The sequence below is a fragment of the Silvimonas iriomotensis genome, assembly GCF_014645535.1.
GTDB classification, from domain to species: domain Bacteria; phylum Pseudomonadota; class Gammaproteobacteria; order Burkholderiales; family Chitinibacteraceae; genus Silvimonas; species Silvimonas iriomotensis.
The window spans coordinates 1-461,373 of the sequence record NZ_BMLX01000002.1 but is presented as its reverse complement, the minus strand read 5'-3'; the positions used below and the strand labels follow the sequence as shown (position 1 = coordinate 461,373).

Genomic DNA, 461,373 nt, shown 5'->3' with positions numbered 1-461,373 from the left:
ATCTTGCTGGTGTCGCTCACGCTGACCTTCCTGGTGGTGTGTGCCTCGCTGTTGCCGTTCTCCATTTACAGCGTGGGCGCGGCCGGGGCGGGCTCGCCGGTCAGTATTACTGTGCTGATTGCGCTGCTGGTGTGTCTGATCCCGACCACCATTGGCGGTCTGTTGTCGGCCATTGGCGTGGCGGGTATGAGCCGCATGATGCAGGCCAACGTCATTGCGACCTCCGGCCGTGCCGTCGAAGCCGCGGGCGACGTGGACGTATTGTTGCTGGATAAAACCGGCACGATCACGCTGGGCAACCGTCAGGCCGCTGCGTTTATCCCCGCGCCGGGCGTGAGCGAGCAAGACCTGGCCGACGTGGCGCAACTGGCGTCGCTGGCCGACGAAACGCCGGAAGGTCGTTCTATCGTCGTGCTGGCCAAAGAACGTTTCAATCTGCGTGGCCGGGAGCTGCAAGACGCGCTGTTCATCCCGTTCACCGCGCAGACGCGCATGTCGGGCGTGGATCTGGGTGTGCAGACCGCGCTCAAGCCGCAAGCTGGCGATGTCGTGGTCGCCAGCCCGGCTGCACGGCAAATCCGCAAGGGTTCGGCCGATGCCATCCGCAAGTATATGCAGCAGATCGGCGGGGATTTTCCCAAAGCCGTGGGCGAGGCGGTGGACGACGTCGCCCGCCGTGGCGCCACGCCGCTGGTGGTGGCTGATGGCAAAAAAGTGCTGGGCGTGGTTGAACTCAAGGACATCGTCAAAGGTGGCATCAAGGAGCGCTTTGCCGAGCTGCGCCAGATGGGCATCAAGACGGTGATGATCACCGGCGATAACCGCCTGACCGCCGCCGCGATTGCCGCTGAGGCCGGCGTCGATGACTTTCTGGCAGAGGCCAGACCGGAAGACAAACTGGCGCTGATCCGCGAGCACCAGGCCGCCGGCCGCCTTGTGGCCATGACCGGCGACGGCACCAACGACGCCCCGGCACTGGCGCAGGCCGATGTGGCCGTGGCGATGAACTCCGGCACGCAAGCCGCCAAAGAGGCCGGCAACATGGTCGATCTGGATAGCAACCCGACCAAGCTGATCGAGATTGTCGAGATCGGCAAACAGATGCTGATGACGCGCGGTTCGCTGACGACGTTCAGCGTGGCCAACGATGTGGCCAAGTATTTCGCCATCATCCCGGCCGCGTTTGCCGTGACTTATCCGCAACTGAAGGCGCTGGACGTCATGCATCTGAACAGCCCGGCCTCCGCGATCATGTCGGCAGTGATTTTCAACGCGCTGATCATTGTCGCGCTGATCCCGCTGGCGCTTAAAGGCGTGAAATACCGCGCGCTGGGTGCGGGCCCGCTGCTGCGCCGCAATCTGCTGGTGTACGGCCTGGGCGGCATTCTGGTGCCCTTTGCCGGGATCAAGCTGATCGACATGCTGCTGGGCGCTGCAGGCTGGGTTTAACCCTGAGCCGTTCACAACACTCTGCCGGCTTCATTTAACGAGCCTCACCAGCACCATCGCACCGGGATTTGTGAACGGTGCTTGCAGAAAAAATCATTCACGGCCAGCGGCCCGCGCTGCTGGCCGGCAAGGAGAAAACATCATGAGCACGACCCATCATCCCGGCCTGATCCGGCCCGCGTTATCACTGTTTGTTTTGCTGACCATCGTGACCGGCCTGGCTTATCCGCTGGCTGTCACCGGCATTGGCAAAGCGCTGTTCCCGCGGCAGGCCGCAGGTAGTCTGATCGAGAAAGACGGTCAACCGGTGGCCTCCAGCCTGATCGGCCAGAGCTTCAGCGGCCCGACCTATTTCTGGAGCCGGCCGTCTGCCACCGGCCCGCAACCGGACAACGGCCTGGCATCGGGTGGCAGCAATCTGGGCCCAACCAACCCGGCGCTGAAAGACGCAGTAAAAGGGCGGATTGACCTGATCCGCTCCGCCCAGCCGGACCAGACCGGCCCGGTGCCGGCCGATCTGGTGACCACGTCGGCCAGCGGGCTGGACCCGCATATCTCGCCGGCAGCGGCGGCTTACCAGGTTCACCGCGTGGCCAAAGCGCGGGGCTTGAGCGATGAGCAAGTGCGCTTGCTGGTGGCGGCCAATACCGAGGGGCCGCAGTGGGGGCTGTTCGGGGAGGCGGTGGTGAATGTGGTGCGGTTGAATCTGGCGCTGGATGGGGCGGGGAGGGGGTTGGGGTTGGGGTTGGGGTTGGGGTTGGGGTTGGGGTTGGGGTTGGGGTTGGGGTGATTTTGGGTTTGCGGGGCTGCCACTGACTCGTCATTCCTGCGCAGGCAGGAATCCAGTCTGGTGCCTGGATGGCTCGCTGTTGTGGCCAGAGTCTTTGAGTAGGGTGGATTCGGAGCGGGAGCGACAATCCACCATTGCGGTGTGAGTGTTAGCGCCTGACGGCGCGGGTGTTTTGGGTGTCGGGGGTTGCCCGACGGCAAGGCACTTTCTTTTGGGTCGCCAAAAGAAAGTGCCCAAAGAAAAGGCGACCCCTGCGACAGCGCTCGCTGCGCGAGTTCCCTGTGCTTCTCGCAAGGCGCGGCTGGCTCGCTTGTTCGGCCTGCGGCCTACCGCTTCGCCTTGATCGCCGCGCCTTGCTGCGATGCTCGGCGCAGTCAAAGGGGGGGCAACGTCAAAGGCAACAGCAACTGCAACCCCGAAAAGCAACGGCAACGGCACTGGTACTGGCAACGGCCGGTTCCGGTCGCGCGACCATACCCAGTTCAACCCGCACCTCACCGATTCGTCATTCCGGTGAAGGCCGGAATCCAGTGGCGATGCATGCACGCTACTCAGGGTGAATCCGGCGCGCTGCGACAATCCACCCTGCGGCATAGATTCAAATACGGCTTTCAGCGCTCAGACAGTAAACAAAAGCACGCAATCGTTCCCATGCTTCACCGGATGACATCTCCAGGCGCTACCATACTCTCATGACCGATCCATCCCGCCCCGATCCAGACCAGTTGCTGGCCGAACTGAAGGCCGATGAAGCCGATGCCCATCGTGGCCGGCTGAAGATTTTTTTTGGCGCCAATGCCGGTGTCGGCAAAACGTGGGCGATGCTGGCGCAGGCGCATGCCCGCCAGCGGGAAGGCGTAGAGGTGCTGGTCGGGCTGGTAGAAACGCATCAGCGTGAAGAAACAGCCGCCATGCTCAGCGGCCTGACGGTGTTGCCGCGCAGGGACATTGATTACCGCGACAAACAACTCACCGAGTTCGATCTGGATGGCGCGCTGGCGCGCAAGCCGCAGCTGATCCTGGTGGATGAACTGGCGCACAGCAACGTGGCCGGCAGCCGCCACCCCAAGCGCTGGCAGGATATTGAAGAACTGCTGGCGGCGGGGATTGATGTCTACACCACGGTCAATGTGCAGCATCTGGAAAGCCTGAATGATGTGGTGGGCGGGATCACCGGCGTGCGCGTGCGCGAGACGGTGCCTGACCGGGTGTTTGATGCGGCCGATGACATCACGCTGGTTGATTTGCCGCCGGACGAACTGCTCAAGCGCCTGCAGGAAGGCAAGGTCTACTTGCCGGGAAATATCGCCCGCGCCAAAGAGTCCTTTTTCCGCAAGGGTAACCTGATTGCGCTGCGTGAATTGGCCATGCGGCGTGCGGCAGAACGTGTTGATGCTGAACTGCGGCGCGATCAGCCGGCTCGCAGCAAACCAGGTGAAACGCTGCTGGCAGCGATCGCCCCGGGCCCGGCGGGGGAGACGCTGGTGCGGCATACGGCGCGGCTGGCAGGGCGGCTCAAGGTGGACTGGCGCGCGGTGACGGTGGAAACCCCGGCGTTGTTGCGCAGCCGGAATCGGCTGGCCAGCGCCCGGCGCAATCTGGAGCTGGCCGAAAGCCTGGGCGCGCGCACGGCCTTGTTGCCTGGCCCGCATGTGGCGCAGACGCTGGCTGATTATGCGGCGGATCACGATCTGGGTACGGTCATCATCGGCAAGCCGCCGCGCCGCTTCAATCTGATTGAAAGCCAGGCGGCCAGACTGGCCCGGCTGGCACCCAACCTGACTGTGCAGATTGTCGGCGTCTCGGCCGCCCCGGCCGAGCGGCTGGACCCGTGGAGCATCATCGGCCAGCGCTGGCAAGGCGCGGCGTGGGCGCTGATTGGCTGCGGCATCACCACCATTCTGGCAGCGCGGCTGACGCAGATTTTCGACCTGGCCAACGTCATCATGCTGTACCTGTTGTCGGTGCTGCTGGTGTCGGTGCGCTTTGGCCGGGTGGCGGGGGCGTTGTCGTCCTTGCTGTCGGTGGCGGCGTTCGACTTCTTTTTTGTGCCGCCGCGCATGTCGTTTACGGTGGCCGATACGCAGTATCTGCTCACCTTCGGCATCATGCTCACGGTGGCGCTGACGCTCAGCCAGCTCTCGGCCCGGCTGCGCTTCCAGGCGCAGATTGCATCAAGGCGAGAGCGGCGCACGGCGGCCTTGTATGAGTTGTCTGAAGCGCTCTCTGGCGCGTTGATGAAAGAACAGGTGGTCGAGATCGCGCTGGCGCACCTGGCGCCGCGGTTCAAGACCGACATCGGGCTGGCGCTGCCTGATCTGGATGAACACCTGCATCAGGAAGGCGGCATGGCGCTGGATCTGGCCGTGGCCGACTGGGTGTACCGTCATGGCGAAGAAGCCGGGCAGGGCACGGGCACGCTGGCGGCGGCCAAGGCGTTTTACCTGCCACTGACCGCGCCCATGCGTGTGCGCGGTGTGCTGGCGCTGACGCCCAAGGGCGACTGGCTGGCAGACCGCGAAGAAAAGCGCTTCTTGCAAACCTGCGCCGCGCAGATCGGCCTGGCGCTGGAACGCGTGCACTTTGTCGAAGTGGCCCAGAACGCGCTGGTGTCCATGGAAGGCGAGCGCCTGCGCAACCACTTGCTGTCTGCGATCTCGCACGATTTGCGCACACCGATAACCGTACTGCTGGGGCTGGCCAGTACCTTGTCTGAAAGCCCTTACGCCGCACCGCCCGCGCGGGAGATCGCCCATCAACTGGTCGGTGAAATCCGCCGCATGAATGATCTGGTCAACAACCTGCTGGACATGGCACGCCTGCAAGCGGGCGAGGTGCATTTGCGGCGCGACTGGCAAGCGGTGGAAGAAGTCGTCGGCAGCGCCTTGCGCGCGCTGGAATTGCGGCTGACGCGGCATCCGGTGGCGCTGGATATCCCGATCGACCTGCCGCTGGTGGAGTTTGACGCGGTGTTGATGGAGCGCGTGCTGGTCAACCTGATCGACAACGCCATCAAATACACGCCCGCCGGTACGCCGGTGACCATTGCTGCCCGCGCCCTGCCGCAGTCGTTGCAGATCAGCGTGGCGGATACCGGCCCGGGCATCCCCAAGGGCCAGGAAGAAACCATTTTCAACAAGTTCACGCGTGGCCAGAATGAATCGGCTACCACGGGCGTGGGCTTGGGGCTGGCCTTGTGCCGGGCCATCGTCGCCGCGCATGGTGGTACGATCAGCGCCGGCAATAGCCCGCAAGGGGGCGCGCTGTTCACTGTCAGCCTGCCGCGCAAGGCGCCGCCTGCCATGCCTGATCCGGAACACCCTGAACTGTTTTCATCGCCAGACGCACCATGAACGCCCAGAAACCTGTCCTTGTCATCATTGAAGATGAACCGCAAATTGCCCGCTTTGTGGCCATGACCGCAGAAAGCGCCGGCATGCAGACCTGGCACGCCACCACGGCTCGCCAGGGTCTGGTTGAAGCGGGCACGCGCCAGCCTGATTTGCTGATCCTGGACCTGGGCCTGCCTGATGGCGACGGGCTGGACCTGATCCGCGAAATCCGCGCATTCAGCGAAGTGCCGATTCTGGTGCTGTCTGCCCGCAGTCAGGAAACCGACAAAGTGGCCGCGCTGGATGCCGGCGCGGATGATTATCTGACCAAGCCGTTTGGCGTGAATGAGTTGCTGGCGCGCCTGCGCGTGCTGCTGCGCCGCCATGCCAAAGACACGCCGGGTGAAGGCCAGGTGACGCTGGGGGACGTAGAGATTGATCTGGTCGCCCGCACGGTGAACAAAGCTGGCGCCGCTGTGCATCTGACGCCGATCGAATACCGCCTGCTGGCAACGATGATCCGCCATGCGGGCAAGGTGATTACCCATCGGCAGCTATTGCTGGAGGTGTGGGGGCCGGCGTATGTGGAGCACAGTCATTACCTGCGGATTTATATGGGGCATTTGCGGCAGAAGCTGGAGGATGAGCCGGCGCAGCCGAGGCATTTGCTGACGGAATCGGGGGTGGGGTATCGGTTGTTGTTGCAGAACGGGTGAGGGCTGTTTTATTGGCGGAGTAGGGTGGATTCGGAGCGTAGCGACAATCCACCTGTGGCTGATTGCAAAACCTTTAACCGCTGTTGGCGCCTTGCGGCGCGGGTGTTTTGATACCGGCGGTGGCCGGAGCACGTTACTTTTCTTTGCTTCGCCAAAGAAAAGTAACCAAAAGAAAGGCGACCCCGGCGACTGCGCCCTTCGGGTTCCCTGTGCTTCTCGCGAAGTCCGGCTGGCTACGGGAACTCGCTTCGCTCAAACACCCCTCCGCCGAAACCCCGGACTTCGCTGCGATGCTCGGCGCAGTCAAGGGGGCTCAACGTCAAAGGCAACAGCAACCGCAACCGCAACCGCAACCTTTGGAATCCACTGCACCCGTAATTCCCAGCTTCGCAACCATTCGTTTTCACGAACGATCGGTTCGCCCAACCACTTCGTCATTCCCGACCTGGGCGGTTCCCTTGGCGGGAATCCAGCAAAGACGGTGATGCAGCGGGGTAGCCGCGCCCGTGCGCTGTTCCTGGCCGGATTTGCAGAGCCCTAAGCCGTTAAGCACCCACACGCCCGCCAATCACGCCAGCACCAGATTCACGCCAGCCGCCTTGAGCCCGGCCAGTGCAGCGCCGTCGGCTTCCCGGTTCACAATCACCCCGGCCACGTCCCGCACTTTGGCAATCACGTAGGCGGATGCGGCGTTGAGTTTTTCTTCCGACGCCAGCACAAAGGTTTCTGCTGCGCGCGCCATGAGTGCGCGTTTGACGTAGGTCTCTTCCAGATCGCCTGTGGATAACCCGGCTTCGGCATGTACGCCGGTGACGCCCATGAAGAAGATGTCCGCCCGGATGCGGGCCATGGCTTCAATGGCAGAGGCGCCGACGTTCACGACTGAATGCTTGAACAGGCGCCCGCCGATCATGACCACTTCAATGCCGGCATGGTGAACCAGTTCCACAGCCACGCTGGGGCTATGGGTAACGATGGTGGCTTGCAGGCCGGGTGGCAGGCTGCGGGCGATCTGCACGGCGGTGGTGCCGCCATCCAGCAGCACAATCTGGCCGGGCTCGATCATATGTGCGGCCATCTGGGCGATGGCGGCCTTGCCGGTGGTGGCGACGTTCTGGCGCTGGGTGAAGTCGCCAATGGCGGCAGAGGCGGGCAGGGCGCCGCCGTGGACGCGTTGCAGTTTGCCTTCGGCGGCCAGTTCACGCAGGTCGCGGCGGATGGTGTCTTCAGACAAACCCAGTTCCTGGCTGACCATCTTGGCCTGAATCTGGCCGTGACGTTGCAGTATGTCCAACAGATATTGTTTGCGCTGGCTGGTCAGCATGGCTGTTCTCTCAAATCCCGTTTGCACGAAATTTCTTGTTATTTCACGAAATTGCATGATAGCGTGAAAAAGGATTCAAGCAAACCCTGGAGAGCAAAATGGGCAGTACGGCAGATCGGGTACGGATTGTGGATGTGAAGGTGTTGTCGGATGACTGGTACGTGCTCAAAAAGACCACGTTCGACTTTCAGCGCGCCAATGGCGAGTGGCAGCGGCAAAGCCGGGAAACGTATGACCGCGGCAACGGCGCGACCATCTTGCTGTACAACCTGGCGCAACGCACGGTGGTGCTGATCCGCCAGTTCCGCCTGCCCACGTTTGTAAACGGGTATCACGGCATGTTGATCGAGAGCGCGGCGGGCTTGCTGGATAAAGCCTCGCCTGAAGCGCGTATTCGCGAAGAAGTGGCAGAAGAAACCGGCTACCGCGTGCATGAGGTCAAAAAGGTGTTCGAGGCCTTCATGAGCCCGGGTTCGGTGACCGAGAAACTCTACTTTTTTGTGGCGCAGTACGATGACAGCAACCGCATTGCCGACGGTGGCGGGGTGGCTGAAGAGGGCGAGGATATCGAGGTGCTGGAGCTGCCGTTTGAACGCGCCATGCGCATGATCCAGACCGGCGAGATCGTCGATGGCAAGACCATCATGCTGTTGCAGTACGCGGCGCTCAATCTGTTTCACAATGCGCTGTGAGTACCAAAACAAAACGCCCGCAAGCTGCGGGCGTTTTTTGCAATGGACCGCTGCTTACTTCAGCGCGGCCAGTGCGGCGTCGTAATCGGGCTCATTGGCGATTTCCGGCACGAGTTCGGTGTGCAGCACCTTGTCGTTGGCGTCGAGCACCACCACGGCACGGGCAGCCACGCCAACCAGCGGGCCACCGGCGATTTCCACGCCGTAATCGTTCAGGAACTGACGGCCACGCATCAGCGAGAGGGTCTGCACGTTGTTCAGGCCTTCTGCGCCGCAGAAACGGCTTTGGGCAAACGGCAGGTCAGCAGAGATGCACAGCACCACGGTGTTATCGAGCTTGCTGGCCTGCTCGTTGAACTTGCGCACGCTGGTGGCGCAGGTCGGGGTGTCGATGCTCGGGAAAATATTCAGCACTTTGTTCTTGCCGGCAAAGGCAGAGAGCGATACGTCGGCCAGATCTTTACCAACAAGGGTAAACGGCTTGGCCTGGCTGCCAACGGCGGGCAGAGCGCCATTGACCGGAACCGGATTGCCGCCGAGGGTCACTTGGGACATGAAAATCTCCAGGGAACATGCAGTGGGGGAGACCCGGCCGGGGAAACCGGCCGGGGGCACTTCTTTGTAGATGAAGCTGGTGTTTTTTTTGTAGATGCCCTGCTGCAATGTGCAAGCGGACAGCTCAGCAAATGAGGTTAACAGGCGGGCATTTCAAGGGCATGGCAGCGCCCGCCACTGGTCAGGGGTAGAACCAGTACAGCGAATAACCGCTGGCGCCCAGACCGTGCGCGTCCAGTTGCAGGAACACATGCAGCTCGTCATTTACCGCCAGACTGGTGCGTTTTTTCTCGTTGGCGACCAGATAATCACGCGCAGAGAACACCTTTTTGGCCACGACCTCTTCTTGCGCGTTGGTCAGCGTCAGCTCCAGCGACGGCAGTGCCTGATCATACGGCGCCAGATTACGCAGCGAGGCCGAGAGCTGGATCAGTTCCGGGTGGTCCGGCACAAAAATCAGTTCTGAATAATCCGAACGCAACAACCCTGCATTGCGCGGCAGCGGCAAATCACAACCCGCCACCTGGCACAACGAGGTCAGCGGTGGGCGCAGCCACGGGAAATTCACGGCCAGCTCGTTGCGATAGCGGATGCCCGTCTGCAACAGCAAGGCGATCAGCAGCAGCAAGGCCAGCGGAATGGCGGCGAGGTGCCACTTTGATTTTTCCGGCGGCAGGGCCAGCAAGGCTTCGTCTTCCGCCGTGCGGATGGGGCGATAGCCTTCGCGTTCCTGATCTTCGGCCGACCAGGTTTGCAGCGGTACGGTGAACACCGGTTCTTCGTCTTCTGGCGCGACCAGCGGCTCGGTCCGGGCCACGGGCAGGGGCGCTGCGGCCGGCGGCTCGGCCGGGGTCAGCGCTGCCGGTGCCGGGGCGGGTTCTGGCGCGGCGACATAATCATCGTAATCACGCGCTTCGGCTTCTGCCGCGACGGCGGCAATGGCCTGGACGTAATCGTTCTGCAGCCATTCATGCATGGTTTCTGCAGGGGCAGGCGCCGGTGCGGGCTCTGGCGCAGGCAGAAACGGCGCCGACACCACGGCTGGCGCAGGTTCAGGCACGGGCTCTACAAAGGCCGGCGCGGGTGGCGGCGCTGGCTCGGGTTCCACAACCACCGGGGCAAGTACGGCAGGCGCCGGCTGGGGCACCGGGGCAAAGCTGGGGGCTGGCTCGGGCTCGGGCGCAGGCACGGCCACCGGGGCGGGAATGGGGGCAGGGCGCGGGGTTTCTACGGGCGCCGGGGCCTCAACTGGTGTCGGCGCCGCAACGGGCGCGGGGGCCTGTGCCAGCACTGGCGCAGGAGCCGCTTGCGGTGCGGGCTGGCTGACTGGCGCGCTGGCCTGTGGCGCGGGCACCGGTTGTGCAACCGGGCTGGCGGTTGCGGTTTCTGGCGCGGGCGTATCGGGTACCCGCTGCTCCAGGCTGTCACGCGCATTGAAGATAAATGCACATTTGCCGCAACGCACTTTGCCGCCGTGGGCAGCCAGTTGCGGTTCGGTCACCTTGAAGGCGGTGCGACAGTTGGGGCAGCGCGTGATATAGCTCATGGCCGCGATTCTAGCTGGTAACGTCAGACTGGTCACGACGCCGGGCAAAGGTTGTCACGCCCGATACGCAGCAAGACGTTGCAACCCGCAGAATATGCGATGATCGTGGGCCTTGATCCTGTATCCGGATACCCATCCTCATGACGCCTTCGGCCAGCCCGGTGACTCACGCCCGCGTTCTTGGGCTTGCCATTCCCATCACCCTGGCCAACCTCACCCAGCCCTTGCTGGCCGCGGTCGATACCGCCATGGCCGGGCACATGACCGATCCCTCGGCCATTGGTGGCGTGGCACTGGGTGGCGTGTTTTTCAGTTTCATTTTCTGGGGTTTCGGTTTTCTGCGTATGGGCACCACCGGGCTGGTCGCCCAGGCCTGGGGCGCGGGTGATTACACCGGCCTGCGCGACAACTTGTGGCGTGCGTTGTTGCTGGCGTTTGCGATTGGCGCGGCTGTACTGCTGCTGCAAAGCCCGCTGATTGCCGTCACCATCCAGTTACTGGGCGGCACGGCGGCGGTGCAGTCTGATGCCATGACTTATGCGCATGCCCGCATCTGGTCTGCGCCCCTGGTGCTGGCCAATTTTGTGGTGCTGGGTTATCTGCTGGGCGTGCAGCGGGTGCGGCAAGCGCTGGTGCTGCAACTGTGGGTTAACCTGGTTAACGTGATCGCCGTGTTTTTGTTCGTGCGGCATTGGCAGTGGGGGATTGCCGGCATCGGTTACGCCACGGCTTGCGCCGATCTGGCCGGGTTTGGCGCTGGCCTCATGGCGATCCGGCGCTTGTTGCCACGCGGCTTGCCGCCAGTGCGGCGGGCCGATTTGCTGCAGGCAGAACCGCTCAAGCGGCTGGCGCTGATCAATCGGGATATCTTCTTGCGCACCTTGTTGTTGCTGGGCAGTTTTGGCTGGTTTGCCCACGCGGGCGCACATCAGGGTGATGTCATTCTGGCGGCCAACGCGCTGTTGATGAATTTCCAGACCTTTATGGCCTATGGGCTGGATGGTCTGGCCCATGCCATTGAAGCCCTGACCGGCGAGGCCATCGGCGCCCGGCAGCGTGAACGGCTGGTCCACGCTATTCGTATCAGTGCGTTATGGTCTGGCTTGCTGGCGCTGGCGTTTACCGTGGTCTACGCCGTGGCGGGCAACCCGATCGTGGCCCTGCTGACCAACCAGGTGGCGATTCAGGAGGCCGCCGCGCGCTTCTTGCCCTGGGCGGTGCTGATGCCGGTGGTGTCGGTATGGGGGTTCTTGATGGATGGGGTCTACATCGGGGCCACCCGCACGCGTGACCTGATGCTGTGCATGCTGCTGTGTGCCGCGTGTTTCCTGGTGCTTGCGCTTGGTTTGCAGCGCATCTGGGGCAATCATGGCCTGTGGCTGGCCATGACCTTGTTCATGGCCTTGCGCGGGGCGACGCTGGCCTGGCGGTTGCCGCTGGTGCTGCGCAGCGTGCACACGCAGCCCGCGGTGTAATGCGGGTGAGGAACCGGGCTGCACACAGCCGCAAAGCCATCACATTGAGCATCATGCTGCCAATCTGACGCGGCGGCTGGACCGTCGGGAAGATGTCCCTGAACCGGGCCACGCAAATCGCTATAATCAATATATAAAATGTATGTTAAGGAGGCGCCATGCGCCTGAACGTCTTTACCGATTACTGTTTACGCACGCTCTTGTACCTGGGCGTGAATAACGACGGGCTTGCGACCCGCAGCGATATCGCCACGGCCTACGGTATTTCTGATAATCACCTGATGAAGGTGGTGAACTGGCTGGCGCGGCAAGGGTATATCGAGACCGTGCGCGGCAAAGGGGGCGGGATGCGGCTGGGACGCCCGGCGGACCGGATCAATATCGGTGAGCTGGTTCGTGCCAGCGAATCCGACAGCCCGCTGGTCGAGTGTTTTGACCCGGCGCATTCAGACTGCCGCATTACCCGCGTTTGCCAGCTCAAGTTTGTGCTGGCTGAAGCGCTGGAAGCGCTCTACGGCGTGCTGGATCGCTATACCCTGGCGCACCTGCTGACTGATCCGCAACCGCTGGCGAGCCTGCTGCATGTGGTGCCGGCCCATGTGCCGCTGGCGCAACGGGCGCCATCCTGAGCGCCGTTTTCCCGGCAACAAAAAAGGCGATCCGATGATCGCCTTTTTTTCTGGTAGCCAGATTGCGGACTCAATCGGCTTTGCGGGTGCCAGACAGGCAAACCCAGCCGTCTTCCACGCTGGCAGGCAGGAAATTGAACCACACGCCGTAGATGGCGAAGATCTCTTCGGCCTGCTCCTGCAAAATGCCGGAAAGGGCGATATGACCACCAGCCCGGACACGGCCAGCCAGCAGTGGCGCCAGCGTTTTGAGCGGGTTGGTCAGGATGTTGGCCACCACGACATCGTACTGGCGCTGCGGGGCGGCATCGGGCAGGAAGAACTCGATCTGCACGTTGTTCTGCTCCGCGTTCTGGCGCGAGGCCACCATGGCTTGCGCGTCGATATCCACGCCATGCGTTTCACCCGAGCCCAGTTTCTGGGCGGCAATGGCCAGAATACCGGAGCCGCAACCGTAATCGAGCACGGTTTCGCCTTGCTGGATATTGTTGTCCAGCCAGCGCAGGCACAAACGGGTAGTGGGGTGACTGCCGGTGCCAAAAGCCAGGCCCGGGTCCAGCACGATATTGATAGCGCGCGGATCAGGCGACTCATGCCAGGTGGGGGTAATCCACAGACGGTCTGAAATGTGGATCGGATCAAACTGGGACTGCGTCAGACGCACCCAGTCTTGTTCTTCCACAATCTGCACGACATAGAGCGGGTTGGGAATGCCGACCGCATTGGCGGCAGCGGCCACCAGGAACTCCGGCGCGGCGCCGTCTTCCAGCAGGGCAACGACAATGCTCTTTTCCCACAGTTGTTCAAGCGGCTCGCCCGGTTCGCCAAAAATGGGTTTTTCTTCAGCGGTGCCAGCGGTTGCGTCCTCGATCGATACTGAGAGCGCACCGAGATCGAACAGGGCGTCAGACAACGCCTCGGCATGCCGGGAATCGGTTTCGATACGAAGTTCTTGCCAGGACATGATGCTGCCTTAGGACCAAATGACCATTTTCTCACCGCAGCACGCTGATCCGCAACGCTATTTCAGCTTTTCCTTGTTGAGTGTGGCATCCGGTAAAACAAAAAACGGAGCCGAAGCTCCGTTTTTCTTGTGCATCAAGCCATCCATCAGCCGACCTGGTTTTCCAGCAAGGCACGGATTTCCGGCATCTTGTGTTCCAGGTAGTGAATGCTGGTGCCGCCCTTGGCAAAGTTGGCATCAACCAGCAGCTGCTGATGCAGCGGGATGTTGGTGTTGATGCCTTGTACCACCATTTCCGACAGCGCAATGCGCATGCGGGCCATGGCCTGCTCACGCGTATCGCCATAGGTGATGATCTTGCCGATCATCGAGTCATAGTTGGGCGGTACAAAGTAGCCCTGGTACACGTGCGAATCCACGCGCACACCCGGGCCGCCCGGCGTGTGCCAGGTGGTGATCCGGCCGGGGCTCGGCACAAACTTCAGCGGATCTTCCGCATTGATACGGCACTCAATGGCATGGCCTTTGAGCTTGATATCTTTTTGCGTGTAGTTGAGCTTGAGGCCGGCAGCAACACGGATCTGCTCCTGCACGATGTCCACGCCGGTAATCATTTCGGTCACCGGGTGCTCCACCTGCACGCGCGTGTTCATTTCAATGAAATAGAACTCGCCGTTTTCAAACAGGAACTCGAACGTACCTGCGCCACGGTAGCCGATCTTGCGGCAGGCATCGGCACATGCTTCGCCGATCTTCTTGCGCTGGGCTTCGGTAATACCGGGTGCCGGTGCTTCTTCGATCACTTTCTGGTGGCGGCGCTGCATGGAGCAATCGCGCTCGCCCAGATAAATGGCGTTGCCGTGAGTATCGGCCAGAATCTGGATTTCCACGTGACGCGGGTTTTCCAGAAACTTTTCCATGTACACGGTCGGGTTGCCGAAGGCTGCGGCTGCTTCCGACTTGGTCATTTCGACCGAGCGCAAGAGTTCGTTTTCTTCATGCACCACGCGCATGCCGCGACCACCGCCGCCGCCAGCGGCCTTGATGATCACCGGATAGCCGATCTTGCGGGCAATCTTCAACACTTCGGTGTTGTCATCCGGCAGGGCGCCGTCAGAACCCGGTACGCACGGTACCTTGGCGGCCTTCATGGCGTTCTTGGCAGACACCTTGTCACCCATCATGCGGATGGATTCAGGCTTGGGGCCAATGAACACAAAGCCGGACTCTTCCACGCGCTGGGCAAAGTCGGCGTTTTCAGACAAAAAGCCATAACCCGGGTGGATGGCTTGCGCTTCGGTCACTTCAGCGGCCGCAATCAGCGAAGGCACGTTGAGGTAACTGAGGGCAGACGGGTTCGGGCCGATACATACCGACTCATCGGCCAGCTTTACGTATTTGGCTTCGCGGTCGATCTCGGAATGGACGACCACGGTTTTGATGCCCATCTCGCGGCAGGCGCGCAGAATACGCAGCGCAATTTCGCCGCGATTGGCGATCAGAATCTTGTCAAACATGGCTCAACTCCGTGAGAAGTGAGAGATTTTGCCCGCAAACCGGCACAGGGCCAGGTCAGCGAGCGCACACCTCACAGAATTATCCGATGATGAACAGCGGTTCGCCGAACTCAACCGGCTGACCGTTTTCAACCAGCACAGCCTTCACGGTGCCGCTGACTTCAGCTTCGATTTCGTTCAGAAGCTTCATGGCTTCGATAATGCACAGCGTGTCGCCAGCATTGACTTGCTGACCCACTTCAATAAAGTTCTTGGCGCCCGGGCTCGGAGCGCGGTAGAACGTGCCGACCATCGGGGATTTGACCGGAGTGCCTTCCTGTACGGCGGCAGCCGGGGCGGCTTCGCCAGCGGCAGCAACCGGGGCAGCCACGGCGCCAGCTGCAGGCAACTGGATTTGCGGCGCTTGTGCCAGGTATGTCGGCGCAACGTTCTGGTTGACGCGGGTGATGCGAACTTTTTCTTCGCCCTCGGTCACTTCAAGTTCGGCAATGCCGGATTCCTCGACGAGATCGATCAGCTTTTTGAGTTTGCGCAAGTCCATTGATGGCAACCCTTTTTGAAATTAAGTGGTGTCTGGAACGAAGGCGTCGTGCTACGACGTCTTGACGGTATGGGAGAGCGCGAACGACAGGGCGTATTCATAACCCCTGGCGCCGAGCCCGCAGATCACGCCAACGGCGAGATCGGAAAAGTACGAGTGATGACGAAACGATTCACGGGCGTGAACGTTGGACAGATGCACTTCCACAAACGGCTTTTTGACGCCGGAAAGGGCGTCACGCAGCGCTACGCTGGTATGCGTGAACGCGGCGGGGTTGATGACGATGAAGTCGGTGCCGTCGTCCAGCGTGGCGTGAATGCGTTCGATCAACTCGAACTCTCGATTGGACTGGAATGTCTCGACCGTGGCACCGGCGAGGGTGCCTTGTTCAACCAAACGCGCATTGATGGCGGCCAGTGTATCGGCGCCATAATGTTGCGGTTCGCGCACCCCGAGCAGATTGAGGTTGGGACCGTGCAGAACCAGAATTTTTCGGCCTTGCGTCATGGTCGCCCCGGATCGAGTGTTCCCTGTCATCGGCGGGAGTTTGCCGAGCTACATGGGTGTTGTCTAGTAAATTCGACGAAATTCGCTGCATTTTTGCGGTAAAACAGTCGTTTGAAAGAGCGTTTCACTGAAGCACGGCGCGGCTTGCACGGGGTTGATGCTGATATAATCCCGTAACTTTATTACAGCGATGAATGAGCGTTTTTCATGCAGTTATCTGATTTTGACTATGTATTGCCCGAGCATCTGATCGCGCAATTCCCGCCGGAAACACGCGGCGGCAGCCGTTTGCTGCATGTGAATGGCGCCACACTGGAAGATTGCACGTTCGCCGAACTTGGCCGTTTTTTGCGGGCAGGCGACGTTCTGGTGTTCAACGACACCAAAGTGATCAAGGCGCGCATCTATGGCCAGAAGGACAGTGGTGGCCAGATCGAGGCATTGATCGAGCGGGTGCTTGATGATCATCGCGCGCTCGCGCACGTACGTTCTTCCAAGTCGCCCAAGCCCGGGACAAAGCTGATTTTCAACGGCGGCTGGGTGGCGCGCATGGTGGAACGCCAGGGCGATCTGTTTTTGCTGGAGTTCGAAGCAGATATGCCGGTGCTGCAGATTCTGGATGCCGCCGGGCAGTTGCCGCTGCCGCCGTATATCACCCACGTGCCCGATGACGAAGACGCCAAGCGTTATCAGACCGTGTACGCGCGTGACCCCGGCGCCGTGGCCGCCCCCACGGCCGGCCTGCATTTTACCGATGACATCCTGGCGCAATTGCGCGAAGCCGGCGTGCAAACGGCGTTTCTCACGCTGCATGTCGGGGCCGGCACGTTCCAGCCGGTGCGGGTTGATAACATTGCCGATCACAAAATGCACTTTGAGCGCTATGTGATTTCCAGCGAAACCGTGGCGCAACTGACCGCGGCCAAAGCGGCGGGTGGCCGCATCATTGCAGTGGGCACGACCTCGCTGCGCGCGCTGGAAGCCGCGAGCCAGAACGGCTTTCTGGCCCAGCCGCAGGGCGATACCGACATTTTCATCACGCCGGGCTATGAGTTCAAAGTGGTTGATCGCCTGGTGACCAACTTCCATTTGCCCAAGTCCACGCTGTTGATGCTGGTATCCGCTTTTGCCGGTTACGACGTGATGAAGAATGCATACCGGCATGCCGTTGAGCAAGAATACCGCTTCTTCAGCTACGGCGACGCCATGCTGCTGGAGAAGCAAACCCTGTAGAATCACGGGTTTTGGCTATGCCAGACGTGAGCGTGAATCACCGTTTGTCTGGCGTATCCCCTTGTTCAACCCATCCGCGCCGGACTGTTTTCCGGTTGCGAGAGGTATCTAATAATATGTCGACTCAAAATCCGGCCGTGGCGAACGGTCTGCAATTCGAACTTAAAACCACCAGCGGTGGTGCCCGCCGCGGTCAGGTCACCCTGAATCATGGCGTGGTGCAAACGCCGGTGTTCATGCCTGTCGGTACGTACGGCACCGTCAAGGCGATGACCCCGCGTGACCTGAATGAAATCTCGGCCCAGATCATTCTGGGCAACACTTTCCACCTGTGGCTGCGCCCGGGCCTGGAAGTTGTCAGCGAGTTTGGCGGCCTGCATCAGTTCATGGGCTGGGACAAACCCATCCTGACCGATTCCGGCGGTTTTCAGGTGTTCAGCCTGGGTGATCTGCGGAAAATCACGGAAGAGGGCGTCAAGTTCCAGAGCCCGGTCAATGGCGACAAGTTGTTTCTGACGCCGGAAGAATCCATGCGTATCCAGCGCGTGCTCAACTCTGACGTTGTCATGATTTTTGACGAGTGCACGCCGTACCCGGCCGATCACAAGCAAGCGGCGGACTCCATGCGCTTGTCGGCGCGCTGGGCCAGACGCTCACGCAACGAATTTGACCGCCTGGAAAACCCCAATGCGCTGTTTGGCATTGTGCAGGGTGGCATGCATGAAGACCTGCGCATGGAATCATTGGGCGTGCTCAACGACATCGGCTTTCATGGCATGGCCATCGGTGGCCTGTCGGTAGGCGAGCCGCGCGAAGAGTTCTATCGCGTGCTGGCCTTTACCGCGCCGCACCTGCCGGAAAACAAACCGCGTTACCTGATGGGCGTGGGTACGCCGGAAGATCTGGTTTACGGCGTCTCGCAAGGCATCGACATGTTCGATTGCGTGATGCCGACCCGTAATGCGCGTAACGGCATGTTGTTTACGCGCTACGGTGACATCAAGATCAAGAATGCCAAACATCGCCAGGACAAGCGTCCTCTGGATGAAACCTGCGACTGCTACACTTGCCGCAATTTCAGCCGGGCGTATCTGCATCATTTGTTCCGCTCTGGCGAGATTCTGGCCGCGCAACTCAATACCATCCACAACTTGCGCTATTACCAGATCCTGATGGCCGACATGCGTGCGGCGATCGAGGCGGACCGCTTCCCGGCTTTTGTGGCGCAATTTCACGCTGAACGCGCGCGCGGAACCGACTGAACGCAGTCTTGTCCGAAGTCGCTGCCGGATACAATCAATCCGGCAGCATTCCCGCCCCGGCGGCCCGTTGTGGATTTCATCAAACGCGCGGGCTAAAATGGGCGGCTTTATCACGTTTAACACTAAAACGGAAAATCAACCGTCATGCTGCAACTGATTCCTTCTGCTTATGCCGCCGATGCTGGCGCCGCCGCAGCGAGCCCGGCCGCCGGCCTGCTCCAATTTGCGCCGATGGTCGTTATCTTTGTGCTGTTCTATTTCCTGCTGATCCGTCCGCAGCAAAAGCGCGCCAAGGAACAGCAAGCCATGCTGCAAGCCGTCACCAAGGGTGACGAGATCGTGACGACCGGCGGTATGCTGGGCCGTGTCACCAAGACCACCGACAACTACCTGACCATTGAAGTGGCCGACGGTGTTGAAGTGCAAATCCAGCGTTCTGCCGTAGCGCAGCGCCTGGAAAAAGGCACCATCAAAAACAACAAGTAAAACGTAACCCGAGAAGCGGCAGCACACTGGCTGCCGCTTGTCATTACCGGCTCTGAACATGAACCGTTATCCGTTGTGGAAGTACCTGCTGATCATCGTCACCGTTGTCGTGGCGGTGCTTTACACCTTGCCTAACCTGTTTGGTGAAAACCCGGCTGTGCAGATTTCCAGCGCCCGCGCTACCGTGAAGGTAGATGCCGCCCTGCAAGATCGAGTAGTCGATATCGCCACCAAGGCCGGGTTTGCGCCGGACGCCGTGCTGACTGATGAAAACTCGGTCAAGCTGCGCTTCAAGGACACCGACACCCAGCTCAAGGTCAAGGATGCGATTCAGGCCGCACTGGGCGATGACTACTCCGTTGCTCTGAATCTGGTCCCGCAGACCCCGGCCTGGCTGGTGCGTCTGGGTGGCAAGCCGATGGCGCTGGGTCTGGATTTGCGCGGTGGTGTGCACTTCTTGCTGGAAGTGGACATGGATGCTGCGGTCTCCAAGTCGCTCGACAAGACCGCTGGCGAAGTACGCCGCCAGTTGCGCGACAAGTCGATCCGCTACGGCAAGATTGATCGCCAGCGTGACAGCGTGGTGGTGCAACTGCGTGATGCGCAAACGGTGGATGACGCCGCCAACGCGCTGCGCAAGGGCTTCCCCAACCTGGCTGTAACGCCAACCAAAGACGCCAACAATTACAGCGTGGCGCTGACCTTTACCCCGGCCTCGCTGGCGCAGCTCAAGTCTGACGCCGTCAAGCAGAACGTCACCACGCTGCATAACCGCGTGAACGAACTGGGCGTGGCCGAGCCCGTGATCCAGCAACAAGGCGAAGGCCGCATTGTGGTGGAACTGCCGGGTGTGCAGGATACCGCCAAGGCCAAGGATATTCTGGGCCGTACCGCGACCCTGGAAGTGCGCCTTGTGGATGACGACCAGTCGCACCTGCAGGCCGCGCTGGGCGGCAATGTGCCGGATGACACCGTGCTGATGAGCGACCGTGGCCGCAATGGCCAGTCCGCGCCCATCCTGGTGCGCAAAGAGGTCGAGCTGACTGGCGACAACATCAACGACGCCCAACCGGCGTTTGACGAGCAAGGGCAACCGGCAGTATCGATCACGCTGGATTCCTCCGGCGCGAGCATCTTCCGCCAGTTGACCCATGACAACGTCAACAAGCGCATGGCCATGATCCTGGTAGAGAAGGGCAAGGGCGAAGTCGTGACCGCGCCGGTGATCCGTTCCGAGATCGGTGGTGGCCGCGTGCAGATTTCCGGTGCCATGACGCAAGAACAGGCCCGTGACACCGCGCTGCTGCTGCGCGCCGGTTCGCTGGCTGCACCGATGAACATCGTGGAAGAACGTACCGTCGGCCCGAGCCTGGGTAAGGAAAACATCCAGCGTGGTTTTGAATCGACCATGTATGGTTTCCTCGCCATCGCCGTGTTCATGATGATCTACTACCGCGTGTTCGGCGTGTCCTCGGCCATTGCCCTGATCGCCAACCTTATGTTCCTGCTGGCACTGTTGTCCATGCTGGGTGTCACGCTGACGCTGCCGGGTATCGCCGCGATTGCACTGACGCTGGGTATGGCCATTGACTCCAACGTGCTGATCAACGAGCGTGTGCGTGAAGAGCTGCGCAACGGCATGAGCCCGCACATGTCCATCCAGAATGGCTACGCCCACGCGTTTGCCACGATTCTGGATTCCAACGTGACCACGCTGATTGCCGGTCTGGCCCTGCTGATCTTTGGTTCGGGCGCCGTGCGCGGCTTTGCCTGGGTGCACTGCATCGGCATCGTGACCTCCATGTACAGTGCCGTGTTTGTTTCGCGCGGCCTGATCAACCTGATCTACGGCTATCGTCGCCGCTTGTCTTCGCTGGCTGTGTAAGGGCGAAGGAGTTTAAAAAATGATTGAATTTTTTCATGTAAAGCGCGACATCCCGTTCATGAGCTACGGGAAGATCACCACCGCGATTTCGCTGGTGACCTTTCTGCTGGCCGTGTTCTTCCTGGTTCACAAAGGCCTGAATCTGGGTGTGGAGTTCACCGGCGGTACTGTGGTGGAACTGCAATACAGCCAGTCGGTTGACCTGAACCAGGTGCGTACCAAGGTAGATGCGCTCAAGTATGGTGACGCCCAGGTGCAGGCGCTGGGTACCACGCGTGACGTCATGGTGCGTCTGCCCAATATCAAGGGCAAAACCTCGGCGCAGCTCTCCAACGACGTACTGGACACGCTCAAGCTGGATCGCCCGGACGTGCAGATCCGCAAGGTCGAGTTCATTGGCCCGTCGGTGGGCGATGAACTGGTGTCGCACGGTCTGACCGCCATTACCCTGGTGTGTCTGGGCATCATCGCGTATCTGTCCATCCGCTTTGAATGGCGCTTCGCGATCTCGGCCATCATCGCGAACATGCACGACGTGATCATCATTCTGGGCTTCTTCGCGTTCTTCCAGTGGGAGTTCACGCTGACCGTGCTGGCCGCCGTGCTGGCGGTGCTGGGTTACTCGGTCAACGAATCCGTGGTGGTGTTTGACCGGATTCGCGAAAACTTCCGCAAGCCCAACATGCGTGGCCGCGATGTGCCGCAGATCATCGACAACGCCATTACCGCCACCATGAGCCGGACCATCATCACCCACGGTTCGACCGAAGTGATGGTGCTGTCCATGCTGATCTTCGGCGGCCCGGCACTGCATGGTTTTGCCACTGCGCTGACCATCGGCATTTTGTTCGGTATCTATTCTTCCGTGCTGGTGGCCTCGCCGCTGCTGCTGATGTTTGGCGTCACGCGTGAGAACATGATCAAGCCGGTGAAGGTCAAGCAAGAAGCGGTGGTCTAAGTATTCATAAAGGTTTTACCGGTACGATTCATGCTTGTGCCGGTATGCCGCCTTATCACAATGCCGGCGTGCTGCGCCGGCATTGTCATTTTTTATCGCAAAATTATTGAACAACTCCCGGGTTATTCCGTACCATCCGTGCGGATAGGCCGCGTCCCACAAACCAGACAAGGGTTCCTTGCCTCATGGACTTCAATCCGATCCAGATTTTCCTGCACCTGGATGTGTATCTGCAGCAACTGGCGCAAAGCTATGGCACTGGCATTTATGCCTTGCTGTTCGCTGTCATATTTTGCGAAACCGGCCTTGTCGCCTTTCCGTTCCTGCCGGGTGATTCGCTGCTGTTTGTGGGCGGCACCGTAGCGGCGCTGGGCAATATGGACCCCTACGTGCTGGCGCTGACGCTGATGGCCGCTGCCATCCTGGGCGACAGCACCAACTATCTGATCGGCCGTACGGTCGGGGAGAAGTTGTTCAACAATCCGGATTCAAAAATCTTCCGGCGTGACTACCTCTTGCGTACCCATGCGTTTTACGATCGGCATGGCGGCAAAACCGTGACGCTGGCCCGCTTTGTCCCGATCGTTCGCACCTTTGCGCCGTTTGTAGCCGGTGTGGGCAAAATGCCCTACCTGCGCTTCCTGGCGTTCAGCGTCGCGGGTACGCTGGTCTGGGTGGGCGGTCTGGTGGCGTTGGGCTACTTTTTTGGCAATATCCCGTTTATCAAGAAAAACCTGTCTGTCATGGTCATCGGCATCGTGTTCCTCTCCGTTGCCCCGGTCATGATCAGCGCATTGAAGGCGAGACTGAGCAAGGCATGAGCGAAGCGTTTTACACGGACAAGGCAGCGGTACGGGCTGCGTTTGACAAGGCAGCCAGCACCTACGACGCGGCAGCGGTTTTGCAGCGCGAGGTGGTGCAACGCATGGCAGAACGGCTGGATTTCATCCGCATAAAGCCCGAGCGGGTGCTCGATGCCGGCAGCGGCACCGGTTTTGCCTGTCCGGTATTGCGCAAGCGTTACCCGGAAAGCCGGCTGATTGAACTGGACCTGGCACCCTCCATGTTGCGGGTTGCACGGGATGGCCGCACGGGCGGGATTCGCGCCTTGCTGGACCGGCGCAAGCCGGTGCAAGTGTGCGGCGATCTGGAAGCCTTGCCGCTGGCCAGCAATTCGGTCGATCTGATCTGGTCCAGCCTGGCCTTGCAGTGGTGTAACGAGCCGGATACCGCTTTTGCCGAGATGCTGCGTGTGCTCAAGCCCGGCGGCTTGCTGATGTTTGCCACGCTGGGCCCCGACACGCTGCGGGAGTTGCGGACCGCCTTCGCGGGCATTGATGGTCATACCCACGTCAACCAGTTCATCGACATGCACGATCTGGGCGATGCGCTGGTCAACAGCGGTTTTGCCACGCCGGTCATGGATATGGAGCACATCACCTTGACCTATCCGGAACTGAAACCCATTCTGGCTGATCTCAAGGCCATTGGCGCGCAAAATGCCACCCGTGGCCGGCGCGACGGCATGATGGGCAAATCGGCCTGGCAGCGCGTGACTGCGGCATATGAGGCCTTTCGCCGTGACGGCGAATTGCCGGCGACCTACGAGGTGGTCTACGGCCATGCCTGGAAGCCGGATACGGCACCAGCCAGAAAGCTGGCCGATGGCAGCCAGGTGATCGAATTCCGCCCGCGGGTGCGCTGATGCAGGGAACAGGTTTTTTTGTGACTGGCACGGATACCGAAGTCGGTAAAACCGTCGCCACGTGCCAGTTGCTGCGTGCGTTTGCGGCACGCGGGCTGGCCAGCGTCGGTATGAAGCCGGTCGCGTCAGGTTGTGAATTGAAAACCGGTGCGGATGGCCAGCAATATGTATGGAATGCTGACGTGGCAGGGCATGCTGAAGCCTCGTCGCTGAAGGCTGATCCGCAACTGGTAAACCCATACCGCTTCATGCCACCGATCGCGCCGCATCTGGCTGCGCGCGAGGTCGGCGTAGAGGTCTCGCTGGCGCTGCTGGAAGCGCGTTGCCGGCAATTGCAGCAACAGGCAGATGTCGTGCTGGTGGAAGGCGCGGGCGGTTGGTTTGCCCCGCTGAACGACGAGGCCTTTATGGCTGATCTGGCTGCTACGCTGGGCTTTCCGGTCATTCTGGTGGTGGGGATGCGCCTTGGCTGCATCAACCATGCCCTGCTGACAGCACAGGCAATCCGGGCCCGCGGCCTGGTGCTGGCCGGCTGGGTGGCCAACCGGGTTGACCCGGCCATGGCGCGCTATGAAGAGAACCTGGCGACGCTGCAAAACACCCTTGCTGCCCCCTTGATCGGGCAGATCGCGCATCACCCTCAAGCAGAAAAAGGCAGCTTGCCAGCCGAAGCTGTTGCTTTTCTAGTCTGAATACTTGTGTCAGGGTTGCGGCTGGCGCACACTGGCGAACGAAACTGACCGGACCGATCCATGAACCTGTTTGTGAAAGGGCTGCAACGTTGGCTGTGCCTGGTTTTGCTGGCCGTGCTGTGCGCTGGATGTTCTAAAGTGGCATTTGAAGGCACCGATATAACGGGGGCCAACTTTGGCGGCGATTTCACGCTGGTCGATCACCATGGCAAGGCGCGACGCCTGGCAGACTTCCAGGGCAAGGTCGTGGCGTTGTTCTTTGGCTACACACATTGTCCGGATGTTTGCCCTTTGACCATGGCAGAATACGCAGCTGTCATGAAAAATCTGGGTAACAAGGCGGCAGACGTCCAGGTTCTGTTTGTTTCGCTTGATCCAGAGCGCGACACGCCGGATTTGCTGGCACAATACGTGCCCGCGTTTAACCCGACATTTATTGGCCTGACGGGGACGTCGCAGCAGGTGGCTGCGGTGGCCAGTCAGTACAAAGTGATTTACCAGAAGCAGGGCGCGGGAGCCAACTACACGCTGGACCATAGCGCGGGCAGCTTTCTGCTGGATAAAAAAGGGCGCCTGCGGGTGCTGGAAAATTATGGTGCATCGCCAGCTGTGCTGACGAAAGACATCACTACCCTGATTGAGGAATAAGCTTGCATGAGCGAGCCTGAGAACCACCAGGAACGGCAGACGCCCATCGCAGATGGCGAAGACGTCTCTCCGTTTCTGTTGAGTAACCCGCTGGAAATTGGCGCTGTCATGCGCCAGTTGGTGCAGCGCGGTGACTTTGTGACCGTGTACTTTTCGCACGGCCAGAAACTGATGTTGTCCCGTATTCTTTCGGTGGATGTGCCCAAGCGCGAAATCGTGCTGGATGTCGGTGGCCATGAGCCGACCAATGAAGCGCTGGCTGCATCTGACCGTAATATCGTCGTGGCGCTGCCTGATGGCGTGAAAATCCAGTTTGTGATCGGCCGCCCCAAGCTGATCAAGTACGAAGGCTCGCCGGCCTTTGCCGTGCCGTTCCCGCAAGATTTGATCAAACTGCAGCGCCGCGAGTTCTTCCGCATCGAAACGCCGCTGGTACGCCCCTGGTTGTGCAACACCGTGCTGGCTGATCGCCAGCGCGCCATGCTGGAAATCCATGATATTTCGCTGGGTGGTGTGGGCCTGTGGGCCACGCCGCCGCAGGCTGCGCAATTGCAGGCGGGCGAACAACTGGCCAAGGCCGAACTGGAGCTGGGTCAGTGGGGGGCCATGCCGGTCGCGCTGGAAGTACGCTCGCGTCGTGTCATGACCAACCGCACCGGGCAGGAAGTCCACCACATTGGTTGCCGCTTTCTGAACCTGAACCGTCAGGCCGAAGCCACGCTGCAAAAGCTGCTGGCGCAGCTGGAACGCGAACGCAAGGCGCTGGTTGGCCGTTAAGCCTGGCCGCGCCCCAATAAAAAAGCCCCGTTGCCGGGGCTTTTTTATTGGCTGGATACCCAGTCCGGCGTGATGGCTAGATTGCCAGAACCACGCGGCCGAGCAGTTCACCGGCCAGCATCTTGTCGAAGATGGCGTTGATGTCGTCCAGCTTTGCCTTGCTGTAATGCACCTTGATCTTGCCATCGGCCGCAAATTGCAGCGCTTCCCGCAAGTCTTCACGGGTGCCGACAATGGACCCGCGCACGGTAATGCGCTTGAGGACCACGTCAAAGATCGGTGTTTCAAAGGTGCCAGGTGGCAAACCCACCAGAGAGATGGTGCCGCCACGGCGCAAGAGATCAATCCCTTGCTTGAACGCCGCAGGCGAAACCGCCGTCACCAGCGCGCCATGCACGCCGCCGGTATCTTTCTGCACTTTGGCGACCATGTCCTTGTCGGCGTAGTCATAAGCCAGATCGGCGCCCAGTTCTTTGGCCAGCGCCAGTTTTTCAGCGCCATGGTCAATGGCCACTACCTTGTAGCCCATGGCTTTGGCGTATTGCACTGCCACGTGGCCCAGACCGCCAATGCCGGAGATCGCCACCCAGTCGCCCGGTTTGGCGTCGGTTTCTTTCAGGCCCTTGTAGGTGGTGACGCCCGCGCACAGGATCGGCGCGACGTCGTACGGGTCCAGCCCTTCGGGGATTTCAGCCACATAATCGGCCGGCGCCAGCATGTATTCGGCAAAGCCGCCGTTGACCGAGTAACCCGTGTTGGTCTGTGTCTCGCACAGGGTTTCCCAACCGGTGACGCAATAGCTGCAGCAGCCGCATGCTTCATGCAGCCACGGCGAACCGACAATATCGCCTTTCTTGATACGGGTGACGCCCGGGCCGACCTCGACCACCTCGCCCACGCCTTCATGACCGGGGATAAATGGCGGAGTGGGTTTGACTGGCCAGTCGCCATGGGCGGCATGCAAGTCGGTATGGCAAACCCCGCAGGCGATCACACGGATCAAGACCTGGCCGGGGCCGGGGGAGGGGATTTCTACCTGGGTAATCTGGAGTGGTTTCTGGAATTCACGAACCACTGCTGCACGTGCGGACACAGACATTTGTGACTCCTTGCCTGGATGTTGGAAGGAACATGGCTGGCGCCGGTTGGGCGCTGGCTGTATGTGAGCAGGTTAAGGCGCGCTTCGAGAGGTTTCGTTGACCTGAAGCAATTTTTTCCAGGTTGCTTGGGGGTTTCGTAAATATGAATCAAAAAAGAGAAGCAAAAAAACTGGCCGTAGTTGGCCAGCGCAGACGCACCCGCAGTTCTTGCTTGAGACGTTCATTACGCAAGCGCCGGGATTCGTCCAGATAAGACAATATCGCCGGAGAAAGTTGCACCTGCGCCTGTTCACGCGTGATGCGGGCGGGGCGGGGCAGTTTGCTGGCGTCTGCGACTTCATCAAACCAGTCACCCATGCGTGAGGGGGCGTCATCCACCACGTTGTAAGTCCGTAGCGGCCGGCCCCGGAACAACGCCAGGCAGATGGCGTGAGCCAGGTCATCAGCGTGGATATGGTTGGACCAGCTGTCTTCTTCAGGCCGGATGACCGGGTCGCCGCGTTCGATGCGGGCGGTGGGCAGACGGCCCGCCGCATAAATGCCCGGGGCGCGCAAAATGGCCAGGGGCCGGCCAGTGTGGCATGCCCAGGCGCGCAGTTGCAGCTCTGCATCGGCACGGCGGCGCGCGCGGGCGCTATCCGGGTGTGCGCCACTGGATTCATCCAGCCAGCGCCCGTCCGCATTGCCGTACACGCCCGTGGTGCTGATATAGACGGCGGGGCGGGATGGCTGTGCTAAAATCGCTGACTTGCCCTGTCGCGGCACGTTTTTTTGCAATGCACTCAGCAACTTGCGCGTGCGCAGATCGGTCTCACCCTGGGTAGACGGCGGCACGCTGTGAATGAGCGCTGCCTGTAACCCCGAGAGGCGCGAAAGCGTTGCGGGGTGATCAAGGTCTGCCATGATCGGCACGGCGCCCATGGCGCGCAATCGGGCCGCTTGATCGGCCCGGCGACAGAGCACGTAGACCCTGAAACGTTGTAACAACCATGGCAAGGCGCGGGAAACCACATCACCGCAGCCCGCGATCAGCAGCCGTGGTTTGGCGCGCATGCGCGAACGAGTCTTGTTAACTGGCAACACTTGATTGATCTGGAATGATTTGACGATGTCCAAGCAACTTACCATCCTGCCCTCTGGCCAGCAAATTGCCCTGCAAGAAGGGCAAACCATCCTGGATGCCGCCATTGGTGCGGGCTTTAGCATGCCGTACGGCTGCAAGAATGGCGCCTGCGGTGCGTGCAAGGGTCAGGTGGTGCAAGGGCAGGTTGAATACCCGGATGGTTATGCCGAATCTGCGCTGACGCATATGGAGCGTGAGCGTGGCCTGGCGCTGTATTGCTGCGCGGTGCCAACGGGCGATATCACGGTTGAATGCCGTGAGGTTTCTGCCACCAAGGATATCCAGATCAAGACGCTGCCGTGCCGTGTGCAGAAGATCGAGAAAGTCTCGCACGATGTGGCGGTGCTCTCGTTCAAGTTGCCGACGACGGAGCGCCTGCAGTTCCTGGCCGGCCAGTATATTGATCTGCATACCAACGGCGGCAAAAAGCGCAGTTTCTCGATTGCCAACGCGCCGCACGATGACGAATACCTGCAATTGCATATTCGCTGCATGCCCGGTGGCGAGTTCGCCAGCTATGTCTGGAACGAAATGAAAGAGCGCGAAATCATGCGCTTTACCGGCCCGCTGGGCTCGTTCTTTCTGCGTGAAGACAGCGAAAAGCCGATCATTTTCGTTGCTACCGGCACCGGTTTTGCCCCGATCAAGGGCATTCTGGAGCACGCCTTCAACAAGGGGATTGATCGCCAGATGATTCTGTACTGGGGCGCGCGCAGCCAGCGTGACCTGTATATGCCGGAACTGCCGCAGCAGTGGGCCAAGGATCACCCTAACTTCAAGTACATTCCGGTGCTCTCTGAACCGGCGCCGGAAGACAACTGGACTGGCCGGACCGGTTTTGTGCATGAATCGGTGCTGGAGGACTTTGGCAGCATGGCCAGCTGGCAGGTGTACGCGTGTGGCGCACCGGTGATGGTTGAGGCAGCCTACAAGAACTTTGTGGCGCGCGGCCTGCCGGAAGACGAGTTTTTCTCTGACGCGTTCTTCAGTTCCAAAGACACGTCCAAACCGGCGGCCTGAGCAAGCGGCTGCTTGCGGGTTTGATTCAAAAAGCCACCCTTTGCGGTGGCTTTTTTGTTGGGCGCGCCGGCTGAAACGTGCCCGAAAAAAAGCCCCGCAAAGACGCAGGGCTGAAGGGCAAGTTTGCCTTGAGACGAAAGAGCGGTGATCAGCCGGGCAAGGTGGCGGGGTCGACCGCCTGGCCTGCATCTGCCCAGCGGCGCAGCCCGAGTACCTTTTCGCCCAGCGCGGTCAGATCCGCGCGCGGATAGCGGGTTTGTTCCCAGTTGCGCGGATCGCCCGGGAAAGCGTAGCCACGGGCCGGCTCGCGGCGATACCAGCTGCCAACGCGCCAGTCACGCAGTTCTGCATTGGCCTCGTCGGCCGGCGTGAACGAGATGTACTGCGCCAGCCGCACCTTGTTGGTCGAGGTGTTCGGGCGGATGCCATGGGCCAGCAAGCTGTTGAAGATCAGCAGATCGCCCGCCTGCATGGGGATGAACTGCACCGGCCATGGTACGTCGGCCAGATCGGGCTGCCACGGGTTGCGGTCTGCCGGCGCGGTTTTGCGCCATTCGGCGAAATGCTCAAATAATTCTGGAATGCACTGAAAGCCGCCGCCTTCCGGGGTGGTGTCAGACAGCGCCAGGACGCCCTGCACGTTCACCGGGAGCGGGTCCAGCGTGGTGTCGGCATCCCAGTGGATAAAGCCGCCAAACTTGCGCGTGCCCTGATTGGGCGGGTTCAGGTTGGCGCGATCAATCGTTACCCACAGGTCTTCCCGGTCCCAGATATCAACAAACGCATCGTAGATGCGCTGGTTCTGGCGGTTATCCCACATGGTCTGGTTCTGATAGGCCTCGACCATGCCAGAGCCGTTCAGTTCTTTCATTTCATGATCACGCAACTGCGGTTTGGTCCAGTTGGCCGGGTCTTGCGGCGTCAGTTCCTGGAACTCCCACAAGAAGTCGGTCGTGCGCTGGACGGCCTCGGGCGACACCGCATTCTTGACGATGACATAACCATAACGTTGCCAGTGGGCAAAGTCGGCTTCGGACAACACGCGCAGCGGCAGTGCTTTTTTCAGGTCACGCAGTTGCACTTGATCAAGGTAGGCAACCGAGGGGTTGCCGGGGCGGTTGTCGCCGTATTGGTAGCGCTCGTTCATGTTGGTCTCCGGGGTGGATGCGCAGATTCTGCGCTGCCATCTGGCGACCGTTTATGCTTGATGCAGCTCAAATTGATACTATTGTGACGTTTGATTGTGCATTGCGGGTGAGTTGTGAAACCTCAGCGTGAACATGTGACCGTCCCGGACGGTGCCTCCTGGGCTTTGCTCTGGCGGGAGCTACCCAATCTGCCGTTTGAATGGCATTACCACCCCGAGTTTGAATTGACGCTGACCGTCAATGCGGCGGGGCAGCGCTATATTGGCGATCATCTGGGCGATTTTGCCGATGGCGATCTGGTGCTGGTGGGCCCCAACCTGCCGCATACCTGGTCGGCCCAGTGCGCGCTGGATGAAAGCCGGCCGGTGCTGGCCGTCGTGGTGTGGTTCAGCCGGGATTGGGTAGATCGTCTGGTGGCCGGCCTGCCGGAGCTGGCGCCGATACGCAGACTGGCCGATCAAGCCGGCCGGGCACTGCAGTTTTCCGCCGCCGTCACGGCGCGCGTGCGGCCGCGGCTGATGCAAATGGACGCACTGGATGCCGCCCGCCGCTTGCCGTTATTGCTGGATATCCTGCTGGAACTGGCGCGTGATGTCGGGGCGCAGCCCTTGTCTGCCGCCGCGGCCACGCTGGACTCGCAAGCAAGCCGGGATCGTCTGGGCAAAGTGCTGGATCTGATGCATCAGCGTTTTGCCGAGCCCTTGACGGTAGAGGAACTGGCCGCGCGCGTGGCGCTTTCCGTTGGCGCGTTTCACCGTTTTTTCAAGCGGCACACCGGCAAGACGGTGACGGCCTATCTGACGCAGTTAAGAGTAGGGCACGCCTGCCAGCTCTTGATCCAGAGTGACAAGCCGATCGGGATGGTGGCGGAGGCTGCGGGGTATCGTAATCTGGCGCACTTTAACCGGCAGTTTCTGGCAGCCAAAGGCGTGACGCCACGGTTGTTTCGCCAGCAATATCGCGCGCCTTGATGATGGCGTGACTGGTTTGCGGGCACGAAAAAGCCGGACCCGAAGGTCCGGCTTTTTAACACTCGGCCAGAGAGAGGCTGGCCAGACTGTTGCCTGGGTTGATTAGAACCAGGTCTTCAGGCCAGTCATCACGCGGTAGCTGTTTTCACCAGCAGCGGCAGTGGTGTCGTTACCGTAGTACATCACGTCGTCAGCAGCGCTGTACGAAGCGTTGTCGCCGTTCTTCACGTAACGGGCGTCAACGTAGGCCAGGCTGTGCTTGGACAGGCTGTAGTTGTAACGAGCGTCAACAGCTTGAGCGCCGCTGTCATTCTGGCTGGCACCGTTCAGCTTGGCGTCACGCAGGTTGATGTAGCTCAGATACACGCCGTGCTTGCCTTGCTCGTAGGAGCCTTGGGCGATCCACATGTCTTGCTTGACGTCGTCACCAGCGTTGCTGGCTTCAGCGCGCTTGAAGCCGCCCTTCAGGCCAAAGCCGTTGTCGAACTTGTAGTTCGCGCCGGCGTACCAGTTCTTGCTGTCGATGCCATCGGCAAATACCGGCTGGCCAGACACGTCTTCGCTGGTCACGTTGTTACGATGCTGGTAGGTACCATCGATACCCAGACCTTGCCACTTGTAGTTGGCGGTCAGGTCGTAGCCCTTGCTGCCCTGGCGGCTTTGGTCTTCCAGGAAGTAAGCAGCGGAAGCGTTGAAGCCGTACAGGCTCGGCATGTCATAGCGCAGAACGTTTTTGGCGTAGTTGCTTTGAGCAAAGCCGTAGTCGCGGGCAAACCATTCGGCACCGGTGTCACCGTACAGGCGGTCCAGCGCGTCGTAGGTCGGGCTCAGCATGTTACCGGCACGGAAAGTACCGTAGTCACCAGTCAGACCGATGTAGGCTTGACGGTTACCCCAGTTGGCAGTGCCGCCTTGAGTGCGGTTGCCCGGCTGGTTCTGGATTTCTTGTTCAACACGCCAGATCACCTTGCCGCCGGCATCAAGCTTGTCGCTGCCGGACACGCCGATGATGGCGTCGTAGGAAACACCGCCGGACTTGGTATTGCCGGCCTTCATGTAATCAACACCACCCGTGATGCTACCGTCGATGGTCACATCAGCCATGGCGGCACCGGTACCCAGTGCCAGAGCAACTGCCAGCGTTGCATATTTGATTTTCATTTGTATTCTCCTTTGTCTGAATCCACGTCTTGTTTGGCTTGACGGCAATGCCGCAAACTTGGATTGCAGTTTAAGGATCGGGCTTTTCCTACGCCCGTAACTATTTCCAACGGCATAATGTGAATTTTTACGGAATTTTTTTGATCAAAGTGGCTACATATGCGCGTGCTATATTGACCTGGCGCATATACGCATAACGGGATTTCCGCATGGTCCGACGTGTCGTGTTCAACCAGAAAGGCGGCGTGGGCAAGTCGACCATCACCGTCAATCTCGCCGCCGCCGCCGCCCTGGCGGGCCGCTCGGTCCTGGTGGTGGATCTGGATCACCAGGGCAATGCCAGCCGCTATTTGCTGGGTGAAGCCGCCGGCCAGAGTTCACCGACACTGACCCAGTTCTTTGAGCAGACGCTCAATTTCAGTCTTTATTCCAATACCATTGAAGACTTCGTCCACCCCACGCAGTGCCCGGGGCTCTCTGTTTTACCGGCGGGCACCGGGCTGGCTGAACAACAGGCCAAGCTGGAATCGCGCTACAAGATCTTTAAATTGCGCGAATCCTTGCAAGAACTGGGCGCGCGCTTTGATGAAATCTGGCTGGATACCCCGCCAGCGCTCAATTTCTTTACGCTTTCTGCGCTGATTGCGGCAGATCGCTGCCTGATCCCGTTTGATTGCGACGCGTTTTCCCGCGATGCACTGGTCGGTTTGCTTGATCGCGTAGCGGAAATCCGCGCCGATCATAATCCGGCGCTCAAGGTGGAAGGGATTGTGGTGAACCAGTTCCAGCCCCGCGCCACCTTGCCCGCGCGCATGGTGGAAGAACTCAAAGCCCGCGGACTGCCGGTGCTGGAGCCCTTCCTGAACAGTTCCGTGAAGGTGCGCGAATCGCACGAGCGGGCCATGCCGCTGGTGCAAATGGAACCACGCCACAAACTCTCACAGGCATTTAGCAGCCTGTATCAATCACTGGCAAAATGACTCTTTTAGGCGCAACCTGGCCGGCGTGCCAGGGGAAAACACACTCATGAGTGCAGGTATTCTGGATAAAAAGCCGCGTTTGCTGATCGTGGACGACGAGCCGTTCAACCTGGAAATTCTCAGCGAGCATTTGCAGGACGCCGATTACGACGTCGTCACCGCCGATGACGGCGAAGCAGCGTGGGACTTGTTGTCGCGTGACCGGGCGTTTGACGCCATCTTGCTGGACCGCATGATGCCGCGCATGGACGGCATGGCCCTGCTGGCGCGCCTGAAACAGCAGCCGGAACTGATGCAGGTGCCGGTGATCATGCAGACTGCCGTCGGCGCGGCAGAAAACGTGCGCGAAGGCCTGACTGCAGGCGCTTATTACTATCTGATCAAGCCATTCCAGCGCGACATGCTGCTGGCCATTGTCAGTGCGGCAGTCGAGTTCTACCGCGAGAAACGCCAGCTGGAACAACAGCTGGTGGCTCAGGCCGGCAATTATGGTCAGCTGGTCAGCGCGGAGTTCGAGTTCAGTTCGCTGGAAGAAGCCCGCCAGCTCACGCTGGTGTTGTCACACGCGTGCCCGGAGCCGCAACGCGTGGCGCTGGGGTTGTCTGAACTGCTGGTCAACGCCGTCGAGCACGGCAATCTGGGCATCCGCTACGGCGAAAAAACCCGTTTGCTGCAACTGGGGCGCTGGCAGGATGAGGTGGAAGCACGCCTGGCCAACCCGGAGTACGCCAAACGCCGGGTGCGCGTGGCCTTCAGCCGCAGCAAAGAGACCATCACCATTGTCATTACCGATGAAGGCAACGGTTTTGACTGGCGTCCTTTCCTGGAATTCTCGCCCGAGCGGGCGTTTGATCCGCACGGCCGCGGTATTTCCATGGCGCGCATGTTGTCGTTCGATCAGATCGAATATCAGGGCACCGGTAATACCGTGATGGCGCAGGTACGGCTGCCGCCGGGTTAATCCAGAATTTCTACCGGCATGCCGGTTTCAATCTGGCCGGCATTGCGCGCCAGTACGTTCTGGCCGAACTCGGCACCTTCCGGCCCTTTGCGGCGTTTGGCGATGGTGCGCAGCGGTTCCTGGTCGTCTGATTTTTGCGCCGTGTGTGGATCAACCGTGGTGAACACACAGCGGCCACACGGTTTGTCGATCTGGAACACCACATTGCCGATGCGAATGGTCTTCCAGCCATCTTCTGCAAACGCCTCTGCGCCAGAGACCACCAGGTTGGGCCGAAAGCGCGCCATGTCCATGTCACGCCCCACCCATTCATTCAGTTGCAGGCGCGAGGATTCGCCAATCAGCAGCAGCGGGTAGCCGTCGGCAAAAGACAGCGGGATGTCCGGATGCTGTCTTACCCGGCGCTGCGGGTCGCCCGTGTACAGCAAACGCGCCTTGCGGCCCAGGTAGTCGCTGATCCAGGCATCCGCTTCATGCGCGCCGGTCCAGGCGCCAAACTGGTCTTTCCAGACATGGGCATCACAAGCGGCGCTGAACTGGCTGCGCTCAATACTGAGCATGGGCATGCCCGGCGCAGACAGTGTGAGGCTGTGCGCATCGACGTCAGTCTCGATCTTGACCATCTCCGGGTAGTCGCGCCCGGTGATCATCACGCCTTCATCAGAGGTGACCATCCATGCGCGGTCGTCCGGCAGGCCCAGCGGCGTGACTTCGCTCTGGCTCATGGCCAGGCCTTTGACGGACTTGACGGGGTAACGGTAGATCGCACTCAGCACTGGCATGGCAGTCTCGCAAAAGCGGTAATGGAAGGCGTGAAGTGCCAGCTTATCATCACTCTGCATACCAGTAATGCCGGTGTTGTTCGCGCCAGCGGCGGACTGAGAGCTGTGTGCCATCCGTGGTCAGGGTGATGGCGCCGTCACGATCAGTCCGCAAGTCCTGGGCGCCCACGGCGGCATAGCGGGCGACGATCTCCGGGCGCGGGTGACGAAAGCGGTTCAGATAACCGGCAGAGAACACCACCCAGTCTGGCTGCGTGTTTTCAACAAAGGCGGCCGATGATGACGTCAGGCTGCCATGATGCCCCGCGATCACCACATCAAAATGCCCCAGCCAGTTTCGCCCGAGCATGTCGTACTCTTGCGCGGTGCCGACATCGGCCGGGATCAGCAGGCGCTGGTGAGCGGTTTCGATCTCCAGCACGCAGCCCTGGGCATTTTCATCGGGCATGACGGCATCGGGCAGCGGCCACAGCAAGGTGAAGCTCACGCCATCCCAATCCCAGCTCTGGCCGGCCTCACAGGCTTCATCATGGCTGGCCAGACCCCACGCCGGGTGATCTGGCGGCAGCCGGGCCAGCAGATGGTTGACCGGGAGTGCACGCAACAACGCCTCGGCGCTGCCGGAATGATCGTTGTCCTTGTGAGAGACGACCAGCGTATCCAGCCGCTGCACTTGCCGGCTACGCAATACCGGCAGGATGGCGCGGTCAGCCTGGCCTGGCTTGCCGGTATCAAACAGCAGATTGTGGTGGCGGGTTTGCACCAGCACCGACAAGCCCTGGTCCACGTCGATGATGGTGGCGGCGAACTCGCCTGGTGCGATGGCAGGCGCCGGTACGATAAAGAGCGGCGCGGCCATCATCAGCCCCAGCCATCGCCCCGGCAACCCGCGCGGCAACATGAACAGCCACACACCCGCCAGTGCCGGAACGAGTGCCCAGGCGGGCGGCGGGGCGAAGTCCGGAGAAGGTGCATACCGGAGCAGCAAGGCCAGAAACCAGTGGGTTGCCGCAAACAGGCGCTCGGCCCCTTGCCAGAGCCAGCCAGTCGGATCGGCAATGCCGGCCAGAGTGAGTGGCGTGACCAGCATGCCGATCACCGGAATGGCAACGGCATTGGCCAGTGGCGAAACCAGCGGCAAGCGCCCGAACACCACCAGCAAAACCGGCAACGTACCCAGCGTGACCGCCAGTTGGGTACGCACCCAGCCGGTTACACCTTGCGCCGGCCCAACGCGGTTGGCGCCCAGCCACAGCAAGGCGCCTACCGCCAGAAAAGACAGCCAGAAGCCGGCGGCCGTCACCGCGAACGGGTCAGCGATGACCACCGCCAGCAAGGCCAGCATCCAGATCACGCTTTTGCTCATGGGCCGCGCCCACAGCAGGCAAACAACGCCGGTCGCCAGCATCAACACCGCCCGCTGGGCAGGAATCCCCAGCCCGGCCAGCAAGGTATACAGCAGCGCTGCCGCCAGCCCGGACCACAACTGCAGCCGGCGCACATTGCAATGACCCAGCAAGCGCGGCAGCCGCCGGCCGATGATGCCGGTCAGCCAGCCCGTCAGCGCCGCGATCATCGATACATGCAGGCCCGAGATCACGGTCAGATGCGTTGTGCCGGTCCGGGCGAAGTCTTGCCACTGCTCCCGCCCGATACCGCTGCGATCCCCCGTGGCAATGGCCGCGATGACGCCTGTCCAGGGCGCGTCACCCAGCGTGCGCGTAATGCGCTGGACCACGGCCTCCCGCAGGCGGTCAATGCTGGCTTGCCAGGCAAACCCGGGCAGGGCTTGCCCGTTTTTGACCTGGCCGGTTGCGCCAATGCCTTGTTGCAACATCCAGCCCTCGAAATCGAACCCGCCCGGGTTCTGCTGGCCGTGTACGCGCCGGGGCTGCAGGGTGAATTGCCAGCGGGTGCCGGCCGACAGCGCCGGGTGTTCGCCCCACCAGGAGAGCGACAGCCGGCCGGGCAGCGTGGCGTTCTGGCTTAGCACACGGGTGGGCACAAACACAAAACGCACGCCGAATTCACTTGTCTGCGGCAGGCCACGGACATAGCCCTCTGCCACGACCCGGGTTTGTTCCAGCGCAGGATCAAGCCGGTCTGCCATGCGCCAGTGCGCGCGCAGGCTGGCCCAGCCAAAGCCGGTGATCAGCATCACGACAATGATCGCCAGTTGCCGGCGGCGGCCGTGGCAACGCCCTGCCACAAAGCAGCCCAGCAGCAGCAAGGGCAGTGGCGCATAAACGGCGGGCAGCGCCGGTTGCAATTGCAGCAGGCAAACGCCCGCGACAAAGGCCGCCATGGCGCCCAGGTAGGGGATCAGCATGGCGCCACCCTGACAGGCCGGCCTGCTGCTGGCGATGGTGTCCGCAAACTTGCTTGTGCTGCATCAAGCGCGGGTCAGGATGTATTCCTGGTATCCCGGTGTATCGGGGCATCTGCTACACTCGGCCCCATGAAATTTCATGATGCAGATGTCCTGATCGTTGGCGGTGGCCTGGTGGGTTGTGCCCTGGCTTGCGCGCTCAAGGACACGCCCTTGCAGGTCACCCTGGTTGATAGCCATCCCCCCGCCCAAAGCTGGGATGCCGCGACCTGGGATAGCCGTATCTACGCCATCAGCCCGGCCAGCCGGCGTTTTCTGACGCAGATTGGCGCGTGGCAGCGCATGGATGCCAGCCGCTTGCAATCAGTGGGGCAGATGCGCATTGCCGGGGATGATGGTCGCGCAGAACTGGCTTTTACCGCCGTCGAAGCCGGTTCGGACGAACTGGCGCGGATTGTGGAATCCCGTGAATTGCAGCGTGCCCTGTGGCAAGCGGCGGCAGATTCGGCCAATGTCACGCTGGTGGCACCGGCGCAGCCATCTGCTTTGCATGATGAGGCGGACGGCGGCAAGTTGCTGGCGCTGGCACACGGGCCGCGTCTGTCGGCACGGCTGGTGGTGGGCGCCGATGGCGTGCAATCGTGGGTGCGTACGCAAGCCGGTATCGAAGAAAAAACCACCCCGTATCACCAGTGGGGCGTAGTGGCCAATTTCGAATGCGAGAAACCGCATCTGGCCACCGCCAGCCAGTGGTTCTTTGAAGACGGCGTGCTGGCGTTTTTGCCACTGGCCGGACAGCGGATGTCCATGGTCTGGTCATGCGGCGAGCTGCGCAAGAACGCGCTGCTCGGGCTTTCTGCCGAGGCGCTGTGCCAGGAAGTGGCCCGCGCCGGACAGCACCGGCTGGGCGAACTCAAGATCATTTCGCCGGCGGCGGCTTTTCCACTGCGGCTGATGCAGGTGGCCGATCTGGTCAAACCGGGCCTGGCGCTGATTGGCGATGCCGCTCATGCGGTGCATCCGCTCGCCGGGCAGGGCGTGAACCTGGGATTTGGCGATGCCATGGAACTGGCGCGTATTCTGGTGGCCGAACCGGCAAGCCGTTGTGGTGATTACCTGGTGCTGCGCCGATATGAACGGGCCCGGCGCGAAAATGTGTTGCTGATGCAGGGCGTCACGCACGGCCTGCAAAAGCTTTTCAACAACGCCAATCCGGTGCTGCGCGTGCTGCGTAATACCGGGCTTGGACTGACTGACCAATGGGCATGGCTGAAGCATAAGCTGATCCAGCATGCCATGAACGCTTAAAGGTAAAGCATGAAGTTACCCCGTATCGTCCGTATGCTGGCTATCAGCGGCCTGTTGACGCTGGTGGCATGCAGCGCGGAAGCCGAAACCCCCAATGCCAAACAGTTGCACGACAAGCTGCAGCAACTGTTGCCCGGTCGTGAAATTACCAGCGTGACGCCTTCGCCCATGAAAGGCGTGTACGAGGTGGTCGTCGGCGGTCACCAGATTCTGTATACCGATGCCAAGGGCGATTATGTCCTGCTGGGCGAAATGATCGACATGAAAAACAAGGTCAGCCTGACGCAGGCGCGCGCGGCAGAACTGTCGCGCACTGACTTTGCCAAGCTGCCGTTTGATCAGTCGTTCAAGGAAGTGCGTGGCGACGGTAGCCGCAAGCTGGCCGTGTTCTCTGATCCGGATTGTCCGTTCTGCAAACGCCTGGAAAGCGAAAGCCTGGCCGGCGTGACCAACGTGACCATTTACACCTTCCTGTTCCCGCTCAATATCCACCAGGATGCAGAGCGCAAGTCCAGACTGCTGTGGTGCGCCACAGACCGCGACGCAGCCTGGCGTGACTGGATGGATCACGGCAAGCTGCCGGACAACAAGGGCGATTGCGATAACCCGATCGAGCGTAACCTGGCGCTGGGCGAAAAGCTGGGCATTACCGGCACGCCGGCGCTGGTGTTTGCCAACGGCCGCATCGTCTCTGGCGCCATCCCGAAAGAACAACTGGAACCGTTGCTGGCCAAGGGTGGCCCGGATCAATCCATGCAGTAAGTGGCGGGTTTCACGCACAAAAAAAGCAGCCGGAAGGCTGCTTTTTTTGTGGGACATCCGGCTGGATGATTTATTTGGTGCTGGCCGGCGCCGCATCGTAAATCGGCGCCAGGGTGTAGCCGGCTTTCTTGAGCAGGGCCACCAGACCTTGCGGGCCTGGCAGGTGCATGGCGCCGACGGCGATAAAGGCGTTGCCCTTGGCCAGCGGCGCTTGCAGGCGTTCGGCAAAACGGACATTGCGATCTGTCAGCAGATCCTTGCGTGCCCAGGTGCGGAACCAGGCCTGGTCGGCGCTGGACATGTTCGGATCATCTTGCGATGACACATCCATGATGCGGGTCAGATCGCGCGCGACGTAGGCATCAATGATCTGACGCGTCTGCATGGCGTATTCGTCCGGGTGATCCAGCATGCTGTAGAGCATGGCGCGCTGTTTGTCTTCGGGCATGTTCTGGAACAGCGACAACTGCTCCTGAATGGTTTCAAGCCCGTTGTAGTTCTTGCCGCCTTCCACCGACATCTTGGCCAGCAGCAAATCCAGCGGCAACTGGCCGGGCTGCTTTTTGGGTTCCATCATCAGCATGGCTGCCGCCCAGATATACAAACGGCGGGTGGCCACTTCCGGGTATTCGCGGGCGTTCAGTTCCGGTAGCAGTTTCTGGTAATGCGCGTCGTCGATATGGGCCGACAACAGATCACCTTCCGGCCGCAGCACGGCGCGGGCCATATCCATCATCATGTTCAGATCGATGCGGATTTCGGTGTAAACCTGATCGGACGAATCAAACGCCTTTTGCACCGGGGCAGACAGCGTGGTCACGCGCGGGTCTGCCACGTGCGCGGTGCCAAACAGCCAGGATGATGGCGCACCAGGTTTGTCGATGCGCCAGAAAATGGCGTGCGGGAACGTCTGGGCTTTATCGGATGCGGCTTGCGCCACTTGGGGCAAAAAGGCAGCCAGAGTCAGCGCCGCGGCGACAAGCCGCAGGCAAAGGCGGGCGAGCATGGTGGTTTCCTCTTCCTCGGAACGGGACTAACTGGTTCTAATTGATGTTTTGCGGACCGGCTTTATGGTGCCGGTTTATCCGTGAGGGCCCAGTATAACGAAAGTCCCCACGCTGCTGGCAGGGTGGGGATGGCTGGAGCCAGCTTGCGGGCATATTTGCAACCGCAAGCCGGTGTCAGTGTTGCTTGCCCCCGGCCGCAATGCGATCCATCACCGCAAACAGCACGCCAGAGATCACAAAGGTCACGTGAATGGCAACCAGCCAGCCCAGCTTCTGGCTATCCATCGAATCGATGTTCACAAAGGCTTTCAAGAGGTCGATGGCAGAGATGGCGACGATGGAGCCAATCAACTTCAGTTTCAGATCGGCGTAGCTGACCTTGCCCATCCAGTAGGGTTTGTCTTCCGAGTCATGCGCCACTTCCATCCGTGAGATAAAGTTCTCGTAGCCGCTGAACATGACAATCAGCAAGAGGTTGGCAACAAGGGTGACATCAACCATCGACAAAATGCCGATGATCACGTTGCCATCGCCCGTCAGCAGCGTCTGGCCCAGCGCCCACAACTCCTTGAGCATCTTGATGAACAAGGCGAACAGGCCAGCAACCAGGGCCAGATAGAATGGCGCCAGCAGCCAGCGGCTGTAAAAAATGGTTTTCTCCAGTGCGGTTTCAAGTCGCGAATGCATCGTTGACCTTTTATGATGTAAATCAGGACGGGTATTCATGCCCGGCACATGCAGACCGGCAAAACTGCCGCCAGTTCCCCAAAAAAGTTGCGTAAGGCAAACAATGAGTTCCCGCCGTCATCTGGAAATCCTGCATTCCCCGCCGACCACGCCGCAGGCAGGCATGCCGCCGCTGGTTTTTGTACATGGGGCCTATGTGGGCGCCTGGTGCTGGCAAGATCATTTCCTGCCCTGGTTTTCTGATCTGGGCTATGACTGTTACGCCCTGAGTCTGTCTGGCCACGCTGGCAGTGGCGGGCGCGAGAAACTCGATCACTTTGGCCTTGGCGAGTTTTTGTCTGATATTGCCCGCGTCGCCGCGCCTTTGCGCCAGCCGCCGGTGATCATCGGCCACTCGCTGGGCGGCTATCTGGCCCAGCGCTACGCCCGCAAGCATGAGGTCGCCGGGCTGGCGCTGCTGGGCAGTGTTGCGCCCTGGGGCCTGATGAATTCGCTGGGACACATGATGGTGTCCTCGCCGCATTTGTTGCTGGGGCTGAACCAGTTCCAGTGGCATACCGGCGCCATGGATATCGATCTGGGCGTGCTCAAGCAGTTGCTGTTCTCGCACGAGACCCCACGCGTGGGCCTGACTGCCTTTGCGGCGCGCGTGCAGCCAGAATCCGCCCTGGCGCTGGCTGAACTGATGATGCCGCAGCCGTGGCTTTCCTGGGGAATGCCGGATGTGCCGGTGCTGGTCATCGGGGCAGGGGAGGATCGCATCATTCCGGCAGGGGATGTCCGCGCCACCGCACGCGCCTGGGGTGTCGAGCCAGAGTTTCTGCCCGGCCTTGGTCACGCCATGATGTGCGATACCTTGTGGGAACACGTGGCACTGCGGCTGCACGCCTGGCTGCGCCAGCAATACGGCGCGCGCAGCTAACGGTTGCAACCAGGGTGGATCGTACCCATCTTCTGCTGGATCAGGGGTGGCCTGCAGCCAGCCCGACCCACCGGAGAGCACCATGACCGACAAGGTAGTCAAAACAGATGCGCAATGGCGTGAGCAGCTGAGCCCAGAACAATATCGCGTTACCCGCCAGGCCGGGACCGAGCGCCCGTTCAGTGGCGAACTCTATTACCGCAATGAAGACGGCGATTATCACTGTGTATGTTGTGATGCCGTGCTGTTTCACTCCGGCACCAAGTTTGATGCGCATTGCGGCTGGCCCAGCTTCTGGGAAGAAGCCGTTCCCGGCGCGATCAGGCGGATCGAGGATTACTCTCACGGCATGACCCGCACCGAGGTGCGCTGCGCCCGCTGCGATGCCCATCTGGGCCATGTGTTCCCGGATGGCCCGGAACCCACGGGCGAACGTTATTGCATCAATTCGGTATCCATGACCTTCAAGCCGGAAAGCTGATGGCTGGCACGTGTGTCCGATCTGAAAACCGGCGGTATCCCCGCCGGTTTTTTCGTTTGCACCAGGTGGATGGCCGGTTGATGTCTGCGGCATAAATCCCGCAAGTGGCATGCGGGCATTGTCCTGGGCGCGCTTTTACGGTATCAATCTTTCCGACGTGGTATTTGCGGCGGTGCCAGGCCTTCTTGCCTTCAGCAAAGGCCGCGTTCGCAACCGCACATGATCGAAACAAAACCAATCAGATCGATATTGATATTCAGGAGTGTCCCAGATGGAACGGGTAAACGGTAAACGCCTTGTGGCGTCGGTGGTGGCGCTGGCCGCCGTATTTGCGCTGGCCGCATGCGGCAAAAGCAGTGAAGGCCCCAAAGTGGCGCTGGATGACAAAGACCTCATCAACACGCTGAACAACTTTATCCAGGCCGATCAGCAAAACTGCGTGTCCATGCCGATTGCCTTCAATACGCCCGTTGCCAAGGACTACGCCAAACTCACCGATCCCAATGGCGCCCAACTGGCTGCCCTTGTCAAAGTGGGCCTGATTGCCGAAAGCGCGGCCGATGGCGGCCAGGTGCAATTTACCGCCACCGACAAGGGCAAGGACGCCTACGACGGCAATACGCCGCCGGGATTCTGCAGCGGCACGCCGGAAGTGGACAAGGTGGTCAGCAATACGGTTGAAGAAACCGCAGACAACTACAGCCGCGACAAGGTGGTGTTTACCACCAAGCTCGATGGCGTGGCCGACTGGGCCAAGGATGACGCCATCCGCCAGCAATATCCCAAGTTTGCAACGCTGCTGGATAACCAGGGCAAAGAACAGCATTCGCTGGAAATCGAGAGCCGTGGCCAGGGCTGGCGCGTGCTGGAACCCAGCCCGGTTGCCAACTGATTCGTTCATTCATTCAGTCAGGCACCGGAAAACAAAAAACCCGTCAGCAGACGGGTTTTTTGTTTTTGGCGGACAGCGGTCAGTGATTACAGACCCAGTTCTTCCACCCACAACAGCGACTGGCCATGTGCGCGGTTGAGCATGTCCGGTGTCAGTTGCAACTGGTCGCACAGACGCGGCACTTCCGACATGTCCGGGTCTTCGCAGGCTTCGGCCAGTTCCAGGAACGGGCCATAGATGCCGGAGCGCTCGGTCAGGGCATCGGCAATGCTTTCCGGCAGGATCAGCGTTTCGAGCACGCGGTCCATCGGCATGTCCAGCAGCACATCAAGCAAAGAGAAAATGCCGACGATAAACAGATTGTCGCGATCCTGGCCATCCAGCAAATGGCTGCCCAGCAATTCTACCAGGCGGCCGCGGGTGACGGCGGTCTTGAGCAGGGCAGGCGGCGAGCCGGCCTCGGTGCTGGCAGTGACCAGCAACAGTGTCAGCCAGCGATAGAGCTTCTGGTAACCCAGAATGGTCACGGCGTGGCGGAACGACTGGATTTCACACGACAGGCCAAAACCCACGCTGTTGATATAGCGCAGCAGCTTGAACGAGAGGGCGACATCACGCTTGAGGGCGTTTTCAATGTCGCGGATCTCTGCGTTGTTGCGCAGCATGTTCAGCAGGTTAAGGATGTTGGCGTAATTCGGGTTGATGACCTTGGCCGACAGCGTTTCCGGATGGGCAAAGTAATAGCCCTGGAACGCATCAAAACCAATGTCCATACACTTGCGGAACTCTTCCTTGGTCTCGACCTTCTCGGCAATCTGCAGCACCGGATACTTGCGCAGTGCCTTGGAGATTTCCGGCAGGCGTTCCATGCCCAGGGCCTGAACGTCCAGCTTGATGTAATTGGCAAACTCAAGGAACGGCGCGGTTTGCGGCGAGAGTTCGAAGTCATCGAGCGCAATGCCGAAACCCTGGCTGCGCAATTCTTTCACGCGGGCCAGCAGTTCGGGCGTAGCCGTGGTGGTCTCCAGCACTTCCAGCACCACGCGTTGGGGCTGCAGCAGTTCCAGGAAGTTGCTTTCCAGCATGGATTCAGCGACGTTGATAAACGCCAGCTTGCTACCGACCAGCCAGTCGGTGCCCATGTTGGAAATGGTGTTGACCAGCACATTGGTGCCCGCTTGCATGTCGCTGGAGAACTCGGCCGTGAGCGCTTCCTTGTTCAACCGGAACAGCAGTTCGTAACCGATGATCTGCTGCTGTCGGTTCAGGATAGGTTGGCGGCCGATAAAGGCGTGATCTTGCGTCATTTCATGTTCTCTAGGGCTGCATACAGGCGCAGCGAATTATATCAGTAAAGTCTGATTTAGCCGTGGTTTGGTCCAGCGCCCGACAAGCTGCGCATATTAGCGCGCCAACGGCGATTACGCAGCCAGTTGTTCGGTGAAATGCGCGCTTCTGACTGCCGCGTTGTCCGACGAGGTCGAATGCAGCAGGTCTTCCATGTCCAGCACCAGCACGACAGAGCCATCACCTGACAAGGTAGCACCTGCCACGCCGTGTGGGTGGATATTCTGCAGTGGTTTGATGACCACGTCATCACGACCGACAAAGCTGTCTACGGCGAGAATGAACGAATGCTCGGCCGACGTCATCAGGACGCCGAACGACGGTACCTCCGTTTCTGCCCAGCCAAGCAGGCGCGCCAGCGACTTGACCGGCAGGATTTCGTCGCGCACCACAATGGTGGCGCGGCCGGACACTTCCTGAACCTGATCGGCGCGGATCGGGATGATCTCGCGCACCATGGCCAGCGGCACGGCAAACGGCTGGTCACAGACGCGGACCACCAGCACCGGCAGAATGGCCAGCGTCAGCGGCAGGGTAATGGTAAAGCGCGAACCTTCACCGACCACCGACTGGATATCAATGCGGCCGTTGAGTTTCTGGATATTGGTCTTGACCACATCCATGCCTACGCCGCGGCCAGAGATGCTGGAAATCTGGTCCTTGGTGGAGAAACCCGGCATGAAAATCAGTTGCAGACACTGCTTGTCGTCGAGACTGTTGGCGGTTTCGACGTCGATCAAGCCTTTTTCCAGTGCCTTCTTGCGGATCACGTCCGGGCGCATGCCACGGCCGTCATCGGTAATTTCGATCTGGATATGATCGCCCACCTGTACGGCAGACAATTCCACCGTCGCTTGCGGCGACTTGCCGGCGGCCACGCGTTCGGCCACGGTTTCGACACCGTGATCCACTGCATTTCGCACCAGGTGGACCAGCGGGTCGTTCAGGTCTTCCAGCATGGTCTTGTCGAGCTCGGTTTCCTCGCCGGTCAGCACCAGGTCGACATCCTTGCCCAGCTGGCGGGCCAGATCGCGGGCCAGACGCGGGTACTTCTGGAACAGACGGCCAATCGGCTGCATACGGGTCTTCATCACCGCGTTCTGCAGATCGCCCACCAGCAGATCAAGCTGGCTGATGGCCTCGTCCAGCGCCTTGAGCGTGGCGTTGTCCATCTTGCCGGCCATGATGTCGGTACGCAGCGTGGTCAGACGGTTCTTGGTCAGACCGATTTCGCCGGACAGGTTCAGCACCTGATCCAGCCGCACGGTATCGATACGGATGGTGGTTTCCTGGGTCACCGGCGCAACAGCGGCCTGCTGCACCGGGGCTTTGGCGGCCGGTGCATTGCTGCGGACCGGGGCGGCCTGAACTGCGGGGAGATCTTCAATCACGACTTCTTGCTGCGGAACGTAAGTGCCTTCAGCCGCGGCAGCCGGCGCCGGTGCGGCGTCGGTGCCCAGCAGGGCGTTGTAAAGGGCATCCCAATGCGGCTCGCCATTGGCGGCCGCCGGGGTGATATTCGATGAAACCGGGGCGGGTGCGGCAGCAGGTGCCGGGGCTGCAACGGCAGGGGCGGCGTGTGCATGTGCATGCGCGTGGCTGGGCAGCTCACCCTGCAGCACCGCATCCAGTTCGGCCAGCAGGCCGGCGTGGGCCGGCAGCGGCATGCGGCCTTGCTGCATGACCACGAACATGTCCTGCACCGTGGCGGTGGCAGAAAGGATGACATCCATGAGCTCCGGCTTCATGGTCATCTCGCCGTTGCGCAGTTTGTCGAACAGGTTTTCCGTGCGGTGGCACAGGCTCACCATGGCTTCGACATTCAGAAAGCCCGCACCACCCTTGATCGTGTGAAAGCCGCGGAAGATGTCGTTCAGCAGATGCTTGTCATCGGGCCGCTTTTCCAGCTCGACCAGCTTGCTGTCCACATCAGACAACAGCTCGGTGGATTCGGTGAGGAAATCCTGCAACAGATCGTCCATACCCGAGAATTCGCTCATTTCGGCCCCATTTTCTTTCAAGTCAAAAACACACATCCCGCGCGGAACACACGCCATGTGCGGCGTTCCATTGTCACCTTAGCCTGTAATCGGCTTCGGGTCAGGCGGGTCTTGCCTGTACTGCCTGTCATTGCAAGATGACTGGCGCATGCGGCCGCCAGTCATCGTCTTGCCAGATCAGAAACCCAGGCTTTCCAGCAGGTCGTCGACCTGTGCCTGATCGGTCACCACGTCGGTGCGGCCGTCGCTGTTGATCACTGGACCTGCCAGCAGGCCTTCGTCGCGCGGTGCCTGCGGCGAGAACGTCACCAGGAATTCCAGCAGCTGGCTTTCCATTTCCTTGACCATGCCCAGCACTTTCTTGATGACCTGGCCGGTCAGATCCTGGAAGTCCTGCGCCATCATGATTTCCAGCATCTGGCTGCTGATCTTTTCAGAATTGCCGGTGGTCTGCTCCAGGTGGGCGCGGGTGGCGTACACCAGTTGCTTGAATTCTTCGACCGTCAGTTCATGCGCAAACAGCTGGTTCCAGCGGTTGGACAACTGCCGTGCCGTGCCGGAGATCTCGTCCTGCAGCGGTTTGGCGTCGTCCAGCGCGTTGAGCGTGCGCTCAGCCGCCTGTTCGGTCATGGTCGCGATATACGACAACCGGTCACGTGCATCCGGAATCTGGTGCGCTGCTTTTTCCAGCGACTTGTCCAGGCCCAGCTCACGCAAGGTGTCATGCAGATGGCGCGTCAACTGGCCAATCTGCGTGAACATGGTGCGCGCGGGTTCTGCCATATCGACCGCAGCCGGAGTGTGGCTTTCCGCAGCGGTGGCCACGGCAGCAACGGGCTGGGCGGCCGGGCTGGCTTCTTCGGCCGCACGGTTGGCGCTGACAATGCTGTCGAACAGCGCTTCCAGATCTGGCGAGTCTGAACTATTGAGGGCTTGATCGCTCACAGCGAGCCTCCTTTCTTCCGGCTGCAGGGCCGGTTATCAGTTGTGATCGGGTGTCAGTTAGGCATGGTGGCGAAAATCTTCTTGAGCTTTTCGTCCAGCGTGGCTGCGGTAAAAGGTTTGACGATATAGCCCGATGCCCCTGCAGAGGCCGCGGCAATAATGTTTTCCTTCTTGGCCTCGGCCGTCACCATCAAGACCGGCAAATGTTTCAGTTGGGCATTTGCGCGAACGTTTTGCAGCAGCTCCAGACCGGTCATGTTGGGCATGTTCCAGTCAGTCACGACAAAGTCGTAAGTCGAGTTCTGCAATTTGTGCAAGGCGATTTGCCCATCCTCTGCTTCTTCCACGTTGGAAAAGCCGAGCTCCTTGAGCAGATTGCGCACGATCCGGCGCATCGTGGAGAAATCATCCACGACCAGAAAGCGCATATTGTTATCCGGCATACAGTTCACTCCGTCGGGGCGCATTTGGACAGCGCCAATCCAGTTGTACAAAACAGAACCTGGGTCAGGACAGCTTTACAGGCCAGGCAAAATCAAGGGTTTCAAACACTGACAAGGCAGGCGAGCGCACTCAACCTGCCCAGTCTTTTATCCGGTGCTTGTCATGCGTTTCATGACCGTCGGGCCGGTCTTAGCCGCGATCGGTAATGTACGGCATGACGGTATCGGCCAGCACCACCGGGTCAAACTTGGCCACATAGGCATCCACCCCCACACTCGCGCCCATGGCCCGGTTGGCGTGCGATGACAGCGACGAGTGCATGACCACCGGAATGCCCTCAAAGCGGCGATCCGACTTGATATGGCGGGTCAGCACGTAGCCATCCATTTCCGGCATTTCGGCATCCACCAGGATCAGCTTGAGTTTGGTGCTCAGCGGCTCGTTGTCATGGGTGGCACGCTGCGCCAGGTTCTGCAGCTTGTCCCACGCTTCCTTGCCGTTGTTGGCCTGATGGTACTTGATGCCCAGCTTGTCGAGCACGCCGACGATTTCCTTGCGTGCCACCATCGAGTCATCGGCAAAGAAGGTGTAGGCATCCGGGCTGACGGTGGTGGAGGGCAGGTCCGGAATATCCGGCTCGCCCAGCACGCCCGAGAGAATCTGTTCCACGTCCAGGATCGAGACGAGCTTGCCGTCCGGCAATTCGGTCAGCGCCGTAATCAGCGCCTGGCTGCCCGAGAGCATGGATTCGGGCGCGCGCACCTTGTCCCAGTCCACGCGGATGATGCGGTCTACTTCATGCACCAGAAACGCCTGCGTGTGCTTGGAGAACTCGGTCACGATCATGGTCGAGTTCTTGATCTCCAGCTTGGGCTGCGTGCCGGACATGAATTGCGACAGCGAAATCACCGGAATGATGTTGCCGCGCAACGAAATCACGCCCTCGACCCCTGCCGGCATGTTTGGCGTGCGGGTGATCTTGGGGGTTTGCGAGACTTCACGCACCTTGAAAACGTTGATGCCGAAGATTTCCCGCGTTCCCAGAGAGAACAGCAGGATTTCCATCTTGTTGGAGCCCGCCAGGCGTGTACGGGCGTCAATGTTGTCCAGCAGATTGGCCTGCGCTTCGATAATGTTCACTGTGTTGTACCTCTGCCGGTTGTTCAGGCCGTTTGTGCTTCAAGCAGATAATTGGCGATTGCCTGCGACAGCTTGTGCGGTTCGAACTTGGACACATAACCATCTACCCCGACCGACTGGCCGAGTTTCTGGTTGGAAGTGCCAGACAACGACGAGTGCATCAAAACGGGAATACCGGCAAAACGAACATCTGTTTTCACCATGCGGGTGAGCATGTAACCGTCCATCTCCGGCATTTCCACGTCGGTGAGGATCAGTTGCACGAAATCGCGCACCGGTCGGCCCTGAATTTCCGCCGAACGGGCAAGGCGCTGCAAATCGTCCCAGGCACGGCGGCCATTCACCGCACTCTGGTGTTTCAGGCCCATGGCATCCAGTGTCAGCTCAATCTGACGGCGGGCCACGGCTGAGTCATCTGCATAAAACACGCGCTTCTCGGCAAACTTGGTGTCGCGAATCACGGTTTCAGAATCAATGGTGAGGTCGGTCTGCAGTGCTTCAGCCAGCACTTTTTCCACATCCAGCATCATCACCAGCTTGCCGCTATCCAGTTCGGTCACGGCCGTCACCAGACCGCTCATCTGATGGCTCAGCATATCGGGCGGCACGCGCATGGACGTCCAGTCGAGGCGCAAAATGGTGTCGACCGCCTCAACCAGGAAACCCTGGGTATGACCGTTGTATTCCGATACGATCATGATTTCCGGGCGGTTGGCGGTGACAATGCCCGCGTACTTGGCCAGATCAATGACCGGCACCAGCACACCACGCAGGCTGACCATGCCTTCGACATTGGCCGGCGTTTCCGGCGCGTGGGTGATTTCCGGTGTGCGCATGACCTCGCGCACCTTGAACACGTTGATACCAAAGTGTTCGCGGCGGCCAGAGCGTTGGTCCTCACCGAGGGTAAACAGCAGAATTTCCAGCTTGTTCGTCCCGGCCAGCTTGGTGCGCGCGTCGATATTCTTGAATAAGTCAGACACAGTGGACTCCAGGATAAAGCATAAATTCTGCCATTATTTGTAAGTAAATCCAAAGGCTTCAGAAAGCCTTCGCAGATTGCTATCGATAAAGGGAAGTGTAGCGCTTCCCCCTTATCGGTAAAGCACTAAAAATCTTTAGTTGCGTATTTGCATTACTAAAGTAGCGCATGCTTATGACATTTATAATAGAAACGCCAGCATTCAACAAGGAGTGGCAGCAATGCCGGATGAAAGTGCCAGCATGAATCCACGTGAGCTGGAGGAGGCTTTTTCTCTTTTTACTGCAGCGTCAAGACAATTGACCGACGCTTATGCCGATTTGCAACAACAGGTTGAGTTTCTTACAACGCAACTTGAAATTGCCAACGGGAATCTGCGCCGCGAGCTGGAAGAAAAAGCTGCGCTGTCCCGTCGACTTGCTCACTTGCTGGCCAGATTACCCGCAGGCGTCATCGAACTTGATGCCAACGGAATGGTGGCTGCGCTTAATCCGGCCGCGTCCCAATTATTGGCGCCATTGGCCGTGGGCGATAGCTGGTTAAAGTTTCAGGGTACCCAGCTGCAACTGGCGCCCATGACCGATATCTGGGTTTACCCGCGCCCGCAGGGTGCGTTGAGACTCAGCATAGTCGAAAGCGACATGCCTGAAGAATCAACCCGCATCTTGCTGGTGCATGACCTGACAGAAAGCTGGGAAATGGAGCAATCGCTCATGCAGCACAAGCGTCTGGCCTCCATGGGCGAGATGGCGGCGGGGTTGGCGCACCAATTGCGCACACCGCTGGCGACGGCGCTGTTGTATGCCGGTCATCTGTCCCGGCCGGAACTGGCCGACACCGATCGCATCAAATTCAGTGAAAAAACCACGGCGCGTTTGCGCCACCTGGAAACCCTGATCCAGAACATGTTGCGTTTTGTACGCGGGCAGGACATGTCGCTGGACGCCGTTGATCTGGTGGGCACTGCGCAAGAGGCCGCCCAGACCTTGCAGCCTCAGCTAGAAATGCGGGGGCTCAGGCTTTCGCTAATGCTGCCTGATGATGAAATCCTCATTCTGGCCAATCGCAAGGAATTACTTGGCGTGATCCTCAATCTTCTGGACAATGCGATGCTCGCGTCAGAAGACAATGCAGAAGTCGGATTGACGCTTGAACTTGCGGGAGGCACCGCCATTTTAAGAGTGGTGGATCAAGGGTGCGGTATGGCGCCCCAGGTTCAGGCCCGCCTGTTCGAGCCGTTTTTCACTACCCGCAAGGAAGGCACGGGGCTTGGCCTTGCCATTGTGCGTAATCTCATCAATTACTGGCACGGTGAAATCGAAGTGCAATCCGCGACAGGTCAGGGCAGTGTATTTACGATCCGGTTGCCAGCTTGTCGCGACGCAACTAATGTTCAGGTACGATAATTGACATGAGCACTTCATTGTTGCTGACAATTATTGTACGTGTTGGCTGTTAAGTTACTTGCAAAAGGTTGAATATCCCATGACGCCCACTGTTCAGATCGAAGGGGATGCAGGTCGTGTCATTCTCTCGGGACAGTTTGATTTCAGTGCCCATCGCGAATTCCGCCAGGTTTGCGAATCATTGATTGCCAATCCGGAAATCAAGGAAGTGCTGGTTGATTTCCAGAATGTCAATTATCTGGATAGCTCTGCGCTGGGCATGTTGTTGCTGTTGAAAGAAAAAATCGGCGCAGCCAGCAAAAGCATGGCGCTCGTCAACTGTCGCGACACGGTCAAGCAAGTGCTTGAGATTGCGTGTTTCGGCAAAATCTTCACCATCCGGTAAACCGGCGGTCCATGTGGCATGAAAATCCTCGTTGTCGATGACACCGAGGCAGTCCTCCTTCTGATTTCCCGCTTTATAGAGGCGTTGGGTCACAGCGTGATTCAGGCGCGTGACGGGAGTGAGGCTGTCGAAAAATGGCGCCAGTATCAACCTGATCTGGTGCTGATGGACATGATGATGCCCGTCATGTCCGGCCCTGAAGCCGCGGTTGCGATCAAGGAAGAAGCCGGCCAGTCCTGGGTGCCCATCGTGTTTGTGACCGGTGTGGGCGAGGAAAACCGGCTGGCTGACGCGATCGAGCGCGGCGCTGATGATTACATCAGCAAACCGGTTAATTTCCGCGTGCTGGAAGCCAAGCTCAAGGCGTTCAACCGCACGCTGGAACTCAATCGCAAGGTGCGCGAGCAATCTGCCCGCCTTGCCAGTTATTACGACGCCGCCGAAGAAGAAAAGCGCGTCGTGCGGCATTTGATGGACCAGATGGTCAATGCCGAACGCCTGAATGACCCCTTGCTGGATTACTGGCTGTCGCCGGCCGAGTCGCTTTCCGGCGACTTGATTGCCGCTGCGCGCACGCCCGGCCAGGTGCTGTATGTGCTGCTGGCTGACGGCATTGGCCACGGTCTGACTGCTGCGCTGAATGTGTTGCCGCTGACGCAACCTTTTTACAGCATGGCCGAGAAAGGCTATTCGCTGTCCGACATCCTTGTTGAAATGAACAACAAGGTGCGTCAGGTGCTGCCCGTGGGGCGGTTTGTGGCGACCGTGCTGATTGCCATCGACGAAACCACCCGTTGTATCGAAGTCTGGAACGGCGGCATGCCGACCGTGCACATGCTCGACAGCAAGGGCGCGGTGGTTCATCAGTTCAGATCATCCAACCTGCCGCTGGGCATTGTGCCGACGCAGGATATGGAAACCATCACCGCCCGCTATTATTACAGCGAGCCGGGCACCGTGCTGGCCTGTTCGGACGGGCTGACTGAAGCCCGCGCGCCGGATGGCGAACCCTTCAGCGAGGCGCGCTTGCTGCAACTGGTGCGCCAGCAACCGGAAGAAGTGCGCTTGTCGGCCTTGCAGGGCACGCTGGCCGATCATCTGGCCGGCCATCCGCATCATGACGATATCTCGCTGGTGATGATGCGTTTCGGGCAGTACATGCACGGCGAACGGCCGCTGACTGCCCAGCAAAGCGCCGAGGCGATGTCGACCGTGGCGCTGGTGGGCTCCGGCCAGAGCATGTGGCATTACAGCCTGACGCTGGGCGCCGAAGAACTCCAGTACATCAACACCGTGCCGTTCATGATGTCGTTCGTGAACGAGATCAAGGTCCTCAAGCCGTATCAGTCCGAAGTATTCCTGATTCTCAGCGAGCTTTTTGTCAACGCGCTGGATCATGGTCTGCTGAATATGGATTCCAGCCTCAAGCAAGGCGAGCAGGGCATGGATCGGTATCTGCTGGTGCGCGGTCAGCGCCTGGCTGCGCTCACACAAGGTCAGATCGAGATCGACCTGAACGGTTTGCGCATCAACGGGCGTGACGTGCTGCGCATCCGCATCAAGGATACGGGTCCGGGCTTTGAATGGCCGCGCTTCAACCTGCCCGAAGACGACCCGGCGCGCCTGCATGGACGCGGGTTGCTGCTGGTGCGTTCGATGTGTGCGTCAATCCAGTTTCCCGGTAGCGGCAATGAAGTGGTCGTGCACTACTTGCCGGGCCCGGCGCGGGTCTGAGGCCTGGCTCGTCAGGGCTGACAGTGCGCGGCGCGCTGGCTGCACCATAATGGAAATGATATAAAGCGACCCTCGGTCCGGATGCTCTCGTCCCGCCACCCCGCAGGAGTATGTCCATGCCGCGGCCAGAACACGGCGAAAAACCGGCCATGCTGAATGTCCCCAGTTACAGCGCCGACGTGGTGTTGCCACGCAAGGTACGCCCGCCGGTGACCTCGGCCCGCGTCATTGTGGTCGGCGCGTCCACGGGCGGCACGGAAGCGCTCAAGGTCTTGCTGGAGCCCTTGCCGCCGGATACGCCGCCCATCCTGATCACCCAGCACATGCCAGAGAGCTTTACCCAGTCATTTGCCCAGCGGCTGGATTCCATCTGTCGCATTCGTGTCAAACAGGCGGAAGATGGTGAGCGTTTGCAAACCGGCTGCGCTTATATTGCGCCAGGACACTCGCATTTATTGCTGGCCAGCAATGGCCCGGCCTGGGCGTGTGCCTTGTCGCAGGCGCAACCCGTCAACCGCCATCGTCCCTCGGTCGATGTCCTGTTCCGTTCGGCTGCCAACCTGGGCGGCGCCAACGTGGTTGGCGTCATCCTGACCGGCATGGGGCGCGACGGGGCGGCCGGCATGCTGGAAATGCGGGAAGCCGGTGCGCAGACACTGGCGCAGGACGAAGCCAGTTGCGTCGTGTTTGGCATGCCCAAAGAGGCGATCGCGGCTGGGGGCGTCCAGGAAGTGTTGCCGCTCAAAGAAATGGCATCGCGCATGCTGCAACTGGCCCGCATGCCCGTGCGCGGTTAGTGGCGAGTTCAACAACGGAAGAACAATGGCATTACCGGTTTTGATCGTCGAAGACGACGACGCCTTGCGTGAAGCACTGGTTGATACCCTGACCCTGGGCGGCCACGACGTGGTCGAAGCGTCAGACGGGCAGGCTGCGCTCAAGTTGCTGGAACATCAACGCGTCGGCCTGGTGTTGTCTGACGTGCAGATGCGCCCCATGGACGGCGAAACCCTGCTGGCCGAGGTCAAACGGCGCTATCCGTGGGTGCCGGTGATCCTGATGACGGCCTACGGCGTGGTCGAAAAAGCCGTCGCCGCCCTGCATGCCGGTGCGGCGCATTACCTGCCCAAACCCTTTGAACCCGATGCCTTGCTGCAGGAAGTTGCCCGTTACCTGTTGCCTGACGGCAGCGAGGAACACGTCATCGCTGAAGATCCGGCCATGCGTTCTTTGCTGGATGTGGCGCGCCGCGTGGCGCAGTCCGATGCTTCGGTGCTGATCACCGGCGAGTCCGGTACCGGCAAGGAAGTGCTGGCAAGGTTCATTCACCGCAACAGCCCGCGCGCTGACAAACCCTTTGTGGCGATCAACTGTGCGGCGATTCCCGAGCAATTGCTCGAATCCACGCTGTTCGGCCATGAGCGTGGCGCATTTACCGGCGCGGCGGTGCAGCACATCGGCAAGTTTGAACAAGCTGACGGCGGCACGCTGCTGCTGGATGAAATCACCGAAATGCCGCTTTCCCTGCAAGCCAAGCTGTTGCGCGTGCTGCAAGAGCGGGAGGTCGAGCGGGTCGGGGGCACAAAGCCGCTCAAGGTCGATTTGCGCGTTCTGGCAACGTCCAACCGCGATTTGCCCATTGCCGTGGCCAACGGCCATTTCCGCGAAGATTTGTATTACCGGCTTAATGTGTTCCCGCTGGCTTTGCCCGCGCTGCGCGAACGGCCTGATGACGTGGTGCCGCTGGCGCGGGCCATGCTGGCCCGCCACGCCGCCCGCATGAATCGCCGGGCGCCAGCGCTGACACCAGAAGCCATCCACCAGTTGGCCAGCCACGGCTGGGAAGGCAACATCCGCGAACTGGATAACGTCGTGCAGCGCGCGCTGATCCTGGCGCCTGGCGACGTGATCGAAGCCGCGCATCTGTATTTGCCGCAGCGCCCTGGCGCGCCGGCCCATACCCCGGCGCCCGTGGCGGCATCGTCTGCGTCGGCCGCACCGGTGGCAACGCCACCGACGGACCTCAAGGCGCTGGAAAAACAACACATTCTGGATGCGCTGCGCGCCAGTGGCGGCGTGCGCAAACTGGCGGCCGAACGGCTGGGAATGAGCGAGCGCACCTTGCGCTACAAGCTGCAGCAGTATCGTGAAGAGGATGGCGGGCTGGACGCGCAGGTCTGATCACCGGACAGCCGGGCTTGCCGCGCTGTTGCAGATATGTTGTCGCGTGGCTTTATGCAGGAATAGCTTGCTCGCCAGGCGGTCGGACCCCTACAATTCGGTGATACTGCGTCTTTTTATGTCTTATCCATTTTCAACGGCGGAAAACGGACCAACCAGGCCATGAGCGTTCAAGGCATCGATCAACTGCTGGGCGAACTGAAAGCCATGTCTGCGCAAGCGGCAGGCCAGACGGCTGCGCCCGCTGCCAGCGATACGGGCGCCGCAAACTTTGCGGACATGCTCAAGTCGTCGATCGACCAGGTTGCGCAGGTGCAAAACAGCGCAGACGCCCAGCAAACGGCTTTTCAATCCGGAGACCCGAACACTGACCTGCAAGATGTGATGGTATCGCTGCAAAAGGCGAGCCTCTCTTTCCAGACCATGGTGCAGGTGCGCAACAAACTGGTTAGCGCGTACCAGGAAATCATGAACCTCCAGGTCTGATGATCTGGCGGTATAACCGGGCACTCACAAGTTTGTTATGGCGGAAGCGGACGTAGCAGTTGAGGGCGGGCGTGCACAGGGTAGTGCCCTGGAGTCAGCCCGTCAGCGCTTTCTGGATCTTCCCAGTTCCCGTAAAGCCCTGTTCATGGTGGGGCTGGCGGCGCTCATTGCCGTCCTGATCGGCGTGGCGCTGTGGAGCCGCGAACCCGATTATCGCATTCTCTATACCAATATCCCTGACAAAGACGGCGGCGAAATCCTGCAGTCTTTGCAACAGCTGAATATTCCCTACAAAACCGACCAGGGTGGCACCATTTCCGTGCCGGCCAACCGCGTCTATGACGTGCGTTTGCAACTGGCTGCACGCGGCTTGCCCAAAGCGGGCGATGTCGGTTTCGAACTAATGGACAACCAGAAGTTCGGTGTCTCGCAATTTACCGAGCAGGTGAACTACCAGCGTGCGGTGGAAGGCGAACTGGCCCGCTCGATCGAGACCATCCAGACCGTCGAGAAAGCCCGCGTTCATCTGGCCATGCCGCGCCAGACCGTGTTCCTGCGTGATCAGCAAAAACCTACCGCATCCGTCATTCTGACCATGCATCCGGGCCGCGCGCTCGATCCGGGCCAGGTGGCGGGCATTGTGCATCTGGTGTCGTCCAGCGTGCCGGAGCTGACCGTCAACAACGTCAGCGTGGTGGATCAGGACGGCAACTTGCTGTCCAACAACAACTCGGCCAACCACGCCAATCTGGATGCGCGCCAGCTGGTGTACGTGCAGCAGATTGAAAAGAGTTACGTTGATCGCATTCAGGCCATTCTTGAGCCGCTGGTAGGCAAAGAGAACGTGCACGCCGAAGTGGCGGCGACGGTCGACTTTGCTGAAACCGAACAGACCTCTGAGGTCTACAAGCCCAATACCGCATCGGATACCGCCTCGATCCGCAGCCAGCAAACCATGAGCCAGGATGGCAAGGATGGTGGCGCGGGCGCAGCCGGCGTGCCGGGCGCGTTGTCCAACCAGCCGCCCGGCGCGGCAGCCGCACCGATCACCGTGACCAGCGCATCGGGTGCCGCCGCCGCTTCCCCGGCCGGCAGTACCAATTCGCGCCGCGAATCCACCACCAATTACGAAGTCGACAAAACGGTGCAGCACGTCAAGCAGCCGGTGGGCATCGTCAAGCGGGTGTCGGCGGCGGTGGTCATCAACTACAAGCCCTCGCGGGATAAAGACGGCAAGCTGACCTGGACGCCGTATTCGCCGCAGGAAATGACGCAGATCAACAACCTGGTGCAAGAGTCCATTGGCTACAGCAAGGACCGGGGGGATTCGATCAATGTCGTGAATGCCACGTTTGCCGGCGCGCCGGTGCCGGAAGCCGAACAGACCCTGCAAGACCAGGCCATGTCGTTCATCAAGGCCAACCTTGCCAACCTGATCAAGCTGGCGCTGATTGCCCTGGTGGTGCTGTATCTGCTGCTGTTTGTGGTGCGCCCGCTCATGCGCGATCTGTCGAAATCGCGCGAAGAACCCAAAACGGTGGAAATCGATTTTGGCGATGGCGTGACCCTGACCGACGAAGAAGCGGCCGCCCGCGAAGACGAAGAGCAAGAGGCTGCCGCCAAAATTGCTGCCCAGGCCGATCTGTTGGGTCAGGCGCGCGAACTGGCCAAGAACGATCCGCGGATGGTGGCAACCATCCTGCGCGAATGGATGTCGAACGAAGACGAACCGGTGGGCAACCCCAACAAAGTGGGTTAAAGCTTTTCAGTGATTCAAGGCCCGGGTTGTCCGGGCCTGATCCGTTTTACCGCTTGCCGCCGCACAGCGCGCCGGCAACGCTATTTCCTGGAGTACGGTTATGGCCGCCACATTGAACGAAGAAGGCGTACGCAAAGCCGCCATCTTGTTGATGACACTGGGCGAAGAAGCCGCAGTGGAAGTGTTTCGCTACCTTGGCCCCAAGGAAGTGCAAAAACTGGGCTTCACCATGGCGGCCATGGACAACGTCAAGCGCGAAGAAGTCGATGGCGTGCTGGGCGACTTCATGAATTCCACGCAGAACCGCGCCAACCTGGGTGCGGCGGACGAATACATCCGTTCGGTGCTGACCAAGGCGCTGGGTTCGGACAAAGCCGCCAACCTGCTCGACCGCATCTTGCAGGGCAACGACAACAACGGGATCGAGTCGCTCAAGTGGATGGATTCCGCTGCGGTGGCCGAACTGATCAAGAACGAACACCCGCAGATCATTGCCACCATTCTGGTTCATCTTGAACCGGATCAGGCCTCTGAAGTGCTGGCCAATTTTGTCGAACGCAACCGCAACGACGTGCTGTTGCGGATCGCCACGCTGGAAGGCGTGCAGCCGGCGGCACTGAAAGAACTGAATGACGTGCTGACCCAGTTGCTGTCGGGCTCTGACAAGCTCAAGAAGAGCGCCATGGGCGGCGTGCAGATGGCGGCCGATATCCTCAACTTCATGGGCGGTGTGGTCGAGGCCTCGGCCATTGCCAGCGTGCGCGAATACGATCCGGAACTGGCGCAGCGCATCCAGGACAAGATGTTCACCTTCGACAACGTGCTTGATATCGACGATCGCGGTATCCAGTTGTTGCTGCGTGAAATCCAGTCTGACTCGCTGGTCATTGCGCTCAAGGGCACCACGCCGCAACTGCGTGACAAGATCTTCAAGAACATGTCGCAACGTGCAGCAGAAATGCTGCGTGACGATCTGGAAGCCAAAGGCCCGGTCAAGCTCTCGGAAGTGGAATCCGAGCAAAAGGAAATCCTCAAGATCGTGCGCCGCCTCGCCGACGAAGGCCAGATTGTGCTTTCCGGCAAGGGCGAAGAAGGTCTGGTCGAATGATGGCGTGGTGCTGAGTCATGGCTAATCCACCGCGTCGCGTCATTCCGCGCGAAGAACTCACCGCGTGGGAGCGCTGGGAACTCGGCACGATTGACGACCCCACGCCGCCGCGCATCCGCCCGGTGCCACAACCGGTGCCGGCGCCTGTGCCGGCGTCAGAAGCCGCGCCCGCGCCGCAGGCTGCGCCAGAGGCCGATAGCGCCCCGGCGATGGCCGATCAACCGGTATTGCCGCGTGTACCGCTGCCGACCGCAGAAGAACTGGAAGCCATTCACCAGCAAGCGCATCAAGAGGGCTTTGATGCGGGGCAGACGGAAGGGCTGGCGGCCGGCCGCGCGCAGGCCGAAGACGAAATCAACCGGCTCAAGGTCTTGCTCGACCAGTTGGCAAATTACTCGGAACGGGCGCAGGCCGAACTGGCGGAATCCGTACTGGATCTGGCGCTGGTGGTAGGGCGTGAACTGGCACGCGTCGAGATCGCCGCAGACCGCAACCGTGTGCTGCCGGTCATCCGTGAACTGATTGATTCCATGCCTGTGGTGCGGGCGCCGGCGCGCATTATTGCGCACCCGGATGACGTGGATGCGCTCGAATCCTTGCTGGGCGTGGAGTTGCCGCGTGATGTCTGGCGCATTGTGGTCGACCCCAATCAGGAACCGGGCGGCGCCAGGGTGGAGACACCCACGCTGCGTGCGGATTTGTCGCTGACTTCGCGCTGGGCCACGCAGCTGAAAGTACTGCAACGCGCCAATCGCGCGGATCTGGTCTGGAATGCCGAAGTGCCGCTGGCGCCAGAACCCGCTGCGCCCGCGCCGGCACCTGCGCCAGCCGCAGCGGCAGAGCCGGCACAGCGTCCCATCGTGCCACCCGATATGGAAAAGGTCTCGCTGGACCTGGATGAGCCGGCTGATGACGACGAACCTGTTTGACGCCACCCGGCTGTATCTGGATGAGTGCGCTCACGCCAGCAAGCGCATCCGCCCATGGCTGCCGCGCGGCAAGCTGGTGCGCGTGTCCGGCCTTGTGCTGGAAGCCACCGGCCTGCGCCTGCCGATTGGCGCTTCTTGTGAGGTGATGACGCCCGGCAATATGTCGGTCGAAGCCGTGGTGGTCGGTTTTCAGGATGAAAAACTCTTTCTGATGCCGATCTCCGAAATCTATGGCGTTGAACCCGGCGCCGAAGTGGTGCCGCACGAAGATGTCGCCGCCTGGGTTCCGGAATACGGCAAGCCGCGTCCGCCGCAACGGCGCGTGGAAGATCATGGCCGTCAGGTGCCTGTGGGCTGGGGCATGCTCGGCCGCGTGGTCGATGCGCTGGGCCGGCCGCTGGATGGCAAAGGACGGCTGGACAGCGATGACTGGATGCCGCTGTTCTCCCGCCCGTTCAACCCGATGTATCGCCAGCCGGTGCGCGACGTGATGGATGTCGGCGTGCGTGCCATCAACGCCTTGCTGACAGTGGGGCGCGGCCAGCGGCTGGGGCTGTTTGCCGGCTCCGGTGTCGGCAAATCGGTGCTGCTGGGCATGATGGCGCGCTACACCACGGCCGATGTAGTGGTGGTGGGGCTGATCGGTGAGCGTGGCCGCGAGGTCAAAGACTTTATCGAGAACATTCTGGGCGAATCCGGCCTGCAGCGCTCTGTTGTGGTGGCGGCCCCGGCCGATACTTCGCCGCTGTTGCGCTTGTACGGCGCGGCCTATGCCACCAGCATTGCGGAGTACTTTCGCAATGAAGGCAAGAATGTACTTTTGATCATGGATTCGCTCACCCGTTACGCCATGGCACAACGCGAGATTGCCTTGGCAGTGGGCGAACCACCTGCTACCAAGGGATATCCGGCGTCGGTCTTTGCGCGTTTGCCCCAACTGGTTGAGCGCGCCGGGAACGGCAAAGAGGGCGGGGGCTCCATCACGGCGTTCTACACCGTGTTGTCGGAAGGTGATGACCAGCAAGACCCGATTGCGGATAACGCGCGGGCCATTCTCGATGGTCACTTTGTCCTGTCACGTAATCTGGCCGAATCCGGCCATTATCCGGCCATCGATATCGAAGCATCGATCAGCCGGGTGATGCACGACATCATCTCGCAGCAGGAATTTGACCTGGTACGCCGCTTCAAGCATTTGTGGTCGCGTTACCAGCGCAGCCGTGACTTGCTCAGTGTGGGTGCTTATGTGGCGGGCAGTGATCCAACCCTGGATGACGCCATCCGCCGCTTCCCCTCCTTTGAGCGGTTCTTGCAGCAGGCGATTGAAGAACGGGAAAGCTACGCAGGCGCGCGCACCAGACTGGCGGAACTCTTCGGGGTGGCCCCGCCACAATAAGCATTGCGCCTTGCCGTTATTGCAGGGTGACGCCTCTACAGATCACAGGGTTTACACGTGGCACAGTTTCGTTTTGCCTTTTTGTTGACGCTTAGCCGTGAACAACGTGAGGAAGCGGCCAGGCTCATGCAAAGTGCCGCGGCCAGAACAGAAACGGCGCGGCAAAAACTGATCCAGGTTGAGGACTACCGCTCGGAATACCGCGCGCGGTTGACGCAGTCCGGCCAGGGCGGCATGACCGTAACCCAATGGCGCGATTTCCAGCTGTTCCTGGGGCGGCTGGATGAAGCCGCCGCCCAGCAGATGGCCGAGGTCGAACGCCTGCAGCGCGAGTACGACAAACTCAAGGGCGCCTGGCAGGAGTGCGAGAAAAAGGTCAAAGCCTTTGAAACACTGGAAACCCGTCACAACCAGAACGAGATCAAACGTGAAGCCAGGCAAGAACAAAAGCTGGTGGATGAATTCAACATGCGCCCGCGCAGTGATCGCGCCATGTAGATGCCCGGCGCCACCTGACCACCATGCTTGATGCTGCCATTGCCACCCGCCTGATCGAACTCGAAACCGCCCTGCATCAGCCTGCGACGCGGCAAGACGCCGCGCAGGTGAGCGCGCTGCTGGCCGATGACTTTTGCGAGATCGGCTACAGCGGCCGCCTGTATGACCGGGCCATCGTGCTGGCCGCGCTGGCTGCAGAACCCGCTGCGCCGGCAACCAGTGTTTATGCCGATCAGTTTGTGCTCACGCTGCTGGCGCCCGGCCTTGTGCTACTGACCTACCGTTCTGCCACGCTGGAAAGCGACGGCGCCCTGATCCGCCACGCACTGCGTAGTTCGGTATGGCGTCAGCGCGCGGCACACTGGCAGATGGTCTTTCATCAGGGCACGCCCACCGCGCCATTTCAGGCTGATCTTCCGGCTGGCTGACGGCCCACTTTCCGGCATCAACAAGGCTTGGGCCTGGTTGTGATTTCGGGGCGACACCTGTCAATGCCCGCTGGCTTGCCCCTTCCCGGCGCTGCTACAGTGAACACAAAACAATGACGCGAATCGGGTAACAGACCCGCAACGCGGCAAATTCCACGGGTAGCAGGGCGCGCGCATGATCCGCAAAATCAGTATCGATCAACTTACCACCGGGATGTACATTCACGACCTGAATCTGGCGTGGTTTGATCATCCGTTCGTTCGCAACCAGTTCATGCTCGAAACGCTGGACGATCTGGCGCAGATTCGCGCAACCGGTCTCAAAGAGTTGTATATCGACGCCGCCCGCGGCTGCGATGTGACCGAAGCGCCGACGCTGGAAGAAGTGCAGGCCACCACCGAAGCGACCTTGCTCGAAGCGCTGTCCAGACAGGTCAAGCCGGAAATCGAACTGCGTCCGGCCTCGCTGCGCGATGAGGCCGTGCGCGCGGCCAGCATTCACAAGCAAGCCGACAAGGCCGTGCGCAAGGTGATGCAGGACGTGCGCCTGGGCCGCATGGTCGAGATTGCCGAGGTGGAAGACGTGGTGGATGCCATTGCCGGCACCATCGAGCGCAATGCCAGCGCCATGCTGGGTATTTTGTGCATCAAGAACAAGAACGAATACACCTTCCTGCATTCAGTGGCCGTCGGCACCTTGATGATTGCCTTTGCCAAAAGCCTGGGGATGGATGCCGACACCGTGCGCAGCGCCGGCGTAGCGGGTTTGCTGCACGACACCGGCAAAATGTGCGTGCCCGATGACATCCTGAACAAACCCGGGCGCTTGAGCGAAGAAGAATTCAATGTCATGAAAAGCCACCCGCTGGAAGGCTGGGAGGTGCTGCGGCAACTGGATGGCATTGATCCGGTCGCGCTTGAGGTGACCCTGCATCATCACGAACGGCTGGACGGCACCGGTTACCCGCACAAGCTCAAGGGCGATGAGATCGGCCAGATTACGCGCATGGCGTCGATCGTGGATGTCTACGACGCCATTACCTCTGACCGGGTTTATCACAAGGGGCTGCCCGCAGCGCAAGTGCTGCGCAAACTGTGGGAATGGAGCCCGAATCATTTTGACCCGCAACTGGTGCAGCACTTTATCCGCACGGTGGGGATTTACCCGGTGGGTTCACTGCTGCGGCTGCATTCCGGACGGCTGGCCATTGTGGTGGAAGCCAATGCTGCGGCGCCGTTGCTGCCGCGCTTGAAGGCGGTGTTTTCATTGCGTACCAACAGCTATATCCAGCCGGTCGACATCGACATGGCATGGGAAGCGCAGCGCGGTGGCGATCGGGTAGTGGGGGTGGAATCGCCAGAGCAATACCGGATTGATATCGGCCGGTTCTTGCTTGCACGCTAGTGCATAAATTGCAGTTGCTGCCAGAATTGACCAGCATGCTGCGATGCGTCATACCGTATTTTCAGTGACTTGTGCAAACCAGTGTGAAAGGAAACCGACACTGGCTCGACCTTGTAAGCAAAAATTGTAAGCCTGGCTTATGATCAAGGCATAGGTAATCGGAAAAGGGAGAGCCGGCATGTTGCGAAGTGTTCGGGGCAAGATTCTGGTGTGCTATCTGGTGGCCGCCAGTCTGGTAGCCGCAGCGGCATTTATCGGGATTGCCGGCATGCAATCGAGCGTGCGTCGTTATGAAAACGACGTGAAACAGTTGCAGGACGCCCAGGTTCAGGTGTTGTCCATGCAAGTGACGTTCAAGATTCAGGTGCAAGAGTGGAAAGACACGCTCTTGCGCGGCGCCAAGCCGGAAAAACTGGATCAATACTGGAACGCCTTCCTCAAAGATGAAGCCGCCGTGCAGCAAACGGCCGATCATCTGCAACAGATTCTGCCACCCGGCGCCAGCGCGGATCTGGTCCGCCAGTTCCGTGATGCGCACCAGAAACTGGGCGAGGGCTACCGCAAGGGGCTGGAGGCATTCAAGGCAGCTGGCTTTCAGTCAGCCGCCGGTGATGCCGCTGTCGCCGGGATCGACCGCGAACCGACCCGCATGCTGACTGATGCGGTCGCCCGCATCAGTGATGACTCCACCGCCATTGAAGCGCAAGCGCACAGCATGGCCGAGCGCCAGTTCACCTTGAGCATGGTGGGCATGGTGATTGCCATTGTGGCGGGTTTGTCCGGCTTTTACTGGCTGGCCACCCGCACCGTGACCGGCCCGCTGGCTGAGGTGGCGGACAAGGTGCAGATCATTACCCGCGACAACGACTTTACCTCCCGCGTGAAAGTGAAATCCGAAGACGAGATCGGGGTGCTGGGTACGGCGCTGAACTCGTGTCTGGATCACGTGCAAAAAGCCCTGGTGCGCATGAATACGGTGTCCAACGAGTTGTCCGCCAGCGCCACGGCATTGAACGGGGCGTCGCAGCAACTGGCCAACAGCACTGAACTGCAGAACCAGAACACCGGCAGTATTGCCGCGGCGGTCGAGCAGATTGCCGTGAGCCTGGCGCACACGTCTACCGAAGCGCAGGAAGCGCACGGTCTGTCCAAAGACGCCGGCGACAAGAGCGGGCAGAGTGCCGAGGAATTCCAGCGCACAGAAACCAGCATTACCTCGATTGCTGGGCTGATTGAAGAAGCCGCGCGGGATGTAGACCTGCTGGGTAAGGCATCCAGCGAAATCTCCGGCGTGCTGGATGTGATCAAGGGTCTGGCATCGCAAACCAACCTGCTGGCGCTCAACGCTGCCATTGAGGCTGCCCGGGCCGGCGAGCAAGGCCGGGGCTTTGCGGTGGTGGCCGACGAGGTACGCAAACTGGCGGAACATACCTCCAACTCGACCAACCAGATCCAGACGACAATCGCCGACATTCAGCACAGTGTGGGCCGTGTGGTGACGCAGATGGAAGTGGTGGTGGGGCGCGTGGACGAGTGCCGCAGCCAGGCCGCCAATGCCGCCAGCGTGGTCCAGCAACTGCGTGAGGCCAGCAGCCGGATTGAAGCGGCCATGGGTGAAGTGGCGCTGGCCGTGCGCGAGCAAAGCATTGCCAACGAATCCATCTCGCAAAATGTCGAGCATCTGGCGCAAAGCAGCGAACACAACGGGGCTGCCACCCGGACCGCCGCCGACCAGGCGACCGCCGTCAACGGTCTGGCCGGGCAACTGCGCGAAATCGTGGCGGAATTCCGGATCTAGCCCGGCATCTGGCCTGGCCCGCGCGGTGCATACCGCGTTGCCATGAAACAAAAACCGGCCTGCGATAGCGGCCGGTTTTTGTTTTAGTGACCCACCCCACTAGATCAGTTGTGATCAGCGGCAGGCCGCATATCAACCGTATAGATACCCGGCGTGGCCGACAAACCGGCTTTGACCTGGGCGGTGATCTCGTCGCCCAGCGCTTCGTCTTCACCCGCTTCCAGCGCATCCAGCGCGCGGGTCACGATCACCTCTGCCGAGGTCTTGGGCGCATCAATACCTTGTGTCAGATCGGTATCCACATAACCCATATGCAGGCCGACCACTTGCGTGCCCTGGGCGCGCAGGGCATGTCGCAGGCCGTTGGTGAGGCTCCACGCGGCAGACTTGCTGGCGCTGTAGCCGCCCATCATGGGCGAGCTGATCCACGACACCACCGACAGGACATTCAGGATGGCGCCGCCGCCATGGTGCGCCAGGGTGCCGGCAAAAGCGCGTGCCAGGCGCAGCGGCCCGAAGTAGTTGGTTTCCATCTGCGCGCGGGCAGATTCCATGGCGTTGTCATCCAGAAAACCGTTCATTTGCGCAATGCCGGCGTTGTTGATCAGCACCGTCACGTCTTTGAGTTCTGCTGCCAGCGCGGCGACGTCGCTATCGCTGGTGACGTCCAGCTTGACCGGGATGACGCCTTCCAGCGTGATGCTGGCAGGGTCGCGTGCGGCGGCATACACCTTGCGTGCGCCACGGGCCAGCGCTGCCTTGGCAAAAGCCAGACCGATGCCCCGGTTGGCGCCCGTCACCAGTACCACTGCGTTTTCGAGTTTCATGATGTTGCTCCTGTGCGTTGTGATGTCCAAAATATGATGTTCATCATATTTTGGAGTAAAACAAAACCGGCAAAGCCGGGGTAAACCAAAGAACAAGCCAGCCTCAGTGCGTGGGCGTCGAGGCAGGCGAAGAGATTGCGTTGGCTACATCCGCGTCATCGTACTGGGCCCGCAATGTGGCGCGGGCACTGGCCAGTATGGCCTTGCCGGCCTCGTTATCACCCAGGGTGCGCGCCAGTTGCAACGTGCCCACCAGAGTACCGGCCAGCACGGCGGCCTGGCTGGCGCGGTCTTGCGGCAAGACCTTGCCGACGCCGCCAATCAAGGCCTGCACCCGCTCGCGTGCTGCGTCACGCACGATGTCGGACTGGCGCGGCATTTCCGAACCCAGTGCAGCCACCGGACAGCCGCACTCGGTATCGGCCAGATGCTGGTCAGACAGATACGACTCAATCAGCGCGGCCAGCGGGCTCAGACCTTGCTGGCGGCCTTGTTCCAGTCCGGCGCTGATATTGGCAATGCTTTGCCGGGATGCCGCTTGCGTGGCTTCGACCAGCAGGGCATCGCGCGAAGGAAAGTGGGCATAAAAGCCGCCATGGGTCAGGCCGGCTTCTTTCATGATGTCGGCCACGCCCACGCCGTTGTAACCGGCGCGGCGAATGGCGCGTGCGGCGACATCGACAATGCGCTGATGGCTTTGCTGCTTGCGGCCGGGTTTGGGTTCCATGGTGGTGCTGCCATGCGATATATGATGATCATCATATTTATGCAAACGGGCTGGCGCTGTCAATCTGGCAAATGATGAACGGCAGCGATAAAACAAAACGGCCACGCATAAAGCGTGGCCGTTGCTGGTGCGAACTGGCGGCTTAGTACAGCGGCGTACCGGCCTTGTACGCGGCCTGGAAGGCTTGCCAGTCCAGGTTGACCTGATCGGCATAGCTGAATGCAAAGGTAGAGATTTCGCTTTGCAGACCGCTCTGGCTGGTCACGGCGTTCAGGATTTCCGTCTCGATCTGGTACGGCACCACGGTGGCGTCGTAATCCTGATCGGCCAATGCATGGGCAGAAGCCAGCGCCTGGCCGACATAGGTCATGGCGGTGTTGAATTTGCTGCTGCTGGAGAGATCGGTGTAATCGAAGTCTTCGGCAAACGGGGACTTCTCATGCACATAGAACGGGATGCCGTTGATGGTGGTGTAACCCACCAGCACGTCGGCGTTCAGCACCAGTGCCTTGGCCGAGCGGGCCACGCGATTACCTTCGTTGTTGGCGTAGTCGCCAGTGCCCATCTGGGCCGGGTCTGCAATCGAGACATCGCTCGGGGCTTCTTGCTTGAGCTCCAGGATCACGTCGTCAGAAGTCGACGTGGAGGCCCCTTCGATCAGCACGTAGTAGCGATAACGGCCCAGGCTGCCGGTGCCCGAACCCAGCTTCTGGCGGATGTCTTTCACCGTGTAAAAGCTGGCGGCGTATTGCTTGGACGAAGAAATGGTCTGCACATAGCTGGCCACCGCTGCGGTGATGGCCGAGTAGGTGCTGGAATTCACCGCAACCAGTTGCGAGGTGGTCTGGAAGGTGCGCTTGCTGCCGCTGGTGCTGGTGTATTTGGACAACAGATCAGAGCGCTTGTCGCCGGCCGAATCAGAGATCACATCCTTGATCACGCTGCTGGTATTGCTGGTGGTCAGCTGGAAGCTCTTCTCGGTTGTCGTGCCGTTGAACTTGCCCAATTGGGCCAGATAGGCGCTGACAAAGGTGTTGATCCCGGTGGTGATGTCCTTGTCGGCGATGCCGTTTTCACGGCCGGCCAGCACCATGCTCACCGCCGCGCGGCGCAGGTCCCACACGTATTGGCCCAGGTAGCCCTGGTCGTAATCGTTCACACCGAACACGGCCTTGTTGCTGCTGTCTTGCCACGCGCCAAAGTTGGCGATGTGCGCATCACCGCACAACCAGGTATACGCCGTCGAGGCGCTGGTATAGGCCGAGGCAGGCAGGGTGGTCATGTCGTGATAGAAAATGTCTGCCGTGCCGCGGTAGAAATAGAACGCGCTGCTGTTCATGGTCGACATCTTGGTCGCCAGATCAGTGCTGTCGGTCGCGGCATACGGGTGGTTGTAGTTATAGACATCGTTCACCACCCAACTGGCGCGGGAGGTGGCGGCGAAGGTGGAGGCGCAAGCAAGGGACAGCAACAGCGCAAGACAAGACAAGCGTTTTGACATCGGAGTGCTCCAGGTAAATGCACCTCTGACGGGTGCGAATGGCGGCGTATTACGCCGTGCCTGGATGACATGCCGAAGACATCTAGCAGGTTGTATCCTTTTACATACAAATATTGCCGAAGCAAGCAAGCGCAATGGCCGCTGTCGGGTCATCAACAGGACGACCATTCGTCTCCTTTTTACTGAAATGGTGCGTCAGCATTTTGTATGCAAGCACGCCAGAACAGCCGGAGGATTGCGGCCCGTGCAAGAAAAAACGCGGCATCCGGCCTGGCCACGCGCGACAAGCCCCGTAAGCAGAAGCGGGTTATCGGTTGCATGCTGACATTGCTCAAGACCAATCTGACGATCGGTGACTGGCGTCTTGAGTAAAACGGCAGATAATAACGCCATGTCAGTTGCATAGCGGCTGGCGCACGTGTATCTGGAGTGATCATGAACGTGGGTTTGAACAGTCCTGTAGCTTCACCGCTGGCTTCGTCGTCGCTGCAACGCGCGCCGCAGGCCAACGACAACCAGACACTGGGACGCACGCAAGACAACAACACGCACGACGAAGTGCGTGCTGCGAGTGCGCCTGGCCCGGCACCCGCAACACCGGTGAACAACGGTGTGAGCACTGCCAATGGCAGCACCACCGTCAACACCACGCATTCGGTCAACCAGACCAACCAGAATGCCGCCACCAACGCCGCGCACCAGGCCGCCCAGGCACAAGCCAGCGCCGCTGCAGCGGCCGCGGCACAGAACAACCCCACCTATAACACGCTGGGTCAGCGCGTGGGTGGCACGGTGAACACTACCGCCTGACCACAGACCGCTATTCAGACAAAAACCCGCCGCTGGCGGGTTTTTTGTTGGGCATTGTTTGGCGTTAACAATGCTTGTGGCATGCTCCGCGCACGGTAGTGCAAAACAACAAAGCCAATCCGGAGGATGACATGAAACCGTTTCGCCGCAGTCTGTTACTGAGCACGCTGGCCTGTCTGGCATTTACCCTGGCCCACGCCGACCCCAAACCCGTCAACGTGACCTGTGCCACCACCAGGGGAGATCTGGATATCACCGTGCAACCCGCCTGGTCGCCCCTGGGCGCGGCGCGGTTTTTGCAGATGGTGGATGACGGCTTTTTTGCCGACGTGCCGCTGTTCCGTTGCGTGAACAACTTTATCTGCCAGTTCGGCGCCATGCCGCCGCACGCCAATGCCAAAACCTACGGCACCATTGCCGACGACCCCAGGCAGCCTGCGCTGCGGCCATTCAAGCGCGGTTATCTGAGTTTTGCCGGGGCAGGGGCCAATACCCGCGCCACGCAGATGTTCCTCACACTGGGCGACAACATCGGCGGCCTGGGCGAACAACCGTGGGAAACCCCGTTTGCCCAGGTCACGCCCGCCAGCATCCAGGCAACGATGGCGCATCTGAATACCGGATACGGCGACATGCCGCCGTGGGGCAAGGGGCCTGATCCGCAGAAGATTGCAGCGGCCGATGGCGCGGCTTACCTCAAGCAGAATTTCCCGCAGCTCGATTACATCAAGAGCTGCAAGCGGCGTTGATGCGTCTTTTCAGTTGTGCCCCGGCTGCCATTGCGCATAGGCCGGGATAGGCGTGTCATACGCCAGCCACGGTACGGCGTGGCTGGCCCAGATGACGTACTCCGGTGCCTGGTGCGGGTCTTCGTCCAGCGTGGCGACACGCAGGATGAGGGCATCGCGCCCGTCACGCTGCGCAATCAGGTGCGTGCCGCAGCGGGCGCAAAAATAGCGCCGCTTGCCCGGGGATGATTCATACGCGGTTAGTTGATCCTCACCCTTGATCCAGCGAAAGTGCGCGTGCTTGACCATGGCCGCCGTGTTGAACGCCGCCGCGTGGGCTTTGCGGCAGGTATCGCAGGCGCAGTGTTCGATGGGGGAGTCGAGCTGGCTGATCTCGTATTCAATGGCCTGGCAAAGACAGGAACCGCGCATACAGTTGCTCCGGATGGGGGAGCTTGCAGTCTAATGCTGGTCCGTGCGGTTGTCGGGGCCCGAGGCCTCGCCCGGCGCCTTGCTCACCACGCGGTTGCGGCCATTGCGTTTGGCTTCGTATAGCGCGTCGTCGGCGCGGCGGATGAACTGGGCGATCTGTTCATCGCTGCCCATGACGGTGACGCCAAAGCTGGCGGTGATGCGCATGCCGGCCGGCCAGATGACTTCCGTCAGCGACTGGCGCATGCGCTCGGCGCGGCTGGTGGCGGTCTCCAGGGTGGCGTTGGGGAAGAACAGCACCAGTTCTTCGCCGCCCCAGCGGACCAGGTAATCCCCGGTGCGGATCTGCGTGCCCAGCAATTGCGCAAACTGCTTGAGCACCATGTCGCCCACCTCGTGCCCGTGGGTGTCGTTCACTGCCTTGAAGTGGTCGATATCGACAAACACCATGGCCAGCGGTTTGCCGGTATGGCGGGCTTGTTCAGACGCGCGCAGCAATTCTTCCAGCACGCCGGCGCGGTTGCGGATGCCGGTCAGCGGGTCGCGCTGGGCCTGTTCCGAGATCTGGATTTTTTCCAGGTGCAAGGTATCGGCCAGGTCGCGCAGCGAGCGCTCGCGTTCGCGGCTTTCCGCCAGGCTGCGGTGCAGGCGCGTCTGGTCCTGGATCAGCGCGCTGGCCGACAGGATGATCCAGCACAGCACCAGCAAGGTGGCCAGTTTTTCCCGGCTGATCCATTTGCCGTGAAAGGCGATGTAATCCACGCTGACGCGGTGCAGGCCGGGTTCTTTGAAGCCGGCAGTGGTCACGCTGATCATGGGGACGTTGTGCAGGTCTACCGCACTTTGTTGCAGCGGAATATGGTGTTCGTCCAGCCACCATTCGGCCACGCTGAACAGGTCAAACGGGATCGAGATCACCTCGCCACCGGCCTTGGGCGTAAAGCTGACAAGGTTGTTTTTCCAGGTTTCCGGGGTGTCGGTCTTGCTGTACTGCGGGTTGAAATTGCGCACCAGAAAGCGCACCTGGCGGCGGCCCGGGCCCTGGTAGTCCAGTTTGATATCCACCCGGTCGTACTCGGCCAGATCAATGCCTTCCGGGGCTTTGGCCAGTTGCACATCCAGCTCGCAATACGGCCACTCGTACCGCGTGGTCAGCGTGCAATCCATGCGCATGCGGTGGTCTTGTGCCTGATAACTTGCCTGGGAGTAACCCGCCGGGTCTTTCTGGCCATCACCATCGCTGATCACGCTGACGGGGTAGCCACTGCGCGCATCAATATAAAGTACCCGATCCATGCCCCAATGCTGCCAGGCCAGCAGCAGTACAGAGAGCAGCAACAGCAACAGCATGGCAAGGCGATGAAAACCCGTCAGCGGCATGGTTATCCTTCCTCCCCCTCTGTGATCAGGCGTGCGCTGGTGCGCCGTCCGGATCATTTGTGCTTGTAAGCTCACTCTCGATCATTTGCACATCACCTGGCAAGTGCGGGAAGAGGGAAGGTGCCCGGGGCGCGACAAGGGCATGAAAAAAGCGTGCCATGAAGGCACGCTTTTGACCGGGCCACGGCAGAGCCGTTTAGCCGCGCTTGGGAATGGACAAACCGCGCGTCACGGCCGGGCGCTCCACAAAGGCTTTGAGCACGCGTTTGACGTTGGCAAAGTCGTTGATACCTACCAGATCACCGGCCTCATAGAAGTTGAGCAGGTTGTTCACCCACGGCCAGGTGGCGATGTCAGCGATGGTGTAATCCTCGCCCATGATCCAGTCGCGGCCGGCCAGGTGTTGATCCAGCACGCTCAGCAAACGGCGAGACTCGGCCACGTAACGATCACGCGGGCGCTTGTCTTCAAATTCTTTGCCGGCAAATTTATGGAAGAACCCCACCTGGCCAAACATCGGGCCGATGCCGCCCATCTGGAACATGACCCACTGAATGGTCTGATAGCGGGCGGCCGGGTCTGCAGGCAGCAATTTGCCGGTTTTTTCTGCCAGATAAATCAGGATGGCGCCCGATTCAAACAGTGGCAGCGGCTTGTCGCCAGGGCCGTGCGGGTCAAGGATGGCCGGAATCTTGTTGTTGGGGTTGAGCGACAGAAACTCTGGCGACATCTGGTCATTGGTGTCAAAGCGCACCAGATGCGGCTCGTAAGCCAGGCCGGTTTCTTCCAGCATTATCGATATCTTCACGCCGTTGGGCGTAGGCAGCGAATACAGCTGCAGCACGTCCGGGTTTTGCGCGGGCCATTTCTGGTTGATCGGGAATGCAGACAGATCGGTCATGGTGATTTCCTGGCAGGTATCTAGGGGTGGCGACAGCAGTGTGCAAATGGCATGTCCTGGCTAGATGGGCGCGGCTTGTCGCATTACAACCACCCAGGGCGGGATTGCATATGCTTGCCTTGGCAGATATTTCAGACTTTGCCCAATCCGGTTTGGATGGCGCCGCTGTTGTTGCCCTGCACAAACAGGGTGATGAACATGGCTGCTGTTTGTCAGGAATCTCAATGATTTCACTACATTTTTTCCCTAATCGTCATCAAACTGTCAGTACATTCACGATTATTAAATGCTAATATTTTGCCGAAATCAGCATTTCTCACGTTTTGATTACGTTATCAGCAGTAAATCTACCCGGTTCCCGGTTTGATATTGCCGGCACTGGCCGTTGTCCCGTTAGCGGTTTGACTTCTGGTTTTCCCTGATTAATCAAAGTAATAAAGGCAATCCTGGCGCAAGCGTGCCCTTATCGGCGCGCGCTGCGTCATGGAAAAGGCATGCTGGATGAACTTCCTGGTCGAAGACGCCACCCGATTTACAGTGAGCTTTCCATTAAGTCAGCAAAGTATCCTGTTCTGGATCTTTGCCAGCTTCGTGGTGCATATCTGTCAGCGTCTGGTTGAGCAGGCAGGCACCGTGATTGATTTACCCAGCCGGCGCTTGAGTGTCTCGCAATCGGCCATGTGTATTGGTTGCCTTGTGTGGGCGCTGGATGTGGTGGGCTTTTTCATGTACCCGGGCCTGGCGCATGAAGGGCTGCAACTCACTCCGGCACTGGGGGCCTTGCTGATCACGACCGCCAGCGCCCGCCTGACCGTGCCACATCTGAGCCGCGCCAGCGATGCGCGCAAAGTCACCGTGGCCGGGCTGGGGCTGGCCATTGGCATGGTGAGCGCGCATGTGACGCTGGTGGCCGACTACGTGCACGGCCAGATCCGCGTGAACCCGCTGGCGGTGGCAACGTCGATTGGACTGGCGGTGAGCATTGCCGTCGCCATTGCCCTGCGCCACCGGCTGGCGCGCCTGCGGGCGGTGCGGGCCGAGTTCCGGTCGCTGACCTGGCAAGAGGCCACCCTGGCCGGCGCCGCTATCGTGCCCTTGCACTGGTGCCTGATCAATATCTTTCCCATCCAGCCCAGGCAGGGTCATCAGAACACCGAGAGCGTCACTTTGCTGATCACGCTGCTGGTGTTTGGTCTGGCGGTGGGCATTGATCAGTTGCAGAACCTGCGGCATGAGCAATCACGCCGGTTCTTGCTGAATCGCGCGCTGGCGCTGGTGCGCTCGTCGCCGCGGCGGGTGGGGACAGCCCAGGATATCCAGCTCTCGCTGATTGCCGATCGCCTGCCGGAGTTGATCTCGCCAGAGCATTTGCAGATGTATTTCCAGCCCATTGTGGCGGCGGATGGCAATGTGCGGCAGCAAGAAGCGTTGTTGCGCATTGCCGATCCGGTGATGGGTTCGATCAGCCCGGAGCCGTTTTTCCTGGCGGCAGAACTGCAGGGCAAGACCGCAGAACTGGACCGCATGATTTTGCAGATCGTGATCGGTCATATGCAGAAATGGCAACTGCAAGGGTGTGCCATGACCGTGGCGGTGAATATCGCGCCGGTCACGCTGGTGGCAGAGGGTTTTGCCGACTGGCTGGAAGCCACGCTGCGCCGGCATGCGCTGTCGCCGCATTATCTGAAACTGGAAATGACCGAGCACGCCATCATTGCCTCGGGCGAGGCCATGGTCGAGGCGATGACCGCGCTGCGCAACCGCGGTCTTGGCGTGATCATGGATGACTTTGGCGCCGGGTATTCATCGCTGGGCGTACTGGCGGCGCTGCCGATTGAAGGCATCAAGTGTGATCGTCTGTTTGTGCGTGACCTGCAGCATGATCCGCGCCGGCAGGCCATGCTGCGCCATATTGTGGCGCTGGCGCGTGAACTGGGCTTGTCAGTGACTGCAGAGGGCGTGGAAAGCGCCGAGGAACTGACCGCGGTGGCCGATGCCGGCATCCGCAGTTTTCAGGGTTATCTGTTTGCGGCGGCTTTGCCCTCGGCCGAGATCATCCACTGGCACCGGCTTAGCCAGGGCGTGGCGCCGTTTGGTCTGGTGCGCAACGGCAAGATCAGCCCGGCCTGATCAAAAAAAAGCCCGCACAAGGCGGGCTGGAAGGAGCGACCGGCACTGCCATGCCGGTGTCGATGAACACGCACGGGCCGGCATTGCACCGGCCCGCCTTTACATCAACGCATCAGGGGTACGAGGGCAGGGTGGAGATTTGCGACGCCGTATTGGCCGTCGCCCCGGTGTTGTTGATCACGTGGGTGATGGTGCCCACTCCACCCAGCGACACCGTGGTCAGGTCATGGAACTTCACGCCAGCGGCTTGTGGTGCCTCAAAACCGTTGTTCAGCACGATGGCGTTGTTGGTGTTGAAGAAGCAGTACACCCCGACACCCCATGCCTCATGCGACGTGACATTGCTGGACACCTTGTACGAGGCATAGCCGTTCTCGCCGTTGTACATCCAGTCAGATTGCTGGGCGACGTCATACGGCGCTTCGCTCTGATAGAAGTACACGCGACCACCGTTGCCGTTCCACAGCGTCTGGAACTGCTCGTAGTGCTCGACAGCAAGGCCATACACCGTGGCATTGGCGCCATTGACCACCAGCCCGTTGGTGGCCGGGTTCACCGTCCAGCCCACGCCGGTGCCATGGTCGGCACGCCAGAGCCAGAAGTTGTCACCGATCACGTCATTGCTGTTGATCACCAGCGTCTGCGTGGCCGAGGCCGCCTGCACGCCGCCGATCCGGAAGTACAGATCATGCAACGAGACCGGGTTGGCCGCGTGGCTGACGCCGGTGACACTGGCGCCAATCTTCAGCAAGGCAGGCGAGGTCTGTGCGCCGGCATCAAACAGCAAGCCTGCGACTTCTACGCCATCGACATCGGCCACATCCATGATGTCCTGACCGGAATCGGCCTCCAGCGTGGCAATACCCAGACCCAGAATGATGGTGTTCGGGTTGTTGACGCGCAGGGTGTCGTGCAGGTGATAGACGCCCGGGGTGAACAGGATGTGTTTGCCCGCCGCCAGCGCCGCGTTGATGGTTTGCGCGGTGTCGACGTTTTCCTTGGCCACATAGAACTGGCTGAGCGAGATGGACTTGCCGGCCGGCGTCTTGTTGTACCAGGTTGTGCCCTGCGTGTTGCTGGAGAGCGCCGGTACAAACACGCTGTAGTTGCCGCTGTTGTCGATCTGCAGGAACGGCTTTTCACGCACCACCGGGGTCTGCGGTACCACCGTGTACGGCGGGCTGGGCCACGATGCGGCAGGCGCATTCACGTCGCCCACGAACACCATGTTCCACACACCACCCACCCAGCTACCCCATTGGGTGTTACGGCTGATCCACTGCTGTTGCGAGCCCGAGCTGATCTGGCCATCAATGACGGTATCAGAGATAAACCCGCCGCTGCTCCAGCCGCAATACGGTGAGCACAGCGTCACGCCGCCCTTGATATGCATGCGGCGCCACGGTGCCGCTTGCGACACGGCCCAGCGATCAGTCCCGCTGACCGGCGTTACCGCCAGGTTGGCGGCAGCACGCCAGAAGTTCTGCGTGGCATTGCCATCGGCCAGCCAGTCGGCCTCGACGTGGACATCCTGCAGGTTGGTGTTATCCGGCGATGCGCCCAGACCCAGCACCTCGGTATAGAAACCGACGTTCACGCTGACCGCGTAGTTACCCGGCTTGAACAGGAAGGCATAACGCTGCGTGCCAAACTGGTTGGTCACCTGGTTATTGAATACGGTATCAACCTGGCTCTGGATGCTTGATGCCGACATGGACGGATCGAAGATCAGCACGTTCGGGCCAAAATCAACCGGGCCGCTGGGTGTTGGCGCCGGCGTCGGGGTGGGCGCAGGCGTTGGCGCGGGTGTCGGAGCCGGCGTGGGTGCAGGCGTTGGCGCGGGTGTCGGAGCCGGCGTGGGTGCAGGCGTTGGCGCTGGCGTTGGCGCAGGTGTCGGTGCCGGGGTCGGCGCGGGCGTCGGTGTTGGCGTGGCCCCGGCGTAAGTCAGCGCCTGCTGCGGGGTATCGGTGGCCGAACCATTGGCCTGGCCGATGGTGAACGAGTACTTGATCACCGCGCCATTGGCCAGACCGGTCAGCTGGTAGGTGTTATTGGTGCCGCTATTGGTCATGCGCACATTGAGCTGACCACCACCGTTGACGGTGTAGTGAATGTCAGCCCACGTGCCGCCATTGGCATAGAACGCAACCACGCCACCGGACAACTGGGTGGCGCCGTAACTGGCCGCCGGGGTGGGCGCAGGCGTCGGTGTCGGTGCCGGGGTTGGTGCTGGCGTGGGTGCCGGGGTCGGGGCGGGCGTTGGCGTCGGTGTGACTGCGCCGCTGTAGGTGAACTGTGCCCACGCCGTGTCCTGCGCCGAACCATCGGCCTGGCCCACCGTGAACGAATAGGTCACCACTGCGCCTGCCGGAATCCCGGTCACGGTGTAGGTGTTGTTGGTGCCGCTATTGGTCATGCGCACGTTAAGCTGACCACCGCCAGCCACGGTGTAGTGGATGTCTGCCCACGTGCCCCCATTGGCGTAGAACTGCACGGAGCCACCGCTTTGTTGCGTGTAGCCCGTGCTGATGGTCGCCGCCTGAACCACGGGCGCAACCGCCATGGCGCCGCTGACAAGCAGCGGGCCTGGTGCCATGGTTAATGTCGCCAGCGCGAGCGCGATAATGCGTTTTTTGCTGGTCCCTTGCTGCCAGTTGCTTTGCATTTATTGTCTCCTCCATCGAAACGACGGCTTGAAATCCATTTCATACTGTTGGCAGCCTTGGGCGGATTCAAGTAAATGCTTTACCCTACATGTCTTGCTGGTTACGGCTTTCTGACTAGTAAATACGCCATCCAAACCGGATTTGGTCGCGGATTTTGTGACACGTGTACAGCCGATGAACGTAGCAACCTGGTGCATTACTGGCGGTCAGATGCACGCAAATGGCGCGCCTTAACCGGTAATCGGCATGTTGCGCTGCGGCAATAAAGGTAGACGGAAAAAGTGTTCGGCCGGCCGGTGTGACTTGTAAGTGTTTGAACCAGAAAGCCTTGCAGAATAAGCCATTGCTGCAGATTGCTGGCGGCAGGCAGGCGCGGTCTGCTTCAGCAGACGCAACGATCAGACGGGGCGGATTTGAAAACGGTTTCAGCTACAGCGCGGCAGAATGCGCCAGTTTCATGCACGGATAAGCGGTCGCCGCCCGCAAAGTGTGCTTTCTTCTGGCTTTCAGTAGTGGGTGCGTGCAGGGCAGGGGTAAACCGCGTTGCCTGGGGTGCAGGCAACGCGGTGCAGGGAATCAGGCCTGGCTGGCCACTTCCGGTGCGGCGGGCGCGGCCAGCGGGCTGACCGGCTGGATATGGCAGCGACGACGGCCATTCAGCAGCTTGTCGAACAAGCTCAGATAAGCGCGACCCATGGTGTCAAGCCTATGGTGCTGTTCGTAATAGTCCGCAGCGCGCGCCACCATGCCTGCGGCCCAGTGCGGTTTATCCAGCAACACGCTGATATTGTGGGCCAGTGCGGCGGCATCGCCGGGCGGGCTGGTCAGGCCGCGTTCATCGGCCAGCAATTCCTTAAGGCCACCGGCACTGGTCGAGGCGACGGGGACACGGGCGCTGAAGGCATCCAGCACGCTGCTACCCAGACCCTCTTCGCGTGAACTCATGACAAACACGTCAAAGAGGCCGAACAGGGCTTCAACCTGTTGCTGATAACCCGCAAACACAAAGTGATCCTGCAACTGCAATGCGGCCACGCGGGCGCGGACTTCGGCATCGAGTTTGCCGGTGCCAAAGTGGACGAACACAAAGTCATCGCGCTGTTTTTTCAGGGCGGCAATGGCATCGACCAGCATCAGCGGATCTTTGTCTGCCGCCAGTGCCGAGGTGGTCGCAACCACTTTGCGCCCGGCCAGCCCCAGGCCAGCAGCCAGAGCGGCCATGCGCGCGGCATCGGTCACCACGGGTAGAGTGGCATCGGCAATGACCGGCACGTGCCCGACACCGACGGCTTTCACGCTGTTGGCGCAGGCGTCGCTGATGGCGACGACCAGATCGGTATGGCGATACTTGAAGCGGGTCAGGGCGCCCTTGAGGCGAAAGGCCACGCGGCGCGAGTAGATCACCGGCGCGCCGTGCAACCAGCGGGTCAGCACGGCCCAGGTCAGCATATGGCCGGTCTGCACGTGCAGCACGTCATACTGGCGACCCTGCCGGATCAAAAACGCCAGCACGCCGCCGGCACCCTTGCATTCATGCACCACAAAGCCGGCTTCACGCGCGCGGCGGCCCATATCGCTGCCCGCGCGGGACAGCAAATGCACGGTATGGCCCTCTTCCCTGAATTGCAGCATGGTCAGGAACGTTTGCCGTTCACCGCCACGCCAGCCATTTTCAAAGTTCAGTTGCAGAATATTCACGATTTCACCTCGTTTCGTCCCAACTGCGCCAGCTTGGCGTAGCGACAGAAATTGCCCATGCCGGCGGTGATCGCCAGCAAGAATCCCTCTCTCCCGTCCAGAAAACCGCGCTGGAAGGTGTAATGCCGGAAAAACGTCCAGAAGCCGCGCAAACAGGCGCCCGCCAGCGTGCTGCGCTTGCCGGCGGCAAACTTGGCCTGGGCGGCATCGGTGGAATAGCGGTTGATCTTTGCCAGCACGCTTTCCAGATCCGGGTAGCTGTAATGCAAAAGGTGGTGCCGCAGACGGCTGGTGCTGCCCTGGGCAATCAGGCGTTCATGCACGGCGGCGTCGGTAAAGCGCGCGCTGCCGCGGCGGAACAGACGCAGCACCGGGTCTGGCCACCAGCCGCTGTGGCGGATAAACCGCCCGCAGAAACTGGACAGCCGCGGCATCTCGTAGGCGTCGTGCTGCGGCTGGCTGATGGTCATCAGGATTTCTTCCCGCAACCCCTCCGGCACGCGCTCGTCCGCATCAATCGAGAACACCCAGTCGCCCTGGGCCAGATCCAGCGCCCGGTTTTTCTGCGGCCCAAAGCCTGGCCAGTCGGTTTCCAGCACCCTGGCGCCCATGTCCCGGGCCAGTGCCACGGTGCCATCGGAGCTGCCCGAATCGACCACGATGATTTCATCGGCAAAGGCAACAGAGGCCAGACAATCGCGCAGATTGGCGATCTCGTTATGGGTAATCAGGATGACGGAAAGACGCATAAAACCAACTAAAGCCGTAAGCAGAAAATAGAAAACCAGTTACAAATGAAAGCAAAAACTAGGGCATGTCCTAACGTGGCGGGAAGATAGACTTTGTTTCTTAAGGGATGCTGAAGAAAATGCGGGGTGTTTGATTTAGGCAAATTTGTGCCAAAAAATACCGGTTTATTAGATATTTCTTACAACCGGTCAGCCGGGTAAAAGGGACGCGCGTTATAGTGCGCGCTCACTTCGATGCAGGACTTGCCATGCTCCGCTTTCCCCGCTCTCTGGGCGGCCGTCTGATGACGTATTGCCTGATCAGCCTGGTGCTGATCACGACCATCGTGCTGGGGGGCGGTTACGCCATGGCGCGCCAGCGCAGTGAGCGCTGGTTTGATCACCGCCTGAAAGAAAGTACGCAGTTGTTGCTGGCGTTCGAGCTGGATAAAGCCAGCCCCAACCACGTGGGCCCGCACGCGGCCAGCCTGCCGATCGGCCCGTTTGCGGTGCAGATTTTCGGGCCGGACGGCACCTTGCTGTTTGCCTCGATGAACGCGCCGGACTGGCCTTTTTCGCGCCAGCCGGGCTATTCCAATCAGGAGATCGGGGATAAAACCTGGCGCGCCTATACGCAGTGGGATAACGACGGCGATTTTCAGGTCCGGGTGATGGAAGACTACGCGGACCACGACCAGTTTTTGCATCTGCTGGCCCGGCGGCAGCTGGTCACGCTGCTGCTGGTGTTGCCAATTGTGGCAGCCGCGCTGTTTTACAGCGTGCGGCGCGGCTTGCTGCCGCTGCACGAGCTCTCGCAACAGCTGGATGATTTTGACCCCAACCAGCCCCGGCACTTTGAAACAGAAGCGCTGGTTGAAGAACTGCAAAAGCCCGCCATTGCGCTCAATGCCTTGCTCGACCGGGTTGATGCCATGCTGGAGCGGGAGCGGCGCTTCACCTCTGACGCCGCGCATGAACTGCGCACCCCCTTTGCCGCGCTGCTGGTGCAGGCCGAAGTGGCCCGGACCACGCGTGACGATGCCCGGCGCGAACACGCCTTGCTGGCGGTGGAAGAGGCCGCCCGCCGTGGTGGGCATCTGGTGGAACAATTGCTGGCACTGGCCCGGCTGGATCGGGCCGAACGTTTGCCACGGGAAATCTTTGATCTGGCCAGCCTGAGCCAGAATACGCTGGCAGAACTGGCCGGCCGCGCCGCCGACAAAGACCAGCAACTGAGTTTCAACGCACCCGATCGCCTGCTGTTCATTGGTCACGCCGTGGCGGTATCCACGGCTTTGCGCAATCTGGTCGAAAACGCCATTCGCTATACGCCCCGCGGCGCGCAAATCACCGTGACGCTGCAAAGCAGCGCGCAAGGCGTGGAACTGGTGGTGCAGGATAACGGCCCGGGTATTGAACCGGCGCTGCGTGAGCGGGTGCTGGACCGCTTTTACCGGCCGCCAGGCGCAGCAGAAGACGGTTGCGGGCTGGGGCTGTCTTTGGTGGCGCAGGCCGTGACGCTGCATGGCGGCAGCCTGGTGCTGGAAGACGCGCCACAACACGGCCTGCAAGTGCGGGTCAACCTGCCGCACGGCGCACTGCCCGTGGCAGTCTGAGGCGGCGATGGATCAGCCGGGTACGTTGGCCTGGCGCCAGGCTTGCGGTGTCATGCCAAAGTGCTGGCGAAACGTGCGGGTGAAATAACTGGCCGTGGCAAAACCGCAAGCCCAGGCGATTTCCTTGCCCGCCAGCGCCGGGTCTTGCAGCAAATGGCTGGCCCGTTCCATACGCAAACGGTTGATAAAACCCGCCAGATGCTCCCCGGTACTTTGCCGGAACAGGTGCGAGAGGTAATCGGCCGTGCAGCCGGCTTCGGCCGCCAGCGCCTGCACACTCAGGGCCTGATCGCCCAGCTGGTTCTGGATCAACACCCGTGCATGCGCCACCAGCGGTGGCTCGGCGCGGTTGCTGGTTTCTTCGGCGTCGTCCAGCGCCTGCAATACACCCAGCGTGGCCGCAGCCAGCAGTGATCTGGCCTGGGTGCGGCCCAGCTCCGCCCAGGGCGCCGACGTGCTGCGGCCCAGCCGGGCGGCATCCGCCATCCAGCCGTGAATACGCGGTGCAAGCGCATGATTGCGCGCTTCCAGATGTTCTATGCCCGGTTTGCCGGGCGCGACTTCCTGTGCCAGATGACACGTCAGCGCGTGACCTTCGGCATAGATCACGACATTGCAAAACGGCGCGCCATCCGCTGGCGCGACGTGCTCGGCATGCAACTGGCGTGGTGGCATCAACAGCAATTCACCGGCGTTAACCGTCAATGCGCCGTCCACAAACCGGAATGTGGTCGTGCCGCTGACTTGCAAGAAGAGCTCTGGCGCCAGATGAAAATGGCCATCTCCCCGCGCCAGCAAATCCGCGTTTTCCGGCGGCAACAACACCGGCTGGCCGCCACTGGCCAGACGCTGGCCAAACGCCAGCAGTTGCTCCCGCATGATCCGGCCCTGGCCGGGCGAACTGGTCCGCACGCTTTTGAGCGGGCTGGCGGCTTTGGCCAGCTTGAGTCGGCTATCCGGGTTTTTTGACATTCTTTGCAGTTTTGTCGCACTGATTCAGATTGAGACGCGTGACCGGGCAGGGCTAATCTTGCTGCACTTGTTATCGATGACTGCATGCCATAGCCCGCAATATGTGCGCTTGCAGCATGATTTCTTGCCCGAGCGGTTTACCGGTTGATCCGGTTTTTATCACGGAGTCTTATTGTGTCCAAATCCCGTATTTCTGTCATTGTCTGGAACGAGTTTCAGCATGAGCGGCAGAACCCGGCGGTGGCGGCTATCTATCCGGATGGTCTGCACGCCACCATTGCCGCCGCCCTGAAGGATGTGCCCGCCCTGAGCCAGGGCGCCGTGCCGCTGGAAGTCAGCACCGCCACGCTGGATCAGCCGGAACACGGCCTGACCGAGGCACGCCTGGCGGGCTGTGATGTGCTGGTCTGGTGGGGCCACAAGGCGCATGCCAATGTCAGTGACGAGATCGTGGCGCGCGTGCAGCAACGCGTGCTGGAAGGGATGGGCCTGATCGTGCTGCATTCGGGGCATTTTTCCAAAATCTTCCGCCGCCTGATGGGAACAAATTGTTCGCTGAAATGGCGCGAAGCTGACGAGAAAGAACGCCTCTGGGTGGTCGAACCCTCGCACCCCATTGCCGCTGGCCTGGGCCAGTATTTTGAGCTGCCGTATGAAGAAATGTACGGTGAGCGCTTTGATATTCCGCAACCGGATGAACTTGTGTTCCTGTCCTGGTTTGAAGGCGGTGAAGTCTTCCGCTCTGGCTGTTGCTGGCAGCGGGGGCACGGGCGCGTGTTCTATTTCCGCCCGGGGCATGAGGCTTACCCGACCTATTACGACCGCAACGTACAGCAAGTGCTGGCCAACGCCGTGCAGTGGGCTGCGCCACGGGTGAACATCGTGGATGTCTGCCCGGAGTCACCCGCGCTGGAGCCCATTGCCAGTAAGAATGTGACCTTCTCGAAAGTAGGCATTGTGCAAGGCAAAGGGGATATCTGATGCACTCCACATCAACGCAACGACTGCGCATCGGCGTTGTCGGGCTCGGGATCGGGCGCAAGCATATCGAAGGCTGGCAGATGCACCCGCAAGCGGATGTCGTTGCCATTGCCGACCCGGATACCAGCCGCCTGGCGCAGGTCGGTGACGAGTTTGCCGTACCCGGCCGCTACGACAGCCTTGAGGCCATGCTGGCTGCCGGACAACTGGACGTGGTCAGCATCTGCACGCCCAACAAGTACCACAAGTCACTCACGCTGGCCGCGCTGGCCGCCGGCTGCCATGTGTTGTGCGAAAAGCCCATGGCCATGAACGCCGCGGAAGGGCGCGAGATGCTGGCGGCGGCCCAACGCGCCGGCAAGCGCTTGATGATCAATTTCTCTTACCGCTTCAGCGCCCAATCCCGCGCGCTCAAGGCTCAGGTGGATGCCGGCGTGTTTGGCGACTTTTACAATGGCCGCACAGTCTGGCACCGCCGCCGTGGCATGCCCGGCTTCGGTGGCTGGTTTGGCACCAAAGCCTTGTCTGGCGGCGGCCCGCTGATTGATCTGGGTGTGCACCGGCTTGATCTGGCGCTGTGGTTGATGGGCTACCCCAAGCCGGCGTGGGTGCTGGGCAATACCTACAACCCGATCGCGGGCGAACTGGCGCGGCAGTCCGGCAAAACGTTTGATGTGGAAGACCTGGCCAGCGCGTTTATCCGGTTCGAGAACGGTGCGACGCTGTCGCTGGAAGCGTCCTGGGCGGCCAATATCAAAGAAGCTGACCTGATGGAAACCCGCCTGCTGGGTACCAAAGCCGGTTTGCTGCAGCACAATCTGGATGAAGGCTATACGTTTGATGCGCATATTTTCACCGAGCAGCATGGCTCGGCGCTGGATATTCATGTGCATCCGTCTGCGGGTGAGGGCTTGCCGGCCATGTATGAAATGGCGGCGGCCATTCTGGCAGACCAGCCGCATCCGGCGCCGGGGGAGGAGGGGTTGATTGTGATGGAGATTCTGGATGCGGTGTATGAGAGTGCCCGGATGGGCGGGCCGGTGAGGGTTGGTGGGTAAATTGGTTTTTTGGGGGCGGGTGGAGGGGCGGGGTGGCTGGTGGTAGGCCAGCAGCTTCGTCATTCCTGCGGAGGCAGGAATCCAGCTGAGTGGGGTGGATTTGGAGCGGTAGTGACAATCCACTATTGCGGTGTGGGTGTTAGCGCCTGACGGCGCGGTGGTTTGGATGTCGGGGGTTGCCCGACAGCAAGTGCCTTTCTTTTGGGTCGCCAAAAGAAAGGCACCAAAGAAAAGGCGACCCCTGCGACGGCGCTCGCTACGCGAGTTCCCTGTGCTTCTCGCAAGGCGCGGCTGGCTACGGGAACTCGCTTCGCTCAGACACCCCTCCGCCGAAACCCCGCGCCTTGCTGCGATGCTCGGCGCAGTCAAGGGGAGGGCAAGTCAAAAGCAACGGCAACCCCAACCCCGGAAATCAACGGCAACGGCAACGGCAACAGCAACGGCACTGCCACCGCCAATTCACCTCACACCTCTTGACTCGTCATTCCGGCCTTGAGCCGGAATCTAGCTGCAATTTGCGCAAGAACGCCACGCAGTTAAATCAAAAAAACTGATCAATCAATCAAATTTATATATTTGAAGTGATCAAAAATCGGGATGACACTGGGACCATCAATCGCAACCCAGGAGTCGGTACCATGAGCAAGTCATTCACGGTTCACACCGAAGGCGCAGATATTGCGTGTGATGTAGAAGGGCAAGGCCCGTTGTTGTTGCTGGTGGTGGGCGGCAATGGCGACAGCGGCCGTTTTGCCCGTCTTTCTGCGCAACTGGCAGACCGTTATACGGTGGTGCGCTACGATCGCCGGGCCAATTTTCGCAGTACCGGTGACGTGCACGCAGAGCTGAACATGGCGCAGCAAGGTCGTGACGGCGCGGCGGTGATAGCTGCCATGCAAGGCGGGCCGGCTTATGTATTTGGTAACAGCGCAGGGGCGAATATTGCGTTGCAGATTGCCCAGGATCACCCGCAATGGGTGCGCGGGCTGGTGGATCATGAACCGCCAATCACCGATATCCTGAAAGATGGCCCGCAATGGCGGCAGTTTTTTGATCAGGTCAGTCACACCTTCGAGACCGAGGGTGGAGCGGCGGCCATGAAGCTTTTTGCCTCTTCATTTGTCGGATTGGGCGATGGCGCAGCGGCGCCGGCGGATCAGGATGGCAATTTCTATCGTTTCCTGAAGTATGAGTTCAACGTGATCAACCATTTCGTGCCGGATGTGGCGGCGTTGCGCCAGGTTCCCATGGTCACGGCCGTTGGCCGGGCCAGCGGGAATGCGTTTTACGCGCAAACCGCGCATGAACTGGCGCGCCAGGTGCCGTGCCCGTGTGTAGAGATGGTGGGGCACCATATGGGGTACGCCGTTGATGCGGCGACGTTTGCCGATGAACTGCATCAGATTCTTTGTGCCTTGCCCGCCCGCCTGGCTTGAATAAAGGGCTGATGGCATAAAAAAACGCGCTCACCTCCCGGTCAGCGCGTTTTGTTTTGCGACTACCCAAAGGGCGTCATCAGATCTGGGAATTGGTCGTGGCGTTGAACTGCACGCCCAGGCTGGTTTCCAGGTTCTTGATGGCGTCTTCCAGCACGGCAAAGATCGTGGCCCGGTCAGTTGTGTTAGACAGGTCCAGCGTGCTGCTGGCCACCACGCTGTGCTGCTGCAGCGCGGTGGTATACGCCGCCTGAATCGATGCCGCCGGGATAAACGCGCCCTGACCGCTGCTGTTTACATAAGACAGCGTCGTGAACACGTTGCTGAACACGGTGCCCAGTGTGGTCATGTTGAACGCCACGTGGTTCTGCGGTGTGGTCAGTGCTGTGGCGCTGGTGGTGGGGATCGGGCGATCGTAGAACTGGTTCAGGTAATAACGTACCTGATACGGATATTGCTGGTACGTATCCGTCTTGCCCCAGACGCTGCTCCAGTCGTTCACCGTGGCTACGGTGGCTGCGGTGGCCGTGGCGCCCAGCTGGCTGTAGCTGGACATCAGCGTGCCGTAGTAGCCCTGGTTGTAGGCCACGTTCAAGAGGACGTCGAAGAAGTTGTTCGGCAGGCTCTTGAAGTTCACCAGGGTGTTGTCGAACGCCGGTTGCCACGGCGTGGTCCAGCCGCCGGTGCCTTTGCCGATCTCGACCAGCGCCACCATGTCGTTGTAATGGAAGTACGCGGTCAGCATCGGGCCGTAGTACTTGTTGTTGAACGAGGGCGGGGTGGCTTTGGTGTACTGCGTCGGGGCGTCGGCCAGGGTGTAGCCGATGTTCTTTTGCAGCGCGATGAAGTTGATCAGCGAGTGGCCGGCCGGCGTGTAGCTGCCAGAGACCATATCGGCGGCGTAGTTGTTGATCTGGTACGGGCCGCCCTGGCCTGCGCCCATCACGGCTTGCTGGTCAGACGACGGGTCAATCAGCGTGCTGCTGGCCTGGTAGACCTGGGTTTCCAGGTTTTCCTGCAGCAACTGGCCCAGCACGGAACCGTACAGATAGTCTTTTTCAAACTGCAGGCCCGGGTAGTACTGCTGCACCAGGTGGCCGTACATCACGCCGGCGATCATGTTGGACATGATCAGGTCGGTGTAGTTATCGCCATCCAGCGTCAGGCTGTCTTGCGCCGTGCCCGCGCCCAGCAGCAAGTGGAAGTTGATCTTGCCAGTGGTGGTGACGGCGCCAGACGGTGTGGGTGCAGGCGTCGGTGTCGGTGTCGGGGTGGGCGTTGGCACCGGCGTGGGCGTGGGCGTCGGGACGGGTGTGGGGGTCGGTGTTGGCACCGGCGTCGGGGTAGGCGTCGGCGTGGTGCTGCCGCAGTTGCTGACCACCGTCCACGGCTGGCCGCTGCCGTCGCCGCCATTGTTGGTGCTCGGGTTCACGCCTTGCGTCCACCAGTTGGCTTTGTAGTTCACGCCATTGACGCTGACGGTCGCGCCAGCGCTATAGGCGGTGCTGGCATTCCAGGCGGCAGCACAACCGGACGGCGTCGGTGCCGGCGTTGGTGCGGGCGTGGGTGCTGGTGTCGGGGCTGGGGTCGGCACAGGCGTCGGTGCCGGGGTGGCGACAGGGGTCGGCGTGGGTGCGGGCGTGGGGGCCGGTGTCGGTGTCGGCGTGGTGCTTACCGCGCCCAGGTCTTTCCACAGGCTGGGGGTGGCGGCGGGGTTCCAGTTGGCGCCGACGTAATCGGTCTGCGTCACCAGCGCCTGGTAATCATGGCCGTTGTAATAAACGATGGTGCCGGCGGTATAGGTGCTGCCATCAACCCAGGTCGGGACATCGGCATGGGCAAGCTGGCTGGCCAGCAAAACGGGGAGTGTCGCGCCAAACGTCAGGGCGCACAGGCGCGTCAAACGGCGCAATTGCGGTTTGTTCATCGGTTCCATTCCTCTTTGGTGTTGCTGTAGGTTTTGTATGACCTTGCATGGGCAAGGCTGGCGTCAGTTTATCCGCTGGTTTTGCGCTTGCAGCCCTGACGGGGATGAGCGGAAGGGTCGATCTGCCGGGTGGTGCGGGCAACGGCGGCGTATTGGCGGACGAGTTGATTTAAAAACCGCAGTCAGGCGGTGGTTGGTGATTAATCGTCAACAATGTTATGCCTTGAGCATGGTTTTTCCGCGCGGGCGGTTTGCGCACACTGCGGCATGTTCCATTTGCCGGAGTAACACCATGCCGATTGCCTTGCTGGCGCTGACCATCAGCGCGTTTGCCATCGGGACCACCGAGTTCGTGATCGTGGGCCTGATTCCTGATATTGCCGCCAACCTGGGCGTGTCTTTACCTTCTGCCGGGCTGCTGGTCAGCCTGTACGCGCTGGGCGTGGCGGTGGGCGCGCCGGTGCTGACTGCGCTTACCGGCAAGTTGCCACGCAAAACGCTGCTGGTGGCGTTGATGGTGCTGTTCACTCTGGGCAATCTGCTGGCCTGGCACGCGCCGGGGTATACCTCGCTGATCGTGGCGCGGGTGCTCACCGGCATGACGCACGGGGTGTTTTTCTCGATTGGCTCGACCATTGCCACCAGCCTGGTCCCGCGTGAAAAAGCGGCCAGCGCCATTGCCATCATGTTTACCGGGCTGACGGTAGCGCTGGTCACGGGCGTGCCGCTGGGGACGTTTATCGGGCAGCACTTTGGCTGGCGCGAGACCTTCCTGGTGGTGTCCGCGCTGGGTGCGCTGGCGGTGGCGGGCAGCCTTGCGTTTGTGCCGGCCAGCATTGCCCGCAACGCGCCGGTATCGCTGATCAGACAGCTTGATGTGCTGCGCCAGCCGCGGCTCTTGCTGGTGTATGCCATTACTGCGCTGGGCTACGGCGGCTCGTTTATTGCCTTTACCTTTCTGGCCCCCATGCTGCGCGATGTCACGGGTTTGGGCCCCAATGCCGTCAGCCTGGTGCTGCTGGCCTACGGTGTTTCGGTGGCGGTGGGCAATATCTGGGGTGGCAAGCTGGCAGACCGGCTGGGGCCGGTGGGCGCGCTCAAACGCATCTTCATGCTGCTGGCGCTGGTGTTGCTGGTGTTGACCTTCACCGCGCCGCACCCGGTTTTGCTGGTCGCCACCGTGCTGGTCTGGGGTGCGGTCGCTTTTGGCAACGTCGCCGGATTGCAGGTGTATGTGGTGCAGCAGGCGGAACACTTTGTACCAGGCGCAGTGGATGTCGCCTCGGGCCTGAATATCGCCGCTTTCAATGTCGGGATTGCCTTCGGGGCGTGGGCGGGCGGTCTGGTCGTGGCGCATTTTGGCCTGATGCACACGCCGTGGATTGGCGCCTTGCTGGCGCTGGGGGCACTGGGGCTGACGGTGTGGTCTGGCCGGCTGGATGACGCCAACCCGATTCCGGTTTCTGCCCGGCCGGTGGTTGTGGGCGGCCACTGATTTTCACCGTCGCCTGGTCTATCCCCAATCTGCGTATTGGGGATTTTTCATCTGTACTGAATAATGCGGTGTATTCGCAGCGTATTTTCAAGGCAGAGAGGAAAACGTGGATCGGCTCAACGACATGCGCTTGTTTCTGGATGCAGCCAGCCTGGGCAGTTTTTCCGCCGCAGGGCGCAAGCATGGTTTATCTCCCGCGGCGTCCAGTGCCTGCATCCAGCGGCTGGAAGCCACGCTCAAAATCCGCCTGTTCGAGCGCACCACGCGCCAGTTACGACTGACCGATGAAGGCCAGATCTACCGCGCCTACAGCCAGCAAGTGCTGGACTTGCTGATCGAGGCAGAGCACGCCTTGCAGGCTGGCCGTACAGAAGTGCAGGGCGTGGTGCGTATCTCCGCCCCGTCAGACCTGGGGCGCAATGTGCTGCTGCAGGCGCTGGATGAGTTCTCTGCGCAGTATCCGGAAGTGCGCTTTGTGCTGTCGCTGACCGACTCCACGGCGAACCTGGTGGGTGACGATATTGATCTGGCGGTGCGTTATGGCCAGCCGGCCGACAGCAGCATGGTGGCGCGCCAGTTATTGCCCAGTCAGCGCGTGGTGTGCGCCTCGCCCGAGCGGGTGGCGCAGACCGGTGCGCCGCACACGCCGGCTGATCTGCAGCACTTGCCGGCGCTGGTGCTGGTGACCGGATCGGGGCCGATGAACGAGTGGCGCTACCGGGAAAACGGCCAGAGCGCCAGTGTGCGGGTCGAGGGCGTGCGCCACAGCAATGATGGCGAGGTGATCCGCAAATGGGCACTGCAAGGCTATGGCTATGCCTGGAAATCCCGCCCGGATATCACGGCCGATCTGGCGGCTGGCCGTCTTGTGACGGTGCTGGACAACTACTTTACCGACAGCGCGCCGCTGAACCTCTTGTATCACGCCAACCGTTTGCAACCGCTGCGGCTTAAATTGCTGATCGAGTTTTTGATGAGCCACTTTGCCGGGCAGGCGGTTTAACCCGCCCGGTCTGTGGCCTCAAGCGTGGGCGGGGTAGTCGGTATAACCCTCGTGATTGCCGCCAAACAAGGATGCGCCATCCGGTTGCGCCAGCGGCAGATCACGCGCCAGTCGCTGCGGCAGGTCCGGGTTGGCCACAAACGGGCGGCCAAATGCCACCAGATCGGCCAGGCCGGATGCCAGAATCGCCTCGGCGCGGGCTTTGTCGTAACCGCCAGCCACAATGATCTTGCCGTGAAAGACGCGGCGCAGTTCATGGCGGAAATCGTCCGGAATACTCGGGGCATCGTCCCAGTCGGCTTCAGACAGATGGATATACGCCAGGCCCAGCGGATCCAATTTTTCGGCCGCATGCAAAATGGTCGGGACGATATCCGGGTCGGCCATGTCCTTGAAGGTGATGTACGGGGCGAGGCGTACGCCCACCTTGTCGGCACCCACTTCTTCGGCCAGCGCGGTCATCAGTTCCACCAGAAAACGGGTGCGGTTATCGCGTGAGCCGCCGTACTGGTCGGTGCGCTGGTTGGATACGCCGCGCAAGAACTGGTCCACCAGATAACCATTGCCGCCGTGCACCTCAACACCATCAAACCCGGCGGCGATGGCATTGGCCGCCCCTTTGCGGAAGTCCGCAATGATGGCGGTGATCTCCGCCGCCGTCAGTGCGCGCGGGGTGGGGCAATCCACCATGCGGCCCACGCCGTCTTCACCGACGATCCACACCTGCGTCTCCTTGGGCTGGATGGCCGACGGCGCCACTGGCGGCTGGCCATGATGGAACACGGAATGCGATACGCGGCCCACGTGCCAGAGCTGCAAAAACACCTTGCCGCCGACGGCATGGATGCGATCGGTCACGGCGCGCCAGCCGGCAACCTGGTCTGCGCTGAAAATGCCGGGGGTAAATGAATAGCCTTTACCTTGCGGCGAGATCTGTGTGGCCTCGGTCACGATCAGGCCGGCGCTGGCGCGCTGGGCGTAATACTCGGCCATCAAATCGTTGGGGATATCGCCGGGCTGCGTGGTGCGGGCGCGGGTCATGGGGGCCATGACAACGCGGTTGCGCAAAGCAGTGGTGCCTAATTGCAGCGGATCGAACAGGGTAGTCCGGGTCATGATGTGTTCCTTTGATCTTGGATCAGTGTGTTCAGGGGGAACCGGCCGGCGTGGTCAACGGGGCTTCCAGCTCCAGCACCACACCACCGGGTAATTCAACAAAAATCTGCGCTGCGGGTTTGTCCGGGTGGCGCCCCGCTTGCCAGCGGTAACCACTGGCGCGCACTCGCTCGATCACGGCGTCCGCCGCTTCATCGGTCCGGAAAGCCAGATGGGCAAAACTCACCTGCGGTATCGCGCCGGGGCGGCCCAGCAGGTGCACCACGGCCTGATCGCCCTGATACAGCCAGGTGCCATCAAAGCCGAAGTCCGGCCGGTAACCGGGCTGCCAGCCCAGCACGTCGCCAAAAAAACGGGCGACCTGCGCCTGGCCACTGGTGTTCAGGCTGAGGTGATCAAAAGTCCAGGCCATGACGTGCTCCTCAGGAGGGGTTTACGGTTTGACGATGCCCATTTGCTGCAGCAAGGTCAGGTTGTCTTCCAGGTGCCAGTTCTCGACGATGCGGCCATCGGCCACGCGGTAAAGATCAAAAGCCTGGAAGTCGATGGGCTGGCCGCTGCCCTGCACGTTGCCAAAGTGGCCGGTGAAATGGCCCTTGAAATGCAGGTGAACCGACACCCGATCCTGGCTGACGACAACGTCATCCATTTCGGCGGTCAGATCCGGCACGGCGGCGCGAAAACCTGCAGAGGCCTGGCGCGGGCCTTGCGGGCCCTGAACGCGGCCGGCGGGCAAGGTGCGGTCGATGAAATCAGCAGAGAGCGCCGCGTCGGCGTAACGGGTGTCGCCGGTATTCCAGAACGCGGCATAGCGGCGGGCGGCCAGGATCACGCTGGCGCTGGCATTGGCGCTGGCATTGGCGTCGGTAACGGCAAGGTGATGTGGTTGCGGCAGAACGTCCGTGTCGGCCAGAACCGGCAGGCTGAGGGTGGTTGCCAGCAGGGCAGAGGCCAGGAACAGGGTGGGCAAGCGCATGATGATCTCCAGAAAATGCAGTGCTGTTTTGATGACTGCATTCTGGAGTGGCTTGCCCGGCCTGATAATTGGCCTGATTCAGGAATGATCTTCTTGTCTGGTTTGAAAATGCCTGGATCAATGCGCCGGTTTGATGAACTTGAGCGTCATCCGGTCAGATTCGCCAATCGCCGCATAGCGCGCCCGGTCCTGATCGCCGCCCTGGTAAGACGGCGGCAGCGACCACACGCCGTTCGGGTAATCCTTGGTGTCTTTGGGATTGGCGTTGATGTCCGAGCGGGCCGCCAGTTTGAAACCGGCATCCTGCGCCAGCTTGATCACGGTGTCTTCGGTGACATAACCGGTATCGATCATCTGCTGCAAAGAGGTGCCCGGCGCGGCGCGGTGCTCTTCCACGCCCAGCACGCCACCCGGTTTGAGGGCTTTGTAAAACGCCGTAAACGCGGCCGGGGCGGTGCCATCCTTGAGCCAGTTGTGCACGTTGCGGAACGTCAGCACCACATCGGCGCCGCCGGCGGGCCTGATATCCACGCGCTGCGGCGGTTCAAAGGTCAGCACCGCTGCGTGGTTGTACAGGTCCGGTTGATGGCTGAGTGTGTTCTCGAACCCGGCCACTTCCTCGGCGCGTTCCTGATCAATGTCCGGCGCCACCTGGGCGGCGTAATAGCGGCCATGACCGTTCAGGTACGGCGCCAGGATTTCGGTATACCAGCCGCCGCCTGGCCAGATTTCCACCACAGTCTGATCAGGGCGCAAGCCGAAAAACGTCAGCGTCTGTACCGGGTGGCGATAGACATCGCGCTTGACGCGCGCCGGTGTGCGCTGCGGCCCGGCGGCGGCCTGATCCAGCGTGAGCGTGGTCCCGGCCTGGGTCAGCAAGGGCAGGGTGACAGTCAGCGCGATGCAGGTGCGCGCCAGCAAAGAGGTCAAGGTCATGGAGTAACTCCGGCAGGATACAAACACGGTATAACGCATGATCCATGCCAGCGCCTGGCGGGCGCTGATTGCCGGTGACTGCGGCCAGGGTGTGCCAAAAGCGCCAGTGTCGCCCACCGGTTGCTGCAAATGCCGCACCAAGCGGGATTTCTGGATAATCAGATTGCAGCGGCCTGCTTTCTGATACACGATGCCCGTCTGACAGCGCAGGCAAGGGGAGGCAACACAGGGGCCCGCGTTGTCTGGTCAGTTAAAACAACAAGGAACCAGGTTTCATGGCGGACACCACATCGCAGGTCAAGCACCGCGTGCGCGAGGCCGTATCGCAGCATGCCAACAAGGTGGAAGACGTTCTGCAAGACACCACCGATATCCTCAAAAGTCACGGTGAACTCAAGCCGGGCGACGGGATGATCGTTTCCATCATTGCTTTCACGCTGGGTTTTCTGAGTCTGCTGGGCGTGCTGGCGTTTCATTTTCCGCAATACCTCACCACGCCGGAATTGCGGCATCAGTATTCAGTCGATCTGCTGCGTCACGTGCTGTTTGGCGCGCTGTTGCTGGCGGGCGCGTTCTCGATCTGTAACGCCTTGCTGCAGCGCCAGCGCAGCCTGAACGTGGTGACCGTGATCATGGTCTTGCTGGCCGTGGCCGGCGGGGGGTCCCGCGTGCCGGTGGGCAACTTTCCGGATCACACGCCGTATCTGGGGCTGGACTGGTTCATCCTGGATCTGCTGGGGTCGACCACGGTGTTCCTGCTGCTGGAAAAACTCTTCCCGCTGTATCGCAAACAAGCGGTATTCCGGCCTGAATGGCAGACTGATCTGGCGCATTTCGGCTTTAACCATTTACTGGTCGGGCTGGCGCTGGTAGTGGTCAACTTCCTGATCCACCACGTCTTTGGCTGGCTGGTTCATGCCGATTTCCAGTTGTGGGTGGCCAGTATTTCTTTTGTGCCGCAGCTTTTGCTGTGCGTGCTGGTGGCCGACCTGATGGAATACGCCGCCCACCGCGCCTATCACGAGGTGCCGTTCCTGTGGCGGTTCCACGCCGTGCACCACAGCGTCAAATCCATGGACTGGCTGGCCGGATCACGCCAGCACATCCTGGAGCTGATCGCGACCCGGGTGATGGTGCTGGGGCCATTGTTCGTGCTGGGGTTTGATCAGCAGGTGGTCAACACCTACATCATCATTGTCGGGTTTCAGGCGGTGTTCAATCACGCCAACGTGCACCTGCCCTGGGGTCCGCTGCGCTATATCTTTGTGACGCCGGATTTCCACCATTGGCATCATTCGTCTGAAGACGAGGCGATTGATCGCAATTACGCCGCGCACTTTGCTTTCATCGATCACCTGTTTGGCACCGCGGTCAAATCGACCCGGGCCTTCCCGCACAAATACCGTGTCGTGGGCGATTACGTGCCGGATGGCTTTGCGCGGCAGCAGGCGTTCCCGTTCCGCCGCCAGCAAGGCTGAACCCGGTTCAGCCTGGTGCGAGAAAAGCCAGCCTGACCCGGCTGGCTTTTTTACTGTTTGATCACTGTTTGATCGCGGCGCGGGCCGTTTGCGCGGTGTTGCCGGCTTAACGCTCGCCGTGCGGTGTGTAGATGAACTTGTCCAGATCAAACCCCTGGCGGCGGGCAATCTGCAGCGCCGTATCAACGTCGGTCTGCGCCAGCGTCGGGCTGCGCGACAACAGCCACAGATACTTGTTGTTGGGCGATCCCACCAGCGCCCAGTGGTAATCGCTCGCCAGGCCTATCACCCAGTAATCGCCACTGAAGGGCCAGAAAAACTGCACCTTGAGCCGTGCATTGCCGCTGTTGGGGAGGACCGTGGCCGTGCCGCGGGCGATATCAAGCTGGCGGTCTTCATGGCGGCAGCTATTGAGCACGGCAATGCTGCCGTCGGCGTTTTTGCTGTACTGCGCCGTGGTGTCAGACACGCACAGCCGCTGAAAGAACATGGGCAAGTGGCCGATCTCGTACCAGGTGCCCAGGTAACGGTCCACCTCCAGCGTGGGCACGCTTTGTACGGGGTCGGCCATGGCGCGGGGCAGGGCGGCCAGCAAGCACAGCCAGAATGCGCGGCGAAGGTGGCGAAAGTGTGTCATGCGGTGTCCCGGAGTCAGCAGCAGCCGGATGAGTGTCCCATGCCGTGCCGCTCAAAGCGCGTGGCGCGGACTGAAACGCGTGTCAGAAAACGCTGACGCCACGCACGGTGGTGATGGCTGGCCCGCAGCGGCGGCGTTCCCTTTCACTGTGAACCAGACCATAACCAGAATCACCCTTAATTTGCTAAGTCGGCCCGGTTCTGGCCTCTGCCACGTGGGGGAGGGCCAGCTCATCCGGCTTTGCGCGGGTAAATGGCTGATCTGCCGGGCAAAGGCGGGCGTGCGGCGCAAAAAAGCGGGTAATGCGGGGACAAACAGACTCAAAACAGTCATGGGCTGACAAACGGCCCCCATCTGTTACAATCGCCGCCCAGGCCGCATTCCACCTTGAATGCGGCTTGTTTTTGCCTGTTGTCGCCCGCGTTTTTGTAAGACTTCTCCCGCAGCAAAGCGGCCGTTTGTATCCGACTAACGGAACGGGCGTACATATAACCCATTTTGAATATAAGAGCGCTATGATATGGCGCATCATGTCTGATCCGGCTTTGTGGTAGTGCGCAGTTTTGCCGGCCGGCACAGGCAGATATCGCAGTCGTCAACGCACGGTTTTGCATGCTTCCTTTACGTAAAGGTTTTGAATAAAAAGGGGAAATAGATGGGTTTTGCCGCAACACTGGACAAGAGCCTCAGTATCGCCAAGCCGGAATTCAACCGTTGGTTGATTCCGCCGGCCGCACTGGCAGTTCACTTGTCGATCGGTCAGGCGTATGCCTTTTCGGTGTTCAATGCACCGTTGAGCAAGGCTTACGGCTGGAGCATTCCTTCGCTGGGCTGGATTTTCTCTCTGGCTATCGTCTTTCTGGGTCTGTCTGCCGCATTTGGCGGCAAGTGGCTTGAGCGTGTTGGCCCGCGTGCCACCATGTTTGCCTCGGCGCTGTGCTTTGGTGGCGGCTTCCTGGTGTCGGCTTTGGGCATCTATCTGCAGCAGTTGTGGATGCTGTATCTGGGCTACGGCGTGATCGGTGGTATCGGTCTGGGCCTGGGTTATGTTTCCCCGGTTTCCACGCTGATCAAGTGGTTCCCGGATCGTCGCGGCATGGCAACGGGTCTGGCCATTATGGGTTTTGGTGGCGGCGCCATGATCGGTGCACCGCTGGCCGTGAACCTGATGGACAAGTTCAAGACCGCAACGACCCCTGGCATTGCCGAAACCTTCGTCGTGATGGGTTTGATCTACACGCTGTCGATGCTGATCGGCGCGTTCACCGTGCGTCTGCCGGCACCGGACTGGAAGCCGGAAGGTTTTGTTGAAAAACAAGACCCGAAAAAGCTGGCCAGCCACGTGTATGTGGATGCCGACACTGCCCTGAAAACCCCGCAATTCTGGCTGATGTGGGCCGTGCTGTGCCTGAACGTGACGGCCGGTATCGGTGTGCTGGGCCAGGCTTCGCTGATGATCCAGGAAGTATTCAAGGGTTCGGTCAGCGCGGCTGCGGCAGCGGGCTTTGTGGGTTTGTTGTCCATTTTCAACATGGGCGGCCGCTTCTTCTGGTCCAGCGTGTCTGACGCCATCGGCCGCAAGACCACCTACCTGGTGTTCCTGTTGCTGGGCGCTGTGCTGTACGCACTGGTCCCGACTGTGGGCGCCAGCAGCGTCGTGCTGTTCGTAGCCCTGTATGCCGTGATTCTGTCGATGTACGGCGGCGGCTTTGCCACCATCCCGGCTTATCTGTCTGACAAGTTCGGCACACGTTACGTGGGCGCCATCCATGGCCGTTTGCTGACCGCATGGTCCGCCGCCGGCGTGCTCGGCCCAGTGATCGTGAACTACATGCGTGACCATCAGATCAAGGATCTGGGTGTACCGGCTGCACAAGCCTACAACACCACCATGTACATGCTGGCTGGTTTGCTGGTGATCGGTTTCGTCTGCAACGCGCTCATCAAGAACGTGGACGAAAAATTCATTTCGCGTGAGGACTAAGACATGACCAAAATCAAAGGCATGGTGCTGTGGGCTTATGTGCTGATTCCGCTGGCCTGGGGTGTTATCCAGACCGTGAAGAAGACGGCTGCCCTGTTCAGTTAAGAGAATACCCACGGTTTCTTTTGCATAAAAGCGCCCCAGCAGTGTTATTGCAATGGGGCGCTTTTTCGTTTGTCCGAAATAGCTTTTCGGTCCAAGCGATGTAGTTCATGCAACAAGATATCACTCTATTTCATTTAATCTTATTGGGAGCCTTGGTTATGAAGGGAGTCTTTGCTAGCCTCTAGCAGTGCCCGCCATTGGGTTTCCCGCCGATCCCAACTGTAAAACATATCCGCATAATCTTTCTGAAGAGCCAGCCGCTGCTGGGTTGCGGGCGTATGCCATGACAATATAGTCATGCTGAGAGCGTGGTAGAAAATTTCGGCGTGAATATCATGGTCCTGGTGATATTGATACATGTTGGTCCAGTTTGCCGCTGTTTCATACAGCGCCCCCAAATTCGGATGCACGCAAGCCATCCCTGCGCTCATTGCCTCCATCAATACAAGGCACGATGTTTCTTCCCAAATTGATGGATAGGCAAGAATGTGGCATTCCTTCAGTTTTTTTCGCAATACCTCATTTTCCACCGAGCCGTGAAGATGGATGCGGGGATGTTCCTTCGCGGCATTGAAGAGATCTTCAAATTCCTTGTCCCGCTCCGGAGTACCGTAAATATGGAAACTGGAGAAAACATCGAGTTCTATCGTAGAGAATTGCTCTGCTAGTCGTTTAAACACTGGAATGAGAATTTTTAGTCCACGATGTGGTGTAGACCAATACGCTAGACGAAGACCTCCTTTGGGCTTCTCATGTCGGTCAATGGGAATAATCGCGTTGAGCAAGACCATGCATCGGCTATGAGGGATCCCGAATTTCTTCTGAAAACCGTGCATTTGATGATGGCTAACAAAGACCAGTTTTTTATATTTTTTCCACCCCCCATTTTTAAGCGGGTCCGTTGCTGTATCGGTGGGTAAGTCATGAGCCCAATAAATACAAATCTTGTCTTTGGGTGGGTTGTCGGGTGGGCGAGAGGGAATGATCTGAAATTTTTGCAGTAGTTCCAATGGCATTCGATGGAAAAGTTCGTTGTATAAAAGTTCCGTTCCTCCCCATGCGTTTCTTGCTCGGTCAGGGATGACTACCAAGGATTGTTTCTCTTGGCTTAGTGCATGCATAAAGGGCACCATTGTCTGACGATCTTAGTATTCACCGTTGCACTCCTCGCAATGGGCCCAAACTATCCTGGGCCCATTGCTTTTTATATGAACTTTTCCTGAAGAGGAAAAATTAAATGTCATGCAATGAATTTGGTTTTATGATATTTACTCCATAATTAGCAATATAGGGGCGAGAAATGATCCCGCGGATGAACTTGGCATGTCCGGCATGGGATTAGGAGTGCCGTAGTATTTTTGAACCATTTGAATATCTGTTTTGCTTAAAATCCCGTCATTCATCCACGCTCCCTGACTGCGTGAACAGTAGTTCATGACCGAATCGATATCCCAAGCACCAACGATTGTGTCGCCACCGAAGTCATCTTTCTCCGCGCTACAATATATTTCGTTTGTGTCTGGCCGATTCTGCTCATGGGAAAACCCAAGAACATGGCCAAACTCATGTACGGTCTCTGTAAAAATACATTTCTCCAGTTGTTGTTGATTTCCTTTACACCGACTGGCCTGGAAGTTATTGAAAGTAAAATTCAGTGTTACTCTTGTTTTGGTCGCGTTTGCTATGACATCTTCAACTGCGACACGGACCAGTTGTGCTGCGGATCCTGAGTTCGCATTACATTGACCCCAGCCTGTGAATCGGACTAATGAAGCTGTTTCCCAGGTGTCTTTAACCGCCTTTTGTGCTATGGCACGATTTCCTGCCATTTTGCTAAATGCATCTGCGGTCATGTCCCAACAGACCGATATTTCCTTGTTTGGCCATATGGCTGCTGTTTTCACAAAACCCTGGAGTGGGGTACGACTCGCCGCGCTATTCTTCGATCCTGCGTCATCAGAATTGTTTGTGTCATCGCTCCCCGTTTGAGAATGTGGGGCGGTGGGAGAGGTCGATTTGTTTTCCTCACTATCGTCCCCACCGCAGCCGCTTAGAATAAGGGTAATGAATAAAAAGAATGGAAATAAAGCACGATGGTGCCTACCATTTTTTTCATTTGAATAATTCCTTATTCCATGATGATTTGTTCAACATCTTCGCTGTGACTGCGTTTTTTGCAATAGTCATACCCCAGAATTGCGACAGTGCGACCGGAATCTTTTGCTGCCACCAAGAGTGCAATTTGTTGCTTTCCTATTGTGGAGTTTTCATCTGGTATTGCGTAGGTTCGCTTTTCTTTTGCGCAATCTGGTCTGCTGTATACGGTTTCATTTGGATAAAGAGAAAACCAAACAAGTCCATTTCCAGCGGCACTGACTTTGACGGACTCCAGTTGTCCCCTTGCTGACCCCGCAATTGCGTTTCCGGATAAGGACGTAACCAGGATGCTTGCAAATACGGAGGTAATGATTTTGATTTTCATGATTTGTTCCTTCGGCCTTTGTTGTTGAATTTCAATTTATTTTATATGCGTGAATTAATTATTTTTGTATAAGAATTTCCTTAAATATTTCTTGCAAAAATGTTTGCTTAAATGTAATCAAGTTTGGTTTTTAAAAATGAATAGTGTTTTTGCTTCTTTGTTTGGTGAGGTTTTTTCCTCGTATTGGTCTGGATTTCCGATGGATATACAGATTTTTGAATGCTTTGATTCGTTGATCTACGACAAACGTCTATTGAAAATAAATGACGAGAACGGTATGTTGTGACAAGTGGTTTATCCGAGGTGTACTGAGCATGAGCAAGCAGGCGATCAAGTTCTATAACCGTCCGGCCGGGGGCTGGGGCGCACTCAAGAGCGTGTTGCACGCCATTCATGAACAAGGCGTTGTGGTGCGCGGGATCAGCACGCTGCTCAAATCCAACCAGCCCGATGGCTTTGATTGCCCGGGTTGCGCCTGGCCAGACAAGAACCATCATTCCACCTTCGAATTTTGCGAGAACGGCGCCAAGGCGGTGGCTGCAGAAGCCACTGAGCGCCGTATTGACCGCGCCTTTTTTGAACAGCATACGGTGCGCGAACTGAATGCGCAGGACGACTACTGGCTGGAAGCGCAGGGCCGTCTGACTGAGCCCATGCGTTATGACGCCACGCGGGATCGCTACGTGCCGGTGTCTTGGGATGACGCGTTTGCATTGACCGCAAAGCACCTGAATGAGCTGACCAGCCCGCATGAGGCTTTGTTCTATACATCTGGCCGCACCTCTAACGAAGCCGCTTTCCTGTATCAGTTGTTTATCCGTGAGTTCGGTACCAACAACCTGCCCGATTGCTCCAACATGTGCCACGAGCCCTCTGGCACCGCCATGAAAGAGCAGGTGGGCATTGGCAAGGGCACCGTCACGCTGGAAGACTTCGACCACGCTGAAGCCATCTTCATCTTTGGCCAGAACCCCGGCACCAACCACCCGCGCATGCTGGGAACGCTGCGTGAAGCGGCCAAACGCGGTTGCCGCATTGTGGTGTTCAACCCGCTGCGTGAGCGGGGTCTGGAGCGCTTTGCCGATCCGCAAAGCCCGCTGGACATGCTCTCGGGTGACGGCACCAAAATTGCGTCGAGCTATTACCAGGTGCGCATTGGCGGCGATATGGCCGTCGCCATCGGCATTGCCAAGGCCGTGGTGGAAGCCGGCGTGATCGATGCCGATTTCATCCACGAGCACACCAGCGGCTTTGAAGATTTCCTGGCCATGCTGGACGCACAGATGTGGGAACACATTGAAGAACAGTCCGGCCTGTCTGAAGCGCAGATGCGCGACATTGCGGATATGTACATGGCCAGCAATGCCACCATTTGCACGTGGGGCATGGGCATCACCCAGCACAAGCATTCGGTGGCGACCATCCAGGCCATCATCAATCTGTTGCTGCTCAAGGGCAATATCGGCAAGCCGGGCGCGGGCGCGTGTCCGGTGCGCGGGCACTCCAATGTGCAGGGCGACCGCACCATGGGCATTTATGAAAAGCCCTCGGTCGAGTTCCTGAACAAACTGGGCAAGGCATTTGATTTTGAACCGCCGCGCGAACACGGCCACGATGTGGTCGGCGGCATTGAGGCCATGCTCAAGGGCGAGGCCAAAGTGTTTATCGGCATGGGCGGCAATTTTGCCTCGGCCACGCCGGATTCTGATCGCACCCGCGCGGGCCTGCGCCAGTGTGACCTCACCGTGCATGTCACCACCAAGCTCAACCGCTCGCACCTGGAACATGGCAAAGACGCGCTGATCATGCCGTGTCTCGGCCGTACCGAGGTTGACCTGCAGGCGGCCGGCGCGCAAGGCGTGACGGTGGAAGACTCCATGAGCATGGTGCATATCTCGGCCGGCATGAACGCACCGGCCTCGGAACACCTGTTATCAGAGCCAGCAATTGTGGCGCGCATGGCCGCGGCCACGCTGAAAAACAGCAAGACGCCATGGCTGTGGCTGATTGAAGATTACGACCGCATCCGCGACAAGATCGGTGAGGTGATTGATGGCTTTGCCGACTTCAATCACCGCGTGCACGTGCCGGGCGGTTTTTATCTGGGTAACTCCGCGCGGGACCGCAAATGGGTGACCGCCACCGGTAAGGCGCTGTTTGTGCCCAACCCGGTGCCGGGCGATATGCCGATCACCGAACTGCGCCGCAAGCACACGGAAAAACAGATTTTCAATCTGATGACCGTGCGCAGCCACGACCAGTACAACACCACCATCTACGGCCTGGATGACCGTTATCGCGGGGTGTTCGGGCAGCGGCGCGTGTGTTTCATCAACAAGCACGATCTGGAAAAACTGGGCTTCACCGCAGGCCAGTGGGTAGACATGACGTCGGTCTGGCACGATGGCGAGCGCGTTGCGCTGCGCTTCAAGCTGGTCGAATACGATATCCCGCCCGGTTGCCTTGCCAGCTATTACCCGGAAACCAATAACCTGGTGCCGCTGGACAGCATGGCCGACCGTGCCCGCACACCGGCGTCCAAGTCGGTGCCGGTGGTGCTGAGTCTTTCCAGCGACCAGCAAGCGGCGGCCTGAGCGGCCGGATTCATCCATCATGGAAGAAACGCTGATTGCCATCATGGCCTTGCTGGCCGGGCAGGATGGACTGTCTGATCACCAAGTCGGCAAAAAGCTGGGGCTGGGCATGAGTCAACTGAACCGCGCGCTGACCGTACTGACCGCGCCCGCGCTGGCGAACGGCCAGGCGCTGGTGCGTACGCAGCAAGACGGCAAACGCCGCACGCTGTGGCTGACCGAGGCGGGGAGGGCGCTGTGTCCGTGAACGAGGTCACTGGCCTGGTAGATTTGCCCCTGCCGGCGGTGTCGGCGCGGGTTCAGGCGCTGCGTATTGATCGCGGCCAGAGCGAATCGCGCCCGGAAACGCTGGCCGAAGAAACGCCGGTGGCGCTGGTGTTCAACGGGATATCTCACGCCGTGATGATGGCCAGCCCGCTGGATCTGGAAGACTTCGCGCTGGGCTTTGCGCTGACGGAGGGCATTATCGCCAGACCAGGCGAATTGCTGGATCTGGAAGTCGTGCCGCTGCCCACGGGTGTGCAGGTCGAAATGCGTATTCCGGAGCAGCGTTTTGCTGCGCTCAAGGAACAGCGCCGTAATCTGACTGGCCGCACCGGCTGCGGCTTGTGCGGACAGGATTCGCTGCAGCACGTCATCCGGCCGCTGGCCGCCGTACACACCGGCACCAGCGTGGCTGTGGCCGACATCCTCAGCGCCATGGATCAACTGGGCGCCTTGCAACCGCTTAACCTGGCCACCGGCGCTGCCCATGCCGCCGGCTGGTGGCACGACGGCCGCATAACCGTGCGTGAAGATATCGGCCGCCATAACGCCCTGGACAAACTGATTGGCGCCATTGCACGGCAACCAGTGCGTGATGGCGTGCTGGTGATCAGTTCCCGGGCTTCGTACGAGATGGTGCACAAGGCGGCTGCCGCCGGCTTTGCGGTGCTGGCGGCCATTTCTGCGCCGACCGCACTGGCGGTGCGGCTGGCTGAAGAAACCGGGGTGACGCTGGCTGGTTTTGTGCGGGGCGAGCGCCTGACGGTATACAGCCACGCCGACCGTATCCTGCGTTAGCGATCAACAGGAGCGCTGATGACCGTCCGCATTGTCCGGCTGGGTTCTGCAAGGCAGCAAGACGAAGGCCTGCGCATTGGCACGGTGCGGCGGCCACCGCGCGGCGTACCCAAAACCGAGTTCGCCAGCCGCGACTTCTACGACGTCTGGTATCCGCAACTGTCGCCCGTGCCCGAGCTGGTCCAGGCGGCGCAAACCGCCCAGGCCGCGCACGATCAGCGGGCCTGGGATACCTTCGTCAAACAGTTCCGCAAACAAATGGCAGAGCCTGATGCCAGCCGCACGCTTGATCTGCTGGCCGCGCTCTCGCATCAAAGCAATTTTTCCATCGGCTGCTATTGCGAAGACGAAGCACACTGCCACCGCAGCGTATTGCGCGCCTTGCTGACTGAACGCGGTGCCGACGTGCGCTAATGCGCGCTGCCGGCCAGCGCCTCATCACGCAGGGCATGTTGCAAGCTCAGCATCTGATCGCCCAGGGTGTTCAGATCAAGCGTGCCCAGTGCCCGGATCAGCGGGAACAGGCGCTCTTCTTCTTCGGCAAAGTGCATGGCCACATATTCCGACAGCACCTTGAAGCGCGCCTCGTACAACGGGTGATCCGTCGGCGTGACTTCCAGCTGCGCCATCAGCGTATTGCAGGTGGCGTGTTCCACTGCAGCTTCATCAATCAGATGCCCTTGCCGGTGCAACGCTGTCCGCGCCGCGGGATAGAACAATTGTTCCTCGACATGTGAATGCCAGGCCAGCAAGCGGCAGGTCTGGCGCACCAGATGCGCCTTCTGCCTGGCCGACAGCGTATATTTGCGCCGCTCGTATTCGGCAAACAATTGCAGGATCGTGGCGTGTTCCGCCCGCAACAAAAACGTGGCGCGGTCGTGGGTCAGCGCGGCACCGCTGGTAAACGCAGAAACCACGGGCATTCTGGCCCGGTGGTTCGGCGTGATGGAAGAAACAGACATGGCAAGCTCCCGACGCGATGGCGGATGTCCAGATCGATACTAGTCGGGCGCTGCGGCGGGGTGTGTCGGTGGCTGGCGCATTCGGGTGCAAGTGATTGCGACCGCAGTCCTACAGCGGGGCGGATCGCGCAGGACTGGAAGATGGCGGCTGATTCATCCTGGCCGTAATGTCGCCCTGGTCTGATGGCTTGGCGCCGGCCAATAAAAAACCGCCTGAAGCGGCGGTTTTTTATTGGCAAACCCGGCAGCTTAGCTGTGAATGCGCCCGTCGTGATCCACCACCGTGAGGTCAACATAGGTCGAACCATTGTGGTTGGTCGGGGAGAACTTCACGCGATAGCCGCCCATGTCGTAGTCGCCCAGGCTTTCCAGCGCGCTGACCAGTTTTTCACGGGTCAGGTTCTTGCCGGCGCGCTTGAGGCCTTCCACCAGCACGCGGGCGCCGATGTAGCCTTCCAGGCTCGGGTAGTCCACATCGGTCACGCCGGCGGCAGACAGGGCCTTGACGTACTCGATGGTCACCGGGCGGGTGGGGTTGTACGGGGTGGGCATCACTTGAGAAACGATCACGCCAGAGCCGTCGTTCTTCAGTTCATGCACCAGCGCTTCGGTACCCACAAAAGACACGTTGTAGAACGGGCCAATATAGTTGCGGGCGCGGGCGGCGGTGATGAAAGCCGCGCTGGATTTATACGCGGTAACCATGAACACGGCGTTGGCCGGGCTCTTCACCACCAGTTCGTCCACGGCCTTGGCGACTTCCACGCTGTTACGCTGCACGGTGGCGGTGGCCTGGATCTTGATACCGTATTTGAGCGAGGCTTCCTGCATGGCCTTCAGGCCGGCCTGACCGTAGGCATCGTTCTGGTAGAAGATGTTGATGGTCGACATGCCCATCTTCTTCATGGCTTCGGCAATTTCCGCCGCTTCATCGCGATAACCGGCGCGCACGTTGAAGATGTTCTTGTTCAGCGGGTTGCGCAGGCTGTCAGCACCGGTAAACGGCGCAATGAACGGCACGCTGTTCTGGTTGATCAGCGGCAGCGAGGCGTTGGAGGTCGGGGTGCCCACATAGCCGAACAGCGCAAACACTTGCTGTTCCTTGATGAGCTTTTGCGTGTTGGCAGCGGCGCGATCCGGCTCATAGCCGTCATCAAGCGCCACCAGTTTGATCTTGCGGCCGTTCACGCCGCCGTGCGCGTTCACGTAGTCAAAATACGCCTTGGCGCCACGGTTCACGCCCTTGCCCAGTTCGGCAGCAGGGCCGGAGAGGGCAGCAGACTGGCCCAGCAGAATTTCGTTATCGGTTACACCTGGTTCGGCGGCAAACGCCGACAGGGAAATCAGGGCCAGCAGACCCAACCACAGCGCCTTCATATTTATTTATCCTTGGATGCTTTGATTCGACGGCCCGCGATGGACAGCAGACCGTTGTGCGGCTTACACCCGTGTCGAACCGACGCCCCTCGGTCGGCAACGTTACCGGGCAAACTATTATATCGGCATAAGCGGTCAGGCGTGGCGCCGCAACCCGGACGGCGGGAAAGTCGCGACGGTCGTCAGCTTACACCTGTGGGGTTCACGCCACGGTCTGGCCAGCACACAAGAAAATGCCGCCTCACAGTGGAGGCGGCATCGGTTCACAGCGCTGTATCTGATTGTGTTTGCAATGACAGATCAGAAAGCAACGTAGCCTGGCGTACTACCGCTGTTAAAGCCGACGTACACGCTGCGGCCATAGTTGAACGGGAAGCCCAGATCAATCGTCGAGAACGAGTTGGGACCGCCGACGTTGTTGTAGGCCACATTGCCGTTGTTGAACAGGCTGGTTGCGTTGGCAATGCTCAGCGTCACCGTGGTCGAAGGGGACTTGCCCGAGGTATAAGCCGCGATCGCCACCGTTGTGCTCAATGTGGTGCTTGGGCAGAAGAAGTCCTGGCCGGGGCTGGATGAGCAAGCGGACGCCACGGATGAGGGCAGGAAGTAAATGTTCGACCCGGTATCAAAGAAACCCCCGCTGGTGGCACTGCTGGCGCTGCTGCCCAGGCCCATATACAGCACGCCTGCGTAGTTGGTGGTGTACTGCGTGACCCCGCTCAAGGCATTGTTGCTTTGCGTGCCAATGCCGAACACCAGCGACCCGGTGGCCGAGGCGGCGCCACTGCTGCCGATGGCGGGCATCACAATCATCACGCCGTTGTTGTCAGTGGCAAACAGCGTGGCTGGATTCATGACCTGGCTGGCCAGCGGCATGGTCGTGGCCAGGCAGTTCGACGCCGTCGAGCAGCCGTAATAGAAGGCCGCATTGGCGGTGGTGTCGCATGCGCCAAGGGTGTCGCAGTCATGCACAATGTTCGACAACCCGATCACCCCGTTGGCGCCAAAGTTCGCCACCGTGCTTTCGTTGGAGCCGCCATTGCTGCAACCGGTGGGCACGGTGCTGAAGTTGCTGTCACCAATGACCTGCAACGACACCGCGCTGGCGGTTTCGCTGCCGACGGTGATGTCGGCCTTGGCAACCGAACCCCAGATAAAGCCATCCGCAAACTTGTAGCACTCTGCCATCGGCACATTAGGCACCGAGACGGTAGAAGGCGTGTTCTGTGTGGGCAGCGCCAGACCATTCAGTGCGCTGGCCATGATGCGCAAACCGGTCGAACCGGTATCGACCAGGACGTGGTCCACGGTGGTGCAACTGCTAGTGCCAGGCACGCACACGGTGACAGACACGTAGGGAATATTGAGCGCGCCCGTGACGCCGCTCGGGCCGCTGTCGACCGTGATACTGGCCACGTTATTGCCGGTGATCGGTGTCGACGTAGGGGTCGGGGTTGCTGTGGGGTTGATCAGCGAAGAGCCATCCGCCGCGCCGTTACAGCCAATCAACAGCAAGTAAAGGCTGCCCAGACAAGCCAGCAAGAAGTACCGCATTGTGTGCTCCTGAATTCGTCAGAATCGTCAGAATGTGTGCCGGTGTCAGGCCGGGTTACTGGATATCGTCGGTGCTGACGCCTGCGGGCAGCATGGCCGGCACCCAGGCGCGGCCGTGATATGCCAGCGGTTTGCCGCCAGACTGCACCACAAGATCACTCGTATTGACGAGGTTGGCACTATGGCCGGCGTGGCGCACGGTGGCGTTCTCTGAGACTTGCGTGAAATACGTGCCCAGCAGCGTGCGCAGGTCAGGCATTTGCGGGCCGGTCCAGCTCACTGCAAAGACTTTGCCATCGGTGCCCACGTATTCGGTGATGGTGGTGCCAAGGCTGGTCTGCAATGTGTTCACGGTAAAGGCGGCGTTGCTGCTCTGGCTTGCGCCGGCCGCTTTGGCCGACGCCTTGAGCGCCGTTTGCGCTGCGGTGGTGGTGGCCGGTGCGCCGCCGAGCACGGCATGGGCAAAGCAGGGGACGGCCATTAACAAAACGCCTGCGCGCTTGATGAAACCGGTTCTGGTGATCATGAAATCCTCGATGCAAATCGCTAAACGGTCAGGGGTTTTTAACGTGATCGTGAGGCGGCAGAGCCATCTCTTTCAATTATCAGCCGCTTTGCCGACTATGCCAGCTTAAATAACAAGTCAGTTGGCAGATTTGTATCCCGCCAGTCTCGTCGTTGTAACGCAACATAGCCTGGCACCGTTGATCGGCTTGGGCCGTTGCCGTCGTTGTCAGGCGACGAACGCAAAAAAACGGCGGCAATACAGGCAAAACGCCATCCTGACGCCTGCGTTGACCGCGCGGGGAGTGGCTGCGGCCTGAATGGTATCGATTGCAAGCCGGGCGGCGCACCGTCTGGCGCTTGTCCGTACTTGATTCATGCAAATGTCCTGATTAGTTTGTGTAGCGCGGTACCACAAAAAGGGCTCACCGGTCAGCCGTGTCAGAGCTTACAACGCAGGGGCGTTTGCATAGGCCGGTCAGCAATGATGGCAAATGCCTGGGGGGTATTTCAAATGACCAGATTGCAGCAACCAGTGAACACGTCAGATGCCGGCGGGCAACCGCTGGACACCGTGGAGGCGGCACTTGATTTTGTCTATGAGCAGTTTGAAACACACCACGCGCAAATACGCGAAGTCTGGGCAGATACGTATAACGCGTTAGCCCAGGCGTGCGATTCTGGCGATGACGACCAGATCGAAGCCGCGCGGCACAAACTGCTTGATGCCATTCACCTCACGCACATGGGGTCGGCATAAGCCATCTGCCACAGTCTGATTCGCGCTTTTCTCGTTGTCTTGTTTTCGGGGGAAGACCCGGCGGCCTGCAGCAGGTAAATACCTGCTGGATGGCCGCCGTTTTATTTTATATCCTCGGTCGATGACGACTGAATCCCCTCTCACTCCTCCTGTCGGCCCGCGCATCTGGGTGGATGCCGACGCATGTCCCCGGCCGGTCAAGGAAATGCTGTTTCGCGCGGCGGACCGCGCGCGCATTCAGGTGACCCTTGTCGCCAACCAGCTGTTGCACGTGCCGCCTTCGCCCTGGATCAGCGCCTTGCAGGTGGCGGCGGGCTTTGATGTTGCCGATAACGAAATCGCAGCACGCGCGCAACAGGGCGACCTCATCATTACGGCGGATATCCCGCTGGCCTCGGCCGTGATCGCCAAAGGTGCCGATGTGATCGACCCGCGCGGCGAGAACCTGACCGGGGCCAATATTGCAGAGCGGTTATCCATGCGCGATTTCATGCAGGGCCTGCGCGATGCCGGCGTGCAGACAGGCGGCCCGGCCGGTTTGTCTGATGCCGACAAAAAGGCCTTCGGCCGGGCGCTGGATACCTGGCTGGCAAAAAAACGCCGCACCACGGGCTTGTAAACCGACCGGTCGGCCCAATGTGTGCGCCAGATTGTTTCAACCCCTCATCATCAGGTAATGGAGTACAAGATGACCTCTCGCTGGATCGATATCAAAAGCTCGACAGGTGAAACATACGGCGGCTATCTCTCGCTGCCGCCAACCGGCAAAGGCCCGGGGCTGGTGCTGATCCAGGAAATCTGGGGTGTAAACGACCATATCCGCAAAGTGGCAGACCAGTACGCTGCCGACGGTTTTGTGGTGCTGGCACCGGACGTTTTCTGGCGTCAGACCCCGCGCGTTGATCTGAACTATGACGAAGCCGGCACCAAGCAGGCGTACGCGCTGATGCAAGGGCTGGATCAACCGGCCGCGGTGAAAGACCTGGTCGGCGCGGTCAGCACACTCAAGGCCCAGCCGGAAGTCACCGGCAAGATCGCTACCGTGGGTTATTGCATGGGCGGTCGCCTGTCGTTCCTGACTGCAGCCCACAGCGCCGATGTCGCCGCTGGCGTGTGCTACTACCCGGGTGCCATCAACACCGTCATGGGCGATGCCGCACAACTGAAAGCCCCGGTGCAGTTCCACTTTGGTGGTCTGGATACCCATATCGGCAAGGATGTGCGCCAGTCGGTGATCGACACCCTGGGCGATCGCGAAGATACCGAGATCTATATCTACGACAACGCGGACCACGGCTTCAATTGCTGGGGCCGCCCGATGTACCACCAGAATGCCGCCATGCTGGCCCACGGCCGCGTGCTGGAATTCCTGGCCGAACATCTGGCCTGATCCCGCTGCCGGCATGCTGCCGTTGGTGCAGATGCAAAAACGCCACCCGCCCAAGGCCGGTGGCGTTTTTTTATGCGCGGATCAATCTGATCAAGCCAGCGGCTGGCCGCTGGCGGCATCAAGCAACAGCGTGTTGGCGTCGCGCAACAACAGCCAGCGGCCATCGGGCTGGCGCTGGTACAGGGTCAGTGTGTCGCCCTGCCGGGTGACAGGCCGGGCCATGTGCGCGCTGTGTACGGTGACTTGCAAGTGGCTGCGGGCCCAGGCCAGATCAGCCAGGATCACCACTTCGGCAATTTGCTGCACGCTTTCAATGCGAACGCCAGCTGATCTGGGCGGCAACAGCGCGGCAAAAGCCGCCTTGCCCATGATCGGGGGCTGGCCGGGCGTGATGAAAACGGCGTCGTCGGTCATCAGGGCCAGCACAGCGTCATAGTCGCCCGCGGCGGTGGCTTGTTGCCAGTGTGAACACAGGGCGCGGATTGCGGACTCGTCAGACTGCGTCATGAGAAAGCTCCGATTTACAGATTGCGGGCGGGCCGGCACGTGCGTCAGGCGCGCGCAAAGTGCCAGAGTAGTGTACCTTTCTACATCCGCAATCGACACCCTGACCCACAACGGGAGCCGGCCCGCATCAAGAGCACCGGCACCGCGCCCTGACACAGCGAGGACCAATTGAGATCACAGCGGCGGCTGATCTGGCTTGCACTGATACTGTCTGTCCTGTTGCATCTGGCAACGCTGTTGATCCCGTTCAATTTTTCGGGCGGCGGCGCCACTTTCCTTGCCAGCGTCATGCCGCTGCGGGTCGAGCTGCAACCGCCGCTGCCGCCGGTTGAAGTCACGCCACCACCGCAGGACGTTCCCGTTACCGCGCAGGGTGAGATCACCCCGGAAAACTCGGATATGCAAGCGGTGATTGCCGTGCCGGTGCCGGAAGAACAGCCGGCCACGGTGGCGCCCTCTGCTGCCCATAGCGGGCGGCATCGGGCGCGGCACGCCAAAGCATCGGCCGTGACCCCGGCCTCTGCCCCGGCTGCCGATATCACGCCGACCCCGCAGCCTGCGCTGACGCCGACCCCCGAGCCCGTAGCGACGCCAACCCCGACACCAGTGGCCACACCCACGCCGACGCCAACGCCGGTACCGACGCCTGTGGCCACGCCAACGCCTACGCCGGTTGCGACCCCGACGCCAACCCCGGTGCCGACGGCTACACCGACGCCGCACCCGACGCCCGCGCCGACCGCCACACCGACGCCGACCCCCAGCGCGACGCCGGTGCCCACGCCCGTGGTGACCGCCACCCCGGTGCCCACCGCCGTGCCGACGCCCGTTGCAACACCGGTACCCACTGCGGTTCCGACTGCACGCCCGACACCGGTTGCCACGCCAGTACCGACGCCGCTGCCCACGGTGGTGCCGACGGCCGCGCCGACGCGGGCGCCAGTGGTGGTCCCGACGATCACGCCAGTGCCGTCCAGTGTGCCGGTGCTGAACATGCCGGTCACGCCGGTCCCTGCGGCAGGTTTGCCAGGGCCGCAAAGTGGCAAGAGTGCACTGCCGGCACAGAACCCGGGGCCGGGCAATGGCGGCGGCAAGAGCGCGACCGGCACGGGCAGCAAGAGCAGCACCGGTACTGGCAACGGCAGCGGCACGCAGCCGGTCAAGCCGCTGAATCTGAACCTGAATCTGAACGGGCCGTCGATCAACATGCCGTTGATCCGGCCGCAGAACAACGGGGGCAAGAATGCGCCGGAAGAAGGGTATATCCGCGCTCAGCGTGATCCGGTAACCCGGGCGATCTACAACTTCTGGGAGGCCTCGCAGGTTAAACAGAAGATCGAGCGCTACGGCAAGATGAGCTTCCCGACCAACAGCCACGGCGACCCCATGTACGGGCGCGTACGCTTGCGGCTGCTGATCAATGGCCGGGATGGCTCACTGGCAGAGAGCGAGGTCATCAGTCCGTCGGGTAACCCGGAGTTTGACGACGCGGTGTTGTTGCTGGTGCGCCGCGCGGCACCGTTTGGGCCGGCCAGCAAGGATATCTGGGATGAAAACGGCCAGATCCTGTTGCTGATGTGGGCCAGCTTCCAGAAAGACCAGACCGTCTGGAGCCGTTGATACGCGGTGCCAGGCCGGACACAGGCTAAAAGAAAACCCCTGGTCTGTCGGCGTGCCGGCGGGCTGTTGCGTTACAGGTCATGGTCGGGTGCCCGCTGTTGCGGGCACCGGCTACATGCACGATACATAAACTGTTTGATTGTCGTCGCGCCTCAGGGTAAAACTGTGCGGCCCGCCAGTTGGCACACCGGATGTGCAACGCGGGCCAGTGCCGGTTCCCCGTGATTGGGCGGGGATTAACTTTTTGTTCAAGTTGAAGATTCTTGTCAGTCAAGTACCTCTCATATAAAGACGGCATTCTGACCATCAACCTCGATGTGCTGGCGTTGGCCTTCCTGCTGGCCATCTTGCTGCACGTGGCGGTGTTGTTCATCCCGCAAACGCCACCCAAAAAGGATAATGGCGCCCCCGCCAGGCAAGAAGCGCCATTCCAGATGCAGCTGTTGCCCAAATCCCGGCCGGCACAGCAGGCAGAACTGGCGCCGAAGCAACCACCTGTCATGACCCGGACCGTACCGGCCCAGGAAAAGCCGGATTACGCCGCGCCGCCGCCCAAGCCACGCCATAAAGAGGCGCCCAAAGTAGCCTCTGCGCCAGCGCCCAAGCCCGCGCCAGACCAGACCCCGCCGCGTGAAATTGCCATGGGCGGGCTGGATGACGCCTTGAACCGGCGCGCGCCGCAGCCTCAGTCCAGACCCGGGCAGTTGTTGCATCACCTGTCTGACTTGCCGCCGCAATCGCAGAACCGTGACGATGCCGCGCCAGAGCCTGATTCCCAGATCGCCGCGACGACAGATCCGGTCAAACGCTTCCAGTACGGCTGGTGGTTTGATGCGATCAAGCGCAAGGTTGAGCGGGTGGGGCAGATGAATTTCCCGCACGACGAACACGACAACCCGATGTTTGGCCGCGTGCATTTCCGTGGCACCCTGAGTGCGGACGGCAAGACCTTTGATATCAAGGTGCTGGATGTCGATGGCCCGGCCGCGCTTGGGCCCAAGTGCAAGCTGATCCTGGAGCGCTCTGTGCCACTGCCGGCGCCGCCCAAAGATTTGCTCGACAAGAACCAGCAGTACGTGTTCGTGGGCGATTACTACTTTGTGAACAGCTCGGAGATGACCCGCTACAACTGGTAAGCGGGGTTTGATCCAGCCAATAAAAAACCCGGCTTTGGCCGGGTTTTTTATTGGTGCTGATGCGGGCCTAGCGGCGGTCGCGATCAATGGCCAGACCGCCAAACGACTGGCGTACCGGCATGATTTCAATCGTGTTGATATTGACGCGATCCGGACGCGAAGCAATCCAGTAAATGGCATCGGCAATGTCTTGCGGGGTCAGCGGCTCGGTGCCGTTGTAGACGGTGGCGGCGCGCTCGTCATCGCCATGGAAACGCACGTTGGAGAACGTGGTGCCACCGACCATGCCCGGTTCAACATCCGTCACCCGCACGCGCGTGCCCAGCAGGTCGGCGCGCAGGTTCAGCGAGAACTGGCGCACAAACGCCTTGGTCGCGCCGTAGACATTGCCGCCCGGATACGGCCAGCGGCCGGCAACCGAACCCAGGTTGAGAATCGCGCCGCGGTTGCGTGCCACCATGCCGGGCAGCACGGCACGCGTGACATACAGCAGACCCTTGATATTGGTGTCGACCATGCGTTCCCAGTCGTCCAGTTCGGCGCGCTGGGCTGGCTCCAGCCCCAGTGCCAGACCGGCGTTGTTCACCAGCACGTCGATCTCGGCAAAGTCTTGCGGCAGGCGCGAGAGCGCGGCAATCACGCCCTCGTTATCGGTCACGTCCAGGGTGAGCGGGTGAACCTTGCCCGGATAGGCGCTGGCCAGGGCAGCAAGCGCGTCAGTGCTGCGGGCGGCAGCAATCACTTTGTGGCCTTCATCCAGAAAGCGGCGGGCCGTGGCCTCACCAATCCCGATGCTGGCGCCGGTCACCAGTACGATCATTGTTTTTCTCCTGCATTGAACAGATTCAGACTCATGCCGTGATCTTGCCGCAGCGCAGCAGCCATGGCTAGCGCAGTGTCATGGCGGATTGGGCGGAACAGTCGCCCCACGGCGTTCAGTGGCACTGCGCCTTGTCTGATTCAAACTGATGAAATTGCGCGACGCAGTCTGCGGGTTCGATCTGAACCGTCACGTGGCCCACGTTGAATTCGCTGGCCAGCCGTTGCTGGATGCTGGCGACAATCAGCGCCTGATCGGCGCCAGGCTCGGCCACCGCGTGCAAGGTCACCATCAGTTGCTCGGCCGTCATGGCCCAGGCGTGGATATGGTGGATATCGGTCACGCCGGTAATGTGCTGTTCCAGGTCGGACTTGATATCGTCCAGTTTCAGGTTGGGCGGCGTGCCTTCCAGCAAGATATGCGTGGTGGCTTTGACAATCTGCCAGGCGCTTTTCAGGATCAGGAAGGCGACCAGCACCGACAGCAGCGGGTCGATCGGCGTCCAGCCGGTAAAGCGAATCACCAGCGCCGCAACAATCGCCGCCACCGACCCCAGGATATCGCCCAGCACATGCAGCCAGGCACTGCGCATGTTCAGGTTTTCCTGGTTGCCGCCATTGAGCACGTAGAACGCCGCAATATTGGCCGCCAGCCCGATCACCGCCACCCACAGCATGGCGCCAGAGAGGATCGGCACCGGTTTGGCAAAGCGCACGATCGCTTCAAACAAGATCCAGGCGGCCACCAGAAACAACGCGCAGCCGTTGACAAAGGCCGCCAGGATTTCCAGCCGTTTATAGCCAAAAGTCAGCCGGGCATTGGCCGGGCGCTTGCCGTAATACAAGGCCAGCCAGGAAAAACCCAGCGCAGCGGCATCGGACACCATGTGCCCGGCGTCGGCCAGCAGGGCCAGCGAGCCCGACCAGATCCCGCCGGCCACTTCTACCAGCATGAAGGCAAAGATGATGACGAAGGCCGCGGCAATGCGGCGCTGGTCAGTCACGCCATGCGCGTGGCCAAAAGTATGGTCGTGATCATGATGGTGGCCGTGGCCGTGATCATGCGCGTGATCGTGCGCAGCCTCATGGCTGGCGTGAGCGTGGCCGTGGTCATGTCCGCAGGCAGCGTCGTGCTGGTGCGGGGCAGGGGTGTTGGCCGGGCGGTAGGGTGATGTCATCAGTCAGTCTCAAAGATAGCGGACGATCTGCTTGAACTCGTCCAGCGCCTCACGCTGGCCCGCTTCGCCGGCGGCATCTACCGCGTGCTCAAGACAGTGGTCGATATGGTCTTGCACCAGTTGTCGCTTGGCGCTGGCAATGGCCTTTTCGACCGCCTGCAGTTGCTGGGCGATATCAAGGCAGGTGCGGCCTTCTTCCAGCATGCGCATGATGGTTTTCAGGTGGCCTTCGGCGCGGCGCAAGCGGTTGATGATTTCCGGGTGTTCTGTGTGTTCCATGTACGCATGGTATCCCCCCTGGGGGGATGTGACAACCACAAGTTCCCCAAAAAATACCAAATGGATATTGCATTGATGAGGGTCAGGTTTTACAATTTTCAGTAATTCATGAAAATTCAGAAAAGAACAAAATTGCTGAAGATCAGATAATTTCAGCAAAACAGACATTGATCGGGTGAGCCATGTCGCTATCATCCGGCCCCGAATCCACTGGTAGACCAAAAAAAATGCAACTCACAGAATTGACCGAACGCTTTGTCCTGCATTTCGGCGAGATGGGTAGCCGCTGGGGCGTGAACCGCACCGTCGGCCAGATCTACGCCGTGCTGTTTATTTCAGAGCGCCCGCTTAATGCCGACGAGATCGGCGAAACCCTGGGTTTTTCCCGTTCCAATGTCAGCATGGGCCTCAAGGAGTTGCAGTCCTGGCGACTGTGCCGCATGAGCCATCTGCCAGGCGATCGGCGCGAATACTTTGAGGCGCCCAAAGACGTGTGGGAGATCTTTCGCACGCTGGCCGAAGAAAAAAAGAAACGCGAAATCGACCCCACGCTATCCATGCTGCGCGACGCCATGCTGGCCACGCCGACCAGCGAAGACGAGCGCTACGCCCAGCAGCGCATGCAGGAAATGCATGAGCTGATTGATCTGGCCACAGGCTGGTTTGACGAGATCCACCGGTTGTCCCCGCAAACGCTGGAAAACCTGATGCGGCTGGGCTCCAAAGTGCAAAAGGTGCTGGGTCTGGCCGACCGCCTGCGCGGTGATCGCACAGAGAGCTGACCGGTACGTACGCAAAGTGGCCGTTGGTGCCACAAATCCCCGATTGCCTGACTAGACTGACAAGTACCGCGGTAGCCCTCAACGCTACCCGCTTTGGAGCGGCAGTATGCAGTTGCCATCGTTTGACCGGCGCCTGGCGCTGGAAATCACCAGTGTACTGATCGTCAAGTGCACGCTGCTTTGGCTGGCCTGGTTTGCGTGGTTCTCGCACCCCGCCGCCAAAGACATGAATATGCCCCCGCAACTGGTGCGGCAACAAATCCTGGGCGCTCCTGCGTCCGGCCCCGCTTTGCGTACCCCCGGAGAAACTTCCAGATGATATTTGCCGAAGATGTCGTGGCACTATCGCGGCTGCAGTTTGGCGCAACCGCCTTGTTCCACTTTTTGTTTGTGCCGCTCACCCTGGGTCTGAGCTGGATTCTGGTGATTTGCGAGTCCATGTATGTGATGACCGGACAAGAGGTCTACAAAGACATGACCCGTTTCTGGGGCAAGCTCTTTGGCATCAACTTTGCCATGGGCGTGACCACCGGGATCACCATGGAGTTCCAGTTTGGCACCAACTGGGCGTATTACTCGCACTACGTGGGCGATATCTTCGGTGTGCCGCTGGCCATTGAAGGGCTGATGGCGTTCTTCCTGGAATCCACCTTTGTCGGCTTGTTCTTCTTTGGCTGGGATCGCCTTTCCCGCGTGCAGCATCTGGGGGTGACTTTCCTGGTGGCGCTGGGCTCCAACCTCTCGGCCTTGTGGATTCTTATTGCCAACGGCTGGATGCAGAACCCGGTTGGCGCAGAGTTCAACTATGAAACCATGCGCATGGAGCTGACCAGCATTGCCGACGTGTTCTTCAACCCGGTGGCGCAGGTCAAGTTCGTGCACACGGTGGCGGCCGGTTATGTGGCGGCGTCCATGTTTGTGCTAGGCGTGTCGTCCTGGTATCTGTTGAAAGCGCGCGATACCGGCTTTGCCATCCGCTCCTTTGCCGTTGCTGCCGGTTTTGGTCTGGCTTCGGTGCTGTCGGTCATCATTCTGGGCGATGAGTCCGGCTATACCTCTGGTGAAGTGCAGAAGGTGAAGCTGGCGGCCATTGAGGCTGAATGGGAAACCATGCCCGCGCCGGCCACGTTTACCGCCATCGGGATTCCCAACCAGAAAGAAGAACGCACCGATTACGCCGTCCGCATTCCCTATGTGCTGGGTTTGATTGCCACCCGTTCGGTCGATAAACAAGTCACCGGCATCAAGGATCTGAAGGTCGAGTACGAAGGCCGTATCCGCAGTGGCATGGTGGCGTACGACGCCTTGCAAAAACTGCTGGCGGGCGACAAGAGCGACCCCGTTAAACAGCAGTTTGAAGCGCACAAGCACGACCTCGGATTTGGCCTGTTGCTGAAGAAGTACACCGACAAGGTGACGGATGCCACGCCAGAGCAGATCAAGCTGGCGGCCAACGACACCATTCCGCAAGTGCTGCCGCTGTTCTTCTCGTTCCGCATCATGGTGGGGCTGGGCTTTCTGTTCCTGTTTATCTTTGCGGCATCGTTCTATTTCCTGGCCAGACGCAATCTGGCGCCCCAGCGCTGGCTGCTCAAGCTGATCGTGTTTTCCATTCCGCTGCCCTGGGTGGCGATTGAACTGGGCTGGTTTGTTGCGGAATACGGCCGCCAGCCGTGGACGATTTCCGGCGTGCTGCCCACCATGCTGTCTGCCTCTGCCCTTGAACCGGGCCAGTTGCACTTCAGTCTGCTGGGGCTGCTGGGTATCTACAGTTCGCTCTTCGTGATCGAGATGTATCTCATGCTCAAGTACATCAAGCTGGGCCCGTCGTCGCTGCATACCGGCCAGTACCACCATGAAAAAACGCTGAAGCAAGGGGAGCAGCATGCTTGATTACGAAACACTCAAACTGATCTGGTGGGGGCTGGTCGGCGTACTGATCATCGGCTTTGCCCTGACCGGTGGCTGGGATCTGGGCGCGGCCATCTTGTTGCCGTTCATTGGCAAGACTGACGACGAGCGTCGCGTGGTGATCAACACCGTGGGCGCCACCTGGGAAGGCAACCAGACCTGGCTGATCACTGCCGGCGGCGCCTTGTTTGCGGCCTGGCCGCTGGTGTACGCCGCGGCGTTCTCCGTACTGTATGTCGCGCTGATCCTCACGCTGTTTGCCCTGTTTTTGCGGCCGGTGGGGTTTGATTACCGCAGCAAGCTGCCCAACCCGAAATGGCGTAACAGCTGGGACTGGGGTTTGTTCATTGGCGGTCTGGTGCCGTCGCTGATTTTTGGTGTGGCCTTTGGCAACTTCTTTGTCGGCGTGGATTACCGTTTTGATGAAACCCTGCGCGTGACCTATGGCAATGCCAGCTTTTTCAGCCTGTTGAACCCGTTTGCGCTGTTCTGCGGCCTGGTGTCTGTCGCCATGCTGATCATGCATGGTGGCGGCTGGGTTTTCCTGAAAACCGAAGGCATCGTCCGCGCCCGGGCACGGCGGGCCGTGCAACTGGCCGGTCTGGTGACCGCCGTGCTGTTCACCCTGGGCGGGTTCTGGGTGGCGCAGCGCAACGGGTTGCACCTTACCCAGATGGGTTCGCCCAACGACATCCTGCGTCCGCTGGATAAAACCGTGGAATGGGTCGCCGGGGGCTGGCTGGCCAATTACGGCAAGTACCCGCAAACCTGGATTCTGCCGGCCCTGGGGACGGGCGGCGCGCTGCTGGCGCTGCTGGCCGTCAGCGCCAACCGCGCCTGGCTGACCTTGCTGGGCAGCTCGCTCAGCCTGATCGGCATTATCCTCACCGCCGGCTGGTCGCTGTTTCCGTTTGTGCTGCCGTCCTCGCTGGATGCGCGTTCCAGTCTGACGCTGTGGGATGCGGTATCCAGCCATAAAACCCTGGGGATCATGCTGGGCGTGGTGATCGTGTTTGTGCCCCTGATCGGGATCTACACCACCTGGGTCTACCGCGTCTTGCGCGGCCCGGTGACGGTAGAGCGCATCAAGACAGAAACCCATAGCTACTGAGACACCGCGTAAAGGAGCAAGCAAGATGTGGTACTTCACCTGGATTCTGGGCCTGGGCTTTGCGCTGGCTGCCGGCATCATCAATGTCATGTGGCTGGAAAGCCATCACGCTTTCGGCCATCACAAGGACGAAAAAACCCAGGAGCGGTTTGAGCATTACCGCAAAAAGCGCCGCAAGGCCTGACCGGAAAACCGGTGGTGCCGTTGAACAACGGGCCACCGGTTTTTTACTGGTGCGGCCAGAAAAAGAGCCTGCCGCAATTTCGATCAAACAGCCCCTGTTTAAACCCTTTAGATTGGGCCCATGCACATGAGAGAAACCAGTAACCCCGTCGATAAAACCTTGTGGCTGGTCGAATCTGCCCTGGGGTCGCAACTGACCCTGGATTACCTGGCCCAGGCCTGCGGCATGTCGCGCTTCAGCCTGATCCGGGTGTTTGGCGTGGTGACGGGTCACACGGTCATGCGTTATGTGCGGGAGCGGCGCTTGTCTGAGGCCGCGCGGCAACTGGTGGCCGGTGCCAGCAGCATTCTGGATGTCGCCCTGGATGCCGGTTATAACTCTCACGAGGCATTTACCCGCGCGTTTCACGATGTATTCGGCCTGACGCCCGAAGCGTTGCGCGCGCGCTCAAGCCTGGACGGGCTTAACCTGATGGAGCCTTTGCGTATGGACCAGCAACAACAGTATCTGGAACTGGAGCCGCCTCGTTTCGAGACCAGCAAGCCGATGTTGATTACCGGGCTGGGCGGGCGTTTCAGCTATGAGACGGTGGGCAATATCCCGGAACTCTGGCGCCGTTTCGGCGCATTCATCGGCACTTTGCCCAATGAAGTCATGGGTGCAGCCTATGGGGTCTGTATCGGGGCGGAGGGCGAGCAATTTGATTACATTGCCGGCGTTGAAGTGACCGGCAAAGCCGCTTTTCCCAAAGAGTTCGTCCAGGTCGAGATCCCGGCGCGGCGCTACGCGGTGTTTACCTGGCATGGGCATATCTCTGCCATTCACGCCATGTGCAACACCATCTGGAACAAATGGCTGCCTGAATCGGGCGAGCGCCATGCCAGAGCGCCGGACTTTGAAAAGTACGGCAAATCGTTTGATCCCGTGACCGGCAACGGGGGTTTTGAAATCTGGATACCCGTGGAATAACCAGCCAGCGCCGCCACCTGGCAACACCGCAGCACCCCGAACCCGCCCGCACCTTGCCGGCGGGTTTTTGTTTGTCCGTTTCATGACTTGCCTGATATGTCCCGGCCCATGCCCTTGCTACGCTTGCAGCCATTTTTGCCGTGGTAAAGGGAGTAACCGTCGTGAGTTTTCTGGATGACGTCATCAAGCAAGTGGCCGGCAGTGTGTCGGCCGATACCCAAAAGGGCGGGCTGGAACAGGGGCTGACCGCCATGTTCCTCTCGGATAAAACGCCGCCGTTTGCCAGCCTGGTCGGCCAGTTGTTCGGCAAGTCAGATAACACCCAGCGCGCCGGGCTGATGAACCAGTTGCTGGCCGCGGTTGGCCCGCAGTTGCTGAGCCAGGCCGCTGGCGGTGCGCTGGGTCGCCTGTTGCCCGCTGGTGCCAGCCAGCTGACGCCGGAACAGGCGGGCCAGTTGAGCGAGCAAGACGCCATTGCCATCGCGCAAGAGGCCCACACCGCCAAGCCCGCCGTGCTGGAGATGGTCAGCCGTTTTTACGCCCAGCATCCGGAACTGGTGCACACCCTGGGCAGCGCCGCGCTGGCGTTTGCCATGAGCAAACTAGCGACGTCCCGCGCGGGCTGAGTTGTGCCTGTCCATTTTTTCAACAAGGAGTAAACCATGGGTATTTTCAGTGATCTTGTCGGCAAACTGTTCGGCAAAGCCCAACCGCAAGAGCAATCCCCCGCACCGGTAGAAACTGCCCCGGCTGCAGACGTAGCACCGGCCGTCGTGCCGGCAGTGGCACCGGCCATGGTGGTGGATGTCGCCGCTGTGCTGGATCGCCTTGTGGCCGAAAGCGGCCAGACGCTGAACTGGCGCGTGTCGATTGTCGACATGATGAAAGCGCTGGGTCTGGACAGCAGCCTGGCGCATCGCAAACAACTGGCGCAGGAACTGGGCTTTACCGGCGACACGGCAGACTCTGCCAGCATGAACATCTGGCTGCACAAAGCCGTGCTGCGTGCGCTGACGGTCAATGGCGGCAAACTGCCGCCGGAACTGTCCTGAGCTGTCCTGGCCCTTGCCGCAAAACCCGCCCGCCCACCAGCCGGCGGGTTTTTTCATGAATGTGTCTCTTTGGTGTGCGCCTGCGCGCTGGCGGGTTTGCAGCACCACAGCGCTTTGGCTGATATTGGCAAATATCTATATGTCATGATCGCAAGGCGCTGTAGAGGATATTTGTCATGCCCGTCCGGGTTTTGCTGTTGCTGGCCATGCTGGCTGCGCTGTGCACCGTGCCGGCGCGGGCAGGGCAGCGCATTGTGGTCGGCGCGGAAGATGACTGGTACCCGTATTCGGGCAAGGTCAATGGCGATGCGCATGGCATGGCAGAAGACATCATCCAGGCAGCGTTCAGCGCTGTGGGCGTGGACGTGAAGTTTGTCTCTTTGCCCTATGCCCGCTGTATTCATATGGTGCGCACGGGCGAGCTGGCGGCCTGTTTTGATACGGCCCGCACGCGGGAAAACGAGGCCGACTTTCTGTGGCCAGCCCATCCCATGTTCAGCAGCAAGGCGCTGATCTACGCCCGGGCGGATTCGCAAGAACATGATCTGGGCCCGGCGGCCCTGCATGGCAAGCGCGTGGCCGTGACCAACGGTTATGAGTACGGCAGCGACTTTGACGGCGACATCACCGTGATCCGCGAAGTCACCAACCAGACCATCTACAGTTTTCGCATGCTGGAGCTGGGGCGCGTGCAATACGTGCTGGCCTTTGAGAAAGTGGCCAATTACCTGCTCAGCGCCAACCAGCGTGAGTTTGAAGGCAAGTTCAGGGTGGTCGGGCTGAGCGCGCAAAATGATCTGTACTGCGTGTTTTCGCGCAAGTTTCCGGGTGCCGAGGCGGCGCTGGACAACTTTAACCGGGGCTTTGAGATGATCCAGGCCAACGGCACTTACCGCACCATCCTGACCACCTGGCGCTAGGCCGCCATCCGCTCAGACCAGGTCTTCCATCTTGCGGATCACGGATTTCATCGAGCGCAGTTTCTGCGCCAGCTCTGCCGGCGGGATCGCGCGGGAGAACAGCCAGCCCTGCGCCAGCCGCACGCCATGGGTGCGCAGGAATTCGGCTTGCTCCGCAGTCTCGACGCCTTCTGCCACGCATTGCAGCTTGAGCGAGCGCGCCATGGCAATGATGTGCGCCGGCACGTGGCTGGCCGCGGCATCCTTGCCGATCGTGTCGGTGAACGATTTGTCGATCTTGAGGTAATCCAGTTCCAGCGTGGTCAGGTAAGACAAGCTGGAGTAACCGGTCCCGAAATCATCAATCGCCACGCCGATATCCAGCGAACGGATATCCTTGATCATGCGGCGGGATTCTTCCGCGTTGATCAGGCCGCGTTCGGTGGCTTCAATAATCAGCTGCCCCGGCGCCAGCCCGGTGGTGCGCAGCAAGTGGTACAACTGGCCGACAATCCGGTCGCTGCCAAAGTCAGCGGCAGACAGGTTGATGGCGATATGGAAATCCTTGAAGGCCTTGAAGTGGTGGTTGATGTCGTAGGCCACCAGCTCCAGCACGCGCTCGGTAATCTGGGTAATCAGCCCGGCGCGTTCGGCCTGCGGGATGAACACATCCGGCGGGATCATCTCGCCATTGATGCGGCGCCAGCGGATCAGCGCCTCTGCGCCCACCCAGCGGCCGGTGCGCAAGTCCACCACGGGTTGGTACACCAGATGAAACTCATGCCGCTTGAGCGCCGTGCGGATCATGGTCTGTATGGTGGTCTGGTGGCGGGCAATCCAGACCAGCACGGTAATCAGCAACAACGCGGTGACCGCGCCCAGCGGCACCATGACCAGCGCCAGTTTGCGCACGTTCCGGGTCAGGTACACCACGGGCGTGGCGACCACGGCGACAAGGTTGTAATGCGATGAGCGGCGCATACCCACGACGTAATCGCCATCCAGAAACGAGGCGCTCGGGGCGCTGCCCAGGCGTTCCAGCCAGGCCGGGTTGATCGCACCGCTGGAGGTCACGAGTTCGGTACTGCCCAGATAAAAAACGCCTTTGAGCATGCCGGTAGTGTGAGTGTCGATATCCAGCGCGACATCCCGCGCCATGATGGCGGCATAACCGTCTTTTTCGGAAATGCGCACGTCAAAGCCGGCAGCGATCGGCAAGCGCACGGCTTTGCGGATCGACACCCCTCTTGGCGTGGTGATATCCGGCTCGCCAATGGCCAGACCGTTGCCGGCAATGCCCAGCGACGAACACACCAGACTGTTACCCGCCACAAAGCCCACCGCGCGCAGATAGCTGGAGCTGAAAGCCAGCTGGCGCATCAGGTCGATATTGGCTTCAGAGCAGGGATTGTCGGCCTGCGCTTTGATCAGCGCATCGTGCATGTCAAAAAACTGCTTTGCCACGCTATCGGCGCGAACCAGCACATTGTTGGCCAGTTGCAGGGCTTGTGCCTGTTGCGACTCCAGCCCGCGCGAACGCGCAAGACTGAGCGCGGCAAAAATCGGGCCGACCACGGCGATGACGGCGATCAGCACAATCACGCTGAAAGCCAGACGCTTATGCAAAACTCCCCCTTTGGTTTCCTGCATGTTCAAATCGTACCTCGCAGAAAACCCGACCCCTGACTACCGCGCGCTGCGGGTAGTGCTGACTGAGCTGGTGTGCCGGCTATGACCGCCGGTCGCCTGTTTTCCAACGAGTATATGACAATCGGCTGATATGGCGCCCCCGGTGGCAAAGCGGTGTTGTTTTGCCCTGACAAGCGCAAGAAAACAGGCAAAGACATGCGGATTGACATGCCTGGGGTGTATCTTTAATGCCCACTTTGCAATCGGAGCCCGTATGAGCGCTGACGTCCACTTCTACGAGCCCAAAGACGGCCACGGCCTGGCGCACGATCCCTTCAATGCCATTGTCGGCCCGCGTCCGATCGGCTGGATTTCATCGCGCGCGGCCAATGGCACGCTCAACCTGGCGCCCTACAGTTTTTTCAACGCGTTCAACTACACCCCGCCCATCATCGGTTTTTCCAGCGTCGGCGCCAAAGACACGCTGCGCAATATTGAAGAAACGGGCGAGTTTTGCTGGAACCTGGCCACCCGGGAACTGGCGGTGCCCATGAACCAGAGTTGCGCCGCCGTGCCGCCAGAGATCAACGAATTTGAACTGGCCGGCCTGACCGCCGTGCCCTCAAGACAAGTACAAGTGCCGCGCGTGGGCGAGAGCCCGGTGTCGTTTGAATGCCGCATGAGCCAGATCATCCGGCTGCAATCCGCTGCAGGAGAGCCCACCAATAGCTGGCTGGTGCTGGGGGAAGTGGTGGGCGTGTACATTGCCCGGCATTTGCTGCACGACGGCGTATATGACACGGCCGCTGCCCGGCCCATTCTGCGCGGGGGCGGGCCGGCGGATTATTTCGAGATCCGGCCAGAGATGTTGTTCCAGATGTACCGGCCAGGGCAGGAGCCGCGCTGAGCGGCGCAGACGACGGCTTGCATGCACAAACAAGGGCGCCCGCGGGCGCCCTTGTGGTCTGGCGATCTGGTGCTGCTGATGGCTCAAGCGCCTGCGGCAATCTGGCGCAAGGCTTGTTCAAACACTTCAACCGGCTGGCCGCCCTGGATCAGGTGGCGATCATTGATGATCACGGCCGGCACGGCGTGAATGCCGTTTTGCTGGTAGAACAACTCGGCCTGGCGCACATCGCCGGCAAATTCGTCTGACGCCAGAATCTGGCGCGCCCGCTCAATATCCAGGCCCACGTCGGCCGCAACCCGCAACAGCACTTCATGGTCGCCCGGGCTCAGGCCATCGGTGAAATACGCCTTGAACAGCGCGTGCTTGAGTTCGCGCTGCTTGCCTTGTTCGCCCGCCCAATGCAGCAGGCGGTGCGCATCAAACGTGTTGTAGATGCGGCCGCGCTTGTCCATGTTGAACTCAAAACCGACATCCTCGCCGCGTGCGCGGATGTCTTCGCGGTTGCGGGCAGATTGCTCGGGCGTAGAGCCGTATTTCTGCGCCAGGTGCTCGTTGATGTCTTGGCCTTCCGGCACCATTTGCGGGTTCAGTTCAAACGGCTGGAAATGCAGGTCGGCCTCAATGTCCGGCCCGATCTGGCCCAGCGCGCGTTCCAGCGCATTCAGCCCGATGGCGCACCACGGGCAGGAAACGTCGGAAACAAAATCGATTTTCAGTCTGGAAGTCATTGGCGTTGCCTCTGTTTGCACTGCCGGTCAGGTGGCCGGCATGCCTTGTATCACCACTAAATGAGTGCGCAAGGCCCGCGCTTCAAGCCGGCAGTCATCCAGAGGCGCCAGAGGGTCAGATGCCGACCAGTGTTTTGACGGCCAGGACGTATTGATCGGCGTGCTGTGCCGCCTTGTGGGACTGGCGCAGGCTGATGTTCCAGCGGGCAATGGCGGTTTTCAGCGAAACGGCATCGTGCACCGCTTCGATCTCGGCAATCAGCGGTTTGGCCATCAGGCCCAGAAACTGCTGCGCGCTTTCAATCATCAATACTTTGACCTGATGAATCAGTGCAGTATCCAGCCCGCTGGCGACCGGTGCGGCAGCGGCGGGGGGCTCGGCAGAAACAGGCTCAGGTGTCGCCACGGTGGCGGCCATCACCGGTGCCGGTGCGGGCACGGGTGCAGCCACCGGCGTGGGCGCGGCAGGGCGGGCGGGCTCTGCGCGTACGCTGCTGGCGCTGCCGGCACCGTTCTGGATAAACCCCATGGTCTGCAACTCGCCCAGCATGCGTTCCATGTCCTCGCCTGGCATCATGGCGCTGATGGCAGAGGTATCCCGGGCACCATCAACCAGGATCAACGCGCGGCGCAAGCGCGCAGGCAGGCCGTGGGCGCGCTCGGTGATCTCAAGCGAACCTTTGTTTGTCTTGGTGAAGACACCTCTGGAGGCGGTAGCAGTCATCATCTTCCTCTCCTGGTCCTGTGCTGCGTTGCAATAGGGGGTTATCGGCTGGGCAAGAGGGTAGGCGAATTGTTTTACCGTTATATTAAAAAATACTTATTTAGTTGTCAGGAAAGGCGGTTTCCGACCAGGTGCCGTTCTGGCCTGGCAGCGGGCATGAAAAAAGCCAGTCTGCTGACTGGCTTTTTGTCTTGCGGCCAAACCGGATCAGCGCTGCAACCAGCGCTGGCGATCAGCCTTCGTTACGCTTGATACCGGCCACGATCTCGGCGTGGGCATCTTCCTTGCTGCCCCAGCCTTGCACCTTGACCCACTTGCCCGGCTCCAGATCCTTGTAGTGCTCGAAGAAGTGCTTGATCTGTTCCAGCAGCAGCGCCGGCAGGTCTTCCAGCTTCTGGATGCCCTTGGTCATCTGACAGAGCTTGTCGACCGGCACCACAACCAGCTTGGCATCAATACCGGATTCGTCTTCCATCTTGAGCATGCCGATGGCGCGGCAACGGACGACAGAGGCCGGGATCAGCGGGAACGGGGTGTACACCAGCGCGTCAACCGGATCACCATCTTCAGCCAGCGTGTGCGGAATGTAGCCGTAGTTCATCGGGTAGAACATGCAGGTGCCCATGAAACGGTCAACAAATACGGCGCCCGATTCCTTGTCGTGCTCGTATTTGATCGGCGCTGCATTGGCCGGGATTTCGATGATGACGTTGAAATCGTTCGGCACGTCCTTGCCGACGGGGATCTTGCTGATATCCATGAGATGTAATCCGCTCAGGTGGAGGAAATTAAATAGAAAGCCGCGTGATTATAGCGGCGTGCGCCCATCTGTGCAGTTCAGCCTGACCATTTGCGCAGTGTCATGAGTCAAAAATGGGCATGGAATATGCTTCAAGTAGCCGTTTTACCTGATCCCCGCCACCGCTGACGGCCCGTGTTTTTCGCATATCATGACGATTGAATGCGACGCCCGACAGCGCATGCATGCCCAGGCCCAGACCCCATGAAACAACATTACCTCACGCCGCTGTTTGAACCTGCCTCGATTGCCGTCATCGGCGCCTCAGTGACTGAAGGCGCAGTCGGCACGACCGTGTTCGGCAATCTGATCGAAGGCGCGTATGGCGGCGCGTTGTACCCGGTCAACCTCAAGCATGCCGAGGTCCAGGGCCACAAGGCGTACAAGAGCATCGGCAAGATCGGCAAGCCGGTTGACCTGGTCATCATCACCACGCCGCAGCGCACGCTGATCGACATGGTGACAGAGAGCTGCCGCCACGGCGTCAAAGGCATTGTCATCATGTCGTGCGACTTTGTCGGCACGGCAGACAAATCACGCGATCTGCTCGACAAGATCCTGGTGATCTGCCGCCAGTACAACGTGCGCCTGCTGGGCCCGACGGTGTTTGGCCAGGCGCGGCCGGTCAGCAAACTCAACAGCGGCAATTATGCCGGCACCATCAAGCCGGGCAGCATGGCGCTGGTGTCGCAGTCATCTTCTGTGGCGTCGGCCATTCTGGACTGGGCCGAGTCGCAGGATGTCGGGTTCTCGTCGGTGATCTCGCTGGGTTCTGCGGTCGATATGGATGTCGGCGAGACGCTCGATTACCTCGTCTCTGACCCCAAAACCCGCAGCATTTTGCTGTACGTTGAAGACGTCAGCGACGCCCGCACGTTCATGTCCGCATTGCGCGCCGCCGCGCGGACCAAGCCCGTGATGGTGCTCAAAGTGGGGCGTTATGACGGTGGCGAGAAACTGGGCCGCACCCATTCGGAGCGCCTGATCGGCAGCGACGAAGTGTTCGACAACGCCCTGCGTCGCGCCGGTGTGCTGCGTTTGCGCTCCATCAACCAGCTGTTCATTGCCGCGCGCGTGTTGCCGCGCAACTACCGCACGCGTGGCCGCCGGCTGGCGGTGATTACCAACGGCATTGGCGCCGGCATGATGGCGGTCGATCGGGCGGGGGACTTGCATATTCCGCTGCCGCGCCTGACGCCGGCCACCATTACCCGGCTGGATGGCTTTTTGCCGGCGCAATCCAGCCACGATAACCCGATCGACATTCTGGGCAATGCCTCCGCCGCGCGCTTTCATTCGGCCACCGAGGCTGCGCTGGAAGACGAAAACATCGACGGCGTGCTGGTGGTATTCACCCCGCAAATGGGCACCGACCATATGGCCACGGCCGAAGCCATGGTCGCGCTGGCCAAAACCACAGACAAACCGTTGCTGCTGGCCTGGATTGGCGGCAAGAAGGTGCAAGCCAGCCGCAAATTGCTGGCCAGACACAATATGGCGTTCTTCAGCACGCCGGAGCACGCGGTAGAAGTGTTCTGGTCGCTGGCGTCCTGGCAATACAGCCAGCAACTGCTGCTGCAAACCCCTGGTCCGCTGGGCGAATGGGACGCGCCGGATATGGAATCGGCCCGCATGATTGTCGATGCCGCGCTCAACAACGGCCGGCAGATGCTCGATGAACTGGAATCCAAAGCGCTGCTGCGGGCGTTTCATATTCCGGTCACCACTACCGTGCGCGCCGCCTCGGCCGAAGCCGCCGTCACTGCCGCCATGGGCGTGGGCTTGCCGGTGGTGCTCAAACTGGATGTAGAAGGCCTCACCCACAAGACCGACTTTGACGGCGTGGCGCTGAACCTGACCACCTTGATGGCAGTCTCGACCGAGGCCACCCGCATGCTGGCCCGCGCGCGTGAACGGTTTGGCGAGCGGGTGCGCGGCCTCACCGTGCAACCCATGATCAGCCGCAAGAACGGCCGGGAACTGATGGTTGGCGCCACGCACGACCCGGCGTTCGGCCCCGTGATCAGCTTTGGCGCCGGCGGTGTGGGCGTGGAAGTATTCAACGACGTCGCCGTGGCATTGCCGCCGCTGAACGATTACCTGGTCGACAACCTGATCCGCCGCACCCGCGTGAAAAACATGCTGGGCGAGTTCCGCAACCGCCCGCCGGCGGATGTAGAAAGCATCAAGGATATCCTGCTGCGCATATCAGAAATGCTGTGCGAGTTCCCGCAGGTGCAGCAGCTGGATATCAACCCGCTGATTGCCGATGAAAACGGCGCCATCGCGCTGGACGCCCGTATCCTGCTGGCCCAGGTGCCGGCTGATGCGCGCCGCTACAGCCACATGGCCATCCACCCGTACCCGTCGCATCTGGTGCAGGTCACGCAGCTCAAGAACGGCATGCCCATGACCATCCGCCCGATCCGCCCGGAAGACGCGGAAATGATCGTGCGCTTTGTCGATGGCCTGTCGGAAGAGACGCGCTACAACCGCTACATGAGCACGCTCAAGGCGCTCTCGCAGATCCAGCTGGTGCGCTTTACGCAGATTGATTACGCCCGCGAAATGGCACTGGTCGCCACGGTGCAGGGCAGCGCGGGCGAGATGATCGTCGCTGTCGCGCGTTTTGTGGTGAACGTGGATAACGACAGTTGCGAGTTTGCCATCGTGATTGATGATGAATGGCAGGGTAAAGGGCTGGGTGGCCGGTTGATGGAGGCGCTGTTCAACGCCGCGCGGGATATGCGCTTGTCGACGGTGGAGGGTGAGGTGCTGAGCAGTAATACCAATATGCTGGCGTTTATGCGGCGGTTGGGGTTTGTGATTCACAAGCATCCGGAGGATGACGGGTTGAAGTGGGTGGTGAGGGTGTTGTGATGGGAGGGAGGGTTTTGGGGAAGGGCTGGGGGTGGTTGGGGTGGTAGCGATAATCCAACTGTTTGATGATTGATCATGTGCTGTGCCTGGTGATCAACTTCGTCATTCCTGCGCATGCAGGAATCCAGTTGCAGTCTTGGCCAGGATGCATCGTTTGCTTTGCCATTGCATCGTCATTCCTGCGCATGCAGGAATCCAGTTGCAGCCTTGGCCAGGATGCATTGTTTGCTTCGCCATTGCATCGTCATTCCTGCGTAGGCAGGAATCCAGTGAGTAGGGTGGATTCGGAGCGGGAGCGACAATCCACCATTGCGGTGTGTGTTAGCGCCTTGCGGCGCGGTGTTTTGATACCGGGGGTGCCCGGAGCACGTTACTTTCTTTGCTTCGCCAAAGAAAGTAACCAAAGAAAGGCGACCCTGGCGACTGCGCCCCTTCGGGGTTCCCTGTGCTTCTCGCAAGGCGCGGCTGGCTCGCGAGTTCGGCCTTTGGCCTACCGCTTCGCCTTTGTCGCCGCGCCTTGCTGCGATGCTCGGCGCAGTCAAGGGGAGGTAGGTCAAAAGCAGCCCCAACTGCAACTGCAACCACAACCACAACCACAACCCAGAAAATCAACGGCACCCCCAACCTCGCAAACCAGCTGCTTGCAAGATTGATGGGTTCGCCTTACCACCTCGTCATTCCGGCGCAGGCCGGAATCCAGTCGGCCGCCGTAGGTGGCCTTTCCTTGGCGTACCGTGTAGCCGCCAAAAATAAAAATCCCGGCCCTCCGTCAGGAGTACCGGGATTTCTGTGACCAGGCAAAACGGGTTACTGCAGCTGCGGCAGATCAAACACCAGCACTTCTGCCCCAGTGCCTTCGCTGAGCGTCACGGCGCTTTCTGCGCGCAGTTTGGCGGCGTCGCCGGCTTGCAGTTTCTGGCCGTTCACGGTGACGGTGCCGCGTGCGACGTGCACGTATACCAGTCGTTCCGGGTTGATCTTGAGCGTGGTGGTTTCTGCGTCGTCAAACAGGCCGATATACAGCTTCGCGTCCTGGTTGATGGTCACCGACCCGTTCTCGCCCGTGCCGCTGGCCACAAGCCGCAGCTTGCCGCGCTTGTCTTCTTCCGGGAAGGTTTTTTCCTCGTAAGAAGCGGGGGCGGCTTTGTTCGGGATGATCCAGATCTGCAAAAAATGCACGCCGTTTTGAGCGGACGGGTTGTATTCCGAATGCACCACGCCGGTACCGGCGCTCATGCGCTGCACGTTACCCGGCTTGATGATGGAGCCGTTGCCCATGTTGTCTTTGTGCTCCAGCTCACCTTCCAGCACGTAGCTGATGATTTCCATGTCGCGGTGCGGGTGCGAGCCAAAGCCCTGGCCGGCGGCGACGCGGTCTTCGTTGATGACGCGCAAGGGGCCAAAGTGCACGTGGTTGTTGTCCTGGTAGCCAGCAAACGAGAAGCTGTGCCAGCTATCCAGCCAGCCGTGGTTGGCGTGGCCGCGGTCTTGGGCTTTGCGTAGCGTGATCATGATGTAGCTCCTTCAGTTGCGTTGAACATGTGGTGTATTATAAAGCGGCTATTCGTAAATAAAATGGCTGTTCTGCATAAGTCTGTTGCGTAATCCGGGATAATTGTCATGCTGCGTCTGAATCTGGAAGCCCTTGAAATCCTTGATGCCATTGCACGAAAGGGCAGTTTTGCCGCAGCGGCAGAAGAAGTGCATCGTGTGCCGTCGGCGGTCACCTATATCATCAAAAAACTTGAAGATGAGATGGGTGTGCAGTTGTTTGACCGTTCGGGCCACCGCGCCCGGCTGACGCCAGCAGGCGAGACCTTGCTGGAGCAAGGGCGCCATTTGCTGCGCGCCGCGTCTGATCTGGAATACCGCGTCAAACGGGTGGCGACCGGGTGGGAGCCAGAACTGCGCATTGCCATCGATACCATGGTGCCGTTCTCGATCATCACGCCGTGGATTCAGGCCTTTGACCAATGCAATTCTGGTACGCGCCTGCGGTTTTTGCATGAGGCGCTGGCCGGCATGTGGGATGCGCTGATTGATCACCGCGCCGACCTGGCCATTGGCGTATCGCTGGATACCGCGCATGGCAGTGGCTTTACCACGCATGATATTGGCGATGTTGATTTTGTTTTTGCCGTTGCCCCCGGCCACCCGCTGGCCAGCGTGCCGGATCCGCTGCCGGCGGATGTGATCCAGCAATACCGGGTGATTGCGGTGGCAGACAGTTCGCGGTCGCTGGTGCCACGGACCGTGAATATCCTGCAAGGGCAGGAGACGCTGACGGTGCATGATGCCAATACCAAATTGCAGGCCCAACTGGCGGGCCTGGGTTGCGGTTACCTGCCGCGCTGCATCATCCGCAAGGAACTGGCTGCGGGGCGGCTGGTAGAGAAAACCCCGGCCGGGCCACAACACATCCCGCGCTTTCATGCGGCCTGGCGCAGCAATCAGCCAGGCAGGGCGCTGGCCTGGTGGATTGAACGCCTGCGTACCGACAGCCGCATTGCAGACTGGCTGGAAGGCCGGCTGGAGTGCTGATGCGCTCACACTGAAAAAAAGCCCACGTTTGAGCGTGGGCTTTTTTTATGGTTTTGCTGCGCGAATTATTTTGCGCCAGCTTCAACCGGAATGGTCAGCTTCACTTCGTCGGACACGGCCGGTACAAAGGTGGTCATGCCAAAGTCGCTGCGCTTGATGGTGGCGGTGGCTTCAGCGCCGCACCAGAACTTCTTCATCATCGGATGATCGCCGCAATGGAAGTTGCTGATGTTCAGGGTCAGCGGCTTGGTCACGCCCAGCAGGGTGAAGTTGCCGTTCACGGCTACCAGCTTGTCACCGTCAAACTTGAAATCGGTGGACTTGAAAGTCATGGCCGGGAATTTCTCGACATTGAAGAAATCAGCGGTCTTCAGATGCTTGTCACGGGCAGCCCAGCCAGTGGACAGGCTGTTGGTGTCGATAGAGACATCCAGCGAGCCGGTTTTCTTTTCCAGATCAACCACCACGGTACCGGTGGCTTTTTCGAAACGACCCATCTGGTTGGAGTAACCAAAGTGGCCAATTTCAAAGTACGGCTGGGTGTGGGAGGAATCCAGTTCCAGGGTTTGCGGGGCAGCAAAAGCGGCGGAAGCAACGCAAGCCAGGGCGATGGCAGCAAGTTTCAGTTTCATGATTTTTCCTGAGTAGACAACAGTGTGTTGATGGATTGTTTTAACCTGGCGGCGCAAACCGGCCAGGCAGATGGCCGGATCAGTTGGGCTTGCCCGCCAGAACCAGCTTGAACTTCACGGTGACTTCATCAGCCACGGTGCCGGTGTCGGCCCATTCGCCATCACCGATCTTGTATTGCAGGCGCATCATGGGGAAGCTGCCTTCCACATCCAGATTTGCGCCATCTTGTTTGGTGGTCAGCTGGGCCACAACGTCCTTGCTGACGCCCTTGATGGTCAGCTTGCCGCGTGCTTCATACTTGCCCGCGCCCACGGCCTTGACCGAGGCGGCGACAAACGTGGCCTTGGGCGTGGCGCCGGTGTTGAACCAGTCCTTGCCCTGAGTGGTCTTGTTGCCGTCGGCGCTGCCCACATCAATGCTGGTCAGATCGACATTGATGGTGGCCTGGGTTTTTTCCGGCTTGGCCGGGTCGAAATTGATGTTGGCGTCAAAGCGCTTGAAGCTGCCTTCTACCGGCACGTTCATTTGCTTGAAGGCAAAGCCGATCTTGCTCTGGGCCGGAACCAGGGTCTGGGCGGCCATGGCCGACATGCTGGCAAAACCAAGGCCTGCGGCCAGGATCACAGAGGTCAGAAAACGTTTTTTCATTGTCGGGTTCCACAAGGTTCAGTCGTCAGACTGGATGTTGAATCGGTAAACCAAGGTTCTGCAGTTCAGGACTTGCCCGGCAGCATGCGGCGCAGGGTATCGTCCTTGTCGATCACATGGTGCTTGATCGCGGCTGCGGCATGCATGGCCACAAGCGCTGCCAGAATCCAGGCCAGGGTTTTATGTGCGGTTTCCAGAATTTCGCCCAGATCGTGGTCAACCGGCACCCAGTTGGGTAACGGCAGCACACCAAACAGGACGACCGGAATGCCCTTGGCCGAACTCATGGCCCAGCCCACCAGCGGCAGTACAAACATCAACAGATAAAGCGAATGATGGGTGGCGTTGGCCACGACCACCTGCCAGCGCGGCTGGTTGGGCAGCGGGGCCGGCACGCCTTTGGCGTGGCGCCAGAGCAGCCGCACAGCGACCAGAATCAGCACCGAAATCCCCATCCACTTGTGATAGGAATACAAACGGAACTTCAGCGGCGAGAGCGGCAAACCGTCGATATACAGTGCCAGACCGAACGCGGCGACGATCAGCGCGGCGATCAGCCAGTGCAAGGCGATATGAAAGCCGTCGTAACGCGTGCGTTTCATTGTCCGGATACCTCAAGCAGTGAATGGATAATCAGAAAAGACTGTTGAGCAGCACTATATCGGCGGGTTGGTACGCCATGCCAGCGAAAAGTTCTGGCTAATTTATTCAATTTTTTTGAATGTTAAGGAAAAGCGCCGCCAATGCCCGGTTGTCGGGCGTTTGATCGGCCATACAGAGAACGCGGCAGCCCCCTGTTTTATTCCATTCCGGGTATAAGAAAAGAACGAATGTTTGGATTTTTTGCGCGAGCTGCAGGCATGTTTCAAACACGACTCGGTTAGAATCAGTCGACAAAATGTGCTGCGCCAGCTGGCGCCTTGTACCTGACCCACGGAGATGGCATGGACGAACTGAAAAAACTGATTGACGGTTTTTACCGCTTCCAGGGCAAGTATTTCGGACAGGAAAACAGTCTTTTTGACCAGCTCAAGCGCGGTCAAAGCCCCACCTCGCTGGTGATCGGCTGTTCCGACTCCCGCGTTGACCCGGCCCTGCTGACCGACTGCAACCCTGGCGACATGTTTGTGGTGCGCAATGTGGCCAACCTCGTCCCGCCGTATGAAAAAGACGGCACCTACCATGGCGTCTCTTCTGCGATTGAATTTGCGGTTTGTGATCTGCAGGTCAAGCGCATCATCGTGCTGGGACACTCGTCCTGTGGCGGCATTGGCGCCTTGCTCAAGGGCTACAACCCCAAGACCGAAGCCAACTTTGTGGGCCGCTGGGTACGCATGGCAGAAAGCGCCCGCCAGTACGTGCTGGACAACTACGGCGACAAACCGCTGCATGAACAAGTCCGCGCCTGTGAAATGGCGGCCATCGTCGTCTCGCTGGATAACCTGATGAGCTTCCCGTTCATCGCTGACGCCGTTGCGCAGGGCAAGCTGTTCCTCGTTGGCTGGTATTTCGATATTGAACAGGGCGAGTTGCACCAGTATGACGCTGCAAGCGGCAACTTCCGTTCACTGGTGGCACCGCTGGCAGAGTAAGCAGCACGCTGGATCAGCAAACAAAAAAGGCGCGGAAATCTCCGCGCCTTTTTTTACGACTGCTGACTGGCCTCAGTTTTTCGGCTCGGCCATGTGAAACAGCTTGCGCAGCTGATGCGCCACACCGGCTTCGGTATTGGTGCCAATCTGCGGCACGTGGGGCAGGGCGTCGGTCAGGCGGGGGTTGGCGTTACCCATCACAAACGGGTGACCGGCAGTTTGCAGCAGCTGGATATCATTGGGGCCATCGCCAAAGGCAATACAGTCGGCGGCAGAGATGCCCAGTTCGGCCAGCACCGCAGTCAGCGCATGGCCCTTGGAGACGGTCGGCGCCATCACTTCAAGGCAATCGGGCATGGAGAACGTCACGTACAACTCGTCGCCAAAGCGCTCGATCAGTTTTTCTTCAACGGTCAGCAGGTGTTCGTGCTCGCCAATGTACAGCACCTTGGCAATGCCTTCGCCGCTGTGGTTGGGCAGGTCGGCCAGTTCATAGCTAAAGCCCGAATCCTGATGCAGGTCAGCCAGCCATTGCGCCTGGGAACCGGCCAGCCATTGTTCGTCCAGATACACGTTCAGGTGCGTGCCTTCAGAGAACTCGGGCTGCAGCAACTGGCGGGCGACTTCCGGCTCCAGGTTTTCGGCATAGACAAGGCGGTTATCCCAGTCATGCACGCGCGCGCCGTTGGAAGTAATCAGATACGCGCGCACGCCCAGTACGTCACGAATGCCGCGCACATCCAGGTAATGACGGCCGGTAGCGATCACAAAATGCACCCCTTGCGCCTGCAACAGACGCAGGGTTTCTGCCGTGTAGGCATCTACCATGTGATCGGCGTTCAGCAAGGTGCCGTCGAGATCGGAAGCAATAACCTGGTACATGAAGCATTCCTTGAGCGTAAAAGTGGATTCTACGCGAACTGGCGGCCTCGGTTCGATTGGGGATAGTGCCTGGCTTGTGGTCTTTTGCTCAAAAACCGGATCAACGCCAGACAAGACATAAAAAAACACCGCCAGACCGCAGTTTTCCGGGGCTGGAAAAAACGGCACTGGACGGTGTTTCCGGCCACATGAACAGCGGCCGGCCAGGAGGAGCGGGTGGGTTAGCCCAGGAAGGGGTAGTCGGTGTAACCCTTTTCTGCGCCACCGTAGAAGGTGGATTGATCCGGCGCATTCAGTGCGGCGCCCTGGCGGAAGCGTTCGACCAGATCCGGGTTGGCGATGAACGGACGGCCATAGCCAATCACATCGGCCACGCCTTCGGCCAGGCGGGCTTCGCCGCTTTCGGCGGTATAGCCGCCGCAGGTGATGATGGCGCCGGTGAAGTTCTGGCGGATGCCACGGCGGAATTCGTCAGACAGCGGCTTGCCGCCCACCCAGTCCGGCTCGGCAATGTGCAGATAGGCAATGCCGCGTTTGCTGAATTCGGTGGCCAGATACAGCGTCATGGCTTCGGATTCGCTATCGGTGATGTCGTGGCCCGGGAACGCCGGGGAAAGACGGACGCCAACCTTGTCAGCGCCGATTTCTGCAACCACGGCGTCCAGGACTTCCAGCAGCAGGCGGGCGCGGTTTTCCAGGTTGCCGCCGTATTGGTCGGTGCGCTGGTTGGTGCCAGTGGCCAGGAATTGATGCAGCAGGTAGCCGTTGGCGGAGTGGATTTCGACAAAATCAAAACCGGCGCGTTTGGCGCGTTGGGTCGCGGCGACGTAACTGGCCACAATGCCTGGCAGTTCAGCGGTTTCCAGTGCGCGCGGGGCATCGCACGGCACGGTGGCCGGGGTGCCATCTTCCTGCACCACAAAGCAAGTGGAGTTCGATGCCTGGATGGCGCTGGCCGAGACCGGTGCCTGGCCATTGGGTTGCAGCAACCGGTGGGAGATCCGGCCCACGTGCCACAGTTGCAGCGAGAGCTTGCCGCCCTTGGCGTGCACGCCTTCTACCACGTTCTTCCAGCCGGCTTCTTGCGCATCGGTATAGATACCCGGCGTCCAGGCGTAGCCCTGGCCTTGCTGCGAAATCTGGGTAGCCTCGGTCACGATCAGGCCCGCGGTGGCGCGCTGCGCGTAGTAGGTGGCGTTCAGTTCAGTCGGGTTTTCGCCCGGCTTGCTGGCGCGCGAGCGGGTCAGCGGCGCCATGGCCAGGCGGTTGGCCAGTTCAACATGGCCGACCTTGACCGGCGTGAGCAGTTTATCCAGAGACATGAGACTTCCTTTTGTAGAAGGGGAGGTGTGTAGAAACCGGGGTGGGGTATCTTGTGGCGTTTTAGATGCGCGCCAGGCTGATGGATTTCAATTAGACCGGTCAATTATTTTTTGTGTTTGCCGGTACTTAAAATGTGTTCCGGAGTTAGCCGCTTGTGAGGCCGTCATGCAAGACCGGGGAAACGCGAAGGCCGTATCCTCACCAGACTCGTCATTCCTGCGCAGCCAGGAATCCAGTACGCCCGCCGTAACGGGCTTTGCCACGCAAACCACCTGCAGCGCCTTCGGTACAGACATACACAACCTGGATGCCGGCCTTCGCCGGAATGACGAAGGGGTGGCGACCTCAAGCCGCAGGTACAATCAACTGTTTGGTGACCGCCATGGCGGTTTCCAGCGGGACACGATCGCGGCGCAGTTTGGTCATCAGGCTGGCACCCAGCCACATTTCGTAAATGGCCAGCGCCAAGGCTTCGGCCGGTTGCTGCTTGTTGATGTCGCCTGCGTCCTGCCCCTTGGCCACGGTGCGTTCCAGCGCGGCCACGATGTGGTTACAGCCGCTTTGCAGCGCAGCGCGCATGGTGTCTGACAAGTCGGCCACTTCGGCGGCCAGTTTCACCACCAGACAGGGCACGGTATTGCCACAGGACTTGCCCTGCCAGGCATCAAAGAACTCGACCAGATGATCGTGCGCGGTGCCTTGCGGGGCGTTCAGGCGCAGCTTGGCGTCTTCCAGGTAATTGGCGAAATAGCGTTCCAGCAGGGCAACGCCATAGGCTTCTTTGGAAGCAAAGTAGTGGTAGAACGAACCCTTGGGAACGTCGGCCGTGGCCAGGATTTCAGCAAGACCCACCGCGGCAAAACCTTTGCCGAGGATGATTTGTTCACCAATTGCGAGCAGATGCTCACGCGTGTCTTCAAAACGCTTCTTGACCATGACGTGGCAGAATTCCGGGTAAGTTCAACGACGTAACCACAACTTTATCTTGTTGATGTTTATGAAAAAACGCAAAAAATGCAGTTAACCGGTGCCGCCGTTGAGGCACCCGTCCAGCAGTTTTATGCAAGTGCAAAATAGCCGTTTTGCTTGCCGCTGTGAACCAGATCAGCGTACAGCCAGACGGCGGTGTTGTTTGTATGCCTGCGTGAACCAATCCGGTGCAGCCGGCCGCCAGCAAATGCCGGTGGCCGGCTGCGCGGGATCAGTCGCCGGCTTGCAGCGCCTTGGACACGATCTCGTAAGTATCCGACGACAAGCCCGCTTGTGCGGCCACGCGTTCCAGTTCGGCCTTCATCATGGCGCGGCGCTTGGGTTCCACCCGCGTCCAGCGGTTGAAGCACGCGGCCAGACGTGCGGCGATCTGCGGGTTGATCTTGTCCAGTTCCAGTACGCGATCAGCGGCAAAGGCATAACCGTACCCGTCGGCCGCATGGAAACTGGCCAGATTGCGGTTGCAGAACGCGGTAATCAGCGCACGCACCTTGTTCGGGTTGGTCATGGCAAACGCCGGGTGGTTCATCAATTGCTGCACACGGGCCAGCGCGCCCGGGCGGTCTGACAGCGCTTGCAGCGTGAACCATTTGTCCATCACCAGCGGATCGTCCTGCCACATGCTGGCAAAGTCGGCCAGATACTGATCACCGCCTTCACGCTGGCTGAATGCAGACAACGCCGCCAGCTTGTCGGTCATGTTGTCGGCGTGACGGTATTGGTTGGTCAAGAGTTCGGTAATGCGCGGCTCGTCCAGCTCGGAAAGGTAATCGAGCGCGACATTCTGCAGGCTGCGACGACCGGCTTCGGCGGCGTTGTACACATAAGGCTCGGTGCTGTGCAGGCGTTGATACGTAGCCAGCAGCGGGCCGCGCAGTTCACGGGCCAGCGATTGCTTGAGCGACTGGCGCACCGCGTGCAGACGGCTCGGGTCAACATCAGACAGCGATTCAAACAGGAATTGCTCGCTGGGCAGTTGCAGCATCAGTGCCACCAGCGCCGGGTCAAGGCGATCCTGCGTGAGCAGCTTGTCAAATGCCGCAACCAGTTGTGCCGGCGCTGCACTGCTGCCACCGTCTTGCTGGTAGCGCTGCAGCAACAGGCGCGTCAAATAGGTATTGGCCGCTTCCCAACGGGCGAACGGGTCTGTGTCGTTGGCGATCAGGAACACCAGATCGTCGTCGGTGTACGGGTAGTCCAGTTTGACCGGGGCAGAGAAGTCACGCAGCAGGGACGGTACCGGGTGGCTGGCCACGCCGGTAAACACCAGGCGTTCGGTCGCTTCTTTCAGGTGCAGCACGCGGCTGGTGGCGCCCGGCGCGGTTTCGCCTTGCAGCGTCAGCGGCAGTTCGGCCCCGGTCACGCGGTCAATCAGCCCCAGCGCAAACGGGATCAGGTAGGGCTGTTTTTCCGGCTGGCCCGGGGTGGCGGGGCAGCTTTGCTGCACGGTCAGCGTGAAGGTCTGGGCGGCGGCGTCGTAGACGCCTTCCACATCCAGACGCGGTGTGCCGGACTGGCTGTACCAGCGCTTGAACTGGGTCAGATCCAGTTGGTTGGCGTCGGCCATGGCGGCGACGAAATCATCGCAGGTGACGGCCTGGCCATCGTGACGCTTGAAGTAAAGGTCCATCCCTTTGCGAAAGCCTTCCTGCCCCGCCAGGGTGTAGATCATGCGGACAACTTCAGAGCCTTTTTCGTACACGGTGGCCGTGTAGAAGTTGTTGATTTCAAGGTAAGAATCAGGACGTACCGGGTGGGCCTGCGGGCCGGCATCTTCCGGGAACTGGTACTCGCGCAGCGTGCGCACGTTGCCGATACGCTGTACGGCGCGGCTGCCGATATCGCTGGAGAACTCCTGATCGCGGAACACCGTCAGGCCTTCCTTGAGCGAGAGCTGGAACCAGTCGCGGCAGGTGACGCGGTTGCCGGTCCAGTTGTGGAAGTACTCATGGCCGACCACGGCTTCAATGCCGTCAAAGTCCACGTCCGTGGCGGTCTCGGGGCGGGCCAGCACGTACTTGGTGTTGAAAATGTTCAGGCCCTTGTTTTCCATGGCGCCCATGTTGAAGTCGCTCACGGCCACGATCATGTAGGTATCCAGATCGTATTCCAGGCCAAAGCGTTCTTCGTCCCACTTCATGGCGGCCTTGGCCGAGGCCAGCGCGTGGTGGCATTTCTCTACATCGCCCGGCTCAACCCAGACTTCGACATTCACGTTCTTGCCGCTGGCCGTGGTGTGGCGGTCGGCCAGAACCACCAGCTTGCCGGCGACCAGCGCAAACAGGTACGCCGGCTTCTTGAACGGATCGACCCACTTCACCCAGTGGCGATTGCGGTCCATCTGGCCTTGATCAACACGGTTACCGTTGCCCAGCAGCACCGGGTAGCGGGTTTTGTCGGCAATGATGGTGGTGGTGAACTTGGCCATGACATCCGGGCGATCCAGATACCAGGTAATGCGGCGGAAGCCCTCGGCCTCGCACTGCGTAAAGAAGTTGCCGTTGGACACATACAGGCCGGAGAGCGCGGTATTGGCCAGCGGATTGATGCGCGTGGCGATTTCCAGAATGCACTCGTCAGGCAGGGTCGGGATGGTCAGGCTGGTATCGGCCAGCACAAATTCGCCGGCATCCAGCGTCTTGCCATCCAGCTTGATGCTTTCCAGGGTGAGTTCTTCACCGTTGAGCACCAGCGGGGCATGGGCGTCCGGGTGGGCCGGATTGCGCTTGAGCACCAGGCGGGACAACACGCGGGTATTGGTTTCTTCCAGTTCAAAGGTCAGATCGACACGGTCGATCAGGAACGGGGGCGGGGTGTAATCCAGACGCTGAATGGCTTGACGTTGTTCTTGCATGACAGATGCTTACCTGAACGGGTGGCTCGGGCATCACTGCCGGTGTATTCACGGCGGACGCTTTGTTGGAATCGATCCCGCGCAGCGGCTTGTGACCACGCGCGGACGGGGTGTTCCGTATATGGGCGCGATGCTAACGAAAATCAAGGCTGGCGGGCATCAGGAGTGTTCCGCATGCGGGGGTAAAAACAACGCTGACAAGGCGTGGGTTCGGTGCCCGGAAAAGGGCTCACGTATTGCGGCTACAGTGGCTAGGTTTGTGGGCAGCCGCCGCCTGCTTTGCAATTGGCCCGTCTTTCCGGCCTGAGACCGGATCCAGCCATGATGCAGGCCGTGCCGCCGCCGGAAAAATCCTCAACCCTCCTGTTGGCGGCTGCAGCGCGGCATTCAGCCTGACGGTGGGGCGATCTCGCGTTAGCGCTTATCCATAAAACCGATAAGCCTTTTTTATATTCCACCTCACGATTTCAATAGCTTAAAACAATCTTCTGGTGCAAAACCTGCGCTGGTATGATCACGGATTACGCTAAATACACAATGGCAGTGGCTTGCATGTACGTTTACGACGATTTTGACCAGAAAATCGTGGATCAGCGCGTAGCGCAGTTCCGCGATCAAACCCGCCGTTATCTGACCGGAGAACTGACGGAAGACGAATTCCGCCCGCTGCGTCTGCAGAACGGTCTGTATATCCAGCGCCATGCGCCTATGCTGCGCGTTGCGGTGCCGTACGGCGAACTCAACAGCCGCCAGGTGCGGATGCTGGCGCAGATTGCCCGCAAATACGATCGCGGCTACGGCCACTTCACCACGCGCCAGAACATCCAGTTCAACTGGCCGGCGCTGGAAAACGTGCCGCAAATCCTGGCTGATCTGTCTACCGTGCAGATGCACGCCATCCAGACTTCCGGCAACTGTATCCGCAACACCACCAGTGACCAGTTCGCCGGCGTGGCGCACGATGAACTGGTTGATCCGCGCCCGTGGTGCGAGATCATCCGCCAGTGGTCTACCTTCCACCCGGAATTTGCCCACCTGCCGCGCAAGTTCAAGATTGCCGTCAATGGCGCAGTGGAAGACCGGGCCGCGATCCTGGTGCACGACATCGGCATTACCGTGCAGAAGAACGAAGCCGGTGAAGTCGGCTTTGCCGTATACGTGGGCGGCGGCCTCGGCCGTACGCCGATCATCGGCGCGCTGATCAAGCCGTGGCTGGAAAAGCACGATCTGTTGTCTTACCTCGATGCCGTGCTGCGTGTGTACAACCGCTATGGCCGTCGCGACAACAAGTACAAGGCGCGTATCAAGATTCTGGTCAAGGCCATGACGCCGGAAGCGTTTGGCGCCAAGGTCGAGCAAGAGTGGCAGCACACCCGTGGTGGCCCGATGACGCTGACCGACGCCGAAATCAACCGCGTGGCCAGATTCTTTGTTGATCCGGCCTATGAAACCCTGCCGGGCGACGATGCGTCTTTCCTCGCCGCCAAGGCCAGCAACCCGGCGTTTGCCCGCTGGGTAGAGCGCAATGTGTTCGGCCATAAAAAGCCGGGCTATGCCGCCGCCACGCTGTCGCTGAAGAAAACTGGCGTGGCCCCGGGTGACGCCACCGACGCACAACTGGATGCCGTGGCCGACCTGGCCGACGCCTACAGCCTGGGTGAAGTGCGCGTCTCGCACGAACAGAACCTGATCCTGCCGTACGTGAAACAGAGCGATCTGTTTGCGCTGTGGGAAAAGGCCAAAGCCATTGGTTTTGCCACGCCGAACATCGGTCTGCTGACCGACATCGTCTGCTGCCCGGGCGGTGATTTCTGCTCGCTGGCCAATGCCAAGTCCATCCCCATTGCCGAAGGCATCCAGCGCCAGTTTGATGACCTGGATTACCTGTTTGATCTGGGGGAACTGGATATCAATATTTCGGGCTGTATGAACTCCTGTGGTCACCACCATGTGGGCCACATCGGTATCCTGGGCGTCGACAAGAGCGGCAGCGAGTGGTACCAGATTTCGCTGGGCGGCCGTCAGGGTTCGTCGGCTTCGCTGGGCAAGGTGATTGGCCCGTCGTTCGCGCAGGATGATGTCCCGGGCGTGATCGACGAGATCATCAAGGTCTACGTGGAGTCCCGTCACGAAGATGAACATTTCATCGATGTGGTGGACCGCCTCGGGATCGACCCGTTCAAGCAGCGTGTCTACGCCGGCAAGACCCGCGCGGAGGCCGCACAATGAGCCAGATCATCAAAGACCGTGCCATTGTTGAAGACCAGTCTGTCCAGTTGCGCCTGAACGAAGACGGCAGCTTTGCCGACGTGCCGGCTTCCGGCGTGGTGGTGGTGCCGCTGAAGCAATGGCAAGCCCAGCGTGATGCGCTGGTGGCCCGGGGTAATGTGGGCGTGTGGCTGGCCAGCGATGAAGAAGCCGAGACCATTGAAGGCGATTTAGCGCACTTCGCGCTGATCGCGCTGGATTTCCCGGCCTTTATCGATGGCCGCAGCTACTCCAACGCGCGCCTCTTGCGTGACCGCTACGGCTACAAGGGCGAACTGCGCGCCATTGGCGACGTGTTCAAGGACGTGATCCTGTACATGAAGCGCTGTGGCTTCAACGCGTTTGCCGTGCGCGCCGATAAAGACATCCAAGAAGCTTTCAAGGGTCTGGATGACTTCACCGAGTACTACCAGGGCGCCACGGACGAGCCACTGCCGCTGTTCCGCCGCCGCAGCACCGCACACTGAGCGCGCTGATGCAGCAATAAAAAAACCGCCCCTGTGGGCGGTTTTTTTATGGGCGTGCGAACCGGTCAGCCCACCACATACCCGCGTTTGGCCGCAGCGGCCTGCAATTGCGCCAGGAAGTCTGCATCGCCTTCTTGCCAGGGTTCATCCAGCAATTCGGACGAGAGTGTGTTGTTCAGGTCTTCCACGGCGGCCGGGTCGTCCATGCCCCAGTCGATAATGTTTTCACGCACGTGGGTCCAGTCAGCCAGCAGATCGGTCAGTTGCGCAAAGGTCAGCTGGATGCCGGCCACAGAGGCAATGTGGTTGATGGCGGCTTGCGCTTCGCCTTCGGACAGTTGGGTTTCGTCATCCGGCGCAGTAGGACGCAGTGGGTCGATCATGGCGATATTCCTGTTTCAAGACGCAAAAAAGGCGGCGATCTTACCACCTTGCGCCGCCGCTGGTGTGGGCATATGACCACGTTAGGCCGGTTTGGTTGGTCGCTGGGCGGGCAGATGCCCGTATTACCGTTACGCGGTCGTATTGCTGGACATTGTCAAACGTTTTTCGCATAATAGTTGACTTGTCAACGATTGATAAAGCAACTGATTCATGTCTTCACCCAATCTTCCGCCTGCCACCGCTGCAGTCCAGACATTCCGCCAACGCCTGATGGCCATGCTGGGGCTGTGTTTCGTGCTGGTCATGGTGGCGCTGGACCAGACCGTCGTCGGGACAGCCTTGCCGACCGTGGTCGCAGAACTCAAGGGCTTCAGCCTGTATGCCTGGGTGGGGACCAGTTATCTGTTGACCTCCGTCATCACGGTGCCGATCTTTGGCCGGCTGGGCGACGATCACGGCCGCAAGCCGTTTGTGCTTGCGGCGATCATTTTGTTTACCGTGGCCTCCATGCTGTGCGGGATGGCCCAAAGCATGATTGAACTCGTGCTGGCGCGCGCTTTGCAGGGCATTGGCGGCGGCATGCTGGTGGCGACGGCATTTGCCTCGGTTCCGGATCTGTTTCCGGACCCGCATGACCGTTTGCGCTGGCAGGTGCTGTTCAGCAGTGCGTTTGGCCTGGCCAATGCCATTGGCCCGTCGCTGGGCGGTTTCCTGACTGAATACTGCGGCTGGCGCTGGGTGTTTTTTGTGAACCTGCCGGTGGGCTTGCTGAGCGTATGGTTTGTCTGGCGTTACCTGCCACGCATTCGCCATGCCGAACACAAGCCATCCAGGCTGGACTGGCCCGGTGCCTTGCTGATTGCCTTGTTCCTGGGCGGCATGCAATTGCTGGTGGAATGGCTGCCGCAACATAAACAGCCCGCGCTGCTGGCGGTGATTGCGCTGGTGGCGATCGGCTCCCTGATTACCTTGCTGTGGTGGGAGCGCCGCTGCGCTAACCCCATCCTGCCGCTGGACATGTTTACCCACCGTAGTTTGCAGCCCTTGTTTGTGCTGTCGCTGGTCATGGGTTTTTGCATGTTTGCGGTGATGTACTACGCGCCGCTGATGTTCCAGGGGGGCTTTGGCCTTTCCCCCAATCAGGCTGGTTTGCTGGTGACGCCGCTGGTGGTGTTCATTACGGTGGGCAGCATTGTGAACGGGCGCGTGGTGACGCGTCTGCCGCGCCCCAACGTGATTCTGTATATCGGTTTTGCCTTTTTCTGGATCGCCGCGTTCGGCCTGACCCAGACCGTGCTGGGCACGCCGCACTGGCTGATTGTCATCATCATGATGCTGGGCGGGCTGGGGCTGGGTTTGTTGCTGCCCAACCTGACCATCTTTGCCCAGGAAACCGCGCCGCGTACGCAATTGGGGGTATCAACCGCCATGCTGCAGTCCATGCGCATGGTGGGCGGCATGCTGGGCACGGCGCTGATCGGCACCTTTGTCAGCCACCGTTACCATGCCGGCGTGGCCGATCTGCTGGCCGCACAGACGCCGCCGCGGACCCAGTGGACCAATATGCTGGCCGATCCGCAGATTCTGGTGAATCACCTGGTTGCACAGCAATTCTCTGCCAGTGCGACGGCGGCGGGCGCCAATGCCGGGCAACTGCTTGACGCTGCCCGGGAGCAACTGGTTTACGCCATCCACACCGGCCAGTGGGCGGTGGTGGTCCTGATGGTGTTTGCGCTGTACATGGTACGCCGGGTGCCGCCGTTGCAACTCAAGCGCCGCACCATCAAGGTGGAGGCCCCCAGTGAGTGAGACTGAACGCAATCTGTTGCAGCAGATCGGCCCGACCAGCCGCGCCTTGTTTGCGGCGTTTGAAGCGCAGGTGGGGCATGCCATGCCGCGCTGGCGCATCATGCAGGCATTGCAGGACATGAAAGACGCCACGCAAAAAGAACTGGTGCACCGGTTATTGATGGACCCGGGCGCGCTGACGCGGCATATGAAGCAGATGGAGGCTGAAGGGCTGATCCACCGTCATGCTGACCCGCAAGACAACCGGCTGACGCGGGTGGCGCTGACCGCCGCCGGCACTGCACTGATCACCGCGGCCCAACCGCAGCGCCACGCATTCTTTGCCAAAGCGCTGGCCGGGCTGGATCCGGAGCGGGTGGCGATTGCGCAATCGGTATTGAAAGAGGTGGAAGAGCGCTTGCGGGCCATGACCCAGGAGCGGGTGCAGGATTAAGCGTTCAGCCGGCGTCGCCAGGATCATTGGCGGCGCCACCGCGCTTGTCGCCATCGATCAGTTTGCGGGTGAGGGCTTTTTCCAGCCGGCCGCCAAACATCAAGACCACCAGAGCCAGAACCAGGGCGCTGCCGGCAATCTGCCATTCGCCCGCGCCGCAGGCCAGCCCCAGCATGGCCGCCAGCCAGATTGACGCCGCCGTGGTCAGGCCTTCAACGCGGTCTTTCTCGGTGTGATGAATGATCACGCCGGCACCAATAAAACCGATCCCGGTAATCGTCCCTTGCAGAATGCGGCTCATGTCGCTGGCGCTGGCGCCTGCCACGCGGCTGATGGTCAGCACGGCCAGTGCTGCGCCTAGTGCCACCATGGCGTGCGTACGCAAGCCGGCCGGTTTGCGATGAAACTGCCGGTTCAGTCCCAGCAGGGCGCCAAACAGTGCAGCGGCCAGCAAATTGGTGAGCGCATCGGGCAAAGGCAAAAACACCGTCGTCATGTTGGTTCCGTGATCTGTGTGCTGGCTTTATTGTGCGGGGCGCGGCCTGGCAGCTCAAGTCAGGCGGCACTGACCATGGCGCTGGCGCCATTCAACGCCACACTCACACGCTGGCCCACTTTGAGCGCGCCGGCTTCATCGTGGTTCAGCAAGGTGGTTAACGTTTCATTGCCAATGGCGATTACCACCCGCGCTTGCACGCCCGCTGCTTCAATCAGCAGCACCTGCCCCGCCAGGGCGTAGCGGCCCAGCGTATTGGTCTTGAGCAGCACGTCGCGCGGAGTGCCATAGCGGGTAGGGGCGTCGGGCTGCAGATGGGCGACATGGCTGGCCAGGCGAAAGACTTCGCCGGCATCGTGGCTGACAAGGACCGTGGTCAGTTTCGTTTCGGCCAGGATATCGGCCAGCGCATCTTGCAGATCAGCCCGCAGACGCGCATCCAGCGCCGATAGCGCTTCATCCAGCAACAGCAAGCGGGGCTCGCTGGCCAGCGCCCGCGCCAGAGCCACGCGCTGCATTTGCCCGCCTGAGAGTTCGCGCGGGTACCGCCGGGCGTACTGGCTCATGCCGGTCAGCGCCAGCCAGTGGGCACGGCGGCTGGCGTCTGGCCTGGGCTGGGCAAAGGCCAGGTTGCCATCGACGGTCATATTGGGGAACAGCGCAAAGTCCTGGAACACAAAACCAACCTTGCGTGCGCGGGCCGGCAGCATGATCTTGCGGGCGCTATCCAGCCAGGTGTCTTCACCAAACTGCACTGTGCCGCGCAGCGGTTGCTGCAAACCGGCCAGAATGCGCAACAGCGTGGTCTTGCCCACGCCAGAAGGCCCGTACAGGGCCAGACAACCGCCTTGCGGCAAAGAGGTCTGGATCTCCAGCATGCGGCCGGGCAGGGCCAGTGAAAGATCAATCTGCAAGCTCATTGCGCCCGCCTTTGCACACGTTGCAAGGTCAACAGCACCAGGAAGGAGAACACCACCAGGATGGCCGCATAGGTGTGCGCGGCCGGGTAGTTCAGCGCTTCCATCTCCTGGTACAGCGCAATAGAGGCCACCCGGGTCTGATCCGGGATATTGCCGCCCAGCATCAGCACCACGCCGAACTCACCCACGGTGTGAGCAAACGCCAGAATGGCGCCAGCAAACAGGCCATGCCGGGCGTGGGGCAACCACACCCGCCACAAGATGGTGGCTTCGCGCTTGCCCAGCGTGCGCGCGGCGTCCAGCAGATTGGGCGGCGTCTGGCGCAGCGCTGCCAGCAACGGTTGCACCATGAACGGCAGGCTGAACAACACCGAACCCAGCACCAGACCGTTGAAACTGAACACCAGTCGCAGCGAAAAATGATTCAGCAACCAGCCCCCGATCGCGGATGCCGGGCTGAAGGTAATCAGCAGATAAAAGCCCAGCGCGGTGGGCGGCAGCACCAGCGGCAGGCTGATCAGCACCTCTGCCAGCGTACGGCCGCGGCTGCGGGCGCGGGCCAGCCACGCGCACAAGGGCACGCCCAGGAGCAGCAGGATCAGCGTGGTCAGGGTGGCCAGCTTGAGGGTGAGCAGCAGCGGTTGCGGGTCGATATTGTTCAGCACTCGATTCCCATTTCATTGGCTTTGACCAGCCATTCCACGGCCACGCCCGCGGCAAGGTCCAGGCGGCGGGCAGAGCCCGTGGTAATGACGGCATGAATTGGCTGGCCGGCAAAGTCAAAGCGCACGCGCGTCAGCAGGCTGCCGTCTTCCAGGCTGATGACCGTGGCGGCAATGCGGTTGCGCAGGCTGATCTCGCCACCCAGATTGCGGGCAATGGCGACTTCGGTTTCTTTGAAGGCCAGCGTCACTGGCGCGCCTGGCGCGAGGTCAGGTTTGTCCCCCACCAGCATGGCGGAGAACACCTGGCCTTGCGCCTCGGCCTCAATCAGCGTGACGCCGTTTTCATGCTCCAGCGTCAAGAGGCGGGCGGCGATCCGGTTCACGGCAAGCGGTAACCGTTCTGTTCAAAGATGGCGCGCGCAGTGGGGGAGTACAAAAACTTGTAGAAGGCCTGCGCTGCGGCCAGATCGTGATCCTTGGCGTACTTGAGCAGCACTGCGCCTTGTTCGATCGGCGAATACGAACTGGCCGGCACATCAACCCACTTGCCTTTGCCCTTGGCGTCCGGCGCCAGTACCAGTGATTTGGCGGTAAAACCGAAATCAGCCGCCCCGGTCACGATGTATTGCGTGGCCTGGCCGATGTTGTCGCCATACACCAGCTTGGGCTTGGCGGCGTCAGCCAGTTTGAATGTGGTCAGCGCATGGATGGCTTCACGGCCATACGGTGCGGTTTGCGGATTGGCGACGGCAATGTGGCTGACGGCCGGGTCATTGACCAGCTTTTGCCAGTCTTCAATCTTCAGGTCACGGGTGGTCCACACCACCAGCGAGCCCAGCGCGTAAGGCTTGGGGTTTTCCAGCGTCTGGCCGGCTTCCTGCAGTTTTTGCGGGAAATCCATATCGGCCGACAGAAACACCTGGAACGGCGCGCCTTGCGTGATCTGGGTATAGAACTTGCCAGAGGCGCCAAACGACGGCTTGACCTCAATCCCGGACGATTTGGTAAAGGCGCTGGCCAGTTCGGTGAATACGTACTGCAGGTTGGCTGCGACAGCCACGTTGACGGGTTCGGCATGCGCCGTGGCGGAAATCAGCAGGGCAGCGCCCAGTGCGGCAGTTTGAAGCGGGGAAGAAAACCAGGAGGTGCGGGTAAAGCGGGGGGAGGTGAACATCAACTACTCCGTCTTGTCGGGTTGTCGGTCGCCGCCAGTATAACCGAGGCGAAAATGACAAAACGATAATCAATCCGGAGTAGTTGAGCTCTATATCAGGTCAATATTGCGACGCCCTGATAGAAGAAGCCGGCGGGGGCAGACACCAGCCGGCCTGAGCATGCGCTTAGCGGCGGCGGAACTGCGGGCGGTTGTTCGGGCCACCAGGTTGCGGTGCGCGCTCGTCCTTGTGACGGAAGCTCACGCGGCCTTTGGTCAGATCGTACGGCGACATTTCAACCGTCACGCGATCGCCTTCCAGCACGCGGATACGGTTTTTCTGCATCTTGCCCGATGCGTAGGCAATCACTTCAACACCATTGGTCAGAACCACTTTGAAACGCGATTCCGGAAATACTTCTGCGACAGTACCTTCCATTTCAATCAAATCTTCTTTAGCCATTGTTGCTCCAGTCAGGGCTATACAAAAAACCGGAACGCGCTACACCAGCCTTGGCCAGACGGGTACGCATACGCCGGTTTTGCTCGGGTTTGCTGCTTTAAAGGCCACCCGGAACGGTCCAGAACACTGGGGTCATACGAGCGGCAAAAAAGGATTGATGTCGAATACCGACATTAAACCTTGATAATTATACGCCTTTTTGCTGCGTTGCTCCCAACCGGTTGACGGTAAATAAAAAACCGGCCAGCGCAACTGCAGTATGCGGCACGCATGTTAAAACTGTTCCCACTAATTAAAGTCGAAAACCCGGCCTGTGTAGCCACGCGCCTTGCCATGCCTGCTTTCGTCAAAATCCGGCAGATAAAGTCGAAAACCCTGAAAAATCGATCATGAAGGGGATGAGGATTGCCTGGGTTTAGGCGACTCAATGCCTGGCCCCAACAGCAGCCAGGCAAGCAAGAGGGTGAGCCTGATGCCTTCGAGCCTGCAGATTCTGATCTGTTGCGTGGTTGATCCCGGTTAAAGCTGTCGGCAGTTCCGGCGGTGGGGCCGACCCCATGGTTGACTGCAAATCGGCCAAAGCTGACAAATGCCCTGCCATGTCCGTATGACTGCTCCAGTCCAGTACCTGCCATCAGCCACATCTGTGCGAAGCCAACAGGACTGGATGCTAGATCAGCGTGCTTCTCAAATCCGGGGTGACGTCGCTGACAAACTTGGCGACGTCGCCCCCAATATGAGAAGCAGTGCGATTTGGCACCCCTCATTTTGACATCGCGCAGCGGTCAGCAAGTGGCTGTTGCTGTTAGGAGTCAGCTTAAGCAAGCAGCAGTGAATTTCTGCGTCCCCGAGCGCTCGGCCGTCGAATGGCAAAGGTCAAAACGCCACCAATGATCAAACCGGTGAGCATCGTCAGCCACGTGCCCGGTTCGGGTACCGGCGAGGTCACTCCTGGGGTCAACGAGCGCACTTCGACAAGGCTATAAGTACTGCTGAAGCCTTAGTATTGCTCAGAATCCAGTTTTGAATACCATCCAAAGGTTTGCCCCGCTCCAACATTCAAGGTCAAGCTGCCTGAACTAGTCGTCGCTGTAGTAGCAAGCTGATGATCTATTCCCCCCAGGATGTAGCCGAAGCTAGCATTTTGCCAAGGCTCGGCATCCGGGCCACCCCAATCAAAACTCACCGTGGTTGGCGTGGCAAAAGTTTGGGTGTAGGTGGTGAGATACGGCGACGTGGTACCGGTATAAAGCAGAAAATCCATCACATCACCTGGATTGATGGTTTCAGGAATCAACTCCCAGGATGTGTTATCCGTTGTCGTTAAGGTCCAAGCTGCATTTGCTGCTGCGCATAGCAATCCGGCAGCCATACCTACGGCCAGAAGGGGTCTGTTCATATCCACCTCGCGAACAATGTTTTTCACTGATTGCGCTGCCAGAATGGCGACGCACTCCTTGGTCAAACTGACGAAAAAACACGACTGGCATCAGCTTGAACCTGGCAAAGCGAGACAACATCACCCGCTCGGGTGAAGTTCGGCTGCCGTTTAGCGGAGAAAAGGAAAGTGGGTAGATTGCAGTAGATTAACCAGCTCGATCTGGCGATGGGTATCCGTCTTTGCAAAGAGCCCTTTGAGTTGGGATTTGAGCGTTTCCCGAGAAAGATGGAGTTCGGTCGCAATATGCTGGAGGCTCTGGCCCCGGCACAGGTGTTCTGCCAGCCGCGCCTCTGCCGCAGTAAAGCCAAACATCGTACGGTAGGCATGGAACTGGGGAGGCTGAGCGGCAGGTGGCTGCAAATACAACGCCACGCTCGCATGCTTTGCTGCCGTATCTTTTGGCACACCCTTTAATGCGACGAACTCGGCATGGATGAATCGGCCGGCTCTCACACCAAGCCGGAATGTGCCCGGCGTCGGCATCCATGCGTCACTGGCAACAATGGTCGCTTGTAACCTTCGCCTGAAGCCGGGTTGTTCAGCCGGCAAGACAGGGCGGATACATCCCTCGATCTGCTCCAGCACCTGGCCAGACGCCAGCGCCTGCAAGGCAGCTTTGTTGGCATGGACCAGCATTGCACCGGAAGTCAGCAGAAGTACCGGCGTGCGTAGTTGATCCACCATCGTGGACAACGAGCACAGCGTGGTTTCAAGTACTCCCAGACGGAGATGCAGCCGAAACGCGTATTGCAACGTTGGTGCTATCTGGGAAAACCGCTGAAGATCTGCGTCTGTATATTCGCCGTCCCGGTGTGCCCGCATGGCGGAAAGGGTGACTGAGCATCGGTCTCCAAGTGGCAAGGCCACCGCCATGGCATGGCGCGCATCATGCTTGTCCAGAAAATCATTGACCAATGCCGATCGCTCAAACTGCTTCGTGTCGACATGTTGATTGCAAATCACGATCTGGCCAGGATGCCGTGCAATAAAGGGAATACGGGGATCGGTGGCAGCATAGTGGTTCATGTACACCGCAAGATCGGCAGGATCGAAACCAATGACCCGTGAAGACGCGCCGAAACCAATGCCACTGGTGAGTCCGAACTGAAGCCCTCGACTATTTAACTGGAGCCTGACCTCATTGAGCGTGTCCGTCCATCCGGCCATATCGCCGATTGATTCACTAAATGCACTGCCCCATCTTTCCAGCGACATAGGCTGTTCTCCTTGGCATGAACAGTACGAAGAGGACTAGCGGGGGTGTGTAGTTATCGTGCTCCGAGGTGTAAACGATCGACCTATCCCATGGACTGACATTGGCTGACGGTCGGTGGTTGAAAAGGTGAAACCAGCCAGCTCAAATTGTCATCGCCGGTTAGATCCGGTTTCAGGCGTGAAGTCATTTGGCGCAGCGATGAGGTGCAAAGTCCGTTCTGAGCGAAGGGCTGGGGGCAGGTCCTGGACCGAAGCAGTCATACGGGCATTGCTGCGGATTTTGGCCGAATTACTGTCCGCCCAACCAGCTGCGCGCGGGTCATCGGCTGGTTGAATCCACAATCCAAAGCGGACGGGCGTTTTCGCCTGGTCAGGAGACTCTAACTCCCGTCCGCCTTGGTGATTTACCCTAGTTGAACCTGCTCGATACCTCTTGGTATCCACGCCAGATCAATCGCCGGCCTGGTTGGCGCATACAGATGCAGGATGGCAAAGAAGCCACGCCCTGGCACAGTAGCTAGCCAGTTCCGGTCTTTATCCTCTGGTGCTTTCGGGTCGACGTAGAGCATAGTGCTGCCGCAGGCCGCGACTTCGTGGCGCAGTGCAAAGACTTCAAGTTCATGATGTCTGCGAAGCGGTGCTATCCGATCGGGAATGTCCACCTGCTGCTGCTCGCCACCCTGTTTTACGAGCGCATCAAAGATGCCTTGGACGTGCTGAAGACGGATGCCTTGCTAGACCCCCGGTAGCCGGGGCTGCAGGTCCTGGCCTGCAGCGCGATCAATCCCGGTTCTGCTATCGGGGACTGCGACGGGCGTTGATCTCTGGGGGCGGGCAGGAGTCTGGGGCAGGGTGGACGCGTTTTTATTCCCGGCACGTTGCAACCAGTCTTCCCATAAGGGATGTGCTCAAAATTGTCGCATTCACATCCAGTTATCCGGCCCCAAATGTCGACTTGATGTCTTTCACCATCTGTCCGATATCATCCGAAGTCCGGCCAGCGAGCCCGGAGTTCCAGGCATCGGCGATATGCTGGCGGGCGATGGCATCCCCACCGTCCGCCAGCATGAGCGCACCCCGCGTGGTACGGTTGAGTTCAATCCTGGCATGCGCATGCAACCCTGCTACCAGGCCTTGTAGCGCAGTATCAAGCGCACCGGATGCGGCCTCTTGTCCACTCACTTCGGGGGCCTCGGCAACCAGTTGATCTGCCGGGACATCGCGTAAATTGTCACTCCAGACGTCGGCATGGCCAAAGTGATCGGCAGTGGCAACGCGCTTGCCGAGTGCCGGCTTGCTCCGCGACAAGCCGAACAGGTCACAGATGAATGCCAGCAATGACGTATGGTCATACACGGGTTTGTCTTTATCTGACCTCACGACGCCCTGCTTGATCCAGGGGGACACGAGCACAGCGGGTACCCTGACACCAAGTCGTTTGAAATCAAATTTGGCGTCTGCAGGTTCATCATCGGGTGCGATGGTCTCTGGCGGTTCAACATGGTCGTAGAACCCGCCATGCTCATCGTGCAGCAGCACGAGCAGCGATTTCTTCCAGACCTCGTCTTCGGCACGCAGGGTGTTGTATATCTCGACGACAAGCCCGTCGCCCCGTCGTATGTCTTCGGGCGGATGTTGCGAATTGGCCTTGTTGAGATCACTGCTGTAGTCCGGTTCGATCCATGAAAAGGCCGGCAGTGTATGTGCCTTCACATCCGCCTTGAACTGGCTCAGCGGCTCGTGGCGATTCGATCCCTTGAGTAACACACTCAGGGGGACGGTGTAATCGCTGTAAATCTTGTGCATGCCGCCGCCCAGAACGGAGAAGATACTGTTTTTCCCAAGCTGGGCGGCGATTGAACGCACTGCGGTGATCACGCTGGCTGGTCCATCTGGCATATGAAGCTTGCCATGGCAGCTCCCCATCATTGCGAAGAACCGGTTTGGCCATGTCGGCCCTGGCACTGATGCAAACCAGCGATCACTGACTGCAAATTGGGTAGCAAGCGAATGGATGCCCGGAAGGCTGCCCTTGGGGAAGTAATTCATGACCGTTTGCACGATTGCTCGTTGTTCATCGGGGAACAGCGTACCGTATCCCTTGATCAATTTTGCGGTCGCTAAAGCGTCAATTGCAAACCCGCTCATATCGAGGCTGGCGTACCCGAGTTGCAGTTGTACGTTCTCGAATTCGTGCTTGGGATCGAATTTGTGCGGCGATTGAAAAACCGCCGCTGGGGTCTGAAAGAAGGGCGTACCACCAGGCTCAATCAGATTGAAGTTGTAGCCGGATGCACCGTCCACGTCATCGACCGGAATGTCACCAAGCATATGGTCAAACGATCGATTCTCCAGCATCAACACAATGACATGTTTGATGTTGGCCGTACTGGGATGCATTGCCATCATTCCTCCGCCATTAATCAGGCCTGGCGCCTTGCTGCATCAGGGCGCAATCTTGTTTGGTTATAGGTAGGGTGTGCTTCAAAGCACAAATACTGGTGCATTGCGCTGGGCCACCATCGTGGTCCAACTTGCTTTTCCTTGTTGTTGTCGCTATGACAGACGAAAGACAGGTCATCCCCGGGGCCCGGGATGATCAGCCGGTCAGGGAGCGCTGCTCCAGTCGACGAGTTGCACCAGCAGGAGGATTGATGGCTGCCAACGGAAAGCGTCCTTCCAGTCGCAAGTATGCGGTGTTGATGACCCTGCTTGTGGTGGCTATCTATGGGGGCGGCACAGCATTGGCCCTTGCAAACTGCGGCCTCTCGTCTTGGTGCCTGAATGTTGTCGCGACATTGTTCTTTTTGGCCGGAACAGGAAACATCATCGTAGGGCGTCCTGATGGCATCCTCATCGACAGCCGCAACGTCATCTCGTTGGCCCGTTTGCAGATGACTGCGTGGACGGTGCTGGTACTGTCAGCGCTCTATACCGCTGCCATGATGAATGCGGCCACAAACGTCAGCGAGGCCCTCAACATCGAGCTTCCAGAGCAACTACTCTGGTTGATGGGGATCAGCACGACCTCCCTTGCTGGCTCCGCCCTGATCTTGAGCACGAAAAAAGGGGAAGACCCGAATACCGGGGAGATGGACCATACTTTCGAACTGGTCAACGACAATAGCAAACGCGACGCAGGCGCCCTGACCAATCAAGGCCAGCTTGTTGCCAATATGAGTCCCAGCCAGGCTCGCTGGATTGACCTGTTTACCGGTGAAGAAATCGGGAATTACGCGCAGATTGATCTAAGTCGGGTCCAGATGTTTTTCATCACCATCCTTGTGCTGATTGCATACAGTGCGATGCTGGGCAGCAATTTGCACCACTATGATGGCCATGACCTGATCAAACAGTTCCCGGCATTGAGCGGTCAACTGGTTGGGCTGATTGGCATCAGTCATGGAGGCTACCTCGTCATCAAGGCGGTACCCCACAGTCAAGGGCCGGATGATGCTGCGAACAACCCCGGCCGGACCGCTGCAGCTGCTGAGCAGCCCCCCTTGGGGTGAGACATGCCCGACCAGAGCCTCTTCCCGATCACTGCTGATTACCTGCCATCCAGTACAAAACGGCGGTCGGGTGCGTTGATTACGCCGGGCGTGCGCTTTGTTGTGGCTCACGATACCGGCAATCCAGGTTCAACGGCTGCCGAGAATGTTTCGTATTACAAGCGCAGCTGCAACGCAGAGAGCGCGTCAGCCCATGTATTCGTCGATGATCGCAGCATCATTGAATGCATTCCAGCACTGACCTCGGATCATCCGGAAAAAGCATGGCACGTGCGCTACGTAGTCCCTACTGACAACCAACTGTATGGCTACGATGCGAACGATGCGGCGATCGGCATTGAGTATTGTTTTGGACCCAATATCAACGCCGATGAGGCTTATCGCCGTTATGTCTGGGTGCTGGCGTATACCTGTTTGCGCTACGGTCTGGATGCCAGCAAATCGATTGTCGGGCACTTCTTCCTTGATCCGCAACGGCGCACGGATCCGGTCACCGGCCTGGCGCAGAGCAGGCGAACCTACGAGCAATTGCTTCGTGACGTTGCTGCGGAGGCTGGTGCGCCCGGCGCCGGGCAGCCGCTAGCCGTGACTCCGCCAGATCGACAGGGCTCAGTGACCACAACCGCAAAACTCAACCTCAGGGCTGGCGAGCCCAGCCGGCTGGCACCGGTGGCGCGCACTGTTCCGAAAGGGATGGCACTGGCGTATGTCGGCTGGACCGATGCTGGTGAGCCGGTCAATGGAAACCCTCGGTGGTACAGGACAAGTGCTGGCGAATACTTCTGGTCTGGCGGGGTAGGCTAGTGTCGTGAGGCACTGCCACTATTGCTTTTATCAATGCACTTGGCTTGACCGGAACGAGTTTCAGCAAAGCGAGATCGGACAGATCCAGGTTGCCGTCGACTGGAATGCCTCACTTGCACCCCAGATGCTGGCGCGTCGTTGTAGAGCACCAGCCCTGAATCTGGATCATGGACGCTACCCGGGGCCTCTCTGCGCGCAGTCACGCTGTGCAGATACTTAGTGTCCGCTAGTTTCGCCCCGTATCCGGTGCCTGGCCCATGAGTCAGTGCCCCTGCTTTATTTACTGACCGTTTCAGTGCGCTCCCGGTCCCCTGGAATGCCACAACGATACCTATTGCCGGGAGCAAGCAATGTCACCTGAGAACACGATCAAGCTGCTGACTGCGCTAGCCTGGCCCTGTGTGACGCTAATCATTGCTGCGGTGTTCTACAAATCGATTAGCGGGTTGCTTACACAGCTGGCCAATACGCTCACGTTCAAAAAAGTGACCATAAAAGTTCTTGGCATTGAAGCTGAACTTTCACCAGAGTATGCGCGTACCGTTCTGGACGAGCTTTTGAATGACATCGCCGAAACCTCAAACCAGCTAACAGTTGAAGAGATTGCTCTTTTCGACAAGATTCTTAAATCAGGTGGGAGCAGTACCGTCATTGAACTAGCACCGGGTTTTGTGCGTGATCACACAGTCGAGCATAAACATTTACAACACCTGCGTGACCACAAGCTCATTCTTCCGATAGAGGGGGGGCCGTGGAAGGATGAGAAGCATCCCCTTGTCACCCCCTACGGACAACTCGTCGCCAAATTGCGTAATGGGAGATACAAAACGAGCGTATAGCGTTTTATAGGACTCATCGCAGTTTCCGGCAGCGCTGTTGGTTGCTTTCAGACCGGGCGGCAGAATATTCAGGAGGATTCCAACAATGATTGCGACGGATACTCTCCATTGAGGAAAGTCACACCTGGAGCCGTCCATAGTGGGCTTTGACGTGCCGCTGAAAACCGGGTCGATTCAATGCCCGATAAAACATCAGATCAACTCCAAGCCGTCCGTCAGTGTAGGATAGAACTTACATTGTAAATGAGAGGGCTAGGTCTACGTCGTAAAGATTAGGGGAAAAACAAAGCATTCTGAGGCAAGCCAAAATGTTGAGTAACTGCTCTCGCGCGTTGAAGTTTACTGCGATCCTTGGCTTAACGGGGTGTCAAGCCATTACGGAACCGATAAAAGCAGCGATTTCTGGCCCTCCAAAAATACCGGAGGTAGTACTTCAATCTTACAATGCGGAGCTCCTCAAAGAGCAGAGTAGCAAGTCTGGCGTGGACGCTGACGCTAGACACACTGCAGCTATCGAAGATCTAACTCGGGCATTATCTTATTGCAATGCCATGGACGAGTTTTACGGAAATCGAGCGCGTTTTGGCGATGCAAGCGAAACAACCCTCGCTATTTTTGGGATTGGGGCCGCCACAGTCGTGGTACCCGGACTGGCGGCAGCTGGTGCAGCAAAATCTACAATGGCAGTTTGGAGTTCAATGGGAGGAGCTGCCACTGCGATCAACACACAGGCGAATAAAAGTATCAGTTCACCTGAGCACTACTTGGCAATTCAAAGTACGGTGCAAAATGGACGAGATACTTGGCTTTCAAGCCGCGCGGACGTGACCAAGGTTACGGAAGATGTCATAAACGCCATACCCAGTCTATATTTTGTATGTTCCGCAGCTCCAAAGCCTGCTTCCCAATCAAATGTAGCGCCATTAACAGATGCCGAAATCCAAAAGATTAGAGCTGGGTTAGGGCATTAGGAGGCGCTGATCATTCCTTCTTTTGCCATTATTTCAACTTCAATGCTCAAGAAATGATGGAACCCCAGGCGAAGCAGCCGGTTCTCGCCCAAAGTGGTCATTGAGGCCAATGTCTTAAATTGGCGGCTGTCGGCCAAGGGGCTGTCTTGCGCAAGCCCCTTGTCTGTGAACTGGATGACGATCCATATCTATGCGAGTTCTGGCTCCAAGAAGTTGAGGGGATCGGGGTGAAATCTTGGCCTGTCCCGGTCCCCGTGGACACCAGTTTAAGCACTGAGTGCTGATTGGCGCTGCTCAAATTCAACCGGGGTCAGGTACCCCAAGGTCGAATGACGGCGATGATGATTGTAAAACCGGATGTAATCAAACACGTCTGCACGGGCTTCGTCGTAAGTCCCGTACCGGGTCAGGTGAACCCGTTCCGCCTTGAGTGAACGGAAGAAGCTTTCCATCGCAGCGTTGTCCCAGCAATTGCCCGCTCGGGAATGACTCGGGATGATGCCATGTCGTTTCAGCAGGCTCTGGTAATCAAAGGCGCAATACTGGCTGCCACGGTCCGAATGCAGCAGCACTTTTCCTTGTGGCTGACGTCGTGCCACTGCCATCGTCAAGGCGGCATGAACCAGCTCCTGGTGCATCCGGTGATGCATCGCCCAGCCCACCACCGCCCGCGAATACAAGTCCAGCACCACGGCCAGATATAGCCAGCCCTCAGCAGTCCGGATACCCACGCGGCCACCACAAACAGGGTTGTTCCACATACAGCGTGCTATTGCTTTGGGCAGTGGCGGGAACAATGGCAATGGATTCATGTGTTGCGTCATCGACGATGGTCAGACACTTGATGACCCGGCCTTCACCAGTCCGGTCAAACACAAAATCCATCGACCACACCTGGTTTGCCGTTTCAGGCCGGAGTAGCGGCTGGCGGTCCTGCATGGGCACCTTCTTGCGCTTGCGCCGCCGCACCTGCAAACCGGCGAGTCCGTACAACCGCTCCACCCGTTTGTGATTCACCACCCAGCCTGACTGCCGCAGCTTCAGGTAAATCATGCCTGCGCCATACCGGCGATGGCGGTGAGCCAGGGTGAGAATCTGTTCGCGCAATGGCCCGTTGCGGTCCAGCCGGGGTTGATAGCGCAACGCACTGGCGCTTATGCGGGCCACTCGCAGGGCCTGACGCTCACTCAAGCCTCGCCCTGTCATGAACCGCACCAGTTCCCGCTTTGCCGGTGCGGCTACCACTTTTTTAGCAGTGCTTCTTTCGTGACCTCATTCTCAAGCAGCGCGTTGGCCAGCATGCGTTTGAGCCGGGCGTTCTCCGCTTCCAGTTCCTTGAGCCGTTTGGCATCGGAGACGTTCATGCCACCGAACTTGCTGCGCCACAGGTAAAAACTGGCTTCTGAAAACCCGTGCAGGCGGCACAGTTCCTTGAGCGGAATGCCCGATTCGGCCTCGCGCAGAAAGCCGATGATTTGTTCTTCCGAATAACGCTTCTTCACGTCCAGTCTCCTGAGATAAAGGGATTGGACTCTAAATCGCGGTGCTACTCAAATCCGGGGTGACGTCGTTAGAGCTAAAGCTCCCCCGGAGGCCTTTTTGTTGTACATCTGGGACTCTCATAACGGATAGGGTTTTCGACTTTATTTGTGCGGGGGATTTTCCGCCCAAAGCCGCAGAAACGCTCATTGGAGGTTTTCGACTTTATTTCAGAGTTTTCGACTTTAATTCCAAGAAACAAAACAAAAGTGGCGACGAAAGGCGTATTAAAATGCTTGACTTGGAGCGCGCTCTAACTTGCAGGATGACGGCTATGGAACCCTTCATGCAGATCGAAGACATGGCACAGCACACGGGTTTGTCTGCCCACACGCTGCGCTATTACGAGCGGATCGGGCTGATTGCCCCGGTGCAACGTGCGCCGGGCGGACAGCGCCGCTATGGCCCGGCTGATCTGACGTGGATCCAGTTCCTGCTGCGCTTGCGCAATACCGGCATGCCGATCCGGCAGATGCAGGTCTACGCACAAATGCGCAGCGCAGGGGATACCACGCTCATCGCCCGGCGCGACCTGTTGCAGGCCCATCTGCAAGCAGTCGAGGCACAACTGCAGGAGCTGGCGCAAACCGCCGGCTACCTGCGTGAGAAGATCGCCATTTACGATGACCAGGTATCCCGCAATCCATCATTTTGCGAGGACACCCCCCATGACGCACGCCACCCTGAACCGCCAGCCACAACCGCAAACCACCGATGACAGCCGCTTTGTCCGCGGTCTGGCCCAACTGAACCAGATCGACGGCGATGCGGGCGAGGCTGTGGTCGCGCGCGTTGGCGCCATTGCGCCAGACTTTGCCCGCTACCTGGTCGAGTTCGGTTTTGGTGATATCTACAGCCGTCCCGGGCTGGGCCTGCGTGAGCGCGAGATCGCCGTGGTTGCGGCGCTGGCCGCGCTGGGCAACGCCGCGCCGCAACTCAAGGTGCACCTCAACGCTGCGCTCAATGTCGGCGTCACCCGCGATGAAATCCTGGAGGTGCTGATGATGATGTCGCTGTACGCCGGTTTCCCGGCCGCGCTCAATGGCCTGTTTGCAGCGCAGGAAGTGTTCGACGCACGTGATGCTGCCGGCAACTAAGCCGGCAATGTGATCAACCGGCCGCGTTTTCGTGGAAATCGAGCACGTAGCGCGCGCCGGCATCCAGTGCCAGTTTTTTCGCCAGCAGGGGCATCACCGGCTTGAGCGTGTCGTGTAGTGTCCAGGGCGGATTGAGCACGAACATGCCGCTGCCATACATGCCGAAGCCATCCGGCGACGGTGATTGCACCGACAGCGCCACATGCAGCCAGGATTTCACCGGCAGCATTTTGAGTCTGGCCGGCAAGGTGCGGGCTTCTTCGCGTTGCAATTGCGGATACCAGATGGCGTAAGTGCCCGTGGCAAACCGCTTCAGGCCTTCGCCCAGCGCATCAACCACGCGCTGATAGTCGCCCTTGTCTTCATAAGGCGGATCAATCAGGACCAGGCCCCGGCGGGACGGCGGTGGCAGCACGGCCTTGATGCCGGCAAAGCCATCGCCCACATCCACCTGCGCCTGGCGGCCGTAGTGTTCCATATTGTCGATCAGCAATTTGCTGTCGCTCGAATGCAGTTCAAACAGGCGCGCCTTGTCTTGCTCACGCATGACTTGCAGCGCGCAGGCGGGCGAGCCCGGGTAGTAGCGCAGCTCGCCATCCGGGTTGAACTGACGGATGACATCTACATAGTCGGCCAGCGCTTCGGGCAGATCGGTGTCGTGCCACAAGCGCTCGATCCCGCCCGTGAATTCGGCATTTTTGGTAGCGTAGCCTTCGACCAGCGAATACACGCCCGCACCGGAATGCGTATCCAGATAGGTATACGGCTTGTCTTTCTGGTTCAGATAGCGCAGCAGCGCGATCTCGACCGTGTGTTTAAGGACATCGGCATGATTGCCGGCGTGAAAGGCGTGGCGGTAACTAAGCATGGCAGGCGCTGTACAAGACAATGCGTCATTGTAGCGGATCGCCGCCGCCCAATCGCGCCAACACGCCACGAGGAGGCGCCGGGGCTGTTATCATGGGGGTTTTCCCGAATCTATCGTTGCGTGCTGCCAGACCATGACCTCTGCCGAATACCTTGACCTCGCCCCGATCTCCCGCGTGAATGGCACTGTGGCGCTGCCCGGTTCCAAGAGTATTTCCAACCGCATTTTGCTGCTGGCCGCCCTTGCCAGCGGCAAGACCGAGGTCAAAGGTCTGCTGGCCAGCGATGACATCGAGCGCATGCTGGAAGCCATGACCAGCCTGGGCGTGAAGTGGACCCAAACCCCCGGCACGCGTGATTTTGTGGTGGAAGGCGTGGGCGGCCAGTTTCCGGTCAAGGACGCCGATCTGTTCCTCGGCAATGCCGGTACTGCGTTCCGTCCGCTGACCGCCGCGCTGGCGCTGGCTGGCGGCACCTACAAACTGCACGGCGTACCGCGCATGCACGAGCGCCCGATCGGTGATCTGGTCGACGCCCTGCGTGTGGTCGGCGCGGATATCGAATACCTGGGCAACGACGGCTTCCCGCCGTTGCAACTGCGCCCGGCCAGCATCAGCGCCGGTCGCCGCGTGCCGGTGAAGGGCAATGTCTCCAGCCAGTTCCTGACCGCACTGCTGATGGCGCTGCCGTTGACGGGTGAAGACGTGACGATTGAAGTCGTCGGTGAACTCATCTCCAAGCCGTACATCGAGATCACGCTTAACCTGATGGCGCGTTTTGGCATCAAGGTTGAACGCAATGGCTGGAACGAGTTCGTGATTCGCGGCGGCCAGATTTACCAAAGCCCAGGCGTGGTTCACGTGGAAGGCGATGCCTCCAGCGCGTCTTACTTCCTGGCCGCTGGCGCGATTGGTGGCGGTGTCGTGCGGGTCGAAGGCGTAGGCAGCGAGAGCATTCAGGGCGACAAGCGTTTTGCCGAAGTGCTGGAGCAAATGGGCGCGCAGATCACCTGGGCCGCCAACCACATTGAAGCCGCACCGCCCGCCACCGGCAAACTCAAGGCGCTGGATGTCGACCTGAACCACATCCCCGACGCCGCCATGACCATCGCCGTCGCCGCACTGTTTGCCGAAGGCACGACGACCATCCGCAACATTGAAAGCTGGCGCGTGAAAGAAACCGACCGCCTTGCCGCCATGGCCACCGAACTGCGCAAGGTCGGCGCCGCGGTGGAAGAGGGCCAGGACTACATCCGCGTGACCCCGCCGGCAGATTTGATCCCGCATGCGGCGATTGATACTTATGATGATCACCGCATGGCGATGTGTTTTTCGCTGGTGGCGTTGGGTGGGGTGCCGGTGCGGATTAATGATCCGAAGTGTACTGCGAAGACGTTTCCGACTTATTTTGAGGTTTTGGCGGGGATTAGTCAGTAAAGAGGGATGGTGGATTTGGAGGGGGGCGATAGTCCACCTTGGTGGTGTTTGAAGCCTGAACTGGTTTGTTAGCGCCTGACGGCGCGGTGGTTTGATACCGGCGGTGGCCGGAGCACGGTACTTTTCTTTGGATCGCCAAAGAAAAGTACCCAAAAGAAAGGCGACCCCGGCGACTGCGCTCGCTACGCGAGTTCCCTGCGCTTCTCGCGAAGTCCGGCTGGCTACGGGAACTCGCTTCGCTCAAACACCCCTCCGCCGAAACCCCGGACTTCGCTGCGATGCTCGGCGCAGTCAAGGGGAGGGCAAGTCAAAAGCAACCGCAACCCCGAAAATCAACGGCAACTTCAAAAGCAACTTCAAAAGCAGCTTCAGAGGCAACTTCAGAGGCAACTTCAGAGGCAACCCCAAACCCGCAGACCATCCGCGCGCAAGAATGAGGGGTTTAGCCCACCACTTCGTCATTCCTGCGAAGGCAGGAATCCAGCCCGCAGCCCACGGGGCTGCCTTTGGCGGATTATCACCAATGTCTCACGTTGATCCTGTGGCGCTTGCAAGTACCGCAGCTGGATTCCGGCCTTCGCCGGAATGACGAGTCAGTGGTTGCCGTTGCCGTTGCTTTCAGGTTTCAAGTTTCAAGTTTCAAGTTTCAGGTTTTGTCGTTGTCTTTGTCTTTGTCTTTGTCGTGGCGTTTGCCGTTGCTTTTTGGGGTTGCAGTTGCTTTTGATTTTCCTCCCCCATTAAAGCCAAGCGCCGAAGGAGTGGAGGGAGACCCAGGCTCCCGACCGACTGAGGGCAGCCCGGAGGGCCGCCGGGCTGGGGTCGCCTTTCTTTGGTTACTTTCTTTGGCGAAGCAAAGAAAGTAACGTGCTCCCGCCACCGCGGGTATCAAATGCTTTTAAAAACCCGCGCCGAAGGTGCTAACAAAAGCTTTACCGCATTTTGCCCGGCATGGCAGATGGATTGCGGCCAAGGAGGTCGTCGGGGTCGGCGTGTCGAAGAAATCTTGTGGCAAGTACCTATGCATTTGCACGTATCGCCTCAATCCGTACTTGGCCCCTACATCATGCAGCGAGCACAGAATCCCCTCCCGCGCAGCAAATCCCAATACCCACATCTTGAAAGCGGTTTTCCCCGCCCTCATCTGAACGCCCATCCGCCGCACGCGGCATAGACAACATCAAGACCGTTATCCGGAGTTCCCGACCCATGAGTAAAGAAACGCTGGGCTTTCAGGCCGAAGTCAAACAACTCTTGCAGTTGATGATCCACTCGCTGTACTCCAACAAAGAGATTTTCCTGCGCGAGCTGATCTCCAATGCCTCCGACGCTTGCGACAAGCTGCGCTTTGAAGCCATCAATCACGGCGATCTGTATGAAGGCGAGGGTGACCTGAATATTCATCTGTCGTTCGACAAAGACGCGCGTACCGTCACCATCTCGGACAACGGCATCGGCATGACGCGCGATGAGGTCATTGCCAATATCGGTACCATTGCCCGTTCGGGCACCAGGGAGTTCTTCAGCAAACTGTCGGGCGATGCCGCCAAGGACAGCCACCTGATCGGCCAGTTTGGCGTGGGTTTTTACTCGGCGTTCATTGTGGCGGACAAGGTGACGCTGACGACGCGCCGTGCTGGCGTGGCAGCAGATCAGGCTGTGCGCTGGGAGTCTGGCGGTGAGGGCGATTTCACGCTGGAAGACGTGACCAAAACCGGGCGCGGTACCGAGATCGTGCTGCATCTGAAAGAAGGCGAAGACGAGTTTCTGGATGACTGGCGCCTGCGCAGCATCATCCGCAAATACTCGGACCACATCAGCCTGCCGATCCTGATGGCTAAACAGCCGGGCTATGACAATGATGGCAACATCGTGCCGGCTGAAGGCGAAGAGGCGGTCAATCAGGCCAATGCGCTGTGGACGCGCAACAAGTCGGACATCACCGAAGAACAGTACAAAGAGTTCTACAAGCACGTCTCGCATGATTTTGATGAGCCGCTGGCCTGGAGCCATGCGCGCATTGAAGGCCGCCAGGAGTTCACTGAACTCTTGTACATCCCCAAGCGGGCCCCGTTTGATCTGTACGAGCGCGACCGCCGCCATGGCGTGAAGCTGTACGTCAAACGCGTCTTCATCATGGAAGACGCCGAAAAACTGATGCCGCAATACCTGCGCTTTGTGCGCGGGGTGATTGATTCGTCTGACCTGCCGCTGAATGTCTCGCGTGAAATCCTGCAGGCCAGCCGCGAGGTGGAAACCATCAAGTCCGGTTGCGTGAAGAAGGTGCTGGGCGTGCTGGAAGATCTGGCCGAGAACAAGCCGGAAGACTACAAGACGTTCTGGACCGAGTTCGGCAAGGTGCTCAAAGAGGGCGCCGGCGAGGACTTTGCCAACAAAGAGCGCATTGCCAAGCTGTTGCGCTTTGCCTCGACCCTGGCCGATACGCCGGAACAAAGCGTGTCGCTGGCCGATTACGTGGGCCGCATGAAAGAAGGCCAGGACAAGATTTTCTACATCACGGCCGATACCTTTGCCGGCGCGCAGCATAGCCCGCATCTGGAAATCTTCCGCAAGAAGGGCATTGAGGTCCTGTTGCTGTCCGATCGCGTGGACGAGTGGTTTGTTTCCAGCCTGACCGAGTTTGAAGGCAAGCAACTGCAATCCGTGGCCAAGGGCGAACTGGATCTGACCGCGTTTGAAGATGAAGCAGAAAAGCAGCAGCAAGAAGCCGCCGCCGAAGAATTCAAGGACGTGATCGAGAAGGTGAAATCGTCGCTGGGTGACAAGGTCAAGGACGTGCGCGTGACGCATCGCCTGACGGACAGCCCGGCGTGTCTGGTGGTGGACAACATGGACATGAGTGCCAACCTGGAACGTCTGTTGAAATCGGCCGGCCAGGATGTCAAAGCCACCCGACCGATTCTGGAAGTGAACCCGGAGCACGTGCTGGTCAAGAAGCTCAAGGCGCAACTGGATGGCGCGCGCTTTGATGACTGGACCCACTTGCTGTACGACCAGGCCGTGCTGGCCGAAGGCGCGCAACTGGAAGACCCGGCGGCATTTGTGAAGCGTCTGAACGGGTTGATGGCTGAGCTTTAATCCGTTGTCATATTGGTAGGTAAAAAAGGCACGCTACAACGTGCCTTTTTTCATGGTGCAAGAAATCGGAAATTCCTGATAATTTCGGTTCCTGACCGTGAAGAGCCTCCGCCATGCGACCCGATTTCATTCTGTTTGACCTCGACGGCACCCTGAGTGACCCCCTCGAAGGCATTGCCAACTGCATGAACCATGCCCTGGTTCATTTCGGCTATCCCGCGCGCAGCCAGGCAGAATTGTCGCGCTACGTCGGCCCGCCGATTGACGGCAACTTCTTCAAGGAAACCGGTAGCAAAGATGATGCACACATTGCGGCGCTGATCGAGCGCTATCGTGAACGTTATGCCATTTACGGACATCTGGAAAACCAGTTGTACGGCGGCGTGCCGGGCATGCTCGATGGTATTGCCGCGGCGGGGATTCCCATGGCGGTGTGCACCTCCAAGCGGGCTGATTTTGCCGAGAAAATCCTGGTGCACTTTGGCCTGATTGATTACTTCCGGTTCGTCGATGGCGGGGATATCGGCATTCACAAATGGCAGCAGATTGAGGCCATGCGCGCGGCCGGCAAGATTCCGGCCAATACGCTGATGGTGGGCGACCGCGGCGTGGATCTGATCGCGGCTCACCGTAATGGTCTGGCTGCGGCGGGGGTGTTGTGGGGTTATGGCTCGCTTGATGAACTGGCCGCCCAGAAACCGCGTTATCTGTTTGATCAGCCGGCACAGCTGCTGGCCGCCGTGCGTGAGGCAGAAACCCTGGTTTGACGGGGCGCTTCAGGCAACAAAAAGGCCGGGTGCAATGCACGCCGGCCTTTTTTTGTTTTTGTGGATGATTGGACCAGCCCGATCAGGCGCCGCCCAGCACACCCACAATGCGGATCGACTTGGTGTCGGGGATTTCGTTGTGCGCAATCACCCGCAAATTGGGGATGGAGCGACGCAGGAAACGGCTCAGCATCGGGCGCAGATTGCCCGGGGTGATCAGCACCGGATTGAAACCCTGCGCTTCCAGTTCTTCCGTCACATTGGACGCCTGTTTAAGCAAACGCTCGGCCAGGCCCGGTTCCAGACCCCCTTGCGATTTGCCGGTGGCCGCGTTGACGAGGATGTTCTCCAGATGCGGTTCCAGCGTAATCACCGGCAACTCGTTCTCGCCCGGGAACAACTGGTGGATGATGGCGCGGCCCAGTGCCACGCGCACCGCCGCGGTCAGATCGTCGATATCCTGGGTGCGGTTGATGTGCTCGCCCAGCGTTTCCAGAATCGTGCGCAGATCGCGGATATGCATGCCTTCATCCAGCAGGTTCTGCAGCACCTTCTGGACGGTGCCAACTGGCACCAGCTTGGGCACCAGATCTTCAACCAGCTTGGGCGCTTCTTTGGCGAAATGGTCAACCAGTTGCTGCACTTCTTCGCGGCCCAGCAGTTCTGCGGCGTGGCTTTGCAACACGTTGGAGATATGCGTGCCGACCACGGTTGAGGCATCGACCACCGTGTAACCCATGGCCTGGGCGGGGTCACGCAGGGTGGATTCAATCCATACCGCCGGCAGGCCGAAGGTCGGGTCTTTGGTTGGCGTGCCGGCCAGCTGGCCGCTGGCGCTGCCGGGGTTGATGGCCAGCCACTGGCCCACAAACGCCTCGCCCGCGCCGACATCCACGCCCTTGAGCTGAATGCGGTACTGGTTGGGTTTGAGTTCCAGGTTATCGCGGATATGCACAGCCGGCACCAGAAAACCCAGGTCCTGCGCAATCTTTTTGCGGATGCCGCGAATCCGCCGCAGCAACTCGCCATCCTGATTGCGGTCGACCAGCGGGATCAAGCGGTAACCCACTTCCAGCCCGATCGGGTCCACCGGTTGCACATCGGCCCAGCTGACTTCCTGCAGCGGCTGTTCTGCCGCCGGGCCGGCCGGCGCAGCCTGGGCGTTGGCACGGGCGATCTCGGCAGCTTTTTCCGCCTGGGCGGTCTTTTTGGTACGGTTTTCCAGCGAGTACGCAATCCCGGCCAGCAAGGCGGCCAGCGTAAGGAAAGCAACGTGCGGCATGCCAGGCACAATGCCCATCAGGCCGAGAACGCCGGCGGTGATGTACAGCACCTGCGGGCGCGAAAACAACTGACCCAGCAACTGCTGGGAGAGGTCAGAGTCAGTACCGACGCGCGACACCACGATACCGGCCGCCATCGAGATGATCAGCGACGGAATCTGCGCCACCAGGCCGTCACCGACGGTCAGCAGCGTGTAGGTGCGGCCGGCGTCGGCAAATGCCATGTCGTGCTGGACCATGCCCACAATCAGGCCGCCGACAATGTTGATGACCATGATCAGGATACCGGCCACGGCATCGCCACGAACGAACTTGGACGCACCGTCCATGGAGCCGAAGAAGTCGGCTTCATCAGCAATGTTGCGGCGGCGGCGGCGTGCTTCGTCTTCGCCGATCAGGCCGGCGTTCAAGTCGGCATCAATGGCCATCTGTTTGCCGGGCATGGCATCCAGGGTGAAGCGGGCGCTCACTTCAGCAATCCGGCCGGCACCTTTGGTAATCACCACAAAGTTAATGATGGTCAGGATCACGAAGGCAACGATACCGACGGTGAGGTTGTCACCGATCAGCACGTGACCGAACGCTTCAATCACCTTACCGGCCGCATCGGCGCCGGTATGGCCCTGCGTGAGGACCAGCTTGGTCGAGGCCACGTTCAGCGCCAGGCGCAAGAGCGTGGTGAACAGCAGCACGGTCGGGAATGCGGAGAATTCCAGCGGTTCGCGCGTATACAAGCCCACCATCAGCACAACGATGGACATGGCGATATTGAAGGTGAAGAAGAAGTCCAGCACCAGCGGCGGCAGGGGCAGGATCATCATGCCCAGAATCATCAGGACAAGGACCGGCACCGCCAGCAGGTTCAGATTGAATTTACGCCACATGGTAACGGGTGGCTTTAACCAGGTATTTCATTTCAGGGGCGGTTTCCGTCTTCGTTCGGACTTGCGTTGTGTTCGGGGTCCAGCTCGGTGGGCACCGGCAGCTTGTCGTTCAGCGTGGGCCGGTTGCCACCGTGGCTTTGCCAGTTTTTCAACTGGTAGATATAAGCCAGCACCTCGGCAGCCGCAGTATACAGCGCGGCCGGGATCTCCTGATCCAATTCCGTGTGGTGGTAGAGCGCACGGGCAAAAGGTGGCGTGCGTACCACAGTCACCTTGTTCTCTTTGGCGATATCAATAATGCGCTCGGCCAGCAGGTATGCGCCCTTGGCGACGACCTGCGGCGCCCGCATGCGTTCGTTGTACTGCAGGGCAACGGCATAATGGGTCGGGTTGGTCACCACCACGTCGGCCTTGGGAATGCGCGACATCATGCGGCGGCGGGCGGCCTCGCGCTGCAGCTGGCGGATGCGGCCCTTCACGTGCGGATCGCCTTCAGACTCTTTCATCTCCTGCTTGACCTCTTCTTTGGTCATGCGCAGGTTGCGGTAGAAGTCCCACAGCTGGTAGGGCACATCAATGGCGGCAATGAAACCCATGCCGCCGATCACCAGCAACAAGGTGTAGCGGATCATTTCCCACAGATAAACGTAGCTGACGCGCTCGGGCATGATGGCCAGCTGGACCATCTCGCCGCGTTCGCGCCACAGCACAACGCAGGCCACACCGCCAATCAGGCCGGATTTGAGAATGGCCTTGGTCATATCGACCAGCGCGCGGACCGAGAACAGCCGGCCCAGCCCCGAGGCCGGGTTCATCCGCCCGAAATTGGGGGCCAGGGTTTCTGTGGTGAACAGCCAGCCGCCCAGCACCATGGGGCTGAGCAAACCGGCCACGGCGCAGGCGGCGGCAATAGGCAAGGCGGCAAACAGGGCGCTGTGGATGTCATCCATCAGCATCAGAAAGAGTCTGGATGAGTCCTGGACCGTGGCGTGATCAAAGGTGAGGGCGTTTCTGAAGATCACTTCCAGCGTCTGCGCCAGCGCCGGGCCCAGCGACACCATCGACAACAGGCCGGTCATCATGATGGCAAACGAGCCCAGCTCCTGCGAGCGCGGCACCTGGCCGCGCTGGCGGGCTTCTTCCAGTCGTTTTGACGTGGCTGGTTCTGTTTTTTCGAGATCTGAATCTTCTGCCATGGCGATCTGCGTTGTACTGCGTGATGAGGTGCTCCGGCTGCAGAGTTTAACAGTGCAGCCAGGCAAGCTGGCACTGCTTTTGCTTTTATGGTCTCAGACTGTATTTCAATTGCTTCAGAACCAGAGACTGCATCATGCCCGCCAGCGCCATTAATCCGTTCCAGATGTCTGCCAACAGCAAGTCCGGCACATCGCAGCAAGCCAATAATGGCAGCGGTGTCGACTTTGGCGCGACCCTGGCCGACGCACGACAGTCTGCCGGCAGTTCCAGCAACAGCCAGTCGGCGCAAAAGAGCAATCAGGATCAGAATCAGCAGGCGCAAAACCAGGCCCAGCAAAGCAGCAACCAGGATAGCGACAACAGCACCGACAGCGCCACTGCCGCCAGCAAGGCTGCGGCCCGCGTCGCTGCAGCACAAGACAAGCAAGACGCACAGCCCGACAGCAACACCACGGCCTGGCTGGCCATGCTGCAAGGGATGCTGGGCCAGCAAGCGCAGGTTCAGACTTTGCCGACCGATACCAGCAGCAAGGGCGACCAGAATGCCGCTTCGGCGCTGTCGTCGCTCAATGACTGGCTGGCCGCCCACCAGGGCGATACGGCAGATGCCACCCAGAGCACGGCCGATACGCAATCCATCCTGCAAGGGCTGCAAGCCAGCACGGGCAAGAACGGCAAGGACACGGCGGATATTGCCGCTGACGACGGCAATTTCTTGCCGCTTTTGCAAAACGCCATCGCAGATAACAACAGCGATGACGACAAGCACACAGACACCGCTGCGCTTGCCCAACTGGCCAGCACGCAGCAACACACCACACAAAGCACCAGCCAGACCGATGCCAGCAAGCAGACCGTCCCCAGCCACCAGATTGATATTCCGGTGACGGACAACAAGTGGAGCGAAGCGGTGGCGCAGCGGGTGTCGATGATGGTTGGCAAGCAAGAACAGCAACTGGACATGCAACTGAACCCGCCGCATCTGGGCCCGATGGAAGTGCGCTTGTCGATGTCGCAGGATCAGGCCAGCGTCATTTTCACCTCGCAACACGCCAACGTGCGTGAAGCGCTGGCTGCTGCCACGCCGCGCCTGTCCGCACTGCTGGCCGATCAGGGCATTACGCTCTCCAATGTTCAGGTCGCATCGGACTCACTGAACCAGCAAGCCCAGCAACAGCAACAGGCCCAGCGCCAGTTTGATGGTAACCAGGGCCGTAACACGAACTGGTCGGGCGATGCAGATAACAGCACGGCCAGCGTGGCTCAGGTCTCGACCACCCTGCGTATTCCGGTTGCGCGCTCCGGGCTGAATCTCTGGGCCTGATCGCGTGATCTTGTCGTCACCGCGGTGACGACGCAGTCACTGCAGACATTGCCATCGGTGCTTGCCTTGTTATGTGAAGGGCGGGCCAAGCCGGTGGCTTTGTTGTATCCGGTGCACGGCTTGTCATGAATGGCAGGAGCGGGGGCGCTGGCCAGCCATCATGCTGAATGCAACACGCATCAACGCGTTTGCCATGACCGCGCCGCAATCGCGTAAGCTTAGGCTTGTTTTCTGCCAGGATAATGGGTATAACCCGCGCAGGCTGGGTCAATGTCGCTGTTTGCTTGAAAACCAAGGCATGCGCGTACATCACCGGCGGCATCTGGCGGCGGATCAAAAGCCCGGCTGCGGATGTCAATTGCATGGATTACCCCTGGATTCTGTAAGAATCCCACGTAATAATGCATAAATGAGACATGACGCAGACGTTGCAAAACGCCTGTGCACACTGGATTGCCGTACCGCGCGGGATCGTTCCGGCCTGACCGGCCCGCTGTAACCTGCATCAGACACTGAGGAAGACCATGGCTGAAGAAGCTGCGCCCAAAAAGAAATCCAAGTTGTTGTTGTTCATTATTCTGGGCGTGGTACTGGTCCTGATCATTGCCGGTGGTGCGGTGGGCTTCTTGCTGCTGCACAACAGCAGCAGCGATGACGGCGGTGATGCGCAGGAAGCGCCGGCGCATCAGGCCAAAAAGAAGAAAAAGAAAGAAGATCATCCGCCGATCTTTGAAAAGCTGTCCCAGTTCACGGTGAATCTGAATTCGCCGGATCAGGAGACCATGCTGCAAACGGATATCACGGTTGAAGTGGCCGACGCCGAAACCGAAGAAACCCTCAAGAACATGCTGCCCAAGGTGCAGAACGAAGTGAACAAGCTTCTGCGCAGCAAAACACCGGATTACATGCGCGCCGCCAACAGCACGGACAAGCTGGGCAGCGAGATTCGTGCCGCCATCAATAAAGTTCTTGGCGTAACGTCCGATGACGAGGGTGTGTTGTCGGTGAATTTCACGACCTTCATCGTGCAGTAAACCGCAGACTTAACCAGAGGCAGTACCGGCGTGCCCAGTGCCGCCACGGGTAGACGAAAGAATCAATGGCAGACGATATCCTTTCCCAGGAAGAGGTCGACGCGCTACTGCGCGGTGTGACCGGCGAGGAGGACTCCGAAGAGGAGGGCCCCGACGCGGGATCGGTGCGCGCCTACGATATCGGTCGTCAGGAACGCATTGTGCGCGGGCGCATGCCCACGCTGGAAATCATCAACGAGCGTTTTGCCCGTAACCTGCGCATTGCGCTGTTCAATTTCATGCGCCGCAACGCAGAAATCAGCGTAGGCCCGGTGCGGGTGCAAAAATACAGCGAGTTCATCCGCAACCTGGTGGTGCCGACCAACCTGAACCTGATCCAGATGAAGCCCCTGCGTGGCACGGGCCTGTTCATTTTTGATCCGGATTTCGTGTTCCTGGTGGTCGATAACCTGTTCGGTTCAGATGGCCGTTACCACGTGCGCGTGGAAGGGCGTGATTTCACGCCGACCGAACAACGCATCATCCAGCGCCTGCTGGAAGTGGTGTTCGAGGAATACCAGAAGGCCTGGAAACCCGTGTTCGAGTGCGAGTTCGGTTACGTGCGCTCTGAAATGAACACGCAGTTTGCCAACATCGCCACGCCGACCGAAGTGGTGGTGGCGTATACATTCAAGATCGAACTGGGTGCGGGCGGCGGTGATTTCCACGTTTGCCTGCCGTATTCCATGATCGAGCCCATTCGCGATCTGCTTTATAGCTCCATGCAGGCAGACCGGATCGAGGCGGACAATCGCTGGTTGAAACTGTTGCAAAAACAGGTGCAAAACGCGGAGGTGGATCTTGTGGCCACGCTGGGCAATACCCAGGTCACGCTGGGTGACATTCTGAACCTCAAGTCAGGCGATGTGATCTCGCTGGAGATCCCGCAGGCGATTGTGGCGGACGTGGACGGGGTGCCGTTGCTGGAATGCAACTATGGTATTCTCAACGGCCAGTACGCACTCAAAGTCAACAAAATACTCAGTAACGCTGACGCGCTCAAAGGCGGCAGCGAGCTAGACCAGGGAGAAACCAATGGCTGAGGATAGCGCCCCGGAAGAAGCGCTGGACGACTGGGCGGCCGCCATGGCCGAACAGGCCGAGGCCGACAGCAAAGCGGCTGAATCGCAGGCCGATGTCAAAAGCGCGGCCGACATGTTCGAGCGCTTTGATGCGCCGCAGACCGTACCGCCCGGTGCCCCCAACAATATCGACATGATCCTGGATATCCCGGTTGCCTTGACCGTGGAGCTGGGTCGGACCAAGATTGCCATTCGCAGTTTGCTGCAACTGGCACAAGGCTCCGTGGTGGAACTGGATGGCCTGGCGGGCGAGCCGATGGATGTGCTGGTCAACGGCTGCCTGATCGCCCAGGGTGAAGTCGTGGTGGTGAACGACAAGTTCGGTATCCGCCTGACCGACATCATTACCCCTGCCGAGCGGATTCGCCGGTTGCACAAATAAGCGCGGTTACAAGATCGCGCCAGTCCTGGCCGGCGCCGGGTTTACCCCGTCTGCGCCGCGCCCTTCAAACATGTTAACCAGTCCGGATGGGGCAGCCGTGCCCGGGTGTATTTCTTCCATGTGGTCCAGATGCATTGCCGTCGGCGCCTTTTTGCCGGGCGCGGTCGCGCCGGTGATGGCTGCTGCCTCGTCACCGCAGGCCGTTGTGCCTGCTGCCACCTCAGCGGGCTCTTTTGCGCAACTGGCGCAAGTGGTCGTTGCGCTGGTGTTCGTGCTTGGCCTGATCTTCGTGTCTGCCATGTTGATGCGCCGGTTCTCTTTGCTGCCGGGCATGGCGGCCGGCAACCGGCTGCGCGTGGTGTCCGGCACCATGGTCGGCCCGAAAGAACGTGTGGTCATCGTTGAACTGGATGACACCTGGCTGGTGGTCGGCGTGACGCCGCAGAATGTGAGTCTGCTGCACACCCAGCCACGGCCGGCTGACGCGCCCGCACCACCGGCACCACCGCAATTTGCCTCAAAGCTGGCACAGATTCTGGCTGGCAAAAGGCCTCAAGCATGAAATCCTGGTTTTCTCCCCGACGTCTGGCCGGCGCAGCCGCGCTGACAATGCTGGCGAGCGTGCCGCTGGCGGCCCATGCGGCCGATGCCGCGGGCATTCCATTCATGACGGCCACCCAGGCCAATGGTGGCACGGCATATTCCTTGCCGATCCAGACGCTGCTGTTCCTGACAGCGCTGACTTTCCTGCCAGCCGTCTTGTTGATGATGACGGCGTTCACCCGCATCGTGATCGTCTTGTCTTTGCTGCGCCAGGCGCTGGGTACGCTGCAAACACCGCCCAATCAGGTCATCATCGGGCTGTCGCTCTTTCTGACCTTCTTTGTGATGTCGCCGGTGTTCGACAAGATCTACACCCAGGCCTATACGCCGTACTCGCAGCAGAAAATGACGTTCAACGACGCCATGGACAAAGCCGCAGTGCCGCTCAAAGACTTCATGATGAAACAGACGCGCCAGCGCGATCTGGCGTTCTTTATTGATGTGTCCGGCGCGCAAAAACCCAATGGTCCGGAAGATGTGAGTCTGCGGGTGCTGGTGCCGGCGTTTGTGACCAGCGAACTCAAAACCGCGTTCCAGATCGGCTTCATGGTGTTTATCCCGTTCCTGATCATTGACCTTGTGGTGGCTAGTATCCTGATGGCTATGGGGATGATGATGGTCTCGCCGGTGACCATTGCGCTGCCGTTCAAACTGATGCTGTTTGTGCTGGTGGACGGCTGGACACTCTTGATGGGCTCGCTGGTCCAGAGCTTTTATACGGGCTAGGGCGGTGGGGCGTGAGAGAAGCGGCGAGGCAAAAACCACGCGCGCCGGTTTTTCTGTTCTTCACGCGAACACAGGCTGATTCCGGATTTATATAATACGTAAACAGGTGTGAGTGACTGGTAGACCCGTCTTTGGGGTTTGCGCCTCACACATCACACTTCACGGGCGCCGCCAAACATGACTCCTGAAACCGTCATCACCCTGATCCAGCGTGCCATGGAAGTGCTGGTGTTGCTGGCTGGTCCGATCCTGTTGTCTGTGCTGGCGGCGGGTCTGATTGTGTCGGTGTTCCAGGCCGCCACCCAGATCAACGAAGCGACGCTCTCGTTCATCCCCAAGCTGCTGGTGGCGTTCCTGGTGTTTGTGCTGGCGGGCCCCTGGATGATCGGCATCATTACCGATTACACCACGCGCCTGTTTCAGAGCATTCCCACCCTGATCGGGTAAACCCGCCGCATGTTCACGTTTACCGACGCGCAAATCAACGCCTGGCTGGCGCTGTTCCTGTGGCCGTTCCTGCGCATTCTGGGCGTGTTGCTGGCTGATCCGTTTTTCTCCAATTCCGCCATCAACAGTACCGTACGGGTGTCGCTGGCCTTGCTGCTGACCTTGCTGATCGCGCCCATCTTGCCGGCCATGCCCAACGTGCCGGTGATGTCGGCGCAAGGCATCATGATCGGTATCAACCAGTTGCTGGTGGGCTGGATGATTGGCATGTGCATGCAACTGATTTTCAGTGCGGTAGAGATGGCGGGCAACATTGCCGGCCTGCAGATGGGCCTGGGTTTTGCCTCGTTCTATGACCCGCAAAGCGCCTCCAACGTACCGCTGGTGGCCCAGTTTCTCAGTGCGGCCACTTTGCTGATGTTTCTGGCCATGAACGGGCACCTGATTGTGTTGCGGGCACTGATCGAGAGCTTTTCCCAGTTGCCGCCCAATGATGCGCCGCTGGCCAGTGGCGCATTTCGCATGATTGCGGAGCACGGCAGCATGCTGTTCAACACGGGCTTGCGCCTGGCCATGCCGGTGGTGGGCGCGCTGCTGATCACCAACCTGGCCGTGGGCGTGATGACCCGCGCCGCGCCGCAACTGAATGTGTTCGCGATCGGCTTTCCCATCATGCTGGCGATCGGCGCTGCGGCGCTGTATATGGTGCTGCCGTTCCTGCCGCAATTTGTAAACGGCATGATCAACGAGTTCACGCGCTTTGTGAACGCCTTGATGCAAGCGCTGGCGCCGCAGTAGGCCGCTGCACTTATATATAGATAGATATGTATATCTTGTTGATTGGCTATCTCTACGTCATTGGCATGATGGCCATTGCTTCAGGCAGCCTGGCGCTGGGCGTTTTTTTTATCGTCGTGCTGGGCGTGTTGCCCACCTGGCTGATCTTGTGGCTCAAGCGGGCAGGGCAGATCAAAAAAGCACAAAAGCAGGCAGAGCTGGCCGAACGGGCTGCACTTGAACAGGCCGCAGTGGACCACGGTGAAGGACAGAGCGCGCCGTGAGCCAGAAACCCGCTATTGCCTGGCGTGACGGGGTCGCGCCCAGTTTCGTCATCCTGCCCGAACAAGGCGCCTGGCCAGATCTGCTGACCTTCCTGTTGCACCGCTTTCCCCATCTGCCCGAAGGTGGCATGGCCGCCAGGCTGGCCGCTGGCGAAATCATGGACGATGCCGGCCAGCCGGTGCGCGCTGCGGACCCATACCGGCCCGGCGGGCGCTTGTGGTATTTCCGCGAAGTGCCGGATGAAGAGCCGGTGCCCTTCGAGGCCCAGGTGATCTATCGGGACGAACGGATTCTGGTCGCAGACAAGCCCCACTTTCTGGCGACGGTGCCCTCTGGCCGGCGCCTGCGGGAAACCTTGCTCAACCGCTTGCGCCAATCGCTGGATCTGCCTGAACTCACGCCCGTACACCGGCTGGACCGGGAAACCGCCGGCCTCGTGATGTTCTGCCTGCATCCGCCCAGCCGCGGGCGGTATCAATCCTTGTTTGAATCGCGCCAGGTCAGCAAGGTGTATGAAGCCATCGCACCGCTCAACCCGGCCTTGAACCTGCCGCTGGTTCACCGCAGCCGCCTTGTACAGGGGGAGCACTTTTTTACCTCGCAAGAGGTAGAGGGTGAGCCCAATGCCGAAACGCGCATTTCACTCTTGCAAGATAACGGCCAGCTGGGCTGGTACCGGCTGGAGCCGCATACCGGCAAGAAACATCAGCTGCGTGCGCATATGTCCGCGCTGGGCATGCCCATCTGCAATGACCCGTGGTACCCGCAAGTGCAGCCGGATGCGCCGGATGATTTCACCCGGCCACTGCAATTGCTGGCCCGCTCGCTGCAGTTTGTTGATCCGGTCAATGGGGAAGAGCGCGTTTTTGAGAGCACGCGTTCACTGATCTGGCCGGTTTAACCCGTTTTCCTGCCATCCCGCCCCTGCGACACGGCGGAGATCGTCCAGTGCAGACGGTGTCCCGTCACGCCTGAATACGTTCCTTCCCGGTGTCATCACGGTTGCCGCGCTTTTCCGGATATTTATCTGTCATTGAGGCCGACCCGCGCCGTTCATCCTGCGTTTCAAGACGCCTATAGGGCAATATTCTTGCCCTTTTTCCAGGCCGAAGCAGAACTTGCCTATACATGTGCGGGAAATCCCGAATACTTTTTTATGGTGTTTTGAGCGGGTGCTTGTTTGACGAATGAATTTTTCCTGACGCGAGACCCGCTACCCCAAATCTGAAATGGCGTCGAGTGGTGCATCAGCTTATGTCATTGAACTATGTGGCACTATTTTGGTGCACTGAAGGCGATTCTAAACGTTTGTTTTAATTAAAGATTACACTACACTTTCTTATAAATTGTTTTAAATAAATAATAAATAGTTCCACATGGAATATTTGGCGATACTTATATTCACTTTTTGCGGGGTTCTGTGGTGTTACTTGCAGGTACGTCAAGGGCGCTTTGAGGGTCTTGGACTGGCATTGACTGTTGTCATGATACGACAACAGTAACGATGTTAGGCCTTTGATATGATCTAAATATATGATTTATAAGAAAATTGTTTGATGTTGATTGCACTTGAAAACACGTGTTTATCCCTTTGTAACGTGTTTACTGTGTATTTTTGACAACAAAAATTAGGAAGAAGTCTCTTTTTTTTGTTGAGGGAATGTCACTTCTGCGATTATCCGCTCACTTACACGGCCAACCGACAACGATGGCCGGAGACGGTCGCCAACAGCGCACCGCTTGGCCGTACTGTAAGGATGTGGGCTTCCACTTACCAACCCTGGGAGGCAGTTGTGCTTCATAAAAGAAAAACTCTCGTAGTAGCACTGGCTATGATCGGTGCAACCTATGCAGCGTCTGCCTTCGCAGATGATGCAGATTCTTCGTCCCCCGCCGCCAATCGCGTGGAAGTGACCGGTACATACCTGCGTGGCATCAAGCAACAAAGCGCCACGCCGATGACCGTGATCAAGACGGAAGACCTGACCAAGCAAGGTATCGTCAACGTCGAACAAGCTGTTGCCGCCATTGCTGCCAACACTTCGGCCATTACTGCCGCGACCTCTGTCGGTACCGACAACGGTGGCGCTGCATTCGCTGACTTGCGTGGTCTGGGTGAGCAATACACACTGGTTCTGCTGGACGGCCGCCGTATGGCCAACCAGGCCAGTAACGGCCTGGCCGTTGACCTGAACGCCATTCCGCTGGCCACGATTGATCACATCGACGTGTACAAGGGCGGTGCTACCGCTACCTACGGTACCGACGCGATCGCCGGCGTTATCAACTTCGTGACCAAGAAGTCGGTTCAAGGCGCAACGATTGAAGCCCGTATCCTGTCCCCGCAACACCCGGGCGGCCTGACCAAAGAAGTGAGCGTCACCGGCGGCAAGGGCAGCCTGGTTGACGACGGCTTCAACGTTTACGGTTCGTTCACCGCATCCAAGTCCAACGAGATCAAGACGACAGATCGTGATTTCGCGCAAAACTCCCTGAACCCGATCGGTACCAGCGGCAACTCTTTCCCGGCCAACTATGTGCCGCAAAATGTTGACCCTAATACCGGCAAGGTAACCGTCCTGGGCAGCGCGACCAACCCGATGTATCCGGGTTGCAATCCGCCGACGCTGGTTGCTTACAACGGCACTTGCCGCGAACAGACTCCGCTGTTCTATGGTATTCAGCCTGAAGTTGAGCAGTACACCGTGACGGGCAAGGCTTCCAAGCAAATCAACGAAGACAACCTGGTGGCCCTGCAGTACATCGGTACGCAAACCACCACGAAGACCCGTGTTGCGCCGACGCCGTTGCTGACCTATACCAACGACTTCTTTACGCTGCCGAGCACTTCACCGTACTTCCCGACTTCCGGTCTGCCGGATGGCACCAACCAACTGGAACTGCATTCCCGTTCCATCCCGGCTGGCGATCGTATGGACGAAATCGTCTCTACGACTCAACGTGTTATGGCCACTGCTGATGGCATGATCGGTAGCTGGGCTTATGCTGGCGGTCTGGCTTACTCGCAAAACCAGGTTCGTCACTACCTGACCGGTGGTTACGTTGACGGCAGCAAGCTGCAAGATGCATTCAACAACGGCACCTTGAACCCGTTCGGCGATTCCGCTCCGGGCGCATGGGATAGCGTTGCCCTGAATGGCAAGATCGAAGAAGACAAGTACGCCACCACCCTGGCTGACTTCCACGTCAACAAGGACATCTACACCCTGCCAGCTGGCGCTGTGCAGTTTGTTGCTGGTGTAGAAGCCCGTCACGAAAGCCTGGATGCCGTCTTTACCCAGCTGGCCCAATCGGCCCTGAGTACCGGTCTTGAGTCCGCCCAGAACACCAGTGGTAGCCGCAACTCGCAAGCTGTCTTTATGCAGTTGGCCATCCCGGTGACCGAAACCCTGAACGTGAACCTGGCCGCACGTGACGATTACTTCAGCGATTTCGGTAACACCGCGAACCCTGAAGTGAAGTTCACCTGGCAGCCGATCGAACAGATCAAGTTCCGTGGTAACGCCAGCACTGGTTTCCGTGCGCCGTCGCTGTACAACATCTATCAGCCGAACCAGCAGACCAACACGGCCGGCCAGTACAACGATCCGTTGAACTGCCCGAACGGCGTTCTGCAACCGGGTGGTAATCAGGGGCGCGATTGTGAAGCCCAGCAGCAGTTGCTGATTGGCGGTAGCAAAGACCTGAAGCCGGAAAAATCTGACTCCGCCAGCTTCGGTTTCGTGGTTGAGCCGATCAAGGCTGTGACCGCGTCGGTCGACTTCTGGTGGACCAACATCCACGACACCATCGGTACCCTGTCTGAATCCGCTATTTTTGCTGATCCGGACAAGTACGCTGACCGTTTCGTGCGTGATCCGTCTACCCAGAAACTGCTGTACGTAATCGATACCACCCAGAACCTGGGTAATACCATGACCTCTGGTATCGACTTGTCCGCAACGGTGCGTCTGCCCAAGACCGATATTGGTAACTTCTCGGTCACTTACGACGGTACTTACCTGACCAAGTTCGACTATCAGCACGAGAAAGATGGCCAGTACTTCCACGGTATCGGTCAGTTCTCGGACTACAACAACGCCCCGATCTTCCGCTACAAGCAAGACCTGAACCTGAACTGGAACAAGGGTAACTTCAGCGGCATTCTGGGTTCGACCTACCAGACTGGTTACCAGGATATGTACGAAGGCAACCGCGTTGCTTCCTACATCCTGTGGAACCTGTCCGGGACGTACGTGTATCACAAGGATCTGACGATCACTGCAGGTATCAAGAACCTGTTTGACAAGGCTCCGCCGTACTCCAATCAGGATTACACCTTCCAGCAAGGTTACGATCCGCGCTTCTTCGACGCAGTCGGTCGCGCTTACTACCTGCAAGCATCCTACAAGATGTAATTGCAGACCGGCCCTGGCCTCTGTCCTTTACCAGAAGGGCAGGGGCCTGGCCAATATGGCAGCAAGTTTCAACCAAGCCCGTGAGGGTGAGTTGATGGTTGTGGCAAGTTGAACTTCTGGATCAAGTCGTCGCAGGTAAAGGCGACAAGGTTCAGGTGAATGAAGGTTGAGCCGAACAATGGCTAACACAGCATACGGATATGGCCAAGGCCGTGCCGGTGGCCGTCGTGCAACAGGTCTGGTGGGCGTGGTGGTTTTCCACGTGCTCCTGATTTACGCACTGATCTCTGGCCTGGCACAGGACGCGGTCAAGAAAATCCAGCAAAAGGTGGAAGTCTCGATCATCAGCGAGCCGCCCCCGCCTCCACCCCCGCCGCCCCCTCCCAAAGTAGAGAAGGTCATCCCCAAGGCCGCACCGCCGGTGCCGCAGCCCAAGGCCTATGTGCCGCCGGTTGAGCATCCGAACAATGCGCCTGCGCCGACTGCCATTGCAGCGACGACGTCTGACCCGGCCCCGCAAGCACCCGCTCCGGCCCCTGCGCCCGCTCCGGCGCCCGCGCCGAGTGGTCCGTTGTCAGCCAAGGGCAATTGTACGCACCTGGAGAACCCGGAATATCCTGGCAAAGCCATGGAAGACGGGATCGAAGGTCTGGTTTCCGTTGTGTTCTCTTTTGGTAGCAACGGCAAATTCAGTGCGATCGAAAGCATGAATTTCAAAGGTATTCCTGCTTCGTACCGCAGCCAGTTCAAGGCTGAAATTACCAAGGCTCTGCAAGGCTACGCCTGCCCGGCCGGCTCGTTTGTCTACGAGTACAACTTCCATATGAATTCCGATTCCTGACCGGAATCACCGTTAGCACAAGGGTCACGATCATGACTAAGCAATTCTCTACTTTCATCAAATCTTTCGCTGCTGTGGCCGGCCTGATGGCTGTGTCCGCTGTGGCCTCCGCCGCTGAGGGTTCCAACCCCTACGGTATCGACGCACTGTGGAACCAGGGCGACGTCGTTGCCCGTACCGTGCTGATCATTCTGCTGATCATGTCCGCATCCACCTGGTATGTCGGCATCGTCAAGCTGCTGGAACAACGCCGTCTGTTGAAGCACGGCCGCACCCTGCTGGAATCCTCCGGCGTGGAACTGCAACAAAAGGCTGTGGCCGAGAACGACGACGTGCTGTTCACCGCCGTTGCTGTTGCCGGTATCGAAGCTGCCAAGGAACACAAGGGCGATCTGGCGCAACGTGTTGACCTGAACACCTGGGTTGCCATGGCGATCTCCGACGCAGTGGATTCCGCTGGTCACCACATGCAATCGGGCCTGTCCGTGGTTGCCACCATCGGTTCTACCGCCCCGTTCGTGGGTCTGTTCGGTACCGTTTGGGGTATCTACCATGCGCTGACCGCCATCGGTATCGCTGGTCAAGCCTCGATCGACAAGGTTGCTGGCCCGGTGGGTGAAGCGCTGATCATGACCGCGATCGGTCTGGCTGTCGCTGTGCCGGCCGTGCTGGGTTACAACTGGCTGGTTCGTCGCAACAAGCTGGTGCTGGATATGGTTCGCGTGGTTGCTGGCCGTCTGCACGCCGGTCTGCTGGCTTCCCCGGCCAAGTAAGAAGGTCAGGTAAACATCATGGCGCGCTATCGCAGACCCAGTCACGGTGGCGCTACCGGTGAAGAAGATCAGGTGATGTCCGCCATCAACACTACGCCGCTCGTCGACGTGATGCTGGTGTTGCTGATCATCTTCCTGATCACCATCCCGGTGGTGACCCAGACCGTGAACGTGAAGCTGCCGACGGAATCCAATATCCCGACGCAGACCAAACCGGAAAACATCGTTCTTGCTGTTGACGCCAAGAACGTCACCTACTGGAACCAGCAGCCGATCAGCGATACAGAATTGCTGGCCCGTCTGGAAAAGGCCGCGGTGAAAGACCCGCAGCCCGAGGTTCATATCCGCGGTGACGTAACCGCCCGTTATGGCCCGCTGGGTCGTATCGTGCTGGCCGTGCAGCGTGCCGGTATCGTGAAGATTGCTTTCATCACGGAACCGCAACCCGGCGGTCAGTAAGCAGGACTGACTGACAAAACGCCAGCGTGTGTTTTGTCAGTCGCAGAACGAATTATCAAGGGCGGTTGTTAACCCTCCGCCCCATGGAGAACCACCATGGCCATGAATGTAGGCTCGTCGGGTGATGACGATCTGATGATGGAAATCAACACCACGCCGTTGATCGACGTGATGCTGGTACTTCTGATCATGCTGATCATTACCATTCCGATCCAGACGCACGCAGTGAAGCTGGATATGCCGACCAACAACAACCAGCCGAACAACGCCGAGAAACCGGTCGTGATCCAGCTGGACATCCTGCCGAACAACGAGATCCACTGGAACGGTGAAGTGGTCAATGGCCGCGCCGATCTGGAAAGCCGCCTGGGCACCGTTGCCAAAGCCAATCCGCAGCCGGAGTTTCACATCCGCCCGGACAAGGACGCCAGCTACGCACCCGTAGCCGAAGTCCTGGCTGAATCGCAACGCATTGGCGTGAAGAAGATCGGCATTGTGGGCGGTGAGCAGTTCCTGCAGTAACAGAGCATGCCGCACGCTGGTGGCAAAGCCGGAACAGAACAGGCTGGGTGCCGGTCAGCGTGTGAGAATTGAGATGCCTGGGGGTTTTCCCTCCAGGCATTTTCTTTGGGCAACAGACTGGTTTTGCGGGTGATAAAAGACCCGCGCCGCTGACGTTCGATGTGGCTTTGACTACATATAACCAAGACCGCCTGATCAGAAAGGGAGCTTCTGGCTGGCGCAAGGCGAACGGACAGTCCTGTTTACGGGCGATCCCCGTAACGGTTTGAGAGGGAAGGGGGAAAGATGAGACTGAGAGTGCTGGCCCTGGTGGCCATGCTGACTGCCGCTTGCGCCGCCACGACGCTGGCCGCACCGGACCCGGACAAAGTGCTGCATAGCTCGTTCAATGCGCCAGAAACCGGGTACGACCCGGCCAAGACGTCAGACGTGTATTCGCACGGCGTGATGGAAAACATCTTTGAGCCGCTGCTCACTTATGATTACGTCGCGCGCCCGGCCAAGCTGATTCCGCTGATTGCGACCAGCATGCCGCAAGTCAGTGCAGATGGTCTCACCTACACCATCCATATCCAGAAAGGCATCTACTTTGCCGATGACCCCGTCTTCAAGGGCAAGAAGCGTGAGTTGACCGCCGCGGACGAGGTTTATGCGCTCAAGCGCATTGCCGACCCGGCTACAGGCTCACCTTCCAACTACCTGGTGGCGGGCCATTTCGTTGGCGTTGATGAACTGGTTGCAAAGGCCAAAAACGGCAAGTTTGACTACGACGCCCCCTGCGAAGGCATCAAGGCCCTTGACCGCTACACCATCCAGCTAAAACTCAAGCAGCTTTACCCGGCGCTACCCTATGTCCTGGCCATGCCGCATACCTCGCCAGTGGCGCGGGAAGTCATGGAGGCCTATGGCCAGAACTCGCTGGCGCACCCAGTGGGCACCGGCCCGTACATTCTCAAGGAATGGAAGCCCGGCGTAAAAACCACGCTGGTCTACAACCCCAATTTCCGTCATGTCGTGTTTGATTTCCACCCCACACCGGGCGACAAGGCCGGCGAGCAAGTGGCGCGGGAAATGAACGGCAAGACCATGCCGCAGATTGGCCGGATTGAAGTGTCCATCTTTACCGAAGAACAACCCATGTGGCTGGCATTCAAGAGCGGCCAGCTTGATGAGTTGTATTCGATCCCGCAGCCGCTGTTGCGCGGCGTGCTGAACATGGACCCGAAGAACCCGCGCCGTGCTGCACTCAAGTCTGAATACCGCAAAGCGGGTTTGAAGATCAGCCGCGTGCTGGATCCGGAAATCACCTACTGGGCATTCAACATGCAAGACCCGGTGCTGGGCGGCTTGTCCAAAGAAAAGATCGCCCTGCGTCGTGCCATTGCCATGTCGTTTGATACCGACCAGACGATTCGCGATATCCGCCGTAACAATGCCGTGCGCGTTGAATACACCATTCCGCCAGGCGTAGTGGGGCATAACCCGAACTTTAAATATCACTATGAATTCAACCGCCCGCTGGCCAATGCGCTGCTGGATGAGTTCGGCTACAAGATCGGTCCGGATGGCTACCGGATGACCCCTGAAGGCAAGCCGATCTCGATCGACTTCCTGACTGATGCTTCCGCGATTGGTCGTCAATGGAACGAATACTGGCAAGAAGCGCTTGATTCGATCCATATCCGCACCGTGTTCCGTCCTGTCATGTTCAACGATGCGCTCAAGGCATTGCGTTCTTGCACCTATGGGATCTACGGCGCTGCGTGGATCGCCGACTACCCGGATGGTGAGAACTTCGCGATGCTCAACTACAGCAAGAACATCGGGGCGGAAAACACCGCGTGTTACAACTCGCCGCGCTACGACAAGCTGTATCTGGCATCGCAAAAGCTGCAAGACAGCCCGGAACGCAATCACCTGTACGACGAAATGAACAAGGTGATGATGGAAGAAACCCCGTGGCTGCCGGGCGAGACGCGTTTCCGCAACCGTATGATGCAACCCCGTGTACTGGGCGATGAGGTTCACCCCATCTTCCAGGTATCCTGGCGTTTCATGGATATCCAGAAGTAAGGAGCCGGCAACATGTTCGCTTATATCGTTCGTCGCGTACTGCAAATGATCCCGACCCTGTTCGGGGTGATGTTGCTGGTGTTTATGCTGTTTAACGTGTTTGGTGGCGACCCTTCGCTGGTGCTGGCGGGTAAGCACCTGACCGCGGAGTCGCTGGCCAGTATCCGTGCCCAACTGGGTCTGGATAAAAGCCAGTTTGCGCAGTTCATGATCTTCGTGAAACAGGTACTGACGCTGAACTTTGGCACCTCCTGGTCTACGCAGCAGCCGGTGTCCGACATCATTGGCTCGCGCATTGGCCCGTCGCTGCTGCTGACCGGCTCCATGCTGGTGGTCGACTTGCTGATCGCCATCCCGCTGGCCGCGACCGTCGCGTATTTCCGCCGTGGCCTGACCGACCGTATTGTCACCATCTGCTGCACCATCGCCATGTCGGTCTCGGCGCTGGTGTACATCATTGCGGGTCAATACTGGCTGGCTTACAAGCTGGGCTGGTTCCCGGTTTCGGGCTGGAGCGGTTCGGCCTGGCATAACCTGTGGTACTACGTGCCGCTGCCGATGCTGATGGGCCTGATGGTGTCACTGGGGCCGGATATCCGCTTCTATCGCTCGTTCTTTATCGAAGAACTGGGTAACGACTACGTGCGTACCGCCCGCGCCAAAGGTTTGTCGGAGCGCGTGGTCATGCTCAAGCACGTGCTGCGCAATGCGCTGATTCCGGTGGTCACCACCGTGATGATGTCGCTGCCGTATCTGCTGATCGGCGCGCTGGTGCTGGAAACCTTCTTCAGTATTCCCGGTATGGGTAACGCGGTGGTGCTCGCTGTCAACAACAGCGACTTCCCGATCATCAAGGCCATTACGGTGTACATCGCCCTGGCCACCATGATCTTCAACCTGCTGGCCGATCTGATCTACAAGCTGATCGACCCGCGCGTGCAACTCAAGTAACCGGAGAGACAACATGACAAGTACTGTACAGGCTGCTCCGGCCATGAATGGCACGCCGGAAGTGCACCGTGGTTTCTGGGCGCTGGGCTGGCGCCGGCTCAAGCGCGACAAGGTGGCGATGATCTCGCTGATGGTGGTGGGCGCGTTCCTGGCCATCGCCGTAGCGGGCTGGTTCAACATCATTGGCGATGGCTGGCGCAAGGAAGTCGCCATCCCTTATGCGCCGCCGTCCTGGTTGGCGCAAAGCGCGGAAGAAACCCTGCCGCCGGCAGAAGAAGAGGCGGGCGCCAAAACCAATGCGCCCATCGTGACCATGACCGAAGCCGAAGACCCCATCGGCAAGGAACTGGCGATTGCCCGGCAGAACATGGGCAAATATGCCTCAGTCGAAACCCCGTTGCGCGAATCCTTGCCCTTCGGCGGCGACCTGCGTGGCCGTGACGTGATCGTCAAGACCATCAAGGGCACGTCTACCTCTGTGTTCGTCGGTATCTTTGGCGCGCTGTTCACGCTGCTGCTGGGCACCGTGCTGGGTGCGATTTCCGGCTACTTTGGCGGCAAGGTCGATGACTTTCTGAACTGGTTCTACAGTGTGTTTACCAGCGTACCGGACATGCTGTTGCTGCTGTCGTTTGCGGCGGTGGCCGGGCGCGGTATCAAGACCATCATTATCGTGATGGCGCTCACCAGCTGGACCGGTACTTACCGTCTGGTGCGGGCCGAGTATCTCAAGCTGAAGAACCGCGAGTTCGTGCAGGCCGCCAGCGCCATTGGCGCCAGCGATGCCCGCCGGATCTTTGTGCACATCCTGCCCAATATCTCGCACTTGTTGCTGGTGCAGTTCTCGCTGTTGACCGTGGCCTTGATCAAGTACGAAGCCATTCTGTCGTTCCTGGGCTTTGGTGTGGGTGTGACGCAGGTGAGCCTGGGCTCCATGCTGGCCGAAGCACCGGCCGAGCTGGTGCAAGGTGTGTGGTGGCAAATGGTGGCGGTGACGATCGCCATGTCTCTGTTGGTGACGGCATTCAGTCTGTTGATTGATGGACTGCGCGATGCCTTTGATCCCAAAGCCAATAAATAAGAGGACCGACACCATGAACCACGCCGCTCAACAAGAAACGCTGCTGTCGATCCGCAACCTTGATGTGCGCTTCAAGCAAGAAGACGCCGAGCCGTTTCACGCGCTCAAGGGCATCAGCCTGGATATCCCGAAACACACCACCGTGGCACTGGTGGGCGAATCGGGCTCGGGCAAGTCGGTGACGTCGATGGCCATCATGCAATTGCTGCCGGCGATGCAAACGCTGATCGACCCGGCCAGCCAGATCCTGTTTGAAGGCCGTAACCTGCTGGAAGTGGCGGGCGCGGATTTGCGCCGTCTGCGTGGCAAAGACATTGCCATGATCTTCCAGGAGCCAATGAGCTCGCTCAACCCGGTGTTTACCGTGGGCGACCAGATCATCGAAACCCTGATGCTGCACGCAAAGCTGTCACGCGCTGCTGCCGCCAGACGGGCGCTGGAATTGCTGATTGAAGTGGGCCTGCCAGACCCGGAAAAGAAGATCAAGAACTACCCGCACGAGCTCTCTGGCGGCCAGCAGCAACGCGTGATGATTGCCATCGCCATTGCTTGCGAGCCCAAGCTCTTGATTGCGGATGAACCGACCACGGCGCTGGATGTGACCATCCAGAAACAGATTCTGGAACTGATCGCCAAACTGCAGGCCAAGCGCGGCATGTCCGTGCTGTTCATCACGCATGATCTGGGGCTGGTGGGCGAGTTTGCCGACAAAGTGGTGGTGATGCGCCACGGCCAGATTCGCGAGGCGGGCGAGGTCAAACAGATTTTTGAAGCGCCGCAGGACGCCTACACCAGGGCCTTGCTGGCCTGCCGTCCGCAACTGGACCAGCGCCCGATGCGTCTGCCGGTGATTGATGACTTCATGAAGCCGGGCGGCTTTGTCTCGGCGGGCGAGCGTCAGCGCGGTTACACGCCCAATGACGAAATCGTGCTGGATGTACAGGGCCTGGCCAAGTCGTTTGATATCCGCCAGGGTTTGTTTGGCAAAAAACAGTTTCATGCCGTGAAGGATGTGTCTTTCAAACTGGCGCGCGGCAAGACGCTGGGGATTGTGGGCGAGTCGGGCTCGGGCAAGACCACGGTCGGCCTGACCCTGGTGCGCCTGCATCAAGCTACAGCCGGCAAGGCGCTGTTTGAAGGCAAAGACCTGCTGGCCATGTCGCCCAAAGAATTCCACGCCTACAAGCGCCGCATCCAGATCATTTTCCAGAACCCGTATGCGTCGCTCAACCCGCGCTTTACGGTGGAGCAGATTCTGGCTGAGCCGATGACGCTGCATGGCATTGGCAACAATGGCGCTGAACGCCGCAAACTGGCGCAAGAGTTGCTGGATCGCGTGGGTTTGCCGGCGCGTTCGCTGGTGAAATACCCGCACGAGTTCTCTGGCGGCCAGCGGCAGCGTATTGCCATTGCCCGCTGCTTGACCATGAAGCCCGAAGTGCTGATTTGTGATGAATCGGTCTCGGCGCTGGATGTGTCGGTGCAGGCGCAGGTGCTCAACTTGCTGCAAGATCTGCAGGACGAGTTCAAGTTGTCGTACCTGTTTATCTCGCACGATCTGGCGGTGGTCAAACATATCTCTGATCAGGTGCTGGTGATGAACAAGGGTGAAGTGGTGGAGCAGGGCGATTCTGACGCCATTTACCGCCAGCCCAAAGAAAGCTACACCCGCCGCTTGCTCGACTCGATCCCGACTGGCTGGACCGGCGGCGCGCCCGCGCTGGCCTGATCCAGACTGCGCTGGTCAACACACCCGGCCGTGCCTTGCACCGCCGGGTGTTGTTTTATTTCGCCAGGATTGCGTTTTGCGCTGCGTCAAGCCAGGATGATCTGCCCTGAGGAGGATCGCATGACGCATATCGAACGCCATTCCGACCCCCGTGCATTTGCCAATGATCTTGGCGCATGGCTGGGCGACAACTACGCCATTCACAACCAGCTGTATAACGCGGTACTGCGCACCACTGTGGCATTGATGGTGGCGCATGAGCGGCGGCTCTATCTGGTCAAGCGCGGTACGGCCACGGTGGGTGCCTGCATGAGTATTGGCCCCGCGCCGCGGTTCTCGCTGATGATCACCGATCTGGATGCCGCAGCCTGTGCCGCGCTGGCGGCTGAACTGGCGCACGAAGGCATCACCCCCACTGATATCGTCGGCCCGGCGCCGGATGCGCGCCGACTGGCCGGGCTGTACGCCCAGGACCATCGCATTGAAGTGCATACCGCGCTGGGGAATTTCCAGTTGCAGCGTCAGCCTGTTACCACCGGTGCAGCAGGGCAGTTGCGCCCGGCCACCGCGGCAGATCGCGCCTGGCTGCTGCGGCACTGGATTGATTTTGCGCATGAAGCGCATATCCCGGAGCCGGATGAACTCGTGGCGGAGCGCATTGCAGCGCAACTGGAGTCCGCCGTGCAAACGTTGTGGATCTGGCAGGTTGATGGCGTGGATGCCGCCTTTTGCGCCGGATCGTACCAGCCGCCGTTGTCACGCATTGGCCCGGTGTACACCTTGCCGGCCCACCGCGGACGTGGTTATGCCGGCGCCATGGTCGCTGCGGTCTCTGAGGTAGCGCTGGGGCGCGGCATCAAAGACCTGTTTCTGTCGACTGATCTGGCCAACCCGACCAGCAACGCCGTGTACAAGCGCATTGGCTATGTGCAGATTGGCGAACATCTGCATTTGCGCTTGCTGGCAGACACCGCCACGGTCCAGGCCTGATGGCGACGCTTGTACCATTGCAGACGCGGCGGCTGAACCGGCATCACGCTGCGGATGTCGCCGCCTTGCAGGCCATACTGGAGGCCGCCCCCGGCTACGCCTTGCTGGTGCAAGGGCAATTGCCGCAAAGAGAGGCCGCAGCAGAAGATCTGGCAGCGCTGCCGCCCGGTATCGGGCATGACGACAAGTTTGTCTGGTTGTTGCTGCACGGTGATCAAGCCGTAGGCGCGATTGATCTGATCCGCGGCTATCCGCAGCCGGACTGTGCCTGGCTGGGGCTCTTGTTGCTGATCGAAAGCCACCAGCGGCAAGGACTGGGCGCGGCGGCCCTGGCGCTGGTACTGGCTGAGGCCCACCGCTGGGGCTGTACCGAGATGCGGCTGGGCGTGGTGGCCTGCAATGTCGTTGCGCTGCGGTTCTGGCAGCAACATGGCTTTGCCGAAATTGAACGCAAGCAGGTGGACGGTTACACCGACGAGGTGATCGTCATGCGCCGCGTTTTGTAGACGCGGGCACCGGGGCCGGGACGGCGCGCGGCGGCACACGCCCTGGCCATTGCGCCATCACGAGCGCCTCCACTGCCTTGAGCAAACGCGCGCCCATCAGCGCGCAGTACAGATTCAGCGCAAACATCGGCGGCAGCAGGATGTACCACGGTAGCTGCAGATCGGCCAGCAGGCTGACGGGCGCATAGATCAGCGTGGCGGACACACCCTGGGCAAAGAACACATAAATGGCGTTGCGGCCCACCCAGCGCAAGGGTTCTTGCGTGAACAGCCACGACACCGGGCGCCAGCGCGTCAGCAACAGCAAAGTGCACAGGGATAACCACGAACAGGCAAAGTACAACGCCTGCGGCGGAAACTTGTACGTTTGCAGATGAACCAGCGCATCGTGCAACTGCGGTGTGCAACACAACTGCCAGATCGCCTGCAATGTAATCAGCGCAAACCAGTACCAGGGCAGGCGTTGTCTGGCGTGGCAATAGCCCAGCAGGAACAGCGGCAGATAAAACATGCCGAACGCCACAATGGGCAACCAGCCCGTGTCCCAGTCTGCATCCGGCGCCAGTTGTGACAGGAACAAGGTGCCGACCAGCACCAGCGCCACGGTCAGCGCAGCGCGTTCATGAAACCAGATCAGGGCAATGGCGGCCGCGCTGACGCCCAGGTAAACGCGCATGAACCACATCGAGCCCATAACCACGTCATCGCCCGCGGCCATGCGGTAGTCATGCAGGTACCATTCCAGCAGACGCAAGGCAGGCAGATGATGGCCGCTGAGCACATAGCCCAGCCATACCACCGACACAAATGCCATATAGCGCCATTGCAGGCGCCACAGGTTCAGCCAGGTTTTTCGCGGGGAGGCAACCTTGCTGCAAGACCAGCCAGCAAGGAAAAAGAACAGCGGGACATCCAGCCACAGGCAAGCGCCATGCAACCAGGCAGGGGTGTAACTGTCGCCACTCCAGAACACCGAGTGGATAAACACCACAGAGATAACGGCAAAACCTTTCAATCCATCCAGCAAGGGATCACGTAACATCTTTTCCCCTTCTGTATATGGCGGGCCTAGTTGAGCTGGTCCCGTCGCAGACGGTCTTTGATGGCAGCAGATTGCAGCTTGCTGCCGCTGGCAATGTGGGAAGCCTGGCTGGTGCACATGGTCGGCATGTCCTGATTGCGGCGGTACAGGCGCACTTGCTGATCGGCAGATTCATACACCAGCGAGGCGTTGCTCAGGATGTGCCGGGTGTCTGGCGGCGAGACCGGATCATTCGCCCGCTGCTCGCCCCACACCACCACGTAATCCACCGGAATACCGGTTTTTTGTTCAAACCGGTCCACGTCCAGCTGATGCACATCAATCAGCTTGCGCTGGGGTTCCCAGTGGTAGAGCAGTTCTTGCGTGTCGTAGCCGGGCCGGAAGCGGATGGGGTACACGCTCAGCCGTGCCAGAAAATTGAACAGCACCACGCGGTCCTGATCCAGTTCCAGCCGGTTGGTGGCCTGAAGAAAGGGCTGGTAGCCCACGGGCCGCGGTCGGCCTTTGTCGTCATACTGGGCTGAGGATTCCACCACCGGCAGCACCGTGCAGTGCGCGCCGATTTGTTTATCCATGGCCGACAGCGCCGTCAGTTGCTGGCGTACCTCGCCTTGCACCGCCCAGGTCTGGCTGAACTGCATGACCAGCATGCCCACGGCGACGACCGCCAGACCCCGGCGCAGCCATTGCTGGTTGATCAGCAAAGCGGCGCACGGCAGTGCCCACAACATGGGGAAGAGTTCCGCCCGCAAAAAGTGCGTCCAGCCGCCGCCGGAGATATCCGGCACGATCAGGCAAAAACCGTAAAACAGCACCAGCGTCAGGCCGAGCCCGGTGAACAGGGTGGCCTTACCCTGCAACAGGTGATGCCGTTCCTGCCAGATTTTGTAGACCGTGGTCAGCAGGGTGATCGCCATCAGGATCATCAAGGCATAGGGCAGGGTCAGATTATCCCCCGACTGCAGGCGGAACAACTTGCCTCGCGCCATTGCCAGAACACGCTCGTGCAGGCCGGGCCCATATTCGGTGGGGTATCCGTGCTGACGCAATGCAAACCACGCCATCAGCGGCAGTGGCAGGCACAAGGCCAGCGCCACGCAAACACTGGTCGCCCACAAGGCGCGGCCACGCAAGCCGGCTTGCCAGTCGCTGAGCAGACGAACAGCTTCCAGCGCAAACAAGGCCAGTGCCGCCATGACGAAACCTGCCGCGTGGCTCAGCAGCGTAACGACCAGCATCACCCCCAGCAACAACGCGCGCCAGAGTCGCGGGTGGGTACGCAAGTCCAGATACCAGCCAATAGCCAGGAAGAAGCCGGCCAGCGAAAACAGGAAGTTGTACAAGCCCAGAAAGAACAACTGGTTAGCCAGCAAGGGCAGGGCAAACAGGGCCAGCCAGGCGTTGTCCGGATTGATCTTGCGCAGGGTATACCACGCTGCCACCGCCGGGCTGACCAGACACAGCGCCTGCAAAATGGCCTCGGCCCGGCTGGGTTCGACCACCAGCATCAGTGCCTGCAAGATGGCGTAGGTCGCCATATTGGGTTGCAGGGTGTCGGCGGACATGAACATTTGCGACTGCAGTGGCCAGTCGGCGTCGCCAATGTGGCCCAGCATGTCGGCAAAGGAGAGGTGGATGGGGCCATCGTTGGTGGCCAGCGGCCCCAGCGTGATCAGTACGGCGGCGTAAACCACAACGACAGCCAGAAACAGGCCATGACGCCGCAGTAACGTATCCGGGAGATTCATGCGCTTTCCTGAACAGAAGCACAAAACATCTGTGCTTTGTATGGGTGATGTAACCAAGAAAGCTTCAGTCTGTCATGTCTGACTTATTTTGCAAGTATTATTTGTGCGATGCACCAGGTATCGGTTTTTACAGCCGCGGATTAGATCAGTCGCCCGTGTAGTGTTCCGGGAACTGCACGCGCACCGGTTCGCCGTCGCTACGCCAGCCATGGCACGAATCAATCAGCCGCGTCAGCAACCGCGCCTGCGCCGTGGTGCGCGGACCGACTGCCGGTTGCGGCGTCTCGCGCTTGCGCAGGCCGGACGACACCGTCTGGAAAGCCACCGTGGCCATCGGGCCCAGCAGTTCGGTGATATGCGTACAGCCATCGCGGCCCTTGAAGAGCTCCCGCACTTTGCGGTTGAACCCCGGGCCGATGCGCAAGCCCACAAGGCGCTGGTAGGCACCCGCAATCTGCGGACAAATGGTGTACGGCGAGTGCTCGGTCGCGGCTTCAACGGCGACGATCTCGTATTGATCGTTCAGCGTCAGCCGTACCTGCATCAGATGCAAGGGCTCGCCCTGCGGCAATTGCCGGCCATCGTAAAACGAGACCGGGTAGCCCTTGGTATCGGTGATGGACGCTTCGATATCCCACAAGCCGTCATCGCGCAGGAAGCCCTGACACTGGATCTGGCGGGTGTGGTAGTGCTGACGGGCGACGGGCGGGCTCAGTGGCATAAGCGTTTCTCTTCAAAAACAGCGGCGATCATCGCGACAGATTGTGCCCGCCAGCCGGGGGCCGGACCATTGCAGTTTGCCCCTGGCCCGGCGTTTGATACGCGCTACAGATAACGGGTCCACAACACCTTTGAGGTGACGGCAGTGGCGGCGCTGCTGCCCCCGCCGGTGCCCACGCCGGCACCTGGCTGATACGCCGGCGGCAGGGCGCTGAGGTTGATGGTGGTGCTGGCGCCCAGGCTGTTGGCGGCAGTGCTGCCCGAGGCCGTCACGTAACCATAGACCGTCGTGCTGCCATTACTGTTGAACTGGTTGTTGGCCAGGATACTGCCGTAGACCACGGTACTGGAACCCAGCGACACATTGCCGCCGGAATACACGCCATTGGTGGCGCTACCGGCCAGGAAGGCGTAGTTGGCCACGGCAGTGGCGCTGTAGTTGAACGTGGTCGGGCTGGCGGCCGGGGTGCACAGATTGGTGGGCCACCGGGAGGCAAAGTTATTGTTTACGCAAATCCCGGTCGGCGCATAGGTGGTGCCGTTCACCACACCGTTGTAGCCGGCATAAGCCGGGGCGTAGACCACATCGCTGCCGCTGGTCGAGATATTGCCGGTGGCGATGAACGTGTTGTAGTACGTGCCATTGCCCACGGTCAGATCGCCATGGAACCACGCGACACCCTGCGCAATGCTGGTGCCGTTGATGCTCCACATGCTGGTGCTGGTGTTGTAGCTAAAGCAGGTATTGCTGGTGGAGTACCCCTTGCAGATGGTCACGGCCGAGCCCACCGCGGGCGTGCCGCAGGTCGGGGAGGATGCCGTGGAGCCGCTCGCCAGCGCCGTGCACAGATAATCCACGTGGGTACTGTCGTAGTTGCCCAGATAGTAAGTGCCATTGGTGATGCCATTAACATTGGCGACCGTCACTTTGCGATACCCGCTGCTATCCACATCAAAAATGTAGTTGGCGACGGATTGCAGCTGGTTGGCGTCGATCTGCTGGCTGGTCAGCGAGACCGGGTTGACCGGCACCGTGTAGTTGCTCTGCACCGTCACGTTCACGCCGTTGTTCCAGCTGGGCTTGCTCAATGTGCCGCCAATCGTGCCGGTGGTGACGGTGCCGCTGCTGGTGACGGTCAGGTTCTTTTGCGCCTTCAGTGTCCCGATCGAGTTGCTGTCCATGGTGACACTGCCCTTGGTGTTCACCGAGTCGGCGTGTGCCGAGCCCGTCAGCGTGACATCCCCGATAGCATTGATGGTCACCGCGCTGGCGCTGCCGCTCAGCGCAACCGTACCGTTGGAGTTGATGGTCCCGACTTGCGCGCTGCTACCAATGGCGACGTTGCCGGTGGCATTGATGACCTGCACCCCGGTCAGCGAAATGCTGGTCGCGGTAAAGGAACCGTTGACGTTGATCACCGCCGCCGCTGCGGTGCTGGTGGAGGTGGTGAAATTGATGCTGCCGCCCAGCGTCACGTCGTGATTGAAGTTGATGGCATTGGTAATGCTGTTGCTGCTGCCGGCACTGCCCGCAATCACACAATAAATGGCTTGCACGGTCGATGTCGCGCCGCCGCTGCTGCCGGTGAGATTGGCAGTGACCAGCGTGCCCTGCACCGAGCCCGTGGCCGCAGAAGAGACGCAGCTGGTCGATGTGTTACTGACCGCGGCCACGAGGCCGCTGATCCCCGGCAAACCCGTGAGCGAGATCGGGCTGTTCACCGTCAGCGCGCTGGCCCCGGTCTGGCCGGCCTGGTACAGATACTGGCGAAACGCTTCCACCCCGGTCCAGGCCTTCAACTGCGCTTGCGTGGCACTGTGGGCGGTCAGCGCGCTGTCTTGCTCGCTATGGACGTAATACATGGTGCCCAGCACGGCTGCGCTGAGCGACAAGCCGACCATCAGCACCAGCAAGATGGCGGCAATCCCGCGCTGGGTGTGGATACGGGCAAAGTGCAAAGGACGCGGTCGCATGGCCATCATCATTGGGTGAAATTGGAAAGACAGCTGGACCAGTTGTTGTTGCCGGTACTGGTAGACCATTTCATCTGCACGGACAAACCGGCACTGGCAGACTGGGTACTGGCCAGCGCCGACACCACAGAGCCCGCAGCCAGCGGAATGCTGGCGGTATTGACCTCTGCGCCAAACGGCCAGCACGCGCCAGCGCTGGCACTGGCGGTAAAGGTGACAGCTGCCGGCAAGCCGCTGGCCAGCACCGTGGTGCTGCTCCAGGTGGTGGTGTTCCACTTGGTGGCCACCGGGTTGCAACTGGAACTGGCCTGGACCAATGACAGGCTCCAGGTCACAGGCGTCGTGGATGAAGCCTGGCTGATCAGGCCCTGGCAAACCCAGGTCGCCGTGCCGGTTGGCGTGGTGTTGCTGTCCCAGTACACCGCCGTGCCAGAGACCTCGCCACTGCTGGGCAGGGTCTGGGCAGAACTGACGCCGCTGGCCGTGTTGACGATGACAAAGTCGCTGGTCTTGCTGGCACCGCTAATGCCAAAGCCGGCGCTTTGTAGCTGGTTTTGCGCAGTCAGCAAACCGGTTGTGGCCTGACGGTCTTGCGAGGCCACCGGCTGCATACCGTTGACCGGATCGAACGTCATGCGCGCCCCGATCCGGTACAGCGACAGCATGGCGATGATCACCAGCATCGACACCACCATGCCCACCATCAGACTGGTCAGGGTCCAGCCACGCTGTGCGGTATAGGGCCCCGTTTTCATGAGCCATTCCCCAGCGTCAGCGATCCACCCAGCAAACCGGCGTTATCGGTGGTGGCGGTATTCAGGCTGGGGATGAAGACCGGCTGGGTGCTGCTGCCGACCGTGACCGAACCTTGAATCACGCTGCAACTGAAACTGGTACTGACACTCACCGCAGAGGCACTGAGCGTGACCGGAATGGGGGTGGGGCTGGTCACGCCGCACAGACCGCGCATGCCGCCGCCGCTTTGCATCAGCTGGGTTCTGACCTGATTGATCACCGTGTTCTGCACGTTCAGCGTGGTCTGGCTCAAGGCGGAGCGCGACAGGATATACGTCAGCCCCACGCCGACAATGGCCACCAGCAACATGGCGATCAGCCCTTCAAACAGCGTGGCACCGCGTTGCCGCCAGGGCCGGTCAATTGAGCGTGAGCGCACTGGACATCCCCGAAACCTGATAGCTGGCGGCGGTGCCACAACTGGTGCCACCCAGCGTGGTGCTCACCGGCAAACCCGCGTTGTTGAGCGCGACACACTGCGTCGCCGCGTTATTGAGCAGGCCGGTGGTGCCGGACGGCAAAGTGCCGGTCCACACCGATCCGCTACAGCTAAAACTGTTGCCTGGCGTGCGCGGCACATTAGTGGCACTGGCCGCCGTTGAATAACTGGCTTCCTGCACGCAAACGACATTACCGCCGCTCAACAACAGAAAGGCCGCGGGCTCGTTCTGCTGCGCGCCGGCGCTATTGCGCAACGTGCGCGACTTGGCCATGGCCATGCCTTTGACAAACAACGTCTGCCCGGCCTGCTGGTTGGATGAGCGCACCCACTGCATGGTCAAAGGCACCCCCATGAACAGCAGGATGGTCAGCACCACAAGGCTGATCAGCAATTCGACCATGGTGAACCCGCGCGATGCTCGCGTCGACATGGGCATTACCAGCTGGACAAGCCACCGCAGGCCTGGCTGCCTGCAACCGAAATCGTCCGCGCGTTGGTGTTGTTCAGGGTGAGTGTGCAGCCCGACACCACCTGGCCGCTGCGGCCGGCGGCGGTCAGCGTATACGCCGTGGTTGAACCGGCTGTGACCGAGGCCGAATACGCAAACATGGCCGATTCAGCCGGGCCGAACGCCGTAAAGTTGGTGGTGTTGGTACTGGAACTCGTACCGAGGTTGGAGCCTGTGGGGTAAGTCAGTGTCAGTTGGTGCTGGTTTTCCATCACGAGAGCCAGCGCCACCAGATCGGCACCCGCGCCTTTGACGTGGCTTTTGACGATGTAATTGCGATACGTTGGCAGTGCCACGGCGGTCAGAATGGCGACGATAGCGATCGTCACCATCACCTCAACCAGCGTAAAGCCGGCAAGGGTAAAGGGGCGAAATACGGTGCGGGGCGATGTGATCATGGCGGCGTTCGGCTCTGTTTGATATGGCTTCGTGTGGGTACAGACTGACTGGCGCGTCACAAATTCCCCAAACTGTTCAGTTCAAGAAATGTGTCTGTCGCGCTACCCGGCGAGCTGTTTTTTTTAATACGTGTAGCAGGGACTATACCGCCAGAATCTGACAGCGAGCAGCGCCGCGTTTATGAAAAGTGGATAAATGCCGGAAAAAGCGCTGCCCTGAACCCGCCATGAAATCATGCTGTCAGCCTGGAGAAGGCGTAGGCCCAAAAAAAGATCGCCCCCACACGTCAGGACTGGTGAGAGGGCGATCCAGGCGGGAGATCAGGAAGAAAAATCAGAAAGAAAAATCAGAAACGCACAATGCGCTGGCGATGCACCAGAAAATCGCTACCGAAGATCACCGCGCGATCTTCAAAATACGCCGTGGTGTAGCGCAGCCAGCGGCGCATGCCGGGCAGCTCGTTGAACTCGGCGCCGCTGGCGGCTTGCGCCAGTTGTTCCGGCGGTGCCGGATCTTGTTGTGGCAGGGCAAACTGGCCCGGGTATCGCAGACGGCTCATGATGCGTTCTCCAGCAAACCGTGGCGCTGCAGGGACACATGAACCGGCGCCGTGGCCAGCACCCGGTGCACCGCCGTGGCAGAGCGCGCATCGCGCAGGGCCTGGCGAAAATCGCGCAGATGCAAGGCGGCGGCGACATCGGCCAGCGCTTGCAGATGTTGCTGGCACGCTTTGGCCGGCATCAGCAAAAACAGGAATTCGCTCAGCCCTTTGCCGTCCGGGGTGTCGGCATCCAGCGGCAAGGTGGGGCGCAGGTAAATCATGACCGGGTGATCCAGCCCGTCGATACGGGCATGCGGAATGGCCACGCCGCGGCCCAGTGCCGTGCTGCCAAGGCGCTCCCGGTCTTGCAGTTTGTGCAGTACAAGGGCTGCCGGCAGGGCGTAGTGATGTTCGGCAAAGCAGGCCGCGTGTTCAAACAAATCGTCTACCGTGCGGGCCGGAACATCCAGCAAGATGCTGGAGGGCGGGCACAGATCAGCCAGTGAGGACATGGTGTTTTCCTGTGTAATGCGGGATGCCGCCGCGGGGTGCTTGCGGCGGCAATGCCACTGTATGAAACGCCATATAAACACCGCGTAAAAATACGGGGATGACCGCGTAAAAAGTGCAAAAACAGTGCGCCTGAGCGCTGTGTAAAACGCCTGGCTAAAGGGCCGGCCTCTGCCTAAAGTGCGGGATGACCTTCTTCCCCGGAGACACTTTCATGGCAAGCGACAACACATTTCACGGCTGGGCCGCCCCGGCCGCAGGCCAACCGTTGCAACCGCTGGACTTTGACGCCGGGGAGCTGGGCGACGAAGAAGTCGAGGTCGAAGTTGACTACTGCGGCATCTGTCACTCTGATCTGTCGATGATCGATAACGATTGGGGCATGACCACCTATCCGTTTGTGCCGGGCCATGAAGCGGTGGGCCGCATTGTCCGTATGGGCAGTCAGGTCAAGGGCTTGCAGACAGGCCAGCGTGTTGGCGTGGGCTGGAACCGTGGTAGCTGCATGCATTGCCACTCTTGCATCGGCGGCAATCAGCATTTGTGTAACGACGTCGAGCCCACCATTGTGGGCCGTCATGGCGCCTTTGCCGACCGTATCCGCGCGCATTGGGCCTGGGCGATTGCACTGCCGGAAGGCGTTGATCCTGCCGCCGCCGGCCCGCTGTTTTGCGGTGGCATTACCGTGTTTGCGCCGCTGGTGTTGCATAACGTCAAACCGACCAGCCGCGTTGGCGTGATCGGCATTGGCGGCCTGGGGCACATGGCCATCCGCTTCATGAGCGCATGGGGCTGCGAGGTGACCGCGTTTACCTCGTCGGCGCGCAAGCATGACGAAGCCCGCCAGCTGGGCGCGCATCGGGTGGTGGTCAGCACTGATCCGGCAGAACTCAAGGCCGCCGCTGGCTCGCTGGATTTCTTGCTGGTGACCGCCAATGTCAATCTGGATTGGGACGCCATTATCGGCACGCTGGGGCCGCAAGGGCGTTTGCACTTTGTCGGCGCGGTGCCGGCGCCGGTGCCGCTGACGGTGTTTACCCTGTTGCTGAAACAGATGGATGTCTCAGGCTCGCCAACCGGCTCCCCCGCCGTGATTGCCGACATGCTGGCGTTCTGCGCCCGCCATGGCATCGTGCCGATGGTGGAGCATTACCCGGTGGCGAAAATCAACGATGCCATGCAGCATCTGCGCGACGGGAAGGCGCGGTATCGGGTGGTGCTGGATATGTAAACGTCACGCCGCAGGGGATGGCGCAGGTTGCGATCATCCCCCTGCAGTTGGCCGTCAGCCCTTCAAGGTCACAATTTCTTCAGCTACTGTCGGGTGCAGCGCCACGGTATGCCTGAAGTCGGCCCAGGTGGCATTGGCCGTCAGCGCCACGCTAATCAGTTGCGCCATTTCTGCGGTGTTCTCGCCCAGCAGGTGCAAACCCACCACTTTGTCAGTCGGGCCATCAATCAGCACTTTGACAAACACCTGGTCTTCCAGGCCGCCAAACAATTGCGTCATCGCGCGGAACCGGGTCTTGAGCACTTTCAGCTGCGGGTAACGCTGGCGGGCAATGTGTTCAGGCAGGCCCACAGTGCCGATCTCCGGCGTGGAGAACACTGCGGTCGGGACCATTTCATAATCGAAATCCGGCACGGTCAGGCCGCCATAGTGGCGGTCGGCAAAGGCCTGGCCTTCGCGGATGGCCACCGGGGTGAGGTTGAGCCGGTCGGTCACGTCGCCAATGGCATAAATGGACGGTACGCTGGTGCGGCCATGGTGGTCGACCAGAATCGCGCCGTGTTCATTGGTTTTGACATCCACACTGGCCAGCCCCAAACCACGCGTATTGGGCGCGCGACCAGTGCACAGCATGACGGTGTCGACATCCAGCGTCAGGCCGTCGCTCAGGGTGGCGCGCAGGCCGTCGGCAATCTGCATCACGCGCTGCAGGCTTTGCCCGCGGACCAGCTTGATGCCGCGCCGGGTCTGGTGCTCGGCCAGCAATTCGGCAACCTCCACATCAAACCCGCGCAAAAGATGATCGCCACGGATCACCTGCGTGACCTCGCTGCCCAGTCCGGCAAAGATGCCGGCAAATTCCACCGCGATATAGCCGCCGCCAACAATCAGCACGCGCTCGGGCAGTTCTGGCAGGTGGAAGGCTTCATCAGAGGTGATCGCCAGTTCATTGCCCGGAAAATCCGGCCGGGTAGGGTGGCCGCCAGTGGCAATCAGGATGGTGGCGGCGGTCATGCGCTGGCCGCTGCGGCCCAGTTCAATGGTGTGGGCGTCGATGATCTCGGCGTGATCGGCATGAATGGCAACGCTGGATTTTTCCAGGTTGGTCCGGTATATGCCCTCCAGTCGGCTGATTTCGGTGTCTTTGTGGGTGATCAGATCATGCCAGCTGAAAACGGACTCCGCCGGCGACCAGCCATAACCCCGGCTGGCCTTGAACTGATCCGGAAACCGGCTGGCGCACACCATCAGCTTTTTGGGCACGCAACCCCGGTTGACGCAGGTGCCGCCAAAGTTGGCGCTTTCGGCGATCGCCACTTTGGCGCCATGACTGGCGGCAATCCGTGCGGCACGCACACCGCCGGAACCCCCACCAATTACAAACAGATCCACATCAGGGTGTTGCATGTACTGCCTCCCGTTTGCCAGAACAGCCGCTGTCTTGAGTGTTGACTTAAAGGCAGGCGGAACGCAAGCCTGACCCGGCCTGCCGACCGATTGCCAGTTCAGGGCGCCGTGTTCTACGCTGCGGGTTTTGAATCAGGCAGGAACGGGGCGCGGATGGGCAAGAACAGACTGGAAGCATTCAGCGATGGCGTGCTGGCCATCATCATTACCATCATGGTGCTGGAACTGAAGGTGCCCCACGGGGGCGAGTTGTCTGCCCTGCTGGAGATGTGGCCCGTGCTGGTGGCGTACATCCTGAGCTTTATTTATGTCGGCATTTACTGGAACAACCACCATAACCTGTTCCATGCCGCGACCTCGGTCAGCGGCGGCGTGCTGTGGGCCAATCTGCATTTGCTGTTCTGGTTGTCGCTGATTCCGGTCACCACCGCCTGGCTGGGCGAGCACCCCAGTCTGGCGTGGCCGGCCGCTTTGTATGGCATCGTGTTGCTGGGGTCGGCATTTGCCTATTACCTGCTGACTTGCGCGCTGATTGCCCGCCACGGCAAGCAGTCAAAACTGGCCCGCTCGCTGGGGCGTGATTTCAAGGGTCGCGTTTCGATCGTGTTGTATGCCGCAGGTGTGGGCAGTGCCTTTATCCACAGCGCATTGGCCTGCGCCTTTTATGCCGGCGTGGCCGCGTTGTGGCTGGTGCCCGATCGCCGCTTTGAACCCGCGCATGCCGCAGAAGAATAAGCGGGTCCCGCCGCAAAACAAAAAGCCGGCAAGCTGCCGGCTTTTTGTTGCCCCGCGCATTTAACTGCGCGGCAGTTCGCAGACTTCAGAGACGATCTCATAAGAGCGCAGGCGCTCGGCGTGGTCAAAGATCGCGGCATTGAGCATGACCTCGTTGACGCCGTATTCCTCAACAAACTCGTTGAGTTTTGATTTGACGGTGACCGGGCTGCCGACAATGGAGGCCCCCAGTTGCGCCATGACGGACGCGCGCTCGTGCGGTTGCCAGTAGTCGTCGATATTGGTCACCGGTTCTTCCAGCGGGCCGGGGTTGCCGCGGATCATGCCAAGGAAACGGCGCTGGGCCGATGTCGCCAGGAAGGCGGCGTGTTCGTCGGTATCGGCCGCAATCACGTTGATCCCGGCCATGGCATACGGTTGCTCCAGCACGCGCGACGGGCGGAAGGTATGACGATAGAGTTCGAACGCAGCCTTCATGTTGCGCGGCGCAAACTGCCCGGCAAAGGCAAACGGCAAACCCAGATACCCGGCCAGTTGTGCCGAAAAACCGCTCGAACCCAGCAGCCAGATCGGCACATCCAGGCCTTCGCCCGGCACGGCATGAATCCCGTGCGTGCCGCCGTGCAGATCGGGCCGGAAGTACGCGCGCAGTTCATCCAGCATTTGCGGGAACTGATCGCCATCCGCGCCGGAATCACGCCGCAATGCGCGCATGGTGGCCTGATCGGTGCCCGGCGCGCGGCCAAGTCCCAGGTCGATCCGGCCAGGGTAGAGCGATTCAAGCGTGCCGAATTGTTCTGCAATGACCAGCGGCGCGTGGTTGGGCAGCATGATGCCGCCAGAGCCAACCCGGATACGGCGGGTGCCACCCGCCACATGACCAATCACTACCGCCGTGGCGGCGCTGGCAATGCCACGCATGCCGTGGTGTTCGGCCAGCCAGTAGCGATGAAAGCCCCAGCGGTCTGCGTGCTGGGCCAGATCAAGCGTGTTGGCCAGTGCCCTGGCCGGGTTGGACCCCGCCACGATGGGCGAGAGGTCAAGAATCGAAACCGGGATTTTGAAACGTGTGGTCATGGTCTTTCCGGCAAGCAGGGGAACCCCATAAATGGGGTTGCTGCCGGTAATTACAAGACGATCGGTCTAATGCGTGCTTACACCAGCAGCGATACCGCCAGACCCAGCATGATCAGCCCGATCACACCATCCAGCACGCGCCAGGCCAGCGGGTTGGCAAACACGGGCGACAACAAGCGCGCACCATAACCCAGGCCCAGAAACCACAGCGTCGACGCCGTCATGGCGCCCACCGCAAACCAGGGCTGGGCGATTGGCGCTTGCTGGCTGGCAATCGACCCCAGCAGCACCACGGTATCCAGATACACATGCGGATTAAGCCAGGTCAGCGCCAGGATGGTGAGCACCGCTTGCTGCCAGGTCAGCACCGGTACGCCGGCGGTGGCATGCAAGGCCCCGGGCGCAAACGCCGCGCGCCATGCCCGCAAACCGTACCAGATGAGGAAAGCCGCGCCGGCCCAGCGGGCTACCGTCATCAGCGCGGGGCTCTGTTCAATCAGCGCGCCCATACCGGCAACGCCTGCACCGATCAGTAAAACGTCGCCAATGATGCAGACCAGCACCGTCACCCCCAGGTGCTGGCGCGACAGGCCCATGCGCAACACGTGCGCGTTCTGCGCACCGATGGCCATGATCAGGCCGCCGCCCAGACCCAACCCTTTAAGCCATGCCGAGAACATCATCGCCGTTACCCCTTGTTGCCTTTGTTCTTGAATCTGGCCGGATTGTGAACGCCTTGCCGCCGGTATAGAAGAGTTATTAATATCTTTCAGAATGGATAAAAATGACTAATAAAAGGAGGGCGCAATGAACCTGGATCACCGCCAGACCGACGCGTTGCTTGCCGTGATCGAAACCGGCAGTTTCGACGCCGCCGCCGCGCGGCTGCACGTGACGCAGTCCGCCGTATCGCAACGGATACGCGCGCTGGAAACCGCGCTGGGCCAGCCGCTGATTATCCGCAGTCGCCCCGCGCGCCCCACCTTGCACGGTCAGCGCCTGCTGCAATACCTGCGCCGCACCGCCATGCTTGATCAGGAACTGGCCGCCGAACTGGCCGACACCGCCCGCGCCCCGCTGGTGGTGCGGCTGGCGATCAACGCCGATACCCTGGGCACCTGGTTCATGCCCGCGGTCACGCCGTTACTGCTCAAGGAAAACGTATTGCTGGAAGTCATGCTGGACGACCAGGACCACACGTTTGCCTGGCTTGAATCCGGCGAAGCCACCGGCTGCGTGACCAGCGAAGCCGAACCCATGCGTGGCTGCCAGTCTTATGCGCTGGGCGTGCAGCGCTATCACATGCTGGCTTCCCCGGCGTTTTACCAGCGCTGGTTTGCCAACGGCTTTACCCGCGAGGCTGCCCGTCATGCGCCAGTGATGGTGTTCAACCGCAAGGACGCGCTGCAGGCCGATTTCCTGGAACAGCGTTTCGGGCTGACCCGCGACGCGTATCCCAGCCATTACATCCCCTCGCATGATTCTTATTTTGCGGCGGTGAAACTGGGCCTGGGCTACGGGATGATTCCGGAGCAGCAGTATGGGGCGCTGGTGTCTTCAGGGCAGTTGATTGACGTCGCGCCGGATCAGCCGGTGGATGTGGCCTTGTACTGGCATGCGTGGAAAGTGCAATCGCCCCGGCTGGAGTCTTTGACGCAGCGGATTGTGGCGGCAGCGCGGGAGGTTTTGGGTGGGGAGGGTGAGGGGGGCTGATGACTGCGGGTTGCGGGCCGTTGCCACTGGCTTGGTTCTTTACCACTGACTCGTCATTCCGGTCCTCTGCGGCCCCCTTGGGCCGGAATCCAGCGGCAATATTCGCAAGGATGCGGGCGTCGATCCCGGTCCACAGGCTCGTCATTCCTGCGGAAGCAGGAATCCAGTCCGGCCACCGCAGGTGGCCTTTGCTGGCAAGAATGCCGGGGTTCGTAGGGTGGATTCGGAGCGTCAGCGACAATCCACCTTCGCTGACCTAAAACCTTGAACCGCTTGTTAGCACCTTCGGTGCGGGTGTTTACACACCGGGGGTGCCCGGACCACGTCACTTTCTTTGCTTCGCCAAAGAAAGTAACCAAAGAAAGGCGACCCCTGCGACAGCGCCCCTTCGGGGTTCCCTGCGCTTCTCGCAAGGCGCGGCTGGCTCGAGTGCTCGGCCTTCGGCCTACCTCTTCGCCGAAACCCCGCGCCTTGCTGCGATGCTCGGCGCTGCCGAAGGGGAGGCACGTCAACAGCAACAGCCACTTCAACAGCTAACCCAACCCGACATGCCACCAGATTCATAAGCCTGGAAAGTTGGACGAAAGCAACAGCAAATCCTGATGTTTTGGGTGGGCCTTTGCTGCAAGCGCACAATGAGCCGCATTCAATCCAGGTATTTTTGTCACCACGCAGGGCCCAAATGATCCCAGGATCAGAGTTCAAAGTGTTTGTTGAAAAGCCGGAGTTAAAAGAAACTCACTACTCAATCACGGATGCTGATTCTGATTGGCGAATGAAAATCAGTGCTGATGAAAACGTCAGCATGCCGCCAGTGAGTCGACCCAAGCCTCAACGTGCGGTTTCTTTGCCGATTGCCTTCGCCGGTATTGTTGTATTCGGGGGCATGTTGTTACTGATTGCCACAATTGCTGTGAAGGGCCTTGAAACCGATGAGACCTGCAGCAGGATTCAGCATCGACGGATCAAGGTCGACGCACATGTTTTGGCATCCAGTTTGACTGAGCGCGATGTACTAACCGGCTCGCCCAGAAGGCCCACGGCACATTGTTTCCAGGCGACAGTTTCCTACGCGTACACGTATCAGGACCAGAATTTTACTAGCCAGCAAATCATGGCAGGCAATGCCGGCTGCCGTGATTTCGACGGTCAGGCGCTTGTGCGCGCCCTGCCCGTCGGCCAGACCGCCGATGCCTGGATTGATCCATGGCATACGGATGACAGTGTTCTGATTAACGCTTGTCCTGCAGGACCGGATCATAGTCCGTGGACTCTACTTGCCGTGGCCTCTTTCTTCGCTGTCTGGCTTGTCAGAACGGTTGTTGGCGCGATAACACCGGCAGAATAAGCAAATAAAAACGCCGCTATCAAAGCGGCGTTTCTCATTTCAGCCATCAAACCAGGCAAATCACTTCACCCGCATCCCCGGCTTGGCGCCCAGGTCCGGTGTCAGGATATACAGACCACCATCCCCACCCGCAGCCAGCACCATGCCTTCGGACATGCCGAACTTCATCTTGCGCGGGGCCAGGTTGGCGACCATCACGGTGTGGCGGCCAATCAGGTCTTCCGGTTTGTAGGCGCTCTTGATGCCGGCAAAGACGTTGCGGGTTTGCTCTTCGCCAATGTCCAGCGTCAGTTGCAGCAGTTTTTCGGCGCCTTCCACATGCTGGGCGTTCACAATTTTCGCGATACGCAGGTCAATCTTGCCGAAGTCATCAATGTTGATGACGGGTTCGATTTCCGGAATCTCGTAATCCGGCTTGGTCGCGGCGGGTTCGTTGCTGGTCGGGGCCAGGCTTTGTTTGTTTTCTTCGATCAAGGCTTCAATGTTCTTCGGGTCTACGCGCTGCATCAGGTGCTGGTACACGTTGATGGTGTGGCCGGTCAGCAGGGTGCTGGCGTCTGCCCAGGTCAGCGGGGCAATGTTGAGGAAGCTTTCCACGTCGGTGGCCAGTTTCGGCAGCACCGGTTTCAGGTAGACGGTCAGGATGCGGAAGGCGTTGATCAGCACCGAGCACACGCGTTGCAGTTCGGCGTCCTGGCCTTCTTGCTTGGCAATTTCCCACGGCTTGTGCGCGTCTACCCACTGGTTCACTTCATCAGTCAGCGCCATGATGTCGCGGATAGCGCGGCTGTATTCGCGGCTTTCCCACAGGCCGGCAATCTGTTCAGACGCTGCTTGCAGTCTGGTCAGCGGGCCGCTGTCGCCCAGATCGGCGGCCAGCTTGCCGTCAAAACGCTTGGTGATGAAACCGGCGGCGCGGCTGGCAATGTTGATGTACTTGCCGATCAGATCGCTGTTCACGCGGGCGACGAAGTCTTCCAGGTTCAGGTCGATATCTTCGATATTGGCGTTGAGCTTGGCGGCAAAGTAGTAGCGCAGCCATTCCGGGTTCAGGTGGCGCAGGTAAGACTCGGCGGTGATAAACGTGCCGCGGCTCTTGGACATCTTCTGGCCGTCGACCGTCAAAAAGCCGTGCGCGTTGATGCCGGTCGGGGTGCGGTAGCCGGCGTATTCCAGCATGGCAGGCCAGAACAGGGCGTGGAAATAGAGAATGTCCTTGCCGATGTGGTGATACAGCTCGGCGCCGGAATCCTTGTTCCAGAAATCATCAAAGTTGATGCCGGTGCGATCGCACAGTTGCTGGAAGCTGGCCATGTAACCGACCGGGGCGTCCAGCCACACGTAGAAATACTTGCCCGGCGCATCCGGAATCTCAAAGCCGAAGTAGGGCGCATCGCGGCTGATGTCCCAGTCGTTCAGGCCGGCATCAAACCATTCTTGCAGCTTGTTGGCTGCGCCTTCCTGCAAACGCGGGCGCTCGTTGCCGTTCACATTGACGCGGCCAGATGTCCAGCCGCGCAGGAACGCTTCGCAATCGCCCAGCTTGAAGAAGTAGTGTTCAGAGTCACGCAGTTCTGGCGTGGCACCGGAAATGGCGGAGTACGGGTTGATCAGGTCGGTCGGGGCGTAGGTGGTGCCACAGACTTCACAGTTGTCGCCGTATTGATCCTTGGCATGGCACTTGGGGCATTCGCCCTTCACAAAGCGGTCCGGCAGGAACATGTTTTTCTGCGGATCGTACAACTGGCTGATCGTGCGGCTGGCGATCTTGCCGTTGGCTTTGAGCGCGTTGTAAATGCGGTAGGAGTACTGGCGGTTTTCTTCCGAGTGCGTGCTGCCGTAGTTGTCGTAGTTCACCAGGAAGCCGGCAAAGTCTTGCTCATGCGCCTGTTTGGCGTCGGCAATCAGTTGCTCTGGCGTGATGCCCAGGTTCTGCGCCCGCAGCATGATCGGCGTGCCGTGGGTGTCATCGGCACAGACGGCGTAGCACTCGTGCCCGCGCATCTTCTGAAAACGCGCCCAGGTGTCGGTCTGGATATGTTCCAGCATATGCCCAAGGTGCAGCGGACCGTTGGCATAAGGGAGGGCGGAGGTAATCAGTATCTTGCGCGTCATGGGATCAGGCTGTCCGTGTTGAACAATCGAATTGGCGATTATACCGCAAGAGACAGCCTGATCTGAAAAGCGCTCAGCCCTGTTTTACCTTCATGAAGAAGAGGTCACGGTGTCGCCCAGAGATCGGCCCGGCACCGCGCCACTTTCTTCACGCTGGCGACGTACCCGTTTGAGCGGCAACCACAAGACCGCCAGCCACGGCACGCGGGAGACAAAGCGGTAAGCCAGCGCCGGCAGGATCATTGCCGCCAGCCAGGAGGCGAGGGACGCCAGCAGCAAGATATGGCCATGCTCCATGAACAGGCGAAAGACCCGGCGCTGCAGGTAATCATGGAACAGCAAGATAAACAGGCTGGCTGCCGCCGCCTGGGTCAACAGCCAGGTGAGCCTGGGCAGATGGCGGGGAATCCAGACCGCAAGGCACAACACCAGGTACACACCGCAGACCGCTTGCCCGATATTGCATAGATAGTCGTCAAACACCCGGTCGTTGAGGTTCATCTCGCCCGCAGACCAGTAATGCAGCAGCACAAAGAGGCCCAGGCCCAACAACGCCACCAGCGGGTGCGGTTCAAAGGTGCGCAGGCGCTGGCGCAGGGCGTGGCCCACGAGGAAGATCGGGACGGTGATCAGCAAGAGATCGGCACTGAACGGAAAGCCCAGCTCGCTATAAATGGCAGGTGTGGCCGAGTACGCCACGTGGGATAACGGAATGGGCATCTCTTGCAGTTGCTGGAACATCTCCCACGCCAGCGTCACGCTGGTGATCCCGATCAGTAAGGACAGCCACTGCGGGATACGCAGCCGTTCGGCAATATTCAGATAAACCCGCGCCGTGATGAACACCAGGAACAAATGCGGCAGAAACCACAAGGGCGTCCAGCGCAGCGTGCCGCCAGTGCCATAAAGCGATCCGGCCACGTATTGCAAAAACGGGTCTCTGGACAAGAACGGTTGTAACGGCGCCACCACAATCAGCGTGACGAAGAACGGTTTGAGTACGCCATCAAGCTTGGCCAGCGTGAGCTTGCCCAGCGACAGCGTGTCATTGAAAAACACGCCGGACATCAGAAAGAACATGGGCATGTTGATGGAGTGCAGCACCTGATGCGCCATCGGGTCGATGTGCCGAAAGATCAGGTTATGGCCCAGTACCACCAGTGAAATACCCATGCCGCGGGCGACATCCAGATGCTGGATGCGTGGTTTCATGGATCACCTCTTGATATGTGCGATTGGTTTTGAGGGTGATTCTAGGGCGATATTTCAGATAATTACAACAAAAGAAATATTTAAGTAATTGTTAATATGTTTATTTCTTAAGCCTTGGAAAGTGCTTGCAGGTGGTACAAAACAGCAATGAACAGCGACGCCGGACAAAGAGGCGCGGTAACATGACAGATTGGTTTTTTCGGGCGCACGCATGGTTTTTCCGCTTTATTTCGAAGTCATCAACCAGATCGGCACTGCGGCCTTTGCCGTGGCCGGGTATCTGGTCGGCGCGCGCAAACGGCTGGACTTGCTGGGCGTGGTGATCGTGGCGCTGCTGACCGGTATTGGCGGCGGCATCATGCGTGATGTGTTGGTGAACCGGACGCCGCGGGTATTTGTAGATGCGCTGCCGCTGTACACCATTTTTGTCACGCTGGCGGCGTCCTGGCTGATCAAGCTGCATCAGCGCCACACCGGCATGCTGCGCAAGCTGTTCATCGTGGCCGACTCGATCGGGCTGGTGGCTTTCAGCCTTGCCGGCGCGCACGTGGGTATGGATAGCGGACTGAACTTGTTCGGTGTGTGTTTTCTGGGGTTTGTCACCGCCGTGGGCGGTGGCCTGGTGCGAGACGTCATGGTGAACGACGTGCCTTTTATCCTGCGTGAAGACTTTTACGGCACCGTCGCCATTTTGCTGTCGGTGGCCTTGTACGTCTGCCACCAGTACGGCCTGGAAGGCCCGGCGGCCGAATGGTTGCTGTTTGGCCTTGGGCTGGCGCTGCGTCTGGTGGCGCACAAACGTGATTTCAGGCTGCCCAGGGTGGAAGGATGAACCCGCAGCAACCGCCCGCAGGTGATCTGTCTGGCTGGGGCCAGTGGCTGCATCAGCACCTGGCCAGTGCAGAGCGCCAGACCTTGGGCGATCTGAGCCAGCAAAACGCCGGCCGCGCGGCAGCCGTGCTGGTGCCGGTGGTGCCCTATCGCGAAGGCACGCGCATCATCCTGACCGAGCGCGCAGCCCACCTGCGCAACCACGCCGGGCAGATCAGTTTTCCGGGCGGGCGGACAGACCCGCATGACCTGAACCCGGCCGCCACCGCCCTGCGGGAAGCCCGCGAAGAAATTGGCCTGCTGCCCGAGCATGTCACCGTGGTGGGCGAGCTGGGCCACTATCACACCATCACCGGTTTCAATGTCACGCCCGTGGTCGGGCTGGTGCAACCGGGCATGACCCTCAAGCCGGAACCCGGCGAAGTGGCCACCATTCTGGAACTGCCCTGGAGCACGCTGCTTGATCCGGCCCGCTATGAATGGCGCTGGGTAGAGCGCCGTGGTTTGCGCGGCAAAAGCCTGTTTGTCGAGTGCGACACCGTGAGGGTCTGGGGCGCGACCGCCGGCATGCTGCTGATGCTGGCGCGGGCGCTGGGCATGCCGGGGCAACCGCGGGGCGGGACGCTGGGCTGATCAGGATGTGACGTCACGTCACTTGCGCCAAAGGCTGACAATAAACCGCGCGCGCTGCTGCCAGCACACTGTATTGCAGCATGCCGATCACCGCCGACAAGCCCAATCAATACAATCGGTTGCAAACCAGCAGCCAATTTCCCGATCCGCGTATCTTGCAGAGCAGCGAACTGTCACAGGTTCGTGCTACAATCCTCGGCTTTTCAAACTGTTAGCTTCCTCACATGACGCGCGCTATCCGTAACATCGCCATTATCGCTCACGTCGACCACGGCAAAACCACGCTGGTCGATCAACTCCTGCGCCAGTCCGGCACATTCCGCGAAAACCAGCAGGTGGACGAGCGGGTGATGGACAGCAACGATCTTGAAAAAGAGCGCGGCATTACCATTCTGGCCAAGAACACGGCCATCGAATACGAAGGCACCCACATCAACATCGTCGACACCCCGGGACACGCGGACTTCGGCGGTGAAGTGGAACGCGTGCTGGGCATGGTTGACGGCGTATTGCTGCTGGTCGACGCCGTTGAAGGCCCGATGCCGCAAACGCGTTTTGTGACCAAGAAAGCACTGGCACTGGGCCTGCGTCCTATCGTTGTGATCAACAAGGTTGACCGTCCGGGTGCGCGTCCTGACTGGGTTGTGGATCAGACGTTTGACCTGTTTGACAAGCTGGGCGCCACTGACGAGCAGCTCGACTTCCCGATCATCTATGCATCGGGCCTGAACGGCTTTGCCAAGCTGGAACTGGCTGAAGAGTCTGACAATATGCGTCCGCTGTTCGACACCGTGCTCAAGCACGTGCCGACCCCGCCGGGCAACCCGGATGCACCGCTGCAACTGCAAATCGCTGCGCTGGATTACTCCACCTACACCGGCCGCCTGGGCGTGGGTCGCGTGCTGAACGGCCGTATCAAGCCGGGCCAGCAAGTGGTGGTGATGAACCACGAAGAACAAACCGCCTCTGGCCGTATCAACCAGGTGCTGGGTTTCCAGGGTCTGGAACGCGTTGCGGTTGAAGGCGCTGAAGCCGGCGACATCATCGTGATCTCCGGTCTGGACGAAATCGGTATCGGCGTCACGATTTGTGACAAAGACGCACCGATGGGCCTGCCGGTCCTGGGCGTGGACGAACCGACCCTGACCATGGACTTCATGGTCAATACCTCGCCGCTGGCAGGTACTGAAGGCAAGTTCGTGACCAGCCGCCAGATCCGTGACCGTCTGACCAAAGAACTGCTGACCAACGTCGCGCTGCGCGTTGAAGATACGGCTGATGCCGATATTTTCCGCGTATCGGGCCGTGGTGAATTGCACCTGACCATCTTGCTGGAAACGATGCGTCGCGAAGGCTTTGAAATGGCCGTCGCCAAGCCGCGCGTGGTGTACAAGGACGTGGACGGCCAGAAGTGTGAGCCGTACGAAAACCTGACCATCGACCTGGAAGACGAACACCAGGGCGGCATCATGGAAGAAATCGGTCGTCGCCGTGGCGAACTGACCAACATGGAATCTGATGGTCGCGGTCGTACCCGTCTGGAATACCATATTCCGGCACGTGGCCTGATCGGCTTCCAGTCTGACTTCATGACCATGACCCGTGGTACGGGCCTGATGAGCCACGTGTTTGATGACTACGCACCGGTGAAAGCCGATCTGCCGGGTCGTCACAACGGCGTGCTGATCTCGCAAGATCAAGGCGAAGCCGTGGCCTACGCGCTGTGGAAGCTGGAAGATCGCGGCCGCATGTTTGTGTCCCCGGGCGACAAGCTGTACGAAGGCATGATCATCGGCATTCACAGCCGTGACAACGATCTGGTTGTGAACCCGATCAAGGGCAAGCAGCTGACCAACGTGCGCGCCTCCGGTACTGACGAAGCCGTGCGCTTGACCACCCCGATCAAGTTGTCGCTGGAATCTGCAGTTGAGTTCATCGATGACGACGAACTGGTGGAAATCACCCCGGTCTCGATCCGTATCCGCAAGCGTTTCCTGCAAGAGCACGAACGTCGCCGCGCCTACAAGGCTGACGGCAACAACTAAGCGGGCCATCTGGCATCTGCATGAAAAAGGCGACTTCGGTCGCCTTTTTTCTTGCCCGCCGCCTGGGTGTCATCTGCCGCCTTTGATCTGCCCTGCTTGTTGAACGCAGTCTTGCTCGCTAGCGTGAAGGCAGTTTTGCCACAGAGCGAAACGACACAATCAATCACCGGATGGAGACACACCATGGCATTACACCCCTGGCGCGTGCGGCTGGCCGCGCCTTTTGTGCTGGCCGCCGTATCTGCGCTGGCTGCATACCCCGCCTGGCAAGATGGCGGCACTTACACCGCCGGCACCATCGTTTATTACAACGGCCACGACTATCAGGCCCTTGTGAACCAGACCGACTACGCCGGCGCGGGCTGGAACCCGGCGGCCACGCCGAGTTTGTGGAAGGATCTGGGTGTGGATACGAGTGGTAGTGGCGGCACGCCAACATCGACGCCAACATCGACGCCAACACCGACGCCAACACCGACGCCAACACCGACACCGACACCGACACCGACACCAACGCCGACGCCGACGCCAACACCAACACCAACACCAACTCCCGCGCCGTCGCCCTCGGGTTGGCTGATTCAAAATACCTTTGAAAATGACGCGACCGGTGTCTACACCGCTGCCGCTTTCCAGCAAGATTGGGGTGTCGCACCCCAATCATCGGCCGGGGTGGCAGCAGGGCGCCTCAATATCGTGCCAGACCCCATGGCGCCGACCAACAAGGTGCTGCGCGTGACGTATCTGGCCGGGCAGATCGGCGGGGATTCCGCCATGACGTTCGATGCGCCGGTGTCGGGTAGCAATAGCGATGTCTGGCTGCAATACAAGGTGATGTTCGACTCGACCTTTACCTGGGTCAAAGGCGGCAAGCTGCCGGGGCTGGGTGGGGGCGATACGCCCACCGGCTGCATCCAGAACGGCACGTTTGACGGCTTCACGACACGGTTGATGTGGCGGGAAAACGGCCTGGCGTTCAGCTATCTGTATTACCCGGGCAAACAGAATGAATGCGGCGACTACTGGGGTCTGGCCACAAAATTCCAGGCCGGCGTCTGGTACACCGTCACGCAGCATGTCACGCTCAATACGCCGGGGCGGGCCAATGGCACGCTGGTGCAGTACGTAGACGGCGTGAAAGTGCTGGAACTGGATAACTGGACGTGGCGGCAAGGTGCGGCGGTGTCGATCAGTGCCATCAAGATGGATACCTTCTTTGGTGGCTCTACCACGGACTGGGCGCCAGCGACGGACCAGTATGCGTATTTCGATGACTTTATTGTCGGTACGCAATCACCGCTGTCCTTGGTGACCACGCAAAAGCCGCTGCCGCCGCACACCGATCCGGTGGCCGGTTACAGCCAGTGGGTGACCGGAAAAGCCTATGCCAGTGGCAGTACGGTGTATGCGGTCGATGCAAACGGCGTGTATCACTATTACTCGGCGCGCAATTACGCGCAGGCCAACGACAATCCGCTGACCGATAGCCTGCTGGATCTCTACGTCGGCGTGTATTCGCCGGTACGGCTGGATAACGGGCAACACTGGGTGGAAAACAGCAGTTTGTAACCGGCAGTGTGCTGACCAAAACGCCCGCAATAGCGGGCGTTTTTTATTGCGGTGTGGCGTGTGCTCAGTGCATCAGCAACTGGGCTACCCACAAGACAATCACCGCGCCAACGATCGACATCAGAATGCCGGCCGGGTGAAACGGGTTATCGCGCGAGCCGCTGAACAGGTTGGCGATAAAGCCGCCCACAAACGAGCCCACAATGCCCAGTACGCCGGTCATGATCCAGCCCATGCCCTGTGCGCCAGGCATGATCCAGCGGGCGACGAGACCGATAATGATACCGACGATGAATGTCCAGATCAGATTAAGCATGATCTCGGGTTTCCTGTACGAAAAGTCAAAAGGGAGCACAGGAGACCAGATCGCGCGGTGATCGGGTATCGGATATGTCTGCAAAAGGACAGGTGGAGGCGGCGGCGTGGCTTTTTACGGTACGTTTGACCGCCAGCAACAACAACGCCCGCGGCTGCGGGCGTCGCTGGCATGAAGCGGGTTCTCTTTTCAGTGCTGCAGCATCTGCACCACCCAAAGCACCACAATTGCACCAATCACCGACATGATGATGCCGACCGGGTGTACCGGCGAACCTTCAGGTGGTTTGCTGAACAGGCGGGCAATAAAGCCGCCGACAAATGAACCCACAATACCCAGAATGCCGGTCATGAACAGACCCATGCCTTGCGCGCCGGGCATGATCCAGCGGGCAATCAGGCCAACCACAATACCGACGATGAACATCCAGATCAGATGAAACATGTGCGTACTCCCTGAAAAGAGGCGACATGAAAACAGCAAAGGAAAAAGCGACGTAACTTGAATCAGTCCGGTACTGGTTTTTGCTGCGGGAGCGAATCGCAGTCTGGCGGGGTGGTGTGGTCCGGTGCTATTGAAGATAGCAGGTCAGGGCGGGAGCGGCAGGGCTGGTGTGCAAAACCTGTTGCCTGGGTACGAACTACTTGCCGCCGCCAAAACAAAAAACCCGACCATTGCTGATCGGGTTCTTTGATGAATTCTGGTGCCCAGGAGAAGACTCGAACTTCCACGCCCTTGCGAGCGCCAGGACCTGAACCTGGTGCGTCTACCAATTCCGCCACCTGGGCACGAACTACATGTGTATTACGGGTGCTGCTTAAACAAAAAACCCGACCAGTCGATCGGGTTCTTTGATGAATTTTGGTGCCCAGGAGAAGACTCGAACTTCCACGCCCTTGCGAGCGCTAGGACCTGAACCTAGTGCGTCTACCAATTCCGCCACCTGGGCTTCGTTGCTGTGTTGCAGCAGCGAAGGAGAGCGATTATGTTGGGTTTGCCAGTCTGTGTCAACAACATTGCCATGAAAACTTCATAGCAATTTGAATCCAAAGGACTTGTTTGGCACTTTTAACCAGAATCAAAAGCCGGCAGAGGCGGCGGCCGCATTGATGGCGGGTAAATAGCCCAGACTGTAGCCATCCGCAGTTGGGTGGTAGGCGGTGATCAGCCCCGGTACTACGGTGTTGATCCAGGGGTTGTATGAACAAATGCGGTGCCCGTTAAAGAAAGGATACGGGTCGGCATAGATCACGCCATTGGCCGCCGCGACAGTCTGGATGGTGTTGTTCAGCAATTGGCCGGCGGTGCTGAGTGCCTGGCGGTTTTGCTGATCCGGTACCACAGCCAGCAATGTGGTGACCAGGTTGCAGGCCCCGTCATTGGGTGGCAATTCAAACGAGCCATGCAAGCCGTTGGCGATGATGACCGCGTTGGGTGCGGCGGCCTTGATCTGCTTGTACATGGTGTCCAGCAGGGCGGGCAGGTTGTTTTGCACAAAGCTGGTGAAGGTGGCGATCGATTGCGCGCAGGGCAATAGCTGATTCAAACCGTCTATGGGGTAGGGCAGGTTGGGTGGAGAACAATCAATGATGGTCTGGATGCCATTGGCGTCATTGCCGCCGGCAGAGACCGTGACCAGCGTCGTGGCGGCGCTCAGCGCGCTCAACTGGCTGTTGATGACATCCGTGGTTTTGGCGCCACCGCAGGCAACAAAGCTGAACTGGCTGGCCGGAATCTGGTGCGCCTGCGCCCACAGCACCGGATAAGCACCCTGCATGCGGCCGCAACTGCTCAGGTCGTAGGCTTGTGTAGTATTGGCCCCGACGCCCGCTGCAATCGAGTCACCCAATGCGGCGTAGACGATGGTGTTGTTATCTGCGCGGGCACCGGCAGAAAATAAAAACGCAGCAAGACTGGCAAGGAGTAGACGACAAAGACATGCTTGAGCCTGGTTAAACATGACGGTCCTCCGGCAGGAAATGCAGGATGCAACGTGCAGTCAATATCAAACATGACCGGCGTTGCCAGGTTACGCTGGGAGTGTGGTAACTGGATTTACTGTGGTTGGCCGCTGCGGATTGTCAATCGCGGGCCGATGTGATGCGGGGAGTACCAAAAGAAAAACCCGATCATTGCTGATCGGGTTTTCAAGTGTTTGGTGCCCAGGAGAAGACTCGAACTTCCACGCCCTTGCGAGCGCTAGGACCTGAACCTAGTGCGTCTACCAATTCCGCCACCTGGGCCTTGTGCTACGCTGTTAGAATGCGCAGATCACGAAGAAGCGCGATTATCAGGAAACAATAAAACAATGTCAACAAAAAAGAGTGCTACCCCAACAAAATCTGCGAAGGCTGCCAAGGTTACCTCGCTACGTCTGCAAGATCCTCACCTCGAACGCGAACGCGAGCGTTACGAGAACCCGTTACCCTCCCGCGAATACGTATTGCAAGTGCTGGAAGAAGCCGGCGCCCCGCTGTATGCCGAAGACCTGGCACGGTTGTTATCCATTACTGAAGAAGAACGCAGTTTCTTTGAGCGCCGCCTTGGCGCCATGGCGCGTGACGGTCAGTTGATGGTCAACCGCAAGGGTGCGCTGTGTATCGCGGAGAAAATTGATCTGGTCCCGGGCCGCGTCCAGGGGCATCCGGAAGGCTTTGGTTTTCTGGTGCCGGATGATGGCTCTGACGATCTTTATCTGTCATCGCGTGAGCTGGACAAGGTCATGCATGGCGACCGCGTGCTGGTGCGCCAGGCCGGCTTTGACCGCCGGGGCCGTCGCGAAGGCCGGATTGTCGAGGTGCTTGAGCGCCTGACCACCCGCCTTGTCGGCCGTTTTGTGGCTGAACACGGCGTGTACCGCGTGACGCCGGAAGACAAGCGCGTCGCCAAGGATATTTTCATTCCGCCCAAAGAGAAGGGCAAAGCCAGGCCCGGCCAGGTGGTGATGGTGGATATCACCCAGCAGCCAGACCGCAATGTGCAGCCGCTGGGCCGCGTGGTGGAAATCCTGGGTAATTATGACGACCCGGGCATGGAAATCGAGATCGCCCTGCGCAAGCACAACCTGCCTTACGAATTCTCTGCCGAAGCGCGGGCCCAGGCTGAAGCCGTGCCCAAAACCGTGGGCAAGAAAGACCTCAAGCCGGTTATGGGCGTCAAGCGTGTTGATCTGCGTGATCTGCCACTGGTGACCATCGACGGTGAAACCGCGCGCGACTTTGACGATGCCGTGTACGCCGAGAAAAAAGGCAAAGGCTGGCGCCTTGTGGTGGCCATCGCCGATGTCAGCCATTACGTGCAGCCGGGCGATGCGCTGGATGTGACGTCGATCGAGCGCGGCAATTCGGTGTATTTCCCGCGGCGCGTCATCCCCATGCTGCCGGAAGAACTCTCCAACGGGCTGTGTTCGCTCAACCCGGAGGTAGACCGCCTGTGCATGGTGTGTGACATGCAGGTCAGCGCCAGTGGCAGCATCAAGAAATACAAGTTCTACCCAGCGGTGATGCACTCCAAGGCGCGCCTGACCTACACCAAGGTGTGGGACATGCTGGAAGACCCCAAGAGCAAGACCGCCAGGGAATACAAAAAAGTCCTGCCGCATATCCAGGATCTGTACGCGCTCTACCAGGCCTTTGCCTCGGCGCGCGTAGTGCGCGGTGCCATTGACTTTGAAACCACCGAAACCGAAGTGCGTTTTGATGACAAGGGCAAGATCAGCCAGATCGTGCCGGTGGTACGCAACCCGGCACACAAGCTGATTGAAGAATGCATGCTGGCGGCCAACGTCTGCGCGGCAGACTTTTTGCTCACCAACAAGCAGACCTGCCTTTACCGGGTGCACGAAGGCCCGAATCCGGAAAAACTGGAAAAGCTGCGCGAATACCTGCGCTCTTGCGGTTTGTCGCTGGGTGGCGGCGAGGAACCCAAGGCGGGCGATTACGCCACGCTGCTGGAGCAGATCAAAACCCGTCCGGACGCGCCGCTGTTGCAAACCATGTTGCTGCGCAGCCTGCAGCAGGCCGTTTACAGCCCGGACAACAAGGGCCACTTTGGCCTGGGTTACGAGGCGTATACCCACTTTACCTCCCCGATCCGCCGCTATCCGGATTTGCTGGTGCATCGCTCTATCAAGGCCGTGCTGGCCGGCAAGAAATACAAACCGGCGCAAAAATGGGAGGCGCTGGGTATCCAGTGCTCCATGACTGAACGCCGTGCCGATGAAGCCAGCCGCGACGTCATGAACTTCCTCAAGTGCTACTTCATGCAAGACAAAGTGGGCGAGGTGTTCGAAGGCAGTATCTCTGCCGTCACGGGCTTTGGCATGTTTGTGCTGCTTGATGATTTGTATGTCGAAGGCCTCGTGCATGTGTCCGAACTGGGCAACGATTACTTCCACTACGATGACCGCCGCCATGAACTCAAGGGCGAACGCAGCGGCAAGATCTACAAGCTGACTGATCGCCTGAAAGTGAAGGTGGCGCGCGTTGATCTGGATACCAGCAAGATCGACTTTGTGCTGGTGCCAGAAGAAAAAGCCAGGGTAGCAGAACAAGTGGCAGCGGCTGCAGCGGCCCAACCGGCCGCACCGGCTACGGATGCCGAGCGCGGCGCACCCAGAACACGTAGCCAGCGCCGTCGGGCCAAGGCCGTTGCGCGCAAGGCCCGTGGTGGTGCACCGGCACCTGCCGCAAACACACCAGCCGCTGCCGCCGCAGGCAGTACGCAACTGGCCGCCGCGGCAGCCGCGCAAGCCAGAAAAGCATCGCGCGGCAAACGCCCGGCCAGAGGCAAGGCCGCCACGCCGCCCCCGATGCCAGGGGCAGCGCAGGCTGCGCCAGCAGCGGCACCAGCGCCCGCTCCGGCCACAAGCAGCAAACCGGCAAGCAAGAAGCCGGTCAAGCCCGCTGCCGCAAAACCGGTTGCGCCGACGCCCACACCTGCTGCAGCGGCAACGCCAGCCAGCAAGGCGCGCAAGCCGGCTGCACCCAAAGCAACACCGGCGCCCGCCGTGCAAGCCACGGCAGCTGCTCAGCCGGCGGCCAAGCCCGCCAAGGCCAAGCCAGTAGCGCCGACACCGGCCGCTGCCAAAGCCGGGACACCGGCCGCGGCCAGTCCTGCCGTGCCGAAGGCCGCAGCAACCAGACCGGCCGCCGCTCAGCCCGGACAGGCCAAACCGGCGGCACCGCAAACGGCAACGCCCAAGCCTGCGGCACGCAAGCGCGGTGGCCCCGCGCCCTCAGCGCTGACGGGCACGCCTGTTGCCACGGCAACACCAGCGCCGGCAGCGGTCGCGCCCAAGCCGGCATCACGGCGTAAACCGGCGCAAACGGCAGCGTTGTTGCAACCCAAGCCCGCTGCACCGGCACCTGCGGCTGCTCCGGCAAGCAAACCGGCGGCGCGCAGCCGTCGTAAAAAGCCGGACCAACAAGGCTGATCGGGTCACGTGATGCCCTGAACGTGGATGTAACGTGTTCAGGGCATCTGCGTGTTACCCTTGCCGCACCTGTGAGCCAGACCACATTTTGTCAGCAAGCGCTGACATGGGGTTCATGGCAGAGCGCACTATCAAGGAGTACTGGTTTTATGTTTATTGTCGACCGTTCGGCCGCACTGATTCGCCCGAAGCAAGATTTCCTGGACTGGCTCAATGCCTTGCCTGGCAACGATATCGTATTGTCGCTGGCAGACGTGCGCAGCGATTGCACGGTGATCATGATCCCCGAGGTCACCGAGCCCGAAGACGGCATTTCTTATATTGATGACCTGGCAGAACGTTTGTTTGAGATGGAACTTGCGTCGTGGGTGGAAGACGAAGCCCTGTGGCCGCAGAACCGCACGCTCAAACTGTTCTGGGAATGGTTTGATGTCGAGATCCACATGGGCGTGATGGACAGCGTGTCCGAAGACATTCACAACACGCCCTCAGACCATAACTATCACTGAAAAGCGCCGGCATGATCGGCGCACAAGGAGAAATACATGCGCCGATTTGCACTGGCTATTGCGATTGCAGGCCTGACCGGTTCCGTTCTGGCTCATGCCGAGTCGCTTAACTACAACGTGGTGAACCTGGAGGCCAGCTCCAGCAAGGAAGTCAGCAACGATCTGGCTACCGCCACGCTGTATGTCGAGATCAACAACAACGATCCCGCCCAACTGGCTGACAAGGTGAACCAGACCCTGGCCGCAGCCATCCGGCTGAGCCGCCAGTTCACCACCGTGCAATCGGCCGGCACCGGCTACACCACTTATCCCGTTTACAACAGCAAAACCAACCATCAGGACGGTTGGCGTGGTCGTGGCGAGCTGCGTCTGACCAGCCGTGATTTCGCGGCGTTTTCCCGCTTGCTGACCCAATTGCAGCAACCCTTGTCCAACGGCCAGTCCATGCAACTGGCGGGGATACACTATGGGGTCTCGGACGAGTCACGCAAGGCTGCCGAAGACGGTTTGATCCAGGAAAGCGTGAAGGCGTTTCGCCAGCGTGCCGAACTGATCCAGCGCAGCATGGAAGGCACCGGCTGGCGCACGGTCAACATGAACGTGAATACGCAAGCGTTTGAACCGCCAATGCCGCGCCCGATGATGATGAAGGCTGCCATGTCGGCTGATGCCGCGCCGGCACCCACGTCGATTGAAGGCGGCGAGAGCAAGGTGTCGGTGACGGTCTCCGGCAGCATTCAAGTGCAGTAAACCCGGGCGCGATGTGTCTGGTGTATCAATGACCTGGCAGGCAGGGCGCGTGGCGCTCTGCCTGTTTTTGTTGATGGGTTTGCTGGCGCTGCTGTGCGCCGCAGCGCTTCCGTGGCCGTGGTCTGCCCCGGCCATGGCGCTGGTCCTGGCTTATCTGGCATGGTCGATCCGGGCACGGCGGCGCGGACCACAACAGGGTGTGTTCATGCTGGGCCCGACCGGGCTGCGTGTGCAATGGGGAAAGGGCGAGGCCGAGATGGCGGAGGTCTTGCCGACCACGCTGGTCTGCGCGCATTTGATTGTGTTGCATCTGCGCGTGGGCAAGCAGCGTCGCTGGCGGGCATTGGTGCTGTGGCCGGACTGCATGGCGGCCGATGACTTTCGCCAGTTGAGCGCACGCCTGCGCTGGGGTGCGGGTCAACCGAACAGGATCAACAAGCGCCCGGGGTCATCCGGATCGGCCAGCACGCGCGCCGACATGTCGTAAACCGAATGCAGTGTCTCTGCCTGCAAGACTTCGCCCGGCGTGCCCTGGGCCACTTGCTGGCCTTGTTTGAGCAATAGCAGGCGATCACACCAGCGCGCGGCCAGATTGACGTCGTGCAACACGGTCAGTACCGCAATGGGGTGCTCTGCGGCCAGTGCGCGCACCGCGGCCAGTAAGCCGTGCTGATGGCGCGGGTCCAGGCTGGCCGTGGGTTCATCCAGCAATAACACGGCGCTGCCGCTGACCTGGCAGGCGGCCAGCGTTTGCAACAAGACGCGGGCAAATTGCACCCGCTGCTGTTCGCCACCAGACAAACCTGCGTAATGACGGCCGGCCAGATCGGCCGCATCAGCCCGCATCAGGGCGTCTGCGACCAGTTGTTCGATGACCGTGGCGGTGAGTTCATCAAACGGGTAAGCGCCCATGGCCACGACTTCCGGGACCGGCAGATCAAATTCCAGCGCCGAGGTTTGCGGCAGCAAGGCGCGTTGCCGGGCAAGCTGGCGCTGACGCAGTCGCGGCAGCGGCTGCCCTGCAAGCCGGATGCTGCCGCTACCTGGCGGGAGATCACCCGCAACCGCTGCCAGCAGTGATGATTTGCCGGCGCCGTTGGCACCCAGTACGCCCAGCACTTCGCCAGTAGCGACGCTGAGCGACAACTGATCAATGACCACGCGACCTTCCCGCTGGCAGGACAGTTGATCGATCTGGATCATGCCTTGCTCCAGCGGGCCAGCAACCACAAAAAGAACGGGCCACCCGCCAGACTGGTGACGATGCCGATGGGAATCTCGGACGGAATGGCCAGCGTGCGGGCCGCCCAGTCCGCCAGTACCAGCGCAATGGCGCCGCTCAACAGCGAGGCCGGCAGCAATAACTGATGGCGCGCGCCCAGCGTCAATCGCACCATATGCGGCACCACAAGGCCGACAAACGCGATGGTGCCGCAGGCCGCCACCAGCGGCCCGACCAGCAGGGCCACCATGATGATCAGCCGCCGTTGCAAGGCGCGGATGGCAAAGCCCAGGTGGCCGGCTTCCCGCTCGCCCAGCAAGAGCGCGTTCATGCCCCGCCACTCCCGCAGCAAAAGCGCCGAGATCAACAGTGTCCATGGTCCGAGCAAGGCCAGCAGCAACCAGTTGCCGCCAGCCAGACTGCCCAGACTCCAGAAGGTGAGCGAACGCAATTGGGCATCGGTGGCTTGCCAGGTACACAAGGCGGTCAGGCTGCCGCAAATGGCGTTGATGGCGACGCCGGCCAGCAACAAGCCGGCCACGGCACGACTGCGCCGCCCGATCTGCCATGCGGCAAACAAGGCCAGCAAACTGCCGGCAAACGCGGCTACGGCAATCAGCCCGAAGCTGCTGGCACCAAACACAATGGCGCTGACCGCGCCCAGCGCGCCGCCAGCGGAAATCCCCACCAGCCCCGGTTCTGCCAGCGGGTTGCGAAACAGCGCCTGCATGGCGGCGCCCGCCACTGCAAGGCCACCCCCGCACAGTGCGGCAAAGATCACCCTGGGCAAACGCACATCCCGCAAGATGCTCTGCCACAGTTGTTCGTCAGGCGTGACCGGTGCGGCAAACAGGGCGCGCGGCAGGGCGGACCACGGAATGTCGACGCTGCCGCTGCTGCTGGCGATCAGCACCAGCAAGACAAGCACCACGGCCAGCATCGTGCAGATGGTGGTCAGGGCGGGTTGTCGGGCTGGGGCGATGGGGTTGAGGTTTTTCACGCTGCGCATGGTAAACGCAAATCAGCGGCACCGGGCGGATGATTGGGAAGGGTTTGATCTTGCCAGTATGGCTGAAAGCGGCCGCAGCAACGAAAAATCCGGCAAGGCGCCGGATTTTTCAGGCAGATACCCAGCCGTATCCGTCAGTTGATCTTTTTCCAGTCTTGCGTGCGGGTATTGAAAAAGCCTGATTCACGATACGCCTGTTCGATCAGGCCCTTGGCGCGCAGTTTGGCCAGCCCTTTTTCCAGTGCGTCGTAGGTTTCTGCCCCGTGTGGCGCCAGCCGGCTGACAAACAGATGGCGGCTGCCGGCCAGACCCACCTTCACTTGCGGAATGGGCACCAGCGTGTAGTCACCCAGTTTCAGGGACATGTCCGGCGTGGGCTGGAAAGGTGCCAGCAGCACGTCGGCACGTCCTTTTTCAACCATGCCGACCATGGAATCCCAGCTTTGCGTTTGCAGAAGCTGCTTGAGCTTGAGGCTTTCCAGCGTGGCGACGTCGGGTTTCCAGCTATCGGCCACTACGGCGGTCAGGCCGCGGACCTCTTCGATACTGCGGGCAGCCAGCGCTTTTTTGTTGTCGGGCGAGGTATACAATCCCGCTTCAAATTCACCGGAACGGATCAGCGGCGAGCTGATATAGACCTTGTCATCAATGGATTTCAGGTCCACCTGCCAGGCGCTGTTGCCGCCCATCGTGGCGTTGCCGGAGAGGATCTCTTTCAGATAACGGGTGTAGGAGTCGCTGTTGTTATCCACCTTCACCAGCTTGACCGGGCGGCTGAGGCCGCCTTGCGCCAGCGCCTGCTGCACCAGCACCAGTTCCACCACATCCCGGCGCGAGCCCTCGCCACCAAAATGCGTCAGCGTCAGCGGGTTGCGCTTGCCGACAAAACGCTGATAATCGTTGTAGACATCTTGCTGGGTCAGGATGGTGATGGGCTCGGCGGCACGGGCCAGGCCAGAGCCCAGTGTCAGCGCCGCAAATGCGGCAAGCACAATATGACGACGGCTGGACGAGAACGACATACGGGCAGGCTCCTCTCTGTGGGTGGCCGCCCGTCATGGCAGGCTGGCTCGGTGATCGCGATCATTGCATTCGCAAGCGCTTATCATGGCAAGCCCGTAAGAAAACGACAACAATCGCGCGTTAACCTGGCGCGGATCAAACAGTCAGAAAAGGCCGACAAACCTGGTTTGATTGAAGCTGACTGATAGGCGCTGCCTATCAGCTGCATGAACTTTCCCGATTTGACAGCCTGTTGCTCTGGCAACTATCGTCAGCGGGTTCACGCAACAGACCATTTAAAGGAGATTCTCATGGCAGTTCTCGTTGGCAAACAAGCTCCCGACTTCACCGCATCCGCTGTACTGGGCAACGGCGAAATCGTTGATGGCTACAACCTGAAAGAAGCAACCAAGGGCAAATACACCCTGGTGTTCTTCTACCCGCTGGACTTCACCTTCGTCTGCCCGTCCGAACTGATCGCGTTCGACCACCGCCTGAACGAGTTCAAGTCCCGCAATGTGGAAGTGATCGGCGTGTCCATCGACAGCCAGTTCACCCACAACGCATGGCGTAACACCCCGGTCGACAAGGGCGGTATCGGCCCGGTTGGCTACACCCTGGTGGCCGACACCAAGCACGAAATCGCCAAGGCCTACGATGTTGAATCGGCTGACGGCGTCGCTTTCCGCGGCACGTTCCTGATCGACCGCGAAGGCGTGGTGCGTCACCAGTACATCAATGACCTGCCGCTGGGCCGTAACGTTGACGAATACATCCGTCTGGTTGATGCCCTGCAGTTCACTGAAGAACACGGCGAAGTTTGCCCGGCTGGCTGGAACAAGGGCCAGGCAGGTATGAAGGCTGACCCGAAGGGCGTGGCTGACTATCTGGCTTCTCACGCTGCTTCGCTGTAACCACAGGTCTGGTTACAACATGCGACGGTGGCTTTGCTGCCGTCGTCCAGGGCGCCGCATTGCGGCGCCTTTTTATTTTCCAGAGTGCTGCCATGGCGTAATCCCCATCGTGACCCGGCCAGCACCAATACCACCCTTGCTGGCCAGAACGCAGTCAAAGACCTGCGTGAATGCGGATCGCCCCCCGGCAAACCCGCCCCGAATCACCAGAACCGGATACGACAGTTGCATTTGTGAGCATAGTGCCCGTGTCGTGATCCTGCCCGGTATTCTGTCAGGCGGGTGTGGCGCGCTTTAGCCGCCGTGACGTGGCTTGCCGGCAGCCGCTTCGGTGATGGTCGTGGTGTCGGCGTCGTTCAAGGTTTTCAAAAATGCGATCACGTCATCAATCTGCTGGTCGTTCCAGGCCGGTTTGCCACCCTTTTTGCGGGTGAGCGGTTCGTCATTGGTATCGACATTGCCGCGCAGGTTGGCGGGCAAGTCATCAAACTTGGCAACCTTGCCGTTCTTGACCGGATACCAGCGCTGCGGATGGGTGTCGCGTTGCACATAGAACTGCAATGCGGTTTTCAGATCGTGAAAGCGGCCGTTGTGGAAGAACGAACCGCGCGTGGCGACGTTACGCAGGGTAGGGGTGCGGAACATGCCGCAATACTGTTTCTCTGCCGCTTGATCCTTGCGGATGGGGCCACACAAACCCATGTCGAAGAAATGCGGGTTCTTGTTGGCGGCCAGTTCCGGGTTGCGTGGCACCCCCAGCACTTCAAACTGGTAATCCGTGAACAGCGGATGCGCACCATTGGCGCCCTTGATATCAAAGTGGCAAGACGCGCAATTGCCGCTCTTGGGATCATCAAACAGCTGCTTGCCGCGCAGTTCTTGCGCAGTCAGTTGTGTCTTGCCATCCATCCACGCATCGAACTTGCTGGAGTACGGATGGAAAGCGGCATCATTCAATTGATATTGCGCCAGCGCGATACCCGCGTAATGCAGCGCATCGGTATCACTGGCCAGAATCTTGTCACCGAATACCTGGCGAAATGCTGCGGCGTTCGGGCTGTGACGCAAGCGCGCCGCAAAATCAGCGGCGGAGGCATTGGCCATTTCATCTGCATTCAAAAGCGGAAAAGCCGCCTGATCTTCCAGCCGGTCAAACCGGCCATCCCAGGTCAGCCCGCCCGTTGGGGGCAACTCCTGGGCTTCCAGTCTTTCCATCAACGACGACGGGGTTTCCACGTGCCAGGCCTGGCTGCGATTGAGCACATAGCGCAGCGATGGTGCTGCGCGCAGCCCCTGATGCTTCATGTCTGGCCCGCCCAGCTGGGTCGCCAGACCATTGGCCGGGGCGAAGGCATGGCCCGGGTCATGGCAGGTGGCGCATGCCATCTGACCAGAGGCAGACAGGCCACGATCAAAAAACAGTGCGCGACCCAGATCCACCGAGCCGGGCCATTTGTTGACCTGGGCAGGTTTGGCGGGTGCCGGTGTTGCGGCGTGGACGAACAGGGCAGTGGTGCCGATCAGACCGGCCAGGGCCAGCGTAGCCAGCGTGAAGCGTCGGGAAGTCGAAGTCATGATTATTCTTTTGATATGAAAAAGCAGCGACCGCGCCCATCAAGACGCGGCCGCTGCATCTGCAGCCAGTGAAGACTTAGTGCAGGTTATTGATGATGTCGCTGCCGAAGCTGGTCAGACCCGCCTGGCCGGCATAGCCCAGGTGTCCCAGATTGAAGATGTCTTCAATACTGCGCAGCAGGGAGTAATGGTTGTAGCCCACCGTGCTGACCGTGCCGCCCTTGATGAACGGGGACAGCATGACCGCACCGGTCTGATCACCACCGAAGTTGTTGTAGGTAATGTTGACCTGGAACGTGATGCCATGGGTGACGTAGGAGCCCATGGAAACCGTCTGCGGGTAGGACGCCAGGTTCGGGCCCGGTTTCTGGCCGCAGCAGGTTGCACCGGTGTAGACCGCGTTCAGCGTCCCTGTGGTGGCACTGGTCATGACCGGGGAGCCGCCACTTGCCGCAGAACTCTCGTCAAAGTTGATGATCAACAGACCGTCTTGCTGGAAGGCCGGGGAAGCCATGATGATCGGCACCCACTTCTTCAGGAACGCATCGGCTGAAATCAGGCCGCCCGGTTCGCCGGTGACGCAGCCGGAATCGTGGCCGTCGTTACACAGGTTCGGGGTGATGAAGTTGAAGTTGGCCGTGGTGCTGATCGACTTCAGATCGTTTTCCATCTGCGCCAGGCTGGTCACGTTCGTTGCACAATCCGCCGAATCGATGATCGAGTGGAAGTACATGAACGGGTTGTGACGGGTAGCGTACTGGTCACCGTTGACAGCGGAAGGGCCGGAAGCTTCCGGCGACTGGGTCATGTCTTGCGTACCGATTTGCGGGTGACCGCAGGTGGCGCTTTCCCGAGTCGGGTCATTGCCCATGTCTTCCATATAGCCGTGCCAGGTCAGGCCAGCGGCCTTGAGCTGATCCGGCAAGGTCTTGATGGTGGCAGGGTAAACGCAACCCTGGCCAATGGCCTGGCCGTCTGCATCGGTGCCGGTCTGCACGAATTCGCTGAAGGTCTGGCAATCGGTGTTGGTCTGGGTGTTGCCAGCCTGGCCCGAAATCATGGCGATGTAGTTATCCAGGCTGACGTGGCCGGTGCCGTAGTACTGCTGTACCAGCGCGCCCTGGGTAGGCAGGGTTTGCGACAGGTATAACGCCGGGCTGCTGGCGGCAAAAGTCGTGCTGTAGTTCTCGTTCTCCAGGGTCAGCACCCAGACGTGGCGGATGCTGTGGATCGACGGGGCCGGTGTTGGTGTCGGGGTTGGTGCAGCGACGTTCGTGCTGTCACTGCTGCTGTTACAGCCCACCATGGCTCCCATCACGATGACCGAGCCGAGCAAGCCGGCCAGCCATTTGTTCCATGTTGTTTTCATTATCTTTCCTGATTGTTATTGAGGCGGCAATGTCCCGTCCATGACGGTTTTTGCCGCATGCATGAAAACATACAAGTATGTATTTTTTGTTAAGTGGCAAATTCATGACGCCCGGATAGAATGGCGAAATGCAAAATCAGTCACGTTCCAGTGCTACCCGCCAGTTGTTGCTTGATGCAACACGCAAGCTCCTGATCGAACAGGGATATGCCCGGTTGGGCGAGGCGCGTGTCTGCGAGCACGCGGGGGTAACGCGAGGCGCTTTGCGTTACCACTTTCCGGAAGGATTGCTGGATCTTTTGCCAGTGCTACTGGCCGAGATTGTCGAGATTGAAGTCGCCAAGATTGATTCAACCGGCGTGACCAGCCCGCGTGAGCGCATTTATCTGGGGCTGTTTGCGTTTGCGGGCGGCCATACGCAGACTGACTCGCTGGCGCTGCTGGAATTGTGGATGGCGGCGCGCGGCGACAGCCGTCTGGGCGAGCGGCTTAACCCGATCTTGCACAGGATGGACGAGCGTATTTTCCGGCTGGAACCCGGGCAGGAGCTGGAGCCCGATCTGCTGGCCTGCCGCTTGTTGCTGCACGGCGCCAGCCTGCATATTTTCAGCGGGGATTTTGACCGCGCCAAACTGGCGGCGGCCATGCAATGGGTGATGAGCAAATGGCCGTTGCCAGAAGGCCTGCGTGAGCGCTTTGCCCGCCGGCCGGGCGATCTGGCTTAAGCCTCAGGCTGGCCGGTGCCGGGCCGGGCGGAAATAGCCGGTATCGGCGTAGAAAGCGTCATCTTGCTGAGGCCACCAGCCAGGCACACCCAGATACGGTAGCGGCGGTAACTGGCGCGGCGTTTGCAGTTCATCGGCATCCAGGCCCCGGGCCAGATGCTCATCCAGCCAGGCCCAGCGCGCGGCATCGGGCAGGCTGAACCAGTCTGGCGTGACTTCAACCGGCCAGCATTTGCCAGTCAGGCCGGGAAACGGGTCCAGCAAGGCTTCCAGATTGGCATGGCCAAAACAGACTGCTGCAATCTCGTGCTGCCATTGCGCGCGATGGGTGACGAACAGATCACGCCATTGATGCTGCCGCAGCAGGTCGATCAACGCCGGGTTGCAGTACGGCACAATCAGCCCACATTCATCAAACAGCGTCGCGGCATCGCGCACCGGGCCGCGCTGGCCTTTGGCACTCTGGCCCATCTGCCGGTAATGCAGGGCATTGAGCGCAGCTTTGGTGCGCGGAAAACGCAGCCAGATCAGGGCATTGAAGAGGTCGTGCCAGTTCTCGCTACGGGTGGCCACGCGGCCGCGCAGATGGATTTCGGTTTCGTAGTAATCGGTCAGCGATTCAGACGGCACAAAGCTTACCTGCTGACCGGACCGGGTCGCGGGGCGATCAGGCAGCGCGGCCCACGCCGGGTGATCCGGAAACTGCGCAAACCCGGATAGCCACTGTTGCACCGGCGAGAGTGCCGGATGAGCAAACTGCGGGTGCGGCCAGCAGGGCGCCAGTGCGCCAATCGCTGCGCGGGTCAGGGCAGTCGCCCCATATCCAGGCGGCCTTCGGCCAGCGTGCGGGCACCGTCTGCAGCCAGCGCTTTCACGGTCAGATAATAGTGGTTGCCCTTCACGCAGGGCGCGCTGTAGATGCTGCCATCGCGCGCGCCCAGAGATTTGAGGCCGGCCGGCAACGGGCCCTGCGCCGGCACGCTGGGAATCTGCGCGCTGCCCGCGCCTTTGGCTGCAACGTATTGCAAGCGGCCCATGCCACCGTTATCCAGCCCGCCACGCTCTGAGAACTCCACCTGCAAAAAGGCCGTGCCGGCCGGCAGGTCAAACACGTTCAGGCCCGGGGTGGCGGCAGAGCCACCCAGTCTGGCGCATTGCTGGCCGGGCGGCACGCTGGCGCCATTCCACAACGGGCTGGTAAAGCGCACGGTCAGGGCGCCGGTATCGGCCTGCGCCAGAGGCAGGACGGCACAGCTAGCGACTAACAACAGCGTGGTGATCAGTGGTTTCATGAGCCGGATGACATCTTTGCAAGGGCAACCATTCTAGCCCAATGCCATGATGCGGGAAGGGCACCATGTCACACGGGCGCGGCCTCCGTATAATGGGCCTCACACGCTTATCGTGACTACTAACAAGACGCTCATGTCCGCGCATGTGATCTCTCCGCCGCAAAGCGGCACCAGCCCGCAAACCTGGTATGACTCGGTTCGTCATCAGCCCGGCTTTATTGAAGACGCCGCCCAGACCGCGGCCATTGGCCGGCTGGAGCAGTTGTATCAGGAACTGGTGGAGTTCAAACGCAAACGCCACCGCTTGTTTGGCAAAACCCTGCTGCCGCAACCCCAGGTGCCGCGAGGCGTGTGGTTCTGGGGCGGGGTGGGGCGCGGTAAAAGCTTTTTGATGGATGCCTTTTTTGCCGGGTTGCCCTATACCCGCAAAAAACGCATCCACTTTCACCAGTTCATGCAGGATGTCCAGCGCGAACTGGCCACGCTCAAAAGCGAGACCGACCCGCTAGTCAAAGTGGCAGAGAAAATCGCCCGCAGCGTGCGCGTACTGTGTTTTGACGAGTTTCATGTCTCTGACATTGCTGATGCCATGATCCTGGGGCGGCTGCTGGAAAACCTGTTCCAGCGCGGCGTGGTGCTGATCGCCACCTCCAACTACCCGCCCGACGGGCTTTACCCCAACGGGCTGCAGCGCATCAATTTCCTGCCCACCATTGAGCTCATCAAGAAACAGCTGGATGTGTTCAACCTGGATGGCGGTCAGGATCACCGCTTGCGCGCCTTGTCTGCGGCGCGCACCTATATCACCCCGGTCACGCCGGAGGTGGATGCAGAACTCGATACCCTGTTTACCCAGGTGGCCACGGGCCCGGATCAGGCCAGAACCATCACGGTGGCCGGGCGCAATATCAGCTGTCGCAGGCGCGCGCCGGGCGTGGTGTGGTTTGATTTCTTCAAGATTTGCGGCGATCAGCGCGGCCAGGCCGATTACCTGGATATCGCCCGCAAGTATCACACCGTCATTGTCAGCGGCATTCCGGCGCTGGAAGCGCGTCAGGCCTCAGAAGCGCGGCGGTTTACCTGGCTGGTAGATGTATTCTATGACCACCGCGTCAAACTGATCATCTCTGCTGATGTACCGGCCGAAGCGCTGTATGTGGATGGCGTGCAATCGAGCGAGTTTTTCCGCACCGTCAGCCGGCTGACTGAAATGCAGACGCTGGAATATCTGGCCTTGCCGCATCAACCCATCCTGGAATCGCTGGCCGGTTTGGTAGAGACCTGAAACCGACTACACGATACTGCCAGCCCTGACAGGGTCCGGTTGTCGGTTTGCCACAGCAGCGCACAAACAAAAAGCCCCGGCATGCGGGGCTTTTGTCTTTTTGGCAACTGCTTGCCTTGTCAAGCAACCGCTCAGGCAGCGGTCTTGCGTGAGGCCGATTTGACGGCTTCAGCGGTCGCATTGGTCGCTGCCTTGACCGAGGCATCGGTAAATTCTGCGACTTGCTTGGCCGCTTTGGTCAGGCTGTCGACGGCCGCAGCGGTGGCTTGTGCGGTGGATTTGACCGCAGCCACTGCCACATCGGCGCCGGCCGGTGCAGACTTGGCCACGCGATCCAGACCGCTGACCAGTTCCTTGTTAAAGGCAATGGCGCGTTCTTCGTACAGTCTGGAGAGTTCGCTTTGCGCTTGCGAAGCAATTTCAAAAATCGCGCGCGAGAACGTCGTTGCTTGTTCTACACTGGATTCAATGAGCTTCTGACGCAGCGAGACGGCTTCCTGGGCATCTTTCACGGACAAGAGGGCACGGGCGTTTTTCACGTTCTCTTCCAGTGCCGTGCGGGTGGCTTCCACCTGCACTTTGAACAGACGCTCAGTGCTATCGAGAGACAGCCGCGCGAAACGCAGCGTGGTTTCGATCTGACTGGTCGCCAGTTCTGCGAACTGTTGCTGGGCTTGGGACATGATTCACTCCTGAATGATCCATCGGTGGTCGTGTGCAGGCGCTGTATATAAGAAATACGTGAATACCGGAACTTGCTTCAATCAACCATGATGCGCCGCACCATTGATTTTATTGTGGAATTCCCAAAGCGCAATGTCAAACACTTTTTGTGCACTGCAACATGACCGGTTGCGCAGCCGATAAACGGGCGCTACTCTTGGCAGCATTTTCGTAATATTGCGAAAATCACTACAACCCGCAGTCACCTTATCAGGGGAAATGCATGAGTGTTGAAAAACGGGTGATCAAGAAATATCCGAACCGGCGGCTCTACGACACCGCTACCAGCTGTTACATCACGCTGGCTGACGTCAAACAACTGGTACTGGAACAGATCGATGTTCAGGTGCTGGATGCCAAGACGGGCGAAGACATTACGCGTAGCGTGCTGTTGCAGATCATTCTGGAAGAGGAATCGGGTGGTATCCCGATGTTCTCTTACGACGTGCTCACCCAGATCATCCGCTTCTATGGCCATGCCATGCAGGGCGTGATGGGCAACTATCTGGAAAAGAACATGCAGTTGTTCACCGAGATGCAGACGCGCCTGCAAGACCAGGCCAAGGCGTCGCTCGGCGGCGAAAACCCCATGCTCAACCCCAATATCTGGGGCGATTTCATGAAGTTCCAGGGCCCGGCACTGCAAAGCATGATGGGCAAGTATCTGGAAAGCAGCACGGCGCTATTTGTCGATATGCAACAACAGTTGCAAGACCGCGCCAAGCATCTGTTTACCGGCTTTGGTATGCCAGGTTATGGCCGGGACGGCGCCAAGCCCGATCCCAATGAACCAGAGCCTTCCTCGCCGCCTGCCAGCGACGAGCCGCCGGAAAGTCCGGCACCCAAGCGCCGTACGACGCAGAAATAAACCATTGATCTAAAAATTGATTTAAAATACTCGGTTGTCCATGCGGGCGTGTTGTGGGAGCCCCTGAACAAATCCTTCCTGGCCACGTGCCAGCGCAATGACTTGTTCAGGTGCCTGACAACATGCCCGCTCTGTTTTGGTTCAAGGCTGACGCCACCTGGCCGCAGCCTGCTGGAGAGTAAGAATGTCTGCTGCTGCGCCCAAGGTTGGGTTTGTTTCGCTGGGCTGTCCCAAGGCCCTCGTGGATTCCGAACAGATCCTGACCCAGTTGCGGGCCGAGGGTTACCTGATTTCCGCCTCGTACGACGACGCCGATATGGTGGTCGTCAACACCTGTGGTTTTATTGATTCCGCCGTGCAAGAGTCGCTTGATGCGATTGGCGAAGCGCTGGCCGAAAACGGCAAGGTGATTGTCACCGGCTGTCTGGGCGCCAAGGGCGACGGCGATCTGATCCGCGACGTGCACCCGAAAGTGCTGGCCGTGACCGGCCCGCACGCCAAGGATGAGGTGATGGAGCAGATCCACGTGCATCTGCCCAAACCGCATGATCCGTTTGTGGATCTGGTGCCTGCCGCCGGGATCAAGCTCACACCCAAGCACTACGCCTACCTGAAGATTTCCGAAGGCTGTAACCACCGTTGCACCTTCTGCATCATCCCGTCCATGCGCGGTGATCTGGTCAGCCGCCCGGTGCACGAAGTCCTGCGCGAGGCCGAGAACCTGGCCAAGGCCGGCGTGAAAGAACTCTTGATCATTTCGCAAGACACCAGCGCTTATGGCGTGGATGTGAAATACAAGACCGGTTTCCACAATGGCCGTCCGGTGAAAACCCGCATGACCGAACTGGTGGAAGAACTGGGCCGTCAGGGCATCTGGACGCGTCTGCACTATGTGTACCCGTACCCGCACGTGGATGAAGTCATCCCGCTGATGGCCGAAGGCAAGGTGCTGCCGTACCTGGATATCCCGTTCCAGCACGCCAACCAGCGCATTCTGAAACTGATGAAGCGCCCGGCCAGTTCTGCCAACGTGCTCGAACGCATCAAGGCCTGGCGTGCCATTTGCCCGGATCTGGTGATCCGCTCGACCTTCATTGTCGGCTTCCCGGGTGAAACCGAAGCCGAATTCCAGGAATTGCTGGATTTCCTGGATGAAGCGCAGCTTGATCGCGTGGGCTGTTTTACCTATTCGCCGGTCGATGGCGCCACCGCCAACGACCTGCCGGATCACGTGCCGGCCGATGTGGCAGAAGAGCGCAAACAGCGTTTCATGGAAAAGCAGGCCGCCATCTCTGCCAGTCGCCTGGCCGCCAAAGTGGGCCGCGAGTTCACCGTGCTGGTTGACGAGATCGATGAAGAAGGCGCAGTGGCCCGTACCTATGGCGACGCCCCGGAAATTGACGGCCTGGTGTATTTCGAACCGGCTGCCGACGTCAAACCGGGCGACTTTGTAAAAGTACGCATTACCGATTCGGACGAACACGACCTCTGGGCCGAGCAAGTCGGGATGTGAGGCGCAAGGCGAGAGGAGTGAGGCGACATCTTGTGCCATCGCTCCTCACGCGGTCATCTGCCTGGTTTTACACCTCACCCCTTACACCTCACGCCGCACAAAAATGGATACCTCATTCGAACGCCGCTTCGGCGGCATTGCCCGCTTGTATGGCACCGCCGCGCTGGAACGCTTCCGGCGCGCGCATGTGTGCGTGATCGGTATTGGCGGCGTCGGCACGTGGGTGGTTGAGGCGCTGGCGCGTTCCGGCATCGGCCAGTTGACGCTGATTGATCTGGACGACATTTGTGTTTCCAACACCAACCGCCAGTTGCCCGCCATGTCTGGCCTGTTTGGCCAGATGAAAGTGGCGGCCATGAAAGAGCGCGTGCTGGCGATCAACCCGGAGTGTGTCGTCAACGCCATTGAAGACTTTGTGGCTGACGATAATCTGGAAGCCATGCTGGGCCAGGGTTATGACTACGTGGTTGACGCTATCGACAGCGTGAAAACCAAAGCCGCGATCATTCACTGGTGCCGTCGCCGCAAGATTCCGCTGATGGTGACGGGCGGCGCTGGCGGCCAGACCGACCCGACGCAGATCAAGATTGATGATCTGTCGCGCACCACGCAAGACCCGCTGGCGGCCAAAGTGCGCAACATCCTGCGCCGCGATTACGGCTTTCCCAAACCAGGCAAGAAGTTTGGCGTGGACTGCGTGTATTCCACCGAGGCCCTGGTGTACCCGCAGGCCGATGGCAGTGTGTGTGGCACCAAACCGCAAACCGGTGACAGCCCGGTGCGGCTCGATTGCGAGGGTGGCTTTGGCGCGGTGACGCCGGTGACCGGGACGTTCGGCTTTATCGCCGCGTCACGCGTGCTGCGCAAGCTGGCTGATTCCGCCATGAAATAACCGGTCTCACTTCCAACAAAAAACCGCTCTGCTACGAGCGGTTTTTTGTTGGGGCCAATTTTAGCGGGGTGGTAACTCGGTACCTGGCGTGGTTTGCAGCAGCGAGGGCGTGCTAGTGTCTGCCGTCTGTTTGACCGGTTTGCCACACTGGTGGCAGAACGGGAAAAACGCGAAATTGCGCCCGCCACAACCGCAGACGCGGAACAACTCCAGCCCGCAATGAATGCAGAAACTGGCCTGGTCGCCGGCCAGATTCCACGGTTTGTCGCACGATGGGCAAATCTTTTTCTGGTATGAACTGATGGCCTTTTCGTACACCACGGTGCGGGCGCGTTCAGTCTGACTTTGCTGCATTTCCAGCCGCTTGCGTTCTACATAGCGCTGGAATGCCCGCAGCATGTACACGCCGGCAAACACGGTGAGGATGATCCCGACCACCACGCGGATATACCCGCCAAAGCTGGGCAAATACGGCACCAGTTCAACAAAGAACGCCGTCAGCGCAAACAGCCCGAAGCCATACACAAACGGCCAGTAGCGGTGCTTGCGGAACTTGATGAACAGCCAGATGGCCAGCAACAGCAAGGGCAGGGTGAACGCCAGCCGCCAGAAAAAGATGCGCAGATCATATTTCTGCAAAGCCTGGTTGTACGATTTCTCGCCCTGATCCAGCAATACACCCAACTGCCCCTGCACCTGGATTTGCTGCTTGTCTACACCACGCAACTGATCGGCCAGTTGATCGCTCTGGCGCTGCCAGTTATTGACCCCGGCCTGCAAGGCATCCAGCGCATGGGTGCGGTTGAGCACCTCCGGGTCCTGGCTGCTGTTGCCGGTGGCCTGGCGTGTGGCCAGCCAGTTGCGGAACGTCTGGTTGGCGGCGTTGTATTCATCGTGCGAGCGGGAGAGGGCGGTATCGACCGTTTCTTTTTTGTCGGCCAGCGCTGCCTTTTGCCGTTCCAGCTCTTTTTGCTGTTGTTCCAGCCGCGCACGCGTTGCCTGGTCGATGAACGCCTCTTGTTGCGGCGGCCCGCCAGCCGGGGCGTAAAACAGATCGCCCATGATCAGATTGCCCAGGGTATTGAGCAGCCCGGCAAAGACCAGCGCAACAATCCACGAGGCAATGCGCAACAAGCGTTCGGGGCGGGAGTGAGCTTGCGAAGTGGCCATCCGGTAGTCCTTGATCGCGACAAAGATCACGCATCATTACATGCCACGCAGGCCTGTGCATGGAGATGGCGCAGCATTCAGGCATCACCCAACAAAAAACCGCCGTAAAGGCGGTTTTTTGTGATGCAGATGCACGCAGCAGTTAATGGCGTTTCGGTTGCGGCGCCAGTGCCAGCACCACCCCCAGCACGCACAACGCGGCAACGTAATGGGCGGGCGCCTGTTTGTCGTAAACCAGCCAGGCGCTGATGGCCACCGGGGTCAGCCCGCCAAAAATGGCATAGGCCACGTTATAGGCAAAAGACACGCCAGAGAACCGCAGCGCGGCCGGGAAGGAGCGCACCATCAGATACGGCACCACACCCACAACGCCGACAAAAAAGCCGGTGATGGCGTAGTTCAGCATCAGCGTGCCTGGCGCCACCGGCTGGCTGAAATAAAAGTTATAGCTGCTGATCAGCAGGCCAATGCTGCCAATGGCCAGCGTGAGGCGACCGCCGAACTTGTCTGCGCAGGCGCCAAAGACCACGCAGCCCAGCGTCAGGCATAGCGTTGCCAGGCTGTTGGCCTGCAACGACAAGGCCGGGGCGATGCCCTGGACTTTTTGCAGCCACGTGGGCGTGAACAGGATGACCACCACAATGGCTGCGGACAGCACCCAGGTCAGCAGCATGGCCTGGAGGGTACCGGCCAGATGGTTGCGCACCGTTGCCGCCACCGGCAGCCCTTCAGACAAGGCCTTGCGCTGATGCAGTTCCTTGAAAATGGGCGTTTCTTCCAGGAAGCGGCGCAGATAGACCGCAAACAGGCCAAACAGGCCGCCCAGAATGAACGGAATACGCCAGGCGAAGCTGACCACTTCTTCCTTGCTGTAATGGGTGTTGATGAAGGTGGCAATCAGCGCGCCCAGCAAGATGCCAAAGGTCAGGCCGGCCGTCAGCGAACCCACCGCCAGACCAGTGCGGTTGTGCGGCACATGTTCAGAGACAAACACCCAGGCGCCGGGCACTTCGCCACCAATGGCTGCGCCTTGCATCACCCGCAGGATCAGCAACAGTACCGGCGCAAACACGCCCAGCGTGGCGTAGGTCGGCAACAGGCCCATGAACAGCGTGGGCAGTGCCATCAGGAAAATGGACAGCGTAAACATGCGCTTGCGGCCCAGCTTGTCGCCGTAATGCGCAATGATGATGCCGCCCAGCGGGCGGGCAAGATACCCCGCGGCAAAGATGCCAAAGGTTTGCAGCAACTTGAGCCAGTCTGGCAGGCCGGGCGGGAAAAACAGGGTGCCGATCACGGCGGCAAAAAAGACGTACACCACGAAGTCGTAAAACTCCAGGGCGCCGCCCAGGGCGGAGAGCGTCAGGGTCTGCACGTCGCGCCGGTTAAGCGGGCGGTGCGCAGCAGACCAGGTCAAAGAATCCGTGCTGGTGTTCATGTTGTTGTCGGTCATGGGCTGAAATCACAAAAGGGCGCACGGGCAAGTGTGCGCAGCAGAGCCGCTGTGACGTGGTGAGGACAGCATGCAAATCACAAGGCCTCGATCAGCTTTGCAATTTTCGCCGTAAACCGTGCGCCGGTTGGCGTGAGGCAGACAGGGCAGGGGCAGCGGATCACGCTGCCGGGGCCGCTTGGGGCGATCAGCTTTTTTATCAGTTTGTGGCCTGTCGAGGCAAGCAGCAGATGCGTTTTTAAGGTTATGGCATAGCGCGGCGCCTGCCATCCGGGGGCCGGCGGTGCCGTCCGGACGACCATCTGCGCCATACCCGCCGCGACCGGCTTGCTTGTACGTATAATCGCCCGCACGAAAACCATGGGGTTTTCCAACGCACACAAGGACCTGCGGACAGCAGTATGCGTAAATCCTGGATGATTGTGCTGCTGGCGCTGTTCTGGGCGCCGGTTGCGCTGGCACGTGAAACCATTACCTGGGTCATTTTTGACTGGCCGCCGGTGTTTATCCTGCAAGACCGCAGCAGTGAGTCAGTGCAGCAACTGGGCGACGGCATTGGCGATCAGCTGATCAAGATGCTGATCCAGCGGCTGCCCCAGTATCAGCACCGCGTGGTGGTGATGACGCCCAAGCGGGCTTTTGCACAAATGAAACAGGGCGACAATCTGTGCGTGCCCTCGACCTTGCGCAATCCGGAACGTGAGGGCATGGCGTTGTTTACCCCGGCGCTGATCACCATGCCGATCCAGCTGGTGACCCGTGAAGACCTGTTGCAAACACACCCGGACTGGCGTGACGGGGTGGATCTGGAAACACTGGCGGCAGATCGCTCGCTGGTGGGCGGTTATGAGGGCACGCGCTCCTACGGCCCGATGATCGACAAGGTGCTGGCCTCGCCCGCCAATACCGGGCTGCATGCGGTCTTGGGCGGTGATCCGAACAGTCTTTACCAGATGCTGTCGCTCAAGCGTATTGATTACACCCTGGAGTACCCGCAGATCGTGGCCTGGCTGACCGAGCGCAAGCAGTTGCCGGCGGGCATTGCCGTGGTGCCGCTGCGCCAGCCTGATCCGTGGCTGCTGGGCAATGTGGCCTGTACCAGAAATGCCTGGGGCGGCAAGGTGATCCACGATGTCGACGAGGCCGTGAAGGAAGCCGCCAGACAGCCGTCGTACCGGGATCTGATGACACGCTGGACGCCGCTGCATTTGCGTGAAGCGCAGCGCCGCGAACTGGACCGCTTTTTGCACGACCGCGCCACCCACAATTACGTGCAGTAAGCGCAACAGAGATATGAAAAAAGGCAGCCATGGCTGCCTTTTTTGCTGACTGCGGGCCGCTTAACCCAGCGCAGCATTGAGCTTGTCGCGATCCAGTTCTTTTTCCCAGTGCGACACCACGATCGCCGCCACGCCGTTCCCGACGATATTGGTCAGCGCGCGCGCTTCAGACATGAAGCGGTCCACCCCCAGAATCAGCGCCAGACCCACCACCGGAATGCTCGGCACCACGGCCAGGGTGGCGGCCAGGGTAATGAAACCGGCCCCGGTTACGCCAGACGCGCCTTTGGAGGTCAGCATGGCGACGATCAGGATCGACAACTCTTGCCCCAGCGACAGATCAATATTCATGGCCTGTGCCACAAACAGCGCCGCCAGTGTCAGATAGATATTGGTGCCATCCAGATTGAAGCTGTAGCCGGCCGGGACCACGAGGCCTACCACCGGCTTGCTGCAACCGGCGTCTTCCATTTTCTTCATCAATTGCACCAGCGCGCTTTCAGATGAAGACGTACCCAGCACCAGCAGCAGTTCCTGGCGGATGTAACGAAGGTACTTGAGGATGCTGAAACCGGTCATGCGGGCCACAGCGCCCAGCACGATCAGCACAAACAGGATACAGGTCAGATAGAAGCAGCCCATCAGGCTGGCCAGCGGCAGCAGCGCTTTCAGGCCGTATTTGCCGATGGTGAAGGCCATGGCGCCACCCGCGCCCAGCGGGGCCAGCCACATGATGCTGCGGACCATGCCAAAGAAAATATCCGACAAGCCTTCGACAAACTTCAGGACCGGCGTGCCTTTTTCACCGATCTTGTTCAGCGCAAAGGCAAACAGGATGGCAATCAGCAGCACCTGCAAGAGATCGCCCGAGCCGGCAAACGCATCAGAAAAAGTCTTGGGAATGATATGCAGGATGAAATCGGCCACGTGCTGTTCGTGCGCCTTGGCGGCGTACTCGGCGGTCAGTTTCGGGTCCAGCGAGGCGGGGTCAACGTTGAAACCCTTGCCTGGCTTGAGCAGGTTGGCGACCAGCAAACCAATGGCGAGAGCAAAGGTGGACACCACTTCAAAATACAACAGCGCCTTGCCACCCACGCGCCCGACCTTTTTCAGATCACCGGCGTTGGCAATGCCCAGTACCACGGTGCAGAAAATCACCGGGCCGATCAGCATCTTGATCAGCGCGATAAATCCGTCGCCCAGTGGCTTGAGGGCCACGCCCGTCGCCGGGTCAACATAACCCAGGATGCCGCCCGCAACGATGGCGACCAGCACCCAGAAATACAGTGTCTTGTGCATGCGTTTCATACAGTGTCTCCCCTTCGATTCTTATGTTCTGACCGGCTGGTACGAGACCGGGCAATTTGTTGCAGTGCGGCAAAATGCGTTATGTCTCAAGGTGTTGCCGCGCAACGCTGAACTAATCTAGAGCGCGGCAGGACCAGCGTCGACCAGGGGATTCCGCGTCCGGTGTATACCTTACGGTGCGCGCTTGCGGATTGACGCCAGGCCGCTTGAGTTCTAGCCTGAACCTCCTCGTACCCGTCATCGCAGGCAATTCATCATGGCAAAACCAGAGACCCCGGCACACAGCGGTGTGCGTGTAGACAAGTGGCTGTGGGCCGCGCGCTTTTACAAAACGCGCTCGCTGGCCACGGATGCGGTCGAGGCCGGGCACGTGCATCTCAACGGCCAGCGCCCCAAACCCGCGCGGGAGATCAAGCCTGGCGATCTGTTGCGGGTGCATACCGAGCACGGCGAGTTTGAGGTGAAAGTCAGCGCCCTGAGCGACAAACGCGGCCCGGCCGAAGCCGCACGCGCCCTGTATGAAGAAACGCCAGAGAGCATGGAGAAACGCGAGCGGGTGGCAGAAGCCGACCGGCTGGCACCGCGCTTTGAGCATCCGCAGGTCAAAGGCCGCCCGACCAAGAAATTCCGTCGGCAGATGAACCAGTTCGAACGCGGCTGATCTGCCGCCAGGAGCACCCCGATGAGCCAGTTCCGCAGCGAAACCGATTCCATGGGCGCCATCAATGTGGCGCAAGACCGCTACTGGGGGGCGCAAACGCAGCGCTCGGTAGGCAATTTTCCGATCGGGGTGGCGCGCTTCAAATGGCAACGGCCCGTCATCCGGGCGCTGGGTATCCTGAAAAAAGCGGCAGCGCAGGCCAATGCGCAACTAGGTGAACTGCCCAAAGACGTGGCCGAACGCATTGTCAGTGCGGCTGACGAAGTCATTGCCGGCAAGCTGGATGATCACTTCCCGCTGGTTGTGTTCCAGACAGGGTCAGGCACGCAGTCGAACATGAATGCCAACGAGGTGATCTCCAACCGGGCCATCCAGCTGGCGGGCGGGCAGATGGGCAGCAAGACGCCAGTGCACCCCAACGATCACGTCAACCGCGGGCAGTCGTCCAACGACACCTTTCCGACCGCCATGCATATCGCGGTGGTCGAGGAATTGCAGCAGCGCTTGTTCCCGGCCATGGCCACCTTGCGCACCACGCTGGCGGGCAAGGCCGGCGCGTATGCCGGCATCGTCAAAACCGGGCGCACGCATTTGCAGGATGCCACGCCCATTACCCTGGGCCAGGAGATCGGCGCCTGGGTAGCGCAGCTGGATTTCGGGATCGAGGCCGTGCGGGCCACGCTGCCAGGTTTGTATGATCTGGCGATTGGTGGCACCGCCGTCGGCACCGGGCTGAACGCCCACCCCCAGTTTGGCGACAAGGCCGCAGCCAGGATCGCCACCATTACCGGTTACCCGTTTCGCGCTGCGTCCAACAAGTTCTTTGCCTTGTCTGCACATGATGCGCTGGTGCAAACCTCCGCCGCACTGCGCACGCTGTCGGGCGGGCTGATGAAAATGGCCAACGACGTGCGCTGGCTGGCCAGCGGCCCACGCTGCGGCATTGGCGAGTTGCGGATTCCGGAGAACGAACCCGGTTCATCCATCATGCCGGGCAAGGTGAACCCCACCCAGTGCGAGGCCATGACCATGGTCTGCGTGCAGGTCTTCGGCAACGACGCCGCCGTGGCCTTTGCCGGCACCCAGGGCAATTTCCAGCTCAATGTGTACAAGCCGGTGATGGTGCACAACGTACTGGAAAGCATCGCGCTGATCAGCGATGCCGTGCTGGCGTTCAATGACCATTGCGCGGTGGGGATTGAGCCTGATCTGGCGGTGATTGAATCCAACCTTGCCAAAAACCTGATGCTGGTGACGGCGCTGAATCGGCATATCGGCTATGACAAGGCGGCAAAGATTGCCAAGAAGGCGCATCACGAAGGGCTGACACTGAAAGCGGCGGCGCTGGAACTGGGGTTTCTGACGGAAGAAGAATTTGCGCAGTGGGTGGTGCCGCTGGAGATGACAAAGCCGCTGGCTTGATATTGCGATTGTTTGGGCCCCTGGATTGCTTGACAACCGGTGAGTGCCTGACGGCGCTGTCGGAGGGGCCTTGCGGCAAAAGCGACGGCACCCTCCAAAAAGACAACGGCAAGCACAACCCTCAACTGCCAAGAACGACCTGGTTACGCCACCACTTCATCCTTCCTGCGAAGGCAGGCATCCAGCCGGCCACCGCAAGTGGCCTTTCCGGCAATCCGTCTGCAGCGCCCGCGCCCAAATAAAAAACGGCAGCCGTAGCTGCCGTTTTTTTTCAGCACCACCAGCCAGTTACTTGGCCGCAGCGCCGCCAACAATTTCCAGCACTTCCCACTTGCCACCCTTGACGGTGTAAATGGTGATCGCGCCGTTCTTGATGTCACCCTTTTCGTCAAAGGTGATCGGGCCGGTCACGCCCTGATAGTCGATCTTGGCCAGTTCCGGCAGGTACTTGGCCGGTTCGGTAGAGCCGGCTTTCTTCATGGCTTCGACCATCACCTTCACCGCGTCATAGCAGTACGGTGCATACAGCTGCACTTCCTGGCCGAAGGTCTTCTTGAACTTGTCCAGGAATTCCTTGCCGCCCGGCAGTTGATCCTTCGGCTGGCCCGGGGAGGACGACACCATGCCTTCAGAGTCATCACCCGCCAGCTTGATCAGTTCCGGCGTTTGCGTACCGTCGCCGCCCATGACCTTGGCAGAGATACCCAGCTTGTGGGCTTGCTTCTTCAGCGGAGCGGCTTGTGCGTCCATGCCACCGTAGAAGATCAGGTCAGGCTTGGTGCCCTTGATCGAGGTCAGGATGGCGTTGAAGTCGGTTTCCTGGTTGGTGGTGAATTCGCGCTTCACAATGTCGCCACCGGCGGCCTTGGCGGCTTTCTCGAATTCATCAGCCAGGCCCTGACCGTAAGCGGTGCGGTCATCAACAATGGCGATCTTCTTGGCGCCCAGCTTTTGTACGGCATATTCGCCCAGCACCTTGCCTTGTTGCGCGTCGTTAGCCATCACGCGGAAGGCGGTCTTGAAGCCCTGGGCGGTGTAGGCCACGGCGGTGGCGGACGGGGAGATCTGCGGAATACCGGCATCAGAGTAAATCTTGGAAGCCGGGATGGTCGTGCCAGAGTTCAAGTGGCCGATCACGCCGACGACTTTTTCATCGACAAAGCGCTGGGCGACGGTGGTCGCGGTTTTCGGGTCGGCCTGGTCATCTTCGGAATCCATCTCGAACTTGACCTTCTTGCCGCCGATGTCTGCGCCGCCTGCGGCGTTGATTTCGTCGATGGCCAGCTTCACGCCGTCTTCGTTGTCCTTGCCCAGGTGAGCAATATTGCCGGTCAGCGGTGCAGCGTGACCAATCTTGACGGTAACAGTGTCACCAGAAGCGCCGCCAGCAGCGGCGGTCGCGGATGCTGCCGGTGCCGAAGCCGCAGCGTCCGATTGTGCCGGCTCCTGCTTGCCACATGCAGCCAGGCCCAGTACGGCCGCGGCAATCAGGGTGTAACGCGCGATGGTCATATCCAGATCCTCTCAGGATGATTGCGAATTGTTCGTCAGAATGTGGGGGTGAGCGGGCGGCCAGTCCGGATCCGCTTGCGCTTTTATTCCGGTGTTGGCATGGCGTCAGCCCAGTGTTTTGTAGAGCACTGGTGATCGTTATGCCAAAGCTACGGTGATTGATAATGAAGATGCGCCTTTCTGACTGTCAAATGCCCGGACCTGGTCATTGATGAAGGGTGGTTTCTATGCAACAAGCGATGAATGGTTGTGCATTGATGCGGTGCACAGCCTGGTTGCCAGCCGCAAACATGCCTCAAAATGGCTCTGCGCCTTGTTTTTACAACTGTTTGTTCTCGGCAAACGAATAACTCTGGCTGCCTGCAATCACGAAATGATCCAGCAGCCGCACATCAATCAGCTGCAGCGCGTCGCGTAAGGTGTGTGTGAGTTTGATATCTGCCGCAGAAGGTTCGGCGCGGCCAGAAGGGTGGTTGTGCGCCACGATGATGGCGCAGGCGTGGTGCTGCAAGGCCTGGCGGGCGACTTCCTGCGGGTAGACCTGGGTCTGGTTGACGCTGCCGTGCGAGAGTTCAACGCACGCCAGCACACGGTGGCCGGCGTCGAGCAGCAGTGCTACAAAACACTCGACCGGCCGGTTGCGCAGCCACAGCGTCAGATAGTCACGCACCGATTGCGGGCTGGTCAGCGCGTTGCTGACGCGGAGGTCTTCGTGCAGCGCCCGCCGGGCCATTTCCAGCACGGCCTGCAGTTGCGCGTACTTGGCATCGCCCATACCTGCTATGTGTGAAAAGGCGGCACGCGGCGCGCTGAACACGCCATTGAGCGAACCGAAATGGTTGAGCAACAGACGCGCCAGATCCACCGCCGAATAACCGACGATCCCCACACGCAGGAAAATGGCGAGCAATTCGGCATCGGACAGCGCATCAGCGCCGCGTGCCAGCAGTTTCTCGCGCGGGCGTTCGGCAGCAGGCCAGTCGTGTATGGACATGGGGACTCCGGCAACGGTGACAAGCGCCATACCCTGTTACACTTCTGGCCCATCAGCAATCTGGAAAACAGTCAGGTTTGCCATGAAACAAACAAAGAAACGGATCGTGCTGGGCGTGACCGGCGGCGTTGCGGCCTACAAGGCGGCAGAGCTGACGCGCCTGATGATCAAGGCCGGTTGGGACGTCCAGGTGGTGCTGACCCAGGCGGGCGCGGCGTTTGTCACGCCGGTCACGTTCCAGGCGCTCTCCGGCAACCCGGTCTTTACCGACCAGTGGGACGGGCGCATTGACAACAACATGCCGCACATTGACCTGACCCGTGGCGCCGACGCCATCCTCGTCGCGCCGGCTACGGCCGACATGCTGGCCAAAGTGGCGCACGGCCTGTGCGATGACCTGTTGTCCACGCTGATTGCCGCGCGTGATTGCCCGTTGTTGATGGCGCCGGCCATGAACAAACAGATGTGGGAAAACAAACCCAACCAGCGCAATGTGGCGCAACTGAAAGAAGACGGCGTCACCATCCTGGGGCCGGATGCCGGCGACCAGGCCTGCGGCGAAGTCGGCATGGGCCGCATGCTGGAACCCGAAGCCATCATGCAGGCGCTGGAAGCCTTCTTTCAGCCCAAACTACTGCGTGGCAAGCGCGTGCTGATTACCGCGGGCGCTACCTTTGAACGCATCGATGCGGTGCGCGGCATTACCAATACCAGTTCCGGCAAGATGGGTTTTGCCGTGGCCCGCGCCGCGGCAGAAGCCGGGGCCGAGGTCACGCTGGTGGCGGGCGATACCGTACTGCCCACGCCGGCCGGTTGCCAGCGCATCAACGTCAAAAGCGCGCAGCAAATGCTGGAGTCCGTCGAACTGGCTGTACCGGCCAGCGACATTTTCATCAGCGTGGCGGCGGTGGCTGACTATCATGTGGTCAACCCGGCTGAACACAAGATCAAGAAAGACGCGACCACCATGACGCTGGAACTGGCGGCCAATCCGGATATCCTGGCGCGTGTTGCCAGCCGGGCGGATGCGCCGTTCTGTGTCGGTTTCGCGGCGGAATCAGAAAAACTGCTGGAATACGCCGAGGCCAAACGCAAACGCAAACATTTGCCGCTGCTGGTGGCCAACCTGGTGCAACAAGCCATGGGCGCGGACGATAACGAAGTGATCTTGCTGGACGATGCTGGCCAGCACCGCCTGGCGCGCGCACCCAAGCTGGATATCGCTCGCCAGTTGATCGCCCACGTGGCCGATCTGTATCAACAACAACATAAACCTGCCAAACAAGCTTGAGGGGAAGCCAACAATGAGCACGCTCGATATCAAAATTCTGGACCAGCGCCTGAAAGACAACCTGCCGGCCTATGCCACGCCGGGTTCTGCCGGGCTGGACCTGCGGGCGTGCCTTGATGCACCGCTGGAACTGGCGCCGGGCGCGACCGCGCTGGTGCCGTCCGGCATGGCCATTCACCTGGCCGACCCCAAACTGGCGGCGATGATCATTCCGCGTTCGGGCCTGGGCCACAAGCATGGCATCGTGCTGGGCAACCTGGTGGGGCTGATTGATTCAGATTACCAGGGCCAGGTGTTTGTCTCGGTCTGGAACCGCGGCAATCACTCGTTCACCATCCAGCCGCTGGAGCGCATTGCGCAACTGGTGGTGGTGCCGGTGGTGCAGGTTGAACTCAATATCGTTGAGTCGTTTGAAGAGAGTTCCCGCGGGGAAGGCGGGTTTGGCAGTACCGGGAAGGCCTGATGGTTTGAGCCAGCCGGCGCGTTATGTGCGCGCCGGGCCGTAATCCAGTCCGGCCGCCATGGGTGGCCGTGCTGGTCAAGGGCTGGCCGCACAGGCAGCCCGGTTTCTTCACGCAGCGGTATGCCCCTGCCGCAGTGCCTCGTAGTCCAGATGCAAGTCCTGCAATAACCAGCGCATCTGCTCCAGACTTTCTATCCATAACTCTGCGACTGCCGCGCCGTTGTTGTTCCGTGCGGCGTGTTCCAGCGCTTGCATGCGTTGCATATTGCCTGCAGCGGCGATGGTGCCGCAGGCGCCTTTGATGGCGTGGGCTTCGTGCAGCACGGTCGCCAGGTCCTCTGCGGCCGCCGCGCTTTCCAGTACGTGCAGGCGGGCCGGAACGTCCGCCAGAAATACACCCAGCAGCTCCGTCAGCAAGGCGGCATCGCCAGCGACCATATCCAGCGCTGCGGCACGGGAGTATTCAGAAAGGCCGGTCATGTATAAGTGCTCGCAGTGGACGGTTGATGTGTCAGCGCCTGCAGCAAGGTCTGGGCTGCGGTGCCGGCACGGGCGAGGGCGCTGGCGCGCTGTTCCTGCCAGTATAAGGTCAGTGCGGGGGAAAACGCGTTGCCGTAATGGGCAGCCAGGACATCCAGATCGTGCAGGTGGCCCAGCGCCTCTTGTGCCGGTTTGGCGCTGCCGGCCAGCTGGTGCCAGCGCCGGGGCAGCCAGGCGGCCAGGTGCTCGTGCAGATAACGCAGTTTCTTGATGGTGATGCGCGCATCGTGCCAGCGTTCGGGCTCGGTTTGCGGTGTCAGCAATTGCAGTTGTTCCACAGACTGATGACGCAGTTTGCTGGCGGTGCGGCGGATGCGTTTTTGCAGCCGGGTCTTGCCGGGCATCAAGGCACGTAGCAGCAAGGGCAGGCGGCGCATGGTTTTGTCGAAACCCTTGAGCCGCATGACGCGCGGGGCGGCATCCGGCGGCGGGGCGTTGTCGTTGATGCTGGCAATGAGCGGCGAGGTCAGATCAGTCGGCCAGTCGGCAATCAGGCCCAGCAAGGCATCGCGATCACGCAAGGCGTTGGTGGCATTGCCGGCCGCTTTCATGTGCACCAGCGTGCGTTCCAGCGGCGGGCTGCGTTTCAGGGCAAACAGCTGGATACGCAAACTGCGCAGGCCAATACGGAACTGGTGCAGTGCGGATTCGTCCGGTTTTTTGCGCAAACGGCGGTGCAGTTTTTCCAGGTGCTGTGCAGCCTGACTTTGCTGATGGAACCATTGCTTGCGTTTGCCCAAAGCCTGTCTCCTTTCAGGTCTGGCAACCGGCGGTACCGGCCGGTCAGGGTGTGGTCACGCGCAACCAGGCTTCGACAATGGGTTGCGCGGCACTGAGCGATTCAACCACCGGCACGCCCAGCGCCATGGTTTCAGCCGTGGGCGGGCGCAGGTCCGGCACCATGATGGCGCGGCAACCGGCGCTGTGCGCAGCGGCAATACCGAAATTGGAATCCTCGAACGCCACGCACTCGGCCGGCTGGCGCCCCAGGCCGGTTGCCGCCTTGATATAGATATCCGGCGCGGGCTTGGGGTGTTCGATTTCATCGCCGCAAACGGCAAATTCAAAATACGGCCACAGTCCGGCCGCTTGCAGATGATGCGATGCCACGCTGCGGCGCGACGACGTCGCCACGGCGCAGGGCACACCGCGCTCACGCAGCCAGTCCAGCAGGGCAATCACGCCGGGGCGGTGCGGAATCGCTTTGGCTGTGGCTTCAAGATAGCAGGCGTGGGTTGCATCTATCAGTTGCTGGACCGGGGCGTCCGGGCCGAGTTCTGCCAGCAGGTACGCCGGCACTTTGCTCATGTGCATGCCGACCATGCCGTAGGGCACCTGATCATGCATTTGCAGTTGGAGTTCGCGGGCAGCGCTGGCCCAGCAATCGATGGCGATGCGTTCGGTGTCCAGCATCAAGCCGTCCATATCGAAAATGGCGGCCTGCAGGGGAGGAAAAGACATGACGTAAATGTTTGATTTGATTACCATGTAAGTCTACCCGATCCACCCCTTTGCGGACAGCGTACAATGTTGTCTGTTCTGTGCTGACTCTCGTTTTCTTGCTGCCACCGTGAAATCCCGCTCCGTTCCAGATCAAGCCAGCGCCTGCCCCTGCGGCCGCCCGAAAAACTATGACCACTGCTGCGGCGTGTTCCATGCCGGCACGCCGGCGCCCACGCCCGAAGACCTGATGCGTTCACGCTATACGGCGTATGTAATGCAGCAGGGCCCTTATCTGCTGCAAACCTGGGCCAGCGCGACGCGCCCGGAGCACATGGACTTTGCCGAAGATGGAGGCATCAAGTGGCTGGGGCTGGAGATCAAGCGCGCCAGCATGGAAGGGGAGAGTGGCATCGTCGAGTTCGTTGCCCGCTATAAAGTCGGTGGACGCGCCCACCGCATGCATGAAACCAGCCGCTTCATCCGGGACGCAGATGGCCGCTGGTATTACCTGGATGGTGACGTCGACGGCCAGTGAGCCTGCCGCACAGCAAGTGTTAACGGGCGCAAAATGGTCCGTTTTTATGTAGTCGGCATTTTTGATCTACATCTTTTTGTAGCTGATTACGGTTGTTTGAAAACGGTAAGCATCTTGTCCTGAGTCAGTACTGTTTCATTCTGGCAACTTTTCGCCACATTTAGCTGCTTTGGCGCACCTTTGCGCAACCCGCGCCAATACTGGCCTGCAGCAATCCGCCTGTATCCCTGTCCGGTTTTTTCGATCGTGAATATTGACTTTGTTGTCGGGCTTCGTTAATTTCAAACAAACGTTTGAAATATCTAAAACAAAGTTACGCCACTGGAGTCCTCATGGCCGAGTCTATCCGGGCTGTCGAAACGTCCACCCGCATTCTTGATGCCGCCGAACTGCTGTTCGTCGAACATGGTTTCGATGCCACCTCCATGCGCCTGATTACCCAGGCTGCCGGGGTCAATATTGCTGCTGTGAACTACTACTTTGGCTCCAAGGACGGCTTGTTCAAAGCCGTATTCGAACGTCGTGCCGAGCCGTTTGTACGTTTGTTTGTAGGTCATCTGGATCGCCTTGAGCGGTCCGTGCAGATTCCCGCCGCCGCGCAAGTGGTGGAGTCGTTTGTGTCCGCAGCCTGTGAGCTGGGGCGCGATACGACACTGGGTGGCCTTGTGTTCGTACGCCTGCTGGCCCGCACCTTCGTGGAGCCGCACCCCGTGCTGAAAGAAAGCATGCCGCGTCGTTACAGCGAGCTCACCCGCCGGTATACCGATGCCCTGGTCCGCGCGCTGCCGCATCTGACCGAAGCCGAAGTCCACTGGCGTTTCCACTTTCTGGCCAATGCGATGTTCAACGCATTTGCCGGCACCAACGTCCTGCGCCTTTTCATGGCGCAACCCATTGTCAATGCGCGTGACCCGCAAATGGTCGCCCGCATGCTCGTTCCTTTTGTCGTAGCAGGACTGGACGCGCCCGCCGCCGATCCCGCCCTGAATAACTCGAATTCCTAAGGAGTATCAAGACATGACCGCGCTGATCTGTGTGGCTGTTGTCCTCATCGCTTTCCTGGCCGTGGCTTACCTGCGCGCGCCGCTGTGGTTGTCGTCCCTGCTGGTGTTGCTGGGCGTTGTTTACGGTGTGGCCACGCACGGCCTGAACGTGATTGTGGGCACCGTGATTGTGGTGATTCTGGCGGTGCTCAATATCAAGCCGTTCCGCCGCGCTTTCATTACCAACCCGCTGTTCTCTGTCTTCAAGAAAATCACCCCGGCCATGTCGCAGACCGAGCAAGAAGCGGTCGACGCCGGCACCGTGTGGTGGGATCGTGATCTGTTCTCTGGCAAGCCGGACTTTGATCGTCTGCACAGCTTTCCGGCCCCGAAGCTGACCGCTGAAGAGCAAGCCTTCCTTGATGGCCCGACAGAACAGCTGTGCGCCATGCTGGATGACTGGAAGATCACGCACGACACCAAGGATCTGTCGCCGGAAGCCTGGCAATTCATCAAGGATCAGGGCTTCCTGGGCATGATCATCAAGAAGCAATACGGCGGCAAAGAGTTCTCCAACCTTGCCCACGCCCGTGTTGTGACCAAGATCGCCACCCGTAGCGGCTCTGCTGCCGTGACGGTGATGGTGCCCAACTCGCTCGGCCCGGGTGAGTTGCTGCAGCACTACGGCACTGAAGCGCAAAAGAATTACTACCTGCCGCGCCTGGCGAAGGGGATCGAGATCCCGTGCTTTGCGCTGACTAGCCCGGAAGCCGGTTCTGATGCCGGTGGTATCCCGGACTACGGCGTCGTGGCCCGTGGCAGCTATACCGATCCGCGTACCGGCGAGCACCATGAAAACGTGCTGGGTATCCGCGTGTCCTGGGAAAAGCGTTACATCACGCTGGGCCCGATCGCGACCATCCTGGGTCTGGCGTTCAAGCTGTATGACCCGGATGGCCTCCTGGGCGACAAGAAAGACATCGGCATTACCTGCGCGTTGATCCCGACCGAACACGAAGGCGTGCAGATCGGCCGTCGTCACTACCCGGGTACCAGCGTGTTCCAGAACGGTCCGAACTGGGGCAAGGATGTGTTCATCCCGATGGACTGGGTGATCGGCGGCAAGGATTACGTCGGTCAGGGCTGGCGCATGCTGGTGGAATGTCTGTCGGTGGGTCGTTGTATCTCGCTGCCGGCCATGTCCGTCGCTTCTGGCAAGCTGTCTTCCTTCACCACCGGCGCGTATGCCCGTATCCGTAACCAGTTTGGTCTGGCCATCGGCAAGTTTGAAGGCGTGGATGAAGCGCTGGCCCGTATCGGCGGCTTTACCTACCAGATGGACGCCGCACAAAGCCTGGCGCTGACCGGTCTGGATATGGGCGAGAAACCGTCCGTGTTGTCCGGCATCCTGAAGTACCACAACACCGAACGCATGCGTAAATCCATCAATGATGCGATGGACGTGCACGCCGGCAAGGCCGTGTGTATCGGCCCGAACAACTACCTGGCGCACGGTTATCAGGCCATTCCGGTGGCGATCACCGTGGAAGGCGCCAACATCCTGACCCGTTCGATGATCATCTTCGGTCAGGGCGCCATCCGCTGCCATCCGTTCGTGCTCAAAGAACTGCGCGCGGCCATGAGCAATGACGCTGCCGCCTTTGACAGCGCCGTGATCGGTCACATCGGCTTCACCATCAGCAACGCCGTGCGTTCGCTGGTCATGGGCCTGACTTGCGCCCGCTTTGCCGGCAGCCCCAAATCCGGCCCGACTTCGGTTTACTACCGCAACACCATGCGCATGTCCTCCGCGTTTGCCTTCGTGGCCGACATGGGTATGGCTTCGCTGGGCGGCAGCCTGAAGTTCAAGGAAAAGCTCTCCGCCCGTCTGGGTGATGCGCTGTCCAATCTGTACATCGCCACCGCCGTGCTGAAGAAGTATCAGGACGAAGGTTCGACCGCAGAAGACCTGCCGCTGGTGCAGTGGGCTGCGCAGACTGCACTGCATGACTGCCAGGTTGCACTGGATGGTTTCCTGAACAACCACCCGAACCGCCTGCTGGCCTGCCTGATGCGCTTCGTGGTGTTCCCGTTCGGTCTGACCCAGCGTGCACCGTCTGATGCCATTGGTACCAAGGTTGCCCGTTTGCTGATGGAACCGTCGGTCAGCCGTGATCGCCTGACTGAATATATGTACAAGCCGACTGCCGAGACCGATCCGGTGGGCGTACTGGATCACGCACTCAAGGCCGTGATCGCCACTGAAGCGGCTGAAGGCAAGCTGCGCAAGGCCGCCCGCGGTGGTCAGGTGTCGGGCTGGACCTCTCATGCCCAACTAGCTGATGCCCAGGGCAAGGGCCTGATTACGCAAGAAGAATTCAACGCCATTACCCGTGCCCGCCAGCTCAAGCGTGCGGTGATCATGGTGGATGACTTTGATCAGAAACTGAACAACCCGGACCCGGAAGTCACCACCCGCGTGGTCTTCTGAGAAAGAGCAGGGCGGCGTTTGCCGGGGGCGATTGTCCGGCAAAAGTCATGAACAGACCCTGACGTCAAGGCTCCGTTGTATTTGAGCCCGGTGGCTTGCCGCCGGGCCAGTCGGAATAAAAAATTCAGCAGGTCGTTTTTTTAGCCTCAAAAACTGAACAAACGCTTGACTGAAATTGAGTGAAGGCCGTTACAAGGCCTCCGATGAAAAACCCGCCAGGAGCGGCGGGTCCCAAAAAAATCGCAGCCAGAAGCTGCGTTTGAAGGAGAGTACGATGAAGAAGATGGTCTGCGCTTTACGCATGATTGGTGCCGGTTCGCTGGTGGCACTGTCTGGTCATGCACTTGCTTCCGGCTACAGCTTTGGTGTGCAGAGTATCAGCGCGCAAAGCGTGGCCAACGCCAACGGCGCGGAAGCCAAGGATGCGTCTGTCCTGTTTTTTAACCCGGCTGGCATGACGCATCTGCAAGGGGACAATATTGCAGGCGGTATCGTTGTGGTTGACCCGTCGATCAAGGTGTCCAACGCCAGTTCCACCACCGTCAACGGTGTACCGGTCTCGGGCAACAACGGTGGTGACCCCACCGAAGCCGTCGCGGTGCCGCAGCTGTACTACACGCACCAGATCAATGACCAGGCGTATGCCGGTATCGGTTTCTTTGTACCGTTCGGTGACTCGGTCAAGTACGACAGCGGTTGGGTAGGTCGTTACAACTCCACCCGCCTGGACATGCGTACCTACACGTTCAACCCGTCGTTTGCCTACAAGTTCAACGACCATCTGTCGCTGGGTGTCGGTGTATCTGCCCAGTACATGGATGCCTCGTTCAAGAAGAAGGCTGACTTCGGTTCGCTGGCCGCGCAATCGCTGCAAGCCCAGTTGTCCACCCCGGCCGGTCAGGCCCAGATCACCAACCTGGTGACCCAGATGACGGCCCAAGGTTTGCTGACCCAGGCACAAGCCCTGCAGATCCAGCAAAACCTGCCAGCCGCCATTGCCAGCATGCAAGGCAATGCCAAGTACGACGGCGAACTTTCCTACGAAGGCACCGACTGGGGCTTTGGCTGGAACATCGGCCTGATGTACGACGTGGACCCGACCCTGCGTTTTGGCGCCGCCTATCGCAGCAGCATTCACCAGAACCTGTCGGGTGATGCGGACTGGAACGACCCGCAAAACTTCAACCTGGATGCCCTGAACCAGTATGGTACGGCCGGCACCATCCTGAACAAGGCACTGAACACCGCCGTGCAAGGCGCGTTCTCTGCGTTTGAAGATGGTAACGGCAAGGTTTCGGTCGATACCCCTGACACCCTGTCGCTGAACTTCTTCAAGAAAATCAATGACAAATGGGCTGTGATGGGCGACTGGACCCACACCTGGCATTCCAAGTTTGATGAACTGTCGCTGCAGTTCTCCAACGGCCTGCCGAACGCTGTGATCGAGCAAAAGTGGAAGAACACCAACCGCTACTCGCTCGGCGCGACTTATCAATGGAGCGATCCGTTCCAGCTGCGTTTCGGCGTGGCGTATGACCAGTCCCCGGTGCCGAGCGATACCTATCGTATTGCGGCGCTGCCGGACAACAACCGGATCTGGTACTCCATCGGCTTTAACTATGCATTCAATCGCAACCTCTCGGTTGATGTGGCCTACACCTACGTAAACATCCAGGACGCCCACATGAACAACAACGAAGGCTGCGTGCTGCCCACATGTACGGGTAGCGGTACGACCACGGTGGCAGACTTCACCAGCAACGCCAATATTCTTGGCGCGCAGATGAACTACCACTTCTAACGAGGTGGACCGGTATGGCGGGCAACCGCCATGCCGGTCTGTTCAGGCCCTATCCACGGGGCCAGTTCTATTGGGGATATATTTCTTATGGTCCAGACAGCCAACATTCGCCGCGTCGCCGTACTTGGCGCCGGGGTGATGGGTGCGCAGATTGCCGCTCACCTGGTGAACGCCGGTATCGATACCGTGCTTTTTGATTTGCCGGCCAAAGAGGGCGACGCCAACGGCATCGTCAAGAAGGCAATCGACAATCTGAAAAAGCTCAAGCCCGCGCCGTTTTCCAGCGTGGCCCGTGCCGAGCACGTTGCCATGGCCAACTACGGCACCGATCTGGAACAACTGGCCAGCTGTGACCTGGTGATCGAGGCGATTGCCGAACGCCTGGACTGGAAGCTGGACCTCTACGCCAAAATTGCCCCGCATCTGGCAAAACACGCCATTCTGGCAACCAATACTTCCGGCTTGTCGATCGGCAAGCTGGCCGAAGGTGTACCGGCAGAACTGCGTGATCGCTTCTGCGGTATTCACTTCTTCAACCCGCCGCGCTACATGTACCTGGTCGAACTGATCCCGACCGCCCATACCGCCGGCGCCCAGCTGGACGCCCTGGAAACCTTCCTGGTGACGCGTCTGGGCAAGGGTGTGGTTCGCGCCAAAGATACGCCCAACTTCATCGCCAACCGCATCGGTGTGTTCTCCATGCTGGCGACGATTCACCACGCCGAACGCTTCGGCATCCGTTTTGACGTGGTTGACGACCTGACCGGCCCGCGCCTGGGCCGTCCGAAGTCTGCCACTTTCCGTACCGCTGACGTGGTGGGCCTCGATACCTTCGCCCACGTGGTCAAGACCATGACCGACAACCTGCCGGATGATCCGTGGCACAGCCACTATCAGGCCCCGGCCTGGATGGCAGCATTGATCGAGAAGGGCGCGCTGGGCCAGAAGACCCGCGCCGGTATCTACAAGAAAGAAGGCAAGGACATCCTGGTACTGGACCCGAAAGCGGGCGAGTACGTAGCGTCTGGCCAGAAGGGCAGCGACGAAGTCAAAGCCATCCTCAAGATTGCCGACCCGGCTGAGCGCTTTGCTGCACTGCGCGCCTCTGCGCACCCGGAAGCGCAATTCCTGTGGGCCTGCATGCGTGATGTGTGGCAATACATTGCCTACTGGCTGGGCGACATTGCCGGCTGCGCCCGTGATGTGGACTTCGCCATTCGCTGGGGTTTCGGCTGGAAGCAAGGTCCGTTTGAAATGTGGCAAGCCGCTGGCTGGAAAGCCATTGCTGCGGCCATTAACGAAGACATCGCCGCTGGCAAGACCATGAGCAGCGCCGCGCTGCCGGCCTGGGTGGCCCAGCGTGATGGCGTGCATACGCCGCAGGGCAGCTACAGCGCCGCGGACAACAGCCTCAAGCCGACGTCCAGCCTGCCGGTGTACGAACGCCAGATTTACCCGCCGACCGTGTTTGGCGATGCTGAACCGGACTACGGCGAAACCGTGTTCGAAAACGACGGCGTGCGCATGTGGCTGCGCGCTGGCGACGACGTGCCGGTGCTGACCTTCAAGACCAAAGCGCATTGCGTGGGTCCGGATGTGCTGGCTGGCGTGCAAAAGGCCGTGAAGATTGCGGAAGAGCGCTTCCCGGGTCTGGTGATCTGGCATCCGGAAGCCCCGTTCTCGGTCGGCGCGGATCTGGCCAGCATGGGCCCGGCCTTCATGACCGGCGACTTTGCCTCGATCGAAAACATGGTGCACGAGTTCCAGAAGACCTCGATGACCATCAAGTACAGCCAGGTGCCGGTGGTTGGCGCCGCGCAAGGTTATGCGTTTGGTGGCGGTTGCGAGTTCCTGATGCACTGCGCCCGCGTGGTGGCTGCGCTGGAAACCTACGTGGGTCTGGTGGAAGTCGGCGTGGGCCTGCTGCCGGCCGGTGGCGGTTGCAAGGAGTTCGCCCTGCGTGCCTCCCGTGAGGCCAAGGGTGGCGATATCCTCGCCAGCCTGAAGGACTACTACATGGCCATGGCCATGGCCAAAGTTGGCACTTCTGCTGAAGAAGCCAGGGAAATCGGTTACCTGCGTGAATCCGACATCATCGTGTTCAACGCCAACGAAATCCTGCACGTGGCCCAGTCGCAAGTACGCGCCCTGGCCGATGCCAACTACAAGGCCCCGGTCAAGCCCAAGGCCTTCCCGGTGATGGGTCGCGCTGGCGCTGCCACCATCCGTGGTCAGTTGGTGAACATGCTCGAAGGCGGTTTCATCAGCAAGTACGACTACTTCATTGGCTGCCAGATCGCGGATGTGGTCAGCGGTGGCGATGTTGAAGCCGGCACGCTGGTGGATGAAGAGTGGATTCTGAAGCTGGAGCGTGAGCGCTTCATGGGGCTGCTGAAGAAGGGCAAGACCCAGGAACGCATCATGTACATGCTGGAAAACAACAAGCCGTTGCGCAACTGATTGTTGCGCGGTGAGGTGTGAGGCGGGAGGAGTGAGGTGTTCCTTGCTCCGGCGCTTTGTACCTTGCCAATCAGACTGAATATTGAAGTGGTGTGAAGACGCAGGTGTGCTGCCGGGTTTTACCCCTCACGCCTCGCCCCTCACACCTCACAGGAGTCACCAATGAGCAAACAAGTTCAAGAAGCCTACATTGTTGCTGCGACCCGCACGCCGGTAGGCAAGGCCCCGCGCGGCATGATGCGTCATGTTCGCCCGGACGACATGCTGGCCCACGTGATCAAGGGCGCACTGGCCCAGGTGCCCAACCTGGATCCGTCGCGTATTGAAGACGCCGTGGTCGGTTGCGCCATGCCGGAAGCCGAACAGGGCATGAACATCGCCCGTATCGGCGTGCTGCTGGCTGGCCTGCCCAATACCGTGGGCGGCGTAACCATCAACCGTTTCTGCTCGTCCGGCATCAACGCCGTGCAGATGGCGGCTGACCGCATCCGTACCGGCGAAGCCGACATCATGATCGCCGCCGGCACGGAAAGCATGTCCATGGTGCCGATGATGGGCAACAAGGTTGCGCTGAACCCGGAAATCTTCGCCAAGGACGAAAACCTGGGCATCGCTTACGGCATGGGTCTGACCGCCGAGAAAGTGGCCAACCAGTGGAACGTCAGCCGTGAAGACCAGGATGCGTTTGCGGTTGAATCGCATCGCCGCGCTCTGGCTGCCATTGAAGGCGGCAAGTTCAGCGACGAAATCACCCCGCTGGAGGTCACCTACCGCGTGCCGAACCTGGCCACCGGTGAAGTGGAACTGATCAAGAAGACGCTGACCACGGATGAAGGTCCGCGTCGCGATACCAGCATGGAGGGTCTCGCCAAGCTCAAGACCGTGTTCGCAGCCAAGGGCTCGGTCACGGCTGGCAACAGCTCGCAGATGTCTGACGGCGCAGGCGCGCTGATCCTGGTGTCCGAGCGCATTCTGAAGGAATACAACCTGACCCCGCTGGCACGTTATGTGAGCTTTGCGGTCAAGGGTGTGCCGCCGGAAATCATGGGTATCGGCCCGAAAGAAGCCATCCCCGCTGCGCTGCGTGGCGCCGGTCTGAGCAAGGAAGACCTGGCCTGGATCGAACTGAACGAAGCCTTTGCCGCACAGGCGCTGGCCGTGATCCGTGATCTGGGTCTGGACACCAGCAAGGTCAACCCGCAAGGCGGCGCCATTGCCCTGGGTCACCCGCTGGGCGCTACCGGTGCCATCCGCGCTGCCACGCTGGTTCACGGCATGCGCCGCGAAGGCATGGCCGGCAAATACGGCATGGTCACCATGTGTATCGGTACCGGTATGGGTGCCGCCGGCATCATCCAGTCGCTGTAAGGATGTAAAGGCCCGCCATGATGAGGCGACCGGCATGAGGTTGCGGTCAGTGCAGACAGCTTTGGGTGCTTGCCAGTGCAAGCGTCAGGACTGCTGCGCCCTGCAGCAACGCAATGTGCCGGTTGCCACCCGTGTTGCGGGCTGGTTTTACCGTTTTCTTCACGCTCTGCCTTTTGTGCCCGCGGTCTGACACTGCGGGCTTTTTTTTGCCCGCGTTTTGCATCTGGCCGCACAGACATAATAATCAGCGCCTTTTTGCCGCAGCAGCCTGGCTGTTGTGGCGCCGGACAGGCCGGGCACGCCTGGACCGGCAGACAAGGCCGATCAAAAAGGAACGTACACGATGAAGCTCAAACAATCGCGCCTGGCGCTTCTGGCACTGGCTGCCGCACTGACCCTGGGTGGCACGCCGGCCCTGGCGGTTGAAGTCTCTGGCCAGACCGTGGCCGATCACGCCGATGTGGGTGGTCAAAGCCTGCAACTGGATGGCGCCGGCATGCGCAAGAAACTGATTTTCAGTGTCTATGTCGCCGCGCTGTATACCTCTGCCAAAACCGGCGATGCCGCAGCGGTGATCAACGCCACCACGCCGCGCCGGATGGAACTGCATATGGTGCGCAGTGTTTCGGCATCGACCATGCATGAGTCGTTTGTGGAAGGGCTGACCGCCAACGTCTCCGAGACGCAACTGGCCGCGCTCAAGCCGCGTATCGGCGCGCTGGAAAAAATCTTCAATGAAGTGAAGTCGGTGGACAAGGGCGACCTGATCACGCTGGACTTCATTCCGGGGCAGGGCACCCGGGTCTCTGTTCGCGGCAAGGCCTACCCGGTGATTGCTGGCGATGACTTTGCAGCAGCCATGTTGTCGATCTGGCTGGGCCCCAAGCCCGTGCAGGACAATCTGAAAGCGGCGCTGCTGGGCAAGGCTGAATAAACAAAACAGCAGCACCTGCAGACTGACCAGAAAGGAGGCTTCGGCCTCCTTTTTTATTGGCTTTGCATTGATGCACCTCAAGTGTGCTTTGAATGCGCTGCCCCTGTGCGTAGTGAGGTGTATCACCTTATTGCGTAGTTTGGCTACACGACTTTTGGTGTGATATTTTACATTTTGCAATGCAGTAAGTAATTGTTTTTTAATGAATAACATCAAAATAAACGTAACAATATTCCTTGATGTTACGAACTTATTACGTAGTAATTCTACGAAAATACTTGCACCAATTTTGTAGTGGGGGTACTATTTGTCCATGCCGAGCCACAAGCCGGATCCACTGAAGTTCCAGATTCAAAAGGAGATGGAAAATGCGTACTTTCAACCTGATTATGAAAAACGCCCAACGGATCACCCGCTTGATGGTCAAGTCTCACGGTTGGCAATCGACGCAGTGCCCGCGTTGATCTGACAACCTTGCGCAGGGGTGCAAGCCCTTGGCGCAGAACTGTTTTTAAGCTCTCCTAGGCTTAAAAATGGCGGCGCGAGCCGCTTAGCTTTATCGACTCCTCCATCCTCTGATGCCCGTGGTACATATCCGCCCCCGGTGGTTTATGTCCCGGGCTGTTTTTTTGCCTGTTTTCCGGCGACGCCCATACTTGTTACATCTGTAATTCTGAAATCAGCCACGCATTCGGTTTTTAGCACCGATTTGTACGGTTTATGATTCACCGCAGGGTCACACTTCTGTACAGTAGCGGCTTGATTTGTTGCCTTAGCCCCTTCCTCAATGTCCTTGCCGGTGCGCTTTCTTTGCCTGTGCTTTTTCGCCTTGCTGTACGGGGGCGCGCGCGCATCGGAGCCGCAAGCCGCATCTGAACCGCAAACGGCATCTGAACCGCAAACGGCCTCTGAACCGCAAGCGGCACCGTCTGGCCAGACTGCTTCAGCACCCCAGCCCGCTGCCGATGCCCCCGCGACGGCTGATACGCCCGCTGTGGCCGATACCGCCGACGCTGACGTGCGCAGGATAGACAGCTACAAGATTGATATCACCGGCCCGGGTGATGCGGTGGACCTGCTCAAGTCTTATCTGGAGGTCTACAAATGGCGCAGCCAGAAAGGTTTGCAGGTAGATGAACTGCAGGCGGCGGTGGATCGCGCGCCGCAAGACGCCGCCGGATTGCTCAACACCGAAGGCTATTTCAAGCCTGACGTGCAGGCGCGGATTGAGCCGGAAGGGGATAGCTACCACGTCTATATCACGGTCGAACCCGGCCCGCAGGTGGAAGTGCGCAACGTGGATTTGCGCCTGACCGGCCCGATCAATGACGACCCGACCTACCGCGATGCGCTGCTGGCCCGGCTGGCGCGCAAGCCGCCGCTGGACAAGGGCGATCTGTTTACCCAGTCTGACTGGGACCTCTACAAACGCACCACGCTGAACGCCGTGCTGGTCCGGCGCTATGCCGGCGCGCGCATTACCCAGAGCGAAGCGCTGATCTCTGAAGACAAACACTATGTCGATCTGACCCTGGTGATTGATAGCGGGCCGTCCTATCACTACGGCTACGTCAGGATCAACGGCATGCAGCGCTATCCGGAAAAAATCGTGCGCGATCAGGTGCACCTGGTCGAAGGCGGCGAATACCGGCGCTATGAAATCCTGAACCTGCAGACCGATCTGCAGGAAATGCCGCAAGTGGCGGCGGCTGTGGTTGATACCCAGCTGACCAACACGCCGCCCTACAACGCGCCGGTAGACATCACCGTGCAGGAAGCGCCCCTGCAAAAACTGGGGCTGGCGGCCGGTTACAGCACCAACACGCGCTATCGCGGCCAGATTGACTACCGCTATAACAACATCGCTGATCGTGGCTGGGTGTGGAATACCAAAGCCGTGTACGAAGGGCTGGAGCAATCGCTCAGCACGGATTTGTCCTTCCCCAAGCAGCCGGATGGTTACTCGCACAAGATCTACTTCACGGGTGACCACAGCGTCGTGCAGGGCCTGTCGACCACCAGCTACAAAGGCGGCGTGTCGCGCACGGTGAGTGATCGCAATATCGATCGCACCCTGACGCTGGAATACCTGACTGAACGCCGGGATTCGGGCGATGGCAACATTGATCACCCGCATTCGCTGACCCTGAACTATCAGTGGATACGCCGCGATCTGGATAACCAGCGTGATCCGCACAAGGGCACGATCTGGCAGGTGGAGGGCGGTGGCGCATCGGGCCAGATCCTGTCCACGCAGACGTTTGTGCGTCTGTACAGCAAAGGCGCGTTGTACTGGCCGGTGGGTGACGAAGGCATTTTCCTGGGTCGCCTTGAGGCCGGGCAAACCTTTGCGCGGTCCGCGTCTGAAGTGCCAACCGACTGGCTGTTCCGGGCCGGTGGCGCGGGCAGCGTGCGCGGTTACGATTATCAAAGCCTGGGTGTGAAAGCCGACGACGGCACGGTCAACCCGGGCCGGGTACTGGCGACCAGCAGCGTTGAATACCAGCACCCGGTTTACAAAGCCTGGCGTGGCGCGTTGTTTGCCGATTACGGTGACGCCGCCGATACCTGGCAAAGCTGGGAAGGCCATACCGGCGTTGGCGTGGGCGCACGCTGGATCAGCCCGGTAGGCTCGATCGGCGCGGATATCGCTTATGGCGTCACTGAACGGCAGTGGCGCTTTCACTTTGCCATGGGGCTGGCGTTCTGATGACGGACGACATCCAGAACCCGCCCCCCGAGACCCCGACGCCGCCAGCCAGAGCGTGCCGTCACTGGCTGCACTGGCTGTGGCGCGGCCCGTTGTGGCTGTTGATCCTGCTGGTCCTTGTGCTGGCCGGGGCCTTGTGGTGGATTGATACCGGTCATGGCCATGACTGGCTGCTGCAAAAGGTCAACGCCACCGGCATGGTGCGCATTGGCAAGGTTGAGGGTTCTTTGTACCGCAATCTGATCGTGCATGATCTGGTGGTTGATACGCCGGAAGTGCATGTGAGCGTGGACAGGATCGACCTCACCTGGCGTCCGCAAGAACTGTTTTACGAGCGGGTGGGCATTGATGCGCTGGACGTGGGCTCGGTGCGCGTGACCAGCAAGCCGCAGCCGCCCAACAAGCCGGCCTCGCCGCCACCCACCAGCCTGAACCTGCCGATCGCGATCCGGCTGGATGAGCTGCAACTGGCGCGGCTGGAGATCGTCGATACGCCGCTGGTCTTTACCAGCCTCAAAGCCAGTTTGCATAGCGATGGCGAGCTGCATCAGCTCAAGCTGGCGCAGTTGCTGACCCCGCGCGGCCGGGTAGAGGCCGACCTGCAACTGGAAGGCGACGCGCCCTTCAAGACCGTGGGCCAGGTGCAGTTTCATGGCCATCTGGATGGCAAGTATGTGCAGGCTGGCCTGCAGCTCAATCACAATCTGCGCGACTTGCAAGTGCAGGGGCGCTTGCAGGGCGAAGTGGCGCAAGCCAGTGTCTCGCTGCGCGCGGATGTGTTTGCCGAATACAGCTACACCATGCTGCACGAACTGCGGCTGACCGCTGAGCGCGTTAATCCCAAACAGCTGATGGGCTCATTGCCGCAGGCTTCGCTCTCGGCCCAGATGACCCTGGTGCCGCGCGCGAAAGACCGCGCCGATGGCACCATCGTGATCAGCAATACCGCGGCGGCCATGATTGATGAAGATGCCATTCCGCTGACCGGGCTCAGTACCCGCTTTACCGTGTTTGCAGACCGGCTTGATCTGCAGGACTTTGAAGCGCGCCTGCTGGGCGGCGCCAAAGTGACCGGGCAGGGCGAGTTCCGGCAAGACAAGCTCAAGGCCGATTTCAAGCTTGATGCGCTGGATATTGCCAGTTTGCTCAAGCGTCAGCCGCCAACGCGCTTGTCGGGCGATATCCAGTTGTCCGGCCCGTACAAAGCGCCAGACGTGCAGGCCAGACTGGCCGATGCGCGTTACAAGGCATCTGCCAACGTGGATCTGGGCTGGATTCATCCAGAAAAAGAACGGCGCCTGGCCATCCGCAAACTGGGCCTGGCCCGCGGCCCGGCCAGTGTTGCCTTGTCTGGCGAATTTGCGCTGGATGGCAAGCAGGATTTCAAAGCCACTGGCAAGTTTGCCAAGGTGAACCCGGCCGAATACGTGGCCGCGCCGGTGGGCAGTATCAGTGGCGACTTCACCGCGTCGGGCCAGTTGCAACCGGCGTGGCAAGGCCAGTTGCAATACAAGCTGGCCAACAGCACCTTCAGTGGCCAGCCGCTGGCCGGGCAGGGTGAAGCGAAACTGGATGCAAAACGCATGGTGACGCCGGGGCTGTGGCTGCAGCTGGGCACCAACCGCATTGATGCCAAAGGTGCGCTGGGCGCCGCGTCGGATCAGCTTAACCTGCACCTGGATTTGCCGCATCTGGCGGATGCCGGCCAGGGTTTTGGCGGGGCGGTGAATGGCGACGTCAGCCTGCGCGGTGGCTTCAAACGGCCAGAGATTCAGGGCAAGCTGGCCGCACAAGGCCTGAAAACCCCGTTTGGCGTACAGGTTCAGGAAGCGCATCTGGATGCGCGCCTGTTTGCAGACCTGAACAGCCCGATCCACGCCAATGTCGATCTGGTCAATGCCAGTGGTTTTGACGCCAATGTCAGCAGCCTGAAGTTCAATCTGGAAGGCACCCGCAACCAGCACCAGATGACGCTGGCCATGCAGGGCAAATACCAGAACCAGCCCATCACCGCAGACTTTGCCGCGGCCGGCGCGCTGGATGCGCAGTGGAACTGGCAAGGACGCATAGAACGCCTGATCGCCGAAGGCCCGCTCAAGGTTGAACTGCTGGCCCCGACCACGCTGACGGCCGGCGCGCAGCGGGTGGCGCTGGCCGATACCCGCCTGAAAGTGGGTAATGGCCAGATTCATATTGCGCGGCTGGATATGACCGGCAGCCATCTGAGCACGGCCGGTGAATTGCAAAAAGCGCCGCTGTCAGATTACCTGGTGCTGGCGGGAGTCAAAAACCTGACCAGCGACATGCTGCTGTCCGGCCGCTGGGACCTGACCGGTGCCGACGTGCTGGATGGTTTTGTTGAACTGCAACGCGATTCGGGCGATATCCGCCTGCAAAGTGGCGGCGCACCGCAGGCATTTACGCTGACGGCACTGCGCGCACGGCTGGATGCAAAACAATCACGCGTGGCACTGTCCGGGCTGGTATCCAGCGACCGTTTCGGCACGGTCAATCTGGATGGCAATACCCAGCTTGACTGGCACGACAAACGCATTGCCCCGGGGGCACCGCTGACGTTCAACGCCGTGGGCAATATCGAGAAACTGGACAAGATCGCCCCGCTGGTCAGCAGCAATATTGCGCTGGCGGGCGGCGTGCGCTTTGAAATCCACCGTAATGGCACGCTGGAAGAACCCCGTATTTCCGGTTCGGTAGACGGGCAGAAGCTGGATATCCGCGATACCGCCACCGGCCTGACCCTGCGTGACGGCACGGTGCATCTGGTCATGCAGGACAACCGCCTGACACTCAAGCAGTTTGAGTTCCATGGCGGCCAGGGCGTGCTGCGGGCGGATGGCACCATGGATATCGGCAAGGAAGGCCCGCATGCTGAAGCCAATATCACCGCGGAACACCTGACTCTGATCAACAAGCCGGACATGCAACTGATCGTGTCCGGCAAGGGTCTGGTCGGGTATGACAAGGACGGGATTTCAGTCAAAGGCAATATGCGGGCAGATCGCGGCATGGTGCGTTACCAAGCCGCCGGCGAGCCGCATTTGTCTGATGACGTGGTGCTGGCGGGCGTGCAGCGCGAAGAAAAAGCCAACGTGCCGCTGGCAGCCTTGCAGTTTGATGTCGATCTGGGCGATGACTTTACGTTCAAGGGCTACGGCCTGGACGCACGCCTGACTGGCGCACTGCGCCTGCGCGCCAGCCCCAACCAGTCTTTGTCGGCCCATGGCACGGTGAGTGTGGAAGACGGCAAATACGCTGCTTACGGGCAGAACCTGACGATTGAACGCGGTGTGCTGTCGTTCTCTGGCCCGCTGGATAACCCCGGGCTGGATATCCTGGCCATGCGGCGCGGCTTGTCGGTCGAGGCCGGTGTGGCGGTGAAGGGCACGGCCAGCTCGCCACGCGTGACGCTGTACTCTGAACCGGCCGTGCCGGATAACGAAAAGCTGGCGTGGCTGCTGTTTGGCCACGGCACCGACAGCATGGACAAGGGCGATGCCGCAGTCATGGTGCAGGCGCTCAATGCCCTGCTGGCGGGGGATTCATCCGGCCAGGGCTTGTCGCAAGAGATCCTGGGCAGTATCGGGATTGATGAAGTTGGCATGAGCACGGACAAACACGCCGACGGCACCACCACGCAGATCGTGTCGATCGGCAAGCGGCTGACCGACAAGGTATCGATTGCCTTCGACAAGAGTCTGGATGGCCTGGAAGATGCCATCAAGCTCACATTGCGGCTTTCGCGCAACTGGTCGCTGGTCACGCGTTTTGGCGCTTATGAAAGCACCATGGACGCGACCTACAACATCTCTTTTGACAAGTTCCCCTGGTAGCCAGCATTCATGCGGGTTACCGCCCCGATGGCCGCCAGAGTGCGGCCATTTTTGCCGCCGTTTTTTTGCGCCTGCAAACCGGCGTCGGTGTTAAACGCCCGTCTTGCTGAAACTGCTTATTGTTGGGGCTGTTGCGGGATTATTACGCTGCACCATGTAGTGCGAAATAAATCACTACAAATCAGGTACACTCTGTGCCCCGTTCCGCTCGGGGTTCCGGCGACCGCTGGCTGGAAAGTCAAACAAACGAATAATTAAGGAAGGAGATGCGCATGCGCACACAAGGAATCGGCGCACTGTCTGCGCTGGCAGCCGCAGTTTTGCTGGCCGCCTGTGGTGGGGGTAGCGATGGTGGTCACGACTTTGACAGCAACAACGCCACCCAGACACAAACCCATATCAAACAGGTTGTGGTCTTTGGTGACAGCCTGAACGATGTCGGCACCTACAACCCCACGACGATTGCGCTGACCACAGCGGGCCCAAATCCGCCGTCTCCTGGTCTGGCATTTACCACCAAGCCGGGCGCACCGTGGACCTCCTACGTTGCACTGGCCTATAACTTCTACCTGCAACCGTACCAGCGTGTGGACTTTGGTCTGCCAGCCGTTCCTTACAAGGGTCCGGGGCAGGTTGTGACCCTGGGCGGCACTGACTACGCCCAGGGTGGTGCCACGGTGATGACCGATCCAGCCAATGGCGGCATCGTGAATACCACTGTGGGTAGCTCGACCGTGCCGCTGCAAGAAGCAACTGCATTGTCGGTGAAGACGCAGATTGACCTGTATCTGGCCGCCACTCCGGCCTTCAGCAGCAGCCAACTGGTGCTGATTGATGGCGGTGCTAACGACATCCTTAACTACTTCCAGAATCAAACCAATCTGATTCAACTTCTGGGAGCGATCGGCGCTGCATCGGGCGATACCACCACAGCAACGGCAGTCGTGACAGCCTTTGGCAAAACCACGGCAGATAACATGGTGGCGCAGCTGCAACGTTTGCCTGGTGCTGGTGCAACCAACGTCGTTTACGCAAACGTGCCTGACATTGGCGCAACGCCGTTCGCGGGTGTCGTTCAGGCAGGTCTGGCCACTCAATTGCCGAGTACCCCGTACGCCGGGCTGGCGCCGTTTATTGGTGACATGCCGGCGCTGATGACCGCCATGGTCAAAGCCTATAACGACGAAGTTGCTGCCGGCATTGCCAGCACCAAGATCATCACGTTTGATGCCAATGCGCTGCTCAAGTCGGTGCAGGCTTCGCCGTCGACCTACGGCATGATCAACGTGACCTCGCCGGCATGTACGTCTGAAACCACACCGGGTGACGCATCCACGCTGACCTCGCTGATCTGCACTGCATCGACGCTGACGCCGGGCGCAACCGACAGCAACTACCTGTTTGCTGACTACGTGCACCCGACCAATGGCGCCCACAAGATCTGGGCCTCTGCGGTACTCAAGCAGATTCAGCCGCTGATTCCGCAATAACCAATACCCATCAAGCACGGGCTTACCTGCCGGTGCCAGAAAAGCGCAGCCACAAGCTGCGCTTTTTTTTGGCCGGCAGTGGCCGGACAGATTACAAGGTGCGTGCCAGCACCCAGGCATCCACGCGGCGGGCGCCGGCCTGGCGCAGGGTTCTGGCGGCCACGTGCAAGGTGGTGCCGGTGGTCATGACATCATCGACCAGCACCAGATGGCGGCCGGCAACCGCAGCCTTGGCCACAAAGGCATGCCGCAGGTTGCGCTGGCGTGCGGGAAGATCCAGCCGCAACTGGTGGCCGGTGTCGCGTACGCGTGCCAGCCAGCGTGTTTGTACCGGCACGTTCAGGTAGCGCCCCCAGACTTGGGCAATCTGCTGGCTCTGGTTAAAGCCACGTTCTTGCCAGCGCGCCGTAAAGAGCGGAACCGGGATGATGACATCTGGCCGGGCCGCGCCATCCAGCCGGTGCGCGGCTTCGCGTGCCAGCAGATCAAACAGTGACCAGCGCCCGGAGAACTTGCCGGCGGGAATACAACGCGCCAGCCAGCCCTCATACGCAAACGCCGCGACGGTATGGGTGAACGCGGGCAGGGTACGCTGGCACTGCGCGCAGTCACCCGCCGCAAGTGATGGCATGGCACAGCGCGGGCAGACAGGCTGATCCAGCCAGGGTAGTTCATGCCGGCAGGCCGGGCACAGTGCGCGGCTGGACATTTGCCCGCAGAACACGCATTGCGCCGGAGGCAGCAGACTACGCACGGTGTTTTGCAATTTGTTCAAAAAATTTTTCTGATAATTTGACAACTGGCTGGACTCCCTCACAAAATGCAAGAAACCAAACCCGCTTAGCTTAGGGAAAGCCATGAATCATCCTGCTGCGCTGACGCAACCCGTGACCTTCAAAAAGCTGGAACCGCATGCGGAATCCGGCGCTTGGGACGTGGCCGACATCGAGGCCTTGTTCAACCTGCCGTTCAACGATCTGTTGTTCCGCGCGCAACAAGTGCACCGCGAACATTTCGACGCCAACCGCGTGCAGCTCTCCACGCTGCTGTCGGTCAAGACTGGCGGCTGTAGCGAAGACTGTGGCTACTGCCCGCAAGCTGCGCGCTATCACACCGGCGTAGAGAACGAAGCCCTGATGAGCGCGGATGAAGTCATCGACGTCGCCCGCATCGCCCGTGAAAACGGTGCCAGCCGCTTCTGTATGGGCGCCGCCTGGCGCGGCCCCAAGCAGCGTGATCTGGATGAAGTGAAAAAGATGATTGCCGGCGTCAAGGCGCTGGGTCTGGAAACCTGTGCCACGCTGGGCATGCTCAAGGAAGGGCAGGCCGAACAACTGCGTGACAGCGGCCTGGACTACTACAACCACAATCTGGACACCGCGCCGGAGAAATACGGCGATATCGTCTCGACCCGCCAGTATGACGACCGTCTGGATACCCTGGGCAAAGTGCGCAAGGCCGGTATCCATGTCTGTACCGGCGGCATTGTCGGCATGGGCGAAACCCGTGAAGACCGCGCCGGCCTGATCACCCAGCTGGCCAACCTGGACCCGCAACCGGAATCCGTGCCGATCAACAATCTGGTGCAGGTTGAAGGCACGCCGTTGCACGGCACTGATCCGCTGGACTGGACCGAGTTCGTCCGCACCATCGCCGTCGCCCGGATCACCTTGCCCAAGAGCTTTGTGCGCCTCTCTGCTGGCCGCCAGCAGATGCCGGAAGCGATGCAGGCGCTGTGTTTCATGGCAGGTGCCAACTCTATTTTCTACGGCGATAAGCTGCTGACCACGGGGAATCCGGATGTGACACGGGATCGGGCGTTGATGGAGAAGCTGGATATCAAGCCGTTGTAATTGGTGTGGCTGTTTGATGGGCAGGAACGGAAAAAGGATGACTTTAGTCATCCTTTTTTGTTGAATGGGCACCAGCGCTTGTCTTTGGATGACATTTATATGCGGTGGCGACGTGGCTGTTTTACTTTGCTCTATGTGCTGATTTTATTTGCACCTTCTTTACTGGGTATGGAAGGCCTGATTGATTGGTTTAGCACTTGGGTGAGCGTGGTTTCAGCACTGTATGCGGGGTTGATGATGCGTTTTGCGGGGAGCGCATCAAAAACGGCATTGCTCGCGGTCTTCCTGATGACGATCGTTTTCCCTGTCGGGACGCTGATGCTTGTCGGGGCAACAAGCGGCGTTACTCTGGCGGCTGCTGGCCAGAGTCTGCGAGATTTGTATGAAATGCCTGAATTCTGGCGGCATACGGCCGGATTGTTCCATCCATTGTTTGCCACTGGCGTTGTGGTGGGATTGTTCCTGTGGTGTAGGAGGGATTCCCAGTTACCGAGGGTGGATTCGGGGCGGTAGCGACTATCCACCTGCTGCTGTCTTTGAAGACTTGACTGCTGTTAGCGCCTGACGGCGCGGTGTTTTGATACCGGCGGTGGCCGGAGCACGTTACTTTCTTTGCTTCGCCACCTCGGCGGCCCCAAAGAAAGTAACCAAAGAAAGGCGACCCCGGCGACGCCCCTCGGGGGTGTCCCCACATTGCCGCAGGATGCCCGGGATGTCAGTGGCAGCGGGACTGCGCTCGCTGCGCGAGTTCCCTGTGCTTCTCGCAAGACGCGGCTGGCTCGCGAGTTCGGCCTGCGGCCTACCGCTTCGCCTTGATCGCCGCGCCTTGCTGCGATGCTCGGCGCAGTCAAGGGGAGGTACGTCAAAGGCAACCGCAACCCCGAAAATCAACGGCGACGGCAACCCCGGAAATCGTCTGCTTGCCAGAATGAGTCATCCACCCAACCACTTCGTCATTCCGGCCTTGAGCCGGAATCCAGTCTGCCCACAGCAGGTGGGCTTTGCCTGGCAAACCGGTTTCAGTGCCTTCGGCACACCTGTTTGCGCCTGGATTCCGGCCAGGGGGGGCGCCGAGGTCAGGAATGACGAAGTTGTGGGGTGGGTGAAAATTGTGGGCCGCGTGACATAGCAGTTGCACCCGGCAAACCCCGCCGTACACTCTGCACACCTCACACCTCACACCTCACACCTCACACCTCACACCTCACACCTCACACCTCACACCTCACACCTCACACCTCACACCTCACACAAAGTTATAAAAATCTAACTTAATATTCTTTATTGTTATTTAATGTCCGGTGCTACCTTGACCACACGCCCATCACCACAGGGCGGCCAAGGGGAGCATATGAATGCGTATCTGATCGGGGCGGATCGTCTGGGTAATATCCCGCAGTTGCTGGACCGTTACGGTATTCGCATTGCCGCCCATCTGACCGGGCGTGATGCTTCGCATCAGCGCAAGCCCACCAGTGCGCGCGGGGCGGATTTGATTATTCTGTTTACGGATTTCATGGGCCATAACGTCATGCGCAATTACCGGCAACTGGCCACGCAGAACAATATCCGCTTTGTGGCCTGCCGCCGTTCGGTGTGCGATCTGGAGCAGTCGCTGGCACCGATGATGGAGCAGGCCGGCGTGCACCCGCAGTAACGCCAGAGAATGGACAGGCGGGGTGATCAGGCGCCTGCCAGTCCCTCATACAGGCCGCTGGCCCGTCGCGTTTGCCGGCCCAGCGCGTCTTCAAACCCTTGCTGGCTGGCGCTGACCAGTGTGAAGTACTGGCGGGCGCGGGTGATGCCGGTGTAGACCAGTTCCCGCGTCAGAATCTGGCCGGCATCGACGGGAAGGGCCAGGACGGTGTGTTCAAACTCGGACCCTTGCGATTTGTGCACGGTCATGGCGAAGGCGGTTTCTACGTCGGCCAGCCGGCTGGCGAGGACGGAGCGGATGTCCTGGCCATCCAGAAAATACACTCGCAGTGCGTCGGTGGCGGGGTCAGGCAGGGCGATGCCGATGTCGCCGTTGTAGACCTTCATGCCGGGGTCGTTGCGGGTGATCATGACCGGGCGGCCGGTGTACCACTCGCCCCGATTGCGCGGCAGCCAGTCGTGCCGGGCCAGTTCGGTTTCGATGGCCTTGTTCAGGCCGGCTACGCCCCAGTCGCCCTCGCGCACGGCGCAAAGCACCCGGAAACGTTCGAAAGCACCCAGCACGGCCCGTACCCAGCTTTCGTGTTCGGGCACATCCGGCGGGCGCTGTTTCACCACTTCCAGATAACTGGCATAACCACCAGGCGCGCCGGCGCGGCCACTCAAGGCGAGTTCGACTACGGCTTGCGGGTTGGCGCGGTTGCGCCATTGCACTGCGGCGTGATGGTCCATCAGCACGGCCAGCGCGGCGGGCGCGTCGCCACGGTTGACGGCCAGAGCCAGTTGGCCAATGGGGCCGCCAAAACGGCGGCTGACGCGCAACATCACCGTTTGCTGCGCCAGGGCGTTGCCTTGACCCAGGTATTGCGCGGGCAGCGTCTGGCCGGTGGTCCGGCTGACGAAATCCACGGTGGCGCCGGTGTAACGGCCTGCTTCGGCATCCCGGCACAGATCGCCCAGCACGGCGCCGGCTTCGACGGAGGCCAACTGGTCTTTGTCGCCCAGCAAGATCAACCTGGCGTGGGCCGGCAGGGCGTCGAGCAGGGCGGCCATCATTTCCAGGTGGATCATCGAGGCTTCGTCGACAATCAGCACGTCCACTTCCAGCGGGTTGCCGGCGTGGTGGCGGAACTTGCGGGTGTCCGGGCGGGCGCCCAGCAAACTGTGCAAGGTACGGGCGGCGCCAACGCGTTCGGCAAAGGCGGTCAGCGCCAGATCTGCGCCCACTTTTTGCTGCAGATCCTGCAGCGCGCCATCAATGGATTGTTTCAGCCGCGCCGCCGCTTTGCCGGTGGGGGCGGCCAGGGCAACGCGCAAGGTGTCGGGGTGATCGGCCGTGGCCAGCAGCAGGGCCAGCAAGCGTGCCACGGTGTAGGTCTTGCCCGTGCCAGGGCCGCCGGTGACGACCGCCAGTTGCCCGCGCGTGCCGATGGCGCAGGCCATTTTCTGCCAGTCTGGCTGGTTGGCGGGGTCGTGCTCAAACAAGCGGTCCAGCCATTGCCGAACCAGCGCATCGTGTTCGCCCTGGGCATGGGCGGTCCGCTGCCGCACCGCATTGGCCACGCTTTGCTCGTAACCGTGATAACGCCGCAGATAAAGTCGCGTGCCAGCGAGCACCAGCGGCGCATTGCTGGTGGCCGGATCGGTGGTCACAACGGTGCTGCGGCCAAGTTCGGCCTGCCAGCCCGCCGCGTGGCCAGGCATGGCCGGCGCGATGCTTTGCCAGGCGTTCAGGCCTGCCACGGGCCAGGCCAGCAAGGTGGCCGGGTCATGCGCCAGTTCATCAAGCATCAGGCAACTGTGGCCGCGGCCTTCCATGTGCGCCAACAAGGTGGCGGCGAGCAACACGGCGGGGCTGGCTTGTGGGTCCAGGTCGGCCAGAAAGCGGGCGAAGGCGGTATCCAGCTGGCGCAACCAGTGCTGGCTGGTCCAGTGGTTCAGGTGTTCAAACAGCGCTACGCGGTCAAGCACGAGGGGGGCGGCGTCCGCGAACAGATCGCCACTGAGCGTATCGATACGGCGGATCATGGTTGCGGCTCCCGCATGGCGTGGTCGAGTTGTTCCAGCAAGGCAAGGTCTGCCGGCACGACATAGCTGCCGCGCTGCGGGCCCTTGATGCCGCGCATGAACAGGTAAATGGCGCCGCCCAGGTGATCTTGCGGCCGGTAGCGCGCGCCAAGGCGCTGTTGCAGCAGCCGGTGCAGGGCCAGCAGGTAGAGCGCCGCTTGCACGTCGTAACGGTGCGCCGCCATGGCGCGCTCAAGCGCATCAAGGGTGTAATCGGCATCGCCCGCGCCTAGCGCGTTGGATTTGTAATCCAGAATCCAGTAGCGGCCTTCGTGTTCGAACACCAGATCGCAGTAACCCTTGATCATGCCGCGCAGTTCGCGCGCGGCCAGTTGCGGGCGCGGCTGGCCGGCCAGCAAATGCGTGCTGCACAGGGCGTCGATGGTCTGGCTGGCAATGTCCCGGTTCGGAAACCAGAACTCCATTTCCGGCAGGATATGGGTCAGCGCGGTCAATGGGGTGTCGATGGGTTGCAGCGGCGTGCGCGCCAGTTCGCTCAGCCAGGTGACGACTTCGTCTTTACGGTTGGCCCAGCCCAGACGCTCGCAGCGGCGGCCCAGCCATTCGGCAAAGTCTTGCGGGGCCTGGTCGACCAGCGCAAAGCCCTCGCTGGCCAGCCATTCCAGCTGATCGTGCAGCAAGGTGCCGGGCAGGGCGCCGCGGGGGAACTGGTGCCACGGCGCGTTATCAGCCGGCCCGGTGGCTGGCGTGGTGTCGCCGGCACTTTCTTGCAGGGTTTCGTCGCGGGCGGTTTCCGGTACGGGTGCGGCGGCGTGCTGCATGTCGCGGATCAGGCCAGAGAAACTGGCAATCTGCCAGCGGGTATCAATCTGGCCTTGATAGAACGGGGCCTCGACCAGCGGGGCAGCATGGCCCCGTGATGCCATGCGGGTGAGCGGGGGTTCGTCCGGCGTAATGGCTTGCAGGAAGATCTCTGGCGTCTCGCCCTTCAACTGCTGCAAGGCCTGGGCCAGGTTGAGTTCTGACAGCGCATTACCCGCGGTCAGCAGATAGCCGATCGCACTGCGCTGCAACCTGGGGCTGGTACCGGAAAGGAACTCGTTCACCCCCAGCCACAGCGCATGGCGCGCGCGGGTGGCGGCAACGTAAAACAGGCGTAGATCTTCCTGCAGACGGGCGGTATCGGCCGCCGCTTTGGCGTGTTCGGCCTTGTTGAAGTCCAGTTGCGGCTGGCCGGCTTCATCCACATAACGGATCACCGTCACATCACGCGCTTCAAACCAGGAGGTGGCAAACGGCATGAACACCAGCGCGTATTCCAGGCCTTTGGACTTGTGCACGGTGACAACTTTGACAAGGTCCGCGTCGCTTTCCAGCCGCACTATTTTTTCATCGCCCGATTCACGCGTACCGGTGATCTGTTCGGCAAACCAGCGAATCAGCGCCTGTTCGCCTTCCAGTTGCTGGCTGGCGTGCTGCAGCAGTTCGGCCAGGTGCAACAGGTTGGTCAGCCGGCGTTCCCCGCCGGGCAGCGGCAACAAACGCGCCGGCAATTGCAGCGTATGCAGCAGGTCGCGCACCATGGCCAGCACGCCGTAACGCTTCCAGCGCTGGCGCAGTGCCTTGAGCGTTTCCAGCCGGCGTTCCCATTCCAGATCGTCGCTGGCCAGGCGGGTGAGCGTGGGCAGGTCCAGATCAGCCATGGCGGTTGCCCAGGCGGCGCGGGCGCGGTGGCCATCAAGCGGGTCGGCCACGGCCATCAGCCAGCGCAACAGGTCGGCAGCTTCGTCGCTGTCAAAAACCGAGTCGGAATCAGACAAATACACGCTGGCCACACCGCGTTGCTGCAACGCGCGGCGGACCACAGCGGCCTCTTTGCCGGACCGCACCAGCACCGCAATGTCAGCTGGCTCCAGCCGCCGCAGGCCGCTGTCCATGGCAAAGCCGGCGCCCGGATCGTTCAAGAGGGTGACGATTTCCTCGGCGCACAGTGCGGCAAAGTGTTGCTGGTACAGCTTGCCGGGCAGCTTTTCCGGCCCGTGCCAGACGGTGACGGGGGCTACCGGGCCGGCATGGCGCACCAGTTGTTCGGCACGGCCCGCCGCATTGACCGATTCAAACGGCAACGGGTTGTCTTCCCCCGTGCGAAAGCGGAACGCGCCTTGCTCGAAGCTGGTTTCCGCATATTCAAACAAGCGGTTCACACCCCGCACAAGGCCGGCGGTGGAGCGAAAATTGGTGTCCAGCACATAGTGCCGACCGGCCGTGGCGCGCCGGGCCTGCAAATAACTGTAAATATCGGCGCCGCGAAAACCGTAAATGGATTGCTTGGGGTCGCCAATCAACAAGAGCGCCTGTGCCGGATTGTTGTCGGCAGCCCGGTAAAGCCGGTCAAAAATGCGGTACTGGCGCGGCGAGGTATCCTGGAATTCGTCGATCAGCGCCACCGGGTACTGGGCCAGAATCCGTTCCCGCAGCGTGGCGCCGTTGGGGCCGGCCAGCGCGTGATCCAGCCGCTGCAGCATGTCGGCAAAGCTGTATACGCCTTGCTGCTTTTTCAGCTGGCTCATGCGGTGGGCGACCCAGTCGGCGGCATGGACCAGCACGCCGGCCTGCAACGCCGGCAGCGCCTGGCGGGCTTCCAGCCAGCGCAGCAGATGCGTTTGCCAAGGGTGCACCAGCAAGTCACGCTGGGCTGCGGTGGTGGATTTCCTGAAGTGGGCCTCGGTGGGCGCCATATTGGGCAGCCAGGTGTCCAGCAGCGACTTGCTGGCTACAGCGCCCGCCGCCCAGCCGCGCACGGCGGCAAGGCGCGCGGCAAAAGGGCTTTTGGCGTGGTTGTACTTGGGTTTTTGCAGCCATTCATTGGCAAAGGCGTCTTCCCAGACCTGGGTAAGGCGTTCGTCATCGGCCAGCCAGGCCGCGCGGGCGGCGTTTTCCAGTTCTGCCACTTCTGCCACCACCTGGCGCAGCTGCGCAAAAAAGCCAGGTGGCGGCGCCGGGCGCTCATCCAGTCGCAACAGTTCACCCAGGCGCCGGGCAAGGCCGTCTGGCGTGGCAGCGACGGCGAGGATGGCATCCACACACTGCGGATCAAGCTGGTAGACGTGCTCGCGCCAATAGTCCCGCGTGGCGTCCAGCCGTAGTTCGTCCTCGTTTTGCAGCAAGGATTCATCAAACAGGTTGCCGCTATCAAACGCATGTTCACGCAGCATGCGCTGGCACCATGCATCAATGGTGAACACGGCAGCATCGTCCATGGCGTCGGCGGCCATGGCAAGGCGGTGGGCGGCCTCGTTGCGCATGGTGGCATCGTCGTAACTGGCCAGCACCTCGCGCAAGAAGGTGTCTTGCGCGGCGGGTTGTTCTTCGTCGCGGAAACACCGCGCCGCATGCAGCAAACGGGCGCGGATGCGGTCGGACAACTCACGCGTGGCGGCGCGGGTAAAGGTCATGACCAGAATCTGCGCTGGCAGCAGCGGGGTGGCAAAGGCATTGGCCCCGCCGTGCCCCAGGATCAGCCGGATATACAGCGCGGCAATGGTCCAGGTCTTGCCGGTGCCGGCGCTGGCCTCGATCAGCCGGCTGCCGTAAAGCTCAAAAGAGATCGCCTGCAGGCGATTGGCGTCAGGCATGATCGGCTTCCTCGTCCTCGCCGCACTGCAGCTCGACCTGAATGTGTTCGGTCGCCCACTGTGCAAGAGGCGCAAACAGGGTTTGGGCATACTGCTGGAACTCGCCGCTGTGGCTGAGCGTGGCGAAGTCTGGCCAGATGCGTGCCAGGCAGGGCTCGGCCGATTCCGGCGCGATGCTGATCATGCTGGCACCTTCGTAAACATCGGCCGGCTTGCCGTTGTCCGACAATGCAGCCAGTGCTGTGGCCACGGCAAACGGCAGTGGCCGGGTCATGCCCTCGGCCCATGCCGCCAGCAAGTGCTGCAGCGTGGCCTGGGCGCTTTCGGCATCCGGCTGGCCCAGGGTGAGGACCGCATCGCGCGCGACAATCACGCCCGTCATGGGCAGGCCGGCCGCGGCGGTCACCAGTTGGCGCAGCCAGGGCAGCAGCAGTTTGTCGGCACGCGGCGCGCCCTTTTTGTCGGTCAGCTTGCCCGGGTTGAGCATCAGCCAGCCGGTCTGACCATCGCGCTGGCGCAGGCCATCCAGCCAGTCTTCCAGGGCGATATCGGCATGACTGGCCTGGAGCAAGACGCGAGAGGCGTCATCCGGCCACGCAGTCATGAGCTTGAGCCAGCGCGCCCACATGGGTTGCACTTGCGCCATCAGTTTGGCTCGCTCGCGTTCACCCATGGGGCCGATCGGCAACTGGCCGCTACGCCCCGAGCGAATGGCGGCGTGCTCCAGCGCGGCCGGGTCTGGCGTAGCGCTGGCTTGATCCAGCCATTGCGCTACCATTTGCCAGGTTTGCAGGCCATCCAGGTCAAAGGGTTCTTCGTTGTCTTCAACCAGCGTCAGGTCTTCAAACCGCACCTGCAGCACTTCCTGGAAATACACTTTGACCGGGTTGGCCAGGAATTGCCGCAACAGCGAAAGGTTGACCTGCTTGCGGGTTTCCGGCGCGTTGTCCGGTGTCGCGCCGGGGGCGTTGCCGGTTTGCTGATGCGCGTCACGCCATTCCCGCACCCAGGTATGCAGCTGACCACCCTCAAAATAACGGCGGCTGAAGGGTTGCAAGGGGTGATGCGTGGTCAGGCGTTCCACCACGCCGGCCTGCCAGTTGGCGGCCAGATAATCACGCAGTTGCGAGACCAGCACCGACGCCGGTTGCTCGCTGTTGTCACGCGGGCTGTGCCCGGCCCAGCTGATATACAACTGGCGGCGGGCCGCCAGCAAGGCTTCCAGCATCAGATAGCGGTCATCATCGCGCCGCGAGCGATCGCCGGGGCGGTACTGGCCGGGCGTGGCCAGCAAGTCAAAATCTGCCCGCTGATTCTGGCGCGGATAATCGCCATCGTTCATGCCCAGCAGGCAGACCACCTGGAAGGGGATGGCACGCATCGGCAGCAAGGTGCAGAACGTGACGCCGCCGGCCAGAAAGCGTTTGTCCAGCGTGGGCTCATCCACCTGGCCCAGCCAGGCTTCACGCAGCACCGGCAGCGCCACCGGATCGGTGTAACCGGCCAGCTCGCACGCGTGCAGCCAGCGTTGCAGGGCGGTATCGACGGCGATCAACGTCAGCCGCTCGCTATCATTGGCCGATTCAAAAAACGCGGCCAGCAAGGCGCGGCCGGCTTCGCTCCACTCGCCAGGCGTGCGCGCTTGTTGCAGGCTGGCACTCCAGTTGATCAGTTGTTCAACCAGCGCGGCCAGAGAACCGGCGACAGCGGCATCCAGCCCGCCAACCTCGCCATACGGTTCGATCCCGGCAAACGGGGCGTCGTCGCCGCTGGCAAAGCCCAGCAGCATGCGGCGCAGGCCAAACAGCCAGGAATTCTGCTCGCCCACCGCAGCCAGACCCAGTTGCGCGCGTTGCTCGCCCGACAAGCCCCAGCGCACGCCGGCGCCGATACTCCATTGCGCCAGCCGTTCCAGATCGGCATCGGCCACGCCAAAGCGCCGGGCCAGGGCCGGGACGTCAAACAGGTCGCGTACTTCAGAGAGGCGACAGCGCTGCTCCGGCAAGCGCAGCAACCATTCCAGCGCCTTGAGCAGCGGGTTGATGCCGCGGTTTTTCTGGTCGGCAATCAGCCAGGGCACAAAGCGCGGATCGTTGCGTTCGTACTGGCCGAACACGGCTTCAATGGCCGGCGCAAATGTCTCGATATCCGGCACCATGACCACCACATCCCGCGGGGTGAGCGGCGATTGCGGGTCAGGTTGGGCGAACAGGTCCAGCAACTGGTCGTGCAGGATTTCAACCTCACGCTGCGCGCTGTGGGCAACGTGAAACACAATGGAGCGATCAGCCGCGCTAACGGGCGTGTGTTCGCCATCAGGCGCTTGCAGATCGCGGATGCGGGCCTGGACTTGCGCCAGCATGGTCGTGCCGGGGCCGTCGTCAAACAGGTCGATGCGGGTATCAGGAAAGCGTTGTTGCGCCGCCAGCGCGTCGTCAAACTCATCGAGCATGCGTACAAAATCCCGCCCTTGCCGGCCCCAGGCCGCCAATAACGGGTTGCTTTGCGCATGCATTTCCGACAACTGCATGCGGGATAAATCCACGCCGCTACGCAAACCATGCCGCCGCCGTGCCGCGCGCAACAATTCGCGGCCATCAATGATATCGGCCCAGTGAAACTGGCAGGGGTTGGGCACCGCCAGGATCACCTGACAGCGTTCGGCCAGCGCCGCCAGCGCTTGCAAAGTCTGCATGGGCAGGGCCGACACGCCGAACAGCACCACGCGGCGCGGCAAGGCGCTCACCGGGGCGTCGCCACGCTGGATGGCCTCGATAAACCGGGTGTGGATGGCGTCGCGACTGGTGTGGCGCAGGTGTTCTGGCACATCTGCCAGCAGCGCCCGCCACAGCGCGGCTTGCCAGCGCTGGTCTTCCTGCAGCGGCGTGATGTTGCCATCGGCCCGGCGCAATTGATCCTGCCCGGCGGCCCAGTCGGTCAGCCAGTCAGCGCGGTAGACCTGGTACTGGTCGAACAGATCGGCCAGCTTTTGCGCCAGTTGCCACAGGCGACCGGCGTCGTTGTCATGCAGAAACTGCCGCAACGGCGCAAAGTGCGGCGCGGCCAGCAGCGTGGGCAAGATGCGCATCAAGCGCCAGGCCAGCGGTGATTTATCCAGCGGCGAGACGGGCGGCACGGCCACCGGCCCCAGCATTTTGCGATAGGTACGCCACAAGAATTGCGAGGGCAATTGCACTGATGCGGCCGCGCTGATCCCGGTCTCTTGCGCCAGCGAGAGTTTGAGCCACTCTGCAATGCTGTTGCTCTGGACCAGCAGGATTTCTTCTTCCAGCGGGGCCAGCGGATGGGCGGTAATCCAGCCGAAAACCGTGGTGCGCAGGTCTTCCAGCCGGTTGCCATGCAGCACCAGCAAACCGGGTGTGAGCTGTTCGGTCATGAGAGGGATGGGCAGGCTCTGGTATCGGGGCGGTGACGTGCGTCAGTGTACCAAAGACTTGCGCGGCTTATTGGCCGGCGGTGTCGCAATCGGCCCGTTTGACGGGGGCGCCTGGCCGGCCTTGACCATCTACCGGGCGTGCCGGCACGCAATCGTACCGTGTGCCGTTGACCACCAGTGTGGCGGCGCTGCACACGCCGGCCTGTTTCACGCCGATCAACTGCCGGGTCGGGCCGTCTTCACCCAGGATGAAATGGCGTTGCCCGGGGGCGAGCAGGGCGGCGATGGTTTTGCCGGGTGGCGCTTTACCGTGGCTGTCATGGCAGGCCCAGCTATAGCGTTGGTCTGCATGGGCCGTGGCGCAAGCCAGGGCAAGGCAAAGAACGGGCAAGAGGCGGCGCATGGCGGGTTGGTCCGAAAAAGGCGGTATCCGCCCAGTCTGGCATGGCTTGGGGCTGCAGCGCCGGCTTATTCGACCAGCTGGCGCTGCGCGCGGCGGGACGGCATGCGCCTGTCTTTGCCGGATCAGTTTGTACTGCGCTGCCGTTGCAAGGTCAGCGCGCTATGCCCGCAGGTAAGCAGTACCGCGATCCAGATCGGCACATAGGTACCCAGGCCCGCCATGGTAAAGGGCTCGCCCAGGAACAGGATGGAAATGAAGAACAGCAACACGGGCTCGACATAGCCCAGAATCCCCAGCACACCCATCGGCAGCAGTTTGCTGGCGGCCAGATACAAGGCAAAGGCGGCGGCGGTCATGATGCCCAGCAACGGCAGCATGCCCCACAGGGCGGGCTTGGTGATCAGCGCCTGGGTGGCGTCGGCATGGGTGAGCAGATACCAGGCCACCACCGGCACAATGCACAGGACTTCAAGCAAAAAGCCCGCGACCGGGTCCAGTTTTACCCAGCGGCGCAGCATCAGATAAGGCGGGTAGCCCACCGCAGTAATCAGGGTGACCCAGGAAAAAGCCCGGGTCAGCCACAGTTCATGAATGACGCCGACGGCAGCAAAGGCGACGGCCAGCCATTGCAGGCGGCTGGGGCGTTCGTGGTAGAACACAAAGCCGATCACCACCATCACCAATGGCAGCAAGAAGTATCCCAGCGAGACTTCCATCAGCCGGCCCACTTGCGGCGCCCACATGAAAATCCATTGCTGGATGAACATCAAGAAGGCGCACAGCGGCACCACCCACCACAACCGGGGCTCGCTTTTGAAGCGGCTGATCAGCGTTCTGAAGCGGCTCATCTGCCCCAGCAGCACCAGCGCCACCACCATGGCCGGCACAGTCCAGATAATGCGCCAGGCCACAATCGCCATGCCGTCGAGCGGACGCAGCAGGGTGGAATACCAGCCCAGCGTGGCAAAAATGATGGAAGCACCTGCAGAAAACACGACACCGCGGCCGGAAAGCATGAGAACACCTCTTGAACGAGCCGGCATGCTAGCAGCTTGCTGCCCGGCCCCGCTATCAAGGCTTTCGAGCATGCCGGCCGTCCGCCAGTTTTCCGCCACGGCGCTATCGCCAGGGCGCATGGCTGCGGCTATGCTCCAGGCAACAGAACATTCAACAATCGCACAGGAGTAACCCACCATGCGCTGGAATGACATGCGCGAGAGCAGTAACGTCGAAGACCGCGAGAACAGTAGCGCAGGCGGGGGCGGTGGCGGCTTTGGCGGTGGCGGCTTTGGCGGCGGCGGGCTGCGGCTGGGGATCGGCGGGATTGTGGCCGTGGTGGTCGTGGGCATGCTGTTTGGCAAAAGCCCGATCGAAATGCTGGGGCTGATCTCGCAGTTGTCAGGCGGCGGCGCACCGCAAGTGCAGCAGCAAACGCCAGCGCGTCCGGTGAACCCCAATGATCCGGGCAAGGTGTTTGTCGCCAGGGTGCTGGGCGATACCGAAGACACCTGGGGCCGTATTTTCAAGGCATCCGGCCGCACTTATCGGCCGCCGCGTCTGGTGCTGTTCCGTGGCGCGGTGGATTCAGGCTGCGGCTACACTACCTCGGCGGTCGGTCCGTTCTATTGCCCGACAGACAGCAAGCTGTATCTGGATCGCAACTTCTTTGATGAACTCAATACCCGTTTCGGCGCGCCCGGCCAGTTTGCCGAGTCGTATGTGATCGCCCATGAAGTGGGGCACCACGTGCAGAACCTGCTGGGGATCTCGGCCAAGGTGCATGAACGGCAAACCAGCGTGGGCAAGGCTGCTGCCAATGCGCTATCGGTGCGGCTGGAACTGCAGGCCGACTGTTTTGCCGGCGTGTGGGGGCATGATGCCCAGCAACGGCAACTGGTGAATGGCCAGGATATGGAGCAAGCGCTGGTGGCCGCCAATGCCATTGGCGACGACACACTGCAACGCAATGCCGGCCGCAGTGTGGCGCCTGATTCCTTCACCCATGGCTCTTCCGAGCAACGCCAGCGCTGGTTCCGCAAGGGGTTTGAAACCGGCAGCGTGGATGAGTGCAATACCTTCACCGCCAGACAACTGTGACCGGGCCGGGCAGGGCGTGGCTTATCCGCCCTGTGGCGCCGCTGTTGCGATGGCCGTTTTGCCAGGCGGGGCCGCTCTCGGGTAAGGTAATGACAACTGTATGGCCGCGCGGCCGGCAGTGACCAGATCAGTACCTCGATGACCGGATAACCACCATGCTCAAGACCCTTTTGTTGTGTACCGTTGCCCTGACTGCGCTGGCCGCCTGTGGCCCGTCGCCCGATGCCCCGAAAATTGCGCCGGAAGCGCGCAAGGATCTGGAAAAAGCCAAGGGCGTTGAAAGTACCGTGCTGCAGCAAGACGACGCTGCCCGCAAGCAGATCGACGACGCCAGCAAGTAACGGTGACCAGCCCGCGCTTGCCCATCACCGCCCGGGTATCGATCGGGCACGATGAATACTCGGTGACCGCCATCCGCGCGCAAGGCGCGGGTGGTCAGCATGTCAACAAAACCTCCAGTGCCATCCACCTGCGGTTTGATATTCGCGCCTCCAGCCTGCCTGAGCATTACAAGGCGGCTTTGCTGGCCATGAGCCATCACCTGATCACGCAAGAAGGGGTGATCGTAATCAAGGCGCAGGAATACCGCAGCCAGGACATGAACCGCGAAGCCGCCATTGCCCGGCTGGTGACGTTGATCCACGACGCTGGCGTGGTGCCCAAAGCGCGCTATGCCACCAAACCCAGCTACAGCGCGCGCCGCAAGCGCACCGACCAGAAAGTGCAGCGCGGGCAGATCAAGGCCCTGCGCGGCAAGGTCGATATCTAGTATGGGTTGCTGACCGTCCGGCGCAGCAATGCGCCCTTGCCGCAGTGCGCAAGTACAATCAACTGCAGCACTCAACCGCACCTACTCCAATATTCCTTTTCACAAGCAGTGGTAAATCACGTTCAACGACGATGAGGGCTTGATCATGGGTATTCTGGACACCATTGGCGAAGTTGCCGGCGCAATTGCCGCCGTAGAGGCCACCGAAAAAGTAGACCCGGATGCCGGTCTGCTGACCAAGGGCATTGCGGCTGTGGCTGGTTTCAAAGGCGCAGAAAAGATTGAAGAAATGCTGGAAGAAAAGAAGGACGACGCCCAGCCGGACGCCAGCGCCTGAGGCTTGATTGAGACGAAAAAGCCGGCCTGCAGTAATGCGAGGCCGGCTTTTTGTTTTTGGGTTGTGGGTGGTGATGCGCTGGATTCCGGCCAGGGCGGCCGCCGAGGTCCGGAATGACGAGGTGGTGGGGCACATGAAAGTGGTGCGGCGCCTGAAATAGCAGTTGCAACCCGCAAACCCCGCCGTACACTCTGCACACCTCACACCTCACACCTCACACCTCACACCTCACACCTCACACCTCACACCTCACACCTCACACCTCACACCTCACACCTCACACCTCACACCTCACACCTCACACCTCACAGCCGGAAATTCCCCACCAGCCGTTCCAGATTGGCGGCCAGCTCATTGAGCCGTTTCACCGCCGTTGCCATCTCATCGACCACCGCGCCGTTGCCCTGCGCCATATTGCTGATGCGTTCGACGTTCTGCGCAATATCCACGCTGGCGGACGATTGCTCGCGCGTGGCTGCGGCGATGTCCACCATGCGGGTGACCAGGTCGCCGGTGTGGTTGCTGACCTGCAGCATGGTGCTGTTGGCTTCTTCGGTCACGCTGACGCTGCTGACCACCTGATCACGCGTACCGTTCACGTCGGTGATGGCTTCCTGGGTATCAGTGCGGATGGCGTTCACAATATTGGTGATTTCATGCGTGGCTTCGCCGGTGCGCGCGGCCAGTTTGCGCACTTCGTCAGCCACCACCGCAAAGCCGCGGCCGGCATCCCCGGCGCGCGCGGCTTCAATGGCGGCATTCAGGGCCAGCAGGTTGGTCTGTTCGGCAATATCGGTAATCACTTTGACAATGGTGCTGACCTCTTGCGAGCGCTGTCCAAGCTGCGCCATCCGTTCGGTCAGGGCATTCATGGTCTGCGTGACATTGGCGATATTACTGGCCACATGCTGCACGGTTTGCGCGCTGGTTTGCGTCAGCTCGCCGGTCTCCCGCGCCAGGGCTTCGGCCTGGTTGGCGGTATCGGCAATGTGCTGGATGCTGACGGTGACTTCTTCCACGCCGGCCGCCGTCGCGCTGGAAGCTTCTGACTGCTGTTGTGAAGAACGCTTGACGGTATCGGCAGAGCTGGCCAGTTGCGTGGCCGATTGCGACACCGCCTGGCTTTCCTGGCGTACCTGCACAAACATGTCGTGCAGGCTCTTGATAAAGCGGTTGAAGGCGTCGGCCGTCTGGCCGATTTCATCGCGGTTGGTGACGGTGATATGCGCGGTCAGATCACCCTGACCGGAGGCCAGTTCTTCCATGGTGCCGGCCAGCCGGTTCAAGGGCCGGGTCAGCGCCGTCACCACGCCAGAGATCACCAGCAGAATCACCACCAGCGCCACAATGGCAATGATCACGGCGATATTGCGCAAGCGCACGGCCGGGGCGGTGATGGCGTCGGTCGGCACGCTCACACCCAGCGACCAGAACTGGCCGGTATTGCCGACCTTGATCGCGTGGAAAAAGTGCGTGTATTCCTTGCCTTCAATCTGGAAATCTTCACCTGCTTTGACCTTGCCGACGTAATCGGCCAGTGGCGTGCCGGCGGCCACCGGTTTGCCCAGCACGGCCGGGTCTTTGGCGGCGACATACAAGCCGCCTTCAGACAGCAGCGTGACGTAGCCGGTGTCATAAGGGTGTACGGCCGAGAGTTCTTTTTGCAGGTCATCGAGCATCAAGTCTGCGGCTGCAACGCCCAGGAATTTGCCGCTGTCGTCCTTGATCACATAGACCAGCGAGCTTTCCAGCGCCTTGATGGTGCCGACTTCATACGGGAAGGGCTCGGTAATGGTGTCGCGCTGGCGCTGCTTGGGGACGTAATAAAAGTCGCCCCAGCCCGGTTTTTCGTAATCCGGGACATAGGTCTCCGGGTGATCGTGATACTTGGGAAATTCCTTGACCTTGGCGCTGTCGGTCATGTTGTCCGGCGCCGCTTTGCCGTCTTTGCGGATGATGTACGGGATATAACGGCCGGTCGGATCGTTGCGCGGCCAGTCCAGGCGGTAAGCGTTGTCGTCGCCGTCAAAGGCGTTGGGCTCCCATACCATCCACAAACCGGTCACGCCGGGGGCGTCGTCCAGCATGCGCATCATGATGTTGTCGGCCATTTTGCGATCGGGTTTGCCGATGGCCTTCAGGCCCATCATGCTGTTGGCCAGGCGCCGTGGCAGCAGCAAGGTGCGATCAAGCTGGTTCTGCACGGTCTGCGCGTAGCCGTTGGCCTGTTGCTGCGCCAGTTCAAAACCGCTTTGCCGGGCGCGGTCATAGCTCATCTTCACCAGGAGCCCGACCATGATGGCAAAGCCGATAAAGATGGCGGCGCCGGCCACCAGAATGATGCGTGTGCGCAAATGCCCCCACTGTGCGCGCTGGCTCATGTCTTTCCCCTTGTCCCGAATACGTGCGGCTGGCGCGACGTACTGTGTTTATAAGGTTTTCACCGTTTAACTTTAGCGAGATTTACGCAAGTTGCAGGTGTCCTTCCATCACCCTGGCCAGGGTGGAGAAATGTCTGGCGATGTCTTCATCCTGCACGCAGGCGTAGCCCAGCAGCAACCCGCGCGTGGCGGCGTCGGCCTGACTGTAGTAACCGGACAACGGCCGGGTGACGATGCCGGCTGCCAGCGCGTCGTGGGCAAGCTGGCGGTCATTGATACGGCCGGGCAGGGAGGCCACAAGGTGCAGCCCGGCTTCATCGCCACGCACCGGCACGTCGTCGCCAAAATGGCGCGAGATCTCGTGCATCAGCGCCTCGCGCCGGGCGCCGTAGACATTGCGCATGCGGCGGATGTGCGCGCCAAAGTGGCCCTCGGCAATGAAGTCGGCCAGCACGGCTTGTTGCAGCAACTGGCCCTCGCGGTATAACTCGGCCAGCGCCACGGCAAAGGGCTCGGCCAGGGCGGGCGGCACCACCAGATAGCCAATGCGCAAGCCCGGGTAGAGGATCTTGCCAAAGCTGCCGACGTAGATCACGCGGTTGGCGTCATCCATGCCTTGCAGCGACATCAGCGGCCGGTTGGCGTAGCGGAACTCGCTGTCGTAATCGTCTTCGATAATCCAGCAATCGCGCTGGCGGGCGAACTCCAGCAGCATGCGCCGCCGTGCCAGACTCATCACCATGCCCAGCGGGTACTGGTGCGATGGCGTGACCAGCATCATGCGCGGCGGCCGGGCAAGGTCTTCCGGTGACGGGCAGATGCCTTCCTGATCCACCGGGATCGGTTTGAGATGCAAACCGGATGCCTGCATCACGCTGCGCACGCCCCAGTAACAGGGGTCTTCCGTCCACACTTCATCACCCGGATCGCACAGCAAGCGCACCGCCAGATCAACCGACTGGTGAATGCCGGTGGTGATGATGATCTGCTCTGGCTCACACCGCACCGAACGCGCATTGCGCAAATAGTCGGCCAGCGCCGCCCGCAACGGCGCGTGGCCACCAGGCGGGGCGTAGCTCAAGAGTTCCGGTTGCGGATTGCGCATATGCCGCGCCTGCAGGCGGCTCCATACCGCTGCCGGAAAACGCGTGACATCGGCCACGCCCGGCACGAACGCGCCCCATTGCCGCCGCGACACGCCGGCTGACGCCACCAACCGCTGCCCGCGTTGCGACAACCGCCCGGTCTCGCCGTCGGCATCGGTCGCGGCATTGCCCAGCATTTGCTGGTCTGGCGTGCTGTCAGCCACAAAAGTGCCGCTGCCGGTACCGGCCAGCAAGAAGCCTTCCACCGCCAGTTGTTCGTACACCTGGATCACGGTGTTGCGCGCAATACCCAGTTCAGTCGACAACATGCGGGAAGAGGGCAGCTTGCGGCCGGCGGGTAATTCATGCGCCAGGATGGCTTCACGCAACAAACGTTGTAACTGGCGGTACGCGGGCTCTGCGCCGGTTTTATCCAGGCGCTGGGCAAGCCAGTCAGAAAGCAGGCTGGTACGCAAAGTGGCTCCATATTTTAGAAAAAAATGGCTCTTCTGGTCAGAACCAAAGCTGACTATATTCGGTTTCAACTTCTGTCGCTACAGCCGGGTAGCTACCCAAACCGCTTTTGCATGGGGCCATGTCAAGGCGGGTTTGGGTAGCGCGCCGACCCACTATCAACGCATCACGTATTTCACTGGAAACACCATCATGTCCAATGCTGATCTGTTTGCCCGCAAGAACGCAGCCACGCCGCGCGGCGTGGGCGTCATGGCCCAGTTCTTTGTCGAACGCGCCCGCAACTCTGAACTGTGGGATGTGGAAGGCAACCGTTATATCGACTTCGCTGGCGGCATTGCCGTGCTGAACACCGGCCACTGCCACCCGAAAATCACCGCCGCCGTGGGCGAGCAACTGAATGCCTTCACCCACAGCTGTTATCAAGTGGTGCCGTATGAATCCTACGTGGCCCTGGCCGAGCGCCTGAACACCCTGACCCCCGGCAGCCACGCCAAGAAAACCGCGTTTTTCTCTACCGGCGCTGAAGCCGTGGAAAACGCCATCAAGATCGCCCGCGCCGCGACTGGCCGTGCCGGCGTGATCGCCTTCAACGGCGGTTTTCATGGTCGCACCATGATGGGTATGGCGCTGACCGGCAAAGTGGTGCCGTACAAGGTTGGTTTTGGTCCGTTCCCCTCCGAAATCCACCACGCGCCGTTCCCGTGTGAACTGCATGGTGTGACCACCAAAATGGCCCTGAAAGCCCTGAACGACCTGTTCAAGGCCGACATCGACCCCAAGCGCGTGGCCGCGATCATTCTGGAACCGGTGCAAGGCGAGGGCGGTTTCTACGTCGCCCCTGCCGAATTCATGAGCGCCCTGCGCAAGATCTGTGATGAGCACGGCATTCTGCTGATTGCCGACGAAATCCAGACCGGCTTTGGCCGTACCGGCAAGCTGTTTGCCATGGACCATTACGACGTGCTGCCAGACCTGATGACCATGGCCAAATCTTTGGCCGGTGGTTACCCGCTCTCTGCCGTGACCGGCCGCGCCGAAATCATGGACGCCCCGAACCCCGGCGGCCTGGGCGGCACGTACGCCGGCAACCCGCTGGCCATTGCTGCGGCCCATGCCGTGATCGATGTGATCGAATCTGAAAAACTGGTGGAACGCGCCAATCAATTGGGTGACAAACTGAAAGCCACCCTGAACGAGTTGCGCAACGTTGTGCCGCAGATTGCCGACGTGCGCGGCCCGGGTGCCATGGTCGCCGCCGAGTTCATCAACCCGCAAACGGGTGAGCCGGATGCGGATTTTGCCAAGCGCGTGCAGACGATTGCGTTGCAGGACGGTTTGATTTTGCTGTCTTGCGGGGTGTATTCGAATGTGTTGCGGTTCTTGTTTCCGCTGACGATTGAGGATGATGTGTTCGCGGAGGGGTTGGCCAAGCTGGGCAAGGCTTTGCAGAAGGCTTGAGCGGTGGTGGTTTGCCTGAGGCGGTTGAAGGCGTTTGGTTAGCGCCTTCGGCGCGAGTAAAGGCATTTCATACCGGGGGTGCCCGGACCACCTTACTTTCTTTGCGTCGCCAAAGAAAGTAAGCAAAGAAAGGCGACCCCAGCCTGGCGGCCCTCCGGGCTGCCCTCGGTTGGTCGGGAGCCCAAGGTCTCCCTCCACGCCCTCGGCGCTTGGCTTTAATGGGGGAGAAATGTCAAAAACAACGCCAACCCCAAAATCCAACCCAAGTACAACAGCAAGAACCAGGAGCGCTAGCACACAGTGGGTTTGGCTGTTGTCCCCTTGACCGCGCCGAGCATCGCAGCGAAGTCCGGGGTTGCGGCGTAAGGGTGTTTGAGGCCAAAGGCCGAGTTCCCTGGAGCCAGCCGGACTTCGCGAGAAGCGCAGGGAACCCGAAGGGCGCCGTCGCAGGGGTCGCCTTTTCTTTGGGACCTTTCTTTTGGCGACCCAAAAGAAAGGTCCTTGCTGTCGGGCAATCCCCGACATGTAAACAGCCGCGCCGCAGGCGCTAACAATCAGCAGCACCGGGCTAAAAACCGGCATCGAACAGATACGCCAGGCTGGCAAACCACCAGCCCGGAAAAAACCAACACCACAAGGAGAACACAACATGAACCTGAAAGACCCCTCTCTCCTGCGCCAGCAGTGCTATATCAACGGCCAGTGGCAAGACGCAGACAATAAAGAAACCGTCCCGGTCAACAACCCGGCCACGGGCGAGATCATTGCCACCATCCCGAAAATGGGTGCGGCTGAAACCCGCCGCGCCATTGATGCGGCCAATGCGGCCTGGCCGGCCTGGCGCAAAAAGAGCGCCAAAGAGCGCGCCACCATTCTGCGCCGCTGGAATGACCTGATGCTGGCCAATGTCGATGACCTGGCCACCATCCTCACCGCAGAACAAGGCAAGCCGCTGGCGGAAGCCAAGGGCGAGATCGCCTATGCAGCCAGTTATCTGGAATGGTTCTCTGAAGAAGCCCGCCGTATTGATGGCGAGATCATTCCGGCTCCGGCGTCGGATCGTCGGTTCCTGGTGATCAAGCAGCCGGTTGGCGTGACCGCCGCGATTACGCCGTGGAATTTCCCGTCGGCCATGATTACCCGCAAGGTTGGCCCGGCGCTGGCCGCAGGGTGCCCGATGGTGCTCAAGCCTGCCACGCAAACGCCGCTGTCGGCGCTGGCGCTGGCGGTGCTGGCAGAGCGCGCCGGTGTACCGGCTGGCGTATTCAGCGTGGTAACGGGTTCTGCCGCTGCCATTGGTGGCGAACTGACCGCCAACCCGATCGTGCGCAAGTTGTCGTTTACCGGGTCGACCGAAATTGGTCGCAAGTTGATTGCCCAGTCGGCCGATACGGTCAAGAAGCTTTCCATGGAACTGGGTGGCAACGCGCCGTTCATTGTGTTTGACGATGCCGATCTGGATGCCGCGGTTGAAGGGGCGATTGCGTCCAAATACCGCAACGCCGGTCAGACTTGCGTGTGTGCCAACCGCTTGCTGGTGCAGGCCGGTGTGTATGACGCATTTGCTGCCAAACTGGCTGCCGCCGTGGGCAAGCTCAAGGTGGGTAACGGGTTTGAAGCCGGCGTGACGCAAGGCCCGCTGATTGATGAAAACGCCGTCGCCAAGGTGGAAGAACATATTGCCGACGCCGTCGCCAAGGGCGCGCAGGTGATTCTGGGCGGCAAGCGCCATCCTCTGGGCCAGAGCTTCTTTGAGCCGACCGTGATCACGGGCGTGACGCCGGCGATGAAGGTGGCCAAAGAAGAAACCTTCGGCCCGATGGCGCCGCTGTTCAAGTTCGAGACCGAAGAAGAGGCTATTGCCATGGCCAACGATACCGAGTTCGGCCTGGCCAGTTATTTCTACTCGCGCGATGTGGGCCGCATTTTCCGCGTGGGCGAGGCGCTGGAATACGGCATGGTCGGGATCAACGCCGGGATTATCTCCTCGGAAGTCGCGCCGTTTGGCGGTGTCAAACAATCCGGTCTGGGCCGCGAGGGCTCGCATCACGGGATTGATGACTACGTTGAACTCAAATACCTGTGTCTGGCTGGTCTGTAAGCCGGACGGGTGTTTGCAGGCGTTAACGAAAAAAGAGCAGCCACGGCTGCTCTTTTTGCATTTTATTGACAGGACAGATTGCACAATTGCGGTGCATTTTTCCGGTGTGTGGCACGCCTTGGTGCAAGGCGCTGACTGGCGACGCGATGCGGCTATTGCTGCGTCATATCTGACGAATGGCACGCTTTTTGCGAGGCTGTCCAGGGGGTGCCTGAATGCTACTTGGCACCTGTCGTCAGATATCGCTGGCCCGTGGCACTAAAGCATCAACCTTTCATGCGGCACTGGTTTTGTCCGGGCGGCTCGCATAAGGTTAGAACACACAAGAATAAACCGTGAGCGTATTGATGGCGGTCAATACGCTTTAGGTTGGCACCGCACTAAATTTGATCGAAACCGGCAAGACAGCAGTTAAAACCGCGATTTCGACTGAGGGTTGGATGGCCCTCGCAATCTCAAAACCGCGCGTGCATGCCTTTTGATGTCTGGCATGCCAAAGACAACGCAGCGTCGCGACCGAGGCAGGCGGCGCTGTACGGACGAGAGAAAAGTGATTTCACAGGAAATACAACATGAAACGCTCGGGATCATGTGTGCAGTCTTCGGCGGCGCTGGTGCCGTCGACACTTCAAACCATCTCCACCATCGCACGGCTGACCGCACGCCGCGATATTGACCCGGAACGGGTACTGGCAGGCAGCGGCATTACCGCGGCCGGGCTGCAAGACACCACTTTGATGGTCACCCACGCGCAAGAGCAGATCGTCTCTGCCAATGCGCGCGCGCTGACCGCTGATGATTCTCTGGGCCTGCAGATTGGCAACGCCTTGCGCGTCTCCAGTTTCGGCTTGCTGGGTTACGCCATGCTGGTCAGCCCGACCTTGCTGGACGCCCTGCAATGCATCTTTGATTACCCGGTGCTGTTTGGCTCTTACTTTGACGTCTCGCTCAAAGTAGAAGGCTACGCCGCGTCGATCACGCTGGATGACTACCGTTACCGGCCCGATCTGGAAATCTGGAACACCGACATGTGCCTGGCGGCGTTGTGGGCCGTGGTCTGTGACGTCATGGCCGACAAGATCAGCCCCGACTGCGTCGCCCTGCGCCACGGCAAGCCAGAGCACGCCGCAGCCTACCGGCAGATTTTCGGCTGTTCCACCTATTTTGACCGGCCGGAAAGCGGCTTGTATTTCCCGGCCGAGCTACTCTCCAGCCCGCTGCCACTGGCCGACCCGTTCAGCTACCAGGTCATGCGTCAGCAATGCGCCCAACTGCAGCGCACCTGGCAGAACAACAGCAACCTGGACGTGATCACCAAAGCACTGCGACTGATCTCGGCCGACCCGCTCAAGTACAACCAACTGACCAACGTGGCCAGCGAACTCTTCATGTCCGAGCGCACCCTGCGCCGCCGGCTGGACGAACGCGGCGTCAAATTCCAGGCTCTGCTGGACCAGGCCCTGTGCGACAAAGCGCTGGAATACCTCTCCCGCACCGCGTTGCCGGTGGCCGATATCGCAGAAAAACTCGGCTACAGCGAAACCGCCAGCTTCCGCCACGCCTTCCGCCGCTGGACCGGCCAATGTCCAAGCGAATACCGCGCGATGCCGGTGGAAAAGTCAGTAGTCCTGTCGGTGTAACACCGCCAACTGGATGTTTGCTGCACAAAACCCTGTGCTGCCCTGGACGAAGGCGCACAGGGTTTTTGTTTATGCTTGCAGGGGAGGGCTGGACTGGATCGCTGCGAATGCTGGATCGTCGTGGTCGGGCGTTACTAAGCGGTGGGGCTTGAGTTGTTGCGGCAATGGTACATGCAGTCGCAGCCCGCTTTGCAGCAGGGTTCTGGATGTTGGGGTCGCCGTTGGGGTCGCCGTTGCAGTTGCAGTTGCAGTTGGGGTTGCAGTTGCCTTTGACTTGCCTCCCCCGTTAAAGCCAAGCGCCGAAGGAGTGGAGGGAGACCCAAGGCTCCCGACCGACTGAGGGCAGCCCGGAGGGCCGCCAGGCTGGGGTCGCCTTTCTTTGCCTACTTTCTTTGGCGAAGCAAAGAAAGTAGGGTGCTCCGGCCACCGCCGGTATCAAATGCCTTTAACCCCGCGCCGCAGGCGCTAACAGTGGCTAAAGGTTTTGCAACAGCCCCCACGCCCACATCGCAGCTGGATTCCTGCCTTCGCAGGAATGACGAGTCAGTGGGGTGGTGGATAGCAGTGGCACGAATTAGTATGAATTGGTACGAATGATCGCGGCCAGAGTTGGCCCAGGATTTCAAACCAGCGCCCATGCCGGCAAAAGGCCACCTGCAGCGGCCAGACTGGATTCCTGCCTTCGCAGGAATGACGAGTCAGTAGGGGGTGGTGGATCGCAGTGGTACGAATTGGTATGAATTGGTACGAATGACCGGCACAAGGGTTGGCCCAGGATTTCAAACCAGCGCGCATGCCAGCAAAAGGCCACCTGCAGCGGCCAGGCTGGATTCCTGCCTTCGCAGAAATGACGAGTCAGTAGGGGTGGTGGATCGCAGTGGAACGAATTAGTATGAATTGGTACGAATGATCGCCACCAGGTTTGGCACAAGATTTCAAACCAGCGCGCATGCTGGCAAAAGGCCACCTGCAGCAACCAGCCAACCACCCATTTCCACCAAAGCAAACAACCCCATCAGTACTAACCCCAGGCCCCACCCAACCCCCAACCTGACCCCACAATTTCGGCCACCCAAATCCGTGCAAGTTGGCCGGATTTATCTCCTGCCTGACCGATTTCTCTCTCTTGCCCCAGCAAGACACCCAGGCAGAATGGCTTCCACGGGATGCAAAACAAGACGCCTGACCGGCAGCACAAAAGCGCAGGTACAGATGTCAGACATCCTGATGTGAGGCCGCTGCCGGGCCACAAAGGCATAACCGGCGCGATTCTCCAGCAAGCACTTGAACACATGAATATTGCAGGCGTTTGACACCCTCTGGGTGACATGTGGCCGGGAAAGATGCCGGTGCGCCGCGATACAGGTTTCAAGTGATTTCAGCCGGACAAAACGTTGACTTGTCCAGGCGCAAAACGCGGATTCGTCCGCACAATGCGCCCTGATGCAACAGGGCGGCTGTCAAACCCCGGCGTAGTGCGCCGGCAATGAAGTCGGCAGGGTTTTGACAATCGTCGTGGAGTGGCAGGGCGCCGGAACAGACATGGTGATCCCATGAGTAAACCGAACCCTCAAACTGGCAATAAACCTGTGGTTGGCGTCATCGCTGACCTCAAGATGATCGGTCTTCACCCGTTTCACTGTGCCGGCAACAAGTATGTCGCTGCCGCTGTGGATGGCGCCGAGACCTTTGCGGTGGTGCTGCCGGCGCTGTCCGGTCAGCAATCCATTGAACAGACTCTGGCACTGTGTGACGGCTTGATGTTCACCGGTAGCCCCTCCAACGTAGAACCCCATCACTATTCCGGCCCGGGTAGTGCGCCGGGCACCCTGCATGATCCTGCCCGCGATGCCACCAGCCTGCCTTTGATCCGCGCTGCCATCGACGCCGGTGTTCCGGTGTTCGGCATCTGCCGCGGTTTCCAGGAAATCAACGTCGCACTGGGCGGTACGCTGCATCAGAAGGTGCATGAAGTCACCGGCATGCTCAGCCACCGCGAACGCGAAGAAGATCCGCTGGAAGTGCAGTACGGCCCGGCCCACGAAATCACCATTGTGCCCGACGGCAAACTGGCCGGCTGGTATCAGCCCGGTTTGGTGACGGTCAATTCACTGCATAACCAGGGGGTGCAACAACTGGCCCCGGCCGCCCAGGTTGAAGCGATTGCGCCCGATGGCCTCGTGGAAGCCTTCAGCGTCAAGGGCGCAAGAAGTTTTGCCTTTGCGGTGCAATGGCACCCGGAATGGCAATTTGCAAATAGTCCGCTGTCGGTCGCCATGTTCAAGGCGTTTGGCGACGCGTGCCGGCAAAGGAGGGCAGAAAAAGAGAAGTAGGGGCCGTTCAACGGCAGCCGCAATCGCGGCACAGGTTTGAACAGGCACCCAGGCCGATAGCGCCGGGAAAACAGGGTGTAGCAACCGCTACGCCCCAAAGAGTCAATTTCCGTGGTTAAAGATCAGTGAGGCGACGCCTCGCGTTTAATCATCGAAATGGGCCCTGCAACGGGACTGATACATCGTGGATAAAATTACAGATTTTCTGAAAGAACATCGCATTACCGAAGTAGAGTGCGTCGTACCTGACATGACCGGCATTGCCCGCGGCAAGATCATTCCGCGCAGCAAGTTTGAAACCGGCGAGAACATGCGCCTGCCTGCAGCCGTGCTGTTCCAGACCGTCAACGGCGATTACCCGGATGATGAAAGCATCTCCGGCCCGACCGACCCGGACATGATCTGCGTACCGGACCCGGATGCCATTCGCGTGGTGCCGTGGGCCATCGACCCGACCGCACAAGTTATCCACGATTGCGTGCACTTTGACGGTTCGCCCGTTGAATACTCTCCGCGCCAGGTACTCAAGCGCGTACTCAACCTGTACAAGGAACGTGGCTGGAAGCCGGTTGTGGCGCCAGAGCTGGAGTTCTACCTGGTTGATGTGAACAAGAACCCGGATATTCCGCTGCAACCGCCGGTTGGCCGTTCCGGCCGTGCGGAAGTGGGCCACCAGGCTTACTCGATCGAAGCGGTGAACGAGTTCGATCCGCTGTTTGAAGATATTTACGATTACTGCGAAGCGCAGGATCTGGAAGTCGATACGCTGATCCACGAAGTCGGCGCCGCGCAGATGGAAATCAACTTCCTGCACGGCAACCCGCTTGATCTGGCCGACCGCGTGTTCCTGTTCAAGCGCACCGTGCGTGAAGTGGCGCTGCGCCACAACATGTATGCCACCTTCATGGCCAAGCCGATGGAGAACGAACCGGGTTCGGCCATGCACGTGCATCAAAGCGTGGTGGATATCAACACCGGCGAGAACCTGTTCAGCCGCGCCGATGGCAAGGAATCCGAGCTGTTCTATCACTACATCGCCGGTCTGCAAGCCTATGTGCCGGAACTGATGCCGATCTTTGCGCCGTTCGTGAACAGCTATCGTCGTCTGTCGCGCTTTACCGCTGCGCCGATCAACATCCAGTGGGGTTACGACAACCGCACCGTGGGCCTGCGCGTCCCGATGTCCGGCCCGGAAGGCCGCCGTGTCGAGAACCGCATTGCCGGTGTCGATTGCAACCCTTACCTGGCGATCGCCGCCACGCTGGCTGCGGGTTACCTGGGCATGGTGCAACGCCTGAACCCGACCGAGCCGATCAGCACCGACGCCTACAACATGCCGTATGAACTGCCGCGCAACCTGGAATCTGCCATTGCCCAGATGCGTGCCAGCACCGCGCTGCCCGAAGTACTGGGTTCGGCCTTCATGCAGGCTTACCTGAGCGTGAAAGAGACGGAATACGAAGCATTCTTCCGTGTGATCAGCTCCTGGGAGCGACGCCATCTGCTGCTGTACGTGTGATGCGCTGACCCCTCATTGAATGCAAGGAACCCGATCATGCTGAACCTCAATCAAACGCAACGTACCACGCAAGAATGGCAACAACTGGATGCCGCGCATCATCTGCATCCGTTCTCTGACATGGGCTCGCTCAACAAGGCCGGTAGCCGCGTGATTACCCGGGCCAAGGGCGTGTACCTGTGGGATAGCGAAGGCAACAAGATCATCGACGGCATGGCCGGTCTGTGGTGTGTGAACGTGGGTTACGGCCGCCAGGAACTGGCTGATGCCGCGCAGCGCCAGATGCTGGAACTGCCGTACTACAACACCTTCTTCAAGACCACCCACCCGCCGGTGATCGAGCTGTCGCAACAGTTGTCGGAACTGACGCCGGAAGGTTTCAACCACTTCTTCTATTGCAACTCTGGCTCTGAAGGCAACGATACCGTGCTGCGTATCGTGCATCAGTACTGGGCTGCGCAAGGCAAGCCGCAACGCAAAGTGGTGGTCAGCCGGATCAATGGTTACCACGGTTCCACCATCGCGGGGGCATCGCTGGGCGGCATGGGTTACATGCACGAACAGATGCCTTCCAAGGTGGAAAACATCGTCCACATCCACCAGCCGTACTGGTATGGCGAAGCGGCCGAAGGCGTGACGCCGGAAGCCTTCGGCAAGGCCCGCGCGGCCGAGCTGGAAGCGAAGATTCTGGAACTGGGTGCCGAGAACGTGGCTGCCTTCATTGGCGAGCCGTTCCAGGGCGCCGGTGGTGTGATTTTCCCGCCGGACAGCTACTGGCCAGAGATCCAGCGCATTTGCGACAAGTACGGCATTTTGTTGATCGCGGATGAAGTGATTGGCGGCTTTGGTCGTACTGGCGAGTGGTTTGCGCATCAACACTTTGGCTTCAAGCCGGACATCATGACCCTGGCCAAGGGCTTGACCAGCGGCTATGTGCCGATGGGCGCCGTGGCCATTCATGACCGCGTGGCCTTGCCGATCATCGAAGCTGGCGATTTCAACCACGGCATGACGTACTCCGGTCACCCGGTGGCGGCAGCGGTGGCGCTGGCCAATATTGCCATCTTGCGTGATGGCGGCGTGGTTGATCAGGTCAAGAACGAAACCGGCCCGTATTTCCAGAAATCGCTGCGTGAGGCGCTCTCCAACAGCCCGATCATTGGCGAAATCCATGGCACCGGTCTGGTCGCCGGCATGCAGTTGTGTGAAGACAAGAATCCGCGCAAACGCTTTGCCAATGGCGGGGATGTCGGTCTGATCTGCCGTGATCACTGTTTTGGCAACAATCTGATCATGCGCGCAACGGGTGACCGCATGCTGCTGTCGCCGCCGCTGGTGATCAGCCGTACCGAAATTGATGAACTGGTCGACAAAGCCGCGCGCTGTATTGCGCTGACGGCCAAAGACCTGGGGTATTGAGACAGGCAGGGTGGAGGTCAGCATGAATCCACCCTGTGTACTGTTTGAAAGTCAAGAAAATCTGTAAAAACGTAGCAAACGTGCAGTGAACAAGCATTAAAAAGCAATAAACGGGTGACTTATAAAAAAAGTGGCAAGACAGCGCAAAAGCATTCAACCCGCAAACAGGGTGCCGCGTTATCCAGCCAGCCCGGCAGTACATAACAAGAACACACCACCGACCTCAAGGCCGGGCGACTCGACAGATTGGAATCATGCCTGGGCAACGTGACTGACTGCGTTGTACTTGCTGGTTCCGGGTTTTTAGCATCACACGCGGTACAGCTGTTTGTCGTAGCGACCCGGCCCGCTCTAACGCCGGATATTCGAGCGTCATTTTGATTGGAGATGAGAAGATGAAGTGCAAGACTTTGAGCCGACTTGCCCTCACGGGCTTGTGTGCAGCCGCTGTCAGCCCGGTCTTTGCGGCGGACACACTGAATGTGTACAACTGGTCGGACTACATCGCCAAGGACACGGTCCCGAATTTTGAAAAGGAAACCGGGATCAAGGTGAAGTACGACGTGTACGACGGTGACGATACCCTGCAAGCCAAGCTGTTGACCGGCAAAGCAGGTTACGACATCGTGGTACCGACCACCAACTACGCCGCCAAGCAAATCCAGGCCGGCATCTACATGAAGCTGGACAAGTCCAAGCTGCCCAACCTGAAAAACCTGGACCCGGTTCTGATGGCGCAAGTGGCCGGTGCTGACCCCGGCAACCAGTACCTGGTACCGTGGGCTTATGGTACCGATGGCCTGGGTTACAACGTGACCAAGGTCAAGGCGATCCTCGGTAAAGATGTGGATCTGGCCAACTGGGACATCCTGATGAAGCCGGAGAACCTGTCCAAGCTCAAGAGCTGCGGCGTCTCCATGCTGGATCAGGCCAACGACGTATTTGCCATGGCGCTGCATTACATTGGCAAGGATCCCAACTCTACCAACCCGGCTGACTACCAGGCCGCGTACGACGCACTGAAGAAAATCCGTCCGTACATTGGTCAGTTCAACTCGTCGGGCTACATCAACGATCTGGCCGGTGGCGACATCTGTATTGCCTTTGGCTGGTCTGGCGATGTCACGATTGCCAAGTCCCGCGCCAAGGAAGCCGGCAAGTCGTACGAAATCCAGTACTACATCCCGAAGGGCGGCGCGCCGGTGTGGTTTGACACCATGGCCATCCCGAAAGATGCCCCGCACCCGGAAGCGGCGCTCAAGTGGATCAACTACATCGAAACCCCGCAGGTCCACGCCGAGATCACCAACCAGGTGTTCTATCCCAACGCCAACGTGGAAGCACGCAAGTTCGTGAAGCCTGAAGTGGCGAATGACCCGGTGGTGTACCCGCCGCCTGAAGTGGCCAAGACCCTGTTCCTGCTCAAGCCGCTGCCGGCCGAAATCATGCGGCTGGAAAACCGGCTCTGGGCGCAATACAAGTCCGGTCACTAAGCCTTTGAGCCCTGCGGCCGGGTGATCTGCCCGGCCGGCATTAACCAGACAGCAATACCGCAGGCGGCGCTTGTTCAAGGCACCGTCAGGCCCCGCCTGCGTCTTGAGAATGAATCCAGGGTTTATCGGGACCGGATTTCATTCTGAAGTTGCCAACAAAAACGCCCTGACCTGCGCCGCAGCGCGCAACGACCAGAACGGTTTTGTTGCCGACGTTCAGCCCCTTACTTGCAACAGGTAAACCAGAATCATGAACACCCACGAGAGTGCACAGAAGAAACCCGCAAGCACCGACGACAAGTTTGTCCAGGTGATTGATGTGGTGAAGAAGTTTGACGAAACCACGGCAGTGGATGGCGTCAGTCTGTCGGTGGCCAGGAACGAGCTGTTTGCCCTGCTGGGCAGCTCGGGCTGTGGCAAGTCCACCCTGCTGCGCATGCTGGCCGGGTTCGAGACCATTACCTCCGGCAAGATCCTGATTGATGGCGAGGACATGTCCAAACTGCCGCCGTACAAGCGGCCGGTGAACATGATGTTCCAGTCCTACGCGCTGTTTCCGCACATGTCGGTCGAAAGCAATATCGCTTTTGGCCTTAAGCAAGAAGGCGTGGGCAAGGGCGAAATTGCCGAGCGCGTGGCCGATGCGCTGAACCTGGTGCAGATGAGCAAGTACGCCAAGCGCAAGCCGTTCCAGCTCTCTGGCGGTCAGCAACAACGCGCCGCACTGGCCCGCAGCCTGGTCAAGCGCCCCAAGGTGCTGCTGCTGGATGAACCGATGTCCGCCCTGGACAAGCAGATCCGCCAGCGCACGCAGATTGAACTCGTCAACATCCTCTACAAGGTGGGCGTGACCTGCATCATGGTGACGCACGATCAGGAAGAAGCCATGACCATGGCCGACCGCCTGGCTGTCATGTCGGAAGGGCGCATTGTGCAACTGGGCGCCCCGAACGAAGTGTACGAATACCCGAACAGCAAGTTCGCCGCGTCTTTCATTGGTTCGACCAACCTGTTTGCTGGCGTCATCGTTGAAGACCAGCCGGACCACATCTACGTGGAAAGCCCGGAACTCAAGCAGCGCATGTTCATCAGCCACGGCGTGACCGGCCCGCTGGGCATGCCGGTGACGATCTCCGTGCGTCCGGAGCGCGTGGTCCTCAGCCGTGCCAAGCCGGCGCAAGAGACCAATTTCTCGGTCGGCAAGGTGGTCAACATTGCGTACATGGGTGGCTACACCATTTATCACGTGCAGCTGGAAAGCGGCAAAGTGGTCATGGCCAATGTGTCTACCCTGATGTTCGACGAAACCGAACCGCCGGGCTACGACGCTGAAGTGTATGTGTCCTGGGGCCCGACCGCGGGCGTCGTGCTGACCAAGTAAGGGGGCTGCCATGAAGCTCAAAAACAAGCTTAAACGGTGGCTGCCTGAAGGCAAGACGCTGGTCATCAGCGCGCCGTACCTCTGGCTGGCCATGTTCTTCCTGGTGCCGTTCCTGCTGGTGGTGAAGATCAGCTTTGCTGACCAGGTTCTTGGCGTGCCGCCGTATACGGAACTGACAGCCATCAAGGACGGCATGCTGCAGATCATGCTGCAGCTGGGCCACTACAAGTTCCTGCTCAGCGACAGCCTGTATTTCGCCACCTATCTCAGTTCTTTGAAGATGGCGGCGGTGTCCACCTTCTTCTGTCTGATCATCGGCTACCCGATCGCGTATTACATCGCGCGCTCCAACCCGGCCACCCGCAACATCCTGATGATGGCGGTGATGCTGCCGTTCTGGACGTCGTTCCTGATCCGCGTTTACGCCTGGATCGGCATCCTGAAGAACAACGGTTTGCTGAACCAGTTCCTGATGTGGGCGCATCTGGTGCGTGATCCGGTCGAGCTGTATCACACCAACGCCGGCGTCTACATCGGCATGGTGTATTCCTACCTGCCGTTCCTGATCATGCCGCTGTACGCCCATCTGGTGAAGATGGACCTGCGCCTGCTTGAAGCCGCGTATGACCTGGGCGCTCGCCCCTGGAAAGTGTTTGTGCAGATCACGCTGCCGCTCTCCAAGAACGGGATCATCGCCGGTTGCTTGCTGGTGTTCATCCCGGCGGTGGGTGAGTACGTGATTCCGGAACTGCTGGGTGGTTCTGACACGCTCATGATCGGCCGCGTGATGTGGGACGAGTTCTTCAATAACGCAGACTGGCCGATGGCATCCGCAGTGACGTGCGCCATGGTCTTGCTGCTGCTGGTACCGATGGCCGTATTCCAGCACTACCAGGCCAAAGAACTTGAAGAGTGAGGTGTGAGGAGGGAGGGGTGAGGTGTGTGGTTTGCCAATGGTATCCGACATCACACTCCTGTCTGGTCATCCTGATTCAGTGGTTAAAAACATGCGAAGTCTGGCGAAAAGTGGCAGTGGAATCATGCCGTGTCCTTTGTGCCGCACTTCTTGCCGGGAACAAGTTTGAGGAGGCAGGCAGAACGCGAGTGTGGGTTTACACCTCACCCCTCACGCCTTCCTCCTCACAGGAAAACCAATGATCAAACCCAATAAAAACCTGCAGGTTACGGTGCTCTCGCTGGGGTTCTTTTTCCTCTACGCGCCGATCCTGAGCCTTGTGGTGTACTCGTTCAACGATTCGCAACTCGTCACCGTGTGGTCGAAGTTCTCGTTCCGCTGGTATGGCGAACTGATGCATGACGATGAGCTGATCAGTGCCGCCTGGTTGTCGCTGAAGATTGGTCTGATGACGGCGTTCGCGTCGGTGTTCATCGGCACCTGGGCCGGTTTTGTGCTGGCCCGCATGGGGCGCTTCCGTGGCTTTGCGCTGTACACCGCCATGATCAACGCACCGCTGGTGATCCCGGAAGTCATTCAGGGCATCTCGCTGCTGCTCTTGTTCGTGGAAATGGCCAAGTACATTGGCTGGCCGGCAGAGCGCGGCGTGCTGACGATCTGGATCGGCCACGTGATGCTGTGTATCTCGTACGTCGCCATCATCGTGCAGTCGCGGATTCGTGAACTGGATACCTCGCTGGAAGACGCGGCCATGGATCTGGGTGCCACGCCGTTCAAGGTGTTCTTCGTGATCACGCTGCCCCTGATCAGCCAGGCGTTGATCTCTGGCTGGCTGCTCTCGTTCACCTTGTCGATTGATGATCTGGTGCTGTCCGCGTTCCTCTCCGGCCCGGGCTCGACCACGCTGCCGCTGGTGGTGTTCAGCCGGGTGCGGCTGGGTCTGAATCCGGAAATGAACGCGCTGGCGACGATCTTCATCACGCTGGTGACCATCGGTGTGCTGACAGCCAATCACTTCATGCAAAAGGCTGAACGCAAGCGCATGGCGATGTCGGCGTAACCGGTTCAAAGAAGTTGGGCGCGTTGCCGCAAGGTGACGCGCCAGAAGAAAAGGGCTGATGAACAGCAGTAACAACCAAGCCGTAACAACAAAGCGGACGACCTGCAAAAAACGGTTTTGATGTGTATTGCGTAACACGGCAGTAACAGCAAAAGCAGTGGTAACAACAGTTTCATGCAGTTGTTTGAGTGCAGATTCAATCACTTGGGATGAGGAAAATGCGCAAGAAGATATTGTGTGTTCTGCTGGCGGGGTTAAGCACCACCAGCATGGCGTTCGCAGCGCCAAAACAAAGCGAGCTCGACGAGCTCAAGGCCGAAATCAAGGCCCTGCAACAGGAAGTCAAGGCACTGAAAGATACGCAAGCGCAACAGGCAGCTACTCCGGCCCCGGCCGCAGTACCCGCCGCAGCAGCTTCCACTGCCCCGGCCCTGACGCAGGATGATGTAGACCAGATGAAGCAGAACATCGCTTCGTTGCAACTCAAGCAAGACAGCATCGACAAGACGGTGAACGAAGGTGGTACAGCCGGTCTGTCGGTCACGGGCTATCTTGATCCGGTTTATATCTACAACGTCGGTCAGCATTCGGGTGGCTTCCAGTTTGCCAACCACAACGGCCAGTACAACTACGACGGCAGCACGTTCGGCGATGTGTATCTGGATATCAAGAAGACGTTTGGCCAGGGTTCGCTGGCGCCTAGCGCAGAAATCAGCATCATGCCCAACCGTGGCAACGGTGCGACCCTGCTGGCGACCGATGATGGCTCCAACAGCTTCCTGAACATCCTGAACACGGCAGTGATCACCATGCCGATCGATACCAGCTACACGTTTGTGGCCGGTTTGATGTCCAGCTTTGGTGGTTATGAGGTTCAGCAGTCGAACTTGATGCCGACGCTGACCCACAACCTGTTGTATGACTTCTCTGATCCGGGTAGCTACGTCGGCGCGGGTATCAATTACTCCACCGGCAACTGGTCCTGGAAGTTCATGCTGGCCAACGAGCAATATCGCACCAAGGGCGCTACCGCCCAGGTCGATACCAACGAGGGTACAGGTCAGCCGAAGTTTGCGACCAACAACACCCCGACCTTCACCACGCGTCTGGACTACACCTGGAACTCCAGTCTGGATCTGGGCTGGTCCGGCAACATTGGTCGTCAGTCGCTGCCGGTGGGTTCGGCTTGTACCTCGGGCTTTGGCTACCAGTGCAACGCGGGTGATCCGTTCAGCACCTACTACTTCACCGAAGGCGACCTGACCTACGTCTGGGCTGATACCCAGATCAACGCCGAAGTCGACTACGGCAAGCAGACCAGCGCAGCCTTCAACGGTGGCGATGCGGTGTGGTGGGGTGTGTCGTTGCTGGGTCTGCAAAAGTGGCACCTGGAAGACGCCCAGATTGGTACGGCAGCCCGCTTTGACTACCTGAACAACCAGAAGAACGGTGGTGGTGGTGGCGGTATCGTGCTGAGCGACGGCGGCTTTGATGGTCACAACGGCTTTGGCGTGAGCCAGTCTTGCGTGGCCAACTCGGCCAACGGCGGCCTGGATTGCAAGGGCGCCAACCGTTATGACATCGCGCTGGACTTCATCTGGTACGTAACTGACCAGGCCACGATGAAGATCGAATACCGTCATGACTGGGCCACGGAAGACGTGTTCCTCAAGAGCGACGGTACCTACAGCAAGAGCAATGACATGATCGGTACGCAGTTCATTTACGCCTTCTAAGCGTAATCAGACCGCGTTAATCCGGAACAGGTTGCGGCATCAGACCGATGCCGCAATCTGATCAAGAAAAACCAATCAGAACAACAATTTGAAACGCACGGCGGAACAGGCCGGGGGCTTTTGCACGCTGCAGTTCCGGGTGGGCGAATATGAAATTGCTGTGAGTAGTGTGGATTCGCAGCGTCGTGAGGCAGGCCAGTGAATGTTCGCTGCGCTCCGAATCCATTCTGCCGCGGTCACTTGTACTGACCGACTGGCGCCTGCCCGCGCAGGCATGATGAATTGATGGCCTGACCAGACGGATGTTGAGGCTGGCAACGAAACCACGGAAAACCGAATCATGAATACCCGGATCTCCAACGCAGAACACATCGACTCTTATTACGCCGCCACCGCCAATGACCACACCCGTCATCCGGCACTGGCTGGCCGTGTCGATGCCGACGTGGTGGTAGTGGGCGGCGGTCTGACCGGCATCAGCGCCGCGCTGAACCTGGCCGAACGCGGTTATTCGGTCGTGGTGCTGGAAGCCGGTCGCGTGGGCTGGGCCGCCAGTGGCCGCAACGGCGGGCAGATGATTGCCGGTTACGCCTGCGGGATCGACACCTTTGCCAGTGATTTGCCGCGTGAAGATGTCAAACGCGTGTGGGATATGGGGCTGGAATCGGTCGCCATCATTCGCGAACGTGTGGCAAAACACAACATTGAATGTGATCTGCGCGAAGGCTACCTGACTGCAGCCAACAAGCCGCGCCACGTGGATGAACTCAAGGCCTGGCGTGACGAAGCCGCCAGCCGTTTTGATTACCACGCATTTGAATACATTGAAGCGGCCGATATGGGCCGGTTCATCGACTCTGACCGCTACCTGGGTGGTCTGCAGGACAAGGACAGCGGCCATCTGCATCCGTTGAACTACAACCTGGGCCTGGCGCGCGCTGCCGTGGCTGCCGGTGTCCGCATTCATGAAGGCAGTTGCGCGCAATCGCTGCAGCAGGGCCAGACCAATATCGTCAAGACGGCCGGCGGCGAAGTTCACGCAAAGTTTGTGGTGCTGGCCTGCAACGCCTTTATCCACACGCTCTCTCCCGCGCTGGACCGCAAGATCATGCCGGTGGGCACCTATGTGATCACGACGGAACAACTGCCGCAGGAACGCTTTGACAAACTGATGCCTGCCGGCGCCGCCATTTGCGACAGCCAGTTTGCGCTGGATTACTTCCGCCCCACAGTCGACAACCGCATTCTCTGGGGCGGCAAGGTGAGTTACTCGACCATGCAACCGGCCAACCTGGCTGAGGCCATGCGCGCCGACATGCTCAAGACCTTCCCGCAACTGGCCGACGTGAAGATCAGCCACGCCTGGGGTGGTTTTGTCGATATCACCATGACCCGCGCGCCGCATTTTGGCCGCTTGAGCAACACGGTTTATTTCGCCCAGGGTTTCTCTGGTCACGGCGTCAACGTGACCGGGCTGGCCGGCAAATTGATGGCAGAAGCGATCGCCGGTCAGGCAGAACGTTTCGATATCTTTACCCGGCTCAAACACCGCGATTTCCCCGGCGGCGCCATGCTGCGCACGCCCTCACTGGTGCTGGCGATGGCCTGGTACCGCTTGAAGGATTTGATGTAAGGGGAGGAACGATGAAATGTGAGATATGAAATGTGAAACGCAACAACCGGCCGCAAGCCGGGGCCGCCCAAGTCAGACGACGTGCCGTTTCACTTTTCACCTTTCACCTTTCATGCGGTTCTTTCCCGTTTAAACCGGAGATGAACATGGCAATTGAAAAAAACCTGGCCTACTGGCAAGCCCGCGCCGCAGAACTGAAGATTGAAGGCCGCGCCTTCATTGATGGCGCTTACGTGGATGCGGCCAGCGGCAAGACCTTTGATTGCGTCAGCCCCATCGATGGCAAGGTGCTGACCAAAGTCGCCCATTGTGGCGAGGCCGATGTCGATCGCGCAGTCGCTGCCGCGCGCCGCAGCTTTGAAGCGGGCGTATGGAACGGTCTGAACCCGCGCAAGCGCAAGGAAATCATGCTGCGCTGGGCCGCGCTGCTGAACGAGCACATGGAAGAAATCGCCCTGCTCGAAACGCTGGACGCCGGCAAGCCGATTGGCGACACCACGACCGTGGATGTCCCGGGCGCAGCGTATTGCGTGCAGTGGTATGCCGAAGCCATCGACAAGGTGGGCGGCGAAATTGCCCCGGTGGATCATCATCTGGTCGGCATGGTCACGCGGGAAGCCATTGGCGTGGTCGCCGCCGTGGTGCCCTGGAATTTCCCCATCCTGATGGCCGCCTGGAAATTCGGCCCGGCATTGGCTGCGGGCAACAGTGTGATCCTGAAACCGTCAGAGAAATCTCCGCTGTCGGCCATCCGCGTGGCGCAACTGGCGTACGAGGCCGGTATTCCGGCAGGCGTATTCAACGTGCTGCCAGGCTTTGGCGATGCCGGCAAGCAACTGGCACTGCATATGGATGTCGATTGCCTGGCGTTCACCGGCTCGACCTACGTGGGCAAGCAACTGATGGCACACAGCGGCCAGTCCAACCTCAAGCGCGTGTGGCTGGAACTGGGCGGCAAGTCGGCCAATATCGTCATGCCTGATTGCCCCGACATGGATCGCGCCGTCAGCGCGGCGGCCGGCGGCATTTTCTACAACATGGGCGAGATGTGCACCGCTGGCTCGCGTTTGCTGGTGCATCGCTCAATCAAGGATGAATTCATCGCCAAACTGGTGGAAAAAGCCAAAAGCTGGCGCCCCGGCAACCCGCTGGACCCGAACACCGCCATGGGCGCGATTGTCGACAACATCCAGCTGGACCGCGTGATGTCCTACATCGACACCGGCCGCGGCGAAGCCCGCCTTGTTACCGGCGGCAACCGCGTTTTGCAGGAAACCGGCGGTTATTACATCGAACCGACCGTGTTTGAAGTGGACAGCCAGGAAGCGCGCATCGCCGCCGAAGAAATCTTCGGCCCGGTGTTGTCCGTGGTGACGTTCGACACGCTTGATGAAGCCATCGCCCTGGCCAACGCCAGCGAATACGGCCTGGCGGCTGCATTGTGGACCGGCAACCTGACCACCGCCCACGAAGGCGCCCGCCGCCTGCGCGCCGGCACGGTGTGGGTGAATTGTTATGACGAAGGCGGGGATATGAATTTCCCGTTTGGCGGGTACAAACAGTCTGGCAACGGGCGTGACAAGTCTTTGCATGCGCTGGAGAAGTATTCGGAGTTGAAGTCGACGTTGGTGCGGTTGCGGTGAGGGTTGGCTTGGTAGGGCGGATTTGGAGCGGTAGCGACAATCCACCTGTTGCTGCCTTTAAAGACTTGACTGCTGTTAGCGCCTGACGGCGCGGTGTTTTGATACCGGGGGTGCCCGGAGCACGGTACTTTTCTTTGGATCGCCAAAGAAAAGTACCCAAAAGAAAGGCGACCCCTGCGACTGCGCCCACTACGTGGGTTCCCTGTGCTTCTCGCAAGGCGCGGCTGGCTACGGGAACTCGCTTCGCTCAGACACCCCTCCGCCGAAACCCCGCGCCTTGCTGCGATGCTCGGCGCAGTCAAGGGGAGGGCAAGTCAAAAGCAACGGCAACTGCAACTGCAAAGGCCAAGGCAACAGCAATAGCAACAGCAATAGCAACAGCAATAGCAACAGCAATGGCAATGGCAACGGCAACGGCAACGGCAACGGCAATGGAAACATCAGCGGCAACAGCACAAGTGATTTTTATACAGGATTGATTGGTCTGGCCTCCCACTTCGTCATTCCCGCGAAGGCGGGAATCCAGTCTGCAGCCCAAAGGGCTGCTAACGGTGGATTGCAACATATAGAACAACGCTGTTTTGCACTGAGCAAACAGACGGTTTTTCGGGTTTGGGGTTGCAGTTGTTTTTGAAGTACCACCCCCATTAAAGCCAAGCGCCGAAGAAGTGGAGGGAGACTTCAGGCTCCCGACCGACTGAGGGCAGCCCGGAGGGCCGCAGGGCTGGGGTCGCCTTTCTTTGCCTACTTTCTTTGGCGAAGCAAAGAAAGTAGGGTGCGCCCGCCACCGCGGGTATCCAATGTTTTTAACCCTGCGCCGCAGGCGCTAACAAGAGCTTGGGTTGCACCCAACAAGTAAACAACGCGCCGAATGGCGCTAACACAACCGCAACAAAAAACCCGCCAGCCAACGCTGGCAAAAAAACCAGCTTCACCAGGAAACAAACCCCGCCCCAACAGGCAACGCACTTAACGCACCAAACCGGATATTCAACACCATGAACACCCACGCTGCGTCGCCCATTACCGCCGAGCGCATCAAACAGGTCTGGCACCGGGAAGTTGCCCGGTTCAATGACCAGCATCCGGAATCGCTGCGTCAACATCGTCTGGCCAACCAGCACTTTTTGTACGGCGTGCCATTGCACTGGATGCAAGACTGGCCCAGCCCGTCGCCCTTGTTCCTGAAAGAAGCCCAGGGCTCCCGCGTGACTTGCGTGGATGGCCTGGAGTATGACGATTTCTGTCTGGGCGATACTGGCGCGATGTTTGGCCATGGGCCGGCGCCGCTCTCGGCCATGCTGGCAGAAACGGCCCGCACCGGCCTGACGGCCATGCTGCCGTCGGCCAGAACGGTGGCGGTGGGCGAGCGGCTGGCGCAGATGTTCGGGTTGCCGTTCTGGCAACTGGCCACCACGGCCAGCGACGCCAACCGCTTTGTGATCCGCTGGGCACGCGCCATCACGGGGCGCAGCAAGGTGCTGGTGTTTGATGGCTGTTATCACGGCACCGTGGATGACACGCTGGTCGATCTGGTCGATGGCAAAACCACGGCGCGCGATAGTCTGCTGGGGCAGGTGTATGACCTCACCATGCATTCGGTCAGCGTGCCGTTCAATGACATCGCCGCCGTGCGCCAGGCGCTGGCGGCGGGTGATGTGGCGCTGGTGCTGACTGAACCGGCGTTGACCAATTGCGGCATGGTGTTGCCGCAGCCGGGGTTTCTGGAAGAACTGGCGCAGGCTTGCCGTCAGAACGGGACTTTGCTGGCGCTGGATGAAACCCACACGCTCTCGACCGCCTGGGGTGGTTACACCCGTGCCTGGGGGCTGAGCCCGGATTTTCTGGTGGCGGGCAAAGCCATTGCCGGCGGGGTGCCGTGTGCGGTGTATGGTTTCAGTGCTGAGGTAGCCAAAGGGATGCGCGCGGCCAAACAGGCAGCGGCACCGGGGCATTCCGGGATCGGCACCACGCTCTCTGGCAGCCAGTTGGCCATGCAGGCGCTGGCGGTGACGCTGGAACAGGTGATTACCCCGGCGGCGTACGATCATGCCATTGGCGTGGCGAACGGGCTGGCCCAGGGGCTGGAAGAGATGATCCACAGCCATGCGCTGCCCTGGAGCGTTACCCGTCTGGGCGCGCGGCTGGAATTGCAGTTCTGCACCTGCGCGCCGGTCACCGCCGCCCAGGCTGCAGCGGCAGAGAACGCCGCGCTGACGTCCACACTGCACCTGGGTTTGTTGAACCGTGGCACTTTGTTGACGCCGTTTCACAACATGATGCTGGCCGGCCCGGCAACGGGGCATGGGCAGGTGGCGCGCCTGCTGGCCAATATGGCTGAAATGCTCACCGAACTGGGGGCCTGAGATGCCGCAATCCGTACGGCGTCTGCCGGCGCTGGTGGTGCAGTTTGCGCCGGATGACCAACCGGCTTATCTGGGCACCTGGCTTGATCGCGTCGGCCAGGCCTGGCAACTGTGCAAGACCGATGAAGGCATCGATCTGCCCGCCAGCGCAGCCGGTTTCGGCGGTCTGGCCTTGCTGGGTGGGGTGATGGGGGCCAATGATGATTTGCCGGCCCTGCGCCAGGCCGAGGTACTGATTCGCGATGCGTTTGCCCGCGGTATTCCAGTGATCGGCCATTGCCTGGGCGGGCAGTTGATGGCGCGTGCGCTGGGCGCTCCGGTAACGCGCGGCGCGCATCCGGAAATCGGCTGGACGCACATCACGCTGAATGATCATCCGCTGGCCCGGTACTGGTTTGGCGAGCAGACCAGCGCCACGGTGATGCAATGGCACTACGACACCTTTGCCACGCCCGAAGCGGCGACGCGCCTGGCGTTCAGTGATGGTTGTGCCAACCAGGCTTTTGCGCTTGGTGAACTGCATCTGGGCATGCAGTTTCATATTGAAGTGGATAGCCCCAAAATTGGCGGCTGGTTGCACACCAGCGCGCACGAAATTGAAGAGGCCGCAGGAGAACCGTGGGTGCAGCCCGCGGGCCTTGTGGAGATATCAACCCGACAGCAAGTTTCGGCCAGCCAGCAACTGGCCGATCGTATTTACCACCGCTGGTTGAGCCGCTTCGCTAAACCGGGTGCCTAGTTCTGCTGCAAGGGGGTGAGCAGGGCGCGTGGGTTGCCAGAAAATGCGCAGCCCATGCCCCGTTGACCGCTTCTGCCAGCAAACTGAAGCCCCGGTTGTCCGGCTTGAATGCGCTTGTCCCGGCTTTTTCTGAGGACGACACAAGATGTCTGATTACGGCTTTGCCTATTTGTCATCAACCACTTTTCTGGGCGCGCCGCGCCTGGCCGACGCACCCGAGCGCCCGCTGGGTATTGCGGGCGTGGCCTATGATGGCGCGGTGACCAACCGCCCCGGCGCGCGCTTTGGCCCGGAGGCCATCCGCCGTGCCAGCCTGATGCTGTGCGATGGTATTCATCCGCACTTCAACACCAGCCCGCTGGATCTGCTGGCCGATGCGGGCGATTTGCGCACCCCCAATACCAGCATCGAGACCATGCGCGCCGCGCTGCAGCCGCAAGTGGAAAACCTGATCGCCCAGCGCCGCATGTGCTGGCTGGGGGGCGATCACTCCATCACGCTGCCGCTCTTGCGCGCCTACCGCAAACATTACGGCCGCCCGCTGGCACTGCTGCACTTTGATGCCCACTGCGACACCTGGGAAGATCACTTTGGAGAGCCGTCCGGCCATGGCACCTGGGTGTACGAAGCCATCACCGAAGGCCTGGTTGATCCCAAGGCCACCGTGCAGGTCGGCATTCGCTCCGCCGGGGTGCGTGAAGCGCGTGAATACGTGAACGACATGGGCGGCAAGGTATGGACGGCCCGCATGTTGCGCGGTCTGGAAAAACCGCAGGAACTGCAACCCGTGATCGCCGATATCCGCCAGCGCATTGCAGCGCAGGGCAATCTGCCGCTGTATCTGTCCTGTGATATCGACTGCCTTGACCCCGCATTTGCGCCGGGCACCGGCACGCCGGAACCGGGCGGTCTGACCTCCAACCAGGTGCTCACGCTGATCGAAGAACTGGCCGATCTGGACTGGGCCGGCATGGATTGCGTGGAAGTCGCCCCGGCGTATGACCATGCCGAACTGACGGTCAACATGGCCGCCAATATCACCTGGGCGTGGCTGTGCGGGCAAAGCGCCCGCATGCAGCGCGGTTCCTGATCACTTTGACCTGAAAGGCCCCCGATGAACGCACGCGAAACCGCCATGGTCCGGCACTCCTGGTACGAAGCCAGTGTCAGCCGGGAGCCCGATGACCCGCCCTTGCAAGGCAGTATCGAGGCGGACGTGTGCGTGATCGGGGCCGGTTACTCTGGCCTGTCTGCCGCGCTGGAATTACGCCAGCGCGGGTTTTCCGTGGTGGTGCTGGAGGCCGAAAAAGTGGGTTGGGGCGCCTCTGGCCGCAACGGCGGCCAGGTGCTGGTAGGCTTTGCCAAAGACGAACCCGTGGTGCGCCAGCTGGGCAGCGCCGATGCCCGCCGCGCCTGGGATATCTCGGTCGATGGCGTTCATCTGCTGCATCAGCGCGTGGCGCAATACGGCATCCAGTGCGATCTGGTCAAAGGCTATCTGCACGTGGCCACCAGCGAGCGCAAAGCGGTGGAACTGGATGGCTGGGCTGCGTCTTTGCAGCAGGATTTCGGCTACGACCAGATCCGCGCCATCCCGCGCGCCGAAGTGCCCGGCTGGATTGCCAGCCCGCGCTACGTCGGCGCCGCGCACGATGCGCTCTCTGGTCATGTGCACCCGCTCAAATACTGTCTGGGCCTGGCGCGCGCCGCGCGTGCGGCGGGCGTGCGCATTCACGCGCACAGCCGGGTAAACCGCATCCAGCGTGGCAGCCATCCGGTTATCCATACCGAACACGGCCAGGTGCGCTGCCGTTTTGTGGTGGCCGCCGGCAACGCCTGGCTGGGCGATCTGCTGCCCAAAGTCACCGCCCGCATCATGCCCGTGCGCTCGTTCATTGTGGCGACCGAGCCGCTGCCGGAATCAGTGGTGGCGCACCTGATCCGCAACCGCTGCGCGGTGTGCGATACCAATTTCATGATCGATTATTTCCGGTTCTCTGCCGACAACCGCATGTTGTTTGGCGGGCGCATCAGCAACGGCAAGGCCGACCCGCAAGCACTGATCCCGCAAATGCAGCAACGGCTGGGCGAGGTGTTTGAACCGCTGGCGCGCGCAAAAATCGAGTATGCCTGGGGCGGGTTTGTCGACGTCAGCATGAACCGCGCGCCGGACTTTGGCCGGGTGGATGACAACTTCTACTATCTGCAGGGTTTCTCTGGCCATGGCGTGGCCCTGACCGGGATTGCCGGGCAGATGGTGGCCGATGCCATTGCCGGACAGGCGTCACGCTTTGATCTGTTTACGCGGCTGAAGCATTTTCCGTATCCGGGCGGGGCGGTGATGCATGGGACGTGGTTACGGTTGGGGGTTTGGTATCACCAGTTGCGGGAGATGGTTTAGGTTTTGTTGTTTTGTCTTTCTGGCGGGGGCCGGAAAGCGGTGGCGGTATTGGCGAGGGTGCTTTGTTTGCTGTGTCACTGACTCGTCAATCCGGTGGGGCCGGAGTCCAGTAGCGGTGTGGACAAGGAAGCACTGTTTGTTGTGTCACTGACTTGTCATTCCTGTGAAGGCCGGAATCCAGTAACGGTATGGGCCAAGACGCATTGTTTGCTATGTCACTAACTCGTCGTTCCGGCGGAGGCCGGAATCCAGTCTGGCCGCCGCAGGTGGCCTTTGCTGGCCGGAGTTGAAGAGCCTGGGCTGTTGTTAGCGCCTGACGGCGCGGTGTTTTGATACCGGCGGTGGCCGGAGCACGTTACTTTCTTTGCTTCGCCAAAGAAAGTAACCAAAGAAAGGCGACCCCGGCGACTGCGCCCACTACGTGGGTTCCCTGCGCTTCTCGCAAGGCGCGGCTGGCTCGCGTGTTCGGCCTGCGGCCTACCGCTTCGCCTTTGTCGCCGCGCCTTGCTGCGATGCTCGGCGCAGTCAAGGGGAGGGCAGGTCAAAAGCAGCTTCAACGGCAACCCCAACGGCAACCCCGTACAACCGTAGTTCGCAAGATTGATTCGTTCGCCCCCAACCACTTCGTCATTCCCGCCCCGGCGGCCAGCTGTCCGTCACGCTTCCCGCAACCGTTCCCCGCCATACACGGCAAATCCGCTCTTGCCGTTGTGTTTGATGTGATACATCGCTTTGTCCGCGCATTGCACCAGTTCGGTCAGGTTATTGCCGTGTTCGGGGTACAGACTCACGCCGATGCTTGCTCCCAGTTGAAACGTGTATCCCCCCATTTCCAGTGGTAGCAGCACGTGTTCCAGCAGTTTTTTTGCCATTTCTTCCACCTGGAATTCCTGGGTGAATTGGGTGCCGATCACCACGAACTCGTCGCCGCCCACCCGCGCGCAGATGTCGGTGCTGCGGGTGCAGTCTTTCAGACGCTGGGCCATGGCTTTGAGGACTTCATCGCCCACGGCGTGACCGGCCTGGTCGTTGACTGGTTTGAAGTTGTCGAGGTCGATAAAAAAAATGGCGACGATGTGATGCGGCCGCGTGGCCAGCAACAAGGCCTGGTCGAACAGGGTGGTCATGTAGCGCTGGTTGTTCAGGCCGGTCAGCGGGTCAAGGAAGGCCATATCGAGTGCCCGGGCTTCAGACTCCAGCAAACGCTTCTGAAACAGTGACAACACGGCGGTGAGCAGCGACAGGTACTGGACCAGCGTCAGCATTGCGCCGATTGCAAAGCCAGTATTGATCCACGCCGGGTAATAGCGGGTGATCACCAGCAGGGTGAGCCAGTGCACGGACAGTGCCAGGCTGCCGATGCCGGCAACCAGTAACGACCAGCCAGGCACCACACGGTAGTGGCTGAAAAGCAGCCACGCGGCGCAGGCGGTCAGGCCGGAGTTGATGACGGCATACCCGGCCACGCGGTTCGGGCCGTCCATCTGGCCTGCCCAGGTGAGCAGCAGCCAAAGCTCGGCAATGGCGGCAACCAGCCAGAACCAACGGGTGGTGATCGGCAGGTTCAGAAAGCGCACCAGGCCGGTGAGCAGCAGTGGTTTTTCCAGCACAATCAACGCCGCATAGGCCGTTGTAATTAGCCGAGCGTCGCCCGTATAGAGCAGCGCAAAATACAACAGCCGCGCGAAGAAGGCGCTGGAGATCGACAACGCCCACCAGCCTGCGCCGGGGTTGGTGCGCTGGATGTGGCTGGCCCAGGTGAACATCAGGGCAAAGACGAAATAAATGGTAAAGCCGAAGGTATGCACAACTTCGTCAGACATTATCGCCCCCCACTGCAGCAGTCGGGCTTTTTGTCCCGCGGCCGGGCCAGCCCTGATTGCCAGTATAGTGAAGCGCAGCTAAGACGTTGAAGCGGTACAGGTTTTTTGCAAGAAACGATACAACTCTGCCGACTGCGCGTGGGCCACATTGAAGCGCATCCACGGCGTGGCGGACTGGTCCGGTTTGAACAGATAGCCTGGCGCCAGCAGCATGCCCTGACGGGCGGCGTCTGCGGCCAGTGCTTGCATATCGGTATGGGCGGGCAGACCGGCCCAGACAAACATGCCGCCGGCGGGGCGGTGAAAGAGTTGCAGGCCGCAATCAGTGAGGGCGTCGCCCGTTTGTTGCTGCGCTTCGGCCAGCCGCGCGCGCAGGCGGGCCAGGTGAGAGCGATGGTTGCCTTCCACCAGAATGGCGTGCACCAGTTGCTCGTTGATCTCTGAGGTGGTCAGCCCTTGTGCCATTTTGGCGAACACCAGTTTCTCGGCCAGCGCCGGGTGGCAGGCCATGAAGCCGACGCGCAGGCTGGGCGAGATCGTCTTGGAGAAACTGCCAATGTGGATCACCCGCTGCAACTGGTCCAGTGCGGCCAGGCTGTGCGCCGTGGCGGGGTGCAGATCGGCAAAGATGTCGTCTTCCACCACGTAGAAATCATGCTGGCCGGCCAGTTGCAGAATGCGGAACGCGGTGGCCGGGGAGCAACACGCGCCGGTCGGGTTTTGCAGATTGGTGTTGGTGAAAAACGCCTTGGGCTGGTGCTGTTCGGCCGCGCGTTGCAGCGCCTGGGTATTCGGGCCCTGGGTGGTGAATTCAATGCCGACAATGTTCACGCCCATGTGGCGCAAAGTGGGCAGCAGGTTGCAGTAGCCGGGGTCATCCACCAGTACCGTATCGCCGGGTTGCAACAGCGTGCGGGCGACCAGGTCCAGCGCGTGGCTGGCGCCGTGGGTGAGGATGATCTGTTCGGGTGCGGCGTCGATATTGCGTGCGGCCAGCTGGGTCTGGATCTGCTGGCGCAATGGCGCGTAGCCATACGCATGGCCGTAGCGGGCAAAGGCATTGGGCTGACGGCGGGCCAGGGTCGCAAGACCATGCTTGATGCCATCGGTAAACAGCATGGCATCGGGCAGCCAGCCGCTGCCAGGTTTGATGCTGAGCGAGTCGTCGCCATACACCCGCTGCAGCAGCAGCAAAGAATCGATGGACAAGGGCGTGTCATCCACCCGGGCGCGGGGTTTTTCCGGCAAGCGCGCCTGCACAAAATAGCCGCTGGCCCGGCGCGCTTCGACATACCCTTCGGCCACCAGCCGGTTATAGGCATTGGTCACCGTCAGCGTACTCACCGCGCACGCTTTGGCCAGTGCCCGGACCGAAGGCAGGCGCATCCCGGCGGCCCACAAACCGCGGTTGATCTGCTCAATGATGACGTCGTGCAATTGCGTCACCAGCGGCACGGTGCTGGCGGTATCAAGCGCAAAGGCGGGCAGGGCGGTGCGGTGGTTCATGCGGGTACAGGGCAGGAGCGGCGGATGGTTTGATCATACACGCTGTATATGTACAGGACGCAAGCGTGTGTCATGGGCTGCGCCAGCGCCTGTCCTGACACAAGATCGCCTGCCAGAGCGCGCTATTGTTCGATTTATGACAACTGTACTGGTAGCGCGATATAGACAGTTCTGCCGCTGACTTGTGCAACTGTATATATGCATGCCTGGTGCGCCTGCGTACATTGCAAGCATCCCCGTTCGACACTTGTTGTGGAGCTTGTGCATGAATTCAAAACACCCCGCCGCGCTGGATAACGCCCAGCTCAACGCAGAACCGTACTGGATGCCGTTCACCGGCAACCGTGCTTTCAAGGCCAACCCGGCCCCGCGCACGCTGGTTTCGGCCAAGGGCGCGTATTACCAGACTGCAGAGGGCAAAACCCTGTTTGATTGCTTGTCTGGTCTGTGGTGTACCGCGCTGGGTCATGGCGATCCGCGTATTGCACAGGCGCTGAAAGAACAGGCAGAAACACTGGACTACAGCACGGCGTTCCAGCTGGCCAACCCGCAAACGCTGCGGCTGGCCGGGCGGATTGCCAGCCTGGCGCCGCAAGGGCTGGATCACGTGTTCTTCTGTAACTCCGGTTCAGAGTCAGTCGATACGGCACTCAAGATCGCCATTGGTTATCACCGCCTGCGCGGCGAGGCCACCCGCACGCGGCTGATTGGCCGGGAACGCGGCTATCACGGCGTGGGCATGGGCGGGATTTCGGTCGGCGGCATGGTCGCCAACCGCAAGATGTTTGCGCCGCTGATGCTCAACGGCGTGGATCACCTGCCGCACACCTACAATCTTTCGCAAATGGCCTTCAGCCGCGGCCAGCCCAAGTGGGGCGCGCATCTGGCGGATGAGCTGGAACGCCTTGTGGCGCTGCATGATGCTTCGACCATCGCCGCCGTCATTGTTGAACCCATGGCGGGCTCCACCGGTGTGCTGGTGCCGCCGGAAGGCTATCTGCAACGCCTGCGCGAACTGTGTACCAAACACGGCATCCTGCTGATTTTTGATGAAGTCATCTGCGGCTTTGGTCGTCTGGGCGAATGGTTTGGCGCCCAACGCTTTGGCGTGACGCCAGACATGATCACCTTTGCCAAGTGCATCACCAACGGCGTGGTGCCGATGGGCGGCGTGATCGTGCGCGACGAGATCTACAACACCTTCATGAACGGCCCGGCGCACGCGGTCGAGTTCATGCACGGCTATACGTACTCTGGCCATCCGCTGGCCGCCGCCGTAGGCAATGTGGTGCTGGATATCATTGAACAGGACGGCCTGCTGCAACGCGCCCGCGATCTGGAACCCGTGCTGGAAGAAGCCATTCACGGCCTGCAGGGCGAACCGGGCGTGGTCGATATCCGCAACATTGGTCTGGCTGCTGCCATTGACCTCACACCGATCGAAGGGCAGCCTGGCCTGCGCGCCTTCAAGCTGTTTGAGGCCGGGATTGAAGAGGGATTCCTGTTCCGCGTGACGGGCGATACGGTGGCCATGGGCCCCCCCTTTATTGCCACGCCGGACGAAATCCGCGCCATGGTCGACGGCCTGCGGCGGTGTATCCGCAAGGTGATGGGCTAAGGCGCCAGGTTACTGATCAACTTGTGTGAGGGTGGATTGTCACGGCGTTCCAGATCCACCCTGGCTTGTCATTCCCGCACAGGCGGGAATCCGGTACGACGCTGGGCAAGAAGTGCACGCGCCTGATCGCCCATGAATACGACCCACAATCGAACACGCATCAAAACCAGAAGAGACACACCATGACATCCAACCAGGACATCAAACAACTTGCCGCCGCGCTGCACTGGATCGGCGGCCAGCAGGTGCAAGGCACAGCCGAGCGTTTTGGCGAGGTCTACAACCCCAGCAAGGGCGAAGTGAGCGGGCGGGTGGTGCTGGCTACGGTGGCAGATGTCAACGCCGCTGTCGCTGCCGCAAAGAAGGCGTTTCCAGGCTGGGCTGCCACCCCGCCGCTGCGCCGTGCCCGCGTGTTGTTCAAGTTCCTCCGGCTGATGGAAGAAAACCTGGAAGCGCTGGCGACCCTGATCAGCCAGGAACACGGCAAGGTACACGCCGATGCCCTGGGCGAGTTGCAGCGCGGCCTGGAAGTGGTGGAATTTGCCACCGGTATTCCGCAATTGCTGAAAAGCGAAATGACCGAGAACGTCGGCACGGAAGTCGACAGTTTCTCTTTGCGCCAGCCGCTGGGCGTGGTGGCCGGCATCACGCCGTTCAACTTCCCGGCCATGGTGCCCATGTGGATGTTCCCGGTCGCCATCGCCTGCGGTAACTGTTTTGTGCTCAAGCCGTCCGAGCGCGTGCCCGGCGCTTCGCTGGAAATCGCCCGTCTGCTCAAGGAAGCCGGCCTGCCGGATGGCGTCTTCAACGTGGTGCAAGGCGACAAGGTGGCCGTGGACGCGCTGCTGGACACCCCGGATGTGCAAGCCGTGAGCTTTGTCGGCTCTACGCCGATTGCCCGTTATATCTACGAACGCGGCACCGCCAACGGCAAGCGCGTACAGGCGCTGGGCGGGGCCAAGAACCATATGGTGGTGATGCCCGATGCCGACATGGATCAGGCTGCCGACGCGCTGATGGGCGCGGCCTACGGCGCGGCGGGTGAACGCTGCATGGCGATCTCTGTCGTGGTGCCGGTGGGTGAGGCCACGGCCAATACGTTGCGCGCCAAGCTGGTCGAACGCCTGGCCAGGCTCAAGGTATCGCACTCACTCGATCACAGCGCCGAAATGGGCCCGCTGGTGACCGGCGTGCACCGCGACAAGGTCAAGGGTTATATCGATGCCGGTGTGGCCGAAGGCGCGGAACTGGTGGTCGATGGCCGTGACTTCAAACTGGCCGGCTATGAGAACGGCTTCTTCCTCGGCGGTTCGCTGTTTGATCACGTGCAGCCAGAGATGAAAATCTACCGCGAAGAAATCTTCGGCCCGGTGCTGGCCATGACGCGTGTGCCGGACTACGCCGCCGCAGTCAAACTGGTGAACGAGCACGAGTTTGGCAACGGCGCGGCCATCTTCACGCGCGATGGCGGCACGGCGCGGCATTTCACGGCGTCGGTGCAGATCGGCATGGTGGGCGTGAATGTGCCGATCCCGGTGCCGATGGCGTTCCACAGTTTTGGTGGCTGGAAAGCGTCTTTGTTTGGCGACCATCACATGCACGGGCCCGAAGGCGTGCGCTTTTACACGCGCCTGAAAACCGTGACGCAGCGCTGGCCGGGCAACACCCAGGCTGGCCCTGAATTTGTCATGCCCAACATGAAATAAACCCTGCTTACATCTGGCGTTTTGTATCTGGAGGTATCTATAGATATAAAAACGGCCTGAAAGCAAAACCCCGGCCTGGTCCGGGGTTTTGCTTTTTTAATGGGCCTGTTTTGTAAGAATGAAGCCGAGCGTCAGCAGATCAAAAAATGTTGTTGTTTGTTTGATACAACAAGACTTCTCTCACTGCCGTCTGTCTGAAACGTTTTGTCGCGCCAGCTTGCTGAAAGACTTTAGATTACTGCAAAATCACCAATACTTTCTTTGTTTGACAATTTGTGTGGTGTTGAAACTGAAACAATGGAAAGTTATTGTAATTGTGCAATGCAACGAAAAGTCTGTTGGTTTTCTGGAGGGAAGGCATGTCCCGGCTTATTTTTACGCTGATCCTGATTAGTGTCAGTTGTTCAGCTTGTGCGCAGATGCTGCTCAAACGCGGCATGGTTGATGAAGGCATCCAGCGCGCTTTGCATTCCATGAACCTGCCTGCACTGGCAACGGGTGTGGCACTGAACCCGTGGGTGCTGGGCGGCTTGATGCTGTATTTCGGCGGGGCAGTGGTGTGGCTGGGGGTGCTGGCCCGTGTGGATGTCAGTACCGCATACCCGTTCGTGGCGCTGGGTTTGATTGTGACCGTGGTGCTGGGCGGGCTGGTTTTCAATGAACATATCAGCGCCTGGAAAATTCTGGGCAGCTGCATCGTGGCGCTTGGCGTTTACATTGTGGGGACAAAATGAGTACGACTGATTTTGCAGCCCAACCGGCACAGCCGGCCCAGCCGGCGCCCACAGTACGCCCGCGCTATCTGTTTGTTGATCTGGATGGCACGCTGGTGCAGACCGACATGCTGGTCGAGTCTTTGCTGTTCCAGATCAAACGCTCGGTGTGGACGTTCTTTCGCGTCATTTTCTGGTTGTTCGGCGGCAAGGCCGACCTGAAAAAGAAACTGGCGACCGATTTCGAGTTCGATCCCTCGCTGCTGCCGTATAACCCGGCCGTGCTCAAGTATGTGGATGAGTCCCGCAAGGCGGGGGTTGAAGTCTGGTTGGCAACCGCTTCGGATGAGCGCATTGCCGACGCCGTCGCCCGGCATCTGAAGGTGTTTGACGGGGTACTGGCATCGGGCAATGGCGTAAATGTGTCCAGCACGCGCAAGCTGGATGCCATCAAGCAAGTGGTGGGGCAACGCAGTTTTGAATATATCGGCAACAGCGCCGATGACGTGGCGATCTGGCAGGAAGCGGGCGTGGCCCGTTGCGTGCGGCCAGACAGCACGGCGCGGGCCTGGTTCATGCGCACGCAAGGCCAGGTAGCAGAGTTGACTGAAGATACGCCGGTACGCGGCATGTGGAAGTCTTTTGTACGCGCGGCCCGGGTGCATCAGTGGCTGAAAAACATCCTGGTGTTCATCCCGCTGCTGGTGTCGCACCGGCTGGGTGACGTGGCGTCCGCAGGGGCGGGCGTGGCGACGTTTATCGCCTTCGGCCTGTGCGCGTCGTCCATTTATCTCGTCAACGATCTGCTGGATCTGGAGTCTGACCGCTTGCACCCGCGCAAGCGCAAGCGCCCGTTTGCCTCGGGCGAGTTGCCGCTGGGCGTGGGCTTTGTCGCGGTGCCGCTGCTGCTGCTGGCAGGCTTGCTGCTTGCGGCGGTGATCTCGCCGCAATTGCTGGCCGTGCTGCTGGTGTACCTGCTGCTCACCAGCGCATATTCGTTCAGCTTCAAGCGCAAGATGGCGGTGGATGTGGTGCTGCTGGCCGCGCTGTACACCATCCGCATCATTGCCGGCGCGGCGGCGATCAGCGTCGTACCCACGTTCTGGCTGCTGGCGTTCTCCATGTTCATCTTCCTGGGGCTGGCGCTGGTCAAGCGCTACACGGAACTGCTGGCGCTGGAAGAAGCCGGGCGGGACAAAGTCTCTGGTCGCAATTATCTGGTGGCCGACCAGTACGTGGTGATGGCCATGGGTGTTTCCAGTTGCCTGTTGAGCGTGCTGGTGCTGGCGCTGTACATCAACAGCCCGGATGTCGGCTCGCTGTACAAGACGCCTTATGTATTGTGGGCACTGTGCCCGTTGCTGATGTTCTGGGTCTGCCGCTTGTGGCTGATGGCGAACCGGGGGCTGGTGCAGGATGACCCGGTGGTGTTTGCCGTGCGTGACCGTGTGAGCCAGCAAACGGCGGTGGTGGCCGCACTGATCATTGTGGCCAGTACCTTCGGGTAAAGCGGAGTACGCCGGATGAACATGATTGCCCAGACCACCGGTATCGCCTCGGGCAAAGCGGCGGACAAGGCGGAGTCTCGTGCCTGGTTGATGTTGCGCACGGTGCTGCGGCGCCTGCCCGTGGTGATGCTGCTGGTGTGTTGCACGGCCGCAGCGTACAGCTCGTTTTTTGCGCAGTGGGGGTTTTGCGGCCTTGTCAACAAAGAGCCCTGTATCTTGCAGGCGACCATGGACGGTACGGCCAAGCGACCGTGGGTGTACCGCAGATTGATCGTTGAATCGGGCATGTGGATCGATCAGCACATGCCGGCGGGCTTGCATGAGCGGCTGGTCACCCAGCTGGGCGAACACAATCTGGGCGACTTTTACAACGGAGCCAAAGCGGCGGCCGGCCCGGGTCCCGGGGTCAATCTGGCATTTTATGTTGTGTATGTGCTGGGCTATTGCGCTTTTCTGATGGCTGCGGTGGCCGTCTGGCGCGTGGCAGAAGCCTGGACGCAAGACCGGATCGCCTCGTTGCTGGCGGCGCTGGTGCTGGTACTGGCGTATCCCATTGTGCTGACCGTGGGCGGCAATTTTTATGACTTTGGCGAGATCATGTTTTTTTCGCTGGGGGCATGGGCGGCGGTGGCAGGCTCGCCCTGGTGGATCTTGCTGCTGGCGCCTTTGGGGACCTACAACAAAGAGTCCTATTTCTTTTTTCTGGTGACCTTGCTGCCGATCTGGCAAGCCCGCATCGGCACCCGCGCCGCGCTGTTCTGGACGGGCGCAGGTGTGTTTTTGTCCGGCTGCGTTTACCTGATGATCAAGGCGCGCTATGTCGGCAATCCCGGTGGCCCGATCGAGGTTCACTGGCGCGATCAACTGGATTACTACCGCCACTTCAGGCATTTCGGGCAGTTTGAGTTTCACTACGGCCTGTTGCTGCCCAAGGGCTTTAACCTGATCAATATTGCGCTGGTGGCACAACTGTTACTGGCAAGCTGGAAACTGGCTCCGCCGGTGTTGTTACGTCATTTCAAACTGGCGGCGCTGATCAACATCCCGCTGTTCTTTTTCCTGTGTTACCCGGCCGAACTGCGTAACTTGAGCCTGATGTTTGTGGCGCTGACCTGCCTGTTGGCGTGCGCGTTTTCTGCCATGTTCAAACGTTTTTATAGTCCCGGGCAGATCGCAGCGGGGGCATAGCACGCCGATGGGCGGGCCGGCGTCAGCCGCGCTACAATCGGGGCCTCGGTTTGAGGCCCTTTTTCATGAAGAAAACCCCCACAGTAAAACCCGCCCCGGCCCGCGCTGGCCGTTTTGTGATTGTGCCGCTGTTGCTGGCCCTGACCTTGTCGCTGGCCGGGATCATCCTGGCTTCACGCGCGTATGACCGTCGCGACGGCACCGTCACCGCGCCCGGCAAGGTGGTCAACATGATCGGTCCGCAGGGCAGCAGTGACGCCAGACCGCTGGTGCGCTTCAGCACGCCGGATGGCCAGATTGTTGATTTTGTACCCTTGCACAGCGGCAAGTGGCCTGTACCGCACCTGGGCGAAGAAGTCGCTGTGATGTACCCGCCAGATCGCCCCGGTACCGCACAGGTCTACCAGTTTACCGAGCAATGGTTGCCGGCCGTGGTCTGTGGCATTGGGGCGGTGCTGGCCTGGCTGGTGGCGCTGGTGCTGCGTCGCAAAGCCGGCTGATCCTGCCGATTGCCGCTTTGCGTTGCGCGGCCCCTGGCCCGTTGATTAGCATGAAAGTGCAGGCCGCCATTTCTCCTCTGGAATCTGTCATGTTCGATACCTTGCGCCGCTTTGAGCCGGAACTTGTTGAAATCCGCCGCAGTATTCACCGCCATCCGGAACTGGGGTTTGAGGAAAGCCGCACCAGCGATCTGGTGGCAGAAAAGCTCACCAGCTGGGGTTATGAGGTGCATCGCGGGATCGCCAGAACCGGCCTTGTCGGGGTGCTTAAAGTCGGCAGCAGCCACAAGACGCTGGGCCTGCGTGCCGATATGGACGCCTTGCCCATTCACGAGGCGACTGCCAAACCGTGGGCCAGCCAGATTCCCAATCGCATGCACGCCTGCGGTCATGACGGTCACACCACCATGCTGCTGGGCGCGGCGCGTTATCTGGCCGAAACCCGCCATTTCAACGGCACGCTCAACCTGATTTTCCAGCCGGCAGAAGAAGCCCTGGGCGGCGCGCAAGCCATGGTCGATGCCGGTTTGTTCCGGCGCTTTCCGTGCGATGCCATTTTTGGCATGCACAACATGCCGGGTTTGCCGGTGGGGCAGTTCTATTTTCGCAGCGGCGCTTTCATGGCCTCGGCCGATAGCCTGGATGTCACCATTCACGGCAAGGGCGGGCACGGCGCCTTGCCGCATACCACGGTCGATCCGATTGTCGTGGCCGCCAGCATCACCCTGGCGCTGCAAACCATTGTCTCGCGCAATGTCGATACCCAGCATGCCGCGGTGATCACCGTGGGTTCCATTCAGGCGGGTGACGTGGCCAACGTCGTGCCGGCGACGGCCCTGATGAAACTGAGCGTGCGCGCGCTGGACCGGCAAGTCCGCAAGCTGTTGTTGTCCCGCATTGAAGACGTGGTGCGCCTGCAGGCGCAAAGCTTTGGCGCCACGGCGACCATTGAAGCCCGGCATGGCACGCCGGTGCTGATGAATGACGAAACCCAGACGCGCTTCGCCCACGGCGTCGCCGCCAGCCTGTTTGGCGATAGCCACGCCCACTACGGCGCCCACCCGCTGATGGGCAGTGAAGACTTCGCCTATATGCTCGATGCCAACCCGAACGGTTGTTATTTCTTTATCGGCAATGGCGACGGCGAGGGGTCCTGCATGATCCATAACCCGGGGTATGACTTTAATGATGGGTGCCTGACGCCGGGGGCGGCAATGTGGGCCGGGCTGGCCGAAGGCTATTTGAAGGCTTGAACCGCAGTTGATGCGGCAGGCGCTGGCCCGGGCAACTGCCGCAATCCCGTCTCGTCATCTCCGCAGCGCCACCAGCACTTGCCAGTGCCGGTAAAGCACCTGGCCGCGTGACGTCGCTCACACCAGTTTGTAGCGCGCAGTATCAATCCTCCCCGGCGACACCCGCCCGTACACGGCAGCACCATCCCGCCACTTGGCGCATACAACTGCATGCAATACGCCGGCATTGGCCGTGTTAACCTGGTCTACGTGATCAGTCATGCAGGGATGCGCATGAAAGTAGTGAGTCTGTTCGTCGTCGGCCTGGTGCTGGTCGGCGCGAGTAATGTGGCCAGTGCGGTCGATGGCGTACCGCCGCCGTCCATGAACGATAACGACTGGAGCGCGTCTGCACCGCAAGGGCGTTGCGGGCCGCCGCCGCAGATGAAAGACGACGGCGAGAGCAAGGACCAGTCTGCGCATCATGGTCATCGCGGCCCGCCGCCCGATGGCCCGCCACCGGAAGGTGGCCCCAATGGCAAGGATGGCAACGGCAAACATCGCCCGCCGTCCAGAGATGCGTCTGGCACCGCGCCGGCGCCGCAAGGATGCGGTATGCAGTGAGAGTTGCATGCCACATGTCAGGAGTAGTCTTTCCTGGGGATTGGTGTCACAGCCCGACACCCTTGAGGCCGTCAGCCCAAAGCTGACGGCCTTTTTTATGGCCGCTCAGGCTGCCATGACATCGCGCAGGGCACGCATGCCGATCAGCTTGAAACCGCGTTCCTCAATGGCGCGGCCAAAGGCATCGCTGCCCAGCAACACGCGATCAGCCACGCGCGTGGCGACGTCTGGTGCCAGCGTGCGCAACTCCGGGGTGTCGTCGGCCGGGTGCCCGATCATGACGTGAACGCCCGGGCCGCGGCTATCGAGCCAGTCGCAGGCAAAGGCCAGCCGTTCTGCCTGCGCCAGCTGGCGGTTGAAAGGCAGGCCGACCATGCTGGTCAGCAGCAGCGCTTTGCCGGCCGCGGCGGCCTGGCTGAACTGGCTGGCAACGGCGTCGCCTTCTTCACGCGGGATCACGCACATCTCGGCCACGGTCGCACCGTCGACCTCCGGAATCAGCGGCGGCACGCCGGTTTGTTCGGCCAGCTCCAGATAGATGGGCATCAGCGCCGGGTGGTACAGCGTGAGCATATGGCTGTCCACATGGGTGATATCCACGCCGAAATGGCGGGCGCGGGCAATCTGCGCGGCCAGTTCCTGGCGCACGGCGGCCGGGTCCCCACGCAAATGGGTGGGGCGGGCCAGATTGTGGAAATAACCTTGTTCATCCACAAGGCCGCTGGCCGGATCATGCGTTGTCAGCGGTGCCCAGCGATAGCGCTGGCGTTCTGCATTGAGCGTCAGGTGCACGCCCAGGTCGGCCTTGTGTCCCAGTTTGCCGGCCACTTCTGCGGCATACGGAAACCAGCTGCACGGCACCATGGTCGAGGCCGAACTCAACAGGCCGGTATTGACCAGCGACTCCCACGCGGACACGGTGGCCTCGCACATGCCGACATCATCGGCATGGGTGATCAGAAGGCGATCGCTGGCGCTGAAACCCAGCCGTTCCTGCAAGGTACTCATGGTGACTCCACGGGGTTGGACACAATGAAAGCCAGTATAGGGCGGGGTGTGGACCCCGTGCCCAAAGCCCGCAATATCGGCAAACCGGGTTTGATAGCGTGAATGGTTACGTTTCACTGTGTTGTCAATGTCATATGATTGAGTCATTGATCAACCGCAAAAGCTTCATCTCACTCATCATGAAAACACTGCGCAATATCATCGCTATTGTTCTGATTGCTTCCTCGCTGGGGGGCTGTGTCACCACCGCCGTACTGACTGGCGGCGGCGATAACCGCAGTGAGCAGATCAGCCAGCAAATCGGCATCTGAAGCCGGCTAAAACCCCGCATTGACATGGCATAAAGCGCTGTCTACATTGCCCATCAGCCAATCAATGCCGGGCAGGAGAGACCACCAATGTGGCGCCGAAGGGGTATCGCCCTGAAAACTCTCAGGCAAAAGAACTGCACGGCAATCTGGCACTCTGGAGAGTGAGCCTGCAGGCTCCGCCGAAGAAGCAAGGCCGCGCGCGGCCGTAATCTCTCAGGCACCAAGGACAGAGGGGGCAACACACGGCTGGCGCCGGGTGCCCCTTTTGCTTGCCGGTGCCCCTGTTGTCAGCCCCTCGATACCCGTCCGGTGCAGCGCGCCGGCCATGCAGGGCAGGGCTCATGGCAATCAGCGTTTTTGATCTCTTCAAAGTGGGCATCGGCCCATCCAGCTCCCACACCGTTGGCCCCATGCGGGCGGCGCGCCAGTTTGCGCAACGACTGGCGCGAGACGGCCATTTGCCGCAACTGGCTAGCCTCAAGGCTGAGCTGTACGGCTCTTTGGGGGCAACCGGCAAAGGCCACGGTTCAGACATCGCCGTGATCCTGGGTCTGTGTGGTGACGAGCCTGATACGGTCGAGGTTGATACCGTGGCGGCGCGCGTTGCTGCCATTCGGCAGGCCCGGCAACTTCATGTACTGGGCCAGCAACTGATTGCCTTTCGTGAGCCGGAACACCTGACCCTGCACAAGCGCAAAGCGCTGCCGTATCACCCCAACGGGATGATTTTTGAGGCCTTCGACGCGGCAGGCAACAGTCTTTCACGGCGGGCGTATTTTTCAGTGGGTGGCGGTTTTATTGTGGATGAAGCGGCCATTGCCGCCGGTTTTACCCCGCCTGATGCCACCCGGTTGCGCCACCCGTTTACTTCTGCCGCCCAGTTGCTGGCGCTGTGTGCGGCCGAGGGCAAGACCATCAGCCAGATCATGCTGGAAAACGAACTGGCCTGGCGTGACGAAGCCAGCATCCGCAAGGGTTTGCTGGAGATCTGGCTGGTGATGCAAGCCTGTGTGAAACGCGGTTGCGAACGGGAAGGCATTTTGCCCGGCGGCATGAAAGTCAAACGCCGCGCGGGCGAGCTTTATCGCAAACTGGCCGCCGCGCCGGAAGCCGGGCTGACAGATCCGTTGACGGTGATGGACTGGGTCAACCTGTATGCGCTGGCGGTCAACGAAGAAAACGCCGCCGGGGGCCGGGTGGTGACAGCGCCCACCAATGGCGCGGCCGGGATTATCCCGGCAGTGTTGCACTACTACACGCGTTTTGTGCCGGGGGCGACGGAGGAAGGCGTCATCCGCTTCATGCTCACGGCCGGGGCGATCGGCATTCTGTTCAAGCTCAACGCCTCGATCTCCGGCGCGGAAGTCGGGTGCCAGGGCGAAGTGGGCTCGGCCTGTTCAATGGCGGCGGGCGCGCTGGCAGAGGTACTGGGTGGCACGCCGCAGCAAGTAGAAAACGCCGCCGAGATCGGCATGGAACACAATCTGGGGCTGACCTGTGATCCGGTTGGCGGCCTTGTGCAAGTGCCGTGTATCGAGCGCAACGCCATGGCCTCGATCAAGGCCATTAACGCCGCGCGGATGGCCCTGCGCGGGGACGGTAGCCATTTTATTTCGCTGGACCGGGTAATCCGCACCATGCGCGACACCGGCCGCGATATGCACACCCGCTACAAAGAGACCGCCCGCGGCGGCCTGGCGATCGAGATTGTCGAGGTGCCGGTGAATATCGTGGAATGCTAGTTACCGTTACTTCGGCAGGGTAGCCAGGGTTGGCGCCTGGCTACAGCAGCGTGCGGTAGCCTTCGGCAATCACGGTGATCGCAAAATACCCGAACAACACGGCAGAGAACGCGTTGCAGTACAAAGCCAGCTTGTGTCCGATCAAATGCCGCCCTTTGCCCGCCAGCACGGCCAGAAACGCGGACCACGCCAGCCCGCCGGCAAAGAAGCCGCCCAGGAACAAGCCATTCATCAAGGCCGAGCCATCGGTCGCCTGCGCAATAATTGCGCCACCTACTGCGGCGTACCATAGCAACGAGGTCGGTGAGGCCAGCGCCATGCCCAGGCCGCGCAAAAACTCTACCCGGGGCGACCAGGCTTGCGCTTCGGCGGTGGCATCGTAGTCTGGCGCTTCTTGCTGGCGGCGCGATTCAGCCAGCGCGGCCATGGCCATTTTCCAGGTCAGCCACAACAGCAGCGCGCCACCGCCCAGCCACAAGACCCAGCGCACCGCGGTGAACTGGAACAGCACGGCAAGGCCAAACAAAGACAGCGCGGCGTAGGTGATATCGCCAAAGCATGACCCTAGTCCCAGCATGAAAGCCGGACGCACGCCGGCGCGGATGCCGGTGTTGATCAGGGCGGTATTCACAATGCCGATATCCAGGCACAGCGAGAGCGACAGCAAAAAACCTTTCAGCAGAACGGCCAGCATGGTGCGATACAGAATCGGGTGGGGCGGGAAAGGCGGTCACTATACGCTGCCCCAGGCCGCCGCCCAAGGCGCAGGGGGCGATATGCAACAGGGCGGCAAGCAAATATCGCAGTGCCGGTCAGCAGATTAATGAATACCTTTTTCGGGGGCAGGCTTCTACACTGCTCGCCAACGTCATATGTCCCACCTGGAGAACACTGTGCAACAACGTCAGTTTGGTAATACCGGCAGAAGCGTTTCTGAAATCGGCTTTGGCGCATGGGCCATTGGCGGCAGCTGGGGCGATGTATCCGACAAGGACGCAGAAGCCGCATTGCATGCCGCGCTGGATGCCGGCGTCAATTTCCTGGATACGGCCGATGTCTATGGCGATGGCCGCTCAGAGCGCCTGATTGCGCGCGTGCTCAAGCAACGTGGCCGTGACGGCGTGATGGTGGCGACCAAAGCCGGCCGCAAGATCAACCCGCACGTGTCGGCCGGTTATACGCCGCAAGTGCTGGAACGCTATATCGACGATTCCTTGCGCAACCTGGAAGTGGATGCGCTCGACCTGGTGCAACTGCATTGCCCGCCGACCGAGGTCTTCTACCGCCCCGAAATCTTTGACGCACTGGACAAGCTCGTTGCCAAGGGCAAACTGAAAGCCTACGGCGTGTCGGTCGAGAAAGTGGAAGAGGCCATCAAGGCGCTGGAGTTTCCCATCAGCAGCGTGCAGATCATTTTCAACATGTTCCGCCAGCGCCCGGCCGAGCATTTCTTTGCCCGCGCCAAAGCGCAGAACGTGGCGATCATTGCCCGCGTGCCCTTGGCCAGCGGCCTGCTCACCGGCAAACTCAGCGCCAGCAGCCAGTTTGCTGCAGAAGATCACCGCAATTTCAACCGCCACGGTGAAGCGTTTGACGTGGGCGAGACCTTCTCTGGCGTGCCCTATGAAACCGGCCTGCAAGCCGTGGAGGCATTGCGCGGCGTGATTGGTGACGTGCCGATGGCGCAAATGGCGCTGCGCTGGATTCTGATGTTCGATGCCATTACCGTTGCCATTCCAGGCGCGAAAAACCCGGCACAGGCTGCCAGCAATGCCGGTGCGGCCAACCTGCCTGCCCTGACCGACGCGCAAATGAAAGCCGTCGCCGATATCTACGCGCAATACATCAAGCCGCACGTGCATCAACGCTGGTAAAGCCGGCGCGGCAACAAAAAAGGCGGGCGCCCTGGGGCGACCCGCCTTTTGTCGTGGCGCGATCGGTTATCGTGCGATCGCCTGGTGTGCGCCAGCCAGCGGCTTGGCCTGCAAACTGCGCAAACGCAGCGCCACGCTCAGGCTGACCAGCACGATAAACACCAGCGCAGTGCACACGCCGGTCCATTGATCTGCGGCCCAGAACAGCCCGGTCAGCGAGCCCACGAGGCTAGAGCCCAGGTAATACGCGCTCAGGTATAACGATGCGCCCAGCGCCTTGGCCGGCCCGGCGCGGCGGCCCACCCAGCTGCTGGCCACGGTGTGTCCGCCAAAAAAGGCAAAGGTGAACATGGCAATGCCGACAATCACCAGCGGCAGCCAGTCTGACAAGGTCAGCAACAGGCCGGCCAGCATCAGCACTTTCATGCCCCACAACACGTGGCGGCGGCCGATTTTGTCGGCAATCTTGCCCGACCATGCCGAGGCAAACGTGCCGACCAGATACAGCGCGAAAATCATGCCGATGGTGGAATCAGACAGGTTGAACGGGGCGCGTTCCAGCCGGAAACCCATGTAGTTGTACAGGCTCACAAAACAACCCATGAGCGCGAAACCGGTGAAGAACAGCCAGGGCAGGCCGGCGTCCGCAAACAAGCCTTTGACCGCTTGCCACAGTGCCTTGCGGCCGGCGGCGCTGATTGGCAGCGCACGCGGCGCAAAGTGCCGGGAGGCAGGCAGGAAGCGCCAGAACACAAACGCCGCGATCAGACCCAGTCCGCCGACAAAACCTGCGGCAGCACGCCAGGTAAAGAAATCGGCCACCCAGGCACTGGCCAGGCGTCCGCTCATGCCGCCCAGTGCGGTGCCGGCAATATACAGGCCCATGGATGAACCCAGCGACAGCGGGTCGATTTCCTCCGCCAGATACGCCATGGCCACGGCGGGCAGGCCGGCCAGCACCACGCCGCACAAGATACGGAACACCAGCAGGCTGCCAAAGCCGGGGGCAAAGGCACTCAGGAAAGTCAGTGTCGCCGCGGCAAACATGGCGGTGCACATGACCGGCTTGCGGCCAAAGCGGTCAGAGATAAAACTGGCCGGGATCAGCGCCAGCGCCAGACCACCCGTGGAAATGGACAGCGCCACGCTGCTGGCGGCCGGGGAAAGGCCGAATACGCGTGAGAACATGGGCAGCAGGGGCTGCACCCAGTACAACAACCAGAAGGTGGAAAAACCGCCGAGGAAGAGGGCGATATTGGTACGACGGTAGGCCGGGGTACCGGCCTTGATAAGGGCTTGTGGCGCGGGGTCTTGCATGATGTTGCCTAGGCGTGCTGCATGTGACAGCAAAAGCTTATGCTCACGCTGACTGCCAGTCCAATATATATTTATGCATGTTCTGATATGTTTGAGATATCAATGGAACTGCGACATCTGCGTTACTTCGTTGCTGTGGCCGAGGAATTGCACTTCACCCGCGCCGCCGAAAAACTCCATATTGGCCAACCGCCGCTGAGCCAGCAGATTCAGGCGCTGGAGGCGGAACTGGGCGTGGAACTCTTTGCCCGCAGCCGCCGTAAAGTGGCGCTGACGCCCGCCGGGGAGCGCTTTCTGGTGCGCGCGCGCAGCATCTTGCAGCAAACCGCCGATGCCGCCGAAGACGCCCGCCGTGCGGCCAGAGGTGAAGTGGGTGAGCTGATCATCGGCTTCACGCCGTCGCTGCCTTTTACCAGCTTTTTGCCGCGACTGATTTACCGCTTCCGCCAGCGCTACCCGCACGTACACCTGACGCTGCGCGAGATGATGACCGTGCAGCAAATGGCGGCAGTCGCTGATGGCACCGTGGATATCGGCATGGTGCGTACCTCTGATGTGCAAGTGCCGGACAACGTGATCCTGCGGCACCTGACTGAAGACCCGCTGGTACTGGCGCTGCGGGATGATCACCCGTTGGCCGGCCAGGATACGGTGCGGCTGCAGCAACTGGCGCAGGAACCGTTTGTGATGTATTCGGAATCCGCCGGGACCAGTATTTACCGGCATATCCAGCGCCTTTGCCACGACGCGGGCTTTGTGCCGGACGTAGTGCAAGAGGCGCGTGAAGGCACCACGCTGATCGGGCTGGTGGCGGCGGGGCTGGGGGTCAGCATCTTGCCGGCGCCCCTGTCTTGCGTGCGGGTGGAAGGGGTCTGTTATCTGCCGCTGGCGGATGCCGGCGCCATGACCAGTGCCTCTTTGGCGACCCGGGTGCAGAACACTTCGCCCCTGGTCGCCAATTTCGTCGCACTGCTGGAACAGACAGACTAGGGCGGCTTACTGGCCACTACCCGTGCCCGCATCGCCGCCCACATTGCCCAGGGCCACGCTGATGGTGCCAGCGCCCGTGGTGGCGCCTTCGGCGGTTTTGACCGCGTCCTTGATGGATGACTCGGCGCTCTGGATGTCCTTGTTCTTGCCGCGCAGATGCATTTTCACCAGCGCCACCAGTTGCTGCAGACTGAGCGCAACGGCCTCGACCAGCGCTTTGTCGCTGGCACTCATGCCGCCGCCGCCATTACCCGAGCCCGGAATCTTGAAGTTGCTGCTGCCGCCAGGTTTGCTGGCCGCCGCGGCTGCCTGCGTTGCGCTCTGCGCCAGTTGCACCGCATCCTGGGCGGCGGCACTGGCGTCTGCCTTGTCGCTGCCGCCGGGCTGGCTGGTGTCAGTGGCTTTGCCATCCTGAGGCGTTGCGGCCTCAGCAGCGCCCGCGCTGTTGCTGGCGCTGCCGGCATCGGCGCTGCTTGCATCAGCCGCTGTTGCGGGGGCCGCCGCGCTGGTAGCCGTCGTTGCTTGTGCCTGGCTTGGCGCTTGTACTGCGGTGGAGGCGTCGGTGTTGCTGGGGGCGCCGCCGTTTGCGTCTTGATCACCGCCACTGTTTGCAGACGTGTCGGCACCGCTGCTGGCTGTCGCTTGGGCGCTGGCAGTGGTGTCCCCGGTACTGGCGGCGGCCGGGGTGGCCGTGTTGGTGGTGTTGGCCTGGATATTCATGCTGCCGCCCGCGGCCGCGCCGCCACCATCGCTGCCGGCCAGGTCCGCCGCTGCAGATTTCAACTGAGCAGCCAGCATCTTCAACACGGCCGCCATGGCTTTGGCTGCGCGCGGGTTGAGCGCGATTGCGGCTTTTTTCATGGCCTCAATCTGGCTTTTGAGCCGGTTCAACCGCGCCCTGGCTGCGTTTTTGCGCTGGGAGCTGGCACTGGGCATGTTGCCCAGCTTTTGCAAGATGGAGGCCATGGGCGAGCTTGATGGCGCCGCCACGCTGTTGGCGGGGCGATACGTCAGCGACTGGCGCAAGGCCGTGAGGTCAATCGAGACAAGGCTGGATGTGTTCTTTGTATCGGCCTGTTGCTCGTCTTGCCGGTCTTGCGCGCCTTGTTCGGCATCGACAAGCTGCCGGGCCCGGCTAAGGTCAGACTGGCTGACACCATTGCTGGCGGGACCGCTCAGCGCCATGCGCGTGGTCGCCGCGAGGTTGGAGAGAAGCGTCATGATCGTGTGCGATTTGTTTTTTGTATGGCCTATGTATCGGCATGTATCGACTGAACTTAAGGCCAGTGAAAGGGGAATGCACCGGTAGCGCGCAATAAAAAACGCCCCGTTGCCGGGGCGTTTTGCGGTGTTGCAACTGCAGCGTGAGGTCAGGGCAGGGTCTTGAGGTGTGCCGCAACGCTGTTGCTGAAGTTGTTGTTGTTGCTGGCATCCCAGTTGGTGGACCAGTCCATGACGGCGCGCAGGCCCGGGTACTTGGCGACCGGGATATACGTACCGCAATGGGTGCCTTGGGTCAGGCAATCAACCGCGTTGTTGACCACGGACGGATCAACATAACCGCTGCTGGCGCCAGAGGCAGAGGCCGGCAAGCCCAGGCCCACCTGACCCGGCTGCAGATAGGCCAGCACGGCGTCCGCCTGCGCGGTGATGAAGTCCACCGTACCCTGGTTGTAGTTCTTGCCGTCGCGGCCCGGCATGGAGCCGGAGTTGTAGTACTGGGTGTTGACCATGGTGATGATGCTGCCCAGATCACGCGCCACTTGCAGATAAGTACCGGCACCCGGCACGTTCGGCAGCATGTCGATGGTCTGCGGTGCCATGGTGATGATCAGGCTGCTGCCCACCTTGTTGTGCAGCTGTGTCAGCGCGCTTTCCAGGTTGGCGACGTTGATGCCGTTTTCCAGATCAATGTCGATACCGTCAAAGCCATACTGCTGGATCAGCGAGTACGCGCTGTTCACAAAGTTGGTCACGGCAGTGCTGTTGCCCAGCGTGATGCTGCCGTTCTGGCCGCCGACCGACAACACGACAAAGCGGCCCTGGCTGTGCAGGGTCTTGATGTCGTTGGCGAACTGGGCGTTGGTGTAACCACCGCTGACCGCCTTGGACAGACCGGAATCGATATTGAAGGTGATGCCACCATCGTTCGCGGTGTCCGAATCGGCAAAGGCCACTTCCACCACGTTGTAGGTGGTCGGCACTTGCGCCAGGGTCTGCACGGCGGCGCCGTTGTCAAAGTTCTGCCAGTAACCCACCAGTACGTGCGCCGGCAGGCTGCCGGACGGGGTCGGTGCCGGAGTGGGCGTCGGGGTCGGAGCCGGTGTGGGGGCAGGGGTCGGCGTCGGGGTCGGCGCAGGTGTCGGCGCTGGCGTCGGTGTGGGGGTCGGAGCAGGCGTCGGTGTCGGGGTCGGTGCCGGTGTGCCGCCCGTGCAGCTGCCGGTGGCGGTCCACGGCTGGCCAGAGCCGGCTGCACCGCTGCTGGTGCTCGGGTTGTTGCCCTGCGTCCAGAAGTTGGCGGTGTAGTTCACGTTGTTGTAGCTGACCGTTGCGCCACCGTTGTACGCGGTGCTGGCATTCCAGACGGCGTTACAGTTGCCCGACGGCGTCGGGGCCGGAGTCGGTGCGGGCGTCGGCGCAGGTGTGGGGGCCGGAGTCGGCGCGGGCGTCGGGGCCGGTGTGGGGGCAGGTGTCGGTGCCGGGGTCGGCGTCGGGGTGGCGCTGCCGCTGGTGTCGGCGCCCAGGTCTTTCCACAGGCTTGGTGTAGCGGCCGGGTTCCAGTTGGCACCGACGTAATCGGTCTGGTTCACGAGCGCCTGATAGTCATGGCCGTTGTAGTAAACAATGGTACCGGCGGTGTAGGTGCCACCGTCTTGCCATGCGGGGTATGCAGCGAAGGCAGAAACGGCTGCGAAGGCGGCGGGGATTGCGGCGAGCGCAAGCATCCCGCGCTTGTGCTGGAACAAGCGTGATTTCATTTCTCTCATCCTCATCTTCAGTGTTGGTCTTGCTTTTGTTTACTGATTTTTGTGTACGGCTGATTTCGTTTTTTATTGATGTACGGGCTGCGCAAGGCAGGCCGTCGGGAATCGATCATAGAACAACGCTTCAGACGCAGCTATCGGGTCCATAAAGCGGTAACAATCAGGTGAAACCAGTAGGGGCGCGGCTCTGCGGCCAACCGGTAAACCGCCGGTGGCGACAACCGGCGGTTTTTGGCGGATCAGCGTACGCCGGGTGTGGCGCAACTTAGACGGCCTGCATGCCCCGTTCGGTGGCCAGATGCTCGTAATGGCGGTCCAGCCGCGGATGCATGACGCGGTACCACAGGGGCGGGCACAGGGCGAGCAGGATCATGGTCGGGTAACTGGCCGGCAACATGGGCGATTCTGCCTGGTCGCCCAGCGCAGAGAACGGCACCAGGGGTCGCACGTGGTGATCGGCGTGGCGCTGCAGCTCAAACAACAGCCAGTTGCTCACCGTGTGATTGGCGCTCCAGCTATGCGCTGCGGTCATCCGCTCAAACCGGCCATCAGCAAAGCGGTGACGCATCAGGCCGTAGTGTTCGATGTAATCCACCGCTTCAAGCAAGGAAAAACCAATTACCGCCTGCAGCGCAAACAGCCCCAGGCCAGACCAGCCGCCCAGCAAACGTGCTGCCAGGGCCAGCAACAGCGTGATGGCCACGTTTTGCCAGACTTCATTGCGCCAGTGCCAGCCTGGCAATTGCCGTTTCATCAACCGCGCCGCCTCTTGCGCCCACGCACCGCGCAGGGTGCCGCTGACGGCTTGCCACCAGAAGGCGTAGTAGGTCTGATTGCGCCGCGCGGTGGCGGGGTCATACGGTGTGGCCACCCAGACGTGGTGCCCGCGGTTGTGTTCTACCCGGAAATGCCCGTAAGCGGTGGTCCCCAGCATCAAGCGCGACAGCATGCGCAGCCCGGCGGCGCGGCGGTGGCCCAGTTCATGCGCCACCACAATGCCCACGCCCGCAGTCACGCCCAGCGACAAACCATTGCCGAACCACTCCAGCGTGTTCCAGCGATCAGCCGCATTGACGCCGACCGCCAGCGCAAGCAGCGCCAGTGGCACGTAGGCGCGCATGATCCAGTCGGCCAGTTGCACGCCATCGCGATTGGGCAGGCGCGGTGAACGGCCGGCCACCATATCGGCCAGCGGCACCAGCACAAAGGCAAAGACCGGCAGGGCAAACGTGGCCAGACCACCGGTTTCGATGCCCCACATGCTCAAAAGAGGAAAGAGCCACGCCAGCATATAGACGCAGGCGCGGGGTTGGACTTGCATGAAATCTCCCGCGATACAATTCATCGTTTGCCGAAACGATAACGGCTCTCGCGGCGGTTTACGGTGTAAGACAGCCAGACGGCAAAATCGGGCGATATCCGGCAAAGTTGCGGTTTTTCAAGGCAATTCCGCAAACGTTTGTCATATCTGGATATGCATTTGGAATAAAAATCCGCCCGCTCAAACGGCGCCCAGCCAGCGGTTTTCCGGCAGCCCGCGCACGTCGTCAAAGCGGATTTCAAACACGGCACCGGCCAGCGGTTGTTGCGCCAGCGCTTCGGCAGAAAGCCCGTTACGCGCGCTGGTGACATAGAGCGTATCCAGCTCGGCACCACCAAACGTCACGCAGGTCGGCTGCGCGACCGGCATGTCGATCACGCGATCCACGCTGCCGTCCGGTGCATAACGCACCACACAATTGCCGGCCCACTGGGCGTTCCACAGATAGCCATCGGCATCGACCGTCGAGCCATCCGGTTCGATGATGGTTTCGCCCAGGTCGACAAACACGCGGTGATTGCCGACCGCGCCCGTGGCTGCGTCGTAATCGCTTTGCATGATCTTGTGCTGCAGCGAATCGCACCAGTACATGATCTTGCCGTCCGGGCTGAAACAGATGCTGTTGGAAATGGCCACTTTGGGCAGGTCCAGCCGGCTGAGCTTTCCCTCGGTATCAAAGCGGTAGATCGACGCTACCGGTTCCGGGCTGCCTTCATGCATGGTGCCGAAGATGAAATTACCCGCACGGTCACAACGGCCATCGTTGGTGCGGGTTTTGGGCAGCGCGGTTTCTACACTGACAAGCCGCGTGTATTCATCCCGCGCGTGGTTAAACAGCGCCAGGCCCGTTTCCAGCGCCACCAGCAGCACATCGTGGTTTTGCGTCAGCGCAAAGCAACCCAGGCGCTGGGGCAGATGCCAGCATTTGTGCACGCCTGTACCCGGCTTCATGCGCCACAGTTCTTTGGCGTGGATGTTGGTCCACCACAGATGACCCGTGTGCTCGTCGCGGATGATGCCTTCGGCAAGGTTGTACTGACCATCTGAGAGGCAACGGACTGCGGGGTTCATGCTGGTTCCTGGCGTGGTGGGTGGGGTCTGAAAACGTTTTCGGTAACGGGGTAATTTACCGGGTTCTGGTTGGGTGGGGGGATTGGGTGAATACCCTGGGGGTGATTTGTTTTGGGGTGGGCGGTGATTGTCTTGGCGGGCTTGAAGCAAAATTTTTAACGGCTATTAGCGCCTGGCGGCGGGATGTTTTGGTTGTCAGGGGGGAAGGCGAGTGAAGTTGTTTTCGGGCGCCAAGAGCAGGCAGGGTGGATTTGGAGCTTTGGCGACAATCCACCGTTGTGGTGTTTGAAGGGTGGGCGGGTGTTAGCGCCTTGCGGCGCGGTTGTTTTGATACCGGGGGTGCCCGGAGCACGGTACTTTTCTTTGGATCGCCAAAGAAAAGTACCCAAAAGAAAGGCGACCCCGGCGACTGCGCCCCTTCGGGGTTCCCTGTGCTTCTCGCAAGGCGCGGCTGGCTCGCGAGTTCGGCCTGCGGCCTACCGCTTCGCCTTTGTCGCCGCGCCTTGCTGCGATGCTCGGCGCAGTCAAGGGGAGGCAAGTCAAAAGCAACGGCAACCCCGAAAAGCAAAAGCAGCCCAACCCGCAAATCGTCTACTTGCAAGAATTGGGGGCTTAACTCCACCACTTCGTCATTCCGGCGAAGGCCGGAATCCAGTCCGGCCGCCGCAGGTGGCCTTGGCGGTGGTGGATTGTCGCCACCGCGCCGAATCTATCCTGCAGCCAGCGCCGGGAAACGACAGTCTGCCTTGCAAAAAAAAGGCCCCCCAAGCACTTCGTCATTCCGGACCTGGCAGGCCAGCTTCCAAAAACAAAACCCCGCCTCAAGGCGGGGTTTTGTCTACAAGCCATAACCGGATCAGCGTGCCCGGGTTTTTCCGGCAAAGGTTTTCTTTCCTTTGCCTTGGCCAGGTCCGACAATCTTCTTGCGCGTTGCCGGGGCGGCAGCGCCTGCTGTGCCGGGTTTGCGTGCACCGCCTGCGCTTGCGTTGGCGGGGCGCGGGTTGCGCGGCGGGGCTACTGGCCGTTCGCCGGGTTGTTGCGCCGGGATCAAGTGCCTGGGGCTGTTGCCGATCAGATCCGCGCGGCCCATTTCCAGCAGTGCTTCACGCAGGATCGGCCAGTTGGCGGGGTCGTGGTAGCGCAGGAAGGCTTTGTGCACCTTGCGTTGATGCGCGTCGCGGATGATCTCTACCTTCTCCGAGCTGCGCGCCAGTTTGCGCAGCGGGTTGCGGCGGGTGTGCCACATGGTCGTGGCCATGGCCATCGGCGTCGGGGTGAAGGCCTGTACCTGGTCGGGCTTGAAGTTGTTTTCCTTCAGCCACAGCGCCAGGTTCAGCATGTCTTCATTGGTGGTGCCCGGGTGGGCGGCAATGAAGTAGGGGATCAGGTACTGCTTCTTGCCGGCCTGGGCGCTGAATTTGTCGAACAGGGCCTTGAAGCGCTCGAACGTGCCGATGCCCGGCTTCATCATTTTCGAGAGCGGGCCTTCTTCGGTGTGTTCCGGCGCAATCTTCAGGTAGCCGCTGACGTGGTGCGTCACCAGTTCCTTGATGTACTCCGGGTTTTCCACGGCCAGGTCATAACGCAGACCAGAGCCGATGGTGATTTTCTTCACGCCAGGAATCGCCCGCGCCTTGCGGTATAGCTGGATCAGCGGGGCGTGGTCGGTGTTCAGGTTTTCGCAAATGCCTGGGTAAACACAGGACAAGCGGCGACAGGATTGCTCGATCTTCGGGTCTTTACAGGCCAGCCGGTACATATTGGCGGTCGGGCCGCCCAGGTCGCTGATATGGCCGGTAAAGCCCTGGGTTTTGTCGCGGATTTCCACGATCTCGTTCAGGATGGATTCTTCTGAACGGCTCTGGATAATGCGGCCTTCGTGTTCGGTGATCGAACAGAAGGTACAGCCGCCAAAGCAGCCACGCATGATGTTGATGGAGAAGCGGATCATCTCCCACGCCGGAATGCGCGCGTTGCCGTAAGACGGGTGCGGGTTGCGGGCGTAGAAGAGGTCGTAGACGTAGTCCATCTCCGGCGTGGTCAGCGGGATGGGCGGCGGGTTGATCCACACGTCGCGCTCGCCATGCGCCTGCACCAGCGCGCGGGCGTTGCCGGGGTTGGATTCCAGATGCAGCGTGCGGCTGGCGTGGGCGTACAAAACCGGATCATGCGCCACGGCTTCAAACGCCGGAATGCGCACCACGGTTTTCTGGCGCTGCGCTTGCTTGGCGGCCAGACGCTCGGCCTTGCTGATAATGCGGATCGGTTGGGCGGCTTCAGGCGGCGTTGGCGCGCTTTGTTTTTCCTGCTCCATCGCGTACGGGTCCGGATGCGGATCGACGCGGCCCGGGGTATCGACGGTGGTGGAGTCCATCTCCGACCAGTCCTCTGCCGGCATCCAGCCCTGGCGGGTCATGAAGGCCGTACCGCGCACGTCGCGGATCTGCGCCAGACGCTCACCGGCCTGGGCACGCTGGGCGACTTCTACCAGCGCGCGTTCGGCGTTGCCGAACAGCAAAATATCGGCTTTGGCATAAACCAGGGCGGACTGGCGTACCTTGTCGCTCCAGTAGTCGTACTGGGCAATGCGGCGCAGGCTGGCTTCAATGCCGCCGGCCATGATATCCACGCCCGGGTACGCCTCGCGGCAGCGCTGGCAATACACGGTCAGCGCGCGATCCGGCCGTTTGCCGCCTTCGCCGCCGGCGGTATACGCGTCGTCGGAGCGCGGTTTCTTGTCAGCCGTATAACGGTTGATCATCGAATCCATATTGCCCGCGGTCACGCCAAAAAACAGGCGCGGCTTGCCCAGCGCCTTGAATGGCTCGGCCGATTGCCAGTCCGGCTGGCTGATGATGCCCACGCGGAAACCCTGGGCTTCCAGCAGACGGCCAATCAGCGCCATGCCAAAGCTGGGGTGATCGATATAGGCGTCACCCGTCACCAGAATGATGTCGCACTCATCCCAGCCCAGTTTGTTCATCTCTGCGCGGCTCATGGGCAGGAACGGGGCGGGTTGGCGCGGCTTCATGCCGGCGGGCAATTCAAAAATGGGGGTAGGCGACGGGCTCATGCGGATCACAACTTCGGGCAATCGGCTATTTTCGCAGAAATATGCTGTTCGAGTCCGGAAATTGTGAAATTTTTCATCAGGATAGTCGCCAGGCGGCAAGCCTTGCCGCCTGGCCCTGAACTCACGATGCCCGCGCCAGCGCAGCTTCATCCTCTGCCGAGATGCAGGCCGCCGCAGTAAACAGCACATCCGTCGAGGAGTTGAGCGCGGTTTCGAAGGAATCTTGCAACACACTGATAATGAAGCCGACACCGACCACTTGCATGGCTAGTTCGTTGTTGATGCCGAACAGGCTGCATGCCAGCGGAATCAGCAACAAAGAACCCCCGGCCACGCCCGAAGCGCCACACGCACACAACGACGCCACCACACTCAACAACAACGCCGTGGGCCAGTCGACCGCGATCCCCAGCGTATTCACCGCCGCCAGGGTCAGCACGGTGACCGTCACCGCCGCACCCGCCATATTGATCGTCGCACCCAGCGGAATCGACACCGAATACGTGTCCTCATGCAGCCCCAGCTTGCGACACAGGGTCAGGTTAACCGGGATATTGGCTGCAGAACTGCGGGTAAAGAAAGCGGTGAGGGCGCTTTCGCGCAGGCAGGTCAATACCAGCGGATACGGGTTGCGGCGAATTTTGCAGAACACAATCAGCGGGTTGACCACCAGCGCCACAAACAGCATGGCCCCGATCAACACCTGCAACAATTCTGCATACCGGGCCAGTTCACCAAACCCGCTGGTGCCCAGCGTCGAAGCGACCAGGCCGAAGATACCGATGGGCGAACATTTGATGATCAGTTGCACAATTTTCGCCACGCCCAGCGACAGATCCGCCACCACCGTGCGCGTGGTGTCCGAAGCATGGCGCAACGCCAGCCCAAGCCCCGCCGCCCAAGCCAGAATGCCAATGTAATTACCATTGCTCAGCGCACGGATCGGGTTATCGACCACGTTCATCAACAGCGTCTGCAACACCGCCACAATCCCTTCTGGCGAAGCAGATTGTTCTGCCGGCACGGCCAGCGACAACGTGACCGGAAAACTGAAACTCAACACCACCGCCACCAGCGCCGCCGCCAGCGTGCCAATGACATACAACAACAAAATCGGCCCGATCCGCGTGCGCTGCCCCGCCTTGTGACCGGCCACCGCACTCGTCACCAGCGCAAACACCAGCACCGGCGCGACCGATTTGAGCGCCGTCACAAACAAAGTACCAAGCAAACCCGCCGACGCCGCTGTAGACGGCGACACCAGCGCCAGCACCACACCCGCTGCCAGCCCGATAATGATTTTTACAATGAGATTGCCGTGCGTGATGAAGCGCACGACACGCGATTGTTCTGCCATGACAGCCACCCGCCCGGTTCAAGAAAAGAACCGACGATCCTACGTGCTATGCAGGGTGGGGCGCAGTCAACAAATGCCTGATTAGCATGTTCATTTGTCGTAATCAGGTCTTCCCTTGGGTGAAAAACCCGCGCAACAGAGAGGTTGAGGCTGCGGCAGAGGCTGGTGTTGGTGCTGGTTTGGGTATTGGGTTTGGCAGCTGCAGCTGCAGCTGCAGTTGCTGTTGCAGTTGTCGTTGTCTTTGAATTTCCTCCCCCATTAAAGCCCAGCGCCGAGGGCGTGGAGGGAGACCTTAGGCTCCCGACCAACCGAGGGCAGCCCGGAGGGCCGCCAGGCTGGGGTCGCCTTTCTTTGCCTACTTTCTTTGGCGAAGCAAAGAAAGTAGGGTGCTCCGGCCACCGCCGGTATGTAAAACACCGCGCCGCAGGCGCTAACAAACGCAGTTCTCCGCCAGAAGGGCCATCTGCGATGGCCAAACTGGATTCCTGCCTCCGCAGGAATGACGAATCGGAGTGCAGGTGTCAGCAGACTCGGTGTGAAGTCACGCCGCAGACACTAATAAACGCAGTTCTCCGCCAGAAGGCCCATCTGTGATGGCCAGACTGGATTCCTGCCTTCGCAGGAATGACGAATCGGAGTGCAGGTGTCAGCAGACTCGGTGTGAAGCCACGCCGCAGGCGCCAACAAATGCAGTTCTCCGCCAGAAGACCCATCCGTGATGGTCAAACTGGATTCCTGCCTTCGCAGGAATGACGAAGCCGAGCGCGGGCGATTCGCCGACGGGGTTCATAGCCGCGCCACCAAGCGCCACCCAATGCAGCGCAAGCCAGCACAGGCCGGCACAGGCCATCCGCGCTGGCCCTCCGCGACGGCCGACCCTGATTCCTGCCTTCGCAGAACCACGAAGCCAAGCACGGACGACCAGCAGACCAGATCTGCGCAGTCCCCACTACCCCCACAAGCCCCAAAGGTGAGCGCCTGCCACCAGGCACCATCCCCCCTCGACCACTTCACCATAAATTCGTCTAGACGTCACAACCTTGTAACACTCCCCTCGCACAATCCGCCTCGTCTGATATCCAGACCTTTACCGACCAGGATAACCGCCGGTGCCAACCCGGTTATCCCTTCGCCACACAGAACCCGACAGAACCCCGACAAGGATTGCCCAAATGAAAACCCTGCCTCGCGTGCTCGCCGGCCTGATCGCCCTCTGGGGTGCCGCCGCTTATGCCGACACCACACTGACTGTCTACACCGCGCTTGAAGCCGACCAGGTCAAGGCTTATCAGGACAAGTTCGAACAGGAAAACCCTGGCGTTCACATCAAGTGGGTGCGTGATTCCACTGGTGTGATTACCGCCAAGCTGCTGGCTGAAAAGAACAACCCGCAAGCCGACGTGGTGATGGGCGTGGCCGCGTCCTCGCTGCTGATTCTGGACAAGGAAGGCATGCTGCAACCGTACGCTCCGAAAGGCGTGGACAAGCTGACCAAGTCTTATGTGGACGCCAAGAACCCGCCGGCATGGGCGGGGATGGATGTCTGGGGCGCGACCATCTGTTTCAACACGGTTGAAGCTGCCAAGCAAGGCCTGAAGAAGCCGGAATCCTGGAAAGACCTCTTGAAGCCGGAATACAAAGGCAAGATCGTGATGCCGAACCCGGCTTCCTCGGGCACTGGTTACTTTGATGTGTCCGCCTGGCTGAAGATGTTTGGCGAGAAGGGCGGCTGGGAATACATGGATGGTCTGCATCAGAACATCGCCCAGTACGAACACTCCGGTTCCAAGCCGTGCAAGCAGGCTGCTACCGGCGAATACCCGATCGGTATCTCGTTTGAATACCGCGCTGCCAGCCTGAAGAAGGGCGGTGCACCGATTGATCTGGTATTCCCGAAAGAAGGCCTGGGCTGGGATCTGGAAGCCACCGGCATCATGAAGGGCACCAAGAACCTGGACGCCGCGAAGAAGCTGGCTGACTGGTCCGCCTCGCATTCGGCCAACGAGTTGTATGAAAAGAACTTCGCCGTGGTTGCCATGCCGGGCGTTGCCAAGCCGATCGAGTTCATTCCTGCCAATTACGAGCAAATGCTGATCAAGCAGGATCTGGGCTGGTCTGCCGCCAACCGCGACCGCATCCTGGCCGAATGGACCAAGCGCTACGACAGCAAGTCTGAACCGAAGTGAGTCCACGGTGAGGCGAGAGGCGTGAGGTGTCAGGGGTAGAACCCTTGCGCGGGTGGCAACGCAGGTTGTCACTCGCCCTCCCGCTTTTCACGCCTCACACCTTACCCCTCACGCCTCACATGAAAATGACTATTGAAGATTTGCAGCGCTTGTATGAAGCGCAAGGCGCCGCCCAGTATGGCGGCGAAGCCGTTTCACAATTGCAGCACGCGTTGCAAAGCGCGCATTTTGCGGATGAAGACGGCGCACCGGAGGCCCTGGTGATCGCCGCGCTGCTGCATGACTTTGGCCATATTGTCAGCGGCCAGGCCGATGAAGACCTTGCCAATGGCATTGATGACCGCCATGAAGCGCTGGGTGTGGCTGCGCTGAAAAACCTGTTTGATGACCACGTGCTGGCGCCGATTGCCCTGCACGTCACCGCCAAGCGCTATCTGTGCGCGGTGTCTCCCCAATATCTGCTGACCTTGTCGCAAGCGTCGCGCCAGTCCTTGTTGTTGCAAGGCGGGGTGATGAGCGATGAGGAAGTCTCCCGCTTTGAGCGCAATCCACATCTGGAAGCCGCCATTGCGCTGCGCCGGTATGACGATCTGGCCAAAGTGCCCGATCTTGTCACTGCGCCGCTTTCCCATTATCTGGACCGGGCCCGCAAGCTGTTGCGCCCGCAGGAGGCCGCATGAACCGCATCCTTGAACAAGCGATCAACGACGGCGCGACGCCCGTGGCCCCGGTGGGCTCCACGGTGCCTGATGCGCTGGGTCTGAGCGGCATCCACAAAAGTTTTGGCAGCTTCACCGCGCTGAACGACATCAACCTGACCGTGAAAAAGGGCGAGTTCGTCTGCCTGCTGGGCCCGTCTGGCTGCGGCAAAACCACCTTGTTGCGCATCATTGCCGGGCTGGAAAGCGCCAATGCCGGGCAGATTGTCATGCTGGGGCGCGATGTTACCCGCCAGCCGGCAGCCAAGCGTGATTACGGCATCGTGTTTCAGTCTTATGCCTTGTTCCCCAATCTGACCGTGGCCGAGAACATTGCCTACGGCCTGAAAGGGCGCAGCCAGGACAAACAGACCCGTGTGCGTGATTTGCTGGCGCTGATTGGTTTGTCTGGCATTGAAGGCAAGTTCCCCGGCCAGTTGTCGGGCGGGCAGCAACAGCGCGTGGCGCTGGCCCGCGCGCTGGCGACCTCGCCCGGTTTGCTGCTGCTGGACGAGCCGCTGTCGGCGCTGGATGCGCGGGTGCGCGAACACCTGCGCCGTGAAATCCGCGCGCTGCAACAGCGGCTGGGCATTACCACCATCATGGTCACGCACGATCAGGAAGAAGCGCTGACCATGGCCGACCGCATCGTGGTCATGAATCACGGGCACATTGAACAGATCGGCACGCCGGATGACATCTACGCCATGCCGCAAAGCCGCTTTGTGGCGGAGTTTGTCGGCCGCGCCAACTGGCTGACCGGTGAAGTCCAGCCGCAAGGTGCGGTGCGCGTGGGCGATACCCAGTTGTGGGCCAACAAGTTGCCGCCGTTACTGGATGGCCGCACCGTCACGCTGTTCATCCGCCCTGAAGCCGTTGTGCTGCATGCGCACTGGCAGGGCGGCGAAAACACCATGCTGGCGCATCTGGGTGGTGTGGAGTCTCTGGGCGGCTTCTGCCGGGTCAGCCTGATTGTGCCGGCCATGAACAACCTCACGCTGATTGCCGATGTGAGCCGTACCGAACTGGCCCGGTTGAACCTGCAGGCTGGCCAGCGCGTGCCCGTATCGCTGCCGCCGCACGCCTTGCGCGTGTTTACCGATGAAGCACAGGTGAAAGCATGACCGCCGCACTCAATGCCGTGGTGCGCCCGCGCAGCGCGCGCCTGCCGCAGTCTGGCAGCGACCGGATCGGCGGCGCGCTGGCCTGGCTGTCTTGCGCTTTCTTGCTGGTGTTCCTGGGGCTGCCGCTGGTGGCGATACTGGGCAAAGCGCTGCAAGACAAATCCGGCGCCTGGGTCGGCCTGAAAAACTTTGGCGGCCTGTTTGATGCGCATTTTGCATATTTGCTGGGCAACAGTGTCACGGTGTCGCTGGCGACGACCGCCATCGTCATCCCGCTGGCCTATGGCTTTGCGGCCGCGCTGATGCGCAGCGAGATGCCGTTCAAGGGCTTGTTCCGCATGCTGGCGCTGATTCCGCTGCTGGCACCCTCGCTGTTGCCGGGGATTTCGCTGGTGTATCTGTTCGGCAACCAGGGCGTACTGAAAAGCTGGATGGGCGATGGCTCGATCTACGGCCCGGTCGGCATTGTGCTGGGTGAGGTTTTCTACACTTTCCCGCACGCAATGATGATCTTGCTGACGGCGCTGTCACTGGCGGATGCGCGTTTGTATGAAGCGGCGACCTCGCTGGGGGCAGGGCGTGTGCGCCAGTTCTTTACCGTGACGTTGCCGTCGGTGCGCTACGGGCTGATCTCGGCCGCCATGCTGGTTTTCACCCTGGTGATTACCGACTTTGGCGTGCCCAAGATTGTTGGCGGCCGTTACGACATTCTGGCGGTGGAAATCTACAAGCAGGTGATCGGCCAGCAGCACTTTGGCCTGGGTTCCGTCTATGGCCTGTTCCTGCTGCTGCCAGCGGTGTTGTCCTGGCTGGTAGACCGGTTTGTGCAGCGTAAACAGAAAGCACTGCTCACGGCCCGCGCCCAGCCGCTGCTGCCGCGCCGCCACCTGGCAACAGACGCGCTGGCTACCGCATTCTGCGTACTGGTCTGCGCATGGTTGATCCTGATGCTGGGCATGTCGGTGGCCGCTGCGTTTATCAAGCAATGGCCGTACAACCTGGCGCCGAGCCTGGCGCACTTTGATTTCGACAACATGGATGGCGGCGGCTGGCTGGCTTACCGCAACAGCCTGAAGCTGGCACTCGGCACCGCGCTGGCGGGTGGTTTGCTGGTGTTTGTCGGCGCGTACTGGGTAGAGAAAATCCGCGCGGCGCCACTGGCCCGCACCATCACCGGTTTTCTTGCCGTGCTGCCCATGGCGGTGCCAGGCATGGTGCTGGGTCTGGGCTACATCTTTTTCTTCAACGCGCCGGGCAATCCGCTCAATGCGCTGTACGGCACCATGGCTTTGCTGGTGCTGTGCACCACCGTGCACTACTACAGCACGGCGCACCTGACGGCGGTGACTGCGCTCAAGCAGCTGGATGGCGAATTCGAGCACGTCGCCGCGTCGCTCAAAGTGCCGTTCTGGACCACCTTGCGCCGCGTGACATTGCCCATCTGTTTGCCCGCCGTGCTGGAAATCGCCCGCTATTTCTTTGTCTCCGCCATGACCACCGTGTCGGCCGTGATCTTTCTGTACACGCCGGACACCGTGCTGTCATCCGTCGCTGTGCTGAACATGGATGACGCCGGTGATACAGCGGCGGCGGCGGCGATGGCGACGGTTGTAGTCGCGACCTCTGCCGTGATCTGCCTGATTTTTGGCGCCGGTTCCTGGCTGGCGCTGCGCCGTACCCAAAGGTGGCGCAAGCATTGAATTTGCCGGTGGCCGCGCGGTACGGCGGCTGTTTTTCAAGTGACCAACCCACTTCAAGCCACGAATACAAGCCTGCTGGTCAGGCATGCGCGCGCAGCAGTACACCTTGTACGACTAGCGAGCATCACCAAGCCAGCTGGCTTGTATTCGTAGCCTCAACATCATCTAGACGTTCGGAAAAGCTGACGATATGCGTGAACCCATCCTCCTTACCCCCGGCCCGCTGACCACCAGCCTGCAAACCAAAACCGCCATGTTGACCGACTGGGGTTCCTGGGACCGCGGTTTCAATGACCTGACCGCAGGTGTCTGCGCCGATCTGGTGAACATCGTCCATGGCGCGGAAACGCATGTGTGCGTGCCGCTGCAAGGCTCCGGCACCTTTGCCGTAGAGGCCGCCATTGGCACCTTGTTGCCGCGCGACGGCAAATTGCTGGTGCTGGTGAATGGCGCCTATGGCAAGCGCATGGCGCGTGCCGTTGAAGTCATGGGCCGCCAGGTCAGCATTCTGGAAAGCGCTGAAGACCAGCCGTCTGACCCGCAAGCGCTGGCCGCGCGCCTGGCGCAAGACCCGGCCATCACGCATGTCGGCGTCATTCATTGCGAAACCAGCACCGGCATCCTCAACCCGCTGGCCGAACTGGCGCAGGTCGTGGCACGTATGGGCCGCAAGCTGATCATCGACAGCATGTCGGCCTTCGGCGCCTTGCCCATTGATGCGCGTGAGATTGAGTTTGATGCGCTGGTAGCCTCGGCCAACAAGTGCCTGGAAGGCGTGCCGGGCATGGGTTTTGTCATCGCCCGCAAGGCGGCGCTGGTGGAAAGCCGCGGCAACAGCCATTCGCTGTCCATGGATCTGCATGACCAGTACGTGTACATGCAGAAAACCGGCCAGTGGCGCTTTACCCCGCCGACCCATGTGGTCGCCGCACTGCGGGCCGCGCTGGACCAATACCATGCCGAAGGCGGGCAGCCGGCACGTCTGGCGCGTTATGCCGCCAACTGCAAGATGCTGGTGGAAGGCCTGCGCCGGCTGGAACTCAAACCGTTCCTGGACCCGGCCGTGCAAGCCCCGATCATCGTCACGTTCCATGCCCCGGCGCATCCGGATTACCACTTTCATTCGCTGTACGAAGCCGTGCGGGAAAAAGGCTTTGTGCTGTACCCAGGCAAGCTGACCCAGGTCGAAACGTTCCGCGTGGGCTGCATTGGCGCGATCAACGAAGCAGAAATCGGCCAGGCCGTCGCCGCCATTGGCGAAGGGCTGCATCAACTGGGCTGGCTGTAACCACAGCGACAACTACACCACTGATTCATTTTCAGGAAGACATGTCATGAGCATTGCGCAACACGTTGAAGCCGTTATTTTTGACTGGGCCGGTACCATGGTGGACTTCGGTTCTTTTGCGCCGACCCAGGTGCTGGTCGAGGCGTTCAATGGCTTCAATATTCCGCTCACACTGGATGAAGCCCGCGGCCCCATGGGTGTGGGCAAGTGGCAGCACATTGAGGCCCTGGCCAAAGATCCGGCCATTGCGCCGCGCTGGCAAGAACGCTTTGGCCGCGCAGCTTGCGCCGAAGATATCGACGCCCTGTATGCCGCGTTCATGCCGTTGCAACTGCAGCGCGTGGGGCATTACTCGCAGATGATTCCCGGCGCGCTGGAACTGGCCGGCTTGCTGCGCAGCCACGGCATCAAGATCGGTTCGTGCTCCGGCTACCCGCGCCAGGTCATGAACGCGCTGCTGCCCATTGCCGCAGACGCCGGTTATACGCCGGATTGCGCCATCGCCGCGGATGACCTCAAAGCCGGTGGCCGTCCGGGCCCGTGGATGGCGTTGCAATGCGTGATTGATCTGGCCATCAATCACGTCGCCGCGTGTGTGAAGGTCGATGACACGGTGCCCGGCATCGCGGAAGGTTTGCGAGCAGGGATGTGGACGGTCGGCTTGTCGGCCAGCGGCAATGAAGTCGGCCTGACCTCGGCCGAGTGGCATGCCTTGTCCTCAGCAGAACGTGCCGCCCGTAAAGCCCCGGCCGAAGACAAACTGCGTGCAGCGGGCGCGCATTACGTGATCGATACCGTGGCGGACCTGTGGCCGGTGTTGCAGGACATCGCTGCCCGCCGCGCGCGTGGAGAGCGTCCGTGACTGCAGCGGCCAACCCGGTCTTGCCGCGCACACTGAATGAGCCCGCGCCGTTCCGGCCGTTCTGGCTGGCGCAAGCGCTGACCCGCGACCCCGGCCCGGCGCCCGTGCCGCTGCAAGGTGAAGCCACGGCCGATGTCTGCATTGTCGGCGGCGGCTTCACCGGCCTGTGGACGGCCATCCAGCTCAAACAGGCCCAGCCTGAACTGGACGTGCTGATCATCGAAAAAGACCTGTGCGGCGCCGGGGCATCGGGCCGCAACGGGGGCTGTTTGCTGACGTGGTCCAGCAAGTTTTTTACCCTGCAGCGGTTATATGGCGAGGCTGAAGCGTGTCGCCTTGTGCAGGCGTCGGAAGACGCGGTGTACCAGATCGCCAGTTTTTGCAAAGCGCACGGCGTTGACGCGGATGTGCGGCTGGATGGCACGCTGTACACCGCAACCAACGACGCCCAGAAAGGCATGATGAACCCGGTCATGCAGGCGCTGGCCGAGCGCGGTATCTCATCCTGGACGCAGTGGGATGCCCTGGAAGTGCAGCGCCATGCCGGTTCTGCGGCGCATCAGGAAGGCTGGTTCTCACCGGCTGCGGGCTCATTGCAGCCAGGTTTGCTGGTGCGCGGGCTGGCGCGCGTGGCACGGCAAATGGGAGTGCGCATCCATGAACACACGCCCATGCTGAGCGTGCTGGAACACCACCCGCCACAGGTGATCGTACCGGGTGGACGCATCACGGCAGGCAAGGTGGTGCTGGCCATGAACGCCTGGATGGCGGGTAGCTTTGCGCAATTTGCCCGCAGCATTGCCATTGTCTCCAGCGACATGATCATCACCGAACCGCGTGACTGCCTGCTGGAGCACACTGGGCTGGATCACGGCACGGCAGTAATGGATTCGCGCACCTTTGTTTATTACTACCGCAGCACGCCGGATGGCCGGATCATGCTGGGCAAAGGCGGCAATACATTTGCCTGGGGCGGCCGCATGCTGCCCTCGTTTGATCAGCCCAGCGCCTATCAGGAACAACTGCACAAAGCGCTGCGCCGCATGTTCCCGGCCTGGCATGACGTCCCGCTGGCCGCATCGTGGAATGGCGCATCGGATCGCTCGGTGACGGGCTTGCCGTTTTTTGGTCATCTGAATGGCCACCCGCACATCGTCTACGGTTTCGGGTATTCCGGCAACGGCGTGGGCCCCAGCTATATGGGCGGCCAGATACTTGCCGCACTGGTGCGCGGCGAGGACAACGTGTGGACGCGCAGCGGTCTGGTCAAAGGGCCGTTGGGCTTTTTCCCGCCTGAGCCCGTGCGTTACCTTGGATCACTGGCCGTCCGCGACGCCATCCGCCGCAAGGAGATGGCAGAAGACCACGGCTGCAAACCGCGCGCACTGGATAACTGGCTGGCCCGGTTTGCCGCAGCAGCGGGGAAGGCGGACAAAGCGTGAGGCGTGAGGCGTGAGGCGTGAGGCGTGAGGCGTGAGGCGTGAGGCGTGAGGCGTGAGGCGTGAGGCGTGAGGCGTGAGGCGTGAGGCGTGAGGCGTGAGGCGTGAGGCGTGAGGCGTGAGGCGTGAGGGACGGAAAAACGTGCATACCCCTGGCTCGTCATTCCTGCGCAGGCAGGAATCCAGCCCGCCCGCCGCGGGTGGGCTTTCCTGGGCGAGCACCTGAGCGTTAGCGCCCACGGCTCAGGTGTTCAGAACTGCATTCCGGCCAAGGGCGCCGCCGAGGTCCGCAATGACGAAGTTGTGAGATATATGCAGGGAGTAGCGCGTGAAATGGCGCGGAGCACCCGGCAAACCCCGCCGCACACTCCGCACATTTCACATGCCACAGATCAGCTGGTCTTTTTGATCACCGACGTTGCCATGGCGACCGCGCTGGCAATGTCAGACGCATTGCCCGGCAGCAACATCGTATTGCCTTGTTTGGCGATATTGCCAAAGGCTTCCACGTATTGCTGTGCCACCTTCAGGTTCACGGCTTCCATGCCGCCGGGTTCGTTGATGGCCTGGCTCACGGCGTGCAGGGCGTCGGCGGTTGCCACAGCCACAAGGCGCAATGCTTCGGCTTCACCCTGGGCGCGGTTGATCGCGGCCTGTTTTTCACCTTCAGACTGGTTGATGCGCGCTTGCATGTCGCCTTCGGATTTCTGGATCGCCGCAGAACGCTCACCGGTGGCCAGGTTGATCTGTTGCTGGCGAATACCTTCCGATTGCGCGATCAGCGCGCGCTTTTCCCGCTCGGCCGTAATCTGCTGCTGCATGGCGTGCAGGATTTCCTTGGGCGGTGTCAGATCCTTGATTTCATAACGCAGTACCTTCACACCCCAGCTGGTGGCGGCTTCGTCCAGCGCCAATACCACGGCGCGGTTGATTTCGTCGCGCTCTTCAAAGGTTTTATCCATTTCCAGCTTGCCGATGACCGAACGCAGTGTGGTTTGCGCCAGTTGCGTAATGGCAATGATGTAATTGGATGAACCATAAGACGCCAGTTTCGGGTCCATGACCTGGAAATACAGAATGCCATCAACCGTCAGTTGCGTATTGTCGCGGGTAATACAAATCTGGCTGGGCACATCCAGCGGGATTTCTTTCAGGCTGTGCTTGTAGGCCACCGAATCCACAAAGGGCACCACAAAATTAAGACCAGGTTGCAGCACGGCGTGAAAGCGGCCCAGCCGTTGCAGGATCCATGCTTCCTGCTGGGGCACGACGCGGAATGTTTTGGCAATGAAGATGATGACAATGACCAGCAATACAATTGCAAAAGGCATATGTTTCCCCTGATTGGGTTCTGTAATTACGGTTTTACGGTTTATCTGAAACTGATATGTCAGCAGACAATCAAGTGATATTGCGGCATGGCGTATCAACAGGGCGGGTTCAAGTGTAATTCCTTTGCCGGCGGGTTCAATCAGGAATGGACGAACATGCCGCCAGGCAAATCAATTGTTGGCGATACCCTGTAAAAAAGCTGTAAAAACTCAGGCCTGTGCCGGCGGCAGGATATCAATCAGCAAAATATTGCCGCGCTGCCCGGTAATGAAATAACTGGGCGCATTTTGCGGTACCCGCGTATCGGCAATTTCCGCATCCCACATGGTGCCCCGGTAGCGCACGCGCGCGTGGCGCATGTCCAGCCATTCATCCACCGTAACCCGGTGCCCCAGATCAAGCTGGTTCTGCACGGTATCTACGGGGGCGATCTGGTGCTTGAGTTTCCAGCTGTGCAGCAAGCCCACAGCCAGTACCGCGCTGATCGACGCCACAATGATCTGCGCCGGAAAAGAAATACCCATCAGGGAAGAAATGCCGCCAACGGCCAGACCGCAGGCAATGGCCAGCATGTAAAGCGTACCGGTGAGCATTTCCAGCCCGGCCAGCACCAGTGCAGCGATAAACCACATCGAGATGTGTGACATGTCGGTCGCCCCTCTTGCAAAGACAACTCGTTATTATGGGAAGTTACTTTTGTGCAAACAGTGCTTTGACGCAAATTGTGTCAGCAAATTCCCTCACGCGTAAAAAATGCAGCAAATCGCGTCGCGCCATTTATGTTTAGCCACAGATTGGCGGCAATAAAAAAGCGCCGGATATCCGGCGCTTTTTTATGAGGAAAGATTCGCTTAAAGCGCAATTTTTTCCAGCCCACCCATGTACGGGCGCAGCACGGCCGGCACGGTCACGCTGCCATCGGCGTTCTGATAGTTTTCCAGCACCGCAACCAGAGTGCGGCCTACCGCCAGGCCTGAGCCGTTCAGCGTGTGCACCAGTTCCGGCTTGCCGGCTTCGTTGCGGAAACGTGCCTGCATGCGGCGGGCCTGGAAAGCTTCGCAGTTGGAACAGCTGGAGATTTCGCGATAGGTATTCTGCGCCGGCAGCCAGACTTCCAGATCGAAGGTTTTGGCCGCAGTAAAGCCCATGTCGCCAGCGCACAGGCGCACAACGCGGTAGGGCAGTTCCAGCTTTTGCAAAATGGCTTCGGCGTGGCCCACCATTTCTTCCAGGGCAGCATCGGATTGTTCCGGGTGCTCAATGCGCACCATTTCCACCTTGTCGAACTGGTGCTGGCGGATCATGCCGCGCGTATCGCGGCCGTAAGAACCAGCTTCAGAGCGGAAACACGGCGAATGCGCGGTGAGTTTCACCGGCAGCTCGTCTGCACCCAGAATGCTGTCGCGCACGGTGTTGGTCAGCGAGATCTCGGCAGTAGAGATCAGATATTGCGTGACCGGGTTGTCTTCGCCGCCTTTTTCCACGCGGAACATGTCTTCAGCAAACTTGGGCAACTGGCCGGTGCCGTACAGCACTTCCGGGTTCACGATGTACGGGGTGTAGGTTTCGGCGTAACCATGTTCTTCGGTATGCGTGTTGAGCATGAACTGCGCCAGTGCGCGGTGCAGGCGGGCAATGCCGCTGCGCAGCACCGTGAAACGTGCGCCGGAGAGTTTGGCGCCGGTTTCAAAATCCAGACCCAGCGGCGTGCCGACATCGACATGATCTTTGACTTCAAAATCAAAGGTTCGCGGCGTGCCCCAGCGGCGCACTTCCACGTTGTCGCTGTCATCCTTGCCGGCCGGGGTATCTGCGCGCGGCAGGTTGGGGATCGCCAGCAAAAAGGCGTTGAGTTTTTCTTGCAACGCAGCCAGTGCTACTTCGCTGGCCTTCATTTCGTCGCCCAGATTGGCCACTTCGGCCATGATGGCGGAGACATCTTCACCCTTGGCCTTGGCGGCACCGATCATCCTGGAAGAAGAATTGCGCTTGGCTTGCAGCTCCTGGGTGCGGGTCTGCAGGGTTTTGCGCTCAGCTTCCAGTGCGGTGAAAGTGGCGGCGTCAAAAGCAAAGTTGCGCGCGGCAAGGCGGGCAACCACGGTGTCCAGATCGTTGCGGAGCAGGTTGATGTCGAGCATGTTGGCCGTTTTCTAGTCAGGTCAGACTGGGTTTCAGTAAATAGGGGTCAAACGGGCGTATTGCCCGTGAATGAGCGCAATTCTACCCGTTTCGCTCGTGCCATGCGGCATCGAGTTCAGCCAGATGCCGGAGCTTGTCGGCAATTTTCGCTTCCAGGCCACGCGGCACGGGTTCATAGAACACGGTGTCTTCCAGTCCCTCGGGCAGATAGGTCTCGCCGGCGGCGTAGGCTTCGGGCTCGTCGTGGGCGTAGCGATACAGTTTGCCGTAACCGAGTTCTTTCATCAGTTTGGTCGGGGCATTGCGCAAATGCTCTGGCACCGGGCGCGATTTATCTTTGTTGATGAGTGCGCGCGCCAGGTTGTAGGCGTTGTAGCCGGCGTTGGATTTTGGCGCGATGGCCAGATAAATCACGGCCTGCGCCAGTGCCAGTTCGCCTTCCGGGCTGCCCAGGCGTTCGTAGGTTTCGGCGGCATCCAGCGTGATCTGCGCCGCGCGCGGGTCAGCAAGGCCGATGTCTTCCCAGGCCATGCGCACAATGCGGCGGGCCAGATAACGCGGATCGGCACCGCCATCAAGCATGCGGGTGAGCCAGTACACGGCGCCATCCGGGCTGGAACCGCGCACGGATTTGTGGAGCGCAGAAATCTGGTCGTAAAAGGCGTCACCACCTTTGTCAAAACGACGGGCGTTGAGCGATAGCGCGTTTTCCAGAAATGCCGCGTCGATTGCGCTGATCTGGCTGGCGTGCGCCGCATGGGCGCTTTGTTCGATCAGGTTCAGCATGCGGCGGGCGTCGCCGTCGGCATAACCGGTCCAGACGGCAATGGCATCGTCAGTGGCGGTCAGGTCCGGAAAACAGGCCAGGGCGCGCTGTACCAGTTCTCCCAGTTCTGCATCGGTCAGCGCCTTGAGCACGTAGACCTGCGCGCGTGACAACAACGCGGCGTTCACTTCGAACGACGGGTTTTCAGTGGTCGCACCAATAAATGTGACGAGGCCCGATTCAACAAACGGCAAAAAGGCATCCTGCTGGGATTTGTTGAAGCGATGAACTTCATCCACAAACAGGATGGTTTTGCGGCCACGCAACTGATATTGCTCTGCTTGTTCCATGGCCGCACGGATGTCTTTCACGCCAGAAAACACGGCCGACAGCGGGATGAACTCGGCATCAAACGTACCCGCCAGCAAGCGCGCCAGTGTGGTCTTGCCCACGCCCGGCGGCCCCCACAGGATCATGGAATGCACTTGCCCGGCGGCAATGGCTAGCGCCAGCGGTTTGCCCGGCGCCAGCAAGTGCCGCTGGCCGACGACCTCTTCTACGCTTTTCGGGCGCAGTTTCTCAGCCAGCGGCTCAGCGGGTTTTTCTGGCGCAAAAAGGTCATTCTCGAACGACATCTACGTCCTTGGGCGGGGTGAAGTGAAACAGCCCGATATCCAGCTTGGGATTGGTCACAATCTGGCTAAAACGGATCTGGGTGGTCTGGCCAAATTTGTCGAACAGGTCCATGCGCTGGATCTGGCCGTTGGCAAGGCCAAGGCGAATGTGTTCAAAACTGCTGTCATCACGCTTGGGGGTTGCCTCCAGCCATGACAGGCCTTCCTGATCGGGCAGGGGTTTGAGCGTGTAGTTTTTTTCCCAGGCGGTGTCACCGGCCAGGAGGGCGGCAGGGCTGCTTTCCAGCGCATTGGCCACATTTTTGGAGGTAGCCTGTTTCAGGTCCTGATCGTACAGCCAGACTTCTTTGGCATCACCCACAATCAGTTGCTGGTAGGGCTTTTGATATTCCCAGCGGAATTTACCAGGAATTACGATTGCAACATTCCCGGTACTGATCTGGGTTTTTCCTTTTCCGACCACGCTTTGCGTAAATTGCGCTTTGAGCGAATGCGTGGACGAAAGGAATTGTTTCAGGTCGCCAACTGCATCGGCATGGGCAAGGCTGGTGATCAACGCGGCAAAAACGCCGCACAAAATCCGGATACGCATTGTATTGGTCTACTCCTGCAGATTAAGACATAGAACAACAGACAGGCCATCTCTGCAAGCGTTCTGCGCAAATGCCTGAAATGAAAAAACCCCGCCAGGCTGGCGGGGTTTTTTTCCAGACCGGAGCTGATTACTGAGCAGCCGGCTTGGTTTCTTCGTGGATACCTTGAACGTCGATTTCTACGCGACGATCCGGAGCCAGACACTCGATCAGCTTCTTGCGGTTCTTGACCTTCGCGCAAGTATCGCCAGTGACCGGATCGGCCTTGCCACGGCTTTGTGCGTCGATCTTGTCTGCCGGAGCACCCTTGCTTACCAGGTAGTCAGCAACGGACTTGGCGCGCTTGTAGCCCAGATCGAAGTTGTACTTTTCGCTGCCGATGCGGTCAGTGTAACCAACCACAACTGCCTTGCCTTCCTTCGGATCCAGATCCTTCACTTGTTCATACAGCTTGTCCAGGGCGTCCTTGCCTTCCGGCTTCAGGGTCGCCTTGTTGAATTCGAACAGCACGTCAGCCTTCAGGGTGAAGTGCTTGGACACGGTTACCGGAGCCGGAGCAGGAGCCGGGGCCGGAGCCGGGGCCGGAGCAGGAGCAGCAACAACCGGCTCGACATAGCCAGGGCAGCCCTTGATCGTTGCAGCCTTTTCCTTGGTCCAGGTGCCGGTTTGCCAGCACTCACCGATGCCGTTCTTCACCACGCCTTCCGGATTGTCATCTTTGACGTTGGTGCTGTTGGTCAGGTATGCATCAGTAGCGGCAAAGGCGGAAGCGGAAACACCGAAGGCCGCAACAACGGCCAGGCTCGACATCGTTTGCTTGAGCGACAGCATAGTTTTTTCTCCTGGTTGAATATCGTTCGATTGCGATGTTTTTAGTAGTGCAGACGCTATTGGATATAACTGACCCTCTTGGGATGTCAAGTCTATTCTCCAATACACCGCACATTCTAGTAGCTTAACTTTACCGCGCGCAAATAAAAGGAATGTGAAATTTTGACAGCCTGTTGTCAAAATTGGTGTGTAAACCACACCATGTTAAACTCTAGCGAGTTTTAGTCACGCGCGCTTGTGTCCGCGTGGCCTCCACATTCTATAGATCAGGCCCCAGTCGGGCCGCAACGGCGGATCGATTCTACCAAGATGTCTGAACAGCAAAGCTTTGCCAAAGAAACGATTCCCGTCAGCCTAGAAGAGGAAATGCGCCGTTCCTACCTCGATTACGCCATGAGCGTGATTGTGGGCCGCGCATTGCCTGATGTGCGTGACGGTCTCAAACCAGTGCATCGCCGCATTCTGTATGCAATGCACGACACCAATAACGTCTGGAACCGCGCCTACGTCAAATGCGCCCGGGTGATTGGTAACGTGCTGGGTAAATACCACCCGCACGGTGACTCTGCAGCCTATGAAGCACTGGTGCGGATGGCGCAGGATTTCTCGCTGCGCTACACGCTGATTGATGGCCAGGGCAACTTTGGTTCCATCGACGGTGATGCAGCTGCGGCCTACCGGTATACAGAGTGTCGCCTTTCGCGCATTTCCAGCGAGTTGTTGTCTGATATCGACAAGGAAACGGTCGATTTCACGCCCAACTACGACGAAAAGGAACTGGAACCGTCGGTACTGCCGACGCGTGTGCCCAACCTGCTGGTCAATGGCTCCTCCGGCATTGCCGTGGGTATGGCGACCAACATTCCGCCGCACAACCTGGTTGAAGTCATCAACGCCAGCCTGGCGCTGCTGCACAACGCCGAGCTGACGGTCGATGACCTGATCGACTTCATTCCGGCACCGGATTTCCCCACCGCCGGCATTATTTATGGCGTGGCTGGCGTGCGCGAGGGTTACCGCACTGGCCGCGGCCGTGTGCTGATGCGCGCGCGCACCCACGTTGAAGACATTCCGCGCAGTGCGGATCGTCAGGCGCTGGTGGTCGATGAACTGCCATACCAGGTCAACAAGGCCCGTCTGCTGGAGCGGATTGGCGAGCTGGTGCGCTCCAAGCTGATTGAAGGGATTTCTGAAATCCGCGACGAGTCGGACAAGTCCGGTATGCGCGTGGTGATCGAGCTCAAGCGCGGCGAAGTGCCGGACGTGGTGCTCAACAATCTGTACAAGCAGACCCAGCTGCAAGACAGCTTTGGTATCAATATGGTGGCGCTGGTTGATGGCCAGCCGCGTCTGTTGAACCTCAAGCAAGTGCTGGAAAGCTTCCTGAAGCACCGTCGTGAGGTGGTGACCCGCCGTACTGCCTTTGAACTGCGCAAGGCGCGTGAGCGTGGCCATACGCTGGAAGGCCTGGCGGTCGCGCTGTCCAACGTGGACGAGATCATTGCCCTGATCAAGGCCGCGCCGACACCGCCGGAAGCCAAGGTCAGCCTGATGGAGCGCGTATGGCGCTCGCCGCTGGTGGAAGAAATGCTGGCGCGCGCGGATATGTCCGCCTCGCGTCCGGATGGTCTGGCTGAAGGCTTTGGTCTGGGGCGCGACGGTTATCGTCTGTCTGATGCGCAGGCACAAGCCATTCTGGAACTGCGTCTGCAGCGCCTGACCGGTCTGGAGCAAGACAAGATCGTGGCCGAGTACAAAGAAGTCATGGAGAAGATCCTTGACCTGCTGGATATTCTGGCCCGCCCGGAGCGCGTGACCGAAATCATCGGCACCGAACTGGAAGAAGTGAAGACCACGTTTGGTGATGCACGCCGTTCTGAAATCGTCGCCCATGCTGAGGACATCAACCTCGAAGACCTGATCACGCCGCAAGACATGGTGGTCACGTTGACGCATGGCGGCTACATGAAGGCCACCCCGACCGAGGAATACCGCGCACAGCGTCGCGGTGGTCGTGGCAAGCAGGCTGCAGCGACCAAAGAAGACGATTTTATCGACAACCTGTTTGTCGCCAACACGCATGATTACGTGCTGTGCTTCTCGTCCCGTGGCCGCGTGTACTGGCTGAAGGTCTATGAAGTGCCGCAAGGCGGCCGCAACAGTCGCGGCAAGCCGATCAACAACCTCTTGCCGCTGGAAGAGGGCGAGAAGATCAATGCCATCTTGCCGGTGAAGGAATTCACCGATGACCAGTTTGTGTTCATGGCCACGGCCGATGGCACGGTCAAGAAGACACCGCTGACCGCGTTCTCCCGCCCGATGCGTCGCGGCATTATCGCGATTAACCTGGAAGAGGGTAATTACCTCGTGGGTGTGGCGCTGACCCGTGGCAAGGGCGGTGCAGTGGTGGATGAAGAAGGCGGCGCCGAAGAAGAAACGGCCGTGGTGGAAGACGAATCGCTGGAAGAAGGCGATCAGGCTGCTGTGGCGGTTGAAGGCGACCAGGTGATGTTGTTCTCTGACGCCGGCAAGTCTGTGCGCTTCAGCGAAGACAAGGTCCGCCCGATGGGCCGTAACTCGCGCGGTGTGCGTGGCATGAAGCTGGGCGAAGGCCAGAAGCTGATTTCGCTGCTGGTGGCCAGCCCGGAAAACACCACCCAACAGGTGCTCACTGCAACTGAAAACGGCTATGGCAAACGTACCCCGGTGGGCGAATACCGCCTGACCAGCCGTGGCACGCAAGGCGTGGTGGCCATCAATACCGGCGAGCGTAACGGCAAGCTGGTGGCGGCAACGCTGGTGCAGGAGTCGGATGACGTCATGCTGATTACCACCGGCGGCGTGCTGATCCGCACCAAGGTGGCGGAAATCCGCGAAACCGGCCGTGCAGCGCAAGGTGTGCGTCTGATCAACCTGGATGACGGCGAGTCGCTCTCTGGTCTGGAAAAAGTGGTTGAAACTGATTCGGACGAAGAAGTGGAGAGCGAAGAGACCGCAGCCACTGGTAGCACCGAAGCCGGCGCCGACGATCAAGCTGCGCCGCCTGAGCAAGAGTAAGCAAGAGTAAATAAATAAAACAGTAAAGACGGGCGCCCGGGGTTTCCCGGGCCGACCCGTCGATATGCCGCAATCTGCAACGCGACCCCCGCCAGGCGGTCGCGTTGTGTTTCTCTGGAGTGACGACCATGAATGGCTTGTGGCTACCGGTAGAAGAACCGGTATTTTTCGAACAACTGCAGCAATGGTTCATGAACCTGCCGCATTGCCGTGAACTGGGCATGGAGTTTGCCAATGCCGAGCGCGGCCGCATCACCCTCAAACTGCCGTTCAGCGAGAAGCTGATCGGTAACCCGCACACCCGCGTTATTCATGGCGGCGTGGTCACCTCGCTGATCGATACGGCCAGCGGCACTGCCATTTATTCTTTGTTGTCCGGCCCGGAGCCGGTGGCGACGCTGGATTTGCGCATTGATTACCTGCGCCCGGCGCGGCCTGATCTGCCGGTGTACTGCACGGCAGAGTGCTATCGCCTGACTGATCATGTGGCCTTTACCCGCGCAACGGCCTACCAGGACGACCCGGAAAAACCGGTAGCCCACGGTGTGGCGACATTTGCGCGCGGCATGGAGCCCAAAGGCAGCAGCGGCATCGCAAGCGGAGGGCAGCAAGCATGAGCGCACTGGCCAATATCCAGACCATTGATGATCTTTCCCGCGCGATTGCCGCGATTCCGTACGCGACCCTGCTGGGGATCAAGGTGCGTGAAGAAGCGGGCGAGCCCTTGTTTTATCTGCCGTTCCAGGACAGGAACATTGGCAACACCATCTTGCCGGCCTTGCATGGTGGCGTGATTGGCGGTTTCCTGGAAAACGCCGCTGTGCTGCATCTGATGTGGCAGCGAGAGGGCGAGGGCATTCCGCGCGTAATTGATTTTTCGATCGATTACCTGCGCAGCGGCCGGGCGCAGGATCTGTACGGCCGTTGCGAGATCGTGCGGCAGGGCAAGCGTATTGCCAACGTATTGATGACCGCGTGGCAAGACGATCCGACCAAACCCGTAGCCCAGGCGCGCGCGCATTTTCTGCTGGCCTGAACTGGCTGAACCGGTCTGATTCCTGACCGCCAGCCCACCTGAACCTGGAGTGTGCACGATGTTCAAAGCAGCAAGATATTGTGCGGTCTTGATGACGGGCGCATTGCTGGCGGGGTTGGCCCACGCTGCCGATGCGCCGGCCCAGGACATACCGGAAGCCTCACGCATTGCGGTTGAGCGCTTGCTGGAGCATATCCATCTGGACAAGACCTACGGTCTGATGCTGGAGCAGGCCAGTGCCGGGCCGGTAGCCGCACAGGTGCAGGCCATTCGTCAGGCTTTGCCCCAGTCCGGGCTGACGGGCGCGCAGCAACAGGCCGTGCTGGATCAGTTGCCGTTGTTTCAGCAACGGGCGCAGGCAAATTTCCGTGATTTCATGGAACAGACCGTGAGTTGGGAAACCATGCGCCCTTTGGTGATTCGCGCGTATGCGCAGAATTTCACCGTGGCCGAGATTGGCGATATTGACCGTTTTTACAGCACGCCCACGGGCCAGAAAGCGCTGAGCAGCATGCCGACGATCATGCGGCAACTGATGGTAGAGATGGCGCCAAGACTCTCGCAAAAATCCGTGTCGTACGGCCAGGAAATGGCCCGGCAGGCGCTGGAATTTGTTGAACAAGCCTGCCAATGCGACTTCCCGCCCAAAGGGCATGCCGCAGCGTCAGGCGACAAAAAGGGCAGCACACCGTAAACAACCGCGCGGCGGACGTGCTCTGCTATGCCGCGGATTTTACAGTTCTGTTTCCCCCGTATTCGCCGCAGATGGATAAAATGAACCTCCCGGCCGCTCCTGGCCGAGAGACATGCCAACAAGGATCACCATGACCCAAGTCTACAATTTCAGCTCCGGCCCGGCTGTACTGCCCCGGGATGTTTTGCTCACCGTTCAGGCGGAAATGACCGATTGGCATGGTTCTGGCATGTGCGTCATGGAAATGAGCCATCGTGGCAAAGAATTCACCCAGATCATTCATGAAGCCGAGACGGATTTTCGCAAGCTGCTGAATATTCCGGCCAATTACAAAGTGCTGTTCCTGCAGGGCGGGGCACACTTCAACTTTGGCATGGTGCCGCTGAACCTGGCTACCGAGTCCTCGGTTGTGGATTACGTCGATACCGGCCACTGGTCGCGCATTGCCATCAAGGAAGCGCGCCGTTATGCCAAGGTCAACGTGGTTGCTTCCAATGAAGACCGCAACGGGACCTACGTGCCGGATGTGGCCTCCTGGAAGCGCAGCGATAACGCCGCCTATCTGCATTACTGTTCCAACGAAACCATTGGCGGGGTCGAGTTCCCGTTTACGCCGGACGTGGATGTGCCGCTGGTGTGCGACATGTCGTCCAACATCCTGTCGCGACCGCTGGATATCTCGCGCTACGGGCTGATCTACGCCGGTGCGCAAAAGAATATCGGCCCGTCGGGCATGACGCTGGCGATCATCCGCGAAGACTTGCTGGGCAAGGCGCGTACCGGTACGCCGACCATGCTGGACTACCAGGTGCACGCCGACGCCGATTCGCTGTACAACACGCCGCCGACCTTTGCCATTTACGTGGCCGGCCTTGTGTTCAAGTGGCTGCTGGCCAATGGCGGGATCGGCGCGATGGAAGCGCGCAATATCGAAAAAGCCGCGCTCTTGTATGAAGCCATCGATAACTCCGGCGGTTTCTACAACTGCCCGGTAGAGCGCCCGTTCCGTTCGCGCATGAACGTGCCGTTCCGCCTGGCGGATGAAGCGCTGGATGACGCTTTCCTGGAAGGCGCACAAGCGCATGGTCTGCTGCAACTGAAGGGCCACCGCTCGGTTGGCGGCATGCGCGCGTCCATCTACAACGCCATGCCGCTGGAAGGCGTGCGGGCGCTGACCGAATTCATGCGTGACTTTGCGCGCAGCAAGTCATAAACCCGTGTTGGGGGCCGGCCGGTACATGGCCGGCCTGTCGGGTGCCTTGTGCTGAGGTACACTGCACCCCTGATGCAATTCATTTGCATATTGAACAAATAAAACATTGCCACAGGAGAGGGCATGTCTGACGAGCTGCTCAAGGGCCATCGCGAAGCAATCGACCGCATCGACGCGGAAATTCTCAAGCTGTTGAATCAGCGTGCCGAACACGCGCGCACCATTGGCGAGATCAAGGGTGGCGGCGTGGTGTATCGCCCTGAACGTGAAGCCCAGGTGCTGGCGCGGATCAAATCGCTGAACACCGGCCCCTTGTCGGATGAAGCCGCCGCCAAACTGTTCCGTGAGGTGATGTCGGCTTGTCTGGCGCTGGAACGCCCGCTGACCATTGCCTATCTGGGCCCGGAAGGCACGTTCAGCCAGGCTGCGGCCATCAAGCATTTTGGCCACGCCGCCAGTACCCAGGCCTGTGGCTCGATCGACGAAGCGTTCCGCGCGGTTGAATCGGGCTCGGCCGATTATGTGGTCGCACCGGTCGAGAACTCGACCGAAGGCGCCGTGGGTCGCACGCTGGATCTGATGGTCAGCTCGCCGCTCAATATCTGTGGTGAAGTGGTGCTGCGCATCCATCATCACTTGCTGCGCAAGGGCGATGGCGTTGCCGGCATCTTGCGGGTGTATTCGCACGCGCAGAGCCTGGCGCAATGCCATGAATGGCTGAACAAGAACCTGCCGGCCGGCGTGGAGCGGATTTCGGTCGCCAGCAATGCCGAGGCGGCACGCCTGGCCAGCAAGGAACCCAACAGCGCCGCGATTGCCGGTGATGCGGCGGCCGAGCGTTTTGGTCTGACCCGACTGGCGCAGAACATTGAAGACGAACCCAATAACACCACGCGTTTCCTGGTGCTGGGTGGTCAGCAAACCGGCCCGTCGGGCAAGGATCGTACCTCGCTGGTGGTGTCCGCGCCCAACCGCCCGGGCGCGCTGGCGTCGCTTGTCGAGCCGCTTTCAAGCAATGGCGTGTCGATGAGCAAGTTTGAATCCCGCCCCAGCCGCACCGGCTTGTGGGAGTACGTGTTCTTCATTGATGTGGAAGGGCATGTTTCCGAGCCTGGCGTGGCGCGGGCGCTGGATGCGCTGGGCAATGTCGCCGCGTTTGTGAAGGTGCTGGGTTCATACCCGCAGGCCGTCATTTAAACGGCACCCGCTTTACTTTGGATTGCGCTATGAAATCAGTGGTGGTGTTTTGCGGTTCCCGCAAGGGCGAGCGGCCAGAGTACCTGGCCGCCGCGCGTGAACTGGGCCAGACCCTGGCCGAACGTGAGCTGACGCTGGTCTACGGCGGTGGCCGCGTGGGCCTGATGGGTGCTGTGGCCGAAGCCGCGCTGGATGCTGGCGGCAAGGTCATCGGCGTAATTCCGGCTTTCATGCGCGAGCGTGAACTGGCGCTGGCCCAATGCACCGAGCTGATCGTGGTGGACTCCATGCACACCCGCAAGGCGCGCATGGCGGAACTGGGCGATGCCTTTATCGCCATGGCGGGCGGTTTTGGCACGTTTGACGAACTCTTCGAGATCCTCACCTGGGGTCAGATCGGCATTCATGGCAAGCCGGTCGGCCTGTTGAATACCGCGGGCTATTACAGCGCGCTGTACCAGTTCCTGGGCCAGACCGTGACCGAAGGCTTTGTGCACGATGGCGAACTGGCCAAGCTGCAAATGGCCAATACGCCGGCAGCGCTGGTCGAGCAACTGGCCGCCACGCCACTGTTGCCGGCCCGCTGGCAAAAAGCGGATCTGTTCAGCAAAACCTGAACCCGCTCCCCGAATTCATGGCGCTGCGCGGCCGGTCTGCGCCGCGCCTGTATCCAACAATACTCTGCATTGGTGATAGACGATGTCTCTGCGTGATCTGGCCCCCGAATACGTCCGCGCAATTGCGCCTTATCAACCCGGCAAGCCGATTGGCGAACTGGCCCGTGAAATGGGGCTGAACCCGGATGACATCGTCAAACTGGCCTCCAACGAGAACCCGCTGGGGATCAGCCCCAAAGCCAAGGCCGCGCTGGAGCGCGAAATTGCCGAACTGGCCCGCTACCCGGATGGTAACGGCTTTGATCTGAAAGCTGCCGTGGCAAAGAAATACAACGTCGGCATGGATCAGATTGTGCTGGGCAACGGTTCCAACGACATTCTGGAACTGGTCTCGCACGCATTTCTGACCAGTGCCGATGCGGCCGTGTATTCGCAATACAGCTTTGCCGTGTATGCCCTGGCCACCCAGGCGGTCGGTGCAACCCGCATTGAAGTGCCGGCGGTGGAATACGGCCATGATCTGGCGGCCATGCGTGCGGCCATCACGCCGAACACCAAGGTGGTGTGGATCGCCAACCCGAACAACCCGACGGGCACGCTGGCCCGCCCGGGCGATCTGGTGGAGTTCCTGGAAAGCTGCCCGGCCCATGTGCTGGTCGTGCTTGATGAGGCCTACACCGAATACCTGGCGCCGGAAAAGCGCCCGGATACGCTGGGCTGGCTCAAGCGCTTCCCTAATATCATCGTGGTGCGTACGTTCTCCAAGGCCTATGGTCTGGCCGGTTTGCGCGTCGGTTTTGCGCTGACCAGCCCGGAAGTGGCCGATATCCTTAACCGCGTGCGTCAGCCTTTCAACGTGAACAGCCTGGCGCAGGCCGCGGCAAGTGCCGCGCTGGACGACGTCGCGTTCCTGGAAGAATCCCGCCGTGTGAACGATGCCGGCATGAAGCAACTGACCGATGCCTTTGTCCGTCTGGGGCTGCCGTTTATTCCCAGCTACGGCAACTTTGTGACTTTCCACTGCGGCGATGCGGCTGCGCTGAACCAGTTCTTGCTCAAGCGCGGCGTGATCGTGCGGCCGATTGCCGGTTACGGCATGCCCGACAGCCTGCGCGTGTCGATCGGCACCGAGGCAGAAAACGCCCGCTTTATTGCCGCGCTGGAAGAAGCGCTGCAAGACTGACCCCGGTTGCAGTTCTCCTGAACAAAAAAGCCCGGCATCAAGCCGGGCTTTTTTTATGGTTGGCGAGGGCTAGTTCATCCGCACCACAACCTTGCCAAAGGGCCCGCGTTGCTGGTGGCTGAGCGCGGCGGGCAGGTCTGCCAGCGCGTATTCAGCCTCGATCACCGGTTTGATGTTGTTCAGATCCAGCCATTGCGCCAGTTCCCGCAGGCTTTTGCGATTGCCCACGCCAATGCCTTCAATGCGCGCGCGGCGGGCGAACATCAGCGGCGTGGGCACATTCAGATGGAAACCATCCAGAACGCCGATGATGGCGATGCGCCCGCCGGTGGCCAGCGTGCTCAGCGTGGCGGTCAGATCGCCGCCCGCCAGTTCAATCACATGGTCCACGCCGTGGCCGCCGGTGGCTGCCAGCACGGCGTCGGGCCAGTCTGGTTGCGTGCGGTCAATCACATGCTGTACGCCCAGCGCTTTGGCCCTGGCGCGTTTGTCGGCGCTGGCGCTGGTGAGGATGACTTGCGCCCCGTGGCCCAGCGCAATCTGCGCGGCAAACAGGGCCACGCCGCCGCTGCCCTGGATCAGCACCCTTTGCCCGGCTTGCAAATGGCCGCTGCTGATCAACGCGTTCCACGCAGTCAGCCCGGCGCAGGTCAGGGTACTGGCGGCGCTGTCATCCAGCGTTTCCGGCGCCGGGATCAGGTCTTCTTCATTAAAGACCAGATACTGGCTGAAGACGCCTGGCAGCACCGGCCCGCCAAAAGCTTTGCCCTGGGTAGAAGACTTGGGCAGCGGAGTGTCATGCCAGTTGGTCCAGAAGGTATTGATAACCCGCTGCCCTGGCGCCACGCGTTTCACGCCCGGGCCGACCTGCGCCACGGTGCCGGCCATGTCAGAGCCCGGCACGAACGGAAACGCCAGCGCTGCGCCCATGCCGTTTTCCACCGTGAGATGGTCACGGAAGTTGACCGACACCGCCGCCACTTTCACCAGTACCTCATGCGGTCCGGGTTGCGGCACCGGGACATCGACCAGTTGCAGTTGTTCGCGGCCGAAACCGGCCATTTGCCATTGTTTTGCAGTGTGTTGCGTCATGATCAGTGCCTCAGGCTGGATGGATATCGTCATGGTATTGGCGAAAATACGGCCTGTGTTGTGCTATAAATTCGCAACAATGTAGACCTTATGGAAACAATGGCATGGCCGGGCTGGAGCGACTCAGCGGGATCGCCGTATTTGTGCAGGTTGTGGAATCGGGCAGTTTCAGCGCGGCAGCCAGTCGCCTGCATCTGTCACGTTCTGCGGTGGGCAAAACCGTGGCGCGGCTGGAGGTACGCCTTGGCGTGCGCTTGTTTCACCGCACCACCCGCAACCAGAGCCTGACCGACGAAGGCCAGATGTTTTACCAGCGCTGCCTGCGCGTACTGGCAGAGCTGGACAACGCCGAAGACGAACTGGCCCAGGGCCGGCGCGAGCCCACCGGCCGCATGCGTATCACCATGCCGGTGTTGTTTGGCCGCCGCTGCATCGCCCCGGTGTTGCTGGAACTGGCCGAACGCTGGCCGCGCCTGCAACTGGAGCTGGCGTTCAGTGACCGCAAGGTGGATCTGGTAGAAGAGGGCTTTGACCTGGCCATTCGCAGCGGGCCGCTGACTGATACGCCCGGCCTGAAAATGCGCCCCCTGGGGGAACACAACATGCTGATCTGCGCAGCGCCCGCCTGGCTGGCCCGCCATGGCACGCCGCACACGCTGGCACAACTGGCCGGGCAAGAGGCCATTTTTTACGGCCGCAGCGCGCAGAATGCAGATTGGTCTTTCCAGGGCCTGAGCGGCGAAGCGCTGACCGTGCAGGTGGTGCCCCGTATCGCACTGGATGATCTGGAAGTGATGATGCTGGCCGCCTGCCAAGGGCTGGGCGTGGTGCGGCTGCCCAGCTGGCTGGCCGCCGAGGCTTTGCAGCGCGGCGAGCTGGTCGAGCTGTTTTTTCCGGAGCGCACCCAGGGGATCGCGGTGGCCGCCATCTGGCCGAATGCGCCGCAGACACCGCTCAAAGTGCGCTGGGTGCTTGATGCCTTGCTGGACAAGGTTGCGCCCATCTTGCGGACATCTTTGCCACAAAGCGCACTGGCACTGGATGACACGGGAATGAAAATCTAAGATACGGCATGGTCCGGGCTGGCAGGCCACGCGCCCGGAAACACACCCACACTGGTACGGCATGACGCTTGCCGTGTCTGTTCAACCCCATATCACGCGGCCACAAGCCGTGTGCAGGATGACGCTCAACCATGTTGAAAACCCTGGAACAACGCTTTCGCGCGCTCGAAAGCGGCGTGGATTTCTGTTCGCTGCGGTTTGTCGAGGAAGAAACCGAAAGCCTCGCCGTACGCCAGAACATTCCGCAACCGGTCGGCCGCAGTCTGGACCGCGGTGTCATGATCACGGTCATGCATCAAGGCGGCTACGGTTATGCCGCCACGCCAGACCTCTCCGACGCCGGCATTACCGCCGCCTTTGAGCGGGCCAAAGCCTGGGCACTGGCCACCGCGCACCGCTCGGTGTTTGACTACCGCCAGATCGCCCCGCCCAATCCCACCGGCCGTTACCTTGGGCCGACTGCAGACCAGCCATTGAACTGGCACCGCAAAGACCTGATGGCGCTGCTGATGGATGAATCGCGCGCCTGCCAGATCGACGAGCGCATTGTTGACTGGGGCGCCAATGTGGACCGGCTGGAAGTGCGCCAGCTGTATCTGACCTCTGGCGGCGGCGCGGTGGAGCAACACTATCGCGCGGTGATTCCGTCACTGTCGGCCACCGCGTTTGCCGATGGCGATTCGCAAACCCGCAGTCTGGGCGGCCAATACAACGGTTATTGCCGTCAGGGCGGCATGGAAGTGCTGGCGCAGTCCGGCCTGTATGGCGCGGGCAAGCGCGTGGCGGATGAAGCGTTGCAACTGTTGCTGGCACCCAACTGCCCCAGCGGCAATATGGATCTGCTGCTGATGCCCTCGCAAATGATGCTGCAAATCCACGAGAGCATTGGTCATCCGCTGGAGCTGGACCGCATTCTGGGTGATGAACGTAACTACGCCGGCACCAGTTTTGTCTCGCTGGATATGTTTGGCGAATACCGTTACGGCTCGCCGCTGCTGAATGTGACTTACGATCCGTCCCGCAGCAATGAATTTGCTGCCTACGGCTGGGATGATGACGGCAACGCCGCCGAAAAGGCGTTCCTGATCCGCGATGGCATGCTGGAGCGCCCGCTGGGCGGCGCCATCAGCCAGGCGCGGGCGGCTGCTGAAGGCAAGCCGGTGCAAGGCGTGGCCAACAGCCGCTCCAGCAACTGGAACCGCGCGCCGATCGACCGCATGGCCAACCTGAACGTGGAAGCCGGTGACAAAACGCTGGATGAACTCATCGGTGGCATTGAGCACGGCGTGCTGATGGACACCAACGTCTCCTGGTCGATTGACGACTCGCGCAACAAGTTCCAGTTCAGCTGCGAGTGGGGCCAGGTCATTGAAAATGGCCAGTTGAAAGGCGTGGTGAAGAACCCGGGTTACCGCGGGATTTCCGCCACCTTCTGGCGCGCGCTCAAGGCTGTTGGCAACGGGGCGACCGATGACGTCATGGGCACGCCGTATTGCGGCAAGGGCGAGCCCAACCAGGTGATTCGCGTGGGGCATGCCTCCCCGGCGTGTGTGTTCGGCAATATCGAAGTATTCGGGGGGGAAGGCGCATGAGCCAGCATCAAACCAGTTTGCGCACGCATTTTTATGCGCTGGCCGATCTGGCCAAATACCAACTGCAGGCCGATGAGGGTTTTACGCTGTGGCTGGAAGGCGAAACCTCTGACTTTATCCGGTTCAACCATGGTCTGGTACGCCAGGCGGGGCAGGTGGCGCAGGCCTACCTGACCGTGCGCCTCGTCAACGGCCAGAAGCATATTTCACAAAAGATCGTGCTCTCGGGCAATGCCACGGACGAAGCCACGCTGGCAGGCGTGATGACCGATCTGCGGGAAGCGCTGGCAGATGTGGAAGAAGACCCGCATCTGCTGCTGTCGGCCCAGGTGCAATCGACCGAGGCGGTGACCGCCAACCAGTTGCCGCCCGCTGAAGAGATGGTGGCCGACATTACCGAAGCCGCAGCCGGGCTGGATCTGGTCGGTATTCTGGCGGTCGGGCCGGTGGTGTACGGCTTTGCCAATCATCATGGCCAGCGCAACTGGCAGGAAACCGCCAGCTGGAACTTCGACTGGAGCCTGTATTCGCACGGCGACAAGGCAGTGAAACGCGGCAGCGCCGGTTTTGTCTGGGACAAGCACGCCATCCGCGCCGAGATTGAAGCGGCCCGCGCGCAAGCCGCCTTGCTGGGCCAGGCGCCCAAGTCGCTCACGCCGGGCGCGTATCGCGCTTATCTGACACCGGCCGCGCTGGGCGAGATCATCAGCATGCTCAACTGGGGCGGGTTCTCTGAGAAAAGCATGCGCACCAAGCGCAGCCCGTTGCTCAAATTGCAAGGTGGCGCGTCGTTTTCCGACCTCGTCAGTATGCGGGAAGACACGGTCGGCGGCCTGGCGCCGCGGTTCCAGCAAGAAGGCTTTATCAAGCCTGATCACGTGGCGCTGATCGACCATGGCAAGCTCACCGGCAGCCTGATCAGCCCGCGTACCGCACGGGAATACAACATTGCCGGCAACGGGGCCGATGGCTCTGAAGCGGCAGCCTCGTTCAGCATGCTGGGCGGCGAGTTGCCGCAGTCGCAGGTGCTTGAAGCGCTGGGCACCGGGTTGTATGTAAGCAACCTGTGGTATCTGAACTACTCTGACCGTGCCGCCGGCCGCCTGACCGGCATGACCCGTTTTGCCTGCTTCTGGGTAGAAAATGGCGAGATCGTCGCCCCGCTGAACGTCATGCGCTTTGATGACACGCTGTTCCGCATGCTGGGGAGCGAGCTGGAAGCACTCACCCAAGAGACCACCTTCCTGGCCGATGCCGGCAGCTACGGCGGTCGTAGTAGCGCCAGCATGAACTTGCCGGGTGCCTTGTTGCGGGAACTGAAACTGGTGTTGTAAGGCAGATGTTGCACACAAAAAAAGCCCCGCAGATGCGGGGCTTTTTATTGGCGCCAACCAGTGTGGACGGGATCAGAACGACTTCTGCAACGACTTCATGTCAATCACGAAGCGGTACTTCACATCGCTCTTGAGCATGCGCTCGTAGGCATCGTTGATGTTCTGGATGTCGATCACTTCAATATCGCTGACGATATTGTGCTCGGCGCAGAAATCCATCATTTCCTGGGTTTCTGCGATACCACCAATGCACGAACCGGCAATCTGGCGACGGCGCATCACCAGCGGTACGGTCATCAGCGCAGGTTCTACCGGGCCGATCAGGCCGACCAGCACCAGCGTGCCATCGCGTTTGAGCGTATTGGCGTACGGGTTCAGGTCATGCGAGTACGGCACGGTGTCCAGAATGAAGTCGAACGCGTTGGCAACGGCGTCCATCTGGGCTTGATCGGTCGACAAAACAACGTGATCTGCACCCAGACGGCGGGCTTCGGCTTCCTTGCCCGGCGAGCGGGTAAACAGCGTCACGTCCGCGCCCATGGCCTTGGCAAACTTCAGGCCCATATGGCCCAGACCGCCCAGACCAATCACCGCAACCTTGCTGCCTTTGCCCACTTTCCAGTGCTTGAGCGGCGAGTACGTGGTGATACCGGCGCACAGCAGCGGCGCGGCCGCCTTGAGGTCGATCTTGTCAGACACGTTGACCACAAATTTGTCGGACACCACGATGCGTTCCGAATAGCCACCAAACGTCGGCATGCCATCGTGACGATCCACGCCGTTGTACGTCGGGGTCGGGTAGGCCTCGCAATACTGCTCCAGGCCCTCGGCACACGCGGCGCAATGCTGGCAGGAATCCACCAGGCAACCCACGCCGACCAGATCGCCTTCCTTGAATTTGCTGACGCTGGCGCCCACGCTGGTCACGCGGCCGATGATTTCGTGGCCAGGCACCATCGGGTAAATGCTGTTGTGCCAGTCGTTGCGGGCCTGATGCAGGTCAGAGTGACACACGCCGCAATACAGAATGTCGATCACGACATCGTTGGCGCGCGGGTCACGACGGGTGACCAGCGCAGGGGCCAGCGACGAGGTAGCCGACTGCGTGGCAAAACTACGGATATTCAAAGCCATGATTTTCTCCTGTCATGTTGCGGGCATCCCCGCCGGCAGGCAGGGAAACTGCTGCGTATTATTGAAGAGTGTGCCGCGCGCTTGAATGCCCGTTTCTGCGGAACACTTGCCTGATTCTGCTGATCCGCTTCGCAACACCTGTCGCGCGCGCGGATACGCTGATACATTCGTCCAGCCTTGTTTCCAGCCTGTGACAAAATCATGAATGCCAGCTATTTGCCCGTTAACCAGCCGCTTGCCGACCTGATCCTGCAATTGCAGCCGGAATACGGCATCACCGAGACCAGCCTGCCCGGTGTGACGCTGATGCGCGTGAACCAGAATACGCCGCGCATTCCGGTGTTCTATGAACCAGGCATTTTTGTGATCGCCCAGGGACGCAAGGTGGGTTATCTGGGCGAGCACACCTGGCAATACGATGCGCACAACTACCTGGTGATGTCAGTGCCGCTGCCGTTTGAATGCGAGACGCAAATCCATGGCACCGAGCCATTCCTGGGCGTGCGCATCCCGGTGGATTCCGGTTTGCTGCGCGAGTTACTGCTGCAAATGGAAACCCTGCCAGACATCAATCATGCCGAAACCAGCCCGGATGTCCCCATGGCCTCGGTGCCGCAAGATTGCACGCTGAACGACGCCGTGCTGCGCCTGATGCAATGCCTGCAAAACCCGCTGGAAAGCCATGTGCTGGGCCCGCAACTGGTACGGGAAATCGTGTTCCGTGCCTTGCAGGGCAGCCAGGGCACCGCGCTGCGGGCCGTGGTGGGGCGCCAGGGCAACTTCAGCCGCATGGCCCGTGCCCTGCGGCGCATGCATACCGAATACGCCTCCGCGCTGGACATCGACACCCTGGCGCAGGAAGCCAACATGAGCGTCTCGGCCTTCCATCACAATTTCAAGGCCATGACGTTTACCTCGCCGCTGCAATACCTCAAGCGCGTGCGACTGCACAAAGCGCTTTTGCTGATGGTGCAGGACGGGCTGAACGTCAGCGCCGCCGCCAACCGCGTCGGCTACGAAAGCCCCTCCCAGTTCAGCCGCGAATTCAAACGCTGTTTCGGCCGCAGCCCGGTGGAAGAGGTGGGGGCGGCGCTGGCGCAGTAAAGCCTGCTTTGCGCGCCATCAACGGGAAGCAGGTTCGTGCTTGGGTGGTGTAAACAAAATGTTTACATTTGTGCGATAATTTTTATTCGCACCCACCTCATGATCAAGTCGTTCTGTCACGCAGGGCTGCAGCATTTCTTTGAAACCGCAAGCAAAGCGGGCATTCAGCCGGCCCACGCGAGCCGTTTGCGTATTGTGCTCGCTTTACTTGATCAGGCCGTGGAGATTGAGCGTGATCTGTGCGCACCTACCCTGCGCCTGCACCGGTTGCGGGGAGACAAATCTCACCTGTGGTCGGTGACCGTGCGCGCCAACTGGCGGATTACGTTTGAGTTCCGCAACGGCGATGCGTACATCGTTGATTATCTGGATTACCACTGAGAGCCGATCATGCAAATGCATAACCCACCACACCCGGGCGAGGTGCTCAAGGCCATGTGGCTTGATCCATCTGGCATCAGCATCAGTGAGTTGGCCGCCCGCATCGGGCAGTCCCGCACCATCATGTCACGCATTGTGAACGGCCATGCTTCGGTGACGCCGGAAATGGCCATGCGCTTGTCTATTGCACTGGGTACCACGCCGCAGGTCTGGATGAACCTGCAAAACGCGCACGACCTGTGGCAATGGGAGCAGCGGCGGGCAGAATTCAATATCACGCCGTTTGACCTGAAGGCCGCGTAAAAGCCGGATTAATGCAGCAAATGAGCGCAGGTTGACCGCAAAATCCTCGCCTGTGATCCCATCCACAGTTTTGTTCACCGCGTTACAAGCTGATGTATTTGCGGGTCGTCGCGCAATGAAACGACCCCGTTATTGGCTTATGTGGGTACCCAAACCCGCAGACACCAATAACCCAGGAGATACATCATGAAAAACGTTTCCCGCCTTTTGCTTGCAGTTGCCGGTACTTTCATCGTGATGGGTGCCTACGCGGCTGACACGGCGACTGAAGTCCAGCGTGATACCAACCAGCAAGAACGGATCGAGCAGGGTCTGCAGAATGGCTCGCTGACCACCAAAGAGGCTGGCCGGCTGGAGCAGGATGAGTCCCGCGTGGATCGGGCGCAGGCCAATGCCGAGCGCAACGGCAATCTGTCTGCGACAGAAAAAGCCCGCATCCAGCGTGACCAGAATCAGGTCAGCCAGGCCATCAACCGGGATGAAACCAATGGTGCGCGCGGCAACCCCAACTCGGCTTCCAGCCAGCGTATGCAAGCCGACGTGCAACGCAACGTCAATCAGGATCAGCGCATTGAAAACGGTGTGAAAAGCGGTGCGCTGACCAACCGGGAAACCGGCAAGCTGGAACGCGGCCAGGCGCATGATGATCATCTGCAAGCGCGTGCCGCCCGCAACGGGCACGTGGGGCAGGGCGAGCAGCGGCATATCCAGATGGCAGAGAACCATCAATCCAACCGGGTCTGGAATAAAAAGCACAATGACGTGGTGCGTTGATCCCGCACGCGGCACTGACCGGAACGGGCGCTTGGGCGCCCGTTTTTTCCGTGCCTGGCCGGTTGCGGTAAAGTGCCATGCAGGCACGCAACCGGGATCAATGAATCATGGCGCAGAACATTTACGACAACGCGGCTTTTTTTGACGGTTACACCCAACTGCCCCGCCAGGTGATCGGTCTGGATGGTGCGCCGGAATGGCCCGCCATTCGTGCCGTGTTGCCGCCGGTAACGGGCCTGCGCGTGGCAGACCTGGGCTGCGGTTTTGGCTGGGCCGCCCGCTGGCTGCGGGAGCAAGGCGCCGCGTCGGTGCTGGGTCTGGATCTGTCGCAAAAGATGATTGAACGGGCCCGCGCCATGACGCAGGACCCGGCCATTGAATACGCCATTGCTGATCTGGATGCGTTGAGCTTGCCGGCCGCGGCGTTTGATCTGGTTTATAGCGCGCTGGCATTTCATTACGTCCCGGACTTCAGCCGCCTGGTGCGCACGATCCGGCAGGCGCTGGCACCGGGCGGGCAGCTGGTGTTCACCATTGAGCATCCGGTCTTCATGGCGGCAAACCACGCCCACTGGATCAAGGATGAGGACGGCCGCGACACCTGGCCGGTCAACCGCTATGCCGATGAGGGCGAGCGCTGCACTGACTGGTTTGTCGATGGCGTCATCAAATATCACCGCACGCTGGCAACCACGCTCAATACGCTGATCGAGGCCGGGTTTCATTTGCAGCACATCAACGAGTTTGCGCCCACGCCAGCGCAGGTAGCAAAGGTGCCGGCGCTGGCACCGGAGCGCGAGCGGCCGATGATGCTGATTGTTTCGGCCTCCGTCCAGGGCTGATCAGCTGACCTGGATGTTGACGCGATCCGGATAAAACGCCAGATAGCCCTTGATGTCGGCGACGGCATCGTGCGGCGTTTCGTACGTCCAGACCGCATTCAGCCCGCGCTCGGCATCGGCGGCAATGTTGTAGTAATGGCATTCGCCTTTGTACGGGCACCAGGTTTCGTGGCTGGAGCGCGCCAGCAAACCCATGTCCACGTCTTCGCGCGGGATGTAATACACCGGCGGGTAGCTGGCTTCACGCAAGGTGATGGCGTTGCGGGTATCGACCAGCGTATGGCCCAACGCTTTGATCAGCACGTGCTGGCCTTCGCGGGTGAGGGTGATGGGATGATCCGGGCCGGGAATCCTGACGGTGCGTTCGGGCATGGCGGGTCTCTCTGTGGCGTGTGGGGCATACATGAGGATGTATGCGACATCACGCAAGGCGCAGCCAAACCTGAAGGCCGGCAGACCCGCCAGACGGTGGCCGCTTAGTTTTCTGCCGCCTGGCACACCTTGTTGCGCCCGCTGCGCTTGGCCTCATACAAGGCCATGTCGGCGCGGGCCAGCAAAGAGGCCGCGGCTTCACCTTCGTGCAGTTCTGCTGCGCCAATGCTGACGGTCAGGCGCACGTCCGGCAACGCGGGCCAGGTGTGTTCGTTGACGGTGGTGCGGATGCGTTCGGCAATCTGCAGTGCGCCGGCCAGTTGCAGGCCGGGGAGCAAGAGGGTGAATTCTTCACCGCCGTAACGGGCGATGAATTCGTCGCTGCGGCAGGCAGAGGCAATCAATTGCACCACGCCCTGCAGCACCTGGTCGCCCAGAATATGGGTGAAGCGGTCGTTGATCTCTTTGAAGTGATCCAGATCGATCATCAGCACGCACAGCGGCCAGCCATCGTTGCAGGATTCTTCATGCAGGCGCGCCAGCCGTTCTTCCAGCGCGCGGCGGTTCCAGGCGCCAGTCAGGGCGTCGGTCTGTGCCACGCTGGAGAGCGTCTGGATGGTTTGTTCATGCGTTTGCACGCGCGCCAGCAGGCGGTGGTTTTCGTGGCGGGCCCGTTCCAGCTCCATGCGCTGTTCCAGCCGCGCCAGCCGGCGCTGGGTGGCGTGTTGCAGTTTTTGCTCGTTCAGCCGCGCTCTTTGCGATTCCAGCGCTTGATGCCAGGCGCGGTGATGATGCAGCGCGGCCTCAAACTGGCCGAAGGCCTTGTTGACCTGATAAAGCTGGTGATGAATGCGCAGGATCAGGCTGGGCGCGTTCAGGATCAGTGCGTCATCCAGGGCCTGGTGCAATTGCGTCAAGGCGTCGGCGCGCTTGTTTTGTCGTTCCAGCAAACCGGCCCAGGCAATGCGGGTGATGATTTCGCCCCATTGCTGGCGCTGCGAGCCTTGCTCGCATGCGTCCAGCGCTTCATCAACCCAGGTTTGCGCGGCGACGTAATCGCCATTGCTGGTATGCGCTTCAGCGTAATAGGCCGCCAGTTCGATCTGCCAGGTCGCTTTGCCCCGTGCTTTGGGCAGGGCATCGTGCGCAATCTTCAGCGCCACAAACGCGCTGGGCGTTTGTTCCAGCCGCAGAAAATCAGCAGCCAGGCACAGGTAGGTTGCGCAATAAATGGTCGGATCGTAGAAGGTGTGGCCGTATTCGGCCGAGCGCAAATGATGCGTCTTGGCGGCTTCAAAATCGCCCAGCGCAAAGTGGATCTTGCCGATGCCCAGGTGGCTGCGTACGCATAGCGCGGTGTTGCGCGCGGCAATGGCCAGTTCCAGGCATTCCACCCAGTAGCGCATGGCCTGATCAAAGCGGCCTTGCAGCAAGACGCTGTCGGCGGCCTGATCCAGCGCCACGGGCAGGTCTTCGGTCAGGCGGTGACGGCGGGCGGCCTCAATGGCGCGTTCCAGCAGCGGCGTGCCGGTTTCCAGTTGCCCCTGGTACATCAGCGTCAGCGCGTGAAAAAGCCGGGCGCGGGCCAGTGTGGCCTGGCTGTGCAGCACGGCGGCTTCTTCGGCAATGTTAAGCGCCACCCGGCGTGCTTCTTCCGGCGCACTCATCAACATGTCGGCAATGAGGTCGAGTTCGGTATCCAGCAAATGTGCGTGCCCGCCCTGCGTCATGGTTGCTCCAGCGGGTTCATGCTGGGGAAGCGCGCCAGCACCGGGGCTTTGAGCACGCTGCGCAGCGCGGTTCTGGGATCATGCACGCGACAGGCGCGCAGGCAGATACGGGCAGCGGGGCTTTGCATGTGGCGGATCAGTTCTTCCAGTTCGACGACCAGCGCCTCCAGCACGCTGTGCTGCTGCTCTGCCGGCACCACCAGCACAAAACTGGCGGTGGAATAACGCGCGGCGTGGCACGACTTGTGGCGCGCAAAAATCGCCAGGCGCCGGCCCAGGTCAGACAGCACCTGGTCGCCAATCGCAAACGAATAGTGCTCGCTGATCTCGTTGAGGTTTTCCAGCCGGATATTCAACAGGCTGGTGGCCTGGCCATCCAGCCGCAACAATTCTTGTTCCAGCCCGCCGCGTTCAATGGGCGAGAGATCGGCCCGCAAGGCCAGCCGCGCCTGATTGGCAGCACGTTGCTGGGTGGCGGCCTGGCGCTCTTGCAAGAGGTCGTTTTCCTTGCGTGCCTGAATCACTTCCAGCCGCAATTGCAGCTGCGCCAGGCGGCTGGGGGAGGGTCGGCAGCCCGGTTCATCCAGCCGTTTCAGATACGCCAGGCGGGTTGCGTGATAGGCCTCATGCGCGGCCAGTGCCGCTTCAAAGTGGCCACGGGCTTCTTCAGAAGTGCACAGCACCAGATACAGCGACTGCAGCAAATGGCCGGTGTCAAATTCGTGGGCGAGCGTGATCGCCTCTTGCAGATCGCTGACCGCGGCTTCATAGCGACCGCTGTTGCGGTGCAGGCGCGCCAGTTCTTTCAGGCATTGCACGGTCACCCAGGGCGAGTCTGACTGGCGCGCCAGCGTCAGCGCTTCGTTCAGATCGCGCTGGGCTCGCTGGCTGTTGCCGTTCTGGAAGGCATGCAAGCCCTGGTAATACAGCGTTTCCGCCCACCAGGTCGGTTCGCGTTCCGGCGTGATCAGGTCTTGGGCAACCTGCAGCAAGGGCAGGGCCTGATGCGACATATGCTGGCGCACGTAATCACCGGCCAGCGCGATGGCGCATTTGGCGATGGTGGCCGGGTCTTTGCTCTGGCAGGCAAATTCATAAGCCTGACGGCGCAGGGTCAGCGCGTGTTGCGTGTCTTCAATTAACTGGTAGTAATTGCCGATACCGGCACAGGCGACGGCGGCCAGTTCGGTCTGGCGGCTCATCATGGAAATTTCCAGGCACGCCATCCACGCATCCAGCGCACCGGCATAACGGCCCAGACCGCGCTGGCATTCGGCCATGACCCACAAGGCCTGGGCCCGTTCTGCGGGCGAGTTCTGCAACAGCCGCAAAGAACGGCGCGCGGCGTTCAACCCCTGGGCAAATTGGCGGCGGCCCCAATAGGCATGGGCCTGGGTAATCCAGCATTGCGCCAGTTGCGTGTGCTCGTCCGGCGCCACATGGCGACGCGCCCGCCGCACCAGTTCCAGCGCGCGCGACTGATCGGAGGCAACACAGCGTTGCGCTTCTTCAATCAGGGCAGCGGGATCAGGTCTAGTCACTTTTGGCGGCTTGGCTAACAGGCGGTTCAGGCAGTGTATATTAGAATTTTCTTCCTTGCGCTTTTAGACAGTAGTGTCGCCAAAAATGTGGGTTTTTTGCTAAAAATCGGCTTTTCGTCGTAAGGATTAAATTGTCTTTGGCAAACAGCTTGCCGACTTTTGGCATTTGTCGGTCAAAACCAGGCGTTGATCGATCAAGTTGTAAGGAATGACTTACAAATAAAAACGCCCTGAACAAGGTCAGGGCGTTTGACGCATATCAGCCTTGCGCGGGCAAGGCCGGATGGCGGGTTTTCAGTTCACACAATCGACGTAATAACTGGTCAGGCCGTTTTCTTGCACCGCCACCAGACCATGGATGTAGGTCTCAAAGCCCGGGAAGCGCTGGTTGAACTCACGGGCAAACTTCAGGTAATCAACAATGGTCTTGTTGAAGACTTCACCCGGAATCAGCAGCGGAATGCCCGGCGGGTAGGGCGTGAGCATCACGGCGGTGACGCGGCCTTCCAGTTCATCCAGCGGCACACGTTCGATCTCGCGGTGCGCCATCTTGGCAAAGGCCTTGGCCGGCTTGAGCGCGGGGACCAGATCAGACAGGTACATTTCTGTCGTCAGGCGCGCCACATCACGGGCCTTGTAGATACCGTGGATTTGCTGGCACAGGTCTTTGAGGCCGATGCGTTCGTACTGCGGGAACTGCTGAACGAACTCCGGCAGAATGCGCCACAGCGGCGCGTTCTTGTCGTAGTCGTCCTTGAACTGTTGCAGCGCGGTCAAGAGCGTGTTCCAGCGGCCCTTGGTAATGCCGATGGTGAACAGAATGAAGAACGAATACAGGCCGGTCTTCTCGATCACCACGCCGTGCTCGGCCAGATACTTGGAGACGATCGACGCCGGAATGCCCGACTCCGAGAAATCGCCCGCCATGTTCAGGCCCGGGGTGATGATGGTGGCCTTGATCGGGTCCAGCATGTTGAAGCCTTCGGCCACGTCGCCAAAGCCATGCCATTCTTCACCGGCTTTGAGCATCCAGGCGTCACGGTGATCCAGACCTTCGTCGGTCAGATCAGCAGGGCCCCAGACCTTGAACCACCAGGAGTCACCGTACTCTTCATCCACCTTGCGCATGGCGCGGCGGAAATCCAGCGCTTCAGCAAGGGATTCTTCCACCAGCGCGGTGCCGCCCGGGGCTTCCATCATGGCCGCGGCCACATCGCAGCTGGCGATAATGGCGTACTGCGGGCTGGTGGAGGTATGCATCAGATACGCTTCATTGAAAATGTCGCGATCCAGCTGGGTTTGCTCGGCGTCCTGCACCAGAATCTGCGACGCCTGCGACAGGCCGGCCAGCAGTTTGTGGGTGGATTGCGTCGAGAACACCATCGATTCTTTACAACGCGGGCGGCCTTCGCCAATGGCGTGGTAATCACCGTAGAAATCATGGAATGCCGCGTGCGGCAGCCAGGCTTCATCAAAGTGCAGCGTTTCAATCTCGCCGTCCAGCAAGCCTTTGATTTCTTCCACGTTGTACATGATGCCGTCGTACGTGGATTGCGTGATCGTCAGCACGCGTGGCTTCACATCCGGATTGGCTTCCAGCTTTTCGCGGCAGAACGGGTTGGCCAGCATCTTTTTGCGGATGTTTTCCGGCTCGAACTCGCTGCGCGGAATCGGGCCGATGATGCCGTAATGGTTACGCGTCGGCATCAGGAACACCGGCACGGCGCCCGTCATCATGATGGCGTGCAAAATGGATTTGTGGCAGTTGCGATCCACCACCACGATGTCGCCCGGAGCCACGGTAGAGTTCCACACAATCTTGTTGGAGGTGGATGTGCCGTTGGTGACAAAGAACAAGTGATCGGCATTGAAAATACGTGCCGCGTTGCGCTCGGACGCGGCGACCGGACCGGTGTGGTCCAGCAACTGGCCCAGTTCATCCACCGCGTTGCAGACGTCGGCGCGCAGCATGTTTTCGCCAAAGAACTGGTGGAACATCTGGCCGACCGGGCTCTTCAGGAACGCCACGCCGCCAGAGTGACCCGGGCAGTGCCAGCTGTAAGAACCGTCCTGGGCGTAATGCGTCAGCGCGCGGAAGAACGGCGGCGCCAGGGTATCAAGGTAAGACTTGGCTTCGCGGATGATATGGCGCGCCACGAACTCCGGCGTGTCTTCATGCATGTGAATGAAGCCATGCAGTTCACGCAGGATGTCGTTCGGGATATGGCGAGCGGTGCGCGTTTCGCCATACAGGTAAATCGGAATATCCGGGTTGCGACGGCGGATTTCTTCAACAAAGTGCCGCAGGCTGGTCAGCGCAGTGGTGGTTTCTTCTGCACTGCCGCCACCGAACTCCTCGTCATCAATCGACAGAATAAAACCGGCTGCGCGGCTTTGCTGCTGCGCAAATGACGTCAGATCGCCATAGCTGGTATAGCCGATCACATCCATGCCTTCGGACTCAATGGCCGCAGCCAGTTCACGAATGCCGGAGCCGCTGGTGTTTTCCGAGCGGAAGTCTTCGTCGATGATTACAAGGGGAAAATAAAATCGCATGCCAATGTCCTTCAAATAAAAACATTAGCGCTTCGGGCACGAGGCTTATAGGCGCAGCTAGAAAAAATGGGCGCTAGAGCAATCCGTTCTGGATAAGAGCGGTGCTCATCCTCCGCATGGCGGCAGGCAGGCGTCAGAAAGCATGTGACCCGCAACGTGTAAAAACGTTGCAAACCCATGTCCGCCGCGGGGCCGGGGCCGGTCTGGGACGTCCTTGAAAGGCGCGTATATTAACGTGTTTTTTCTCCATGAAAATGGAGATTTGATGAAATGCAAAACACAGTGGCCGCCACAACGGCTGCCAGCGCCGTAATTCACCTTTGTTTTAGCAGGATATCCCTTTGTAAAACAAAGATTTGAGTGATGCGGCGCGAGCCTGGAAAACAGCGTGTTTTTTTGCAAAAAAACCGCGTTTTTTGCAGCAGCCAGAGACAAGCGGCAACGCACGCTGGCCGCTGCATGAAAAAACCGCCATCAAGGCGGTTTTTTTCTTGCCCCCGGCACGTTGCCGGATCACCCCAGCCGCGTGTGCGCCGCGCGGTGCAGCCGGTCTTGTACTGCCAGCCACGGCGCGGTGTGCGGTGGCAGTTCCAGAAAGATGGTGTGGTAGCTCTTGCGATCAAGCTGGCGCAACGTGTCGTAGATTTGCTGGGCGTAGCTTTGCGGGTCGGCCGGCAATTGCAGTACGTCTATCCCGCAGATGGGGATGTCGCGCTCGCCGCAGGTAACCAGCACCACGCGCTGGCCGCGCTCGAACGCCAGATAGGCCTGGTCATCGACCATGCTGGCTGCGCCCGTGACCAGCGGGGTGCGCGGCGAGTAGTGCGAATCAAGCAGGCCAGAGACGCGCACGTTGGCGGTGTCGGATTTCTGGTGATGCACCAGTGGCACGCCCAGCAGCGCTTCAATGGCTTCCCGCGGCACGCCACCCGGGCGCAGCAAGGTGGGCTGATCACCCGTCAGACCGACGATGGTCGATTCCACGCCGATATCGCACGGGCCGCCATCCAGCACCAGTGGCAGCGCGTCACCAAACTCATCCCGCACGTGTTGGGCGGTGGTCGGGCTGACATGGCCAAAGCGGTTGGCCGAAGGCGCCGCGATCCCGCCGCCGAATTGCTTGAGCAGCGCGTGCGCCAGTGGGTGCGACGGTGCGCGGATGCCGACGGTGTCCTGGCCACCGGTCACGGCATCGGGCACGTGCGGCTGGCGCTGCAAAATCAGGGTAAGCGGGCCGGGCCAGAAGGCGCCGGCCAGTTTATAAGCGGCATCGGGAATATTCTGCGCCCAGTCAGCCAGTTGGGCCACGCCGGCCACATGCACGATGACCGGGTGATCTGCCGGGCGGCCTTTGAGCGCAAAAATGCTGCGCACGGCTTCCGGGTTATCAGCGTCTGCAGCCAGGCCATAGACCGTCTCGGTCGGCAAACCCACCAGCCCGCCGGCGCGCAGGTGGGCAATCGCGAGGTCTATCTGTTCTTGCTGGCTGGCGGAAACGGTCATGGCGGGTCACGGCGAGGACAAAGGGCAGTGAATTATACCCGCTGTCGCCTGGCTGCGTGCGTCATCAACCGCCCCGATCCAGTTGGCGTTTGAGCCAGCCGTCGGCCGACAACACGCCCACGCCGTGCACGATCAGAAAGACAAGGATCGTGCCCCACAAGATGTGGTCTTTCACGCCGGCGGCATCGAGCGAGGCATGGTAAGAGATCAGTGCCACCGCGTTGATCACAAACAGGCCGGCAGCAGAAAAGCGCCCCGCCAGGCCCAGCGTCAACAGAATGGAGAACCCGATCTCGCCCGTGGTCGACATCACCGCAGCGACGGCGGGCGGCAGCAGTGGCACTTTGTATTCATCGGCAAACAGGGCCAGCGTGATGTGCCAGTCATTCAGTTTGGTCAGACCGGACAACCAGAACACATGCGCCACGTAAACCCGGGCGATCAGGTCAACCACGGGCGCCAGCGCGGCGGCAATGCGCGTACCGAGAGCGTACAGGCGGCCAGGCTGCGAGCGGGCGCAGCACGTAATCAGGGTATTCATCGGGGTGTTCCTTGTTCAGAACGGCAGGTGTAGCGCGGTGATGAGACCACGGCCAAACAGGGTGCCCAGAACCGGGCCGGGATCGAAATCCGGCGCGATCTGCCAGGCCGCCTCACACGCGTTATTGATGTTGTGTTGTTGCTGCAATGCCAGCGTGAACTCAGCGCTGGCGTGATCAATGCCTTCGATGGCATCGCGCATTACCAGAACGGCCTCGCCACCCGTATCCAGGCTCGCGGCAGGGCCGCCGTGGTGCATGGCGTAAATGGCATGAACCGGCCAGTGCGCCGAGCGAACGACGTCCACTGCCGGATGCAGCGCAAAGGCGACCAGGCCAAACTGATCGGCCGCCAGGTTTTGCAAGGGCGCCAGATCCGCTGCGGGCAGGTCAGCCGCAAAATGTGCCCGGTGCATGGCCCAGTCCAGCCGGGCGACATCGGCCAGAAACGGCAACGACTGCGCCGGTTGAAATGTCGCAATAAAACGGGCGAAGTGCGCGCCATCGTCATGCAGGTTGCCGGAGGTTGAGGGCTCGGCACGCTGGTATGCCTGCGCCAGCGCGGCAAAATACGCCTCGCCCACCAGCGCATGCACCGTCGCAAAAGCCGACTGCAACGCGCTGCTGCGATTGGCCTGGACGTTGCCGCGGTAGTAGCCCAGATTGCCGCGCGTGGCCGCCGTCACCGGCACGGCAGCGTCGGCACCGTCAGTCAGGGCCGCGGCAAAACGGGCGATGGCGTCGGCGTAGCTCATGCTGCCTCCGCTTGTACCGGCAGCGCGGCGGCCAGATGGGCTGCGACCTGAGCGTATTCATCCAGCAAACCGGTCAGCGGCGGGATATGGGTATCGCGTTCCAGCAGTACCGGGCGCGGGCCGGTGAGGGCCAGCGTGGCATCCAGCAATTGCCAGACCGCCGCGCACACCGGCGCACCATGGGTGTCGATAACCACATCGTCAAAGCGTTCATGCCCGGCAATATGGATTTCTCCCACCGCATGCAGCGGCAGGCGGCGGATTTCTTCCAGCGGATCAACGCCGTGATTGAGCGTGTTGACGTACAGGTTGTTCACGTCCAGCAAAATGCCGCAGCCGGTGCGCGCGACTAGTTCTGCCAGCAGTGCGGCTTCGGTCATGTCTTCTTGTTCAAACACCACGTAGCTGGAGACGTTCTCCAGCAGGATCGGGCGTTTGAGCCGGTTTTGTACGGTATCAATATTGCGGATCAGCTGATCCAGCGCGCCCGCCAGTCGCGGTACCGGCAGCAAATCGTTAAAACACTGGCCGTTGTAGCGGTTCCAGGCCAGATGCTCAGAGACCGATGCGGGCTCGATGGCAGCCACCAGCGCTGCCAGCTGGTCCAGATGCCTGGCCTCTAGCGGGCCGGGGCTGCCCAGCCCCAGCCCGACGCCATGCAGGCTGACCGGATAACGCTCACGCACGGCCCGCAACACCGCCAATGGCGCACCACCACCAAAGTGGTTTTCGCTGTGTACTTCCCACCAGGCGACATCTGGCCTGGTAGAGAGCACCTCCTGGATATGCGGCGAGCGCAAACCCAGGCCAGCGGCGACGGGCAGGGTGTTGAGGGCGGTCGTCACGGGCGGCTCCGGTCAGTGGCAGGCAGTATTACTTGCCCATGGCCTTGGTCATGCCACCCATTTTTTCGCAAGAACCGGCCGGGACGTATTTCCAGTCACCCGCATCCATGTCTTTCTTGGATTGCCCGGCGCAGGCGTGGCCGTTGCCGGCGCAGTCGTTCTGACCAGCCTTGGCAATGCCATAACATTTTTCATTGTTGGCATTGGCATCTGCGGCGTGGGCAGACAGGGCGACACCGCAGGTCAGGGCAGCGGCGAAGGCAGAGGCGATGAGGCGTTGCTTTTGGTCCATGGTGATTCTCCGTCATAACGTGGTTGGGGGTATCAGGCCGTATCAAGTGGCCTTGCAAGCTTGGTCGCACCAGATTTTCATCCATTACAGCATGACAGATAAATTTTTTGAATTTGTACCGCAGCACGCTGCAAGCGGCGGTTTTGCTGGCCCGGCCCCCGCATCACCAAGTTGTACAGGATGACAGACGGGCGTAGGCTGGCATTGTTCCGATCGTTCGATACAACACCATGGCCGCCCAGCTTTCAACCCGCGAAGAAGTTGTCGACACCCTGATGCAGGTGTTCCGTGATCACGGTTATGACGGCGCCAGCTTGTCTATTTTGTCTGAAGCCACGGGGCTGGGGCGCTCCAGCCTGTATCACTATTTTCCCAACGGCAAGGCCGACATGGGCGCCGCCGTGCTGGTGCGCGCCAGCGAATTTGTACGGCAGAACATGCTGGCGCCCTTGCAGGAAGAAGGTGATCCGCAAGCGCGCATCGCCCGCTTTGCCAGCGCGCTGGATACGTTTTATTCCGGCGGCAAGAGTGCCTGCCTGACCAATGTGTTTGCGGTGGGCGAGGCCGGCGAGTTGTTTGGCCAGCGCCTGGGTGAACGGCTGCAGCTATTGATCGACGCCTTGGCCGGGGTCGCGTGCGATGGCGGGTTGACCGAGGCCGAAGCACAGCGGCGGGCGGAAGATGTAGTGATCTCTGTGCATGGCGCGCTGGTGGTCAGCCACGCGCTGGACGATACAGCGACATTCCGGCGGATTGTGGCGGAGTTGCCAGGCCGGTTACTGGGCGGAGCAGCATGACGACGCTGGTTTGAATGAGCGCAAAAGCGGGCGGCGATATTGCCGCTCATCTTTTTTCTCTTTCACTGTACCGAACGTTCGGTTTATAAATGTCCGCATGAACTTGTCCCTGCCGTTTTTGTGACCGACCACCCAGGAACCACTGCCATGTCTGCGCATCCGCAAGAACCCATCCGCTTGTATCGCCACGCCTTGTCTGGCCACTGTCACCGCGTAGAGTTGCTGCTGGAACTCATGCATTTGCCGTATCAACGGGTAGAGATCAATCTGCAACAGGGCGAGCACAAAACGCCAGCGTTCTTGCAGCTCAACCCTTTTGGCCTGCTGCCGGTGATCGACGACAACGGCACCGTGGTGGCCGATTCCGCGGCGATTCTGGTTTATCTGGCACGCAAATACGGCGGTCAGCGTTACCTGCCCGAGCCGCCAGAAGCCACAGCGGCGGTGCAGCGCTGGCTGGCGGTGGCGGCAGGCCCGCTGGCCTCCGGCCCGGCGGCGGCCCGCGTTGCCACCTTGTTCAACAAGCCCATCGATACCGGGCGCGTGCAGCAAATTGCCCATGACCTGTTGCAGGTGATGGAGGACTGGCTGAGCACGCACGCGTTTCTGGCGGCGGAGCATGAAACGCTGGCAGACCTGGCGTTCTATGCGTACATCGCCCACGCGCCGGAAGGCAACGTGTCGCTGGCGGCGTACCCGCACGTGCGCCAGTGGCTAAGCCGCATTGAACAACTGCCGGACTTTGTGCCCATGCAGCGCAGCGCGGTGGGCCTGGCGGCGGTGGAGGGTTAAGCCATGGCCACGCCTGATCCCGGCTGGACCAGAACCGGCTCTCCGTTTCACGCTGCCTCGCTGCAGATTCAGTCGCAACTGGGCATGGGCGACAAGATGGCGCTGATCGGCCAGCGCACGATCCGCGCTTTCCTGCCGCAACAGCATCAGGACTTCTACCCGCAGCTGCCGTTCTTGCTGGTGGGCAGCGTGGACCGGAGCGGCCAGCCCTGGGCTTCCATCCTTGCTGCCCAACCGGGTTTTGTCAGCGCCCTGGACGATACCCATGTAGCGGTCAGCGCCCGGCCGCTGGCGGGTGATCCGCTGGCGCAAAACCTGGTGGTTGGTGCGCAACTGGGCGTGCTGGGAATCGAACTGCCCACGCGGCGCCGCAACCGGCTCAACGGCCAGATTGCCGGGCTCTCTGACGGCGGATTTGTGATTGCCGTCGACCAAGCGTTTGGTAATTGCCCCAAATATATCCAGAGCCGCGATGCGAACTTTGTGGCGCCGCAGGATTATCACCCGGGGCAGCCCGTCTGGCTGGATGCGCTGGATGACGCCGCCAGCACGCTGATCAGCCGGGCCGATACGCTGTTTATCGCCACGAGTTGCCTGATCGCCCCAGCAGCGCAGCGGCCATGGCAAGGCGTGGATATCTCGCACCGCGGCGGCGCACCGGGGTTTGTGGCGGTGAATGCAGACGGTGGGCTGACTTTGCCCGATTACATGGGCAATTTTCATTTCCGCACGCTGGGCAACCTGCAACTGGAGCCCCGCGCCGGCTTGTTGTTTGTGGATTTTGCAACTGGTGATCTGTTGCTGGTCAGCGTGACCACCCAGGTGATCTGGGACGGCCCGCGCCTTGCCGGCTTTGCGGGCGCACAACGGCTGGTGGATATGCAGGTTACGCGTGCGCTGCGCTTGCCCGGCGCCTTGCCGCTGCGGTTTTCAGCGCCGCAGTATTCCCCGGTATTGCCGGTTTAACGAGAGGCAATGCACATTAGCGCCGCTGAATGAATGACCCAACGCGCAAGCCAGGGCTCTTTCATTTTCCTGGGTAGTCGCATTATTGCTGCGTAACAAGATCTGGATGGTTGCAAATGGATTGCGATATATCTCTTGCTGATTCGGTTTTTCAGTTTTTACTATTCAGGAAATTGAACGATATATCCGCGATCCTCAAACATGCGTACAATATCGCGCTCTCTCCGCGCCTGCTGCACAATATTCCGCGTCAACCGGTATTGCACCGTGGGTGGATCAATACTGATCAGGCGTCGCCATGAGGCATGATGACCAAACAGGTTCTGGAAATCCATTTCGTTGTAATAAGGCCCGGTGTCTTCAGCGGAAAAATGGCAACACAAATCAATGGGTGCATATTTGATGCCCAGTTTTTCCAGTTGTGGCCGTAAAATTGCGCTGAGTTGTGCGTCTTCGTTAGGAGCATAACTTCGCCAGCGCATACGCAGTGGATTGAAGGCAAGGGAATTGGGCCGGGGGATTTTTATCTCAAGCTGCGGGTGATCAATGAACACCCGTAACATGCGCTTGCTGCGCAGGCTGAAGCCGCCATTGAGAATCGGGTAGACGCTGGAGCCGGGTTTGTTAAGATGGTCCCACCACTCGAAACTTGCCAGCCATTGGGTGCCGGTGGCGGTATCAACGCGGCCATGACAGGTGGGGGCGCCGATGTAGTCGTAATTGAAGAATTCGTCACGCCAGTTGGCGGCATCCAGTACCCAGCCGTCATCCTGGATAATCAGCGCAAAATCGGTTTCAATGACATGCCATAGCGCAAATAAAATAAACAGGCTGTATTCGGTATAACCCAGTTTGGCAATTACCCGGTGCTCTATATACGCGGGAAGATTGGGCGGCGGTTTGGGGCTGCATAACAAGGCCCTTGCACCAGGCTTTGTTGATGGCTGAAGGAAAGCGCATCTGCCGCTTTGCGTGCGTCTTCCATACCGGTGACGGATACCAGCGTGATTTTGCTGAAATTCTGCATATATCCTGGATAACGTGAAGTGATGGGTTAAAAGAACGGGTGACAAAAAATAAGTGAATATCCGGTTCGCTAAAAATAGGATTTGGTTGATATTGATGCGCAATTGAAGGGCGTTTGATATGAAGGCGTGGGAACGAGTTTGACCTACCCGTCAAAGCCAGCGCGCCGTCTTGCCAGGCCGCGGGGGCATAATGGCCACGCCGCGCAATATTCTCCGGCCGGGTCGGTCTGACACGGTACAATGGCGGCCTGTTTCGCGGGCGCCATGCGCTCGCTTGTCTTGTCTTTCTGCGCAGGTGCTTTATGTCTACCCAACCCGTCACCATCCGTGACCTGGTCGTTCACCAACTCATCAAAGAAGCCAACGGCCCGGCCAGCGTTGCCCTGCGCGATGCGGTACTGCCGGTAACGCCGGCCGGTCAACGCCTGGTAGATCATCTGTGCCAGCAATATGTGGCCCGGCTGGGCAAGGGCTTTGGCAAGTTTGAAGAAGATGAAACCCAGTTTGCCGTGCCGGGGCTGGTGCGCGCACATGTGATCGACCAGTCGATCGATTTCATCACGCTCACGCGCGGCATGATGTCGCAGCTGCAACTGCGGGCAGAGCAAGAAGCCCTGGCCACTGGCGGTTTTGTACTGTTTGCGCGCGGCAAAGATGAAGAAGCAGACTTTTTGCTGGTGGCGCTGGTGTCTGAAATCATGGGCACGGCCATTACCGATGGCATGCACATTACCGATTCGCTGCATCTGGACATGAACACCCTGCGCGTGGCCGGCCGGGTTGATCTGACCGCGTGGCAAAAGGGGCAGGATCGTTACCTGAGCTTCTTGAAAGGGCGGGGCGATGTGGCCGCGTACTTCAAGCTGTTCCTGGGTTGCAATGATGTGGTCACTGCACTCAAGGAAACCCAGAAGCTGGTTCAGGGGCTGGAGAACTTTGTAGCGACGACGCAGCTGGGCCATGCCGCGCGTGATGAATTGTTCGAGCGCGCCCACGGTTATCTGGATGAACTGGGTAACGATGCGCGCTCGGTCAGCATTGCCGATGTCGCAGAAAGAATCTGGCCGGATGAGCCGGAGAAAATGCGGGAGACGCTGGCCGATGAAAGCCTGCAGCTTAACGACGGCTTTGTGCCGGATCGCCGCGCCATCAAGCCGCTCAAGCGTTTCAAGACGACGGCGCCGGGCTGGAAGCTGGAGTTCGATCGCGGCGCGATTCGCTCTGGCGACGTGATCTACAACAAGAGCAACGACACCATCGTGCTCTACAACGTGCCCGAGCAGTTGCGAAAAGATCTGGTGGGTGACGAATAAGCCGCTGCATCTGCCGTGAAAAAGCCCCGCAATGCGGGGCTTTTTTGCGCCTTGACGCTGGCCAGCCGGGTGAACCGGTTACTGCAGCAGCGCGCGCAGCATCCAGGCGGTTTTTTCGTGCGTTTGCAGGCGCTGGGTCAACAGATCGTCGGTGGCCTGATCGTTCACGTTGCCCACCGTATCGAGCAGTTCGCGCGCGGTGCGGACCACGGTTTCCTGACCCTTGAGCAAGATACGGATCATTTCTGTGGCTTCCGGCACGTTTTCCACCACCTCAACGCGCGCCAGTCTGGCGAAGGCGCTGTAGGTGCCCGGTGCCACAAAACCCAGCGCGCGGATGCGCTCGGCAATCAGGTCAACGGCCAGTGCCAGTTCGGTGTACTGCGCCTCGAACATCAGGTGCAGCGTGTTGAACATGGGCCCGGTCACGTTCCAGTGGAAATTGTGGGTCTGCAGATAAAGCGTGTAGGTGTCGGCCAGCAGACGTGACAAACCGTCGGCAATTTCCTTGCGGTCTTTTTCAGGGATACCCAGATGAATGTCCATGATGTTTTCCTCTTCTTCCTGTGAAATGGGTTGAAACGGAACCCGGATCGGGATTGCGATGGTGAGATCATTATTGGCAATGACAAGTTGCCTGGGAAATGAAAATTACCATCCATTTTCATAGGTAATCACTATCAAACACCGCGCCTGCTTTGGTCTGTTCAATAGCGGTGGCCGCGGGCGGGCTTAGTGCAGATCAAGAATCCCGCGCTTGAGCGCAATGGTGACCGCGTGCGTGCGATCGGTAGCCGACAGCTTGGACAAGATATTGGTCATGTGCGATTTGACCGTTTCTTCAGAAATGAACAGATCGCTGCCGATGCGCTTGTTGGACATGCCCGACGCGGCCCGCCGCAGCACTTCTACCTCTCGCGTGCTCAGCGCTTCGTCGGCCATGTGGTGCGCCAGGTCGTTGGCAATCTCGGGCGGAATGCGTTTTTGCCCGGCGTGCACCATGCGGATGGTGTCGATCAGCTCTTTGCGCAGCATGCTTTTCAGCAGATAACCGGCCGCACCGGCCTTGATGGCGCGCAGGGCCTGCACGTCGCCTTCATAAGTGGTGAGCACCACGATGCGCGCGTCCGGGTATTCCTTGCGGATCTGGGTCATGGCGCTGATGCCGTTCATTTCCGGCATGCGCACATCCATCAGCGTGACATCCGGGCGATGTTCGCGGAACAACTCTACCGCCTGCAGCCCGTTGCCGGCCTCGGCCACCACGGTCATGTCGGCCTCGAATTCCAGTGCGCCGGTAATGCCGGCGCGCAGCAGCGGGTGGTCATCGACCGTCATGATGGTAATGGGGTTCATGGCCATTCCTGAACGCAGAAAGTCCAGCGGGGTATCCGGCTGGTCTGGGCAAAATCCGGCCAGCATGGGCTAGTCCGGGCGGTAGTGTGGCATGCCGGTTAATACATTGGCATGCCCCTTTCAGGGGAGTTTGTATCAGGTCAGGTACGTCCGTCCAGACAAGGCCGGCCGGTGGCGGCAGCGGCTGCAGGCATGGCAGCACAAGGCGGGCGGGCGGGAAGGGCGGGCAATGCCGGCTAGCACGAAAGTGGGGTTTCAAGTGCGTTCGCATCGGGGATTTGCGCTTTGATACAAACCGGTATCTTTCTCCTCGGGGCAAGCGCGCTGCCGGCAATGCGGCAGGACGGGATCAGCAGAATCCACGGATTGCATGCCACCGGATGGAGACTTGCAACGAATTCAAAACAGTGGAGTGTGTCATGAGAGCCGATATGACTGTCGAAGTAGAAGTAGCGCACTGCGATCCCGTCATCGCCTGGGGCCTGATGGCCATTCTTGCGGGCGTGCCCGGTATCCGGGCCAGAATGCGGGCCAGTGGCGGGGATGCCACGCTGGACATGATGAAAGCAGATGTGCTGATTGCAGACTATGACTTTGCGACGCAGTTTATCCGCCGCCACAAAGGCAGCGCCTGGTATCCCAGCCGTGCGCCGCGCGTGCTGGTGATGACCGCGCGTGATCTGGAGTGGGATGTCCACCAGGCCATGAGCGTGGGTGTGCACGGGTACATGATCTGCAATTGCGATGCGCAAGAGTTGATCACGGCGGTAGAAAAACTGGTGGAAGGCAGCCCGTATGTCTGCAAATCCATCGCCCAGAAACTGGTGAACAGTCTGGGGCATGAATCGCTGACCCTGCGCGAGATGGATGTCTTGCAGAATGTGGCGCTGGGCCTGGGCAACCAGGCCATTGCCCAGGCGCTGGGTATTTCAGCGGGCACCATCAAAACGCACGTCAGCGCCATTTTGTCGAAACTGCGTGCAGCCACGCGGACCGAAGCCGTAGCCATTGCCCGCGCCCGCGGGCTGATTGGCGTGCCCGGCTTGCGTCACGCGGCGCCGGTGCTGTCTGCCGGCACGTCCGCGCCGCTGCCGCCATCACGCATGGCCAGCCAGGCCAGCGTCGCCAGCACGCTTTGAGAGTGATAACCCGCCGCCAGCATGACCACGCCAGCCGCCATACCGGGCTGGCGTTGTTGTTTTCTGCCAACGTGCTCCCGTGCGGGGTTCTCCTTGTTGGCGCCATCGGGCACGATGCACCCGTCGCGGCAGTCTGGCGATGAAATTCCCCCTTTCTCGCTATATTCTGCGTATCCGGAAACGCCCAGACTACAGGCCGGATGACCCCATGGCATGGCCGGGGCGGGCGTACAGCAGGACGTGTACCCACCATGCATTGCCAATCCACATGACAACAATACAATCTGCCCGCGTGGATCTGGCCCGACCGGCTGTGTCCGGCCGTGGACAAGGTGATCCGCCCACACCCCGGGCGGCAGGTGAAGACTTGATGCGATGTAGACGTGATGAATCTTCCTGCTGGCAGCGCCTGCTTCAGCATGGGTGTTTGCTGCTTTGCGGCTGGTGCCTGGCGCTGGCGGCCTGTGCGGGCAGTGCCATCTTGCCGGAACAGGAAAACAACTACCTGGCGACCACGGTGTACCAGCACACCGGCTGGAAACACGCCGACGGCGCGCCCGGTTTCATCAATGCCATTGCGCAGACTGCAGACGGCTGGCTCTGGCTGGGCTCGGCCAGCGGCTTGTTCCGCTTTGACGGCATCAAGTTCGAGCAGATCACCACACTGGGTGGTCATCCGCTCAAATCCAATGTGATTTCCAGTTTGTACGCCGAAGGCAATACCTTGTGGATCGGCTATCAATATGGCCGCGCCAGCGTGTTCGATGGTAAAAGCGTGCGCCATTTCAGCGAGCTGGACGGCCTGCCACCGGGCGCCATTTTCGGGTTTGCCCGTGGCCCGGACGGCAAGATGTACGCGGGCGGCAACGGCGGCATTGGCCGCCTGGATGGCCAGCACTGGGTTCATTTCTGGCCCAATGGCGGCTATGGCGGCATGCAGGCCAACAAGATGTTTTTTGACCAGCATGGCGCGCTCTGGGTCAACGCCTATGGCGACATTCAGGTGAACGTACCAGGCGGCACCCGCTTTGATACGGTGTACCGCTCGCCCGATGCCAGCATGGCGATCAGCCCGATGGGCGATATCTGGATTGCCGGCCGCTCCATCGGGCTGTTGCGCAGTGACCCGCTGCGCCGCCAGTTTGAGCCGGTGTTGCCCGCTGGCAGCAACAGCGGCCCGCTGGCGGTGGATTTCCAGCGCAACGGGCAGATGCTGCTCAACCGCATCGGGTCGATCGAACTCGTCGACAACCCCAACTCCATGCACTCGCTGGCGCGCATTACCGTGCAGAACGGTCTGAGCGGCGAGCATGTGTTAAGCAATCTGCTGGAAGACCGCGAAGGCAATATCTGGGTGGGCACCACGGGTGGCCTTGATCGCATGTATCTGAGCACGCTCACCCAGGTGATCCTGCCGCCCGGCACCACCCAGACCGGCCTGACGGCGGGGGAGGATGGCCGGGTCTGGGTGACCAGCGATCACGATACCTCGCTGATGGAACTCGATCCGCAAGGCCACTTCAGTTATTCCGGGCTTTCCGGCATTACCGCCAGCGTGCGCGCGGCCGATGGCGTGGTGTGGTTTGGCTCGGAGACCGGCGTCTGGCGCAAGCGCGGCGCAGAAATGCAGTTCTGGGCCTTGCCCAAAGACCTGACCGGCAAGCCCATCATGGCCATGGCGCCGGCCGCCAGCGGGACCGGCGTCTGGGTCTCGATCACCCGGCTGGGGCTGTTCTTGCTGCAAGATGGCGAGTGGCGTCGCCGCGCCGGCCGGCTGGATATCCCGGATTTGTCCCCGACCTCCATGCTGCTGGATTCACAGCATCGGCTATGGCTGGGTTTCAGCGAAAGCCGCATCACCATGGTGGATGGCGACAAAGTGGTGAACTACGAGTCGCGCGACGGCCTGAGCCTGGGCAATGTGCTGAGTCTGTACGAGCGTGACGGCGTGCTCTGGGCTGGTGGCGAGACCGGTGTGGCGCGGTTGTCCGGCCGCACGTTTGTGCCGCTGCGTGACGCGGACGGCCACAATTTTGCCGGGGTATCCGGCATCGTACAGCGCGCCAATGGCGAACTCTGGCTGTATGGCGTGGACGGGCTGAACCGCATTGATGCCACGATCATGCAACAAGTGCTGCGCGCCGGGCTGACCGAAGTCCCGGCAGAGCGCTTTGACTACCGCAACGGTCTTGTCGGCGTGCCGGCGCAACTGCGGCCGGTGTCCTCGCTGATTGAAGCCACCGATGGCCGCATCTGGTACGCCACCGATGACAGCGTCGGCTGGCTGGACCCGGCCCACATCCGCCGCAACAGCATCATGCCGCCGGTCCTGATTACCCGCCTGAAAGCCGACGATGTGGTTTACCGCGACGACAATGTCTCGTTACCGCGCAATACCCGCAATCTGCAGATCAGCTTCACCGCGCTGGGCCTGACCTTGCCGCAGCGCATGCATTTCAAATACCAGCTGACCGGCGTGGATAACACCTGGCAGGACGTGGGCAACCGGCGCGAGGCCTTTTATACCAACCTGGCGCCGGGCAATTACCGCTTTACCGTGATTGCCGCCAATGAAGACGACGTCTGGAACATCGTTGGCGCCAGCATTGATTTTTATATCCCGCCCACCTTTGTGCAAAGCCGCTGGTTTATTGCCTTGCTGGTGTTCGGACTGATGCTGCTGGCCGGTTTGCTTTACCTGTGGCGCGTGCGCTACCTGACCGCCCGCATGCGTGAGCGCATTCATGAGCGGGTGCAGGAACGTGAACGCATCGCCCGTGCCTTGCACGACACCCTGTTGCAAGGCGTGCAAGGGCTGATCCTCAGCGTCAATACCGCCACGCGCTATATGCGCACCGACTTTCAGCGCGGCGAGGCCATGATCGAAGACTCGCTCAACCATGCCGAGCAACTGCTCAGCCAGGGGCGTGACCAGGTGCGTGACCTGCGCAGCGGCAGTGAACTGAAGCATGAGCTGTCGCATGCCCTGAAAGAGGCGGCCACCCACCTGACGCGCCAGTACGGCATTGATATCTTCGTCACCTGCAATACCGAACGCCGCCCGCTGCGCGAGGGGGCGGCTGCAGAAATCTTTGCCATTGTGCGCGAAGCCATGGTCAATGCCGCCCGCCATGCCGGCGCGCAGTTCATTGAGGTCCAGCTGGAATACAGCCGCCGCTTTCTGATCTGCGAAGTGCGCGATGGCGGCCGCGGCATTGCCGATCTGGAATTGCTGCAAGACCAGCGTGAGGGGCACTGGGGTATTCCCGGCATGCGGGAGCGTGCGCAAAAGCTGGGTGGTGTGTTGTTTATCGAGACCCGGGTCGGGGCGGGCACGCAGGTCACGGTGGCCATTCCTGGCCACAAAATCTACCTTGCGCCCGGCTGGGTGTTGCGGCTGTGGCGCATGCTGTTCAAGCGCCGTGGCCCCGCCGCAAGCGATGCTTTGCCGCCGGCAGACTGAGCGTTTGCGCTGGCCGTATCCGTAGAACGGGGGTTCGACTGATCGGCCGATGGCCTGATTGCCAGAGCCGGTTGGCCTGGCCGTTGGTCGTGTCTTTTTTTGATGATTATTGAAATTATTTTCTTTTAATAATCATCATGTTGGAAAAAATATCGGGAATCGCAAAAATAATGCTTGCGGCATGGGGAAATGCTGGTTAAGAATGTATAGAACGATTGTTCTACACGAGGAACCAGCCATGCAAACCCGTACCCGTTTTCGTATGACCGACTCCGCCGCCATTCACAAGCAAGTACTGCGTGTACCGGCTGCCATCATTGAACATCTGGTACAACAAGCGCGTGAAGATGCTGCGTTTGGTATCCGCTGGTTGCACCACACTGACCTGGCGCAGATGGATTCCTCACTCAAGGCCGATGCCGAGCGCCTCTTGGGCATGTTTGTGCGGGTGAACGACGATGGCACCGTGACCGACATCGGCATGCGCCAGAAACTGCTGCACTAAGCGCGCAGTTCAGTCGCCATGCAAGTCCTGGGCGGTGGCTTTTGCCGATGCGGTCATCGCATCAAATGCCACCAGCGTGGCATCGGCAATCGCTAATAGTGCGGTACGTCCGGCCCCGTCCCGCGCCTGGATCGACATCCCCTGGCGCACACTCATGATAAACGCGGTCAATTGCTCGATATTGGCCGTCGCGGCGATCTCTCCAGCTGCCTGCGCCCGCAGCAGGCGCTGGCGCAGGATGTTGCCGGAGCGCTTGCGCAGGTCGCACATATGCTGCGCTACGCTGGCATTCTCTGGCGTACAGTTCAGCGCCGACAACAGCACCATGCAGCCGGCCGGTCGCTCCGGGTCGGAAAAATATTCAGCGGTAATGCGCATGGTCTCGTAAACCGCCGTGCGCACATCGGTATCCGCACTCAGGCTGGCATTGATGTCGGCCCCTATCTCGGCGTCGTATTGTTCGACCGCCTCTTTGTACAGCGCTTCTTTCGAGCCAAAAGTGGCATACAGGCTGGGCGAATTGATGCCCATGGCCTCGGTCAGTTGCGCCAGCGAGGCGCCTTCGTAGCCATTGCGCCAGAACACGTCCATTGCCTTGTTCAACGCTGCTTCACGATCAAAGCAGCGGGGTCGGCCTCTTTCTGCCATATCCGTTGGTCCTGAATTCTGTATCGATCAATACATAAAGTGATTGACAGCAGCATTTGTATGCCGCAATTATATTTGTGTCGATCACTACAAAATTATGGCGACGCTGAACCCGGCTTGCAACCCTGGCTGGCAAATGGTTCGGCGTCATCCTCAAGTCTTCCGGAGAACCCATGGACAATCAGACACACGCGCATCCGCATGGCAAATGGCTGGTGCTGGCCGCCGTCTGCCTTGCGGGCATGATGATGCCGCTGGCGTTTACCGCGCCCGGCATTGCCTTGCCGGCCATCAGCCACGATCTGGGCGGTAACGCGCTCTCATTGGCCTGGGTGGTGAACATTTTCATTCTGGCGTTTGGCAGCGCAGTGATGGCTGCCGGGGCACTGGCAGACCGCTTTGGCCGCAAGCGCATGTTTACCCTGGGCGTGGTGGCGTTCGGGCTGATCTCGCTGGCGCAAGTGTTTGTGCCCAATCTGTTGACGCTCAATGTGCTGCGCGCGCTGCAGGGCGTGGCCGCCGCCATGGCCATGGCCGGCGGCTCGGCCTCGCTGGCGCATGAATTTGATGGTGCCGCGCGCACGCATGCGTATTCGCTGCTGGGCACCAGTTTTGGCGCGGGCCTGGCGGTCGGGCCGCTGTGGGCGGGGTTTCTGATTGATGCATTTGGCTGGCGGGCGATTTTCCTCACCTGCGTGGTGATGTCGGTGCTGGTCTTGCTGTTTGGCGTGCCGCGCATGCAAGAGTCGCGTGACCCCAACGCCAGAGGCGTGGATATCTGGGGCACGGTGACGTTTACCGCCACCTTGTTGTTGCTCACGCTGGGCATTTTGCAAGGTCCGCAAAGTGGCTGGGCCAGTTGGCCGACGCTGGCCTTGCTGGGTGGTGCGGTGCTGGCGCTGGTGGTGTTCATCCAGGTCGAGCGCACGCACCCGCGCTCCATGCTTGATCTGTCGCTGTTCCGTAACGCGCGTTTTATTGGCGCGCAGGCGCTGCCCTCAGGCACGGCATTCAGTTTTGTGGTCCCGCTGGTGATGCTGCCGGTACGCTTTATCGGCATTGAAGGCTACAACCCGGTCACGGCCGGGCTGATGATGGTGCCGCTTTCTGCCCCCATGCTGATCGTGCCCTTGCTGGGCGCGCTGGCCACGCGCTGGATTGCCGCCAGCACGCTGTGTCTGATCGGCTTTGGCTTCTCTGCCATCGGCCTTGTCTGGCTGGGGCAGGTGGCACCGGGCGCGGCCCATGCTGACTTTGTCTTGCCGCTGTTGTTGATTGGTTTTGGTGCCAGCCTGCCGTGGGGTCTGATGGATGACCTGGCGATCAGCGTCGTGCCCAAAGAGCGGGCCGGTATGGCGGCCGGTTTCTTTGCAACCGTGCGGCTGGCCAGTGAATCCATTGCGCTGGCGGTGGTTGCGGCGGTACTGGCGGCGGTGCTGCAACTGGTGATCACGCAGCATGCAGGCAATGCTTTGCCGGTGGTGGATCTGGGCAACGCGCTGGCGGCGGGCGATCTGGCCAGCGCCAGCCACATGCTGCCGAGTGTGTCGCACGGCCAATGGCTGCGATTGTATGGCGAGGCGTTTCACCTGGTCACCTTGGTGCTGGCCGCTCTGACGCTGGCCGCCGGGCTGGTCGCGTTCTTTACACTGCGCCGGGCGCCGGCGCACAAGGCTGCAGACCCGCAACTGGTGCCGGTGACGGAATGCGCCCGCTAGGGCATTGGTGGTTACGCAAAAAAGCCCGCTCTGGCGGGCTTTTTTGTTGCCTGACTGGTTCAGCGCAAACGGGTTTTGATCAAACGCCAGCCGCTGCTGATGATCAGCGCGCACAAGGCCACAGCTACGCCGAAGAGGGTGAGCGTACCCATGTGATCCCGCAGGAAAGGGGCGTTGCCAAAGAAATACCCTGCAGTTACAACGCTGGAGCTCCACAGCACAGCGCCAGCTGCCACAAACAGCACAAAACGATGTGGTGTCATGGCGCTTACACCCGCTACGAAGGGCGCCAGCGTACGGATCATGCCCAGAAACGGCGAGATCAGGAACGTCGCCCCGCCGCGTGCTTCATAGAAGGCATGTGCCTTTTGCAGGGCGGATCGATCAAGCCAGGCGCGCTCTCTGGTGAGCAAGGTATAACCCAGTTTTCTGCCAATACGGTAATTCACCATGCTGCCGAGCAAAACGGCAGAGAACATTAGCGGGATCATGATCAGCATGCTCAACTGCCCGCGCGCGCAGAATGCGCCGCAGAGCATGAGCAGCGGGTTGCCTGGCAGGAAAAACAGCGGCAGAAAGGCGATCTCGCAAAACACGATGGCAAACAGCAAGGCATACACGGCCGCGCCATATTGCGTAATCAGCCCGCCCAGGTGCTGATCAAAGTGCAGGCTGATATCAAGCAGTTGTGTCCAGGTCATGGGCGGCGTCAGGCAGTCAGGGTGGAGTGGGGGCCAGCTCCGATCATAGCCGGCCTGGCGGGCCAACAGTATACCGGCTGCCCCGCTTGCCCGACACTCAGTCTGCCCGCGACCAGGCCACCAGCGTTTGTTGCTGCTCGCCCAGGCCGGCAATGCCAAGGCGCATGGTGTCGCCGGCTTGCAGATACCACGGTGCGGGTTTCTGCCCCAGCCCCACGCCCGGCGGGGTGCCGGTGCTGATGATGTCCCCGGGATGAAGCGTCATGAACTGGCTGATGTATGACACCAGTTTGGGGATGCCGAAAATGAACTGGCTGGTGCTGCTGTCCTGCACGCGGCGGCCGTTTACCTCCAGCCACAGGTTCAGTTGGTGCGGGTCGGTCACTTCATCGCGCGTGACCAGCCATGGCCCGATGGGGGAGAACGTATCGCAGCCCTTGCCCTTGTCCCACTGGCCGGCACGCTCCAGCTGGAACTCGCGCTCTGACACATCGTTGATCACCACATAACCTGCCACATGATCCAGCGCCGCGGCCTCATCGACATAACTGGCCGCCTTGCCGATCACCACACCCAGTTCCACTTCCCAGTCGGTTTTCACCGAGCCACGCGGGATGATCACGTTGTCAGCAGGGCCGACGATGGAACTGGCCGGCTTCATGAACAGCACCGGTTCTGGTGGCGGTTCCAGGCCCGATTCGCGCGCATGGTCGGCATAGTTCAGACCCACGCAAATGATCTTGCCGACGCCCGCCACCGGGCAGCCAATCCGCACGCCCTGATCCACCACCGGCAGTCGGCTCAGGTCCAGGGCGTCCAGCGCATTGAGCGTGACTGCATCCAGCTGTTTGCCCGTGATGTCGGGTAGCAGCATGGACAGATCACGGATCTGGCCGCTGGCGTCCAGGGCGGCGGGTTTTTCATGGCCGATGGGGCCGTATCGCAGCAATTTCATGAGGTTGTTTCCAGTGGATCAAGAAAGGGTATGACGAAAGAGGCTGCGCTTTTCCAGCACCGGCCAGTCCCAGGCGATGCCAAGACCGGCTTCATCTGGCGGCGTTGCCATGCCATCGGTAATGCGGATGGGGCGGGCGGTCACGTCATCAAGTTGCGGAATATATTCCAGCCACGCTGCGTTGGGCACGGCAGAACACAAGCTCACGTGTAATTCCATCAAAAAGTGCGGGCACACCGCCAGATTGTGGCAAGCGGCCATGTGCGCCACTTTCAGCCATGGCGTAATTCCGCCCACGCGCGCAACGTCCACCTGGATGATTGAACACGCCTTGTGCTGGATGTAATCCGCAAACTGCCCGGGGCTGTAGAGCGATTCACCCACCGCAATCGGAATACGGCTGTGCGCGGCCAGCTGGGTGTGGCCGGCGACGTTATCGGCGGGCAGGGGTTCTTCCAGCCAGGCCAGATTGACGCCCGCCAGCACGTCGGCGCGGCGCATTGCTTCAGAAACGCTGAAGGCCTGATTGGCATCCACCATCAATTCAAAGTCATCACCCACCGCCTCGCGCACGGCATGCAGGCGGCGCACGTCTTCGGCCAGATGCGGTTTGCCCACTTTCAGTTTGGCGCCTTTGAAGCCGGCGGCCCGGGCGGCCAGTGTTTGTTCTACCAGCGCCGATTGCGGTAACTGCAACCAGCCGCCTTCGGTGGTGTAGACCGGCACTTGCGGCTGCGCCCCACCCAGCAATTGCCAGAGCGGTAAATCTGCGCGCCGGGCCCGCCAGTCCCACAAGGCGGTATCGATGGCGGCCAGTGCCAGGCTGGTGATCGCGCCGACGGCGGTGGCATGCGTATGAAACAGCAAGTCACGCCAGATGGCCTCGACGCAGGCCGGATCACGGCCAGGTAATTGTGGGGCGAGGTGGTCTTTGATGAGGGCAATGACTGAGGAACCACCGGTGCCGATGGTATAGCTGTAGCCGATGCCCTCAGAACCGTCGTCGCAGACGATGCGGACGATGGGCGTTTCCTGGGTCACGAACGACTGGATGGCATCCGTTCTGACTGTTTTGGGGGGCAGGTTAACAAGGTAAAGGTGGACTGCGGTGATTTTGGCCATGGTGATGTGGCTTTGCCTTTTTGCGAAAGACGGTTGTTAGCGCCTTTGGCGCGCGTAAAAGCTTTTCTACCCCGGGGCCGGGAACAAGCCGTTTTTCTTTGGGTTGGCAACCTTGGCAGCCCCAGGAAAAGTGGGCCAAAGAAAGCTGCCCCGGACTTTTTCTCGCCATGCCGCCAACCGGCATCAATCCATATGAAACACCAGCGCCATCCCCGCCCAATGCTCCCCGGGATTGCGGCTTGGCAGCGGCACCTGGCAAGGCGAACACAGCGCCCACCAGCGTCGGGTAACGTCCTGATCAGAAATGGATTTCATATCCGCCGCAAAGTCTGCACCGTGGTATTCCCAATACCCGAACAGCAGGTTTTCCGGCTCGCGCAAAAAGATGCTGTAGTTCTTCACATGGGCCGCAGCCAGACCGGCCAGAATCTCTGGCCAGCACGCTGCGTGCAGGCGTTTGTATTCGTCGATCAGTTCCGGCTTGATGCCAATCACCATGCCCATGCGTTGCATGTGCTTACCCCTTCACGCCGCCAAAAGTCAGCCCGGCAATCAGGTGCTTTTGCACGATAAAAGTCAGGATCAGCGCGGGGATGATGATGATCACCGCCAGCGCGCACATGCCGGCCCAGTTGATGGTGAATTGCGCGGTGAAATCCATCAGCCCCACCGGCAGGGTTTTGGTGTCGGTGCTGCGGGTCAGTTGTGATGCCAGGGCGAACTCGTTCCAGGCGGTCAGAAAGGCAAAGATGGCGGCAGAGGCAATGCCGGATTTGGCCATGGGAAACTCCACCTGCCAGAACGCTTGCCAGCGTGTGCAACCGTCAATTTCGGCGGCTTCGGCCAGTTCTTTGGGAATCTGCCGGAAAAACCCGTCAATCAGCCAGACCGAGAACGGCACGTTCATGGCGACGTACACAATGATGGTGCCGACCTTGGTATCAATCAGCCCCAGCCAGGACCAGATGATGAACACGGGCAAAGACAGCGCAATGCCCGGTACCGCGCGGCTGAGCATCAGGCCGACAAACAGCGTTTTCTTGAAGCGGAACTTGTAGCGGGCAAAGGCGTAACCGCCGGCCAGGCCAATGGCGATGGCGATCACCGTGCTGGTGACGGAGATCACCAGCGAATTCACAAAGTACGCCTTGACCGGAATCCCCGCCGTATCGCCCATGCCGAAGACGTCGCGGAAGTTGTCCAGCGTATAGCTGGTCGCCGCAAAAATGCTGTCGCGCGCCAGGATGGCGACGTTGGTGCGGAACGCGTTGAGCATGACCCACAAGCCAGGCAGCATGATCAGGCACATGGCGATGAACACGCACACCCGGACGCCCCAGCGCATCAGCAGCGCGGCGGGCAGCCAGGGTTCCTTGACCGGTTCGTCATCCAGCCCGGAGAGTTCTGGCAGCGCGCCGCCGGGCGGGGTGGTTTCCAGCGTGCGGGCCAGCGCCGGGTTGCGGTCAAGGGTAAGGGCGGACTGGGTCATGTCAGGCATCCACTTCGTTCAGGAACTGGCGGGAGGCATTGAGCTTGCGAAAGAAATGCACGGTGAAGGCAATTGATAGCAGCACCGCCACATAAGACATGGCATTGGCGTAGCCCATGCGCGCGTCTTCATAACCGGCGCGGGCAGAGAGGGTCCAGATCAGTTCGGTACGGCCGGCCGGGCCGCCATTGGTCATGATCTTGACGATATCAAACGCCCGCCCGACATCCAGCGAGCGGATGGTCATGGCGATATACACAAACGGCATCAGGAACGGCAGGGTGACGTGCCGGAACGCCTGCCACGGCGTGCAGCCGTCTACCCGCGCGGCTTCCAGCGGGTCTTGCGGCATGGCCATCAGCCCGGCCAGCAGCAAGATGGCAAACACGGCGGTGCTGTTCCAGATTTCTGCACAGGCCAGCGAGAAAAACGCCAGGTGGCTTTCTACCAGCCATGGAATCGCCTGGGTGACGCCAAACCAGTTCTGCAAGATATGGTTCACGATGCCGATGTTGTCGTTGAACATGAACTTGAACTGGAACCCCACCAGCACCGGCGAGAACATCATCGGGAACATCATGATGGTGCGCAGCATGCGCTGCCCGCGCGTGACCTGGTTGACCAGCAAGGCCAGCGCCAGGCCAAACAGCATTTCCAGGTTGAGTACCACGGTCAGGAACAGCACCGTGCGGCCAAACGCCCACCAGAAATCGCTCGACCCGAACAACTTGATGTAGTTTTTGAACCAGACCACGTTCCAGATGGTTTCTGGCCGCACCAGGCGGTAACTGGTGAAACTGGTGTACAGCGAGAACAGCAGCGGCACCGCCACCACGACAAGGATGACCACAAACGCCGGTAACAACAGGCGCGCTTCTGGCGGGAGTTTTCGCAACAGTTTCATGGTTGGGTCCGTTTCGTCATCTTGTCGCCCCGATCAAACCGAAGGCGTGAATCCTGCGTTGTACGGTCAGCAAGGTCGTGCCGGAACGACGAAGTGATGGCGCGGGAGGTGAGGTGGCCCGCACAATCCGGCACACCTCACACCTCACACCTCACACCTCACACCTCACTTGTAATACCCGGCGTCATCCATCAAGGCCTCGACTTTTTTCGCGGCATCGTCCAGCGCCTGCTTGCTGGTCTTGTCGCCGACAATCGCCTTTTGCAGTTCTGGCCAGATGCTGTTGGAGACCTCAACCCATTCCGGGATCAGCGGCGGGGTGAACGAATCTTCCCGCATGCCGGCGGCAAAGGTGTTGAACACCTCGGTCAGATAGGTCTCGTTCTTGGCTTTGAACTCGGCCAGGGCGGCCTGCTGGGCATCCAGCCGGGTTGGCATCAGGCCACGGCGGGCTTCCAGCATCTGGGCGTCAAAGCCGGTAATGAACATCAGGAAATCAGCTGCGGCCTTGGGGTTGTCGCAAGACTGGGTGATAGAGAACGAGTGCGAACCAGACCAGCCGGTGCGCTTGCCAGACGAGCCCTTGGGCGCGCGGACAATGCCGACATTGCCGGCGATCTTGCTGCTCTTGGGATCGTTGAAAAAGCTGGCCCAGCCGCCCCAGTCCAGATCCAGCGCCACCGTGCCGCTGGCAAAGCCGTTGCCCAGGTCATCCCACACATAGTTGGGCGCGCCTTTGGGTACGGCGCCGGATTTGTACAGATCAACAAACCAGTTGAGCGACTTCACACCCGCCGGGCTGTTGAAGGTGGGCTTGAAGTTCTTGTCGAACAACTGCCCGCCATTGGCAACGAGCATTTCATAGAAGCGGCCGGTGATCGCTTCATCTTTGCCGGCAAATTGTGTGCCGTAAAAGTTGGGCGGTTTGGCAAAGAATTTCGCTTGCTGGGCGACTTCATCCCAGGTTTGCGGCGGGGCCAGATCCTTGCCGAATTTGGCCTTGTACGCGGCCTTGTTGGCCGGGTCGTCATACGCTTTCTTGTTGTAATACAACTCGCTGATGTCAGAGTGACGCGGGATCTCCAGCAGCTTGCCCTTGATGGTGGATTGCTGGATCACGCGCGGCGAGAACTTGCTGACAAAATCAGCCGGCACCAGCGGTTTGAGGTCGCGGGTGATGGTGACGTATTGCGCAGCAAAGTTGGTGTGGTTAGAGAACAGACAGTAATCGATCTTGCCCGACGCGATGTCCTGCTTGAGTTCGCGGTCCAGCTCGAAATGGCTCTTGCTCGATACGATCTGCACTTTGGCGCCGGTTTTCTTTTCCCACTCCGGGATCACCGAATACAGCGGCTCGTACTGCTCGCCGCCAATCAGTTTCACGCGCAGGGTATAGCCGTCATACGGGCCGGCCCAGGCAGCGGGCATGACCAGGGTTGCGGCCAGGGTCGATAACAGCGTCAGCGATGCAACAAACGGTTGGTTCTTCATCTCAGGCCTCCAGAGTCGTGTGCACTTCATGCTTTTGTGGTGTCCGGCTGCGCAGCGGCAAGCCGGTAGAAGGCGACGGCGTTATCGCCCAGGATGGCTGCGCGCTGTGTCGGGTCTAGCGGGGCGAGCAATTCATCCGTGGTGCTGCACCAGCGGGCGTAATCCCCCGCCAGACGCAACACCGGCCAATCGCTGCCCCAGATCAGCCGCTGCGGGCCGAACATGGACAGCAGATGTTCGCAATACGGGCGCAGGTGATCGGTGTGCCAGTCGGTGGCCGCCTCCGTCACGAGGCCTGAGAATTTGCAATGCACATTGGGTAGCGCGGCCAGCGCGGCAATGTCTTCACGCCACGGCTCAAGGATTTGCGCGGCGATGTCCGGTTTGGCCGCGTGATCAATGACAATGGGCAGTTCCGGGTAGCGCTGCGCAAACACCGCCAGATGGGGCAGGTGTCGGGGCAGGACCAGCGCGTCAAAGCTCAGGCCGTGCGCCATGAGTGCGCGAATGGCCGGCTCCAGCCCGCTCTGGAGAATCCAGCGGTCGTCATCCAGCCCTTGCAGCATGGGACGCACGCCTTTGAACTTGTCCTGTTCGGCCCATTTGGCAATACGGATCGGGGCGTCGCGCGCGGCCAGATCCAGCCAGCCCACGACGCCCAGGATAAACGGGTGGCGCGCGGCCAGATCGGTCAGATAAAAGTTCTCGACCACTGATGGCCGTGTTTGCACCAGCACCGTGCCGTCAATACCGTTGGCGGCCAGCAGGGGTTGCAGGTCCAGCGGCCGGAAACTGCGGTAGATGGCGGTCAGCTCTGGCGTGGGCCAGTCGTAACCGGCCAGCGAGAGATCCCAGAAATGCTGGTGGGCATCAATGCGCATGGTCAGGCCTCGCCAGGCAGCGGGGCGGCTTCATGCAACAGGCCGCGCTGTTTCAGCGTTTGCCAGAACGCAGCCGGGATGGCTTGTTCAAACCACGCGCAGTTCTGCTGCAATTGCGCCAGGGTTTTGCCACCGGGAATACAGGTGGCCACCGCCGGGTGTGCCAGCGGAAACTGCAACGCCGCGGCCGGCAAGGGCACGCCGAATTCATCGCTCACCGCTTGCAGCGCGGCTACGCGTTCCAGCACGCGCGCCGGGGCCTCGGCGTAGTTGTATTTGCGGTTACCGGTCAGCACGCCAGAGTTGAACGGCCCGCCCAGAATGATCCCCACGCCGCGCGCCACGCAGTTGTCCAGAAACGGCGAGAGCGTTTGTTGCTCCAGCAGCGTGTAGCGGCCGGCCAGCAAGCAGCAGTCCAGATCAAACACCTGCATGACATCGTGGACGATTTCCCACTCGTTCACGCCCAGCCCGACGGCGCGGATCTGTCCGCTGTTGCGCAGTTCATCCAGCGCCTGCAAGCCGCCACCGGCGGTAAGCTGGTTGATGTAGTGATCGTGCTCGCCATGATGTGTGGTCCGGCCGATATCGTGCACCAGCAGGATGTCGATCTGCGTCATGCCCAGGCGCTGCTGGCTGTCTTCATACGAGCGCATGATGCCGCTGTAGCTGTAGTCGTAATGCGGCTCGAACGGCAGCGGGTTGACCCAGCCGTTTTCGTCGCTTTGCGGGTTGCCCGGTTTCAACAAGCGGCCCACTTTGGTCGACAAGACAAACTCGCTGCGCGCATGTTGCCGCAGCGCCTGGCCAAAGCGATGTTCGGACTTGGTGTAGCCGTAGTAGGGCGCGGTATCGAAATACCGCAGGCCAGCGTCCCAGGCGCCATCAATGGCGGCGCGGGCATCGGCCTCACTCACATCGTGATACAGCCCGGCCAGCGGCGCGCCGCCCAGGCCAAAGGCGGTGACTTCGATGCCGCTGCGCCCCAGCACGCGCCGGTCGGTCACTTTCATTGCACCACCTCCGGCGTGGCGGCAGGGGTAGTCAGCGCAATGCGCGCCTCGGTGGCGTGATCAAACAGATAAGCCTTGCCCGGCATGGGCGCCAGTTGCAGGGTCTGGCCGGACTGCGCGTTGATACGGTCGCGCACGGTGGCGCAGAGTTCGGTCTGGCCCAGTTTCATGATCAGATGCGTATCGGCCCCGGTGGGCTCGACCACGCGGATGGTGGCATTCAGGCCATGCCCCTCCACCACCTGCAGATGCTCTGGCCGCAATCCCAGCCATACTTTCTGGCCCACCGCGCCGACTTCCTGAGCGCTGACTTGCCAGTGCTGGCCATCTTCCAGATCAATCACCGTGCCACCGGCAACATGACGCAACGCGCCCGGCAAGAAATTCATGGCGGGCGAGCCAATAAACCCCGCGACAAACTTGTTGGCCGGATTGTCGTACAAGGCCAGCGGCGTGCCGACTTGTTCAATCAGGCCGTCATGCAGCACCACAATGCGGTCGGCCATGGTCATGGCTTCGATCTGATCATGCGTGACGTAGACCGAGGTGGTTTTCAGTTGCTGATGCAAGGCCTTGATATCCGCCCGCATCTGCACACGCAATTTGGCGTCCAGGTTCGATAACGGCTCGTCAAACAAAAACACCTGCGGATCACGCACAATGGCCCGGCCCATTGCCACGCGCTGGCGCTGGCCGCCGGAGAGCTGGCGCGGAAAGCGTTCCAGCAAATGCGCCAGTCCCAGCATGGTGGCGGCCTGGTCCAGCCGGCGGCGGATTTCATCTTCTGGCTGCTTTTTCAGGCGCAGCGCAAACGTCATGTTCTCGCCCACCGTCATGTGCGGGTAAAGCGCGTAGTTCTGGAACACCATGGCGATGTCACGATCGCGCGGCGGCAAGCCGTTGACCACGCGGTTGCCAATCCGGATCTGCCCGCCAGAGATATCCTCCAGCCCGGCCAGCATGCGCAACAAGGTAGACTTGCCGCAGCCGGACGGCCCGACCAGCACCACGAACTCGCCATCGGCAATAGCCAGATCCACGCCGTGGATGATGTCCGTGTCGCCGTAGCTTTTCTTGACCTGATGCAGTGTTACAGAAGCCATGGGGTTTCCCTGTGAGGAGTGAGGCGCAATGAGTGAGGTGTAAAACCCGTATGCCAGGGTGGTCCGCCTTGTTTTTCACACTTCACCTGCTGCAGCCCGCTCCTTCTATCGTTGCAATGTCCAATGCCCTTCGCGCGGCGGTCAGGGGCGGGTCTGTATTCCTCCCACCTCACGCCTCACGCTCAAATCGTGACGCCGCCATCGACTGACAGCGCCGCGCCCGTGACAAACTTCGATTCATCGCTGGCCAGGTACACCAGCAAGGGGGAGATATCGTCGACCGTCGCCAGCCGCCCCATGGGCTGGCGGGCGATGAAGTCTTTTTCTGCCTGCACCGGGTCTGCCGCGCTGGCAATGCGGCCGCGCAGGGAAGGGGTGTCGACCGTCCCCGGGCAGATGCAATTGCTGCGAATCCCCTGTTTTACAAAATCCGCCGCCACCGCCTTGGTAAACCCGATCACGCCCGCTTTGGTGGTGCCGTATACAAAGCGGTTGGGAAAGCCTTTCAGGCTGGACGCCATTGACGCCATGTTGATGATCGACCCGCCACCGTGTTCCAGCATGGCCGGCAATAACGCGCGGGTAACCCGGAACATGCTGCTCAGATTCAGATCAACGCTGAAATCCCAGTCGTCCTCACTGCATTGCAAAATGCTGCCGTTGTGTACAAAGCCCGCACAGTTGAACAACACATCGATCACACCGATATCAGCCGCCGCCAGCGCCACCTCGGCACTGTTACGCACATCCAGCGCACGGGTGCGGATGCGCGGATGATCCAGCGTCGCCAGCGCCTCGGCATTGATATCGGTCGCCCACACCTGAGCACCTTCTTCAGCAAACGCCAACGCCGCAGCACGCCCCATACCCTGGCCTGCAGCGCTGATAAACGCCGTTTTGCCCGCAAGTCTTTGTGTCATCCCAGTCAGTCCCAATGTTGCAGTTGCAGTCACGTTTGCTGTTGCTGTTGCAGTTGCAGTTGTTGCTGTTGCTGTTGCAGTTGCAGTTGCAGTTGCTTTTGACTTTCTCCCCCTTTCAAGGACTTTTCCGATTGAGGGAGGGAGACCCCAGGCTCCCGACGGATTGAGGGAAGCCCGGAGGGCAAAAGTCCGGGGGCCGCCTTTCTTTTGGACACTTTTCTTTGGCGGTCCAAAGAAAAGTGTCGTGCTCCCGGGCACCCCCGGGTATGCAAAACCCCGCGCCGTCAGGCGCTAACCCCTCCAGCGTCAAACACCCCGCACCGGCAAACACGCCGGCCCCAACGGCTCAAACTGCTTGTAAGTCAAAATAAACTCCTGATGACCCAGTGCCTCAGACTTGCTCGGCGCCCCGTTGGCCACCTCATGCACCAGCCCGACAATTTCCGCACCCAGTTCATCCAGCGTGGCCTCGCCGTTCAGCAAACGGCCGGCGTTCACATCCATGTCTTCCGCCAGCCGCGCATACGTCTGTGGATTGGCGCAAATCTTGATGACCGGGGCGATGGCAGAACCCACCACCGAACCGCGCCCGGTAGTAAACAGGGTGACGTGCGCACCGCAAGCCATCAGCTCCACGATCTCGGCGTTGTCAGAGATATTGGGAAAGCCGAAGCGCACCTCGCCATCAGGCACCACATCCAGCAGATACAGCCCGCCGGTGGGGGGCACATCGCCCGGTTTGATCAGGCCGGCGATCTCTGAGTCACCGCTTTTGGCATACGCGCCCAAAGACTTTTCTTCTTGCGTGGTCAGGCCGCCATCGGCATTGCCTGGCGCAAAACTGCCGTGGCCCAGCGTGGCGTAGTAACGCGCGGCCTTGGCCACGGTGCGGACGATCTCGTCGCCCAGTTCCGGCGTGGCGGCGCGGCGTTTCATGTGAAATTCGCAGCCAACCAGTTCGCCGGTTTCTTCAAAAATACAGGCCGCGCCTGCATCAATCAGCCGGTCAAACGCCCGGCCGACCGCGGGGTTTGCGGTGATGCCGCTGGTGCCGTCAGAGCCACCGCAAATGGTGGCGACCACCAGTTCATCCCAGCGCATCGGCACACGCGCCTGTTCTGCCAGTTGCTCGACGGCCCATTGCACCCATTCCACGCCCTGGGCAATGGTGCTGCGGGTGCCGCCTTTGTCCTGAATGGTAAGCGTGTGGACCGGGCGATCAGTCTGCGCGATATGGCTTTCCAGACCGCGCTTGTCAAAGCTCTCGCACCCCAGCGACACCAGCAACACGGCGCCGACATTGGGGTGCGTGGCCAGCTGGCGCATGACCTTGTCGGCATAGGCGTTGGGATAACAGCCCGGAAAACCGATCAGATGCACCGGCTGGTCACGAAAATGCCGGGTGATCTCGCTGGCGACAAAATGGGCGCATTCCACCAGGTAAGCCACGGCCACCACATTGCGGATGCCCTTGCGGCCGTCGCTGCGCAGCCAGCCTTGCAAAGGGGCGTTGGGTTCAGTGGTGGACATAACTCTGACCTTCCTCAAGCGTGTAGGTGGGCAGGTAATCGCTGGCCAGGTTGTGCGTGTGAATATGTTCGCCCTGGGCAATCGGCCGGGTGGCGCTACCGATGATGGCGCCGTAACGCACCACCTTGTCGCCGGTGTGCAGCGCGCTACGCGCCAGCTTGTGACCAATGGCAATGGCGTGCGGCAACGTCACGCTCTGGCCTTCGACCAGCACGGTTTCACCGGCGGCCAGCGGGGCGCAGACGATCAGGCAGTTGTCTTCCTGGCCGATGAGCAACAGGCGGCGGTCGGTCTCTTTGCTCATGTTCGGGAACCTGGGTGTTGCCGCATCACGGTGTATCTCCAGTCAGCGTATTTGCCTGTCGGCGATAAATTGACTACATCCGTTGTATACTTGGTTCGAAGGTCTATTGGTCTGACCATTGAGCCAAAGCCTGGTATCAGACGCACTGCATGTCAAGCGCTTTGTAGTGAAAATTTCATGACTGCACCGTGCTGCATCGCAATGATTTAATGGCAAAAAAAGCCAGACACAGGGGTGGACTATGACGAACCGGCTGCCGCAGATTGAATCCAGACGGCTGTATCGGCAGATTGCGGAATTGATCCTGCGGCATATCGACAGCGGGCAGTTTCCGCCTGGCAGTTTGTTGCCGGCAGAGCGTGAACTGGCAGAACAACTGGGCGTGAGCCGTGCTTCGGTGCGGGAGGCGCTGATCGCGCTGGAAGTAGAAGGGCGGGTCTCGGTCAAGGTGGGCAACGGCGTCACGGTGCTGGACAAACCGGCTGCCACTGCCACCACGCCAATGGCTGACGCGTCGCAGCAAAACGGCTGGCCTGATGTCGGCCCGCTGGAGTTGCTGGAAGCACGCATTCTGGTCGAATGCGAAACCGCCGCGCTTGCCGCCCGGCGTGCGACGCAACCGGATATCGATATCCTGGAAGCCATGCTGGGCGACATTGCCGACGAACACCGGCGTTTGCACCACATCCAGCCCGCCGATCGTCGGTTTCACATGAAGATTGCCGAGATGAGCGGCAACCAGGCGTTGGTGCATCTGATCGCCCAGTTATGGGATCAGCGCGCCAGCCCGGTGTTTGCGCGCTTTGAAGATCACTTTGTCACGCAACGGCTGTTTGAAGACACCAGCCAGGATCACCGCCGCATTCTGGATGCCATCATCCAGCGCGACAGCACCGCTGCCCGCACCGCCATGCGCCGCCATTTAAGCGACGTGCGCAAGGCGTTCCTGCGTGGTTTGTCCGGCGTGCCGGGGCAAGGCACAGTAGATGCGGATGACTGATCGCCCGCCCGCGCGTTATGCTGCCGGGCCGTTTATCCTTGCGTGATCGTTCTGTATGTCTGATGTGATTCATGTCGCCACGCTGGCCGTGATCCGCGCTGGCCTGGTGTTGTGCGTACGCAAGCGCGGTACGCAGCGCTTCATGCTGCCAGGCGGCAAGCCCGAAGCCGGCGAGACCGCTATCGCTTGCCTGACGCGCGAGATTTTCGAAGAACTGCAATGCACGGTGCAGACCGCCAGCCTGCGCGCCATTGGCCAGTTTGAAGGCGTGGCCGCCAATGAAGCCGGCCGGCGCGTACGGGCCGATGTCTTTGTGGGCGAAATCACCGGCCCGCTGCAACTGGCCGCAGAAATCGAAGAATACCGCTGGCTGCCCCTGGCCGGCCCGTTCGACGTACCGCTGGCGCCCTTGCTGGCAGAAGGCCCCTTGCTGGACGTGCTGCGCGCCGCCGCCTGACGGTATTGCTGCACAGAGCGCCCGCCGCGCTTTCTGCCAGACTGGAGGATTGATCCGGTTCCGGGGCGCAGCATGCAGGTTTTTCTGATTGGCACCAACCATCTGGCCGATACGCACAACTTGATGGTGCGGCAACTCAAGGGCGTGCTGGTGCAGTTGCAACCTGCGCGCTTGCTGCTGGAAATCCGCCCGGCCGATCTGGCCCGGCCCACGGCCAGCCCGGGCCGTTACGCGCCGGAGATGTGCCTGCTGGCGCAAGGCTACGCAGCCATTGCGCACGGGTTTGACTGGCTGGGTGAAGGGGATGAAACCGCCGTTGCGGCACGCCTTGCCGAGCAACAAAACCTGTCCGCACAGCTTGGTAGCGCTGATCTGCCGCCCGCAGGGCAAGCCTTTTATGCGCGCTACAACCAGGAACTGGCGCCGTTCCTGCAAGACCATGACCTCTTTGCCATGAACAGCCCGCAAGCGCTGCAACTGGCCGGGCAATGGATCACCTTTTACGACTGGTGCAGCGGCCCGTTTGCACCGCTGGCAGACTTTTACCGGCAGCGCGCCCTGCGTATCAATCAGGCCATCGTCGAGCAAGTGGCGGCGGTTGCGGCAACGCCAGGGCGGCTGGTGGTGGTCATCGGGCTATCGCACGTACTGCGCGTGCAACAAGCGCTGCGCCAAAGTTTGCCGGGGGTGGCGGTGCATTTGCTGGCCGATATCGTACCCGCGGCGGAATGACGAAGTGGTGGGGCGCCTGAAACAGCAGTTGCACCCGGCAAACCCCGCCGTACACTCTGCACACCTCACACCTCACACCTCACACCTCACACCTCACACCTCACACCTCACACCTCACTCCGCGCCCAGTTGCGTCTGCAGTGCCAGGCAAGTCTCCCCGATTGGCGCGCGGATAATCACTTCAAAGAAGCGGTCCAGCCGGGTATCAGACAGGTTGATCAGCGCGCACGGCACGTTATAGCGCGCCGCCTCTACCGGAATCATGTTCACCGGGCCGACTTCCAGCGATGAACCCATGACCAGCACCAGATCGGCATTCACCGCCAGATCAAACGCGCGCTCGATCAGCGGCACGGCTTCGCCATACAGCACCACGTCCGGCTTGATCACTTCGTTGCAACGGCGGCAATGCGGCACGGCATGTTGCTGCACCCAGGCCAGATCATGCTGCGTACCGCAAGAGAGGCAACTGGCGCCCATCAGGCTGCCGTGCATTTCCAGCACTTCGGTGCTGCCGGCCTTGTGATGCAGGCCATCGATATTCTGGGTGAGCACGCTGACGCGTTTGCCTTGTTGCTCTAGCCAGGCCAGAAAACGGTGGCCGGCGTTGGGTTCGTACTGGCCAGCCAGTTTGAGCTTGAAGATATCGCGGAACGCATCCCAGAAACCGTCCGGGCAATCCAGGAAGTAATCAATCGATACCACCTCGGCAAAGCTGCGGTTCTGGGTGAACAGGCCATTGGCGGAGCGAAAATCCGGAATGCCCGATTCGGTGCTCATCCCGGCTCCGGACAACACGGCAATGTGACTGGCGTTCTGGATAAGGCGGGCAAGGTGATCAAGCGGTTCCATGGCGGGGCGGCGGCGGGTCAAAACGCCAGTGTGCCAAAACCGGCCGATGCTGCAAACGCATCGGGGCCAATTTCAAACGCCGCGCTAAGGCCGCACCCCAATTGGTGATGCGGGCTGATGTGTGAAATGCTGCGCTCATAAATCACAACAAGGCACGACCATGGCTCGCCCCAATGCACTTCTGAACATGTGGCAAAAATTCTCCGGCCTGCCGGCTGGCAAGTGGCTGTTTTCGCGGCTGGTTTGCCTGAAGGCGCCGTACTTTGCCTCGATCAGCCCGCGCTTTGATGTGCTGCAAGCGGGCCGCGCCCAGGTCTCCATCAAGAAACGGCGCAAAGTGCAGAACCATATTGGCACCGTGCACGCCATTGCCATGTGCAATATGGCGGAACTGGCCGCTGGCACCATGACGGATGTGACTATTCCCGCCAGCCACCGCTGGATTCCCAAAGGCATGACGGTGGAGTACGTCAAAAAGGCCGAAACCAGCCTGCGCGCCATTGCCACGGTCGAAGCGCCGGCCGATTGGGGCACCGGCATCAACTTGCCCGTGCAGGTAGAAGTGCTCGATACCAATGACCAGATTGTGTTGCTGGCCACGGTTACCATGTGGGTCTCGGCCAAAAAGGCCTGAGCGCGCTCGGTAAGCGGTAAAATGGCGGGCTGCAACCTCAAGCCGCCCCGCCATGATCGACTCTCAACGCATTCTTGATGACACCCGCCGCTGGCTGGAACGCGCCATCATCGGCCTGAACCTGTGCCCGTTTGCCAAGGCCGTGCATGTCAAACAGCAGATCCGCTACGTCATCAGTGCAGCGACGGATGCTGACGCGGCGGAAGGGGATCTGGAACTGGCGCTGCTGGAACTGAACGACGCTGACCCAGCCGTGGTCGATACCACGCTCTTGATCTTCCCGCAGCTATTTGCCGACTTTCTGGACTTTAACGATTTCATTCACCAGGCCGACGCGCTGGTCGACATGATGGGTTTCAGAGGCAAGTACCAACTGGCCAGTTTTCACCCGCAATACCAGTTTGCCGGCACCGGTGCAGATGACATTGAGAACTACACCAACCGCGCGCCATATCCGATTCTGCATCTGATCCGCGAGGCCAGCATTGAACGCGCTGTGGCCGCGTTTCCGGATGCGTCGGTGATCTTTGAGCGCAATATGGAGACCATGCGGCGGATCGGGCTGGAAGGATGGCAGAAGTTGATGCGTGAGGGGTAACCGGCGTTCCTGATTCGCGGCTTGGTGGACAGCGCCTGCGGTGCAGGAAAGTGGCGGCGCGTGAAACAGCAGTTGCACCCGGCAAACCCCGCCGTACACTCGGCACACCTCACACCTCACACCTCACACCTCACACCTCACACCTCACACCTCACACCTCACTACTTGTCCTGCAGGTACAGCGCGTCATCAAACGTCGCCACCCATTGCGGGAAATACACCACCAGCAAGGTCATGACGATGCCGGTGGTAAAGCCTTCGGGCCAGCCCATCAAGAAGTAATACGGCAGTTGTTCATCCACCAGAAAGCCAAAGTCATACGCCCCGGCCAGCGACAACAAGCCGCAGGTCAGCAAGCCTGCCATCCACATCGACAACACCCCGGCCGCAAAACTGTTCACGAAAATATAGGTGAAGTAGTTCAGCGGCATTTTCTTTTGCGCAAAGCGCAGCAATTGCCAGGTGAGCGTGGTGGGGACGGCGGCGACGATCAGCCAGGACAAACCCATGCTGGCCCAGTTGCCGTGACCGTCGTAGATATCTGCCGCCAGGGCCACGGCCAGCCCCAGCCGCGCGCGATCCGGCCCGGCAATGAGCGTGAGCGCTGCCGCACCGATCAAATGAAAAGCCAGCCCCGGTTGCAGGCTGGCTTTCATTTGCCATGCGATCAGCACGGCTACCACGCCGCCAAACCAGCAGGTCATATCGGCTTGCGGCAGCTTGAACCACGGCACGCGCACTGCTGAACGGATCAGCAGCGCGCCGGCAAGCACCCAGGCGGCAATCAGCCAGGATTGCGGAAAATGGGCGGCGACAAGGTTCATGCGGGTGTGGGCATTACAGCAGCCGGATGCGCCATTCGCGATCAACCAGATCTGCCAGTTGCGTCAGCCGGCCATGGAAAAAATGCCCCACGCCGGGCACAACAATGACCGGCAGTTGCTGTGGCCGCGCCCAGTCGAAAACGCGGTGCAGGTCGACCACTTCGTCCTGTTCACCATGAATGATGATGGTATCGGCCGGCACATTGGGGAACGCCTGGCGGGTAACCGAAGGGCCGATCAGGATCATGCCTTCAACTTCATCATCAGAGAGGCGCTGGCGAAATTGCGATTGCACATACGTGCCGAACGAAAACCCTGACAGCACAAGGCCGCTCACGCCGGGGTTTTCTGCACGGGCCTGGGCCAGCACGGCGGCCATGTCGTCGGGCTCTTCCTTGCCGTAAGCATGTTCGCCTTCCGAGTTGCCGACGCCGCGCAGGTTAGGGCAGTACGCCACGTAACCCAGGCGAGAGAGAGTTTTGGCCAGCGTGGTGACAATCTTGTTGGTAAAGGTGCCGCCTTCGAGCGGATTGGGGTGGGCAACCAGCGCAATACCACGGGTCTCGGGCAGGGCGGATTCAAGCTTGAGGCATTCGAGTTTGCCGGCCGGGCCGTTGATGCTGATGGTTTCAAAGGTGGGGGCTTTGCGGGGGCTGTTCATGGTTGCTTTGCGCTGGCGGCAGATTGGAGGCGATAGCTTATTTTAGCCTGGCGGCCAAGGCGTGGGCAGGGTGGATCGGGGCGCTGGTGCTGCTGGTTCGTCATTGCGGCCGGGGCCGGAAGCCAGCCGGCCCCCGCACCCGAAAATCAAACCAGCTTCAAATCAACCGGCTTCACCCCCGGGAAAACCGCCTCCAGCTGCTGGCTGTTAAACCCGTACATATGGGTAAACATCCCGCCCAGCATGGCACGGTAGTCGTTCAGCACCGGCCAGTCGCGGTTCTGAAACAGTTTGGGGATCGAGACCTCTTGCTGTTCGCCGGCAATCTGCCCGCCGTGAATGCCGCCGCCCAGCACCCAGTACACGCTGCCATGACCGTGATCGGTGCCTTTGTTGCCGTTTTCGCGGAAGGTGCGGCCAAATTCAGACACCACGACCACCACCGTCTTGTTCCAGGCCTCGCCAGATTCCTGCGCAAATGCCGCAAGACCCTTGCCCAGACTATTGAGGTTGTTGGCCAGCGCGCCGTTGGCGTTGCCCTGGTTAACGTGGGTATCCCAGCCGCCTACATCCACAAACCCCAGGCGGTATTGCTCGCGCATCAGCCGGCCCATGCGGCGGGCCTGGTCTTCAAAGCCGCGGGTAGAGACTGCGCCACGATTGGCGGCGGTCATTTCATCCTGCAGCATTCTGGCTACGCCCTGGCGCAGGTTCAGCCCTTCTTTGACTTGCGCGCCCAGCGGGTGGTTGTCATACATGGCAGCCAGCAGTTTGCTCTGGCGCTCGTCAAACGGCGCGCGGTTGGCGTCTTGCAAGGCCACGTTGGGAATGTTCACCGGGCCGGTGCAGCACACGGGCAGGGTGCCGGTGAAAGAGATCGCCGGTACGCCCTGGATTTGCTGGGCCAGACGGTTCATGAAGCCGCTCTGGTAATTGCGGTGGCCGCTGGTGGGTTGGCCCAGTTCAATGCTGTCCTGGGTTTCAAAATGACTGCGGGTCAGGTCGTCGGTGCCGGCAAAAGGCACAAAGGCGATTTCCGAGCGTTGCCACAATGGGTAGAGCGAATCTTTCAGCGCCGGGTGCAGGCCCCAGTCGTTGCTTAGTGCCAGGGCGTCGGTTTTGCTGATGGCGATATTGGGGCGCACGCTGTAGTAATCCGCGCTGTTGACCGGCACCAGCAGGCTGTTGGCGTCATAACCGCCGCGCAGAAACACCAGCAAAAAGCGCGTGTCGGTATTGCTGGCCGCGGCAAAGAGCTTGCCCGACCACGTCAGCGTACTGGCGGCCGCACCTGCGCCCAGCCATTGCAGCAAGCGGCGGCGGTCTGCCTGGACATCATCATGCCGGTCAGTCATACATGAACTCCGGGGACGAGAGCAGCAGCATGTTCCATTCTTGCTGCGAGTTGGCCTGGGTCAGCGCGTTGCGCGTATTGCCGCTGACATAGGGGTCGAAGACCTGGTAGTACAACCGGTTGGTCAGCATGGGAAACCCGCTGCCCTTGGTGCCGTCAGGCAAGTCAAACAAACCGGCGTTGCCAGAGCCGATGGCGCGGGCAATTTCAAAGCGTTTGACCATCTGGCCAGAGCTGGACCATGCCTCGGCCGTGAGCGGATAGCCATCAGGCGTAAGGCGGCCATACAAGGGCTCGCCCAGGCCATACAGCCAGTTGATTTCCGGGCGCAGGTTGATGATCTGGCGGCCGTCATAGGCCAGCCGCAAGGCGCTGAGCGTATAGGCCATGGGGTCTTTGAACTGCTTGCCCAAAGAGGCAGTGAAATCCTTGCTGGTCAGCAGCGCCTTGAGCACGGCGGATAGATCGCCATCGCTGTGTTGCCAGGTGCGGGCCATGTCATCAACCACGCGTTCTGGCGGGGTTTGCGCCATGAAGTAAGTGGCCATGCGCCGGCTGACAAAACGGGCGGTGGCCGGCTGGCTGGCCAGAATGGCGGCCACCTGGTTGATCTCGGCAAAGCCTTTGCCGGCAATGCTCTGGCCCAGAAAAGTCTTGTTGCCGAAATCATGCCGCTGCGGGTTGAACTCAAACGCGCCGTCGCGCACCAGCAGTGGCATCAATTCCGGCTTCAGGCGCGGGTTGTCGGTGTTGTAGTCCACGCCAAGGCCGGTCAGGATGCGCGCCAGTTCCTGCACGTCTTGCTGGCTGTAGCCGCTGCCCACGCCCATGGTGTGCAGCTCCATGATCTCGCGCGCGTAGTTTTCGTTGATGCGGCCGGCGGCGTTCTGGGCGTTATCCAGATACACCAGCATGGCCGGGCTTTGCATGGTGGCGGTCAACAGGTCGCGAAAATGCCCCAGCGCATGCGGGCGGATGGCGGATTCTTCGTAATCCGGTATCAGCGTGCGCAGGTTGTTTTTGCCGGCAAACACACTGAAATGGTTCAGCCAGAACCACGTCATGCGCTCTTGCAACTGGTCGGGCGAATACAGCGCGCGCAGCAGATGGCGCTGCATGGCCTGGTTGATGGTGTTGTTGCCCAGATCGTTGCGGGCTTTTTGCAAGGCTTGCTTGTCTTCGTCAGTCGCCGCGTTTTTTTGCTGCTCGTTCAGCGCGCGATACTGTGCTTCGTAGTTCAGCGGAGTCTGGCGGGTGATATCCAGTGCGGCAATCTGTTGTTTGACTGCGGCGGGCAGGCGCTCATCGCCTTGCGGGTGGAGTTGTTCATCCAGAAAACCGCTACGGCCCAGTTGATGGAACCGGGCAACGGTGGCGGCATCCACGCCCCAGGTGACGCGTTGCAGCCAGTCCAGATCAGGCTGCGACAGGGTCGCGCCGGCATCGGCTGCCAGCGCCGGGCTGCTGATCAGCGCAATGGTCAGTGCCAGCAAGGGTAGCGGGCGGGTCAACGGCATGGACGGGTATCCTTGCAAGGCCGGCAGATGGGCCTGGTTTACGTGTATTCAACGTGCCTGGCCACCCGCGCGATGACCAGCGCCTGTAACCGTGCGTATGTACAGTTGTCGGTTTTCCTGCGGCGCACCTCTGGTGCAGCGCAACAACACGCCGCCAGCCCGCTTCTACAATGAGAACGCCGGCTCGCCAGTGCCTTTACACATTTTTTACTTTTGGCTAACCCTGGCTTAAGTCAAATTCCGGCAGACTTGCCGCCGTGGCTGTTTGTTGCGTTGGCGCAGGAGGGGTGTGACGGGATCGTGCACAGATGCTGACGTTGAAACAGCGGCCCGCGCAAATTCTTCCGCCAGTTGCCTGTGTTCCAGCCCCAGGCGGCGGCACGACAAGACCTGACCGATCAGCCATACCGGATAAAAACTGGATTTCCCATGTCTGCAGACCCGCACCAACCCGCTTCCTCCTCTTCTGATCCCACCCCGCGCCGCCGCGCTGTCTGGCCCTGGTTGCTGGCCGCAGTGGTCGTGATTGGCGTCGGGGGTTACTTCATTACCCACGCCAAACCAGGTGCAGCCGCACAGGCCGGTGGTGGCCGCCGTGGCGGTGGCATGGGCGGCCCGGGTGGCGCACCCATGCCGGTTCAGGCCCGCAAGGTGATCTCTGGTGATCTGAATGTGTATCTGACTGGCCTTGGCACGGTGACACCGGCCAACAATGTCACGGTGCACAGCCGCGTGGATGGTTTGCTGCAGAAGGTGTTTTTCACCGAAGGCCAGATCGTGAAAGAAGGGCAGGTACTGGCCCAGATCGACCCCGCGCCGTTCGCCGTTGCCGTCGCCCAGGCAGAAGGCCAGCTGGTGCGCGATCAAGCCCAGTTGCTGGGTGCCCAGCAAGATCTGACCCGCTATCAGACGCTGCTGACGCAAGAGTCGATCAGCAAGCAGCAGGTTGACCAGCAGACCGCGCTGGTGAAGCAATATCAGGGCACCGTCAAGGCAGATCAGGCCGCCGTGGATAGCGCCAGACTGCAGTTGTCCTATACCCGCGTGACCGCACCGGCACCGGGCCGGGTGGGTCTGCGCCAGGTTGATCCGGGCAACATGATTCACGCCACCGATACCAATGGCCTTGTGATCATCAACCAGGTCACACCGATTTCCGTGCTGTTCACGATTCCGGAAACCACCTTGTCAGGCGTGCTGGCGCAATTGAACAAGGGCAACACCTTGCCGGTGGATGCCTTTGATCGTGGTCAGCAGATCAAGCTGGCCAGCGGTAAGTTGCTGACGGTCGATAACCAGATCGACACCACCACCGGCACGCTCAAGCTCAAGGCCAGCTTCGCGAATGAAGATGGTTCGCTGTTCCCCAACCAGTTTGTGAATGCGCGCCTGCTGGTCGAAACCCGGCACGACGCGACCCTCATTCCCAGCGCGGCGGTTCAGCGCGGCACCAGCGGCACGTTTGTGTTTGTGGTGGGGCAGGACCAGTCGGTGGAAGCGCGCCCGATCAAGCTGGGGCCGGTGGATGGCGAAAACGTGGGCGTGGAATCCGGCGTGAAACCGGGTGAAGTGGTGGTGATTGATGGCGGCGACAAGCTCAAGGATGGCTCGCCGGTTGAGGTGATCTCGCCCAACGCCAGCGGTGTAGCCGGCATGAAGCCGGGCGCCCGCAATGGCAGCCGGCCGCATGGCAAACACGCCAGTGGTGCCAGCGGTGCCTGGCGGCACAGGCAAAGCCAGGAGTAACGAACATGCCCGGAACCCTGTATTCACAGTGTGATCCGGGCTTCGCTGTGCTTGCCATGCTGCCCGTGGGTCTGTCTGAGAATCCCGTATGAATCCGTCACGTTTGTTTATCTTGCGCCCGGTGGCCACCTCTTTGCTGATGGTTGCCATCTTGCTGGCCGGCCTTGTGGCCATGCGCTTTTTGCCGATTTCCGCCTTGCCGGAAGTCGACTACCCGACCATTCAGGTGGTCACGCTGTATCCGGGCGCCAGCCCGGATGTCACCACGTCATCCATTACCGCGCCGCTGGAGCGCCAGTTCGGCCAGATGCCGGGCCTGTCGCAGATGTCGTCGGTGAACTCGGGCGGGGCCTCGGTCATTACGCTGCAGTTTGACCTCTCGCTGGGGCTGGATGTGGCCGAGCAGGAAGTCCAGGCCGCCATCAATGCCGCCAGCAACCTGCTGCCGACCGATCTGCCCATGCCGCCGATCTACAGCAAGGTGAACCCGGCCGATACGCCGATCATGACGCTGGCCATTACCAGCGGCACCATGACCTTGCCCAAGGTTGAAGACCTGGTGGATACCCGGCTGGCGCAGAAGATTTCGCAAGTGCCGGGGGTCGGTCTGGTCAGCTTGTCGGGCGGCCAGCGCCCGGCCGTGCGCATTCAGGCCAATCCCAAGCAACTGGCGTCGTACGGGCTTAATATCGAAGACGTACGCACCGCCATCGGCAACGCCAATACCAATCAGGCCAAGGGCAGTTTTGATGGCCCGATGCGGGCCTCGACCATCGACGCCAATGACCAGCTCAAGAGCGCAGCCGAGTACAACAGCCTGGTGCTGGCGTACAAGAATGGCGCGGCGATCCGTTTGTCTGATGTGGCCACTATTGTTGATGGCGCAGAGAACTCGCGTCTGGCGGCCTGGGCCAACGATAAACCGGCCATTTTGCTGAACATCCAGCGTCAGCCAGGGGCCAACGTCATCCAGGTGGTCAACAACATCAAGAAACTGTTGCCGACCCTGCAAGCCACGCTGCCCGGCGCGGTAGATGTACAAGTGCTGACGGACCGCACGACCACCATCCGCGCGTCGGTGACTGACACGGTGTACGAGCTCTTGCTGGCGATTGTGCTGGTGGTGCTGGTCATCTTCGTGTTCTTGCGCAATGTCTCGGCCACCGTCATCCCCAGCGTGGCCGTGCCGTTGTCGCTGGTGGGTACGTTTGGCGTGATGTACATGTGCGGGTTCTCCATCAACAACCTGACCTTGATGGCGCTGACCATTGCCACCGGTTTTGTGGTCGATGACGCCATTGTCATGATCGAGAACATCGCGCGCTATATCGAAGAAGGCGAAGAACCCATGACCGCCGCGCTCAAGGGCGCGGAACAGATTGGCTTCACCATCATTTCGCTGACGTTCTCGCTGATCGCCGTGCTGATTCCGCTGCTGTTCATGGGCGATGTGGTGGGCCGGTTGTTCCGGGAATTCGCCATCACGCTGGCGGTCTCGATCCTGATCTCTGCGGTAGTCTCGCTGACGCTCACGCCGATGATGTGCGCGCGGTTGCTCAAGCACGTACCGGAAGAAAAACAGGGCAGGTTCTATCACGGGGTGGGCGCGTTTTTTGATCGCGTCATCGCCCAGTACGGCAAGTGGCTGACCTGGGTGCTTGATCGCCAGCGCCTGACGCTGGCTGTCGCGGTCGGCACCGTGGTGCTTACCGGTCTGTTGTACGTGTTCGTGCCCAAGGGGTTTTTCCCGGTGCAGGATACGGGCGTTATCCAGGGGATTTCCGATGCGTCGCAATCGGTGTCGTTTGAAGCCATGTCGGCCCGCCAGCAACAACTGGCCGATGTGATCCTCAAAGACCCGGATGTCGAATCGCTGACCTCGTTCATCGGCGTGGATGGCACCAACGCCACGCTGAACAGCGGCCGCATGCTGATCAATCTCAAGGCGCATGATCAGCGTTCGTCCTCGGCCAGCGAGATCATTCGCCGTCTGCAACCGGAAGTGGCCAAAGTGCAGGGTATTTCGCTGTTCATGCAGCCGGTGCAAGACCTGACCATTGAAGACCGCGTGGCGCGCACGCAATACCAGTTCACTCTGCAAACAGCCGATATCAACGAGCTGTCTACCTGGGTTCCCAAACTGGTCGACAAGCTCTCGGCCTTGCCGCAACTGGCCGATGTCGCCAGCGACATGCAGGACAAAGGTCTGCAAGCGTATGTCGATATCGACCGCGATGCGGCCGGGCGCCTGGGCATTACGCCGGCGGCCATCGATAACGCCTTGTACAGCGCTTATGGCCAGCGCATGGTCTCCACCATCTACACCCAGGCCAACCAGTACCGCGTAATTCTGGAAGCCTCGCCCGATCAGGCGGTCGGCCCGCAATCGCTGAATGATCTGCATGTGGCCGGTACCAACAACGTGCAGGTGCCGCTGTCGGCCGTGGCGCGCGTGGTGGAACAGAACACGCCGCTGGTGATCAACCACCTGGCGCAGTTCCCGTCGGCCACGGTGTCGTTCAACCTGGCCTCGGGCGCCTCGCTGGGCGAAGCGGTGCAGATGATTGATCAGGCCGAGAAAGAAATCGGCATGCCGATCTCGATCGCCACCAGCTATCAGGGTGCGGCGCTGGCCTTCCGGGCGGCGCTGTCCAACGAGTTGTGGCTGATTCTGGCCGCCATTGTGACCATGTATATCGTGCTGGGCGTGCTCTATGAGAGCTACATCCACCCGATCACCATCCTCTCGACACTGCCTTCGGCTGGTATTGGCGCGCTGCTGGCGCTGCTGCTGGCGCGTACGGATCTATCGGTGATTGCCATCATCGGCATTGTGTTGCTGATCGGTATCGTCAAGAAAAACGCCATCATGATGATCGACTTTGCCTTGCAGGCAGAGCGTGACGAAGGCAAGCCGCCGCGCGAGGCCATTTACCAGGCGTGTCTGCTGCGCTTTCGGCCGATCCTGATGACCACCATGGCGGCCTTGCTGGGCGCGCTGCCGCTGATGCTGGGTACTGGCGTAGGCGCGGAATTGCGTCACCCGCTGGGTGTGACCATGGTTGGCGGTTTGCTGGTCAGCCAGTTGCTGACGCTGTTTACCACGCCGGTCATCTACCTGTGGTTTGATCGTGTCAGCGGCCGTTTCCGTGACTGGAAAGCTCGCCGCAACGGTCAGGTCAGTACGCCTTCGACGGACGTGCGCTGATGAGCTTTTCTGCCACTTTCATCAAGCGGCCTGTCGCCACCACATTGCTGACTTTTGGCATTGCGCTGGCGGGGATCGTCTCGTTCATGCTGTTGCCGGTATCGCCGCTGCCGCAGGTGGATTACCCGACGATCTCGGTTTCAGCCAGCTTGCCCGGCGCCTCGCCCGATACCATGGCCGCCACGGTGGCCACGCCGCTGGAGCGTGCGCTCGGGCGCATTGCCGGCGTGACGGAAATGACGTCGTCCAGCTCGCTGGGCTCCAGCCGCATTACGCTGCAGTTTGATCTGGATCGCGATATCAACGGCGCCGCGCGCGACGTTCAAGCCGCCATCAATGCCGCACGCAGCCTGCTGCCCACCGGCATGCCCAGTAATCCTACTTATCGCAAGGTGAACCCGGCTGATGCGCCGATCATGATTCTGGCGCTGACCTCAAAAACCATGAGTCAGGGCCAGATGTATGACGCGGCCTCGACCATCCTGGCGCAGAAACTGTCGCAGATCGACGGGGTGGGGCAGGTGGATGTGGGCGGTAGTTCTTTGCCCGCTGTGCGCGTGGAACTCAACCCGACGCAACTGAACCAGTACGGTATTTCGCTGGAAACCGTGCGCACCACGCTGGCGGCGGCCAATGCCAACCGGCCCAAAGGGTTTGCTGAAGACGGTGACCGGCACTGGCAGATTTATGCCAGCGATCAGGCCAAAACGGCCAAGGAATATCTGCCGCTGATCATCAGCTACAAAAACGGCAATGCGGTGAGATTGTCGGACGTGGCCGAGGTCAAAGACTCGGTGCAGGATGTGCGCAACGCGGGCTCGGCCAACGGCAAACCTTCTGTGCTGCTGATTTTGCGGCGGCAACCGGGCGCCAACATCATCGAGACCGTCGACCGGGTCTACAAGGAACTGCCGCGTCTTGAAGCGCAGATTCCGGCCGCCATCCAGGTAGATGTCGCGCTGGACCGCACGCCGACCATCCGCGCGTCGCTCAGTGAAGTCGAGCGCACGCTGGTGATCTCGGTGTTCCTGGTGATTCTGGTGGTGTTCCTGTTCCTGCGTAACTGCCGCGCCACGCTGATCCCGGCGGTGGCTGTGCCGGTGTCGCTGATCGCCACGTTTGCCGCCATGTACCTGTGCGGATTCAGCCTGAACAACCTCTCGTTGATGGCGCTCACCATTGCCACAGGCTTTGTGGTCGATGACGCGATTGTGGTGCTGGAGAACGTCTCGCGGCATATCGAGGAAGGCATGAAACCCTTCCAGGCCGCCATGGCCGGGGCCAGTGAAGTGGGCTTTACGGTCATCAGCATGAGTATTTCGCTGGTGGCGGTGTTTATTCCCATTCTGATGATGGGCGGGATTATCGGCCGCTTGTTCCGCGAGTTTGCGGTGACGCTGTCGGTGGCCATTCTGGTGTCGCTGATTGTCTCGCTGACCACTACGCCGATGATGTGCTCGCGCTTGTTGCGCCCGGAACGCAAGACGCATGGCCGGCTGTATCGCTGGAGTGAAGCCGTGTTCAACGGCATGCAAAAGGGCTACAGCCGTTCGCTGGCCTGGGTGCTGCGTCACGGCCCGCTGACCATGCTGATCCTGCTGATCACGGTGTTCCTGAACGTCTATTTGTATATCGTCATCCCCAAGGGCTTCTTCCCGCAGCAAGACACCGGCCGGATTATCGGCAACGTGCAGGCGGACCAGAGCATTTCTTTCCAGGCCATGCGCCAGAAAGTGTCTGACTTTGTGCAGATCGTGAAGAGCGATCCGGCCGTGGATGTGGTGACGGCGTATACCGGCGGCGGTCAGCGCAACAGCGGTTTCATGTTTGTGTCACTCAAGCCTTTGAGCGAACGCAAGATCTCTGCCGATGCCGTGATCGCCCGCTTGCGTGGCAAGCTGGCCAACGAGCCCGGCGCGCAGTTGTTCTTGCAATCCGTCCAGGATATCCGCGTGGGGGGCCGCAGTTCCAACGCGCAGTACCAGTACACACTGCAAGCGGATGATCTGGCGGTCTTGCGTGAATGGCAGCCGAAAATCCAGGCCGCGCTGGCCAATGTGGACATCCTGAAAGATGTGAACACCGACCAGCAGGACAAAGGTTTGCAGACCACGCTGACGCTGAACCGTGACGCCATGGCGCGGCTGGGGCTGACCGTGACGCAGGTCGATCAGGTGCTCAACGACGCCTTTGGCCAGCGCCAGGTCTCCACCATTTACCAGCCGCTGAACCAGTATCACGTGGTTATGGAAGTGGCGCCGCAGTACTGGCAAAGCCCGGAAGCGCTGAAGAATATCTACATCATTACCGCTGCCGGCGCGCAGGTGCCGTTGTCGACCATTGCCTCTTACGGCCCGACGTTTACGCCGCTGGCGGTGAACCACCAGGGCGAGTTTGTGGCGGCGACGATCTCGTTCAACCTGGACCCGGGTACGTCCTTGTCTGAAGCGCAGGTCGCCATTGAAGACGCCATGAACCGCCTGAGCGTGCCGACGTCCATTCACGGCAGCTTTGCCGGCAGTGCGGCGGCGTTCCAGCAATCGCAGAACTCGCAACCCTTGTTGATCCTGGCAGCCATTGTGGCCGTGTATATCGTGCTGGGCATCTTGTACGAGAGCTACGTGCACCCGATCACCATTCTGTCCACGCTGCCATCGGCCGGGGTCGGGGCGTTGCTGGCGCTGATGCTGTTCAAAACGCAATTCACCATCGTGGCCTTGATTGGCGTGTTGCTTTTGATCGGGATCGTCAAGAAGAACGCCATCATGATGATCGACTTCGCGCTGGAAGCGGAGCGCAAGCAAGGCATGAAATCGCGTGATGCCATCTATCACGCCTGCCTGCTGCGGTTCCGCCCGATCATGATGACCACCATGGCGGCCATCCTCGGGGCCATTCCGCTGGCACTGGGGCAGGGAGATGGCGCTGAACTGCGTCAGCCGTTAGGCATTTCAATCGTTGGTGGTCTTGTGGTCAGCCAGGTGCTGACGCTGTACACCACCCCTGTCATGTATCTGTATCTGGATCGTTTCCGTTTCTGGTGTCTGCGCCGTCTGGGCCGGGCCGAAGCACAAACGACGTTTGACGCGCAAAGTGGCGCAGGAGCCCGCTAAATGAAACGCAATCTGACATTGACCCTGATGACCTTCGCCATGGTGGCTGCGCTTTCCGGTTGCGCGGTGGGGCCTGATTACAAAGGCGCGCCGCAGATCGATACCGGCACGGCGTTCAAGGAAGCGGCCGGCTTCAAACAGGCCAACCCGCAAGACCTGGCGCCGCGTGGCAACTGGTGGGAAATCTACGGTGACAGCACGCTCAATGGCCTGATGGACCAGATCAAGGTCACCAACCAGACCGTCAAGCAATTTGAAGCGCAGTATCGCCAGGCCCAGGCCGCAGGCGATGTCGCCCGCGCTGCCTACTGGCCGACGCTGGGGCTGGATCTGTCTGCCTCGCGCAGCCAGAGCAACACCAGTACCGTGAGCGGTACCGGTGGCTCGCAGACCACCGTACAACGCAGCGCTGTGAAGAATAACTACGGTGCCGTGCTCAACGCCAGCTGGGAACCGGATATCTGGGGCAAGGTGCGCCGCCAGGTGGAAGCCCAGGACGCCAGCACCCAGGCGTCTGCCGCCAACCTTGCTGCTGCGCTGTTGTCGGCCCAGGCCACACTGGCCCAGGATTACTTCCAGCTGCGCGTGATCGACGCCCAGAAAGTGCTGCTGACCCAGACCGTGGATGCCTACCAGAAGTCGCTGACGCTCACGCAGAACCAGTACAAGGCCGGTATCGTGACCCGGGCCGATGTGGCCCAGGCGCAGACCCAGTTGCTGACCGCACAGGCATCGCTGACCGATCTGGGCGTATCACGCGCGCAGCTTGAGCACGCCATCGCCATCCTGATGGGCAAGGCCCCGGCCAATTTCAGCCTGGAAGCCCAGCCGGCCCTGACTGCCACGCTGCCGGATGTGCCGGCTGGCGTACCGTCTGACCTGCTGCAACGCCGCCCCGACATCGCCGCTGCTGAACGCGCCGTGGCGCAAGCCAACGCCAATGTCGGCGTTGCCACCGCAGCCATGTACCCGGCGCTGACCTTGTCCGGCTCCGGCGGTTATCAGGGCAATGAGTGGGGCAGCCTGTTTGATCTGCCCAACCGCATCTGGTCTTTGGGTGCCGGCCTGACGCAACCGCTGTTCGAAGGCGGCCTGTTGAAAGCGGGCCAGCAAGAAGCGGAAGCCCAGTACGACGCTACCGTTGCCGAATACCGCCAGACCGTACTGGGCGGCCTGCAGGAAGTGGAAGACAACCTGGCTACCCTGCGCATCCTGCAAGACGAAGCGCAAACCCAGGACCTGGCCGTGAAAGCCGCCCAGGATTCCGCCAACCTGGCGCTGAACCAGTACAAAGCCGGGACCGCGACTTACGTGAACGTCGCGACCACCCAGGCCTCTTTGCTGAGCGCAGAACGCAGCGCGCTGGACCTGCAACAACGGCGCTTTACCGCCAACGTGTTGCTGGTCAAGGCACTGGGCGGCGGCTGGCAGGCCTCGCAAATGACGCAAAACCAGACCGCATCGGCCAGGTGATTGCGGGTTGGTCCCAACAAAAAGCCCCGGTTTCCGGGGCTTTTTGTTATCGGGTCAGCGAGCTTGGCGATCACGCCCGGCGCGGGAATACCACACCGCACCCAGCATCACCACGCCCCCAGCCACCAGCCGCGGCACGTCGGCATGCTGGTTAAAGAACACCAGGTTGATCAGCAGCCCGATCGGGATATGCATGTTGTTCATGGCGCCCAGCGTGCCGGCATCGACCATGCAGGCGCCTTTGTTCCACCAGTAAAAACCCAGCGCGGATGACGCCAGGCCCAGGAAGGCGAGCACGGCAAACTGCTCTGGCAGCGTCGGCAGTCTGGCCGGGTTGCCAAAGATCAGGAACGAGGGCAGGGCGACGATCAGCGCGCCGGCAAAGAAGTAACCGAAGGAACGGTACTCCGGCAGGTTCACCGGGTAGCGCCGCACCAGTTGCCGGTAACCGACCTGGCCGGCAGCAAAGGTCAGGTTGGCCAGTTGCAGCAGCAAAAAGCCGGTCAGCGCGTTGGCGTCGATATGATCGTAACGGATGATCAACGAGCCCAGCACCGCCAGCAAGGTGGCACCGAACGCACGGCGGTTGAAGCGGCGCTGGTACAGGTCATCGAGCAAGGTGATGTAGATCGGCGTGAAGATGGTGAACAGCAGGACTTCGGCCACGCTGACAAAGTGAAACGAGCGATACAGCAGCAGATAAGTCACACCAAACTGCAAGGCGCCGGCAGCCATGGTACCCAGCTTGCGCATGGCAGGAATGGCGGCCCAGGCAGTGAAGGGCAAGAACACGAGGCCGGCGATGGCGACGCGGGTGAGTACGGCGAAGTCGCTATCTACATGGCCGGCCAGAAAAATGCCGATCAGGTTGAAAGACAGCGCCCAGACCACGTTGATGACAAGCAGATAGAGCATAGGTATTTACGTTTGTACAGTTTGTAAATAAGAAAACGGTCATTTTCGGGCATGAATGATACAGCGCCGTCAGGTTTGGGCCTATCATTCAGTTTGTGCACATTTTGCTGCTCCGCATCAAACCGACCGGTCCAGTTTTGTGCCTTTGCAATAACCATGTTTGACCAGACCGGCCGCAACTCATGTCTTCAGAATCCAGCATTCCCCCTGTTACGAATAATCCCCAGGACGAAAACGTCACGCTGCGCGTGGTCAGTATCGTCCTGTTTACATTTCTGGCGTACCTGACCATCGGGATTCCGCTGGCGGTGTTGCCCTCTTACGTGCATAACGATCTGGGCTATGGCTCGGTGCTGGCAGGTCTGGCCATCAGCGCGCAATACCTGGCAACGCTGGCCAGTCGCCCGCATGCCGGTCGCATGTCTGACACCATTGGCGCCAAGCGCACCGTCCTGTATGGCCTGGCTGCTGCCGGTGTCAGCGGCGTATTCATGCTGGCCGCGGCGTTTACCACCCATATCCCCTGGCTGAGCCTGACCTTGCTGCTGCTGGGCCGGCTGGTGCTGGGTTGTGCCGAGAGCTGTTGCGGTACCGGGGCGATTACCTGGGGTATCGGTACGGTGGGCGCGCAACATACTGCCAAGGTGATTTCCTGGAACGGCGTGGCCACGTATGGCGCGCTGGCTGTGGGCGCACCGGTGGGGGTGTTGCTGACGCAGCATCTGGGCTTTGCGTCGATCGGTATCGTGGTGATGCTGCTGGGCGTTGTGGGTGTGGTGCTGGCGTTGCCGCGCAAGGCCTCCCCGATTGTGCATGGCGAGCGGTTGCCGTTCCGCAGTGTGCTGGGCAAGGTGTTTGCCTATGGCACCGGCCTGGCGCTGGGCTCGGCCGGCTTTGGCACCATTGCTACCTTCGTCACGCTGTTCTACGCCAGCCGGCACTGGCCCAACGCGGCGTTTACCTTGTCGATGTTCGGCATCTGCTTTGTCGGCACGCGGCTGATCTTCGCCCGCAGTATCAACAGTTACGGCGGTTTCAAGGTCGCCATCGTGTCGTTTGTGGTGGAGTGCATCGGCCTGACGCTGTTGTGGAACGCGCTGACGCCGACCATGGCGCTGCTGGGTGCGGCGCTGACCGGGATCGGCTTTTCGCTGGTGTTCCCGGCGCTGGGGGTAGAGGCCGTTGCGCTGGTGCCGGCCGCCAGCCGTGGCGCGGCGCTGGGTGCGTATTCGGTGTTCCTGGATGTCGCGCTCGGGTTGATCGGCCCGGTGGCGGGGCTGGTGATCAGTGGTTATGGCTACCCGGCGATCTTCTGCATTGCCGCGCTGGCCGCAGCGGCTGGCGTGGTGCTGACGGTGGTGTTGCATCAGCGCAACCCGCGTACGCCGGTTATCGCCTGATCCGTTTTCCTGTCAGTGCCTGCAAAGCCCGGCTCGCCGGGCTTTGTCATATCTGCGATCCGCGTCGTTATTGACGCAGCGCGCCATACGGTGGCGCTGCTGACCCCGGCACAGCGCGCTCTGGCTGACCGGCGGCGTTGTTTCTCCAACAGTCTGCCTAACACAAAGACTTACAACCGTCTAACGTTATGGGTGAGCAATGACCAATGCGCCGGGGGCATGTTGCACACGCCACCCTGCATGCACAAATACAAGATCGAAAAAAAAACGGTACCGCCGCCAACGTGGCGCAACGGGCCGGGAGATGGGTATGCACACGGGCTGGATCAAGCTTGGAGCGGGATGCGCGCTGGCCGCCTGCCTTGCCGGCGCGGCATGGGCCGATGAGGACTTTGTCCCGGTGCAGCCAGACACGACCGACAACGTGCTGGTGCCGGCGCGGCTGGGCCTGAATACCGCCGGTAACGCCTGGGATGCCAAAGGGGCCAGCTTTGGCCCGTCTGCTTATGCTGTCAGCAATCAGTGGTCGGTGGTGTCGCAACCGCTGTTGAGCGGTGCGCATTCTGATCTCTTGCCCGGTTCCAACCCCTACGGTAGTGGCCAGGACGTACAGAACCTGTTGCTGTTGCCCAGCAAAGTCAATGATGGTGACTGGGTCCTGGGTGGCGGCACGGCGTATCTGGGCGAAAGCACGCTCAATTCCCCCAATGGCTTGCCGCGCTGGGGCGCCGGCCCGTCTGGCGTGCTGATGATGCAGAGCGACCACTGGAGCTGGGGCGTCGAAGCCAATCACATCTGGTCGTATACCGTACCGGCGCTGCATGGCAACGCCAGTACCTCGGCCGTGCAGCCCTTTGTCTCGTTCAGCCAAAGTTCGGGCTATGTCTGGTCCGTCGGCTCTGAAACCACGTACGACTGGCTGGGCAAGGTCTGGACCGTGCCGGTCAGCGCGGGTTTATCGCGCATGTTCTCGGTCGGCAGCGAGAAAGCCATGCTCGGCGTGGAAGGCAAATACTGGATCAGCCGCCCTGACAGCGCGCCTGGCTGGGGTGTGCGCCTGACTGCCTCCATGCTGTTTCCTGATTGATCCCGTTGCTGGCTGAGTGACGTCGCGCCTTGCAGGCAATCGCCGCAGGGCGGGCTATCCTGTGACTATCTGTCGTGAATGAACTCACCAGAACACAGCAGGAGCCACAAATGCAAAAACAGCAAGCCACCCTGGAAGAACGGATTGACCGCGGTCTGCAGGCACGCAAGGCCGTCAAACGCGGCGCGCATGAGCATCCCGGCAAGTGCGATCGGGACCCGATCCTGTTGCTGCAATCCAATAGCGAAGGCCGCGTGTCGCGGCTGGTGCCGCTGCGCTACGCCCGCATGCTGGCTTCGCCCTTTGCGTTTTTTCGCGGCAGTGCCATCTTGCAGGCGCATGATTTGTCCGGCACGCCCGATTCCGGCATTTATTTCCAGATTTGCGGTGACAGTCATCTCTCCAATTTTGGCGGGTTTGCCACGCCGGAACGCAATCTGATTTTTGATGTGAATGACTTTGATGAAACCCATCCCGGCCCGTGGGAGTGGGATCTCAAGCGCTTGTGCGCCAGTTTTGGCGTAGCCGGGCGGCACCTGGGGCATGGTGACCCGGCGGCAGAAGAAATGGCCTACACCGCCGCGCGCACCTACCAGCAATACATGGCCGAATACGCGCAAATGGGTGAACTGGAAGTCTGGTACGAACAGATCACCTTCGAGCGCTTGCTGGAGCAATCCCGTTCTGCCGAAGGCCGCAAGATCGTCAAGGAAGGGATTGCCAAGGCCGACCGGCGCAGCAGCGAAGAACTTTTGCCCAAGCTGGGCGTGCTGGATAACGGGCAATGGAAAATCCGTGATGCGCCGCCAGCCGTGTTCCACATTCACAGCAACACCACCTTGTTTGACGAGGTGGACGACTGGGTGCAACTTGGCGGCCCGGAAGCGCTGATGAAGAAGTTGTACAAAGAATATGTGGGCACCATCGCCCCCAGCCACCGCCAGTTGCTGGAACGGTTCTCATTGCATGACATGGCATTCAAGGTGGTCGGCGTCGGGAGTGTGGGCACGCGTTGCCTCGTGGCTTTGTTGATGGATGACCAGGGCAAGCCGCTGTTCATGCAGATCAAGGAAGCGCGTGATTCGGTGCTGGCGCCTTATGTAAAAAGCAAATCGCCGCTGCAGCACCAGGGCCGGCGCGTGGTGGATGGCCAGCGCATGATGCAGGCCTCCAGCGATATTTTCCTGGGCTGGTCCACCGGCCCTTCAGGGCGGCATTTTTATTTCCGCCAGTTGCGTGACATGAAAGTCTCCGCCCAGGTCGATCTGTACGATACGGAACGCCTCAAAGGGTATGCCCGTGCGTGTGGCTGGGTGCTGGCACGGGCGCATGCCCGGGCCGGTGGCATGGCGGCCGAGGTCAGCGGCTATATCGGCAAGAGCGACAGCATGGCCACCGCACTGGCCAGATATGCCATGGCCTATGCCGATCAGGTTGATATCGACTACGACGCGTTTTCCAAAGCCTGCCGGTCCGGCCGCCTGCAAGCCAGAACAGAAGCGGATTACGCTGCGGATTTCTCGGTCTGAACGTGGGCGCCATGCGTTTGCCAGCAAGCTCGCCCTGCGCGCTCTAAGATGAAGGGCGTTGAGCCGCAAAACACAAAGGAAGAAAAGGATGCAAACCCGTTACACCATCACCGCCGCATTGATCTGTGCCGTCTTGCTGGGCCAGGTCCACGCGGCTGGCCTTGGTTTCATGAGCAATACACCGCTCAGCCGCCTCAAGCCTGACGAAATTGCCAGTCTGGACAAAAGCATTGAAGACGCGCTGGAGAACAGCAAGATTGGCCAGAGTGAAACGTGGAGCAATGCCGACACGCAAACCTCTAACGTGACCAGCGTCAAAATCACGCCCACGCGGGAGTTTGAACGCAATGGCTTGAGCTGCCGCCAGGTCAGTCTCAAGTTCTCCAACAAGGTACAGAACGATTCAATGAACCCGTCGTACTGCAAAGGCAGCGATGGCAAATGGGATCTGGCGACACCGACCAGCGCACGCGCGCCGCGCGCCTCGGCTGCCCAGTAAGCCACGGCTGCCCCAACAAAAAAAGCACGCAGCCAGCGTGCTTTTTTTGTTGTGTTGATATTGGGATTTGCATCACATCTACGGGCAACCAGTTCATGCTAATGTCATTGTGCAATGCGGTTAACGCTGCGGCTGGCGCGGTGCGTATTGTTACATAATGACCAGCACATTTTTTATTTCTTGTTTAATATGTAAGCTGTAATTCAATGTGAAATAAACTTTGTCGGAGCATTCATGTTTGTCCAGCTGGTTCAATCTCGCCTTAAAGATCCCAATGCACATGATGTTTTTCTGGCCCTGACACAGGACATGCTGGCCTGGTTGCGCGTCCAGGCTGGGTTTGTCGCCTATGAACTGTATGAAGGCGACGGCTATTTCTTTGATCGTCTGGTGTGGGAAGACGAATCCAGTTGTCGTGCGGCGGCAGATCGCTTTATGGAAACCGGCACTGCCTTCAGCATGCTGGCGCTGGTCCAGCCGGAAATCCATACCTTGTTTGGCGAGGAAATTGTCGTTGCTGCAGCGCAACCTGTTGCCTAGTCACCCACCGCGCTGCCCGGTATGCTGAGCGACTGTTTCACGCTTGGGGTCGTACGGGATGTCTGCGGTAGAACTGGTCTGTTTTGATCTGGATGGCACGCTGGTCGACAGCGAGCGCTTGTGTAACCAGGCCTTCCTGGAATTGCTGCCGCAACTGGATGAAACGCTGGAAGGCATGGTGGCGCGCTACCGGGGCGTGAAGTTTGCGCCCATTGCCGCAGACCTTGCCCGCCGTACCGGCCAGCCGTTGCCTGCCGACTTTGAAACCCGCTATCGCGCCCGCGTCGCGCAGCTCTTTGATGAAGAACTGCAGCCCATGCCCGGCGTACTGGCCATGATCCGCCAGTTACAACTGCCGTTCTGTCTGGTCTCTAACGGTCCGCTGGCCAAAATGCGCCATGCGCTGGCCGTCACGGGGCTGGCGCCCTGGTTTGGCGAGCGTCTGTTCAGCGCGTATGACGTGGGTATCTGGAAACCTGATCCCGGTTTGTTCCTGCACGTGGCCGCGCACTATGGCGCCGCGCCTGCACGCTGCGTGGTGGTGGAAGACAGCCCCACCGGAGTGACCGGGGCGGTGGCAGCGGGAATGCAGGCACTGTTTTACCAGCCGCACGGGCTGGTCGATACGGTGCCCGCAGGGGCAAGGGCGTTTCACCACATGGATGAATTGCCCGGCCTGCTGGCGGGTTAAAGCGCGGCGCAGGCCGCGCCGTGTTTACTCCTCAATCAAGCGCACCTTGTAGCGTTTGCCCTTGATATTGGTGTTGCCCAGCCGCTTGAGCGCCTCAAACGCGATATTGCGTTCCACCGCGACGTAGGTAGAGAAGTCGAACACGTTGATCTTGCCGATCTGCTCGCCCTTGAAGCCGGCTTCGCCCGTCAGCGCGCCCAGCACATCACCCGGGCGCAGTTTGTCTTTGCGGCCAGAGGCGATTTCCAGCGTCGACATGGGCGGTTGCAAGGTTCTGCCGTCGGCCGGCGTGGCTTCGTTCAGGTGATGCCACACGGCTTTGACGCCTTGCTGGTATTCCTCGATCAGGCGCACCCATTTTTTCTCTTCTGCCGCCGCCAGCGTCACTGCCAGACCACGTTCTTTACCGCGACCAGTCCGGCCGATACGGTGAACGTGCACTTCTGCATCGCGAGAGACATCCACATTCAGCACCATGTCCAGCGAGGCAATATCCAGACCGCGCGCAGCGACGTCGGTGGCGACCAGCACAGAGCAACTGCGGTTGGCAAAGCGCACCAGGATTTCATCACGGTCACGCTGTTCCATATCGCCGTACAACGCCGCAGCGGACAGCCCGCGGGCGCGCAGCGCCTGGGTCAGCTCACGACAGTGGATCTTGGTGTTGCAAAAGGCCAGCGTGGACACCGGGCGGAAGTGCTCAATGATCTGCGCTGCGGCATCGTTGCGGGCCGTGTGCTCGACATCGTAAAACCGCTGTTCGATGCGGCTGGCGTCATGGAAAGACTCCACCTTGATCTCGACCGGCTGGCGCAGGAAACCGGCGCTTTGCTTGCGGATATCTTCGGTGTACGTCGCAGAGAACAGCATGGTCTGCCGATGCTTGGGGCACTGGCGGACAATGTTCACCACTTCCTCGTAAAAACCCATGTCGATCATGCGGTCGGCTTCATCAAGCACCAGCATGCTGACGCGGCGCAGGTCCAGCGTGCCACGCGCAAGGTGATCGTGCAGGCGGCCCGGCGTGCCGACGATGATATGCGCGCCGTGCTCCAGCGAACCGATCTGCGGGCCCATGGGCGTGCCGCCGCACAAGGTCAGGATCTTGATGTTGTCCATGTGCCGTGCCAGTTGCCGCAGCGACTTGGCGACCTGGTCGGCCAGTTCACGCGTGGGGCAGATCACCAGCGCCTGGATGGCAAACAGTGTCGGGTTCAGGTTATGCAGCAAACCCAGGCCGAACGCAGCGGTTTTGCCGCTGCCGGTCTTGGCCTGGGCGATGACGTCCTTGCGCTCCAGAATGAGCGGCAGGCTTCTGGCCTGGATGTCCGTCATTTCGTGGTATTCAAGGCTGGCCAGGTTGGCCAGTTGCGCGGCCGACAACGGCAGAGCAGAGAAGGGGGTCTTCCTGGTCACAGGCAGTCCTTGCAATCAATCAGTTCTAAAAAACAACGCCCGATCATGCGGGCGCTGTGTGGATGGCTTTAGCGCACAAAGTTTTCCGGCCACGGCGTGAGGATTTCAAATCCGTCATCCGTCACGGCAATCATGTGTTCCCACTGGGCCGAGAGCGAGCCGTCGCGTGTGACGACGGTCCAGCCGTCCGCCAGCGAGCGCACGCCGGCTTCACCGGCATTGATCATCGGCTCGACCGTAAAGGTCATGCCTTTTTTCAGGCGCAGGCCGGTGCCGGGGCGGCCGTAATGCAGCACTTGCGGTTCTTCGTGATACACGCGGCCAATGCCGTGGCCGCAGTATTCGCGCACCACAGAGTAACCGCGGCTTTCTGCCAGGGTCTGGATCGCGTGGCCGACATCGCCCAGCGTCGCGCCGGGGCGGACCACTTCAATGCCCGCCATCATGGCTTCAAACGTCGTGTCCACCAGGCGCTGCGCGGCTTCGGAAGGCGTACCGGCGTAGAACATGCGGCTGGTATCGCCATGCCAGCCGTCCTTGATCACGGTGACATCAATGTTGACGATATCGCCATCCTTGAGGATTTCCTTGGGGCTGGGAATACCGTGGCAGACCACACCGTTGACCGAGGTGCACAAGGTCTTGGGAAAACCGTGATATCCGACATTGGCCGGAATGGTCTTCTGTACTTTGGTGATGTAATCAAAGCAGCGGCGGTCCAGTTCTTCTGTCGAGACACCCGGCTGTACGTACTCGCTGATCATTTCCAGCACTTCAGCGGCAAGGCGGCCAGCCACGCGCATGGATTCGATCTGTTCGGGTGTCTTGAATTGAATGGCCATTGCAATCCTTTGAATAACAGCGGGTTTGATTTGCAATTATCCCGTGAGTTGCGCGGGATATACAGCGTTTTCGCCAGAATGGCCTGGATAATCGCTCAGCCCCCGGCTTTGCGGACCTCGGCCCGGGCGATATCCAGCATGGCGCGCACCAGTGGCGGCGGGCTTTCGCGGCGCCAGGCCAGCCACACCGCCGTTTGCGCGGCAGGGTCGGCAATGGTGCGATAGGTGACGGTTTCAACCTGGATGCGCTGCTGCAGGGCAGACAGGATGGCCACGCCAAAGCCGGCGGCAATCAGCGCCACCTGGGTCGATGTCTCACGCACTTCCTGGGCCACACGCGGCGTAAACCCGGCGTCGCGGCACAGGTTCCAGACCTGGTCTGCCATGGTGATCCCCATGCCGCGCGGCAGCATGACAAAGTCGTCATCGGCAAATTGCGCCAGCGACACCGGCTCGCCCGGCTTGCTGCGTGCCGCCGGGTGGCTGGTGTGCATGGCCACCACCAGCGGTTCATGCATCAGTTCGATCATGTCCAGGGAGTCGGGCAGGGCAATGGGCCGGATCACCGCCAGATCCAGCCAGCGCTCCAGCAAGGCCTTGATCTGCTCCGGCGTGGGCATTTCCCGCAGGGTCAGTTGCACGGCCGGGTGGCGGGTACGGAAAGTATGAATGGCCCGCCCGAAAATCGCCGTGTAGGGCGCCGAGGCGGTCAGCCCCATGCGCAATTCGCCCGATTCGCCGCGGTGCGCGCGCACCGTTTGTTCAACCGCGTGATCCACCTGCTGCAGGATGCGCCGGGCATGCTCCAGCAGCGTGCGCCCGGCCTCGGTCAACTCTACGCGGCGGTTGGTCCGGTTGAACAAACGCACGTGCATGCTGTGTTCCAGCGCCTGGATCTGTTGCGACAGCGGCGGTTGGGTCATGCCAAGGCGTTCGGCTGCGCGGCCAAAATGCAGTTCTTCGGCGACGGTCACAAAGTAGCGGAGCTGGCGTAGTTCCATGGGTGATTAAGTCGGAAATCATATCAAATGAGTCGATTGATATTATCGACATAAAAACCGGATTTTCCTAGACTTGATTGCCAATGAAATCAAATGGCGCGCCTGTGCCCGCGCGCCAGTTCACCCCTGGAAACTCCATGTCATCCGAACACAACGGCCTGCCGCTGCCCGCGCGCTACTGGGCCATTCTGACCATCGCGCTGGCCATCAGCATGGCGGTGCTGGACGGCGCCATTGCCAACGTCGCCTTGCCCGCCATCGCGCATGATCTGCACGCCAGCCCGGCAGCCTCGATCTGGGTGGTGAACGCTTACCAACTGGCCACAACGGTGTCTTTGCTGGCGTTTGCCTCGCTGGGCGATATCTACGGTTACCGCCGCATTTACCAGATCGGCCTTGCCGTGTTCACCGTGACCTCGGTGTTCTGTGCGCTGTCAGACTCACTGATGACCTTGACCATCGCCCGTATCCTGCAAGGCTTTGGCGCCTCGGCGCTGATGAGCGTGAACACCGCGCTGGTGCGGCTGATTTACCCCAGACAACAACTGGGGCGCGGCATGGCGATCAACTCGCTGGTGGTGGCGTTGTCGTCCGCCGCCGGCCCGACCATTGCGGCGGGGATTTTGTCGGTGGCCAGCTGGCAGTGGCTGTTTGCCATCAATCTGCCGCTGGGCGTGCTGGCATTCGTGATCGCCATGAAAGCCTTGCCGGGCAACGCACACCAGGGCACGCACGGGTTTGATCTGAAAAGCGCCTTGCTGAATGCGGCGACTTTCGGCCTGCTGATTTTCAGCATTGATGGTCTGGGCCATAACGCCAACAAGCCGCTGGTGCTGGCCATGCTGCTGGTGTCGCTGGCGGTCGGATACGTGTTTGTGCGGCGCCAGTTAACGCTGGCCGCGCCGATGCTGCCTGTCGATTTGCTGCGCATTCCGGTGTTTGCGCTGTCGATCTGTACCTCGATCTGTTCATTCAGCGCGCAAATGCTGGCCATGGTGTCATTGCCGTTTTATCTGCAAGAGACGCTCAATTTTTCTGCCACGCAAACCGGCCTGTTGCTGACGCCGTGGCCGCTGGCCATTATGGTGACCGCACCATTGGCCGGCCGTCTGGTCGAGAAGAAATACTCGCCGGGCATGCTGGGCGGGATCGGACTGGCGCTGTTCTCGGCCGGCCTGTTGTTGCTGGGCTTGTTGCCGGCCAATCCGACGCATCTGGATATCATCTGGCGTATGGCCTTGTGCGGGGTGGGCTTTGGTTTCTTCCAGTCGCCCAACAACTTTGCCATTTTGTCATCTGCGCCGGCGCACCGCAGCGGCGGCGCCAGCGGCATGCTGGGTACGGCGCGGCTGGTCGGGCAAACGGTCGGGGCGTCGCTGGTGGCGCTGATGTTTGGTTTGTTTGGCCAGAATGGCACGCGTAGCAGCTTGCTGATCGCCGCTGTGTTTGCCATTTGCGCGGCGGGCGTCAGTTTCATGCGCATGGCGGGCGGCGTGAATGCCACGCCGGCGACCAAAGCAGGTTAAGTGCAGTAGTGCGGATCAGGCGCGGCGTTGCTGCGCCCGGTTGCGCATGACAATCACTGCCACAAACAAACCCAGCAGCGCGCCGGGCAACAGCAGCGGCAACATCAGGCAGATGATCAGGCCAAGTGCCAGCAGCGGCAGCAAAAACAGCCCCAGCAGCAAGATGGATGATCCGGCCAGCAGGGTCATCAACAAGGTGACCAGCAAGCCATCCAGCAGCAGGGCCAGCAACACGCTGCCGACCAGCATGGCCCAGCCCGGGATCAAAGGCACGGGCTGCCCGTTGTAGGTGACATGCAGCCACTGCGTCGGGAAGAAATAATGTCCGATGATGATGACGAGTGCTGCCAGCGCCAGAACCCGTACGACGCTCGTACCACGCATGATCTTGCCCCAATCCGGATCAGCGCCCGCCCGGTATGCACCAGCACGAACGCACTATGCACCAAGCATATGCCCGCACCACGACAGTAGCAAACCCCGCATAATGACAGGTCTGTTTACCGGAATTTGAAAGCAAGGCACGGAGTGCGCCTGCGCGGGCATTGATCGACCATGGGGGCGTCAATGAACCAGGAGCCATCATGTCTGCCCAACTTGCCATGTCTGCCAAGCCTGCTGCCGCGCCTGCCGCGGTCTTTACCTCTGATGATGCGCGCTGGGATGCGGTCCAGCGGCGTGACCACGCAGCCGATGGTCAGTTCTGGTACGGCGTGAGCACGACGGGGATCTATTGCCGGCCGTCTTGCCCGTCCCGGCATGCCTTGCGCAAACACGTGCATTTTTATGGCAGCCAGGCAGCGGCGCAGGCAGCCGGCCTGCGTGCCTGCAAACGCTGCAAACCGGACGAGGCGTCTCTGGCCAGCCAGCATGCGGCCGCAGTCGCGCGGGCCTGCCGCTTGATCGAATCTGCCGAAAGCCTGCCGACACTGGCCGAGCTGGCGGCCGCCGCAGGGTTAAGCCGCTATTATTTTCATCATGTCTTCAAGGACATCACCGGGGTGACGCCGCGTGAATACGGCGCGGCCCACCGCGCTCACCGCGTGCGCGATGAGTTGCAGCGCACTGATCATGTCACCGACGCGCTCTACCAGGCCGGGTTTGGTTCCAGCGGCCGCTTTTATGAGAAATCTGCCGAAATGCTGGGCATGAAGCCCAAGGGCTACCAGCGTGGCGGTGCGGGTGTGGCCATCCGTTTTGGGGTAGGGCAGTGCGCGCTGGGGGCAATCCTGGTCGCGGCCACCGAACAAGGCGTGTGCAGCATCTTGCTGGGGGATGATCCGGACGCGCTGGTGCGCGATCTGCAAGACCGCTTCCCCAATGCCAGCCTGAGTGGCGCGGACGCTGCGTTTGAACAATGGATGGCGCAAGTGATCGGCTTTGTGGATCACCCCGCGGCGGGGCTGGCTTTGCCGCTGGATATCCGCGGTACGGCATTCCAGCAACGCGTGTGGCAGGCGCTGCGTGCCATCCCGCCAGGCCAGACGGTAAGCTATGCCGAGATTGCCGAGCGCATTGGCCAGCCGCGCGCAGTACGGGCGGTGGCGCAAGCCTGCGCGGCCAACAAACTGGCGGTGGCAATCCCGTGCCACCGCGTGGTGCGCAATGACGGCGGGTTGTCAGGGTATCGCTGGGGCGTGGAGCGCAAGCGGGCCTTGCTGGAACGGGAAGCGGAGAATTCGCAGTGAGTATGGGTGATTTGTTCAGCGGCATGGCAGAAGGACACGAACAACTGGCGCCCGGGGCCTGGTTGTTGCGCGGCTTTGCGCGTGACGTGGCCAGCACCTTGCTGGCAGACGTGGCCCGTGTAGCGCAAGTCGCGCCGTTCCGGCATCTGGTTACGCCGGGCGGCTACACCATGTCGGTGGCCATGACCAACTGTGGGCGCATCGGCTGGACTTCTGAAGCGCGCGGCTACCGTTACGCCAGCAGCGATCCGGGAACCGGCCGGCAATGGCCCGATCTGCCTGAATCGTTTGCCGACCTGGCGCGCCGCGCGGCTGAGGCCGCCGGCTTTGCTGATTTTGACCCCGATGCCTGCCTGATCAACCGTTACGTGCCCGGCGCGCGCTTGTCCCTGCATCAAGACCGCGACGAAAACGACCGCACCGCGCCGATCGTTTCGGTATCGCTGGGGGTGCCGGCGGTATTCCAGTTTGGCGGTCTGTCCCGCTCAGACAAACCCGCGCGCTACCGGCTGGAACATGGTGACGTGGTGGTCTGGGGCGGCCCGTCGCGGTTTGCCTATCACGGCGTGCTGCCGGTGGCGGAAGGTTTCCACCCGGAGACGGGAAACCTGCGGATCAATATCACGTTCCGCAAGGTGTTCTGAAGCCGCATCCAGACTCTGCGGCCATGCCGGCCGCGCCTGGCGGCAGAATTGGCCTGCGCGCTGTCTGTTCGCCCACTTTACCCGCAAGCTGTACCGTTACCCCCGCGTCATGGCAACGTAATATCAAACGCATATTCAACCCCGCAGAGGTTTGTCATGTCGCTGTCTTTGCCGCGCCCGTTCCCGCTCTCTACGCTGGCGGCCGGGTTTGTCACCGTGCTGGTCGGGTTTACCAGTTCGGTGGCGATTGTGTTTCAGGCTGCGCTGGCCGCCGGGGCGGATCAGGCCGAGTTGTCGTCCTGGATTGCGGCGCTGGGTTTTGCCATGGGCATTACCTGTATCGGGTTCAGCCTGTATTACAAAAAGCCGGTAGTCACCGCCTGGTCGACCCCGGGAGCGGCCTTGCTGGTGACGTCGCTGGCCGGGGTGCCGCTACCGTATGCGCTGGGTGCGTTTGTCTTTTGTGGCGCGCTGATGCTGCTGTGCGGGCTGACGGGCTGGTTTGAAAAAGTCATGAACCATCTGCCGTTACCCGTCGCCGCAGCCATGATGGGTGGCGTGCTGGTGCACTTTGGCATGAACGTGTTTGTGGCCATGAAAACAGACTTTGCTCTGGTGCTGGCCATGTTTGTTGGCTGGCTGGTGCTCAAGCGCTTCTGGCCGCGTTACGCGGTATTGCTGGTGCTGGTGCTGGGGGCGGGGATTGCCGCAGTACAGGGCCAGTTGCATCTGGATGGCGTGCACTTGCAAGTGGCGCGGCCGGTGTGGATCACGCCGCAGTTTTCCTGGCAGGTGCTGGTCGGGGTCGGCATTCCGCTGTTTGTGGTGACCATGGCTTCGCAAAACGTGCCCGGTGTGGCGGTGATGCGGGCCAACGGTTACGACACGCCGGTATCGCCGCTGATTGCCGGTACCGGGCTGACCACCTTGCTGCTGGCGCCGTTCGGGTGTTTTGCGGTGAACCTTGCGGCAATTTCTGCCGCCTTGTGTATGGGCAAGGATGCGCATGAAGACCCGGCCCAGCGCTATCTGGCGGCGGTGTTTGTCGGCGTGTTCTATCTGCTGGCAGGTTTGTTCGGGGCCACCATCGGCGCCTTGTTTGCCGCGTTCCCCAAGGAACTGGTCATGGCGATTGCCGGCATTGCCCTGTTCGGCACCATTGCCGGCAGTCTGGCCACCGCCATGAAAGAAGACCACCTGCGTGAGCCAGCGTTGATCACCTTTCTGGTCACCGCCAGCGGTACCTCGTTGTTTGGTATCGGTTCGGCTTTCTGGGGCCTTGTGGCCGGGGCACTGGCGATTGCGGTGCTGAACGCGGGCCGACGGGCGTAAAGTGGTAAATACAAAAAAGCCGGCATGACGCCGGCTTTTTTGTGGTCAGTCCAGACAGGATCAGGCGGCGGCCTTGCCCCCGAACGGGCTGTTGCTGGGGGCGGAATCAAGCTTGTCGGCCGAAGTCAGCAGCGCGTTGATGGCGCGTTCAAACAGCGGCGTGGTTTCCAGGAAGCGGGCGCGGCCGGCGGCCAGCAGGCGCTTGAACATCTTGACGCTGACCACGGAAGGCTTGTCGTTACCTTCGATCGTCAGCACCAGCGTGGTGGCCGTGGTGCTCACCCAGTCCAGGCGCGCACGTGAAGGGTGGCCGTCCAGATTGACTTCTACCGTCACGCCGCCTTGCAAGCCTTCTTCCACCGCCTTGTCCTGGGCAATCTCTTCGGCAGTGGCCGTAGTGACGGTTTCGGCCGGGGTCGGGGGCAGCGGTTGTTCTTCGGCCTCCAGCATGTGGTCGATCAGGTCCAGCTCCACATCCAGCTCGTTGATGGCTTCAGTCACCATATGGCGATTGAACACCGGCGTTTGCGCCGTGGCAGATTCTTCCGCCGGTTCTGCGGTCATGAACGAGGTAAAGTTCTCGCGCACCATTTCAACCGGTGGCACCGGTGCCGGCACGTGGTTGGCCGACAGTGCCAGACGGTGCGATTCGGCCAGCCAGGCCAGGACCTTCTGTTGCTCAGCCTTGGATAGCCCGGTTTCTTCCAGGCCCGAACGCAAGGTGGCCAGAATGCCCGGAATCATGCCCAGCAGCTCTTTGCGCTCACCCGGGGTGACCTTGGGCGCGATGCTCCAGATCAGGTCGGGGACCAGTTGGCGGTAACCCGCAGCGCGCTCCGGATCAATGCGACTGACGCGCTCAATGGCGTGGGTCCAGTCATTGACCAGGAATTCCTGCAAGAAGCCATCCAGCCGGTAGTTGCCAAGCGCATCGCCCAGCATGCCGGTAATGCGCGCGTATTCCACCGTGTGGTTTTCGGCGCTTTCAATGGCTTCGACCGCCTTGCCGACCGCGCTGCTGGCATTACGCAGCTCACGGGCGATAAAGGCATCAAACTCGTCGAGCATGGCGCCAAACAGCGCCAGACCTTCTGTTTTGTCGGCCAGCAAGGTCTCGATGATCTGGCGGATCTCAACGCTGATGCGTTCGCCGCTCGGGTCCAGCGAGCGCAAGCCCAGCGAGATTGAACCGATACGGTTGACCAGCATGCGGGCCGGGTGGTGCGACTGGGTGAAGAACTCCGGATCAAGCAGCGCGGTTTTGAGCACCAGGAACTGCAGGCGGCCCAGTTGCGCCCGTACTTCGGCCGGGACTTCGGTATCGCTCAGGATGAACTCGAACAGCATGGCCACCGTATCGATGATCATCTGTTCAGAGCTGTCTTTGGCCACGTCGGCAAGGCGCGAACGGGCTTCCAGGATCAGGTTGCGGACACGGCCGTTATCAACGATCTGTTCTACAGTGGGCGTGGCCGCGTATTGCAGCTCTTCCACCATGCCGGACAACGGCGTGTGCTGGAAGCTGTCCCAACCCGCCATGGCGCCCGCGCTGCCAGCGCCTGTGCCGGCACTGGTATCACCGTCGTGGTATTGCAGATGATCTTCTGCGGCGTAGCCATCTGCCGCCTGGCTGCCACGGCCACTGCCGGTAAACAGGTTGCGCAGCGCTTCGCCCACCCCCTGGGTGGCGCTCAACCAGCTACGACGCTGGCCTGGTGCGGGCGCACCTGCGCCAGCCCCGGCATTGCCACCCCAAGGTGAGCCGGCCGGGTATTGCCCGCCGCCAGCCTCGCCACCTGCCGCAGCGGGTGATCCCCAGCCACCTGGCCAGCCGGCCGGCGTCTGGCCACCCGGCGCGCCGGCGCCCATGCCACCCATGCCTTGTGGGATGCCACCACCAGGCATCATGCCGCCGCCCTGGGCCGCATGCGCCTGCATGGCGGCCGGTTCCGGGCCCAGGCCAAGGGCATGCTGCACAAACTGCAAAAGCTGATCGCTGCGATCGGCCGCGGGGGGCTGCATGCCCTGCGGGAAGCCAGGCATCCCCGGCATGCCGGGCATACCTTGCATTCCCGGCGGCATACCGGGCATACCGGGTGGCATGCCCAGACCAGCCGGGTTGAACGGCATTTCGCCTACATAATTGCCTTCATGCATGCCAGCGTCGGCATGTTCCGGCGCGTGGGCCGGTGAAGGCATCTGCTGCGACTGCTGCCACGGCGAAGGCTTGGAGCGGCGGATTTTAAGCTGCAAGGTACTGGCGATGCCCTGATCGGCCAGGCTCTCGTTGAGGGTCTCGTAAATGCGGACGACCCATTCGGTCAGATCACTGGCCAGCTGGTCGCCGAGTACGGCGGCGGTTTCAGCTTCCAGGTGCAGCGTTTCAACGCTCTGGCTGATACAGCGCACAAACAGGTAAGGGCGGAACGGGTTTTCCCGCTCTTTGATGTCTTCCTGGCCAAACAGCACCGCCATGCGGATATTGAGGTCGCGCAGTTGCTGTTCGGCAGAGTTCCGGTAACGCCGCATGATGTTGTCCATGCGCATTTCTTCATCTTGCGTGGACGTATCGATCAGGCTGAGCGTGGTCTGGGTGAACGCATCGGCAAAGGAGGGGCGGAAGGTGCTGTAGGCCGTCTGGAATGCGCGGTTGAGCAGCGCCTCCATTTTCTGGTTCATTTGCAGGCGTACTTCGGCCTCGCGCTTGAACAGGGCGGTGCGTGCGTCAAACCGGGTAAAACGTTCCGCTGCCGTACCGGCCGTGTCGGCCAGTTCGTTCAGGCGTTGCATTGTTACCGGCGTCAGCGCATCAACGGCCTCGGCAAAGGCCTTGAGGAATTCCTTGCGGGTTTGCGCCAGTACTGCGTTCCGGTCCATCTTCTCGGTTTGCCCTTCGCCAAAGGCGTCAGTGATTTCGATTGCTTGCTTATGCCAAGTATTGTAAGCAACTGGCATATATTCCGCGACTTATTAGTTATCGGGCCAAAGGAGTGTATGCGCCTTGCGACACCGTTCATCCCGGCCAATCCCGCCATTTAACCCCTGATTGCCGCATTGGGTTGACCTTGATCAGGTGTTTTGCCTACGACAACTGACGCAAAAGGTATAGGCGGGTGACAGCTAGCCGCCGTCAGCCAGGGGCTGACGGCGTGAGGCGGGCCATAAGAAATTGATATGCCACGGCGGGCGGTTTGATAAAGCAGAACGCGTCAAAATCCGCGCAACGGCAGGGGCGGTTCATCCATCAGCGCCACTTGTTCCCTCAGTTCCAGCACGCGGTCTTGCCAGTAACGCTGGCTGTTGAACCAAGGAAACGCCACCGGGAACGCCGGATCTTCCCAGCGCTGGGCCAGCCAGGCGCTGTAATGCAGCAGGCGCAGCGTGCGCAGGGCTTCTACAAGATGCAGTTCGCGCGCGTTGAAATCGGCAAAGGCTTCGTAGCCTTCCATGATGGCGGACAATTGCACGGTCATGTCGGCGCGCTCGCCGGACAGCATCATCCACAAATCCTGAACGGCCGGGCCGCTGCGGCAATCGTCAAAGTCGACAAAATGCGGGCCGTCATCAGTCCACAGGATGTTGCCGGCGTGACAGTCGCCATGCAGGCGAATGGCGGCGACATCGCCCGCGCGCTCGTAACAGCGCTGCACGCCCTCCAGCGCCTGGGTGCTGACGCTTTCCCACGCTTCACGCAGGTCGGCCGGAATAAACCCGTTTTCCAGCAAAAAGCGGCGTGGCGCAACGCCGAAAGTGTCCGGATTGATGGCCGGGCGCAACTGGAACGGTGTCCGCGCGCCCACGGCGTGAATGCGGCCCATGAAACGGCCCAGCCATTCCAGCGTATCCAGGTTATCCAGTTCTGGCGCACGGCCGCCGCGCCGCGCAAACAAGGCAAAGCGATAGCCTTCAAATTGATGCAGGGTGCTGCCGTTGATGGTCAGCGGCGCTACTACGGGGATTTCTGCCTCGGCCAGTTCTGCGCTGAAGGCATGTTCTTCGGCAATGGCGGCGTCTTGCCAGCGCGCCGGGCGGTAGAACTTGGCCACGACGGGCGAGGCATCTTCAATGCCGATCTGGTAAACACGGTTTTCGTAGCTGTTAAGCGCCAGCAGGCGACCGTCGGTACGCAAACCGGTGGCATCAATCGCGTTGAGCACGCAATCGGGCGTGAGCCCGGCGAAAGGGGGAGTGGCTTGTGTTTCGGTCATGTCCGACATGATGCCAGCGTGCTGCTTTTGCCGCGAGCAACTTGCGGCAAGAGGCGGTTTGGCGTCATGCTGATGGCGTTGCCGATCCGGATCAAACTTTTTTCGCGGCGCTGGCCGCATGATCCGGAAGTCCGAATCATCAAAAAGACCAAAGCCATGACCAAAAGCATCATTTCAGATATGGACGGCGTGATTTACCGGGGCAAAGCCTTGATCCCGGGCGCCAATGATTTCGTGCAGCGCTTGCTCAAGGGCAATGTGCCGTTCCTGTTTTTGACCAACAACGCCGAACAGACGCCGCTGGACCTGAAGCTGAAACTGGAACATCTGGGCATCAAGGGCCTTAGCGAAGACAACTTCATTACCAGTGCCATGGCTACGGCCATGTTCCTGAAAAGCCAGAAAGAAAATGCCACCGTGTACGTGGTGGGTGGCGGCGGTCTGATCAACGAACTCTACAATGTCGGGTTCTCGATTTCGGAATCCAATCCGGATTACGTGGTGGTGGGCAAAACCACCAGCCTGTCCTACGAGCAACTGAAAAAAGCCGTGCGCCTGATTGATGGCGGCGCCAAGTTCATTGGTACCAATCCGGACATGATCGACCCGGTGGAAGGCGGCAACGAGCCCGCTGCCGGCACCATCCTGGCCGCAATTGCCGCGGCCACCGGCAAGACGCCGTACATTGTGGGCAAGCCCAACGCCCTGATGATGACACTGGCCACGCGCAAGCTGGGCGTGCATCCGGACGACGCGGTGATGATCGGTGATCGTATGGATACCGATATCGTCGGCGGCATGGAAGCCGGCATGACCACGGCGCTGGTGCTTTCGGGTGTCAGTACCAAAGAGTCGATCAAGGCCTTTCCGTACAAGCCGGACCACATCTTCAACAACGTGGGCGAGATCGACCCCGCCGCGCTGTAATTTCCCTGCGCGCTGGCGTCACAAAAAAAGCCCGATCAGATGATCGGGCTTTTTGTTTGCACACAGCCTTGCTGCTTAGTTCAGGCCACTGGCGCGACCAAAGCGCTTGCCATCCGGGCTGGCCGTGCGCACCTGCACTTGCGCCGCATCGCTCACTGCCGGGGCATGGGCGGCATCGTAACGCTGCCAGCTCTTGCCGTTATCCAGCGAGTATTGCACCGGTACGCCCGGGAACTCGGCCAGGGCGGAGAGTTTGCCGTCGACCACGCGCGCACCCACCATGGGCAGGCGGTAGGCCACACCGGCCTTGTCCAGTTTGGCGATTTCACGTTCACCCAGCGCATTGGCAAACACCGCGTAATCCTGGTTCAGCGCCTTGCTGTCCACATGCTGGGTGACACCGTGCTTGAACGTGGTGCCGGCCTGATAAGGCAGTTCCCACGCGGCCTTGTGCCAGGCGCGCTCAGCGACGGCGATCATGCGCGGATAGATCATGTATTCCATCTTCGCATCAGTGCGGATCGCTTCACTCCACATCTGGGCCGACAAACCGGTAATGCGCGGTGCGGTCTCGCCCGACTTGATTTCAAAGGCGTTGCCATCACGATCAACCGAGGTTTCGGCATTCTGCGGCAGATTTTCCGGCGCAAAGGTAAAGATCTTCTTCACCGGATTGGAACGTGCGCCCCAGTAATAACCGCTTTCTTTCGGGTCGATCTCATTGGGGAAATCAATGTAGACGTAATCCGGGTTGGAAATCACTACGCCGTAGCCCTTGGCGCTCCATTTCGCTGCAGAGTCTGCGCCACCCCAGTAAAGGGTATCCCAGAAATTGACGCGGGTCGGGGTAGAAAGTGATTTGGCATTGGGCAGATTCTTCAACCCGTCTTGCCAGGCCTGGAAATTGCCAATGCCGTACTTGGGCAAAAGCGCACTGACTTGCGTGGCAAAGTAATCCGGCAGGTGCTCCATGCCTTCGACCTTGCCGGCCTGGACCAGCGCCTGGCAGACCGGCGACTTCGCCCACGGGCGATCACGGTGCGCAGCAGGAACCTGCCCCTTGCCGTCCGTTTCTTTGCCGCCTTGTTCGGCATAGCCGGCATCCAGGAAAATGTTCTTGGCTTCGTCACCGCCAAAATGCCAGGTCGTTAGCGGCACGCCGGCCTGTTTATACATGCCGGCGACTTCGCCCATCACCTTGTCGGCAAACCGCAGCGTTGAAGGCAGGCACGGGTTCAGCGTGGAAAGCCGGTTGTAGTACTGCACGGTGTTGATGTAGCTGGTATCAGCCGGATCAACCAGGCGGTATTCATTGGCGGCGTCGGTCTTGCCTTCGGCCATCAGCTTTTTGTAGCGCGCTTCCATCGAGACCACAGCGGCGCGTGAGTGCCCTGGCATGTCAAATTCAGGGATCACGTCAATCTGGCGGGCCTGCGCATATTTGAGGATATCGACGAAATCCTGGCGGGTCAGATAACCACTGCCGTTGGTATCGGTGTTGGGGCCTTGGCCCAGTTGCGGCAGCAGACACCTGGTTTCAGACGGGTCAAGACAACGTTTGGCGCCCACATCGGTCAGTTCTGGCAGGCCCGGAATCTGCAGGCGCCAGCCTTCGTCATCAGACAAGTGCATATGCAGCTTGTTGAGCTTGTAGGCCGCCATCTGGTCAATCGCCCGCAGGATGGCGTCTTTGCTGTGGAAATTGCGGGCGATATCCACCATGTAGCCGCGATAGTCAAAGCGCGGGGCGTCGGCCACGGTCATGGCTGGTACGGTGGTGGTGCTGGACACCTGCATCAGCGAGAGCAGCGATTGCACGCCATAAAACGCGCCGGCCTTGTCATAACCGTTAATCGTTGCGCCCTGCGGGGTAATGGTGAGCGCATAACCCTCTGCCTTGCGCGCGGCTTCTGGCACTGCGGCGGGGTCGATCTTCACGCTGACCGGGAAGGCCTTGCCGCCGCCTTTCACGCCCAACTGGGCCATGCGTTGTTCCAGCGCGGCAACGCTGGTTTTATCCAGCCCGCTGGTTTTCAGTTGCAAACCATGGGCGATGGTGACTTCACCCCCGGTCAGTTGCTGCGTCAGTGGCGCCGGAATGATGCGCGCTGCGCTGGCCTGGGCGGGCAGGGTTGGCGTCTGGCTGTACAGCGCATAACGATTGGTGGCGTTCATCAGCACGTTGGCGTCATCGGTCGTGCGTTTCCAGTTGTCGCCCAGCGGCGCGACAAACTGGCTCAGGTCTTCGGTATTGGTATTGGCAATGATTTGCGCGGGCGCATCGCCAGCCCTGACAAACCAGCGCGGCATGGTGTCGGACTCGCTGATCTGCCAGTACTCCAGCGTCATGGGAATGGTCAGACTGGCGTGCGCGCCAAAGCCCTGGAATTTGTCGGTTGGCTGCAAGCGGTACAGATCGCCAGTCAGGTGCGTGACGGTGAACTGGTCGGTATCAAGTTTGAGAATTCGGCGGATGCTGGAGAAATAGATCTCCCAGTGCTTGCCATTGAGCGCCGGACCACTGTTGGTCAGCGTCACGTTGGCGCTGTAGCACGAGGCCCAGTCTGCACCCAGCGGGCCGCACTGGGCGGCGGGCAGGCCGTTGGTCACTACCGCGTAATGCACCTGCAATTGCGTGGCCAGTTCTTTGGTGAGGGTTGCGTCCGGTGTGGCGGCATAAGCCAGGCCCGATAAGGCCATTGAAACGGCGACAATGCTTGTTCTGAGCTGCATGGTTATTGTTCCTCTGTGTGCGACTTGTTATGGATGCAGGCCGCATCCGGGCGCGAACTGGCGCGGGATGTGCGGTGCCAGGCGTTTAGCGCAATGGCAACAAGAGGGCGGACGGAATCTGGTCAACGAGGGGCAGATGGCGAGTGCATGGCTTGCTGCAATCGTGGTAAAACGCGTGTGCGACAACGGTAGGCCGGTTTTGCGGCGCTGTCGTTGCCTCGCATCAAATCGAAACGGCCAGTTTTAACAAGGAACTTTTGTGCGTCAGGCGGATGCAGGCCATACCCGGTCTGCCAGCCCCGGGCGTACAGGGACACACCCATGACCCAATGGATTGATGTAAGAAGCGATACCGTCACCCAGCCCACGCCCGCCATGCGCGAGGCCATGGCCAATGCCGTGGTCGGTGACGATGTCTACGGCGACGACCCTACGGTTGCCGCGCTGGAAAAACGCGCCGCCGAGGTGCTGGGCAAAGAGGCCGCGCTGTTCGTGCCGTCCGGCACGTTTGGCAACCAGCTGGCGCTGTTCACGCATTGCGCTCAGGGCGACGAAGTGATTGCCGGCGAAGACAGCCATATTGTCTGGCACGAGGTGGGCGCCGCATCGGTGATTGCCGGCGTGAACCTGCGGCCGATCCCCGCGCCACGCGGCGTGCTGAGCCCGCAGGAAATCCGCCGCCGTATCCGCCCTGAGGGTGATATCCACCTGCCGCGCACCCGTTTGCTGTGTCTGGAGAACGCCTATTCCAGCGGCCAGGTGGTGTCGGTGGCCGATAGCGCCGCAGCCTGGGATGTAGCCCAGGAGGCTGGGCTGAAGGTGCACCTGGATGGCGCGCGTATTTTCAATGCGGCAGCAGCGCTAAATGTCCCCGCGCGTGAGATCGCCCGCTTTGCCGATAGCGTGATGTTTTGTCTGTCCAAAGGCCTGGCCGCACCGGTTGGCTCCATGCTGGTGGGCGAGGCAGACTTTATCGAGGTGGCCCGCAAGAAGCGCAAATTGATGGGGGGCGGCTTGCGTCAGGCGGGTGTACTGGCCGCGCCGGGGCTGATTGCCATTGACGAGATGTCGCAGCGCCTTGCTGAAGACCACGCCAACGCGCGTTTGCTGGCGCAGCACCTGTCTGAAATCCGCGGGATCGAGATCAATCACGATGCGCTCGATATCAATATGGTGTGGTTCCGCCTGACCGCGCCGATCAGTGTGGATGCGCTGATGGCGGGGCTGACCGAGCGCGGTATCAAAGCCAATCCGCCGGAACAAGGCCTGATGCGCCTGGTCACACATTGGCAAGTCGGCAAAACCGAGGTCGCCCGGATTGCCGACGCCTTTGAGGCATTACTGGCCGCCTGAAACATACGCGCCGACAGTCCGCCCGTCCTTGGGGAGTGTCGGCGTGGCATGCTGTACTGAAGCAGGACGCCGTTTGCCGCAAGGGTAAACCAGGGCGGCCCCACCGCCCGCTTCAGGAGTACCGCATGGAAGAAGACCTGTCAGCCGATCGCAATGCCTTTCAGCAACTGGCGCCGCTGCAAGCCGCGCTGCGCCAGGCCGGGCTGCCGCCATTGTGGGCACGCAGTGACCTGGCGGTGGAACTGCTGGCCGAGGGCGGATCGCTGACTCATATGGTGTCGCGCCTTGCCACCGTATTTGGCGGCAACAGCATCGATGGCGCGGTCTACCGCCTTTCTGCCCACGACACCGCCCTGCGCCGCATGGCGGCCCTGATCCAGCAGCAACATGCAGGCCAGCTATCTGCCGATGAAGCGCGTGAACTGGAAGAATGCCGCCGCATGGTCAACGATGAAATGAGTTCTGGCGGATGATCCCGCCATCAGGATTCTTGCATTGGATCCTGTATGTTTATGAATTATCCAATAATTTCGGGCTTATATCGCTGAATTTGCTCTGCACTGTCCCACGGCATTCCACCGGAATCGTTTTTTTTTGGGGGGCTGAATGTGGGGGCTTAGAGCGACAATGTCAGAATTGAAAGACACCAGAGCAAGGACGATCAGCCCTGATACCGGGCCGATGTAGCACAACGGCGTTACCGGACTCCCGCTGTTGCCGAGCGGAACGAAAAGGCGTGACAAGTGGATGCTGCGATATGTATCTCCGGTCGCAGGCAAGCGCCGTGATATCGGGCTGGCCGTTTACCCGGCAGTGAACGCTGCCAATGCCCGCGACAAGGCCGAGACATGCCCAGGCAACCGGCCGCCGTCATCGACCAGATGGAAGCCAGAAGAACCCGGGCGGCCGCCTCCATCGTACCAACCCTCGAGACCACCCCCCATACCCTCCATGCAGAACTGCGGCCGGGCTGGGAAAACTTCAAGCACGGGCAGCAGTGGATCAACACCCTGACGCCATATGCTTTCCCAGCGATAGGGGCCTTGCCGCTAGAGGCCTTACTCCCCGATATGTTGTCGACCTTCTGCGCCAGATCTGGCTGGGCAAGGCTAAAACACCTCCCCAAGTGGCGGATGACGATGAATGGGAGATGATCATATGAACGTAACTCGACCATTAAATTTGTGATCTCTTCCCATCTAAGACGGGCGATGTGGTGGTTATGGCGGGCAGAATTTTCCGAAGCGTCTTGATTCCAACTGAACATGAATCGGCGCGGCAAGTTTTCCCTGCAATCTGCAAAAAAAAGTGTTTCTGGTAGCGCAATACAGGATTTGGTTTGGAACCGGCCACTGCCAATTCTGACAGATGTGGTGTAAATCCAACAATTAACTGACGTTTGTTGGAAGTTAAAATGAGGAAATGTATGTTAGCGCCTGCTTGTTGATTTGCACCCAAACCTGACCCACTTGATGCAGTAATTTGCACCGAAAACTGACCCACGTAGAACACTGTCCCGCGAGGTAACGAGCGGGAGTACTGGAGTGATCGACGTGGCTATGTTGAGC

409 protein-coding genes, 3 tRNA genes, 2 pseudogenes and 1 riboswitch (1 of these 415 only partly in view) are annotated in these 461,373 nt (G+C 60.3%); of the genes and pseudogenes, 232 read left to right on the top strand and 182 right to left on the bottom strand.

The window, feature by feature from the left end:
• The 4 genes from kdpB to kdpE all read left to right on the top strand — a co-directional run.
• Positions 1 to 1,449: the 3' portion of a potassium-transporting ATPase subunit KdpB gene (gene kdpB / locus IEX57_RS08645; protein WP_188703872.1), read on the top strand. Its footprint begins 666 nt before the window's first position; 1,449 of the gene's 2,115 nt are visible here — the last part of the coding sequence; the start codon falls outside the window, past its left edge; the stop codon is at positions 1,447 to 1,449.
• 142 nt (positions 1,450 to 1,591) lie between these two features.
• Positions 1,592 to 2,239, top strand: coding sequence for a potassium-transporting ATPase subunit KdpC (gene kdpC, locus IEX57_RS08640; protein ID WP_188703871.1), 648 nt, complete (start codon positions 1,592 to 1,594; stop codon positions 2,237 to 2,239).
• A gap of 692 nt (positions 2,240 to 2,931) precedes the next feature.
• Entirely contained in the window at positions 2,932 to 5,592 is a 2,661-nt protein-coding gene (locus IEX57_RS08635; protein WP_188703870.1) for a DUF4118 domain-containing protein, read from the top strand.
• A complete protein-coding gene (kdpE, locus tag IEX57_RS08630; protein WP_188703869.1) occupies positions 5,589 to 6,287 on the top strand; it encodes a two-component system response regulator KdpE in 699 nt (232 codons plus the stop codon). The genes IEX57_RS08635 and kdpE overlap by 4 nt, the downstream gene beginning before the upstream one ends.
• Positions 6,288 to 6,855: 568 nt before the next feature.
• Here the strand turns inward: kdpE and IEX57_RS08625 are convergent.
• Positions 6,856 to 7,611, bottom strand: coding sequence for a DeoR/GlpR family DNA-binding transcription regulator (locus IEX57_RS08625; RefSeq protein ID WP_188703868.1), 756 nt, complete (start codon positions 7,609 to 7,611; stop codon positions 6,856 to 6,858).
• Between the two features lie 98 nt (positions 7,612 to 7,709).
• Between IEX57_RS08625 and nudK the strand changes: the two genes are divergently transcribed.
• Positions 7,710 to 8,303: a GDP-mannose pyrophosphatase NudK gene (gene nudK, locus IEX57_RS08620; protein ID WP_188703867.1), complete on the top strand. Its 594-nt coding sequence runs from the start codon at positions 7,710 to 7,712 to the stop codon at positions 8,301 to 8,303.
• A gap of 54 nt (positions 8,304 to 8,357) precedes the next feature.
• Here nudK and tpx read toward each other — a convergent pair whose 3' ends face one another.
• Positions 8,358 to 8,858: a thiol peroxidase gene (gene tpx / locus IEX57_RS08615; protein ID WP_188703866.1), complete on the bottom strand. Its 501-nt coding sequence runs from the start codon at positions 8,856 to 8,858 to the stop codon at positions 8,358 to 8,360.
• Between the two features lie 181 nt (positions 8,859 to 9,039).
• Positions 9,040 to 10,404: a DUF3426 domain-containing protein gene (locus IEX57_RS08610; RefSeq protein WP_188703865.1), complete on the bottom strand. Its 1,365-nt coding sequence runs from the start codon at positions 10,402 to 10,404 to the stop codon at positions 9,040 to 9,042.
• 140 nt (positions 10,405 to 10,544) lie between these two features.
• On the opposite strand from IEX57_RS08610, the gene IEX57_RS08605 reads away from it, so the two are divergent.
• Both IEX57_RS08605 and IEX57_RS08600 read left to right on the top strand, forming a co-directional pair.
• A complete protein-coding gene (locus tag IEX57_RS08605; protein WP_188703864.1) occupies positions 10,545 to 11,879 on the top strand; it encodes an MATE family efflux transporter in 1,335 nt (444 codons plus the stop codon).
• Between the two features lie 158 nt (positions 11,880 to 12,037).
• Complete coding sequence (locus IEX57_RS08600) at positions 12,038 to 12,508, top strand: Rrf2 family transcriptional regulator (RefSeq protein ID WP_188703863.1); 471 nt, start codon at positions 12,038 to 12,040, stop codon at positions 12,506 to 12,508.
• 70 nt (positions 12,509 to 12,578) lie between these two features.
• Here the strand turns inward: IEX57_RS08600 and prmA are convergent, their stop codons facing one another.
• From prmA to aroQ, 4 genes are all read right to left on the bottom strand, one after another.
• Positions 12,579 to 13,472, bottom strand: coding sequence for a 50S ribosomal protein L11 methyltransferase (gene prmA, locus IEX57_RS08595; RefSeq protein ID WP_188703862.1), 894 nt, complete (start codon positions 13,470 to 13,472; stop codon positions 12,579 to 12,581).
• A 146-nt stretch (positions 13,473 to 13,618) separates the two neighbouring features.
• Entirely contained in the window at positions 13,619 to 14,989 is a 1,371-nt protein-coding gene (gene accC, locus IEX57_RS08590; protein ID WP_188703861.1) for an acetyl-CoA carboxylase biotin carboxylase subunit, read from the bottom strand.
• Positions 14,990 to 15,068: 79 nt separating this feature from the next.
• Positions 15,069 to 15,530 carry an acetyl-CoA carboxylase biotin carboxyl carrier protein gene (gene accB, locus IEX57_RS08585; protein ID WP_188692707.1) on the bottom strand — a complete coding sequence of 154 codons (462 nt, stop codon included), beginning with the start codon at positions 15,528 to 15,530 and terminating at the stop codon, positions 15,069 to 15,071.
• Between the two features lie 51 nt (positions 15,531 to 15,581).
• The gene (gene aroQ / locus IEX57_RS08580; protein WP_229708925.1) at positions 15,582 to 16,037 is read right to left on the bottom strand and encodes a type II 3-dehydroquinate dehydratase; all 456 of its coding nucleotides are present in this window, start codon (positions 16,035 to 16,037) and stop codon (positions 15,582 to 15,584) included.
• 207 nt (positions 16,038 to 16,244) lie between these two features.
• Between aroQ and queA the strand changes: the two genes are divergently transcribed.
• The 10 genes from queA (at position 16,245) to IEX57_RS08530 (ending at position 25,683) form a co-directional block, all read left to right on the top strand.
• Positions 16,245 to 17,270 (top strand): tRNA preQ1(34) S-adenosylmethionine ribosyltransferase-isomerase QueA, encoded by a 1,026-nt coding sequence (queA, locus tag IEX57_RS08575; protein ID WP_188703859.1) that lies wholly within the window; start codon positions 16,245 to 16,247, stop codon positions 17,268 to 17,270.
• A 116-nt stretch (positions 17,271 to 17,386) separates the two neighbouring features.
• Complete coding sequence (gene tgt, locus IEX57_RS08570; protein WP_188703858.1) at positions 17,387 to 18,532, top strand: tRNA guanosine(34) transglycosylase Tgt; 1,146 nt, start codon at positions 17,387 to 17,389, stop codon at positions 18,530 to 18,532.
• 144 nt (positions 18,533 to 18,676) lie between these two features.
• Entirely contained in the window at positions 18,677 to 19,018 is a 342-nt protein-coding gene (gene yajC, locus IEX57_RS08565; RefSeq protein ID WP_188703857.1) for a preprotein translocase subunit YajC, read from the top strand.
• A gap of 58 nt (positions 19,019 to 19,076) precedes the next feature.
• Positions 19,077 to 20,903 carry a protein translocase subunit SecD gene (gene secD, locus IEX57_RS08560; protein ID WP_188703856.1) on the top strand — a complete coding sequence of 609 codons (1,827 nt, stop codon included), beginning with the start codon at positions 19,077 to 19,079 and terminating at the stop codon, positions 20,901 to 20,903.
• A gap of 22 nt (positions 20,904 to 20,925) precedes the next feature.
• Positions 20,926 to 21,861 (top strand): protein translocase subunit SecF, encoded by a 936-nt coding sequence (gene secF / locus IEX57_RS08555; protein ID WP_188704486.1) that lies wholly within the window; start codon positions 20,926 to 20,928, stop codon positions 21,859 to 21,861.
• A 185-nt stretch (positions 21,862 to 22,046) separates the two neighbouring features.
• Positions 22,047 to 22,682, top strand: a complete 636-nt coding sequence (locus IEX57_RS08550; protein WP_188703855.1) for a DedA family protein — start codon at positions 22,047 to 22,049, stop codon at positions 22,680 to 22,682.
• Positions 22,679 to 23,566 carry a malonyl-ACP O-methyltransferase BioC gene (bioC, locus tag IEX57_RS08545; RefSeq protein WP_188703854.1) on the top strand — a complete coding sequence of 296 codons (888 nt, stop codon included), beginning with the start codon at positions 22,679 to 22,681 and terminating at the stop codon, positions 23,564 to 23,566. The genes IEX57_RS08550 and bioC overlap by 4 nt, the downstream gene beginning before the upstream one ends.
• Before the next feature lie 20 nt (positions 23,567 to 23,586).
• Entirely contained in the window at positions 23,587 to 24,258 is a 672-nt protein-coding gene (gene bioD, locus IEX57_RS08540; RefSeq protein ID WP_229708924.1) for a dethiobiotin synthase, read from the top strand.
• Positions 24,259 to 24,372: 114 nt separating this feature from the next.
• On the top strand, positions 24,373 to 24,906 hold the full coding sequence (locus tag IEX57_RS08535) for an SCO family protein (protein ID WP_229708979.1): 534 nt from the start codon (positions 24,373 to 24,375) through the stop codon (positions 24,904 to 24,906).
• 6 nt (positions 24,907 to 24,912) lie between these two features.
• Positions 24,913 to 25,683, top strand: a complete 771-nt coding sequence (locus IEX57_RS08530) for a flagellar brake protein (RefSeq protein ID WP_188703851.1) — start codon at positions 24,913 to 24,915, stop codon at positions 25,681 to 25,683.
• Positions 25,684 to 25,759: 76 nt separating this feature from the next.
• Here IEX57_RS08530 and adhP read toward each other — a convergent pair whose 3' ends face one another.
• Both adhP and IEX57_RS08520 read right to left on the bottom strand, forming a co-directional pair.
• A complete protein-coding gene (gene adhP / locus IEX57_RS08525) occupies positions 25,760 to 26,782 on the bottom strand; it encodes an alcohol dehydrogenase AdhP (RefSeq protein WP_188703850.1) in 1,023 nt (340 codons plus the stop codon).
• A 148-nt stretch (positions 26,783 to 26,930) separates the two neighbouring features.
• Positions 26,931 to 27,836 carry an NAD-dependent epimerase/dehydratase family protein gene (locus IEX57_RS08520; RefSeq protein WP_188703849.1) on the bottom strand — a complete coding sequence of 302 codons (906 nt, stop codon included), beginning with the start codon at positions 27,834 to 27,836 and terminating at the stop codon, positions 26,931 to 26,933.
• A gap of 55 nt (positions 27,837 to 27,891) precedes the next feature.
• Here IEX57_RS08520 and IEX57_RS08515 point away from each other — a divergent pair, with 55 nt between their 5' ends.
• Positions 27,892 to 28,926, top strand: coding sequence for a CDP-6-deoxy-delta-3,4-glucoseen reductase (locus IEX57_RS08515; protein WP_188703848.1), 1,035 nt, complete (start codon positions 27,892 to 27,894; stop codon positions 28,924 to 28,926).
• 148 nt (positions 28,927 to 29,074) lie between these two features.
• On the opposite strand, the gene IEX57_RS08510 is transcribed toward IEX57_RS08515, so the two are convergent.
• Entirely contained in the window at positions 29,075 to 30,073 is a 999-nt protein-coding gene (locus IEX57_RS08510) for a phytanoyl-CoA dioxygenase family protein (RefSeq protein WP_188703847.1), read from the bottom strand.
• A gap of 114 nt (positions 30,074 to 30,187) precedes the next feature.
• Between IEX57_RS08510 and IEX57_RS08505 the strand changes: the two genes are divergently transcribed.
• Complete coding sequence (locus IEX57_RS08505; protein ID WP_188703846.1) at positions 30,188 to 31,045, top strand: helix-turn-helix domain-containing protein; 858 nt, start codon at positions 30,188 to 30,190, stop codon at positions 31,043 to 31,045.
• A 102-nt stretch (positions 31,046 to 31,147) separates the two neighbouring features.
• On the opposite strand, the gene IEX57_RS08500 is transcribed toward IEX57_RS08505, so the two are convergent.
• Positions 31,148 to 32,206, bottom strand: a complete 1,059-nt coding sequence (locus IEX57_RS08500) for a porin (protein WP_188703845.1) — start codon at positions 32,204 to 32,206, stop codon at positions 31,148 to 31,150.
• Positions 32,207 to 32,415: 209 nt separating this feature from the next.
• Here IEX57_RS08500 and IEX57_RS08495 point away from each other — a divergent pair, with 209 nt between their 5' ends.
• Both IEX57_RS08495 and IEX57_RS08490 read left to right on the top strand, forming a co-directional pair.
• Complete coding sequence (locus tag IEX57_RS08495; RefSeq protein WP_188703844.1) at positions 32,416 to 33,186, top strand: ParA family protein; 771 nt, start codon at positions 32,416 to 32,418, stop codon at positions 33,184 to 33,186.
• 46 nt (positions 33,187 to 33,232) lie between these two features.
• Positions 33,233 to 34,147, top strand: a complete 915-nt coding sequence (locus IEX57_RS08490; protein ID WP_188703843.1) for a response regulator — start codon at positions 33,233 to 33,235, stop codon at positions 34,145 to 34,147.
• Here the strand turns inward: IEX57_RS08490 and IEX57_RS08485 are convergent.
• Together IEX57_RS08485 and IEX57_RS08480 are read right to left on the bottom strand one after the other, a co-directional pair.
• Positions 34,144 to 34,989 carry an MOSC domain-containing protein gene (locus tag IEX57_RS08485; protein ID WP_188703842.1) on the bottom strand — a complete coding sequence of 282 codons (846 nt, stop codon included), beginning with the start codon at positions 34,987 to 34,989 and terminating at the stop codon, positions 34,144 to 34,146. The two genes, IEX57_RS08490 and IEX57_RS08485, sit on opposite strands and share 4 nt — an antisense overlap.
• On the bottom strand, positions 34,979 to 37,258 hold the full coding sequence (locus IEX57_RS08480; protein WP_188703841.1) for a DNA internalization-related competence protein ComEC/Rec2: 2,280 nt from the start codon (positions 37,256 to 37,258) through the stop codon (positions 34,979 to 34,981). The genes IEX57_RS08485 and IEX57_RS08480 overlap by 11 nt, the downstream gene beginning before the upstream one ends.
• Before the next feature lie 129 nt (positions 37,259 to 37,387).
• Here IEX57_RS08480 and IEX57_RS08475 point away from each other — a divergent pair, with 129 nt between their 5' ends.
• Both IEX57_RS08475 and IEX57_RS08470 read left to right on the top strand, forming a co-directional pair.
• The gene (locus IEX57_RS08475) at positions 37,388 to 38,566 is read left to right on the top strand and encodes a UbiH/UbiF family hydroxylase (RefSeq protein ID WP_188703840.1); all 1,179 of its coding nucleotides are present in this window, start codon (positions 37,388 to 37,390) and stop codon (positions 38,564 to 38,566) included.
• A gap of 9 nt (positions 38,567 to 38,575) precedes the next feature.
• The gene (locus tag IEX57_RS08470) at positions 38,576 to 39,328 is read left to right on the top strand and encodes a DsbC family protein (protein WP_188703839.1); all 753 of its coding nucleotides are present in this window, start codon (positions 38,576 to 38,578) and stop codon (positions 39,326 to 39,328) included.
• Positions 39,329 to 39,398: 70 nt separating this feature from the next.
• On the opposite strand, the gene IEX57_RS08465 is transcribed toward IEX57_RS08470, so the two are convergent.
• Together IEX57_RS08465 and IEX57_RS08460 are read right to left on the bottom strand one after the other, a co-directional pair.
• A complete protein-coding gene (locus IEX57_RS08465; RefSeq protein ID WP_188703838.1) occupies positions 39,399 to 40,334 on the bottom strand; it encodes a TraB/GumN family protein in 936 nt (311 codons plus the stop codon).
• Positions 40,335 to 40,509: 175 nt separating this feature from the next.
• On the bottom strand, positions 40,510 to 41,022 hold the full coding sequence (locus tag IEX57_RS08460; RefSeq protein ID WP_188703837.1) for a TIGR00645 family protein: 513 nt from the start codon (positions 41,020 to 41,022) through the stop codon (positions 40,510 to 40,512).
• Between the two features lie 103 nt (positions 41,023 to 41,125).
• On the opposite strand from IEX57_RS08460, the gene IEX57_RS08455 reads away from it, so the two are divergent.
• From IEX57_RS08455 to IEX57_RS08445, 3 genes are all read left to right on the top strand, one after another.
• Positions 41,126 to 41,944, top strand: coding sequence for an alpha/beta hydrolase (locus IEX57_RS08455; RefSeq protein ID WP_188703836.1), 819 nt, complete (start codon positions 41,126 to 41,128; stop codon positions 41,942 to 41,944).
• A gap of 82 nt (positions 41,945 to 42,026) precedes the next feature.
• The gene (gene msrB, locus IEX57_RS08450; RefSeq protein ID WP_188703835.1) at positions 42,027 to 42,425 is read left to right on the top strand and encodes a peptide-methionine (R)-S-oxide reductase MsrB; all 399 of its coding nucleotides are present in this window, start codon (positions 42,027 to 42,029) and stop codon (positions 42,423 to 42,425) included.
• A 271-nt stretch (positions 42,426 to 42,696) separates the two neighbouring features.
• Entirely contained in the window at positions 42,697 to 43,317 is a 621-nt protein-coding gene (locus tag IEX57_RS08445; protein WP_188703834.1) for an SEN1982 family lipoprotein, read from the top strand.
• Between the two features lie 86 nt (positions 43,318 to 43,403).
• On the opposite strand, the gene IEX57_RS08440 is transcribed toward IEX57_RS08445, so the two are convergent.
• The 6 genes from IEX57_RS08440 to IEX57_RS08415 all read right to left on the bottom strand — a co-directional run bounded on the left by IEX57_RS08440 (position 43,404) and on the right by IEX57_RS08415 (position 50,176).
• Entirely contained in the window at positions 43,404 to 44,624 is a 1,221-nt protein-coding gene (locus IEX57_RS08440) for an EAL and HDOD domain-containing protein (protein WP_188703833.1), read from the bottom strand.
• A gap of 114 nt (positions 44,625 to 44,738) precedes the next feature.
• A complete protein-coding gene (locus IEX57_RS08435) occupies positions 44,739 to 46,664 on the bottom strand; it encodes a chemotaxis protein CheA (RefSeq protein ID WP_188703832.1) in 1,926 nt (641 codons plus the stop codon).
• A 177-nt stretch (positions 46,665 to 46,841) separates the two neighbouring features.
• Positions 46,842 to 47,609 (bottom strand): protein phosphatase CheZ, encoded by a 768-nt coding sequence (gene cheZ / locus IEX57_RS08430; protein WP_188703831.1) that lies wholly within the window; start codon positions 47,607 to 47,609, stop codon positions 46,842 to 46,844.
• 53 nt (positions 47,610 to 47,662) lie between these two features.
• Positions 47,663 to 48,052, bottom strand: a complete 390-nt coding sequence (gene cheY / locus IEX57_RS08425) for a chemotaxis response regulator CheY (RefSeq protein ID WP_188704485.1) — start codon at positions 48,050 to 48,052, stop codon at positions 47,663 to 47,665.
• Positions 48,053 to 48,242: 190 nt separating this feature from the next.
• Positions 48,243 to 49,187 carry a chemotaxis protein gene (locus tag IEX57_RS08420; RefSeq protein ID WP_373285182.1) on the bottom strand — a complete coding sequence of 315 codons (945 nt, stop codon included), beginning with the start codon at positions 49,185 to 49,187 and terminating at the stop codon, positions 48,243 to 48,245.
• Between the two features lie 29 nt (positions 49,188 to 49,216).
• Entirely contained in the window at positions 49,217 to 50,176 is a 960-nt protein-coding gene (locus IEX57_RS08415; protein WP_188703829.1) for a chemotaxis protein, read from the bottom strand.
• Positions 50,177 to 50,396: 220 nt separating this feature from the next.
• On the opposite strand from IEX57_RS08415, the gene IEX57_RS08410 reads away from it, so the two are divergent.
• The 14 genes from IEX57_RS08410 (at position 50,397) to IEX57_RS08345 (ending at position 65,688) form a co-directional block, all read left to right on the top strand.
• On the top strand, positions 50,397 to 51,581 hold the full coding sequence (locus IEX57_RS08410; protein ID WP_188703828.1) for a sensor histidine kinase: 1,185 nt from the start codon (positions 50,397 to 50,399) through the stop codon (positions 51,579 to 51,581).
• A 79-nt stretch (positions 51,582 to 51,660) separates the two neighbouring features.
• Entirely contained in the window at positions 51,661 to 51,966 is a 306-nt protein-coding gene (locus IEX57_RS08405; RefSeq protein ID WP_184102600.1) for an STAS domain-containing protein, read from the top strand.
• An 18-nt stretch (positions 51,967 to 51,984) separates the two neighbouring features.
• On the top strand, positions 51,985 to 53,700 hold the full coding sequence (locus IEX57_RS08400; RefSeq protein WP_188703827.1) for an ATP-binding SpoIIE family protein phosphatase: 1,716 nt from the start codon (positions 51,985 to 51,987) through the stop codon (positions 53,698 to 53,700).
• A 116-nt stretch (positions 53,701 to 53,816) separates the two neighbouring features.
• On the top strand, positions 53,817 to 54,497 hold the full coding sequence (locus IEX57_RS08395; RefSeq protein ID WP_308433860.1) for a chemotaxis protein CheB: 681 nt from the start codon (positions 53,817 to 53,819) through the stop codon (positions 54,495 to 54,497).
• Positions 54,498 to 54,522: 25 nt separating this feature from the next.
• Positions 54,523 to 55,881, top strand: a complete 1,359-nt coding sequence (locus IEX57_RS08390) for a sigma-54-dependent transcriptional regulator (protein WP_188703826.1) — start codon at positions 54,523 to 54,525, stop codon at positions 55,879 to 55,881.
• Positions 55,882 to 56,043: 162 nt separating this feature from the next.
• On the top strand, positions 56,044 to 56,367 hold the full coding sequence (fliE, locus tag IEX57_RS08385) for a flagellar hook-basal body complex protein FliE (protein ID WP_188692796.1): 324 nt from the start codon (positions 56,044 to 56,046) through the stop codon (positions 56,365 to 56,367).
• A 37-nt stretch (positions 56,368 to 56,404) separates the two neighbouring features.
• The gene (gene fliF / locus IEX57_RS08380) at positions 56,405 to 58,126 is read left to right on the top strand and encodes a flagellar basal-body MS-ring/collar protein FliF (protein WP_188703825.1); all 1,722 of its coding nucleotides are present in this window, start codon (positions 56,405 to 56,407) and stop codon (positions 58,124 to 58,126) included.
• 100 nt (positions 58,127 to 58,226) lie between these two features.
• The gene (fliG, locus tag IEX57_RS08375; RefSeq protein ID WP_229708923.1) at positions 58,227 to 59,234 is read left to right on the top strand and encodes a flagellar motor switch protein FliG; all 1,008 of its coding nucleotides are present in this window, start codon (positions 58,227 to 58,229) and stop codon (positions 59,232 to 59,234) included.
• Between the two features lie 17 nt (positions 59,235 to 59,251).
• Positions 59,252 to 60,163: a flagellar assembly protein FliH gene (locus tag IEX57_RS08370; protein WP_188703824.1), complete on the top strand. Its 912-nt coding sequence runs from the start codon at positions 59,252 to 59,254 to the stop codon at positions 60,161 to 60,163.
• Entirely contained in the window at positions 60,144 to 61,559 is a 1,416-nt protein-coding gene (fliI, locus tag IEX57_RS08365) for a flagellar protein export ATPase FliI (protein ID WP_188703823.1), read from the top strand. Before IEX57_RS08370 ends, fliI begins: the two co-directional genes overlap by 20 nt.
• Before the next feature lie 57 nt (positions 61,560 to 61,616).
• The gene (gene fliJ, locus IEX57_RS08360) at positions 61,617 to 62,057 is read left to right on the top strand and encodes a flagellar export protein FliJ (RefSeq protein WP_188703822.1); all 441 of its coding nucleotides are present in this window, start codon (positions 61,617 to 61,619) and stop codon (positions 62,055 to 62,057) included.
• Positions 62,058 to 62,080: 23 nt separating this feature from the next.
• The gene (locus IEX57_RS08355) at positions 62,081 to 62,485 is read left to right on the top strand and encodes a nuclear transport factor 2 family protein (protein WP_188703821.1); all 405 of its coding nucleotides are present in this window, start codon (positions 62,081 to 62,083) and stop codon (positions 62,483 to 62,485) included.
• Positions 62,486 to 62,660: 175 nt separating this feature from the next.
• A complete protein-coding gene (locus IEX57_RS08350; RefSeq protein WP_188703820.1) occupies positions 62,661 to 63,890 on the top strand; it encodes an HD-GYP domain-containing protein in 1,230 nt (409 codons plus the stop codon).
• Between the two features lie 178 nt (positions 63,891 to 64,068).
• Positions 64,069 to 65,688, top strand: a complete 1,620-nt coding sequence (locus IEX57_RS08345; RefSeq protein ID WP_188703819.1) for a methyl-accepting chemotaxis protein — start codon at positions 64,069 to 64,071, stop codon at positions 65,686 to 65,688.
• 104 nt (positions 65,689 to 65,792) lie between these two features.
• Here the strand turns inward: IEX57_RS08345 and IEX57_RS08340 are convergent, their stop codons facing one another.
• The 3 genes from IEX57_RS08340 to IEX57_RS08330 form a co-directional block, all read right to left on the bottom strand.
• Complete coding sequence (locus IEX57_RS08340; RefSeq protein WP_188703818.1) at positions 65,793 to 66,515, bottom strand: SDR family oxidoreductase; 723 nt, start codon at positions 66,513 to 66,515, stop codon at positions 65,793 to 65,795.
• Positions 66,516 to 66,618: 103 nt separating this feature from the next.
• On the bottom strand, positions 66,619 to 67,242 hold the full coding sequence (locus IEX57_RS08335; protein WP_188703817.1) for a TetR/AcrR family transcriptional regulator: 624 nt from the start codon (positions 67,240 to 67,242) through the stop codon (positions 66,619 to 66,621).
• A gap of 142 nt (positions 67,243 to 67,384) precedes the next feature.
• Positions 67,385 to 68,743: a DUF2252 domain-containing protein gene (locus IEX57_RS08330; RefSeq protein WP_188703816.1), complete on the bottom strand. Its 1,359-nt coding sequence runs from the start codon at positions 68,741 to 68,743 to the stop codon at positions 67,385 to 67,387.
• A gap of 207 nt (positions 68,744 to 68,950) precedes the next feature.
• Between IEX57_RS08330 and IEX57_RS08325 the strand changes: the two genes are divergently transcribed.
• The 3 genes from IEX57_RS08325 (at position 68,951) to IEX57_RS08315 (ending at position 70,302) form a co-directional block, all read left to right on the top strand.
• Positions 68,951 to 69,115, top strand: coding sequence for a hypothetical protein (locus tag IEX57_RS08325; RefSeq protein WP_188703815.1), 165 nt, complete (start codon positions 68,951 to 68,953; stop codon positions 69,113 to 69,115).
• A 63-nt stretch (positions 69,116 to 69,178) separates the two neighbouring features.
• Positions 69,179 to 69,553, top strand: coding sequence for a hypothetical protein (locus tag IEX57_RS08320; protein WP_188703814.1), 375 nt, complete (start codon positions 69,179 to 69,181; stop codon positions 69,551 to 69,553).
• 131 nt (positions 69,554 to 69,684) lie between these two features.
• A complete protein-coding gene (locus tag IEX57_RS08315; RefSeq protein ID WP_188703813.1) occupies positions 69,685 to 70,302 on the top strand; it encodes a peptidylprolyl isomerase in 618 nt (205 codons plus the stop codon).
• A 9-nt stretch (positions 70,303 to 70,311) separates the two neighbouring features.
• Here the strand turns inward: IEX57_RS08315 and IEX57_RS08310 are convergent, their stop codons facing one another.
• From IEX57_RS08310 to IEX57_RS08300, 3 genes are all read right to left on the bottom strand, one after another.
• Complete coding sequence (locus IEX57_RS08310) at positions 70,312 to 70,713, bottom strand: GFA family protein (protein ID WP_188703812.1); 402 nt, start codon at positions 70,711 to 70,713, stop codon at positions 70,312 to 70,314.
• Positions 70,714 to 70,743: 30 nt separating this feature from the next.
• Positions 70,744 to 72,093, bottom strand: coding sequence for a GGDEF domain-containing protein (locus IEX57_RS08305; protein WP_188703811.1), 1,350 nt, complete (start codon positions 72,091 to 72,093; stop codon positions 70,744 to 70,746).
• Between the two features lie 196 nt (positions 72,094 to 72,289).
• On the bottom strand, positions 72,290 to 72,994 hold the full coding sequence (locus IEX57_RS08300; RefSeq protein ID WP_188703810.1) for a glutathione S-transferase N-terminal domain-containing protein: 705 nt from the start codon (positions 72,992 to 72,994) through the stop codon (positions 72,290 to 72,292).
• Between the two features lie 501 nt (positions 72,995 to 73,495).
• Between IEX57_RS08300 and IEX57_RS08295 the strand changes: the two genes are divergently transcribed.
• Entirely contained in the window at positions 73,496 to 75,124 is a 1,629-nt protein-coding gene (locus IEX57_RS08295) for an EAL domain-containing protein (RefSeq protein ID WP_188703809.1), read from the top strand.
• Positions 75,125 to 75,236: 112 nt separating this feature from the next.
• On the opposite strand, the gene IEX57_RS08290 is transcribed toward IEX57_RS08295, so the two are convergent.
• The 3 genes from IEX57_RS08290 to IEX57_RS08280 all read right to left on the bottom strand — a co-directional run bounded on the left by IEX57_RS08290 (position 75,237) and on the right by IEX57_RS08280 (position 80,237).
• Positions 75,237 to 77,789, bottom strand: coding sequence for a pectate lyase-like domain-containing protein (locus IEX57_RS08290; RefSeq protein WP_188703808.1), 2,553 nt, complete (start codon positions 77,787 to 77,789; stop codon positions 75,237 to 75,239).
• Between the two features lie 577 nt (positions 77,790 to 78,366).
• Positions 78,367 to 79,488, bottom strand: a complete 1,122-nt coding sequence (locus tag IEX57_RS08285) for a glycosyltransferase family 4 protein (RefSeq protein ID WP_188703807.1) — start codon at positions 79,486 to 79,488, stop codon at positions 78,367 to 78,369.
• The gene (locus tag IEX57_RS08280) at positions 79,485 to 80,237 is read right to left on the bottom strand and encodes a glycosyltransferase family 2 protein (protein WP_188703806.1); all 753 of its coding nucleotides are present in this window, start codon (positions 80,235 to 80,237) and stop codon (positions 79,485 to 79,487) included. Before IEX57_RS08280 ends, IEX57_RS08285 begins: the two co-directional genes overlap by 4 nt.
• 248 nt (positions 80,238 to 80,485) lie before the next feature.
• Here IEX57_RS08280 and IEX57_RS08275 point away from each other — a divergent pair, with 248 nt between their 5' ends.
• Positions 80,486 to 81,832, top strand: coding sequence for an ATP-binding protein (locus tag IEX57_RS08275; protein ID WP_188703805.1), 1,347 nt, complete (start codon positions 80,486 to 80,488; stop codon positions 81,830 to 81,832).
• A gap of 12 nt (positions 81,833 to 81,844) precedes the next feature.
• Here the strand turns inward: IEX57_RS08275 and IEX57_RS08270 are convergent, their stop codons facing one another.
• Positions 81,845 to 82,804, bottom strand: coding sequence for an AraC family transcriptional regulator (locus IEX57_RS08270; RefSeq protein WP_229708922.1), 960 nt, complete (start codon positions 82,802 to 82,804; stop codon positions 81,845 to 81,847).
• A 174-nt stretch (positions 82,805 to 82,978) separates the two neighbouring features.
• Here IEX57_RS08270 and IEX57_RS08265 point away from each other — a divergent pair, with 174 nt between their 5' ends.
• From IEX57_RS08265 to IEX57_RS08255, 3 genes are all read left to right on the top strand, one after another.
• A complete protein-coding gene (locus IEX57_RS08265; RefSeq protein WP_188703804.1) occupies positions 82,979 to 83,785 on the top strand; it encodes a ThuA domain-containing protein in 807 nt (268 codons plus the stop codon).
• Entirely contained in the window at positions 83,785 to 84,843 is a 1,059-nt protein-coding gene (locus IEX57_RS08260; protein WP_188703803.1) for a Gfo/Idh/MocA family protein, read from the top strand. Before IEX57_RS08265 ends, IEX57_RS08260 begins: the two co-directional genes overlap by 1 nt.
• Positions 84,844 to 85,481: 638 nt before the next feature.
• On the top strand, positions 85,482 to 86,279 hold the full coding sequence (locus tag IEX57_RS08255) for an alpha/beta fold hydrolase (protein ID WP_188703802.1): 798 nt from the start codon (positions 85,482 to 85,484) through the stop codon (positions 86,277 to 86,279).
• Between the two features lie 79 nt (positions 86,280 to 86,358).
• Here IEX57_RS08255 and IEX57_RS08250 read toward each other — a convergent pair whose 3' ends face one another.
• Positions 86,359 to 88,206, bottom strand: coding sequence for a carbohydrate-binding protein (locus IEX57_RS08250; RefSeq protein WP_188703801.1), 1,848 nt, complete (start codon positions 88,204 to 88,206; stop codon positions 86,359 to 86,361).
• A 292-nt stretch (positions 88,207 to 88,498) separates the two neighbouring features.
• Here IEX57_RS08250 and IEX57_RS08245 point away from each other — a divergent pair, with 292 nt between their 5' ends.
• Both IEX57_RS08245 and IEX57_RS08240 read left to right on the top strand, forming a co-directional pair.
• Complete coding sequence (locus IEX57_RS08245) at positions 88,499 to 89,701, top strand: MFS transporter (protein ID WP_188703800.1); 1,203 nt, start codon at positions 88,499 to 88,501, stop codon at positions 89,699 to 89,701.
• 106 nt (positions 89,702 to 89,807) lie between these two features.
• Positions 89,808 to 90,704, top strand: coding sequence for a LysR family transcriptional regulator (locus IEX57_RS08240; protein WP_229708921.1), 897 nt, complete (start codon positions 89,808 to 89,810; stop codon positions 90,702 to 90,704).
• Between the two features lie 18 nt (positions 90,705 to 90,722).
• Here the strand turns inward: IEX57_RS08240 and IEX57_RS08235 are convergent, their stop codons facing one another.
• The 4 genes from IEX57_RS08235 to IEX57_RS08220 form a co-directional block, all read right to left on the bottom strand.
• A complete protein-coding gene (locus IEX57_RS08235; RefSeq protein ID WP_188703799.1) occupies positions 90,723 to 91,820 on the bottom strand; it encodes an alkene reductase in 1,098 nt (365 codons plus the stop codon).
• A gap of 31 nt (positions 91,821 to 91,851) precedes the next feature.
• Complete coding sequence (locus IEX57_RS08230) at positions 91,852 to 92,232, bottom strand: VOC family protein (protein WP_188703798.1); 381 nt, start codon at positions 92,230 to 92,232, stop codon at positions 91,852 to 91,854.
• 21 nt (positions 92,233 to 92,253) lie between these two features.
• On the bottom strand, positions 92,254 to 92,796 hold the full coding sequence (locus IEX57_RS08225; RefSeq protein WP_188703797.1) for an ester cyclase: 543 nt from the start codon (positions 92,794 to 92,796) through the stop codon (positions 92,254 to 92,256).
• Between the two features lie 117 nt (positions 92,797 to 92,913).
• Entirely contained in the window at positions 92,914 to 93,732 is an 819-nt protein-coding gene (locus tag IEX57_RS08220; RefSeq protein WP_229708920.1) for a class I SAM-dependent methyltransferase, read from the bottom strand.
• A 275-nt stretch (positions 93,733 to 94,007) separates the two neighbouring features.
• Here IEX57_RS08220 and IEX57_RS08215 point away from each other — a divergent pair, with 275 nt between their 5' ends.
• Entirely contained in the window at positions 94,008 to 95,210 is a 1,203-nt protein-coding gene (locus tag IEX57_RS08215; protein WP_188703796.1) for a sterol desaturase family protein, read from the top strand.
• Between the two features lie 106 nt (positions 95,211 to 95,316).
• On the opposite strand, the gene IEX57_RS08210 is transcribed toward IEX57_RS08215, so the two are convergent.
• On the bottom strand, positions 95,317 to 95,847 hold the full coding sequence (locus IEX57_RS08210) for a lipocalin family protein (protein WP_188703795.1): 531 nt from the start codon (positions 95,845 to 95,847) through the stop codon (positions 95,317 to 95,319).
• 655 nt (positions 95,848 to 96,502) lie between these two features.
• On the opposite strand from IEX57_RS08210, the pseudogene IEX57_RS08205 reads away from it, so the two are divergent.
• Positions 96,503 to 97,936, top strand: a pseudogene (locus tag IEX57_RS08205) (L-lactate MFS transporter).
• Positions 97,937 to 98,076: 140 nt separating this feature from the next.
• Here the strand turns inward: IEX57_RS08205 and IEX57_RS08200 are convergent.
• The 3 genes from IEX57_RS08200 to IEX57_RS08190 all read right to left on the bottom strand — a co-directional run bounded on the left by IEX57_RS08200 (position 98,077) and on the right by IEX57_RS08190 (position 100,418).
• A complete protein-coding gene (locus tag IEX57_RS08200) occupies positions 98,077 to 99,057 on the bottom strand; it encodes a glycosyltransferase (RefSeq protein WP_188703793.1) in 981 nt (326 codons plus the stop codon).
• 147 nt (positions 99,058 to 99,204) lie between these two features.
• Complete coding sequence (locus tag IEX57_RS08195; RefSeq protein WP_188703792.1) at positions 99,205 to 99,789, bottom strand: M12 family metallopeptidase; 585 nt, start codon at positions 99,787 to 99,789, stop codon at positions 99,205 to 99,207.
• Positions 99,790 to 100,064: 275 nt separating this feature from the next.
• The gene (locus IEX57_RS08190) at positions 100,065 to 100,418 is read right to left on the bottom strand and encodes a hypothetical protein (protein WP_188703791.1); all 354 of its coding nucleotides are present in this window, start codon (positions 100,416 to 100,418) and stop codon (positions 100,065 to 100,067) included.
• Positions 100,419 to 100,732: 314 nt separating this feature from the next.
• On the opposite strand from IEX57_RS08190, the gene IEX57_RS08185 reads away from it, so the two are divergent.
• From IEX57_RS08185 to IEX57_RS08170, 4 genes are read left to right on the top strand one after another with little or no spacing between them, the layout of a single operon-like run.
• Complete coding sequence (locus IEX57_RS08185) at positions 100,733 to 103,012, top strand: FdhF/YdeP family oxidoreductase (RefSeq protein WP_188703790.1); 2,280 nt, start codon at positions 100,733 to 100,735, stop codon at positions 103,010 to 103,012.
• A 19-nt stretch (positions 103,013 to 103,031) separates the two neighbouring features.
• Positions 103,032 to 103,259, top strand: coding sequence for a hypothetical protein (locus tag IEX57_RS08180; RefSeq protein WP_188703789.1), 228 nt, complete (start codon positions 103,032 to 103,034; stop codon positions 103,257 to 103,259).
• The gene (fdhD, locus tag IEX57_RS08175) at positions 103,256 to 104,074 is read left to right on the top strand and encodes a formate dehydrogenase accessory sulfurtransferase FdhD (RefSeq protein ID WP_188703788.1); all 819 of its coding nucleotides are present in this window, start codon (positions 103,256 to 103,258) and stop codon (positions 104,072 to 104,074) included. Before IEX57_RS08180 ends, fdhD begins: the two co-directional genes overlap by 4 nt.
• Before the next feature lie 18 nt (positions 104,075 to 104,092).
• On the top strand, positions 104,093 to 104,488 hold the full coding sequence (locus IEX57_RS08170; protein WP_188703787.1) for a DUF488 domain-containing protein: 396 nt from the start codon (positions 104,093 to 104,095) through the stop codon (positions 104,486 to 104,488).
• On the opposite strand, the gene IEX57_RS08165 is transcribed toward IEX57_RS08170, so the two are convergent.
• The 4 genes from IEX57_RS08165 to IEX57_RS08150 form a co-directional block, all read right to left on the bottom strand.
• Complete coding sequence (locus tag IEX57_RS08165) at positions 104,485 to 105,036, bottom strand: hemerythrin domain-containing protein (RefSeq protein WP_188703786.1); 552 nt, start codon at positions 105,034 to 105,036, stop codon at positions 104,485 to 104,487. The genes IEX57_RS08170 and IEX57_RS08165 overlap by 4 nt on opposite strands.
• Positions 105,037 to 105,285: 249 nt before the next feature.
• The gene (locus IEX57_RS08160; RefSeq protein WP_188703785.1) at positions 105,286 to 106,413 is read right to left on the bottom strand and encodes an ABC transporter substrate-binding protein; all 1,128 of its coding nucleotides are present in this window, start codon (positions 106,411 to 106,413) and stop codon (positions 105,286 to 105,288) included.
• A gap of 300 nt (positions 106,414 to 106,713) precedes the next feature.
• Positions 106,714 to 107,967 (bottom strand): DUF3443 family protein, encoded by a 1,254-nt coding sequence (locus IEX57_RS08155; protein WP_188703784.1) that lies wholly within the window; start codon positions 107,965 to 107,967, stop codon positions 106,714 to 106,716.
• A gap of 55 nt (positions 107,968 to 108,022) precedes the next feature.
• Positions 108,023 to 108,493, bottom strand: a complete 471-nt coding sequence (locus IEX57_RS08150; RefSeq protein ID WP_188703783.1) for a DUF2844 domain-containing protein — start codon at positions 108,491 to 108,493, stop codon at positions 108,023 to 108,025.
• Between the two features lie 492 nt (positions 108,494 to 108,985).
• Here IEX57_RS08150 and IEX57_RS08145 point away from each other — a divergent pair, with 492 nt between their 5' ends.
• The 3 genes from IEX57_RS08145 (at position 108,986) to IEX57_RS08135 (ending at position 110,621) form a co-directional block, all read left to right on the top strand.
• Positions 108,986 to 109,231: a hypothetical protein gene (locus IEX57_RS08145; protein ID WP_188703782.1), complete on the top strand. Its 246-nt coding sequence runs from the start codon at positions 108,986 to 108,988 to the stop codon at positions 109,229 to 109,231.
• A 121-nt stretch (positions 109,232 to 109,352) separates the two neighbouring features.
• Positions 109,353 to 109,850 carry a YaiI/YqxD family protein gene (locus tag IEX57_RS08140; RefSeq protein WP_188703781.1) on the top strand — a complete coding sequence of 166 codons (498 nt, stop codon included), beginning with the start codon at positions 109,353 to 109,355 and terminating at the stop codon, positions 109,848 to 109,850.
• A 69-nt stretch (positions 109,851 to 109,919) separates the two neighbouring features.
• Positions 109,920 to 110,621, top strand: a complete 702-nt coding sequence (locus IEX57_RS08135) for a dienelactone hydrolase family protein (protein WP_188703780.1) — start codon at positions 109,920 to 109,922, stop codon at positions 110,619 to 110,621.
• A gap of 90 nt (positions 110,622 to 110,711) precedes the next feature.
• Here the strand turns inward: IEX57_RS08135 and IEX57_RS08130 are convergent, their stop codons facing one another.
• A complete protein-coding gene (locus tag IEX57_RS08130; RefSeq protein ID WP_188703779.1) occupies positions 110,712 to 111,128 on the bottom strand; it encodes a YybH family protein in 417 nt (138 codons plus the stop codon).
• Positions 111,129 to 111,296: 168 nt separating this feature from the next.
• Here IEX57_RS08130 and IEX57_RS08125 point away from each other — a divergent pair, with 168 nt between their 5' ends.
• Both IEX57_RS08125 and IEX57_RS08120 read left to right on the top strand, forming a co-directional pair.
• Positions 111,297 to 112,748: a cell envelope integrity TolA family protein gene (locus IEX57_RS08125; protein WP_188703778.1), complete on the top strand. Its 1,452-nt coding sequence runs from the start codon at positions 111,297 to 111,299 to the stop codon at positions 112,746 to 112,748.
• Between the two features lie 263 nt (positions 112,749 to 113,011).
• Positions 113,012 to 113,884 (top strand): hypothetical protein, encoded by an 873-nt coding sequence (locus IEX57_RS08120; RefSeq protein WP_188703777.1) that lies wholly within the window; start codon positions 113,012 to 113,014, stop codon positions 113,882 to 113,884.
• 67 nt (positions 113,885 to 113,951) lie between these two features.
• Here IEX57_RS08120 and IEX57_RS08115 read toward each other — a convergent pair whose 3' ends face one another.
• The 3 genes from IEX57_RS08115 to IEX57_RS08105 all read right to left on the bottom strand — a co-directional run bounded on the left by IEX57_RS08115 (position 113,952) and on the right by IEX57_RS08105 (position 116,160).
• On the bottom strand, positions 113,952 to 114,704 hold the full coding sequence (locus tag IEX57_RS08115) for an SDR family oxidoreductase (RefSeq protein ID WP_188703776.1): 753 nt from the start codon (positions 114,702 to 114,704) through the stop codon (positions 113,952 to 113,954).
• A gap of 115 nt (positions 114,705 to 114,819) precedes the next feature.
• Entirely contained in the window at positions 114,820 to 115,881 is a 1,062-nt protein-coding gene (locus IEX57_RS08110) for a cation diffusion facilitator family transporter (RefSeq protein ID WP_188703775.1), read from the bottom strand.
• Between the two features lie 9 nt (positions 115,882 to 115,890).
• Positions 115,891 to 116,160, bottom strand: a complete 270-nt coding sequence (locus IEX57_RS08105) for a metal-sensing transcriptional repressor (RefSeq protein ID WP_188703774.1) — start codon at positions 116,158 to 116,160, stop codon at positions 115,891 to 115,893.
• Positions 116,161 to 116,387: 227 nt separating this feature from the next.
• Between IEX57_RS08105 and IEX57_RS08100 the strand changes: the two genes are divergently transcribed.
• From IEX57_RS08100 to IEX57_RS08060, 9 genes are all read left to right on the top strand, one after another.
• Positions 116,388 to 116,942 carry a GbsR/MarR family transcriptional regulator gene (locus IEX57_RS08100; protein ID WP_188703773.1) on the top strand — a complete coding sequence of 185 codons (555 nt, stop codon included), beginning with the start codon at positions 116,388 to 116,390 and terminating at the stop codon, positions 116,940 to 116,942.
• Positions 116,943 to 117,048: 106 nt separating this feature from the next.
• A complete protein-coding gene (gene cydP / locus IEX57_RS08095; RefSeq protein ID WP_188703772.1) occupies positions 117,049 to 117,261 on the top strand; it encodes a cytochrome oxidase putative small subunit CydP in 213 nt (70 codons plus the stop codon).
• Positions 117,258 to 118,835: a cytochrome ubiquinol oxidase subunit I gene (locus tag IEX57_RS08090; RefSeq protein ID WP_188703771.1), complete on the top strand. Its 1,578-nt coding sequence runs from the start codon at positions 117,258 to 117,260 to the stop codon at positions 118,833 to 118,835. Before cydP ends, IEX57_RS08090 begins: the two co-directional genes overlap by 4 nt.
• The gene (gene cydB, locus IEX57_RS08085) at positions 118,828 to 119,964 is read left to right on the top strand and encodes a cytochrome d ubiquinol oxidase subunit II (protein ID WP_188703770.1); all 1,137 of its coding nucleotides are present in this window, start codon (positions 118,828 to 118,830) and stop codon (positions 119,962 to 119,964) included. Before IEX57_RS08090 ends, cydB begins: the two co-directional genes overlap by 8 nt.
• A 25-nt stretch (positions 119,965 to 119,989) precedes the next feature.
• Positions 119,990 to 120,148 (top strand): cytochrome bd-I oxidase subunit CydX, encoded by a 159-nt coding sequence (gene cydX / locus IEX57_RS21410; protein ID WP_188703769.1) that lies wholly within the window; start codon positions 119,990 to 119,992, stop codon positions 120,146 to 120,148.
• A gap of 126 nt (positions 120,149 to 120,274) precedes the next feature.
• Entirely contained in the window at positions 120,275 to 121,117 is an 843-nt protein-coding gene (locus IEX57_RS08075) for an AraC family transcriptional regulator (RefSeq protein WP_188703768.1), read from the top strand.
• A gap of 161 nt (positions 121,118 to 121,278) precedes the next feature.
• Entirely contained in the window at positions 121,279 to 121,743 is a 465-nt protein-coding gene (locus tag IEX57_RS08070; protein WP_188703767.1) for a hypothetical protein, read from the top strand.
• 36 nt (positions 121,744 to 121,779) lie between these two features.
• The gene (locus IEX57_RS08065; protein ID WP_188703766.1) at positions 121,780 to 122,169 is read left to right on the top strand and encodes a DUF3597 domain-containing protein; all 390 of its coding nucleotides are present in this window, start codon (positions 121,780 to 121,782) and stop codon (positions 122,167 to 122,169) included.
• A 176-nt stretch (positions 122,170 to 122,345) separates the two neighbouring features.
• Positions 122,346 to 123,089 carry a substrate-binding periplasmic protein gene (locus tag IEX57_RS08060; protein WP_188703765.1) on the top strand — a complete coding sequence of 248 codons (744 nt, stop codon included), beginning with the start codon at positions 122,346 to 122,348 and terminating at the stop codon, positions 123,087 to 123,089.
• Between the two features lie 12 nt (positions 123,090 to 123,101).
• Here IEX57_RS08060 and IEX57_RS08055 read toward each other — a convergent pair whose 3' ends face one another.
• On the bottom strand, positions 123,102 to 124,694 hold the full coding sequence (locus tag IEX57_RS08055) for an EAL domain-containing protein (RefSeq protein WP_188703764.1): 1,593 nt from the start codon (positions 124,692 to 124,694) through the stop codon (positions 123,102 to 123,104).
• 277 nt (positions 124,695 to 124,971) lie between these two features.
• Between IEX57_RS08055 and IEX57_RS08050 the strand changes: the two genes are divergently transcribed.
• Complete coding sequence (locus IEX57_RS08050) at positions 124,972 to 125,604, top strand: flavin reductase family protein (protein WP_188703763.1); 633 nt, start codon at positions 124,972 to 124,974, stop codon at positions 125,602 to 125,604.
• Between the two features lie 83 nt (positions 125,605 to 125,687).
• Here IEX57_RS08050 and IEX57_RS08045 read toward each other — a convergent pair whose 3' ends face one another.
• From IEX57_RS08045 to ppa, 3 genes are all read right to left on the bottom strand, one after another.
• Positions 125,688 to 126,335, bottom strand: a complete 648-nt coding sequence (locus IEX57_RS08045) for a DsbA family oxidoreductase (protein ID WP_188703762.1) — start codon at positions 126,333 to 126,335, stop codon at positions 125,688 to 125,690.
• A 115-nt stretch (positions 126,336 to 126,450) separates the two neighbouring features.
• Positions 126,451 to 127,062, bottom strand: a complete 612-nt coding sequence (locus IEX57_RS08040; RefSeq protein WP_188703761.1) for a hypothetical protein — start codon at positions 127,060 to 127,062, stop codon at positions 126,451 to 126,453.
• 229 nt (positions 127,063 to 127,291) lie between these two features.
• A complete protein-coding gene (gene ppa / locus IEX57_RS08035) occupies positions 127,292 to 127,819 on the bottom strand; it encodes an inorganic diphosphatase (RefSeq protein ID WP_188703760.1) in 528 nt (175 codons plus the stop codon).
• 243 nt (positions 127,820 to 128,062) lie between these two features.
• On the opposite strand from ppa, the gene IEX57_RS08030 reads away from it, so the two are divergent.
• A complete protein-coding gene (locus IEX57_RS08030; RefSeq protein ID WP_188703759.1) occupies positions 128,063 to 130,738 on the top strand; it encodes a bifunctional acetate--CoA ligase family protein/GNAT family N-acetyltransferase in 2,676 nt (891 codons plus the stop codon).
• 807 nt (positions 130,739 to 131,545) lie between these two features.
• Here IEX57_RS08030 and IEX57_RS08025 read toward each other — a convergent pair.
• Positions 131,546 to 132,250 carry a pirin family protein gene (locus tag IEX57_RS08025; RefSeq protein ID WP_188703758.1) on the bottom strand — a complete coding sequence of 235 codons (705 nt, stop codon included), beginning with the start codon at positions 132,248 to 132,250 and terminating at the stop codon, positions 131,546 to 131,548.
• 108 nt (positions 132,251 to 132,358) lie between these two features.
• Between IEX57_RS08025 and IEX57_RS08020 the strand changes: the two genes are divergently transcribed.
• Positions 132,359 to 133,279 carry a LysR family transcriptional regulator gene (locus IEX57_RS08020; RefSeq protein WP_229708918.1) on the top strand — a complete coding sequence of 307 codons (921 nt, stop codon included), beginning with the start codon at positions 132,359 to 132,361 and terminating at the stop codon, positions 133,277 to 133,279.
• 65 nt (positions 133,280 to 133,344) lie between these two features.
• On the opposite strand, the gene IEX57_RS08015 is transcribed toward IEX57_RS08020, so the two are convergent.
• From IEX57_RS08015 to IEX57_RS08005, 3 genes are all read right to left on the bottom strand, one after another.
• Positions 133,345 to 133,911 carry a YceI family protein gene (locus IEX57_RS08015; RefSeq protein ID WP_188703757.1) on the bottom strand — a complete coding sequence of 189 codons (567 nt, stop codon included), beginning with the start codon at positions 133,909 to 133,911 and terminating at the stop codon, positions 133,345 to 133,347.
• A 79-nt stretch (positions 133,912 to 133,990) separates the two neighbouring features.
• Positions 133,991 to 134,560, bottom strand: coding sequence for a YceI family protein (locus IEX57_RS08010; RefSeq protein WP_188703756.1), 570 nt, complete (start codon positions 134,558 to 134,560; stop codon positions 133,991 to 133,993).
• 65 nt (positions 134,561 to 134,625) lie between these two features.
• A complete protein-coding gene (locus IEX57_RS08005) occupies positions 134,626 to 135,162 on the bottom strand; it encodes a cytochrome b (RefSeq protein ID WP_188703755.1) in 537 nt (178 codons plus the stop codon).
• A gap of 342 nt (positions 135,163 to 135,504) precedes the next feature.
• Here IEX57_RS08005 and IEX57_RS08000 point away from each other — a divergent pair, with 342 nt between their 5' ends.
• Positions 135,505 to 136,152, top strand: a complete 648-nt coding sequence (locus tag IEX57_RS08000) for a carbonic anhydrase (RefSeq protein ID WP_188703754.1) — start codon at positions 135,505 to 135,507, stop codon at positions 136,150 to 136,152.
• A 72-nt stretch (positions 136,153 to 136,224) separates the two neighbouring features.
• On the opposite strand, the gene IEX57_RS07995 is transcribed toward IEX57_RS08000, so the two are convergent.
• The 4 genes from IEX57_RS07995 to pepN all read right to left on the bottom strand — a co-directional run bounded on the left by IEX57_RS07995 (position 136,225) and on the right by pepN (position 142,201).
• Positions 136,225 to 137,034, bottom strand: a complete 810-nt coding sequence (locus IEX57_RS07995; protein ID WP_188703753.1) for a Cof-type HAD-IIB family hydrolase — start codon at positions 137,032 to 137,034, stop codon at positions 136,225 to 136,227.
• A 221-nt stretch (positions 137,035 to 137,255) separates the two neighbouring features.
• On the bottom strand, positions 137,256 to 138,356 hold the full coding sequence (locus IEX57_RS07990; protein ID WP_188703752.1) for an alkene reductase: 1,101 nt from the start codon (positions 138,354 to 138,356) through the stop codon (positions 137,256 to 137,258).
• Between the two features lie 346 nt (positions 138,357 to 138,702).
• Entirely contained in the window at positions 138,703 to 139,293 is a 591-nt protein-coding gene (locus IEX57_RS07985; RefSeq protein WP_188703751.1) for a TetR/AcrR family transcriptional regulator, read from the bottom strand.
• A gap of 265 nt (positions 139,294 to 139,558) precedes the next feature.
• Complete coding sequence (gene pepN / locus IEX57_RS07980; protein ID WP_188703750.1) at positions 139,559 to 142,201, bottom strand: aminopeptidase N; 2,643 nt, start codon at positions 142,199 to 142,201, stop codon at positions 139,559 to 139,561.
• Positions 142,202 to 142,753: 552 nt separating this feature from the next.
• Here pepN and IEX57_RS07975 point away from each other — a divergent pair.
• Together IEX57_RS07975 and IEX57_RS07970 are read left to right on the top strand one after the other, a co-directional pair.
• Complete coding sequence (locus tag IEX57_RS07975; protein WP_188703749.1) at positions 142,754 to 144,430, top strand: nitrite/sulfite reductase; 1,677 nt, start codon at positions 142,754 to 142,756, stop codon at positions 144,428 to 144,430.
• Positions 144,427 to 144,936 carry a DUF934 domain-containing protein gene (locus tag IEX57_RS07970; RefSeq protein WP_188703748.1) on the top strand — a complete coding sequence of 170 codons (510 nt, stop codon included), beginning with the start codon at positions 144,427 to 144,429 and terminating at the stop codon, positions 144,934 to 144,936. The genes IEX57_RS07975 and IEX57_RS07970 overlap by 4 nt, the downstream gene beginning before the upstream one ends.
• A gap of 65 nt (positions 144,937 to 145,001) precedes the next feature.
• Here the strand turns inward: IEX57_RS07970 and IEX57_RS07965 are convergent, their stop codons facing one another.
• The gene (locus IEX57_RS07965; RefSeq protein WP_188703747.1) at positions 145,002 to 145,319 is read right to left on the bottom strand and encodes a hypothetical protein; all 318 of its coding nucleotides are present in this window, start codon (positions 145,317 to 145,319) and stop codon (positions 145,002 to 145,004) included.
• 211 nt (positions 145,320 to 145,530) lie between these two features.
• On the opposite strand from IEX57_RS07965, the gene IEX57_RS07960 reads away from it, so the two are divergent.
• Together IEX57_RS07960 and IEX57_RS07955 are read left to right on the top strand one after the other, a co-directional pair.
• On the top strand, positions 145,531 to 147,129 hold the full coding sequence (locus IEX57_RS07960; RefSeq protein ID WP_229708917.1) for an MDR family MFS transporter: 1,599 nt from the start codon (positions 145,531 to 145,533) through the stop codon (positions 147,127 to 147,129).
• Entirely contained in the window at positions 147,122 to 147,562 is a 441-nt protein-coding gene (locus tag IEX57_RS07955) for a MarR family winged helix-turn-helix transcriptional regulator (RefSeq protein ID WP_229708916.1), read from the top strand. Before IEX57_RS07960 ends, IEX57_RS07955 begins: the two co-directional genes overlap by 8 nt.
• Before the next feature lie 4 nt (positions 147,563 to 147,566).
• Here IEX57_RS07955 and IEX57_RS07950 read toward each other — a convergent pair whose 3' ends face one another.
• The 11 genes from IEX57_RS07950 to IEX57_RS07905 form a co-directional block, all read right to left on the bottom strand.
• Positions 147,567 to 148,058 carry an MgtC/SapB family protein gene (locus IEX57_RS07950; protein WP_188703746.1) on the bottom strand — a complete coding sequence of 164 codons (492 nt, stop codon included), beginning with the start codon at positions 148,056 to 148,058 and terminating at the stop codon, positions 147,567 to 147,569.
• A gap of 59 nt (positions 148,059 to 148,117) precedes the next feature.
• Positions 148,118 to 148,978: a sulfate/molybdate ABC transporter ATP-binding protein gene (locus tag IEX57_RS07945; RefSeq protein WP_188703745.1), complete on the bottom strand. Its 861-nt coding sequence runs from the start codon at positions 148,976 to 148,978 to the stop codon at positions 148,118 to 148,120.
• The gene (gene modB / locus IEX57_RS07940; RefSeq protein WP_229708915.1) at positions 148,975 to 149,643 is read right to left on the bottom strand and encodes a molybdate ABC transporter permease subunit; all 669 of its coding nucleotides are present in this window, start codon (positions 149,641 to 149,643) and stop codon (positions 148,975 to 148,977) included. Before modB ends, IEX57_RS07945 begins: the two co-directional genes overlap by 4 nt.
• A complete protein-coding gene (locus IEX57_RS07935; RefSeq protein ID WP_188703744.1) occupies positions 149,637 to 150,026 on the bottom strand; it encodes a TOBE domain-containing protein in 390 nt (129 codons plus the stop codon). The genes modB and IEX57_RS07935 overlap by 7 nt, the downstream gene beginning before the upstream one ends.
• Complete coding sequence (modA, locus tag IEX57_RS07930) at positions 150,023 to 150,817, bottom strand: molybdate ABC transporter substrate-binding protein (protein ID WP_188703743.1); 795 nt, start codon at positions 150,815 to 150,817, stop codon at positions 150,023 to 150,025. The genes IEX57_RS07935 and modA overlap by 4 nt, the downstream gene beginning before the upstream one ends.
• 166 nt (positions 150,818 to 150,983) lie before the next feature.
• A complete protein-coding gene (gene infA, locus IEX57_RS07925; protein WP_188703742.1) occupies positions 150,984 to 151,259 on the bottom strand; it encodes a translation initiation factor IF-1 in 276 nt (91 codons plus the stop codon).
• An 817-nt stretch (positions 151,260 to 152,076) separates the two neighbouring features.
• Positions 152,077 to 152,208, bottom strand: a complete 132-nt coding sequence (locus IEX57_RS21405) for a PEP-CTERM sorting domain-containing protein (RefSeq protein WP_188703741.1) — start codon at positions 152,206 to 152,208, stop codon at positions 152,077 to 152,079.
• A 51-nt stretch (positions 152,209 to 152,259) separates the two neighbouring features.
• The gene (locus IEX57_RS07915; RefSeq protein WP_188703740.1) at positions 152,260 to 152,685 is read right to left on the bottom strand and encodes a hypothetical protein; all 426 of its coding nucleotides are present in this window, start codon (positions 152,683 to 152,685) and stop codon (positions 152,260 to 152,262) included.
• A 123-nt stretch (positions 152,686 to 152,808) separates the two neighbouring features.
• On the bottom strand, positions 152,809 to 153,915 hold the full coding sequence (locus IEX57_RS07910) for a helix-turn-helix transcriptional regulator (RefSeq protein WP_188703739.1): 1,107 nt from the start codon (positions 153,913 to 153,915) through the stop codon (positions 152,809 to 152,811).
• Between the two features lie 404 nt (positions 153,916 to 154,319).
• Positions 154,320 to 154,577: a DUF1214 domain-containing protein gene (locus tag IEX57_RS21400; protein ID WP_373285164.1), complete on the bottom strand. Its 258-nt coding sequence runs from the start codon at positions 154,575 to 154,577 to the stop codon at positions 154,320 to 154,322.
• A 271-nt stretch (positions 154,578 to 154,848) separates the two neighbouring features.
• Positions 154,849 to 156,315, bottom strand: coding sequence for an alkaline phosphatase family protein (locus IEX57_RS07905; protein WP_188703738.1), 1,467 nt, complete (start codon positions 156,313 to 156,315; stop codon positions 154,849 to 154,851).
• 254 nt (positions 156,316 to 156,569) lie between these two features.
• Between IEX57_RS07905 and IEX57_RS07900 the strand changes: the two genes are divergently transcribed.
• From IEX57_RS07900 to IEX57_RS07885, 4 genes are all read left to right on the top strand, one after another.
• Complete coding sequence (locus IEX57_RS07900) at positions 156,570 to 157,427, top strand: hypothetical protein (RefSeq protein ID WP_188703737.1); 858 nt, start codon at positions 156,570 to 156,572, stop codon at positions 157,425 to 157,427.
• A 3-nt stretch (positions 157,428 to 157,430) separates the two neighbouring features.
• Entirely contained in the window at positions 157,431 to 158,231 is an 801-nt protein-coding gene (locus IEX57_RS07895; RefSeq protein ID WP_188703736.1) for a peptidoglycan recognition protein family protein, read from the top strand.
• Positions 158,232 to 158,581: 350 nt separating this feature from the next.
• Entirely contained in the window at positions 158,582 to 159,070 is a 489-nt protein-coding gene (locus IEX57_RS07890; protein WP_188703735.1) for a hypothetical protein, read from the top strand.
• A 308-nt stretch (positions 159,071 to 159,378) separates the two neighbouring features.
• A complete protein-coding gene (locus IEX57_RS07885; RefSeq protein WP_188703734.1) occupies positions 159,379 to 160,041 on the top strand; it encodes a hypothetical protein in 663 nt (220 codons plus the stop codon).
• Between the two features lie 266 nt (positions 160,042 to 160,307).
• Here IEX57_RS07885 and IEX57_RS21395 read toward each other — a convergent pair.
• A pseudogene (locus tag IEX57_RS21395) lies at positions 160,308 to 161,543 on the bottom strand (IS3 family transposase).
• Between the two features lie 311 nt (positions 161,544 to 161,854).
• Between IEX57_RS21395 and IEX57_RS07870 the strand changes: the two are divergent.
• Both IEX57_RS07870 and IEX57_RS07865 read left to right on the top strand, forming a co-directional pair.
• Positions 161,855 to 162,298, top strand: coding sequence for a MerR family transcriptional regulator (locus IEX57_RS07870; RefSeq protein ID WP_188703732.1), 444 nt, complete (start codon positions 161,855 to 161,857; stop codon positions 162,296 to 162,298).
• Positions 162,249 to 162,677 carry a carboxymuconolactone decarboxylase family protein gene (locus tag IEX57_RS07865; RefSeq protein WP_188703731.1) on the top strand — a complete coding sequence of 143 codons (429 nt, stop codon included), beginning with the start codon at positions 162,249 to 162,251 and terminating at the stop codon, positions 162,675 to 162,677. The genes IEX57_RS07870 and IEX57_RS07865 overlap by 50 nt, the downstream gene beginning before the upstream one ends.
• Before the next feature lie 13 nt (positions 162,678 to 162,690).
• Here the strand turns inward: IEX57_RS07865 and IEX57_RS07860 are convergent, their stop codons facing one another.
• Positions 162,691 to 163,545, bottom strand: a complete 855-nt coding sequence (locus tag IEX57_RS07860; RefSeq protein ID WP_188703730.1) for a 23S rRNA (adenine(2030)-N(6))-methyltransferase RlmJ — start codon at positions 163,543 to 163,545, stop codon at positions 162,691 to 162,693.
• Between the two features lie 133 nt (positions 163,546 to 163,678).
• Between IEX57_RS07860 and aroA the strand changes: the two genes are divergently transcribed.
• The 3 genes from aroA to IEX57_RS07845 all read left to right on the top strand — a co-directional run bounded on the left by aroA (position 163,679) and on the right by IEX57_RS07845 (position 168,843).
• Complete coding sequence (gene aroA, locus IEX57_RS07855; protein ID WP_188703729.1) at positions 163,679 to 164,980, top strand: 3-phosphoshikimate 1-carboxyvinyltransferase; 1,302 nt, start codon at positions 163,679 to 163,681, stop codon at positions 164,978 to 164,980.
• Positions 164,981 to 166,186: 1,206 nt separating this feature from the next.
• Complete coding sequence (htpG, locus tag IEX57_RS07850; RefSeq protein ID WP_188703728.1) at positions 166,187 to 168,076, top strand: molecular chaperone HtpG; 1,890 nt, start codon at positions 166,187 to 166,189, stop codon at positions 168,074 to 168,076.
• Positions 168,077 to 168,189: 113 nt separating this feature from the next.
• Entirely contained in the window at positions 168,190 to 168,843 is a 654-nt protein-coding gene (locus tag IEX57_RS07845) for an HAD family hydrolase (protein WP_188703727.1), read from the top strand.
• An 82-nt stretch (positions 168,844 to 168,925) separates the two neighbouring features.
• Here IEX57_RS07845 and flhA read toward each other — a convergent pair whose 3' ends face one another.
• Positions 168,926 to 171,010 (bottom strand): flagellar biosynthesis protein FlhA, encoded by a 2,085-nt coding sequence (gene flhA / locus IEX57_RS07840; RefSeq protein ID WP_188703726.1) that lies wholly within the window; start codon positions 171,008 to 171,010, stop codon positions 168,926 to 168,928.
• A gap of 32 nt (positions 171,011 to 171,042) precedes the next feature.
• A complete protein-coding gene (gene flhB / locus IEX57_RS07835; RefSeq protein ID WP_188703725.1) occupies positions 171,043 to 172,206 on the bottom strand; it encodes a flagellar biosynthesis protein FlhB in 1,164 nt (387 codons plus the stop codon).
• 134 nt (positions 172,207 to 172,340) lie between these two features.
• Between flhB and IEX57_RS07830 the strand changes: the two genes are divergently transcribed.
• The 21 genes from IEX57_RS07830 (at position 172,341) to IEX57_RS07730 (ending at position 193,249) form a co-directional block, all read left to right on the top strand.
• Positions 172,341 to 173,531 (top strand): flagellar hook-length control protein FliK, encoded by a 1,191-nt coding sequence (locus tag IEX57_RS07830; RefSeq protein ID WP_188703724.1) that lies wholly within the window; start codon positions 172,341 to 172,343, stop codon positions 173,529 to 173,531.
• Positions 173,532 to 174,055: 524 nt separating this feature from the next.
• A complete protein-coding gene (locus IEX57_RS07825; RefSeq protein ID WP_188703723.1) occupies positions 174,056 to 174,565 on the top strand; it encodes a flagellar basal body-associated FliL family protein in 510 nt (169 codons plus the stop codon).
• Between the two features lie 65 nt (positions 174,566 to 174,630).
• Entirely contained in the window at positions 174,631 to 175,647 is a 1,017-nt protein-coding gene (gene fliM, locus IEX57_RS07820; protein WP_188703722.1) for a flagellar motor switch protein FliM, read from the top strand.
• Entirely contained in the window at positions 175,640 to 176,068 is a 429-nt protein-coding gene (fliN, locus tag IEX57_RS07815) for a flagellar motor switch protein FliN (protein WP_188703721.1), read from the top strand. Before fliM ends, fliN begins: the two co-directional genes overlap by 8 nt.
• A gap of 118 nt (positions 176,069 to 176,186) precedes the next feature.
• Positions 176,187 to 176,630, top strand: a complete 444-nt coding sequence (gene fliO, locus IEX57_RS07810; RefSeq protein ID WP_229708914.1) for a flagellar biosynthetic protein FliO — start codon at positions 176,187 to 176,189, stop codon at positions 176,628 to 176,630.
• Positions 176,631 to 176,677: 47 nt separating this feature from the next.
• Positions 176,678 to 177,397 (top strand): flagellar type III secretion system pore protein FliP, encoded by a 720-nt coding sequence (gene fliP / locus IEX57_RS07805; RefSeq protein WP_188704475.1) that lies wholly within the window; start codon positions 176,678 to 176,680, stop codon positions 177,395 to 177,397.
• A 177-nt stretch (positions 177,398 to 177,574) separates the two neighbouring features.
• A complete protein-coding gene (gene fliQ, locus IEX57_RS07800; RefSeq protein WP_184102586.1) occupies positions 177,575 to 177,844 on the top strand; it encodes a flagellar biosynthesis protein FliQ in 270 nt (89 codons plus the stop codon).
• Between the two features lie 9 nt (positions 177,845 to 177,853).
• Positions 177,854 to 178,642 carry a flagellar biosynthetic protein FliR gene (gene fliR, locus IEX57_RS07795; RefSeq protein WP_188703720.1) on the top strand — a complete coding sequence of 263 codons (789 nt, stop codon included), beginning with the start codon at positions 177,854 to 177,856 and terminating at the stop codon, positions 178,640 to 178,642.
• A gap of 26 nt (positions 178,643 to 178,668) precedes the next feature.
• Positions 178,669 to 178,905, top strand: a complete 237-nt coding sequence (locus IEX57_RS07790; protein ID WP_188703719.1) for a hypothetical protein — start codon at positions 178,669 to 178,671, stop codon at positions 178,903 to 178,905.
• Positions 178,902 to 179,807: an RluA family pseudouridine synthase gene (locus tag IEX57_RS07785; protein ID WP_188703718.1), complete on the top strand. Its 906-nt coding sequence runs from the start codon at positions 178,902 to 178,904 to the stop codon at positions 179,805 to 179,807. Before IEX57_RS07790 ends, IEX57_RS07785 begins: the two co-directional genes overlap by 4 nt.
• 931 nt (positions 179,808 to 180,738) lie before the next feature.
• On the top strand, positions 180,739 to 183,324 hold the full coding sequence (locus IEX57_RS07780; RefSeq protein WP_229708913.1) for a TonB-dependent receptor: 2,586 nt from the start codon (positions 180,739 to 180,741) through the stop codon (positions 183,322 to 183,324).
• A 178-nt stretch (positions 183,325 to 183,502) separates the two neighbouring features.
• On the top strand, positions 183,503 to 184,165 hold the full coding sequence (locus tag IEX57_RS07775) for a hypothetical protein (RefSeq protein ID WP_188703716.1): 663 nt from the start codon (positions 183,503 to 183,505) through the stop codon (positions 184,163 to 184,165).
• Positions 184,166 to 184,197: 32 nt separating this feature from the next.
• A complete protein-coding gene (locus IEX57_RS07770; protein WP_188703715.1) occupies positions 184,198 to 184,938 on the top strand; it encodes a MotA/TolQ/ExbB proton channel family protein in 741 nt (246 codons plus the stop codon).
• Positions 184,939 to 184,956: 18 nt separating this feature from the next.
• Positions 184,957 to 185,397 carry an ExbD/TolR family protein gene (locus IEX57_RS07765; protein WP_188703714.1) on the top strand — a complete coding sequence of 147 codons (441 nt, stop codon included), beginning with the start codon at positions 184,957 to 184,959 and terminating at the stop codon, positions 185,395 to 185,397.
• A 96-nt stretch (positions 185,398 to 185,493) separates the two neighbouring features.
• Positions 185,494 to 185,919 carry an ExbD/TolR family protein gene (locus IEX57_RS07760; RefSeq protein WP_188703713.1) on the top strand — a complete coding sequence of 142 codons (426 nt, stop codon included), beginning with the start codon at positions 185,494 to 185,496 and terminating at the stop codon, positions 185,917 to 185,919.
• Between the two features lie 285 nt (positions 185,920 to 186,204).
• Positions 186,205 to 187,992, top strand: a complete 1,788-nt coding sequence (locus tag IEX57_RS07755; protein WP_188703712.1) for an ABC transporter substrate-binding protein — start codon at positions 186,205 to 186,207, stop codon at positions 187,990 to 187,992.
• Positions 187,993 to 188,004: 12 nt separating this feature from the next.
• On the top strand, positions 188,005 to 188,943 hold the full coding sequence (locus IEX57_RS07750) for an ABC transporter permease (RefSeq protein ID WP_188703711.1): 939 nt from the start codon (positions 188,005 to 188,007) through the stop codon (positions 188,941 to 188,943).
• Positions 188,944 to 188,956: 13 nt separating this feature from the next.
• The gene (locus tag IEX57_RS07745) at positions 188,957 to 190,024 is read left to right on the top strand and encodes an ABC transporter permease (protein ID WP_229708912.1); all 1,068 of its coding nucleotides are present in this window, start codon (positions 188,957 to 188,959) and stop codon (positions 190,022 to 190,024) included.
• A 13-nt stretch (positions 190,025 to 190,037) separates the two neighbouring features.
• A complete protein-coding gene (locus tag IEX57_RS07740; protein WP_188703710.1) occupies positions 190,038 to 191,753 on the top strand; it encodes an ABC transporter ATP-binding protein in 1,716 nt (571 codons plus the stop codon).
• Positions 191,754 to 191,873: 120 nt separating this feature from the next.
• On the top strand, positions 191,874 to 192,743 hold the full coding sequence (locus tag IEX57_RS07735; RefSeq protein ID WP_188703709.1) for a GNAT family N-acetyltransferase: 870 nt from the start codon (positions 191,874 to 191,876) through the stop codon (positions 192,741 to 192,743).
• Positions 192,743 to 193,249 (top strand): GNAT family N-acetyltransferase, encoded by a 507-nt coding sequence (locus tag IEX57_RS07730; protein ID WP_188703708.1) that lies wholly within the window; start codon positions 192,743 to 192,745, stop codon positions 193,247 to 193,249. The genes IEX57_RS07735 and IEX57_RS07730 overlap by 1 nt, the downstream gene beginning before the upstream one ends.
• Here the strand turns inward: IEX57_RS07730 and IEX57_RS07725 are convergent.
• From IEX57_RS07725 to IEX57_RS07680, 10 genes are all read right to left on the bottom strand, one after another.
• Positions 193,230 to 194,291 (bottom strand): acyltransferase family protein, encoded by a 1,062-nt coding sequence (locus IEX57_RS07725; RefSeq protein ID WP_188703707.1) that lies wholly within the window; start codon positions 194,289 to 194,291, stop codon positions 193,230 to 193,232. The two genes, IEX57_RS07730 and IEX57_RS07725, sit on opposite strands and share 20 nt — an antisense overlap.
• A gap of 26 nt (positions 194,292 to 194,317) precedes the next feature.
• Positions 194,318 to 196,039, bottom strand: coding sequence for a hypothetical protein (locus tag IEX57_RS07720; protein ID WP_188703706.1), 1,722 nt, complete (start codon positions 196,037 to 196,039; stop codon positions 194,318 to 194,320).
• Between the two features lie 145 nt (positions 196,040 to 196,184).
• Positions 196,185 to 196,760 (bottom strand): DUF2889 domain-containing protein, encoded by a 576-nt coding sequence (locus IEX57_RS07715; RefSeq protein ID WP_188703705.1) that lies wholly within the window; start codon positions 196,758 to 196,760, stop codon positions 196,185 to 196,187.
• Between the two features lie 104 nt (positions 196,761 to 196,864).
• Positions 196,865 to 198,733, bottom strand: coding sequence for a hypothetical protein (locus IEX57_RS07710; RefSeq protein ID WP_188703704.1), 1,869 nt, complete (start codon positions 198,731 to 198,733; stop codon positions 196,865 to 196,867).
• An 8-nt stretch (positions 198,734 to 198,741) separates the two neighbouring features.
• Positions 198,742 to 199,488, bottom strand: coding sequence for a PilW family protein (locus IEX57_RS07705; RefSeq protein WP_188703703.1), 747 nt, complete (start codon positions 199,486 to 199,488; stop codon positions 198,742 to 198,744).
• On the bottom strand, positions 199,485 to 199,907 hold the full coding sequence (locus IEX57_RS07700) for a PulJ/GspJ family protein (protein WP_188703702.1): 423 nt from the start codon (positions 199,905 to 199,907) through the stop codon (positions 199,485 to 199,487). The genes IEX57_RS07705 and IEX57_RS07700 overlap by 4 nt, the downstream gene beginning before the upstream one ends.
• Entirely contained in the window at positions 199,888 to 200,400 is a 513-nt protein-coding gene (locus tag IEX57_RS07695; RefSeq protein ID WP_188703701.1) for a pilus assembly FimT family protein, read from the bottom strand. The genes IEX57_RS07700 and IEX57_RS07695 overlap by 20 nt, the downstream gene beginning before the upstream one ends.
• A 5-nt stretch (positions 200,401 to 200,405) precedes the next feature.
• The gene (locus IEX57_RS07690; RefSeq protein WP_188703700.1) at positions 200,406 to 200,876 is read right to left on the bottom strand and encodes a type IV pilin protein; all 471 of its coding nucleotides are present in this window, start codon (positions 200,874 to 200,876) and stop codon (positions 200,406 to 200,408) included.
• A 347-nt stretch (positions 200,877 to 201,223) separates the two neighbouring features.
• Positions 201,224 to 201,436 carry a hypothetical protein gene (locus IEX57_RS07685; RefSeq protein WP_188703699.1) on the bottom strand — a complete coding sequence of 71 codons (213 nt, stop codon included), beginning with the start codon at positions 201,434 to 201,436 and terminating at the stop codon, positions 201,224 to 201,226.
• A complete protein-coding gene (locus IEX57_RS07680; RefSeq protein ID WP_188703698.1) occupies positions 201,433 to 201,930 on the bottom strand; it encodes a PTS sugar transporter subunit IIA in 498 nt (165 codons plus the stop codon). The genes IEX57_RS07685 and IEX57_RS07680 overlap by 4 nt, the downstream gene beginning before the upstream one ends.
• A gap of 212 nt (positions 201,931 to 202,142) precedes the next feature.
• On the opposite strand from IEX57_RS07680, the gene ahr reads away from it, so the two are divergent.
• Positions 202,143 to 203,159 carry an NADPH-dependent aldehyde reductase Ahr gene (gene ahr / locus IEX57_RS07675; protein WP_188703697.1) on the top strand — a complete coding sequence of 339 codons (1,017 nt, stop codon included), beginning with the start codon at positions 202,143 to 202,145 and terminating at the stop codon, positions 203,157 to 203,159.
• Between the two features lie 54 nt (positions 203,160 to 203,213).
• Here ahr and gorA read toward each other — a convergent pair whose 3' ends face one another.
• Positions 203,214 to 204,566 carry a glutathione-disulfide reductase gene (gorA, locus tag IEX57_RS07670; RefSeq protein ID WP_188703696.1) on the bottom strand — a complete coding sequence of 451 codons (1,353 nt, stop codon included), beginning with the start codon at positions 204,564 to 204,566 and terminating at the stop codon, positions 203,214 to 203,216.
• A gap of 153 nt (positions 204,567 to 204,719) precedes the next feature.
• Here gorA and IEX57_RS07665 point away from each other — a divergent pair, with 153 nt between their 5' ends.
• On the top strand, positions 204,720 to 205,301 hold the full coding sequence (locus tag IEX57_RS07665; RefSeq protein WP_188703695.1) for a TMEM175 family protein: 582 nt from the start codon (positions 204,720 to 204,722) through the stop codon (positions 205,299 to 205,301).
• A gap of 60 nt (positions 205,302 to 205,361) precedes the next feature.
• Here the strand turns inward: IEX57_RS07665 and IEX57_RS07660 are convergent, their stop codons facing one another.
• Entirely contained in the window at positions 205,362 to 206,378 is a 1,017-nt protein-coding gene (locus IEX57_RS07660; protein ID WP_188703694.1) for an LLM class flavin-dependent oxidoreductase, read from the bottom strand.
• 77 nt (positions 206,379 to 206,455) lie between these two features.
• A complete protein-coding gene (locus IEX57_RS07655; protein WP_188703693.1) occupies positions 206,456 to 207,061 on the bottom strand; it encodes a LysE/ArgO family amino acid transporter in 606 nt (201 codons plus the stop codon).
• Between the two features lie 124 nt (positions 207,062 to 207,185).
• Between IEX57_RS07655 and IEX57_RS07650 the strand changes: the two genes are divergently transcribed.
• Entirely contained in the window at positions 207,186 to 208,091 is a 906-nt protein-coding gene (locus IEX57_RS07650) for a LysR family transcriptional regulator ArgP (RefSeq protein WP_188703692.1), read from the top strand.
• Positions 208,092 to 208,797: 706 nt separating this feature from the next.
• A complete protein-coding gene (locus IEX57_RS07645; protein WP_188703691.1) occupies positions 208,798 to 209,439 on the top strand; it encodes a DUF3592 domain-containing protein in 642 nt (213 codons plus the stop codon).
• A gap of 60 nt (positions 209,440 to 209,499) precedes the next feature.
• Here the strand turns inward: IEX57_RS07645 and metG are convergent, their stop codons facing one another.
• Both metG and IEX57_RS07635 read right to left on the bottom strand, forming a co-directional pair.
• Entirely contained in the window at positions 209,500 to 211,554 is a 2,055-nt protein-coding gene (gene metG, locus IEX57_RS07640; protein ID WP_188703690.1) for a methionine--tRNA ligase, read from the bottom strand.
• A 90-nt stretch (positions 211,555 to 211,644) separates the two neighbouring features.
• The gene (locus tag IEX57_RS07635; RefSeq protein WP_188703689.1) at positions 211,645 to 212,766 is read right to left on the bottom strand and encodes an acyltransferase family protein; all 1,122 of its coding nucleotides are present in this window, start codon (positions 212,764 to 212,766) and stop codon (positions 211,645 to 211,647) included.
• Positions 212,767 to 212,977: 211 nt separating this feature from the next.
• Here IEX57_RS07635 and IEX57_RS07630 point away from each other — a divergent pair, with 211 nt between their 5' ends.
• The 4 genes from IEX57_RS07630 to IEX57_RS21340 all read left to right on the top strand — a co-directional run bounded on the left by IEX57_RS07630 (position 212,978) and on the right by IEX57_RS21340 (position 217,844).
• Positions 212,978 to 213,598, top strand: coding sequence for a trimeric intracellular cation channel family protein (locus tag IEX57_RS07630; RefSeq protein WP_188703688.1), 621 nt, complete (start codon positions 212,978 to 212,980; stop codon positions 213,596 to 213,598).
• A complete protein-coding gene (locus tag IEX57_RS07625; protein ID WP_188703687.1) occupies positions 213,595 to 214,230 on the top strand; it encodes a CoA pyrophosphatase in 636 nt (211 codons plus the stop codon). The genes IEX57_RS07630 and IEX57_RS07625 overlap by 4 nt, the downstream gene beginning before the upstream one ends.
• 224 nt (positions 214,231 to 214,454) lie before the next feature.
• Positions 214,455 to 216,275, top strand: a complete 1,821-nt coding sequence (gene typA / locus IEX57_RS07620; protein WP_188703686.1) for a translational GTPase TypA — start codon at positions 214,455 to 214,457, stop codon at positions 216,273 to 216,275.
• A 183-nt stretch (positions 216,276 to 216,458) separates the two neighbouring features.
• The gene (locus IEX57_RS21340) at positions 216,459 to 217,844 is read left to right on the top strand and encodes a polysaccharide lyase (RefSeq protein ID WP_308433858.1); all 1,386 of its coding nucleotides are present in this window, start codon (positions 216,459 to 216,461) and stop codon (positions 217,842 to 217,844) included.
• A gap of 64 nt (positions 217,845 to 217,908) precedes the next feature.
• Here the strand turns inward: IEX57_RS21340 and IEX57_RS07610 are convergent, their stop codons facing one another.
• The 6 genes from IEX57_RS07610 to IEX57_RS07585 form a co-directional block, all read right to left on the bottom strand.
• Positions 217,909 to 218,160, bottom strand: a complete 252-nt coding sequence (locus IEX57_RS07610; protein ID WP_188703685.1) for a GlsB/YeaQ/YmgE family stress response membrane protein — start codon at positions 218,158 to 218,160, stop codon at positions 217,909 to 217,911.
• A 189-nt stretch (positions 218,161 to 218,349) separates the two neighbouring features.
• Complete coding sequence (locus IEX57_RS07605) at positions 218,350 to 218,604, bottom strand: GlsB/YeaQ/YmgE family stress response membrane protein (RefSeq protein ID WP_188703684.1); 255 nt, start codon at positions 218,602 to 218,604, stop codon at positions 218,350 to 218,352.
• A 257-nt stretch (positions 218,605 to 218,861) separates the two neighbouring features.
• Positions 218,862 to 218,948: transfer RNA gene (locus IEX57_RS07600), tRNA-Leu, on the bottom strand.
• Between the two features lie 74 nt (positions 218,949 to 219,022).
• Positions 219,023 to 219,109: transfer RNA gene (locus IEX57_RS07595), tRNA-Leu, on the bottom strand.
• A gap of 129 nt (positions 219,110 to 219,238) precedes the next feature.
• Positions 219,239 to 220,120 carry an SGNH/GDSL hydrolase family protein gene (locus IEX57_RS07590; protein ID WP_188703683.1) on the bottom strand — a complete coding sequence of 294 codons (882 nt, stop codon included), beginning with the start codon at positions 220,118 to 220,120 and terminating at the stop codon, positions 219,239 to 219,241.
• 196 nt (positions 220,121 to 220,316) lie between these two features.
• Positions 220,317 to 220,403 (bottom strand) — tRNA-Leu (locus tag IEX57_RS07585).
• 65 nt (positions 220,404 to 220,468) lie between these two features.
• Here IEX57_RS07585 and rnr point away from each other — a divergent pair.
• The 4 genes from rnr to IEX57_RS07565 all read left to right on the top strand — a co-directional run bounded on the left by rnr (position 220,469) and on the right by IEX57_RS07565 (position 225,340).
• Complete coding sequence (rnr, locus tag IEX57_RS07580; protein ID WP_188703682.1) at positions 220,469 to 223,594, top strand: ribonuclease R; 3,126 nt, start codon at positions 220,469 to 220,471, stop codon at positions 223,592 to 223,594.
• A gap of 149 nt (positions 223,595 to 223,743) precedes the next feature.
• A complete protein-coding gene (locus IEX57_RS07575; protein ID WP_188703681.1) occupies positions 223,744 to 224,103 on the top strand; it encodes a hypothetical protein in 360 nt (119 codons plus the stop codon).
• 36 nt (positions 224,104 to 224,139) lie between these two features.
• Positions 224,140 to 224,853, top strand: coding sequence for an SIMPL domain-containing protein (locus IEX57_RS07570; RefSeq protein ID WP_188703680.1), 714 nt, complete (start codon positions 224,140 to 224,142; stop codon positions 224,851 to 224,853).
• Positions 224,854 to 224,881: 28 nt separating this feature from the next.
• Positions 224,882 to 225,340 carry a protein YgfX gene (locus IEX57_RS07565; RefSeq protein WP_188703679.1) on the top strand — a complete coding sequence of 153 codons (459 nt, stop codon included), beginning with the start codon at positions 224,882 to 224,884 and terminating at the stop codon, positions 225,338 to 225,340.
• On the opposite strand, the gene IEX57_RS07560 is transcribed toward IEX57_RS07565, so the two are convergent.
• The 3 genes from IEX57_RS07560 to IEX57_RS07550 all read right to left on the bottom strand — a co-directional run bounded on the left by IEX57_RS07560 (position 225,271) and on the right by IEX57_RS07550 (position 228,106).
• On the bottom strand, positions 225,271 to 226,056 hold the full coding sequence (locus tag IEX57_RS07560; protein ID WP_188703678.1) for a heme ABC transporter ATP-binding protein: 786 nt from the start codon (positions 226,054 to 226,056) through the stop codon (positions 225,271 to 225,273). The two genes, IEX57_RS07565 and IEX57_RS07560, sit on opposite strands and share 70 nt — an antisense overlap.
• The gene (locus IEX57_RS07555) at positions 226,053 to 227,084 is read right to left on the bottom strand and encodes a FecCD family ABC transporter permease (protein ID WP_229708911.1); all 1,032 of its coding nucleotides are present in this window, start codon (positions 227,082 to 227,084) and stop codon (positions 226,053 to 226,055) included. The genes IEX57_RS07560 and IEX57_RS07555 overlap by 4 nt, the downstream gene beginning before the upstream one ends.
• Positions 227,085 to 227,218: 134 nt before the next feature.
• The gene (locus IEX57_RS07550; RefSeq protein WP_188703677.1) at positions 227,219 to 228,106 is read right to left on the bottom strand and encodes a transporter substrate-binding domain-containing protein; all 888 of its coding nucleotides are present in this window, start codon (positions 228,104 to 228,106) and stop codon (positions 227,219 to 227,221) included.
• A gap of 291 nt (positions 228,107 to 228,397) precedes the next feature.
• Here IEX57_RS07550 and IEX57_RS07545 point away from each other — a divergent pair, with 291 nt between their 5' ends.
• On the top strand, positions 228,398 to 229,000 hold the full coding sequence (locus tag IEX57_RS07545; RefSeq protein WP_188703676.1) for a peroxiredoxin: 603 nt from the start codon (positions 228,398 to 228,400) through the stop codon (positions 228,998 to 229,000).
• A 294-nt stretch (positions 229,001 to 229,294) separates the two neighbouring features.
• On the opposite strand, the gene IEX57_RS07540 is transcribed toward IEX57_RS07545, so the two are convergent.
• Together IEX57_RS07540 and IEX57_RS07535 are read right to left on the bottom strand one after the other, a co-directional pair.
• Entirely contained in the window at positions 229,295 to 230,575 is a 1,281-nt protein-coding gene (locus IEX57_RS07540) for a cytochrome-c peroxidase (protein ID WP_188703675.1), read from the bottom strand.
• Positions 230,576 to 230,651: 76 nt separating this feature from the next.
• The gene (locus IEX57_RS07535) at positions 230,652 to 231,944 is read right to left on the bottom strand and encodes an alkaline phosphatase family protein (protein WP_229708910.1); all 1,293 of its coding nucleotides are present in this window, start codon (positions 231,942 to 231,944) and stop codon (positions 230,652 to 230,654) included.
• Between the two features lie 128 nt (positions 231,945 to 232,072).
• Here IEX57_RS07535 and IEX57_RS07530 point away from each other — a divergent pair, with 128 nt between their 5' ends.
• Positions 232,073 to 232,669, top strand: coding sequence for a TetR/AcrR family transcriptional regulator (locus IEX57_RS07530; RefSeq protein WP_188703674.1), 597 nt, complete (start codon positions 232,073 to 232,075; stop codon positions 232,667 to 232,669).
• A 3-nt stretch (positions 232,670 to 232,672) separates the two neighbouring features.
• Here IEX57_RS07530 and IEX57_RS07525 read toward each other — a convergent pair whose 3' ends face one another.
• Positions 232,673 to 233,401 carry a DUF3025 domain-containing protein gene (locus IEX57_RS07525; RefSeq protein ID WP_188703673.1) on the bottom strand — a complete coding sequence of 243 codons (729 nt, stop codon included), beginning with the start codon at positions 233,399 to 233,401 and terminating at the stop codon, positions 232,673 to 232,675.
• A 71-nt stretch (positions 233,402 to 233,472) separates the two neighbouring features.
• Positions 233,473 to 233,961, bottom strand: coding sequence for a hypothetical protein (locus IEX57_RS07520; RefSeq protein WP_188703672.1), 489 nt, complete (start codon positions 233,959 to 233,961; stop codon positions 233,473 to 233,475).
• 133 nt (positions 233,962 to 234,094) lie between these two features.
• On the opposite strand from IEX57_RS07520, the gene zapE reads away from it, so the two are divergent.
• A complete protein-coding gene (zapE, locus tag IEX57_RS07515) occupies positions 234,095 to 235,246 on the top strand; it encodes a cell division protein ZapE (protein WP_188703671.1) in 1,152 nt (383 codons plus the stop codon).
• Between the two features lie 131 nt (positions 235,247 to 235,377).
• Here zapE and IEX57_RS07510 read toward each other — a convergent pair whose 3' ends face one another.
• Positions 235,378 to 235,929 (bottom strand): phasin family protein, encoded by a 552-nt coding sequence (locus tag IEX57_RS07510; RefSeq protein ID WP_188703670.1) that lies wholly within the window; start codon positions 235,927 to 235,929, stop codon positions 235,378 to 235,380.
• Between the two features lie 263 nt (positions 235,930 to 236,192).
• Between IEX57_RS07510 and phaR the strand changes: the two genes are divergently transcribed.
• The 3 genes from phaR (at position 236,193) to tcdA (ending at position 239,242) form a co-directional block, all read left to right on the top strand.
• Positions 236,193 to 236,837 carry a polyhydroxyalkanoate synthesis repressor PhaR gene (phaR, locus tag IEX57_RS07505; protein WP_188693224.1) on the top strand — a complete coding sequence of 215 codons (645 nt, stop codon included), beginning with the start codon at positions 236,193 to 236,195 and terminating at the stop codon, positions 236,835 to 236,837.
• A gap of 184 nt (positions 236,838 to 237,021) precedes the next feature.
• The gene (rimO, locus tag IEX57_RS07500; RefSeq protein WP_188703669.1) at positions 237,022 to 238,350 is read left to right on the top strand and encodes a 30S ribosomal protein S12 methylthiotransferase RimO; all 1,329 of its coding nucleotides are present in this window, start codon (positions 237,022 to 237,024) and stop codon (positions 238,348 to 238,350) included.
• 103 nt (positions 238,351 to 238,453) lie between these two features.
• Positions 238,454 to 239,242 (top strand): tRNA cyclic N6-threonylcarbamoyladenosine(37) synthase TcdA, encoded by a 789-nt coding sequence (gene tcdA / locus IEX57_RS07495; RefSeq protein WP_188703668.1) that lies wholly within the window; start codon positions 238,454 to 238,456, stop codon positions 239,240 to 239,242.
• Between the two features lie 60 nt (positions 239,243 to 239,302).
• Here tcdA and IEX57_RS07490 read toward each other — a convergent pair whose 3' ends face one another.
• The 3 genes from IEX57_RS07490 to IEX57_RS07480 all read right to left on the bottom strand — a co-directional run bounded on the left by IEX57_RS07490 (position 239,303) and on the right by IEX57_RS07480 (position 242,227).
• On the bottom strand, positions 239,303 to 240,412 hold the full coding sequence (locus IEX57_RS07490) for a zinc ribbon domain-containing protein (protein WP_188703667.1): 1,110 nt from the start codon (positions 240,410 to 240,412) through the stop codon (positions 239,303 to 239,305).
• Between the two features lie 142 nt (positions 240,413 to 240,554).
• On the bottom strand, positions 240,555 to 241,865 hold the full coding sequence (locus IEX57_RS07485; protein ID WP_229708909.1) for an MFS transporter: 1,311 nt from the start codon (positions 241,863 to 241,865) through the stop codon (positions 240,555 to 240,557).
• Between the two features lie 77 nt (positions 241,866 to 241,942).
• A complete protein-coding gene (locus tag IEX57_RS07480) occupies positions 241,943 to 242,227 on the bottom strand; it encodes a hypothetical protein (protein ID WP_188703666.1) in 285 nt (94 codons plus the stop codon).
• A gap of 39 nt (positions 242,228 to 242,266) precedes the next feature.
• Between IEX57_RS07480 and IEX57_RS07475 the strand changes: the two genes are divergently transcribed.
• Complete coding sequence (locus IEX57_RS07475) at positions 242,267 to 243,145, top strand: TIGR02285 family protein (protein ID WP_188703665.1); 879 nt, start codon at positions 242,267 to 242,269, stop codon at positions 243,143 to 243,145.
• 60 nt (positions 243,146 to 243,205) lie between these two features.
• On the opposite strand, the gene IEX57_RS07470 is transcribed toward IEX57_RS07475, so the two are convergent.
• A complete protein-coding gene (locus tag IEX57_RS07470) occupies positions 243,206 to 244,453 on the bottom strand; it encodes a dicarboxylate/amino acid:cation symporter (RefSeq protein WP_188703664.1) in 1,248 nt (415 codons plus the stop codon).
• A 256-nt stretch (positions 244,454 to 244,709) separates the two neighbouring features.
• Here IEX57_RS07470 and IEX57_RS07465 point away from each other — a divergent pair, with 256 nt between their 5' ends.
• Together IEX57_RS07465 and fumC are read left to right on the top strand one after the other, a co-directional pair.
• On the top strand, positions 244,710 to 245,114 hold the full coding sequence (locus IEX57_RS07465) for an RNA-binding S4 domain-containing protein (RefSeq protein WP_188703663.1): 405 nt from the start codon (positions 244,710 to 244,712) through the stop codon (positions 245,112 to 245,114).
• Between the two features lie 21 nt (positions 245,115 to 245,135).
• On the top strand, positions 245,136 to 246,536 hold the full coding sequence (fumC, locus tag IEX57_RS07460) for a class II fumarate hydratase (protein WP_188703662.1): 1,401 nt from the start codon (positions 245,136 to 245,138) through the stop codon (positions 246,534 to 246,536).
• Positions 246,537 to 246,824: 288 nt separating this feature from the next.
• On the opposite strand, the gene IEX57_RS07455 is transcribed toward fumC, so the two are convergent.
• Together IEX57_RS07455 and radC are read right to left on the bottom strand one after the other, a co-directional pair.
• On the bottom strand, positions 246,825 to 248,048 hold the full coding sequence (locus IEX57_RS07455; RefSeq protein ID WP_188703661.1) for a branched-chain amino acid ABC transporter substrate-binding protein: 1,224 nt from the start codon (positions 248,046 to 248,048) through the stop codon (positions 246,825 to 246,827).
• Between the two features lie 319 nt (positions 248,049 to 248,367).
• Positions 248,368 to 249,042: a RadC family protein gene (radC, locus tag IEX57_RS07450; RefSeq protein ID WP_188703660.1), complete on the bottom strand. Its 675-nt coding sequence runs from the start codon at positions 249,040 to 249,042 to the stop codon at positions 248,368 to 248,370.
• An 82-nt stretch (positions 249,043 to 249,124) separates the two neighbouring features.
• Between radC and coaBC the strand changes: the two genes are divergently transcribed.
• Positions 249,125 to 250,333 carry a bifunctional phosphopantothenoylcysteine decarboxylase/phosphopantothenate--cysteine ligase CoaBC gene (gene coaBC / locus IEX57_RS07445; protein ID WP_188703659.1) on the top strand — a complete coding sequence of 403 codons (1,209 nt, stop codon included), beginning with the start codon at positions 249,125 to 249,127 and terminating at the stop codon, positions 250,331 to 250,333.
• Between the two features lie 13 nt (positions 250,334 to 250,346).
• Positions 250,347 to 250,796, top strand: a complete 450-nt coding sequence (gene dut, locus IEX57_RS07440; RefSeq protein WP_188703658.1) for a dUTP diphosphatase — start codon at positions 250,347 to 250,349, stop codon at positions 250,794 to 250,796.
• Positions 250,797 to 250,904: 108 nt separating this feature from the next.
• Here the strand turns inward: dut and IEX57_RS07435 are convergent, their stop codons facing one another.
• Genes IEX57_RS07435 through IEX57_RS07425 form a run of 3 tightly spaced genes read right to left on the bottom strand, consistent with a single transcriptional unit; the run spans position 250,905 to position 252,797 of the window.
• Entirely contained in the window at positions 250,905 to 251,276 is a 372-nt protein-coding gene (locus IEX57_RS07435; RefSeq protein WP_188703657.1) for an Hpt domain-containing protein, read from the bottom strand.
• Positions 251,273 to 252,076: a CHAD domain-containing protein gene (locus IEX57_RS07430; RefSeq protein ID WP_188703656.1), complete on the bottom strand. Its 804-nt coding sequence runs from the start codon at positions 252,074 to 252,076 to the stop codon at positions 251,273 to 251,275. The genes IEX57_RS07435 and IEX57_RS07430 overlap by 4 nt, the downstream gene beginning before the upstream one ends.
• Positions 252,077 to 252,119: 43 nt before the next feature.
• Positions 252,120 to 252,797, bottom strand: a complete 678-nt coding sequence (locus IEX57_RS07425) for an HAD family hydrolase (protein ID WP_188703655.1) — start codon at positions 252,795 to 252,797, stop codon at positions 252,120 to 252,122.
• Between the two features lie 109 nt (positions 252,798 to 252,906).
• On the opposite strand from IEX57_RS07425, the gene IEX57_RS07420 reads away from it, so the two are divergent.
• The 10 genes from IEX57_RS07420 (at position 252,907) to IEX57_RS07375 (ending at position 271,402) form a co-directional block, all read left to right on the top strand.
• Positions 252,907 to 253,314 carry a YchJ family protein gene (locus IEX57_RS07420; RefSeq protein WP_229708908.1) on the top strand — a complete coding sequence of 136 codons (408 nt, stop codon included), beginning with the start codon at positions 252,907 to 252,909 and terminating at the stop codon, positions 253,312 to 253,314.
• A 332-nt stretch (positions 253,315 to 253,646) separates the two neighbouring features.
• A complete protein-coding gene (locus IEX57_RS07415) occupies positions 253,647 to 254,318 on the top strand; it encodes a TetR/AcrR family transcriptional regulator (protein ID WP_188703654.1) in 672 nt (223 codons plus the stop codon).
• Between the two features lie 13 nt (positions 254,319 to 254,331).
• Positions 254,332 to 256,788, top strand: coding sequence for an acyl-CoA dehydrogenase (locus IEX57_RS07410; RefSeq protein WP_188703653.1), 2,457 nt, complete (start codon positions 254,332 to 254,334; stop codon positions 256,786 to 256,788).
• A gap of 274 nt (positions 256,789 to 257,062) precedes the next feature.
• Entirely contained in the window at positions 257,063 to 258,589 is a 1,527-nt protein-coding gene (locus tag IEX57_RS07405; RefSeq protein WP_188703652.1) for an OmpP1/FadL family transporter, read from the top strand.
• Between the two features lie 87 nt (positions 258,590 to 258,676).
• A complete protein-coding gene (locus IEX57_RS07400; protein ID WP_188703651.1) occupies positions 258,677 to 261,049 on the top strand; it encodes a 3-hydroxyacyl-CoA dehydrogenase/enoyl-CoA hydratase family protein in 2,373 nt (790 codons plus the stop codon).
• A 162-nt stretch (positions 261,050 to 261,211) separates the two neighbouring features.
• Positions 261,212 to 262,417, top strand: a complete 1,206-nt coding sequence (locus IEX57_RS07395) for an acetyl-CoA C-acyltransferase (protein ID WP_188703650.1) — start codon at positions 261,212 to 261,214, stop codon at positions 262,415 to 262,417.
• Positions 262,418 to 262,760: 343 nt separating this feature from the next.
• Positions 262,761 to 263,351 (top strand): chalcone isomerase family protein, encoded by a 591-nt coding sequence (locus IEX57_RS07390; RefSeq protein WP_188703649.1) that lies wholly within the window; start codon positions 262,761 to 262,763, stop codon positions 263,349 to 263,351.
• A 787-nt stretch (positions 263,352 to 264,138) separates the two neighbouring features.
• Positions 264,139 to 266,061 (top strand): autotransporter assembly complex protein TamA, encoded by a 1,923-nt coding sequence (locus tag IEX57_RS07385; RefSeq protein ID WP_188703648.1) that lies wholly within the window; start codon positions 264,139 to 264,141, stop codon positions 266,059 to 266,061.
• Positions 266,061 to 269,912, top strand: a complete 3,852-nt coding sequence (locus IEX57_RS07380; protein ID WP_188703647.1) for a translocation/assembly module TamB domain-containing protein — start codon at positions 266,061 to 266,063, stop codon at positions 269,910 to 269,912. The genes IEX57_RS07385 and IEX57_RS07380 overlap by 1 nt, the downstream gene beginning before the upstream one ends.
• Positions 269,913 to 270,184: 272 nt before the next feature.
• Positions 270,185 to 271,402: an SGNH/GDSL hydrolase family protein gene (locus tag IEX57_RS07375; RefSeq protein WP_188703646.1), complete on the top strand. Its 1,218-nt coding sequence runs from the start codon at positions 270,185 to 270,187 to the stop codon at positions 271,400 to 271,402.
• 91 nt (positions 271,403 to 271,493) lie between these two features.
• Here the strand turns inward: IEX57_RS07375 and IEX57_RS07370 are convergent, their stop codons facing one another.
• Entirely contained in the window at positions 271,494 to 272,177 is a 684-nt protein-coding gene (locus tag IEX57_RS07370; protein WP_188703645.1) for a ComF family protein, read from the bottom strand.
• Positions 272,178 to 272,259: 82 nt separating this feature from the next.
• On the opposite strand from IEX57_RS07370, the gene bioB reads away from it, so the two are divergent.
• The 3 genes from bioB (at position 272,260) to IEX57_RS07355 (ending at position 274,912) form a co-directional block, all read left to right on the top strand.
• On the top strand, positions 272,260 to 273,255 hold the full coding sequence (bioB, locus tag IEX57_RS07365; protein WP_188703644.1) for a biotin synthase BioB: 996 nt from the start codon (positions 272,260 to 272,262) through the stop codon (positions 273,253 to 273,255).
• Between the two features lie 3 nt (positions 273,256 to 273,258).
• Entirely contained in the window at positions 273,259 to 273,768 is a 510-nt protein-coding gene (locus IEX57_RS07360; protein ID WP_188703643.1) for a hypothetical protein, read from the top strand.
• Between the two features lie 838 nt (positions 273,769 to 274,606).
• On the top strand, positions 274,607 to 274,912 hold the full coding sequence (locus IEX57_RS07355) for a DUF2325 domain-containing protein (RefSeq protein ID WP_188703642.1): 306 nt from the start codon (positions 274,607 to 274,609) through the stop codon (positions 274,910 to 274,912).
• Positions 274,913 to 274,938: 26 nt separating this feature from the next.
• Here the strand turns inward: IEX57_RS07355 and recD are convergent, their stop codons facing one another.
• The 5 genes from recD to rarD form a co-directional block, all read right to left on the bottom strand.
• On the bottom strand, positions 274,939 to 276,939 hold the full coding sequence (recD, locus tag IEX57_RS07350; protein WP_188703641.1) for an exodeoxyribonuclease V subunit alpha: 2,001 nt from the start codon (positions 276,937 to 276,939) through the stop codon (positions 274,939 to 274,941).
• Positions 276,936 to 280,574: an exodeoxyribonuclease V subunit beta gene (gene recB, locus IEX57_RS07345; RefSeq protein WP_188703640.1), complete on the bottom strand. Its 3,639-nt coding sequence runs from the start codon at positions 280,572 to 280,574 to the stop codon at positions 276,936 to 276,938. Before recB ends, recD begins: the two co-directional genes overlap by 4 nt.
• Positions 280,567 to 283,971: an exodeoxyribonuclease V subunit gamma gene (recC, locus tag IEX57_RS07340; RefSeq protein WP_188703639.1), complete on the bottom strand. Its 3,405-nt coding sequence runs from the start codon at positions 283,969 to 283,971 to the stop codon at positions 280,567 to 280,569. The genes recB and recC overlap by 8 nt, the downstream gene beginning before the upstream one ends.
• A 67-nt stretch (positions 283,972 to 284,038) precedes the next feature.
• Positions 284,039 to 284,374: a hypothetical protein gene (locus IEX57_RS07335; protein WP_188703638.1), complete on the bottom strand. Its 336-nt coding sequence runs from the start codon at positions 284,372 to 284,374 to the stop codon at positions 284,039 to 284,041.
• A gap of 122 nt (positions 284,375 to 284,496) precedes the next feature.
• Entirely contained in the window at positions 284,497 to 285,390 is an 894-nt protein-coding gene (gene rarD, locus IEX57_RS07330) for an EamA family transporter RarD (RefSeq protein WP_229708907.1), read from the bottom strand.
• 178 nt (positions 285,391 to 285,568) lie between these two features.
• Here rarD and ypfJ point away from each other — a divergent pair, with 178 nt between their 5' ends.
• The 4 genes from ypfJ (at position 285,569) to IEX57_RS07310 (ending at position 287,577) form a co-directional block, all read left to right on the top strand.
• Positions 285,569 to 286,471 carry a KPN_02809 family neutral zinc metallopeptidase gene (ypfJ, locus tag IEX57_RS07325; protein ID WP_188703637.1) on the top strand — a complete coding sequence of 301 codons (903 nt, stop codon included), beginning with the start codon at positions 285,569 to 285,571 and terminating at the stop codon, positions 286,469 to 286,471.
• Positions 286,472 to 286,626: 155 nt separating this feature from the next.
• Positions 286,627 to 286,812 carry a hypothetical protein gene (locus tag IEX57_RS07320; RefSeq protein ID WP_188703636.1) on the top strand — a complete coding sequence of 62 codons (186 nt, stop codon included), beginning with the start codon at positions 286,627 to 286,629 and terminating at the stop codon, positions 286,810 to 286,812.
• Positions 286,813 to 286,814: 2 nt separating this feature from the next.
• The gene (gene arfB, locus IEX57_RS07315; protein WP_229708906.1) at positions 286,815 to 287,240 is read left to right on the top strand and encodes an alternative ribosome rescue aminoacyl-tRNA hydrolase ArfB; all 426 of its coding nucleotides are present in this window, start codon (positions 286,815 to 286,817) and stop codon (positions 287,238 to 287,240) included.
• A 145-nt stretch (positions 287,241 to 287,385) separates the two neighbouring features.
• Entirely contained in the window at positions 287,386 to 287,577 is a 192-nt protein-coding gene (locus IEX57_RS07310; protein WP_188703635.1) for a hypothetical protein, read from the top strand.
• A gap of 305 nt (positions 287,578 to 287,882) precedes the next feature.
• Here IEX57_RS07310 and IEX57_RS07305 read toward each other — a convergent pair whose 3' ends face one another.
• Together IEX57_RS07305 and pdxR are read right to left on the bottom strand one after the other, a co-directional pair.
• Complete coding sequence (locus IEX57_RS07305) at positions 287,883 to 289,958, bottom strand: methyl-accepting chemotaxis protein (RefSeq protein ID WP_188703634.1); 2,076 nt, start codon at positions 289,956 to 289,958, stop codon at positions 287,883 to 287,885.
• Positions 289,959 to 290,040: 82 nt separating this feature from the next.
• Positions 290,041 to 291,519 (bottom strand): MocR-like pyridoxine biosynthesis transcription factor PdxR, encoded by a 1,479-nt coding sequence (gene pdxR / locus IEX57_RS07300; RefSeq protein WP_188703633.1) that lies wholly within the window; start codon positions 291,517 to 291,519, stop codon positions 290,041 to 290,043.
• 190 nt (positions 291,520 to 291,709) lie between these two features.
• Between pdxR and IEX57_RS07295 the strand changes: the two genes are divergently transcribed.
• The 13 genes from IEX57_RS07295 to IEX57_RS07235 all read left to right on the top strand — a co-directional run bounded on the left by IEX57_RS07295 (position 291,710) and on the right by IEX57_RS07235 (position 311,852).
• Positions 291,710 to 292,978 (top strand): 4-aminobutyrate--2-oxoglutarate transaminase, encoded by a 1,269-nt coding sequence (locus tag IEX57_RS07295; protein ID WP_188703632.1) that lies wholly within the window; start codon positions 291,710 to 291,712, stop codon positions 292,976 to 292,978.
• A gap of 649 nt (positions 292,979 to 293,627) precedes the next feature.
• On the top strand, positions 293,628 to 295,079 hold the full coding sequence (gene gabD / locus IEX57_RS07290) for an NADP-dependent succinate-semialdehyde dehydrogenase (RefSeq protein WP_188703631.1): 1,452 nt from the start codon (positions 293,628 to 293,630) through the stop codon (positions 295,077 to 295,079).
• Between the two features lie 572 nt (positions 295,080 to 295,651).
• On the top strand, positions 295,652 to 296,719 hold the full coding sequence (locus tag IEX57_RS07285; RefSeq protein ID WP_188703630.1) for an AraC family transcriptional regulator: 1,068 nt from the start codon (positions 295,652 to 295,654) through the stop codon (positions 296,717 to 296,719).
• Positions 296,720 to 298,272: 1,553 nt separating this feature from the next.
• Positions 298,273 to 299,052, top strand: coding sequence for a gamma-glutamyl-gamma-aminobutyrate hydrolase family protein (locus IEX57_RS07280; protein ID WP_188703629.1), 780 nt, complete (start codon positions 298,273 to 298,275; stop codon positions 299,050 to 299,052).
• 181 nt (positions 299,053 to 299,233) lie between these two features.
• Positions 299,234 to 300,571 carry a glutamine synthetase family protein gene (locus IEX57_RS07275; RefSeq protein ID WP_373285181.1) on the top strand — a complete coding sequence of 446 codons (1,338 nt, stop codon included), beginning with the start codon at positions 299,234 to 299,236 and terminating at the stop codon, positions 300,569 to 300,571.
• A gap of 36 nt (positions 300,572 to 300,607) precedes the next feature.
• The gene (locus IEX57_RS07270) at positions 300,608 to 301,990 is read left to right on the top strand and encodes an aspartate aminotransferase family protein (protein WP_188703627.1); all 1,383 of its coding nucleotides are present in this window, start codon (positions 300,608 to 300,610) and stop codon (positions 301,988 to 301,990) included.
• Positions 301,991 to 302,400: 410 nt separating this feature from the next.
• A complete protein-coding gene (locus IEX57_RS07265; RefSeq protein WP_229708905.1) occupies positions 302,401 to 303,483 on the top strand; it encodes a polyamine ABC transporter substrate-binding protein in 1,083 nt (360 codons plus the stop codon).
• 250 nt (positions 303,484 to 303,733) lie between these two features.
• A complete protein-coding gene (locus IEX57_RS07260) occupies positions 303,734 to 304,864 on the top strand; it encodes an ABC transporter ATP-binding protein (protein WP_188703625.1) in 1,131 nt (376 codons plus the stop codon).
• 10 nt (positions 304,865 to 304,874) lie between these two features.
• Positions 304,875 to 305,780, top strand: a complete 906-nt coding sequence (locus IEX57_RS07255; RefSeq protein WP_188703624.1) for an ABC transporter permease subunit — start codon at positions 304,875 to 304,877, stop codon at positions 305,778 to 305,780.
• A gap of 238 nt (positions 305,781 to 306,018) precedes the next feature.
• Complete coding sequence (locus IEX57_RS07250) at positions 306,019 to 306,840, top strand: ABC transporter permease subunit (protein ID WP_229708904.1); 822 nt, start codon at positions 306,019 to 306,021, stop codon at positions 306,838 to 306,840.
• A gap of 218 nt (positions 306,841 to 307,058) precedes the next feature.
• The gene (locus IEX57_RS07245) at positions 307,059 to 308,576 is read left to right on the top strand and encodes a DUF3138 family protein (protein ID WP_188703623.1); all 1,518 of its coding nucleotides are present in this window, start codon (positions 307,059 to 307,061) and stop codon (positions 308,574 to 308,576) included.
• 340 nt (positions 308,577 to 308,916) lie between these two features.
• A complete protein-coding gene (locus IEX57_RS07240; protein ID WP_188703622.1) occupies positions 308,917 to 310,209 on the top strand; it encodes an NAD(P)/FAD-dependent oxidoreductase in 1,293 nt (430 codons plus the stop codon).
• A gap of 146 nt (positions 310,210 to 310,355) precedes the next feature.
• A complete protein-coding gene (locus IEX57_RS07235; RefSeq protein ID WP_229708903.1) occupies positions 310,356 to 311,852 on the top strand; it encodes an aldehyde dehydrogenase in 1,497 nt (498 codons plus the stop codon).
• Positions 311,853 to 312,150: 298 nt separating this feature from the next.
• On the opposite strand, the gene IEX57_RS07230 is transcribed toward IEX57_RS07235, so the two are convergent.
• Positions 312,151 to 312,348: a hypothetical protein gene (locus tag IEX57_RS07230; protein ID WP_188703620.1), complete on the bottom strand. Its 198-nt coding sequence runs from the start codon at positions 312,346 to 312,348 to the stop codon at positions 312,151 to 312,153.
• A 502-nt stretch (positions 312,349 to 312,850) separates the two neighbouring features.
• Here IEX57_RS07230 and IEX57_RS07225 point away from each other — a divergent pair.
• From IEX57_RS07225 to IEX57_RS07210, 4 genes are all read left to right on the top strand, one after another.
• Positions 312,851 to 314,218 (top strand): aspartate aminotransferase family protein, encoded by a 1,368-nt coding sequence (locus IEX57_RS07225; protein ID WP_188703619.1) that lies wholly within the window; start codon positions 312,851 to 312,853, stop codon positions 314,216 to 314,218.
• A gap of 1 nt (position 314,219) precedes the next feature.
• Positions 314,220 to 314,957 carry a type 1 glutamine amidotransferase gene (locus IEX57_RS07220; protein ID WP_188703618.1) on the top strand — a complete coding sequence of 246 codons (738 nt, stop codon included), beginning with the start codon at positions 314,220 to 314,222 and terminating at the stop codon, positions 314,955 to 314,957.
• Between the two features lie 145 nt (positions 314,958 to 315,102).
• Complete coding sequence (gene speB, locus IEX57_RS07215; protein ID WP_188703617.1) at positions 315,103 to 316,047, top strand: agmatinase; 945 nt, start codon at positions 315,103 to 315,105, stop codon at positions 316,045 to 316,047.
• 24 nt (positions 316,048 to 316,071) lie between these two features.
• A complete protein-coding gene (locus IEX57_RS07210; protein WP_188703616.1) occupies positions 316,072 to 317,358 on the top strand; it encodes an NAD(P)/FAD-dependent oxidoreductase in 1,287 nt (428 codons plus the stop codon).
• A gap of 656 nt (positions 317,359 to 318,014) precedes the next feature.
• Here the strand turns inward: IEX57_RS07210 and IEX57_RS07205 are convergent.
• Positions 318,015 to 319,181, bottom strand: a complete 1,167-nt coding sequence (locus IEX57_RS07205; RefSeq protein WP_229708901.1) for a GGDEF domain-containing protein — start codon at positions 319,179 to 319,181, stop codon at positions 318,015 to 318,017.
• A 78-nt stretch (positions 319,182 to 319,259) separates the two neighbouring features.
• Complete coding sequence (locus IEX57_RS07200; protein WP_188703615.1) at positions 319,260 to 320,687, bottom strand: aminotransferase-like domain-containing protein; 1,428 nt, start codon at positions 320,685 to 320,687, stop codon at positions 319,260 to 319,262.
• Positions 320,688 to 320,952: 265 nt separating this feature from the next.
• Between IEX57_RS07200 and aptA the strand changes: the two genes are divergently transcribed.
• The 7 genes from aptA to IEX57_RS07165 all read left to right on the top strand — a co-directional run bounded on the left by aptA (position 320,953) and on the right by IEX57_RS07165 (position 329,173).
• A complete protein-coding gene (gene aptA, locus IEX57_RS07195) occupies positions 320,953 to 322,305 on the top strand; it encodes an omega-aminotransferase AptA (protein ID WP_188703614.1) in 1,353 nt (450 codons plus the stop codon).
• A gap of 182 nt (positions 322,306 to 322,487) precedes the next feature.
• Positions 322,488 to 324,011 carry a CoA-acylating methylmalonate-semialdehyde dehydrogenase gene (locus IEX57_RS07190; RefSeq protein ID WP_188703613.1) on the top strand — a complete coding sequence of 508 codons (1,524 nt, stop codon included), beginning with the start codon at positions 322,488 to 322,490 and terminating at the stop codon, positions 324,009 to 324,011.
• Positions 324,012 to 324,370: 359 nt separating this feature from the next.
• Complete coding sequence (locus IEX57_RS07185; protein WP_188703612.1) at positions 324,371 to 324,745, top strand: EamA family transporter; 375 nt, start codon at positions 324,371 to 324,373, stop codon at positions 324,743 to 324,745.
• On the top strand, positions 324,742 to 326,232 hold the full coding sequence (locus IEX57_RS07180; protein ID WP_188703611.1) for a UbiA family prenyltransferase: 1,491 nt from the start codon (positions 324,742 to 324,744) through the stop codon (positions 326,230 to 326,232). Before IEX57_RS07185 ends, IEX57_RS07180 begins: the two co-directional genes overlap by 4 nt.
• 15 nt (positions 326,233 to 326,247) lie before the next feature.
• On the top strand, positions 326,248 to 327,420 hold the full coding sequence (locus IEX57_RS07175) for a hypothetical protein (protein WP_188703610.1): 1,173 nt from the start codon (positions 326,248 to 326,250) through the stop codon (positions 327,418 to 327,420).
• A 65-nt stretch (positions 327,421 to 327,485) separates the two neighbouring features.
• The gene (locus tag IEX57_RS07170) at positions 327,486 to 327,920 is read left to right on the top strand and encodes a DUF3592 domain-containing protein (protein WP_188703609.1); all 435 of its coding nucleotides are present in this window, start codon (positions 327,486 to 327,488) and stop codon (positions 327,918 to 327,920) included.
• Positions 327,921 to 328,009: 89 nt separating this feature from the next.
• Positions 328,010 to 329,173, top strand: coding sequence for a M20 aminoacylase family protein (locus IEX57_RS07165; protein ID WP_188703608.1), 1,164 nt, complete (start codon positions 328,010 to 328,012; stop codon positions 329,171 to 329,173).
• 117 nt (positions 329,174 to 329,290) lie between these two features.
• On the opposite strand, the gene IEX57_RS07160 is transcribed toward IEX57_RS07165, so the two are convergent.
• Positions 329,291 to 329,434, bottom strand: a complete 144-nt coding sequence (locus IEX57_RS07160) for a hypothetical protein (RefSeq protein WP_188703607.1) — start codon at positions 329,432 to 329,434, stop codon at positions 329,291 to 329,293.
• Positions 329,435 to 329,446: 12 nt separating this feature from the next.
• Here IEX57_RS07160 and IEX57_RS07155 point away from each other — a divergent pair, with 12 nt between their 5' ends.
• Positions 329,447 to 329,776: a hypothetical protein gene (locus IEX57_RS07155; protein WP_188703606.1), complete on the top strand. Its 330-nt coding sequence runs from the start codon at positions 329,447 to 329,449 to the stop codon at positions 329,774 to 329,776.
• Between the two features lie 105 nt (positions 329,777 to 329,881).
• Here the strand turns inward: IEX57_RS07155 and IEX57_RS07150 are convergent, their stop codons facing one another.
• Positions 329,882 to 330,784 carry a ChbG/HpnK family deacetylase gene (locus IEX57_RS07150; protein ID WP_188703605.1) on the bottom strand — a complete coding sequence of 301 codons (903 nt, stop codon included), beginning with the start codon at positions 330,782 to 330,784 and terminating at the stop codon, positions 329,882 to 329,884.
• 146 nt (positions 330,785 to 330,930) lie between these two features.
• Between IEX57_RS07150 and IEX57_RS07145 the strand changes: the two genes are divergently transcribed.
• The gene (locus IEX57_RS07145; RefSeq protein WP_188703604.1) at positions 330,931 to 331,095 is read left to right on the top strand and encodes a hypothetical protein; all 165 of its coding nucleotides are present in this window, start codon (positions 330,931 to 330,933) and stop codon (positions 331,093 to 331,095) included.
• A 62-nt stretch (positions 331,096 to 331,157) separates the two neighbouring features.
• Positions 331,158 to 331,242: riboswitch (glycine riboswitch) on the top strand.
• A 194-nt stretch (positions 331,243 to 331,436) separates the two neighbouring features.
• The gene (locus IEX57_RS07140) at positions 331,437 to 332,837 is read left to right on the top strand and encodes an L-serine ammonia-lyase (RefSeq protein WP_188703603.1); all 1,401 of its coding nucleotides are present in this window, start codon (positions 331,437 to 331,439) and stop codon (positions 332,835 to 332,837) included.
• A gap of 40 nt (positions 332,838 to 332,877) precedes the next feature.
• On the opposite strand, the gene IEX57_RS07135 is transcribed toward IEX57_RS07140, so the two are convergent.
• Positions 332,878 to 333,531, bottom strand: a complete 654-nt coding sequence (locus tag IEX57_RS07135; RefSeq protein ID WP_188703602.1) for a LysE family translocator — start codon at positions 333,529 to 333,531, stop codon at positions 332,878 to 332,880.
• A gap of 199 nt (positions 333,532 to 333,730) precedes the next feature.
• Here IEX57_RS07135 and IEX57_RS07130 point away from each other — a divergent pair, with 199 nt between their 5' ends.
• Positions 333,731 to 334,711, top strand: a complete 981-nt coding sequence (locus IEX57_RS07130) for an aldo/keto reductase (protein WP_188703601.1) — start codon at positions 333,731 to 333,733, stop codon at positions 334,709 to 334,711.
• A gap of 66 nt (positions 334,712 to 334,777) precedes the next feature.
• Here IEX57_RS07130 and IEX57_RS07125 read toward each other — a convergent pair whose 3' ends face one another.
• Positions 334,778 to 336,028, bottom strand: a complete 1,251-nt coding sequence (locus IEX57_RS07125) for an MFS transporter (protein ID WP_188703600.1) — start codon at positions 336,026 to 336,028, stop codon at positions 334,778 to 334,780.
• Positions 336,029 to 336,130: 102 nt separating this feature from the next.
• On the opposite strand from IEX57_RS07125, the gene IEX57_RS07120 reads away from it, so the two are divergent.
• Positions 336,131 to 337,018 carry a LysR family transcriptional regulator gene (locus tag IEX57_RS07120; protein ID WP_188703599.1) on the top strand — a complete coding sequence of 296 codons (888 nt, stop codon included), beginning with the start codon at positions 336,131 to 336,133 and terminating at the stop codon, positions 337,016 to 337,018.
• A 6-nt stretch (positions 337,019 to 337,024) separates the two neighbouring features.
• On the opposite strand, the gene IEX57_RS07115 is transcribed toward IEX57_RS07120, so the two are convergent.
• From IEX57_RS07115 to sstT, 6 genes are all read right to left on the bottom strand, one after another.
• Entirely contained in the window at positions 337,025 to 338,239 is a 1,215-nt protein-coding gene (locus IEX57_RS07115; RefSeq protein ID WP_188703598.1) for a hypothetical protein, read from the bottom strand.
• Between the two features lie 149 nt (positions 338,240 to 338,388).
• A complete protein-coding gene (locus IEX57_RS07110; protein ID WP_229708899.1) occupies positions 338,389 to 339,996 on the bottom strand; it encodes a carbohydrate-binding protein in 1,608 nt (535 codons plus the stop codon).
• 271 nt (positions 339,997 to 340,267) lie between these two features.
• The gene (locus tag IEX57_RS07105) at positions 340,268 to 341,323 is read right to left on the bottom strand and encodes an alkane 1-monooxygenase (protein ID WP_188703597.1); all 1,056 of its coding nucleotides are present in this window, start codon (positions 341,321 to 341,323) and stop codon (positions 340,268 to 340,270) included.
• Between the two features lie 180 nt (positions 341,324 to 341,503).
• Positions 341,504 to 342,394, bottom strand: coding sequence for an SMP-30/gluconolactonase/LRE family protein (locus IEX57_RS07100; protein ID WP_188703596.1), 891 nt, complete (start codon positions 342,392 to 342,394; stop codon positions 341,504 to 341,506).
• Positions 342,395 to 343,250: 856 nt separating this feature from the next.
• Positions 343,251 to 345,467 carry a YgiQ family radical SAM protein gene (locus IEX57_RS07095; RefSeq protein WP_188703595.1) on the bottom strand — a complete coding sequence of 739 codons (2,217 nt, stop codon included), beginning with the start codon at positions 345,465 to 345,467 and terminating at the stop codon, positions 343,251 to 343,253.
• A gap of 121 nt (positions 345,468 to 345,588) precedes the next feature.
• Complete coding sequence (gene sstT / locus IEX57_RS07090; RefSeq protein WP_188703594.1) at positions 345,589 to 346,824, bottom strand: serine/threonine transporter SstT; 1,236 nt, start codon at positions 346,822 to 346,824, stop codon at positions 345,589 to 345,591.
• 1,172 nt (positions 346,825 to 347,996) lie between these two features.
• On the opposite strand from sstT, the gene IEX57_RS07085 reads away from it, so the two are divergent.
• The 7 genes from IEX57_RS07085 to IEX57_RS07055 all read left to right on the top strand — a co-directional run bounded on the left by IEX57_RS07085 (position 347,997) and on the right by IEX57_RS07055 (position 356,124).
• The gene (locus IEX57_RS07085) at positions 347,997 to 349,010 is read left to right on the top strand and encodes a putative 2-aminoethylphosphonate ABC transporter substrate-binding protein (RefSeq protein ID WP_188703593.1); all 1,014 of its coding nucleotides are present in this window, start codon (positions 347,997 to 347,999) and stop codon (positions 349,008 to 349,010) included.
• Positions 349,011 to 349,135: 125 nt separating this feature from the next.
• Positions 349,136 to 349,690 (top strand): phosphonate degradation HD-domain oxygenase, encoded by a 555-nt coding sequence (locus tag IEX57_RS07080; RefSeq protein WP_188703592.1) that lies wholly within the window; start codon positions 349,136 to 349,138, stop codon positions 349,688 to 349,690.
• A complete protein-coding gene (locus IEX57_RS07075; protein WP_188703591.1) occupies positions 349,687 to 350,832 on the top strand; it encodes a putative 2-aminoethylphosphonate ABC transporter ATP-binding protein in 1,146 nt (381 codons plus the stop codon). The genes IEX57_RS07080 and IEX57_RS07075 overlap by 4 nt, the downstream gene beginning before the upstream one ends.
• A complete protein-coding gene (locus IEX57_RS07070) occupies positions 350,829 to 352,532 on the top strand; it encodes a putative 2-aminoethylphosphonate ABC transporter permease subunit (protein WP_188703590.1) in 1,704 nt (567 codons plus the stop codon). Before IEX57_RS07075 ends, IEX57_RS07070 begins: the two co-directional genes overlap by 4 nt.
• Before the next feature lie 190 nt (positions 352,533 to 352,722).
• Entirely contained in the window at positions 352,723 to 353,820 is a 1,098-nt protein-coding gene (locus IEX57_RS07065) for a 2-aminoethylphosphonate--pyruvate transaminase (RefSeq protein ID WP_188703589.1), read from the top strand.
• Between the two features lie 46 nt (positions 353,821 to 353,866).
• Positions 353,867 to 354,682: a phosphonoacetaldehyde hydrolase gene (phnX, locus tag IEX57_RS07060; RefSeq protein WP_188703588.1), complete on the top strand. Its 816-nt coding sequence runs from the start codon at positions 353,867 to 353,869 to the stop codon at positions 354,680 to 354,682.
• A complete protein-coding gene (locus IEX57_RS07055; RefSeq protein WP_229708896.1) occupies positions 354,679 to 356,124 on the top strand; it encodes an FAD-dependent oxidoreductase in 1,446 nt (481 codons plus the stop codon). Before phnX ends, IEX57_RS07055 begins: the two co-directional genes overlap by 4 nt.
• Before the next feature lie 389 nt (positions 356,125 to 356,513).
• On the opposite strand, the gene IEX57_RS07050 is transcribed toward IEX57_RS07055, so the two are convergent.
• From IEX57_RS07050 to IEX57_RS21335, 6 genes are all read right to left on the bottom strand, one after another.
• Positions 356,514 to 357,452 (bottom strand): SPFH domain-containing protein, encoded by a 939-nt coding sequence (locus IEX57_RS07050; protein WP_188703587.1) that lies wholly within the window; start codon positions 357,450 to 357,452, stop codon positions 356,514 to 356,516.
• Between the two features lie 210 nt (positions 357,453 to 357,662).
• Positions 357,663 to 358,100 carry an NfeD family protein gene (locus IEX57_RS07045; protein WP_188703586.1) on the bottom strand — a complete coding sequence of 146 codons (438 nt, stop codon included), beginning with the start codon at positions 358,098 to 358,100 and terminating at the stop codon, positions 357,663 to 357,665.
• Positions 358,101 to 358,304: 204 nt separating this feature from the next.
• Complete coding sequence (gene serS / locus IEX57_RS07040) at positions 358,305 to 359,591, bottom strand: serine--tRNA ligase (protein ID WP_188703585.1); 1,287 nt, start codon at positions 359,589 to 359,591, stop codon at positions 358,305 to 358,307.
• An 82-nt stretch (positions 359,592 to 359,673) separates the two neighbouring features.
• Positions 359,674 to 360,993: a replication-associated recombination protein A gene (locus IEX57_RS07035; protein ID WP_188703584.1), complete on the bottom strand. Its 1,320-nt coding sequence runs from the start codon at positions 360,991 to 360,993 to the stop codon at positions 359,674 to 359,676.
• Positions 360,977 to 361,585: an outer membrane lipoprotein periplasmic chaperone LolA gene (gene lolA / locus IEX57_RS07030; RefSeq protein ID WP_188703583.1), complete on the bottom strand. Its 609-nt coding sequence runs from the start codon at positions 361,583 to 361,585 to the stop codon at positions 360,977 to 360,979. Before lolA ends, IEX57_RS07035 begins: the two co-directional genes overlap by 17 nt.
• A 130-nt stretch (positions 361,586 to 361,715) precedes the next feature.
• The gene (locus IEX57_RS21335) at positions 361,716 to 362,507 is read right to left on the bottom strand and encodes an OmpA family protein (protein WP_308433857.1); all 792 of its coding nucleotides are present in this window, start codon (positions 362,505 to 362,507) and stop codon (positions 361,716 to 361,718) included.
• A 204-nt stretch (positions 362,508 to 362,711) separates the two neighbouring features.
• Between IEX57_RS21335 and gyrA the strand changes: the two genes are divergently transcribed.
• From gyrA to hisC, 8 genes are all read left to right on the top strand, one after another.
• Complete coding sequence (gene gyrA, locus IEX57_RS07020; RefSeq protein WP_444544641.1) at positions 362,712 to 365,474, top strand: DNA gyrase subunit A; 2,763 nt, start codon at positions 362,712 to 362,714, stop codon at positions 365,472 to 365,474.
• 128 nt (positions 365,475 to 365,602) lie between these two features.
• The gene (locus tag IEX57_RS07015; protein ID WP_188703581.1) at positions 365,603 to 366,091 is read left to right on the top strand and encodes a PaaI family thioesterase; all 489 of its coding nucleotides are present in this window, start codon (positions 365,603 to 365,605) and stop codon (positions 366,089 to 366,091) included.
• A complete protein-coding gene (locus tag IEX57_RS07010; RefSeq protein WP_188703580.1) occupies positions 366,088 to 366,510 on the top strand; it encodes a PaaI family thioesterase in 423 nt (140 codons plus the stop codon). The genes IEX57_RS07015 and IEX57_RS07010 overlap by 4 nt, the downstream gene beginning before the upstream one ends.
• Positions 366,511 to 366,568: 58 nt before the next feature.
• Positions 366,569 to 367,204, top strand: coding sequence for a DUF2059 domain-containing protein (locus tag IEX57_RS07005; RefSeq protein ID WP_188703579.1), 636 nt, complete (start codon positions 366,569 to 366,571; stop codon positions 367,202 to 367,204).
• Positions 367,205 to 367,334: 130 nt separating this feature from the next.
• Positions 367,335 to 368,417 carry a 3-phosphoserine/phosphohydroxythreonine transaminase gene (gene serC, locus IEX57_RS07000; protein ID WP_188703578.1) on the top strand — a complete coding sequence of 361 codons (1,083 nt, stop codon included), beginning with the start codon at positions 367,335 to 367,337 and terminating at the stop codon, positions 368,415 to 368,417.
• A gap of 123 nt (positions 368,418 to 368,540) precedes the next feature.
• Positions 368,541 to 369,614 carry a prephenate dehydratase gene (gene pheA, locus IEX57_RS06995; RefSeq protein WP_188703577.1) on the top strand — a complete coding sequence of 358 codons (1,074 nt, stop codon included), beginning with the start codon at positions 368,541 to 368,543 and terminating at the stop codon, positions 369,612 to 369,614.
• A 29-nt stretch (positions 369,615 to 369,643) separates the two neighbouring features.
• Positions 369,644 to 370,231, top strand: coding sequence for an LOG family protein (locus tag IEX57_RS06990; protein ID WP_188703576.1), 588 nt, complete (start codon positions 369,644 to 369,646; stop codon positions 370,229 to 370,231).
• Between the two features lie 82 nt (positions 370,232 to 370,313).
• Positions 370,314 to 371,414: a histidinol-phosphate transaminase gene (gene hisC, locus IEX57_RS06985; protein ID WP_188703575.1), complete on the top strand. Its 1,101-nt coding sequence runs from the start codon at positions 370,314 to 370,316 to the stop codon at positions 371,412 to 371,414.
• A gap of 69 nt (positions 371,415 to 371,483) precedes the next feature.
• Here the strand turns inward: hisC and IEX57_RS06980 are convergent, their stop codons facing one another.
• Positions 371,484 to 372,506, bottom strand: coding sequence for a zinc-dependent alcohol dehydrogenase family protein (locus IEX57_RS06980; RefSeq protein ID WP_229708891.1), 1,023 nt, complete (start codon positions 372,504 to 372,506; stop codon positions 371,484 to 371,486).
• 104 nt (positions 372,507 to 372,610) lie between these two features.
• On the opposite strand from IEX57_RS06980, the gene IEX57_RS06975 reads away from it, so the two are divergent.
• From IEX57_RS06975 to IEX57_RS06965, 3 genes are all read left to right on the top strand, one after another.
• Positions 372,611 to 373,570 carry a LysR family transcriptional regulator gene (locus tag IEX57_RS06975; RefSeq protein ID WP_188703574.1) on the top strand — a complete coding sequence of 320 codons (960 nt, stop codon included), beginning with the start codon at positions 372,611 to 372,613 and terminating at the stop codon, positions 373,568 to 373,570.
• Positions 373,571 to 373,701: 131 nt separating this feature from the next.
• Entirely contained in the window at positions 373,702 to 375,162 is a 1,461-nt protein-coding gene (locus IEX57_RS06970; protein WP_188703573.1) for a TldD/PmbA family protein, read from the top strand.
• Positions 375,159 to 376,496, top strand: a complete 1,338-nt coding sequence (locus tag IEX57_RS06965) for a TldD/PmbA family protein (protein ID WP_229708889.1) — start codon at positions 375,159 to 375,161, stop codon at positions 376,494 to 376,496. Before IEX57_RS06970 ends, IEX57_RS06965 begins: the two co-directional genes overlap by 4 nt.
• Positions 376,497 to 376,568: 72 nt before the next feature.
• Here the strand turns inward: IEX57_RS06965 and IEX57_RS06960 are convergent, their stop codons facing one another.
• Positions 376,569 to 377,630 (bottom strand): NAD(P)-dependent alcohol dehydrogenase, encoded by a 1,062-nt coding sequence (locus IEX57_RS06960; RefSeq protein WP_188703572.1) that lies wholly within the window; start codon positions 377,628 to 377,630, stop codon positions 376,569 to 376,571.
• 201 nt (positions 377,631 to 377,831) lie between these two features.
• Between IEX57_RS06960 and IEX57_RS06955 the strand changes: the two genes are divergently transcribed.
• The 5 genes from IEX57_RS06955 (at position 377,832) to IEX57_RS06935 (ending at position 381,034) form a co-directional block, all read left to right on the top strand.
• Positions 377,832 to 378,734, top strand: a complete 903-nt coding sequence (locus IEX57_RS06955; RefSeq protein WP_188703571.1) for an AraC family transcriptional regulator — start codon at positions 377,832 to 377,834, stop codon at positions 378,732 to 378,734.
• 99 nt (positions 378,735 to 378,833) lie between these two features.
• Positions 378,834 to 379,115, top strand: coding sequence for a type II toxin-antitoxin system RelE/ParE family toxin (locus IEX57_RS06950; protein ID WP_188703570.1), 282 nt, complete (start codon positions 378,834 to 378,836; stop codon positions 379,113 to 379,115).
• Positions 379,116 to 379,124: 9 nt separating this feature from the next.
• On the top strand, positions 379,125 to 379,418 hold the full coding sequence (locus IEX57_RS06945) for a HigA family addiction module antitoxin (RefSeq protein WP_229708887.1): 294 nt from the start codon (positions 379,125 to 379,127) through the stop codon (positions 379,416 to 379,418).
• 186 nt (positions 379,419 to 379,604) lie between these two features.
• Positions 379,605 to 380,192 carry a hypothetical protein gene (locus IEX57_RS06940; protein WP_229708883.1) on the top strand — a complete coding sequence of 196 codons (588 nt, stop codon included), beginning with the start codon at positions 379,605 to 379,607 and terminating at the stop codon, positions 380,190 to 380,192.
• Between the two features lie 107 nt (positions 380,193 to 380,299).
• Positions 380,300 to 381,034, top strand: coding sequence for a class I SAM-dependent methyltransferase (locus tag IEX57_RS06935; RefSeq protein WP_188703569.1), 735 nt, complete (start codon positions 380,300 to 380,302; stop codon positions 381,032 to 381,034).
• On the opposite strand, the gene IEX57_RS06930 is transcribed toward IEX57_RS06935, so the two are convergent.
• The 9 genes from IEX57_RS06930 to IEX57_RS06890 form a co-directional block, all read right to left on the bottom strand.
• Positions 381,035 to 381,406 carry a DUF427 domain-containing protein gene (locus IEX57_RS06930; protein WP_188703568.1) on the bottom strand — a complete coding sequence of 124 codons (372 nt, stop codon included), beginning with the start codon at positions 381,404 to 381,406 and terminating at the stop codon, positions 381,035 to 381,037.
• Positions 381,407 to 381,510: 104 nt separating this feature from the next.
• Positions 381,511 to 383,136, bottom strand: a complete 1,626-nt coding sequence (locus IEX57_RS06925; protein WP_188703567.1) for a diguanylate cyclase — start codon at positions 383,134 to 383,136, stop codon at positions 381,511 to 381,513.
• Positions 383,133 to 384,677 (bottom strand): diguanylate cyclase domain-containing protein, encoded by a 1,545-nt coding sequence (locus IEX57_RS06920; protein ID WP_188703566.1) that lies wholly within the window; start codon positions 384,675 to 384,677, stop codon positions 383,133 to 383,135. The genes IEX57_RS06925 and IEX57_RS06920 overlap by 4 nt, the downstream gene beginning before the upstream one ends.
• A gap of 294 nt (positions 384,678 to 384,971) precedes the next feature.
• On the bottom strand, positions 384,972 to 387,233 hold the full coding sequence (locus IEX57_RS06915; protein WP_188703565.1) for an arginine/lysine/ornithine decarboxylase: 2,262 nt from the start codon (positions 387,231 to 387,233) through the stop codon (positions 384,972 to 384,974).
• Between the two features lie 513 nt (positions 387,234 to 387,746).
• Positions 387,747 to 388,736 (bottom strand): L-threonylcarbamoyladenylate synthase, encoded by a 990-nt coding sequence (locus tag IEX57_RS06910; RefSeq protein WP_188703564.1) that lies wholly within the window; start codon positions 388,734 to 388,736, stop codon positions 387,747 to 387,749.
• 64 nt (positions 388,737 to 388,800) lie between these two features.
• Positions 388,801 to 389,277, bottom strand: coding sequence for a DoxX family protein (locus tag IEX57_RS06905; RefSeq protein WP_188703563.1), 477 nt, complete (start codon positions 389,275 to 389,277; stop codon positions 388,801 to 388,803).
• Between the two features lie 15 nt (positions 389,278 to 389,292).
• Positions 389,293 to 390,030, bottom strand: coding sequence for an HvfC/BufC N-terminal domain-containing protein (locus IEX57_RS06900; protein WP_188703562.1), 738 nt, complete (start codon positions 390,028 to 390,030; stop codon positions 389,293 to 389,295).
• Positions 390,027 to 390,875: an MNIO family bufferin maturase gene (bufB, locus tag IEX57_RS06895; protein WP_188703561.1), complete on the bottom strand. Its 849-nt coding sequence runs from the start codon at positions 390,873 to 390,875 to the stop codon at positions 390,027 to 390,029. The genes IEX57_RS06900 and bufB overlap by 4 nt, the downstream gene beginning before the upstream one ends.
• 28 nt (positions 390,876 to 390,903) lie before the next feature.
• A complete protein-coding gene (locus tag IEX57_RS06890) occupies positions 390,904 to 391,167 on the bottom strand; it encodes a BufA1 family periplasmic bufferin-type metallophore (RefSeq protein WP_188703560.1) in 264 nt (87 codons plus the stop codon).
• A 230-nt stretch (positions 391,168 to 391,397) separates the two neighbouring features.
• Between IEX57_RS06890 and IEX57_RS06885 the strand changes: the two genes are divergently transcribed.
• The 3 genes from IEX57_RS06885 (at position 391,398) to IEX57_RS06875 (ending at position 393,722) form a co-directional block, all read left to right on the top strand.
• Positions 391,398 to 391,964 (top strand): TetR/AcrR family transcriptional regulator, encoded by a 567-nt coding sequence (locus IEX57_RS06885; protein ID WP_188703559.1) that lies wholly within the window; start codon positions 391,398 to 391,400, stop codon positions 391,962 to 391,964.
• A gap of 147 nt (positions 391,965 to 392,111) precedes the next feature.
• Complete coding sequence (locus tag IEX57_RS06880) at positions 392,112 to 392,756, top strand: glutathione S-transferase family protein (protein WP_188703558.1); 645 nt, start codon at positions 392,112 to 392,114, stop codon at positions 392,754 to 392,756.
• Positions 392,757 to 392,759: 3 nt separating this feature from the next.
• Positions 392,760 to 393,722 carry a pyridoxamine 5'-phosphate oxidase family protein gene (locus tag IEX57_RS06875; protein WP_188703557.1) on the top strand — a complete coding sequence of 321 codons (963 nt, stop codon included), beginning with the start codon at positions 392,760 to 392,762 and terminating at the stop codon, positions 393,720 to 393,722.
• A gap of 161 nt (positions 393,723 to 393,883) precedes the next feature.
• Here the strand turns inward: IEX57_RS06875 and IEX57_RS06870 are convergent, their stop codons facing one another.
• Positions 393,884 to 394,852 carry a DUF5672 family protein gene (locus tag IEX57_RS06870; RefSeq protein WP_229708880.1) on the bottom strand — a complete coding sequence of 323 codons (969 nt, stop codon included), beginning with the start codon at positions 394,850 to 394,852 and terminating at the stop codon, positions 393,884 to 393,886.
• Positions 394,853 to 395,052: 200 nt separating this feature from the next.
• Between IEX57_RS06870 and IEX57_RS06865 the strand changes: the two genes are divergently transcribed.
• On the top strand, positions 395,053 to 396,063 hold the full coding sequence (locus tag IEX57_RS06865; RefSeq protein ID WP_188703556.1) for a nucleoid-associated protein: 1,011 nt from the start codon (positions 395,053 to 395,055) through the stop codon (positions 396,061 to 396,063).
• Between the two features lie 78 nt (positions 396,064 to 396,141).
• Here the strand turns inward: IEX57_RS06865 and IEX57_RS06860 are convergent, their stop codons facing one another.
• Together IEX57_RS06860 and IEX57_RS06855 are read right to left on the bottom strand one after the other, a co-directional pair.
• Positions 396,142 to 396,609, bottom strand: coding sequence for a Dps family protein (locus IEX57_RS06860; protein ID WP_188703555.1), 468 nt, complete (start codon positions 396,607 to 396,609; stop codon positions 396,142 to 396,144).
• Between the two features lie 186 nt (positions 396,610 to 396,795).
• Positions 396,796 to 397,419, bottom strand: coding sequence for a response regulator (locus IEX57_RS06855; protein WP_188703554.1), 624 nt, complete (start codon positions 397,417 to 397,419; stop codon positions 396,796 to 396,798).
• Between the two features lie 431 nt (positions 397,420 to 397,850).
• Between IEX57_RS06855 and IEX57_RS06850 the strand changes: the two genes are divergently transcribed.
• From IEX57_RS06850 to IEX57_RS06840, 3 genes are all read left to right on the top strand, one after another.
• Positions 397,851 to 398,558 (top strand): response regulator transcription factor, encoded by a 708-nt coding sequence (locus IEX57_RS06850; RefSeq protein WP_188703553.1) that lies wholly within the window; start codon positions 397,851 to 397,853, stop codon positions 398,556 to 398,558.
• 427 nt (positions 398,559 to 398,985) lie between these two features.
• Positions 398,986 to 402,021, top strand: coding sequence for a ligand-binding sensor domain-containing protein (locus tag IEX57_RS06845; RefSeq protein ID WP_188703552.1), 3,036 nt, complete (start codon positions 398,986 to 398,988; stop codon positions 402,019 to 402,021).
• A 238-nt stretch (positions 402,022 to 402,259) separates the two neighbouring features.
• Entirely contained in the window at positions 402,260 to 402,526 is a 267-nt protein-coding gene (locus tag IEX57_RS06840) for a hypothetical protein (RefSeq protein WP_188703551.1), read from the top strand.
• A 9-nt stretch (positions 402,527 to 402,535) separates the two neighbouring features.
• Here IEX57_RS06840 and IEX57_RS06835 read toward each other — a convergent pair whose 3' ends face one another.
• Positions 402,536 to 403,174, bottom strand: a complete 639-nt coding sequence (locus IEX57_RS06835; RefSeq protein WP_188703550.1) for a TetR/AcrR family transcriptional regulator — start codon at positions 403,172 to 403,174, stop codon at positions 402,536 to 402,538.
• Positions 403,175 to 403,347: 173 nt separating this feature from the next.
• Between IEX57_RS06835 and IEX57_RS06830 the strand changes: the two genes are divergently transcribed.
• The gene (locus IEX57_RS06830; protein WP_188703549.1) at positions 403,348 to 404,892 is read left to right on the top strand and encodes an MFS transporter; all 1,545 of its coding nucleotides are present in this window, start codon (positions 403,348 to 403,350) and stop codon (positions 404,890 to 404,892) included.
• A 59-nt stretch (positions 404,893 to 404,951) separates the two neighbouring features.
• Here IEX57_RS06830 and IEX57_RS06825 read toward each other — a convergent pair whose 3' ends face one another.
• The 13 genes from IEX57_RS06825 to IEX57_RS06765 all read right to left on the bottom strand — a co-directional run bounded on the left by IEX57_RS06825 (position 404,952) and on the right by IEX57_RS06765 (position 417,305).
• The gene (locus IEX57_RS06825) at positions 404,952 to 405,593 is read right to left on the bottom strand and encodes a VTT domain-containing protein (protein ID WP_188703548.1); all 642 of its coding nucleotides are present in this window, start codon (positions 405,591 to 405,593) and stop codon (positions 404,952 to 404,954) included.
• Between the two features lie 97 nt (positions 405,594 to 405,690).
• Positions 405,691 to 406,548 carry a fumarylacetoacetate hydrolase family protein gene (locus IEX57_RS06820; protein WP_188703547.1) on the bottom strand — a complete coding sequence of 286 codons (858 nt, stop codon included), beginning with the start codon at positions 406,546 to 406,548 and terminating at the stop codon, positions 405,691 to 405,693.
• Positions 406,549 to 406,566: 18 nt separating this feature from the next.
• Entirely contained in the window at positions 406,567 to 407,670 is a 1,104-nt protein-coding gene (locus IEX57_RS06815) for a mandelate racemase/muconate lactonizing enzyme family protein (RefSeq protein ID WP_188703546.1), read from the bottom strand.
• A gap of 183 nt (positions 407,671 to 407,853) precedes the next feature.
• A complete protein-coding gene (locus tag IEX57_RS06810; protein ID WP_188703545.1) occupies positions 407,854 to 408,183 on the bottom strand; it encodes an L-rhamnose mutarotase in 330 nt (109 codons plus the stop codon).
• 4 nt (positions 408,184 to 408,187) lie between these two features.
• A complete protein-coding gene (locus IEX57_RS06805) occupies positions 408,188 to 409,159 on the bottom strand; it encodes a carbohydrate ABC transporter permease (protein WP_229708878.1) in 972 nt (323 codons plus the stop codon).
• Position 409,160: 1 nt separating this feature from the next.
• Positions 409,161 to 410,063 (bottom strand): carbohydrate ABC transporter permease, encoded by a 903-nt coding sequence (locus IEX57_RS06800; protein WP_188703544.1) that lies wholly within the window; start codon positions 410,061 to 410,063, stop codon positions 409,161 to 409,163.
• Positions 410,064 to 410,228: 165 nt separating this feature from the next.
• Positions 410,229 to 411,554: an ABC transporter substrate-binding protein gene (locus IEX57_RS06795; RefSeq protein ID WP_188703543.1), complete on the bottom strand. Its 1,326-nt coding sequence runs from the start codon at positions 411,552 to 411,554 to the stop codon at positions 410,229 to 410,231.
• Between the two features lie 26 nt (positions 411,555 to 411,580).
• The gene (locus IEX57_RS06790; RefSeq protein ID WP_188703542.1) at positions 411,581 to 412,435 is read right to left on the bottom strand and encodes an amidohydrolase family protein; all 855 of its coding nucleotides are present in this window, start codon (positions 412,433 to 412,435) and stop codon (positions 411,581 to 411,583) included.
• A gap of 2 nt (positions 412,436 to 412,437) precedes the next feature.
• Complete coding sequence (locus IEX57_RS06785) at positions 412,438 to 413,448, bottom strand: aldo/keto reductase (protein ID WP_188703541.1); 1,011 nt, start codon at positions 413,446 to 413,448, stop codon at positions 412,438 to 412,440.
• Positions 413,445 to 414,551 (bottom strand): ABC transporter ATP-binding protein, encoded by a 1,107-nt coding sequence (locus IEX57_RS06780; protein ID WP_188703540.1) that lies wholly within the window; start codon positions 414,549 to 414,551, stop codon positions 413,445 to 413,447. Before IEX57_RS06780 ends, IEX57_RS06785 begins: the two co-directional genes overlap by 4 nt.
• Positions 414,552 to 414,733: 182 nt before the next feature.
• Entirely contained in the window at positions 414,734 to 415,471 is a 738-nt protein-coding gene (locus IEX57_RS06775; RefSeq protein WP_188703539.1) for an SDR family oxidoreductase, read from the bottom strand.
• A gap of 306 nt (positions 415,472 to 415,777) precedes the next feature.
• The gene (locus IEX57_RS06770; RefSeq protein ID WP_188703538.1) at positions 415,778 to 417,001 is read right to left on the bottom strand and encodes a UxaA family hydrolase; all 1,224 of its coding nucleotides are present in this window, start codon (positions 416,999 to 417,001) and stop codon (positions 415,778 to 415,780) included.
• Positions 416,988 to 417,305, bottom strand: a complete 318-nt coding sequence (locus IEX57_RS06765; protein ID WP_188703537.1) for a UxaA family hydrolase — start codon at positions 417,303 to 417,305, stop codon at positions 416,988 to 416,990. The genes IEX57_RS06770 and IEX57_RS06765 overlap by 14 nt, the downstream gene beginning before the upstream one ends.
• 241 nt (positions 417,306 to 417,546) lie before the next feature.
• Here IEX57_RS06765 and IEX57_RS06760 point away from each other — a divergent pair, with 241 nt between their 5' ends.
• The 3 genes from IEX57_RS06760 (at position 417,547) to IEX57_RS06750 (ending at position 419,494) form a co-directional block, all read left to right on the top strand.
• On the top strand, positions 417,547 to 418,305 hold the full coding sequence (locus IEX57_RS06760; protein WP_188703536.1) for a FadR/GntR family transcriptional regulator: 759 nt from the start codon (positions 417,547 to 417,549) through the stop codon (positions 418,303 to 418,305).
• Positions 418,306 to 418,360: 55 nt separating this feature from the next.
• On the top strand, positions 418,361 to 418,762 hold the full coding sequence (locus IEX57_RS06755; protein ID WP_188703535.1) for an NUDIX hydrolase: 402 nt from the start codon (positions 418,361 to 418,363) through the stop codon (positions 418,760 to 418,762).
• A 72-nt stretch (positions 418,763 to 418,834) separates the two neighbouring features.
• On the top strand, positions 418,835 to 419,494 hold the full coding sequence (locus tag IEX57_RS06750) for a hypothetical protein (RefSeq protein ID WP_188703534.1): 660 nt from the start codon (positions 418,835 to 418,837) through the stop codon (positions 419,492 to 419,494).
• Between the two features lie 114 nt (positions 419,495 to 419,608).
• On the opposite strand, the gene IEX57_RS06745 is transcribed toward IEX57_RS06750, so the two are convergent.
• On the bottom strand, positions 419,609 to 420,346 hold the full coding sequence (locus IEX57_RS06745; RefSeq protein ID WP_188703533.1) for an NAD-dependent protein deacylase: 738 nt from the start codon (positions 420,344 to 420,346) through the stop codon (positions 419,609 to 419,611).
• 160 nt (positions 420,347 to 420,506) lie between these two features.
• Between IEX57_RS06745 and IEX57_RS06740 the strand changes: the two genes are divergently transcribed.
• Entirely contained in the window at positions 420,507 to 420,980 is a 474-nt protein-coding gene (locus IEX57_RS06740) for a hotdog fold domain-containing protein (RefSeq protein WP_188703532.1), read from the top strand.
• A gap of 52 nt (positions 420,981 to 421,032) precedes the next feature.
• Positions 421,033 to 421,578, top strand: coding sequence for a DUF1415 domain-containing protein (locus IEX57_RS06735; protein WP_188703531.1), 546 nt, complete (start codon positions 421,033 to 421,035; stop codon positions 421,576 to 421,578).
• A 161-nt stretch (positions 421,579 to 421,739) separates the two neighbouring features.
• Here IEX57_RS06735 and IEX57_RS06730 read toward each other — a convergent pair whose 3' ends face one another.
• From IEX57_RS06730 to IEX57_RS06715, 4 genes are all read right to left on the bottom strand, one after another.
• Positions 421,740 to 422,402: an energy-coupling factor ABC transporter permease gene (locus IEX57_RS06730; protein ID WP_188703530.1), complete on the bottom strand. Its 663-nt coding sequence runs from the start codon at positions 422,400 to 422,402 to the stop codon at positions 421,740 to 421,742.
• A gap of 13 nt (positions 422,403 to 422,415) precedes the next feature.
• Positions 422,416 to 423,063 (bottom strand): alpha/beta hydrolase, encoded by a 648-nt coding sequence (locus tag IEX57_RS06725; RefSeq protein ID WP_188703529.1) that lies wholly within the window; start codon positions 423,061 to 423,063, stop codon positions 422,416 to 422,418.
• Positions 423,064 to 423,209: 146 nt separating this feature from the next.
• Positions 423,210 to 424,418, bottom strand: a complete 1,209-nt coding sequence (locus IEX57_RS06720) for a DUF1501 domain-containing protein (RefSeq protein WP_188703528.1) — start codon at positions 424,416 to 424,418, stop codon at positions 423,210 to 423,212.
• Positions 424,411 to 425,934 (bottom strand): DUF1800 domain-containing protein, encoded by a 1,524-nt coding sequence (locus tag IEX57_RS06715; protein ID WP_229708875.1) that lies wholly within the window; start codon positions 425,932 to 425,934, stop codon positions 424,411 to 424,413. Before IEX57_RS06715 ends, IEX57_RS06720 begins: the two co-directional genes overlap by 8 nt.
• Before the next feature lie 429 nt (positions 425,935 to 426,363).
• Between IEX57_RS06715 and IEX57_RS06710 the strand changes: the two genes are divergently transcribed.
• The 4 genes from IEX57_RS06710 (at position 426,364) to IEX57_RS06695 (ending at position 435,474) form a co-directional block, all read left to right on the top strand.
• The gene (locus tag IEX57_RS06710; RefSeq protein ID WP_188703526.1) at positions 426,364 to 427,680 is read left to right on the top strand and encodes an MdtA/MuxA family multidrug efflux RND transporter periplasmic adaptor subunit; all 1,317 of its coding nucleotides are present in this window, start codon (positions 426,364 to 426,366) and stop codon (positions 427,678 to 427,680) included.
• An 88-nt stretch (positions 427,681 to 427,768) separates the two neighbouring features.
• Positions 427,769 to 430,888 (top strand): MdtB/MuxB family multidrug efflux RND transporter permease subunit, encoded by a 3,120-nt coding sequence (locus IEX57_RS06705; protein ID WP_188703525.1) that lies wholly within the window; start codon positions 427,769 to 427,771, stop codon positions 430,886 to 430,888.
• The gene (locus IEX57_RS06700) at positions 430,888 to 434,001 is read left to right on the top strand and encodes a multidrug efflux RND transporter permease subunit (protein WP_188703524.1); all 3,114 of its coding nucleotides are present in this window, start codon (positions 430,888 to 430,890) and stop codon (positions 433,999 to 434,001) included. The genes IEX57_RS06705 and IEX57_RS06700 overlap by 1 nt, the downstream gene beginning before the upstream one ends.
• Positions 434,002 to 435,474, top strand: a complete 1,473-nt coding sequence (locus IEX57_RS06695) for an efflux transporter outer membrane subunit (protein WP_188703523.1) — start codon at positions 434,002 to 434,004, stop codon at positions 435,472 to 435,474.
• A 54-nt stretch (positions 435,475 to 435,528) separates the two neighbouring features.
• On the opposite strand, the gene IEX57_RS06690 is transcribed toward IEX57_RS06695, so the two are convergent.
• Positions 435,529 to 436,389, bottom strand: coding sequence for a DMT family transporter (locus IEX57_RS06690; RefSeq protein WP_188703522.1), 861 nt, complete (start codon positions 436,387 to 436,389; stop codon positions 435,529 to 435,531).
• A gap of 182 nt (positions 436,390 to 436,571) precedes the next feature.
• Between IEX57_RS06690 and IEX57_RS06685 the strand changes: the two genes are divergently transcribed.
• The 6 genes from IEX57_RS06685 (at position 436,572) to IEX57_RS06660 (ending at position 442,135) form a co-directional block, all read left to right on the top strand.
• Positions 436,572 to 437,789: an MFS transporter gene (locus IEX57_RS06685; protein WP_188703521.1), complete on the top strand. Its 1,218-nt coding sequence runs from the start codon at positions 436,572 to 436,574 to the stop codon at positions 437,787 to 437,789.
• A gap of 304 nt (positions 437,790 to 438,093) precedes the next feature.
• On the top strand, positions 438,094 to 438,876 hold the full coding sequence (locus tag IEX57_RS06680) for a hypothetical protein (RefSeq protein ID WP_188703520.1): 783 nt from the start codon (positions 438,094 to 438,096) through the stop codon (positions 438,874 to 438,876).
• 110 nt (positions 438,877 to 438,986) lie between these two features.
• The gene (locus IEX57_RS06675; protein ID WP_188703519.1) at positions 438,987 to 440,405 is read left to right on the top strand and encodes a DUF2252 domain-containing protein; all 1,419 of its coding nucleotides are present in this window, start codon (positions 438,987 to 438,989) and stop codon (positions 440,403 to 440,405) included.
• An 88-nt stretch (positions 440,406 to 440,493) separates the two neighbouring features.
• Positions 440,494 to 440,904 carry a hypothetical protein gene (locus IEX57_RS06670; protein WP_188703518.1) on the top strand — a complete coding sequence of 137 codons (411 nt, stop codon included), beginning with the start codon at positions 440,494 to 440,496 and terminating at the stop codon, positions 440,902 to 440,904.
• Between the two features lie 234 nt (positions 440,905 to 441,138).
• On the top strand, positions 441,139 to 441,444 hold the full coding sequence (locus IEX57_RS06665; RefSeq protein ID WP_188703517.1) for a hypothetical protein: 306 nt from the start codon (positions 441,139 to 441,141) through the stop codon (positions 441,442 to 441,444).
• Positions 441,445 to 441,502: 58 nt separating this feature from the next.
• Complete coding sequence (locus tag IEX57_RS06660) at positions 441,503 to 442,135, top strand: HAD-IA family hydrolase (RefSeq protein WP_188703516.1); 633 nt, start codon at positions 441,503 to 441,505, stop codon at positions 442,133 to 442,135.
• A gap of 24 nt (positions 442,136 to 442,159) precedes the next feature.
• Here the strand turns inward: IEX57_RS06660 and dbpA are convergent, their stop codons facing one another.
• The 3 genes from dbpA to IEX57_RS06645 all read right to left on the bottom strand — a co-directional run bounded on the left by dbpA (position 442,160) and on the right by IEX57_RS06645 (position 445,394).
• Positions 442,160 to 443,551, bottom strand: coding sequence for an ATP-dependent RNA helicase DbpA (dbpA, locus tag IEX57_RS06655; protein WP_188703515.1), 1,392 nt, complete (start codon positions 443,549 to 443,551; stop codon positions 442,160 to 442,162).
• Positions 443,552 to 443,619: 68 nt separating this feature from the next.
• Positions 443,620 to 444,393 (bottom strand): type I methionyl aminopeptidase, encoded by a 774-nt coding sequence (gene map / locus IEX57_RS06650; protein WP_188703514.1) that lies wholly within the window; start codon positions 444,391 to 444,393, stop codon positions 443,620 to 443,622.
• Positions 444,394 to 444,488: 95 nt separating this feature from the next.
• The gene (locus IEX57_RS06645) at positions 444,489 to 445,394 is read right to left on the bottom strand and encodes a LysR family transcriptional regulator (protein WP_188703513.1); all 906 of its coding nucleotides are present in this window, start codon (positions 445,392 to 445,394) and stop codon (positions 444,489 to 444,491) included.
• Between the two features lie 137 nt (positions 445,395 to 445,531).
• Between IEX57_RS06645 and IEX57_RS06640 the strand changes: the two genes are divergently transcribed.
• A complete protein-coding gene (locus tag IEX57_RS06640) occupies positions 445,532 to 446,920 on the top strand; it encodes an MFS transporter (protein WP_188703512.1) in 1,389 nt (462 codons plus the stop codon).
• Positions 446,921 to 446,935: 15 nt separating this feature from the next.
• Here IEX57_RS06640 and IEX57_RS06635 read toward each other — a convergent pair whose 3' ends face one another.
• Positions 446,936 to 447,304, bottom strand: a complete 369-nt coding sequence (locus tag IEX57_RS06635; protein WP_188703511.1) for a hypothetical protein — start codon at positions 447,302 to 447,304, stop codon at positions 446,936 to 446,938.
• A 200-nt stretch (positions 447,305 to 447,504) separates the two neighbouring features.
• On the opposite strand from IEX57_RS06635, the gene ada reads away from it, so the two are divergent.
• The 3 genes from ada (at position 447,505) to IEX57_RS06620 (ending at position 450,584) form a co-directional block, all read left to right on the top strand.
• Entirely contained in the window at positions 447,505 to 448,608 is a 1,104-nt protein-coding gene (gene ada / locus IEX57_RS06630) for a bifunctional DNA-binding transcriptional regulator/O6-methylguanine-DNA methyltransferase Ada (protein WP_229708871.1), read from the top strand.
• A gap of 2 nt (positions 448,609 to 448,610) precedes the next feature.
• A complete protein-coding gene (gene alkB / locus IEX57_RS06625) occupies positions 448,611 to 449,252 on the top strand; it encodes a DNA oxidative demethylase AlkB (protein WP_188704456.1) in 642 nt (213 codons plus the stop codon).
• 156 nt (positions 449,253 to 449,408) lie between these two features.
• Positions 449,409 to 450,584 carry a benzoate/H(+) symporter BenE family transporter gene (locus IEX57_RS06620; RefSeq protein ID WP_188703510.1) on the top strand — a complete coding sequence of 392 codons (1,176 nt, stop codon included), beginning with the start codon at positions 449,409 to 449,411 and terminating at the stop codon, positions 450,582 to 450,584.
• Between the two features lie 60 nt (positions 450,585 to 450,644).
• Here the strand turns inward: IEX57_RS06620 and IEX57_RS06615 are convergent, their stop codons facing one another.
• Together IEX57_RS06615 and IEX57_RS06610 are read right to left on the bottom strand one after the other, a co-directional pair.
• Positions 450,645 to 453,461: a DUF1631 family protein gene (locus tag IEX57_RS06615; RefSeq protein WP_188703509.1), complete on the bottom strand. Its 2,817-nt coding sequence runs from the start codon at positions 453,459 to 453,461 to the stop codon at positions 450,645 to 450,647.
• A 332-nt stretch (positions 453,462 to 453,793) separates the two neighbouring features.
• The gene (locus IEX57_RS06610) at positions 453,794 to 454,792 is read right to left on the bottom strand and encodes a serine/threonine protein kinase (RefSeq protein ID WP_229708869.1); all 999 of its coding nucleotides are present in this window, start codon (positions 454,790 to 454,792) and stop codon (positions 453,794 to 453,796) included.
• Positions 454,793 to 454,948: 156 nt separating this feature from the next.
• Here IEX57_RS06610 and IEX57_RS06605 point away from each other — a divergent pair, with 156 nt between their 5' ends.
• Positions 454,949 to 455,719: an HAD-IIA family hydrolase gene (locus IEX57_RS06605; protein ID WP_188703507.1), complete on the top strand. Its 771-nt coding sequence runs from the start codon at positions 454,949 to 454,951 to the stop codon at positions 455,717 to 455,719.
• A 75-nt stretch (positions 455,720 to 455,794) separates the two neighbouring features.
• Here IEX57_RS06605 and IEX57_RS06600 read toward each other — a convergent pair whose 3' ends face one another.
• Positions 455,795 to 458,452 (bottom strand): family 20 glycosylhydrolase, encoded by a 2,658-nt coding sequence (locus IEX57_RS06600; protein WP_188703506.1) that lies wholly within the window; start codon positions 458,450 to 458,452, stop codon positions 455,795 to 455,797.
• 321 nt (positions 458,453 to 458,773) lie between these two features.
• Here IEX57_RS06600 and ltaE point away from each other — a divergent pair, with 321 nt between their 5' ends.
• From ltaE to IEX57_RS21385, 4 genes are all read left to right on the top strand, one after another.
• The gene (gene ltaE, locus IEX57_RS06595) at positions 458,774 to 459,805 is read left to right on the top strand and encodes a low-specificity L-threonine aldolase (RefSeq protein ID WP_188703505.1); all 1,032 of its coding nucleotides are present in this window, start codon (positions 458,774 to 458,776) and stop codon (positions 459,803 to 459,805) included.
• 125 nt (positions 459,806 to 459,930) lie between these two features.
• Positions 459,931 to 460,278, top strand: coding sequence for a hypothetical protein (locus IEX57_RS06590; protein ID WP_188703504.1), 348 nt, complete (start codon positions 459,931 to 459,933; stop codon positions 460,276 to 460,278).
• 241 nt (positions 460,279 to 460,519) lie between these two features.
• Entirely contained in the window at positions 460,520 to 460,819 is a 300-nt protein-coding gene (locus IEX57_RS21390) for an Arm DNA-binding domain-containing protein (protein ID WP_373285160.1), read from the top strand.
• Positions 460,720 to 460,959 carry a phage integrase central domain-containing protein gene (locus IEX57_RS21385; RefSeq protein WP_373285180.1) on the top strand — a complete coding sequence of 80 codons (240 nt, stop codon included), beginning with the start codon at positions 460,720 to 460,722 and terminating at the stop codon, positions 460,957 to 460,959. The genes IEX57_RS21390 and IEX57_RS21385 overlap by 100 nt, the downstream gene beginning before the upstream one ends.
• The last annotated feature ends 414 nt before the right edge of the window (positions 460,960 to 461,373 follow it).

Bases quoted from the DNA above. Each gene is read 5' to 3' on its own strand.
- IEX57_RS06945 (WP_229708887.1), top strand. From the start codon at position 379,125: ATGCAAATGCATAACCCACCACACCCGGGCGAGGTGCTCAAGGCCATG.
- IEX57_RS07945 (WP_188703745.1), bottom strand. From the start codon at position 148,978: ATGAGCTTGCAGATTGATCTTTCACTGGCCCTGCCCGGCCGCATGCTG.
- IEX57_RS08325 (WP_188703815.1), top strand. From the start codon at position 68,951: ATGCAAGCACGCCAGAACAGCCGGAGGATTGCGGCCCGTGCAAGAAAA.
- IEX57_RS06750 (WP_188703534.1), top strand. From the start codon at position 418,835: ATGCAGGTTTTTCTGATTGGCACCAACCATCTGGCCGATACGCACAAC.
- tgt (WP_188703858.1), top strand. From the start codon at position 17,387: ATGTCGACTCAAAATCCGGCCGTGGCGAACGGTCTGCAATTCGAACTT.
- IEX57_RS07385 (WP_188703648.1), top strand. From the start codon at position 264,139: ATGTCCTTGCCGGTGCGCTTTCTTTGCCTGTGCTTTTTCGCCTTGCTG.
- IEX57_RS06910 (WP_188703564.1), bottom strand. From the start codon at position 388,736: ATGACCGTTTCCGCCAGCCAGCAAGAACAGATAGACCTCGCGATTGCC.
- cydB (WP_188703770.1), top strand. From the start codon at position 118,828: ATGCTTGATTACGAAACACTCAAACTGATCTGGTGGGGGCTGGTCGGC.
- IEX57_RS08445 (WP_188703834.1), top strand. From the start codon at position 42,697: ATGGAACGGGTAAACGGTAAACGCCTTGTGGCGTCGGTGGTGGCGCTG.
- IEX57_RS07825 (WP_188703723.1), top strand. From the start codon at position 174,056: ATGGCTGAAGAAGCTGCGCCCAAAAAGAAATCCAAGTTGTTGTTGTTC.
- pheA (WP_188703577.1), top strand. From the start codon at position 368,541: ATGTCTGACGAGCTGCTCAAGGGCCATCGCGAAGCAATCGACCGCATC.
- IEX57_RS06825 (WP_188703548.1), bottom strand. From the start codon at position 405,593: ATGACCTGGACACAACTGCTTGATATCAGCCTGCACTTTGATCAGCAC.
- coaBC (WP_188703659.1), top strand. From the start codon at position 249,125: ATGAAACAAACAAAGAAACGGATCGTGCTGGGCGTGACCGGCGGCGTT.
- IEX57_RS08220 (WP_229708920.1), bottom strand. From the start codon at position 93,732: ATGACCTTGACCTCTTTGCTGGCGCGCACCTGCATCGCGCTGACTGTC.
- IEX57_RS08000 (WP_188703754.1), top strand. From the start codon at position 135,505: ATGGACGAACTGAAAAAACTGATTGACGGTTTTTACCGCTTCCAGGGC.
- IEX57_RS08330 (WP_188703816.1), bottom strand. From the start codon at position 68,743: ATGTCAAAACGCTTGTCTTGTCTTGCGCTGTTGCTGTCCCTTGCTTGC.
- IEX57_RS08600 (WP_188703863.1), top strand. From the start codon at position 12,038: ATGCGCCTGAACGTCTTTACCGATTACTGTTTACGCACGCTCTTGTAC.
- IEX57_RS07630 (WP_188703688.1), top strand. From the start codon at position 212,978: ATGGTTTTTCCGCTTTATTTCGAAGTCATCAACCAGATCGGCACTGCG.
- IEX57_RS06980 (WP_229708891.1), bottom strand. From the start codon at position 372,506: ATGACGCAACACACTGCAAAACAATGGCAAATGGCCGGTTTCGGCCGC.
- IEX57_RS06915 (WP_188703565.1), bottom strand. From the start codon at position 387,233: ATGCGATTTTATTTTCCCCTTGTAATCATCGACGAAGACTTCCGCTCG.
- IEX57_RS07280 (WP_188703629.1), top strand. From the start codon at position 298,273: ATGAGTAAACCGAACCCTCAAACTGGCAATAAACCTGTGGTTGGCGTC.
- IEX57_RS08610 (WP_188703865.1), bottom strand. From the start codon at position 10,404: ATGAGCTATATCACGCGCTGCCCCAACTGTCGCACCGCCTTCAAGGTG.
- IEX57_RS08215 (WP_188703796.1), top strand. From the start codon at position 94,008: ATGGCGGACACCACATCGCAGGTCAAGCACCGCGTGCGCGAGGCCGTA.
- IEX57_RS08150 (WP_188703783.1), bottom strand. From the start codon at position 108,493: ATGATCACCAGAACCGGTTTCATCAAGCGCGCAGGCGTTTTGTTAATG.
- ada (WP_229708871.1), top strand. From the start codon at position 447,505: ATGTCTGCCCAACTTGCCATGTCTGCCAAGCCTGCTGCCGCGCCTGCC.
- IEX57_RS08235 (WP_188703799.1), bottom strand. From the start codon at position 91,820: ATGACCCGGACTACCCTGTTCGATCCGCTGCAATTAGGCACCACTGCT.
- IEX57_RS08400 (WP_188703827.1), top strand. From the start codon at position 51,985: ATGAAAATCCTCGTTGTCGATGACACCGAGGCAGTCCTCCTTCTGATT.
- IEX57_RS08390 (WP_188703826.1), top strand. From the start codon at position 54,523: ATGGCATTACCGGTTTTGATCGTCGAAGACGACGACGCCTTGCGTGAA.
- IEX57_RS06615 (WP_188703509.1), bottom strand. From the start codon at position 453,461: ATGGACCGGAACGCAGTACTGGCGCAAACCCGCAAGGAATTCCTCAAG.
- IEX57_RS07400 (WP_188703651.1), top strand. From the start codon at position 258,677: ATGGTCCAGACAGCCAACATTCGCCGCGTCGCCGTACTTGGCGCCGGG.
- IEX57_RS08635 (WP_188703870.1), top strand. From the start codon at position 2,932: ATGACCGATCCATCCCGCCCCGATCCAGACCAGTTGCTGGCCGAACTG.
- IEX57_RS07860 (WP_188703730.1), bottom strand. From the start codon at position 163,545: ATGCTTAGTTACCGCCACGCCTTTCACGCCGGCAATCATGCCGATGTC.
- IEX57_RS08030 (WP_188703759.1), top strand. From the start codon at position 128,063: ATGAAACAACATTACCTCACGCCGCTGTTTGAACCTGCCTCGATTGCC.
- serS (WP_188703585.1), bottom strand. From the start codon at position 359,591: ATGCTCGACATCAACCTGCTCCGCAACGATCTGGACACCGTGGTTGCC.
- IEX57_RS08005 (WP_188703755.1), bottom strand. From the start codon at position 135,162: ATGAAACGCACGCGTTACGACGGCTTTCATATCGCCTTGCACTGGCTG.
- IEX57_RS07140 (WP_188703603.1), top strand. From the start codon at position 331,437: ATGGCAATCAGCGTTTTTGATCTCTTCAAAGTGGGCATCGGCCCATCC.
- IEX57_RS07610 (WP_188703685.1), bottom strand. From the start codon at position 218,160: ATGCTTAATCTGATCTGGACATTCATCGTCGGTATCATTATCGGTCTC.
- IEX57_RS08370 (WP_188703824.1), top strand. From the start codon at position 59,252: ATGGCTAATCCACCGCGTCGCGTCATTCCGCGCGAAGAACTCACCGCG.
- IEX57_RS06885 (WP_188703559.1), top strand. From the start codon at position 391,398: ATGGCCGCCCAGCTTTCAACCCGCGAAGAAGTTGTCGACACCCTGATG.
- fliQ (WP_184102586.1), top strand. From the start codon at position 177,575: ATGACTCCTGAAACCGTCATCACCCTGATCCAGCGTGCCATGGAAGTG.
- IEX57_RS07395 (WP_188703650.1), top strand. From the start codon at position 261,212: ATGAGCAAACAAGTTCAAGAAGCCTACATTGTTGCTGCGACCCGCACG.
- IEX57_RS08275 (WP_188703805.1), top strand. From the start codon at position 80,486: ATGCTCCGCTTTCCCCGCTCTCTGGGCGGCCGTCTGATGACGTATTGC.
- tpx (WP_188703866.1), bottom strand. From the start codon at position 8,858: ATGTCCCAAGTGACCCTCGGCGGCAATCCGGTTCCGGTCAATGGCGCT.
- IEX57_RS08480 (WP_188703841.1), bottom strand. From the start codon at position 37,258: ATGCTGATCCCCTACCTGGGCGCCATGGCGGCCTTTGTCGCGGGCGTT.
- IEX57_RS06925 (WP_188703567.1), bottom strand. From the start codon at position 383,136: ATGACGCAGGGCGGGCACGCACATTTGCTGGATACCGAACTCGACCTC.
- IEX57_RS07085 (WP_188703593.1), top strand. From the start codon at position 347,997: ATGAAAACCCTGCCTCGCGTGCTCGCCGGCCTGATCGCCCTCTGGGGT.
- typA (WP_188703686.1), top strand. From the start codon at position 214,455: ATGACGCGCGCTATCCGTAACATCGCCATTATCGCTCACGTCGACCAC.
- IEX57_RS06725 (WP_188703529.1), bottom strand. From the start codon at position 423,063: ATGAACAGCCCCCGCAAAGCCCCCACCTTTGAAACCATCAGCATCAAC.
- IEX57_RS06835 (WP_188703550.1), bottom strand. From the start codon at position 403,174: ATGGCAGAAAGAGGCCGACCCCGCTGCTTTGATCGTGAAGCAGCGTTG.
- IEX57_RS07705 (WP_188703703.1), bottom strand. From the start codon at position 199,488: ATGAAAACGGGGCCCTATACCGCACAGCGTGGCTGGACCCTGACCAGT.
- IEX57_RS07390 (WP_188703649.1), top strand. From the start codon at position 262,761: ATGAAGCTCAAACAATCGCGCCTGGCGCTTCTGGCACTGGCTGCCGCA.
- IEX57_RS08190 (WP_188703791.1), bottom strand. From the start codon at position 100,418: ATGAAAATCAAAATCATTACCTCCGTATTTGCAAGCATCCTGGTTACG.
- adhP (WP_188703850.1), bottom strand. From the start codon at position 26,782: ATGTCTGTGTCCGCACGTGCAGCAGTGGTTCGTGAATTCCAGAAACCA.
- IEX57_RS06770 (WP_188703538.1), bottom strand. From the start codon at position 417,001: ATGTCCACCACTGAACCCAACGCCCCTTTGCAAGGCTGGCTGCGCAGC.
- IEX57_RS07135 (WP_188703602.1), bottom strand. From the start codon at position 333,531: ATGCTGGCCGTTCTGCTGAAAGGTTTTTTGCTGTCGCTCTCGCTGTGC.
- IEX57_RS08470 (WP_188703839.1), top strand. From the start codon at position 38,576: ATGAAGTTACCCCGTATCGTCCGTATGCTGGCTATCAGCGGCCTGTTG.
- IEX57_RS08315 (WP_188703813.1), top strand. From the start codon at position 69,685: ATGAAACCGTTTCGCCGCAGTCTGTTACTGAGCACGCTGGCCTGTCTG.
- IEX57_RS06635 (WP_188703511.1), bottom strand. From the start codon at position 447,304: ATGCGTGGTACGAGCGTCGTACGGGTTCTGGCGCTGGCAGCACTCGTC.
- IEX57_RS08060 (WP_188703765.1), top strand. From the start codon at position 122,346: ATGCCCGTCCGGGTTTTGCTGTTGCTGGCCATGCTGGCTGCGCTGTGC.
- IEX57_RS07310 (WP_188703635.1), top strand. From the start codon at position 287,386: ATGGGTATTCTGGACACCATTGGCGAAGTTGCCGGCGCAATTGCCGCC.
- IEX57_RS07490 (WP_188703667.1), bottom strand. From the start codon at position 240,412: ATGGCCACTTCGCAAGCTCACTCCCGCCCCGAACGCTTGTTGCGCATT.
- IEX57_RS07575 (WP_188703681.1), top strand. From the start codon at position 223,744: ATGTTTATTGTCGACCGTTCGGCCGCACTGATTCGCCCGAAGCAAGAT.
- IEX57_RS07635 (WP_188703689.1), bottom strand. From the start codon at position 212,766: ATGAAACCACGCATCCAGCATCTGGATGTCGCCCGCGGCATGGGTATT.
- IEX57_RS08395 (WP_308433860.1), top strand. From the start codon at position 53,817: ATGCCGCGGCCAGAACACGGCGAAAAACCGGCCATGCTGAATGTCCCC.
- IEX57_RS07295 (WP_188703632.1), top strand. From the start codon at position 291,710: ATGTCCAATGCTGATCTGTTTGCCCGCAAGAACGCAGCCACGCCGCGC.
- IEX57_RS07685 (WP_188703699.1), bottom strand. From the start codon at position 201,436: ATGAGCCGTCTGCGATACCCGGGCCAGTTTGCCCTGCCACAACAAGAT.
- IEX57_RS06705 (WP_188703525.1), top strand. From the start codon at position 427,769: ATGAATCCGTCACGTTTGTTTATCTTGCGCCCGGTGGCCACCTCTTTG.
- IEX57_RS07740 (WP_188703710.1), top strand. From the start codon at position 190,038: ATGAACCACGCCGCTCAACAAGAAACGCTGCTGTCGATCCGCAACCTT.
- IEX57_RS08335 (WP_188703817.1), bottom strand. From the start codon at position 67,242: ATGGAACCCAAACCCGGCCGCAAGCAGCAAAGCCATCAGCGCATTGTC.
- IEX57_RS06745 (WP_188703533.1), bottom strand. From the start codon at position 420,346: ATGGAACCGCTTGATCACCTTGCCCGCCTTATCCAGAACGCCAGTCAC.
- ppa (WP_188703760.1), bottom strand. From the start codon at position 127,819: ATGGATATCAGCAAGATCCCCGTCGGCAAGGACGTGCCGAACGATTTC.
- IEX57_RS06755 (WP_188703535.1), top strand. From the start codon at position 418,361: ATGTCTGATGTGATTCATGTCGCCACGCTGGCCGTGATCCGCGCTGGC.
- fliN (WP_188703721.1), top strand. From the start codon at position 175,640: ATGGCTGAGGATAGCGCCCCGGAAGAAGCGCTGGACGACTGGGCGGCC.
- IEX57_RS06890 (WP_188703560.1), bottom strand. From the start codon at position 391,167: ATGGACCAAAAGCAACGCCTCATCGCCTCTGCCTTCGCCGCTGCCCTG.
- IEX57_RS07480 (WP_188703666.1), bottom strand. From the start codon at position 242,227: ATGGTTTTCGTGCGGGCGATTATACGTACAAGCAAGCCGGTCGCGGCG.
- IEX57_RS07965 (WP_188703747.1), bottom strand. From the start codon at position 145,319: ATGATCGACCCACTGCGTCCTACTGCGCCGGATGACGAAACCCAACTG.
- IEX57_RS07455 (WP_188703661.1), bottom strand. From the start codon at position 248,048: ATGACCATCGCGCGTTACACCCTGATTGCCGCGGCCGTACTGGGCCTG.
- secD (WP_188703856.1), top strand. From the start codon at position 19,077: ATGAACCGTTATCCGTTGTGGAAGTACCTGCTGATCATCGTCACCGTT.
- IEX57_RS08270 (WP_229708922.1), bottom strand. From the start codon at position 82,804: ATGTCAAAAAACCCGGATAGCCGACTCAAGCTGGCCAAAGCCGCCAGC.
- IEX57_RS07110 (WP_229708899.1), bottom strand. From the start codon at position 339,996: ATGAAATCACGCTTGTTCCAGCACAAGCGCGGGATGCTTGCGCTCGCC.
- IEX57_RS07070 (WP_188703590.1), top strand. From the start codon at position 350,829: ATGACCGCCGCACTCAATGCCGTGGTGCGCCCGCGCAGCGCGCGCCTG.
- IEX57_RS07895 (WP_188703736.1), top strand. From the start codon at position 157,431: ATGCCCGACCAGAGCCTCTTCCCGATCACTGCTGATTACCTGCCATCC.
- IEX57_RS06660 (WP_188703516.1), top strand. From the start codon at position 441,503: ATGTCTGCGGTAGAACTGGTCTGTTTTGATCTGGATGGCACGCTGGTC.
- IEX57_RS08025 (WP_188703758.1), bottom strand. From the start codon at position 132,250: ATGATCACGCTACGCAAAGCCCAAGACCGCGGCCACGCCAACCACGGC.
- IEX57_RS08520 (WP_188703849.1), bottom strand. From the start codon at position 27,836: ATGCGCGCCAAACCACGGCTGCTGATCGCGGGCTGCGGTGATGTGGTT.
- IEX57_RS07165 (WP_188703608.1), top strand. From the start codon at position 328,010: ATGTTCGATACCTTGCGCCGCTTTGAGCCGGAACTTGTTGAAATCCGC.
- IEX57_RS06670 (WP_188703518.1), top strand. From the start codon at position 440,494: ATGCAAACCCGTTACACCATCACCGCCGCATTGATCTGTGCCGTCTTG.
- IEX57_RS07355 (WP_188703642.1), top strand. From the start codon at position 274,607: ATGAATGCGTATCTGATCGGGGCGGATCGTCTGGGTAATATCCCGCAG.
- IEX57_RS08245 (WP_188703800.1), top strand. From the start codon at position 88,499: ATGCCGATTGCCTTGCTGGCGCTGACCATCAGCGCGTTTGCCATCGGG.
- IEX57_RS07545 (WP_188703676.1), top strand. From the start codon at position 228,398: ATGGCAGTTCTCGTTGGCAAACAAGCTCCCGACTTCACCGCATCCGCT.
- IEX57_RS07870 (WP_188703732.1), top strand. From the start codon at position 161,855: ATGGAACCCTTCATGCAGATCGAAGACATGGCACAGCACACGGGTTTG.
- IEX57_RS06830 (WP_188703549.1), top strand. From the start codon at position 403,348: ATGGACAATCAGACACACGCGCATCCGCATGGCAAATGGCTGGTGCTG.
- ltaE (WP_188703505.1), top strand. From the start codon at position 458,774: ATGACCCAATGGATTGATGTAAGAAGCGATACCGTCACCCAGCCCACG.
- kdpC (WP_188703871.1), top strand. From the start codon at position 1,592: ATGAGCACGACCCATCATCCCGGCCTGATCCGGCCCGCGTTATCACTG.
- IEX57_RS08320 (WP_188703814.1), top strand. From the start codon at position 69,179: ATGAACGTGGGTTTGAACAGTCCTGTAGCTTCACCGCTGGCTTCGTCG.
- alkB (WP_188704456.1), top strand. From the start codon at position 448,611: ATGGGTGATTTGTTCAGCGGCATGGCAGAAGGACACGAACAACTGGCG.
- yajC (WP_188703857.1), top strand. From the start codon at position 18,677: ATGCTGCAACTGATTCCTTCTGCTTATGCCGCCGATGCTGGCGCCGCC.
- IEX57_RS07530 (WP_188703674.1), top strand. From the start codon at position 232,073: ATGCAAAATCAGTCACGTTCCAGTGCTACCCGCCAGTTGTTGCTTGAT.
- aroQ (WP_229708925.1), bottom strand. From the start codon at position 16,037: ATGACGCAAGGCCGAAAAATTCTGGTTCTGCACGGTCCCAACCTCAAT.
- IEX57_RS07180 (WP_188703611.1), top strand. From the start codon at position 324,742: ATGAGTACGACTGATTTTGCAGCCCAACCGGCACAGCCGGCCCAGCCG.
- IEX57_RS07235 (WP_229708903.1), top strand. From the start codon at position 310,356: ATGGCAATTGAAAAAAACCTGGCCTACTGGCAAGCCCGCGCCGCAGAA.
- IEX57_RS07015 (WP_188703581.1), top strand. From the start codon at position 365,603: ATGAATGGCTTGTGGCTACCGGTAGAAGAACCGGTATTTTTCGAACAA.
- IEX57_RS06790 (WP_188703542.1), bottom strand. From the start codon at position 412,435: ATGCGCATTGATGCCCACCAGCATTTCTGGGATCTCTCGCTGGCCGGT.
- IEX57_RS06930 (WP_188703568.1), bottom strand. From the start codon at position 381,406: ATGCCCGAACGCACCGTCAGGATTCCCGGCCCGGATCATCCCATCACC.
- IEX57_RS08200 (WP_188703793.1), bottom strand. From the start codon at position 99,057: ATGCATGCACTAAGCCAAGAGAAACAATCCTTGGTAGTCATCCCTGAC.
- IEX57_RS08210 (WP_188703795.1), bottom strand. From the start codon at position 95,847: ATGACACACTTTCGCCACCTTCGCCGCGCATTCTGGCTGTGCTTGCTG.
- gabD (WP_188703631.1), top strand. From the start codon at position 293,628: ATGAACCTGAAAGACCCCTCTCTCCTGCGCCAGCAGTGCTATATCAAC.
- IEX57_RS07305 (WP_188703634.1), bottom strand. From the start codon at position 289,958: ATGAGCCAGCGCGCACAGTGGGGGCATTTGCGCACACGCATCATTCTG.
- IEX57_RS07550 (WP_188703677.1), bottom strand. From the start codon at position 228,106: ATGTCGTTCTCGTCCAGCCGTCGTCATATTGTGCTTGCCGCATTTGCG.
- IEX57_RS08405 (WP_184102600.1), top strand. From the start codon at position 51,661: ATGACGCCCACTGTTCAGATCGAAGGGGATGCAGGTCGTGTCATTCTC.
- queA (WP_188703859.1), top strand. From the start codon at position 16,245: ATGCAGTTATCTGATTTTGACTATGTATTGCCCGAGCATCTGATCGCG.
- IEX57_RS06960 (WP_188703572.1), bottom strand. From the start codon at position 377,630: ATGGCTTTGAATATCCGTAGTTTTGCCACGCAGTCGGCTACCTCGTCG.
- IEX57_RS07910 (WP_188703739.1), bottom strand. From the start codon at position 153,915: ATGTCGCTGGAAAGATGGGGCAGTGCATTTAGTGAATCAATCGGCGAT.
- IEX57_RS08550 (WP_188703855.1), top strand. From the start codon at position 22,047: ATGGACTTCAATCCGATCCAGATTTTCCTGCACCTGGATGTGTATCTG.
- IEX57_RS07065 (WP_188703589.1), top strand. From the start codon at position 352,723: ATGCGTGAACCCATCCTCCTTACCCCCGGCCCGCTGACCACCAGCCTG.
- IEX57_RS06780 (WP_188703540.1), bottom strand. From the start codon at position 414,551: ATGGCTTCTGTAACACTGCATCAGGTCAAGAAAAGCTACGGCGACACG.
- IEX57_RS07655 (WP_188703693.1), bottom strand. From the start codon at position 207,061: ATGATGTTCTCGGCATGGCTTAAAGGGTTGGGTCTGGGCGGCGGCCTG.
- IEX57_RS08305 (WP_188703811.1), bottom strand. From the start codon at position 72,093: ATGCCGCTGACGGGTTTTCATCGCCTTGCCATGCTGTTGCTGTTGCTG.
- lolA (WP_188703583.1), bottom strand. From the start codon at position 361,585: ATGCGTATCCGGATTTTGTGCGGCGTTTTTGCCGCGTTGATCACCAGC.
- speB (WP_188703617.1), top strand. From the start codon at position 315,103: ATGTCTGATTACGGCTTTGCCTATTTGTCATCAACCACTTTTCTGGGC.
- IEX57_RS07780 (WP_229708913.1), top strand. From the start codon at position 180,739: ATGATCGGTGCAACCTATGCAGCGTCTGCCTTCGCAGATGATGCAGAT.
- IEX57_RS07725 (WP_188703707.1), bottom strand. From the start codon at position 194,291: ATGTTACGTGATCCCTTGCTGGATGGATTGAAAGGTTTTGCCGTTATC.
- IEX57_RS06665 (WP_188703517.1), top strand. From the start codon at position 441,139: ATGTTTGTCCAGCTGGTTCAATCTCGCCTTAAAGATCCCAATGCACAT.
- IEX57_RS06905 (WP_188703563.1), bottom strand. From the start codon at position 389,277: ATGAATACCCTGATTACGTGCTGCGCCCGCTCGCAGCCTGGCCGCCTG.
- IEX57_RS07415 (WP_188703654.1), top strand. From the start codon at position 253,647: ATGGCCGAGTCTATCCGGGCTGTCGAAACGTCCACCCGCATTCTTGAT.
- IEX57_RS07975 (WP_188703749.1), top strand. From the start codon at position 142,754: ATGTACGTTTACGACGATTTTGACCAGAAAATCGTGGATCAGCGCGTA.
- IEX57_RS07375 (WP_188703646.1), top strand. From the start codon at position 270,185: ATGCGCACACAAGGAATCGGCGCACTGTCTGCGCTGGCAGCCGCAGTT.
- IEX57_RS06590 (WP_188703504.1), top strand. From the start codon at position 459,931: ATGGAAGAAGACCTGTCAGCCGATCGCAATGCCTTTCAGCAACTGGCG.
- IEX57_RS07050 (WP_188703587.1), bottom strand. From the start codon at position 357,452: ATGCCTTTTGCAATTGTATTGCTGGTCATTGTCATCATCTTCATTGCC.
- IEX57_RS08530 (WP_188703851.1), top strand. From the start codon at position 24,913: ATGAGCGAGCCTGAGAACCACCAGGAACGGCAGACGCCCATCGCAGAT.
- fliR (WP_188703720.1), top strand. From the start codon at position 177,854: ATGTTCACGTTTACCGACGCGCAAATCAACGCCTGGCTGGCGCTGTTC.
- IEX57_RS06680 (WP_188703520.1), top strand. From the start codon at position 438,094: ATGGGTATGCACACGGGCTGGATCAAGCTTGGAGCGGGATGCGCGCTG.
- IEX57_RS07100 (WP_188703596.1), bottom strand. From the start codon at position 342,394: ATGAACCCCGCAGTCCGTTGCCTCTCAGATGGTCAGTACAACCTTGCC.
- IEX57_RS08350 (WP_188703820.1), top strand. From the start codon at position 62,661: ATGATCCGCAAAATCAGTATCGATCAACTTACCACCGGGATGTACATT.
- IEX57_RS07425 (WP_188703655.1), bottom strand. From the start codon at position 252,797: ATGTCTTTTCCTCCCCTGCAGGCCGCCATTTTCGATATGGACGGCTTG.
- IEX57_RS07155 (WP_188703606.1), top strand. From the start codon at position 329,447: ATGAAAGTAGTGAGTCTGTTCGTCGTCGGCCTGGTGCTGGTCGGCGCG.
- IEX57_RS07285 (WP_188703630.1), top strand. From the start codon at position 295,652: ATGAAACGCTCGGGATCATGTGTGCAGTCTTCGGCGGCGCTGGTGCCG.
- IEX57_RS07510 (WP_188703670.1), bottom strand. From the start codon at position 235,929: ATGTCCCAAGCCCAGCAACAGTTCGCAGAACTGGCGACCAGTCAGATC.
- IEX57_RS07680 (WP_188703698.1), bottom strand. From the start codon at position 201,930: ATGTCCTCACTGGCTGATCTGTGCCCGCCCTCCAGCATCTTGCTGGAT.
- fliO (WP_229708914.1), top strand. From the start codon at position 176,187: ATGTGGTCCAGATGCATTGCCGTCGGCGCCTTTTTGCCGGGCGCGGTC.
- IEX57_RS06760 (WP_188703536.1), top strand. From the start codon at position 417,547: ATGACGAACCGGCTGCCGCAGATTGAATCCAGACGGCTGTATCGGCAG.
- zapE (WP_188703671.1), top strand. From the start codon at position 234,095: ATGTCCGCGCATGTGATCTCTCCGCCGCAAAGCGGCACCAGCCCGCAA.
- IEX57_RS07565 (WP_188703679.1), top strand. From the start codon at position 224,882: ATGACCTGGCAGGCAGGGCGCGTGGCGCTCTGCCTGTTTTTGTTGATG.
- IEX57_RS08155 (WP_188703784.1), bottom strand. From the start codon at position 107,967: ATGCGGTACTTCTTGCTGGCTTGTCTGGGCAGCCTTTACTTGCTGTTG.
- IEX57_RS08115 (WP_188703776.1), bottom strand. From the start codon at position 114,704: ATGATCGTACTGGTGACCGGCGCCAGCATCGGGATTGGTGAGGCCACG.
- IEX57_RS08160 (WP_188703785.1), bottom strand. From the start codon at position 106,413: ATGAAGGCGCTGTGGTTGGGTCTGCTGGCCCTGATTTCCCTGTCGGCG.
- IEX57_RS07695 (WP_188703701.1), bottom strand. From the start codon at position 200,400: ATGTCGACGCGAGCATCGCGCGGGTTCACCATGGTCGAATTGCTGATC.
- IEX57_RS07900 (WP_188703737.1), top strand. From the start codon at position 156,570: ATGGCTGCCAACGGAAAGCGTCCTTCCAGTCGCAAGTATGCGGTGTTG.
- IEX57_RS06965 (WP_229708889.1), top strand. From the start codon at position 375,159: ATGAGCCAGCATCAAACCAGTTTGCGCACGCATTTTTATGCGCTGGCC.
- IEX57_RS06815 (WP_188703546.1), bottom strand. From the start codon at position 407,670: ATGGCCAAAATCACCGCAGTCCACCTTTACCTTGTTAACCTGCCCCCC.
- IEX57_RS07570 (WP_188703680.1), top strand. From the start codon at position 224,140: ATGCGCCGATTTGCACTGGCTATTGCGATTGCAGGCCTGACCGGTTCC.
- IEX57_RS07470 (WP_188703664.1), bottom strand. From the start codon at position 244,453: ATGAAACGCATGCACAAGACACTGTATTTCTGGGTGCTGGTCGCCATC.
- IEX57_RS08090 (WP_188703771.1), top strand. From the start codon at position 117,258: ATGATATTTGCCGAAGATGTCGTGGCACTATCGCGGCTGCAGTTTGGC.
- IEX57_RS07260 (WP_188703625.1), top strand. From the start codon at position 303,734: ATGAACACCCACGAGAGTGCACAGAAGAAACCCGCAAGCACCGACGAC.
- IEX57_RS08010 (WP_188703756.1), bottom strand. From the start codon at position 134,560: ATGAAAAAACGTTTTCTGACCTCTGTGATCCTGGCCGCAGGCCTTGGT.
- IEX57_RS08045 (WP_188703762.1), bottom strand. From the start codon at position 126,335: ATGACTTCCAGACTGAAAATCGATTTTGTTTCCGACGTTTCCTGCCCG.
- IEX57_RS06955 (WP_188703571.1), top strand. From the start codon at position 377,832: ATGAATGCCAGCTATTTGCCCGTTAACCAGCCGCTTGCCGACCTGATC.
- IEX57_RS08255 (WP_188703802.1), top strand. From the start codon at position 85,482: ATGAGCAAGTCATTCACGGTTCACACCGAAGGCGCAGATATTGCGTGT.
- IEX57_RS07520 (WP_188703672.1), bottom strand. From the start codon at position 233,961: ATGAAACCACTGATCACCACGCTGTTGTTAGTCGCTAGCTGTGCCGTC.
- IEX57_RS08230 (WP_188703798.1), bottom strand. From the start codon at position 92,232: ATGGCCTGGACTTTTGATCACCTCAGCCTGAACACCAGTGGCCAGGCG.
- fliP (WP_188704475.1), top strand. From the start codon at position 176,678: ATGCTGGCGAGCGTGCCGCTGGCGGCCCATGCGGCCGATGCCGCGGGC.
- rimO (WP_188703669.1), top strand. From the start codon at position 237,022: ATGTCTGCTGCTGCGCCCAAGGTTGGGTTTGTTTCGCTGGGCTGTCCC.
- IEX57_RS07890 (WP_188703735.1), top strand. From the start codon at position 158,582: ATGTCACCTGAGAACACGATCAAGCTGCTGACTGCGCTAGCCTGGCCC.
- msrB (WP_188703835.1), top strand. From the start codon at position 42,027: ATGACCGACAAGGTAGTCAAAACAGATGCGCAATGGCGTGAGCAGCTG.
- fliM (WP_188703722.1), top strand. From the start codon at position 174,631: ATGGCAGACGATATCCTTTCCCAGGAAGAGGTCGACGCGCTACTGCGC.
- IEX57_RS07185 (WP_188703612.1), top strand. From the start codon at position 324,371: ATGTCCCGGCTTATTTTTACGCTGATCCTGATTAGTGTCAGTTGTTCA.
- IEX57_RS06600 (WP_188703506.1), bottom strand. From the start codon at position 458,452: ATGCAGCTCAGAACAAGCATTGTCGCCGTTTCAATGGCCTTATCGGGC.
- IEX57_RS07950 (WP_188703746.1), bottom strand. From the start codon at position 148,058: ATGACGACGGTGTTTTTGCCTTTGCCCGATGCGCTCACCAATTTGCTG.
- IEX57_RS06605 (WP_188703507.1), top strand. From the start codon at position 454,949: ATGACCAAAAGCATCATTTCAGATATGGACGGCGTGATTTACCGGGGC.
- IEX57_RS08225 (WP_188703797.1), bottom strand. From the start codon at position 92,796: ATGCGCTTGCCCACCCTGTTCCTGGCCTCTGCCCTGCTGGCAACCACC.
- IEX57_RS08075 (WP_188703768.1), top strand. From the start codon at position 120,275: ATGAGAGAAACCAGTAACCCCGTCGATAAAACCTTGTGGCTGGTCGAA.
- IEX57_RS08340 (WP_188703818.1), bottom strand. From the start codon at position 66,515: ATGAAACTCGAAAACGCAGTGGTACTGGTGACGGGCGCCAACCGGGGC.
- IEX57_RS08100 (WP_188703773.1), top strand. From the start codon at position 116,388: ATGCAACTCACAGAATTGACCGAACGCTTTGTCCTGCATTTCGGCGAG.
- IEX57_RS07410 (WP_188703653.1), top strand. From the start codon at position 254,332: ATGACCGCGCTGATCTGTGTGGCTGTTGTCCTCATCGCTTTCCTGGCC.
- serC (WP_188703578.1), top strand. From the start codon at position 367,335: ATGACCCAAGTCTACAATTTCAGCTCCGGCCCGGCTGTACTGCCCCGG.
- fliE (WP_188692796.1), top strand. From the start codon at position 56,044: ATGAGCGTTCAAGGCATCGATCAACTGCTGGGCGAACTGAAAGCCATG.
- IEX57_RS08145 (WP_188703782.1), top strand. From the start codon at position 108,986: ATGACCAGATTGCAGCAACCAGTGAACACGTCAGATGCCGGCGGGCAA.
- IEX57_RS08135 (WP_188703780.1), top strand. From the start codon at position 109,920: ATGACCTCTCGCTGGATCGATATCAAAAGCTCGACAGGTGAAACATAC.
- tcdA (WP_188703668.1), top strand. From the start codon at position 238,454: ATGGATACCTCATTCGAACGCCGCTTCGGCGGCATTGCCCGCTTGTAT.
- IEX57_RS07970 (WP_188703748.1), top strand. From the start codon at position 144,427: ATGAGCCAGATCATCAAAGACCGTGCCATTGTTGAAGACCAGTCTGTC.
- rnr (WP_188703682.1), top strand. From the start codon at position 220,469: ATGTCAACAAAAAAGAGTGCTACCCCAACAAAATCTGCGAAGGCTGCC.
- IEX57_RS08290 (WP_188703808.1), bottom strand. From the start codon at position 77,789: ATGCAAAGCAACTGGCAGCAAGGGACCAGCAAAAAACGCATTATCGCG.
- IEX57_RS08015 (WP_188703757.1), bottom strand. From the start codon at position 133,911: ATGAAACTGAAACTTGCTGCCATCGCCCTGGCTTGCGTTGCTTCCGCC.
- IEX57_RS07435 (WP_188703657.1), bottom strand. From the start codon at position 251,276: ATGACCGGCCTTTCTGAATACTCCCGTGCCGCAGCGCTGGATATGGTC.
- IEX57_RS06800 (WP_188703544.1), bottom strand. From the start codon at position 410,063: ATGAAACTGTTGCGAAAACTCCCGCCAGAAGCGCGCCTGTTGTTACCG.
- fliI (WP_188703823.1), top strand. From the start codon at position 60,144: ATGACGACGAACCTGTTTGACGCCACCCGGCTGTATCTGGATGAGTGC.
- IEX57_RS08250 (WP_188703801.1), bottom strand. From the start codon at position 88,206: ATGAACAAACCGCAATTGCGCCGTTTGACGCGCCTGTGCGCCCTGACG.
- aroA (WP_188703729.1), top strand. From the start codon at position 163,679: ATGACCTCTGCCGAATACCTTGACCTCGCCCCGATCTCCCGCGTGAAT.
- IEX57_RS06810 (WP_188703545.1), bottom strand. From the start codon at position 408,183: ATGCAACGCATGGGCATGGTGATTGGCATCAAGCCGGAACTGATCGAC.
- IEX57_RS06740 (WP_188703532.1), top strand. From the start codon at position 420,507: ATGGCTCGCCCCAATGCACTTCTGAACATGTGGCAAAAATTCTCCGGC.
- IEX57_RS07770 (WP_188703715.1), top strand. From the start codon at position 184,198: ATGACTAAGCAATTCTCTACTTTCATCAAATCTTTCGCTGCTGTGGCC.
- IEX57_RS07405 (WP_188703652.1), top strand. From the start codon at position 257,063: ATGAAGAAGATGGTCTGCGCTTTACGCATGATTGGTGCCGGTTCGCTG.
- IEX57_RS08355 (WP_188703821.1), top strand. From the start codon at position 62,081: ATGCTTGATGCTGCCATTGCCACCCGCCTGATCGAACTCGAAACCGCC.
- IEX57_RS07485 (WP_229708909.1), bottom strand. From the start codon at position 241,865: ATGACCGACAACAACATGAACACCAGCACGGATTCTTTGACCTGGTCT.
- IEX57_RS07475 (WP_188703665.1), top strand. From the start codon at position 242,267: ATGCGTAAATCCTGGATGATTGTGCTGCTGGCGCTGTTCTGGGCGCCG.
- IEX57_RS07255 (WP_188703624.1), top strand. From the start codon at position 304,875: ATGAAGCTCAAAAACAAGCTTAAACGGTGGCTGCCTGAAGGCAAGACG.
- accB (WP_188692707.1), bottom strand. From the start codon at position 15,530: ATGGACTTGCGCAAACTCAAAAAGCTGATCGATCTCGTCGAGGAATCC.
- IEX57_RS08495 (WP_188703844.1), top strand. From the start codon at position 32,416: ATGGTCCGACGTGTCGTGTTCAACCAGAAAGGCGGCGTGGGCAAGTCG.
- IEX57_RS06610 (WP_229708869.1), bottom strand. From the start codon at position 454,792: ATGACCGAAACACAAGCCACTCCCCCTTTCGCCGGGCTCACGCCCGAT.
- IEX57_RS06685 (WP_188703521.1), top strand. From the start codon at position 436,572: ATGTCTTCAGAATCCAGCATTCCCCCTGTTACGAATAATCCCCAGGAC.
- IEX57_RS07865 (WP_188703731.1), top strand. From the start codon at position 162,249: ATGACGCACGCCACCCTGAACCGCCAGCCACAACCGCAAACCACCGAT.
- IEX57_RS07885 (WP_188703734.1), top strand. From the start codon at position 159,379: ATGTTGAGTAACTGCTCTCGCGCGTTGAAGTTTACTGCGATCCTTGGC.
- aptA (WP_188703614.1), top strand. From the start codon at position 320,953: ATGAATTCAAAACACCCCGCCGCGCTGGATAACGCCCAGCTCAACGCA.
- IEX57_RS07755 (WP_188703712.1), top strand. From the start codon at position 186,205: ATGAGACTGAGAGTGCTGGCCCTGGTGGCCATGCTGACTGCCGCTTGC.
- IEX57_RS06715 (WP_229708875.1), bottom strand. From the start codon at position 425,934: ATGCCGTTGACCCGCCCGCTACCCTTGCTGGCACTGACCATTGCGCTG.
- IEX57_RS07765 (WP_188703714.1), top strand. From the start codon at position 184,957: ATGGCGCGCTATCGCAGACCCAGTCACGGTGGCGCTACCGGTGAAGAA.
- IEX57_RS08455 (WP_188703836.1), top strand. From the start codon at position 41,126: ATGAGTTCCCGCCGTCATCTGGAAATCCTGCATTCCCCGCCGACCACG.
- recD (WP_188703641.1), bottom strand. From the start codon at position 276,939: ATGATCCGCCGTATCGATACGCTCAGTGGCGATCTGTTCGCGGACGCC.
- IEX57_RS07750 (WP_188703711.1), top strand. From the start codon at position 188,005: ATGTTCGCTTATATCGTTCGTCGCGTACTGCAAATGATCCCGACCCTG.
- IEX57_RS06710 (WP_188703526.1), top strand. From the start codon at position 426,364: ATGTCTGCAGACCCGCACCAACCCGCTTCCTCCTCTTCTGATCCCACC.
- IEX57_RS07225 (WP_188703619.1), top strand. From the start codon at position 312,851: ATGAACACCCACGCTGCGTCGCCCATTACCGCCGAGCGCATCAAACAG.
- IEX57_RS08485 (WP_188703842.1), bottom strand. From the start codon at position 34,989: ATGCAGAGTGATGATAAGCTGGCACTTCACGCCTTCCATTACCGCTTT.
- IEX57_RS07075 (WP_188703591.1), top strand. From the start codon at position 349,687: ATGAACCGCATCCTTGAACAAGCGATCAACGACGGCGCGACGCCCGTG.
- IEX57_RS07540 (WP_188703675.1), bottom strand. From the start codon at position 230,575: ATGACTTCGACTTCCCGACGCTTCACGCTGGCTACGCTGGCCCTGGCC.
- flhA (WP_188703726.1), bottom strand. From the start codon at position 171,010: ATGTGGCGTAAATTCAATCTGAACCTGCTGGCGGTGCCGGTCCTTGTC.
- IEX57_RS07120 (WP_188703599.1), top strand. From the start codon at position 336,131: ATGGAACTGCGACATCTGCGTTACTTCGTTGCTGTGGCCGAGGAATTG.
- cydP (WP_188703772.1), top strand. From the start codon at position 117,049: ATGCAGTTGCCATCGTTTGACCGGCGCCTGGCGCTGGAAATCACCAGT.
- IEX57_RS06695 (WP_188703523.1), top strand. From the start codon at position 434,002: ATGAAACGCAATCTGACATTGACCCTGATGACCTTCGCCATGGTGGCT.
- IEX57_RS07760 (WP_188703713.1), top strand. From the start codon at position 185,494: ATGGCCATGAATGTAGGCTCGTCGGGTGATGACGATCTGATGATGGAA.
- IEX57_RS07175 (WP_188703610.1), top strand. From the start codon at position 326,248: ATGAACATGATTGCCCAGACCACCGGTATCGCCTCGGGCAAAGCGGCG.
- IEX57_RS08300 (WP_188703810.1), bottom strand. From the start codon at position 72,994: ATGACCGATCTGTCTGCATTCCCGATCAACCAGAAATGGCCCGCGCAA.
- IEX57_RS06840 (WP_188703551.1), top strand. From the start codon at position 402,260: ATGCAAACCCGTACCCGTTTTCGTATGACCGACTCCGCCGCCATTCAC.
- IEX57_RS08130 (WP_188703779.1), bottom strand. From the start codon at position 111,128: ATGACGCAGTCTGACGAGTCCGCAATCCGCGCCCTGTGTTCACACTGG.
- sstT (WP_188703594.1), bottom strand. From the start codon at position 346,824: ATGGCAGAACAATCGCGTGTCGTGCGCTTCATCACGCACGGCAATCTC.
- IEX57_RS08510 (WP_188703847.1), bottom strand. From the start codon at position 30,073: ATGAACGAGCGCTACCAATACGGCGACAACCGCCCCGGCAACCCCTCG.
- IEX57_RS06855 (WP_188703554.1), bottom strand. From the start codon at position 397,419: ATGAACCCCATTACCATCATGACGGTCGATGACCACCCGCTGCTGCGC.
- IEX57_RS08020 (WP_229708918.1), top strand. From the start codon at position 132,359: ATGCTGCGTCTGAATCTGGAAGCCCTTGAAATCCTTGATGCCATTGCA.
- IEX57_RS08500 (WP_188703845.1), bottom strand. From the start codon at position 32,206: ATGAAAATCAAATATGCAACGCTGGCAGTTGCTCTGGCACTGGGTACC.
- IEX57_RS07730 (WP_188703708.1), top strand. From the start codon at position 192,743: ATGGCGACGCTTGTACCATTGCAGACGCGGCGGCTGAACCGGCATCAC.
- flhB (WP_188703725.1), bottom strand. From the start codon at position 172,206: ATGGCAGAAGATTCAGATCTCGAAAAAACAGAACCAGCCACGTCAAAA.
- IEX57_RS06720 (WP_188703528.1), bottom strand. From the start codon at position 424,418: ATGACTGACCGGCATGATGATGTCCAGGCAGACCGCCGCCGCTTGCTG.
- IEX57_RS06730 (WP_188703530.1), bottom strand. From the start codon at position 422,402: ATGAACCTTGTCGCCGCCCATTTTCCGCAATCCTGGCTGATTGCCGCC.
- IEX57_RS08460 (WP_188703837.1), bottom strand. From the start codon at position 41,022: ATGCATTCGCGACTTGAAACCGCACTGGAGAAAACCATTTTTTACAGC.
- IEX57_RS07220 (WP_188703618.1), top strand. From the start codon at position 314,220: ATGCCGCAATCCGTACGGCGTCTGCCGGCGCTGGTGGTGCAGTTTGCG.
- IEX57_RS07985 (WP_188703751.1), bottom strand. From the start codon at position 139,293: ATGGTCAAGAAGCGTTTTGAAGACACGCGTGAGCATCTGCTCGCAATT.
- IEX57_RS07205 (WP_229708901.1), bottom strand. From the start codon at position 319,181: ATGTCTGACGAAGTTGTGCATACCTTCGGCTTTACCATTTATTTCGTC.
- IEX57_RS07905 (WP_188703738.1), bottom strand. From the start codon at position 156,315: ATGCATCCCAGTACGGCCAACATCAAACATGTCATTGTGTTGATGCTG.
- IEX57_RS07465 (WP_188703663.1), top strand. From the start codon at position 244,710: ATGGCAAAACCAGAGACCCCGGCACACAGCGGTGTGCGTGTAGACAAG.
- IEX57_RS07125 (WP_188703600.1), bottom strand. From the start codon at position 336,028: ATGCAAGACCCCGCGCCACAAGCCCTTATCAAGGCCGGTACCCCGGCC.
- radC (WP_188703660.1), bottom strand. From the start codon at position 249,042: ATGTCCATACACGACTGGCCTGCTGCCGAACGCCCGCGCGAGAAACTG.
- IEX57_RS07710 (WP_188703704.1), bottom strand. From the start codon at position 198,733: ATGCGACCGCGTCCTTTGCACTTTGCCCGTATCCACACCCAGCGCGGG.
- IEX57_RS07605 (WP_188703684.1), bottom strand. From the start codon at position 218,604: ATGTTTCATCTGATCTGGATGTTCATCGTCGGTATTGTGGTTGGCCTG.
- IEX57_RS08465 (WP_188703838.1), bottom strand. From the start codon at position 40,334: ATGCTCGCCCGCCTTTGCCTGCGGCTTGTCGCCGCGGCGCTGACTCTG.
- IEX57_RS08490 (WP_188703843.1), top strand. From the start codon at position 33,233: ATGAGTGCAGGTATTCTGGATAAAAAGCCGCGTTTGCTGATCGTGGAC.
- IEX57_RS07665 (WP_188703695.1), top strand. From the start codon at position 204,720: ATGGGCAAGAACAGACTGGAAGCATTCAGCGATGGCGTGCTGGCCATC.
- fumC (WP_188703662.1), top strand. From the start codon at position 245,136: ATGAGCCAGTTCCGCAGCGAAACCGATTCCATGGGCGCCATCAATGTG.
- IEX57_RS07715 (WP_188703705.1), bottom strand. From the start codon at position 196,760: ATGCCACTGAGCCCGCCCGTCGCCCGTCAGCACTACCACACCCGCCAG.
- modA (WP_188703743.1), bottom strand. From the start codon at position 150,817: ATGTTCACCTCCCCCCGCTTTACCCGCACCTCCTGGTTTTCTTCCCCG.
- phnX (WP_188703588.1), top strand. From the start codon at position 353,867: ATGAGCATTGCGCAACACGTTGAAGCCGTTATTTTTGACTGGGCCGGT.
- IEX57_RS06940 (WP_229708883.1), top strand. From the start codon at position 379,605: ATGAAAAACGTTTCCCGCCTTTTGCTTGCAGTTGCCGGTACTTTCATC.
- IEX57_RS08170 (WP_188703787.1), top strand. From the start codon at position 104,093: ATGACCGTCCGCATTGTCCGGCTGGGTTCTGCAAGGCAGCAAGACGAA.
- IEX57_RS07790 (WP_188703719.1), top strand. From the start codon at position 178,669: ATGTATATCTTGTTGATTGGCTATCTCTACGTCATTGGCATGATGGCC.
- IEX57_RS07190 (WP_188703613.1), top strand. From the start codon at position 322,488: ATGACATCCAACCAGGACATCAAACAACTTGCCGCCGCGCTGCACTGG.
- IEX57_RS08040 (WP_188703761.1), bottom strand. From the start codon at position 127,062: ATGATGACTGCTACCGCCTCCAGAGGTGTCTTCACCAAGACAAACAAA.
- IEX57_RS06950 (WP_188703570.1), top strand. From the start codon at position 378,834: ATGATCAAGTCGTTCTGTCACGCAGGGCTGCAGCATTTCTTTGAAACC.
- IEX57_RS07170 (WP_188703609.1), top strand. From the start codon at position 327,486: ATGAAGAAAACCCCCACAGTAAAACCCGCCCCGGCCCGCGCTGGCCGT.
- IEX57_RS07270 (WP_188703627.1), top strand. From the start codon at position 300,608: ATGCTGAACCTCAATCAAACGCAACGTACCACGCAAGAATGGCAACAA.
- IEX57_RS07010 (WP_188703580.1), top strand. From the start codon at position 366,088: ATGAGCGCACTGGCCAATATCCAGACCATTGATGATCTTTCCCGCGCG.
- IEX57_RS07745 (WP_229708912.1), top strand. From the start codon at position 188,957: ATGACAAGTACTGTACAGGCTGCTCCGGCCATGAATGGCACGCCGGAA.
- ahr (WP_188703697.1), top strand. From the start codon at position 202,143: ATGGCAAGCGACAACACATTTCACGGCTGGGCCGCCCCGGCCGCAGGC.
- cydX (WP_188703769.1), top strand. From the start codon at position 119,990: ATGTGGTACTTCACCTGGATTCTGGGCCTGGGCTTTGCGCTGGCTGCC.
- IEX57_RS07560 (WP_188703678.1), bottom strand. From the start codon at position 226,056: ATGATCCAGATCGATCAACTGTCCTGCCAGCGGGAAGGTCGCGTGGTC.
- IEX57_RS07335 (WP_188703638.1), bottom strand. From the start codon at position 284,374: ATGCGCCGCCTCTTGCCCGTTCTTTGCCTTGCCCTGGCTTGCGCCACG.
- bioC (WP_188703854.1), top strand. From the start codon at position 22,679: ATGAGCGAAGCGTTTTACACGGACAAGGCAGCGGTACGGGCTGCGTTT.
- IEX57_RS08165 (WP_188703786.1), bottom strand. From the start codon at position 105,036: ATGTCTGTTTCTTCCATCACGCCGAACCACCGGGCCAGAATGCCCGTG.
- IEX57_RS07830 (WP_188703724.1), top strand. From the start codon at position 172,341: ATGCCCGCCAGCGCCATTAATCCGTTCCAGATGTCTGCCAACAGCAAG.
- IEX57_RS06620 (WP_188703510.1), top strand. From the start codon at position 449,409: ATGTCGCTGTCTTTGCCGCGCCCGTTCCCGCTCTCTACGCTGGCGGCC.
- IEX57_RS06975 (WP_188703574.1), top strand. From the start codon at position 372,611: ATGGCCGGGCTGGAGCGACTCAGCGGGATCGCCGTATTTGTGCAGGTT.
- IEX57_RS07960 (WP_229708917.1), top strand. From the start codon at position 145,531: ATGTCTTCACCCAATCTTCCGCCTGCCACCGCTGCAGTCCAGACATTC.
- ypfJ (WP_188703637.1), top strand. From the start codon at position 285,569: ATGCGCTGGAATGACATGCGCGAGAGCAGTAACGTCGAAGACCGCGAG.
- IEX57_RS07105 (WP_188703597.1), bottom strand. From the start codon at position 341,323: ATGCAAGTCCAACCCCGCGCCTGCGTCTATATGCTGGCGTGGCTCTTT.
- IEX57_RS07650 (WP_188703692.1), top strand. From the start codon at position 207,186: ATGAACCTGGATCACCGCCAGACCGACGCGTTGCTTGCCGTGATCGAA.
- gorA (WP_188703696.1), bottom strand. From the start codon at position 204,566: ATGCAACACCCTGATGTGGATCTGTTTGTAATTGGTGGGGGTTCCGGC.
- nudK (WP_188703867.1), top strand. From the start codon at position 7,710: ATGGGCAGTACGGCAGATCGGGTACGGATTGTGGATGTGAAGGTGTTG.
- IEX57_RS06785 (WP_188703541.1), bottom strand. From the start codon at position 413,448: ATGAAAGTGACCGACCGGCGCGTGCTGGGGCGCAGCGGCATCGAAGTC.
- cheY (WP_188704485.1), bottom strand. From the start codon at position 48,052: ATGCCGGATAACAATATGCGCTTTCTGGTCGTGGATGATTTCTCCACG.
- IEX57_RS07380 (WP_188703647.1), top strand. From the start codon at position 266,061: ATGACGGACGACATCCAGAACCCGCCCCCCGAGACCCCGACGCCGCCA.
- IEX57_RS08475 (WP_188703840.1), top strand. From the start codon at position 37,388: ATGAAATTTCATGATGCAGATGTCCTGATCGTTGGCGGTGGCCTGGTG.
- IEX57_RS06900 (WP_188703562.1), bottom strand. From the start codon at position 390,030: ATGAGCTACGCCGACGCCATCGCCCGTTTTGCCGCGGCCCTGACTGAC.
- IEX57_RS08185 (WP_188703790.1), top strand. From the start codon at position 100,733: ATGAGCAAGCAGGCGATCAAGTTCTATAACCGTCCGGCCGGGGGCTGG.
- IEX57_RS08050 (WP_188703763.1), top strand. From the start codon at position 124,972: ATGAGCGCTGACGTCCACTTCTACGAGCCCAAAGACGGCCACGGCCTG.
- pepN (WP_188703750.1), bottom strand. From the start codon at position 142,201: ATGCAAGAACAACGTCAAGCCATTCAGCGTCTGGATTACACCCCGCCC.
- IEX57_RS07990 (WP_188703752.1), bottom strand. From the start codon at position 138,356: ATGTCTCTGGATAAACTGCTCACGCCGGTCAAGGTCGGCCATGTTGAA.
- IEX57_RS07625 (WP_188703687.1), top strand. From the start codon at position 213,595: ATGAACCCGCAGCAACCGCCCGCAGGTGATCTGTCTGGCTGGGGCCAG.
- IEX57_RS08410 (WP_188703828.1), top strand. From the start codon at position 50,397: ATGCCGGATGAAAGTGCCAGCATGAATCCACGTGAGCTGGAGGAGGCT.
- IEX57_RS08105 (WP_188703774.1), bottom strand. From the start codon at position 116,160: ATGGAACACACAGAACACCCGGAAATCATCAACCGCTTGCGCCGCGCC.
- IEX57_RS06675 (WP_188703519.1), top strand. From the start codon at position 438,987: ATGCAAAAACAGCAAGCCACCCTGGAAGAACGGATTGACCGCGGTCTG.
- fliF (WP_188703825.1), top strand. From the start codon at position 56,405: ATGGCGGAAGCGGACGTAGCAGTTGAGGGCGGGCGTGCACAGGGTAGT.
- IEX57_RS06690 (WP_188703522.1), bottom strand. From the start codon at position 436,389: ATGCTCTATCTGCTTGTCATCAACGTGGTCTGGGCGCTGTCTTTCAAC.
- htpG (WP_188703728.1), top strand. From the start codon at position 166,187: ATGAGTAAAGAAACGCTGGGCTTTCAGGCCGAAGTCAAACAACTCTTG.
- IEX57_RS07250 (WP_229708904.1), top strand. From the start codon at position 306,019: ATGATCAAACCCAATAAAAACCTGCAGGTTACGGTGCTCTCGCTGGGG.
- IEX57_RS06645 (WP_188703513.1), bottom strand. From the start codon at position 445,394: ATGGAACTACGCCAGCTCCGCTACTTTGTGACCGTCGCCGAAGAACTG.
- kdpE (WP_188703869.1), top strand. From the start codon at position 5,589: ATGAACGCCCAGAAACCTGTCCTTGTCATCATTGAAGATGAACCGCAA.
- IEX57_RS06935 (WP_188703569.1), top strand. From the start codon at position 380,300: ATGGCGCAGAACATTTACGACAACGCGGCTTTTTTTGACGGTTACACC.
- IEX57_RS06865 (WP_188703556.1), top strand. From the start codon at position 395,053: ATGTCTACCCAACCCGTCACCATCCGTGACCTGGTCGTTCACCAACTC.
- IEX57_RS08280 (WP_188703806.1), bottom strand. From the start codon at position 80,237: ATGCGTCTTTCCGTCATCCTGATTACCCATAACGAGATCGCCAATCTG.
- recC (WP_188703639.1), bottom strand. From the start codon at position 283,971: ATGACCGAACAGCTCACACCCGGTTTGCTGGTGCTGCATGGCAACCGG.
- IEX57_RS07690 (WP_188703700.1), bottom strand. From the start codon at position 200,876: ATGATCACATCGCCCCGCACCGTATTTCGCCCCTTTACCCTTGCCGGC.
- IEX57_RS08345 (WP_188703819.1), top strand. From the start codon at position 64,069: ATGTTGCGAAGTGTTCGGGGCAAGATTCTGGTGTGCTATCTGGTGGCC.
- bioB (WP_188703644.1), top strand. From the start codon at position 272,260: ATGAATCATCCTGCTGCGCTGACGCAACCCGTGACCTTCAAAAAGCTG.
- IEX57_RS06990 (WP_188703576.1), top strand. From the start codon at position 369,644: ATGAAATCAGTGGTGGTGTTTTGCGGTTCCCGCAAGGGCGAGCGGCCA.
- IEX57_RS07080 (WP_188703592.1), top strand. From the start codon at position 349,136: ATGACTATTGAAGATTTGCAGCGCTTGTATGAAGCGCAAGGCGCCGCC.
- map (WP_188703514.1), bottom strand. From the start codon at position 444,393: ATGGCCATTCAATTCAAGACACCCGAACAGATCGAATCCATGCGCGTG.
- IEX57_RS07095 (WP_188703595.1), bottom strand. From the start codon at position 345,467: ATGAGCCCGTCGCCTACCCCCATTTTTGAATTGCCCGCCGGCATGAAG.
- IEX57_RS08435 (WP_188703832.1), bottom strand. From the start codon at position 46,664: ATGAGCGAATTCTCGGGTATGGACGATCTGTTGCAGGATTTCCTCACC.
- IEX57_RS07005 (WP_188703579.1), top strand. From the start codon at position 366,569: ATGTTCAAAGCAGCAAGATATTGTGCGGTCTTGATGACGGGCGCATTG.
- IEX57_RS08440 (WP_188703833.1), bottom strand. From the start codon at position 44,624: ATGACGCAAGATCACGCCTTTATCGGCCGCCAACCTATCCTGAACCGA.
- IEX57_RS07045 (WP_188703586.1), bottom strand. From the start codon at position 358,100: ATGTCACACATCTCGATGTGGTTTATCGCTGCACTGGTGCTGGCCGGG.
- IEX57_RS06640 (WP_188703512.1), top strand. From the start codon at position 445,532: ATGTCATCCGAACACAACGGCCTGCCGCTGCCCGCGCGCTACTGGGCC.
- IEX57_RS06700 (WP_188703524.1), top strand. From the start codon at position 430,888: ATGAGCTTTTCTGCCACTTTCATCAAGCGGCCTGTCGCCACCACATTG.
- IEX57_RS07320 (WP_188703636.1), top strand. From the start codon at position 286,627: ATGCTCAAGACCCTTTTGTTGTGTACCGTTGCCCTGACTGCGCTGGCC.
- IEX57_RS06970 (WP_188703573.1), top strand. From the start codon at position 373,702: ATGTTGAAAACCCTGGAACAACGCTTTCGCGCGCTCGAAAGCGGCGTG.
- IEX57_RS07720 (WP_188703706.1), bottom strand. From the start codon at position 196,039: ATGAATCTCCCGGATACGTTACTGCGGCGTCATGGCCTGTTTCTGGCT.
- prmA (WP_188703862.1), bottom strand. From the start codon at position 13,472: ATGTCCTGGCAAGAACTTCGTATCGAAACCGATTCCCGGCATGCCGAG.
- dut (WP_188703658.1), top strand. From the start codon at position 250,347: ATGAGCACGCTCGATATCAAAATTCTGGACCAGCGCCTGAAAGACAAC.
- hisC (WP_188703575.1), top strand. From the start codon at position 370,314: ATGTCTCTGCGTGATCTGGCCCCCGAATACGTCCGCGCAATTGCGCCT.
- rarD (WP_229708907.1), bottom strand. From the start codon at position 285,390: ATGCTTTCCGGCCGCGGTGTCGTGTTTTCTGCAGGTGCTTCCATCATT.
- IEX57_RS07160 (WP_188703607.1), bottom strand. From the start codon at position 329,434: ATGACTGATCACGTAGACCAGGTTAACACGGCCAATGCCGGCGTATTG.
- IEX57_RS08515 (WP_188703848.1), top strand. From the start codon at position 27,892: ATGTCCAAGCAACTTACCATCCTGCCCTCTGGCCAGCAAATTGCCCTG.
- IEX57_RS06805 (WP_229708878.1), bottom strand. From the start codon at position 409,159: ATGACCCAGTCCGCCCTTACCCTTGACCGCAACCCGGCGCTGGCCCGC.
- IEX57_RS08065 (WP_188703766.1), top strand. From the start codon at position 121,780: ATGGGTATTTTCAGTGATCTTGTCGGCAAACTGTTCGGCAAAGCCCAA.
- IEX57_RS06850 (WP_188703553.1), top strand. From the start codon at position 397,851: ATGACTGTCGAAGTAGAAGTAGCGCACTGCGATCCCGTCATCGCCTGG.
- IEX57_RS07150 (WP_188703605.1), bottom strand. From the start codon at position 330,784: ATGAGTACCTTGCAGGAACGGCTGGGTTTCAGCGCCAGCGATCGCCTT.
- IEX57_RS08110 (WP_188703775.1), bottom strand. From the start codon at position 115,881: ATGACATCACCCTACCGCCCGGCCAACACCCCTGCCCCGCACCAGCAC.
- IEX57_RS06820 (WP_188703547.1), bottom strand. From the start codon at position 406,548: ATGAAATTGCTGCGATACGGCCCCATCGGCCATGAAAAACCCGCCGCC.
- IEX57_RS08140 (WP_188703781.1), top strand. From the start codon at position 109,353: ATGACGACTGAATCCCCTCTCACTCCTCCTGTCGGCCCGCGCATCTGG.
- IEX57_RS08625 (WP_188703868.1), bottom strand. From the start codon at position 7,611: ATGCTGACCAGCCAGCGCAAACAATATCTGTTGGACATACTGCAACGT.
- recB (WP_188703640.1), bottom strand. From the start codon at position 280,574: ATGCCTGACGCCAATCGCCTGCAGGCGATCTCTTTTGAGCTTTACGGC.
- IEX57_RS07200 (WP_188703615.1), bottom strand. From the start codon at position 320,687: ATGAACCACCGCACCGCCCTGCCCGCCTTTGCGCTTGATACCGCCAGC.
- IEX57_RS07660 (WP_188703694.1), bottom strand. From the start codon at position 206,378: ATGACCACACGTTTCAAAATCCCGGTTTCGATTCTTGACCTCTCGCCC.
- IEX57_RS07590 (WP_188703683.1), bottom strand. From the start codon at position 220,120: ATGTTTAACCAGGCTCAAGCATGTCTTTGTCGTCTACTCCTTGCCAGT.
- IEX57_RS06875 (WP_188703557.1), top strand. From the start codon at position 392,760: ATGGCCACGCCTGATCCCGGCTGGACCAGAACCGGCTCTCCGTTTCAC.
- IEX57_RS07845 (WP_188703727.1), top strand. From the start codon at position 168,190: ATGCGACCCGATTTCATTCTGTTTGACCTCGACGGCACCCTGAGTGAC.
- IEX57_RS07035 (WP_188703584.1), bottom strand. From the start codon at position 360,993: ATGTCGTTCGAGAATGACCTTTTTGCGCCAGAAAAACCCGCTGAGCCG.
- IEX57_RS06735 (WP_188703531.1), top strand. From the start codon at position 421,033: ATGATCGACTCTCAACGCATTCTTGATGACACCCGCCGCTGGCTGGAA.
- IEX57_RS07115 (WP_188703598.1), bottom strand. From the start codon at position 338,239: ATGACGCTTCTCTCCAACCTCGCGGCGACCACGCGCATGGCGCTGAGC.
- fliG (WP_229708923.1), top strand. From the start codon at position 58,227: ATGGCCGCCACATTGAACGAAGAAGGCGTACGCAAAGCCGCCATCTTG.
- phaR (WP_188693224.1), top strand. From the start codon at position 236,193: ATGAGTGTTGAAAAACGGGTGATCAAGAAATATCCGAACCGGCGGCTC.
- IEX57_RS06765 (WP_188703537.1), bottom strand. From the start codon at position 417,305: ATGAGCAAAGAGACCGACCGCCGCCTGTTGCTCATCGGCCAGGAAGAC.
- IEX57_RS08605 (WP_188703864.1), top strand. From the start codon at position 10,545: ATGACGCCTTCGGCCAGCCCGGTGACTCACGCCCGCGTTCTTGGGCTT.
- metG (WP_188703690.1), bottom strand. From the start codon at position 211,554: ATGACGCGCAAGATACTGATTACCTCCGCCCTCCCTTATGCCAACGGT.
- accC (WP_188703861.1), bottom strand. From the start codon at position 14,989: ATGTTTGACAAGATTCTGATCGCCAATCGCGGCGAAATTGCGCTGCGT.
- IEX57_RS08295 (WP_188703809.1), top strand. From the start codon at position 73,496: ATGAACTTCCTGGTCGAAGACGCCACCCGATTTACAGTGAGCTTTCCA.
- IEX57_RS07245 (WP_188703623.1), top strand. From the start codon at position 307,059: ATGCGCAAGAAGATATTGTGTGTTCTGCTGGCGGGGTTAAGCACCACC.
- infA (WP_188703742.1), bottom strand. From the start codon at position 151,259: ATGGCTAAAGAAGATTTGATTGAAATGGAAGGTACTGTCGCAGAAGTA.
- IEX57_RS06795 (WP_188703543.1), bottom strand. From the start codon at position 411,554: ATGAAGAACCAACCGTTTGTTGCATCGCTGACGCTGTTATCGACCCTG.
- IEX57_RS08310 (WP_188703812.1), bottom strand. From the start codon at position 70,713: ATGCGCGGTTCCTGTCTTTGCCAGGCCATTGAATACGAGATCAGCCAG.
- IEX57_RS06880 (WP_188703558.1), top strand. From the start codon at position 392,112: ATGTCTGCGCATCCGCAAGAACCCATCCGCTTGTATCGCCACGCCTTG.
- IEX57_RS06860 (WP_188703555.1), bottom strand. From the start codon at position 396,609: ATGGACATTCATCTGGGTATCCCTGAAAAAGACCGCAAGGAAATTGCC.
- IEX57_RS21340 (WP_308433858.1), top strand. From the start codon at position 216,459: ATGGCATTACACCCCTGGCGCGTGCGGCTGGCCGCGCCTTTTGTGCTG.
- IEX57_RS07775 (WP_188703716.1), top strand. From the start codon at position 183,503: ATGGCTAACACAGCATACGGATATGGCCAAGGCCGTGCCGGTGGCCGT.
- IEX57_RS07240 (WP_188703622.1), top strand. From the start codon at position 308,917: ATGAATACCCGGATCTCCAACGCAGAACACATCGACTCTTATTACGCC.
- IEX57_RS07555 (WP_229708911.1), bottom strand. From the start codon at position 227,084: ATGCGCAGCGTGAAAAACCTCAACCCCATCGCCCCAGCCCGACAACCC.
- IEX57_RS07535 (WP_229708910.1), bottom strand. From the start codon at position 231,944: ATGAAAACAACATGGAACAAATGGCTGGCCGGCTTGCTCGGCTCGGTC.
- IEX57_RS07210 (WP_188703616.1), top strand. From the start codon at position 316,072: ATGAACGCACGCGAAACCGCCATGGTCCGGCACTCCTGGTACGAAGCC.
- IEX57_RS07735 (WP_188703709.1), top strand. From the start codon at position 191,874: ATGACGCATATCGAACGCCATTCCGACCCCCGTGCATTTGCCAATGAT.
- IEX57_RS06775 (WP_188703539.1), bottom strand. From the start codon at position 415,471: ATGACACAAAGACTTGCGGGCAAAACGGCGTTTATCAGCGCTGCAGGC.
- IEX57_RS08195 (WP_188703792.1), bottom strand. From the start codon at position 99,789: ATGACCGCAGATGCATTTAGCAAAATGGCAGGAAATCGTGCCATAGCA.
- IEX57_RS08260 (WP_188703803.1), top strand. From the start codon at position 83,785: ATGCACTCCACATCAACGCAACGACTGCGCATCGGCGTTGTCGGGCTC.
- IEX57_RS07995 (WP_188703753.1), bottom strand. From the start codon at position 137,034: ATGTACCAGGTTATTGCTTCCGATCTCGACGGCACCTTGCTGAACGCC.
- IEX57_RS08180 (WP_188703789.1), top strand. From the start codon at position 103,032: ATGGAAGAAACGCTGATTGCCATCATGGCCTTGCTGGCCGGGCAGGAT.